The following is a 461,373-nucleotide window of genomic DNA, read 5'->3' as shown; positions in this document are numbered from 1 at the left end:
CCTCCCAGTCGCAGCAGCTGATACCTGTGCTGGGCTGTCCTCGGTGTCAGAGCCCGGCATCCACGTTACGCACGACGATCCCAAACTGTCCTGCCTCTATTAGCGGTCTCTCCGGCACCTACCGGACCCCGGTGACAACACCCCCCGGATCATTGACGACTGGGGGCGGCAATCATGCCGGGGCCGGCAGGCCAGCACACCCTCATCCTGCAACAGGAACGGGCTACGAAAAAGGTAACGGGGCGACCGGATAACGACGTCCGGCTTCCAAGGTATCCGGGGCGGCACGGCTGGCAGCCAAACCTCGGGCGATCCTTCGCATTATTTGTGGAACCTTGGAAAACCTCCGCATGGGACTGCTCCCGCGCCCGGATCCGTCCCCCGCCCGTCAGCTGCCACCCTCGCGGGCCGCGCGGCGCGCACGCCGCGGCAAGACCATGTTCGTCACAATGCTGTCCCGGCCGGAGCGATCTTCCTACACTGGGCGCAGGTCATGAGTGCCAGCGCCAAGCCCCGGCTCGCTGGCCGGCAACCCTCCATCCGCGGTGGGGTGCCCCGGGTGAGGACCAGGCTGTCCGGCAATTGCCGGAAGCAAGCGCGGCCCGTGGTGCTCCCAGCATGCCGGGCCCATGTCATAGGAGACTGAGATGTCCAACGGATGGTCCTTCGAAACCCGCCAGATCCATGCCGGCCAGGAGCCTGACAGCGCCACCGGAGCCCGGGCCCTGCCCATCTACCAGACCACGTCCTTCGTGTTCCCGAGCGCCGAGAGCGCAGCCAACCGTTTTGCCCTGGCTGAACTGGCGCCGATCTACACCCGCATCGGCAACCCCACCCAGGACGCGGTGGAGCAGCGGATCGCCAGCCTCGAAGGTGGCCTGGCGGCTTTGCTGCTGAGCTCGGGGCAGGCTGCGGAGACCTTCGCCGTCCTGAATATCGCCGAGGCCGGGGACCACATCGTGGCCAGCCCCAGCCTGTACGGCGGAACGTACAACCTGTTCGCCCACACCTTGAAGAAGTTCGGCATCGCGGTCACCTTCGTGGAAGATCCGGACAACCTGGAACAGTGGCGCAACGCGGTGCGGCCCAACACCAAACTGTTCTTTGGCGAGGTGGTCTCCAACCCGCGCCAGGACGTCCTGGACATCGAAGGCATCTCCCAGGTTGCCCACGACGCCGGCGTTCCCCTGATCGTGGACAACACCCTGTCCACGCCCTACCTGATCCGGCCGCTGGAGTGGGGTGCGGACATCGTGATCCACTCCGCCACCAAATACCTGGGCGGCCATGGCTCGGCCATTGCCGGCGTCATCGTCGACTCCGGCAAGTTCGATTTCGGCAAGGACCCCGGCCGGTTCCCCGGTTTCAACACCCCGGATCCCACCTACAACGGGCTGGTCTACGCCCGGGATCTTGGCGAGGGCGGCGCACTGGGCGCCAACCTTTCCTACATCCTCAAAGCCCGTGTCCAGTTGTTGCGCGACCTCGGCTCGGCGGTTTCGCCCTTCAACGCCTTCCTGATTTCGCAGGGCCTGGAAACGCTGAGCCTGCGGGTGGAACGGCACGTTTCCAACGCCACGGAGGTGGCGCGCTGGCTGGAGGGAAGGGCCGACGTCGAATCGGTCGCCTACGCGGGGCTGCCGTCCAGCCCCTGGTACGAACGGGGCCGCAAGTACGGGCCCAAGGGGACCGGCGCCGTCGTCGCCTTCAACCTGGCAGGGGGTGCGGAGGCGGGCAAGCGCTTCGTCGACGCCCTGGAACTGCACTCCCACGTGGCCAACATCGGTGACGTCCGCTCGCTTGTCATCCACCCGGCGTCGACCACCCACAGCCAGCTCTCGCCCGAGCAGCAGGTGGTGGCCGGGGTCAATCCGGGGCTGGTCCGCTTGTCGGTGGGCCTGGAGCACATCGACGACATCCTGGCCGACCTGGAGGCCGGTTTCCGCGCGGCCAAGGGCGGCGCCGACGCCTGACCGCCGGCACGCTGGAGCGCTGCCGGCCGGCAGCGCCGGAAAGTCACAACCAGTCACACTCTTGGCCTGGACCGGGGGGTGTTTCGTACACTCGAACCAGGTCATGAGTGCCAGTGACAGCCCCGGCTTGCTGGCCGGCAACCCTCCTTCCGCGGTGGGGTGCCCCGGGTGAAGACCTGGCCTGCCGGTCAAATGACGGCAGGCAAGCGCGTAGAAGAGGTCTTGCCATGACGGTTACCGTCGCCCGTACCACCATTCCCGAACACGGAGTTGTCCGCTACGCCTCCATTGGAGGACTCGAGCTCGAAGGCGGCGGCTACCTGCCGGATGTGACCTTGGCGTACGAGACCTGGGGCACGCTGAACGCGGACGGCAGCAACGCCATCCTGATCGAGCATGCCCTGACGGGCAGCACCCACGTGACCCGGGGCGACACCGACGAAGAGGGCTGGTGGGAACAGCTGGCCGGTCCCGGGGCTCCCGTTGATACGGACCGGTTCTTCGTGGTGTCCATCAACATCGTGGGCGGTTGTTACGGATCCACGGGCCCGTCCTCGGCCGCTCCCAACGGAGCACCCTGGGGCTCCCGCTTCCCCTTGGTCACCCTGCGGGACAGCACGGTGGCCGAGGCCCGGCTGGCGGACCAGCTGGGCATCGGGAGCTGGTACGCCGTCCTTGGCGGCTCCATGGGCGGTGCCCGCGCCCTGGAATGGGCGGTGACCTACCCCGACCGGGTGCAGCGCTGCGCCGTCATCTCGGTCGGCGCTGCCAGCACGGCTGAACAGATCGCCTTCGCCCAGGCCCAGACACTGGCCATCCGCCAGGATCCGAACTTCAACGGCGGCGACTACTACGGCGGCCCGTGTCCGGAAGACGGACTGGCACTTGCACGGCGGATTGCCCACATCACCTACCGGTCCGCCGCGGAACTGGAAGGACGCTTCGGCCGGGAACCCCAGGCCCCCGAGTCGCCGCTGCACGGCGGACTGCTGGCAAACCGCGGACGGTACCAGGTGGAAAGCTACCTGGACCACCAGGGCAGGAAGCTCGTCCGCCGGTTCGACGCCAACAGCTACATCGCCCTCACCGAGGCATTGATGAGCCACGATATCTGCCGTGGCCGCGGGCCGCTGGCCGAGACCCTGGCATCCGCCACCGCCCGGTTCTTCGTTGCCGCCGTGGACTCCGACCGGCTCTACTTCCCGTCCCAGTCCCGCGAATTGGCCCAGGCCCTGCCCGGTGATGTTGACGTGCACATAATCACGGCACCGATAGGCCATGACGGCTTCCTGACCGAGATCGGACAGCTGGGGCACCAGCTCCGGACGACGTTCCTGGTCTAACCGCGCCCGCCGTATCCCGGCCGCGGGCCGCTGACCCACAGCGGCGCTTCCGGTGCACGCTGCCGTGGACGCCGCGGCGCCGCAGTGCATCAGGCCCGGAGCAGAAGTACGGCATGATCGTGTCATGAAAGCCGCCGTCCTGTATTCGACCGTTCCCACCGCCGGACAGGCATCGGGAAACCCCACCTACGCTGACGCGAAGCCATTGGTCGTTCAGGAGCTGGACCAAGCACAGCCGCGTGCCGGTGAGCTTGGGATCGACATCACCTATTCGAGCCTGTGCCATTCGGACCTGTCCGTGGTGGACGGCTCCAGGGTCCGGCCGCTTCCGATGGCATTGGGCCACGAAGCGGTGGGACGGGTGGTGTCCGTGGGCGACGGGGTGGCCGATGTGTCCGTGGGAGACCACGTGGTCCTCGTTTTCGTGCCCAGTTGCGGCCACTGCCGTGCCTGCCGGGCCGGGAGGCCCGCGCTTTGCCACCGCGCAGCGGAGGTCAACGGCTCCGGTGACCTGCTGCACGGGCCGGCCTTGCTGCGCACGCCGGCGGGGGAGCGCATCAACCACCATTTGGGCGTCTCGGCGTTCGCGGATTACGCCGTGGTGGCGCGGGAATCGGCAGTGGTGATTGACGACGACGTCCCGGACACCGTCGCGGCGATGTTTGGTTGCGCTGTGCTCACCGGAATGGGAGCCGTGCTCAACACGGCGTCCGTCCGTCCGGGTCAGTCCGTGGCAGTCTTCGGCCTCGGCGCAGTAGGCTTGTCGGCCGTCATGGCGGCCCGCCTCGCCGGGGCCGCCGCAGTGATTGCCATCGACCCCAATCCGGGCAAGCACCCCTTGGCCCTGGACGCCGGTGCCACGGCGGTGGGAACGCCTGCGGATGCGCCCCGCCTTGTTGCCGAGGCTGCCGGTGACGGGGTGGATGTTGCCGTCGAAGCAGTCGGCTCGGCCGGCGTGATCGCAACTTGCCTTGATCTGGTGACGCGGGGTGGCGCGGTGGTCTCGGTGGGATTGCCCCATCCGTCAGCTGAACTGGCCGTTCCCGCACTGCAGTTCGCAGGAGCCGGCAAACGGCTCCTCGGCTCCTACATGGGTGACGCGGTTCCCCGCCGAGACATCCCGGCGTACCTTGGCTACTGGCGGGAAGGCAGGCTTCCGGTGGAACTGCTGCACACCGATACCCGGCCGCTGGCCGAGATCAATGAAGGCCTGGATGCGCTGGCGTCCGGGCAAGTGGTCAGGCGGCTCTTCCTGGCTTGAGGCGTTGCTCCGGGCTTGAGGCGTGGCCGCCGCAGGCAGTCAGCCGTTCATGATGTCGCCGCGGCGTTTCATGTAGTCCTCCATGGACATTTCGCCGTTGCTGTACTGCTGGTCAAGTTCTGCGAGCTTCCGGGCCCGGAATCCCTGGGGCGCTCCCGGCGGGGGAACCGCCGGGCCGGCCGGCGTGTGGCCGGTACCCTGCTGCTGGCCGGGGAACTGCTGGCCCATACCCTGCTGCTGACCCGGGAACTGCTGGAACGGCGGTTCCTGCGGAGCGCCGTACCGGGGGTCCGGCAGGGGCGGCTGCCCGTACTGGTAGGGCTGTGGCTGTGATTCACCGGCCGGCCGGGGCTGGCGGAAGCCGCCGGAGTAGTAGTCCTGCTGGGTGTAGCCGTCGCGGGGCTGGTTGCTCTGCGGCCCCGCGGACCCGGGAAACTGGCCCGGATACTGGCCGGACCCGGGGAACCCTCCCGGCCCGTACTGCCCCGGAAACTGGCCGGGGTACTGGCCCGGCAAGCCTTGGTCCCGGCCCCGCCGTGCCATGGACCGCCGGTACATCCGCATGGCCGTGGGGACAACGAAGGACAGGATGATGATCCACAAAAACAAGCTGCTCACGGTGCCGCGCCTCTCAAAGGTTGTCCTTCCAGCGTAACCCCGGGTGGTCCTAGCGGCGGCTGGGTTCCGAGGTTCCCAGCGGACCCTCGCCGGATCCGAGCGGAACGCCCGGGCCGAAGACGGGACCCGGCGTCGGCCGTTTCGCCGTGATGCCGTCACCTGAGGACTGGTGCCGGAGCCGGCGCAGCACCCAGGGCACGAAGTATTCGCGCGCCCATACCAGGTCCCCGGTCCTTGCCTCGCGCCACGTCCGGGGCGGCAGCGCCTTGGGCTGGAGGGGTTCCAGCGAATGTTCAACGTTAAGCGAGTCCAGCACCATGGCCGCGATTGTGTGGTGCCCCAACGGGGAGAAGTGCAGCCTGTCCTGGTCCCACATCTGCGGGTCGCTCAGCTGCCGGAGGGACCACATGTCGGCGATGACGGCGTCGTGCCGGGCCGCGACAGTCCGCAGGTTCTCGTTGTAGATGGCCACCTTGCTCCGGATCCTGCCCAGGACGGAGGAGCCTGTGTCCGGACCGTTGAACAGGACCACGGTGGCGCCGCCCATGGACAGGATCTGGACTACGGAATCGAGCTTTTCGGCCAGTGCGTCGGGGTCGCCGCCCGGGCGGATGAGGTCGTTGCCGCCTGCTGACAAGGTGACCAGGTCCGGCTTCAGTTCCAAAGCCGGAGCCAGCTGCTGGTCCACGATCTGCTGCAGGAGCCGGCCCCTGACGGCGAGGTTGGCGTAGGCGAAGTCCGGCTTGGTGCGGCCCAGTTCTTCGGCCACCCGGTCGGCCCAGCCGCGGTGGCCTCCGGGGCTTGCGGGCTCAGGGTCGCCGATGCCCTCGGTAAAGGAATCGCCCATCGCCACGTACCGGCTCCAGGGGTGGGAACCGGGGTGCACGGACGGGGTCTGGATGGCACTTGCGTCAGTCACTGTCCTATCCTGCCTTCCGCTTCAATGGCTACGCCAACGTAGGTTGTTACTTTCGGGTAACTGTAAGAATGGAAACCATGACTGACGCCGAAGTATTTCCCGCTCCCGTTGTCCTGTGGTCCCACCCCGAAGACCAGCGTGCCGGCAAGCCGCTGCTGGTGCTGCTCCACGGTTACGGGGCCAACGAACAGGACCTGTTCAGCCTTGCCGGGATGCTTCCGGGGGACTTCGCGGTGGCGTCCGTCCGGGCGCCGATCGCCATGGGCCCGGGCTTCACCTGGTTCCCGCTGACGGCGTCCATCGACTACTCCCTGGACCGGGTCAAGGCGGCGTCGGCCTACGTCCTGGAATGGATCGACACCATCAAACAGGCCCATCCTTCCGTCTCGCTGCTGGGCTTCTCCATGGGCATGGCCATGGCCACCACCCTCCTCCGGCAGCGTCCCACGGACTTCGCAGCCGTCGTCGGACTCTCCGGCTTCGTGGTGGACGCCGCCGGTGACCCCACTTTCAAGGACGCCGAACTGGACGGAACCATCCCCATGTTCTGGGGCCGGGACCAGCAAGACCCGGTGATCACCCAGGACAAGATCGAGTTCACCATGGGTTGGGTGCGCAAGCACGTCAAGCTCACCAAGGTGCTCTACACAGGCATGTGGCACGGGATCAACCAGCAGGAGATCGGCCATGTGGGGGAATTCCTCACCCACGAGGTGCTCAACAAATAGGCGTACGACGACGGCGCCGCGGCCTTGGCGGTCAGCCCGCCTCCGGCGCGACCACCTTCACGGTGTGCCCGTTCACGGTGACGGTGTCGCCGTGGTGCAGTTGGCGGCCGCGGCGGTCGTCGATTTCGCCGTTGACTTTCACCAGCCCGTTCTTGATGAGCTCCGTTGCCTCCACGCCGTCCTCCACGAGGTTGGCAAGCTTCAACAGCTGGCCCAGCCGGATCATGCTGTCGCGGATGGGGACGTCGTCAATGGGGTTGCTCATACAGCAATAATGCCTGAACTAAGGTGGATCCAATGACCTCCCCTCCACGCCTGCCCGTCCTCGCAGGCCTGCCCTTGGCGGTGGGTGCCGGCCTGGCCATCCCCGTCCAAGGCCGCATCAACGGGGCGCTCGGCGCCCGCCTCAACGACGGAATCGCCGCAGCCGTGGTCAGTTTCAGCACCGGCCTGCTGGTGATGATCCTGATCTCGCTGGTCTTGCCGCGGGGCCGGGCCGGGCTGGCGGCCATCCTCCCGGCCGTCCGTACCAGGGTTTTTCCCCGCATCTACGTGCTGGCCGGCGCCATCGGCGCGCTGTTCGTCTTCGCCCAGTCCTTTACCGTGGGCCTCCTCGGGGTGGCCCTCTTCACCGTCGCCACCGTCACGGGACAGACAGTGAGCGGGCTGCTGGTGGACCGGCTGGGGATCGGCCCGGCCGGGAAGAAGTCCGTCACGGGAATCCGGATCATCGGTTGCGTCCTCACCATTGCCGCGGTCGCCTGGGCAGTGTCGCCGCGGTTCAGCGGGGGAGGCGCCGGCACCGACGCCGGCCCGGGTGCGTTGCTCGTTCCGCTGCTCCTTCCGGTGGCGGCAGGCTTCCTTATGAGCTTCCAGCAGGCCATGAACGGCACCGCCACCGTCCACTACGGCACCCCCATCGCCGCCACCCTGGTCAACTTCGTGGCCGGCACCATCGTGCTGTGGGCGGCGTTCGCCGTGAAGCTCGCGGTAGCCGGGGCGGGCAATCCGTTGCCCGCCGACTGGTGGTACTACCTGGGCGGTCCCATGGGCTGCGTGTTCATCGGCCTGGGCGCCCTGCTGGTCCGCAGCCTCGGCGTGCTGGTCACCGGGCTTGGCATGATCGCGGGCCAACTCCTGGGGTCCCTGGCACTGGACCTGGTGCTGCCCGCGCCTGGCACCATCGTCGCCCCCGCCACGGTCCTGGGCACCCTGCTCACCCTCTGCGCCATCATCCTGGCAACCTTGCCCTGGCCCCGGGGCGCGCTCCGGGGGCGCCGGCCGGTAGGCTAGTACACGCAGCTTTCGACGCATCTTTCCCCATCCGCCCACCCGGTGCCCGGTGTGCCCTGCACGCCGCAGCCGGGGTTTGCACACCGCGGACCGCACCCAGCGGCCCTGTAGAAATTGGAGTTACCCCATGGCAGCAAAATCCGTCCTCGACCAGGTCATTTCCCTCTCCAAGCGGAGGGGCTTCGTGTTCCAGGCCGGTGAGATCTACGGAGGTTCGCGTTCTGCCTGGGACTACGGCCCGTTGGGCGCTGAGCTGAAGGAAAACATCAAACGCCAGTGGTGGCAGTCCATGGTCCGCGGCCGCGAGGACGTGGTGGGACTTGACTCTTCCGTCATCCTGCCCCGCCAGGTGTGGGAGGCCTCCGGCCACGTCGAGGTCTTTTCCGACCCCCTGGTGGAATGCCTCTCCTGCCACAAGCGGTACCGCGCCGACCACCTCGAGGAAGAGTACGAGGAAAAGAAGGGCCGCCCGGCGGAAAACGGCCTCAAGGACATTGCCTGCGCCAACTGCGGCACCCGCGGCGAATGGACCGAGCCGCAGGAGTTCTCCGGCCTGCTCAAGACCTACCTGGGACCGGTCGCCAGCGAGGAAGGCCTGCACTACCTGCGCCCCGAAACCGCGCAAGGCATCTTCGTGAACTTCAACAATGTCCTCACCACGTCCCGGAAGAAGCCGCCGTTCGGCATCGGCCAGATCGGCAAGTCCTTCCGCAACGAGATCACGCCGGGCAACTTCATCTTCCGCACGCGCGAGTTCGAGCAGATGGAAATGGAGTTCTTCGTCGAGCCCGGCACGGATGAAGAGTGGCACAAGTACTGGATGAACGAGCGCATGGCCTGGTACACCGGCCTGGGCATCCGCGACGAGAACCTGCGCTTCTTCGAGCACCCCAAGGAGAAGCTGAGCCACTACTCCAAGGGCACCACGGACATCGAGTACCGCTTTGGTTTCCAGGGCTCTGAGTGGGGCGAACTGGAAGGCATCGCCAACCGGACCGATTTTGACCTCTCCACCCACGCGAAGGCCTCCGGCACGGACCTGAGCTACTTCAACCAGGCCACCAACGAGCGCTACACCCCCTACGTTATCGAGCCCGCGGCCGGCCTGACCCGTTCCTTCATGGCGTTCCTGGTGGACGCCTACACCGAGGACGAGGCCCCCAACGCCAAGGGCGGCGTGGACGTGCGCACGGTGCTGAAGCTTGACCCGCGCCTGGCCCCCGTCAAGGCCGCCGTGCTTCCGTTGAGCCGCAACGAGGACCTGTCACCGAAGGCCAAGGCACTCGGCGCCCAGCTGCGCAAGAACTGGAACATCGACTTTGACGACGCCGGTGCAATCGGCCGCCGGTACCGCCGCCAGGATGAGATCGGCACCCCGTTCTGCATCACCGTGGACTTCGATACCCTCGAGGACCAGGCCGTCACCATCCGCGAGCGGGACACCATGAGCCAGGAACGGGTTTCCCTGGACAAGGTGGAGGGTTACCTGGCCGCACGGCTGATCGGCGCCTGAGCGTGGCCATCGAATACCGCCCATGGCGCGACGGGGACGACCTTGCGCTGCTGGAAATCTGGGGTGACCCGGACACCGGCGAGGCCCGCCAGTTCCGCGGTGCCCTGGCACTGTCCTCCAACGGCCGGGACGGCACGCCGTGGCGCCGCTGCATCGTGGCCGAGGACGTCATTGACGGCGTCGGCATCCCGGTAGCCGCCGGCGTCGTCTACGAAGCGTCCCTGCACCCGGAACGCCTCTGGACCTACATCGAGGTGGCCCGGGACCACCGCCGCGCCGGCATCGGCGCCAGCCTGCTGACCATGCTGCGCCGCGAAGCCGAAAACGCGCCGTCGGGTTTCACCAGGCTGCGCGCCAAGGTGGAGCCCGGTACCGTCGGGGCCGCCTTCGCCGAAGCGTTCGGGCTGGAACCCATCCAGCGTTCGCGCCTGGTGGTCGTGGAGCCGGGCGCCCTCCGGCTGCCCGTCTTCCCGGCCAAGGACGGGGACGGTGCGGCCGGCGGCGAGAACGCAGGCTCTGACGTTGTCATGGACCTGGCCACCGGTTCGGTGGAGCTCACCGACGTGGTGGGACGCTACTACACCGCCATCCATGACTGGGATTCACCCGGGGTCCTCTCCGTGGGACAGGTGCAGAAGCTGTTCCTGGACGAGCTCACCGGAGCGCACGGCGCCATCGTGCTGCGGGCCGAACCGGAATCGGCTTTCGGGGCCGGCGTGGCGCCGAGCAAGAAGGGCCGCATCCGGGCCTTCGCCGTCAGCTACGCGGCCCCCGCCGATCCCGACGCCGCCCCGGGGACCGAGTCCGCAGGACAGGACACGCCGACGGACGTTTTCGTGGGACATGAGCCGGCACTGTCCCCCGCGGACGCCGCCGAGGCCGTGCGCGACATGCTCGCCCTCATCGCGTACCAGCACCCGGTGATGCTGGAACTGGACGACTCCATGACCGCGCTGCGCGCCGCCGTCGAACCCCTCCTGGAGTCCGGCAAGGCCCGCCTCGCCGCGGCGGAAACCCTGGTGGTCTCCGACTGACCGGGGCCGGCCGGCCCACCCGGCAGCCAAGGCAGCGCCAGGTTTTGCCGTGACCTTCACGGCAAGACCTGGCGCTTACTTCGTTTGGCGGGAACCACGACGCCGGCCCGCGGCAGCGTCTGCAGCGTCCAGGCGCTGCCGCTCGGCGTCCGAAGGAGCGCCGCCGCCCAGGTGCGCCGGCATCCACCACGCCCCGGGCTCCGGCTGCAGCGGAAAGGCTGCAGTGCACCGGTCGATCCCGGCCTGGAGCGTGCCGCGCAGCCCCTCCGTGGCTTCCTCCACGTCAACGTCTCGCGTAAAGACGATCGGCGCTCCCACTTCAAGCCGCACCGGCGCCCGCCAGCTGCGCCGGAGGGAAAATCCGTGGCCGCGGGTCATCACCCGGTGGGCACCCCAGACCGAAACCGGAATGACCGGGACCCCGGCTTCCGCAGCCATCCGCACGGCACCGGTCCTGCATTCGCGGACGGTGAAGCTGCGGCTCACCCCGGCCTCCGGGAAGACCGCGAGGTACTCGCCGGCCCGCAGCTTGGCCACCGCGGCATCGTAGGCGTCTGAACGGTCCGCATAGCCCACCACCACGTGGCCGCTGGCGCTGATGGCGGGGCCGGCCAACCAGTGGTCCGCGGCGCCTTGATGGACGAGGAACCGCAGCTGGGCACGGGTATGCCGCCACAGGAGCAGCTCGACCACCGCGAAGTCCACGTAGCCGAAGTGCGTGATGGCGAAGACCGCTCCTTTTCCGGGGGACGCCCGGCGGGAAGGGCCGGTGGCCGGTTCCTTCGCGGGCAGGTTTTCCACGCCGGTCGCCTGAATGTCCAGCCGGAGGGCCCAGCGCAGGAACTGCCCGGTACGGACGATGACCCGGTAGAAGGTGTCGTTGGGCGGTGGACGCCAAGGCATCGGGACCGCCCCTAGAGGGTGACGTGCACGGACGATTCCGGCAGCAGCTGCGTAAAAGACCGCGGCGGCCGGACAGGGGCGCCCGTGCTCTCCGCGAAGGACTTAATGACAAACCCGGAGGCCAGCGTCTGCCACACCCGGATCTTGCGGAGCATGAAGTGCCCCACACCCTGCAGGGACACATACTGCATGCTTGCCGCTTCCGCGGTGGCGCGGCGGGCGAACGCCAGCGACTGCCTGGGGCTGGTCATGTGGTCCGTGGTTCCGTGCACGATCAGCACCTTCCGTCCGGCCACCCGGGCGGACGGGGTCTCCGGGCTCAGCCACGGCGCAAGGGCAACCACGGCTTCAACCTGCGGGTGGTCGGCGGCGCAGACGGCCGTCAGGCCGCCCATCGAATGGCCCAGCAGGAAGATCGGTACGCCGGGGTGCTGTTCCTCGATCTGCCGGAGCGCCCACCGTGCGTCCTGCAGCGGGGTCATGTCCGGGCCGTTCCAGCCGCGGACGCTGTTGCGCAGGGACCAGACCGCCAGCCCGTGTTTCCTGCCCATGCGGTGCAGGTCGCGGGCGAAAGGGACCATCCTGGCCGGGCTCAGGTGCCGTGCCTCCACGGGTGCGCGGCTGTGCGCCCTCCCGCCGTGCAGGACCAGGACCACTCCCTTGGTGGCACCGGATGCCTCAAGGACGCTCAGAACGGGACGGTGCTGGGGGGCCGCAGGAGCGTGCCCGCCCTGCTCCCGGCCACTTTTTCCCGTCCCGCGGGTATCGGTTCCATGTGTCCCACCGTTGTCCATGCCTGGTTCCTCCCCATCCGATGGTCCATTTATAAACCCTATGGCGCCGCACGTAGAGTACAAGCCATGAGGTTGTACTGCTGATGGGCGCCGGTCACTCCCACACTTCCGAGAGCCATTCGGAGCCGACACCCCAAGCGATGGCTGCCCGCAGCAAGGCGAACCGCATCCTGGCCGCGGTCCTCATCCCGCTGGCGCTGCTGACGCTGGCCGGGATGGCCGCGCTGTGGCCCTCCGGCAGCAAGGAAGGAATCACGCTCGCCAACCCGTATTCCACGGCTCCCGGCGTGACGTTCGATACAGGAACCATCCAAAGCGTGGTGGCTGAGAGCTGCATGCAGGGAACCGGCCAGCAACCCGGCCAGCAGGGGACCGGCCAGCAGGGGACGGGCCAGCAATCCGGCCAGGATACCGCCGGGCAGCCTCCCCGCCAGGGCTCGGACTGTACGTTCGCGTTCACCGAGCCGGACAAGGGCGGGAGCCCGGTCAAGGTGGTCATCAACCCGGATGTGGCTTCTTCGCACGGGGTCAAGCCCGGGGACCAGATCCGGTACCTGAACCTCTCGAAGGTCCAAGGAGCCACCGGGTCACAGGGATCGCCGGCCTACGTCTTCGTGGACTTCGTCCGCACCCTGCCCATTGTCCTGCTCGCCGTGCTCTATGCCGCGGTGGTTATCGCCGTCGCCCGGTGGCGCGGGCTCCGCGCGCTGGTCGGACTCGTGGGCGCCTACTTCGTCCTGGCCAACTTCCTGCTCCCGGGCCTGGTGGAGGGCAAACCGCCGCTGCTCCTGACCCTGGTGGGCTCCACCGTGATCATGATCGGGGTGCTCTACTTTGCCCACGGATTCTCGGCTCGGACGTCCACGGCGTTGTTGGGCACCATCTTCGGGCTCGGCATCACGTCGCTGTTGGCCGCCTGGGCCACGGACGCCGCCAACCTCGCCGGCGTCGGCAGCCATGACGCCGCCACCCTGGTGAACACCTCGGCGAACATCTCCATCTCCGGCGTGATCCTGTGCGGGCTCATCATTTCGGGACTCGGCGTCCTGAACGACGTCACCATCACCCAGTCCTCGGCCGTGTGGGAGCTCTACGAACTGGCACCGGGCAGCAGCGCCCGGAAACTGTTCACCTCCGCCATGCGGATCGGCCGCGACCACATCGCCTCCACCGTGTACACCATCGCCTTCGCGTATGCGGGGGCTGCGCTGCCCATCCTGATCATCGTCATGCTCTACGACCGGCCCCTGATGGACACCCTCACCAGTTCGGAACTGTCCGAGGAGGTCATCCGCACGCTGGTGGGCTCCATCGGCCTGGTCCTGGCCATCCCGGTCACCACCCTGATCGCCGTGCTCGTGGTCAAGGCCACCGGCATCAGGGCAGCTGAGGGCCGTGCCGGGGGCGGGGCGCACGACGACGGCCACGTCCACGCCGGCGACGTGTCGGACACCGGGGCGCTCGCCGCAGCCGCGCTGGGGGAGCGCAGCCGGCGGGCCGGCGTCGAACCAGCTGGGGAAACCGCCACCCGCCGGGGCCGGAGGGCGGACCGCGGCTGACCGGACGCGCCCCAACCTGCCTGCGGCGCGGGGCGGAAAGCCCCGCCGGAGAGGCCTCGTGCCACGGCGGGAACCTCCGATTTGCCCGGCTTTGCAACAATGGACAGGTGACTGTTGCAGCAACCCCTCCCGCCCCCAAGCTGGAACTCCCGCCCCTGAAGCTGGGACCCATCACCGTGGACACCCCGGTGATCCTGGCCCCCATGGCCGGCATCACCAACTCCGCCTTCCGCAGGCTCTGCCGTGAATACGGCGGCGGCATGTACGTGGCGGAGATGGTCACCTCCCGCGCCCTGGTGGAACGGACCCCGGAATCACTCCGCATCATTTCGCATGACGACGACGAGAAAGTCCGTTCCGTCCAGCTGTACGGCGTGGACCCGGGCACCGTCGGTGCCGCCGTGCGGATGCTCGTGGAGGAAGACCGGGCGGACCACATAGACCTCAACTTCGGCTGCCCGGTCCCCAAGGTGACCCGGCGCGGCGGCGGCTCCGCCCTGCCTTGGAAGATCGACCTCTTCACCTCGATCGTCCAGACCGCCGTCAAGGAAGCCTCCAAGGGCAACATCCCGCTGACCATCAAGATGCGCAAGGGCATTGACGATGACCACCTGACGTACCTCGATGCCGGCCGCATCGCCCGCGACTCAGGGGTTGCCGCCGTCGCTCTGCACGGACGCACGGCCGCCCAGTTCTACTCCGGCAAGGCGGACTGGTCCGCCATCGCCCGCCTCCGCGAGGCCCTGCCGGACATCCCGGTGCTGGGCAACGGCGATATCTGGTCAGCAGAGGACGCCGTCAGGATGGTCCGCGAAACCGGCGTGGACGGCGTGGTGGTGGGCCGCGGCTGCCAGGGGCGCCCATGGCTGTTCGGCGACCTTCAGGCGGCATTCGAAGGCAGCGACGTCCGGCACCGGCCCAACCTGCGCCAGGTGGCCGAGGGTGTCTACCGGCACGCCGAACTGATGGTGGAGACCTTCGGTGACGAGGGCAAGGCGCTGCGTGAAATCCGGAAGCATATCGCCTGGTACTTCAAGGGCTACGTGGTGGGCGGCGAACTGCGCACCCGGCTGGCCCTGGTCACCAGCCTGGAGGTGTTGCGGGACACCCTCGCGGAGCTGGACTTGGACTCGCCCTACCCCGGGGTGGACGCAGAGGGCCCGCGCGGACGTGCCGGCTCCCCGAAACGCCCTGCCCTGCCCAAGGACTGGCTCGACTCCCGCGCCTTGAACGATGACCAGTCCCGGGACATCGCTGCTGCCGAGCTGGACGTTTCCGGTGGCTGAAGCTTCCCTGAGCACCCCGGTCGCCGGCACTCCGGCACCCGGCACGCCTACCGCGGCCCTCGCGTTGCCCGGCTACGGGCTGCACGATTCAGCCCGCTGGGTGGAGGAACCGCCCAAGAACACGTACCGCTCCGATTTCGAGCGGGACCGCGCCCGGGTCCTGCACTCCTCGGCCCTGCGCCGGCTGGGCGCCAAAACCCAGGTGGTTGCCCCGGACACGGACGACTTCGTCCGCACCCGGCTCACGCACAGCCTGGAAGTGGCGCAGGTGGGCCGTGAACTGGGCCGGGCCCTGGGCTGCGACCCCGATGTGGTGGACACGGCCTGCCTGAGCCACGACCTCGGCCATCCGCCGTTCGGCCACAACGGCGAATCGGCGCTGAACGAGGTGGCGCACGCGATCGGCGGGTTCGAGGGCAACGCCCAGACGCTCCGCCTGCTCACCCGGCTCGAACCCAAGGTGCTCACGGCTGACGGTCATCCGGCCGGGCTGAACCTCACCCGCGCAAGCCTCGACGCCGCGTCGAAATACCCGTGGTCTGCCCTGGAGGCCCCGGTGATCCACGGCCAGCGGACCAGCAAGTTCGGCGCCTACGAGGACGATCTCCCCATCTTCAACTGGATCCGCGAGGGTGCCCCGGAGCGCCGGTCCTGCCTGGAAGCCCAGGTGATGGACCTTGCGGACGATATTTCCTACTCGGTGCACGACGTGGAGGACGCGATCGTTGCCGGCCACTTCCAGTTGCGCTGGCTGGACAACCCGGACCACCGTGCCCGCGTTGTGGGGTACGCGAAGCAGTGGTACCTGCCGCACAACGATCCCGCGGCGATCGACGCCGCCCTGGCCCGGCTCGAGGCCACGGACGTGTGGGTGCGCGAGGCGGACGGCAGCCGCAAGTCGATGGCCGCCCTGAAGAACATGACCAGCCAGCTGATCGGCAGGTTCTGCCAGAGCGCCCTGGAAACCACCCGCGCCGTCTACGGACCCGAAAACCTCACCCGGTACAGCGCCGAACTCATGGTTCCGGATGAGACGGTGATGGAGATCGCGGTCATGAAGGGCCTCGCCACCACGTTCGTGATGACCACCGAACACCGGCAGCCCATCTACGAGCGCCAGCGCGAAGTGCTCCACGCCCTGGTCACTGCCCTGAACGCCACGGGGGACAGGCACCTGGAACCGATGTTTGCCGCCGACTGGCGGGACGCTGCCGACGACGGAGCACGGCTTCGGGTGGTCATCGACCAGGTGGCGTCGCTGACGGACGGTTCGGCGCTGGCCATGTACGAGCGCCTGGTGGGGAGCCTGCCTTCGCTCTGGTAGCCCCGCGAGGCCACGGCGGATCCTGCCAACACCCGACCGATCAACAGCTTGCTCAAAGAGTTTCCACAGGAACGAGGGGCAAGATAGGGAAAAGGCAGGCCGTTAAAGCACGGGAGCAGGTCATGAGTACTCGCAGCAGGGGCAAGCGCCTCGCCACCGGGATTACCGTGGCGGTGGGCGTGGGCAGCGTCGCAGTTGCCGGCGTCAGCGCGGCCGCCGTGTACGCCGCCACACCCTCCGTCATCGCCAGGACCACTCCCGCCACGGACAACAGCACCCAAGGCACCACGCCCAAATCGGACGGTTCCACCGGTTCCGGCAATGACAGTTACGGAAGCCGGCAGAACGGCACGCGCCGCTCCAAGAGCTACGGCAGCACCACACCGGTCCAACCCGGCAACGGCGGCACGGTCCACGGCAGGTCCTCGGGATCCTGAGATGAACGGTCCTGACACGAACGGTGCCCGCACGGGCGGTTCCGGCCCGGCCGGCAGTGCGGTGGCGGAACGCCGTATGGCGGCGCAATCAACCTGGACAGTCTGGGAGCTTGAGGCCTCCGTCACCGTTACCGACGCCGGCGCCCTGGCTGGCGCGGAACGGATCGTCCGCGACGTGGTGGCCGCCGTCGACGCCGCCTGCAGCCGTTTCCGCAGTGACTCGGAACTTCTGGTCCTCCAACCGCGGATGGCGCAGGGAGTCACCGTCAGCCCGATGTTCCGGCTGCTCCTGCAACGGGCCCTGGACGCGGCGGCGATGACCGGCGGCGACGTCGACCCCACCCTCGGGGCGGACCTGGCCGCACTGGGCCACGGCCCGGACCAACATAGTACGACCGGGCTCCGCAGCGTGCCGGTGCCGGCACTGGCGAACGGAGCGGCGCGAACTCCTGCGCCGGCGTCGGCCGCATCCCCTGACATGCCCGCGACGCGCGCGCCCGGATGGACCAGGCTCGGCCTCGACTCCACCACCCTGACCCTGCCCGCCGAACTCCGGCTTGACCTCGGTGCCACGGCCAAGGCGGTCGCAGCGGACCTCGCTGCCGCCGAAGTGCACCAGCGGCTTGGCTGCGGGGTCCTCGTAGGGCTCGGCGGAGACCTGGCCAGCGCAGGGCAGGGACCCCACGTGGATGGCCAACCCGGCCAGTGGCAAATCCTGGTCCAGGACCTGCCTGACGACCCCGCCCAGCACATTTCCCTTGCGCCCGGATATGCCCTCGCCACGTCCAGCACGCAAAAGCGCCGCTGGACGCACCGGGGAACCGACGTCCACCACATCCTGGACCCTCGCTTCGGGCTCCCGGCCGAGCCCGTCTGGCGGTCCGTGACGGTGGCCGCACCCACGTGCTTGGAAGCCAACGCCTGCAGCACGGCTGCCATTGTCCGCGGCCACGCCGCCGTGGACTGGTTCCGAGCCGAAGGTACCGTGGCCCGGCTCGTGGACCGCCGCGGCCGGATTGTCACCACCGGCGGCTGGCCCGGCGACAGCCAAGGCCCCCGCGGCGCAGGATCCAAACCTGCAGAACCACCCCGCCAGGCTGCCGGCCTCGGCGCAGCGGGGGGTGGCCGCCATGGATGAGGCCATGTGGGCTTTCGGCCGGGTGAGCGGCTTCATCTCCCTTGCCTTGTTCACAGCGTCCGTGCTGCTGGGAATCCTCAACAGGTCCGGCCGTCCCCTGATGGTGCTGCCACGGTTTTCCATCAGCCTCCTGCACCGGAACATCGCCCTGCTCGCCACCGTCTTCCTGGGGCTCCACGTGGGCTCCCTGCTGCTGGACTCCTTCGCCAAGCTGAACCCGGTGGACATCGTGGTGCCCTTCCTGGGTTCCTTCCAACCGTTCTGGCAGGGTTTGGGGACGGTGGCCCTTGACCTGGTCCTGGCCGTGGTTGTCACCGGGTTGCTGCGGCACCGGATCGGACAACGGACCTTCAAGGCGGTCCACTGGCTGACCTACGGCGTCTGGCCGGTGGCCATGGCGCACGCCCTCGGAAACGGTTCCGACGTCTCAAGCGGCTGGTTCCTGCTGCTTGCCGCGGCGTCCGCCGTCGCCGTGGCCGCGGCGTTGCTGTGGCGGCTGTCCCCGACATTTCTTGAAACCTCCGCTGCCAGGCAAGGAAACCTCCCGTGAGCCACGCCAGAGATTCCTCCCAGACGGCGCCCCCGGACGCGGCACGGCAGGAACCGCGCCTCCTCGCGGCCGGCCCGGATGCCGGCTGGGACCAGCACCTGGACACCTTCGGCTCCCTGGACGCGGCCGCCGCAGCACCGGGGTTGCTTGACGCACTCGCGGCGTCAGGGCTGACCGGCCGGGGCGGGGCGGCATTCGAAACCTGGCGCAAGGCGACCGCGACGGCGGAGTCCGGCCGGAAGGGCCTGTTTGCGGCCCGGCCGGTGGTGATCGCCAACGGCGCCGAGGGCGAACCACTCAGCTTCAAAGACCGGACCCTCCTTAGCCACGCACCGCACTTGGTCATCGACGGCCTGCTCACCCTGGCGGCTGCCCTGGGCAGCGCCAGCACGTACGTGTACGCGCCGGCGGCAGGCCTTCCCCGTATCCGGGAGGCCCTCGCCGGGCGTCCCGGCACCAAACGGGTCAGGGTGGTGGAGGCACCGGAAACGTTCATCTCGGGCGAGTCCAGCGCGGTGGTCAACATGATTGCCACCGGAAATGCGGTGCCCGTTGACCAACGCCGGCGCCTGAGCGAATCAGGACTGAACGGCCGCCCCACGCTGGTGGTCAACGTCGAAACCCTGGCACAGGTTGCCCTGATCGCCCGCTACGGGGCGCAGTGGTTCCGCGAAGCGGGGACTGCGACGGATCCGGGAACCCGGCTCGTGTCCGTCTCCGGGCCCGCCCCGGTCCGCGACGTGGTGCTGGAAGTGCCGGGTGGGGTGGAACTGTCCGCCGTCCTCAAGGAAGCGGGGATGGACCCGGCGCCGTTGTCCGCCGTCCTGGTGGGCGGCTACCACGGCCGCTGGGTGCGGCCCGCTGCCCATGTGCTCTCGCCGGTGGGGCCGGTGGCCGGGACGGTGCGGCCCGGAGCAGGCGTGATCCATGCGCTTGGTCCGCACGCCTGCGGTATCGGGGCGACCGCCAGGATCCTCACCTACCTCGCCAATGAATCGGCCAGGCAATGCGGACCCTGCATGTTCGGCCTGCCGGCCATGGCGGCCGTCCTCAACCGGATCGCAGGCGGGGAACGCAACCCCCGACTCGCCTCCGAACTGGACCGCCTGGGACGGCTGGTGTCCGGCCGCGGCGCCTGCCGGCATCCTGAGGGGACCACCGGACTGGTCAGCAGCGCCCTCGAGGTGTTCGCCGCGGACGTCCGTGCGCACCTCGCCGGATACTGTGCTGCCCTGGGGGGAGTGGCGGCATGACGGCCATCCTGCACATCGACTGGACCAGCTGCGACGGCCGCGGCCTGTGCACGGAACTGCTTCCCGGCGTACTGGACCGTGATGACTGGGGATACCCCGTGGCGCGTGGGAAGTCGGGCCGCGAACGGACGGACATTCCGCTGCGGGACGCGGACCGGGAAGCCGCCCAGGAGGCTGTGTTCCTCTGTCCCAAACTGGCCCTGAGCCTCCAGGAACGCATGGCGCCGGTACGTGAAAGCCGTAAGCCGGGACGGTGACACTAAGATTGCTGTGTGGCTGGGCTGATTAAACGTGAAGATATCGACGAAGTACGCCAGCGCACGGACATCAAGGAAGTGGTTGACGGCTACGTCACGCTCAAAGGCGCCGGACTGGGAACCTGGAAGGGCCTGTGCCCCTTCCACGACGAGCGCTCGCCGTCCTTCACCGTCCGCCCCCAGGTAGGCCGCTACCACTGCTTTGGCTGTGGCGAGGACGGTGACGTCATCGCCTTCGTCCAAAAGCAGGACCACAGTTCCTTCCACGAGGCGGTGGAAAAACTCGCCGCCCGGATCGGCTACGAGCTGCGCTACGAGGATGGCGGAAGCGGGCCCAACCGGGAGGAAGTGGGCCGGCGGCAGCGCCTGCTGGATGCCCACAAAATTGCCGACGAGTTCTTCCGCGCCCAATTGCTCACGCCTGGTGCCGCCGAGGCCCGGAGCTTCCTGCACGGACGCGGCTTCGACCGGGCAGCGGCCGAGCACTTCGGCTGCGGGTACGCCCCCCAAGGCTGGGATGCGTTGCTGAAGCACCTCCGGGGCCGCGGCTTCACCGACGCCGAGCTGAAGCTCACCGGCATGTTCTCGGAGGGCAACCGCGGCATCTACGACCGCTTCCGCGGCCGCCTCATCTGGCCCATCAAGGACATCGCCGGCGACACCATCGGCTTCGGCGCCCGCAAGCTCTACGAGGACGACCAAGGCCCCAAGTACCTCAACACCCCCGAAACCACGCTCTACAAGAAGTCCCAGGTCCTCTACGGAATCGACCTCGCCAAGCGCAGCATCGCCAAGGACCGCCAGCTGGTGGTGGTGGAGGGCTACACGGACGTGATGGCCTGCCACCTGGCAGGAATTACGACGGCGGTGGCCACCTGTGGAACGGCGTTCGGCACCGAGCACATCAAGATAGCCCGCCGGCTCTTGTCCGACGACGGCACCGGGGGAGAAGTGGTGTTCACGTTCGACGGGGACGCCGCGGGGCAGAAAGCGGCCCTGCGGGCCTTCGAGGAAGACCAGCGCTTCACGGCCCAGACCTACGTGGCGGTGGAACCCACGGGCGCAGACCCCTGCGACCTCCGCCTGAGCAGGGGCGACGAAGCAGTGCACGCCCTCATCCAGTCCCGCCGGCCGCTGTTTGAATTCGCCATCCGCACCACGTTGAAGCAGTTCAACCTGGACACCGTGGAGGGCCGGGTACAGGGCCTGAAAGCCTCAGTGCCCGTGGTGGCCGCCATCCGTGACGCCTCCACCCGGACGGGCTACTGCCAGGCGCTGACCGGCTGGCTCGGGATGCCGGACCCCAACGAAGTCCTCCGCCTCGTCACGGCCGCCGTGAAACGGGGGGACACCGGACGTCCGGCCGCCTCCGGTCACCCGCAGGGCGGCAACCCCGCCCAGCCGGGTGCCGCCCAACCCGGCGGCCCCGGCGTGGCTGCCGGGCCGTCGTCGGGCGCGGTCCCTTCCTTCCACCGGCCGGACCCGCGTGACCCGGTGGCGTCGATGGAACGCCAGGCCCTGGAGGTGGCACTCCAGCAGCCGTCCCTGCTGGCCGGCGCCGTCTGGGACCGCTTCGCTGACGCCCGGTTCGCCACGCCCGCCTTCCAGGCCGTCCACGACGCCATGCGCGCCACCGGTCCGGGGCAGGCGGCCGGTGATCCGGTGCGCTGGGTGGAACACGTGATGCACGAAGTTCCCGAACCCCTCCGGCCGCTGGTCTCGGAGCTGGCGGTGGTGCCGCTGCCCGCGCACACGGAGGAAGCGGTGCTGAAGTATTGCCGCGACATCCTGTCCCGCCTGTTCGAGCTGCAGATCACCCGGGTCAAGGCGGACAAGATGGGGCAGCTGCAGCGGCTCGATCCGGCGGCGGATCCGGAAACTTACCAGCGGCTCAACCGTGAACTGATGATGCTGGAAATGGAACGCCGGGCCCTGCGCGCCGAGGCGTAGCCGGCCACGCACGCCGGGTGGGCGGGCCGGACAGCGTCCCGATTTCGTTTCCGCCGCAGGTGTTTGCTAGGCTAATACCCGCTTCATTCCTCCTTAGCTCAATTGGCAGAGCATTCGACTGTTAATCGAAGGGTTGCTGGTTCAAGTCCAGCAGGAGGAGCGCACAGTCCCCGTTCCGGCCTCCGGAACGGGGACTTTTCTTTGCCCGCGGGCTGTTGGGGCCCGGAAAACCGCCGATTTCCCTTGGGCCGGAATCCTTTGCTAATGTCATACCTGCTTCATTCCTCCTTAGCTCAATTGGCAGAGCATTCGACTGTTAATCGAAGGGTTGCTGGTTCAAGTCCAGCAGGAGGAGCGCAACGGAAAATCCCTGTTCCGCCAGCTGGCGGAACAGGGATTTTTTGTCTCCGCAGGCCAAACCTTGGGATCCGCCCGGAAAATCAGACGAAGTCCATTTCCACCTGCAGGAATCTTTCGGCCTCCGCGATGGCTGCGTTGAAGGCCTCGTTTTCCGTGGGCGACCTGCGGGGTTCGCGCGGGTTCCATTCGTGCGGGGCCGAGTGGATGCGGACAAAGCCGGCATCCGGCGGGGCGTAGAAAATACCGAACCGCTGGACCGGCCACTCCGGCGAGGTTTCCGGAGCCACCAGCAGGGCTGCATTGAAGGCGGGATTGAACCACTGGGCGATGGGCCGGCGGCGGTCCTCGGTGAACAGCCCCGCTGCGTACAGCGCCGCTGACTGCTGCCCGGCCTGGGCACACAGGCGCTCCCACCACAGTGGCAGGATCCGGGCGTCGCACCGTTGCCATGTGGCCGGAAGTGGCGGTTGGTTCTGCCAGTTGGGCACGGGAATATTTTATCGCGGGAAGGCCCGGGAAGGCAGGTGGCGCGTCCGTGGCCGGGCCCGGCAGTCAGCGGCGTTTCCGGGACCCGGGGTTGATCCGGTAGAGCAGTGCTGCGCCGGCAAGTGTGCCCAGGATGATGCCCCAGGCCGGGTTGCCCACGGCCCGGCCGGCAAAATAGCCGACGACGGCGCCGAGCACGGCTCCCAGGAAGAGTCCCCGTCCGTTGCGGTGCGGTTTCCTGCTCATCTGCGGCCTTCCTGGCGGACGTCCAGTGGATCGACGCTTAGTGGATTGAGGGTACCGTGCGCGGGCGGACAACCAGCCACAAGGCCCCGATGGCAAGCAGGATGCACGAGGCCTGCACCGAACCCATGGGTGCCGCGCTGGTAATGCCCAGCCAGCCCACCACGGGGGAAATCAGCCCGGCCATGAGGAACGTAGCCGCACCAAGGAGCGATGCCGCCGTCCCCGCCTGGGCTGCGTGGCCGGCCAGTGCCAGCACCTGGACGCAGGGGAACATGAAGCCGGTCCCCAGAATGTAGAACCACAGCGGAACCATCACTCCCCACAGACCCAGGCCCATGCGGTCGAACACGACGATCAGCACGGCCATCAGGAACATCCAGGCCGTGGCGCACGCGAGGATCCACTGCGGCGGGACAATCCGGATCAGGCGCGCACTGGTTTGGACGCCGGCAACGATGCCCAGGGAGTTGATGCCAAAAAGCAACCCGTACTGCTGGGCAGAGAAGCCGAACACGTCCTGGAACAGGAAGGGCGAGGCCGACAGGTAGGTGAACAGACCGCCAAAGTTGAATCCGGCCACCATCAGCAGCCCCACGAAGATCCGGTCGCTGAAGAGCGCCTTGTACCGCTGCCGGGCAGTCATGCCGCTCTTGCCACGCTTCTCCGGCGGAAGCGTCTCGCGCACCAGCAGCAGGGCGGCCACGATGACAAGGGTTCCGTAGGAGGCAAGGAACACGAATATTCCGGGCCAGGGCATGACCAGCAGCAGCTGTGAGCCGATCACCGGTGCCAGGATGGGGGCCAGTCCGTTGACCAACGCCATCCGCGAAAACATCCGCACCATGGCATACCCGGAAAACAGGTCGCGCACCATGGCCATGGCCACCACACCGCCGCCGGCAGCGCCGACACCCATCAGGACACGGAAGATCCCCAAGGTGGCGATGTCCGCGGACAGGGCCGCACCCATGGACGCTGCGATGTGCAGGGCGGTAGCAAGGATCAAGGGTGTCCGGCGGCCAAACTTGTCGCTGAACGGCCCCACCACCAGCTGCCCGAACGCAAAACCCACGGTGGTGCCGGCCAGCGTCAACTGAACCTGCGCCTCCGTCACGCCGAGGCTTGCCTCCAGCGCCGGAAAAGCGGGCAGGTAAAGATCGATCGTGAACGGCCCCAAGGCCGTCAGGGCGCCCAGGAGGAGGATGTACAGAAGCTTCCGGCGGCGGGTCAGCAGGTCGCCTGGATTGGGGGCATTGGTCACGATCACCAATCCTAGGCCCGGCGGGGGACGTTTTTTCAGCGTTGTAGGCCGCGCCGCCCGGCAAGCCCCGGAGTTCGCCCTGAACCTGAATGATAGTTTGGGTGGCGTGGACTGTGCGGCTGCACATTTCCGCAGGACAACGCAGGCAGTATCGACCCAGACGACCAGTAAGGCGGAACCGATGAGCGGACGTCACAGCGGGCGCACCAGTCCCGGATTGCGCATCACCGCGCTGCCGGGAACGGCACGACTCCTTTTCCGGTTGGCCCCACGCCAGCTCAACGACGAGATCGCCTTCGCCAAGATCGAGCTCAAGCGCAAGGGCATCCAGGTTGGGGTGGCCGCAGCGTTCTTCGCCATCGCCCTGGTCTTCGTGGCGTTCCTGGTAGTTGGCCTGATCGTGGCCGCCATCATGGGGCTGGCCACCATCATGCCTGCCTGGCTGGCAGCGCTCCTGGTGTCCGCCGCCTTCCTGGTCATCGCCCTGGTCGGCGGCCTTGTGGGCCTTGCCAGGTTCAAGAAAGCCATGCCGCTGGTGCCGGAAGAAACCATCCGCGGCATTAAGTACGATCTCGGCGTCGCCCGCGAAGGGTCCGCCTTCAATCCGGCGGTCCTGGATCCGGACAGCCCGGAGGCAAAGGCCGCGAAGGCTGCCAAGGCCGAAGCCGCCGCCAAAGCCAAGGCCGAAAAGGAAGCCAAGGCCGCCCAGCACGACCAAGAGTTCCCGCACGCTTCCGAGCCCGAGCTGGTTCGCCGGCTCAGCCAGCGCCGCCACCACCTCGCCGAGGTCCGGGACGAACTCGGCACGGAGCTGGACGTCAAGACGCAGGCCCGCTACCTGCTGGCCGCCGCCCAGGTCAAAGCCCGTGAGGCCCAGCTGCTCGCCGCCCGCGGCGCAGACGCGGCAACGCAGCGGTTTGCCGCCGTCGCCGACTCCGCGGACCTGGGCCGCCGCTGGAAGCCGCTGGCCGCCCTCGCAGCGGCCGGTACGGTGCTGGTGGTCCTGCTCCGGCGGCTCCTGCGCGCCAACCAGGCCTGAACAGGCCCGTAACGCACAACCGAAAGACCGCGCCGCGGCGCAACAGCAAGGAGAGGGGGACCGGTGAGGTTCATTGGCGCAGGCGCCCGCCCCGGCCGGCCCCAGGTGGACCACGACCGCGTGTTCACCATCCCCAACCTGCTCACCGTGGTGCGGTTCATGGGCGTTCCGCTCTTCATTTGGCTTGTCCTGGCCCAGCGGGAGTACGGTGCCGGCGTGGCCGTCCTGGCTGTCATGGCCGGAACGGACTGGATCGACGGCTACATTGCCCGCCGTTTCGACCAGGCCTCCAAACTCGGCCGTGTCCTCGACCCCATTGCTGACCGGCTGGCCCTGCTTGCCGTGGCCGTCACCCTGGTGATCGCCGGCGTCGTGCACTGGCTCTACCTCGCCGCGCTGGTGATCCCCGACGCCATTCTGCTGGTCCTCACGCTCTCCCTCTTCCACGGCCATCCTGACCTCCCCGTCAGCGTTGTGGGCAAGGTCCGGACCGGCCTGCTCCTGCTGGGGACGCCGCTGCTGCTCCTGTCCCGCCTGGACACCGGCGCCGCGGGCCAACTCCTCGCCGCCGCCTGGGTGGTCCTGGTCCTGGGCCTGGTGGGCCACTGGATTGCCGCCTACAACTACTTCTGGGCCATGCTGCGCAAGGGCCGCGAAATGGAACAACACAACGGCGGTAACACCTGATGGTGTGGTTCGCCGTCGCGCTGGCGGTCCTGGGTGCCTTCTGCCTGGCGCTCGGTGCCCAGCGGCAGGGGAGTGCGGTCAAAGCCGATACCGGCGGGCTCGCGTTGAGCTCCAACGGTTTCCTCCGGCTGCTGCGCAACCCGCGCTGGATGTTCGGACTCCTACTGTTGTGCCTGGGCATGGGCATGAATGCCGTGGCCCTCGTATCAGCCCCGCTGACCGTGGTGCAGCCGATTGGTGCCATTGCCCTGGTGATCACGACGGTGGTCAACGCCCGGGACCAGGACCTCACCATCAACCGCGCCACGGCGGTCTCCATCGCCGCATGCGTCACGGGATCGGCGCTCTTCGTCCTTCTCGCCGTGAACGTGACGCAGGAAAGCCACCACGTCAGCCTTGCAGACGAGCTGACCATCGTGCTGCTCCTCGCCCTCGCGGTGGGCCTGTTCGGCACGCTGGCGGTGACGTTCAAGCACCGCATGAACGCGTTCGTCTACATCCTTGGCGCCGGTATCCTGTTCGGCTTCGTGGCGGTCCTGACCCGGATCATCGGCAAACACCTCCTGGACCCCAACGGGCTGTTCCTGCTGAACGTGCAGTGGTACTCGGTGGTGGCCATCATCGCTGCCGGCGGCCTGGGCTCCTGGTTTGTCCAGAGCGCTTACTCCACCGGCCCTCCGGACCTGGTGATCGCCGGACTCACGGTCATCGACCCCATGGTGGGCATCGCCATCGGCATCATCATCCTGGGTGAACTGCGCCCCGACGTCCACGCCGTCATGGCCATCGCGATGGGAACGGCGGCGTGCCTTGCTATCGTTGGGGTTATCGCCCTTTCCCGGCACCACCCGGAGGTCACCAAGCGCAAGAAAGACGCGCGCAAGGCCGCCGGCAAACCGAACCAATAGCCCATCACCGCACATATCAAGCAACCCCACGAGGCCGTGCGCCACCTGCGCCGGCGGCCAACCGTGCTGTCAGTTCCACGCTGCCCGCACCGTGACCATCAGGAGTACTCCACATGACCACGCCAGCCGACCAGCGCCCCCTGACAATCCTGATCGCGGCGGACACCTACCCGCCGGACGTCAACGGCGCCGCCCAGTTCGGATACCGGCTGGCCAAGGGCATGACTGCCCGGGGCCACAACGTCCACGTCCTGGCGTCCCGCGACAGCAAGGGAAAGAGCTTCACCGAATTCCGTGCGGAAGCAACCGTGCACCGGCTCCGCTCGCACCGTGCGTTCACCCACGAGACCTTCCGCATCTGCTTTCCGTGGGAAATCAAGAAGGAAATCAGCCTGCTCTTCGACCGGGTCAAGCCGGACGTGGTGCACATCCAAAGCCACTACATGATCGGCGAGCACGTCCTCTATGAGGCCGTGAAACGCGGCATCCGGGTGGTGGCCACCAACCACTTTATGCCGGAAAACCTCAACCCCTTCCTGCCGTTCCCGCAGTGGTTCAAGGACATCATCGGCCGGGTTTCCTGGAAGGACATGGGCAAGGTCATGGGCCAGGCCGACGTCGTCACCACGCCCACGCCGCTGGCCGCCAGGGCCATGCATGAGCACGCCTTCCTGCGCAAAGTCCTGCCGCTGTCCAACGGCATCGACTCCGCCGCCTATGAGCTGAAGCCCGGCGAGCAGATTGAGCCGCATGCGCACCCCACGGTGCTCTTCGCCGGCCGCCTGGCCGAGGAAAAGCACGTCGACGTGCTCATCGAAGCTGTCGGCAAGACTCCGCCGGAACTGAATGTGCACTTGGAGATCGTGGGCGGCGGCGAAGTACGGCCCGCGCTCGAGGACCTGGTCCTGCGGCTGGGACTTGGCGGCCGGGTGAAGTTCCTGGGGCTTGCGAGTGACGAGGAACTGCGCAGGGCCTACATCGCGGCCGACCTCTTCTGCATGCCCGGAACTGCTGAATTGCAGTCGCTGGTGACCCTCGAGGCGATGTCCGCCTCCACCCCCGTGGTCCTTGCCGACGCCATGGCCCTGCCGCACCTGGTGCGCGACGGCGAAAACGGCTACCTCTTTACGCCCAACGACAGTGACGATCTCGCCAAGAAGATCACCCAGGTCCTGGAACTGCCCGAGGAGGAACGGCGCGCCATGGGCAGGGCCAGCCGGGAGATGGTGGAGCCCCACAGTATCCAGCGGACCCTGCAGACCTTCGAGGACCTGTACCGCGGTGCCACCTACGAGGACAAAGTGGTCTGAACCCTTTCCCGGGTTTGCTAGAGTGTTTCTGCCCTGCCGGAGCGCGGCCTTCCAGGCGCGCCCGCCGGGGTGGTTGGGGGCTATAGCTCAGCTGGTTAGAGCGCGGGACTCATAATCCTAAGGTCCTCGGTTCAAGTCCGAGTAGCCCTACCGCCACAAGTAGACCGCGGCCGACAATCCTTGTCGGCCGCGGTCTACTTGGTTAAAGCCCGGGAGTTCTTGGTTAACGGGCCACCCTCGGGTAAGTTACTGATCAGTAACATCCCGGCCGCCACCGCGGCCCGGTCAGCGCTGATCACCAAAGAAGGTACCCATGCCCACCTCTGCAGCCGATCCCCGTGAGCTTCCCTACGCCGACGGCGACTTCTTCGCTTTCGAGCAACTTCTCTCGGACAAGGAGCGCGACCGGCTGGCCGAAGTCAGGGACTTCCTGGCGCGAGAGGTCCGGCCGATTGCCGTGGATTGCTGGAACCGCGGCGAGTTTCCGATGGACCTGGTGCCCAAGCTCGCCGCCGTGGACTTGGTCAGCCCCGTCCGGCGGCAGGGCTACTCCAACCTTTTCGCAGGAATGCTGCACGCCGAGGCCACCCGGGCCGACGCCTCCATCGCCACCTTCCTGGGAGTGCACGACGGGCTGTTCACCGGATCCATCGAACTGCTGGCGTCCCCGGAACAGCAGGCCGAGTGGCTGCCGGACATTTATGCACTGAAGAAGATCGGCGCCTTCGGTCTGACCGAACCGCTGGGCGGCAGCGACGTTGCCGGCGGAACCCGGACCACAGCGCGCAAAGACGGTGACCGGTGGATACTGAACGGGGCCAAGCGGTGGATCGGCAACGCCACCTTTTCGGACTGGGTGGTGGTGTACGCCCGCGACGAGGCGGACAACCAGGTCAAGGGCTTCATGGTGGACACCTCGCTGCCCGGCTTCAGCGCCACTAAGATCGAAAACAAGATTTCCCTGCGCACCGTCCAGAACGCCGACATCGTCCTGGAGAACGTGGCGGTCCCCGGAGACTTCAAGCTCGCGAACGCCAACAGTTTCCGCGACGTCAACAAAGTCCTGAAGGTCACCCGCCTGGCCGTTGCCTGGCAGGCCGTGGGACTCCAGTTGGCAGCGTTCGACGTTGCCCGGAGCTACGCAGTGGAACGTCTGCAGTTCGGCCGGCCCCTGGCTTCCTTCCAGCTCGTCCAGGACCAGTTGGTGCGGATCCTCGGCAACGCGGTCAGCTCCATGGGCATGATGGTCCGGTTGTCGCAATTGGAGGACGACGGTGTGGCAAAGGACGAGCAGTCCGCCCTGGCCAAGGCCTTCGCCACTGCGCGTATGCGGGAGAGCGTGGCGCTGGGCCGGGGCATCCTCGGCGGCAACGGCATCGTGACCGACTTCGAGATGGCCAAGATCTTCGCCGACGCAGAGGCCATTTATTCCTACGAGGGGACCGCCGAGATCAACACCCTGGTCACGGGCCGGGCCATCACGGGCATCTCGGCCATCGTCTGATCCGCCGCCCGGCTGCGTTCCGGTCAGGGTGCACCGGCCAGTGGGAGCAGGATGGACGGGCGAAGGTCCAGGACGAACTGGAGCGGATTGACATACTGCTCCCCGTCCCTGACGCCCCAGTGCAGGCACGCCGCCAAGGGGCAGTGGCCGGGGACCACTGTGCCGACCACCTCGCCTGCCGCCACCGGCGTCCCAACGGCCAGCGGGCTGTCCACGGGTTCGAAACTGCTCCGCAGGCCATCGCCGTGGTCGATGGTGATCACGGGCCGGTCCACCACGACTCCGACGAAACTCACCGTCCCCGCCGCAGGGGACACCACGTCGGCGCCGGGCGAGGCGCCGCCAAGGTCGACGCCGCGGTGACCGCTGAGCCAGGGGAGCGGCGGGGGAGAGAAATAGCTCAGCACCGGCGGCTTCGGGGCAAGGGGCCAGCGCCAGGCTGCCGTGGCACCAGGTCCGGCAGCCGCCGTCGTGCCCCCGGCCCGCTGGAGTGGTGCCGCGCCGGACCCGGCGAAGCTGCCGGCCTCAACCGGGCCGCCTGCCGTCGCGGAGGCGCCGGCTTCAGCCGGACCGACTGCCGAAACAGGACCGACTGCCGACGGCGGCCCTGCCGATGCCATGGATGCCGGCAGCATCAGCACTGCTGCCAGGAGGATTGATCGTTTCATGGCACCAGCGTGCCCGGGGCGTTCCGCAGGCCGGGAGGGGGCAGTCCGGCTATGTGGATAAGCCGGCCAGGGCCCTGCCGGGACGGTCCGGCGCGCAGGGGTCCCTGTAGTACACTTGATGGAGCAGTTTGCTGCGCCCTCAACGCATCCCGTCCCAGTGGTTCACCCTCGTGGTGCCTTCCCCTGTCCGGATTGCGTCGGCACATCTCATTCAGGAGTGTGGGGGAACAGCGGCTGACTACGCGCATCCGGGCCTCCGGGACCCAACGCCACGGCGTTGGCCTTGGAGGACCGGTCTTCCTGCGGTCAGGGCTTTGGTCCTGATGGGACGGCCGGAGGATGCCAGGAGCAAGGCCCGTCCGGGCCACGCTGATCAACCGTCAACTATTGGCAGGGTAAGAAGCCTTCGGGGTTTCTCATGAATGACCTGCCGGAAAATAAGGAGCGTCGGAATGCCCGTCGTAACCATGCGCCAGCTGCTTGACAGCGGCGTCCACTTTGGACACCAGACCCGCCGTTGGAACCCGAAGATGAAGCGCTTCATCTTCACCGAGCGCAACGGCATCTACATCATCGACCTGCAGCAGTCGCTGTCCTACATCGACCGCGCCTACGAGTTCGTCAAGGCCACTGTTGCCCACGGCGGCACCGTGCTGTTCGTCGGTACCAAGAAGCAGGCCCAGGAAGCAATCGCAGAGCAGGCAACCCGCGTGGGCCAGCCCTACGTGAACCAGCGGTGGCTCGGCGGTATGCTGACCAACTTCCAGACGGTCGCCAAGCGTATCCAGCGCATGAAGGAACTCGAAGAGATCGACTTCGACGACGTCGCCGGTTCCGCTTACACCAAGAAGGAGCTCCTGCTCCTCAAGCGTGAACTGACCAAGCTCGAGTCCAACCTCGGCGGTATCCGCAACCTGACCAAGGCTCCGTCCGTGCTCTGGGTTGTCGACACCAAGAAGGAACACCTCGCCGTTGACGAGGCCAAGAAGCTGAACATCCCGGTTGTTGCCATCCTGGACACCAACTGCGATCCCGACGAAGTCGACTTCCCGATCCCGGGCAACGACGACGCCATCCGCTCCGTGAACCTCCTGACCCGCGTTGTCGCCGACGCCGTCGCCGAGGGCCTCATCGCCCGCAACAACCGCGGCACCGGCACCACCGAAGCTCCGGAAGAGCCCCTGGCCGAGTGGGAGCGCGAGCTCCTCGAAGGCAACAAGGCAGAAGCTGCTGCTGCTCCGGCCGAGAACGCTGAAGCTCCGGCCGCCGAGGCTCCCGCCGCTGAAGCTCCCGCCGAAGACGCCAAGTAACACACGTCAATCCGGATTCTCCGCGCTGTCCGCAGCCGGAGCTGCTGACAGGATGGCAGCCCACGCCCGTGGGCTGCCGTCCTGTCGGTCCGTACACCACCAAACATTTCTAGACAGAGGGGTTCACATGGCGAACTACACTGCCGCTGACATCAAGGCCCTGCGCGAGCGCACCGGCGCCGGCATGATGGACGTCAAGAAGGCTCTTGACGAAGCCAACGGTGACGCCGAGAAGGCCATCGAGATCATCCGCATCAAGGGCCTGAAGGGCGCTACCAAGCGTGAAGGCCGCTCCACCGCCGAAGGCCTGGTGGCCGCAAAGGTCAGCAACGGCGTCGGCGTCATGATCGAGGTCAACTGCGAGACCGACTTCGTTGCCAAGGCTGACAAGTTCATCCAGCTGGCCGACAAGGTCCTGGCCGTCGCCGTCGAGTCCGGCGCTGCCGACCTCGAAACCCTGCTCGCCACCGATGTCGACGGCAAGCCGCTGTCCGAGGTCGTCGTCGAAGAGGGTGCCATCCTGGGTGAGAAGGTTGTGGTTCGCCGCATCTCCCGCATCGAGGGTGCAACGGTCGACGCTTACCTGCACAAGACCTCCAAGGACCTCCCGGCCCAGGTCGGCGTGCTGTTCGCCGTTGACGGTGAAGGCGAAGCCGCAGCCACCGCTGCCCACGACGTCGCCGTCCACATCGCCGCGATGGCTCCGAACTACCTCACCCGTGAGGACGTTCCCGCCGATCTCGTCGAGTCCGAGCGCCGCATCGCCGAGGAAACCGCCAAGGCGGAAGGCAAGCCTGAGGCAGCCCTCACCAAGATCGTTGAAGGCCGCGTGACGGGCTTCTACAAGGGCGAGGTCCTGGTTGACCAGGCATTCGCCAAGGACGCCAAGAAGTCCGTGGCACAGATCCTCGAAGAGGCCGGTGTCAAGGGAACTGCGTTTACGCGTTTCCGCGTCGGCTCCTAGTCGAAACTGCAAGGGGTGGCCACTTCGGTGGCCGCCCCTTTTGCATGCGCCCAATCCGCTGGAAACGCAGCGGCAAGCGCGGCCGGTTCCGAGCACGGGACCCGGCAGGATACCCTTTTTTCAGAATCACCAACGGGAAGGCATCATGGAAGCCGTCAACACTGACATGCATTCAGAGAAGAGCAAGCGGCGGGTCCTCCTGAAGCTCTCCGGCGAGGTCTTCGGCGGCGGGAAACTGGGTGTCGACCCCGAGACCGTCCGAGACGTCGCCAAGCAGATCGCAGCGGCCGTCCCCCAGGTTGAGGTGGCCATCGTGGTAGGCGGCGGCAACTTCTTCCGCGGCGCAGAGTTGTCCCAGAGCGGCATGGACCGCTCCCGCGCCGACTACATGGGCATGCTGGGAACCGTCATGAACTGCCTCGCCCTCCAGGACTTCCTGGAGCAGGCCGGAGTGGAAACCCGCGTCCAGAGCGCCATCACCATGGGCCAGGTGGCCGAGGCCTACATTCCGCGCCGCGCCATCCGCCACATGGAAAAGGGCCGCGTGGTCATTTTCGGCGCCGGCGCCGGCCTGCCCTACTTCTCCACCGACACGGTGGCCGCCCAGCGGGCCCTGGAAGTCCACGCCGACGTCGTCCTGATGGCCAAGAGCGGAGTGGACGCCGTCTACACGGCCGACCCCAAGAAAGACCCCAGCGCCGAACGCCTCGAAACCCTCAGCTACGACGATGCACTGCGCCGCGACATCCGGGTCATGGACCAGACAGCCATGACCATGTGCAAGGACAACGACCTCTCGATGGTCGTCTTCGGCATGGAGGGTGAAGGCAACGTCACCCGCGCCATCCTCGGCGAGAAGCTGGGCACGCTGGTCACCGCCTAGCTCCGGCTAGGATGATTTCAGGACAGTTCCGTCCCCGCCTGCGACGGCGGGGACGGAGACAGCAACAAAGAACCACGTGAGTGCAACCGGCGCGATCGGACTGCACCAGAACCGTCAGGAGAGACCGTGATCGAAGAAACCTTGCTCGAAGCCGAAGAAAAGATGGACAAGGCGGTAGAGGTAGCCAAGGAAGACTTCGCTTCCGTCCGCACCGGCCGCGCCAACCCCGGCCTGTACAACAAGGTCCTGGTGGAGTACTACGGATCGCCCACGCCGCTGCAGCAGCTCGCCTCGTTCGCCATCCCGGACGCCCGCACCATCCTGATCACCCCGTTCGACAAGACCGCCCTCCGGGACATCGAACGCGCCCTGAGCGACTCCGAGGTTGGCGCCAATCCGTCCAACGACGGCAACGTCATCCGGATCACCATTCCTGAGCTGACCAAGGAACGCCGCAAGGAATACGTGAAGATCGTCAAGACCAAGGGCGAGGACGCGAAGATCTCCATCCGCAACATCCGCCGCAAGGCGAAGGAAACGCTGGACCGCCTGGTCAAGGACGGCGAAGCCGGCGAGGACGAAGGCAGCCGGGCCGAGAAGGAACTGGACAGCCTCACCAAGGCCCACGTGGACGGCATCGACGAACTGCTCAAGCGCAAGGAAGCAGAGCTGCTCGAAGTCTGATGGGCCAGGCAGATCAGGCCCCCGCTTCACGGGCCCGCACACGGGGGAAGCAGCCCAGGAGCAACCCGACACCGAAGGCCGGGCGGAACCTGCCCGCCGCCGTCGTGGTTGGCCTGGCCATGCTGCTGGGCGTGCTGGGCGGCCTGCTGTTCCTCCCGCTGGCGTTCGTAGCGATCGTCACCGCTTTCGCAGTCTTCGGCGTCTGGGAAATCTACCGTGCGCTGGAGGCCAACGGAACCAGGATGCCCATCGTGCCGGTCATGACCGGTACGGTGGCCCTGCCGTTCGCCGCCTACTTCGGCGGCATTGAGAGCCAGCTCTTCGCCCTCCTGCTCAGCGCCGTGGCCGTCCTGCTGTGGCGGTCGATCGAAAGCGCCGCAGGATCGGCCAACAGCATCTTCGCCGGCGTCTTCACGCTGGGCTGGGTTCCGTTCTTCATCAGCTTCGCGGCACTGCCGCTGCACGCGGCCGGAACCATCCCGCTGGGGCTGTGGCCAGGCGGCCTGGCGCCCATCGGTGCCTGGGAGATTGCGGTAATGCTCCTGCTGGTGGTCTCGAACGACACCTTTGGCTACCTGGTGGGAGCGTCCATCGGGAAGCACCCCATGGCGCCCAAGATCAGCCCCAAGAAGTCCTGGGAGGGCTTCGCCGGATCGGCAGTCGGCGCCATGCTGATCGGCGTCCTGGCCGCCATCTTCATACTGGACAAGCCGTGGTGGGTGGGCGTGGTCCTCGCGGTGGGAACCGTGGCCGCCTCCACCGCCGGAGACCTGGCCGAGTCCATGGTCAAGCGTGAACTTGGCGTCAAGGACATGAGCAGCATCCTGCCCGGGCACGGCGGCGTGATGGACCGGCTGGACTCCATCGTCTTCGCCTCGCCCGTGGCCTTCATCCTGTACGGACTCGTGGCCGGCGCCTGAGGGATGCCCCGGGCGCGGGGCAGTGAAGAAGAAAGCGGCCCCAGGCGGGGCGCCCGTGACACACACCGGGGCCGGGGGGTTGCACCTTCCCCGGCACCTTAAACTGGTGCGGAAGCACTACGGCTGAAGAGCATTGAAGGAATCAAAGTGGCATTGGACATTCATCGGCAGATCCCTGCGTCCTTTGAGCGCGTGCAGCGCAGTGAGTACGGCTACAACGCCAAGCAGGTGGACCAGTTCCTGCAGCGGGCCCGGGTCTCCTTGGAAACGCCCGAGGCGGCGAGCGAGCCCGTCAACAGCTCCGACGTCAGGGCCGTGTCCTTCGACCCCGTCAAGGGAGGCTACTCCGCCTCTGTGGTGGACGCCGCGCTGGACCGGCTTGAAGACGCGTTCGCCCGCCGGGAGCGGGATGAGCTGATTGCCGCCCGTGGCGAGGAGGCCTGGCTGCGCGAAATCGGAAGCCTCTCGGGTATCCTCCGCGGACGGCTGCACCGGCCGGACGGCGAGCGCTTCCGCCGGCCCACCAAGAAGAAGGCCCGCAGCTACAACACGGCCGACGTCGACCGGTTGTGCCGCGAACTCGTCGCCTACCTGGAGCAGGACAAGCCGCTGAGCGTGGACAGCGTCCGGCGTGCGGTATTCCGCCCGGCCGTGGGCCGCGACGGCTACGAAGAGTCCCAGGTGGACGCCTTCCTGGACCGGGTGGTCGAACTCATGGCGGCCATCGACTAGCGAAGGCCTCCGGGAGGCCGCTAACCCCCGGCCGGAGGGGTGGGGGAGAGCGGGCTGAACCGCCGCCACACCTCCCGGTAGCTGCGGTAGCCGCGCACGGCGGACACTGCCAGGAACCCGGCACCGCACACGGCTCCCGCCACCGTCGCGGCCGCGGTGCCCCCACCCGCCAGCGAGACCAGCAGCCCGGCAAAGATGGCAATCAAGGCAGCGTTCGCCGTCGTCATGAAAATCATGCTGCTTCCGGCCACGTGGCTGAACGTGCCTCGGTGGCCGAAGAAATAGTACGTCTGGACGGAGCCTGCCTCGTCGTCGTGGTAGGACGCCATCAGGTAGGGGGCCACGCCCGGGTCGAGGTCAACATACGCGGCCCGCAGGCGGTTCATGGCCGTGACGTACATCAGGTCCTCGTGGGCCACGTTCATGACCCGGAGCTGGGTCAGCAGGCCAATAGCGGTGTCGATGAACAGCACCACGACGGCCAAGAGCACGAAGGGTTCCGAGAATCCCGTCGCCTGGCCCACCAGGGCAACACTGACAACGCTCGCGGAAGTGAACGTCAGGAACATGCTGATCCGCGTCAGGACCTCGCTTTGGGCGGTGCTCCGGGATGCCAGCAGGCCCCAGTGTTCCGTGGCGAGCAGCTGCGCCCTTACGGAGGCAGGGACTGCGCCTTGCCGGCGGGACGGCCCGCCGTCCTCGATGGACATGGCGTTATTGTCCACCCGATCACCGTTCAGTTGCCAGCGGCCTTTCCGGGGTGTGCAGGCGCGTCATGGTCCGCGGCATGGTTGCGGGAATACGGTGGGCCGTGGCACGGGAGACCAGGACCATGACGGCAAAGGCCGTGGGCACGCTCCAGGCGGCAGGCTGGGCAAGCCAGGCCGGCGTCTGCCCGGAACCGGCCAGCGCCAGTGATCCGGCGATCATCGCCCCGCCGCAAAGCACGCCGCCCGTCACCATGCCGGCGACCGCGCCTGCGTCCGTCAGGCCGCGCCACCAGATGCCCAGCAGGAGGACCGGGCACACCGTCGAGGCAGTAAACGCGAACACCAGTCCCACGCTTCCGGCCAGGGCCAGGGAGTCGGTCATGAAGGCGAAGGACAGCGGCACGACGGCGGATATGACGGCGGCGAGCCGGAACCCGCGGACGCTTCCGCCCAGGACGTCCTGGCTGATGACGCCGGCCAGGGAGACCACCAGGCCCGAGGTGGTGGAGAGGAACGCGGCGAAGGCCCCGGCCACCACCAGGGCGGAGAGCAGGCTGCCCGCCGTGCCGCCCAGGAATTCACCGGGGAGCCGCAGGACCATGGCGTCCGGCTGGCCGGAACGTGCCAGGTCCGGGGCGAACATCCGCGCCACCAGGCCGTACGCGGTGGGAAACAGGTAGAACACGGACAGCAGCCCCAGGACGATCAGCGTGGTGCGCCTAGCGGTGTGCCCGTCCGGGTTGGTGTAGAAACGCACCAGGACGTGCGGGAGCCCCAGCGTCCCGAAGAGCAATGCCACCAGGAGGGAAACATTCTGGTAGGGGCCCGCCGGGGCCGCTCCGGTGGGGTTGACGGCGGCCGGTGCCAGCGGTTGCGTGCCGTGGCCGGCCAGCACGAACACGATGAACAGGATGGGCACGGCCAGCGCCGTCAGCTTGAGCCAGTACTGGAATGCCTGCACGAACGTGATGGACCGCATCCCGCCCGCTGCCACGGTCAGGCACACCACCACCACGGCGGCCACCGAGCCGACCCAGGACGGCAGGCCCGTGGTGATGCGGATGGTCAGGGCCGCGCCATGGAGTTGCGGCACGATATACAGCCAGCCGACCATCACCACCACCAGGCTGGTCACCTTCCGGACGGTCCGTGACGCCAGCCTGGATTCCGTGAAGTCCGGGATGGTGTACGCCCCGGACCGGCGCAGCGGCGCGGCGACGAAAAGCAGCAGCATCAGGTAGCCCGCCGTGTACCCCACGGGGAACCACAGGGCGTCGGTCCCGGACAGCAGGATCAGCCCGGCCACGCCAAGGAAGCTGGCGGCGGACAGGTATTCGCCGCCGATCGCGGACGCGTTCCACCATGGCCGCACCGTCCGCGATGCAACGTAGAAGTCTCCCGTGGTGCGCGAGATGCGGAGCCCGTAGAACCCGATGATTGCCGTGGCGAGGGACACCACCGCGACCGCTGTGATGGCGACCCCGGCGTTCACTGCGGCACCGCCGGGCCGCCGCGTGCCGCCGGGTTCATTGTTCGCCGGCCAGGTCGCGGTAGCGCGCCTCATTGCGGGCCGCGCTCCTGACATACAGCCACGCGCTCAAGCCGATGACCGGGTAGATGCCGAGGCCCAGCAGGAGCCAGTCGAACGGGATGCCGGCGATCCTGGTGTCGGCAAGGCCGGGAACCGCGACCAGCACCAGCGGGAACGCGGCCAGGATGAGCAGGAAGCCGCCGGCGACAACCAGCGCCAGCCGCAGCTGAGAGCGGATCAGGGAACGCACGAATACCTGGCCAACCTCGGAGTCCTGGGCGGCTTCGCGTGATTCCAGCGGGCGTGGTCCGCCGCGCCCGGGGCCGCCGGGGGAGGCGTGCGGGGCGGTAACCCGGACCCTGGTCATGCGTGCGGCCTGATCCGGGTGGCTTCCAGCTTCTCCCGCACGGTGGGCAGGTGGCGCCGGCTGATGGGCAGCCCGGCCCCGGCCACGGTCACGCGGGGCCCGTCGGTTGCCAGCTTCATGGAGGACACATGCTTCAGCGCCACCAGGTAGGAGCGGTGCGTCCGGATGAATCCGGCATCCGCCCACTGCTGTTCCAGGTCGGCCAGGGGCACCCGGATCAGGTAGCTGGCGTCGGCGGTGTGAAGGCGGGCATAGTCGCCCTGCGCCTGGACATACGTGACGTCGTCCCGCCGGATCATCCTGGTGGTACCGCCCTGGTCCACCGTGATCATCTCCGGCGCGCTGCCGCCGTCGCGCAGTTCACTGATCCGCCCCACGGAGCGGGCCAGGCGTTCGGTGCGGACGGGCTTGAGCAGGTAGTCGACGGCGGCCAGTTCGAACGCTGCCAGGGCGTGGTCCTCGTCGGCGGTGACGAATACAACTGCCGGGGGATTGCTGCTCCGGGCAATGAAGCCGGCGATGTCCAGGCCGGACACGGCGGGCATGTGAATGTCCAGGAACACGGCGTCGATGCCGCCGCCGGCCAAAGCTGCAAGGGCTTCCGCGCCGGACGTTGCCCGCAGCACCTTGCCGATGCGCTCATCCCTGCCCAGCAGGAAAGCCAGTTCCTCAACGGCGGGCAGCTCATCATCAACGACGAGGACGTTAATCATGCTCCTAGGGTACTTCCAGCGGCGGGAGCCGCCTCACGCGTCATGGCCGGGCTGGGACTTGGGTACCCGCATGGTGATCAGGGTTCCCTCGCCCGGCGCTGTTTCCACCACCAGCCCGTGGTCGTTGCCGTACACCTGCCGGAGCCGGGCGTCGACGTTCCGCAGCCCCACGTGGTCCCCGTCGGTGTGGCCGGCCAGCACGGACCGGAGCTGTTCCGGATCCATCCCCACGCCGTCGTCCTCGATGGTGACTTCGGCGAAGGCACCGGCGTCCTCGGCGGTGATGCTGATGTGGCCGGGCCCCGCTTTGGCCTCAAGCCCGTGCCGGACGGCATTCTCCACCAGCGGCTGCAGGCTCAGGAAGGGGATGACCGTGCTGAGGACCTCGGGGGCCACGCGCAGGCTGACCTGGACGCGTTCGCCAAACCGGGCCCGTTCCAGCAGCAGGTAGCGGTCAATGCACCGGAGTTCCTCGGCGAGGGTGGTGAAGTCGCCGTGCCGCCGGAAGGAGTACCGGGTGAAGTCGGCAAACTCCACCACCAGCTCCCTGGCCCGCTCGGGATCCGTGTTGATGAACGAGGCGATGGCGTTCAGCGAGTTGTAGATGAAGTGCGGGCTGATCTGCGCTCGCAGCGCCCGCACTTCCGCCTCCATCAGCAGAGTGCGTGACGCGTCCAGCTCTGCGAGTTCCACCTGGACCGCCACCCAGTCGGCCACTTCCCCCGTGGCACGGACGAGGCCGGCGCCGGCGGTGGGGGCGAACGCCGCCACCGCGCCTACGACGCGGATGCCTGCCCGCATCGGGGCGATGACCGCGGCCAGGGGCCCGCCGGTTCCCTCCGCGCCTGCCGGAAGCACGGCGGCCCGGCCTGATTCCATGGCGCCGGCGGCGAGCTGCATCAGCCGCGGCCGGATCTCCTCGGCGCCCCCATCCCAGGCCAGGACGCCGGACGTGTCGGTAATGGCCAACGCGTCGCAGCCGAGCAGGGAGCGAAGCTGGCGGGCGGCCTTCGCGGCCCCTGACGGGTTCAGCCCGCGGCGCAGGTGCTGGCCTGCCTGGGAGGCGGCGTGCAGCGTGTGGTAGGTGGCGCGCTCGGCGTCGGTGCCCAGCTCCCTGAAGGAACGGAGCACCTTCAGGCCCACACCGACGACGACGGCAATGGCCATGGCGATCACCGCCACTGCCGCGGCGGTCAGGAGGGGGGAGTCCGGCATGGTGCCCAGCGTAGCGGCGGGTGCCGTTTGCCGCAGCATCGCAGCCGTTGAGCGACCCCGCGCCGCGTAGTTCTGGAATACCGCGCCGGACAGGCCGCAGAGTGATTGCAGTCACATCTGCGGTTTCCCTGGCAGTGTTCCCGGGCAGTTTCCTGCCGCGGGCCCTGCCGCCCGGTGTGTACCCGCATGACTCAATGAGGAGGAACGATGGGTAACGAGGCCCATACTCCGGACGCAGCGGCGTCCGTGGACTTCGAGCAAGTCCAGTCGACCGGGCAGTTCCAGGAACTGCGCAGGCGTCACCGCAGCTTTGTCTTCCCCATGGCAGTGGCCTTCCTGCTGTGGTACTTCGCCTACGTCCTGTTGGCCGATTACGCGGTGGACTTCATGTCCACCAAGGTTTGGGGCAACATCAACGTCGGCCTGATCCTGGGGCTGCTCCAGTTCGTCTCGACCTTCGCCATCACCGGCTGGTACGTGCACTACTCCAACCGGAAACTGGACCCGATCGCCACCGAAATCAGGAACGAGATCGAGGGGCACGAATTCGACAAGGACGGACATCGAGTGGGCGGAGCCAGCAAATGATCGCAATCCCAGCGGCGGTGGACGTTGCCGCCCTCAAGGACACCACCCTCTTGAACATGGGCATCTTCGGCCTGTTCGTGGCCGTGACCATGGTGATCGTGTTCCGTGCCAGCCGGAACAACAAGACCGCCGCCGACTACTACGCCGCGGGCCGGTCCTTCACCGGCTCGCAGAACGGCACCGCCATCGCCGGGGACTACCTGTCGGCGGCATCCTTCCTGGGCATCACCGGCGCCATCGCCATCAACGGCTATGACGGCTTCATGTACTCCATCGGCTTCCTCGTGGCGTGGCTCGTGGCGCTGCTCCTGGTGGCCGAACTGCTGCGCAACACCGGTAAATTCACCATGGCGGACGTCCTGTCCTTCCGGCTGAAGCAGCGCCCGGTCCGGATTGCGGCGGCCATCTCCACCCTTGCCGTCTGCTTCTTCTACCTGCTGGCCCAGATGGCCGGTGCGGGAAGCCTGATCTCCCTCCTGCTGGGCATCAGTGACTGGGGCGGACAGGCGCTGGTGATCATCGTCGTCGGCGCCCTCATGATCATGTACGTCCTGATCGGCGGCATGAAGGGCACCACGTGGGTGCAGATCATCAAGGCCATGCTGCTGATCGCCGGCGCCGCCGTCATGACGCTGTGGGTCCTGGCCATCTACGGCTTCAACCTCTCCGCCCTCCTGGGCGGCGCCGTGGAGACCGCCAACAACCCGGCCGTCCTGAACCCCGGCCTGCAGTACGGCAAGACGGAAACCTCCAAGCTGGACTTCATGTCCCTGGGCCTGGCCCTGGTCTTGGGCACGGCAGCCCTGCCCCACGTGCTGATGCGCTTCTACACCGTGCCCACGGCCAAGGAGGCCCGGAAATCCGTGGTGTGGTCCATCTGGCTGATCGGCCTGTTCTACCTCTTCACCCTGGTGCTGGGCTACGGCGCAGCCGCCCTGGTGGGCGCTGACACCATCAAGAGCGCCCCCGGCGGCGTCAACGCGGCCGCCCCGCTGCTGGCCTTCCACCTGGGCGGCCCGCTGCTGCTCGGCTTCATCTCCGCAGTTGCGTTCGCCACCATCCTGGCCGTGGTGGCCGGGCTGACCATCACCGCCGCGGCTTCCTTCGCGCACGACATCTACGCCAACGTCATCGCCAAGGGCAACGCCGACGCCGCCACGGAAGTCCGGGTGGCCCGGCGCACCGTGGTGGTGATCGGCATCCTGGCCATCCTGGGCGGCATCTTCGCCAACGGCCAGAACGTGGCCTTCCTGGTGGCGCTGGCCTTCGCCGTGGCCGCGTCCGCCAACCTGCCCACCATCATCTACTCGCTGTTCTGGCGGAAATTCACCACCCAGGGCGCGGTGTGGAGCATGTACGGCGGCCTGGCGTCGGCGATCCTGCTCATCGTTTTCTCCCCGGTGGTTTCCGGTGCCAAGACCTCGATGATTCCGGGCGCCAACTTCGCCCTCTTCCCGCTCAGCAACCCGGGCATCGTGTCCATCCCGCTGGCATTCCTGCTGGGCTGGCTGGGCACCACGCTGGACAAGCGGCGCGAGGACCCGGCCAAGCAGGCCGAAATGGAAGTGCGCTCGCTGACGGGCATCGGGGCTGAAAAGGCGGTGGACCACTAACTGACGCCGGGCAGCCCGGAACACGGAAGAGCCTCCATGCCGCTGGTGCGGTGTGGAGGCTCTTTTGTTGTGCAGCGGTGCAGCCGTGGGCGGCTTTCGCCGTGGCGTTTCATCGTTGATGGTGGCCGGCCGGTGCCAGGTTTCCGTGTTCTCCGTGCGGGACGGCGTACTGGCCCGCCGTCGACGCAGCGAGTCCCGGCGTCGCTATTCCCGCCACCAGCACGGCGCCGGCGAAGGCTGCGGCGAGCAGCCGTCCAGGCCGGACCGATCCCGCCGCACCATTGCCTGCCCGCGGCCCGCCTTCCCGGCGTGCTTCCGCCCGCCTGAGCCAGCCCAGGGACGCAATGATCATCAGCGTGAGCAGCAGGGCGGAGAGCTGCGTGAGGTTTAGGGCGGACGTCCGCGGAACGGCGAAGGCGATCGCCGCAACATGGACCGCGGCGGCGCCTGCCAAGGAATACCGCACCCGCCGGCTGCCCGCCGGAGGCTCCTTGGCCAGGAACACGATGGCTCCCGCCAGCAGGGCGGTGCCCCACAGCGCGGCTGCCGCACCGGCGGCAAGCCCAAGAGGTTGCGCGGGCCCGGCTGCCGCGGCGAAGAAGCTGGACGCGATGGCCAGGTTGACCGATCCCGCGCCGAAGCCGGCGAACCCGGCAACAAGCCGGACGGCCGGGACGGCTGGGGACGCCGCCCAGGCAGGGGCGGCAGCAGCAGCCCCCGGAGCCGCCCGGCCGGAAGCGGCCATGCCGGATGCCGCCATGGCTATGCCCGAGCAGCGGCCGGGGACTTGTCCAGGGACAGGCCCACGCCCAGGAGCAGGACGGCGCTGGCGAGGTGCAGGACGTTGTCGGCACCGTTCAGGGCGATGATGTTCAGCGGCGAGTCCAGCAGGAACAAGCCCACGATGCCCACCAGGAGGTAAACGGCGCCCACGGTGGCGTTGAGGGTGCGTGCGGTATCCGTCCCGCGGAGTCCGGCGAACAGCAGGGCCGCGCCAATGGCCAGGTGGATGACGTTGTGGAGCGGGTTGACCTCGAAGATGATCAGGTTCGCGCCTTCGGTGGCGACGAATCCGACGCCGGACGTGACGGCAAAGCCGAGGAGGCCCACCAGCAGGTAGACGGCTCCGAAGACGGTGGCGACGAGACGGTTGGGTGAGTTGCGCATGGGTTGAATCCTTCCTGGGGCGGGGAAAGTTCCCCGAACGCCGGGCCCGGACGGACCCTCGGAAGCAGTTCGCACCACTGAAGGAGAAGGATGGGTGAAAAGATCAGTACCCTTTGTGCTGTGCGGCCGACTGGGGCCGGGCCGGCCTGCCCGCAATCACGCGGCGGAGCGGTCAGGCGGCGGGCCGGAGCTTGATGTTGGTCATCTTGAGGTCGTTGGTGCCCTCGAAGCGGTAGGCGAGATCGACCTTCTTGCCATTACAGCTGATCTGGCCCGCCACGTCGGCTGATTTCAGGCCGTTTTCGGTGGCCACCTTGAGGTCGGTGTAGGCGGGCTTGCACGAGTCATCCAGCTCCAGGCTTTTCACCCCGGAGATGAACGCCTCCTTGGAAAGCTGCTGCTGGAGCGCGGGGTCAAGGTAGTTGTCGTATGCGGTGGTCACCTCGCCCGCGATCACCTTCTTGGTGAAGTCGTCGGCGAGGCCCCTGGCCTGGTTGGTGGCACTGTTCACCACGTTCACCAGGATCACGACGCCGAGGATCACCAACAGCAGCACCCCGCCGATGCCGCCGAGCACGATCCACAATTTCCGCCGGCTGCGCACCCGCGGACGTTCCCCGGGCAGGCCGAACGGGGCCGGCTGCGCAGGCATCGGGGGCAGTTGCTGCGGCGACGGGTCCGCGTTTCCGTGCCGGTACGAATCCTGGGGACTGCTCAAGGGGGAGCCTTTCGGGGACGGGTGCGGTGGCACCGGCGGATTGCCCGGGCCCATCCCGGCCCGGCGCGTAACTGGAACCAGCCTATAACCCCGGCCTCCGGCGTCGTGCCTCCCGCGGTGCAGCTACCCTCCCTCCGAGCCCCGTTCCAGGAGGGGCTGTACCCGGAAGGGGATCAGCTCACCCATGGCCAGCGCCGTGTCCGCCCGCTCCACGCCGTCGCAGGCCAGGATCTTGCCGTTGATCCGGAACAGGTCCTCGGCGTCCTTGGCCACCACGCGCAGCAGCAGGTCTGCCGACCCGGTGAGCCCGTATCCCTCCAGGATCTCGGGGATCGCCGCGATCTCCTCCGCCAGCCGCCCGAGTTTCTGCTGCTGGACGTGCACGGAGATGAAGGCCATCAGCGGGTACCCCAGCGCCACAGGATTGATGCGCCGTTCGAAGGACAGGAAGACGTGCTTCTTTTCCAGCTGTGCCATCCGCGCCTGGACGGTGTTCCGGGACAGGCCGAGCTTCTGCGCCAGTGCCACCACGGTCCGGCGCGGGTCCTGCGACAGCGCCGACAGCAGGCGGGTGTCAGTGCCATCCAAAGCTTGCATAATGCGCAACGCTAGCACGGTGGCAGCACGGCGGACAGGGCATTTTGCTCAGAAACAGCCGTGGTGGTTGTACCCCCTGAGCATTGTGAGTAGGGTCACAGTATCTGGGGCAATGGCGCCCGGAAGGCCGGTGGCGGCTGGAGCCAAAAGCCCGAAAACCACAGGTCAACGACGTACGAAGGTTGCGGCAATCGTGTCTACAGACGAAACGGGCCATGGCGGTGCAATCACCCCCGACAACGCAGGGGAATCCACCGCGTCCGGGCAGGAACTCCTCCAGTTGATCACCCCGGCAGGCGAGCGGATCAGCCATCCGGAGTTCGATTTTTGGGTCAAGGACATCACCGACGAGCAGTTATGTTCGCTCTTCGAGGACATGACGGTCATCCGGCGGATCGATGTTGAAGCCACCGCCCTGCAAAGGCAGGGAGAGCTGGCGCTCTGGCCGCCGCTGCTGGGGCAGGAGGCGGCCCAGATCGGTTCGGGACGGGCCATGCGGGTGGACGACTTTGTCTTCTCCAGCTACCGCGAGAACGGCGTGGCCTACTGCCGGGGCGTGGACCTGACGGACCTGCTCCGGGTCTGGCGCGGCAACGCCTCCGGCGGCTGGGACCCCTACAGCATCAACATGGCCACCCCGCAGATCATCATTGGCGCCCAAACCCTCCATGCCACCGGATACGCCATGGGTATCCAGAATGACGGCGCCGATGCCGTGGCGGTTACCTACTTCGGCGACGGCGCCACCAGCGAAGGCGACGTCAACGAGGCCATGGTGTTCGCCGCCAGCTTCCAGGCCCCCGTGGTGTTCTTCTGTACCAACAACCACTGGGCCATCTCCGAGCCCGTCCGGCTCCAGTCGCACATCCACCTCGCGGAGCGGGCCACAGGCTTCGGCATCCCCAGCCTGCGGGTGGACGGCAATGACGTCCTGGCTGTCATGGCCGGCACCCGGCTTGCGCTGGACCGGGCGCGGCGCGGCGGCGGCCCCACGTTCATCGAAGCCGTCACGTACCGGATGGGACCGCACACCACCGCCGATGATCCCACCCGCTACCGGGACGCCAACGAACTGGAGGACTGGGCTGCGAAGGACCCCATCTCCCGGCTGGCATCGCTCCTGGACCGGAAGGGCCTCCTGACCCCGGAGCTGCAGGAGCAGGTCCGGAACAAGGCCGATTCCGTTGCTGCGGAAATGCGCCGCGGTTGCACCACCATGCCGGACCCCCAGCCCATGGACGTGTTCAAGCACGTCTACAGCACCCCCAACTCCTGGCTTGAACGCCAGCAGGACCACTACGCCCGCTACCTTGCTTCATTCGGCGACCCCGCAGGAGCAGTTTCAGAGGAAGGTGCACGCTGATGACCCAGTTGACCTTTGCCCGCGCCATCAACGCCGGCCTGCGGAAGTCGCTGGAAGACGACTCCAAGGTGGTCCTCCTCGGCGAGGACATCGGCGCCCTCGGCGGCGTCTTCCGGGTAACTGACGGCCTGCAAAAAGACTTCGGCACGCACCGGGTGGTGGACACGCCGCTGGCTGAATCCGCCATCGTGGGGACCGCCGTCGGGCTGGCCTACCGCGGCTACCGCCCGGTGCTGGAGATCCAGTTCGACGGATTCATCTATCCGGCGTTCGACCAGATCGTCAGCCAGGTGGCGAAGCTGCATTACCGCACCCGCGGCGCCGTGAAGATGCCCATCACCATCAGGGTCCCTTTCGGCGGCGGGATCGGCTCGCCCGAGCACCACTCAGAGTCCCCGGAAGCGTACTTCACGCACACCTCCGGGCTGCGCGTGGTGGCGGTTTCCAACCCCCAGGACGCCTACACCATGATCCAGCAGGCCATTTCCTGCGACGATCCCGTCCTGTATTTCGAACCCAAGCGCCGCTACCACGACAAAGGCGAGGTGGATGAGTCGGCCGCCCTTTCTGCCGCCCTGCCCATGGACAAGGCCCGTGTGCTGACCGAAGGTACCGATGCCACCCTGGTGGCCTACGGACCCTTGGTCAAGACCGCTCTGGATGCCGCCACGGCTGCAGCCGACGAGGGTATCTCCCTCGAAGTCATCGACCTGCGCTCGCTGGCCCCGGTGGACTACGACGCCGTGGTGGCCTCCGTGCGGAAGACCGGGCACCTGGTGGTCACGCACGAAGCCGGACAATCCGGCGGCCTCGGCGCGGAGGTGGCCGCCAGCATCACTGAACGGTGTTTCTACTACCTCGAGGCTGCTCCGGTCCGGGTCACCGGGTTCGACATTCCGTACCCGTACTCCAAGTTGGAAATGCACCACCTGCCGGGCCTGGACCGCATCCTCGACGGTGTGGACCGTGCCCTGGGCCGCCCGAATTCCCTGAGCGGGCTGGAAGGATGAGCGCCACCATGATCAAGGAATTCCGTCTCCCGGACCTGGGTGAGGGGCTCACCGAGTCAGAAATCCTCAGCTGGAAAGTGGATGTTGGGGACACCGTCAGCCTGAACCAGGTCATTGCCGAGGTGGAGACAGCCAAAGCCGTGGTGGAGCTTCCCTCTCCGTTTGCCGGGGTGATCAAGAGCTCCACGAGCAGCCCGGTTCCGTCGTTGAGGTGGGCAAGCCCATCGTCTCGTTCGAGGTGCCGGACGACGCCGGAACGGCACCTTCGGACCCGGCCGGCAAGTTGGCGGCGGGGCCGGGGGAGCGCGGTGCGGAAACGCAGAAACGTGAACCGAACCTGGTGGGCTACGGCGCCGTCGTCGAAGGTTCCGGCCGGCCGGCCCGCCGGCCCCGGAACTTCGCCGCCCCGGTGGTTGGGGCGGTCGAAACCACGCCGGTCAAAATCGAGCCGCTCAAAACTGAGCCGGTCAAAACCGCGCCGGTCCAAACCAGGCCTGCGGTGGTTGAGCCTGCCGACACCAAGCCTGTTGACACCGCGGCCCCCGAGCGGCCCCGGTCCACCCCACCCGTGCGCAAGCTGGCCAGGGACCTGGGGGTGGACCTGGCACGGGTTCGCGGCACCGGGCCTGGCGGGTTGATCACCCGGGAAGACGTCCAGGGTTTTGCCGGACACGGCGAAGAACCTGTTGTGCCCACGTCGGAGCCTGTGGCCCACTCCGGCAGCCCGTTGGGGGAGCGGGAAACCCGGACTCCCATCAAGGGTGTCCGCAAATACACCGCGGCCGCCATGGTGCAGAGCGCCTTCACCGCACCGCACGCCACCGAATTCCTCACCGTGGATGTCACGCCCAGCCTTGAACTGCTGGCCAGGCTCAAGAACAGCAGGGACTTCGCCGGCCTCAAGCTCACCCCGCTGACGCTCGCGGCCAAGGCAGTCCTCGTGGCCCTCCGCCGGAATCCGGCGCTGAACTCGCACTGGGATGAGGAACACCAGGAAATCGTCACTTACAACTACGTCAACCTCGGCATTGCCGCGGCCACGCCCCGGGGACTTACCGTTCCCAACATCAAAGATGCGGACACCATGCAGCTTCCGCAGCTCGCCCAGGCGTTGACGGCGCTCGCGGAAACGGCCCGTGCCGGCAAGTCCACTCCTGCCGAGCTGTCCGGCGGCACCATTTCCATCACCAACATCGGCGTTTTCGGCATCGATGCCGGTACTCCCATCCTCAACCCGGGCGAGGCCGCCATCCTGGGGCTGGGCGCCGTCCGGACCATGCCCTGGGAGTACCGGGGCGAGGTGGCCCTGCGCCAGGTGATCACCTTGAGCCTCTCGTTCGACCACCGGCTGGTGGACGGCGAACAAGGCTCCCGGTTCCTTGCCGATGTCGGCGCCATCCTGGCCGAGCCGGGAATGGTACTCACCATGGTCTAGCGGGAGGGCCGGGCGTCCCCTGCACTGTCCACCAGCAGCGCTGCCAGTGCCATCCGCTCAAGCAGGGGGCGGGCCACCCCGGCCGCGATCCGCCGTCCATGGCTGCGGACGGAGTGCGGCGTGGAGTTGATGAGGCCGAACGTCGCGTGCGCCCGCATGCGGAGTTCGGCAGCGTCCGTGCCGGGGTGGACTCCGGCAAGGACATCCACCCATAGCTCCACGTAGCTGCGCTGCAGGGAGCGCACCGCGGACTGGTCCTGTTCGGAGAGGTTGCTGAGGTCCCGGTCCTGGACGCGGATCACGTCGGGCTTGCCGAGCGCAAAGTCCACCTGGAACTCCACCAGCCGGCGCAGGGCGGCTTCCGGGCCGGCGCTGTCTTCCACCACCTGGCGTCCGCCGTCCAGGAGTTCCTGGCTCACGGTCACCAAGAGGTCGGCGAGGACTGCCTGCTTGCCCGGGAAATGGCGGTACACTGCGGGGCCGCTCACCCCTGCTGCCGCACCAAGGTCTTCGAGCGAAACCCGGTTGAACCCGTTGAGAGCGAACAATGAAGCCGCCGCCGTGAGCAGGGCCTGCCGACGGTTCTCCTTCGCCTTGCCGCGCTGCGTGGTGGGAGCCGGATGCGGCGTGGTTCCTGGCTGCGCGGCATTGCTGGGTTGTGTTCCCGTGCTTGGCACTTTTCCTCCTCGGGCCGACGCAGATTCTACCAAGACCGCCATGTGTTGGACATCACAGTTAATCGAGACTAACCTGAATTTCAGTTATTAGTCACTAACCGAGTTGGCCTGGGGCCGGCCCGGTCCAGACAGGAACGGATCGTCAATGGAGACCCTTGCCAGCCGGCTCGACCCCGCAAGCGAGTCCTTCCGCGCCAACCGGGAAGCGCAACTGGCCCTCGCCGGCGACCTCCGGAAGAGGCTGGCGGACGCGGCCCTCGGCGGACCGGAGAAATCGCGGGAGAGGCACGTGGCACGGGGGAAGCTGCTGCCGCGGGACCGGATTGACCAGTTGCTGGATGACGGCAGCCCGTTCCTGGAGATCGCGCCGCTGGCTGCCAACGGGATGTACGGCGACGACGCCCCGGGCGCCGGGGTCATCGCCGGGATCGGACTGGTGCACGGGCGGCAGGTGCTGGTGATCTCCAACGATGCCACCGTCAAAGGCGGTACCTACTACCCGATGACGGTGAAGAAGCACCTGCGTGCCCAGGAGATAGCTCTCGAAAACGGGCTGCCCTGCATCTACCTCGTGGATTCGGGCGGGGCGTTCCTTCCCAAACAGGATGAGGTCTTTCCGGACAAGGACCACTTCGGCCGCATCTTCTACAACCAGGCCAGGCTCTCCGCCGCGAAGATACCGCAGATCGCCGCCGTCATGGGGTCATGCACCGCCGGCGGTGCCTACGTCCCCGCCATGAGCGACGAGACAGTCATCGTCCGGAACCAAGGCACGATCTTCCTGGGCGGGCCGCCCCTGGTGAAGGCCGCCATCGGCGAGATCGTGACTGCGGAGGAACTCGGCGGTGGAGACGTGCACGCACGCATCTCCGGGGTGACAGACCACCTGGCGGAAAATGACGAGCACGCCCTGCAGATCATCCGGGACATTGTTGCCACCCTCCCGCCGCCCGCCGCGGCGGCCTGGCAGGTGGAACCCGCCGTCGAACCTGCCGTGGACCCGGACGGAATCTACGGTGCCGTGCCCACGGACGTCAACGCCCCCTACGACGTCCACGAAGTCATCGCCCGGCTGGTGGACGGCAGCAGGTTCCACGAGTTCAAGAGGGAATACGGCACCACCCTTGTCACGGGATTCGCCCGGATCTGCGGACACCCCGTGGGTATCGTGGCCAACAACGGGGTGCTCTTCAGTGAATCGTCGCTCAAAGGCGCCCATTTCATCGAACTCTGCGACCAGCGCGGCATCCCGCTGCTGTTCCTCCAGAACATCTCCGGCTTCATGGTGGGGAAGGACGCCGAGCAGGGCGGCATCGCCAAGAACGGCGCCAAGATGGTGACGGCCGTGGCCACTGCCCGCGTTCCCAAACTGACGGTGGTGATCGGCGGCTCCTTTGGCGCCGGCAACTATTCGATGTGCGGCCGGGCCTATTCGCCGCGGTTCCTCTGGATGTGGCCCGCCGCCCGGATCTCCGTCATGGGCGGCAACCAGGCCGCCAGCGTCCTGGCCACCGTGAAGCGCGACCAGTACGAGGCGGCCGGCGAAGAATGGCCGGAAAGCGACGAAGAGGCGTTCAAAGCACCCATCCGCCGCCAATACGAGGACCAGGGCAGCCCCTACTACTCCACAGCCAGGCTCTGGGACGATGCCGTGATCGACCCCGCAGACACCCGCACCGTCCTGGGACTGGCGCTCGACGTCGTCTCCCGCACCCCCTTGCCGGAGACCTCCTTCGGCCTCTTCCGGATGTGAGCCCGCAATGACCATGCAAACCCGAACAGATCCAGCCCCTGGCGGCACGTCCACCCCACGCCTGTTCGGCACGGTCCTGGTGGCAAACCGCGGTGAAATCGCCTGCCGGGTCATCCGGACCCTGCGCCGCCTGGGCATCCGGTCGGTGGCCGTCTACAGCGATGCCGACGCCGGCGCCCGCCACGTCCGCGAAGCTGACGCGGCCGTGCGCATCGGCCCGGCAGCCGCCGTCGAAAGCTACCTGAGCGCGGACGCGATCATTGAGGCGTGCCGGCAATCGGGCGCCGAGGCCGTCCATCCGGGGTACGGCTTCCTGAGTGAGAACGTGGACTTCGCCCGGGCCTTGGAGAAGGCCGGCATCACCTTCATCGGACCCGGAGTGGAGGCCCTGAACGTCATGGGGGACAAGATCCGGGCCAAGAACCACGTGGCCGGATACGCCGTGCCGGTGGTTCCCGGCATCGCCAAGCCCGGCATGACCGACAGTGAACTGGTGGAGGCAGCCGGCGGGGTCGGCTTTCCGCTCCTGATCAAGCCCTCCGCCGGCGGCGGCGGCAAGGGGATGCACGCCGTTGAAAAACCGGAGGACCTGCCCGCCGCCCTGGCAACGGCCCGGCGCGTGGCCGCCGCCGCGTTCGGCGACGACACACTGTTCCTGGAACGCCTCGTGACCACCCCACGGCACATCGAAGTGCAGGTGCTGGCGGACAGCCACGGCAACGTCATCCACCTGGGCGAGCGGGAATGCTCGCTGCAGCGGCGTCACCAGAAAGTCATCGAGGAAGCGCCGTCGCCGCTGCTGGAGGACCTTCCGGACGGGGCGGCCATCCGCGCACGGATCGGCGAGGCGGCCTGCAATGCAGCCCGCAGCGTGAACTACCGGGGCGCCGGAACCGTGGAATTCCTGGTGTCAGATGACGCGCCGGACGAGTTCTTCTTCATGGAGATGAACACCCGCCTGCAGGTTGAGCACCCGGTCACCGAAATGGTCACCGGCATCGACCTGGTGGAATGGCAGGTGCGGATCGCAGCAGGTGCGGAACTGACGCTCCGGCAGGCCGACGTCGGGCTTTCCGGCCACGCTGTGGAGGCGAGAGTCTACGCAGAGGTGCCGGAGAAGAACTTCCTCCCCTCCACCGGGACCGTGCTGGTGCTGGATGAACTGCCTGGGCCGAAGCAGCGGCCCAGCGCTCCTGCCCCGGTCGAAGCGGAACCTGCCGGCGCTCGGGTCAGAGTGGATTCCTCACTCGTGGAAGGGTTGGAGCTCTCGGCCCACTACGACCCCATGATTTCCAAGGTGATCGCCTGGGGTGAGGACCGCACCGCCGCCCTGAATGCCCTGGACGGTGCCCTGGCCGGCTACACGGCCTTGGGTATCGACACCAACGTGGAATACCTGAGGCTCCTGCTCAGCGACCCCGACGTCCAGGCCGGCCGCCTGGACACGGGCCTGATCCAACGGAAGCTGCCCGGCATGGAATTCCGGACCGCCGGGGATGCGGAACTCGTGGCCGCCGCCCTGTACGCGCTCTCCCTGGAGGACCAAAACTACCCTGCTCCGGGGAGCGGCCCGTGGCGGGCACGCAACGGCTGGCGGGTGGGAACGCCGGCGCCGCGCCGGATCAGCCTGGGAACGGCCGACGACGGCGTGGCCACGGTGGCGGTCACCGGTACCCCCAACGGGGGAGGCACCGCCGTGGTCGCGGTCAACGACGGCCCCCCGATGCCGGCGTCCCTCCAGTGGTCCAGCCGGCAAAGCATCGAACTTGACCTTGACGGCCAACGCCACGCCTACCGGCTGGCGCCCGACTATCCAGGGCCCGCCGCTCCGGCATGGGACAACCCCGTGCCCGCCGGGCCCTCCCGGATTTTCCTGGGGAGTGATGGCTGGTCCTGCCGGCTTGAGGTCCTGACCCGGGAGGCACGGCTGGACCGAATGCTGGCCGCCATTCAACGCGAAGAAGGCTCAGCGGATCCCGAGGTGCGCTCGCCAATGCCGGGAACCGTGGTGGCCGTCCCGGTCACCGACGGCGACGCGGTCCAGGCCGGGGAGGTCCTGGTGTCCGTGGAGGCCATGAAGATGGAGCACCACCTCGTTGCCCCGCTGGCCGGCACCGTGCACCTTAGCGCCCGCACCGGCGACCTCGTGAAGGCCGACCAGGTCCTGGCCACCGTGCACCCCCACCCTGCAGACGCGGAACCAGCGCCCGCAGATACAGATACAGACACAGCCACCAGCCAAGGCGAAGGAGCCTGACCATGACCGGATTCGAACTCAGCGAGGAATACCAGGACCTCAGCGACACCGTCCGCGACTTCGCGGACAACGTGGTGGCCCCGGTGTCCGCCAAACACGATGCGGAACACAGCTTCCCGTATGACGTGGTGAAACAGATGGCCGAAATGGGCCTGTTCGGGCTGCCCTTCCCGGAGGAATTCGGCGGCATGGGCGGCGACTACTTCGCGCTCGCCCTGGCCTTGGAACAGCTCGGCCGCGTGGACCAGTCGGTGGCCATCACGCTGGAGGCCGGCGTTTCCCTGGGGGCCATGCCGGTGTACCGCTTCGGTACCGACGCCCAGAAGCAGGAATGGCTTCCGCTCCTGGCATCAGGCCAGGCGCTCGCAGGCTTCGGGCTCACCGAACCCGAGGCAGGTTCGGATGCGGGCGGCACCAAGACCACCGCGCGCCGCGACGACGGCAGCTGGGTGATCAACGGCAACAAGGAGTTCATCACCAACTCGGGAACGGACATCACCCGGCTGGTCACCGTCACCGCCGTCACCGGCCGGAAGGAAGCCGCCGACGGCAGCCTGCGGAAGGAGATCTCGACCATCCTCGTGCCCACGGATACACCGGGCTTCAAAGCGGAGAAGCCGTACAACAAGGTGGGCTGGAATGCATCCGACACCCACCCGTTGACCCTCAAGGATGTCCGCGTACCGGAGGAAAACCTCCTTGGGGAAGAAGGGCGCGGGTATGCGAATTTCCTGTCCATCCTGGACGAAGGCAGGATCGCCATTGCTGCCCTGGCCACCGGCGCCGCCCAGGGCTGCGTGGACCTGTCGGTCAAATACGCCAGGGAACGCAGGGCGTTCGGCCAGGAAATCGGCAAGTACCAGGCCATCTCCTTCAAGATCGCACGGATGGAAGCGCGGGCCCACACGGCCCGCCTGGCCTACTACGATGCGGCCGCCAGGATGCTGGCCGGCAAGCCGTTCAAGACCCAGGCGGCCATCGCTAAGATGGTCGCAGGCGAGGCGGCCATGGACAACGCGCGGGATGCCACCCAGGTATTCGGCGGCTATGGCTTCATCAACGAGTTCACCGTGGCGCGCCACTACCGCGACTCCAAGATCCTTGAAGTGGGGGAGGGCACCACGGAAGTCCAGCTGATGCTGATCGCCCGTGAACTGGGACTGTAAGCACCTGCGCCAGCAGTACGGATCGCAGCCGGCCTGAAAGGATCATTGATGATTGACAAGGTTGTAGCCAGCGCCGACGCCGCCGTGGCAGACATCCCGGACGGGGCGTCCCTGGCGGTTGGCGGGTTCGGGCTGTGTGGAATTCCGGTGGCCCTGATCGACGCCCTGCACCGCGCCGGCACCTCCGGCCTGGAAACGGTCAGCAACAACTGCGGCGTGGATGACTGGGGCTTGGGCATCCTGCTCCGCGACGGCCGCATCCGCCGCACCATCAGCTCCTATGTGGGGGAAAACAAGGAGTTCGCCCGCCAGTACCTTGCCGGTGAACTCGAGGTGGTGTTGACGCCGCAGGGCACCCTGGCCGAGAAGCTGCGCGCCGGCGGCGCCGGCATTCCCGCGTTCTACACCAAGGCGGGGGTTGGGACCCAGGTGTCCGACGGCGGCCTGCCGCAGAAGTACGACGCCGACGGCGGCATCGCGATCGCCTCCGCGGCCAAGGAAGTGCGTTCCTTTGCGGGAGTGGACTATGTCCTCGAAGAATCCCTCACTCCCGACTACGGGCTGGTGCACGCCTGGAAGGGTGACCGGCACGGCAACCTGGTCTTCCACGCCACGGCCATGAACTTCAATCCGCTCTGCGCCATGGCCGGACGCATCACCATCGCCGAGGTGGAGGAACTCGTCGAACCCGGCGAACTGGACCCCGAACACATCCACACCCCCGGGATCTTCGTCCAGCGGGTGGTCCTGGCGGCCGGCGGGGAAAAGCGCATCGAAAAGCGGACGGTGGCCTTGGCGGCCCCGGCCGCGGCGGGCGGGAGCCCCGCCGGCAGCGACCAGCAGGCAGGAGCATGACCATGGATCCCAACAGCCCCGAGGCGCCACGCCCGGAAGCGGTCCGCCCGGAATACCGGCGTGGCGGCGGGCACCAGCCCGGGCCCGGCGGAGCCGTCGCCGCAGCAGGCAGCAAAGGCTGGACGCGGAACGAACTGGCCGCCAGGGTTGCCCGGGAACTCCGCAACGGCCAGTACGTCAACTTGGGCATCGGCATGCCCACCCTGATTCCCAACTACATTCCGGCCGGGGTGGAAGTGGTGCTGCACTCGGAGAACGGGATCCTGGGCGTTGGCCCCTACCCGGCGGAGGATGCGGTGGATCCGGACCTGATCAATGCCGGCAAGGAGACCGTGACGGTAAACCGGGGTGCGGCGTTCTTCGACTCGGCAACGTCGTTTGGCATGATCCGCGGCGGCCACGTGGACCTCGCCGTCTTGGGCGCTATGGAAGTGGCCGCCAACGGAGACCTCGCCAACTGGATGGTCCCGGGAAAGATGGTCAAGGGAATGGGCGGCGCCATGGACCTGGTGTTTGGCGCCAAGCGCGTGATCGTGATGATGGAGCACGTGGACCGGAACGGCAATCCCAAGATCGTCCGGGAGTGCTCGCTCCCGCTGACCGGCAAAGGCTGCGTGGACCGGATCATCACCGACCTCGCCGTGATCGACGTCGTCCGGGACGGCGGCCCATCCCGGCTGGTGCTGCGCGAGCTGGCCCCCAACGTTTCCGTCGAAGACGTGGTGGCCGCCACCGGTGCGGAATTGTACGAAGAAGACCAGGAACTCACCGTATGACCGGCACCAACCCCACTGATGGAGTTCCGGCCGGCCCAACGGCCGGAGGGGGCGGCAGGCGCGTCATCGAGCAGCGCGGGCTCTACTTCGACGAGCTGGAGGAGGGCGTGCTGTATGCCCACCGGCCCGGACGCACCGTGACGGAAACGGACAACGTCCTCTTCACCACCCTCACCATGAACACGCAGGCGCTGCACCTGGACGCGGCCTGGAGCGCGGGGCAGCCCTTTGGCCAGCGGCTGATGAACTCGATGTTCACGCTCGCCACCATGGTGGGGCAGTCCGTCACCCAGTTGACCCAGGGGACCATCATCGCCCAGCTCGGGCTGACCGATGTCTCCTTCCCGCACCCGCTCTACCACGGGGACACGCTCTACACCGAGACCGTGATCACCGGCAAGCGGCTTTCGGCCTCCCGGCCGGGCCAGGGCATCGTCACCATGGAGCACACCGGGCGCAACCAGGACGGAGCCGTGGTGGCACGGGCCACGAGAAGCTGCCTGATGTGGACCCGGGGCGCCCACCAGGACCAGCCCGGCGCACAGGGGAGAATGCCCGTATGACTTTTGTGATGGGCCCTGCCCTGCTCTTTTGCCCCGCCGACCGCCCCGAGCGCTACCTGAAAGCCGCAGCGCGGGCGGACGCCGTGATCCTGGACCTCGAGGACGCCGTGGCGCCACCGGACAAGCAGCGGGCGCGCGGCGCAATCCTGGCCCAGGCGGGCGCTGCCGGAGACGACCCCGAACTCGACCCCAGCCGGACCATCGTCCGGGTCAACCCGGTCGGCACGGATGACTTCGCGAAGGACCTGCACTGCCTGGCGCATACGCCGTACCGCACCGTCATGCTCGCCAAGGCGGAATCGGCTGAACAGCTCACGGCGCTGGAAGGCTACCAGGTCATTGCGCTGTGCGAAACGGCCCTGGGCGTGCTGAACGCCCCCGCCATTGCGGCCGCCCCCAACGTGGTGGCCCTGATGTGGGGAGCAGAGGACCTCGTGGCCACGTTGGGGGGCACCTCCAGCAGGAAGGACGACGGCGGCTACCGGGCGGTGGCCCTGCACGCCCGCTCCTCGGTGCTGCTGGCCGCCAGGGCCTTGGGCAAGGAAGCCATCGACGCCGTGTACACCAACATCCCCGACCTCGACGGGCTGGCGGACGAAACCGCCGACGCCGTAGCCTCCGGGTTCGGCTCCAAAGCGTGCATCCATCCCGGCCAGGCCGCCGTGGTCCGCAAAGCCTACGCTCCCTCCGAGGAGGAGGTGGCCGCGGCGCGTGAACTGCTGGACGCTGCCGCCGCGGCCGGGAACGGGGTCTTCCAACACCACGGAAAGATGATCGACGGGCCAATCCTGAAGCACGCCCAAGGCATCCTGCGCCGTGCAGGCAGGGACGCCTAGCTGCCCTTCCGTCCCGTCGGCCGGCGCAGGGACGTGGGCGGAATGGGCTCGTACAGCAGCGTCCGCACCCAGCGGTTCCCGGTCTCCCGGAACTCCTTCCGGGTGGCGAAGCGGTAATGGAAACTGCGCACGCGCACCAGGCGCGGCGCGGCGCCGTCGAACGGGTCATACCGGAGCAGCCGCAACACCCGCCGGTCCGCCACGAGCAGCTTGCCCAGGAAGGCGTAGAACCATTCCTCGTGCACGCTCCGCAGCGGCAGGAACCACATCAGCCAGTCCAGCCGCAGATGGTACGGAGCCCACTGCCGGGGCATGCGCCGGACATCGCCCGGCTTGCCCTTGAAGCCGTACTCGCGCCAGTCCGAGCTGTCATCGGGATCATCGTCCAGCGTGCCCTCCACCACGATCTCGATCCGCTGCTTGGTCACCGTGCCGAAAGCGCCATAGGCATTGACGAGCTGCCACCGGTTGAAGCTGGCATTCATCAGCTGCCGGCGGGAGAAGAGGTTCCGCAATGGCCAGTAGCTCAGGACCAGCAGCAGGAGGGACGCCGCCAGCGTTATGGCCAGCCACCAAGGGGGAGTGGCCGGTGCTGCGCCGGCGTGCCAGTCCGCCGGGACAGCCGGGATCACGGCGTGGGCCACGGGATCGCTGACCGCGGCAAACGCCAGGATGATCGCCATCCAGTTCAGCCACGCAAAGTTGCCGCTCGCCACCAGCCACAGCTGGGTGGCCACGACGACGGCCGCCGCCACGCCCGCCACCGGCTGCGGCGCGAACAGCAGGAACGGCACCACCAGCTGGGCGATGTGGTTGCCCACCACTTCGATCCGATGCAAGGGCTTGGGCAGCAGGTGCGCCTGACGGCTGAGGGGCCCCGGCATGGGCTGGGTCTCATGGTGGTAGTACAACGCCGTCAGGTCCCGCCACTCCCGGCCGCCGCGGATCTTGATCATGCCTGCCCCGAACTCCAGCCGGAACACCAGCCACACCACCAGGATCAGGATGATCCGCGGCGGTTCCGTCTGGTCAGATCCCAGGAAGGCCACGGTGAAACCGGCCTCCAGCAGCAGCATCTCCCAGCCAAACCCGTAGAAGGTCTGCCCCACGTTCACGATGGACATGTACAAGAGCCACAAGGCAAGGAACGCCAGCAACGGAACCCAGGGCGGTCCGGCCTGGGGAAGCCCGGCGACAAGGAGCGCCGAGACCGCCAGGCCCACGGCGCAGACACCGCGCAGCAGCCGGTCCGAGTACCGCCAACGGAACAGCGTGGGCCGGGACAACCGGGAAAACGCGGCCAGGAAGTCCGGCACCGGAAGGAGGCCGCGCTCTCCGAGCAAAGCCGGGAACTGGTTCAGCGTGGACAGGAACGCAACGAAATACAACGCTGCGACGCCCCGTTGCAGCACCTGCCGGGCAAATTCATACTCCGGCGCATCGAACCAGGTGAGCCAGTCCACAATTCCACGTTACGCCCGGCCGCCCGGCGGTCAAGGCGCAGCAGGCCCGGCCGCGTGCGGGATACTTAACGGATGCAGCCACGCAGAATCGTCCTCCTCGGATCCACCGGTTCCATCGGCACCCAGGCGATCGACGTCGTCGACGGCGCCCCGCACCTGTTCGAGGTGGTGGCACTGAGCGCCGGTGGCGGCAACCTTGAACTGCTGGCCCGCCAGGCGGTCCACACCGGCGCCGCCGTGGTGGGCATCGCCGCCGGTGACCCCGGCCGGCTGGAGTCCCTTATCCGGGAAGCAGCCGCCGCCGCGGGCCGTCCCGGGTACCGCCCGGAGATCGTGGCCGGACCTGAAGCCTCGGCCCGGATCGCAGCGGTGGAAGCGGACGTGGTGCTCAACGGCATCACCGGTTCCATTGGCCTGGCGCCCACCCTTGCGGCACTCCGCTCCGGGGCCACCCTGGCCCTGGCCAACAAGGAATCGCTGATCGTTGGCGGCAGCCTGGTCAAGGCCGCGGCCAAGGAAGGCCAGATTGTTCCCGTTGACTCGGAACACTCGGCGATCGCCCAGTGCCTGCGCTCAGGGACGGCAGCCGAGGTGGACCGGCTCATCCTGACCGCCTCCGGGGGGCCTTTCCGGGGCAAGAGCCGGGAGCAGCTGCATTCCGTCACGCCCCGCGAGGCGCTGGCGCACCCCACCTGGGACATGGGGGTCATGGTCACCACCAATTCGGCCACCCTGGTCAACAAGGGACTGGAAGTGATCGAAGCCCACCTGCTGTTCGATATCCCGCTCGACCGGATCGACGTGGTGGTGCACCCGCAGTCCGTCGTCCATTCGATGGTCCAGTTCGTTGACGGCTCCACCATTGCCCAGGCCTCCCCGCCGGACATGCGGCTTCCGATTGCCCTTGGCCTGGGCTGGCCGGCCCGGGTACCCATGGCCGCGCCCGCCTGCGACTGGACCCAGGCCGCCACCTGGACCTTTGAACCCCTGGACGCTGCGGCCTTCCCGGCCGTTGACCTTGCCAAGGACGCCGCCAAGCAGGGCAGCACCTTCCCTGCCGTTTTCAATGCGGCCAATGAAGAGGCCGTTACGGCGTTCCACGCGGGCCGGATCCGGTTCACCGACATCGTCGATACCGTGGACGGGGTGCTCAGCGAACATTCAGGGTCCTCCGGGCTGACAGTGGAGTCGGTGCTGGATGCTGAAAGCTGGGCACGCGCCCGCGCCCACGAACGTTTAGCAGTCAGCAGTCTCTAGGAAGCAGCAGCACCTCCATGACCCCTGTCCTACTTTTCATCCTCGGCGTCGTCTTCGTGGCCGTCGGTATTGCCGTGTCCATCGCCCTCCATGAGGTGGGGCACCTGGTGCCGGCCAAACTCTTCAAGGTGCGCGTCACCAAGTACATGATCGGCTTCGGGCCCACCCTCTGGTCGCGCCGCAAGGGTGAAACCGAGTACGGCGTAAAAGCCGTTCCGCTGGGCGGCTACGTCTCGATGATCGGCATGTACCCACCCAACAAGGAGGACGGCTCGGTCCGGCCCTCCAGTACCGGGATGTTCCAGACGCTGGCTACGGAAGCCCGGTCAGTAGCCCACGAAGAGGTAGGACCAGGCGACCACGACCGCGTCTTCTACCGGCTGCCGGTCTGGAAAAAAGTGATCGTGATGCTGGGCGGGCCGGCCATGAACCTGATCCTCGGGGTACTGCTGACGGCCGTCCTCCTGATGGGATTTGGCATTGCCACCGCCACCACCACCATCTCCGACGTCTCCAAATGCCAGGTGGCCGCAGGGCAAACCGTCGATCCCGACTCCGCCGACTGCCAGCTGACCCCCGCGGCAGCGGCGGGGCTCAAACCCAATGACACCATCACCGCGTTCGACGGCAAGGCCGTCACCAGCTGGGACCAGCTGACGGAGTGGATCCGCGCCTCTGCCGGAAAGGAAGTGGCCATCACCGTTCAGCGGGACGGCGCTGCCGTGTCAACCACGGTGACACCGGTCCTGTCTTCCCGGCCCGTGATGGGCGCCGACGGGCGGCAGGCAACCGATGCTGCCGGCAACCTCCAGTACCAGGACGTCGGTTTCCTTGGCATCGGCGCGCAAACGGCGCTGGTGTCCCAGCCGGCGTCGTCCATCCTGCCCATGGCCGGAGAGAACATCCGCCAGGTGGCCGGCGTGGTGTTCAACCTGCCCGCCCGTGTGGTGGGCGTAGCCAAGGCCGCTTTCAGCGAGGAACCCAGGGACCCCAACGGCCCCATCAGCGTGGTGGGCGTGGGCCGGGTGGCCGGCGAGGTTGCCGCCATGGAAGCTGTCCCGCTGCAGTCCCGGCTCGCCACCCTCGTGGGCCTGCTGGCCGGCCTGAACTTCGCACTGGCGGTATTCAACCTCATCCCGTTGCTGCCGCTTGACGGCGGCCATGTGGCCGGAGCCCTGTACGAGGGCGCGCGCCGTGCCGTAGCCAGGCTGCGCGGCCGGCCGGACCCGGGAGCGTTCGACATCGCGAAACTGCTGCCAGTGACCTACGTCGTGGCGGCCTTGTTGATGGGCATGAGCGCCCTGTTGATCTACGCGGACATCGTCAAGCCCGTCAATCTGTTCTGATATCAGCCGATTTAGGCTGACTTTGCTAAATCAGTCAGATTTGATTGATTATTATCAATCACCCGCCTATGGTTGACCTATGTTCGTGATGACCATCGACCAGCGTGGCAGCACCGGTGACTTGGACCGGGTTCCGGGTTTCATTGAACAGATCGCGCGCCTCGAACCTGCGGGGGGCGGCAGGCCGGTTTTCGAGCGGTCGGTCGGCGACGAAGTCCAAGGGGTGGTGCGGGACGCTGATGCCGTCGTGGACATCGCCTTGCACGCCCTGCGCGAAGGGCACTGGTACGTCGGCATCGGTGTCGGAACCGTGACGCTGCCGGCTGGTGCCAGCCCGCGGGAAGGCACCGGAACCGCGTTCGTGGCTGCCCGCAAGGCCGTTGAGCGTGCCAAGGCTGCCGCTTCCCAGGTGCCGGTGTCAGTGGTGGCAGGCATCATGGCGGGGGAGCCAGGCGGGAGCGCCCCGACCGGGGAAGGGGAACGGACATGCGCCAAGGCCGAAGCTGTGCTCAGGCTGCTGGGCCGCCTGGTCCAGGAGCGCACGGAAGCCCAGTGGCGGGTGGTTGACGCGCTGCGGCACCTGGACGCCGGCACGCCCGGAGCCGGCCGGACCGGTCCGGTCCGGCATGGCAGCCAAAAGCAGGTGGCCCGGGAACTCGGAATATCGGAGCAGTCCGTGAGCCGTACCGTGCTTCGCTCCGGTTGGCAGGAAGAATGGGCAGCACGGCCGGCCGCATCGCTGCTGCTTGATCTTGCCCGGGCACAGGTGGTCCCGGCCGTGGAGGAAACCGAAGCCGGCGATGGAGGAGTCAAGTGACCGCAGTGTGGGTGGCCGTGGCCTTGGCGGTGGCAGGCTTCGTGGGATGGCCGGTGACGGCCGTGGTGTTCAAGCTTGCCAGGACCATCGACGACAAAGCCGATGCCGCCACGACCGCAACGGATGCCGGCTCCGCCGCCCAGGACCCGTCTGCCGACGTCACGGTGGACGGCGAGCTGACGGCGCAACCCGGGCCGCCGGCGTCGAACGGAACGGACGCCGCAGCGTCGGCTCCCGGCCAGCGCATCCTGCGCGGCGGCGCCATCATCGGCGTGCTGGAGCGGCTCGGTGTCTGCCTTGCCATCCTGGCCGGCCAGCCGGTCGCGATCGCCTACATCGTCGCCATCAAGGGCCTCGGCAGGTTCGCTGAACTCAAGGAGACCCCCGTGGCCGCGGAGCGCTTCATCATCGGAACCCTTACCTCCATGCTCTGGGCGGCAGGAACCGCAGCCGCCGCCAAAGTCCTTTTCCTGCAGTAAACGTCTACTTCGCCCCTGAACCTGGACAGCCTGGATGGGTGCGAAGGCAGGCATGGCGATAGGGTAGCCGTATGACAGTTTTTGCCGTTGAGTACGTTTACGCCGCCAACTCCACCGAAACCCGCAACGAGGTCCGGCCCGCGCACCGCGAATGGACAGGCGGCCTGGCGCAGGACGGCGTCATCGTGGCCAGCGGACCCTACGGCGACGGAGCCGGTGCCCTCCTGATCTTCACGGCAACAGACGAAGCTGCCCTGAACTCGATCCTCAAGCAGGACCCGTTTGCCGCGGCCGGCGTCATCGCCGGAACCCGCATCACAGAATGGTCACCGGTCACCGGCATGCTTGCCGGGCTCGCCGCGTAACCGCATCCCTACCCTTTCAACCCAAGGAGTCCACGTGACCTCGGTCAGCCTGGGAATGCCGTCAGCACCGCCGCCTGTCCTGGCGCCCCGCCGCAAGACGCGCCAGATCAAAGTCGGCTCGGTAGGCGTGGGATCTGATTTCCCCATCAGCGTGCAGTCCATGACCACCACGCCCACCACGGACATCAACGCCACCCTCCAGCAGATTGCTGAGCTGACGGCGTCCGGCTGCGACATCGTGCGTGTTGCGTGCCCGTCCGCAGACGATGCCGAGGCGCTGCCCATCATCGCCCGCAAGTCCCAGATCCCGGTGATCGCGGACATCCACTTCCAGCCCAAGTACGTCTTCGCCGCCATCGAGGCCGGCTGCGCGGCAGTGCGCGTGAACCCCGGGAACATCCGGAAGTTCGACGACCAGGTCAAGGAGATCGCGGCCGCCGCGAAGGACCACGGCACCTCGATCCGGATCGGTGTCAACGCCGGCTCCCTGGAACCGGGCATCCTCAAGAAATACGGCAAGGCCACCCCCGAAGCGCTCGTCGAGTCCGCTGTCTGGGAAGCGTCCCTCTTCGAGGAGCACGGCTTCCACGACTTCAAGATTTCCGTCAAGCACAACGACCCCGTGATCATGGTGGCCGCCTACGAAATGCTCGCCGAAAAAGGCGACTGGCCGCTGCACCTCGGCGTTACCGAAGCCGGCCCTGCCTTCCAGGGCACCATCAAATCCGCCACCGCGTTCGGAGCCCTGCTGTCCCGGGGGATCGGTGACACCATCCGGGTGTCCCTGTCCGCCCCGCCGGTGGAGGAAATCAAGGTGGGCAACCAGATCCTCCAGTCCCTCAACCTTCGTCCCCGCAAGCTGGAGATTGTCTCCTGCCCCTCCTGCGGACGCGCCCAGGTGGACGTCTACACTTTGGCCGAGCAGGTCACCGCCGGGCTGGAAGGGATGGAGATCCCGCTGCGCGTCGCCGTCATGGGCTGCGTGGTGAACGGTCCGGGCGAGGCCCGCGAAGCCGACCTCGGCGTTGCATCCGGAAACGGCAAGGGCCAGATCTTTGTGAAGGGCGAGGTCATCAAGACTGTCCCCGAAAGCCAGATTGTTGAGACACTGATCGAAGAGGCCATGCGTATCGCGGAAGAGATGGGGGAGGCCGATGGCGAAGATGCTGTCAAGGGTAGCCCCGTGGTTAGCGTCTCGTAGGGACGATCCCGACCCTGCGGGCATTTCCGTCCGAACGCTTGACGGCCAAGACACCGCGGCGCTGACCAGTTTGGCGCAGCTGGATCCCGTCACCAATGTGTTCATCCTGGCGCATTTGCGCGCCACGGGCACCGCGGCTCCCACCGCCGGAGGCGCCGGTGTTCTCGGCGTGTTCGACAACGGCGTCCTTGCCGGTGCCTGCTGGGCCGGGGCAAACCTCGTGCCGGTCCAGCTGGACCCCGCGCTTGCGCCGCTCGTGGCCGGGGCCGCGAACACCTCCGGACGCAGGTATGCGTCCGCCTTTGGGCCTGCGGAGGCAGTGCTGGCCCTTCATGCGGAACTCGCCCAACTGGGCCACCGTGCCCACGAAGTGCGGGCGGACCAGCCGCTCATGGTCATCGCGGAGAAGCCCCGGGTCCAGCCCCACCCGGGTTTGGCCCAGGGCAACCTGGCCGACTTTGACCGCATCCTTCCCGCCTGCGCCGCCATGTTTGAGGAAGAAGTGGGATACTCGCCATACTTGGGCGGCCGGGAGTTCTACAGCCGCCGGGTGGAAGGACTCATCAGGCAGGGCCACTCCCTGGTCCACTTGAACGAGGCACATGAGGTGGTTTTCAAGGCCGAACTGGGGGCCGTCACCGCGGACGTCACCCAGGTCCAGGGTGTATGGATGAATCCCCGCTACCGCGGCCAGGGCCTGAGCTCCGGCTACATGTCCGCCGTGGTGGAAAAAGCGCAGAAGATCGCGCCCGTGACCAGCCTGTACGTCAACGGCTTCAACACCAAGGCCCGGTCCACCTACGAACGTGTCGGCTTCCGGCAGGTGGGTACGTTCGCTACAGTTCTTTTCTAGCGGCGTCCGCCGGAGGAGAACTGAAAATTGGGGGAAAAATGAAGAAGACCGTGCTGGGAACATTCGGGGCTTCTGCCCTCCTGGCCATGGCGGTATCCGGGTGCGGGGGACCGGCAGCCCCGCAGGCCGCAGATTCCTCGACCGCAACGCCGGCGGCGTCACAGACCAAAGCCGCCCCAACCCCCACGGCAACGCCCACGCCTACTGCCAAGGCCTATACGTCCGAGCAGCTTGCTGCCATCGTGGGGCAGGTCAGGGACTCGGCGGACCGCAGGCTGACCGTCCTGCCCGCCGTTGATATCACCAAGACGCTGGACCAAACCAAGACCATGCTCGCGTCGATCGACGTCAAGCCCGCGGAGTGCAAGGAACTCGCAGCTGCCAGCGCCGTGCCGAACGTGGATGGCGCCACCATGGCCATCGGCATGAGTACCGACGCCGGCACCGGCGCGGCGACCGCGCTATCGCTGATCGCCGGCCTGGACCAGAGCCTGCTGGGCAAGGTGGCCAGCTCCGCGGACCAGCTGGCCAAGTGCTCCTCCATGACCATGACGGCCTCGGGCATGGAGGTCTCGGTCACCGTGAAGGCCCTGCAGGGCGTAGGCTCTGTTCCCGGCGTCTTCGCATATCGTACGGACGCCACCTTGCCGGACGGCCGCACGCAGTCCACGGTCACGGCGCAGGCTGTGCAGCAGGGCGTGGTGCTCACCTCCGTCGCTTCCGGGGGCGCGAGCGAGGCCGACGCCGTCCAGCGGGCCGGTGCGCTCCTGGACTCGGCTGCCGCCCTGGTCAAATAGGCCCAGTGAGGTAGCGCTGCACCGTGGGTGCCACCAGCCGCACCACATCCTCCGCGGATGCTGACGCGAGCGGTTCCAGCCGCACCACGTAGCGGACCATCATCAAACCCACGATCTGGGTTGCCACGAGGCTTCCGCGCAGCGCCACCTCCTGCGGCGGCCCGGGAACCGAAGCCGTGATCCTGGTGATCACCCGGCGTGCCACCGCCTCCCGAAGCAGCGACGTCCTGGCCGTGGACCCGATGGTTCCGCGCAGGAAGGCCAGGAGGCCGGCCTGGGCGGGGCTTTCCCAGAGCCGGAGGACCGTGCGGACCATCAACTCGGCCCGCTGGTCTGGGTCCGATTCCGCCATGCCCGCAAGGACCTGCTCCGGCTCGGCAGGCAGTTCCACGCTGAGGGCAAAGAGTTCGTCCTTGCCGTTGAAGAAATGGTGGATCATGGCCGGGTCCACGCCCGCGGCACGCGCCACCTGGCGCAGGCTGGTCCCGTCAAAGCCGTGCTCGGCGAAAAGCCTCCGGGCGGCGTCGAGGATGTGGTCGCGGGACGCGGTCGTACCCCCGCGGCGTCCGCGGCGCGCGGCGGAACCCGCCGGGCGGCCAGCGGAATTCGCCGGGCGGCCAGCTGGATTCCCTGCCGGATCCGCTGGTCCGGGAAGGTCACGCTGTTCGCCTGCGAAGCGTCAACGCGGCAAGCACCAGCACGCCGAGCGAGATCCCGGCCATGGCCGCTGCGTCCTGCCACAACCGGCTGGTGGCCTCAGCATGGGCGGCGACCTCTTGGAGGGCGTCCACGGAGTACGTCAGGGGGAGCACGTTGGAGATGGCTTCCAGTACGTCATTCATCCGGTCCCGGGCAACGAACAGGCCACACAGCAGGATTTGCGGCACCACCACCACCGGCATGAACTGGACGGCCTGGAATTCGGTCCTGGCAAAGGCCGAACAGAACAGGCCGAGCGCGACGCCCAGGACGGCGTTGATCACCGCGATCAGCACCACGTAGCCCGGGGCGCCGGCGATGTCCAGGCCAAAAATCCAGTAGGCCACCGCTGTGGCCACGAGTGACTGGAGCGCGGCCATCAGGGAGAAAGCCACGCCGTACCCGAACAACAGGTCCGCCTTGTGCACCGGCGTGGTGAGCAGCCGCTCCAAGGTCCCGGACGTGCGTTCCCGCAGCATGGTGATGGACGTGACCAGGAACATCACCACGAACGGAAAGATGGCCAGCATCATCAGGCCAACCCGGTCGAACGTCCGGGGAACACCCGGCGGCAGCACCTCATTCTCATAGAGGAAGTAGACCGCCGTGAGCAGCAGCGCCGGCACCACCAGGATCAGGGCGATGCTGCGGTGGTCGTGGCGGAGCTGGCTGAGCACCCGGCGGGTGGTGGCGAACATCATCAGGATGTCCATCAGTGCACCGTCCCCTCCGGGCGGGAGGATGCCACGGCTTCCGGTTCATCGCCTGTCCCGTCGTGGTCCGCGTTCCGGATGATGGCCAGGAAGGCCTGTTCCAGGTTGCTGCTGTGCCCGCGCCTGCTGAGCTCGTCCGGAGTGAGCTGCGCGAGGAGCCGGCCCTCCCGCAACAGCAGCAGCGTGTCGCAGCGGCTGGCCTCCTCCATGACGTGGCTGGAGACCAGGAGGGTGGTCCCGGCCCGCGCCATGGCCCGAAACCGTTCCCACAGGTCGGCCCGGAGGACGGGGTCCAGGCCGACGGTGGGCTCGTCCAGCACCAAAAGGCGGGGGTGGGCCACCAGTGCGCAGGCCAGGGAGACGCGGTTGACCTGGCCGCCGGAGAGGTCGGCGGTCTTGCGGCGTGCCAGGGCTTCGAGGCCGACGGCGGCAATCGCCTCGGCCACGTCGGCTTTCCCCTTCCGGTGCATGGCGCCGAAATAGCGGACGTTCGCTTCGACGGTCAGGTCCGGGTAGACGCTGGGGGACTGGGTGACGTAGCCAACCTGCCGCCGCAGGGTGGCGCTGCCGGCCGGCAGGCCCAGCACCTCGACCGTGCCGCCGGCTATGCGCTGCGCGCCCACGATGGTGCGCATCAGCGTGGTCTTGCCGCTTCCGGAGGGTCCCAGCAGGCCGGTGATGCGTCCGGCGGGAATGCTGAAGTCCACACCGGCCAGCACGGGGCGCCGTCCCAGTTTCACGGTCAGTGCCGACGCTATGACGGCCGCGGTGTCCTGCCTGCGGGCTGCCGCCAGGGGTGCTTCAGGGTGGGACATGCCGCCTCCGTCGCTGCCGCAGGGCCTCCCCCGACGGACCCGCCGCGGGAATTCATCACCTGGTGAATTAAATGTAGGACGGGGCGGACAAGGGGGCAAGGGAATCCTGCGGCGCAAAAACACTTGTCAAACGTGTTCACCATCACATAGGTTCAATCTAGCTGCGCTGGAAGTGGGGTGGGCGGTCTCACCAGTCCTCACCAGTACTTAGGCGATAACGGCGTTGGGCCACGCCCGGATGCGATGACCAGCCTCACTGGGGGGCCAGGGGCTTTGTATTTTCCGGGCGTGGCCCTACTGTTTCCCGGCATGGCGGGCTTCCCGGCCCCGTGGGCTGCCCGGCCAGTCAGTGCCGCAGGGTGTGTGCCGGTAGATTAGTACCCAGACGAATTGTCCGGCCCTGCTGACCCAGCACTTCCCCAGAAACGGATACCACCCGTGGTCCTACGACTGTCCCAGCTTTTCCTGCGCACGCTGCGCGAAGACCCCGTCGATGCCGAGGTTGCCAGCCACAAACTGTTGGTCCGCGCCGGCTACATCCGCCGTGCGGCTCCCGGAATCTACACGTGGCTTCCGCTGGGACTGAGCGTCCTGCGCAAGGTCGAGGAGATCATCCGCCAGGAAATGGCCGCCATCGGCGCCCAGGAAGTGCACTTCCCGGCACTCCTCCCGCGCGAGCCGTACGAGGCCACCAACCGGTGGACCGAATACGGTGAGGGCCTGTTCCGGCTCCAGGACCGCAAAGGCGCCGACTACCTGCTGGCTCCCACGCATGAGGAAATGTTCACGCTCCTGGTCAAGGACCTGTATTCCTCCTACAAGGACCTTCCGCTGAGCCTGTACCAGATCCAGAACAAGTACCGTGATGAAGCACGCCCGCGTGCGGGCCTCTTGCGCGGCCGTGAGTTCATCATGAAGGACTCCTACTCCTTCGATGTCGACGACGCCGGCCTGGATGCCAGTTACGCAGCCCACCGGGGCGCCTACCTGAAGATCTTCGAGCGCCTGGGCCTCGAGGTAGTTCCGGTGGCAGCCACCGCCGGTGCCATGGGCGGGTCCAGGAGCGAGGAATTCCTGTTCCCCACGGAAATCGGCGAGGACACGTTCGTCCGCTCCGCCGGCGGCTATGCAGCCAACGTCGAGGCCGTCACCACCGTGGTTCCTGACGAGATCGACTTCAGCAAGGCCCCGGCCGCGGAAGTCCTGGACACCCCGGATACGCCCACCATCGACACCCTCGTAGCGGCTGCGAACCAGATTGCCCCACGGGCAGAAGCCGACGGCGGCGCGTGGGCTGCCGCTGACACGCTCAAGAACGTGGTCCTCGCCGTGACGCTGCCCACGGGTGAGCGGCAGCTGGTGGTCATCGGTGTTCCCGGCGACCGCGCCGTGGACCTCAAGCGCGTCGAAGCCAACATCGGCGCGTTCCTGCCGATCGCGGGCGAGATCGGCCTCGAGCAGGCCGGCGAAGAAGACCTCAAGAAGCAGCCCCTGATCGTCAAGGGCTACCTGGGCCCCGGCCTGTCGCTTGACCAGCCGCTGCTGGGCGCGGAGAGCGCCACCAAGCTGCTGTACCTGGTGGACCCGCGCGTGGTCAACGGAACGGCATGGATCACCGGTGCAAACGAGGCAGGCAAGCACGTCTTCGGCCTGGTGGCGGGCCGCGACTTCAGCTGGGACGGCGTGATTGAGTGCACCGAAGTCCGCGCAGGGGACCCCTCACCTGACGGTTCGGGCCCCCTGGAGACCGCCCGCGGCATCGAGATGGGCCACATCTTCCAGCTCGGCCGCAAGTATGCCGAAGCCCTTGACCTCAAGGTCCTGGACCAGAACGGCAAGCAGGTGGTGGTCACCATGGGCTCCTATGGCGTCGGCGTCACCCGTGCCGTTGCCGCACTGGCCGAAGCCAACCACGATGACCGCGGCCTGGTCTGGCCCCGCACCGTGGCTCCGGCCGATGTCCATGTCGTGGCCGTGGGGCGTGGGGAGGAAATCTTCCAGGCAGCGGAAAAGCTGTCCGCAGAACTCGAAGAGGCCGGTCTCTCCGTCATCTACGACGACCGCCCCAAGGTCTCGCCCGGCGTGAAGTTTGGCGACGCCGAGCTCGTGGGCGTGCCCACCATCCTGGCCGTAGGCCGCGGACTGGTGGACGGCGTGGTGGAGATCAAGGACCGCCGCAGCGGCGACGCCGAGAACGTTGCCGTGGATAAGGCCGTCGACTACGTGGTCAACGCCGTCCGCAACCGGTGATCTCCGGCTTCGAGTCGATCCAGCTCACCACCATCATCCTGATCGTGGTGGCTGGGTTCGCAGCCGGCTGGGTTGACGCGGTAGTGGGCGGGGGAGGCCTCATCCAGCTTCCCGCGCTGCTGCTGGTTCCCGGCATCGCGCCCGTGCAGGCGCTGGCCACCAACAAGATGGGCTCCATCTTCGGAACCGCCACCAGTGCCGCGACGTACTACCGGCGGGTGGGGCCGGACCTTCGGACCGCCGTCCCCATGGCAGCCATAGCCCTGGCGGGCAGTTTCGGCGGCGCCAGCCTGGCCGCTTCCCTGCCCGCCGGGGTGTTCAAACCGATCATCGTGGTGGCGCTGGTCGCCGTCGCGCTCTTCACCGCTCTGAAGCCCAATGTGGGCGAGCTGACGGCGCTGCGGCACGACGGCCACAAGCACTACGTCGTCGCCTGCCTCATCGGTGCCGTGATCGGCTTCTATGACGGACTCATCGGCCCCGGGACGGGGTCTTTCCTGGTGATCGCACTGGTGTCTGCCATGGGCTACGCGTTCCTGGAGGCCAGCGCCAAAGCCAAGATCGTGAACATGGCCACCAACGCCGGCGCGCTGCTGTTCTTCCTGCCGCACGGGTCCATCCTGTGGGGCATCGGCCTGCTGCTTGGGGCGGCCAACATGGCCGGCGGCTACCTTGGCGCCCGTACCGCGGTGAACCAGGGCAGCAAGTTCGTCCGGGTGGTCTTCCTGGTGGTTGTGGCCGCGCTGATCGTCAAGCTCGGCTACGACGTCTGGCAGGACAACTTCGCCTGACCGGTGCGCAAAACTGCTCCTCGTGGCGGAACCCGCCCGGGCGTAGCATGCAGGTATGGCACCCGGGGATGACGAGTATGCACCGGCACTTGCGGCCGCGGCGAGGCATACCCAGGCCTGGCTGGCCAGCCTTCCCAGCCGGCCGGTGGGGCCCAGCCTGCACGCCTCCGAGCTTGCCGGAGCGTTTGGCGGCCCGCTCCCGGACGCCGGCATGCCGGCCGCAGGGGTCATCGACCTGCTTGCCGCCGCGGCCGAACCAGGACTCATGGCCATGCCTGCCGGCCGGTTCTTCGGCTGGGTGATCGGCGGCACCCTTCCCGCTGCCCTTGCCTCGGACTGGCTGGTCAGCGCCTGGGACCAAAATGCCGGCCTGCGCTATGCCACACCGGCCACGGCTGCCATCGAGGAAGCCGCCGGTAGCTGGCTGCTGGACCTGTTGGGGTTGCCGGGCGCCGCGGACGTCGGGTTCGTCACCGGCGCCACCATGGCGAATTTCACTGGCATGGCTGCCGCCCGGTGGCGGCTGCTGACCGACGCAGGCTGGGACCTTGACCGCGACGGCCTGTCCGGCGCGCCACGGATCCGCTGCTTCGTGGGCAAGGAGCGGCACGACACCGTGGACCTTGGCCTGCGATACCTGGGGCTGGGACAGCCGATGGCGGTGGACGTCGACGGGCAGGGGCGCCTGGTCCCTGCCGCGCTGGATGCCGCCCTCGCGTCCGGCACGGGACCCGCCCTGGTATGCCTTCAGGCCGGAAACCTGCACTCCGGCGCCTTTGACCCCTTTACGGACGCCATCGCCGTCGCGCGCAAGCACGGGGCGTGGGTACACATCGACGGTGCGTTCGGTTTGTGGGCGGCGGCCGCACCGGAACTGCGGCACCTCACCGCAGGCTTCGAGGAAGCAGACTCGTGGGGCACCGATGCCCACAAGACCCTGAACGTGCCCTACGACTGCGGCATTGCGATCGTCCGGGACGCCGCGGCGCTCCGGTCCGCCATGGGCCTGCACGCCAGTTACCTCGTGCACGATGCCGAAGGCCCGGGGGACCCGTTCGAGAAGGTCCCGGAGCTGTCGCGGCGCGCCCGCGGAGTGCCGGTCTGGGCAGCCCTGAAAAGCCTGGGCCGCGAGGGGGTCGCAGCCCAGGTGGCCGGTCTCGCGGCTGCCGCCGCCGCGATCGCCGACGGCCTCGCAGCGCTGGACGGCGTGGAGGTCCTCAATGACGTCGGCTACACCCAGGTATGCATCGCGTTCGGCGACGACGAGACAACCCGTGCGGTGACGGCCCGCATCATCGAGGACGGGAAAGTATGGATGTCCGGTTCGCGCTGGCAGGACCGCGACATCCTCCGGGTCTCCGTGAGCAACTGGCATACCGGCGGTGAGGACGTCGCCACCGCCGTGGAGGCCGTCCGCTCAGCCCTGGCCGCCGTGCGGACTTCGTGACCATTCCCGGGGCGGGACGTACCGGCCGGCTGCCGGCTCCTATCCGCCCTGGCCCGGCTCCGGCAGGGAATGGGGATGCGGCAAGCCCTCCAGGGTGCCCCCGGCCAGCGTGCTGGCAACCCACAGCGACCGGGCCAGGTCGCCGTGGTGCCCGTGCGCGGCGTACCACAGCGCGTTGTCCACCTCCCTGGCGATGCCCCATTGCCGGGCCGCGTCCGGGTCGAGGCCGGCGGCCGTGCTGAAGTCGTGGCACCGCCGGAGCAGGCCGCGGCCGGCGTCCTTTGCCGGCAAGTCCGCGAGGCGGTTCCACAACAGGGGCGCGACGGCGAATTCCGGCTCGCCGATCATTGGCTGCGGGTCGATGGCCGAGTAACCGTCCCGCCGGTGTGGTCCATCCGGTGCCGCAGTGCCGGGACGGGCGAGGACATTCAGGAAATGCAGATCCGTGTGGACCAGTAGGTCCCGGGCAGACCCCCGGCCCACCGCGCCCCGGGTCTGGCACACCTCCAGGGCTGCTTCCAGCAGCCAGCGGGGAAAAGGCTGTCCAAGCTGCTCCCAGTCCGCGGGAAAGTCGTCGCTCCACTGCTCCGCCCGCGCTGCGATGTGGCCGAACTCCAGCCACTGCGGGCGTTCGTCCGGGACCAGCCCCAACTGCCGGACCAGGGCGCCCCAGATCGGGACGGCGTCGTCCACCGGCAGGACAGCCAGCGGCCGGCCGGCGTCAAGGCGTTCCAGGAGCATGGCGCATGATCCGGTGTCCGAGGCCAGCAGGGCCACTGCCCCCTGCCCGTTCCAAAGCGCCAGCGCATGGCGTTCCACCGTGGCCTCGTCGTGGGGAAAGGCGATCTTGAGGGCCGCGGGGGAGCCGTCGTCCCGCCGGACCGGGACCACCATGCCGCCATGCCCGCTCCATGGGAGGCCGCCGGGTGCCAGGTCGACCTCAAGGCCCCACTGCACCAGGCGATCCTCCACCAACCCGGGCAAGGCGCCGATCCAGGCCCGGCCGGCGCTGGTGCGCGTGTACCGGGACTCCAGGTCCGGAGGGATGGAGACTGCCTGCGTCCTGGTCACCGGGTCAGACAACGCCCGAGGCGCCGAGCAGGTTGCCGATGAGGAACGTCGCCGCCAATGCCAGCGCCCCGCCCACCACCACCCGGACGGCTGCCTTGGTTCTTGAACCGCCGCCAATCCAGGCCCCCAGGGCTCCCGTCAACGCCAGGGCCACCAAAACCGACACGAAGGTCAACGGGATCCGGCTTCCGGCGGCGGAAGGAGGATCGCCAGCATGGGCAGGATGGCGCCGATCGTAAAGGCAAGCGCCGAGGCGAACGCCGCGTGCCAGGGACTGACGATATCTGTTTCGTCAATGTTCAGTTCCGCGGACAAGTGTGCAGCCAGCACATCATGGGCCGTGAGTTCCCGGGCCACCTTGGCAGCAGTTTCAGGTGTCAGGCCCTTGGCCTGGTAGATGGCGGTCAACTCGGCCAGTTCCTCGTCCGGTTCTTCCGCCAGTTCCCGGCGTTCCTTCTCGATGAGGGCCCGCTGGCTGTCGCTTTGGCTGCTCACGGAAACGTACTCACCCAAGGCCATTGACACCGCACCGCCCACTACGCCGGCGACGCCCGCCGTGAGGATGGGGCCGGATGCGGCGGTGGCACCTGCCACGCCCACCACGATCGCCGCCACGGAGACGATGCCGTCGTTGGCCCCCAGGACACCGGCGCGCAGCCAGTTCAGCCGGTGCGCTATATCGTCGCCGTGGGGTTCGGTCCCACGGTGGCGGGTCAGCCCCGGGGTGTCCGGGGTGGTGCCCCGGGCGTCAGCCGGTTCGTCCGTGTTCATGCCTTCAGCAAACCACCCCGGACGCTCCGGTGCCACCCCTCCGGCACGGTCCCCTCCAAGCGGGCGCATTGGCAGTCAACGGGGCGCAGTTCGCGGTCAGGATGGTGTGGGGGAGTTCGTGGTGGATTCGCCGACACGAAGCGCGGGCAGTTGACCCACGTCCAGGATGAGGCCTGGAACCGGACCCGGGTCTGCGCCCCACCGCGCGGCCCGGACCGCCGTCGACTCCAACGCCCCCAGTGCCCAGGCGCGGTCCTGGCCCTGGGTCAATGCCACAGCATCGCCGTAGGCCGCCAGGGTTGATGCTTCGATCCGGCCCAGCCCCGCCGCAGGTGCGGCCAGGAAGCCGCCATCGAGGATATAGCCCGGCTGCTGCGGCACGGGCACTCCGCAGGCGAGCCGGAGGCGTGCGTCCGCGGACGCGGCAAGGTTTTTGTGCCGGCCCAGGAATTCCGACGCCGGGCCCGCCTCCGCCGGCGCGAGGCGGGGGAGCGCCGCCTGGTAGGCATAGATGGCCTGCTGCTCGGCGACGGTTACGGCTGCCAAAGCCTGGCGCGCGCCGGCAGGAGCGCCGGGACCGGTGGACTCCGGCGCGGCCGCCGTGGCCGGTGGTGCCACGCACGGTGACGCGCTGGAGGCAGCCCCGGATACGTCCCCGTCCGGCCCAGCTGCCATGCCCTGCGGCGCCGGCAGCCCGGCCGCTGCAGCGAGCCTGCCGGCGGCCAGCAGCTGGGCGGTGCCGGTCCCGGCCAGGAGGCGGGCCGACCCGCCGTCGGCCTCTCCTGCGTCCCTGATGCGGACGCGGCCGCTCGCGGCGAGTGCCTGGACCATCTCTGCCGCCCCCTTGGCAGGGATGGCAGGGGCCGGTGACGGGGACGCCGACCCCTGCGCGCCGGCTTCGGGGGAAGGGGACTGGAGCGCCCTGGCCTGGATGGTCAGCAACGTCACAACAGCGTCAACCGTAGCGGAATCCACGGCACCGCTGGCCGCCAGGCCCTGTCCCGCAGCCCGCAGTTCCAGGGCGTCCGTGAGCGCCGCCGCCATGGCCCGCTCCGAAAAGGAAGGAACCGCCGGCGCGGGCTTTTCCGCGGGAACCAGGGCGAAACCGAGGCTCAGGACAACCAGCGCCGCCAAGGCGAGGGCGGCAACACGGAACGGACGCAGGCGCGGGTGGCTGTCGGGGCGGCGGTCATTCACAACAGACCATGGTGTCACGCTGCGGGGGACCCCGGTGCACCACTGGACCGGTAAAATAGCTACGCTAGTAAACACACATCATCTATAGGGAGGGCGGCCGGCATCGTGAGCAATGCAGAAGCCACGGCTTCACCAGACCACACCGGTACGGGAAGCGGATCCGCACCGGCCCACAACCCCGAAGCCGCCCGGCTCCGGGCTCTTTTGGAGCCCGCCGTCCAGGCCAACCGGCTCTACCTTGAGGACGTGGCCATCAACATCGCCGGCTCGCACCGGGTGGTCAACGTCGTGGTGGACCTGCCCCAGGAGGAAACGGGCGGTGTCAGCCTGGACGTCATTGCCGACATCTCGAAGGTGCTCTCCGACGTCCTGGACAGCGACCCCAGTGCCGACACGCGCCCGTACGACCTCGAGGTGTCCTCACCCGGCGTCGGGCGCCCCCTGACCGAACCACGCCACTGGCACCGTGCCCGTGGCCGGATGGTCAAGGTCAACGTGGTCCAGGGTGAGAACGTCACCGGGCGCATCCAGTCGGTGGGCGACGACGGCGTGACCCTGGTCCCGGAGGTCGCCGTCAAGAAGGGCATGAAGCCCCGGCAGGGCGAACCCGTAAAGCTTCCTTTCGACAGGATCCGCAACGGAAAAGTCGAGATCGAATTCAGCCACCTCTCCGAAGATGGTCTGGAACCTGAACACAATGGACCTTCCGAGGAGGCCTGATGGATATTGACATGAGCGCACTGAGGCTTTTGGAGCGTGAGCGTGAAATCCCGCTGGACCTCCTGATCCCCACCATCGAGCAGGCGCTCCTGGTGGCCTACCACAAGTCGCCCGGCGCCTTCGAAAAAGCGCGCGCCGAGCTGGACCGCAAGAGCGGCCACGTGACCATCTGGGCTGTCGAAATCGACGACGACGGGGCTCCGATCGGCGAATTCGAGCACACCCCCGAGGGGTTCGGCCGGATCGCTGCCAGCACCGCACGCCAGATCATCCTGCAGCGGCTCCGCGACGTCGAGGATGACAACGTCCTGGGCGAATTCAAGGGCCGCGAGGGCGAACTGGTGTCCGGCACCATCCAGCAGGGCAACAACCCGCACATGATCCAGGTCAACCTCGGATCGCTGGAGGCGCTGCTGCCGCCGCCGGAGCAGGTCCCCGGGGAAAAATACATTCACGGCAACCGCCTGCGCGCCCTGGTGATCGACGTCCACCGCGGCACCAAGGGTCCGTCGGTCACGCTGTCCCGCTCGCACCCGGGCCTGGTCCGGAAGCTCTTCGAACTCGAAGTGCCCGAAATCGCCGACCACTCGGTGGAAATCGTTGCGCTGGCCCGCGAGGCCGGACACCGCACCAAGATTGCCGTGAAGGCGAACACTCCCGGGATCAACGCCAAGGGTGCGTGCATCGGGGAAATGGGGTCGCGGGTCCGGGCCGTCATGACTGAACTCAACGACGAAAAGATCGACATCGTCGATTTCAGCGAGAACCCGGCGACCTTCATCGCCAGCGCCCTCTCGCCGTCGCGCGTGAATTCCGTCACCATCACCGACGAAGCCACCCGGTCCGCCCGGGTGGTGGTCCCCGACTACCAGCTGTCCCTGGCCATCGGCAAGGAAGGCCAGAACGCCCGCCTGGCGGCAAAGCTGACGGGCTGGCGGATCGACATCGTCTCCGACGCCGCGGCCCCCCGCGACAAATAACGTCCAGGGCAGGGTGGCCGCCGGACTCCGGCAGCCACCCGGTTTCGGGCAGAATGGCCCAAAGGGGCTAGAATAGATAAGACCGCGCCTAACGGCCGGCAGTCGTGTGCCCTGTGCATGCCAGTTTTCCGGGACTCCGGAGGCGGGCATTCCAGGGCCAGCAGAATGAACGTCAGGACGATGACCGTGGCAGAAGTGCTTTCCACCGGGAGTCAGCCCGAACGTACCTGCATCGGATGCCGGAAGAAAGGCCTGCGGTCGCAGTTGCTCCGGCTCGTCGCCGAAGGCAGCGGGTCAACCGCTGTCCTGGTGGATGAACGACGCCGGATGGCTGGCCGGGGTGCTTGGCTGCACCCCAACGAATCGTGCCTGGCTCTGGCGATCAAGCGGCGAGCATTCGGACGTGCCCTTCCCGGCGCGACCGGGACCGCCGCAGTTGAACGCCGGATCACGTCAGGCCCGGCCGTTGACGTCGCCACGGCGGCTGCAACACCAACCGTCCAACCTGAAAGCGGGTCAGAAATCTGATGGAAACCCGATGAGTTCCCAGCGATGAGTGCGTAACGATGACAACTTTGTTGCGCTCTGCAATGGGCCCTTCCGCAGTATCAGCGGCTGGGGTCCGCAGTAAGAAGTAGACGGTTCGTGCCTGGCTCGGTGCGGACCGAGACAGGAGAAATGTGGCCAAGGTCCGCGTACATGAGCTCGCCAAAGAGCTCGGTATAACTTCCAAAGATGCAGTGACAAAACTGCAGGAACTGGGCGAATTCGTTCGCTCCGCCTCATCCACCATTGAGGCCCCCGTTGTGCGGAAACTGCGCAACGCATTCCCGGACGCCGCTGCCAAGTCGGCAGCCCCTGCCGCGACGCCCGCAGCCGCCCCCAAGGCGCCCGCACCCGCAGCAGGATCACGTCCTTCAGCACCCGCGCCCGGCCCGGCTGCGCCCAAGGCCCCGGCCCCCGCGGCAGAAGCACCGGCCGCGCCTGCCCAGGCTGCCCCGGCAGCTCCCGCAGCTGAAACCCCGGCGCCTGCCGCCCCCGCGGCTCCGTCCACGGGCGCCAAGCCCGGCGCCCGCCCTGCCCCGAAGGCAGAGACCCCGGCTCCCTCCACCCGTCCAGGTGGTTCCACGCCGGGTGCTTCCGGGCCCCGGCCCGGCGGTCCCCGCCCGGGCAACAACCCCTTCGCCACCTCACAGGGCATGCCCCGTGGCCGCGGCGGAGACGGTGAACGCGCTCCGCGTCCGGGCAACAACCCGTTCGCCACCTCCCAGGGCATGCCCCGTCCGGGCGGCGGCCGCGATGGCGACCGTCCCGGCGGACCCCGTCCCGCCGCCGGTGCCGGCGGACCCCGTCCCGGTGGGCCGCGCCCCGCAGCCGGTGCCGGTGGGCCCCGTCCCGCAGCCGGCGCCGGCGGACCCCGTCCCGGCGCCCCGCGTCCCGGCGGTCCCCGCCCCACTCCCGGCATGATGCCCAACCGCACCGAGCGTCCCGCACCCGCAGGTGCCGGCCGTCCCGGCGGCGGCCGCGGGCCCGGACGCCCAGGCGGCGCTCCCGGTACCGGTGGCCCCGGTGGCGGCGGCGGTGCTCCCGCCGGTGGTGGGTTCGGCAAGGGCGGCCGCGGCCGCGGTGGCACCCAGGGTGCCTTCGGCAAGGGCGGCGCAGGCCGTGGCAAGCAGCGCAAGTCCAAGCGCGCCAAGCGCCAGGAACTTGAGCAGATGAGTGCCCCGTCGCTGGGTGGCGTGAGCGTACCCCGCGGCGACGGCAACACTGTGATCCGGCTCCGCCGCGGCTCGTCCATCACGGACTTCGCCGACAAGATCGAGGCGAACCCCGCTGCACTGGTGACCGTGCTGTTCCACCTTGGTGAAATGGCTACCGCCACCCAGTCCCTGGACGAAGACACCTTCGCCCTCCTCGGCGAGGAACTGGGCTACAAGCTCCAGGTCGTCTCCCCGGAAGACGAAGAACGCGAGCTGCTCTCCAGCTTCGACATCGACTTTGACGCCGAGCTCGAAGCCGAAGGCGATGAGGAACTTGAGGCACGTCCTCCGGTAGTCACCGTCATGGGCCACGTCGACCACGGTAAGACCCGACTGCTCGATGCCATCCGCAAGTCCGACGTCATGGCGGGCGAACACGGCGGCATCACCCAGCACATCGGTGCCTACCAGGTCACGCACAACCACGAAGGCGACGACCGGAAGATCACCTTCATCGATACCCCGGGCCACGAGGCGTTCACCGCCATGCGTGCCCGAGGTGCCAAGGTCACCGACATCGCCATCCTGGTGGTCGCAGCGGACGACGGCGTCATGCCCCAGACCGTTGAGGCGCTCAACCACGCCCAGGCGGCCAACGTGCCGATTGTCGTGGCAGTGAACAAGATCGACAAGGAAGGCGCCAACCCGGAAAAGGTCCGCGGCCAGCTGACCGAGTACGGACTGGTTCCCGAGGAATACGGTGGCGACACCATGTTCGTGGAAGTTTCTGCCCGCCAGAACCTCCACATCGACGAGCTGCTCGAGGCCGTCCTGCTCACCGCGGACGCTGCCCTGGACATGCGCGCCAACCCGAACAAGGACGCCCGCGGTATCGCGATCGAAGCCAACCTGGACAAGGGCCGCGGTGCGGTTGCCACCGTCCTGGTGCAGTCCGGCACCCTGCGCGTCGGCGACACCATCGTGGCAGGCACGGCCCACGGCCGCGTCCGTGCGATGTTCGACGACGACGGCAGCGCCCTGACCGAGGCAGGTCCGTCCCGCCCCGTGCAGGTGCTGGGTCTGTCCAACGTCCCGCGCGCCGGTGACACCTTCTTCGTGACCGCTGACGAGCGCACCGCCCGCCAGATCGCCGAGAAGCGTGAAGCCGCCGACCGCAACGCCGCCCTGGCCAAGCGCCGCAAGCGGATCAGCCTGGAAGACTTCGACCAGGCCGTCGCCGAAGGCAAGATCGACACCCTCAACCTCATCCTTAAGGGTGACGTGTCCGGTGCCGTGGAAGCCCTCGAAGACGCGCTGCTCAAGATCGACGTCGGCGAAGGCGTGCAGCTGCGCGTCATCCACCGCGGTGTGGGTGCCATCACCCAGAACGACGTCAACCTGGCAACGGTCGACTCCGCCGTCATCATCGGCTTCAACGTCAAGCCCGCCGAGCGGGTTGCCGAACTGGCAGACCGCGAAGGCGTGGACATGCGCTTCTACTCCGTCATCTACGCAGCAATCGATGACATCGAAGCAGCCCTCAAGGGCATGCTCAAGCCGGAGTACGAAGAAGTCCAGCTGGGCACCGCCGAGGTCCGCGAAGTATTCCGCTCCTCCAAGTTCGGAAACATCGCCGGCTCGATCGTCCGCTCGGGCATCATCCGCCGCAACGCCAAGGCACGCGTCACCCGCGACGGCAAGATCATTGGTGACAACCTCACGGTCGAGTCGCTCAAGCGGTTCAAGGACGACGCCACCGAGGTCCGCACGGACTTCGAATGTGGTATCGGTCTTGGCTCGTACAACGACATCACCGAGGGCGACATCATCGAGACCTTCGAGATGCGCGAGAAGCCGCGCGTCTAGGCTGTCTGTTTCGGGGCCGTCGGGATCTCCCGGCGGCCCCCGCTTTCCGCCGTAAAGGGGGCCCCGCCCCTACGACGGGTGGCCGACGATCTGCGATCGTCAGCCACCCGTCTCCGGCAGGCCCGATGCCACTCCCGGGCCCCCTTCACGGCTCCAAAGCGCCGCCGGAAGATCCCGACGGCGTCGTCCCTGGCTTACCATGGCGCGCACCACCCGGGGCGACGTAATCGCCCAAGTAGCGGCGTCGCCCTCGTACGTCCCTTATTTTTTTCTTCTTATAGGAGTTATTCATGGCTGATCCGGCACGTGCTGCCAAGTTGGCGCAGCGGATTAAGGTTGTTGTTGCTGAAGCTCTGGGCCGGAAGGCCAAGGATCCCCGGCTTGAGGGCATCACTGTTACCGACGCCCGGGTGACCAATGATCTGCAGCATGCCACTGTCTACTACACGGTGTTCGGCGACGAGACTGTCCAGGTCGACGCCGCCAAGGGGCTTGAAAAGGCCAAGGGCGTGCTGCGGCAGGAAGTCGGCCGGAACATCACCGTCCGGTTGACCCCCACCTTGGAGTTCGTGGCAGACCAGATCCCGGTCAACGCTTCGAACCTTGAGGAACTGCTTCGGGAAGCCCGCAAGCGTGACGCCGAAGTGGCCGCGCTGGCTGCCAATGCGCAGCATGCCGGCGACGCCGACCCGTACAAGGCTGATGTGTCCGACGACGTCGACATCGACGAAGACGCCTTCGACGAAGAGGATACCGACCTCAGCAGCGACGGCGACGTCGACGAGGACAGCAACAAGTAGGACGTGAGCAGGGCCCGGGAGCTGATCCCGGGCCCTGCGGCTTTAACCCATCAGTGCTGCATCCCTAGTGCAGGTCAGCCTTGATGACCTTCCCGGACGGCGGCTGAGAGGGATCCCCGAGCGCGTCAGCCGTGGCGTAGAGCGTGTTGCCGCTGATGTCGACGTCCGCGGGCATGTTCACAGCCAGGAACTGGGAACGGCTGCCCTCACACGTGAATTTCAGGATTTCGCCGCCGAACAGCGACGCCACATACACATCACCGTTGCCGGCGACCGCCAGGCCCGTGGGGCTGAGGATGTGGTCCGCCCAGAGGTCGGTGTCACCGTTCCACGGGTTGATCTTGAAGATCGCACCGCGGGCGCCAAGCTCCGGTCCTTCCGGTCCGCCCGGCAGGGACGTCACATACAGCATCCCGTCCGGGCCGATCGCCACATCGGTAGGCACGGGCTCAAAGGCGTACTTGTGCCCCACCACGCAGTCCGGAACCGTCATGGTGTTCCCCTTCATGTCCACCGGGATCTTCAAACCCGCCGGAATGGTGGCCGGCCGTGGCGGCAGGACAGCGACCGTATCGATGTCACCGTTCTCCAGGTTCACCTTGAGCACGGCGTTCATGCCGGCGTCGGCCACATAGGCGGTGTCATCCTTGACCGCCAAGGCATAAGGGTGGGAGTCCACCGTGCCTTTGTACTTGGCCGGCGGGAACGCGGGCCAACCGGCCAGGCACTGATCGCTGACGTCACGGCCAAACCCGTAGTGCTGGTCTCCGTCCGGGTTGTGCCGGCGTTCGTAGTCGGCAAAGTTGGCGATCGTGTCCACCTCGCCCTTGGCGTCGATCGACTTGAGGTATCCGTGCAGCGCGGCGGGGTCTCCCTGGCCGGCGCCTGAACTTTCAAGGTAATACGTGGTGCTGCCGTGGGTATCGGAGCCGGCAACCTCCCAGCCCGGGGGCGTCTCCGTCGCCAGGTCCTTCGTGGAGTTGTCCTTGCCGATGCGGGTGAGTTTCCCGGCAAAGTCCTGGGACACCAGGACCGATTTTCCGGCCGCTGCCGCGACGTGCAGGGGAGAGACGAGTCCATCTGCAAGGACGTCGTAGTCGTGTGTGCGGGTGGATGCGGAGGCGGGGCCAGCGGACGCCATGGCGGCGGCGGTGGCCGCGATACAGGCTAAGAGTGCGAGTCTTTTCTTCATTGGGTTCTCCGGGTGCGGGGCCCTTGACGGGCTGGATAGGAAGCCTCCGAAGAGGCAAAATGTTCCCCCGCGCGCAAGCGTAGGCTCCTACCAGCGGGTAGTCGTTGGGGGAATCCCCCCTGCGTTGCCCCCTTTCTATCCCCCAACAGCGCCCACGTGGCTAGGATCGTGCTATGACCTCGGACGAGCACGGCATCCCCTCCACGTACCTCGAGCAGGCAGTGGAGCTGGCAACGCGGAACGTTGGCCTGGGCGGGGGACCGTTCGCTGCCGTGGTGGTGACCCCCGACGGGAAAGCCCACGCCGGTGTCAACCGCGTCACACGGGACAACGATCCCACCGCCCATGCGGAGGTCGTGGCCATCAGGGCAGCAGCGGCGGCAACGGCAAACTTCGACCTCACCGGATCGGTGCTCTACGCAAGCTGCGAGCCGTGCCCCATGTGCCTGGCCTCAGCCTTATGGGCCAGGATCGGCCATGTGTACTTTGCCGCAGACCGGCACGGGGCGGCGGCCGCGGGCTTCGATGACGCCCTCTTCTACGACTACTTCAACGGCACCCGGCCGGACCTGATGCCGGTCACCCGGGGTGACATCCCGACGTCGGACCTCCCCTTCCAGGCGTGGGGCGCCTTCGCCGGCAGGACGGACTATTAGCCATGGAAACTGCACTTATCGCCTGCCCGGCCTGCGGAAAGACCAACCGGGTGCCGGTCCGGGCAGCCGGGCATCCACGCTGCGGCAACTGCAAGGCGGACCTCCCGTGGATTGTCTCTGCAGGCGACGCGGACTTTGCCGCCGTCGCCGAGCAATCGGCGGTGCCGGTCCTGGTGGACTTCTGGGCCGCATGGTGCGGGCCGTGCCGGATGGTCAGCCCGGTCCTGGACAAGCTGGCGGGGGAGCGGCCGGGAAAGATCAAGCTGGTGAAGGTGGACGTGGACACGTCTCCCGGCTTGTCGCGGCGTTTCGATGTCCAAGCCATTCCGACGCTGATGGTGATCGTGGACGGCAAGGTAGTGGCCCGCCAAGCCGGCGCCGCACCGGCGGAGGTGCTGCGTTCCTGGCTGGACCGGGCACTCGCCGGCGCCCAAACCTGACGCCGGCCGCCGGGTCTTGCGGGCGCCGCTACCGGGACGCGGCGGGCAGCCGCGACACGCCCTCGACGAGTTCCTGCTTCCGGCCGCACAACGCGATCCGCACCCAGCCCTCGCCAATGGAGCCGAATGCGGTTCCCGGCGCCAGCGCCACACCGGCGTCCGCCAGGAAGCGCCGCACCCACGCCCGCACGTCGCCACCGGTCGCGTGGGACAGATCGGCCCACAGGTAGAACGCACCCTGCGCCGGGAGGAAACGGATCCCCTTGGCAGCCAGGACCGCCGAGGCCGCGTCCCGGTTTTCCCGGTAATGCTGATGGGCGTGCCGGACGTAGTCCTGCGGCCCGGTCAGGGCGGCGAGCGCCGCGTACTGCGGGGCGGACGCTACACAGGACACGATCGACTCCATGACGTTGTCCATTTTCTGCTTGAGGCCCGGCGGGCAGATGAGCGCGCCAATCCTCAGTCCGGTGAGGCCGTACGTCTTCGACAGCGTCAGGGAGGTGAACACGCGGGCCCCTTCCGGGGTGCCGGCGTCGAACCGTGCCGGGCTCACGTGGGGCACGTCGTAGGTGAACGCCTCGTAGCACTCGTCGGAGATGACCCAGAGGTCGTGTCGGCGGGCCAGGTCCATCAGGTCGCGGACCAGGTCCTCGCCCAGCACGGCCCCCAGCGGGTTCGACGGGGAGTTGAGCACCAGCACCCGGGTGCGGCCGGTGATGAGGGCTTCGACGTCGGCCACCCGGGGTTGGAAGTTGTGGTCCGGGTGCAGCGGGTACTGCACGGGCACGGCATTGAGCAGCCGGCTGGTCATGGCAAAGGTGGGATAGCCCGGGTTGGGGATCAGGATCTCGTCGCCCGGGGAGAGCAGCAGGCTCATGGCGAAGTGCAGGCCCTGCTGCGCGCCGGACACCACGTAGACCTGGTCGGCCCCGACATCGACGCCCTGGTCCTGGCGGAACCTGGCCGCGAACGCCTCGCGCAGGGCCGGGATGCCCGCGTTCGGCGTGTAGTTGGTTTCATCGCGGTCCAGGCAGGCGATGCCGGCGTCCAGGACATGGCGGGGGAGCGGGAAGCCGGGCTCGCCGATGCTCAGCACCAGCGCGTCCGGGGTGCGCCAGGCGGCCTCGGTGATCTCGCGGATCTGGTTGACGGGCACGTCGCGGACGTGGGCGGCAAGCTCGGGCATGCCAGCCATCCTAGCCGTCCACGTCCGCCCTCCGCATGGCGTGCGGGCGCCCCAACCTGCGCCGATATACTGGGAGGCGTGCTTTCTGGACTGGTGATAGTGGACAAGCCGCAGGGATGGACCAGCCATGACGTGGTTGGCCGGATGCGGCGCCTCGCAGGTACCCGGAAAGTGGGGCACGCGGGAACCCTGGACCCCATGGCCACCGGCGTCCTGGTTCTCGGTATCAATAAGGCCACCCGGCTGCTGACCTATATCGTGGGCACCGCCAAGACCTACACGGCCACCATCCGGCTGGGCCAGTCCACCGTGACGGACGACGCCGAAGGGGAGGTCACCGCCACGGCCGGCACGTCCGGGGTGGGCGAGCAGGCAATTTACGACGGCGTCGCAGCCCTCACCGGCAGGATCGAGCAGGTGCCCAGCAGCGTCAGCGCCATCAAGGTCAACGGCGAACGCGCCTATGCACGGGTGCGCTCCGGCGAGGACGTCAAGCTGGCCGCCCGCCCCGTCACCATCCACCGGTTCGAGGTCCATGCCGTCAGGCGGGATCCGGACGCGGACGTTATCGACCTCGATGTCACGGTTGAATGCTCCTCCGGCACCTACATCCGTGCCCTCGCCCGGGACCTCGGCAACGCCCTCGGCACCGGCGGGCACCTTACCGCCCTCCGGAGGACCCAAGTGGGCCCCTACTCGCTGGACCAGGCGCGGACCCTCGAAGAGCTCGCCGAAGAACTCACCATCCTGGAAATGTCGCAGGCCGCCCGGGCCCTGATGCCCAACCGTGAGCTGACCGCGGAGGAAACCACGGAAATCTCCTTCGGCCGGCGGATCGCTGCCGGGGCCGCCCCCGGCACCGCGGGCACCGCCACGGCGGAACACCCGGCCGCAGCCTTCGCCCCGGACGGCACCTTGGTGGCCCTCCTCGCCGACGCGGGCAGCTACGCCAAACCGGTGCTGGTCTTTGCCCCCGGCACCGGCCCGGCGGCGACCACCGCGGCGGAGGCATAGGCGTGGATGCATATTTTTGGATCATCCTGGTGGTCGGCCTGGTGTCCACGGTGCTCTGCCTCGGTGCCGGAATCCTGAAGAAAGCGCCCAACGACGTCACCATCCTCTCCGTTGCCGCGGTTGAACTGGCCCTGGTGGTCTACCTGGTGGGTTCCATCGTGCGGGTCATTGCCGGCGAACACATCGCAGGCGAAGCCTGGGAATTCTGGGGCTACATGGCCACCGCCATGCTCCTGCCCCCGGCAGCGGCGTACTGGTCCATCCTGGAACGGACCCGGTGGAGCAACTTTGTCCTGGCCGCCGTCGGCGTCACCGCACTGGTGATGGCGGCGCGGATGAACCAGATCTGGTACTGAAGTGGAAGAGGCAGAACAAATGAGAGACCAGCAGGGCCGCCCGGCCGCCGACGCACCCGCCCGCAACACCCGCAATACCGGACCCGGCAGGTTGCTGATCGCGGTCTACGGGGTTTTCGCGATCTCCGCCACGGCCCGCGCCGGGTACCAGATCCTCACCAAATTCTCCGAGGCTCCGCTGGCCTACCTGCTCTCGGCCTTCGCCGCCCTGGTGTACGTGGTGGCCACCGTCTCCCTGGCCAAGGCAGGCAGCACCTGGTTCAAGGTGTCCGTGGCGGCCGTCCTGGTGGAACTGGCGGGTGTCCTGGTGGTGGGGACCCTGAGCGTCCTGGACTCCGTGCAGTTCCCGCATGAGACGGTCTGGTCGCTGTTCGGCCGGGGCTACGGCTTCATCCCGCTGCTGCTGCCCATCCTCGGGCTGGCGTGGCTGTACCGCCGCCGCCCGTCCCGGGCCAAAGAGACGCAGTGAATCCGGGTAACCTTGAAGAGTTCCGCGGCCGGCCTGGCCCCGGAGCACAGATTTTGCAGGCAGCTTAAGGCGAGGGTGATGGTCTACATCTGGAACGATCCGTCCGATGTCCCGGCGGACTTCGGCCCATCCGTTGTCACGTTCGGCAACTTCGATGGCGTTCACCGCGGCCACCAGCAGGTGCTGTCCCAGCTGATCCGCTCGGCCCGTCTCGCGCACGCCAAGGCCGTGGCCGTCACCTTCGATCCCCACCCCGCGCTGATCCATCGCCCCGAGGCTGCACCGGAACTGATCATGGGCCTGGAGGACAAACTGGATGCCCTGGGCGAGCTCGGCCTGGACGCCGTCCTCGTGGTCAAGTACTCCCTGGACCTCGCCAGCCTGACGGCCGAGGAATTCGTGGAGCAGTACCTGGTGGACTGCCTGCACGCGAGCCACGTTGTCATCGGCCACGATGCCCGCTTCGGCCGCGGCAACTCCGGTGACCTGGACACCATGAAGGCGCTGGGCAAAAAGTTCGGCTTCGATGTCCAGGTGATCAGCGAATTCGGCTCAGAGGGCTACCCGCTGCACGGCGACGAAGCCACCGACCGGCGCTGCTCGTCCACCTGGGTGCGCGAGGCGCTGCAGGAGGGCGACGTCGCCACCGCTGCCGCGGTGCTGGGCAGGGCCCACCGGATGCGCGGCGAAGTGGTCCACGGTGCCGCCCGCGGCAGGGCGCTCGGTTTCCCCACCGCAAACCTCGCCTCCAATGCCTCGGGACTGATCCCGGCCGACGGCATCTACGCAGGCTGGCTGGTGGACCAGGCCGGAACGCGCTGGCCGGCGGCGATTTCGGTGGGCTCCAATCCCACGTTCGACGGCGTCAGCCGGCAAGTCGAGGCACACGTCATCGACCGGCCCAAGGAAGCCGTGGAGGACTTCGATCTGTACGGCCAGACAGTGATCGTGGAATTCGTCGAACGGTTGCGGGGCATGGTGGCCTATCGTGGCCCTGAGGCCCTGGTGGAACAGATGCGGCTGGATGTGGCGCAGGCCCATCAACTCCTCGCCGCCCGCTGACAGCACTGCCGGGGCCCTATCAACGAAAGGCAGTGCGTGTCCGTCGAAAAGAACACCCGCAAGCTCGATGAAGGGATTGTCCGCGACTTCAGCTCGCGGATGAGCTACGCCTCCTACCTGCAGTTGCCCACGCTGCTTAGTGCCCAAAAGCCGGTCAGCGAGCCGGAACACCACGACGAGATGCTGTTCATCATCCAGCACCAGACCACCGAGTTGTGGCTGAAGCTGGTCCTGCACGAGCTGCGCAGCGCCGCCGCCTGGCTGCGGGCCGACGACCTCGGCTCGGCGCTGAAGGGCATTGCCCGGGTCAAGCACATCCAGAAGACCCTCACCGAACAATGGTCCGTACTGGCCACCCTGACCCCCACCGAGTATTCGCAGTTCCGCGGCTTCCTGGGGAATTCCTCGGGCTTCCAGTCCGCCCAATACCGGGCGGTCGAATTCGTGCTGGGAAACAAAAACCGCAAGATGCTGCCGGTCTTCGAATCCGATCCCGAGGCCCACGCCATGCTGGCGGAACTGCTTGCGGCCCCCAGCATCTACGACGAGTTCCTCGCCTATCTGTCCCGGCACGGATTCGACGTGCCCGCTTCCGTCCTGGACCGGGACGTGACGCGCGCCCATGAGTTCACCCCGGACCTGGTCCCACTCTTCAAGCACATCTACGAAAACGCGGCAGAGAACTGGGCCGCTTACGAGGCGTGCGAGGAACTGGTGGACCTGGAGGACAACTTCCAGCTCTGGCGGTTCAGGCACCTGCGCACCGTTCAGCGGACCATCGGCATGAAGACAGGCACGGGTGGTTCCAGCGGGGTCACCTTCCTGCAGAAGGCGCTGGAGCTGACATTTTTTCCGGAACTATTTGCCGTCAGGACGGAGATCGGACAATGAGCATCCACCAAGACGGCCCCACCGGCGTGACCACTGAGGCGCTCCACCGCCGGGCGGCGGAGCTGGACCGCCAAGACCCGCTGGCAACGTACCGGGACCATTTCATCGGAACGGACACCCCGGTGTCCTACCTTGACGGCAACTCCCTGGGCCGGCCCCTGAAACGGACCGCCGACGACGTCGCCGCCTTCGTCCGGAACGAATGGGGCGGCCGGCTCATCCGCGGCTGGGACGAACAGTGGCTCGCCATGCCGCAGGCCATCGGAGACCAGCTGGGCCGCGCCGTCCTGGGCGCGGCCCCGGGACAAACGATCATTGCCGATTCCACCACCGTGGTGCTCTACAAGCTGCTCCGCGCCGCGCTGGCCGCCGTGCCGGACCCGGACCGCAACGAGCTTGTGCTCGATACCGGGAACTTTCCCACGGACCGCTACCTGGTGGAGGGCATTGCCCTGGAAGAGGGGCTGACCCTCCGGTGGATCGATCCCGATCCGGCAGCCGGGGTGACCCTTGACCAGGTGCGCCAGGCCACCGGGCCGCGGACCGCCGTCGTGCTCCTCAGCCAGATCGCCTACCGTTCAGGGCACCTGGCTGACCTGCCCGGAATCACCGCGGCAGTGCACGACGCCGGCGCCTTGGTGGTGTGGGATCTTTGCCACTCCGCGGGGTTGGTAGAGATCGGCCTGGACGGCGCGGACGTGGACTTCGCCGCCGGCTGCACCTACAAGTACCTCAACGGCGGCCCGGGCTCACCCGCCTTCGCGTACGTCAACGCCCGCCACCTTCCGGCGCTCAACCAGCCCATCTGGGGTTGGATGGGCCGCAAGGACGCTTTTGAGATGGCCGCCGGCTATGAACCGGCGGCAGGTATCCGCGGCTTCCTCAGCGGCACCCCCGCCATCTTCGGCATGATCGCCATGCAAGGCACCCTGGACCTCATCGAGGAAGCCTCGATGGCTGCCATCCGGACGAAGTCAGTGGCACTGACCGCCTTCGCCATCGATGTCTTCGACGCCTGGCTCGCCCCGCTGGGTGCCGAACTGGCTTCGCCCAGGGACGCGGGGAGCGGGGCGGCCACATCACCGTGGACCACCCGGACTTCAGCAAAGCCACCGTGGAAGCGCTCTGGGACGGCGACGTCATCCCGGACTTCCGCTCACCGCACGGGATCCGGGTGGGGTTGTCGCCGCTGAGCACCAGCTTCGCCGAGGTCCTCGACGGCATGGCCGCCATCCGGGACCGGCTGCAGGGCTGACGCCCGGCGCCGGAGCGGGCCGCGTGTCCGCCCGGACTGTTTCGACAAGGTTAGGCCCGGCCCGGTAAACTGGACGATGGATCCGGCTGCAGTCCGTGGCGGCTGGGTCCTGTCGTTGCGGCTTTCCCGGGTTTCCGGGACAGGACGTGCATGGCAGACCCGGCAGTGAACTTCTGACCTGGGCCCTCACGGCACATTCCCAAGGAGTTATTGTGGCACTTGACGCCGCTGTAAAGCAGTCCATCATCAAGGAATACGCAACCGCCGAAGGCGACACCGGTTCACCCGAGGTCCAGGTTGCCGTCCTGACCCAGCGGATCAAGGATCTGACTGAGCACATGAAGGAGCACAAGCACGACTACCACACCCAGCGCGGTCTGCTGGCCATGGTTGGTCGTCGCAAGCGTATGCTGAGCTACCTCAAGAAGACTGACATCGCCCGCTACCGTACGCTCATCGAGCGTCTCGGCCTGCGCCGCTAGTCTGGCTTTGGGGCGGCCCTTTCCCTCCGGAACGGGCCGCCTTCTTCAAATGAAAAACTAAACAGGAGGATCAACCGCATCACGCATTCGCGGTCCTCGGTAGTGATCCCCGGGAACGGCTTCGTTGACTGAAGCCGGCGGCCCGTGGGTCTCGATCGATGACCGGGTGCAAGGGCCAGTAGACAGATGCTGGGCTGGGTTGATGCGGCTGGACTTCCGTGAAACAGAAACGGAGGTGACTCTCTTGGAGGGTCCCGAAATCCAGTTCTCAGAGGCTGTCATTGACAATGGCCGCTTCGGCAAGCGTGTAATCCGCTTTGAAACCGGCCGCCTCGCCAAGCAGGCCGCCGGCGCAGCCATGGTGTACATCGACGACGACACCGCGCTGCTGTCCGCCACCACCGCCGGCAAGCACCCGCGTGAAGGCTTCGACTTCTTCCCGCTGACGGTCGACGTCGAAGAGCGCATGTACGCTGCCGGCCGCATCCCGGGCTCGTTCTTCCGCCGCGAAGGCCGCCCCTCCACCGAAGCCATCCTGGCCTGCCGGCTGATGGACCGCCCGCTGCGCCCCGCTTTCATCAAGGGCCTGCGCAACGAGGTCCAGATCGTGGTGACCGTCCTGGCCATCAACCCCGACGAGCTGTACGACGTCGTGGCCATCAACGCCTCCTCGATGTCCACCCAGCTGTCCGGCCTGCCGTTCTCCGGCCCGATCGGCGGCGTCCGCGTTGCCCTCGTCGCCGACGAGCACGGTTCGCAGTGGGTTGCATTCCCCAAGCACTCCCAGCTGGAGAACTCGGTCTTCAACATGGTGGTTGCCGGCCGCGTTGCCGGTGACGACGTCGCCATCATGATGGTTGAAGCCGAAGCCACCGACAACTCCTGGAACCTCATCAAGGAACAGGGCGCCACCGCCCCCACCGAAGAGGTTGTGGCCGAAGGCCTCGAGGCCGCCAAGCCGTTCATCAAGGCACTCTGCGACGCCCAGGCCGATCTCGCCGCGCGCGCCGCAAAGCCCACGGTCGAATTCCCGGTCTTCCTGGACTACGAGGATGACGCTTACGCCGCCGTCGAATCCGCTGCCGCCGACAAGCTGGCAGCTGTCTTCCAGATCGCCGACAAGCAGGAACGCGACAACGCTTCCGACGCGCTCAAGGACGAAGTCCTGGCGGGCCTGGCCGGCCAGTTCGAAGGCCGCGAAAAGGAGCTTTCCGCTGCTTTCCGCTCGGTCACCAAGCACGTTGTGCGCCAGCGCATCCTCAAGGACCAGATCCGCATCGACGGCCGTGGCCTGACGGACATCCGCCAGCTCACCGCAGAGGTCGAGGTCCTGCCCCGCGTTCACGGTTCGGCCATCTTCGAGCGCGGCGAGACCCAGATCATGGGTGTCACCACGCTGAACATGCTCAAGATGGAACAGCAGATCGACTCGCTGTCTCCCGTCACCCGCAAGCGCTACATGCACAACTACAACTTCCCGCCGTACTCCACCGGTGAAACCGGCCGCGTGGGCTCGCCCAAGCGTCGCGAAATCGGCCACGGCGCCCTGGCCGAGCGCGCCCTGGTGCCCGTCCTGCCGTCGCGCGAGGAGTTCCCCTACGCCATCCGCCAGGTATCCGAGGCCCTCGGTTCCAACGGCTCGACGTCGATGGGTTCCGTCTGCGCATCCACCCTGTCCCTGCTGAACGCCGGTGTGCCCCTGAAGGCCGCCGTCGCCGGTATCGCCATGGGCCTGGTGTCCGACCAGGTTGACGGCCAGACCCGCTACGCGGCACTGACCGACATCCTCGGCGCCGAAGACGCCTTTGGCGACATGGACTTCAAGGTTGCCGGTACGGCCGAGTTCGTCACCGCCATCCAGCTGGACACCAAGCTCGACGGTATCCCCGCCTCGGTGCTGGCTGCAGCGCTGAAGCAGGCCCGCGAAGCCCGCCTGCACATCCTCGAGGTCATCAACTCGGCCATCGACACCCCGGACGAGCTCTCCGAGTTCGCACCGCGCGTCATCGCCGTCAAGATCCCCGTGGACAAGATCGGCGAGGTCATCGGCCCCAAGGGCAAGATGATCAACCAGATCCAGGAAGACACCGGCGCCGACATCTCCATCGAGGACGACGGCACGGTCTACATTGGCGCCACCAACGGTCCGTCTGCAGACGCAGCACGCTCCGCCATCAACGCCATCGCCAACCCGCAGGTCCCGGAAATCGGCGAACGCTACCTGGGTACGGTCGTCAAGACCACCACCTTCGGTGCCTTCGTGTCGCTGACCCCGGGCAAGGACGGCCTCCTGCACATCTCCGAACTCCGCAAGCTGGCCAACGGCAAGCGCGTGGACAACGTCGAGGACGTCGTCTCCGTGGGCCAGAAGGTCCAGGTTGAGATCACCAAGATCGATGACCGCGGCAAGCTCTCGCTCGCCCCGGTGGTCGCCGAGGAAGAGGCTCCGGCCGACACCGAGCGCGTCCACGCCACGGAGCCGGCTGAAGGCGCTGACGTCTAACAGCCCTCGCTTGGCACCAGCATGAATCGGCGGGACCGGTGGATGATCCACCGGTCCCGCCGCTGTTACGATGGCAGCCAGATCCGGCTGCCCGTCCTGAAAGGCTTCAATGACTGTTGTACCCCTGCCGCTTGAGCAGAACCACGCCGGCGACACCCTGGTCCATGGCTCCGACGGCGGGTCCGAAGTCCGCCGTTCCGTGCTGCCCGGGGGAGTGCGGGTACTGACGGAAGCGATGCCGGGCCAACGGTCGGCCACGATCGGCTTTTGGGTGGGCGTCGGATCCCGTGACGAGGCGCCCGGCCAGCACGGTTCCACGCACTTCCTTGAGCACCTCCTGTTCAAAGGCACCCGCCGGCGCACCGCCCTGGAGATCGCCTCGGCGTTTGACGAGGTGGGCGGAGAATCGAATGCCGCCACCGCGAAGGAAAGCACGTGCTACTTCGCCCGTGTCCTGGATTCGGACCTGCCCATGGCCATCGATGTCATTGCGGACATGATCACCGGCGCCGTCCTGGACCCGGATGAGATGGAGCAGGAACGTGACGTCATCCTTGAGGAAATCGCCATGGACAGCGACGACCCCACCGACGTTGCGCACGAACACTTTGTGGCCGCCGTCCTGGGCAGCCACCCCCTGGGACGGCCGATCGGCGGGACCCCCGCAGCGATCAAAGCCGTGGCCCGCGACTCCGTGTGGGACCACTACCGCAAGTACTACAAGCCGCAGGAACTGGTCATCACCGCCGCGGGCGGCCTGGACCACGACGTTGTCTGCGGACTCGTGGTGGACGCCCTCGAATCCGCAGGATGGTCGCTTGAGCCGGATGCGGCCCCGGTCAGCCGGCGCCCCACCGAACGCGCCCAGATCACCGGAACGGCGGGACTGCACGTGGTCAAGCGCGCAGTGGAACAGGCCAACATCATCATGGGGTGCCCCACCATCGTTGCCACGGATGAGCGCCGCTACGTCATGAGCGTCCTGAACGCCGTCCTGGGCGGCGGCATGTCCTCCCGGCTTTTCCAGGAAATCCGCGAGAAGCGCGGATTGGTGTACTCCACCTACTCCTTCGCCTCGTCCTACGCCGACGCCGGCTACTTCGGGATGTACGCCGGCTGCACTCCGTCAAAGGTCCGCCAGGTGCTGGACCTGCTGGGCGTGGAGTTGGACAAGCTCGCGGAGCACGGTATTTCAGGCGATGAATTGCGCAAGGCCGTGGGACAACTCGGCGGCGGGATCGTCCTGGCACTCGAAGACACCGGGTCCCGGATGTCCCGGTTGGGCCGGGCCGAACTGGTCTCCGGCGAATACCAGGACATCGACGAAACCCTGCGCCAGATCAAAGCCGTCACTGCGGAGCAGGTCCAGGAACTCGCCGCTGAACTCGCCGCCGCGCCGCGCACGGTCACCGTGGTGGGCCCGTTCGACGAAGACGAGACGTTCGGGTTGTAGCAACCTGGCGCCGCGGAGACGCTGGCGGCCCGGCCCTCCAGAGTCCATCCTAAGTGGGGAGCGATCTTCGTTTGGGAAGGCGGAACGGTGAACGGGGCGGGAGTGCGGCACGGACCTCATGCGTTATCGGGCCTGCTGGGTCACTGGCAGGGCTATACGCGCGTGGCTGCTGGCCCTTGGGGGCCGGAACACCGAGTGAACGCCGAGGTGACCTACACTGGGGTCGCCGGGGGTCTTGGTGTGGTGCAGAGCTACCGGCACGTTGAACCCGACGGCAGCCATTTCGAAGGCCACGGCATCTTCACGATCGATCCGGTCCACAACGATGTGCTGTGGTACTACGTGGACAGCGCCGGCGTTCCGCTCGGCAGCGCCACCCGCTGCACTTGGCGCGACGGTGTCCTCCGCGTTGAACGCCGCACTGCGGGAAGCTGGACGCGCCACTCCATCGAGGTGGCGGACGATGTCCTGACGCACGTCACCGAACTACGTTCTGCCGGGCAGGACGACGCCGGCGACACCCCGGAGGCTGGAACCGACGGCAATGAATCGCCGTACAGGCCATTCATGCGCTCGGAGTTCCACCGCGCGTGAGGAATGGGCTAGGATGCCGCTTCGATGATGCGCGTTTTCGGCGCACCGGCGAGGGCAGGGGCGTTGGCGGGCGAACGCCATACCTGTGTTCGAAGGTTCGTGAGCAGCTGCTCTGCCTGGGCCAGGTCCGCGAAGTCGAGTTCCACAACGATGTATTGCGGTTCGCCCACGGGCCGGCCTATCCGGTGCGCGAGAACCCCTGACGCGGACCGGCCCACCGGATCACGGTCGAATGCCGCCTTCCACGTGCTGAAATCGGTGATGCTGTGTTCGATCTGCAGGGTGAACATCCCAGTCTCCTTACTCGTCCCGCCAGGTTGGAGGACGCTCCACGCTGCTAAAGCTAGACTGTCCGGGCTGCGGCGGGTATCCCAGAATTCTGGGTGGCACCGCCTCCGGGTTGCCCGGGATGGCCGGAGCATACTTGGAACATGACCAAGGGCTGGGCTGGAAACCGGAGCCAGGAGCGCATCCGACTCCTGGCAGGCTCGGACCTGAATCACCAAGCTCTCCGGACAGCGATTCTGGCAGAAGTGGCCACCATGGTGCCTTTCGATGCATTCGTTTGGCCGTTGTGTGATCCCGTCACGACGGTGGGGATGGCGCCGAGGGCCAGGATTCCCTGCCCCCAGGAATTGCCCACACTTATCCGCCTCAAGTACCTCTCCGGGGCCGGCCGCTGGACCGAGCTGATGCATTCGCCGGAGCCGGCGGAGACCCTCCTGAAGGCAACGCAAGGAGAGCCCTTCCGCAGCCCGGTGTGGAGTGGCGTGTTGCAACGCTATGGGGTCCGGGATGTCCTGTCCGCCGTCTTTGCGGACAAGTATGGGTGTTGGGCCTGGCTCGATTTGTGGCGAACCGGCGATTCGGTCCCCTTCACGGACGAAGAAACTGCGTACCTGGGCGAGCTCTCAGCGGCAGTGACCGCGGGCCTGCGGAGGTCCGTAGCCAGGCAATTTTGGATTCGACCGCACCCGGAACCTGGCCCGGACCACGCATCCGGGACAGGAGCCGGGCAGCCCGGATTGCCGGAGCAGGCTGTCCTCACCCTGGACGACGATCTGGCGATAGCTGGCCGAACGGCGTCCGTGGACGACTGGCTCCAGCTGCTTCAGCCTGGTCCGGTCCCTCACGATCATGTGCCGGCTGAGGTGTTGAACGTTGCGGCCCAGCTGGCGGCAAGGGAAGCGCTGGTGGACACCCACCCCGCGGAATGCAGGGTCTACGTCGGGGCGGGCCGCTGGGCCTCCCTGCGGGCCAACCGCATGGAGTCGGGGGTGTCCGGACCTACTCCACCGGTGGCCGTGACGATTCAGGCCAGCACGCCTGCCGCGAGGCTTGACGTGTTTGCCCGGGCGTTTGGCCTGACACCCCGGCAGGGGGAACTGCTCTGGCTCACTGCAGCAGGGGCCGATACGGCAGCCATGGCGGACGCCCAGGGAGTGACGCCGTACACGATCCAGGACCAATTCAAGCAACTCTTCCAGACATGCGGAGTCCGCAGCCGGGTGTCCCTGCTGGCCATGGCCCTGGGCACGGGAGCCAGGGTCTAGCGGTGGGCTGTTGGCTTCCGGAGCCATCGCCTGAGACACATTCGTTTACCGGAAGTCCTTACGACAAGACAACGTCCCATCGGCTCGCCGGGTCTTGCGGCAGGAGGAACGGCATAGTGTAGAAGTCGTCCCACACAGGATCTGTTGGAGGGAGTTGATCCGGCTCAAGCAAGTTCCCGCCAGGCGGCTCCTCGGCTGGCACGTCCAGCCACTTCGGCATGTCAGCCAATAGGCACCCTTGCGGCAGCCCAAACGGCAGATCGCTCCTCAATTCAGGCGATGGTGGTTCCAGTAGCCCCGCCTCGTCCGCTTTCCGGGGTGTGTCCAACCCTGCCGGTAAGTTCAAGGCTGCGGGTGGGTCTGGCGCTGCCGGCGGGTTCAAGACTGCCGCTGGGTTCAAAACTGCCAGTGTGGATTGCCCGGACACGGTGCTGTTCCTCCGCAGGACCAATTGTGGCCGGTGGGTTGGTTGGGGGTCGTGTTGTTCGGGTGGGTAGTGTCTGCCGGTGGGTGAGGTCCAGCCGGGTGGTTCATTCTTAGTGGCCGGGTCGGGGGTCCAGGTGGTGTGGTGTTTGAGGCGGTGGTGTTTGGGGCAGAGCTGGGCCAGGTTGCCTACGTCTGTTTTGCCGCTGTGGTGCCAGGGGGTGAGGTGGTCGGTGTCGTTGTCGGGGGTGTGGTTGGTGCAGCCGGGGAAGGTGCATTTGCCGTCCCGCAGCCGGATCCATTTCTTGATGGTCTCGGGGAGCCGGTAGCGGGTGCGTCCGATTTCCAGGGGCGCGCCGTCGCGGGGGTCGACCAGGACCCGGTAGAACGATTCCGCCCCGCCGGCGACGAGCCTCCGTGCCATGGATGCCGGGATCGGCCCGAATCCGTCCAGCACCGCGGGCTCATCGGTGAGGCCGAGCAGTGAGAATACCGGGACCGTGACCAGGACGTCCGCCCGGGGTGTGGGGATCTTGCCAAGCCCGCCGGCGGTTCCCGCATCGGTGAAGCTGCCCGGGCCGGTGGCGCGGCAGGTGTCAGGCTGGGGCGGAGGTTCGGTGCCACCGGTGGGGCTGGTTCCGGCCTCGAGGGACAGGCTGGTGCGGCCGTTGGGGGTGGCGGTGGGCTGCAGCCCGGCGCCGAGGAGCAGGGACGCGGCGACGTCAGCGCGGAGCTGGGTCAGGGTCCGCTCATCCGTGGGGTTTTGGAGGCCGCGGGCGATGGCGGTGCTGCGGTTCCAGATCGCGCACGCGGTATCCCCGGGAAGGTAGAGCGAGAGCCAGGCCATCCCGTCCCGGTCCGGAGCGTAGTCCATCCGCCGGTCCGCCACCCCCTTGGCGTGGCGCTTCTCCAAGGACTCGGGGTGGTGGCGTTCCCGCCAGGCCCGGACCTTCGCCCGGAACCGGGACGGGACAAGCTCACCGGGCGCGGCGCCCCGGGCCGGGTGGGGCGCGTCAGGGTCGAAGAAATGCGCCACCAACGCGGCCGCCCCTGCAGGGGTGAGGCCTTCGGTTTCGTCGGCCACGATCCGGGCGTGCTGCCAGGACATGTCACCCGCAGCCAAGGCTTCAACCACCGGTGGCAGTGAACAAACCCGGCGGGACTGCTCCACCAACGCCCCGGCCGCCCCCGAACCGATGGTGAGGATCCCGGCGATCTCCTCCACCGCGGACATCTCCGCGAACGTGCGCTCCTCCACCGGGGCGTCCGGCGGAAGCAGAGCATGCTGGATGTCAACGCACTCGGCCACATCGCGCGCCTTCACCGCCGCCAGCTGAGCTTCCAACCTGGCCACAAGCTCCAGCCGTTCCAGACACAGCCCATACTGCCGCTGCAACACATCCACGGAAACGCCGGCATGAAGGTCAGAAGTCAAGGAAGCGTCCTCCAGAACCAGCCCGCTGAGCGCAGCAACAGAGGCGGAAACACCCTCTATCACCACTGCCAGATCCGCACCGATTCCCATGAAAACATCATCCAACGGGGGTCTGACATTCAAAGCGGACGCAGCTTTGGCAAGACTGGCCAGCCGCTGCCCAGACGCCCGGACATGCTTGGATTACCTACCCGCCGGCGAACGGGGGAAGCACGTCAACCACGTCGTCGGCCCCAAGAACCGTTGACTGGTCCCGGACGGCCACCTCGTTGAGCAGGAAGCTGCTCCGGGACAGGAGCCGAGCGAGCGGAGGAGTGCCTGCCGGCGGCTCGGCGCGGGGCACCCCCAGCACAGCCTCCAAGAGATGGGCGACCGTGGCACCGTCGGGCAAGTCGAACTTTTCTTCCTCACGCCCGGCGGCGGCGCGTGCGGCAGCGAAGTAACGTACAAGCATTCCGGTCAGCCCCCGATGGCGCTCATGCTGCGGTCCGGCTGGACGAAGTCCGGAGCGTCCAATCCCACGTGGTCCATGCCGTGGGCCTTTGGCTTGAGCCACATGGCATCCTGCCACCGCTGCGCCAGCTCGTCATCAGTTGCGCCCGAGCGCAGCAGGCCCAGCAGGTCGAATTCCTCGCGGGAGAACAGGCAGCTCATGATCTTGCCCTCGGCGGTAATCCGGGTGCGCCGGCAGTCCGCGCAGAACGGCTCGGTGACGGAGGCGATGATCCCCACTGTTCCCAGCACCGGACCGTCAGCCTCCAACGAACCTGCCGCCCGTCGTCGGACGTCAAAGCGCTCGGCGGGGGCACCGTCACGGGCCCGGGCATCGGGGCTGAGCACATAGTCCTTGGAAAGCAGGTCGCGGATCTCGGCGGCGGTGATCATGTTGCGGCGGGTCCAGCCATGGTCGGCGTCCAGTGGCATTTGTTCGATGAACCGCAGTTCATATCCCCGCTCCAGGGCCCAGGCGAGCAGTTGCGGCGACTCGGCGTCGTTGATGCCGCGCATGAGGACAGCGTTCAGTTTCACCGGACCCAGGCCGGCCGCCCAGGCAGCGTCCACACCCGCCAGGACCTGGTCCAGGAACGGCCGCCTGGTCAGTTTGGCGAACGTTTCCTCGTGCAGCGAATCCAGTGAGACATTGATCCGGGTCAGCCCCGCCGCTTTGAGCGGGGCCGCCTTCCTGGCCAGGCCAACACCGTTGGTGGTCATCGAGATGGGCAGGTCCGGATGGTTGTTCCGCAGCGCGGAGATGATCTCCACGAGGTCGTGCCGGACCAGCGGCTCACCGCCCGTCAGCCGCAGTTCCCGCACCCCCAGCTGCTCCACGCCGACGCGGACAATCCGGACGATCTCCTCAGCAGACATGACGGCCTGCTTCGCGAGCCACTCCAAGCCCTCCGCCGGCATGCAGTAGGTGCACCGGAGGTTGCACTTGTCCGTCAGCGACAGCCGCATATCCGTGGCGCGGCGGCCGTAGCGGTCCACCAGCCCGTCCGGTGCATCCGCGGGACGGCGTGCGGGAACGCCGGGCAGCTCCGATGCTGCTTCCTCCCGCGGCTGCGGCATGCCTAGCTGGACAGTCATGGATTCAGGCTACGCCACCTTGAGCCGCCCATCACACCCGTAACAGCACGGGTGCCGGTCACAGTTGCGGGCCAGTGCCGTCGGGCGGTGGCAAACCTATGCTGGAGGTGTGAACAATTCCCGGGTTTCGGAGGCGGCGGACGACGACGGCGGGCGCCTTGGGGAGCAGCCGGACCGTCCCGCCCCGCACAAGGCTGCCCTACGCGCCACGGGCAGGTGGGCCGCCGCCGCGGGTCTGGCCGCCGTTGCCGGCGGCGTGGCGTTGGGGGAGTTGCTCGCAGGATTTGCCAGTCCTTCCCTGTCGCCGCTGACGGCCGTTGGCGGTGCGGTCATCGACGCCGTCCCGCCGGGCGTCAAGGACTGGGCGGTCTCCGTCTTCGGAACGGCGGACAAGGCTGCCCTCCTGGCGGGCATGGCGCTGGTCATCGGCGTCCTGGCCTCGCTGGCGGGGGTGCTGGAGTTCCGCCGCGGCTACCGGGGTGCGGCCGTGGTGGGCATCTTCGGGGCCGTCGGAGCCGTGGCTGTCCTCACCCGCGCCCAAATGACGCCGATCGCCGTGGCGCTCCCGCTCGTGACCGCGGTGGTGGCCGTGGTGCTGCTGCGATTCCTGATCGGAAAGCTTCGCGAATGGAATGCGGGCACCCCTGAACCGGGCGGACCGGGAAGTTCCCGGCGGAGCTTCCTCCAGGCCCTGGCCGGCACGGCGGCCGTGTCCGCGGCGGCAGGCGTCCTGGCCGGTGCGTGGCGTGGGGCAACCAATGCCGTCAGCGACGTCAGGGCTCGGATCACCCTGCCAGTTCCGGCGTCACCGGCGCCGCCGGTTCCGGCCGGCGCCGACCTCGACGTTGCCGGAGTGACGCCGTTGGTGACGCCCAACCGGGAGTTCTACCGGATCGACACCGCGCTGTCCGTTCCGGCAGTCAACCCGGACAATTGGGCCCTTAGGGTCACAGGAATGGTGGACCGGGAGATCCAGCTGTCCTACGCGGAACTCCTGGCAAAGCCGCTCACGGAGCGCCACATCACCATCGCCTGCGTGTCCAACGGCGTGGGCGGCGACCTGATCGGGAACGCCCGCTGGCTGGGCTGGCCGGTCCGCGAATTGCTGGCCCAGGCGGGCCCCCACCCCGGAGCGGACATGGTGCTGTCCAGGAGCACGGACGGCTGGACGGCAGGGACGCCCCTGGAGGTCCTCACCGACACCAGGGACGCCCTGCTCGCCGTCGGAATGAACGGGGAACCCCTGCCTCTCGAGCACGGCTTTCCCGTCCGGATGATCGTCCCGGGACTCTACGGCTACGTATCCGCCACCAAATGGGTCACCGAACTCAAAGTCACCACGTTCGCGCAAGACGCCGGGTATTGGACCCCCCGGGGCTGGTCCGAGCGCGGCCCGGTCAAGACGTCCTCCCGGATCGACGTGCCCCGCAGCGGGCGTCCGGTCAGCGCAGGGTCCGTGGTCTTCGCGGGCGTGGCCTGGGCCCAACACACCGGGATCGGGAGGGTTGAGCTGAGGATCAACCGTGGGCCGTGGCGGGAGGCCGAACTCGCTGCGGGCCTGTCAGCGGACACCTGGTACCAGTGGAAACTGGCAGTGGACCTCACCCCGGGGCAGTACGAGGTCCAGGTCCGCGCCACGGACCTCACGGGCAAACCCCAGGAGGAAACGGAGCGGCCGCCCGAACCTGACGGTGCCACAGGATTCCACACGGTTAGAGTGGACGTGAAATCCTGAAGTCCGCGACCGAAGGCGTACCCATGACCAGCCCCACCCCGCACGGCCACCCGCCGGAAAGCCGTGCCCGGCACCCGCATGAACATGCCCGCTCGGTTGCCGACCACGCCGCCGCCGTCGCAGCACTCCTGCAGCCGCTCCGGGCGGCGGGACGCACCGAAACGCTCCCACTCAGCAGGGCCCTGGGCCGTGGGCTGGCGGCCGATGTGGCAGCGCCCGTCAGCCTGCCGCCATTCGCCAATTCGCAGATGGACGGTTACGCCGTCCACTCCGGCGACATCCCCGACGGCGGCGCAGACCTTGAGACCATGCCCCCGGTAGCCGCCGGATCAAGGCCGTCCGCGCTCGAACCCGGGACGGCGGCGCCCATCATGACAGGTGCCGTGATCCCGGCCGGTGCGGACGCCGTCGTACCCATTGAACGGGCCGTGCCGGACCACTTCCTGGAACCCGGCCGGGGCGGCACCGTCAGGCTGCCCGCCACCGGACCCGGCACGTACGTACGGTCCGCCGGGAGCGACATCGCGGCGGGGAGCTGGCCCTGGCCGCCGGGACCTGCCTGGGGCCGGCCCAGCTGGGGCTGCTCGCCGCGTTGGGCCTGGCCGAGGTGCCGGTCTACCGGGCTCCCACCGTCCTGCTGGTCACCACCGGGGACGAAGTGGTGGAACCCGGCCGGCCCCTCCCGCCCGGGAAGATCTACGATTCCAACGGAACCCTCCTCGAAGCCGCCATGACGCAGGCCGGCCTCACCGTCCGGCAGGCCGGTATCTCCACCGACAATCCCGATGAACTGCGCGGCCTGCTGCGTTCCGAGGGCCAAGGCGCCGATCTCATCGTCACCACCGGCGGGGTCAGCAAGGGCGCTTACGAAGTGGTGCGGCAGGCGATGGTGGATCAGCCCGTCGATTTCCTGCACGTGGCCATGCAGCCCGGCGGCCCCCAAGGCCTGGGAACGTTCGACGGCCTCCCTTTCCTCGGGTTCCCCGGTAACCCCGTCAGCTGCCTGGTGTCCTTCGAAATGTTCCTCCGCCCCGCGCTGTCCGGGCTCCTGGGCGCACCGGCGGCCAGGCTGCCGCTGCGGGCACGCCTGGCCCACCCGCTCACGTCCCCCGGCCACAAGCACCAGGTCCGGCGGGGCAGCCTGCAGCCCGGCGGCACCGTCAGGCTTGAGGGTGGTGAGAGTTCCCACCTGATGCATGCGCTCGCGGGCTCGAACGTCTTGGTCCACGTCCCCGCCGGCGTCACGGAACTCGGCGCCGGCGATGAGGTGGAAGTATGGATGCTGTGAACGCAGAACAGACCCCCGCCCTGACGCACCTGCGCCGGGACGGCAGTGCCCAGATGGTGGACGTGTCAGCCAAAGCCGAGACCACCCGGGAAGCCACGGCCACCGCTACCGTCCGGACCACCACGGAGGTCATGGAACTCCTGGGGGCCGGCGGCCTGCCCAAGGGCGACGCGCTGGCCGTGGCCCGGGTGGCCGGCATCATGGCCGCGAAGAAGACGCCTGACCTCATTCCGCTCTGCCACCCGTTGCCCCTGGCCAAAGTCACCGTCGATTTTGACCTCGGCCCCGATACCGTCACCATCAGGTCCACCGTGAAGACCCGCGGCGTCACCGGCGTGGAAATGGAGGCCCTGACTGCTGCGTCCGTTGCGGCCCTGAGCGTTTACGACATGATCAAGGCCGTGGACAAGCACGCCGTGCTGACGGATATCAAGGTGCTGGCCAAGAGCGGCGGCAAGAGCGGAGACTGGGCACTGTGACCGACACCAACCCCCTCGGCGCCCCCGAGCCGCACCGGCACGGCGACGTCCAGGGACGGAAAGCCGGCGTGGTGATCGCCTCCACCCGCGCCGCAGCCGGAATCTACGACGACGAGACCGGCCCGGTGATCAGCGATTGGCTGGCCGAGCACGGCTTCGATGTCTTTCCGCCGATGGTGGTCCCGGACGGTGAGCCCGTGGGCGCCGCCATCAGGGCGCTCCTGACCCAGCGTCCCGCCGTCGTGATTACCAGCGGCGGGACCGGCCTGAGCCCGGACGACCGGACTCCGGACGTGACGCTGCCCCTGCTGGACCGGGAGATTCCGGGCATCATGGAGGCCATCAGGCGGGCCGGCGCCGCCAAGACCCCGCTGGCCGCCCTGAGCAGGGGCCATGCTGGCGCAGCCGGAGCTACTTTTATAGTGAACCTGCCCGGTTCACCCAAGGGCGTCATGGACGGGCTCACCGTCCTGGACCCGGTGATCGGGCATCTCTGCGACCAGCTGGAAGGCGGACATGGGCACTGACGCGGCATTCGAGGTGGTCCGGGCAGTCCTCAGCGCGGACCCCATCTCCGTCGACCAGGCGATCGCCGCGGTGGAAAGCGACACCGCGGGCGCCGTGGTCAGCTTCAGCGGCGTAGTTCGCAACCACGACGCCGGCAAGGCAGTCGAGCGGCTCAGCTACAGTGCGCACCCCACGGCACACCAGGTGATGGCCGACGTCGTGGCCCGCCTGGTGGCCGAGCAGGACGCTGCGCCGGGCGCAGGCGGCGACGCCGTCCGGCAACCCGTCCGGATTTGGGCAGCGCACCGGATCGGGATGCTGGAAATCGGCGATCCCGCCCTGGTGTGCGCGGTCTCCGCGGCGCACCGCGGCCAGGCCTTCGCCGTCTGCTCGGAACTGGTGGACCGGATCAAGGAGCAGGTTCCCATTTGGAAGGAACAGTTCTTTTCCGACGGCACCGTCGAATGGGTCGGCGCGGACGGCTGATGCCTGCTGCGTCCGGGAACCGGCTGGCCCGGGCCGGCGTGGTTGTCCGCTCCGGTGCGAGGTAACGCACAGTGACCGGTTCCTGCGGCAACCGGTCCCGCCGGTAGGCTGGATGGCATGACCGAACAACACTCCGCCCCCAAGCTGGTAGCCGTCCTGGGCGCCAACGGACGCATGGGCGCCGAGGCCGTAAAAGCCATTGACGCCGCGCCCGACATGAAGCTCGTCGCAGCCCTGGGGCGGGGTGACTCGCTGGATCAGCTGACGTCCTCCGGTGCGCAGTACGTGGTGGACCTCACCGTTCCCGAGAGCACCGAAGCGAACGTCCGGTTCGCCGTCGAACGCGGCATGCACGCCGTGGTGGGCACCACGGGCTGGGACGCGGACAAGCTCTCTGCGCTGGAATCCGTCCTGGCCGGGCACCCGGAAACCGGAGTGCTCATCGCACCGAACTTCGCCCTCGGGTCCGTCCTTGCCTCGGCTTTCGCGGCCAAGGCCGCCCAATACTTCGAGTCCGTGGAAATCATCGAGCTGCACCACCCGGACAAGGTGGACGCCCCGTCCGGCACCGCCGTCCGGACTGCCCAGCTCATCGCCGCCGGGCGCAGTGCAGCGCAGGTGCCGCCCAGCCCTGATGCCACCACCAGCGAACGTGCCGGTGCCCGCGGCTGCGACGTGGATGGCGTCCGGGTCCACAGCGTCCGGCTCCGCGGGCTTGTGGCGCACCAGGAAGTCCTGCTGGGAGGCCCCGGCGAGCAGCTGACCATCCGCCACGACTCCTTCGACCGTGCATCCTTCATGCCCGGTGTTCTCCTGGGCGTGCGGCAGGTAGCCTCGCACCCCGGCCTGACCGTGGGACTGGACGGTTACCTGGACCTGGGGCTCTGAAAGTGAACGGGCTTGTAGCCGGCTTCCGGAAGAACCGCACCAAGATCTGGGTGGGAGCAGTGACGCTGCTGCTGGTCTTTTACCTGGTGGTGTCCTTCCAGCGCTCACTCCTGCTCCTGGCGGACAGCAACCTCACGGCGAAAGCCATTGGCGCGGCTTACCTGGTGCTGCCCGTCGTCGGTGCCTGGGCGCTGATCCGGGAGCTGATGTTCGGTGCCCGCACCGAGCAGATGGCCAAGGTCCTGGAAGCCGAAGGCGGGTTGCCGGTGGATGAGTTGCCGCGCACGCCCGGCGGCCGGATTGTCCGGGCGGCGGCAGATGCCGAGTTCGAAAAGTACCGTATCGAAGCCGAATCGGCTCCGGACGACTGGCGTTCGTGGTTCCGGTTGAGCTGCGCTTACGACGCCGCCGGGGACCGGAAGCGGGCCAGGGCCTCCATGCGCGACGCCGTCCGGCTGTTCACCGCGGCGTCCTAGCAGCGGCCGTTCCCGTGGCCGGTCCAACGGCCGGCGCCTGCCGGTGATTTCCTGCGATGGGCATTTCTGCCCATCGCAGCCGCATTCCGCCCGGGGTATGTTCGTCTGGCAATAATTTCCGGCTTGGGGGCGGAGATGGGGTGGGCGGGTTCTCCGCCGCGGACGTCCTTCGAAACCCCGTTTGCCTGCACCGAACCCGCACGAAGGACGATCCATGAGCCAGCCGCCTTACCCCCAGTCCCGGTACCCCCAGCCGACCGGCAGCGGACCGTCCGTGCCCCCGGTTCCGCCGGCACCCTCCCCGTTTGGCGGGCCCTACGCAACGAGCCCCCGGTGGGAATACCCGCCGGAGGCGAACCCGCTGGTTCCCTACGGTGACGGGCCGCGCAAGTCCTTCGTGGCCACCTGGCTCCTGTCCCTGCTCCTGGGCACCTTCGGGGCGGACCGGTTCTACCTCGGCAAGACCGGTTCCGCCGTGGCCAAGCTGCTGACGGCGGGCGGCCTGGGCATCTGGGCCATCGTGGACCTGGTCATGACCTTGACCGGGAACACCAGGGACATCCACGGCCGCCCGCTGGAGGGGTATCCGGAGACCAGGAAAAAGGCCTGGATCATCACCGCGGTCGTCTGGCTTGCGGGCGCCATTACGGGAACGGTGCTGGCCATTGCCTCCATCGCCGTAGTGTCCGCTGCCGTTGAGGGTTTCAACGTCCCGGCCCAGGCGCCCCTCCCGTCCTCCCAAGCCGCTACGGCGCCGTCACCGGGCACGTCCACGGAAGCGAACGCCTCGGTGGTGACCATGTCCGAGGGCAACACGGTGAGGGTTAGCGTGCTCGATTCCTTCTACACCGCCGAGATTCCCGGCATGTCCTACCTGGAACCGAAGAACGGCGGATTCCTGGCTGTGCAGGTGTCCTGGGAGACGGTAACGGGTAGCAGTTTTGCCACTCCGGCAAACTTCAGCGTCTTTGACGCGGACGGCAAGGAGGGTGCGCTGATCTACCTGGGCCAGGAAGTCGGCGGCCTGCAGACCGAGCAGGTGGGCGCCGGAGACGCGCGCCAGGGCGTTATCGCTTTTGACGTCAAGAAGGGACCCGTCACGGTGGTGGTCACCAATGACGACGGCGACCAGGCGTCCAGTTTTACCTTGACCCCGCCGTAGCAGGCCATGGCAGCAAACCGCGGCCGAGTTGGCCCGCGGCGTGGCCCAGCCATTCCAGCGGGCCGCGCCAAGACAACCTCGCAAACAGCACGCCAACGGTGATGGCAACGGCGGCGTGTGCGAAGTACATGCCGTCCTCGGTCCAGCCGGCCGGCAGGGGCTTCAGGTAGAAGTTCGACAACACCCAGACGTGGACCGTGTACAGGGTCAGGGTCATGGCCCCTGCGCCGCGCAGGGGCAGCAGCAGGTCCAGGTCAATCCACTCGGCGAGCCGCCCCAGCAGGAGGCATGCGCCGATGACGGCTGCCGCCACCGCCGAAGTATGAAGCAGGTCAAGGGGGGTCCCGGAGTGCGGTGCAGCAGAGGCCAGCCACCACCAGGAGCCGTCCTGCGGCAGCCCCGCCAGGTTTACCTGCAAGACGCTGTCCAACGGGTAGCCGGGGGCATTGACCACCTTCTCCAGGGCGGCCAGGCCACCCCAATCCTCGATCGCGGCCACCCCGATGGCCTTGGCGGTAACGGCCACCACCGATCCGCCCACCAGCAGGAGGGCAGGGACCAGGGCCTTGCCAAGGACCAGGCGGCCGATGGCCAGGCCCACCAGCAGGTACGCAAGCCACTGCACCGCGGGGTAGTAGCCGGTCAGGAAGAGGTCGCCCAGCAGCTGGCCGGGGGTGCCGAGGTCCTCCCACCGCGGGTTGTGGCCCAGCTTCAGTGGCGGCTCCGCGGCAAGGAGCCAGGGGCGCAGCAAGTAGGCCAGCACCGGCGACCCAAGGATCCAGCCCGCGGCCCAGGCGCACAGGGCCTTGGCGCCCAGGCCCAGGAAGGGCAGTACGCACAGGAACAACACGGCGTAATGGACCAGGATAACGGCCACGTTCACTTCCAGGCCGCCCAGGGTAAGTCCGACGGCGGCAATCACCACGGCACGCAGCGCGACACCGCGGCGGGCCTTCGCGAGATCGGGACCGGCCAGCGGCTGGTGCTTTCCGGTGGACAGGGCAAGTCCCACCCCGGCCAGCACGGCGAAGAGGGCCGCGGCCCGTCCGGAGAAGGTGAGGCCGATCCAGGTCGGGGTGAGGTTGGCGTTCGACTCGAACGTTGGCAGCAGGTGCGTGGCCATCATGCCCAGAAGGGCGAGGCCCCGCGCTGCATCGATGCCGCGAAGACGGCCCGGCTGGTTCCGCCCGGGGGCCTTTCGCGACCGGGTGGCCGGGGTGCGGGACGTCATGACCCGATCGTCTCACATGCCCGTGCGGCGCGGCTTGCCGGCGATGTAAAGGGTGCCCGGCGGCGCCCTGCCGTGCCGGAGGGGCCGCCGCAAACCCTTGTATTCGAATATATGTTCGAATACCATGGCGGAATGGACACGCCATCATCCGGAACCCCCGCCCGGCGGGAAAGCCTGCAGCCGGCACCTACCCACTCAGTCAACCTGCCGCTGAGGGCAATGAGCCCGGGCGTGGTGGACTACCTGTTCCGGCAGTTGGTGTCCGGGCGGCCGTCAGAGGACGTCCAGTGGGAGCGGGAGGGCATCACCCTCGCCGCCCAGCCGGAGGGGGCCGAGCTCGCCCGGCGGCTGTCCGAGACGGATATCGACGCGCTGACGCCCACCGAGCTGTTCCATTACGTGCGGGCGGCGCAGCGGCTCGCTGCCTGGGCGGAGGACCTGCGGCAGGCCGCCGTCGGCCGCTATTGCCACGCCGGAACCGACGCGCCGGGGCCCGGCAACCGGGCTGTTTGACGCTCGTCACGCCCGTGGCATTGTCCTAACCAGCCGGGGACAGGGTAACGTTTTTTCCATGGCTGATTCTTCCGCGCACATCCCTGCCCTCGGTACCCTCCTGACCGCCATGGTCACGCCGTTTACCAAGGACGGCGCAGTGGATTACGACCAGGCGGCTGCGCTGGCCAGCAAGCTCGTCGACGACGGCTGCGACGGGCTGGTGGTCACCGGCACCACCGGTGAGACCTCCACCCTGACGGACGAAGAAAACCTCGGCATGTTCCGCGCGGTGAAGGACGCCGTCGGTGGCCGCGCCGCGATCATTGCCGGTACCGGCACCAACGACACCGCGCACTCGGTCCACCTGTCCAAGCAGGCCGCTGCCCTTGGCGTCGACGGACTGCTCCTGGTCACCCCTTACTACAACAAACCGAGCCAGGCCGGTGTCCGCGCCCACTTTGAAACCATCGCCTCCGCGGTGGACGTTCCGGTCATGCTCTACGACATTCCGGGCCGGTCCTCCATCGCGATCGAACCCGACACCATGATCCGGCTGGCCCAGCACCCCAACATTGTGGCCGTCAAGGACGCCAAGGCGGACCTCGTTGCGGCCACCCGCGTCATGGCGGAAACCGACCTCCTCTTCTACTCCGGCGACGACGGACTGACCCTTCCGTGGATGGCGCTGGGCGCCGTGGGGCTGGTGGGCGTCACCACCCACGTGGCCACCCGCCGCTTCCGCGAACTCATCGACGCCGTCAACGCCAACGACCTCGGCACCGCCCGGAAGATCAACGTCGAACTCCAGCCGGTGGTCCGGGCAACCATGACCCGCGTCCAGGGGGCCGTGGCGGCCAAGCAGATTCTTAAATGGCAGGGAGTCCTGCCCAACTCGATTGTCCGTTTGCCCCTCGTGGAGCCGGACGAAACCGAGATCGAAACCATCCGCGGGGATTTGGCGGAAGCGGGGCTGGTCTTCTCCTGAGGCTAAGACCGGCACCCTTCCGCCTGGAAAGTAGTGCATTATGACCCAAACTGCCCTTACCGGCCTTGTCACCCCTCCGCGCCTGCCCCAGGGCACGCTGCGGATCGTTCCGCTGGGCGGGCTGGGGGAGATCGGCCGGAACATGGCCGTCTTCGAAATCGACGGCAAGCTGCTGATCGTGGACTGCGGTGTCCTCTTCCCTGAGGAAACCCAGCCCGGCGTCGACCTGATCCTGCCTGACTTCTCGTACATCGAAGACCGGCTGGATGACGTTGTGGCTGTCATCCTCACGCACGGCCACGAGGACCATATCGGCGCCGTGCCGTACCTGCTGCGCCTGCGCAACGACATCCCGCTGGTGGGATCGCAACTGACCCTCGCCCTCATCGAGGCCAAGCTGCAGGAACACCGCATCCGGCCCTACACACTCACCGTGGAGGAGGGCCAGGTGGAGAAGTTCGGCCCCTTCGAATGCGAATTCGTGGCCGTCAACCACTCCATCCCGGACGCCCTGGCCGTCTTCATCCGCACCGCGGGCGGAACGGTCCTGCACACCGGCGACTTCAAGATGGACCAGCTGCCGCTGGACGGCCGGATCACCGACCTCCGGCACTTCGCCAAGCTGGGCGAGGAGGGCGTGGACCTTTTCATGTCCGACTCCACCAACGCTGACGTGCCTGGATTCACCACGGCTGAGAAGGAAATCGGCCCCACCCTGGAGCGCCTCTTCGGCCAGGCCACCAAGCGCATCATCGTGGCGTCCTTCTCGTCCCACGTCCACCGCGTGCAGCAAGTCCTCGACGCCGCCGCCAAGCACAACCGCAAGGTGGCCTTCGTGGGCCGCTCCATGGTCCGCAACATGGCCATCGCGGAAAAGCTTGGCTACCTGGATGTTCCCGCCGGATTGATCGTGGACATCAAGAACATCGACAATCTGCCGGACAACCGCGTGGTGCTGATGTCCACCGGCTCCCAGGGTGAACCGATGGCCGCCCTGTCCAGGATGGCCAACGGCGACCACCGCGTGGTGGTGGGCGACGGCGACACCGTGATCCTGGCCTCCAGCCTCATCCCGGGCAACGAGAACGCCGTCTTCCGGATCATCAACGGCCTCCTGAAGCTCGGCGCCGATGTCATCCACAAGGGAAACGCCAAGGTCCACGTCTCCGGCCACGCCGCCGCGGGCGAGCTGCTGTACTGCTACAACATCCTTGAGCCCTTGAACGCCATGCCCGTCCACGGCGAAACCCGGCACCTCATCGCCAACGGCAAGATCGCCATCGAGTCCGGCGTGCCCGAGGCGAGCGTCATCCTTGCCGACAACGGCACAGTCATCGACCTCCGCGACCACCAGGCAGACATCGTCGGCCAGGTGGAAGTGGGCTTTGTCTACGTTGACGGGTCCAGCGTGGGTGAAATCACCGACGCCGACCTCAAGGACCGCCGCATCCTGGGTGACGAAGGATTCATTTCGATCATCACGGTCATCCACCGCGCCACCGGCAAGGTGGTGTCCGGTCCGGAAATCCACGCCCGCGGCGTCGCCGAGGACGATTCCGTCTTCGACGACATCATCCCCAAGATCAACGCGGCGCTGGAGGAAGCAGTCCAGAACCACGCCGACCACACCAGCCACCAGCTCCAGCAGGTGGTGCGCCGCGTTGTCGGCACCTGGGTCAACCGCAAGCTGCGCCGCAAGCCCATGATCATCCCGGTGGTCCTCGAGGCCTGAGCCCCCCGCGCGGCCCGGCTGCGCGACTGACCTGCGCGGACAGCCTCGCTGCACCACCGAAAGGCCCGGTTCCCTGTGGACCGGGCCTTTTCGCGCCTCCGGCAATGCGCATCCTCAAGCGCATCGGCAAGCCCCGGCGGGCGGCCCGGCAGCCCCGATATCCCCGGAATCACAGCATGCTTCCGGTACCGTGGCTACTATGGCCACACGTACTACTTCCGCGCCCAAAGGTACCGGCAGGGGCAGCTCCGGCAGCAAAGCCGGAAGCTCCACAGGCCGCGGAACCGGCTCCACTGCCGGCAAGACAGGGCGCGGCGGCTCAACCAGCACTGCACGCACCCGCCAGCTTCCCGCCGTCGAACACCACCAGCCTTGGCTCCTGCGCGTCGTGGGCGGGGCATGGCTCGGAATCGGGCACCTGGTGGGCGGGGGAGTACGCCGGATCGGCTACGACGTCAGCGACCTCTCCGCGGACGAACGCCGCGACGGTGCCGCGCTGTTCAACCTGGCCCTGGGTGTGTTCATTGCCACGTTCGCCTGGTGGGGCCTGACGGGCTGGTTCCCGGACGCCGTCTACGCCGTGGTCAACGGAACCTTCGGCTGGCTCTCCCTGCTGCTCCCGCTCATGCTCTTTGTCTGCGCGTTCCGCCTATTCAGGCGCCCCTCGGACGGCCGGGGCAACAATCGGGTGGGCATCGGCTTCCTCATCATGACTTTCGCGGGGTGCGGCCTGGCCCACATCCTCGGCGGCCAGCCCACGGTTGCCGATGGCTTCGACGGCCTCCGCAAAGCCGGCGGCATGCTCGGCTTCCTGGCAGCCAGTCCCTTGGCCGCCATCCATCCCGCCGTGCCGGTGGCACTCTACGGGCTGCTGGCCTTCGTTTCCCTGCTGATCATCACGGCCACCCCGTTCACGGCCATCCCGCGCCGCCTTCGCGGAGCCTACGAGCACCTCATGGGCATCGACCTGATGGACCAGGACCCCGGCCACGTGCACGACCGCAGCTACCTCGAACGCCCCGCAGCCGCTGAGCCCAAAAAGAAGAAGCGCAGGTTGTTCGGCAAGGACCAGGAGCCCGATGCCGGCCTGGAAGGCTACGTGGGCGACGAAGCTTTCGAACACGCGGTCATCGACGACGACGAGCCGGAGCCCGCGCGGCCCGCACCGGGCGTCCGGCGCCCCACCCAGGCGGAGATCGCCGTCGAAAAAATCAAGGCCGCGCAGGGCCTGGGCGCCGGTTCGGCGCCTGCCGCGGAGAACGCCACCGAGGCCATCCCGCTGGTTATTCCCGGCGCCGCGGCTCCCGGGAAGCCGGCCGCCGCACCCACGGTGCCCTCGAATCCGGTAGCGCCCGCTCCGCCACCGGTACCCATCCCGCAGCGGACCGAGCAGCTCTCCCTCGCCGGGGACGTCACCTACACGCTGCCGGCTTCGGACTTCCTGACCCCGGGATCCATCCCCAAGGAGCGCACGGAGGCCAACGACGCCGTCGTCGCCGCCCTGACCGACACCCTGACCCAGTTCAACGTGGACGCCACCGTGACCGGCTTCAGCCGCGGCCCCACCGTCACCCGGTACGAGATCGAACTCTCGCCGGGCACCAAGGTGGAACGAGTCACCGCGCTGTCCAAGAACATCTCTTACGCGGTCGCCAGCTCGGACGTCCGGATCCTCAGCCCCATCCCGGGCAAGTCCGCGATCGGCATCGAGATCCCCAACACGGACCGCGAGACGGTCTCCCTGGGCGACGTGCTCCGCAGCCAGAACGCCCGCCGCACGGACCACCCGATGGTGATGGGCGTCGGCAAGGACGTCGAGGGCGGCTACGTGGTGGCCAACCTCGCCAAGATGCCGCACCTCCTGGTCGCCGGTGCCACCGGTGCCGGTAAGTCCTCGTTCGTGAACTCGATGATCACCTCCATCCTGATGCGCGCCACCCCGGACGAGGTGCGCATGGTCATGGTGGACCCCAAACGCGTGGAACTGACCGCCTACGAGGGCGTCCCGCACCTGATCACGCCGATCATCACCAACCCCAAGAAGGCCGCCGAGGCACTGCAGTGGGTGGTCCGCGAAATGGACGCCCGCTACGACGACCTCGCCAACTACGGCTTCAAGCACATCGACGACTTCAACAAGGCCGTCCGTGCCGGCAAGGTCCACCCGCCGGTGGACTCCAAGCGCGTCATCCGGCCGTACCCGTACCTGCTGGTGATCGTGGACGAACTCGCCGACCTGATGATGGTCGCCCCGCGCGACGTCGAAGACTCCATCGTCCGCATCACCCAGCTCGCCCGTGCCGCCGGCATCCACCTGGTGCTGGCCACCCAGCGGCCCTCCGTGGACGTGGTGACCGGCCTCATCAAGGCCAACGTGCCGTCCCGCATGGCCTTCGCCACGTCCTCCGTCACCGACTCCCGCGTGGTCCTGGACCAGCCAGGCGCCGAAAAACTCATCGGCCAAGGCGACGCGCTCTTCCTGCCGATGGGTGCTTCCAAGGCGATGCGCGTCCAGGGCGCCTGGGTCACCGAATCCGAGATCCACAAGGTGGTGGAGCACGTCAAGGGACAGCTCCAGGCCGTCTACCGGGACGACGTCGCCCCCGAGGCGGAAAAGAAACAGATCGACGACGACATCGGCGATGACCTCGAGGTGCTGCTGCAGGCCACGGAACTCGTGGTCACCACGCAGTTCGGCTCCACCTCCATGCTGCAGCGCAAGCTCCGGGTGGGGTTCGCCAAGGCCGGCCGGCTCATGGACCTGCTCGAGTCCAGGGGAGTGGTGGGACCTTCCGAGGGCTCCAAGGCCCGCGACGTGCTGGTCAAGCCGGACGACCTCGCCGCGGTCCTGGCCGCGATGAAGGGCCAGGACGCACCGGCCGCCCCGGATTCGCAGACAGCCGCGCTCAGTGACAATGCCAACGCCAACATCGCACAGGGCGGCTACGCAGAGGACCTGGTGGCCGCCGACCTGGACAAAAGGAAGCAGAACGTCGAGTACTACGACGGCTCCGATTCCGCTCCCGGCGGATACGGCGATGACGACGACGGCTCCGAGGACGCCTGGTCGCTGACCGGACGGTAGGGCCGCGCCGGCGTTGCGGCAGCCCCGGGAAGGTAGCCTAGGTACGTGACTAGCACCGATGCCACCGCCGCCGGCCCGCGCCGTGCCGGGGTCTGGAACCTTCCCAACGTCCTGACCATGATCCGCATCGCGCTGGTCCCGTTCTTCGTGTGGTTCCTTGTGGCGGATGCCCCCGGCCTGCGCAGTGAGGACGGGCCGTGGCGCTGGGCCGCGGTGGCGGCGTTCGCCGTCGCCATCTACACGGACAAGCTCGACGGCGATATCGCCAGGAGCCGGAACCTCGTCACGGACTTCGGCAAGATTGCCGACCCCATCGCGGACAAACTGCTCATCGGATCGGCACTGGTCATGCTTTCCCTGCTGGGTGAACTGCCGTGGTGGGCAACGCTCGTGATCCTGGTCCGGGAATGGGGAATCACGGCCCTTCGCTTCTTCGTCATCCGCTACGGAGTCATTCCCGCTTCCCGCGGCGGAAAGCTCAAGACCGTCGTGCAGACCGCAGCGATCTTCCTGTATTTGCTCCCTTTGGGCGCCTTTGCGCCGTGGCTGGTGTGGGTTGCTTTCGCCGTCATGATGGCGGCGCTGGCCATCACCGTGTGGACCGGCGTCGAATATGTCATCGAAGCCCTGCGCCTGCGCGCGAAGGGGCGGCAGGCAGGAACGGCGAAAGGACAGGAACCTTGAGCAACCTCCACCATCTCGCCGGACAGGTCGTGCGGCAGGCACTTGACGTGGGACTGACCGTCGCCACCGCAGAGTCCCTGACCGCCGGCATGGTCTCCGCCGTCCTCGCCGATACCCCCGGCGCCTCTGGCATGCTTCAGGGCGGCGTCGTGGCGTACCAAAACTCCGTCAAGGAAGGCGTACTCCACGTCCCCGCCGGGCTCCTGGCCCGCGTCGGCTCCGTCGACCCGGACGTCGCCCGCGCCATGGCGGCAGGAGCCCGAGACGTCCTGGGCGCCCACCTCGGGGTTTCCACCACCGGCGTGGCCGGTCCGGAGGCGCACGACGGCAAACCTGTCGGGCGGGTCTACGTGGGGATCGCCACTGCCGCCGGCAGCACGGCATTTGAATATTCCTTTACGGGCAGCCGGCCTGACATCCGCGCCGAAGCGTGTGCGGCGGCCCTTGAAAGGCTCCTTGAGGCGATCTCAGCCTGACGCTTGCCCGCCCAAGTTACCGCACGTAAAGTTGCCGGGAACAAAAGCCGGTACCGATTAGTTATTACATTGTGTCGCTTCCGGAGAGCGGAGGCGCCTAGGATGAAACGACCAGACGGTCCGCCTTTTGGCGGACCTGACCAATGAGGGAGCAAGGCGATACAGATGGTAAAGCAGCCCGTATCCGTAAACGGCGTTGTCCGCTGGAAGGATGTGGGCCTCGCCGAACAGGCTAAGAGCGAACAGAAGGAGCGCAAGATGGTGGTACTTCGTCACGAAATCGGTGATGTGCTGCGCGATGTCCGCCAGCGTCAGGGGCGCACGCTCCGTGAAGTTTCGCACAGCGCCCGCGTTTCCCTGGGATACCTCAGTGAGGTGGAGCGTGGCCAGAAGGAAGCCTCGTCAGAGCTCCTGTCCTCGATTTGCTCCGCCCTGGACGTGCCGTTGTCCAGCATGCTTCGGGAGGTCAGCGACCGGGTGGCAGTAGCCGAGGGCGTTGCAGTTCCGGACACCGTACCGCAGGAATTCTCCCAGCGTTACGGCCGTGACCTGGAACGCGACCTCAACGCAGAACTGAACGACGAACTCTCCACAGGCCTTCTCTCCGGCGCCCGTTAGGGGCAGCCCCCACCCGTTGGGTGGGCCGTGGAACAAGGAAGCCCCCGGCATGGCCGGGGGCTTTTCTTGCGTGAAGGCGGCTAGCTCTCCCGTGCCGGAGACGCGCCCGGTGCTTCCTTCGGGAATCCGTCGGGCTCGTAGGTGGAGTTCAGCTTGGCCATGTAGCGGGCCAGTTCCTGGAGGTCCTCCACCGGCCATTCCCGCAGCCGTTCCTGGAAGACCTGGCGCCGGGCGTCCTGGACCTGGTGCATTTTTTCCTCCCCCTTGGGGGTCAACCGGATGGACTGCGCCCGGCGGTCCAACGGATCAGCCTCCTTGGAAACCAGCCCCAGGCCTTCAAGGAACGCGATTTGCCGGCTGACGGAGGGCTTGCCCACCCCGATGTTCATCGCCAGTTCGGTCAGCCGGATAGGCCCCTCCCGGCGGATCACAGTCAACAGCCCGTACGCCGCAGGCTCCATGTCCGGGTGCACTTCCCGGGACAGCTGGTTCGAAATGGCCCGGGCCCGCCGCCAAAAAAGACTGATCTGGTGCTCGACGTTCTGCAGGGCCGTATCGGCGGCAGCATCGACTGCTACATCAGCCGGCGTGCCATCGGGGGAGTTGCTCATGGCAACAATTCTAGGGTCCACGCTCATGAGAGGATTTACCGATGCGAATCAGCGACTACTGGCGGCTCATGGATGACGAGTTCGGCGCGGGCTACTCCCGCGTGCTGAGCAGTACCCTGGTCCTGGCCGGGGTCGGCGGGCGCACCGCGGACCAGGCACTGGCCGCCGGGGTGGAACCGCGCAAGGTCTGGCTTGCCGTCTGCGACCTCCAGGACGTGCCGGCGGACCGCCGGCTCGGCCGGGACATAGCCCCTCGCCGCGACTGACGCCCGCGGGGCACGACCCATCCGCCGGTCGGCCCGGGGCCTCCTGCCGACCGGTCCGGGAACCCTTGCCGGACACGCCGCGCGACCTTCCTCTTCGAATACCTGTTCGGATAACGCTATGCTTTTTCTATTGGGTTTATCCACATAGCCGATGTCCTGAGGCCGGAATGTCAGTGGGTCCCCTTAGCGTCAGAGATGACCAACAAGACGGCCGCACAGGCCACCATCGAGAAAGCATTAGAGGTGTCAACCATGGCGGCAGCCCCGGATCGTGCAAAAGCGCTGGAAGCAGCACTTGCCCAGATTGACAAGCAGTTCGGCAAGGGCTCGGTGATGCGCCTGGGCGACGAAGTCCGTGCCCCCATCGAAGTCATCCCCACCGGGTCCATCGCCCTGGACGTCGCCCTCGGCATTGGCGGGCTGCCACGCGGCCGCGTGGTGGAGATCTATGGGCCGGAATCGTCAGGTAAGACCACCGTGGCACTGCACGCCGTGGCCAACGCCCAGCGGCTGGGTGGCATCGCTGCCTTCATCGACGCCGAGCACGCCCTGGATCCGGACTATGCCGCGAAGCTCGGCGTGGATACCGACGCCCTGCTGGTCTCACAGCCGGACACCGGTGAGCAGGCCCTGGAAATCATGGACATGCTGGTGGGCTCCGGTTCCCTGGACATCGTCGTCATCGACTCCGTCGCCGCCCTGGTTCCGCGCGCTGAAATCGAAGGCGACATGGGCGACAGCCACGTCGGCCTCCAAGCACGGCTCATGAGCCAGGCATTGCGTAAAATTACCGGCCGCCTGAGCCAGACCAAGACCACCGCCATCTTCATCAACCAGCTCCGTGAAAAGATCGGTGTGTTCTTCGGTTCCCCCGAAACCACCACCGGTGGCAAGGCGCTGAAGTTCTACGCGTCGGTCCGCATCGACGTCCGGCGCATCCAGACCCTGAAGGAAGGCGCTGATTCGGTCGGCAACCGGACCAAGGCCAAGATCGTGAAGAACAAGATGGCCCCGCCCTTCAAGGTGGCCGAGTTCGACATCATCTACGGCCAGGGCATCTCCCGCGAAGGCGGCATCATCGACATGGGTGTCGAGCACGGCATCATCAAGAAGTCCGGCTCCTGGTTCACGTACGATGGCGACCAGTTGGGCCAGGGCATGGAGAACTCGCGCCGGTTCCTTCGCGACAACCCCGAGCTTGCCGCTGAACTGGAGCGCCTCATCAAGGAGAAACTCGGTGTGGGCGTGAAGCCGGCGGAGGACGAGTCCAAGGACACGCCCAAGCTGAAAGCCGTCGACGGGTTCTAGCCCTTGACGTGGTCTCCCGAGGCGCATTCGCCTGACGCCAGGTCACCCAAATCCGGTACCCGGCGGCGCCGCTCCGCCAACCCCGTCCGTGGGGCCACGGAGCGGTCCGCCGTGCCCGGAGACCCTCTGTCAGAGGACGCTGAACCGGATCCTGCCGGGGTGGCCAAGGCCATCGTTTACCGGCAGCTGACGGCCTCGCCGAAGAGCAGGCTGCAGCTTGCCCGGAAACTGGCCGAACGGAACATTCCGGAACACGTGGCAGAGGAAGTCCTGGACAAATTCCAGGAAGTCCGCCTGATCGATGACGCCGAATTTGCCGACATGTGGGTCAGGAGTCGATCCCAGTCCCTCAAGCTCGCCAGGGGTGCCCTCCGGCGCGAGCTGTCGGAGAAGGGCATCGACGCCGAAACCGCCGCCGCGGCCCTGGAACAAGTGACGGACGCCGATGAGGAAGCTGCCGCCAGGACCCTGGTTGAACGCAAGCTGCGTCCCGGAACAAACTTGTCGGACCCGGCCGAACGGGATAAAGCAGTGCGCCGTCTGGCGTCCATGCTGGCGCGAAAGGGCTACCAGCCCGCGCAGGCGTTCAGGATCGTCAATGACGTACTCGGTTCAGTCCGGGATCCCGACGGTGACCCGCTCCCGAGCCGGTACCCTTAACGGGTGAGTTTGACCATTCCTTCCCCCATTCCGGCACCACCCCTTCCGTCGAACCCGGAACGGGTCCGCAGCCCGGAGCCCGGCAGCGTACCTACCAGGTGCGGACGTTCGGGTGCCAGATGAACGTCCACGACTCCGAGCGGATGGCGGGACTACTTGAAGACGCCGGATACGTTCCCGCGGAAGGCGAGCAAGCCGACGTCGTGGTGTTCAACACCTGTGCCGTGCGCGAGAACGCTGACAACAAGCTCTACGGAAACCTCGGTATCCTGGCGCCCGTCAAGGCGGCAAACCCCGGGATGCAGATCGCGGTGGGCGGATGCCTGGCCCAGAAGGACCGGGAAATCATTCTCAAGAAGGCGCCCTGGGTTGACGCCGTTTTCGGAACCCACAATGTTGGTGCGCTCCCGGCCCTGCTCGAGCGGGCCCGGCACAACGACGAAGCGCAGCTGGAAATCCTTGAGTCCTTGGACGTGTTCCCGTCCACGCTGCCCACCAAGCGCGACTCCGTGTACTCCGGCTGGGTGTCCATCTCGGTTGGCTGCAACAACACCTGCACGTTCTGCATCGTGCCTGCCTTGCGGGGCAAGGAAAAGGACCGGCGCCCGGGCGAGATCCTCGCTGAAATCCAGGCCCTCGTGGACGACGGCGCCATCGAAGTCACGCTGCTTGGCCAGAACGTCAACTCCTACGGGGTGGAGTTCGGCGACCGCCAGGCCTTCTCCAAGCTCCTCCGTGCCTGCGGCGACATCGAAGGGCTGGAACGGGTCCGTTTCACCAGCCCCCACCCCGCGGCATTTACCGATGACGTCATCGAGGCCATGGCGGAAACACCCAATGTCATGCCCCAGCTCCACATGCCGCTGCAGTCCGGCTCGGACAGCATCCTGAAGGCCATGAAGCGGTCCTACCGGTCCACAAAGTTCCTCGGCATCCTGGACAAGGTCCGGGACAGGATCCCTGACGCCGCCATCTCCACCGACATCATCGTCGGCTTCCCCGGCGAGACAGAAGAGGACTTCCAGGCCACGCTCGACGTCGTCGAGAAGTCGCGGTTTGCCACCGCCTTCACCTTCCAGTATTCCAAGCGGCCAGGGACCCCTGCCGCGGACCTGCCGGACCAACTGCCCAAGGCCGTGGTCCAGGAAAGGTTCGAACGGCTCACCGCGCTGCAGGACAGGATCGCCGCGGAGGAAAACCGGAAGCAGCTCGGCCGCCGGCTGGAGGTCATGGTCACCGCGCAGTCGGGCCGCAAGTCCGAGGAGACGCACCGGCTCTCCGGCCGGTCCAGGGACCAGAGGCTGGTACATTTCTCCGTCCCTGAAGGCGCGCCGGCCCCCAGGCCGGGCGACCTCGTGACCGTCACCATCACTGATGCCGCTGCCTTCCACCTGGTGGCCGACCCCACGCCCGATGACTACAGCCTGCGCAGGTCGCGCGCCGGTGACGCCTGGGACCGGTCGCAGGCGGATTCCTGCGGAGCGCCGGTGCCGGGGAGCGGAGCTGGACAAAAGGGTGTCTCGCTGGGCATGCCTTCGCTGCCGCTGCGCACCCGCTGACCGGTGGTCGCCCCGCCCGTTATCGCCGTCGTCGGTCCCACTGGCTCCGGCAAATCGGATCTTGCCGTCAACCTTGCCCTGGAACTGGACGGCGAGGTCATCAATGCCGACGCCATGCAGTTTTACCGGGGCATGGACATCGGCACCGCAAAGATCTCCGTGGCCGAGCGCAAGGGCGTGCCACACCACCTCCTGGACATCATGGACGTCACGCAGGAGGCGAGCGTCTCCACGTTCCAGGAGCAGGCCCGCAACGTGATAGCGGCTGTCCATGCCCGCGGCAAGAGGGCCATCCTCGCCGGCGGCTCGGGGCTCTACGTACGGGCCGCCCTGGACGTACTGGAGTTCCCCGGCACGGACGCATCGTTGCGCGCCCGGCTTGAGGCCGAACACGCGGAACGCGGGACGGCAGAACTGCTGGTAAGGCTCCGCGCCGTGGATCCCGTGTCGGCGGAGCGGCTCTCTGATGCCCGGCGGATCATCCGCGCCCTGGAAGTCCACGAACTCACTGGACGGCCTTTCAGCTCCTTCATGCCGCGCCGGGAGTACCACCAGCCGGCTGTCCAGGTGGGACTGGACGTAGACCGTGATGTCCTGCGGGAGCGCCTGGCAGCCAGGGTCCACCGGATGGTGGACGCCGGGCTGCTGGCAGAAGTGGGGACGCTTGACGCCCAAGGCCTGCGGACCGGGAAGACAGCCTCCCGGGCCCTCGGCTATGCACAGTTCCTGCGGGTCCTCGACGGCGCCTCAACCGTGGCGGACGCTGCGGAGGAAACCATTGTGGCTACCCGCCAATTTGCCCGCCGCCAGCTCACATGGTTCCGCGCCGACCCCCGCATCACGTGGCTGGACTGGCAGGATCCGGAACTTGCCGGCAAGGCTGCGCTGCTCTGCAGGTAACCGCGGTTTCAGCGGCAGCGGCATCCGCCGCTACGCTTGGGACCATGAATGATACCCCCGCCGAAACGTCCGGATCCGCCCTTCGTGCCATGGGCGGCCTCCGCTTTTCCAAGGGGCACGGCACGGGCAATGACTTCGTCCTGGTGGCCGATCCCGAGGGCACCCGCAGCTTCGACGTGCACCAGGCAGCGGCCTTGTGCGACCGGCACCAGGGAATCGGCGCCGACGGGCTGATCAGGGCCGTGCCCTCCCGCTTCCTGCCGGAGGGCAGGGAACTGCTGCTGGACACCCCCGGCGCGGAATGGTTCATGGATTACCGGAACGCGGACGGTTCGCTGTCGGAAATGTGCGGAAACGGGGTCCGGGTGTTCGTCCACTTCCTGCGCACCGAGGGGCTGATCGACCTGCCCGACGGCGGTTCACTTGCCATCGGGACGCGCGGCGGAGTCAAGACGGTGGTCCGTACCGGGAACGACTACGCGGTTGACATGGGCCCTTGGGAGTTCATCTTCCCCGGCGAAGCCAGTGCCAAAGCCATGGATTCCCTCGTCGCTGCCGACGGGCTGGAGGTTCCCCGGCCGGCCTTGTCCGTGAGCATGGGCAACCCGCACACCGTGGTGGCCCTTGCCGAGCTAACCGAGCTGGCCGGGACCCGGCTTTTCACCGCGCCGAAAGTCGACCCTGTCCCGGCAAACGGGACCAACGTGGAGTTCGTCGTTCCGGCTGAGCCCCTCGTGCACGACGGCGTCGGCTCGGTGACCATGCGCGTGCATGAGCGCGGTGTGGGGGAGACGCAATCCTGCGGCACGGGGGCCTGCGCGGCCGCCGTCGCCATCCGGCACTGGGCGGGTGCCGAGGCTCCCGACGTCTGGCGCGTCCATGTTCCCGGAGGGGTTGTAGGCGTCAAGTTCTTCGCCGGACCCGGCGGGCACGAGCACGTGGAACTCAGCGGTCCGGCGGTTATTGTGGCGAGCGGGACGCTTTCCTGACCTTCAGAATCCGGAAGGACTTGGCGGTGGATTCGCGCGTCACGGTGAAGGAGCTGTCCAGTTCGGCGGCCAGCCAGCGCTGCAGCGAGTCCGAGCCCAGGTTCTTCTGGACCACCAGCCACGCCGTGCCGCCGTCAGCCAGGCGGGGGAGCCACAGCTTCAGCAGGGCATGCAGTTCTTCCTTGCCGATCCTGATGGGCGGATTGGACCAAATGGTGTCGAAACGCACATCGGGGTCCACGGCCTCAGGCGTGCTGGCAACCACGTTGGACAGGCCCAGCGCGTCGGCGTTCTCGTTGGTCAGGGTGATGCACCGTTCATTGACGTCCACCGCGTAGACCCTTGACTGGGGCGCCAGCAGTGCCATGGTGAGGGCCACCGGTCCCCAGCCGCAACCAATGTCCAACAGGTTGCCGTGGGGATGCGGGGCAGGCACCTCCGCCAGGAGTACTGCGGTGCCCTTGTCGATGCCGTCCGGGCTGAAAATGCCCGAGGAGGTCTGGAGCCTGCGCGTTTCGCCGGCCAGTTCCACGGTGAGGGGCTTGCGGGTAAAGGGCCCGGCGGGGGACGTGCTGAAATAGTGAGCGGACTCCATAACTGGCCAGAGTAGTTCCCCCTGCAGCGTAATGGGAAACTGTGCCTGCACCCCTCTGTTAGGCTGGTGGGCATGTTCTTGATCTTCGAGTAGGCGCTACGGGCCCCGCCCGTGTGCGCCGCTGCCCTGCAGAGGCAGCCCGTCCCACAGCGACGCAGGTTTGCATGCCTTCCGCTTGTGCACCGGACCGGACCAGTCCGTCCAGGCCCGGCCGCCGGACAATACTCGAACGTCAGCCTTGCGCCGCGCTTCCCGCCATTCTCCGGCCTCGCCCGTCCAGCCGCCCCATACTACGCGGCACCCCGGCCCCGGCACCGCAGCCGGCGGCCCCACCATCAGGAGGACTGCATGACCGCAGGCCGTCAGCCCAGCGCGAATACTTCCCACCTTCCAACCAATCGGCACTATTCTGGAAATGCCGAATCTTCAAAGGAGACCATGACCAGCCAGCCAAATACCGGGTCCGATCCAGCCGCCCAGGACATGAGTCCCGAGGAAATCCAGGCTGTCATCGACCGGATCCTCGCCAAGGACGTACCGGCCCGGAATGTCAGCACGCCCGCCGGCGGCAGCGGCACCGGGAAAGCGGTGCTCGGCAAGGCCCAGGCCATCTCCCGCCTCGACGAAGAACATTCAACGTACGACGGCGACCAGCAGGACCTCGAGGAACGCCGCGCCTTGCGCCGCAGGGCAGGGTTGTCCACCGAACTGGAAGACGTCACCGAGGTCGAATACCGCCAGCTCCGCCTGGAACGGGTGGTCCTGGCAGGGCTCTGGGCCGACGGAACTCTGGCCGACGCCGAAAACTCGCTCCGGGAGCTTGCCGCCCTCGCAGAGACGGCCGGCTCCGAGGTCCTCGACGGGCTGGTACAGCGGAGGGCCAAGCCGGATCCCGGAACGTTCCTGGGCTCGGGCAAGGCGCTCGAATTGAAGGACATCGTCATGTCCACCGGTGCGGACACCGTGGTGGTGGATGCCGAGCTCGCACCCTCGCAGCGTCGTGGCCTCGAAGACATCGTCAAGGTCAAGGTCATCGACCGTACGGCCCTGATCCTGGACATCTTCGCCCAGCACGCCAAGAGCCGCGAGGGCAAGGCCCAAGTGGAGCTGGCACAGCTGGAATACCTGCTTCCCCGACTCCGCGGCTGGGGCGAATCGATGTCCCGCCAGGCAGGTGGCCAAGTGGGTGGCGCCGCCGCCGGCATGGGCTCGCGCGGCCCCGGTGAAACCAAGATCGAACTGGACCGGCGCCGGATCCGTACGCGCATGGCCAAGCTTCGGCGCGAGATCGCCGCGATGAAGCCGGCGCGGGAAACCAAGCGGGCCAACCGTCGTCGTAACGAGGTACCGTCGGTGGCCATCGCCGGGTACACCAACGCGGGAAAATCCTCCCTGCTCAACCGGCTCACCGACGCCGGCGTCCTGGTGGAGAACGCCTTGTTCGCCACCCTGGATCCCACCGTCCGCAAGGCCGAAACCGCTGACGGCCTGGGGTACACCCTGGCCGACACCGTAGGGTTCGTCCGCTCGCTTCCCACCCAGCTGGTGGAGGCCTTCCGCTCCACCCTCGAAGAGGTGGCCGATTCGGACCTGATCCTGCACGTGGTGGATGCCTCGCACCCCGATCCCGAGGGCCAGATTGCCGCGGTCCGGAAGGTCTTCAGCGAAGTTGACGCCCGCAAGGTGCCCGAGATCATCGTGTTGAACAAGGCCGATGCCGCCGATCCCTTCGTGATTGAGCGCCTGAAGCAGCGCGAACCACGCCATGTGGTGGTCTCTGCCCGGACGGGTGAGGGTATTGCCGAGCTGTTGAAGGCCATCAGTGACGCCATCCCGAGGCCCAGCGTGAAGCTCGAACTGCTCATTCCGTACGACCGGGGCGACCTGCTCAGCAAGCTGCACGAATCCGACGCCGAAATCATCAACCTCGACCACGTTGAGGAAGGTACCAGGGCCGTGGTGATGGTCCGCGAGGGCCTCGCATCCGAGCTGGAACCATACGCCCTCAATGACTGACCTCGCGGCCGGCGAAGCTGTGCAGGCGGCCGGCGAGCAGTTCGTCATTGAACTGCTCGACCGCGCCGTCGCCGGCATGGGTGGACAGAGCCGCAACGGACAACACGAAATGGCCCGCCAGGTGGCCCGGGCCATCAGTTCGGGCAACCATCTCCTGGTCCAAGCAGGCACCGGGACCGGCAAGTCGCTGGCCTACCTGATACCGCTCATTGCCCACGCACTGGAAAGCAATAAGCCCGCCCTGGTGTCGACGGCCACGCTGGCCCTGCAAACCCAGATCGTGGGCAGGGACCTGCCCCGCCTGCTGAAGAACATCACCCCCGCCTTGGAGCGCCCCGTCAAAGTGGCCCTGGTCAAGGGGCGATCCAACTATGTCTGCCGACACAAGCTCGAGGGCGGGTTTCCTTCCGAAGAGCCTTCGGAGGGCCAGCTGTTCTCCTTGGGCGAGGACACCAGCGTGCCGCACTTCGCCGCCTCAGTGGGCGGCCCCGCCTCCCAGCTGGGCAAGGAAGTGGTGCGGCTGCGGGAGTGGGCCGAGAAGACCGCCACCGGCGACCGTGACGAGCTCCTACCTGGCGTGACCGACCGGGCCTGGCGGCAGGTATCCGTGACCTCCATGGAATGCCTGGGCGCGCAAAAATGTCCCATGGCCGCTGAATGCTTCAGTGAACTGGCGCGTCAGGACGCGGCCGAGGCAGACGTCGTGGTGACCAACCATGCCATGCTTGCCGTCAGTGCCTTTGAGGGGCTCGCGGTGCTGCCCGAATATGACGTCGTGGTGGTGGATGAGGCGCATGAACTGCAGGACCGTGTCACCGGGGCCGTATCCGGGCAGTTGTCCGTGGCCATGGTGCACGCCGCCGCAGCAGGTGCCCGCAAGCACACGGCCATCACCGTTGACGCCCTGAACGCGGCGGCGGCCAACCTTGAGCTGGCTCTCGCCGGGGCGCCGAACGGCCTGCTGCCCAATGGCCTGAACGACGAACAGCTGGACTGCGTGGACCAGCTGCGTGAGGCCTGCCGCGCGGCGCTGTCCGATTCCAAGGGGGACAGCAACACCACGGCCGACGGCGGACGGCAACTCGCCCGGTCCCGCCTCATGCTGATCCTGGAATTGTGCGAACGGCTGCTGGCTGCCCGGGAGAACCGCGAGGTGGTCTGGTTCTCGCGCGCGAGCACCTTCGACCCCGGCCAGGGCTACTCCCAGCCTGACGAGCATGCACCGGTCCTGGTCAACATCGCGCCGCTGTCCGTTGCCGGGCGGCTGAGGGAAGGACTCTTCGCCGGTCACACTGTTGTGCTGACCTCTGCCACCCTGGCCATCGGGTCCGCCTTCGAACCGGCAGCGGGCGGACTGGGACTGATAGGCGACGGACTTCCCAGCTGGACCGGCGTGGACGTCGGCTCACCCTTCGACTACCCCAAACAGGGCATCCTCTACGTGGCGGGACACCTGCCCAAACCCGGCCGGGGTGTTTCGCCGGAAGCACTGGAGGAGCTCGAGGCGCTCATCAAAGCATCCGGTGGCGGTGCCCTCTGCCTCTTTTCCTCGCGTCGCGCTGCGGAAGAGGCCGCCGACGCCCTGCGGCCCAAGGTCGATATGACCGTGCTCTGCCAGGGCGAGTCAACCATGACCGCCCTGGTCAAGCAGTTCGCCGACGAACCGGACACCTGCCTCTTCGGGACCATGTCCCTGTGGCAGGGGGTGGACGTTCCGGGCGGGTCCTGCCGGCTCGTGGTGATCGACCGGATTCCCTTCCCCAGACCGGACGACCCCCTCATGACAGCCCGGTCGCGGGCCGTGGCCCAAGCCGGTGGCAACGGTTTCATGTCGGTGTCGGCCACCCACGCGGCCATCCGGCTGGCGCAGGGCGCCGGGCGGCTGATCCGGTCAACCGGCGACAAGGGCGTCGTGGCGGTACTGGATTCGCGGCTGGCAACCGAACGTTATGCGGGCTTCCTGCGGGCCGCGCTGCCGCCTTTCTGGTCCACGACGGACCGCAGCAAGGCGCTGGCCGCGCTCACCAGGCTCGGCGCGGAGGCCTCCGGATAGAGGCCTGCCGCGGCCGGAGGTGACAGGCGGTGTCAGAGCGACCGCAGCACCGAGACCACTTTGCCCATGATGGTCGCGTGGTCGCCCAGGATGGGTTCGTACTGCGTGTTTTGCGGGAGCAGCCAGGTGTGGCCGTCCCGCTGGCGGAAAGTCTTGACGGTTGCTTCGTCATCGAGCAGGGCAGCGACGATGTCACCGTTGACGGCGTCCGCCTGGCGGCGCACCACAACCCAGTCTCCGTCGCAGATAGCGGCGTCCACCATGGAGTCTCCGGCCACCTTGAGCATGAACAGCTCACCCTGGCCGACAAGTTGGCGGGGGAGCGGCATGACATCTTCAACGAGCTGCTCGGCGAGGATGGGACCGCCGGCGGCAATCCGGCCAACCAGCGGAACCATGGCGGTGTCCAGCGCGGTGGGCAGCTCCGTTACGGTGGCGCCCGGCGTCTGCGGTGCTGACGCGGCAAGCGGCTTCCCGGCGCCGCCGTCGAGCGTGAGGGGCATGAGCACCTCCATGGCCCGCGGCCGCTTCGGGTCGCGCCGGAGGTAGCCCAGCTTTTCCAGCTGGGACAGCTGATGGGTCACGCTGGACAAGCTCGCCAGGCCCACCGTGTCGCCGATCTCGCGCATCGAGGGCGGGTAGCCGTTGTCATTGACGGACCGCTGGATGGTCTCGAGGATCTTTTTTTGCCGTGGGGTAAGCCCCTTCGGAGTCCTCTTTGGTTGCGGGGCCGTCCTGCCCCCGGCGGCTGCTGCTGCCATGTTCGCCAATGCCTTTCGCTTGCCGCCGGATCTTCCGCCCCACGCCGTTGGCCGGCGCTGCGTGAAGGGTCGCCGCTGTCATTGTCAGACCCTGCTGTTCAACTTCAGTGGTGGTTGTTCTTGGTTTCCAAGCTAGGCCAGCCACATTGCTTTTTCAAACATTTGTTCTAGCGAGTCTCGACATTGTTCGTTGATAGGTGCTAAAACTTAGTAAGCAAAGTTCGAATATGTGTTCTAATCACTGCGTGACCTGTTCGAAGACCTGGCCGGAAGAGATTGGTATTCCGGCAGGGCAGGCAGGACGGCAGCGGCGGACACCCGGGCAGCACGGCAGGTCCAGGAGGGCTCAGTTCATGTCAGCTTTAACTCTTTCCCGCATTTCCCGTCCGGAATTCTTGGCCGGGGAGCGCCACATGTCAGGCAACCGGCGGATCAGTGCCGGAACTGCGCCATCCCCGGCGCCGCTTCGGTTGACCCGGCGGGGCCGGATCGTCCTGGTGGGAGTGCCGCTGATTCTCGTCGCGGTCCTGCTGCTCTCACTGGCGGGACTCTTCCACTCCCCGGCCAAGGCCTCCGACTCCGCCGCGGACCTCGCCGTGACACCTACGGTGACAGTCACCGTCCAGCCCGGCCAGTCCCTCTGGTCCATCGCCGGTGCCGTAGCTCCGAACCGGGATGCGCGCGACGTCGTGGCGGACATCGTCCAGCTCAACAACCTGTCCGCCGGCGCCGTCCTGCCCGGGCAGCAACTCTTCGTCCCCAGCCACTGACCTGCCCTTGAGCGGTCGCCCCGGAGCGGCGGCCGTGGGCGCCGCGGCCTGGAACCTGCCGGTGCCCGTCCCACCCGGAGTCTGCCGTCAGCTCCTTGCCCCGGCAGTTTCCGGGGCAGGCGGAAAGTGTCATATTTTCTGGTAATTGCCACGGCAACTAAACTGTTCAGGTGAACGACCAGCTAGAACGCCTGAACCGGCTACCCCTCCGCAGCAACCTTCGCGGGCTGACTCCCTACGGGGCGCCCCAACTGGACGTCCCCATTCTCCTGAACGTCAACGAGAACACCCATGGCGTCCCGGCGGACGTGCGGGCAGCCATCAGCGCCGCCGTGACGGAGGCCGCCGCCGGCCTGAACCGCTACCCGGACCGGGAGTTCACCGAGCTCCGCAAGGCCCTGGCCGAATACCTTGGCCACGGGCTCGACGAAACCAACCTGTGGGCCGCCAACGGCTCCAATGAGGTCCTGCAGCAAATCCTCCAGGCTTTCGGCGGCCCGAACCGCACTGCCCTGGGCTTTCCGCCTACGTACTCCATGTACCCGCTGCTGGCGAGCGGCACCGACACGGAATACATCACCGGTGTCCGGGCCGAGGGCTATGACCTCAGCGCAGAGTCCGCTGCCCGCCAGGTCAGGGAGCTGCAGCCGAACATCGTGTTCCTCTGCTCGCCGAACAATCCCACCGGCACCGGCCTGGGACTGGACGTCGTCGAGGCTGTCTACGAGGCCGGTGTTCCAAGCCAGACCATCGTCATCGTGGACGAGGCGTACCACGAGTTCGCCCACGACGGCACCCCGAGCGCACTGACCCTGCTGCCCGGCAGGGAGCGGCTGATCGTCTCCCGCACCATGAGCAAGGCTTTCGCCCTTGCCGGGGCCCGCCTTGGCTACATGGCCGCGGCACCGGAGGTCACCGATGCCCTGCGCCTGGTGCGCCTGCCCTACCACCTGTCCGCCATCACGCAGGCAACCGCCCTGGCGGCCCTCCAGCACCGGGAAGCGCTGATGGCCGACGTGCAGGACATCAAGCAGCAGCGCGACCGGATTGTGGCTGAGCTGACGAGGATGGGCCTGAAGCCTGCGGCGTCCGACTCCAACTACGTGTTCTTCGGTGGCCTGGAGAACCCGCACCAGGTCTGGCAGGAACTGCTGGACGCGGGCGTGCTGATCCGCGACGTGGGAATTCCGGGCCACCTGCGGGTCACGGCAGGTACTGAGCCGGAAACCACAGCCTTCCTCACATCCCTGGAACGCATCCTTGCCGGCCACGCCGCGCTTCCCGCCTAGACTTGATACTGCGGCGCTGGGCGCCCTGAACCACTCCTTCTCCCACTAAGGATCCTTCACCATGAGTTCAACCGGTTCGAACACTGCTGCGGCCCGGACCGCCCGAATGGAGCGCGCCACCAGCGAGTCCTCCGTCCTCGTGGAGATCAACCTCGACGGAACGGGTGTGTCCAACATCGACACCTCGGTTCCGTTCTACGACCACATGCTGACCGCGCTGTGCAAACACTCGCTGATCGACATGACCGTCAAAGCCACCGGAGACACCCACATCGACGTGCACCACACCGTGGAAGACGTCGCCATTACGTTCGGCGAGGTCCTGCGGACCGCCTTGGGAAACAAAGCCGGGATCCGCAGGTTCGGCGAGGCCACCGTGCCCTTGGATGAGGCCCTGGCCAACGCGGTGGTGGACGTGTCCGGCCGTCCCTACCTGGTCCACGGCGGCGAGCCCGCTGGCCAGGAGTACCACCTGATCGGGGGCCACTTCACCGGCTCCCTGACCCGCCACGTCTTTGAGGCCATCACGCTGCACGCCGGCATTTGCCTGCACATGAACGTCCTGGCCGGCCGGGACCCGCACCACATCGTGGAGGCGCAGTTCAAAGCCTTCGCCCGCGCCCTGCGCGCCGCCGTCGAACCGGACCCCCGCGTCGAGGGCATTCCGTCCACCAAGGGTGCGCTGTGAGCGGGCAGGTGCTCAAGGACGGCGCGATCATCGATCCCACCGCCTCGCAGAAGCTCCCGTCGCCCGAGGGCAAGCCGACGGTGACGGTGCTCGACTACGGATCCGGGAACGTCCGCTCCGCTGTGCGCGCCCTGGAACGCGCCGGTGCGGAAGTGATCCTCAGCGCCAAACCGGAAGATGTGCTTAACGCCGACGGCTTGGTGGTGCCCGGCGTCGGCGCATTCGAAACCGTGATGCGCGAACTCAAGGCCGTGGACGGCATCCGGCTCATCGGCAGGCGCGTCGCAGGAGGACGCCCGGTGCTGGGCATCTGCGTGGGTTTGCAGGTTCTCTTCGAGGCCGGCGTGGAACACGGCACCGAAGCCGAGGGCATCGGTGAATGGCCTGGCAAGGTGGAGGCGCTGCGCGCCGAGGTTGTCCCGCACATGGGCTGGAACACCGTCAAGGTGCCCGAAGGGTCCAAGCTGTTCGCCGGCGTCGAAAACGAACGATTCTACTTCGTGCACTCCTATGGCGTGCAGGAATGGAACTTTGAGGTGATCCAGCCGCGGATGGCGCCACCACTGGTCACCTGGTCCGAGCACGGCGGCCCCTTCATCGCCGCCGTGGAGAACGGGCCGCTCTGCGCAACGCAGTTCCACCCCGAAAAGTCAGGCGACGCCGGCGCCCGACTCCTGCGCAACTGGGTGGAAGGCCTCCGCAAGCCCGCCACCGACGACGCCGGCCAAGGCACCTCCCCGGCCGAAGCCGGCAGCGGCGCCTAGATGTGGTCCGTACTCCTGATGGGCCTCGCCGGCATCCTGATTGGCGGCGGCATCTCGTTCCGTCAACAGCACAAGCCGCTTTGGACCCAAGTGTCGTTCTATGTCCTGGCCGCCATGTCGCTGCTGGCCGCCTACCTGCTCACGCTGACCGCCAGCTGACCCCGCGGGGCGCCGGCGACCATGCCGGCGTCGTCGCCCCAGCCCCTGTCCCGAAGAACCAACACTGAGGATGAGTATGACCACCGCACATGACCTGCCGGTCCTTGAACTGCTGCCTGCCGTCGATGTCGTCAACGGGCAGGCCGTCCGGCTGGTCCAGGGGGAAGCCGGCAGCGAAACCAGCTACGGCACGCCCTTGGACGCGGCACTGAACTGGCAGCAGCAGGGCGCCGAATGGGTGCACCTGGTGGACCTGGATGCGGCGTTCGGGCGCGGCTCCAACGCGGACCTGCTCCGCGACGTGGTGGGCCGCCTGGACATCAAGGTGGAGCTTTCGGGCGGCCTCCGCGACGACGAGACCCTCGAAGCTGCCCTGGACCTGGGCGTCGCCCGGGTCAACCTGGGCACCGCAGCCCTGGAGAATCCGGAGTGGACCGCGCGGGCCATCGAACGCTTCGGCGACAAAATCGCCGTCGGACTGGACGTCCGGGGCACCACCCTGGCGGGCCGGGGCTGGACCAAGGAAGGCGGGGATCTCTGGGACGTGCTGGGCCGCCTCGAGGAGGCCGGATGCTCCCGCTATGTGGTGACCGACGTGACCAAGGACGGCACCCTGCAGGGACCCAACGTTGAACTCCTCCGCCAGATGGTGGAAAAGACCGGCAAGCCCGTGGTCGCCTCCGGCGGCATCTCCAGCCTTGATGACCTCAAGGTCCTCCGCTCGCTGGTGCCGCTGGGAGTGGAAGGCGCCATCGTGGGAAAGGCCCTTTACAGCGGGGCCTTCACGCTGCCCGAAGCCCTCGACGTCGCCGGCCGGCGCTAGGCGCCCGGAAGGTCCAGCCAATGCCCAACGCCGAGGAACCGGGACATCCCCCAGCCCGCCAACTTCCAGGACATATCGCCGCAGCCCTTGCCGGGGCCGGCGGGCCGGCGGACTCTGCGGGCAGGCCATGGGCCGGGCGCAGCCTCGCCGGTGAAGACGGCAAGATCCACAACTTCGAGGACGACGACGGCACGGCCGACGCCGGCTACCTCGCCGCTGTTGCGGCGCTCCGGCAGGGGAGCGGCAGCGAAGCCGGGGTGGTGGCGGCGCTGGCAACAGCCCGGGTGTTTATCCCCATCGTGGCGCAGCTTGCTGAGGAAGCGGAAACGGATCACGGCCTGCACGCCGACAAGCAGGCAGACATGGCCCTGGTCACGCTGAAGGCCGCCGACGGCCGGACCGTGCTCCCGGCATTCACCTCTGCGGCCGCGCTCTCCGCCTGGCACCCCGAGGCCCGGCCGGTTGCCGTGTACGCGGCCCGCGCCGCGCTCTCTGCCGTCGCTGAGGGCGCCGAACTCCTGGTCCTGGACCCGGGGGCCGACTTTACCTTCGTGGTCCGCCGCCCGGCCGTCTGGGCCTTGGCCAAGCAGCACCGCTGGGTCCCGTCCTACGAGGACGCTGAGCTTGCGGGCGAACTTGGCCGTGCCGCTTCCGGTTTTCCCGCGGTCCGCGGCATCGAACTCCTGCCTGGCAGGGGAGTGTCCGCCACTGCTGCCGACGGCGCCGTGGTTCCCGGCGGCGGCGCCGGACCCGAACTCCAGGTGGTGCTCTACCTCGAGGACGGGCTGGACGCCGCCGGTGTCCAGCAACTGGTGGCCGGCCTGCAGGCGGAGTGGTCCCGGAATGTATTGTTTGGGGAGCGCGTCGATTCCCTGGACATCAAGCTCAGGCGCGCTCCCGACTAGCTGCCGGCCGGATGGGTGACCCCCGCCCGCGCCGGGGCAGACCCTGAAGGATCGCTTCGTGAATTTCGCTCTCTACCGGGAGTTGCTCGCCGTCCGGCCCATCCGGCGGCTGCTGCTGGTGGGCATGGTTGCCCGGATCCCGCACTCGGCCGCCGGAGTCCTGCTCACCCTGCATATCGTCCTGACCCTGGGCCAGGGCTACGCGGCGGCCGGCGCCGCCGCTGCGGTGATGACCATTGGCATTGCCCTTGGCGCCCCGTGGCGTGGCCGGCGCGTTGACACCGTGGGCCTGCGGACAGCGCTGATCCCGTCGGTAATCTCGGAAACCATCATCTGGTCGGTGGTGCCCCATGTTTCCTACCAGTGGCTCCTGCCACTCGTCTTCGTCGGGGGCTTGCTCACTTTGCCCATCTTCAGCGTCGTCCGGCAGTCCTTGGGCGTCCTGGCCCAAGGCGACCAGCGCCGTACGGCCTTTGCCCTGGACGCCATCACCACCGAAATGGTGTTCATGATCGGCCCGGCGGCCGGCGCCGTGGTGGCCACCAGCGGGTTTACCACCGCAGGCTTGACCGTCGTGGGCATAGCGACGTCGCTGGCCGGACTGTTCCTCATGTGGTTCAACCCGCCCACCCGCAGTGCGGACCCGGGAGTGGGACGCGAAGTTGACGAGCAGCACGCGGCGGAGGCCGCCGTTGTCTCCACCGCCCCGGCCCATGTCCAGGAAGCCGCTGCGGAACTGGCGCCCGCGGGTGCGGCTGCCCCGCAGGAGGGTGCGAGGGGAAGGCCGGGGCGCGGCTTCTCCTGGTTCACAGCCACGGTTGCCGCTCTTTTCGCGGTTGCCGCCGGCGCCGGCATGGTCCTGAGCGGCACCGACGTTGGCATTGTTGCTGCCTTGGAAATCGGCGGACACCAGAGTGAAATCGGCATTGTCTTCGTCTTCTGGTGCGCCGCCTCAGTGGTGGGCGGCATCGTCTACGGTGCCATGCACAGGCCCGTCCCGCCCGTCATCCTGCTGTTGGGCATGGCGGCCCTGACACTGCCCATGGCACTCGCCCACGACACCTGGACGCTCGCTTTCGTCTCCGTCCTGCCCGGTTTGCTGTGCGCCCCGGTCCTCTCGGCGGCCTCCGAGAAGGTGGCGGACCTTGTCCCGGAGGGGCGGCGCGGAGAGGCGATGGGCTGGTACGGCGCGGCCCTGACCGCCGGGGTTGCGCTCGGTTCGCCGCTCGCCGGCATCTTCATCGACCGGATGGGCCCATCCGGCGGCTTCGTCTCGGTCGGGGGCGCCGGTGTGCTGCTGTGCCTGGTGGGGCTGGCCCTGCAGCTGCGCCGGCGCAGGGCCGCGGCCTGAGGCCGCCTCCAACGGTTGCTCCCCACCCGCGTGGACGGGCCGCGGGTCATGTTCCCGGCAAAACGACGACGGCGGGACGACCTCGGATGGTCGTCCCGCCGTCGGGCGCTGCGTGGGGGAGTCCGGCGCTAGTTCACGGCCCCGGTGTACTTTTCGCCCGGTCCCTTGCCCGGAGCATCGGGAATCAGGGACTCCTCACGGAAGGCGAGCTGGAGGGAGCGGAGGCCATCGCGCAACGGTCCGGCGTGCTGGGAGCCGATTTCCGGGGCGGCCGCGGTGACCAGGCCGGCAAGGGCGGTGATCAGTTTCCGGGCCTCGTCCAGGTCCTTGAGTTCGGCTGCGTTGTCTTCAGCGGCGAGGCCCAGCTTTACGGCGGCGGCACTCATGAGGTGCACGGCCGCCGTGGTGATGACCTCGATGGCGGGGACCTCCGAGATGTCGCGGATCTGCTGTGAAACGTCCGCGCCTGCGTCAGCGGGCTCGAAAACGTATGAATTACTGTCTGAGGTGCTCATACTGGTAAGCTTGACACAGACCGACTGGATGTCGTTATTTCAGAGATCGTTCCAAACGATGGGGTTCCCAGCAGCGCTTCGCGGCGTTGACGGGAATTTTTTCTGTAGAATGGCATCCAGTTTGCAAGCGGAGTTCTCTCCCACCCGCGTCAGCCGCTGTTTCCCAGGTTCCTTGCGAACCGCCGGGAAACGAAAGGTTGCCGGGTATCTGGTTGGGCATGGAACCGGTAACCACCGGACCTGTGCGCGTGCTTCCCGTTTTTCGGGCGGCTTCGCCAACCTATTTGAGGCCTTCGATTGCTCCGGCAATTGGGGGCCTTCTCTATTTGCCGGACACAACAACAAACACAGGAGCTTTAACATTAGCGAGCCAAGAATCAATGAGCGTATCCGCGTCCCCGAGGTGCGGCTGGTCGGACCTGCAGGTGAACAGGTAGGAATCGTCCGTATTGAGGATGCCCTGCGCCTGGCTGCCGAGTCCGACCTTGATCTCGTTGAAGTTGCACCTCAGGCGAAGCCTCCGGTGTGCAAGCTGATGGACTTCGGCAAGTACAAGTACGAAGCCGCGGTCAAGGCACGTGAGGCCCGGAAGAACCAGACGAACACCGTTCTGAAGGAAATCCGCTTCCGCCTCAAGATCGACACCCACGACTACGAGACCAAGCGGGGCCACGCCCTCCGCTTCCTCGGCGCCGGGGACAAGGTCAAGGCCATGATCCAGTTCCGCGGCCGTGAGCAGCAGCGACCGGAAATGGGCATCCGCCTGCTCCAGCGCTTCGCGGACGACGTCGCCGAAGTTGGCGTGGTGGAGTCCAGCCCCCGCATCGATGGCCGGAACATGGTCATGGTTGTCGGTCCGCTGAAGAACAAAGCCGAGGCCAAGGCTGAAGCCCGTCGCGCCACCCAGCGCGCCGAGGCGAAGGCACAGAACGAAGCCAAGGCCTCAGGCCGTGTTGACACGTCCGGCACCGATCAGGCGCCCATGACCCAGTCACTGGCCGACCTCCTGCCGGAGGGGTTCACAGTTTCCACCGAACCGGACACGGCTCCGGAGGAAACTGCCGCCGTCGAGGCGCCTGTTGCACCGGCTCCCGAGCAGGAAGCCGCCAAGGAGGAAGCTCCCAAGGCAGCCCCGGCTCCCCGGCAGGAAGCACCAAAGGCTGCCGCGCCAAAGGCTGCTGCGCCCAAGCAGGAGGCTCCGAAGCAGGAGGCTCCGAAGGCTGCCGCTGCAGCACCGAAGCCCGCGACTGCCGCCAAGCCGGCCGCCACGGCGCCGAAGCCCGCTGCCGTGCCTGCCCCGCCGAAGCCGGTGGCCAGGCCTGCTGCACCGAAGCCTGCTGCCCGCCCTGCCCCCAAGGCAGTGCCCAAGCCGGCCGGTAAGAAGACCAACTAGTTCACAGCTGCCGGAGGTTCCGCCCTCCGGCAGTCAGCAACCAGCATGCTGCCCGCAGGGGCGGCTGCGCGATAGAACTGCCGGCCCCAGGGCCCGCAGAAACGTAAGGAGATCGGTTCCCATGCCGAAGATGAAGACCCACAGTGGTGCTAAGAAGCGCTTCAAGCTGACCGGCAGCGGCAAGCTGCGCCGCCAGCAGGCCAACCGCCGCCACTACCTGGAGCACAAGTCCAGCCGCCTGACCCGCCGCCTCGCCGGCGACAAGATCGTCTTCAAGGGCGATGCCAAGGTCATCCGGAAGATGCTCGGCATCTAGTTTCCAAGTTTATTGATGGGCCGCCCCCTGGCGGTTCGTCTTCTGCCAAACAGCCTTCTCAGGCCGCCGGATTTCCGGCAACAGATGCTTGGGATCAGATTTTCGAAGGAGTACGCACGTGGCACGTGTGAAGAGGGCGGTAAACGCCCACAAGAAGCGCCGGGTTGTCCTTGAGCGGGCAAAGGGTTACCGCGGACAGCGTTCGCGCCTGTACCGCAAGGCCAAAGAGCAGCTGCTGCACTCGTTTGTGTACAGCTACGGTGACCGCAAGAAGAAGAAGGGCGACTTCCGCCGCCTGTGGATCCAGCGCATCAACGCTGCGTCCCGCGCCAACGGCCTCACCTACAACCGACTGATCCAGGGCCTGAAGGCCGCTGAGGTCGAGGTTGACCGCCGCATGCTTGCCGAGCTCGCCGTCTCGGACGCCAACGCATTCGCCGCACTGGTCCAGGTGGCCAAGGACTCCCTGCCGGCTGACACCTCCGCCAAGAAGGTCGCCGCAGCCTAGAGGCCGCACAAGGCTCCCCTCGGAGGGGCCGGTTCAGGAACTGGTGGCAGCAGCTACTACAGTTTCCTGTATGAACGACACCGGGCGCCCGCAAGATTTTCCACTGTCCAACCCCCGAGCCGATCGGGTCAGGGACGTGGCAAAGCTTGCAGGGCGCCCGGCCCGTTAAAGCGTGGCCAGTTCCTTGCGGAGGGGCCGCAGGCAGTGCGCGAGGCACTGAAGCTCCACCAGCAGCGCCTTGCGGCCGGAGCCCCGGGCATCGTCACGGACGTCTACGCGAGCGAAAGCTGCCTGGACCGGTTTCCCGAGTTCGAGGAGCTTGCCGAGGGGACCACGGCACGGCTGGCCACCGATGAAGTCCTCGCGGCCATGGCCGACACGGTCAATCCCCAGGGAATCGTGGCCGTCTGCCGCTTCGTGGACGTCTCCCTGGCGGACGTGCTCGACGCCGGACCGCGCCTGGTTGCCGTGCTCTGCCAGGTCCGGGATCCCGGTAACGCCGGAACGGTACTGCGGGCCGCCGATTCCGCCGGCGCCGACGCCGTGGTGTTCACCGCGTCCAGCGTCGATATCTACAATCCCAAAGCAGTCCGCTCCACCGCCGGTTCCCTGTTCCACCTGCCCGTTGTCCTGGCTGCCGACCCGGCAGAGCTCGCGGCTGCGTGCAAGGCCCGCGGCATCGGCATCCTCGCCGCCGACGGCTACGGACAGCTGGACCTGGACGTTCTCCAGGACGAGAGCGCCCGCCGCAGGCTCACCGGACAAGGCCCGGAATCCGCATACGACCTGGCCGGGCCAACTGCCTGGTTCTTCGGCAACGAGGCTCAGGGGTTGTCAGAGGATGAACTGGCCCTGGCCGACCACCGGGTGGCCGTCCCGGTCTACGGGGCGGCGGAGAGCCTGAACCTCGGCACCGCAGCCACCGTCTGCCTCTACGCCAGCGCCAGGTCCCAACGCCGGGACGGGGCAGTTGCGGAACAGGTTCCCGCCGGCTAGGGAGCAGGGGCGGGGCCGCCGCCGACGAAGGAATGGCCGGGGAAGAAGCGGCCGGGCACAAAGAAAGGCCCCGGAGATCCGGGGCCCGGTGGTTATGTGGTTACGGATTGGTCAGGGCGCGCGGGTGGCTTTTCCGCGTCCGGTGACGAATCCGTAGATGCCGGCGACAATGAGGCCACCGACGATAGCGAGAATCCACGTGCCGAGGTCGAAGAATCCCATGTCGCCCTTGGCGAAGAGGAGGCTGCCGATCCAGCCGCCAACGATGGCACCAACAACGCCGAGGATGAGGCTGGTGACCCAGCCGCCGCCGACCCGTCCGGGCATAACGGCCTTAACGATGGCCCCGACAATCAGGCCCAAAATAATCCAAGCAAGAAAACCCATGTCTCCTCCTTATTGTGACCGGGAATAATAGTCCCGATGAGCCTCAAGCTAACATAAGGACCCCGCAAAGTCAGTAGCCGGGCCTGCGCCGTTGCGGCATCGTTAGGGGCGTCCCGGTACGGTATTGACGGGGTGGGGCCACGGCGGGATCCTGCACTATCAATCAGCGAAGAACCGGCGAAGAGGTGGGCCCCGTGGCTGCACATGGTGGTACCAAGGCGATAGTGGCGGCTCTTGCGGCGAACCTGGCCATCGCCGTCATGAAGTTCCTGGCGTACCTCCTGACGCAGTCCTCGTCGATGCTCGCGGAGGCCATCCACAGCGTGGCCGATTCCGGCAACCAGCTGCTGCTGCTCCTTGGCGGCAAGAAGTCGCAGCGGGCCGCCAGCCCGGAGCACCCCTTTGGCTACGGCCGGGAGCGCTACATCTACTCCTTCATCGTCTCCATCGTCCTGTTCAGCGTCGGTGGCCTCTTTGCCCTCTACGAGGCCTGGCAGAAATTCCAGCACCCGCACGGCATCGAAGGCGGCTTCTGGTGGGTTCCGCTGGCCGTCCTGGTGGGTGCCGTCATCGCCGAGTCTTATTCCTTTCGGACTGCCATCAAGGAGTCGAACCACACCCGCGGCGGCCAGTCCTGGGTCACGTTCGTGCGGAGCGCCAAACAGCCCGAACTGCCGGTGATCCTGCTCGAGGACTTCGGCGCCCTCCTGGGCCTGCTGTTCGCCCTGGCCGGAGTCGGCCTGACCCTGCTGACCGGCAACGGGGCCTGGGATGCTGCCGGCACAGGCATGATCGGCCTGCTGCTGGTATCCATCGCCGTCGTGCTCGCCCTGGAAACGAAGTCGCTGCTGCTGGGTGAATCGGCCACGAAGGCGGACGTGGAGCGGATCCGGGCTGCCATCGAATCGGACGGCGGCCGCATCATCCACCTCAGGACCATGCACCTGGGCCCGGAAGAACTGCTGGTGGCGGCCAAGATTGCCGTCAGCCGCGCCGCCACCGGCGAAGAGATCGCCTTGGCCATCGATGAGTGCGAGGCGAGGATCCGGGCAGCAGTGCCCATAGCCCGCGTGATCTACCTTGAGCCGGACCTGCACCGTCCGGCCTCTGCGGGCGGGCACGAACCGGCCGCAACGCCTCCCGGACCCTGAAAGCAGCGGGCGGGATCAGGCTGCGAGCGGGCGCTTGCGTTCCAGCACGCCACTGAGGAGCGCGACGCCGAACCCGAGGACGGCGAGTACGGCGCCCACCAGCGCCGGGGCCACGAAGCCCCAGCCGAGGGCGATGACGAGGCCGCCGAGGAAGGCTCCCAAGGCATTGGCGACGTTGAGCGCGGCGTGGTTGAGCGAGGACGCCAGGGACGGCGCATCCGGTGAAGCATCCAGGAGCCGGGTTTGCAGGGCGGGGATCAGCATGGAACCGGCGGCCCCCACCACGAACACCATGACCAGGGCGCTCCATGCCCAGTGTGCGGCCACGGCGTAAAGGACCAGGGCAACTGCTATGGCGGGCAGGACGCGGTAGAGGGTGCCCATCACCGACTTGTCGGCCAGCCTGCCGCCAATGAGGTTCCCGGCCACCATGCCCAGCCCGTAGAGGGCCACCACCACCGGGATCAGGGTGGAGGGGATCCCGGCCACGTTGGTCATGGTGTGCGCGATGTAGGTGTAGGTGGCGAAGAAGCCGCCGAACCCGACGATTCCCACCAGGAGCGCCAGCCATACCTGGAGCCGTTTCAGCGCACCGAGTTCGCGCCGGATGCTCGCGTCCGGGTGGGTCTTCTGGAACGGCACGAAGATCCAGACGAGGACCAGTGCCAGCAGCCCGATGCACCCCACCAGGATGAACAGCAGCCGCCAGCCGAAGGCCTGGCCCAGCCACGTGGCAAAGGGTACTCCGACGACGTTGGAGATGCTGAGGCCGGCCATCACCATGGAGATGGCCCAGCCGCGCCGCGTCGGCGGGACCAGGGAGGCGGCTATCACGGCGGCTACGCCAAAGAACGCCCCGTGCGGCAGGCCCGCGGCGAACCTTGAGACGAGCATGGACCCGTAGTCAGGCGCTATGAACGAACTGAGGTTGGCAACAGTGAAGAAAAACAGGAGCCCCAGCGCCAGGTATTTGCGGGGTAGCTTGGCCCCGACGACGGCAAGCAGCGGGGCGCCGACCACCACGCCCAGGGCGTAGGCGGAGATCAGGTAGCCGGCCTGGGGCGTGGTGATCGCCAGGCCTTGCTCCACCTCCTTCAGCAGCCCCATCATGGTGAACTCGGTAACACCGATGCCGACTCCGCCCATGGCCAGCGCAAAGATGGCCATCCCAAGGTTCGGGGTTCTGGCGGGGGCTGCCGTGGACTGGGAAAGAACGCTGCTCATGTGCCTGCTTCTCAAAGATGGGTGGAAAAGGCCGGATGCCACGGCAGTGGGGCAGGAACGTCCGGACAGAGTCGCAAACCCCCGATGGGCAGGACGTATTCCCTGAAGCCGGAATGCTGTTCCGGGACATTCCATTGTGGACCATAGAATGGCCCGGTGACTGGACTGATTCAGGTTGTGGGCGGAGCCATCGTGGACCAGCTGGCGGAACCGGCGGCCCTGCTGGTCGCCAGGCGGAGTGCCCCGGAGCATCTGGCCGGGCTGTGGGAGTTCCCGGGCGGCAAGGTTGAGCCCGGCGAGGAGCCCGAGGCCGCGCTGGCGCGGGAGCTGTCCGAGGAACTCGGAATCGGTGTCCGGCTGGGACCCGAACTGCCGGCGGATTCTCCCGGTGGCTGGCCGCTGAACGAGCGGGCCAGCATGCGGGTCTGGTTCGCGGAGGTCAGCGACGGCGAGCCGCGGCCCCTTGAAGACCATGACCAACTGCAGTGGGTGGACCTCCGGGACCGGGACGCGGTCCTGCGCCTGCCATGGATTCCTGCGGATTTTCCGATCGTCCGGGCTTTGCTGGACTCGGTGGCGTCCCCGCTGGACGGGGCGCACTGACACAGGACCGCCTCAGGGCCTGCTAGAAGAGCGCATCCTGCTGCGAGGGCCGGGCGGGAATCTTCGCGGCGCTCTCTATGGCGGGGGCGGGAATACTGCCGGCAGGGTACTGCGCTTCCTCGGCACGGGGATCGTCCAGGTCCCGGTGGCTGAATCCGGAGGAATGCGAGAAACCGTGGCGTGCCTTGAAGTAACGGACCTTGGCGGCCAGCCAGGTGCGGTATTCCTTGGAGGCGTAGGACCCGGTCCCGTACAGCCGCCGGTAGCGCCCCGCCAGTTCCGGGTGGTGGGCTGCGATCCACTTCATGAACCACTCCCTGGTCCCGGGCTTCAGGTACAGGGCACCGGCAGTGACTCCCGTGGCGCCCGCGGCCGCCAGGGACCCGAAGAGAGCATCCAGGGCTTCGTCACTGTCGGAAAGCCACGGCAGGATGGGCATGGCCATCACGCCACACGGGAGCCCGGCTTCGCGCAGCCTTGACACCAGCCTCAGCCGTGCCCTGGGCCCGGGTGTGCCGGGCTCAATGGCTTCCGAAAGGGCCTCATCGGTCATGGCCAGCGAGATTCCCAGCCCTACCGGCACCTGCGTGGCGGCACTCTTCAACAAGGGGATGTCCCGTGCCAGCAGCGTGCCCTTGGTGAGGATGGACAGGGGAGTGCCGGAGTCCGCCAGGGCGGAGATGATGCCCGGCATGAGGCGGTACCGCCCCTCCGCCCGCTGGTAGGGGTCGGTGTTGGTGCCCAGAGCCACCTGCTGGCGCGTCCAGGACGCCTTGTTCACTTCCTTGCGCAGGACTTCCGCTGCGTTGACCTTGACCACCACCTGGTTGTCGAAGTCCATGCCGGCGTCGAAATCCAGGTACGTGTGGGACTTCCTGGCAAAGCAGTACACGCAGGCGTGACTGCACCCCCGGTAGGGGTTCACCGTCCACTCGAAAGGCATCTTCGACCCCGCCGGGACCTTGTTGAGCACCGATTTTGCGGTGACCTCGTGGAACGTGATGCCGGCGAACTCGGGAGTGGTGACGGACCGGACCAGGCCGGCCAGCGGCAGCAAAGCCGGAGCAGCCCCACTGGCAGTTTCGGGGGCCGGAACCAGTGCCTGTGCTTCCCATCTCATGGCCTCTATTCGAAAACATGTTCGAATCGAAGTCAAGGGCGGCGCGCTCCTTCATGGCTTCCCCCGGCCAACGCCGGCTAGTGCAGCAGCTCCCATATGACCGTCACGCCGGCCTCCACCCGGTTCCGGCCGGCCTCAATGGGCAGCCCCTCAACGGCGGAGGCCCGTTGCAGGCCGGCAACCGGTACCGGGCCGGGAGCCGCCCTAAGGTCCGTCACGGACAAGACCCGGCCCAGTGTGGCCGAGGCGAGCGACGCGAACTGGGCGGCTGCGCGGAGCGCGTCCTGCCAGGCAGCCTCCCTGGCCTGTGCACGGACAGCGGAGTCATCGGAGAGGACCAGCTGCAGGCTCTCCAGCCGGACGTCGTCACCGCCCGACTCAACGGCGGCGGAGATGGCCGCCGGTGCGTTGTCCACGTCCCGCAGCCTGACAGCAAGGGTGCCGCCCGCAACGTAGCCCACGAGTTTCTGCCCTTCGCCGTCCCGCCACGCGAGGTCTGCCCGCACCGACAGGCCGCCCGTCCGCAGGTCGGCAGAGGCAACACCTTGCCGGCGGAGGGCCGCGGCCACGGCGGCAAGGCCCTGGCCCGCTGCCGCACACGCGCCTGCCACCGACGGTGCGCGGCACTCCACCGCCACGGAAACCGTCACCAGGTCAGGGACCGCCTCCGCCCACCCGCTCCCGGTGACGGTAACCGTGCCGGCATCCATGAGGGCCCGCTCCGGGGCGTTCACAGGACCGCGCTCCCCGCCGGAAGAGGGTAGCCGCCGGCGGCCAGGCCGGCCCTGCGTTCGAAAATATTCGCTGTTCCCGGATTTCCGCTCCGCAAGACGGACCAGCCGGCCGCGGCCAGGTACAAGGGAATGAACGGCAGGCCGAGGCACCAAGCGTACTGGCTGCAGTGCCGCTCCTCATGGCCCAGCAACGCAGGCCGGGACAACAGGTCGGCGGCCGGACCGCGGTACAGCACCACGTTGCCCACCGTGAAGGCACGGGCGGCAGGAAGCCGCCAACGGTACCCGGCGGCCAGGACCATGCCCCGCGGGCCTCGGCTCATCCGCGTACCCGCGGCGAGGGCGACGGCGAGGCCCGCGACAGTGCTCCCGTTAAGGAGGTTCGCTGCCCGCCTGAGCCGCTGGGCCGTCGTCGGGACATCCCGGGTACCCGCGCGCTGCCGCAAAGTCATGAGGCCATGGTAGCCGGAGGGTTCAACTAGACTGGAGGGCAGTGGCCGCCGGTCCTGCCGGCGAGCCCTGACCTGGTCATTGAATGAACTGACGTTCAGCGCATTCATCCATGACCTGCCAGCGACGGACGCGCCGAGCGGGAAACCGCGTACGGCTGCCCCGCCCGCCGGCAGCCACGACTCGTAGCTAAGAACAGTAGATGACTGAAACTTTGCCGGGCGCCGCCATTCCGAACCCCACGGATGAGGCCGCCATCAACGCCGCTGTAGACCAGGCCATCACCGCCATCGACGGTGCGGCCACCCTTGACGAGCTGAAGGCGGTGCGGCTTGCCCACAGCGGCGAGAAATCCCCGCTGAGCCTTGCCAACCGTGAGATCGGCCGGTTGCCCAAGGACCAGAAGGCGCTCGCCGGAAAACTGATGGGCGCCTCCCGCGGCCGGGTCAACAAGGCGCTCGCCGACCGCACGGCCGTCCTGGAAGCCGAGAACGACGCCCGCATCCTGGTTGAGGAAACCGTGGACGTCACCGCCGCGCCGCGCCGTCGCCGTGCCGGTGCCCGCCACCCGCTCTCCACCCTCCAGGACCGCGTGGCGGACATCTTCGTGGGCATGGGCTGGGAAATCGCCGAAGGCCCCGAGGTCGAATCGGAGTGGTTCAACTTCGATGCCCTGAACTTCAAGCCGGACCACCCGGCCCGCGAAATGCAGGACACCTTCTTCGTTGAGCCGCCCGAAGCCCACCTGCTGATGCGCACGCACACGTCGCCGGTACAGGTCCGCTCCATGCTGGAGCGCGAAGTACCCATCTACGTGCTGTGCCCCGGCAAGGTGTTCCGCACCGACGAACTCGATGCCACCCACACCCCGGTGTTCCACCAGTTCGAGGGACTCGCCATAGACAAGGGCCTGTCCATGGCCGACCTGCTGGGCACCCTGGAGCACTTCACCCGGCAGATGTTCGGCGACGAAGCAAAGGTCCGGTTGCGGCCCAACTACTTCCCGTTCACCGAGCCCTCAGCTGAGCTCGACATCTTCCACCCCGGCGCCAAGGGCGGCCCGCGCTGGATCGAGTGGGGCGGCTGCGGCATGGTCAACCCCAACGTCCTGCGGGCCGCGGGCATCGACCCGGACGTCTATTCGGGTTTTGCCTTCGGCATGGGCATCGAGCGTGCCCTGATGTTCCGCAACGAGGTAGGAGACATGCGGGAAATGATCGAAGGCGATGTACGGTTCAGCGAGCAATTCGGGATGGAGATCTAAGCGTGCGTATCCCACTTTCCTGGCTGCGTGAATTCGCGGCCGTACCGGCCGATGCAACGGCCGAAGACGTCATGGCCGAACTGGTCAAGGTCGGTTTCGAAGAGGAAGCGGTCCACCGCCCCACCGACGCCCTGCGCGGGCCCGTGGTGGTGGGCCAGGTCCTGAGCCTGGTCAAGGAACCGCAGACCAACGGCAAGACCATCAACTGGTGCCAGGTCCGCGTCGTGCCCGAAGGGCAGGAGCAGACCCTGACAGGAGACGGCATCGACCCCTCCGGCGTGCAGGGCATCATCTGCGGCGCCCACAACTTCGTGGAAGGCGACAAAGTGGTGGTCACCCTGCCCGGCGCCGTGCTGCCCGGCGACTTCCACATCTCCGCCCGCAAGACCTACGGCCACCTCTCCGCCGGCATGATCGCCTCCGTCCGCGAACTGGGCATCGGCGATGACCACGACGGCATCCTGGTGCTCTCCCGCATCGGGCTGGACCCGGAAATCGGCACCGACGCCATGGAGCTCCTGGGCCTCTACGACCAGGCTGCGGAAATCAACGTCACCCCGGACCGCGGCTACGCCTTCTCCATCCGCGGCGTGGCCCGCGAGTACGCGCACGCCACCGGCACCGCCTTCACGGACCCCGCCACGAAGGTCAGCGCTCCGGCAGGCCTGTCCGGCGGCTACGGCGTCAAGCTCAACGACGACGCCCCCATTTACGGCACGCCCGGCTGCGACCGCTTCGTGGCCCGCACGGTGCGCGGCGTGGATGCCACCCGGCCCACCCCGCAGTGGATGGTATCCCGGCTGCGGCTGGCCGGCATCCGCTCCATCTCGCTGCCGGTGGACATTTCCAACTACGTCATGCTTGAGCTGGGCCAGCCCACGCACTGCTACGACCTGGACAAGCTGTCCGGCGACATCGTGGTGCGGCGCGCGTCCGCAGGGGAGAAGATCACCACCCTGGACGGCAAGGAGCGCACCCTTGATGGGGAGGACCTCCTGATCACCGACGACTCCGGCGCCATCGGCATCGCGGGCGTCATGGGCGGCGCGGCCACCGAGGTGAGTGATTCGACGTCGAACATCCTGGTTGAGGCGGCACACTTCGACGACGTGTCCATCGGACGTTCCCGGCGCCGGCACAAGCTGCCGTCCGAGGCGTCCAAGCGCTTCGAACGCGGCGTTGACTGGCAGGTTGCGGGCATCGCCGCGCAGCGCGTGGTGGACCTCCTGGTGGAACTGGCCGGGGGATCCGCTGATGAGGCGGGGACCGACGTCGGCACCGCCCCCGAAACCGTCACCATCGAGCTGCCGGCCGGCTTCGCCGCGGCCCGCATCGGGATCGACTTCACCGAAGCGCAGATTGTCACCTCGCTGGAGGACCTGGGTGCCGTCGTCGTAAAGCACGACGCCGGCTGGACCGTGACGCCGCCCAGCTGGCGCAGCGACCTGGAAACCAAGGAAGACCTCACAGAGGAAATCGCCCGGCTGGTGGGCTACGACAAGATCCCTGCCACGTTGCCCGTGGCCCCTCCCGGCCGCGGCCTCACCCGGGTCCAGCAGCAGCGCCGGCGCCTGATCCAGGCCCTGGCGGACGCCGGACTCACCGAGGTCCTGTCCTACCCGTTCGTGTCCAAGGCGGCCAACGACACCTTCGGCACGGCCGACGAAGCCACCCCCCGGAGCGCCGTCAAGCTCGCCAACCCGATCAGCGAGGAGCAGGGCTACCTGCGGACCTCGATCCTTCCGGGCCTGATCGAGGTGGCCAAGCGGAACCATTCCCGCGGCTTCCGCGACCTCGCCCTGTTCGAGTCCGGCCTGGTCTTCCTTCCCGGCGACGCCATGGGTACCGCCGCCATCCCGCCACTGGGCGCCAAGCCCGCCGACGAGGTGCTCGACGCACTTTACGACGGCGTCCCGGACCAGCCCTTCCACGTCGCCGCGGTCCTTACCGGCCATGACTCCCCGGCTGCGGCCGCCCACACCCCGCGGGTCTGGGACTGGGCGGATGCACTGGACGTTGCCCGCCTTGCCGGGGACGTCCTCGGCGTCGACCTGGTGGTCAGCCAGGGCAGCCACCAGGCATTCCACCCGGGCCGCACCGCCAGGCTCGCACTGCGGAGCGGGGAAGTAGTGGGTTACGCCGGTGAGCTGCACCCCAAACTGCTGGCTGCCTCGGACATGCCGGCCCGTTCGGTGGCGCTGGAACTCAATGCCGATGCCCTCTTCGAAGCCGCACCGGACGTGATCGTGGCCCGCCACATCTCGACCTTCCCCGTTGCAACCCAGGACGTGGCGCTCGTGGTCCCGGCCGACGTCCCGGCCGACGAGGTCCTCGCCGCCCTCCGTGAAGGTGCCGGCGAGCTGCTGGAGGACGTCGCCCTGTTCGACGTCTACTCCGGCAAGGGCATTGAGGACGGCAAAAAGTCGCTGGCCTTCGGGCTCCGGTTCCGGGCCGCCGACCGCACCTTGACCGCGGACGAAGCCTCGGCCGCGCGCGAAAGCGCCGTGGCCCTGGCAGCGGAACGCTTCGGAGCCGTGCAGCGCTAGGTCCTGTTCGCAGTCTCCGGAAGGGCGGGTCATGACGCAATGTGAAATGCGTGCAGTCCCGCCCTTCCTGGTGCCCGGCGAAGCCGCCGCGGTGCGCAGCGACGCCGAACGCCTCCTGGACGGCGTGGAGCTGGCGCGGGCCAAGGCCATGGCGCCCGCCGCCGGGACGGCGTTCCTGGCCGGTCGTTTGGCCCAGCGGGACTTCGCCGCCAGCCTGCTGTCAGTGTCCGCCGCCGACCTCGCCACGGCCTACGGCTGCCCGCACTGCGGCACGGGCCCGGACCTGGGCCACGGCAGGCCGGGGTACACCTATCGGGGTTCCCCCGTGCCCCTGGCCCTCAGCCTGTCCCGGGCCGGCGGCTGGACCCTGCTCGCGGCCGTGCCGGATGCCGCACCGGGAACCCGCCTCGGGACAGACATCGAGGATCCTGCCCGCACCGGTTTCGACGGGTTCGACGGACTGGCACTGGCACCTGCCGAACGGCTTGCGCTCCGGGGCGTCACGGCGGACCTCCTCCCTGCAGCCAGGGCAAGGTTGTGGGCCCGCAAAGAGGCCTGGCTAAAGATGACCGGCGAGGGACTCAGCAGGATGCCGTCCTCCCTTGACGTATTGGAACGTCCCGGACTGATCGACCTTGGCCCCGCGGAAACCGGGCTTCCCGCCCACCTGGCCGCCGCCGTCGCGCTTTCCGTGCCCGCTCAGGACGCCGCCAATGGCGGCAGCGGCTCCTCGTAGAGCCACGGGTGCAGCAGGGCTTCGGCATCCACGGCTGTTGCCCGGCTGACGGCCATGATGAAGTCCTGCGTGGTGACCGAGCCGTGCCGGTGGCTGGCGGTCCAGTCCTGCAGGACGGCAAAGAAGGCGAGGTCGCCTACGGCCATCCTGACGGCATGGACAGCCAGCGCGCCCCGCTTATAGACGCGGTCATCGAACATCCGCCCGGGTCCGGGGTCGCCCACCAGGATGTCCTGCTCCTCGGCGGCCAGCCGGCGCCAGGCAGCCCCGGCCCGGTCCGCCACGGCCATGACGCCGGCTTCTTCGGACCAGATCCATTCGGCGTAGCAGGCAAAGCCCTCGTGCAGCCAGATGTCCTGCCAGCTGGCCGCCGTCAGGGCATTGCCAAACCATTGATGGGAGAGTTCGTGGGCGATCAGGCGCTGGGACTCCCAGTCCAGGCCCAGATGGTTGGGGCCAAGGATGGACATGGCCTGCGCCTCAAGCGGGATTTCCAGTTCGTCCTCGGTGACCACCACGACGTACCCGGGAAACGGGTAGGGGCCAAAGCAGCTGCTGAACGTGCGCATCATGGCCGGCTGGAGCGCCAGGCCGGCCCGTGCCCGGTCCGCCAGGGCGTGTGAGACGGCCACGGTCTGCGGAACAGGGGTGCCGTGCCGTCCGCTGTCCAGTTCCAGCAGCGCGTACCTGCCAATCTGCACGGTGGCCAGGTAGGCGGGCATGGGATCGGCCTGTTCGTAGACCCAGGTTTCCCGGCTGGAACGGGCGGTGTGCGATTGCAGGACGCCGTTGCATACGACGCGGTAGTTCGCATCGGTGGTCACGGTGAACCGGTAGCTGGCTTTGTCCCCGAGGTGGTCGTTGCACGGGAACCAGGAGGGCGCCCCGTTGGGCTGCCCGGCCACCAGGACGCCGTCCGTGAGCTCCTCCCAGCCCACCTCACCCCAGAGGCCCCGCCGTGGCCGCGGGTTCCCTTCGTAGCGCACCTCCAGCGTGAACGGCTGCCGGGCCTCGAAAGTGTTCTGCGCCGAAACCACGAGTTGTCCTGCCCGCTGGCTGAACCGAAGGGGCTTGCGGCCGTCCAGCAGCACTTTGGTGGCGCGCAGCCCGGCAAGGTCCAGCACAATGGCCGACGCCGGGACGCACGTGACGCCGTGCAGCACCGCCCTGCCGCTGAGCCGGTTGCTGGCCACCCGGTAGTCCAGGTCCAGTTCGTAGCGCTCCACCCGGAAGGCGTTGGTCCCGGCGCCGGGCAGGTAAGGATCCGGGGCGGCGCCGCCGGCCTCGTGGACACTGCCGCGGGCGGCTGATGCTGAAGAACTCATGGGGACCTTCGGTTGGCAGACGGCGATCCGGGGCCGCTCCAGGGACTGACGGGGTTGCCCATCCAGTACGTCGCGGCGGGAACTGCTTCGCCGCGCATCACCAGGGACGCCGGCCCCACTGTTCCGCCGGCGCCGACGCTGGCCTGGGGAAGGATGACCCCGTGCGGGCCCATGGTGGCCCCGTCCTTGAGCGTAACAGCGTCGATGCTCATCACCCGGTCGTGGAACAGGTGCGTCTGCACCACGCAGCCCCGATTCACCGTGGAGTTCCGGCCGAGCGTCACCAGGTCGGCTTCGGGCAGCCAGTAGCTTTCACACCATGTGCCGCTGCCGATCTTCGCGCCGAGCGCACGCAGCCACCAGACCAGGGCCGGCGTGCCGGAAGCAGCCCGCGCGAACCACGGCGCGGACACCATCTCGATAAAGCTGTCAACTACTTCGTTGCGCCAGATGAACGAGCTTCCAGAGCGGGTGCTCACCGGGGCGGATCCGGCCCACCAGGATCCACTTGGCGACGACGGACGCGGCTGCGGCGACAAAGCCCGCCAGGAGCATGACCACGCCCGTGAGCACAGCTGCGGCGGCATAGCCCAGCGTGGCAGCGATCCAGTCGAAGGCCAGCATGGTTCCGGCAGCGATGGCCACTGTGAGCATGACCGGCAAAAACCGGCCCAGCCCACAGGGTACGTGCCACCTTCAGCCGCGCCGGGGGCTGGAAGGTGCGGGAACCGTCTGAGGCGATAGCGGTCCGCCGCAGCCGGACCGGCGGGCTTCCCAGCCAGGAGGTGCCCGCCTTGGCCTTCGCCGGCGTCGCGGACAGGACGGCCACCAGCGAGTTCTTGGGCACGTTGCGGCCGGCGGCGGTCATGCCGGAATTGCCGAGGAACGACCGCTTGCCGATCTTCGCCGGTGCCACCCGCAGCCAGCCGCCGTCGAGCTCGTAGGAGGCCACCATGGTGTCATCGGCCAGGAAGGCACCTTCACCCACGGTGGTCATTTTTGGTATCAGCAGCACGGTGGAGGCCTCGACGTTCTTCCCGACCTTGGCGCCCAGCAGGCGAAGCCACACCGGCGTGAACAGGCTGGCATAGATCGGGAACAGCAGGTCCCTGGCCAGGTCCAGCACCCGCTCGGTGGCCCAAATCTGCCATCCCACCCGGCTGCGGATCCGGTAGTAGCCTTCCGCGATCCCGATGGACAGCAGGCGCGTGGCAGCCAGCACCAGGACGGCGTTCGTTGCGAACCACACCAGCGACGCCGGGGCAAGGGCCGGCACCAGCCGGGGGAGGGCCTCCGTCAGTGACGTACTGCCCTGGATGAAGGCGAACGCGACCCACAGCGCGGCAGCGGCGGACACGTAAGGGATGACGGAAAGGCAAGCCGACGCCAGCGCGAAGCCGGCGAACCAGGCCCGTGCGGCGAACCTGCCCTGGGCTGCGGCATCCGGCACGCTGTGCTTGGCCTTGCCCTGCCGGCGCGCCGGAGACCCGGCCGCCAGCTGGCCTGCCTTCACCTTTCCCAGCACCGCGGAACCGGCTTCCACCTGCGCCCCGGCCCCGATCGAGGCGCCGGGCATCAGCGTGCTGCGTGCGCCCACGCTGGCGCCGCGGCCAATACGGATGGCCCCAATGTGGACGTCGTCGCCGTCGATCCACCAGCCCGAGAGGTCCACTTCCGGTTCCACGTTGGCTCCGCTGCCCAGCGTCAGCATCCCGGTAACAGGCGGCAGCGAATGCAGCTGGACGTCCCGGCCGATCTTTGCGCCCAGCGCCCGCGCGTAATACGGGACCCATGGCGCACTGGCGAGGCTGATGGCACCGGCGAGGTCCTGGATCTGTTCGGCGAGCCACAACCGCAGGTGGACGCGCCCGGAGCGTGGATAGATGCCTGGTTCCACTCCGCGCAGCAGGAACCGGGCCGCCCCGACAGCCAACAGCATCCGCCCCGCCGGGCTGACGAACACCAGCCAGGACACCGCCACCCACCACCACGAGACCGTGGGAGCGGCAGCGAACCCGGCAAGCCCGGCCAACAGGTTGTTCAGGGCCATGAGGTAGGTCAGCCACCGCATGCCCACCAGGATGTGCAACGGCACACCCATCAGGGTCTGGAAAACCTGGGACTTCCGGGCTGTGGGCCGTACGGACCGCTCCGGTGCCGGGGCCGCCGTCGGGCCGCCGGGACGGGACTGGCGCGCCACTTCCACCAGCGCACCGATCCGCGGCGTCGCGTAGATATCGGCCACGGTGATGGTGGGGTAGCGGACCCGCAGGGCCGAGACCAGCTGGGCGGCTGAGAGTGAGCCGCCGCCGTAGGCGAAGAAATCGGCATCCAGCGAGCTGACCGGGCTGCCCAGCACGTTGCTCCACTGCTCCACGATCCAGGCGGCGTCATCCGGGATGTTCAGGGGGGCGGCGTTTGCCTCCGCGGCGCCAGCCCCGGCCAGCGGCCACGGGAGTTCGTGCCGGTTCACCTTGCCGCTGGTCTTGGTCGGCAGGGAGTCCACCACGGTGAGCATGGGAACCAGGGCTGCAGGCAGGCTTGCCGTCAGCTGCTCCCGGGCAACCGAAAGGTCAAGGACCACCCCGGCCGCCGGCGCCAGGTAGCCCACCAGGACGTGGTTTCCGGCGGCCGTGGTTTGGACTGCCGCGGCGCCGCCGGCCACCCCGGGAAGTGACTGGAGCGCGGCGTCGATCTCGCCCAGCTCAATCCTGCGGCCGCCGAGCTTAACCTGTTCGTCAGCCCGGCCTTGGAAGACCAGGCCGGCCTGTTCGAAGCGCACCAGGTCACCCGACCGGTAGGCCCGGTCCCACCCCAGGGTGGGCATGGGCGCGTACTTCTCCGCGTCCTTGGCAGGATCGAGGTAGCGGGCCAGGCCAACCCCGCCGATGATGAGTTCGCCTACTTCGCCTTCGGCTACCGGTACCGCGTTCCCGTCCACGACGGCCATGTCCCAGCCGTCCAGCGGCAACCCGATCCGCACGGGGCCAGGTGCACCCAGGGGCGCCGCGCAGGCCACCACGGTTGCTTCCGTTGGACCGTACGTGTTCCAGACTTCGCGGCCTTCAACGGCCAGGCGGCCGGCGAGTTCGGGCGGGCAGGCCTCGCCGCCGAAAATGAGGAGCCGGACGTTCTCAAGCGATTCCGGGGGCCAGAGCGCAGCGAGGGTGGGCACGGTGGAAACGGCGGTGATGCCGTGGTTGATCAGCCAGGGGCCAAGGTCCATGCCGGTCCGGACCAGGGCGCGCGGTGCGGGCACAAGGCAGGAGCCGTGCCGCCAGGCGAGCCACATCTCCTCACACGAAGCGTCGAAGGCGACCGACAGCCCGGCCAGGACCCGGTCCTGCGGGCCCAGGGGTTCGTCCTGGAGGAAGATCCTCGCCTCCGCATCCACAAAGGCGGCGGCGGACCGGTGCCGGACCGCCACGCCCTTGGGTGTTCCGGTGGAGCCGGAGGTAAAGATGATCCAGGCGTCGTCGCCAGGTTCCGGGGGCCGTGCGCCCTTGAACGGGCCTTTGCGCCCCTGCCCGGCCGGCCCCGGCCCGATCGAGCCGCCCGGCCCGAGAACGGCTGCCACGTTGGCCTCGCCGAACACCAGCCGCGCGCGTTCCTCGGGATCGTCGGCGTCCACGGGGACATACGCGGCTCCCACCAGGAGTACGGCGAGGATTGAAACGTAGAGTTCGCTGGTGCCGGACGGGATCCGGATGCCAATCCTGTCTCCGGCGCCGAACCCGGCCTGGTGCAGCCGGCGGCCGGTGGCACGGACAGCATCCAGCAGCTGTGCGTAGCTCAGTGAGGTGCGGCCGTCGTCCAAGGCCGAAGCGTCCGGAAAACGGGCCGCGGTGTCCTGCAGGACGTCGATCAGCGTCCGGGCCGGGGCGCAGCCGCGGCTCCCGGCAGCTGGGGCCCGTACAGGGCGACGTTCCTGTCGGGCCCGCCTGCCGGTGGCGCGGCTGCAGAGGCCGCAGGATCCTGTCGGACGGTGCTGGCCGGCGCTGCACCGGGATGGTCATCCCCGAAGGGGACCTGCTGCTGGGTCACCCGTGCATTTTCCCGGGAGAAGATGAACAAAAGGTGTCCGGCGCGCCCGGACGCGCCGTTTGAGGCGGTCCGGGGGTTTGCCCGGTGTTCACGTTGCCCGCGGTTACGGAACCAGGAGCACTTTGCCGGTGGTCTTCCTGCCCTCAAGGTCGCGGTGCGCCAGGGCTGCCTGGGATAACGGGTAGCGGGCCCCTACCCGCACCTTCAGGCTTCCATCGGCCGCCGCAGCGAACACCTCGTCGGAACGCCAACGCCGCTCCGCGGCATCCTGGAGGTAGTGGCCCATCGTGGGGCGGGTCAGGAATAAGGAGCCGCCGGCATTCAGGCGCTGCGGGTCGACCGGCGGGACGGGGCCCGATGCGGCACCGAACAACACCAGCATCCCCCTGATGCGCAAGGCTGAAAGGGAACCGTCGAAGGTGTCCTTGCCCACGCCGTCGTACACCACGTCCACGCCGGTACTGCCCGTGATCTCCCGGACCCGCTCCGCGAATCCTTCGTAGCGCAGCACGTGGTCCGCTCCGGCGCCGCGCGCCAAGTCTTCCTTTTCGTCGGTGGACACCGTGGTGAACACCTCAGCGCCCCGTGCCTTAAGCATCTGGATCAGCAGCAGTCCCACGCCTCCGGCGCCGGCATGGAGCAGGACCCTGTGGCCACTTTCGACCTTGAACGTGGAGTTCATCAGGTAGTGGGCAGTCATGCCCTGCAGGGGCAGCGCCGCGGCGGTAAAGACGTCCAGGCCGCTTGGTACCGGCAGCGCGGCGTCTTCGTCCACCAGCGCGAAGTCCGCGTAGCAGTTGATGCCCTCAGCCGTGGCAATCCGGTCGCCTACGGCAAATCCGGTCACCCCGTCTCCCACCGCCTCCACCGTGCCGGCGGCCTCGGTGCCGGGGGTGAAGGGGTACTGCACCTTGTAGGTGCCGCTGCGCTTGTAGGTATCGATGAAGTTCACGCCGGCCGCGCCCACCTTGAACAGCAGCTGCCCCGGGCCGGGCGTGGGGGGCTCAACCCCGGTATATTCAAGGACTTCCGGTCCGCCTGCCTGCCGTGCGAGGATTGCGTGCGTCATGGCGCTCCTTTCCCGGGTTCCGGTACCTCCGGCCCGGCTGCCGAAGTCCATCCTAGGGACACCTTGTGCCGGACGGACACGTATGCGGAACAACCGTCCCCCGGATTGCCCATGCATAAATATCGGCCCCAATGCATAATTATTGTTGTATAGTCGAGTCATGACTATTTCTGTTGCGGTTTCGGGAGCCAGCGGATACGCCGGTGGAGAGGTCCTCCGCCTCCTGGCCGGGCACCCCGGTGTGACCATCGGCGCGATTACGGCGCACAGCAACGCGGGCTCGCGGTTGGGCGAACTGCAGCCGCACCTGCACGGACTGGCAAGCCGGATCCTGGAGGACACCACGGTGGAGAACCTCTCCGGCCACGACGTCGTCTTCCTTGCCCTCCCGCATGGCGCCTCCGCAGAAATCGCCGCCCAGCTGCCGGAAGGAACGGTCGTCATCGATGCCGGAGCCGACCACCGGCTCGAGGACCCCGCGGCCTGGGAAAAGTTCTACGGTTCCGCCCACGCCGGCACCTGGCCCTACGGACTTCCGGAGTTGCCCGGCCAGCGCGAGGCCCTCAAGGGTGCCAGGCGCATCGCCGTCCCCGGCTGCTATCCCACCTCGGCCCTGCTGGCGCTCACTCCCGGGTTCGCAGCCCACCTGCTGGAACCCGACGACGTCGTCATCGTTTCCGCCTCCGGTACCTCCGGCGCGGGCAAGGCAGCCAAGGTCAACCTCATCGGCTCCGAAGTCATGGGATCCATGAGCCCCTACGGAGTGGGCGGCGGACACCGGCACACACCGGAAATCGAGCAGGGCCTGTCCAACGCGGCGGGGGAGCAGGTCACGGTGTCCTTCACCCCCACGCTGGCTCCGATGAGCCGCGGCATCCTCACCACCGCCACGGCCAAGGTCAAGGCCGGCACCACCGCGGCGCAGCTGCGCCAGGCATGGACGGACGCGTACGACGACGAGCCGTTCGTCCATGTCCTGCCGGAAGGCCAGTGGCCTGCCACCAAGTCCGTCCAGGGCTCCAACCACGCCGCCATGCAGCTCGCCTTCGACCCCCACACCGGGCGCGTGATCGTGACCTGCGTGATCGACAACCTCACCAAGGGCACGGCCGGCGGCGCCGTCCAGTCCATGAACATCGCACTCGGCCTGCCGGAAACCGACGGCCTCAACCTGCAGGGAGTAGCCCCGTGACCATCACCGCACCCCAGGGATTCCGGGCAGCCGGCGTCACCGCCGGACTCAAGGCTTCCGGCAACCCGGACCTCGCCCTCGTGGTCAACGACGGCCCGGCCAAGGCCGCGGCCGCCGTGTTCACCAGCAACCGCGTGGCAGCGGCCCCGGTCCACTGGTCCCGCCAGGTGGTCTCCGACGGCCGCGTCGACGCCGTGATCCTCAATTCCGGCGGAGCCAACGCCTGCACGGGCCCCACAGGCTTCCAGAACACCCACAGCACCGCGGAGAAAGTGGCGGAGGTCCTGGGGATCTCGGCCACCGACGTCTTTGTCTGCTCCACCGGCCTGATCGGTGAACAACTGCCCATGGACAAGATCCTGCCGGGCGTCGGAGCGGCGGCGGCAGCATTGAGCTCCGACGGCGGTCCGGCGGCAGGCACCGCGATCATGACCACCGACAGCGTGCCCAAGTCGGCGCTGTTCATCGGAACCGACGCCGACGGCCAGGAATTCAGCATCGGCGGCATTGCCAAGGGTGCCGGCATGCTGGCCCCCGGCCTGGCCACCATGCTGGTGGTGCTCACCACCGACGCCGCCGTAGATTCGGACATGCTTGACGTCGTGCTCCGCGACGCCACCCGGGTCACCTTCGACCGCGCCGACTCGGATGGCTGCATGTCCACCAACGACACCGTGGTCCTGCTCGCCTCCGGTGCGTCCGGGGCCGTTCCTTCCGCGGCGGACTTCGGTGCCGGCCTCACCCAGGTCTGTGCCGAACTGGCCCGCAAGCTGATCGCCGACGCCGAGGGCGCCAGCCACGACATCGCCATCCGCACCTTCAATGCCGCCAGTGAGGCGGACGCCGAAACGGTCAGCCGTTCCGTGGCCCGCTCCAACCTGTTCAAGGCCGCCATCTTTGGCAAGGACCCGAACTGGGGCCGCGTGCTTTCCGCCGTGGGCACCACGGACGCTGCGTTCGAACCGGACAAGCTCAACGTGGCCATGAACGGGATCCAGATCTGCCGCAACGGCAGCATCGGCGACGACCGGAACCTGGTGGACCTGGAACCGCGCGAGGTCCTGGTGGAGATCGACCTGCAGGCAGGCGACGCCGAAGCCACCATCTGGACCAACGACCTCACCCACGACTACGTCCACGAGAACAGCGCCTACTCCAGCTAGGCAGCTCCTGCTCCCGGCAGGAACCGCTGCGGAAAGTGACAGCATGAACACCCAGACGCGTGAAACCACCAGCATGTCCGCTGCCCAGGACAAGGCCGCCACCCTGATCGAGGCGCTGCCCTGGATCCAGCGGTTCGCAGGGACCACCATGGTGATCAAGTACGGCGGCAACGCCATGGTCAACGACGAACTCCGCCGGGCCTTCGCCGAGGACATCGTCTTCCTGCACCACGTGGGTATCCACCCGGTGGTGGTGCACGGCGGCGGCCCCCAGATCAACTCCATGCTGGGGCGGCTGGGCATCGAATCCGAGTTCAAAGGCGGCCTGCGCGTCACCACCCCGGAAGCCATGGACGTGGTCCGCATGGTCCTCACCGGCCAGGTGGGGCGCGAACTGGTGGGCCTGATCAACTCCCACGGGCCCTACGCCGTCGGCATGTCCGGCGAAGACGGCGGGCTGCTGCGCGCCGTCCGCACCGGCACCGTGGTGGACGGCGAAGACATCGACCTCGGGCTCGTGGGCGAGGTGGTCGGCGTCGACCCCGCGGGCATCGTGGACATCCTGGCCGCCGGCCGCATCCCGGTGATCTCCACCGTCGCCCCGGAGATTGTCGACGGCGGGGAGAACGTGGCAGGTGCCGGGCGTTTCCAGCCCACCGGCCAGGTCCTGAACGTCAACGCGGACACCGCGGCTGCCGCCGTCGCCTCGGCACTGGGCGCCTCCAAGCTGGTCATCCTGACCGACGTCGAAGGCCTGTATGCCAACTGGCCGGACAAGTCCTCCCTGATTTCATCGCTGACGGCCTCCGAGCTGCGGAAGATGCTGCCCCGGCTCGAATCGGGCATGATCCCCAAGATGGCCGCGTGCCTGAAGGCCATCGACGAGGGCGTGGAGCGCGCGCACATCGTGGACGGGCGCCTGCCCCACTCCATGCTTCTTGAAACATTTACGACGGCGGGCATCGGCACCCAGGTGGTCCCGGACGAGGAGAACAACGCATGAGTAAGCACACCGCAGAGGTTGAGCTTGTCGAAACCCCGGTGGCCGAACTGGTGCAAACCAGGGGCCACGCGGGCTCCGAGTGGCTCTCCCGCTACTCCACCTCGCTGATGAACGTCTTCGGCACGCCCCAGCGCGTCCTGGTCCGCGGCGCCGGCTGCCTGGTGTGGGACGCCGACGGCAAGGAATACCTGGACCTGCTCGGCGGTATCGCCGTCAACGCCCTCGGCCACGCCCACCCCTTCGTGACCTCAGTCATCGCCAGCCAGCTGGCAACCCTGGGCCATGTCTCGAACTTCTTCACCAGCCCCACGCAGGTGGCCTTGGCGGAGAAACTTTTGGAGCTCACCCACGCCCCTGCCGGGTCCAAGGTGTTCTTCAGCAACTCCGGCACGGAAGCGAACGAGGCAGCGTTCAAGCTTGCCCGCCGCAACACCGGCGCCGGCGACACCAAGCGGAGCAAAATCATCGCCCTCGAAGGCGCTTTCCACGGCCGGACCATGGGTGCCCTGGCGCTGACCGCCAAGGAAGCCTACCGGGCACCGTTCGAACCGCTGCCCGGTGGCGTGGTGCACATTCCGTTCGGCGACATCGCTGCGCTGCAGGCAGCAGTGGATGACACCGTTGCCGCCGTCTTCCTGGAGCCCATCCAGGGCGAGGCCGGCGTCCGGCCGCTGCCCCCGGGCTACCTGCAGGCTGCCCGTGAGGCCACCACCAAGGCGGGAGCACTCCTGATCCTCGACGAGGTCCAGACCGGCATCGGGCGGACCGGCAAGTGGCTGGCCAGCGAAGACGCCGGGATCGTCCCCGACGCCGTCACCCTGGCCAAGGGCCTCGGCGGCGGATTCCCCATCGGCGCCCTGATCACCATGGGTGAGAAGACGTCGTCGTTGCTGTCCGCCGGCCAGCACGGCACCACGTTCGGCGGCAACCCGGTGGCCACGGCGGCCGCCCTGGCCACCCTCCACGCGCTCGAAAGCCAGGACGTCCTGGCCAACGCCACCGCGGTGGGTGCGCACCTGCGCTCCGCACTGGCCGCGGTCCCCGGCGTCACCGAGGTCCGGGGTGAAGGGCTGCTGGTCGGCTTCGACCTCGACGCCGACGTCGCCCCCGCCGTCGTGCAGGCCGCCCTCGACGCAGGCTTCATCGTCAACAGCCCCGGCCCGCGCACCATCCGCCTCGCACCCCCGCTGATCCTCACCACAGCCCAGGCGGACACCTTCCTCGCCGCTTTCCCGGCAATCCTCCAGACAGCTAAGGACGCCCAGTGACCACCGCAACCCGGCACTTCCTCAAGGACACCGACCTCAGCCCCGCCGAGCAGGCAGAGGTCCTGGAACTCGCAGCCCGGATGAAGGCCGCTCCGTACAGCGTCCAGCCGTTCGCCGCTGAGCGCAGCGGACGCAAGACCGTGGCCGTCATCTTCGACAAGACCTCCACCCGGACTCGCGTCTCGTTCGCCACGGGCATCGCCGACATGGGTGGCAATGCCCTGATCATCAATCCCGGCGAGGCGCAGATCGGGCACAAGGAATCCGTGGAGGACACCGCCAAGGTCCTCGAACGGATGGTGTCCACCATCGTGTGGCGCACCGGCGCGCACTCCGGGCTGGTGGCCATGGCTGCCAACTCCAAAGTCCCGGTCATCAATGCCCTGTGCGATGACTACCACCCTTGCCAGCTCCTGGCCGACCTCCTCGCCGTCAAGGAGCACAAGGGCGAACTGAAGGGGCTCACCATGAGCTACCTCGGCGACGCCGCCAACAACATGGCCAACTCCTACCTGCTGGCCGGCGTCACGGCCGGGATGCACGTCCGCATTGCCGGGCCGGAAGGCTACCTGCCGGCCGCGGACATCGTGGCGGCCGCGAAGGAACGGGCGGCCGAAACCGGCGGTTCCGTGCTGGTCACCACCGATGCGAAGGAAGCCCTGCAGGGAGCGGACGTGGTGGCCACCGACACGTGGGTTTCCATGGGGCAGGAAGCCGAGAAGGAAGCACGGCTCCAGCTGTTCCGGGACTACTCCGTCGATTCGGACGCCCTGGCACTCGCCGCGGAAGACGCCGTCGTGCTCCACTGCCTGCCTGCCTATCGCGGTTACGAAATCTCAGCGGACATCATCGACGGACCCCAGTCCATCGTCTGGGACGAGGCGGAAAACCGCCTGCACGCCCAGAAGGCCCTGATGGCCTGGCTGATGCACCGGTCCGGCCTGGCCGTCGTTGACGGCCTTTCCCCCGTTGAAGGTGCCGGGGAGAGCACGTTCCAGTGACCGCCCAGCCGTCCTCCCCGGGCAGCAGCCCGGCCACCAAGACCGCCCGGCAGGCACGCATCACCGCCATCCTTACCGGGCAGTCCGTTCGTTCGCAGGCTGAGCTTGCGGCGCTGCTGGCGGACGACGGCGTGCAGGTCACCCAGGCAACCCTGTCCCGGGACCTGGTGGAACTGGGTGCGGTCCGCGTCCGTGGCAAGGAAGGCGTCCTGGTGTACGCCGTCCCCGGCGAAGGCGGTGAACGGGCCGCGAAGAGCGGCGTCACGCAGGAAATCCTGGACGCGCGGCTGGCCCGGCTGTGCAGCGAACTGCTGGTCACGGCGGAAGCCTCCGCCAACATCGCCGTCCTGCGGACCCCGCCCGGTGCCGCGAACTTCCTGGCCCTGGCCATCGACCACTCGGTGATGCCATCCATCCTGGGCACCATCGCAGGGGACGACACCGTCCTGCTGGTGTCACGCGATCCGCTGGGCGGCCCGGACCTCGCAGCCCGCTTCCTGCAACTGGCCGAGGAAGCCGGGCAATAAGCTTGACGTCAGAACATCAACCAACCCCAACAAGGAGCATTTAAAGTGACTGAACGCATTGTGCTGGCCTACTCCGGCGGCCTGGACACGTCAGTAGCCATCGGCTGGATCGGTGAAGCCACCGGTGCCGAGGTCATCGCCGTGGCCGTCGACGTCGGACAGGGCGGGGAATCGCTGGAAACCATCCGCCAGCGTGCCCTCGGTTGCGGCGCCGTCGAGGCCTACGTCGCCGACGCCTCGGACGAGTTCGCCAACGAATACTGCGTGCCGACGCTGAAGGCCAACGCCCTCTACCAGGGCCACTACCCGCTGGTGTCCGCCATTTCCCGCCCGGTCATCGTCAAGCACCTTGTGAAGGCCGCCCGCGAATTCGGTGCCACCACCGTGGCCCACGGCTGCACCGGCAAGGGCAACGACCAGGTCCGCTTCGAAGTGGGCATCCAGACCCTCGGCCCGGACCTGAAGTGCATCGCCCCGGTCCGCGACCTCGCCCTGACCCGCGACAAGGCCATCGCCTTCGCCGAGGAAAAGGGACTGCCCATCGAGACCACCAAGAAGAACCCGTACTCGATCGACCAGAACGTCTGGGGCCGCGCCGTGGAAACCGGCTACCTCGAGGATATCTGGAACGCCCCCACCAAGGACATCTACGACTACACCGCCACCCCGGAGTTCCCGCCGGCCCCGGATGAAGTCACCATCTCCTTCGAAGCAGGCGTGCCCGTCGCTATCGACGGCGTCAAGGTCACCCCGCTGCAGGCCATCAAGGAACTGAACCGCCGCGCCGGTGCCCAGGGCGTGGGCCGCATCGACGTCGTCGAGGACCGCCTGGTGGGCATCAAGTCCCGCGAAATCTACGAGGCCCCGGGTGCCATGGCGCTGATCACCGCGCACAAGCACCTGGAGGACATCACCATCGAGCGCGAGCAGGCCCGCTTCAAGGCCACCGTTGGCCAGCGCTGGGCCGAACTTGTCTACGACGGCCAGTGGTTCTCCCCGCTCAAGCGCTCCCTGGACGCCTTCATCGAGGACACCCAGAAGTACGTCTCCGGCGACATCCGCATGACCCTCCACGGTGGCCAGGCCATCGTCAACGGCCGCCGCTCCGACACCTCGCTGTACGACTTCTCGCTGGCCACCTACGACACCGGTGACACGTTCGACCAGTCCCAGGCCAAGGGCTTCATCGAGCTGTGGGGCATGTCCGCCAAGGTTGCCTCCGGCCGCGACATCCGCGTCGCAGGAAAGTAGCCCGGATGGCTGAGCAGAATTCCAAGCAGGGCCCACGAGCGCAGGGGTCCCCGGCCGAGCGCAGCGAGGTTGGGGTGCGCTCGGGGACGAACACCGGCGCGCTGTGGGGCGGCCGGTTCGCCGGCGGCCCCGCGGACGCCCTCGCGGCGCTGAGCAAGTCCACGCACTTCGACTGGCGCCTGGCGCGCTATGACATTGCCGGCTCGAAGGCGCACGCCCGTGTGCTGCACAAGGCAGGCCTGCTGGATGACGCCGAGCTGGAAGGCATGCTGGACGCCCTGGACAGGCTGGATGCAGATGTCGCCTCCGGCGCGTACGTGGCCGCCGAGTCCGACGAGGACGTGCACGGTTCGCTGGAACGCGGCCTGATTGAGCGGGCCGGCACACAGCTGGGCGGCAAGCTCCGCGCCGGCCGGTCGCGTAACGACCAGGTGGCCACTTTGGGCCGGATGTTCCTGCGCGACCATGCAAGGATCATCGCCCGGGGCGTCCTGGCCACGGTGGATGCCCTGGTGGAGCAAGCCAAGGCGCACCACGGTGTTGCCATGCCGGGCCGCACCCACCTGCAGCACGCCCAGCCGGTCCTGCTCAGCCACCACCTGCTGGCCCACGCCTGGGCACTGCTGCGCGACGTGCAGCGGCTCCAGGACTGGGACAAGCGGGCCGGGGTCTCTCCCTACGGCTCCGGTGCGCTGGCCGGCTCCTCGCTGGGGCTGGACCCCGAAGCGGTGGCGGCGGACCTCGGGTTCTACTCCGCCACGCACAACTCCATCGACGGCACCGCGTCCCGCGATGTCTTCGCCGAGTTCGCCTGGGTTTGCTCGATGATCGGCGTGGACCTGTCCCGGATCTCCGAGGAAGTCATCTTCTGGGCCACCAAGGAGTTCTCCTTCGTTACGCTGCATGATTCGTACTCCACGGGGTCCTCGATCATGCCGCAGAAGAAGAACCCGGACGTGGCAGAGCTTGCCCGCGGCAAGGCAGGACGCCTGATCGGCAACCTGACCGGGCTGCTGGCTACGCTCAAGGGCCTGCCGCTCGCGTACAACCGCGACCTGCAGGAGGACAAGGAACCGGTATTCGACGCCGCCGACACCCTGGAGCTGCTGCTCCCGGCCGTCTCCGGCATGATCGCCACCCTCACGTTCAACACTGAACGGATGGAATCCTTGGCGCCCCAGGGCTTTGCGCTGGCCACGGACATCGCCGAATGGCTGGTCCGCCAGGGCGTGCCGTTCCGGGAGGCGCACGAGCTCTCCGGTGCCGCGGTCAAGCAGGCCGAGTCCCGCGGCGTTGAGCTGTGGGACCTGACGGATGAGGAGTACGCCGCCATATCGGAGCACCTCACCCCGGAGGTCCGCACGGTGCTCTCCACTGAGGGATCGCTGAACAGCCGCAACTCCCAGGGCGGTACGGCACCGGCCGCCGTCGAACGCCAGCTTGTCGCCCTGGAAGGCGAACTCGCGGACGTCCGGGCGTACGCCGGCTGAAACGCCCGCTCACTTCCTGCCGGTTTTGAGGCAACGCCCGCTCACTTTCTTTACGGAAGTGAGCGGGCGTTGGGGTTTAAGGGCAGGAAGTGAGCGGGCGTTGGGGGTGTGGGGGGTGCCTCTATGGTTTTCGTCAAGCGGCTGAGGGTTGCCGGGGTTCGTAGAAGGTGCTGTCCCTGAGCATGGCGTAGAGGGTGTCGCAGCGGCGGCGGGCGAGGGCGATGAGAGCCTGATTGTGGCGTTTGCCTTCTGCTCGTTTCCGGTCGTAGTAGGCCCTCGACAGCGGATCCTTCAAGGCCGCGAAGGCGGAGAGGAACAGGGCTCTTTTGAGAATCTTGTTTCCCTTCCGGGATGGGTGGTCACCGCGGATGGAAGACCCTGATCGCCAGGTCACCGGGGCCAGGCCTGCGTAGGAAGCCAGGTGCCCTGCGGAGGCGAAGTCCTTCCCGACGATCTCGGTGAGGATCCGTGCTGCGGTCCTGACGCCGACCGCCGGGAGCGACGTCAGGACCGGGTGAAGAGGGTGGGCCTCCACGAGGGCTTCAACCTGGGCGAAAACGGTGTCCCGCGATTCGCGGATATCGGCGAGCATCCGCGCCAGTTGGGGCAGCACGATGGTCGCAGCGTTCGTTCCGACCACTGTCACCGTTTGCTGGTCCAGGGCCTCGATGATCTCGCCGGCAAGACGTTCACCCATCCTGGGTGCGAGCTTCTTGAGCCGGTTCCCGATCCTGCGCCGGCCGGCATGGCGGAGGGCTTCGGGGGTCGGCCAGGTCCGCAGCAGATCCAACACGGCAGGGTGGTCCAGGCGCGGGCCGAGGACACGCTCCAGTGCCGGATGGATCTGGGTCAGGAGGCCTCGGATCCGGTTCGATGTCGCGGTGGCCTGTTTGGCCAGGTCGTCGTCGAAGCCGCAGAGCATGGTCAGTTCGGCGAGTTGTTCGTCGGCGATCTGGATGGATCGCAGTGTGTGGGGCATGGTCCGGGCCGCTGCGGCGATGATGAACGCGTCCCTTGCGTCGGTTTTCGCTTCGCCGGGGTGCAGGTCCGCGATCCGGCGCATCGCCAGCCCGGGAAGGTATCCGACGGTGACACCGGCGGCCTGGGCGACCGCGACCGGCAACGCACCGATCGTCGCGGGCTGGTCAACCACGAGCAGGATCCTGCCGTGGTTGTCCAGCGACGCCAGTATTTCGCGCAGCCTGAGCTCGTCGTTGGGTAAAGCCTTGTCGAAGAGCTTCTTCCCGGCCCGGTCCACGGCAACGGCGTGGTGCTCGCCCTTGCCGACGTCCAAGCCGATGAAGACATCAATGCTTTCGTGGTTTCCGATCACCTGTACCTCCCAGTCGCAGCAGCTGATACCTGTGCTGGGCTGTCCTCGGTGTCAGAGCCCGGCATCCACGTTACGCACGACGATCCCAAACTGTCCTGCCTCTATTAGCGGTCTCTCCGGCACCTACCGGACCCCGGTGACAACACCCCCCGGATCATTGACGACTGGGGGCGGCAATCATGCCGGGGCCGGCAGGCCAGCACACCCTCATCCTGCAACAGGAACGGGCTACGAAAAAGGTAACGGGGTGGTTGGGCTTGCCGCAACCCGCTTGTGGCTAGGCTGGGTCCATGAGCGAAACGTTCCGGAAGTTCCTTCGCACGCTGCCTGATTTCCCGGCCGACCTGCCCGCATTCGATCCAGGCAGTGCCCCACAGGATCCGGCGTTGCTCTTCAAACAATGGCTGGACGAGGCCTTGGATGCGGGGGAGCAGCAGCCGCACGCGTTCAGCCTCGCCACGGTGGATGCCGCGTCCGGCGGTGGCCCGCAGCCGTCTTCCCGGATGCTGATCCTGAAGAACATTGACGACGACGGCTGGCACTTCGCCACGTCCCGCACCTCCCGCAAGGGCAGGGAACTCACGGCGGAGCCCAGGGCCGCGATGAACTTTTACTGGCCACGCCTCGGCCGGCAGGTCCGGCTCGCCGGGACGGTGACCGGGCTCTCCGCCGAAGCCTCCAGCCTCGACTGGCACGAACGGCCCCGCGCAGACGGCACCGACAACCCGAATTGGCAGCTCTACGCACTCCAGCCTCGCGAGATTGAGTTCTGGCAGGCAGCCGCCGACGGGCGGCACGTCCGGCACCGCGTTGGCCCGGACGGAACGCCGCTGGAATAGCCGCCGGCGCGCCGGGCGCTCCGCTAGGCTGGCCGCATGACCTCACCTTCCCCTGCGGCGCTCCAGGCCGAACTGCACAAGGCGGCCGACGCGCTTGCCGCCGCCCGGGACCGCCTTCCCGACGGCGGCGAAAAGGCGCCGTCAAAGCTTCCCGGCTGGAGCCGCGGCCACCTGCTGGCCCACATCGCCGGCATCTGCGACGCCCTCGCACGGCAGGTGGAGCACGGCCGCCGCGGCGAAAAGGTGGCGCTCTACGACGGCGGCGTGGAGGGACGCAACCGTGCCATCGATCTGGCGGCGGGGCACAGCCTCGGCCAGCATCGCGCCGACGTCACTGCCGCCCTCAACCGGGCGCTGGCCGCCTTTGATGCTCTGACCGGTCCTGAGTGGCAGACGCCCATCACCTTCCGCGACGGAGTCATCTACGACGCCGGGCTGGCGCTGTGGCGCGAACTAGTCATCCACACCTCGGACCTGGACGCCGGCACGGGCCCCGAAACCTGGAACGGGGCTTTCTGCTCGCACCTCTTCGACTTCCTGGCCGCCCGGGTTCCCACGGGAACCCGGCTGGTCCTGCAGCCCGTGGCCCTGCCGCCGCTGGGCCTCGGCGCCAGCGGCAGCACCGTCGTCGTCAGCGGCATGGTCACTGACATCGCCGCATGGCTCGCAGGCAGGCAGCCATCGCTGGACAGCCTGCGGGCCACCGCCGCCGGCGACGGCACGGACCTCCCGGAGCTGCTGCCCTGGCCATCGGCGATGCCGGACCCCAAGTAGCCCTACGCGGCCTCGCGGGCCAGCAGGCTCTCCTTGATACGCAGGCCCCAGCGGAACCCGCCCAAAGAGCCGTCAGTCCGGATCACCCGGTGGCATGGGACAAAAAGCGCCGCCGCGTTGAAGGCGCACGCACTGGCCGCCGCCCGCACCGCCTTGGGGTTCCCTGCCAGGGCCGCGTACTCGCTGTACGTCACCGGGAAACCCGGTTTGACCTCCCGCAGCACATCCCAGGCGTGCGCGCGGAACGGCCCGGACCGCTGCAGGACCGGGACTGCCATGGCGGGCGCCGGGTCGCCGTCGTAGAAGGCCTCGACGGCGGACGAGATACCCGCCAGGCCGGCCACCTCCTCCACGTCCCCGGGGCGCAGCGCGGGGTGGACCTGCCCGATCAACTCCGGCAGGCCGGCCGTCCATCCCGAGGCCAGGACCATGCCGTCCCTGGCGAGGATGGTAAACGGACCGTCCGGGGTGGACAGTTGCAGCAGTTGGTCTTTCATGGCATCCCTTTCGCGGGGGTGGAGGATGGAATGGCGGGCCGTGCCGCGGCGCGCCACAAGTGCATGGTGGCGTAGGAACGCCAAGGGCTGGTTTCCCTGAAGTCCGGTGTGAGGGTGTGGCCTCCGGTGTCGAGGGCGCGGATGCCGTTCCGGACGGCGGCGTCGTTGGCGAGGAAGATGTCCGGGGCGCCCAGGACGCGCATTGCCACGTATCCCACCGTCCATGGTCCCACCCCCGGCAGGGGAAGCAGGGCCGCGGTGAGGCCTGGCACATCGTCGCCGTACCCGAACTCGAGCCGCCCGCCGGCCATCGCATCCGCCGCGTTGAGCAGCGATTCGATCCTTCGCCGGGGACCGCGCAGCAAATGCCCCGCTGCGGCGACCTGGGCCGGCGTCGGAAACAGGCGTTCCAGGCCGCCGCCGGGGGCACTGGCGGGGCTGCCGGCGGCGGCGAGTTGCGTGAGTGCGGTCCGGGCGGCCGCCACCGTGATCTGCTGCCCCACCATGGCGCGCACCAACAGTTCCTGCGGGTCCAGCGCCCCGGGCAGCCTCATCCCGGGGGCAGCGTAAACGGAGTCCGCCAGCCGGGGGTCCGCAGCAAGGGTGCCGTCAATCGCTTCCGGGTCCGCGTCCAGGTCGAACAGCCGCCTCACGCGGCTCAGCAGCGCCGGAAGGTCCCGCAGGTCCACCGCGCCGACGGTGAGGGTCAGCGGCCGCCCCCGCGCGGCGTCGTCGTACTCCACCCGGAACCGGGCGTCGCCGTGCGGGAGGCGAAGGGTCCGGGCATAGGAGGTGGGCGTGCCCTCCTCGATTCCCGGAATGGCACGCACGGCCAGGAACGAGAAAATACCGGTATCAAAGGGCGCCCGGTAGGGCAGGCTCAGCGTCAAGACGGTGGCGCCCCCGGCGGCTGCCGGATGCCGGGTGGTCCGCCGCAGTGCCGTGGGGGTCAGGTCGAAGACTTCGGCAATGGTGTCGTTGAACTGCCGGATGCTGCTGAAACCGGCAGCGAAGGCCACATCCGCAAACTTCATGGACGTGGACACCAATAGGGTGCGCGCCGTCTGTGCCCTCGCCGCCCGGGCCAACGACAAAGGTCCGGCACCCAGTTCCTGGCCGAGGATGCGGTTGAGTTGCCGGGCGGAGTAGCCCAGCCGGGCAGCAAGACCAGCCACGCCGTCCCGGTTGATGACGCCGTCGTTGATCAGGCGCATCGCCCGGCCGGCAACGTCCTGGCGCACATTCCAGGCGGGTGTCCCCGGGACAGCCTCCGGCAGGCAGCGCTTGCAGGCCCGGTACCCTGCCTCGTGCGCGGCCGCGGACGTCTCGTAGAACGTCACATTCGAGGCCTTTGGCGTCCGGGCCGGGCACGAGGGCCGGCAGTAGATCCCGGTGGTGCGGACGGCTGTGAAGAACTGGCCGTCGAACCGGGGGTCGCGGGCATCGATTGCCCGGTAGCGCTGCCAGAAGTCCATTCCTCCATCCTGCCAGCCCCGCACCACTGCTACTAGCGGAAATCGGACATGGCCGTGGTTGGCGCCGGATGCCCGTTGCTTCCCGTGGGAACCGCTACTTTCTGGGTACAGTCGAGCAATGGATGAGAGCCCTTCAACCACCGGCCCGCTCCGGGATTTCCTGTCCGGGGACGCCCGTGAACTCGCGCCGCTGCTGCTTGGCGCCGTGCTGACCCGCGAGTCCCGGGACGGCACCGTGTCCGTGCGGCTGACCGAGGTGGAGGCCTACCTTGGGCCGGAGGACTCCCTGCATCCAGATCCCGGCTCGCACACCTACCGTGGCCCGACGCCCCGCAACGCGCCGATGTTCGGTCCCGCCGGGCACCTCTACGTCTACTTCACCTACGGCATGCATCACTGCACCAACATCGTGTGCGGACCCGACGGGGTGGCTTCCGCCCTGCTGCTGCGGGCCGGGGAAATCGTCGGCGGGCTGGACCTGGCGCAACGCCGGCGTCCGAGGTCGAAAACCCCCGCCGACCTTGCCAGCGGCCCGGCCCGCCTGGCCAAGGCGCTGGGCATGACGACGGCGGACAGCGGCCGGGATGCGCTGGCACCGCCGTTCGGGCTGGAGCTTCCCTCCGGTCCGGCCGGTCCCGTCAGCTCCGGTCCGCGCGTGGGCGTGGCCGGGGCCGGGGGATCGGACCGCTACGCCTGGCGGTTTTGGCTCACCGGCGACCCCACGGTTTCCAAATACAAGGCAGCCAAACCGCGGACCCGGAGGCCGGCAGTCGGTGGGCCGCCCGGGACCGGCACGTTTCGCCTGCGTTAATCGAAATGGTTGTAGAATGGACGGTCTGTCTTTCGCGATAGGGGAACGTTGATGCTCGACGCCGAATTGGCCCACGAACGGGACTATGTTGCCGGCCTGTATGCCCGGCTGGAGGAGCTCCGTGAGGAAAAGCGCCGCCAACTGGCGCAGGTCCGCCGTGCCGGAGCCGTGGGCACCATGCAAAACGTCTCCGAACGTGATGCTTTCGCCGCACTGTATGAGGACCGCCTGGCCCAGCTGGACGCCGTGGATGACCGGCTGGTTTTCGGCCGGCTGGACCTGGATTCCGGCGAGGCCCAGTACATCGGGCGCATCGGACTGACCACCGAGGACCTGCAGCGGTTGATGGTGGACTGGCGGGCACCCGAAGCCGGCCATTTCTACCAGGCCACCGCCTTCGACCGGCAGGGTGTGCGGCGCCGCCGGCACCTGATCCTGCAGGGCCGCGACGTTAAAGCCATCGAGGACGACGTCCTGGACGCAGGCATGCTGACGGACGCCGAATCGCTCCAGGGCGAAGGGGCACTGCTCGCTGCCCTGAACTCCAAGCGGACCGGCCGCATGTCGGATATCGTCAGCACCATCCAGTCCGAGCAGGACCGCATCATCCGGTCCTCGATCTCCGGTGCCGTGGTGGTCCAGGGCGGCCCAGGCACGGGCAAGACCGCCGTGGCGCTGCACCGCGCCGCGTACCTGCTCTACACCCATCGTGACCGGCTCAAAAGCGCCGGCGTCCTGCTGGTGGGGCCGTCGTCGTCGTTCATGAAATACATCGAACGGGTGCTGCCCTCACTCGGCGAGACCGGGGTTGTCATGGCCAGCGTTGGCCGCCTGATGCCCGGCATCCACGCCGTACCGGAAACCAACGCTGACGTGGCGGCCATCAAGGGGCGCCTGGACATGGCTGCCATCGTGGCCAACGCCGTGTCCAACCGGATGCGCGTCCCCGCCCGGAACCGGATCCTCGAGGTGGACGGCCGCAAGCTGACCTTGACGCCCCGGCAGGTCCGCCGTGCCCGGGAACGTGCACGCGCCACCGGGAAGCCATACAACGAGGCACGCGTGACGTTCGTCAAGATCCTGCTGCGCGAGCTGACCGAGCAGATGACCGAACTCGTTGAGGCCGGGAGCATCGGGAACAACGCGGACCGGTCGTACCTCGCCGAGGATGTGCGAACTGCCCGTGACGTGCGGATCGCGCTGAACCTGTGCTGGATGCCCATGACACCGGAGAAGCTGATCTCGGACCTCTTCAGCAAGCCGGAAATCCTGGAATTCTGCACCCCCAACATGACGCCGGAGGAGCGTGCGTTGCTGCTGCGGCCGGCCGACGCTCCGTGGACCGAGCCGGACGTGCCGCTGCTGGATGAGGCCGCCGAGCTGCTGGGCGAGCTGGACCCGGCCGCCGGGCGGGGGCTGGCCCAGCAGGAGCACGACCGGGCCCGGGACCTTGCCAACGCAAAACAGACCCTGGTCAACATGCAGGCCGCCGGCGTGGACCCGCTGATGTCCGCTGAGGAGCTTGCTGAACAGAACCAGGAACAGGGCGCCCGGCAGACCGCCGCCGAGCGTGCCACGAGTGACCGGACCTGGGCATTCGGGCACATCGTGGTGGACGAGGCGCAGGAACTCTCGCCCATGCAGTGGCGGCTGCTGGTCCGGCGCTGCCCGCTGAAGTCCTTCACCATCGTGGGGGACATCGCCCAGACCAGTTCCGTGGCCGGTGCCAACTCCTGGCAGGGCGCACTCGCCCCGATGTTCGGTGACCGGTGGCAGCTCGAAGAGCTGACGGTCAATTACCGTACGCCGTCCCAGATCGCCGAGGCCGCGGTCAGGATGGCCAACGCCGCCGGCCTTGTGGTGTCCGCACCCAAGGCCGTGCGTGAAGGACGCTGGTCACCCATCATCGATGAGGTTGCTGCCGGCGGCGTGGTGGACCGGCTCCTCGAGGTCCTCCCGGAGGAGTTGGGAGCGCTCGACGGCGGCCTGCTCGCCGTCATCGCCGACGGTGACCTCCTGCCCCAGGCAACTTCAGCCCTGCGTGCGGCCTATGGCCGGCGGATCGGTACGGGCGCGGGAAGCTACGAACAGGACATCGTAGTGATCAGCCCGCGTGAGGCGAAGGGACTGGAGTTCGACGGTGTGGTGGTGCTGGAACCTTCCGTCATGCTCAACCACGAGCACGGCAAGGTGGGGATCTCTACGTCGCCATGACCCGAGCCACGCAGCGGCTTCGGTTGATTGCCGCAGAACCGGTACCGGCCGGAATAGCCGGCTGACCGGGGTCTCGGCGTTACTGCTAACTTAGGAAGCGTGCCAGAACTGAACAATCTCGAACCGCAGCGCAACGACCCCACTTTCGCCAACATTTGGCAGGAACTGAAGTGGCGTGGGCTGGTCCATGTCTCCACCGACGAAGCTGAGCTGGAGAAGCTCCTCGCCAATGGGCCGGTCACTTACTATTGCGGCTTCGACCCCACCGCACCGAGCCTGCACCTGGGCAACCTGGTCCAGCTGCTGGTCATGCGGCGGCTCCAGCTGGCCGGGCATAAACCGCTGGGGCTGGTTGGCGGCTCCACCGGCATGATCGGCGATCCCCGTCCGACGGCGGAGCGCACCTTGAACACCAAGGACACTGTTGCGGAGTGGGTCGGCTACCTTCAGGCCCAAGTCAGCCGCTTCCTCAGCTTCGATGGGGACAATGCTGCACGGATCGTGAACAACCTGGACTGGACGGCGCCGCTGAGCGCCATCGACTTCCTGCGTGAAGTGGGCAAGCACTTCCGGGTGGGCACCATGCTGCGCAAGGACGCTGTGGCCTCCCGGCTGAACTCCGATGAAGGCATCAGCTACACCGAATTCAGCTACCAGATCCTGCAGGGCATGGACTACCTCCAGCTCTACCGCGACTACGGCTGCGTACTGCAGACCGGCGGCTCCGACCAGTGGGGCAACCTCACCAGCGGTACGGAGCTGATCCGCAAGGTGGAGGGCAAGAGCGTACACGCCCTCGGTACCCCCTTGATCACCAACTCCGATGGAACCAAGTTCGGCAAGAGCGAGGGCAACGCCATTTGGCTCGACGCCGGCATGTGCAGCCCGTATGCGTTCTACCAGTTCTGGCTCAACACGTCCGATGCCGACGTCCTGGACCGGCTCAAGGTCTTCACCTTCCTGACCCGGGCCGAGATCGAAGAGATCGCAGTTTCGGTGGCGGAGCGTCCCTTTGCCAGGGAAGGCCAGCGGAAGTTGGCTTTCGAGGTCACCTCACTGGTGCATGGCGTCGACGCCACCGAGAAGGTCATTGCCGCCTCGGCGGCGCTCTTTGGCAACGGCGACCTGGCCGCTCTGGACAAGGCAACCCTGCAGGCGGCAACCTCCGAACTTCCCACCACCACGGTGCAGGTTGACGGGATGGGAATTGTCGACCTCCTGGTGGCGTCCGGACTTTCCGAAAGCAAATCGGCTGCCCGGAGAACCGTGGGGGAGGGCGGCGCCTACGTCAACAACGAGAAAGTCTCGGATCCTGAGGCCGTGATTTCCGAGTCTGAACTCCTGCATGGCCAGTATTTGCTCCTGCGCAGGGGCAAGAAGAACCTGGCCACGGTTGAGGTGCTGGTTCCCTAGCACCTTCGGATGCTTGATGCACGCCTCTCGGCGGCCGATTTGCAAGGCCGCCGGGGGGCGTGTATTGTTTTTTGAGTCGCCGCCGCTGAGTGGTGACAAACCCCCAACTGATGAGAAGCAATTCTTGCCGCGCACCGCGTGGAACTGGAGAAATTGCTTCTTATTCTGCTGGGCGGATTCATTTCAACGAGTGAATTCCGGGAAAATAACCGGATTTGCGAAAGTGAATATGAATGAAATATGATGGAAACATCGCAGCGAAGAAATACGGAATACGAATTCAATTAGTGAATTTCATCCGGGAATATTCGAATGTGTCTGTTGTTTGAGAACTCAATAGTGTGCCAAGTTTGTTGATACCAATTGTTTTTTGATTGGTTGTTTTGGCTGTGCTGCCACCCCGTGGTGGCATGGTTTTTACAGCTGGTTTCAAATTTTGTGCAGCCGGGTGTGGTGTTATTTCCACCTGCTTGGTTGTGTCTGTTTTTCTTCAACGGAGAGTTTGATCCTGGCTCAGGATGAACGCTGGCGGCGTGCTTAACACATGCAAGTCGAACGATGATCCCTAGCTTGCTGGGGGGATTAGTGGCGAACGGGTGAGTAACACGTGAGTAACCTGCCCTTGACTCTGGGATAAGCCTGGGAAACTGGGTCTAATACCGGATATGACCTTCCATCGCATGGTGGTTGGTGGAAAGCTTTTGTGGTTTTGGATGGACTCGCGGCCTATCAGCTTGTTGGTGGGGTAATGGCCTACCAAGGCGACGACGGGTAGCCGGCCTGAGAGGGTGACCGGCCACACTGGGACTGAGACACGGCCCAGACTCCTACGGGAGGCAGCAGTGGGGAATATTGCACAATGGGCGGAAGCCTGATGCAGCGACGCCGCGTGAGGGATGACGGCCTTCGGGTTGTAAACCTCTTTCAGTAGGGAAGAAGCGAAAGTGACGGTACCTGCAGAAGAAGCGCCGGCTAACTACGTGCCAGCAGCCGCGGTAATACGTAGGGCGCAAGCGTTATCCGGAATTATTGGGCGTAAAGAGCTCGTAGGCGGTTTGTCGCGTCTGCCGTGAAAGTCCGGGGCTCAACTCCGGATCTGCGGTGGGTACGGGCAGACTAGAGTGATGTAGGGGAGACTGGAATTCCTGGTGTAGCGGTGAAATGCGCAGATATCAGGAGGAACACCGATGGCGAAGGCAGGTCTCTGGGCATTAACTGACGCTGAGGAGCGAAAGCATGGGGAGCGAACAGGATTAGATACCCTGGTAGTCCATGCCGTAAACGTTGGGCACTAGGTGTGGGGGACATTCCACGTTTTCCGCGCCGTAGCTAACGCATTAAGTGCCCCGCCTGGGGAGTACGGCCGCAAGGCTAAAACTCAAAGGAATTGACGGGGGCCCGCACAAGCGGCGGAGCATGCGGATTAATTCGATGCAACGCGAAGAACCTTACCAAGGCTTGACATGAACCGGATCGCCGCAGAAATGTGGTTTCCCCTTTGGGGCTGGTTTACAGGTGGTGCATGGTTGTCGTCAGCTCGTGTCGTGAGATGTTGGGTTAAGTCCCGCAACGAGCGCAACCCTCGTTCTATGTTGCCAGCACGTGATGGTGGGGACTCATAGGAGACTGCCGGGGTCAACTCGGAGGAAGGTGGGGACGACGTCAAATCATCATGCCCCTTATGTCTTGGGCTTCACGCATGCTACAATGGCCGGTACAAAGGGTTGCGATACTGTGAGGTGGAGCTAATCCCAAAAAGCCGGTCTCAGTTCGGATTGGGGTCTGCAACTCGACCCCATGAAGTCGGAGTCGCTAGTAATCGCAGATCAGCAACGCTGCGGTGAATACGTTCCCGGGCCTTGTACACACCGCCCGTCAAGTCACGAAAGTTGGTAACACCCGAAGCCGGTGGCCTAACCCCTTGTGGGAGGGAGCTGTCGAAGGTGGGACTGGCGATTGGGACTAAGTCGTAACAAGGTAGCCGTACCGGAAGGTGCGGCTGGATCACCTCCTTTCTAAGGAGCACCTACAGCAGTTGCTGTCCCGTGTATGCGGGGTGGTGGTGTTGTCAGGAGTAAAGGCCCGTTTCACGGACGAGTGTTTCGTGGCGGGTGCTCAAGGGTGGAATATCAGCAAATAGCGGTCGTGGTGTTTTTTGCTTGTCTTAGTACGAGCCAGTGATGGTTCTGGAACGGTGGGTGGGTGATGGCGCGGTTTAGTGTTTGGCACACTGTTGGGTCCTGAGGCAACAGGGCCATGGTCTGTTGGTTGTCCCTTTCGGGGGAGGGCTGGCGGGGTTGTGGGTTTGTGTGTTTCTGGTTTCCTGGCTGCATCGATCATGCATGGGTGCGTCTGCTGTTGTGGGCGTGGTGTGTGGGGTGTGTGGTTTGGGGTTGTTGTTTGAGAACTACATAGTGGACGCGAGCATCTTGTATAAGAAGCAATTTCCAAGAATATGAACCTGGATCTGGCTGCGCTGTTGATGCCCTTCGTGGGTGTTGGGGTGTGGTTGGTTTCTGTGGTTCTCTCGAGAAATTTTTTTGATCTTTGTGGTCAAGTTTTTAAGAGCACACGGTGGATGCCTTGGCATTAGGAGCCGAAGAAGGACGTAGGAATCTGCGATAAGCCTGGGGGAGTCGATAACCGGACTGTGATCCCAGGGTGTCCGAATGGGGAAACCCCGCTGAGCGCGCGAGTGACTTGGTGACCCGTACCTGAACACATAGGGTGCGTGGGGGAACGCGGGGAAGTGAAACATCTCAGTACCCGCAGGAAGAGAAAACAATAGTGATTCCGTTAGTAGTGGCGAGCGAACGCGGATCAGGCTAAACCGTTCCATGTGTGATAGCCGGCGGGCGTTGCATGGTCGGGGTTGTGGGACTTTCCATACCAGTTCTGCCGGGCTGGTGGGGTGTGATGTGCGCGCATAGGTGAACGGTTTTGAAAGGCCGGCCAGAGAGGGTGTTAGTCCCGTAACCGTAATGTGTTTGTGCCGCCTGTGAGAGTATCCCAAGTAGTACGGGGCCCGAGAAATCCCGTGCGAATCTGTCAGGACCACCTGATAAGCCTAAATACTCCCTAATGACCGATAGCGGACCAGTACCGTGAGGGAAAGGTGAAAAGTACCCGGGAGGGGAGTGAAACAGTACCTGAAACCGTGTGCTTACAATCCGTCGGAGCAGCCTTGTAGTTGTGACGGCGTGCCTTTTGAAGAATGAGCCTGCGAGTTAGTGTTACGTCGCGAGGTTAACCCGTGTGGGGCAGCCGTAGCGAAAGCGAGTCTGAATAGGGCGTTGCAGTGGCGTGATCTAGACCCGAAGCGAAGTGATCTACCCATGGCCAGGTTGAAGCGACGGTAAGACGTCGTGGAGGACCGAACCCACTTCAGTTGAAAATGGAGGGGATGAGCTGTGGGTAGGGGTGAAAGGCCAATCAAACTTCGTGATAGCTGGTTCTCCCCGAAATGCATTTAGGTGCAGCGTTGCGTGTTTCTTGCTGGAGGTAGAGCTACTGGATGGCTAATGGGCCCTACAAGGTTACTGACGTCAGCCAAACTCCGAATGCCGGTAAGTGAGAGCGCAGCAGTGAGACTGTGGGGGATAAGCTTCATAGTCGAGAGGGAAACAGCCCAGACCACCAACTAAGGCCCCTAAGCGTGTGCTAAGTGGGAAAGGATGTGGAGTTGCCCAGACAACCAGGAGGTTGGCTTAGAAGCAGCCACCCTTAAAGAGTGCGTAATAGCTCACTGGTCAAGTGATTCCGCGCCGACAATGTAGCGGGGCTCAAGTACACCGCCGAAGTTGTGGCATTCAAGCATTGGCTAAGCCTTCGTGGTTCAGGTGTTTGGATGGGTAGGGGAGCGTCGTGTGGGCGGTGAAGTCGCGGTGTAAACCAGCGGTGGAGCCTACACGAGTGAGAATGCAGGCATGAGTAGCGAAAGACGGGTGAGAAACCCGTCCGCCGAATGATCAAGGGTTCCAGGGTCAAGCTAATCTGCCCTGGGTAAGTCGGGACCTAAGGCGAGGCCGACAGGCGTAGTCGATGGACAACGGGTTGATATTCCCGTACCGGCGAAAAACCGTCCATGTTGAACAGGGGATACTAACCGCCCGAGACCTGCCTGACACCCCTTGTGGGTGAAGGGTTTTGGTGGAGCGCGGGACCTGATCCTGGGAGGCAAGCGTATTAACAGGTGTGACGCAGGAAGGTAGCCGAGCCGGGCGATGGTTGTCCCGGTCTAAGGATGTAGGGCGAGTGGTAGGCAAATCCGCCACTCATGGTGCCTGAGATCTGATGGGACCCCCGTTTGGGGGGATTTGGTGATCCTATGCTGCCGAGAAAAGCATCGACGCGAGGTTTTAGCCGCCCGTACCCCAAACCGACACAGGTGATCAGGTAGAGAATACTAAGGCGATCGAGAGAATTATGGTTAAGGAACTCGGCAAAATGCCCCCGTAACTTCGGGAGAAGGGGGGCCCCAACCTTGATACACCTTCGCGGTGTGGAGGGGATCGGGGCCGCAGAGACCAGGGGGAAGCGACTGTTTACTAAAAACACAGGTCCGTGCGAAGTCGCAAGACGATGTATACGGACTGACTCCTGCCCGGTGCTGGAAGGTTAAGAGGACCGGTTAGCCTCACGGCGAAGCTGAGAATTTAAGCCCCAGTAAACGGCGGTGGTAACTATAACCATCCTAAGGTAGCGAAATTCCTTGTCGGGTAAGTTCCGACCTGCACGAATGGAGTAACGACTTCCCCGCTGTCTCAACCATAAACTCGGCGAAATTGCAGTACGAGTAAAGATGCTCGTTACGCGCAGCAGGACGGAAAGACCCCGAGACCTTTACTATAGTTTGGTATTGGTGTTCGGAGTGGCTTGTGTAGGATAGGTGGGAGACGTTGAAGCCCGGACGCCAGTTCGGGTGGAGTCATCGTTGAAATACCACTCTGGTCACTTTGGACATCTAACTTCGGCCCGTAATCCGGGTCAGGGACAGTGCCTGATGGGTAGTTTAACTGGGGCGGTTGCCTCCTAAAAAGTAACGGAGGCGCCCAAAGGTTCCCTCAGCCTGGTTGGCAATCAGGTGTCGAGTGTAAGTGCACAAGGGAGCTTGACTGTGAGAGAGACATCTCGAGCAGGGACGAAAGTCGGGACTAGTGATCCGGCGGTACATTGTGGAATGGCCGTCGCTCAACGGATAAAAGGTACCTCGGGGATAACAGGCTGATCTTGCCCAAGAGTCCATATCGACGGCATGGTTTGGCACCTCGATGTCGGCTCGTCGCATCCTGGGGCTGGAGTAGGTCCCAAGGGTTGGGCTGTTCGCCCATTAAAGCGGTACGCGAGCTGGGTTTAGAACGTCGTGAGACAGTTCGGTCCCTATCCGCTGCGCGCGCAGGAAATTTGAGAAGGGCTGTCCTTAGTACGAGAGGACCGGGACGGACGAACCTCTGGTGTGTCAGTTGTACTGCCAAGTGCACCGCTGATTAGCTACGTTCGGATGGGATAACCGCTGAAAGCATCTAAGCGGGAAGCTCGCTTCAAGATGAGATTTCCATACACATTTATGTGTGAGAGGCCCCCAGCCAGACCACTGGGTTGATAGGCCGGATGTGGAAGCGAGGACTAACGACTCGTGAAGCTGACCGGTACTAATAGGCCAACAACTTACACCACACAGATACATACAAATTCTGCTTGCGTCCACTATGTGGTTCCCAACCAACAACCCCCAACACCCGGGGTTTGATACGGCACGGAACCAACAACTGAATACAGCAACACCACAACCACCCCAACAAAAAGGGATGGTAGATGTTGTAACCACAAACTTCCCACCAACCCCCACAGGGTTGGGACGGGTAACAAGGTTACGGCGGTCATAGCGTGGGGGAAACGCCCGGTCCCATTCCGAACCCGGAAGCTAAGACCCACAGCGCCGATGGTACTGCACCCGGGAGGGTGTGGGAGAGTAGGACACCGCCGGACACACACCACTGGTCGAGGCCCCAACCAACATGGTTGGGGCCTCCCACACTTAACACCACCACAACCCCCGCTCACATCTTGCCGGTCCTCAGGCAACCCCCGCTCACACCCGACACGCCAACCACCAACCCCCGCTCACATCTTGCGCGTCCTCAGGCAACCCCCGCTCACACCCGACACGCCACCCACCAACCCCCGCTCACCCCTCGCGGGTAGCCCCGCAACAACTGAGCGGGCGTTGGGGGAGAAGCCGCAGGATGTGAGCGGGCGTGGGGGCCGGCCCAGGCGAATGGGTAGAGCGGGATTGTCCCCGGACCCAGTTGTGAAGATTGCCACGATTCGGCCGCCAGGGGTCCCGCTGTCCCGCGGGAATTTGCGTCTCCACTAGAATTGAAGAAGATACACGGACTTCGAAGCGCTTGATTTCGGGTTGCGTAGGAAACGAAACGAGCGGCTGCAGTTGCGCCAGTGGTCGGCTCATAACAGGAGGAATCCAAATGGCCGAGCACAACGGTGGCAACCGCGGCAATGATCGGGGGGCCTTCCGGGGCAACAACAATTCCGGCGGGGACCCTCGCGGGTTCCGCTCCAGGTCGGATCGTGACCCCCGTGGCGGATCAGCAGGCGGTGGTGACCGTGATCGTAAGCCGTTTGGTGATCGTCCGCGCCGTGACGGTGAGGGTGACCGCCGTGGATTCAGTGGCGGCGGTGACCGTGACCGGAAACCGTTCGGTGAGCGCCCGCGTCGGGATGGTGAGGGTGACCGCCGTGGATTCAGTGGCGGCGGTGACCGTGATCGGAAACCCTTTGGTGACCGTGATCGGAAACCCGTTGGCGACCGTGATCGGAAACCCTTTGGTGACCGTGACCGGAAACCGTTTGGTGATCGTCCGCGTCGGGATGGTGAGGGTGACCGCCGCGGGTTTAGCGGCGGTGGCGACCGTGATCGGAAACCCTTTGGTGATCGTGATCGTAAGCCGTTTGGTGATCGTCCGCGTCGGGATGGTGAGGGTGACCGCCGCGGGTTTAGCGGCGGTGGTGACCGTGACCGGAAACCCTTTGGTGACCGTGACCGTAAGCCGTTTGGTGACCGTTCCCGTCGCGATGGCGAGGGTGACCGCCGCGGATTCAGTGGCGGCGAGAACCGCAAGCCGTTCGGGGACCGCCAGGACCGCGCGCCCCGCAGTTTCGATCGTGGAGATTCCCGTGCAGACTCCGGGCGGGGCGGCTCAGGTCCCCGCGGCTACGGCCGTGACCGCCAGGAGGAGCGGCCCGTCCGTGTGCCGAACGCAGCCGATCTCCGCAGCGCCAACCGGCCGGACCGCGAACGTTCGCCCGAAATCGATGAGGACGTCACGGGCAAGGAACTGGACCGCGCCACCCACCACCAGATCAAGACCCTCGAGCCCAAGAGCGCTGAGTGGGTGGCCCGCCACCTGGTGATGGCCGGCCGGTTGATCGATGACGAACCTGAGCTGGCGTTCCAGCATGCCCTCGCCGCGAGCCGGCGTGGTGGACGGCTTGCGGCCGTCCGTGAAGCGGTGGGCCTGACCGCCTACGCAGCCGGGCATTACGGCGAGGCGCTCCGCGAATTCCGCACGTTCCGCCGGATCAGCGGCTCCAACGTACACCTCCCTGTCATGGCCGACTGCGAACGCGGCCTGGGACGTCCGGACAGGGCGCTGGACGTTGCCCGCTCCGAGGAAGCCCAGGACCTTGACGCACCCGGCAAAGTGGAACTGGCTATCGTCGCCGCCGGCGCCCGCACCGACCTCGGCCAGCTGGATGCCGCTGTAGCCGAGCTCGAGATCCAGCAGCTGGACATCAACCGCGCATTTTCCTACAGCCCGCGGCTGTTCCGCGCCTACGCTGACGCCCTCGCCGCTGTTGGCCGCCAAGCAGAGTCGGAGAAGTGGAGCCGGCAGGCCGTCGTTGCCGAAAACGCCCTCGGCCAGGGCGTCGATGAAGAACCCGAAATCATCGACCTTGGCTGGGACGAAGAGGAAGAAGCCCGGGAAGAAGCCGAACGCCGTAAGCTGCTGGACCGTGCGTCCGCGTCCCCGGACGCAGGGGGCTCCGAAACCGAGGGCTCCGCAACCGCTTCAACGGAGAGCGCCCAGGCCGGGCGCGCCACCGAGGCCAAGACGGTCCAGGACAGCAATCTCGACGACCAAGACGCCGACTACTTCGTCTCCGACTACTTCGTCTCCGACGACGCCGAATCCGACCCGGACTCGGTGGAAGAGGACGAGCTTGTTACCGACGCCTCGGAAGAAGGCCACGAAGACGGGGCAGACGACACCCCGCACACCGGCGAACGCCGGGAGGACTGACACCGGATGAGTGACGTTTCCCTGGTTTCCCGCTTTGACGCGCTCCTCGCAGACCTGGACGGCGTGGTCTACGCCGGCCCGCACGCCATTCCGGGCGCTGTCGACGCGCTGAAGCAGCTCTCCGGGCTGGGTATCGGGCTGGGCTACGTAACGAACAACGCCTCGCGCTCACCGGCGGAGGTGGCCGAGCACCTTCGCGAGCTCGGTGCCCCGGCGGAGGACAACCAGGTGGTCAGCTCGTCCCAAGCGGCGGCGGACCTGCTGGCATTGCTTCTCCCAGCCGGCTCACGGGTCCTGATCACCGGCAGTTCCGCACTGGCCCGGGAAATAGAGCTGGCAGGCTTGGTACCCGTTGGCAGCCAGGACGAGGAACCGGTGGCCGTGGTGCAAGGCTTCAGCCCGTCCATCGGTTGGAAGGACCTGGCGGAAGCCGCCTATGTGGTGTCCGCCGGTGCCCTGTGGGTTGCAACAAACACCGACATGTCCATTCCGCAGGCCCGCGGCATCGCACCCGGGAACGGGACGCTGGTGGCCGCCGTCGCGGCGGCGACCGGACAGAAACCCAAAGTCGCCGGCAAACCCGAGGCACCGCTGTTCCACTCCGCCGCCAAGCGCCTCGGGGCCGAGCGGCCCTTGGTCGTGGGCGATCGGCTGGACACGGACATCCTGGGCGGCAACAACGCAGGGTTTGCCACGGTCACCGTCCTGACCGGCGTCGACACCCGGGAAAGCATCCTCGCGGCGCGGTCCGCGGAACGGCCCGACTACATCATCGAAAACCTCGCCGGGCTGCACCGTCCGTACCCGGATGTGACGCACGACGACGGCACTTACGTCTGCGGCCAGGCGACGGCACGCGTGGCCAACGGTGCGGTGGGCATCATTGGCAGCAAGGAAGACATTGATTCCTGGCGGGCAGCATGTGCCGCCTGGTGGGCTGCGACCCCGGACTCATCCGCCCCGCAGGCGCCCAAGCTGGTGTGGATGGATCACTAGGATGGTTCCATGACTGAGCTGACCGAACCGGACAACGTGCCAGCCCAGCCTGCTCCTGAGTGGCCGCAGGCCGACGGACAGGACATCCCCGATCCACGCGTGGCGCAGGCCGTCGACCGGCTCCAGGAGATACCCCGGCTGCCAACTGCCGGTCACGAAGACCTGTACAACCGTCTTCACGACGAAATGCTGGCCGCGCTCAACACCGACCCCACGGATGGCGCACCTGCCGCCAATGCTCCCGCAGGAGGCACCGCCTGATGCCCGTCCGCCTCGACCAGGCACTGGTGGCCCGCGGCCTGGCACGGTCGCGCACGCACGCGGCGTCGCTCATCGCGGAGGGCAAGGTCAGTTCCGGCGGCCAGGTCCTTGCCAAAGCATCCCTCCAGATCGATGACGGGCGGGACATCGCCGTCGAGCAAGACGACCAGGACGTTTACGCCAGCCGAGCCGGTCACAAGCTGGCCGGCGCCCTCGACGCCTTTCCGGCGATCACCGTCCAGGGCAAAAGGTGCCTTGACGCCGGCGCCTCCACCGGCGGCTTCACGGACGTCCTGCTCCGCCGCGGGGCCGCGCACGTGGTGGCGGTCGACGTCGGGCACGGCCAGTTGGTGCCGCACCTCCGCAACGACTCGCGAGTGGCCGTCCACGAGGGAATGAATGCCCGGTACATGGCGCCGGAGGACATCGGCGGGACCTGCGCCCTGACGGTGGCCGACCTCTCCTTCATTTCGCTCACCCTGGTGGTGCGGCCGCTGGCGGCCTGCACCGACCCCGGCGGCGACCTGGTGCTCATGGTGAAGCCGCAATTCGAAATCGGCAAGGACCGCTTGGGCAGGACGGGCGTGGTCACGTCGGAGCGCGAACGCAGGCTGGCCGTGGAGAAAGTCGCCATGGCGGCTCTCGACGCCGGGCTGGACCTGTGCGGGCTGGCGGTCAGCCCGCTTCCGGGACAGGATGGCAACGTCGAATACTTCCTGTGGATAAAACGCAGGAACACCCAAGACTTGCCTAAGATCGAAGAGCGAGAGGCAGCAGCCGCTGCGTTGCTCGGACAAATCTGGCCGAACCACTAGAGAGCGGAACCTGATGAGCAGGCGTGTATTGGTCCTTGCCCACACCGGCCGCGAGGAATCACTGAAGGCTGCCTGGGAAGCCTGCGCCCTGCTGCACGCGTCGGGCATCGTCCCAGTGATGCAGGAGTCCGAGCTGGGGGACATGGAGCGGTTTTTTGGCCACTTGGCCCAGCCGGTGGAGGTGCTCCACGACCATGTCCAGCTGTCCGACGTCGAACTCGTTATGGTCCTTGGCGGCGACGGAACCATCCTGCGCGCAGCCGAACTGGTACGCGAGGAGGACGTGCCCCTGCTGGGCGTCAACCTTGGGCACGTGGGCTTCCTGGCCGAAAGCGAGCGGGCGGACCTGGCCCAGACCGTCGAATGGATCGCCAGCCGTGAATACACGGTCGAAGAGCGGATGACCATTGACGTCCAGGTATGGGTCAGGGGACAGAAGATTTGGCACACCTGGGCTTTGAACGAAGCCGCCATCGAGAAGGCCAACCGCGAACGGATGCTCGAAGTGGTCACCGAAGTGGATGAGCGCCCGCTCACGTCCTTCGGCTCCGACGGCATCGTACTGGCCACCCCCACCGGTTCCACGGCCTACGCGTTCTCTGCCGGAGGACCTGTGGTCTGGCCGGAGGTGGAAGCCCTGGTGATCGTGCCCATCAGTGCGCACGCGCTGTTTGCCAAGCCACTGGTTGTCTCGCCCCGGTCCAGGCTGGCCGTCGAGGTGCTCGGCCGGACCGACGCGCAGGGTGTGCTGTGGTGTGACGGCCGGCGCTCCGTGGACCTGCCGCCCGGTGCCCGCGTCGAGGTCACCAAGTCCGCCAACCCGGTGCGGCTGGCCCGCACCCACCAGACCCCCTTCTCCGCCCGCCTGGTCCGCAAGTTCGAATTGCCCATCCACGGCTGGCGCGGCCCCGTGCCCAAAGCCGACGCAGTGCACACCGGCCCCATCCCGCTGGTACGCACGCCACGGCCCATGCCGCCGCTGCAGGTCCCGGAGCCGGACGGCGCCGGCGGCGACCCCGATCCGTCGACTGCAAAGTGAATCCATGATTGAAGAACTGAGAATCCGCGATCTGGGCGTCATCACCGACGCAACGCTGCCGCTCGGCCCGGGCCTGAGCGTGGTGACCGGTGAAACCGGTGCCGGCAAGACCATGGTGGTCACCGCCGTCGGCCTCCTGCTGGGTGCCCGGTCGGATGCCGGGGCCGTCCGCAGCGGCGCGAAGAGCGCAACGGCCGAGGCCGTCCTGAAGCTTGAAGCCGGGCACCCGGCCATCGCCCGGGCCCTTGATGCCGGCGCGGAAGCAGAAGAGTTCGACGGCGGCGCCGAGCTGATCCTGGCCCGTCGCCTGGGCGCGGACGGACGCAGCCGGGCGTTCCTGGGCGGCCGGGCCGCTCCGGTGGGTGTACTGGCCGAGATCGGCGAGTCGCTGGTGGTGGTGCACGGCCAGTCGGACCAGATCCGGCTCAAGAGCGCCACGGCCCAGCGGGAGGCGCTGGACAAGTTCGCCGGCGATGCCCTGTCCGGGCCCTTGGCCGCCTACCAGGAGCTCTACGGCCGGTGGAAAGCCAGCCAGGCAGAGCTTGACAGCCTGCGCAGCGCCGCCCGCGACCGGCTCCGGGAAGCGGAGTCGCTGGAGGCGGCCCTCGCAGAGATCGACGGCGTGGACCCGCAGCCTGGCGAGGACGAGCAGCTGAAGGCCGAAGCCGTAAAGCTTGCCAACGTCGAGGAACTTCGGATCGCCGCCAGCACCGCCCACCAGGCCCTCATCGCCGAGGACTTTGGCGAAGCCGCCGATGCGACCACGCTTGTGGATGCTGCCAAGCGCACCCTGGAGCATGTGGCAGAGCACGATGCCGAGCTCGGTTCCGCCGCCGCACGCCTGGCCGAAGTCGGTTTCCTGCTCAACGACATCGCCACGGAACTTGCCAGCTACCAGGCAGGACTGGACTCGGAGGGGCCGGAACGGCTTGCCGAAATCGAGGACCGCAGGGCCGCCTTGGCCAAGCTGGTCCGCAAGTACGCGCCCACCATTGACGAGGTGCTGGTGTGGGCTGAAACCGCGCGGGTCCGTTACGACGAACTGCAGGACGACTCCTCCCGGATCGAGGCGCTGGATGCCGAGGTGGTCCGGGCCGAAGCGGAGCTCCAGAAGCAGTCGGCCTCCATCAGCAAGATCCGGTCCAAGGCCGCCAAGGACCTCTCGGCCCGTGTCAGCGCCGAATTGACGGCGCTGGCCATGGCAGACGCCACCCTGGTGATCAACCTGGAATCAGCCGGACAACTGGGCCCGCACGGCGCGGACGACATCAGTTTCCTGCTCCAGCCCCATTCCGGCGCCCCGGCCCGGCCGCTGGGCAAGGGTGCATCCGGCGGTGAATTGTCCCGCGTCATGCTGGCCATCGAGGTGGTGCTTGCCGCCGTGGATCCGGTCCCCACGTTCGTCTTCGACGAGGTGGACGCCGGAGTCGGCGGACGGGCCGCCGTCGAGATCGGCCGGCGGCTGGCGATGCTGGCCCGCCACGTGCAGGTGCTGGTGGTCACCCACCTTCCCCAGGTGGCCGCCTTCGCGGACCAGCACATCACTGTGACCAAAACCTCGGTCAGGGGAGCGGACGGCAAAACCGCCACAGGCTTCACATCCAGTGATGTCCGCCTCCTCGACGGTCCCGAACGTGTCCGTGAACTGGCCCGCATGCTGGCAGGCCAGGAGGACTCCGAATCCGCGCAGGCACACGCCCGCGAACTGCTGGACGACGCCAAGCTCCTGCCCCAGCGGGCCTGACGGGACAACGACGGGATGGCTGAATTGATGATAGGCTCGAATTCCGTGGTGCAGCGATCAAATTCCCGTGTAAATTCCCGGTTCCCGGGCTCCTCCAAGACGACGAAGCACATTTTCGTCACCGGCGGTGTGGCGTCCTCGCTCGGTAAGGGACTGACGGCTTCAAGCCTTGGTCACCTGCTCCGGGCCCGCGGCCTGTCCGTGACGATGCAGAAGCTCGATCCCTACCTGAACGTGGATCCGGGCACAATGAACCCCTTCCAGCACGGTGAGGTCTTCGTGACCGACGACGGCGCCGAGACCGACCTCGACATCGGGCACTACGAGCGCTTCCTCGACGAGAACCTTGAAGGTTCCGCGAACGTGACCACAGGCCAGGTGTACTCCACGGTGATCGCGAAGGAACGCCGCGGCGAATACCTCGGCGACACCGTCCAGGTCATTCCGCACATCACGGATGAGATCAAGCGCCGCATGCGCCTGCCCGCCGAGGGAAAGAACGCCCCCGACGTCATCATCACCGAAATCGGCGGCACCGTTGGCGACATCGAGTCCCAGCCGTTCCTCGAATCCGCCCGCCAGGTCCGCCAGGACATCGGCCGCGGAAATGTATTCTTCCTGCACGTCTCGCTGGTGCCCTACATCGGGCCGTCCCAGGAACTGAAGACCAAGCCCACTCAGCACTCCGTGGCCGCGCTGCGCTCCATCGGCATCCAGCCTGAGGCGATCGTGATCCGTTCGGACCGCGAAGTTCCCGAAGCCATGCGGGAAAAAATCGGCCGGATGTGCGACGTCGACATCGACGCCGTGGTCAACGCCGCCGACGCCCCGAGCATCTACGACATCCCCAAGACCCTGCACTCCCAGGGACTGGACTCCTACATCGTCCGCGCCCTCGACCTGCCGTTCAAGGACGTCGACTGGACCAGCTGGGACAAACTGCTCGACGCCGTCCACAACCCCAAGCACCACGTCGAGATCGCCCTGGTGGGTAAGTACATCGACCTGCCCGACGCCTACCTTTCGGTGACCGAAGCACTGCGCGCCGGCGGCTTCGCCAACGAAGCCAAGGTGAAGATCCGCTGGGTCCCGTCGGACGAGTGCGAGACGCGCGAAGGCGCCATTAAGGCGCTCGACGGCGTCGACGCCATCTGCGTGCCGGGCGGCTTCGGCATCCGCGGACTTGAAGGGAAGCTCGGCGCCCTGAAGTTCGCCCGCGAAACCAAGCTTCCCGTCCTGGGCTTGTGCCTGGGCCTGCAGTGCATGGTCATCGAGTACGCCCGCAACGTGGTGGGCCTGGAGGGTGCCTCTTCCAGCGAGTTCGAACCGGACTCCAAGTACCCCGTCATCGCCACGATGGAGGAACAGCTCGAGTTCGTCGAAGGCGGCGGTGACCTCGGCGGAACCATGCGCCTGGGCCTCTACGAAGCCAAACTTGACGAAGGCTCCGTCATTGCCGGGACGTACGGCGCCACCACCGTCAGCGAACGCCACCGGCACCGGTACGAGGTCAACAACAAGTACCGCCAGCAGATTGCCGACAAGGGCCTGGTCTTCTCAGGTACCTCGCCGGACGGCAAGCTGGTGGAGTTCGTCGAACTGCCCGCCGACGTGCACCCGTACTACGTGGCCACGCAGGCACACCCCGAGCTGAGCTCGCGGCCTACCCGCCCGCACCCGCTGTTCGCAGGCCTGGTCAAGGCGGCCCTCGACCACCAGAGCGCCGGATCCCGGGCGGTTGCCGACACGGCTGCGCCCGTGGCCGGGAAGGCCGCGGCATCCGGTACGGTTACCGCTAAGTAGTCAATAGAGCAGAAGAAGGACGGCGCGATGCCTGGTACACCTGAAACCACCCCTGCAACGCAGGTTTCGGATGCACCAAGCCCGCGCCGTCTTTTGTCTACCGAGAAGGTGTACCAGGGCCGGATCTGGGACGTCGTCAGCGACACTTTCCAGCTTTCCGAGTCCGGGGATGCGCTGACCCGCGACTACATCGACCACCCAGGGGCAGTGGCTGTCCTGCCTATGGATGCCGAGGGCCGCATCCTGCTCCTGAAGCAGTACCGGCACCCGGTAGGGATGGATTTGTGGGAGGTGCCGGCCGGCCTGCTCGACGTCGAAGGCGAAGACTTCGTGGTGGGCGCCGCCCGCGAACTTGCCGAGGAAGCCGACCTCGCCGCCGGAACCTGGCACGTCCTTGCCGACGTCTTCAATTCGCCCGGCTCATCCAGCGAAGCAATCCGCATCTACCTGGCCCGCGACCTCACCGAAATCCCGGAGCACGAACGCCACGAGCGGACCGACGAGGAAGCGGAGATCGAGTTCCACTGGGTCAGCCTGGACGATGCCGTGGCTTCCGTCCTGGCCGGACGCCTGCACAACCCGTCCGCCGTCGTCGGGATCCTTGCCGCCGCAGCCGCCCGTGCCGGCAACTTCCAGGAACTCCGCCCCGCCGACGCCCCCTGGCCCGCACACCCCAGCCAGCGCTGATGGGTCCCGGTCCTTCGGCTGAACCGGTGCCTTCCGTCGGAACGGCACCGTACACCGCTGCGGCCGCTGCGGACGCGGAACCGGCCGCGGTACCGGCCGCAGGACGTTCCGGGGCCATCGACCGGGCCATTACCGACTACCTGCAACACGTGGGCGTGGAGCGGGGACTGGCCGCCAACACGCTGGCAGCCTACCGCCGCGACCTCGGCCGGTACGCCCGGTACCTCGCAGCTGCCGGCTGCAGCCGCCCGGAGGACATCACCCGGCACCACGTCACCGGTTACGTCCGCGCCCTTTCCGACGGTTCCGACGGCGGCTCCGCCCTGGGAGTGCGGTCAGCGGCCAGGACAGTGGTGGCGGTAAGGGGACTGCATAAGTTCTGGGCCCTCGAAGGGTACACGCCGGCTGATCCCGCCAGTGAGGTCCATCCGCCGATGGCCGGCAAACGGCTGCCCAAAGCCATCAGTGTGGACGAGGTGACCCGCATACTCGAGGCCGCGGGCACTGACACTGCCACCGGGTTGAGGGACCGGGCCCTGCTCGAGTTCCTCTATTCCACCGGAGCGCGGATCAGCGAGGCCGTGGGCCTGGACGTCGATGACATCACCCTCGCAGAACCCGGGGCGGGTCCCGCCATCGTCCGGCTGTTCGGCAAGGGCTCGAAGGAACGGCTGGTCCCGCTAGGGTCTTACGGAGCACGCGCCCTCGATGCCTACCTGGTCCGCGGCCGCCCGCTGCTCGCCGCCAAGGGCAAAGGCACACCGGCCCTGTTCCTCAATGCCCGCGGCGGACGGATCAGCAGGCAGAGCGCCTGGACCATCCTCAAGGCTGCCGCGGAGAAAGCCAACATCACCAGGGACGTCTCACCCCACACGCTGCGCCACTCGTTCGCCACCCACCTGCTCGAAGGCGGCGCCGATGTCCGGGTGGTGCAGGAACTGCTGGGCCACGCCTCCGTAACCACCACCCAGGTCTACACTCTGGTCACGGCCGATACGCTGCGGGAGATCTATGCCGCCGCCCATCCGCGGGCTCTGGGCTAGCCAGTCCCGGAGCCTGCCGGAGACAGGAAGAGATCGTCTATTCGGCCAGGTTCAGGGTTACTTCCGCTGCGCCGAGGGACAGGGCCAGGAAGGAAGTGCCCAGTCCGGCCACGACTGTATCCCGCAGATGTGATGCAGCCCGGTATCCGCGGAGGTGCCGGTTAAGCTGGAGCCATGACCGCAGCCGCCGTGACTCTTTGCTTCCTGCTCCGTGACGGGGCCGACGGGACTGAGGTCCTTCTGGGGCTGAAGCAGACAGGTTTCGGCAAGGGCAAGATCGTGGGCATCGGCGGCCATGTCGAACCGGGGGAGACCGACCAGCAGGCCGCGGTGCGGGAAGTCCTGGAAGAAACCGGAGTGGTGCTGCAGGCGGAAGACTTGGCCGACGCCGGATCGGTCCACTTCGTCTTTCCGGCTCGGCCGGAATGGAACATGCAGACCAGGCTCTTCACCGCCCGCCTGTGGCACGGCGAGCCGGCCCCCAGCGACGAAATCCTGCCCGAATGGTTCCCGGTGGATACCCTGCCGGTCGAGCGGATGTGGCAGGACGCGGACCACTGGCTCCCCGTGGTGCTCGAAGGCGGGACCGTGAGGGTCGTGGTCACCATGGACGCCGACAACGAATCCGTCGCCTCGTCCGAAAGCCTATTGGGCTGACCTGCCGGGCAACCTTCGCCTGGACAGCCACGGTGTTTCCGGACAGCCATGGCGTTTAACGCCCGACGGCGGCCCGGGCACTTCGGTGCCCGGGCCGCCGTCGTCCACCACGCGCTAGGGGAGGTGCCGTTCCTCCACGCCGTTGTACTCGCTCAACGGCCTGATCAGCGAGTTTGAGTCCAACTGCTCCATGATGTGCGCGGTCCAGCCGGTGATCCGGCTTGCCACGAACAGGGGAGTGAAGGTGGGGGTGTCGAAGCCCATGAGGTGGTAGGTGGGCCCGGCGGGGTAGTCGAGGTTCGGCTTGATGGCCTTGGCCTCGTCCATCGCGGTTTCCAGGCCGTTGTACAGCCCCAGCAGCTCCGGGCGGCCGTAGTGGGCGATCATCTTGTCCAGGGCGGCCTTCATGGTGGGAACCCGGGAGTCGCCGTGCTTGTAGACGCGGTGGCCGAAGCCCATGACCTTCTTCTTCTGCGCCAGGGCATCTTCCATCCATGCTTTGGCCCGGGCGGCGGCTTCTTCGAGGGATTCCTCCTGCCGGATGCCGATCTCATCGAAGGTGTGCATGACGGCTTCGTTGGCGCCGCCGTGCAGCGGACCCTTGAGGGCCCCGATGGCTCCGGTCACTGCGGAGTGCAGGTCCGAGAGCGTCGAGGTGATCACACGGGCGGTGAAGGTGGAGGCGTTGAAGGAGTGCTCAGCGTAGAGGATCATCGAGACGTTGAAGGCCTCCACCACTTCCGGGACCTGTTCTTCGCCGAAGGCCATCCAGAGGAAGTTTGCCGAGTAGCCCAGGTCATCGCGCGGTTCAACCACGTCCTGGCCGTGCCGGCGGCGCTGGTCGTAGGCCACCACCGCGGGCATGGCGGCGAACAGGTCGATGGCCTTGGCCATGTTGGCGTCCCGGGACGAATCTTCGGCCAGGGGGTGCCGTGCGCCCATCACCGAGGCTGCGGTGCGGCACACGTCCATCGGATGGGCCGTGGTGGGCAACGCGTCGATGACTGTCTTGACCACCGGATCCAGGGCCCGGCCGGCCCGTTCCCGCGCGGAAAACTCGGCGAGCTGCTCTTTGGCAGGGAGCTCCCCGTTCCACAGCAGGTAGGCGACTTCCTCGAAGCTGCACTTGGCAGCCAGTTCCTGGACAGGGTAGCCGCGGTAGAGCAGCGAGTTGGTGTCCGGGTTGACCTTCGACACCGCGGTGTAATCCACCACGACGCCGGCGAGGCCTTTTTTGATCTCATTTTCAGCCATGCTGAAACTCCTTTGTTCCTAACGCCTGTTGACCGGCCGGGGCCGGCAGTCCGGTGGGGTGTCAGATTCCGGGGATCTGGAAATTGAAGACCCCGGTGTCAAAGCGGTTGTAGGCCTCGTAGTCGACGAGGTCATAGAGACGCGCGCGGGTCAGCATGCTCGAAACCTGGGCCTCCTGGGTGCCGTCGGATTTGATCGATTCCAGAGTACGCTCAGCAGCGCCCATGGCACTACGGAGCAGTGTTACCGGGTAGATCACCATGTTGACGCCGACGCCGGCCAGTTGGTCCACCGTGAAGAGGTCGCTTTTGCCGAATTCGGTCATGTTGGCCAGGATCGGGACGTCCACGGCATCGCGGATGGCCTGGAATTCGCTGAGGTCCTTCATGGCTTCCGGGAAGATTGCGTCCGCTCCGGCGTCTACGAGGGCCTTGGCGCGCTGCTGTGCTGCCTCGAGTCCGTCGGTGGCCCTGATATCGGTGCGCGCCATGATGAGGAAGTTCGGGTCGCGCCGGGCGTCGGCTGCGGCGCGGATCCGCTTGGTGGCGGTCTCGAGGTCCACCACGTTCTTGCCGTCGAGGTGGCCGCAGCGCTTGGGGTTGAACTGATCCTCGATGTGGAGGCCGGCCAGGCCCGCGTTTTCGAGTTCCTGTACGGTGCGTGCCACGTTCATGGGTTCGCCGAAGCCGGTGTCGGCGTCGACGATGGAGGGCAGGTCCGTCATCCGGGCGATCTGCCCGGCCCGGGTGGCCACCTCGGTGAGGGTGGTCAGGCCGATGTCCGGCAGGCCGAGGTCGTTGGCGAGGACTGCGCCGGAGATGTACACCCCGGCGAAGCCCTTTTCCTCGATCAGCCGTGCGGAGAGCGGGTTGAAGGCTCCGGGGAACTGCTGGATGGTCCCGGAGGCCAGCAGTTCCCGGCACCGGATCCGCTTCTGCTCCGGGGTGGTCTTCGAATACAGCATCAGAAAAGTCCCTTCGGCGCTGCCGCCAGGTCGATGACGCCGGGGGCGGCCTTGATGTTCAGCTGGTCCAGCTCGCCTGCGGCGAGTTCGGGGAGGCGTTCGACGGCGGCGAGGAACCTTTCGATCTCGGCCTCCTCCACGAGCCCGGCGGCCAGGGTGCGGAACTTGTTGACGTACTGTTCCCGGGCGAACGGGCGTGCCCCGAGCGGGTGGGCGTCGGCGACGGCGATCTGGTCGGTGACGACGGTGCCGTCCTTGAGCGTGATTTCCACGGAGCCGCCGAACGCCTTCTCGGCGATGTCCAGGGAGTGGTAGCGGCGGGTCCATTCCGGATCCTCCACCGTGGTGACCTTGTGCCACAGTTCCACGGTGTCCGGGCGGCCGGCGCGTTCCGGGGCGTAGGAGTCGACGTGGTGCCAGGCGCCGTCTTGAAGGGCCACGGTGAAAATGTACGGGATGGAGTGGTCCAGCGTTTCCCTGGACGCGGTGGGGCTGTACTTCTGGGGGTCGTTCGCGCCGGAGCCGATCACGTAATGCGTGTGGTGGCTGGTCTTGATCAGCACGGACTCGACGTTGGCCGGGTCGGTGACCTCGGGGTGTTCGCCGTGGAGCTTGCGGGCCAGGTCGATCCAGGCCTGGGCCTGGTACTCGGCGGAGTGCTCCTTGGTGTAGGTGTCCAGGATGGCGCGCTTGGCTTCGCCGTCCTCGGGCAGCGGGACGGTGTAGTTGGCATCCGGGCCATCCAGCATCCACGCGATCACGCCGTCTTCGCCTTCGTAGATCGGCACGGGGGAGGTCTGGCCGCGCATGGCACGGTCCGCGGACTCCACGGCCATTTTGCCGGCAAAGGCAGGGGCGTGGGCCTTCCAGGTGGAGATCTCGCCCTTGCGTGACTGCCGGGTGGCGGTGGTGGTGTGCAGCGCCTGGCCCACGGACTGGAAGATGGTCTCCACATCGAGGCCCAGCAGCGTGCCGATGCCGGCCGCGGCGGAGGGGCCGAGGTGGGCCACATGGTCGATCTTGTGCTTGTGCAGGCAGATGGCCTTGACCAGGTTGACCTGGATCTCGTAGCCGGTGGCGATGCCGCGCACCAGGTCCTGGCCGCTGGAGCCGACGTGCTGGGCAACGGCGAGGATCGGGGGGATGTTGTCGCCCGGGTGGGAGTAGTCCGCGGCCAGGAACGTGTCGTGGTAGTCCAGTTCCCGGACGGCCACCCCGTTGGCCCAGGCCGCCCATTCCGGAGCGACGCGCTCCTCGATACCGAAGACCTTCGAGCCCTTGCCGCCGGTGGTGGGGCCGTGGGTGAGAGCCTGGGCGCGGGCAGCGACGATGGGGGCCCGGTTCAGGGACGCGATGGCCACGGAGGCGTTGTCGATGATCCGGTTGATCACCATGTCGGTGACGTCATCCGTCACCGCCACAGGATCCGCGGCCACCTTGGCGATCTTGTAGGCAAGCTGGTCCTCGCGGGCCAGGTTCTCTTCGCTCTTGTAGACGCGGACGTGGTGTTCCTTAACCATGGTGCTCCTTGTGGTGGGATGCGTGGGTTGCTTTGACGTGGGTGAGGCTGCGGTGCAGGTGCACAATCGTGGCTGCTTCGGCGAGCCTGGGGTTGCCCGCCGCGATTGCCTCGGCGATCGCCGCGTGCTCGGCCGCCGCGGCCGTCAGGCGCGCGGCGTCATCGGCGGCCAACCGGCGGATGCGGACCAGGTGCACGCGAAGGCTTCGCATGGCCTGGGCCAGGTAGGAGTTGGAGATGGCGGCATCAATGGCGGTATCCAGGCGTCCCACCAGCTCGTAGTACTCGTGGCGCGTGGGATCGTTGCCGTTGATCATCTCCGGGGCGCGGACCAGCTCGCCGCGCAACTGTTCGAAGGTGGCGGCATCGCCACGGCTGGCGGCCAGCGCAGCGGCCTTGCCTTCAAGGGTTTCGCGCAGTTCGAACAGTTCGTCGATGTCCTCAAGGGAGATATCGGTGACCACGACGCCGCGGCCGCCCGGCGTCGTCAGGCCTTCCGCGGTGAGCCGGCCGAGGGCCTCGCGCAGGGGAGTGCGGGAGACGCCGAGCCGTTCGGACTGCTCCACCTCGGCAAGGACCGTCCCGGGGGCAAGACGCCATTCGACAATGTCGTCCCGGAGGGCGGCGTAGGCCTTCTCGCTGGCGCGCACGGAGGTCTCCTTCCTCGGTAGATGATCCTCAGTGTATACACAGACTGCTGTGGAACCATGTAAATTCACCAATGGCCAGCTTTGGGCCGCGCTTGTGTATACACAAGGCTTGTGCTGAGCCTCCGGAGGAACTAGCATGACCTGCATCACAATGTCGTGGACGGGATGACTTCATGGGCACCAGCAGCTATCGGGAATGTTATGGGCGCAGCGTGCAGCAGCCGGAGGACTTCTGGCTCGACGCCGCCCGGGCCGTCGACTGGAGCGTCCAGCCCACATGCGCCCTGGATTCGAGCCGCGCCCCGCTCTACGGCTGGTTCCCCGACGGGGAGCTGAATACCTGCGTCAACGCGCTGGACCGGCATGTGGCCGCGGGCCGCGGAGACCAGACGGCACTGATCTACGACTCCGCCATGCTGGGCATCCAGCAGCGCTTCAGCTATGTAGAACTCACCGATCTTGTGGCCCGTTTCGCCGGAGTGCTCCGGCGTAACGGCGTGGGCAAGGGCGACCGGGTGGTGATCTACCTGCCCATGATTCCTGAGGCCGCCATCGCCATGCTGGCCACTGCCCGCCTGGGCGCAATCCATTCGGTGGTCTTCGGCGGCTTCGCCCCCAAGGAACTTGCCGCCCGGATCCGCGACGCCGCCCCCGCCGCCGTCGTCACCGCCTCGGGCGGGCTCGAGCCCTCCCGCCGGATCGAATACCTGCCGGCCGTCGCCGAGGCGCTGGAGCTCGCCGGAACGCCGGCGACCCCGGTGCTGGTCAAGGGCCGGGACGGCTTCAAGGACTCCGCGGCGGACCACGCCGGCTGGCTGGACTGGGACAGCGAAATGGCATCCGCGGATCCCGCCGCACCGGTGGACGTCATGGCCACGGATCCGCTCTACATCCTCTACACCTCCGGAACCACCGGCACCCCCAAAGGCGTGGTGCGGGACAACGGGGGCCACGCCGTCGCCCTGCGATGGACCTTGGAAAACATCTACGACGTCGGCCCGGGCGACGTCATGTGGACCGCCTCGGACGTGGGCTGGGTGGTGGGCCACTCCTACATCATCTACGGTCCGCTGCTGGCCGGCGCCACCACCGTGATCTACGAGGGCAAACCGGTGGGAACCCCGGACGCCGGCGCGTTCTGGCGGGTGATCCTGGACCACAAGGTCAACGTGCTCTTCACCGCCCCGACCGCGCTGCGTGCCATCCGGAAGGCGGACCCGGAGGCAGTGTTGCTGAAGAACTTCGACATCTCCAGCCTGCGGACCCTCTTCGCCGCGGGGGAACGGCTGGACACGGACACCTTCCACTGGGCCTCCCGCATCCTCGGCGTGCCGGTGGTGGACCACTGGTGGCAGACGGAAACCGGCTGGGCCATCTGCGCCAATCCGCGCGGACTGGATACGCTGCCGATCAAGGCGGGTTCGCCCAGTGTTCCGATGCCCGGCTTCAGGCTGCGGATCCTCGACGCCGCCGGCGAGGAGGTGGAGGCCGGCACCGAAGGCAACATCGTCCTCGATCTGCCGCTTCCCCCGGCACCCTTGCCACCCTGTGGCGGAACGACGAACGGTACATCTCCTCCTACCTGCAGGCCTTCGAGGGGAGCTACGCCACCGGAGACTCCGGCTATCGGGACGGGGACGGCTACCTCTTCGTGATGGGCCGCACCGACGACATCATCAACGTTGCCGGGCACCGGCTCTCCACCGGTGCCATGGAGCAGGTGATCGGCCAGCACCCGGCCGTTGCCGAATGCGCGGTGATCGGCGTCGCGGACTCCCTGAAGGGCCAGCGCCCCAGCGGCTATGTGGTGCTCAAATCCGGGGTGGACATACCCCCGGAACTCCTCGAGAAAGACCTGATCGCCCTGGTGCGGCGGGACATTGGCGCGGTGGCGGATTTCAAGCACGTCACGGTGGTGGAGGCCCTGCCCAAGACCCGATCCGGAAAGATCCTCCGCAAGACCATGCGGCAGATAGCCGACGGAGAGGAGTACACCGTGCCGTCAACCATCGAAGACCCCCGGGTCATTGACCAACTGGCCGGAGTACTGCGGCCGGGGCGCGCAGGAGGAGACTGAGCCGCAGGGATGTCCGCCCTGCACCTCAGCGGGCGGTCCACCGGTATTCGTTCTCCGGCCTGCCGGGGGTGCCGTAACGGGCCGTGCGGGAAACCGTGCCGGCATCGGCAAGGTATTCCAGGTACCTCCGTGCCGTTACGCGGGACATGCCCAGGGCATCCATGACCTCGGTGGCAGATACTGCGTCGGGCTGTTGGCGGAGGAACTCCTGGACCGAACCGAGGGTGGAGGTGGAGAGCCCCTTGGGCAACGGCAGTTCCGAGGGAGCCCGCAAGCTGGCGAAGGCCTGGTCCACGTCACTCTGCGAGGCGCCCCCTCTGCCGGCCCCGGCACCGGACCCGGCCAACTGCTGCCTGAACTGGCGGTAGCTTTCGAGCTTGTCGGAGAACGTGGCGAACGTGAACGGCTTGATCAGGTACTGGACCACGCCGATGGCGACGGCACTGCGGACGATGGCCAGTTCGCGGACGGCGGTAATGGCGATGATGTCGGCGAGGATTCCGGCCGAACGCATGCGCCGGGCAATGTCCAGGCCGTGCAGGTCCGGCAGGTTCATGTCCAGCAGGACCAGTTCCACGGGCTCTCCGGCTGCCACGAACTCGTTCAGCAGCCGCAGGGCCGACTGGCCGTCGGGGGCGGTCCCGGCAAGCTCGAATCCGGGCAGCCGCCCCACGTAGGCGGCGTGGGCTGCGGAGGCGATCGCTTCATCCTCAACGACGAGGACCCGGATGTTGCTCACTGGGTGTGCTCCTTCTCCGGGGGCACCGCCGCGGGCAGGAATACTTCGAACTTGGCGCCGTTCCGTCCATTGATGGCCAGCGTACCGCCCAAACGCCCCACAGCCTGGCGGACCAGCGCCAGTCCGACCCCGCGGCCTCCGGGGCCGGCCGGCTTCGTGCTGAAGCCATGCCGGAAGATCAGTTCGGCATCGGCCGGGTCGATGGGGGTACCGGAATCATTGACCGCGATGTCCAGTCCTTCCTCGTCAGCTTCCAGGGTCAGCTGGACCCGCCGCGGAGCGGGAGCATCGGCTGCCGCGTCAATGGCGTTGTCCAGCAGGTTGCCCATGATCGTCACCAGGTCCTGGACGGCCACACCAGGCGTCGAGCCTGAACCCAGGGTGGACACGTCCAGCTGCACCCCGCGTTCGTGGGCCTCGGCCACTTTTCCCATGACCAAGGCGCCCACCACCGGTTCGTCGATGGAGCTCACCATGTCATCGGTCAGCTGCTGGCTCAACGCCAGGTCCTTCGTGGCAAAGTCCAAGGCCTCCCCGGTCCGGCCCAGCTCAAGGAGCGAGACCATCGTGTGCAGCCGGTTGGCGTGTTCGTGGGTCTGCGCCCGCAACGCATCGGACAGGGTCCGCATGGTCTGCAGCTCGTTGCCCAGTGCTTCGATCTCCGTCCTGTCCCGGAGTGTCGCAACTGTTCCGTACACCGGTACCCTGCCGCGCGCACCGGGGGACTCCGGGCCCCGGGCGGGGCCTTGGTTGACCACCAGCACGCGGGAACCTGTCAGGACCATCTCGTCCTTGGTGGTGCGCCCGGACTCGAAGAGGCTGCGAAGCTCACTGTCCAGCGGGAGATCGGCCAACGACGGCGGCTTGGTGGGATCGTTGTTTCCGGTCTCGGTGAGGCCCAGCAGCTCGGCGGCCTGGTCGTTGTACATCACCACCCGCTTCCTGGCATCGATCAGGATCAGCCCTTCGCGGACCGAGTGGAGTACGGACTCGTAGTAGGCGAACAGCTGGGCCAATTGTTCGGGGCCCCAGCCGCGGGTCACGCGGCGGAGGTACCTGCCCAGCAGCCAGGAGGCCAGGGACCCGCCCACCAGCAGGGCAATGCCCAGGGCCAGCAGCACGGGGAGCCGGGCAGCGAACGCAACGTCGACGTTGCGGACCGTAACACCCACAGCCACCAGCGCCTTGATTGTTCCCGCTGAATCCTTGACCGGAACGATGGTCCGGACGGAAGGGCCCAGGGTACCCGCCGTGACTTCCGTAAAGGTGCGCCCCTGCAGGGCGGCATCGATGGAACCGATGTAGGGCCGGCCCAGTTCCTCATCCCGGGGATGCGTCCAGCGGGTCCGGTCGGGAGCCATGATGGTGATGAAGTCCACCCGTGCCGCGGCGGTGACATCTTTGGCGTACGGCTGCAGGAGGACGGAGGGATCCGGCGTGGCTGCTGCCTGGAGCACCAAAGGATTGGCGGCGATGGAGGCAGCCACGCCCTCCATCCGGCGGCCGGCTTCGTCATAGGTCCGGTCCCGTGCGTCGAGGTAGGCGGCAGTTCCCACGATGGCGATGAAGCACACGACGATCAGCAGGTTCGCCACGAAGAGCCGGCGGGCGATACTCCAACGGTGGATCATGCGTACCTCCATCTGACCCTGCGGGTGCCGCGACCAATATGAACGCAACGGTGAGCTGAATCACGGGGTGCCCAATGATGGATATCACATTGCAAGGACGTATCGAGCCCAGAGCCTGTGCCGCAGCGTCTATCAGAATATCCACAAGGAGACACATCATGGCTTCTCAACGAGGAGAGTCGCTCGGAACCGCGACGCCGCGGCGCAAGGGACTGGACAAGTCCCACTACCTGTACATCGCCGTCATCGCGGCAGTTATCCTGGGCGCACTGGTGGGCCTGCTGTTCCCGGAGGTCGCCAAGAACCTCAAGCCGCTGGGCGACGGTTTCATCAAGCTCATCAAGATGATGATCGCGCCGGTCATCTTCTGCACCATCGTCCTGGGCATCGGATCCATCGCCAAGGCGGCCACCGTGGGCAAGGTGGGCGGCCTGGCGCTTGGCTACTTCGTCATCATGTCCACCTTCGCCTTGGCCATCGGCCTGGTGGTGGGCAACCTGATCCACCCCGGTGAGGGCCTGAAGCTCAGCCCCTATGACCCCAACAAGAAGGCAGCCACGGACAGCACCGTCGACTTCCTGCTGGGCATCATCCCCAGCGACATCCCCGTGCTGCCCACCCTGTTGGCGGCAATCCTGGTGGGCTTCGCACTGCAAAAGATGGGCCCCCAGGGTGCTCCGATCCTCAAGGCCATCGGCCACGGCCAGGCCCTGGTGTTCCGCGTCCTCATCATGATCATGTGGCTCGCCCCGGTTGGCGCCTTCGGTGCCATCGCCGCCGTCGTCGGCGCTACCGGCGTCCAGGCCATCGTGAGCATGTTCACCCTGATGGTGGCGTTCTACATCACCTGTGCGCTGTTCATTGTCGTGATCCTCGGCGGGCTCCTCCAGGTGGTCGCCGGCGTCAACATCTTCAAGCTCATGAAGTACCTGGCCCGCGAATACCTCCTCATCTTCTCCACGTCCTCCTCCGAGGCTGCGCTCCCGCGACTGATCGCGAAGATGGAACACCTGGGCGTCTCGAAGCCCGTCGTCGGCGTCACCGTTCCCACCGGATACTCCTTCAACCTGGACGGAACGGCCATCTACCTGACCATGGCGTCCCTCTTCGTTGCCAACGCCATGGGGACCCCGCTGGACCTCGGCGCCCAGATCTCCCTGCTGATCTTCATGATCATTGCGTCCAAGGGCGCCGCCGGTGTGACCGGCGCCGGCCTGGCCACCCTCGCCGCAGGCCTGCAGGCACACCGTCCCGAGCTGCTCGGCGGCGTGGGAATGATCGTCGGCATCGACCGCTTCATGTCCGAAGCCCGTGCACTGACCAACTTCACCGGCAACGCCGTCGCCACCGTCCTGATCGGCACCTGGGTCAAGGAGATCGACGGCGGCCAGGTCACCCGCGTCCTCTCCGGCGAGGCCCCGTTCGATGAGCAGACCATGATCGCCGGGCACGGCGAAATGGCACCCAAGGAAGAAGGCGCCCTCGAGGTCGCCAAGGCCTGACCGGCACCTGCGGCAACGCCCGAAACCGCCCCTGCAGCCCCCGCTGCAGGGGCGGTTTTGTTCTGTCCAGCCTTCAACCTTCGACCTCAACTAGAGGGTCAAGGCTCAACATTCGCGGAAAGTCAAGTTCCGTCGAATGCCGTGTCGGGCGCTGTAACCTAAGGATCAGAACGAACGGCGCTGGCGAGCCAGCGGCAGGAAATCACCGTCATCGAAAGTGTGGACAGATACGTGAGCAGCGAACAGGGTTCAGCAACTCTGGAGGGCACGGAATTCGACCTGGAAAACGCGGTGATGGGCCCCACCGGGCGCCCATACCGGGAGTTCCCGGAACCCGCGCCGCTGTCCTCCCACGGCCCGGCCCGCGTCATTGCCATGGTCAACCAGAAGGGCGGCGTCGGGAAGACGACCTCCACCATCAACCTCGCCGCAGCGCTCGCGGAATACGGCCGCCGCGTCCTGCTGGTGGACTTCGACCCCCAAGGCGCGCTCTCGGCAGGCCTGGGCGTCAATCCGCACGAGCTTGACCTGACCGTCTACAACGTCCTGATGGACCGCAAGGTGGACATCCGCGACGCCATCCACCAGACCGGCGTCGAGAATGTCGACCTGCTGCCGGCCAACATCGACCTCTCCGCCGCGGAAGTCCAACTGGTCAACGAAGTGGCACGCGAGCAGGTCCTGGACCGTGCGCTCAAGAAAGTCGAAGACGATTACGACGTCGTCCTCATCGACTGCCAGCCGTCCCTCGGCCTCCTGACTGTCAACGCCCTCACGGCAGCGCACGGTGTCATCATTCCGCTGATCTGCGAGTTCTTTGCGCTCCGCGCGGTGGCTCTGCTGGTAGAAACCATCGACAAAGTCCAGGACCGGCTGAACCCGCGCCTGCAGGTGGACGGCGTGCTGGCCACCATGTACGACGCCCGCACCCTGCACAGCCGGGAGGTCATCACCCGCCTGGTGGAGGCCTTCGGCGACAAGGTCTTCGAGACCGTCATCAAGCGCTCCATCAAGTTCGCCGATGCCACCGTCGCCGCCGAACCCATCACCAGCTATGCGGGGAACCACGTGGGGGCTGACGCCTACCGCCGGCTGGCCAAGGAACTGATCGCCCGCGGCGGCGCACCGTAACCAACGCCGTGGCCGAATCAAAGCCCGGCTTCGAGGTGCGGCTGGCCAACTTCACCGGCCCTTTCGACCTCCTCCTGGGCCTCATTGCCAAGCACCAGCTGGATATCACCGAGGTGGCCATCGCCACGGTGACGGATGAGTTCATCAAATACATCCGGAAACTCCAGGAACTCGGCGAAGAATGGGCGCTGGATGAGGCAAGCGAATTCCTGGTGATCGCCGCGACGCTGCTCGACCTGAAGGCGGCACGGCTCCTCCCCGCCGGCGAAGTCGAGGACGACGAAGACATCGCCCTCCTCGAAGCGAGGGACCTGCTCTTCGCCCGGCTGCTCCAGTACAAGGCGTTCAAGCACGTGGCCGGAATCCTGGGCGAGACCCTGCACCGGGAGGGCCGGCGCTTCCCGCGGCAGGTGGCCCTGGAGGAGCAGTTCGCGGCGATGCTTCCCGAACTCGTCTGGAAGCACACGCCTGAACAATTCGCCGCCCTGGCCGGGGCCGCACTGCGGCCCAAAGCCCCGGCGGAACCGCCGCAGGTGGCTCTTGGCCACCTCCACGGGGGCAACGTCAGCGTCAAGGAGCAGGCCGAGATGCTGGGCCTGCGCCTGCAACGGCAGTCCCCGCTGACCTTCCGCTCCCTGATCGCCGACGCCGAGTCATCCCTGGTGGTGGTCGCCCGGTTCCTGGCGCTGTTGGAGCTGTTCCGGGACAAGGCCGTCTCGTTCGACCAGCTGTCCCCGCTGGCAGAGCTGGCAATCCACTGGACGGCCGATGGCCGGGACTGGTCGGCGGAGCATCTCAGCGAAGAATACGAGGAGCAACTGTGAACCTGGAACCGCAACAACCGGAGCCGGGGGAGGACTTTGGCGATGACCACGACGCCGAAGGGCTTCCCGGGGGCGCCAAGGCCGCCCTTGAGGCCGTCCTGATGGTCCTGGACGAGCCGGCCACGGAGGATGAGCTCGCCGCGGGGATCGGCCTCACGCCCGCCACGGTGCGCTCCCTGCTGGAAGAACTTCAACGCGAGTATGACGGCTATACTGTTAACGCCCCGGATATGGAGAATGCCAGCCACGCTGGTTTTGGCTCCAGGCCCCGGGGTTTTGAATTGCGGAACATCGCCGGTGGCTGGCGGATCTACTCCCGCGCCGAATTTGCCGACATCGTGGGCAAGTACGTGCTCGACGGGCAGACCACCAGGCTCACCCAGGCGGCATTGGAAACACTGGCTGTCATCGCGTACCGCCAACCCGTTTCACGGGCCAGGGTGTCTGCAATTCGCGGAGTCAATGTTGATTCTGTCGTACGGACACTCGCCCAGCGCGGGCTGATCGAGGATGCGGGAACCGATCCCGAGTCCGGCGCAATCCTTTACCGGACCACCTCCTATTTCCTTGAACGGATGGGAATCGGTTCAGTGGGGGAGTTGCCCCACCTGTCGCCGCACCTACCGGGGCTCGACGGGATCGCAGAGTTCTACGACGCCGACATGATGTAGGCAGGGCACGCCCTGTCCGCGTCAATTCACTTACCAGGGCAGACGAAGTCTGCACGGCTGGCTAGGGTTGTCCTTGGACATCTCTGCGGGCCAAAACATCGAAGGACGGGTCATGACACAGGCGGGACGCCAGGGTTCACCACGTAACGGATCAGGACGCGGCGGGAGCGACCGCAACGCGTCACAGCGCGGGAATTCACCCCAGCGCGGCAACCAGGGCGGAGGCTCACGGGGCGGCGCGGCAAAGCGTGCGTCCGCGTTCGGCGGCGACCGCCCGCAGCGGGCACCTAAGCCGCGCGAGGAGCGCTTCATCGACCCCGACCTTGCCGGGGACCAGCAAGGACGCGCAGCAGGAGGCTCCAAGCCGGCCGCGCCGTCGTCGCGCAAGCCCGCAGCCCGCAAGCCGGGGTCCAAAAAGGCCCCCGGAACTCCCGGCGCACCCAAGCCCAAATCGCGGACGGGCGCGCCCGGCGCCGCCGCCTCCCGCGCCTTCGGCAGCGAACGCTTCGGCCAGAACCTCGGCCCGGTCCGCAAACCGGCCCGCAGGAAGGGCCCCCGCGGCAACGTTCCCCAGTCCGAACTCCACGATGCCGACGGCGTCCGCCTCCAGAAGGTGATGGCGTCGGCTGGAGTGGCGTCCCGGCGTGTCTGCGAAGAGATGATCGCGGAGGGCCGGGTGGAAGTGGACGGCCAGGTGGTCACCGAGCTCGGTGTCCGCGTCGATCCCAAGACCGCCGTCATCCACGTCGACGGCCTGCGGATCCAGCTCGACGAAAACCTGGTCTACATGGTGTTCAACAAGCCCAAGGGCGTGGTGTCCACCATGGAGGACCCGGAGGGCCGACCCTGCATCAGCGACTTCCTGAAGAACAACAAGAACACCGGCGAACGCCTCTTCCACGTGGGCCGGCTGGACGTCGCCACCGAGGGGCTGCTGCTGCTGACCAACGACGGCGAGCTCGCCAACCGGCTGACCCACCCCTCCTACGAGGTACCCAAGACCTACCTGGTCCAGGTGCGCGGGCCGTTCCCGCAGGGTGTTGGTGCCCAGCTGAAGGCCGGCGTCGAGCTTGAGGACGGCTTTGCCAGCGTCGATTCCTTCCGGCTGGTGGACTCCACGCCCGGCCACGTGCTGATCGAGGTTGTACTCCACTCCGGCAAGAACCGGATCGTCCGCCGCCTCTTCGACGCCGTCGGGTTCCCGGTGCAGCGGCTTGTCCGCGTCAAGGTGGGCCCCATTGGGCTCGGAGACCAGCGACAGGGCAGCATCCGCAACCTGGGCAAGCAGGAAGTCGGCCACCTGCTGGCATCCGTAGGGCTCTGATCCATGTCCGCGTTCAAAAGCCACGGCCGCGGCCACCTGGACGGGCCTGTGGTGGTCATTGGCGCCGGACTGCTGGGTGCCAGCATCGGGCTGGGCCTGCGGGGGCGCGGCGTAGCGGTGTTCCTGTCCGACCCCTCACCCACCAACCAGGCAGTGGCGGTGGATATCGGGGCGGGCCGCCCGCTGTCCGAGCTCGGCAGCGGAAAAGCCCAACTCGTGGTGGTTGCCGCCCCGCCGGACGTTACGGCCGACGTCGTCTGCCAGGCACTCTCCGACTACCCTGACGGCGTGGTCGTGGACATTGCCAGCGTCAAGGCGGACATCCTTGCCCGGCTTCGGAGCCTGGATGCCGACCTTTCACGGTATGTGGGCACGCACCCCATGGCCGGCAGGGAAAAGTCCGGTCCGGTAGCCGCCCGCGGCGAGCTGTTCACTTCCATGCCGTGGGTGCTCTGCCCGTCGGAGGAAACCTCGGACCACGCCTTGCAGGTGGCCCGCTCGCTTGCCTCGGACCTCGGCGCCGTCGTCTCGCAGTTCACGGCGGAGGAACACGATGAAGCCGTCGCCCTGGTGTCGCACCTGCCCCAGGTCATGTCTTCGCTGCTGGCCAGCCGGCTGCAGGGCACGCCGCTGCATGCCCTGTCCTTGGCGGGCAACGGCCTGCGCGACGTCACCAGGATCGCCGCCAGCGATCCCACCCTGTGGGTTCAGATCCTGGGTGGCAACGCGGCCAAGGTCGTGGAGATCCTTTACGGCGTCCGCGAGGACCTGAACCGGCTCATCGGAACCTTGGAGCAGCCCACTGCACCGGGCGCCCGCCTGGACCTGGCCCAGCTCATCAGTGAGGGCAACGCCGGGCAGGCGCGGATTCCCGGCAAGCACGGCGGCCCGCCGCAGGCATATTCCTGGCTGACGGTGCTGGTGGATGACAAACCGGGCCAGATCGCGCAGCTGCTCACCGAGATCGGTGAAATCGGCGTGAATGTCGAAGATCTTCGGCTGGATCATTCATCCGGACAAAACGTCGGCATGGTGGAATTGTCAGTGTTGCCGAACAAGCACGACCACCTGATCGAAGCCCTCAACGACCGCGGATGGCGGGTACTCCAGTAATGACACAGGAACTTCTCGAAACCATGCGCGCGCTGCGTATCGGCCGGCCCCTGGTGGTCGCCATCGACGGGCCGTCCGGCTCCGGTAAATCCAGCGTGAGCAAGGAGGTCGCCCGCCGGCTCCGGCTTGCCTACCTGGACACCGGTGCCATGTACCGTGCCCTGACCTGGTACTGCGTGAGCGAGGGCATCGACCTGGCGGACACCCCTGCCGTGGAGCAGGCGTCCCGCGACTTTGTGCTGGAATTGAGCACCAGCCCGCAGGAGGAATACGTGCGGGTCGGCGGCGTGGACGTCACTGACGCCATCCGTGAGCCCGCAATCTCCTCGGCCGTCAGCGCCGTCGCCACCACGCTCGGCGCCCGGACCGAACTGATCCGCCGGCAGCGGGACCTGATTGAAAAGCACCACCGCCGCATGGTGGTGGAAGGCCGGGACATCACCACCGTCGTCGCGCCCGGCGCCGAAGTGCGCATGCTCCTCACGGCCAGCGAGGAAGCCCGCCTGCGCCGGCGCGGCATCCAACTGGGCGGCACCCAGAACGCCGAACAACTTGCCGCCCAGGTCACGCACCGGGACGCCAAGGACTCAACAGTGGTCAACTTCACGCAGGCAGCGGACGGCGTGGTCACCCTGGACTCCTCGGACTTGGACTTCGAGCAGACCGTGGACGCCGCGCTCGTGATCGTCACCAAGGTGCTCAACCGTGACTGACGCCGGAGCCGGCCTGCCGTCCGGTTTGACCACGGTATGGAGCAGGCCCGTGGGCTGGGTGCTGGACCATGTGGTCTACCGGACCTCCGTGACCGGCAGGAGCAACGTCCCCACCGGCGGTCCCGTCATCTTTGCGGCCAACCACATCAGCTTCCTGGACGGGCCGGTGATGTTCGGCGCGGCCCCCCGGCCCATGCACATCCTGGTGAAGCAGGAGATGTTCAAAGGCTTCCTGGGCCGGGTCCTCACCGCCTCCGGACAACTTCCCGTGGACCGGCGCGGGGACCGGGGCGCGCTGCAGCGCTGCAAGGCCGTGCTCGACGCCGGACGCTGCGTTGGGATTCTCCCCGAAGGAACGCGGGGGAGCGGGGCAGCAGCAGACATCAACGGCGGCGTGGCGTGGCTGGCCCTGAACACCGGCGCGCCGGTGGTTCCGGTGGCCATCCTCGGTACCCGCCAGGGAGCCGAACACCTCGATTCCGTTCCGCGGCCCGGGCGGCGCTTCCACGTCAGCTTCGGGACAGCCCTTACCCTGGCCCGCCGGGCCGGCGAAAGCGGGCGTGCTTCAATGGACAGGGCGGCGCAGGAAATCCGTGCGGCCCTGGCCGGGCATGTCCAGGACACCATCACCACCAGCGGGCAGCCCTTGCCTTTCGCTGGTCACCAAGACCTGACAGCAGTAGCCGGGGACGCCGGCAGATGACCACTAAGGACAGTGCAATGAGCGACACCACCCAGACTTCCGGGCATTCCGGTGCCGGCGACGACGAATACGTACCCACCGGCAACGACCAGGTCGCCGAACGCCTGGCGGCAATAGACGACGACGAAGCGGAGCTGCGTGCCGCCTCCCTCCGGGCCGGCCTTGAGGACTACGACCTCGACGAGGACGACGCCGCCCTGCTCAGCGGAGACTACGGCGACGAAGACCTTGAGGGTCCCCTAAAGCTTGATCCGGTCCTGGCCATTATCGGCCGCCCGAACGTGGGCAAGTCCACGCTGGTGAACCGGATCCTGGGCCGGCGCGAGGCCGTGGTGGAGGACACCCCCGGCGTCACCCGGGACCGCGTCATGTACTCGGCGAACTGGAACGGCCGCAACTTCACTTTGGTGGACACCGGCGGATGGGAACATGACGCCCGCGGCATCCACGCCCGCGTGGCCGAGCAGGCCGAGATGGCCGTGGAACTTGCCGACGCCGTCCTCTTCGTGGTGGACTCCGCCGTCGGCGCCACCGCCACGGACGAAGGCGTCATGAAGATGCTCCGCCGCAGCAAGAAGCCGGTCATCATGGTGGCCAACAAGGTGGACGACTTCGCCCAGGAAGCGGACAGCGCCGCACTGTGGGGCCTCGGCTTCGGCGAACCGTACCCGGTATCAGCCCTCCACGGCCGCGGCGTGGCCGACCTCCTGGACCACGTCATGGACGTCCTCCCCGAGTTCTCCACCGTCGAGGGCGTGGAACGGTCCGGCGGTCCCCGCCGGATCGCCCTGATCGGCCGTCCCAACGTGGGCAAGTCCTCGCTGCTGAACAAGCTCGCCGGATCCGAACGCGTGGTGGTGGACAACACCGCCGGCACCACCCGTGACCCCGTGGACGAATTCATCGAACTCGGCGGCCGCACGTGGCGCTTCGTGGACACCGCCGGTATCCGCCGCCGCCAGCACATGGCCCAGGGCGCGGACTACTATGCCTCCCTGCGGACGCAGGCCGCGCTCGAAAAGGCGGAGGTCGCCGTCGTCCTCCTCGCGGTGGACGAGGTCCTCAGTGAACAGGACGTCCGTATCCTGCAGCTGGCCATCGAGTCCGGACGCGCCCTGGTGCTGGCCTTCAACAAGTGGGACCTGCTCGACGACGAACGCCGCCGCTACCTGGAACGGGAAATCGAGCAGGACCTTGCCCACGTCGAGTGGGCTCCGCGGGTCAACATCTCCGCCAAGACCGGCTGGCACAAAGACCGCCTGGTTCCGGCCCTGGACCTGGCCCTGGAGAACTGGGACCGGCGCATCCCCACCGGGCGCCTCAATGCCTTCCTTGGCGAACTCGTGGCCGCGCACCCGCACCCGGTCCGCGGCGGCAAGCAGCCACGCATCCTTTTCGGCACCCAGGCCTCCAGCCGGCCGCCGAAGTTCGTCTTGTTCACCACCGGCTTCCTGGACCCCGGTTACCGCCGGTTCATCACCCGCCGGCTGCGCGAAACCTTCGGCTTCGAAGGCACCCCCATCGAGGTCAGCATGCGCGTGCGTGAGAAGCGCGGCCGGAAGCGTTAATTGCGACACACCTTGGGGCTGATCACCGGAAAGTGTCACAGGCACCCCTCCGGATCGTGTAAGCTCTTCTAGGTGGTTCGGCCGGACTGCTGATGGAAATCCCCGGAGCAATCCTTGGATGCGGATCAGCGGAGAACGGCGGAACCAGCGGGCTGTAGCGCAGCTTGGTAGCGCACTTGACTGGGGGTCAAGGGGTCGCAGGTTCAAATCCTGTCAGCCCGACCAAAAAGCGGAAAGCGCCGGAGATCATCTCCGGCGCTTTCCGCTTTTTTGGCGTTCCCGGCCGATCTCGCCCGGCCGGGTGCCTGGTTCCGGGACTGCCTATTTCAAGAACCTCGACGTCCTCCGGTCCGCCAGGATCTTGCCCTTCGTCTGGCAGGTGGGGCAGTACTGCAGCGCCGTGTCCGCGAAGGACACTTCACGGACGGTGTCGCCGCAAACGGGGCAGGGCTGGCCGGCGCGGGCGTGCACCCGCATGTGGCTTCGCTTGACGTCCTTGAGGTCTTTGGGCGGCTTGCCGCGGGCTTCCACCAGCGCCTGGCCCAGCACGCTGTGGATGGCGTCATAAAGCACCTGGACCGTCTCCCGGTCCAGGGACCTGGCGATGGCGAACGGGGAGATCCGCGCGGCGTGCAGGATTTCGTCGCTGTAGGCATTGCCGATGCCTGCAATGACGCTTTGGCTGCGCAGGAGCCCTTTGATCTGCTGCGAACTGCCATGCAGGATCTCCGCCAGCATGCCGGCGTCGAACGCCTCCGTGAACGGATCGGGACCCAGCGCCGCAATGCCCGGCACATCCTGCGGATCGCGCACCGCGTAGACCGCCAGGCTCTTCTTGGTGCCCGCTTCGGTCAGGTCCAGGCCCCGCGGGCCGTCCGGGCCGTTGAAGGTGCACCGGACGGCGATCAGCCCCTTGCCCATCCGCAGCTGGCTGTCCGCGGGGGAGTCGGTGAAGCGAACCCACCCCGCGCGCGCCAGGTGGAACACCAGCGACACGCCCGCGGTGTCGATGATGATGAATTTTCCAAAGCGCCGGACCCCGGAAACCAGCTGTCCCTCAAGGGCGCTGAAGGGCGGGTCGGCGGTTTTGAGGACGGCGAAGGACACGATCTGCAACCTTGAGATCGTGCACCCGCGCAGCTGCTCGTCCAGGAACGTGGCCAGGCCGGCCACTTCGGGCAGTTCCGGCATGGCTTACCTGCCCCGCCGCAGGGATGCTGCACCAGTGCTTGCACTCATGGGTCCCATCTTGTCAGAAACCCCGGTGCCCGCCCCGGCAGTTATGCCTATACTTTCAGCGGCGGCCCGATTTCCGGGCCCCTCGTGACCTTGGCGCGCACCCCGATGAAAGGCCCCCCATGAGCAACATTCCCGAAGACCTGTCCTACACCGCCGAACATGAGTGGGTTACGGCCCCCAATGCCGACGGCGTGGTCCGCGTGGGAATCACCGACTTCGCCCAGGACGCCCTTGGCGACGTCGTCTACGCCCAGATGCCCGAAGTCGGCACGAAGATTACGGCAAACGAAGTGGTGGGCGAGGTCGAGTCCACCAAGAGCGTGAGCGACATCTACGCCCCCGTTTCCGGTGAAGTCGTGGCGCGCAACGACTCCCTGGACAGCGATTCTGCCCTGATCAACACCGATCCCTACGGTGATGGCTGGCTTATCGAGGTCAAACTGGCCGAACCTGACGCCGTCGAGTCGCTGCTCAGTGCATCGGAGTACGAACAACAGGTAGGCTAAAGCTAACCGGTTAATCCGGTCCGGCTCCGCTTTGCAGGCAGGACGTCTTCGCACGTCAGTGGCCGGATCGGGAGCCGGTGCCGGACCTGCCGGGCAGGGTCGGTGAGCAATCGTCGGTTGCGGGCCAAGGCCCTGCACATCTAAGAGGAGGAATCCATGGCTGGCCACAGACACAACCCTGCCGATGGGGATTACGGCACGGGTGCGGCTAAGGCGTCGGAGACCACCTCGATCCATCTCACGCCGGTCACCGATGAACCCACCATCGCCCCGAAGCTTTCCTCGGACGAGCGCAATTCCGTGGAGGCCCTGCCGGCCGGTTCCGCGCTGCTGGTGGCGCACAGCGGCCCGAACGCCGGTGCGCGGTTCCTCCTGGATTCGGACGTGACCACCGCCGGCCGCCATCCGGATGCGGATATCTTCCTGGACGATGTCACGGTTTCGCGCCGGCACGTCGAATTCCGCCGCACCGCGCGCAGCTTCGAAGTCGTGGACAAGAACAGCCTCAATGGCACCTACGTCAACCATGACCGGGTGGACAGCGTGGAGCTCAAGTCCGGCAGTGAAGTCCAGATCGGCAAGTTCCGCCTCACCTTCTACCTGAGCCCTGCCACGGCTGCAGGCCGCAGCTGACCCGGGGACCACTGCCTGTGGCAATGGCACAACCGGAACGCCGGGGCCCCCAGGTCCTGAATATCGGCGAGGTCCTCGCCCAGCTCAGTGCTGACTTCCCGGGCATGACGGCGTCGAAGATCCGTTTCCTTGAGGAAAAGGGCCTGATTAATCCGCGCCGCACACCTGCCGGCTACCGGCAGTATTCGGACGGCGACGTCGAACGCCTGCGGTTCGTGCTCGCCCTGCAGCGCGACCAGTACCTGCCCCTGAAGGTCATCAAGGACTACCTTGACGCGATCGACAGGGAGAGCGGCCGGAAAACCTGCCGCCCGGCGTCGTGGTGTCCCCGCGTATCGTTTCGGACGAACTTGCCGCCGAGTTGCAGAACCGGGGACGGAAACTGAGCGAGGAGCAGCTTCGGACCGAATCCGGAGCCAGCGTCCCCTTGCTGCAGTCCCTGCTGAGCTTCGGCCTCATCAGCCACAGCAACGGACAGTTCGATGAGCATGCCCTCCAGGTCGCCCGCGCATGCGTGCAGCTTGAAAGCCATGGGCTCGAGCCGCGCCACCTTCGCCCCTTCCAGGCCGCGGCCGAGAGGGAATTTGGCCTCGTGGAACGTGCCGTCGCGCCGCTGGCCTCGCGCAAGGACTCGGCATCGCAGGCACGAGCGGCCGAGGCCGCCCGCGAGATCAGCGATCTTTGCCTCACCCTGCACCGGGCCCTGGTGCAAGACCACATCTCACGCATGGACATCTGATGATTGAAGTAGAGATCGTAGGCGTTCGCATCGAATTGCCGTCCAACCAGCCGCTGGTCCTGCTCAAGGAGATGCACGGCGAACGCCACGTGCCCATCTGGATCGGCACCCCTGAGGCCAGTGCCATTGCGCTGGCACAGCAGGGTGTTGTCCCGCCCCGGCCCATGACGCACGACCTCCTGGTGGACGTGGTGGAGTCGCTGGGCCACTCCGTGGTCAGCGTCAACATCGTGGCTGTGGAGGACAACATTTTTTACGGCCAGTTGCAGTTCGAGAACGGCACGACGGTCAGCTCCCGCGCCTCCGACGCCCTGGCCATCGCGCTGCGGGCCAAGTGCCGGATCTGGTGTGCCGATTCGGTCATGGACGAGGCCGGAGTGCGCATCACGGAGCACGATGAGGGGGAGGACACCGAGCCGGGCCCCACGGTGGACGAAGAGCGCGAAATGCGCCGGTTCCGCGAGTTCCTCGACGACGTGGAGCCCGAGGATTTCGACGGCTAAGGTCACGTTAAGGTTAAAGTTGAGGCTGAAAGTTTCGACACGCCTCTTCCAACCCCACAACGTCTTTGACCTCGGGACCTGCCAGGCCTAACGTCGAAGTATCAAGTTCCCTTGCTTACGGCAGCCGCGCAAGTCACACTGGAAAGTGCGCCCCGCGACAATTACACGCATGGTCTTCATGCCGAAGCTGCCTTAGAGAGTTCCTGGGAGCGTACGACAAGGAGGATCCAGGTGAGTCCCAAAGGCGAAGCAGGCGGGCTGAAACAGCCCACGGCTGGTGTTGCTGTGCCCGTGAGCGGTGCCCAGGGCCTCCTGTTCACCGAGGACCTTCCGGTACTGGATGAGGACGCGGGCTACCGCGGACCCACTGCCTGCAAGGCGGCGGGCATCACTTACCGGCAGCTCGACTACTGGGCGAGGACCGGTCTGGTTGAACCAGCCGTCCGCGGTGCCGCAGGCTCCGGCTCACAGCGGCTGTACGGCTTCCGCGACATCCTTGTCCTCAAGGTGGTAAAGCGCCTCCTGGACACCGGGGTTTCCCTGCAGCAGATCCGCACCGCCGTCGAACACCTGCGGGAACGCGGAGTTGAGGACCTGGCCCAGATCACGCTCATGAGCGACGGCGCCAGCGTCTATGAATGCACCTCAGCTGACGAGGTCATCGACCTGGTCCAGGGCGGACAGGGCGTCTTCGGCATCGCCGTCGGCCGCGTCTGGCGGGAAGTGGAGGGCAGCCTCGCGTCGCTGCCCAGCGAACATGCCGCGGAGCAGTCCTTTCCCGACGACGAACTGAGCAAGCGCCGTGCGGCGCGGAAGATCAGCTGACACAGTTTCCAAGAAGTAAGGGCCACCCTCCGGACGGAGGGTGGCCCTTACTCTTTGGAACGGGTCCTAGCGGGTACGGCTGCGCAGGCCGGCGCCTGTGGCCATGAGGTTGGCCAGGAGGTCGTCAAACAATGCTGCCGCGGACTTGGCCGAGTCGCCGGGCCAGTGATGCACGGGGTGGGCGGCACCCTGGATCTGCTGCCAGTTGGCCTGTTCCGGGATCCTCGGGCTCAACAGGAGTTCGCCGAACATGGATTCCATCTCCGCCAGCCGGTAGGTGTGCTCGGAGGAGCCCGTGCGGACCCGGTTGGCCACGATTCCGGCAGGGGACAGGTTGGGGGCGAACTCCTGGCGGAACAGCTGGATGGCACGCATGGTCCGTTCGGTGCCTGCCACCGAGAAGAGGCCGGGCTCGGCAACCAGCGCCACCTTGTCACTGGCGGCCCACGCCATGCGGGTCAGCCCGTTGAGGGACGGCGGGCAGTCGATGAGGACCAGCTGGTAGTCCGCGGCGCCGGCGAGTACGGCCGACAGCCTGCGGAGGTCGCGGCGGCCAAGGTCCGGCCGGTCGTAGATGCCCGTGTAGGCGGAGCCGACGGCGACGTCCAGGACGGCGGGGCCGGGACCATTGGCGGGGACGCGGTCAGCCCAGTTGCTTTGCACTACGTTCTCGGCCAGGTTTGCCCGGCGGGGGCTCTTCAGCATCCTGCCGATGTCCAGGTGGTCTCCGGGCTGGACTCCCAGGGCCGTGGTGGCGTCGGCATGCGGATCGAGGTCCACCACCAGCGTGCGAATTCCGGCGGCAAGCGCCGCAGACGCCAATCCTGTGGTGACGGAAGTCTTGCCGACTCCACCCTTAAGGCTGCTGATGCTGACTACTTGCACTTGAGAGACCAAAACCTAACGCCGGATGCCGTGTTGGGGGTAATGTTTGCCTCGGCAGAGCCGAAGCCGGACGGTCCTGCCGCCCTACTCATCATATGTTGATGCGTCGGCGAATCCTGTTTTATCGGGCGTCGGCATGGCATCGACTGTGCTGCCGGGGCGGTTTCCGCCAGCCAGGCTGAAAGCGTTCGGGACGTGACGGGGAAATCTGTGATGGTGGCCACAAAGATTTGTGTTTGTCCTTGTAGGTCCTAGACACTGTGACCACTCATCGATCCACCCCGCAATGATGCAGGAGAAGTATGTTTTCCAAAGTTCTGGTGGCCAACCGCGGTGAAATCGCGATCAGGGCCTTCCGCGCCGGCTATGAGCTGGGCGCCAAGACCGTTGCCGTTTTTCCGCAGGAGGACCGAAACTCGATCCACCGCCAGAAAGCGGACGAGGCCTACCTGATCGGCGAGGAAGGACACCCGGTCCGGGCCTACCTGGACGTGGCCGAGGTGGTCCGGGTTGCCAAGGAGTCCGGCGCGGACGCCATCTACCCGGGGTACGGCTTCCTCTCCGAGAACCCTGAGCTAGCCCGCGCGGCGAAGGCCGCGGGCATCACCTTCGTGGGTCCGCCTGCGGAAGTGCTGGAGCTTGCCGGCAACAAGGTCGCGGCCCTCAAGGCTGCCCGCGAGGCCGGCGTCCCGGTGCTGAAGTCCAGCGAGCCCTCCAAGGACCTGGACGAGCTGCTGGCGGCCGCCGATGAGATCGGATTCCCCATCTTCGCCAAGGCTGTAGCCGGCGGCGGCGGCCGCGGCATGCGCCGGGTGGACACCCGGGAAGCCCTGCCTGAGGCCCTGAAGTCCGCCATGCGCGAGGCAGACGCGGCGTTCGGTGACCCCACCATGTTCCTGGAGCAGGCCGTCCTGCGCCCCCGCCACATCGAAGTGCAGATCCTCGCCGACGCAGAGGGCAACGTCATGCACCTCTTCGAGCGCGACTGCTCCATCCAGCGGCGGCACCAGAAGGTCATCGAGATCGCCCCCGCCCCCAACCTCGATGAGGGAATCCGGCAGGCCCTCTACCGGGACGCCGTGAAGTTCGCCAAGGCCCTGAACTACGTCAACGCCGGCACGGTCGAATTCCTGGTGGACACCGAGGGTGAGCGCGCCGGCCAGCACGTCTTCATCGAAATGAACCCCCGCATCCAGGTGGAGCACACCGTCACCGAGGAAGTCACGGACGTGGACCTGGTGCAGGCCCAGATGCGGATCGCCTCCGGCGAGACCCTGGCCGACCTTGGACTGTCCCAGGACACCGTCAAGCTCCGCGGCGCCGCCTTGCAAAGCCGCATCACCACCGAGGATCCCGCCAACGGTTTCCGGCCCGACGTCGGAAAGATCACCGGGTACCGCTCGGCCGGCGGCGCCGGCGTGCGGCTCGACGGCGGTACGGTGTACTCCGGCGCCGAGATCAGCCCCCACTTCGACTCCATGCTGGTCAAGCTCACCTGCCGCGGCCGGGACTACCCGTCAGCGGTGGCCCGTGCCCGCCGTGCCCTGGCCGAGTTCCGCATCCGCGGTGTCTCCACGAACATCCCCTTCCTCCAGGCCGTCCTGGACGACCCCGATTTCATCGCGGGCGATGTCGCCACCAACTTCATCGACCAGCGCCCTGAGCTGCTCAAGGCCCGTGTCTCGGCCGACCGTGGCACCAAGCTCCTGACGTGGCTGGCCGAGGTCACCGTCAACAAGCCCAACGGCGAGCTGACCGTGCACTCCAACCCGGCCGACAAGCTGCCCGACGTCAAGGGCAAGGAGGCGGCTGCGGGTTCACGCCAGAGGCTCCTCGAGCTGGGCCCGGAGGGCTTCGCCAAGGCACTGCGCGAGCAGACGGCCGTAGCGGTCACGGACACCACGTTCCGCGACGCACACCAGTCCCTGCTGGCCACCCGCGTCCGCACCCGCGACCTCGTTGCCGCCGGGCCTGCCGTCACGGCGTTGCTCCCGCAGCTGCTGTCCGTTGAGGCGTGGGGCGGAGCAACCTACGATGTTGCCCTGCGCTTCCTCGGCGAGGACCCCTGGGACCGGCTCGCCGCGCTCCGCAAGGCGATGCCGAACGTGTGCATCCAGATGCTCCTGCGCGGCCGCAACACGGTTGGTTACACGCCGTACCCTGAAGAGGTGACCGAGGCCTTCGTCAACGAGGCCGCCGCCACCGGCATCGACATCTTCCGTATCTTTGACGCCTTGAACGACGTCAACCAGATGGCCCCGGCCATCCGCGCGGTCCGCGCCACCGGCACCGCCGTCGCCGAAGTGGCGCTCTGCTACACCGGCGACATGCTGGACCCGGAAGAGAAGCTCTACACCCTGGACTACTACCTGGCACTGGCGCAGAAGATCGTGGACGCCGGCGCCCACATCCTGGCGATCAAGGACATGGCGGGCCTGCTCCGCCCTGCGGCGGCGGCAAAGCTCGTGGCCGCCCTGCGGGACCGGTTCGACCTGCCCGTCCACCTGCACACGCACGATACTGCGGGCGGCCAGCTGGCCACCCTGCTCGCCGCCGTCGACGCCGGTGTGGACGCCGTGGACGTCGCAGCGGCATCGCTGGCCGGCACCACCAGCCAGCCCTCGGCGTCGGCCCTGGTCGCGGCCCTGGCGCACACGCCGCGCGACACCGGCATCAGCCTGGACGCCGTCAGCTCGCTGGAACCGTACTGGGAAGCGGTCCGCCGCGTCTACGCGCCGTTCGAGTCCGGCCTGCCGGGCCCCACCGGCCGCGTATACAAGCACGAAATCCCGGGCGGCCAGTTGTCCAACCTCCGCCAGCAGGCCATGGCATTGGGCCTGGGCGAGCGGTTCGAAGCGATCGAGGACATGTACACCGCCGCGGACCGGATCCTGGGCCACCTGGTGAAGGTGACGCCGTCCTCGAAGGTGGTGGGTGACCTCGCGCTCCACCTGGTGGGCCTCAACGCCGATCCCGCGGATTTCGAAGCGAACCCGCAGAATTACGACATCCCCGACTCCGTCATCGGTTTCCTGTCCGGCGAGCTCGGTGATCCTCCGGGAGGCTGGCCCGAGCCCTTCCGTACCAAGGCCTTGCAGGGCAGGAGCGTGAAGGTCCGCGATGCCGAGCTCAGTGCCGAGGACAGCGCGGCCCTGAAGTCCGATTCGAAGACCCGCCAGCACACGCTGAACCGGTTGCTTTTCGACGGACCCACCAAGGACTACCTCAAGAGCGTGGACACGTACGGCAACATCTCCGTGCTTGACACCCGCGACTACCTCTACGGCCTCCAGCGCGGCACTGAGCACGAAATCCAGCTGGAACGCGGCGTCCGCCTCATCGCCTCCCTGGAAGCCGTCTCGGAACCGGACGAGAAGGGCATGCGCACCGTCATGTGCACCCTCAACGGCCAGTCCCGGCCGGTCGTGGTGCGGGACCGTTCCGTGGTCAGCAACGTCAAGGCGGCCGAGAAAGCCGACCCCGGCCAGCCCGGCCAGGTGGCCGCACCCTTCGCCGGCGCCGTCACTGTCACCGTCAAGCCCGGCGACATGGTCAAGGCCGGCGACACCGTGGCAACGATCGAAGCGATGAAGATGGAAGCCTCCATCACAACGCCGGTAGCGGGCAAGGTGGCCAGGCTCGCCATCTCCGCCGTCGAGCAGGTCCAAGGCGGGGATCTGCTGCTGGTGATCGAGGAGTAGACGGGCCACAGCCAGGCAAACGAAGGGGGCCTCCCGGCAACGGGAGGCCCCCTTGATGTGCTGACGCCTTGCTACGAACGCGGCGCGGAGTACATTTCCTCGATGACCGTTTCGAAGTCCTTCATCACCTGGGCCCGCTTCACCTTCATGGAGGGGGTCAGGTGCCCGGAGGCCTCGGTGAAGTCCGCCGGAACGATCCGGAAGGACTTGATGGCCTCGGCCTGGGACACCGACGTGTTTGCGGCGGTGATCAGGTCCTGGACGGCCGCCTTCACCACCGGATTGCCCGCGGCCTGCTCGAGCGTGGTGTCCGATGGAAGGCCGTGGCGCTGGAGCCAGCCCGGCAGTGCTTCCTGGTCCAGGGTGACCAAGGCGCCGATGAAGGGCCTGTTGTCGCCCACCACCAGGACCTGGGAGACCAGGGCGTCAGCGCGGATCTGGTCCTCCAGGAGGGCCGGGATCACATTCTTGCCGCCGGCCGTAACGATGATCTCCTTCTTACGCCCGGTGATCCATACGAAGCCTTCCTCGTCCAGCCGGCCGATGTCACCGGTGTGGAACCAGCCGTCCGTGAATGCCTCGGCGGTGAGGTCTTCCCGACGGTAGTAGCCCCGCATGACGCAGACGCCCTTGGCCAGGATCTCGCCGTCATCGGCGATCTTGACCGCGTTGCCCGGCAGCGGCTTGCCCACCGATCCGATCTTGATCCGAGAAGGCGTGTTGACCGTGATGGGAGCGGTGGTCTCGGTAAGTCCGTATCCCTCCAGCACCTGCAGCCCGATTCCTTGGAAGAAGTGACCCAGCCGCTCACCCAGGGGGCCGCCGCCGGACACGGCGTGCGCGACGTGTCCGCCCATCGCCGCCCGCAACTTGCCGTACACCAGTTTGTCGAACAGGGCGTGGCGCAGCTTCAGGCCCAGCCCCACCCGTCCGTCCTGGTGTGCCTTGGAAAATGCGATGGCGGTTTCGGCTGCCCGGTGGAAGATGGCACCCTTGCCGCCGTCCTCCGCTTTGGTCAGGGCGGAGTTGTAGACCTTCTCGAAGACCCTCGGGACCGCCAGGATGAAGGTGGGTTCGTAGCTCTGCAGGTCGCCCAGGAGGTTCTTGATGTCGGGGGTGTGGGCCACGGTGGCGCCTGCGGCCATCGCAAGCACGGAAATGAAGCGGGCGAACACGTGGGCCATCGGCAGGAACATGATGGTCTTGGCGTTCTCGTGGACGATGTCGCCGATGATGGCCAGGGCGTTGTCCGAGAGCTCCACGAAGTTCCCGTGCGTCAGCTCGCAGCCCTTCGGCCGTCCCGTGGTTCCGGAGGTGTAGATGATGGTGGCGACGTCGCCAAGGTTCGCTGCGCTGCGCCGCCCTTCGAGTTCTTCATCGCTGACGTCCCGGCCGGCATCGCGGAGCGCGTCGAGTCCCTGGCCCTCAAGCTGCCAGACGTGCTGCACGTCGGTGAGCCCCTCGGCCGTAACGGCCTGGCGGATGACGTTCTCGTGGTGCGCGGATTCGCCGAAAGCGGCCACAGCGCCCGAATCGCCGAGGTTCCAGGCGACCTGGGACGGGGAGGACGTTTCGTAGATGGGGACCGACACCGCACCGGCGAACCAGATGGAGAAGTCGACGAGTGCCCACTCGTAGCGGGTACGGGACATGATGCCCACGCGGTCGCCTGCAGCGACGCCGCTGGCGATCAGGCCCTTGGCCAAGGCCCTGACATCGGCCAGGAACTCTGTGGCGGCAACGTTCTCCCACGCGCCCGCGGCATCCAGGCGCGAAAACAGTGCCGGATTGCTGGCCTTGCCTGCCTGCCGCAACACCAGGTCGGTGATGTTGGATTCGGGTGGGACAACAACCAGGGGCGGAACACTGAATTCGCGCACTATAGCTCCTTTGATATCTGAAGTCCCGCGCAGGGGGTGTGCCTAAAGACTAATACCCCGGGCGGGACCGTGCACTACACAAACCTACTGGCGAGTAACTTAGCCGTCAATGAGCGCCGCGTCCGGCGGTGTATGTCAAGACAATTCCGGTGCCCGCCTAGAATGGTGGACTATGTACGGAGCGTTGCCCGGCGATCAGGCCGGCCCCCTTGGAAGACCGGCTCCCTGGCGGCGCCGTCCCGCTATCCAGCGCCCCGGACGGTTGCACAGCGGTGGAGTCCGCGGGCACCTCCGCCTTGGCCGCAAGGGATTGGCCATCGGGATCGATATCGGGGGGACCAAGGTCGCCGCGGGCGTTGTGGACGCCGAAGGCAGGATTCTCAGCGAAGCGCGCCGGTCCACGCCGGGCACCGACCCGCGGGCGGTGGAGCAGGTCATCGTGGAACTCGTCGAGGAACTGGGCCGGGGCCACCGCATCTGGTCGGTGGGAATCGGCGCCGCAGGATGGATGGACCTGGCCGGCGGAACCGTCCTCTTCAGCCCGCACCTGGCCTGGCGCAACGAGCCTCTCCGCGAGAACCTGCAGCGGCTCCTTCGCCGCCCCGTGCTGCTGACCAACGACGCCGATGCTGCGGCCTGGGCCGAATGGCGCTTCGGTGCCGGCCAAGGGGAGGACCGCCTGGTGTGCATCACCCTTGGTACTGGAATCGGCGGCGCCATGGTGATGGACGGCAGGGTGGAACGCGGCCGCTTCGGAGTTGCTGGCGAGTTTGGCCACCAGATCATCATGCCCGGCGGCCACCGGTGCGAATGCGGCAACCGCGGATGCTGGGAACAGTACGCGTCGGGCAATGCCCTGGGCCGGGAGGCGCGTCTCCTCGCCCGGGCAAATTCGCCCGTAGCCCAGGACCTGCTTGCGGCCGTGGGCGGACGTCCGGAAGCCATCACGGGTGCAATCGTCACGGAACTGGCCTTGGCAGGCGACCGTGCCTCGCGCGAGCTGATCGAGGAAGTGGGCGAATGGCTTGGCCTGGGACTGGCCAACCTGGCCGCAGCCCTCGATCCAGGCATGTTCGTCATCGGCGGAGGCTTGTGCTCTGCGGGTGACCTGCTGGTGCAGCCGGCCCGCAAGGCGTTCTCCCGGAACCTCACGGGCCGTGGCTTCCGGCCGGAAGCAGCCATCGAACTGGCGGCCCTGGGTCCCAACGCCGGCCTGATCGGTGCGGCGGACCTCTCCCGCGTCAGCAGCCGCGTCCGCAGCTGACCTGGCGGCCAGCCCCGCTAGACCCTCGCGCCGTCGTCGTCGCCGTTCTTTTCCTGGGGCAGCTTCATGATCAGGTACACGGTCGCGAGCACGAAGACGGCAACAATGCCAACGATCGCCAGCAGGGGTGCCGACCGCCAGAACATTGCCGACAACAGCAGCGCCACCGGTCCGCCCACGGCTCCCAGCCACGCCAGCATGGTCAGCGGATCGGTGCCGGCCAGGCTGGGCGGTTCCTCCGGCACGAACTCACCGCCGTCGTCGTCCACCTCATAGTCCCGGGGTCCCTCGGACGGGCCGGCTGGCTCTGTTCCCGTCCCGCCGGCGGCTGCCGCCTCGCGCTCCGCCGCCGACAGCTCGGCAGGCGGCATACCGGCCAGCCCCAGGGGATCGAAGTCCTGGAACGACGGCGGCTGGCCGGTTTCCGGCGTGCCGGTCGCCTTCCCCGACGGTGGCAGCTGGCCGCCCGCCGGGGTATCTGGGCGCGTTGCCACGGTGTCCGATTCGAGCCGTGCCACCAGGTCCAGCCAGACGGCGTCGTCCTGGCTGGCTCCCGGGTCCGGCTGGCCCGCATCATGCCTGTTCATGGCGGCCCTCCTGCCCTGCCGCGGCGGGACTGGCCGGGGGCGCAGCGTTCAGGACCCGCCGAATGAAGTCCACCGAGCCCTCGAAGATGAGCTCGGCGTCGTTGTCCAGGGTGGCGACGTGGTAACTGTTTTCCAGCCGGACCACGTCCAGGGGCGCGTTCGCCAGCCCACGCCGGAGGACGGCCATGCTGGCATCGGACACCACATGGTCCACGGTTGACCGGTACACCTGGACCGGGGCGGTGATCCGGGGAGGAGCCGGACGGTGTCCTTGAACATCTTGTTGAGTTCGTGGGCGGCGGCCACCGGGGTGCGTGCGTAAGCGCCCTCATCCACGCCGGCTTTAAGGATGTCGTTGCCGATGGACGGGGTGCTCTTCAGGACCAGCTTCAGGATGCCCGCCAGCGGCGCGCGGGGGTCGTCGACCACCAGGCCGGGGTTCACCAGGACCACTCCCGCCACCGGCCTGGTTGCGGCAATCCGCAGGGCCAGGGCTCCGCCCATGCTCAGGCCGGCAGCGAAAACCCGGTCGCACTGGGCGTCCAGTTCGAGGAACGCCTCATCGAGGGCGCCGTGCCATTGCTGCCAGCGGGTCCGCGAGAGGTCCTGCCACGTCGTGCCGTGGCCCGGAAGCAGCGGCATCCGGACGGCGAAACCGGCCGCGGCGAATGCCGTGGCCCAGGCCCGCAAACCATGCGGGCTTCCCGTGAAGCCGTGGGACAGGACGATTCCGGTGCGGGGACCCTCGCCGCTGAAGGCGCTGGAGAAGGGGCTGTGGTCGGGGCCGGAGGTCATGGCGTCTCCAAGGTACTGGTGCGGCGGGCGTGGGCGGCGACGAATGCTTCCGATTTCTCGAAGATCGCGGGCGCGTCCACGTCCAGAGTAGCCACATGTCCGCTGCTGGCAAGCTCCACCGCCTCGGCGAGGTTTCCCCGCAGCCCCTTCTCCAGGAGGGCCAGGGATGTTGGCGGGACCACGGCGTCCGTCCGCGACTTGAAGACCTGGACCGGGGCGTCCACTTTCGGCAGCCCGCGGATTGCGGCGCCAAAGAGCTTCTTGAGCTCATGCACGGCCGCCAGCGGAGTCCGCGAATAGTCGCCGTCGTCCGTTGCTGCCGCCGTAGGCTGGTCCTCCTGGATGGGGATCGTGGTCCGCTGGAAGTACTTGAGGACACCGATCACCCGCACCCGGCGGTCGTAGAAGCTCAGGCCCGGGTTGACGATGGTCACGCCCGCAACGTGGTGGCGGGAGGCCGCGAGCAGGGCGATGGCACCGCCCATGGACAGGCCGGCCGTAAACGTCATATCCGTCCGCGCGGAAAGGTCAAGGAAGGCTTCCTCGTAACTGCGGTACCAGTCCTGCCACCCCGTCCGGGCGAGCTGGCGCCAGTCGGTTCCGTGCCCCGGCAGCAGGGGAACGGACACGGCGTATCCCTGGTCCGCCAGGTGCATTGCCCACGGCAGCACGCTCAACGGGCTGCCGGTGAACCCGTGGGAGATGGCGATGCCAATCCGCGCATTGGGGCCGTGGCCTGGATAGCTGAAAGCGGCCGTTCGGGGCGGGGTGCTGCTTTCAGTCATGACTCCATCGTGTCACTGTTCCTGCCAAATCTCACTAGAGTAGGGTTGCATTGAATCGCTGGCCAGGCCCGACGCCGGGGCTGGGAGCCGCCTTCCGGAGAGGTTCGCCACGTGTTCTATTGGGTCATGAAAAGGATCTTCCTCGGTCCGGTGATCAAGCTGCTTTTCCGGCCGTGGGTCAAGGGCCTGGACAACATCCCGGCGCAGGGGGCTGCAATTATCGCCTCCAACCACCTGTCATTCTCGGATTCCATCTTCATGCCGCTCATGGTCCGCCGCCCGGTGGTGTTCCTGGCCAAATCGGAGTATTTCACGGGAACCGGGATCAAGGGCAGGTTGACGGCGGCGTTCTTCCGCCTGACCAACCAGCTGCCCATGGACCGGTCCGGTGGCGCGGCCTCGGCGGCGTCCCTGAACGCCGGGATGGACGTGCTCACCTCAGGGGGGCTGCTGGGCATCTACCCCGAGGGCACGCGCAGCCCGGACGCCCGGTTGTACCGCGGGAAAGTGGGCGTGGCCCGGCTGGCGCTGCAGGCGGGCGTTCCCGTCATTCCCGTGGCCATGATCGGCACCGACAAAGTCCAGCCCATCGGCAAGCGGCTGCCCAACATCCGCAGGATCGGCATGATCTTCGGCGAGCCGCTGGACTTCAGCCAATATCGCGAGCAGGCGGAAGACCGCACCGTGCAGCGGCTTGTCACGGACGAGATCATGACCAACCTGATGCGGCTGTCCGGCCAGGAGTACGTGGACGAGTACGCCGCCGTGGTTAAGCTCCGGCTTGCCGGCAAGCCCGTGGAACCCCGGGCGGCAGCCCAGCCACTGGCGGCGCCGGTTGCGGCCGAAGGCGAATTCGTCCACGGCAGCGGCACAAAGGCACCGGCGGAAGGCACTCCGGCCGCGGAGGGCGACGCCGGGACATCCGCCGCCATCTAGTGGCACGGGGGTTTCCAGTGCCGTTGTGACGCCGGGGCCGGGCTGAGTGACGACGCTGTGCCCGCCGGTCCCGCCCGGACGCTAGTCTTAGATGGTGACTGAGCTATCCGCAAAACCTGCCTTTTCGCTGTCAAGTACCGCCCAGAGCGGGGCGGCCAACTATCCCGGACTCGACAACTGGCGGGACCTTCCCATTTCGCAGCAGCCCAGCTGGCAGGACCGCGGCGTCTTCGAAGCCTCGGTGAAGGAACTTTCCGTCCTTCCCCCGCTGGTGTTCGCCGGTGAAGTGGACGTGCTGCGCGAGCGGCTCGCCGCTGCGGCCCAGGGCAAGGCCTTCCTGCTGCAGGGCGGCGACTGCGCCGAAACGTTCGAGGCCGCCACGGCGGACAAGATCAGTGCCCGCGTCAAGACCATTCTGCAGATGGCAGTGGTACTCACGTACGGGGCGGCCATGCCGGTCATCAAGATGGGCCGGATGGCGGGCCAGTTCGCCAAGCCCCGTTCCTCAAACGACGAAACCCGCGACGGCGTCACGCTGCCCGCCTACCGCGGCGACATTGTCAACGGCTACGATTTCACGCCCGAGTCCCGCGGCCATGACGCCGCCAGGATGCTCCGCGCCTACCACACCTCGGCGTCCACCCTGAACCTCATCCGGGCCTTCACCCAGGGTGGATTCGCGGACCTCCGCTCGGTGCACCAGTGGAACAAGGGGTTCACCGAAAACCCGGCCCACGCGCGCTACGAGTCACTGGCCCGGGACATCGACCGCGCCATTAAGTTCATGGATTCCTGCGGCGCCGACTTCGAAGCCCTCAAGCGGGTGGAGTTCTTCGCCAGCCACGAGGCACTGCTTCTGGACTACGAGCGCGCCCTGACGCGCATCGACTCCCGCACCGGTTTCCCTTACGACACCTCGGCCCATTTCCTGTGGATCGGGGAGCGTACCCGGGAGCTGGACCACGCACATGTGGACTTCCTTTCGCGGGTGCGCAACCCCATCGGGGTCAAGCTCGGCCCGTCCACCACTGGTGACGACGCCCTGCGCCTGATCGACAAGCTGGACCCTGACCGCGAGCCTGGCCGCCTGACCTTCATTACCCGCATGGGTGCCGGCAACATCCGCGAGAAGCTGCCTGCCGTCGTCGAGAAGGTCACAGCGTCCGGTGCCCAGGTGCTGTGGGTCACCGACCCCATGCACGGCAACACCGTTACGTCGCCCAACGGCTACAAGACGCGCAATTTCGACGACGTCATCGACGAAGTGCGCGGCTTCTTTGAAGTGCACCACGGGTTGGGTACGGTACCCGGTGGCCTCCACGTGGAGATGACCGGCGACGATGTGGCCGAGTGCCTCGGCGGCGCGGACCCGATCGACCAGGATGCCTTCCTGGACCGCTACGAATCAGTGTGCGATCCCCGCCTGAACCATATGCAATCGCTGGAAATGGCGTTCCTCGTCGCTGGGGCCCTCGCCAAGAACTAGTTGGTTGGGGGCCGGCACTGCCGGCCCCACCCTCCTACACCACGGTGATGGTGATGACGGAACCTTCCGGGGCCTTCCGGTTCACCGGTTCCTGGTCCCGGACGGTGCCGAAGAAGCCGCCGAGGATGTTGTTGACACGGACTTGGAAGCCCAGCGCTTCCAGGGCCTTCCGCGCTTCTGCAGCCTGCTTGCCGATGAAGCTGGGGACATCCACCATCTTTGGCCCCTTGGAAAGGGTTAGGGTGACCGTCCCGCCGCGGGTCAGTGTCCCGGTGGCCGGGGACTGGCCGACCACGGCGCCCTCGGGAACGGATTTGTCGAATACCGCATCGGGTGATGTGTCGGCAGTCAGTCCCGCGGCCTTGATCGCGGCGACGGCATCGTCCTTGGCTTTGCCAACGACACTGGGAACGGGGATCGGCTGCGGTCCCTTGGACACCACCATCTCCACGGGCGTGCCGTGCCGGGCGGGAGTGCCGGCTGCTGGATTTTGTGAGAGCACCGTGCCGGCCGCGGCCTGGTCGTCGTATTGTTCTGTGACCGCTCCCAGCGCCATTTGGGCTGCATTGAGGGAGTTCTTCGCGTCCGTCAGGGTTCCGCCTGTGAGTTTGGGCAGGGGGAAAAGTTGCGGTCCCTTCGAGACCAGCAGGGAGACCGGCTGGAATTTCCGGATCTCCGTTCCGGCGGACGGATCGCTGCCCACCACCAGCCCGGTGGGCACCTGGTCATCGAAGACATCGCTGGTGGTGGAATGGAAACCCACCCCGTTGAGCAGCTGCTGGGCCTGCGCCACCGTCTTATTGGCGACGGCCGGCACCGCGGCCGCAGCGCCTGGCCCCATGCCGAAAAACCATCCGGCGCCCGTGGCCAGGAGGGCAGCCACAATGAGGACGACGATCCACAGGATGCCACGCCGGCGGGGGTTGCCGTCCCGGAGCGTCCGCGCCGGAGTGGCGGCTGCCCGCGCGCGGACCTTTTCGTCCTCCCTGTCCGACCGGCGCTGCGCGCGCTTGCTGAGCCGTGGCGGCGGGGGAGTCCAGGCGTCGTCGGCGTCGTCGGGAAGTGCGAGGCCCGGCCGCCGGGAGTGGAACATCAGGGCTTCCGTAGCAGCCCCTCCGGCCGTGCTGTCCTGCTGCAGCGGTTGCCGTCCGGGGGGATAGCCGGGGGCAGCCGGCCGGGCGGGGGGCATAAGGGTTGTTGGATTGCTGGCGCGGGCCAGGACCTCGGTCTGGTGCTGGGCCGCTGCGGCTGCAGCGGCGGGCGGCTGCAGGTCGAGCTCGGCATCCGTGAGGTTGGTCCGGATGTGGCGCAGTTCCTGGAGGAGCGCGTTGCCGTCGACCGGCCGGTTTTCGGGATCATTGGCGGTGCACCACTGCACCAGCTCATCGACTTCCGCTGCGAGGCCGGGAACCAAGGCCGACGGCGGCCCGACCGTTCCGTTGACATGCTGGTAGGCGACCTGGATGGGGACGTCACCGTCGAACGGCTGCCGCCCCGTCAGCAATTCGTACAACATGATGCCCACGGAATAGACATCGCTGCGCTCGTCCGCCGGTTGGCCCAGGACCAGTTCGGGGGAGATATAGGCGACGGTGCCGATCAGCGCACCGGTGCTGGTGGAACTGGTGACCGCGCGGGCCAGGCCGAAATCGCCAATCTTTATCCTGCCGTCATCGGCGATCAGGACATTCTCCGGCTTGACGTCCCGGTGGATGAAGCCCGCTGCGTGCGCGGCTCCCAGCCCCTCCACCACGGGGTCGATCAGGGCCAGTGCCAGCCGCGGCGAGAGTGCGCCCCGTTCCTTGAGGACGTCCCGAAGCGTGTGGCCCTTGATGTACTCCATGACGAGGTAGGCGGTGGTGCCGTCGTTGCCCTGGTCCAGTACACCCACCACGTGCGGGTGCGAGAGGCGCGCGGCGGCCTTCGCTTCGCGGCCGAGCCTGCCAAGGAAGCTTTCGTCGGCAGCGAGGTGCGGGTGGAGCACCTTGAGCGCCACTTCGCGGTCCAGCCTCTCGTCGACGGCCAGGTAGACGGTGGACATTCCGCCGCGGGCGAGCCTGGAGGCCACTGCGTAGCGGTTGTCCACCAGTGTCCCTGCAAGGGGGTCTGTCACGTGTTCCTGCACCTTACGATCCTAATCCCGCGGCGAAAAGCATCCGAAACGGCAGCGGGTCCGAACCGGTAACGGTTCGGACCCGCGGTGTTTCATCCGGAGCCGGTGATGCCCGGGGGCTCAGCGGTAGTTTCTCTGGTTTGCCTTGATGGCTGCCACATAGGCCTTGGTGTCGTCGTACATCCCGTACTTGCTGACCGAGTACTGGCCTTGGTAGTACCCGGCGATGGCCGTGTCCTGGTCTTTGCTGGTTGCCAGCAACTGGCGGAGGATGGCGATGCCTGCCGTCGCGTTGTCGTAGGGGTCGAGCAGGTTCAGCTTGCGCCCGACCAAGTCGGATGCCCACTGCCCCGAGCTGGGAATGACCTGCATGGTGCCGATCGCATTCGCCGGTGACACGGCCCGCTGGTTGAAGCCTGACTCCTGGTACGCAAAGGCGAGGGCAAGGGAAGTATCCACGCCCATCCGGCGTGCGGTATCCGCCACGATGTTCTTCATTTCATCCCTCGAAGGGACAGGGGACGCGTTGAGGAGGGCTTTATTCTCGTTGGCCGAACTCACGACCGCAGCCGGGTAGCTGAAGCCGAGGAACGTGCTGGGAACCAGGGGAGCGGCGGCAGGCTGAGGGGCTGCGGGGGCGGGCTGCGGGCTTGCCTGTCCGGCGCCGCCGGGGATGACCAGTTTGCTGCCGGGGTAGATGACGGTGGTCATGCCCAACTGGTTCGCGGAGAGCAGGTCCGACAACTTGACCCCGTGCCGGGACGCAATGGCTGAAAGGGTGTCACCGGCCTTGATCGTGTAGGAACCCGAGGCCGGGGCGGACGTGACAGCCAAGGCGGGTGCGGGAGCAGCCGGGGCGGGAGCCGCCGGTGCCGGCGCAGCGGCCGCGGGAGCGGCGTCTCCGGCGCTGACCTTGATCTTCTGGCCGGGGTAGATGATGGAGCGCATCGACAGGTTGTTCCAGGCAAAGACGTCGGAGAGGCCAACATTGTGCCGCGCGGCAATGGCACCCAGGGTGTCTCCAGGCTTCACCGTGTAGGTGGCGCCGCCCGGGGCGGCCGGCGCTGCCGGGGCCTGCGCTGCGGGAGCCGGCGAAGGGGCTGCCGGTGCTGCCGAGCCGGACAGTTTGATCTTCTGGCCGGGGTAGATGATGGTGTTCGGCTGGAGGTTGTTGAGCTTGAGGATTTCCCCTGTGTCCAGTCCGAAGCGGCCGGCGATCGCGCTCACGGTGTCCCCCCGGACGATGGTGTAATCCGCGGGGGCCGCCGGCTGTGCGGGCTGCAGGGTTGCCGGAATGGTTGTGGAGACGGAAGAGGCGGGGATGACCGCGCCTGAAACCTGGGCAGCTGCCTGGGCCTTCATTGCCGCTGCAAGGCTGCTGGGAATGGTGCGTACGGGCTGCGCTGCCGCTGCGGGTTGGGCAAGGGCCAAGGATGACAGGACAACCGCTGGCAGTGCCGCGGTGGTGGCGGCAATCATCGGCAGGCTCGGCTTGGGGGGCTGCTTGGGCGAGCGGGACATCGACATGGAAAGAATCCTCTTCTCAACTGCGGGCGCGGACGCGGGCGGGGATGCCGCTGTCAATCTTGATACTACTGTGACTTTAAGTTATTCGTGTTACAACTGTGATCAAAGTGAATCTCTCACGAATTTGCGATTAGCACAAGAAGCCGGAGAATGCCCGGAATGCCCACTTTCATGGAGTGTCCCGGGGCGGACGGGCAAATGAATTGCTCGGACTAGGCGACAAGGTGCGCGGCGTGGCAACCTTGGTCCGTGAGTAATGTAGAAAACCTGGTGGGCGAGTGGTTGCCGCTGCCCGACGTCGCACGTTTGTTGGATGTTTCCGTCACGAAGGTCCATGGCCTGATTGACGATCATGCCTTGGCCGCGGTGCGGGTTGGGGAGCGGAAGATCCGTTCAGTTCCCGCAGAATTCATCCAGGATGGCCAGGTAGTGGACAGCCTGAAAGGCACCATTGTGGTGCTCTCCGATGCGGGTTATTCGGATGAAGACCTCATTGTGTGGCTGTTTACCGCCGACGAATCATTGCGCGGCCGCCCGATTGATGCATTGCGGGAAGGCCGCAAAACGGAAATCAGGCGCAGGGCCCAAACTCTCGCCTGGTAATTCCCGCTTTAGGAGGCTCGGCTGACCGTTGCTTCAGCCAGCCTCCGCAGGGCGGTTTTGGGCAGGTCCTCCAACTCGAGCTCGTCGAGGGCATCAAATGCCGCGGCGCCGAATTCCCCGATCAGGACTTCAGTAGCCTGCAGTGCACCGGAATCCTCGATGATCCGCCTGATTTCGAGGATGTCCGCCTCGGAAAGGCCTGGGCTGCCGAGGCTGGCGTCGATAAAGGCCGACTCAGCGGGGGATGCCTGGTCCAGGGCCAGCGCCACCAGGACCGTGCGCTTGCCTTCCCTCAAATCGTCCCCTGCGGGCTTGCCAGTGGTCAGCGGATCGCCGAATACCCCCAGGACGTCGTCGCGGAGCTGGAATGCTTCGCCGAGCGGCAGGGCGAAAGCCGAGTAGCCGCGGAGAAGCTCGTTGGACGCTCCAGCCAAGGCCCCGCCCAGCGCCAGCGGATGTTCGGTGGAGTACTTGGCGCTCTTGAACCGGATGATGGACTGGGCCCTGCCAACCGCTCCGGCACGGTCCCGGACCGGCCCCGCCACTTCCTCCAGGATGTCCAAGTACTGTCCGGCCATTACCTCGGCGCGCATGAGGTTGAAGATCAGCCGTGCCCTGCTGCCGGAGGCAGCACGCTCGCCGATGTCAGTGAACGCTTCCTCGCTGAAGGACAGGCAAAGGTCGCCGGCAAGGATGGCTGCTGCCTGGCCGAAGCGTTCGCTGTCCAGGGCCCAGCCCTGCGCGGTATGCAGCTGGCTGAAACGCCGATGCACACTGGGACCGCCACGCCGGGTGTCTGAACGGTCGATGATGTCATCGTGGATCAGGGCAGCGGCCTGGAACAGTTCAAGGGCGGCACCTGCCGTCACAACCTGCCTGGCTCCGGCCTCCCCGCCGGCGCCGCGCCAGCCCCAGTAGCACATGAGCGCCCGGAGGCGCTTGCCGCCGGTGACCAGGTTCGAGATGGAGCCCATGATGGGCTCGATGTCCGGCGAGATTCCGGACATGATGGACTGTCGCTGGGTCAGGAAGCCGGTCAGTTCGCCGGCAACTCCCGCCACGAAGTCTGCCTGTTCATTCCTCAGCTGCTCCGCGGCCGTCACTTGGCCGACTCAGCTGCGACGTTCGCGCCGATCGTGAACGTGGAGACGCCGGAAGCTTCCACCACCGAGAGGTTCACGGTCTCATTGTCGCCGCGGACGAAGTCCTTGGAGGCAACCCCGCCCACCGTATCGCCCGGAACCGCCTTGAAGCCCTGGCCTTCGAGGGCCTTGGTGTAGAAGTCGATGACGGCGGCGGTGGGAGCCGATACCGTGCCCACCAGCGCGGCCGTAGCCGGGGTGGATGCCTTGTCAAAGCTGCTGGACACCACCGTGGCCCCGGTCATCAGGGGCAGAAGCTGCTGGGGGAACCCTTCGACGACGGCGCCGACCGTTGCCGACGTGTTGGGGGATGCCGATGGGCTGGGCGAGGCCGTGAGGGTGGACTGCGTGGCGGCAATGGAAGCGGTCTGGGAGGACTCTGCCTGGCCTGACGGGGCTTGGCTGCACGCGGCAAGGGCGAGCACCCCGACGGCGGCAAGCGCGGCCAGGCCAGCTGGCTTGAAGTTTCCGATAGCCGTCACAGGGACTTTCCTCCTGGTGTTGTGGGCGGAATCAGCCTCCAGTTTAGCCAGCCTCCGGAGGGGGTGGCGCAAACCGATAGGATTGCAGCCGTGGTGCCCGCAGGTATGAACCAGCCAGCCGCCGCGCCCCTTCAGGGCCGCCGGCGTTCCTGCATCATGCATGTGGACATGGATGCCTTCTTTGTCTCTGTCGAACTCCGTACCCGCCCTGAACTCCGCGGCAAGCCCGTGATTGTCGGGTTTCCGGGGGAGCGGTCGGTGGTCTTGTCGGGTTCCTATGAAGCCCGGGCTTTTGGCGTTAAGTCTGCGATGCCCATGGTCGTGGCGATGCGGATGTGCCCGCAGGCCGTGGTGATTGAACCCCGGCACAAGCTCTACTACGAGGTCTCCGGGCAACTGATGGCGATCTTCGAATCCATCACCGGGCTCGTGGAACCGTTGAGTGTTGACGAAGCCTTCCTTGACGTCACCGGTGCACTGCGCCGGCTGGGGCCGCCCAGGGGGATCGGGGAGCTGATCCGGCGCAGGGTGGCTGCGGAACTGGGGATCACCGCCTCGGTGGGAATTGCGGAAACGAAGTTCGTGGCCAAGATCGCCTCCACCCGGTGCAAGCCCGACGGGCTCCTGATGATTGGGCCTGACGAAACCGTTCCGTACCTCCACAGCCTCCCGGTGGGCGCGCTGTGGGGCGTCGGTGCCAAGACGGGTGAGGCACTGGCGAACATGGGCATCAGGACGGTGGCCGACGTCGCAGCAACCCCGGTCTCCTCGTTAAGAAGGTACTCGGCGCCACCGGGGAACACGTGCACCAGCTCGCCTGGGGCATTGACCCCCGTCCCGTGACCCCGGTGCGGCTGGAAAAGAGCATCGGGGCGGAAGAGACGTTCGCCGTGGATACGGCCGACGATGCGCTCCTGAGGCGCGAACTGCTCCGGCTGTCCCACCGGACGGCGACCCGGCTGCGCAGCTCGGGCATGGTGGCGCGGACCGTAGCCCTGAAGCTCCGGTTTGCAGACTTCTCCACCATCACCCGCAGCAGGACGGTCCACACGCCCGTCGACAGCGCCCAGCTGATCTACGCCGTAGCACTCCAGTTGTTGGAGTCCCTCGGAACCAGGGCTATGACAGTGCGGCTTGTGGGGGTCAGGGCTGAACAGCTCGAGGAAGCGGCACGGACCTCGCTGCAGCTGAGCATTGACCGCAGGGATGAGAACTGGCGGGCCGCCGAGCAGGCGCTGGACGAGGTAACGCGCAGGTTCGGCAGCAAGTCCGTCCTGCCCGCACGCCTGATGGAGCCGGACATCCCGTCGGGGGATGAAACGGATGGACCGGCCTGACCGCCGAAGTCATTGCCGTCTTTCAGATCAGGCCGCAACAATCTATCCTTAGATATACATAGTTTTCGAGTGAATGGACTTACTGCCGGACCCTCTTGGACATGCTCCCGCCCCCGCGACTGCATGTAAGGTTCCCGTCTTGGCCGCCGCCGGCCTGACGGGAACTTTCCAGCTACAGCAGACGTTCTAGGGGTCAGAAGTAGTGGCTGGGATCAGCCCGGACGTTGGCCTACAAAAGGAGGTCGTGATGCCGCTGTCGGAGCACGAACAGAAGCTGCTTGAGCAGCTTGAGAAGCAGCTTCACGAGGACGATCCGAAGTTCGCGAACTCGATGGGTTCGGACCCCGGGCGTTCATGGTCCACGAGGCACGTGGTCATCGGGGTCCTGTGCGCGCTTGCCGGCGTCTTCCTGTTACTGGTTGGCGTCACCCTCCAGAACATTTTCGTCGGTGTCCTGGGCTTTGTGGTCATGGGCGGCGGAGTATATTTTGCCACCATGCGCAGTTCCCGGGGCCGCCCTGGTTCCAAGGGCAGAACCGGCAAGGCCGGCAAGCCCCGGAGTTCGTTCATGAGCAGCCTCGAGGAACGCTGGGACGAGCGCCGCAGGGGAGAGTCCTGAGCTGCCTCCCGGCTTAGCCGCCCCGCCCCTCCATTTCGCTCCCCTGACGTCAGGGGAAACGCACGTAAAGGCCCGCTTCGGCGGGCCTTTCCTTGTTAACCGGCGATGAGCCGCTTTAGGGTCACGACTGGGCCGAATTCGGGTAAAAGTCCTCCACTTTCCACCACCAGGGCATTTTCCGCGTCTTTTCGGGGGTCGCATCCCATAAACGGCGTGCTCGAATGGCCGTTTTGCGTTGACTGTGGTGGAAAGTGGAGTAATGTGGAGGGCATAAGAGGGTGGTTGCAACACAGGGGATGTGCAGTTCCTGACGGCGGACAGGCGGTGGGCCAGTGTTTCTGGGCACTCACTCGCCACGTCTGGATGAAAAGGGACGGATCATTCTCCCCGCAAAGTTCCGGGAGGAGCTTGCCAGCGGGCTGGTGCTCACAAGGGGCCAGGAACGTTGCATCTACGTCTTCAGTGAGAAGGAATTTGCACGGGTCCACGAGCAGATGCGGGAGGCGCCAATCTCCTCCAAGCAAGCTCGTGACTACATCCGCGTATTTCTCTCTGGAGCCTCGGACGAGGTACCTGACAAGCAGGGGCGCGTGACCATTCCACCGGCGCTCCGGGAGTATGCAGGACTCGGAAGGGAACTTGCCGTGATCGGCGCCGGTACCCGCGCCGAGATCTGGGACGCCCAGGCTTGGAATGAATACCTTGCGGAGAAGGAAACCGCCTTCTCCGAAACTGACGATCCCATTCCTGGCATTCTCTGAATCCGGAACGGGCAGCAGGTGGCTTCTTGGATGAGATCTCCAGCCGGCCCATCGGCTGCCAACCTGGCTCAACTTCCCCTGAGCCAGGCGGGCAGGACGGTAGGCGCGGATGGGGATCTGGTCCCAGAAGCAGCAGGTGACAACGACGGCGGGAAAGGACCAGGCATGACAGATGAACCGAAGCCCACGTCCGAACGCCATGTGCCGGTCCTGCGGGACCGGTGCATCAATTTGTTGGCACCGGGATTTGAAGCGGCGAGGCGGCGGGGCCAGACTCCAATAGCCGTTGACGCGACCCTGGGCATGGGCGGGCACTCAGAGGCAATGCTCCAGCGGTTTCCCGACCTCCACCTCATCGGGATCGACCGCGACGAAGAAGCGCTTGCCCTCGCTGGGGAGCGGCTGGCGCCTTTCGCGGCACGGACCGATCTCGTCCACGCCGTCTATGACGAAATCCCGGACGTGCTGGCGGACCTCGGCGTAGCCGAAGTGCACGGGATCCTCATGGACCTGGGCGTCTCCTCCCTGCAGCTGGATGAGCGTGAGCGCGGCTTCGCCTACTCCTTCGACGCACCCCTGGACATGCGGATGGACACCAGCCGGGGCCAAACGGCGGCGGATGTGGTCAACACGTACAGCGAAGCGGACCTGGTCAGGATCATCCGCAAATGGGGCGAGGAAAAGTTTGCGGGACGCATCGCCAACCGGATTGTCGCGGCCCGCGCCGTCAAGGAGTTCACCACCACCGGCGAGCTCGTGGAACAAATCCGCTCGGTTGTCCCTGCCTCGGCCGCCAAGTCGGGCGGACATCCCGCCAAGCGGACGTTCCAGGCGTTGCGGATCGAGGTCAACGAGGAACTTGACGTCCTGGAACGGGCCGTACCTGCCGCCGTCGACTCCCTGGCAATGGGCGGGCGCATCGTGGTCATGTCCTACCACTCGCTGGAAGACAAGATCGTCAAAGGCGTGTTTCAGGCGCGGTCCAAGTCATCGGCTCCCCTCGGCTTCCCGGTGGAGCTGGAGGAGCACAAGCCCGAGCTGAAAACCCTCACCAAGGGCACCGAGGTGCCCACCGCCGTCGAAATCGCCGAAAACCCGCGCGCTGCCTCCGCCAGGCTTCGTGCCGCAGAACGAATCAGAGCCAGGAGAGCTGCATGAGCACCGCCGCCGTCAAGAACTTTCCCGTCGTTTCCGGCAGCTCGGCGCCCGCCAGCAGGCCGGCGGGCCGCCCTGACGAAGGTCGAAAGGGACGCACCCCGCTCTCTGTGGTCCGCACGGCACCGCGCAAGCGCCGGGCCCCCTTCGTCGTGATGTGCTTCGCCATGCTGGCCGTCGCGCTGGTGGCAGTGCTTGTCCTCAACATCTCGGTCTCCACGGCCCAGTACCAGCTCGTTGAGCTGCGGGCCAAGCAGAGCTCCTTGACCAAGGCAAACCAGGACCTCACCCAGCAGGTGCAGAACTTCGAGGCACCCCAGAACCTGGCCGCCAAGGCAACGGAACTGGGAATGGTGGCCTCCACGGTCAAAGGCCAGATCGACTTGTCCACATTGTCCGTGACCGGAAAGGCGACGCCTGCGGTCAAGGGCGCACCGGCAGGGGCAGTCATCCCGTCGCCGGCTGTGGCGGGCCAGCTCATCGTGCCCCCGGCAGCCAAGGACGCAACCGCCGGCAAGGCGACGCCGCCGGACGCCGGCAGGACGTCCTCGGCCCCGGCAGCGGAGGCGGCCCAGGCGGCAGCACAGGCACAAGCCGCCGCGCAGGCCGCAGCAGCGGCCGCGGCCGCAGCTCCGGCGCCTGAACTGCACGGCGGCTCCATCCCGGCTCCGCAGCAGAAGGTCCCCGGACAGTAAGTCGCCAGGCAGGACAATCAGCAGGTCGAACAGCAAGGAATATCACGGTGGCGCAAACGACCGGCAAGGCAGGAAAAGGCAAGGCACCCAACGCCACGAAGCGCTTGCGCCTGGGGTTGGGCATCATGCTCACCCTCCTGCTGGTAGTGGGCGGGAAGTTGTTCCTGGTCCAGGGTCTCGACGTCGGCGGCATGGCGGAAGCAGCCCTGAACAGCCGGATGACCTCGGCGATCCTGCCGGCCGAACGCGGCAGCATCCTGGACTCCCGCGGCACCGTGCTCGCCAACAGCGTTATCCGCTACAACATCGTGGTGGACCAGCGCGTCAACACCAAGACCGACTCCTACAAGCGCTATGAACCGCAGGCCGACGGCCACGACAAACTGGTGGACGTCAGCCGCGACCAGGCAATCTCGGAACTCGCTGCGGCCCTCGGAATGGACACCGCCGCCGTCCGGGATGCCGTGACCGGCCAGCAGCCCTATTACATCGTGGCCAAGGACGTGAAACCCGACGTCGAGGACCGCATCTCCAAGCTCCAGGTCCCGGGCATTGTTGCCGAGGGCGTGAGTAAACGCGTCTACCCCAACGGCGCGGTTGCCGGCGGCGTAGTGGGATTCCTGCAGGACGGCACCACCGGCCAGGCCGGCATCGAGCAGACACAGGATGACAAGCTGAAGGGCACGGACGGCAAGCGGCTGTTCGAGATCGGCGCAGATGGACTGCGCATCCCCGTGGGCCTGGACCAGCTGACCCCGCCCCAGAACGGCAAGGACGTCAAGCTGACCCTCAACTCCGACCTCCAGTACTTCGCCCAGCAGGCCATCCAGAGCCAAACGGACAAGCTCAGCGCCGAATGGGGCGTCATCATCGTAATGGATGCCAAGACCGGCAACCTCCTCGCCTTGGCGGACACCAACGCCCCCGATCCCAACAACCCGGGGCTGGTGGCCGCGAAGGACCGCGGCACACGCTCAGTGACCGCGGCCTACGAGCCCGGATCGGTGGAAAAGATGATGACCGCGGCGGCGGTCATCGATGAAGGGCTGGCAAGCCCGCTGGACAAGTTCACCATTCCGCCTACGTACACCGTGGACGGCCAGACCTTCAGTGACGCCTTTACCCACGGGACCGAGGAACGGACCCTGGCGGGCATCATTGGGTATTCCATGAACACCGGAACCGTCATGGCCGGCCAGCGGCTCAGCAAGGAACAGCGCTACGACTGGCTGAAGAAATTCGGCATCGGCGAAGCGCCTGACATCGGACTGCCCGCGACGGCAGCGGGCATCCTTTCGCCGGCTGACCAGTGGGACGGACGCCAGCAGTACACCGTCCTGTTTGGACAGGGCGTTTCCCAGTCCACGCTCCAGACCGTCCGCGCCTACCAGAGCATCGCCAACAACGGTGTCATGCTGCAACCGCGGCTGATCGATTCGTACATTTCTCCCGACGGCACGGAAGAGAAAGTCCCGGCCCAACCCTCACGCCAGGTGGTCTCGGGCGGCACCGCGCAGCAGGTCAAGGACATCCTTGAAAGCGCCGTCACGGAAGGCGAGATCAAGGATGCCGGCATCGACGGCTACCGGGTGGGCGCCAAGACCGGCACGTCGGAATCGCCCTGTGACGACGGCAAATCAGGCTACTGCGGCTACACGGCCTCCATCGTTGGAATGGCGCCGATGGATGATCCGCGGTTTATTGTGGAGGTGGTGCTCCAGCGGCCGAAGGGCAGCATCTACGGCATCACCAACGGGCCGGTCTTCCGGTCCGTCATGAGCCAGACGCTGCGGACCTACAACGTCCAGCCTTCAACCGGGGAGCCAGCCAGGTTGCCCCAGTACGCGAAGTAGCCGCTGCGCCACGCTGGAAACACCAGCAGCATCCAGCGCATAACAGTGCCCGGCGCGAGCCATGGCGGGCACGCACTAGCACCATCGGAGATCCCCTTGTCAGAGTTCACCACACCCGGCGGCTACGCTGCCCGGGATGAAAGCCCGGCCCGCTTCCGGCCGGCTGCCGTAGCGGCCGTCCCGCTGGCCGCCGTCGGCAATGCCCTGGGAGTAGCAGTTCCCGCTCCGGCCGCCGAGGTCCAGGTCACCGGCATCTCCATCAACTCCCGCACCGTGGAGCCCGGCGACCTGTATGTGGCGCTCCCCGGAGCAAGCCGGCACGGCGCGGACTTCGCCACGGATGCCATCGAAGCCGGTGCGGCCGCAGTGCTGACAGACGACGCCGGCGCCCGGCTCCTTGCCCTCGCCGCGGACACTCCCGTCCCGGTGCTGGTCGTGGACAGCCCGCGGAACGAGGTGGGGCCCCTCTCCGCCCTGATCTACCGGAGCCAGTCCGCGGTTGGCCGTCCACTCCAGCTCTTCGGGGTTACCGGAACCAACGGGAAAACCACCACCACCTACTTCATCACCTCGCTCCTGCGGGCCCTGGGGCGGCACACGGGCCTGATCGGCACCATCGAAATCCAGGCCGGGGAGAGCCCATTCCCAGCCTCCTCACCACTCCTGAATCGCCCGAGGTCCACGGATTGCTGGCGCTCATGCACGAACGCGGGCTGGACGCCGCAGCCATGGAAGTGTCCTCCCACGCCATCTCCTACCAGCGGGTGGACGGACTGCTCTTCGACGTGGCCGGATTCACCAACCTCACCCAGGACCACTTGGACCTGCACCGCACCATGGACAGCTACTTCGCCACGAAGGCGGAGCTGTTCACCCCCGCACGCGCCCGGAAGGCCGTGGTGACGGTCGACGACGAGTGGGGCCGCCGGCTGGCCGGCAACGCCCAGGTGCCGGTCACCACGCTCAGCACCGGCGGCAATACGCCCGCCGACTGGCGCGTGACATCGACTTCGCCGCGCGGGCTCGGAAGCGACTTCACCCTTACGGGGCCGGCAGGTGCCGTCCTGGACCTCCACACCGGGCTGCCGGGCAGCTTCAACGTTGCCAATGCGGCCCTTGCCGCACTGATGGTCCTTGCCTCCGGCGTGGACGCCGCAGACCTCCAAGCCGCACTTGACAGGGCCGACCCCTTTACCGTCGAAGTCCCGGGCCGCATGCAGCTGGTCTCGGACCGGCCCGCCGCCGTCGTCGACTTTGCCCACAACACCGACGCACTGGCGCGGGCACTGGAAGCGGTCCGCTCACCTGAGCCCGGCTCACGGCTGATCGTGGTGTTCGGCGCCACGGGGCAGCGGGACCAAGGCAAGCGTCCGGCCATGGGCGCCATCGCCGCGAGGCTCGCTGACACTGTGATCGTTACCGATGACGACCCGCACGACGAAGATGCCGCGGCCATCCGCGCGGACGTGCTGGCCGGGGCCCGGGCGGCCGTGCAGAATGAATCGCTCGAATCAGAGCTGCTGGAAGTCTTCCCGCGGGCGGAGGCCATCCGCCGCGCCGCAGAACTCGCACGCCCGCAGGACACCGTTCTCGTCGCAGGCCGCGGCCACGAGGTCTGGCAGGAGGTAAAAGGCGTCAACCTCGCCCTGGACGACCGGGTGGAACTGCGCAGCGCCTTGACAGCCAGGGGATTCAACGTTCTCCATGACGACCGGATAGAGTCCTAGACCGAGATGATTGCATTTACTGCGGCGGAAATCGCCGAAATCACCAACGGGCGCCTGGACGCCGATCCCGGAATTACGCCCCTTTCGGTGGTGACGGATTCACGCGAAGCCACGCAGGGTTCGCTCTACGTCGCGAAGCCGGGCGAACAGGCCGACGGCCACGACTTCGTGGACGCCGCCTTTGCCGCCGGCGCCACTCTGGCCCTCGTTGAACGCCCGGTCGCTGCGCCGGACGGCAGTGGCTACCCGACGGTCCTGGTTGCCGACGCCGTCCTCGCCATGGGCGCCCTCGCCGCCGAAGCTGTCCGGCGGATCCGCGCCGCACGCTCGGCAGCAGGTGACCAGCTGACGGTGGTTGGCATCACCGGTTCAGCGGGTAAGACCACCACCAAGGACCTCCTGGCTGGAATACTCTCCACCCAGGGGCCAACCGTGGCGCCACAGGGTTCCTACAACGGAGAGGTTGGCGTCCCGCTGACGGTTTTCCGGGCCGGGACCGACACCCGCTACCTGGTCATTGAAATGGGTGCCACGGGGATTGGCCACATCCGCTACCTGGCGGAGATGGTCAAGCCCGACATCGGAGTTGTGCTCGCCGTCGGAACCGCCCACGCAGGCGAATTCGGGGGAGTGGAGAACATCGCCCTGGCCAAGGGCGAGATGGTGGAAGGACTCACCAGCGCGGGCACCGCGATCATCAACCTCGACGACGAACGCGTGGCTGCGATGCGCAGCCGGACCTCCGCGACGGTCCTCGGGTTTTCCGCGGAAGGCCGTCCGGAGGCCGTAGTACAGGCGCTGAATGCCGACACGAACGCTGAGGGCTGCCCGGAATTCGACCTCCAGTTGCCGGACGGCGAAGCGCCACGGCACGTCCGCAGCCGGCTTATCGGCGCCCACCACGTGGGTAACCTGGTGGCGGCAGCCTCAGCTGCGTGGGCCGCAGGGGTGCCGGGCGACCGCATCGCTGATTCACTGAGCCAGCAGGCCGCCGCGAGCCGCTGGCGGATGGAACGTACTGAACGCCCGGACGGCATCACCATCATCAACGACGCCTACAACGCCAACCCGGAATCAATGCGTGCCGCCTTGCGCACCCTGGCCGACCTTGGCCGGGGCCGCCGGACCTGGGCGGTGCTGGGGGCCATGCTGGAACTCGGCGAAGACTCCATCCGCGAGCACACCGCTGTGGGCACCCAGGTGGTGCGGCTCAACATCTCCAGGCTGCTGGTGGTTGGCCGCGAAGCCCGTGCACTCTACGTTTCCGCCGTCCAGGAAGGATCCTGGGGCGACGAATGCCTCTTCGCCGAGACCACCGAAGAGGCCTACCAGATCCTTGACGCAGAACTGCAGCCAGGGGACCTGGTGCTGTTCAAGTCGTCCAACAGCGTTGGGCTCCGCCATTTGGGCGATCGGATAGCATTACCCCCATCCCCGACACCTGCCGACGAAAGGAGCACTCTGCTGTGATTGCTCTCCTGATCGGTGCGGGCCTTGCCCTGCTGTGCGCCCTCGTCGGCACCCCCTTGTTCATCCGGCTGCTGGTCCGCCGCGGCTATGGCCAGTTCATCCGGGACGACGGCCCCACCTCGCACCACACCAAACGCGGCACGCCCACCATGGGCGGCACCGTCGTGGTTGCCGCTGTGCTGCTCAGCTACGGGCTCACCCACCTCATCATGCTGATGATGAACCCGGACTCGCCCGGTCCGTCCGCTTCTGCCCTGATCCTGCTGTTCCTGATGGTGGGCATGGGCCTGGTCGGATTCCTGGACGACTTCATCAAGATCTCCCGGCAGCGGAGCCTTGGGTTGAACGCCAAGGCCAAGCTGATCCTCCAGGCGGCCGTAGGCATCATCTTCGCCATCTTGGCGCTGAACTTTCCCAACGACGCAGGGCTCACTCCGGCGTCTACCAAGATCTCCCTGGTCAGGGACCTCCCATGGTTGGATCTCGCCTTCGGCGGGACCGTCCTTGGGGCGATCCTGTTCGTCATTTGGTCCAACCTGATCGTCACGGCGGCCACCAACGGGGTCAACCTCACCGACGGCCTGGACGGCCTGGCCGCCGGCGCCTCCATTATGGTGTTCGGTGCATATACGCTCATGGGCATATGGCAGAGCAACCAGGCGTGTGGCTCTCCACGCGAAGCCGGTAGTGGCTGCTACCTGGTCCGGGATCCGCTTGACCTCGCCCTCCTTGCCGCCATCCTGAGTGCAGCCCTGGTGGGATTCCTCTGGTGGAACACCTCGCCGGCCAAGATCTTCATGGGCGACACCGGCTCGCTGGCCATCGGTGGAGCGGTGGCCGGATTCGCCATCCTGTCCAGGACGGAACTGCTCCTGGGCATCGTTGGCGGCCTCTTCGTGCTGATCACCCTGTCCGTCATCATCCAGGTGGGCTACTTCAAAGCCACGGGCGGAAAGCGCGTCTTCAAGATGGCACCGCTCCAGCACCACTTCGAGCTGAAGGGGTGGGCCGAGGTCACCGTTGTGGTCCGGTTCTGGATCCTGGGCGGCCTCTTCGTCGCCGTGGGCCTGGGCATCTTCTACGCTGAATGGGTTGTATTGCTGTGACCGTTTCCCCCGCTTGGCCAACCTCGTCTCCTGGGACTCCGACTGGGCCGGCCTGCGTGTTGCAGTCACCGGCATCGGCGTCTCCGGGTTCGCCGCGGCAGACACCCTGATCGAACTCGGCGCACGCGTGGTGGTGGTGGACGCCGCCACCAGCGACACGGCACGGGCCCACGCCGACACCCTGAAGATCGTGGGTGCGGCCGACGTCCTGCTCGGCGCGGAAGCCGTCAACCATGTTCCGCTGATCGACGGCGAACTCCCCGAACTCATTGTCACCTCACCAGGCTGGCGCCCGGACCAGGCCCTTCTCGCGGCGGCGGCCCGTGCCCACATCCCCGTTTGGGGGGACGTCGAACTCGCCTGGCGGGTCCGGATCAGGGAAGGCCGCAAGACTGCCGACTGGCTGGCCATCACGGGAACAAACGGAAAGACCACCACGGTCGGCCTGACGGAATCGATGCTCCGGGCCGCCGGGCTCAAGGCCATCGCCGTCGGCAATGTCGGGACGCCCATCCTCGATGCCCTCCGCGATCCGGTTGACTACGACGTTTTCGCCGTCGAGCTCTCCAGCTTCCAGCTGCACTGGGCCGAATCGCTCTCGCCGGTGGCAAGCGTGTGCCTCAACGTAGCCGAGGACCACGTGGACTGGCACGGCTCCTATGACTCGTACCTGGCGGACAAGGCCAAGGTTTACGAGCACACCCAGAAGGCCTGCATCTACAACGCCGAGCAGATTGAAACCGAGCGCATGGTGGAAAACGCGGACGTCGTTGAGGGCTGCCGTGCAGTGGGCTTCACCACGGTCACGCCCGCCATCAGCATGCTCGGCGTGGTGGAAGGGCTGCTCGTGGACCGGGCGTTCATTGAAGAACGCCGCGACAGTGCAGCGGAACTCGCCTCCATGGCTGACCTCGGTCCGCTGGCACCGCGCCACATGGTGGCCAACGCCCTCGCCGCCGCCGGGCTGGTGCGCGCCTACGGGGTTGAAGCCAAGGCCGTCCGCCAAGGCATCCTTGACTATGTCCCCGGCGACCACCGCATCCAGCCGGTGGCTCGCATGAACGGCGTCCTCTGGGTCAACGACTCGAAAGCCACCAACCCGCACGCCGCGTCGGCATCCCTCTCCGCCTTCACCAAGGTGGTCTGGATAGCCGGTGGACTCTCGAAGGGCGTCAGCTACGACGACCTTGTCAGGCAGCACGCCGACCGGCTCAAAGCGGTGGTCCTGATCGGAACCGACACGGGCCCACTGCGTGAGGCCCTGCGGCGACACGCGCCGGATGTCCCGGTCATCGAGCCGGGGGCGGGCGACACTGAAGACGTGGAGACTGCTTCGGCGCCCGGTGCCACACCGGCCGGTTGCCCGGCCAACGGAGAACTGGTGATGACCCGGGCCGTTGCGTCAGCAGCCCGGTTCGCTGAATCAGGCGACACCGTGCTGATGGCTCCGGCAGCGGCCTCCATGGATCAGTTCTCTTCCTACGCTCACCGTGGTGGTACATTCATCGACGCTGTCCGCGAGCTGGTGGAAGGGCAGGCCCAGACCGGCGAGGAGTAACGATGGTCAGCACGCCCACCCGGCCACCGGGCAGCAAGCCGCGCACCGGTTCCGCAGCCAAGGAGGCGCGGCGGCCCGCTTCAGCCCGGATGAGGCTGCAGGCACTGCACAGGAAATTCTGGTCCGCCCTGGAGGGCACCGGAACCTCCAGGAACGGTTCCACCTACTACCTAATCCTCGGCGCCACCCTTGCGCTGACCGCCATCGGCATCATGATGGTCCTCTCCGCTTCCAGCGTCGAGTCGATCGCAGCCGGCAAATCCCCCTATGGGGACGCCATGAAGCAGGGCGTTTTCGCGGCGATCGGGATCTTCACCATGTTCGTACTCTCGCGCGTCAATGTCGTGTGGCTCAAGCGGCTGGCCTGGCCCGCCGTCGGCGCCGCCGTGCTGCTGTTGGGGCTGGTCCAGGTCGTGGGCTCGGAAATCAACGGCAACCGTAACTGGATCGACGTCGGCGGCATCACCTTCCAGCCCTCGGAAGCGGCCAAGCTGGCGCTTGCCCTCTGGATGGCCACGGTCCTGGCCAGGAAGGGCAGGCTGCTCAGCCGCTGGCAGCACGTGCTGGTTCCGGCGGTGCCCATGGCCACGGTCGTCATCGTCCTGATCCTGGTGGGCAACGACCTCGGCACGGCCATGATCATCATGATGATCGTGGCCGCGGCCCTCTTCTTTGCAGGCGTACCGCTCTATCTGTTCGGGATCGCGGGCATCATCGCCGCCGCCGGCACTGCCTTCATGGCCATCACCAGTTCCAACCGCATGTGCCGGATCACCTCCTGGTGGACCGGGCAGTCCTGCGCCGACGGCATCGACGCCAACTACCAGGCAACCAACGGCCTCTACGGCCTCGCCTCCGGAGGCTGGCTCGGGGTGGGGCTGGGCCAGAGCCGGCAAAGCACGGCCTGGATCCCCGAAGCCCACAACGACTTCATCTTCGCCATCATCGGCGAGGAACTCGGACTGGTGGGGACCGTCGTCGTACTGGTCCTGTTCGCCATCCTGGGCGCCGCGATCTACCGCGTGGTGGTGGCACAGGAAGACATGTTCCACCGCGTCCTGGCCGGCACCATCATGGTCTGGCTGCTGGGGCAGGCCACCGTCAACATGTCCGTGGTCACCGGGCTGATGCCCGTCATCGGCGTGCCGCTGCCGTTCATCTCCTACGGCGGCTCGGCCCTGCTGATGTCACTGTGCGCCATCGGCGTGGTTCTATCCCTCGCCCGGGAACAAATGGCCCCTGCCATCCGGCCCAAACGGATGCTCAAGCTCAAGGCCCGGAAAGACCGCGACAAGAGCCAACCCAAGAATTCCAGAAAGCGTGCCTAACCTCAGATGACACCTGCCACACCCTCTATCGTCCTGGCCGGCGGCGGAACAGCCGGCCACATCAGCCCGCTGCTCGCCATCGCCGCGGCACTCCGGAGCGAAGCGCCGAGGGCGGACATCCTCGCCGTAGGAACGCCATCCGGGATGGAAACCCGCCTGGTGCCCGCTGCCGGCGTCCAGCTGGCTACGATCGACCGCGTGCCCTTCCCGCGGAAACCGTCAGCGGACCTGTTCCGCCTGCCCGGCAGGCTGGCCGGCGCTGTCCGCCAGGCCGGCGCCATCCTGGACCGGGCCCACGCCGATGTTCTGGTGGGAGTGGGAGGATACGTCTGCACCCCCATGTACCTGGCCGCACGAAAGCGCCGCATTCCCGTGGTGATCCACGAGGCCAACGCGCGCCCGGGGCTGGCCAACCGGGTCGGGGCATTCCTCAACGGCAGGGTGGCCGTGGCATTCGAAGGCACCCCGCTGCGGAACGCCGTCCACGTGGGAATGCCCATGCGGAAGGAAATCTCCGGGCTGGACCGCAAAGCTGCCAGGACTGCGGCCAGGGAAGCCCTGGGGCTCGATCCCCAGCAGCCAACGTTGATCGTGACGGGCGGTTCCTCCGGGGCGCAAAGCATCAACCGGACCATCGCCGCGGCGGTGGGCCGGCTTGCCGACGCCGGCATCCAGACGCTGCACGTCACCGGCCGCGGCAAGACCGTGCTGGACGGGGCCGGCCAACCCCTCACCGCAGGGGGGTACCGTCAGGTGGAGTACATTGACGGCATGGAGCTCGCCTACGCCGCGGCGGACCTCCTGCTGGCACGCTCGGGCGCCGCCACCGTCTGCGAGGTCGCCGCCGTGGGCGTTCCCGCCGTCCTGGTGCCGCTGCCCATCGGCAACGGGGAACAGGCCCTCAACGCCGCCGGCCTGGTGGCCGCAGGCGGCGCCGTGCTGGTGGCCGACCGTGATTTCACGCCCGACTGGGTGGAACGCGAACTGATCCCCCTGATCTCCGACAGGGCCCGGCTCGCGGCCATGGAAGCCAAGTCCTACCGGCTCGGTATCCGAAACGCCGACCAGCGGATGGCTGGTCTTGTCCTGGAAGCGGTATCCGCATGAACAGCCACACCAACGCAGGCACGGACATCCTCGGCAAGGTGCACTTCATCGGCATCGGGGGAGTGGGCATGTCCGCCGTGGCACGGATTATGGTGGCACGCGGCGTCCCGGTCAGCGGATCCGATGCCAAGGACCTGCCCGTCATGGCGGACCTCGCGGCGGCCGGTGCCCGCATCGCGGTCGGATACGACGCGGAGAACCTGGGGGACGCGGAGACGGTGGTGGCCGGGTCGGCCATCAGGGACGATAATCCGGAACTGGCTGCCGCGAGGCAAGCAGGGCTGCCAGTCCTGCACCGCTCCGAGGCCCTCGCCGCCACCATGGGGGATGACGCCGTGGTGACAGTGGCGGGAACGCATGGAAAATCCACCACGACCTCCATGATCACCGTATTGCTGCGGGCCGCCGGGCTGGACCCCTCCTTCGCCGTGGGGGCCAACATTCCGGCGCTTGGCGTTAACGCCGCCCACGGGACATCAGGCATCTTCGTTGCGGAAGCCGACGAATCCGATGGCTCCTTCCTCAACTACCGGCCACGGATCGCCATCGTCACCAACGTCGAGCCCGACCACCTCGACTATTACGGCACAGCCGAAGCCGTCTACGAGTCCTTCGACCGGTTCACCGCCCTGCTGCCCGCTGACGGGCTCCTCGTTGCCTGTGCTGACGACGCCGGGGCGCTGGCCCTCGCCGAAAGGACCAAGGCCCGCGGCGCCACGCGGGTGGTCCTGTACGGCACGAACGAAGCCGCGGACGTTCGGTTGCTCGACGACGGCCCGGGCCGCGTCGCCGTGGCAAACCCCGCCGGGCAGTTTCCGCTGGCCCTTCAGGTTCCCGGCCGGCACAACGCGCTCAACGCTGCGGCGGCGTTTGCCGTGGCCCTGGAGCTGGGGGTGGAGCCGGCGGCCGCCGCTGCCGGCCTTGCCAGCTTCTCGGGAGCGTCCCGCCGCTTCGAACTGAAGGGCACAGCCAGGGGAGTGCGGGTCTTCGACGACTATGCCCACCATCCCACGGAAGTCCGCGCGGCCCTTGCCGCGGCCCGCTCCGTCGCCGGAGACCACAAGGTGCACGTCCTGTTCCAGCCGCACCTGTTCTCCCGGACCCGGGAGTTCGCCGCCGAATTCGCCGATGCCCTGAACCGGGCTGACACCGCCCTGGTCCTGGACATCTACCCTGCCAGGGAGGACCCCATTCCGGGCGTCACCAGCCAGCTCATCGCCGACCACCTCACCGGGGGAGGTCGGCTGGTGGCCGCCGATGACGCCGTCGCCACCCTGGCTGCAGCCGCGGGCGATGGCGACGTCGTCCTGACCGTCGGGGCCGGCGATGTCACGGCCTACGGCCCCCGGATCGTGGAGGCGCTCCATGCCTAGCTCGCGCCGCCCCACCTACGCGCCTCCGAAGCGGAACAATCGTGCCGACACCGCGGCGGGCACCGCTTCCCGGAAGGACCCGGCGAACGGGGCGCCCCCTGCCACCGGTGGCGACGTCATCACCGCCTCCCGCGGGATCCAGGACCACGCCCCGGAAAAAGCGGCCACAGTGCAGGAACCCGCCGGTGCCACGGTCCTGGCGTTCCCGGAGCCCAAAGCCAAGCGGCGCCGGAAGAGATTCCTCATTGCCCTCGGAACGGTGTTGGTGCTGGTGGCGGGCATCCTGGCCGGTGCCATCTATTCACCCGTCCTCGCCCTGCAATCGATCTCGGTCAGCGGCACCCGGCTCCTGACGCCCGCCCAGGTCCAGGCCGCCTTGGAGCCGCTCCGCGGCAAGCCGCTGCCACAGATCAGTGACGACGACGTACGCGGCCTCCTCGGGCCCCTGGTCCAGGTCAAGTCCGTCTCGGTCGAGGCACGGCCACCTTCCACGCTTGCCATTGCCGTGCATGAGCGGGTTCCGGTAGCCCTGGTCAAGCAGGGGGAGCAGTACCAGCTGGTAGACGTCGACGGCGTCCAGCTGGGTACCACGGCCGACCCGGCATCGGCCTCGCTGCCGGTGATTGACGGCGGCGCCGGAGCGATCGGCCAGGATCTGTTCCGTGCCACGGCGGCAGTCTTGGGTGCATTGCCCGCGGACGTGCTGGCCAGGCTTTCCAACGCCTCAGCCCAGTCCGTGGACGCCGTGGAGCTGAAGCTTGTGGACGGCCAGACGATCGTGTGGGGCAACGCGTCGGAGAAGGAACTCAAGGCCAAGGTGCTGGCCGCGCTCCTGAAGGTTCCGGCGGATCCGAAGAACCCCGTCAGGGTCTACGATGTCAGTGTGCCCAGGCACCCAGTGACGCGCTGAGCGCTTTCTTTCCCCGTATTAATCCGACACGCGGACCCGGTCATTGAATGTCGGAACCAGAGGAAATACCGTCACAGACATGAGTTACTTGACATAACTATAACCTTCAAGTCGAAGGTTAAGGTTGCAGGCTTCAAGCTCACCATCAGTTTTCGCAATACAGACACGAACAAGGGACACGTAACGTGGCAGCTCCGCAGAATTACTTGGCCGTCATCAAAGTCGTCGGCATCGGCGGCGGTGGCGTGAACGCAGTCAACCGCATGATCGAGGTCGGCCTCAGGGGTGTTGAGTTCATCGCCATCAACACCGACGCCCAGGCCCTGCTGATGAGCGACGCCGACGTCAAGCTCGACGTCGGGCGCGAGCTGACCCGCGGCCTGGGTGCCGGCGCCAACCCGGAGGTAGGCAAGCAGGCTGCCGAGGACCACGCGGACGAGATCGAAGAAGTCCTCCGCGGCGCCGACATGGTCTTCGTGACCGCCGGCGAAGGCGGCGGAACGGGCACCGGCGGCGCTCCCGTCGTCGCGCGGATCGCACGCTCCCTGGGGGCCCTGACCATTGGCGTGGTCACCCGCCCGTTCACCTTCGAGGGCCGGCGCCGCGCCGGCTCCGCCGAGGCCGGCATCGACGCCTTGCGTGATGAAGTGGACACTCTGATCGTGATCCCCAACGACCGGCTGCTCTCCATCAGCGACCGCAACGTCTCGGTGCTGGACGCCTTCCGCTCCGCCGACCAGGTCCTGTTGTCCGGTGTCCAGGGCATCACCGACCTCATCACCACCCCCGGCCTGATCAACCTCGACTTCGCGGACGTCAAGTCCGTGATGCAGGGTGCCGGCTCCGCGCTCATGGGCATCGGATCTGCCCGCGGCGAGGACCGCGCTGTCAAGGCTGCCGAGCTGGCCATTGCCTCCCCGTTGCTGGAAGCCTCCATCGACGGCGCCCACGGCGTGCTGCTCTCCATCCAGGGCGGCTCCGACCTGGGCCTGTTCGAGATCAACGAAGCCGCACGGCTGGTCCAGGAAGTGGCCCACCCCGAGGCCAACATCATCTTCGGTGCCGTCATCGACGACGCCCTGGGCGACGAAGCACGCGTCACCGTCATCGCCGCCGGCTTCGACGACGTCAAGGCCACCTCACCGTCCATGGACCAGTCGCAGCCGCAGACCGCCCCCCAGCGGCCCGCTGCCCCCGCTGCGGCCCCTGCCTCGGCCCACTCCCAGGGCGGAAACCACCAGGGCAACGGAAGCCACCAGCAGAACGTCCAGCCCATCCACGCCGGCGTCGGTGCGGCGGGCCTGAGCAACTGGGGCCAGCAGCGTCCGTCTGCCGTCCCGGCCGACTCCGGCTTCGACGTCGACCTCCCTTCCGTCGTGGAGCCGGACCTGACCGGAAACCACCCGGATGACCTGGATGTCCCCGACTTCCTGAAGTAGGCACCGGCTTGTTCCATTGGCGCGCCGACATCCTGCCCGGGGTGTCGGCCGCATTCACCGATGCGGGCGCGGGAAACCTGGCCCTGCACGTGGGAGACGACCCCGCCCGGGTCATGGAGCGCCGGAGCCGCCTGGAGGAATCCATCGGTGCCGCTCCGCGGTCACTGCGCTTCATGAACCAGGTCCACGGCACCTCCGTCGCTTTAATGGACGCGAACTCTCCCGTTCCCGAAGCCGATGCCATGGTGTCCCAGGGCATTCCCCTGGCCGTCATGGTGGCGGACTGCATCCCGGTCCTGCTCGCGGGGGAGTCGTCCAACGGGCCTGTCCTCGCCGCCGTCCACGCCGGCCGTCCCGGCACCGCCAACGGGGTGCTCCCCGCGGCCGTGGAGGCCATGGAATCCCTGGGGGCGTCCCGTATCCGTGCCTGGCTGGGGCCCTCCATCTGCGGTGCCTGCTACGAAGTACCTGCCGCCCTGCGCGAGGAGGTAGCCGGCAAGGTGCCCGCGACGTGGAGTACCACGTCCTGGGGGACCCCCGGGCTGGACCTCCCGGCCGGAGCCCGGAGCCAGCTCGGGGCCGCCGGCGTGGAAGTGGCCTACTCCGGTCCCTGCACCCTCGAGACCGACAGGCTGTTCTCCTACCGCCGCGACCGGAACACCGGACGTTTCGCCGGGCTGGTGTGGTGCCATGACTGAGTATCCGCAGGGCGCCGGGGCCCCGGCGTCCGATCCCCGCGCAGCGGAACTCGCCATCAGGCTGGCCGCGGTACGCCACCGGATCGCAGCGGCCGCTGAGGCGAGCGGCCGCTGCGGCCGGCCGCCGTCGCTCATCGTGGTCACCAAGTTCCACCCGGCCGCGGACATCCGTCGGCTCGCGGCTCTCGGGGTCACCGATGTGGGCGAGAACAGGGACCAGGAGGCGGCCGCAAAAGCCGCCGAACTGGCCGGCCTGGCCCTCAACTGGCATTTCGTGGGCCAGCTGCAGAGCAAGAAGGCCAAGTCGGTGGTCCGGTATGCCGCCGCCGTCCATTCAGTGGACCGCCTCCAGCTCGTGGACGCCCTCGCCAAGGCAGTGCGGAACGAGATGGATTCCGGCGGGCGGGACCCTTTGGAGTGCTTCATCCAGGTCAGCCTGGAGGACGACGGCGGCACGCACCGCGGCGGGGCGGCCCCGGCGGATGTGCCACTCCTGGCGGAGCGGATCGCCGCGTCAGCCGGCCTCCACCTTGCCGGCGTCATGGCCGTTGCGCCGCTGGGGGCGCCGCCGGAGCCGGCCTTCGAGAAGCTTGCCGCGGTCTCGGCCCGGCTGGTGGCCGACCATCCGGGGGCTGCTGCCATCTCGGCCGGCATGAGCCAGGACCTGGAGGCCGCCATCAAGTTCGGGGCGACACACCTGCGGATCGGTTCCGATATTCTCGGTTCGCGTCCCGCGGTGGGGTAGCGTCGGTCCTGTTGGAAGTGATGGGCGGGGGACTCCAGTGCTGTCAAGTCATTGGGCGGCCCGCTTACGGGACACGATTAGGAGTCGACCATGGCCGGCGCTCTGCGCAAGACAATGATCTATCTTGGGCTCGCCGACGGCGATGAGCATTACGAGTCCGAGCAACAGACCACACGTAAGGATGAGGACGAACCCATGGAAGTCGACCGCGAGGAACGCCGTGCTCCGGCACCGGTCCGCGAAGTCAGCCGTGAGGCGTCCTACACCCCTGAAGAGGAATACCGCGCCCCAGTGACCCCGATTAAGCGTGCGGCCTCGAGCCGTGAAGAGAACACCGGACTTCGGCAGATCACCACCATCCATCCCCGCTCCTACAACGATGCCAAGCTCATCGGTGAGAGCTTCCGGGACGGTATCCCGGTGATCATGAACGTCACGGACATGGGCGAGGCAGACGCAAAGCGCCTGGTGGACTTCTCGGCCGGACTCGTCTTCGGCCTCCGCGGCAGCATCGAACGGGTTACCAACAAGGTGTTCCTGCTCTCACCGTCCTACGTCGAAGTGATCGGTGACGACAAGAAAGTCAGCGACACACAGGCCAGTTTCTTCAACCAGAGCTGACGGCCAAGGCCGACCACAGATGCCAGGCAGGGACACCTGTCTGGCATCTGTGCTGAAATAGACAAGACAACTGCAGCACACCGCGGCATCCGAACGGGATGGTCCGCACGAAATATGGAGATATGAAATAAGTCATGGGAATTGTTTTCGGACTTCTCTATCTCGTGTTGCTGCTGTTCTTCGTGGCCCTCATCATCCGCCTGGTCTACGACTGGGTGCAGATGTTCGCAAGGGAATGGCGGCCACGCGGCGCGGCCCTCGTGGTGGCGCACGCTGTGTATTCCATCACTGATCCGCCGCTCAAGGGGCTGCGGCGGATGATCCCGCCCCTTCGGCTCGGCGGCATCTCCCTGGACCTGGGCTTCCTGATCCTGTTCATCGGCGTCAGCATTGCGATGAGCATCACAAGGAACCTGGCCTGATCCACCAACAAAGACTTGGCAATGCAGGATGATCCTCCCGGGAACAGCTACTGTAAAGCGAAGAACCTCCCGTTTGACACCGCGGTGTTGAATTAGAGTAAGCAGACCAAATTTAGGTACCGTAGTTTTGACGGCCGGAAGGCCTACTGACTAACCAGACCAGTGAGGTGACCAGATGGCTTTGACGCCAGAAGACGTTGTCAACAAGCGCTTTCAGCCCACCAAGTTCCGCGAGGGCTATGACCAGGACGAGGTTGACGACTTCCTGGACGAAATCGTCGTCGAACTCCGCCGCCTGAACCAGGAAAACGACGAGCTCCGCAAGAAGCTCGCCGACGCCGGCTCCAGCGTCCCGGCAAGCACCACCGCCGCACCTGTGGTGGAGAAGGTCCCCGCCCCGGTCAAGTCCGACAAGGATGAGGCCCGCGAGAAGGCTGAAGCCGACGCGAAGGCCGCAGAAGCCAGCAAGAAGAAGGACGTCGAGCCGGCCGCTCCGGTTGCAGCCGCCCCCGCAGCGCCCGCTGCCTCCACTCCTTCCGCCGAGTCCGCTGCCGGCCTGCTGGCCATGGCGCAGCAGATGCACGACCGCCACGTCGCCGAAGGCCAGGCGCAGAAGGACAAGATCATCGCCGAGGCGCAGATCGAAGCGAGCAGCCTCGTCAACGATGCACAGGAAAAGTCCCGCAAGATCCTGGGCGCGCTGGAGCAGCAGCGCTCGGTCCTCGAGCGCAAGGTGGAGCAGCTTCGCGGCTTTGAACGCGACTACCGTTCACGCCTGAAGGCCTACATCGAAGGCCAGCTCCGCGATCTGGACGCACGTGGTTCCGTTGCGACGCCGGAAGTCAGCGAAGCGAACTAACCCTGGCAACACGTATTCTGAAAGCCGGTGGCTGAGGATTCCTCGGCCACCGGCTTTTGGCATTGACACCTAAGTTTTTCGAAGTGAAAGCACCATGACTGACGAACTTGCAGCCGACGCCGCACGGCCGGCCCCCTCCTCTCCGCGCCCCCGACGGGCTGTGCTGCTGTCCCTCTTTGGCGGGTTCGCGGTCTTTGCCTACGTCCTGGACCAGCTCACCAAACTCTGGGTGACATCCACCATGGTGGAAGGCGAAAGGATCCCGGTCCTGCCGCCCCTGCTGCACTGGTACTTCATCCGGAACTCGGGTGCCGCGTTTTCGATTGGGGAGAACGTCACCTGGGTGTTCTCGATCATCATGGCCGGCGTCGCCGTGGCCATTCTCTTCCAGGTCCGGAAGCTGGGCTCGGCCTGGTGGTCGCTGGCTCTCGGGCTGCTGCTGGGCGGCGCCCTGGGCAACCTGACCGACCGGCTCTTCCGCGAACCATCCTTCGGCATGGGCCATGTGGTGGACTTCATTCAGCTTCCCAACTTTGCGATCTTCAATATCGCGGACTCAGCCGTAGTATCTGCCGTCGCCATCATCTGCATCCTGACCATTCGCGGAATCGCCCTGGACGGAACGCGCCTCGGCACTGCGCACAAGGACAAGCCCGGCCATGAGTGAGCGAATCGTCGTGGCCGAGGAATTCGGCGGGACCCGGGCCGACGCCGGACTGGCCGGCCTCCTCGGCGTGTCCCGGTCCGTGGCTGCATCCCTGCTGGCCGAGGGCCATGTGCTCACCCGGGGGAAGGCGCTGGGGAAATCGGCAAAACTTGTGGCGGGGGATGTCCTTGACGTCACCGTCCCGGAGCGGCGGGACCCGCTGGAAGTCGTGGAGGAAGTTGTGGAAGGCCTGAAGATCCTGCTGGATGACGAGGACTTTGTCGTCGTCGACAAACCTGTGGGTGTCGCGGCGCACCCCTCGCCCGGCTGGGTTGGCCCCACCGTGGTGGGCGGACTGGCCGGCGCAGGCTACCGCATCTCCACCTCCGGCGCACCGGAGCGGGCGGGGATCGTGCACCGGCTCGACGTCGGCACCTCCGGGGTCATGGTGGTGGCAAAGTCCGAGCGGGCCTACACAGCCCTCAAACGGGCCTTCAAGGAGCGCACCGTGGACAAGGTGTACCACGCGGTGGTCCAGGGCCTTCCGGACCCGCTGACGGGCACCATCGACGCCCCCATCGGACGGCATCCCGGCCACGACTGGCGCTTTGCCGTCATCGAGGACGGCCGCCCCTCGGTAACCCATTACGAAGTCCTGGAGGCCTTCGGGAAGGCCAGCCTGGTGGAAGTGCACCTGGAGACGGGCCGGACGCACCAGATCCGGGTCCACTTCTCAGCCCTCCGCCATCCCTGCGCCGGTGACCTGACCTATGGCGCCGACCCGCGCCTTGCGGCCACCCTGGGGCTCACCCGGCAGTGGCTCCACGCCCGCCAGCTGGGATTCGACCACCCGGTGACAGGGGAACGCGTCACCGTCACCAGCGACTACCCGCAGGACCTGGCCTACGCCCTGGAAGTGCTGGAATCGGGACAGGCCTGACACGGGCGGCCTGGCCGGGCCGCCAACCGCCAGCGCTTAGAATGGTGCGGTGAGTTCCAGCAAAGATTCGTTTGTCCACCTGCACACCCACACCGAATATTCCATGCTGGATGGAGCTGCCCGCCTGGGCGAGCTGTTCGATGAAACCGAGCGCCTGGGCATGCCCGCCCTTGCCACCACCGACCACGGCTACTTGTTCGGGGCGTTCGATTTCTGGCGCAAGGCCACGGACAAGGGCATCAAACCGATCATCGGCGTCGAAGCCTACGTAACGCCCGGCACGGCCCGCACGGACAAGGAACGCGTCCGCTGGGGCGACGAATCCCAGCGCAAGGACGACGTCTCCGGTGGTGGTTCGTACACCCACATGACGCTCTTGAGCTACAACAACGTGGGTATGCGGAACCTCTTCCGGGCCTCCTCCATCGCCTCCCTCGACTCCGTGTTCGGCAAGTGGCCGCGGCTGGACCGCGAGCTGCTCAACACCTACTCCGAAGGGCTGATCGCCACCACCGGATGCCCCTCCGGCGAAGTGCAGACCCGGCTCCGGCTCGGCCAGTACCGGGAAGCGCTGGAAGCCGCCGCCGAATTCCGGGACATCTTCGGCGCGGAAAACTACTTCTGCGAGCTGATGGACCACGGACTGGACATTGAGCGGCGGGTCACCGGCGACCTCCTGCGGCTCGCGAAGGACCTCAACCTGCCGCTGGTGGCCACCAACGACCTCCACTACACCCACGAGCACGATGCCAAGGCCCACGAGGCCCTGCTGGCCATCCAGTCGGGCTCCACGCTGCTCGAACCCACGTACGACAACGGCGGTTCGCGGTTCGCCTTCTCCGGCAGCGGCTACTACCTCAAATCCCCGCAGGAGATGCGTGAGCTTTTCCGCGATCACCCGGAAGCCTGCGACAACACCCTGCTGATCGCTGAGCGCTGCGAGGTGTCCTTCAACACGGACGCCAACTTCATGCCCCGGTTCCCCTGCCCGCCCGGCGAGGACGAAACCTCCTGGCTGGTAAAGGAAGTGGACAAGGGCCTGCAGTACCGCTACCCGGGAGGCATCCCGGACGAGGTCCGCAAGCAGGCGGACTACGAGCTCGGCGTCATCACGTCCATGGGGTTCCCGGGCTACTTCCTGGTGGTTGCCGACTTCATCAACTGGGCCAAGAACAACGGCATCCGCGTTGGCCCCGGCCGTGGCTCGGGTGCAGGTTCCATGGTGGCGTACGCCATGCGCATCACCGACCTCGACCCCCTGCGCCACGGCCTGATCTTCGAGCGCTTCCTGAACCCGGACCGCGTGTCCATGCCCGACTTCGACGTCGACTTCGATGACCGGCGCCGTTCCGAAGTCATCGACTACGTGACCCGCAAGTACGGTGACGAACGCGTCGCCATGATCGTCACCTACGGCACCATCAAGACCAAGCAGGCCCTCAAGGACTCCTCCCGCGTCCTGGGCTACCCGTTCAGCATGGGTGAACAGCTGACCAAGGCCCTGCCTCCGGCCGTGATGGCCAAGGACATTCCGCTCGCGGACATCCAGAACCCCGACGCCAAGCGCTACAGCGAGGCCGGCGATTTCCGGCAGCTGATCGCCACCGACCCGGAAGCCGCCAAGGTCTTCGAAACGGCCCTGGGCATCGAAGGACTGAAGCGCCAGTGGGGCGTGCACGCGGCCGGCGTCATCATGTCCTCGGACCCCATCATCGATGTCATCCCCATCATGCGCCGCTTCCAGGACGGCCAGGTGATCACCCAGTTCGACTACCCGACGTCCGAGGGCCTTGGCCTGATCAAGATGGACTTCCTGGGCCTGCGGAACCTGACGATCATTTCCGATGCCCTCGAGAACATCAAAATGAACCGTGGCATCGAACTCGACCTGGAAAACCTGGAGCTCGACGACGCCCCGTCCTACGAACTCCTGGCCCGCGGCGACACCCTGGGCGTGTTCCAGCTCGACGGCGGCCCCATGCGCTCCCTGCTCAAGCTCATGAAGCCTGACAACTTCGAAGACATCTCCGCCGTCCTGGCGTTGTACAGGCCGGGCCCCATGGGCGCCAATGCCCACACCGACTACGCGCTGCGCAAGAACGGGATCCAGGAAGTCATTCCCATCCACCCTGAGCTGGAGGAACCGCTCAAGGAGATCCTCGGCGGCACGTACGGCCTGATCGTGTACCAGGAGCAGGTGATGGCCGTGGCGCAGAAGCTGGCCGGCTACTCGCTGGGCCAGGCAGATATCCTCCGGCGGGCCATGGGCAAGAAAAAGAAGTCGGAACTGGACAAGCAGTTCGCCGGCTTCTCCCAGGGCATGCAGGACAACGGCTACTCCATGGAGGCCGTCAAGACCCTGTGGGACATCCTGCTGCCCTTCTCCGACTACGCCTTCAACAAGGCACACTCCGCCGCGTACGGGGTGATCTCCTACTGGACGGCCTACCTGAAGGCGCACTACGCGCCCGAGTACATGGCTGCACTGCTGACCTCCGTGGGTGACGACAAGGACAAGTCGGCAATCTACCTGAACGAATGCCGCCGCATGGGCATCACGGTGCTTCCGCCGGATGTCAACGAGTCCGCCCTGAACTTCACCCCGGTGGGCAACGACATCCGCTTCGGCATGGGCGCCATCCGCAACGTGGGTGCGAACGCCGTCGAGGCCATGGTCACCGCACGCGAGAGTGAAGGTGCCTTCACGTCCTTCAAGGACTACCTGATGAAGGTACCGGCGGTGGTCTGCAACAAGCGGACCATCGAATCCCTGATCAAGTCCGGTGCCTTCGACTCCCTGGGCCACCACCGGCGCGCGCTGGCCATGATCCACGAAGAGGCCATCGATTCCGTCATCACCTTGAAGCGGAACGAGGCGATCGGCCAGTTCGACCTCTTCGCCGGCTTTGAGGAAGCCGAATCGGAAGCGTCGCTCAGTATCGAAATCCCGGACCTGCCCGAGTGGGAGAAGAAGGACAAGCTGTCCTTCGAACGGGACATGCTGGGCCTGTACGTCTCGGACCACCCGCTGCAGGGCCTCGAGGGGCTGTTGAGCCAGCACGCGGAGATGAGCATCACGAGCATCATCGGCGAGGACGGGCCGCAGGACGGCGCCATCATCACCATCGCCGGCATGATCACCTCGTTGAGCCGCCGCATCGCCAAAGCCAGCGGCAATGCCTACGCCCGGGCCGAGATCGAGGACCTGGGCGGTTCCATCGAAGTGATGTTCTTCGGCCAGGTCTACGGGCCCATCGCCTCCGTGCTCGCCGAGGACCTGATCGTGGTGGTCAAGGGCCGCCTGCAAAAGCGCGACGACGGCGCAATCACCCTGAACTGCATGGAGCTGTCCGTTCCGGACCTGAGCGAAGGCCTGCACGGGCCGCTGGTCATCACCATGCCCACCTACAAGGCAACCGAGGCCGTGGTGACGGAGTTGGGGGACGTGCTGCGCACGCACCGGGGCAACTCGGAGGTGCGGCTGCACCTCCAGGGCGACACCCGCACGGAAATCATGGGCCTGCCCGTCCACCTGCGGGTGAACCCCAGCCCGTCCCTGTTCGGCGACCTGAAAGTGCTGCTGGGCCCGGCCTGCCTGGACGCCTGACACAGGGGAGCACGACGCCGGAAGCCGGCTTCCGGCGTCGTCCGCGCCTTTGGCTTCGGGTCGCTTCAGCGCGGGCCCGGGGCGGTGGGGTCCGCTAGATTTCGTAGTCCAGCGGGACAGGCTGCCCGTAGGCGCCTCCGTGGTACAGCAGCGGCGCACTGTCGCCGCCCACCTGGCCGTCCACCACCTGGACCACCACCACGGCGTTGTTTTCGAACGACAGCCGCATCTGCACCTCGCCGATGAGCCAGCCGGCCACATCCTTCAGGATGGGCACCCCGTGCGGACCGATTTCCCAGTGGTTCCCCTCGAACCGGTTGCCGGGCCGGGCGAACCGGGCTGCCAGTTCCTGGTTTTCCAGGCCCAGCATGTGGACGCCCAGGAACTGGGTGTTGGCAACGGCAGGCCAGGACCTGGAACTGCGGGCCATGTTGAACGTGAAGCGCGGCGGTTTGGCGGACAGGGAGGCCACCGATGTCGCGGTGAACCCGTAGGGCTCGTCCTGGTAGTTCACGGTAATGATGGCGACGCCCGCGGCATGCCGCCGGAACATCTCCCTGAACGTCTGCTCAAAGGGCTCGCTGTTGTCGGTCACCGGAACTCCTGCACTAAGTGGCATATCTCTTTCCCCAAGCGTATTGGCCCCCGGGCCAGGCGGGAAAACACAGAGCCTTGGAACCGCTGGCGGGCTCCGCAGGAACCTTTGTTAAGGTGTCTGTCATGACGAACTTTGGCCGCCCCGCGCGGCGGCTGCCTTGGTCCCTGCTGCTGGTCCCGGCCGCGGCAGGAGTCCCGGCCGGACTCCTCTGGTGGCTGCTTGCCCCGGGCGGCCTGAACCTGATCACCCGGAACGCCTCCCTGGCATCGGGAACGGCACCGCTGGTGTGGCTGCCACGCGACCTGACGCTCGCCGGAATCATGGTCCTGGCCGGCTGCCTGCTGGCCGTGTTCCTGGCCGACGGCAAGCGTCCGGACCCCCAGGCGGCGCTGCTGGCAGGCCTGGTCGGTGCGGTGGCCGGCAGCCTGGCGGCTTGGGGAACCGGCCTCCTTGCAGCCCGGCTCTGGGGCCCGGCGGTGGACGCCTCGGCCAATGCCAGCATCGCCTTTTCACTCCGGGCGTTGCCGGTGCTGCTGCTGTGGCCGGCTGCCACGGCGGTCTCGGTTTTTGTTTTGGAGTTGGTGGGGATGGCAGGCCGGAAGCCCGCCGGCAGCGGCGGCGGACCGGCGGGCAGGAACAGCGCCGTAAAATAGTCCGGTGACCACTTCCCCGCAGCCTCCTGCCCCCGCGACAACCGCCGTCGACTTCCGCACCATCGACCTTCGCGGCCGCACCCTGACCCTCGCGGCCCTCCGCGCCGCCGTTCCGCGCGCCAAGGGCCAGACCGTGGCGGACGCCGAGGAAAAGGTCCTGGACATTATCGCCACCGTCCGGCAGCGCGGTTTCGCGGCGTTGTCGGACCTTGCGTCAAGGTTCGACGGCGTGGAGCAGCGCCATCCGCTGGTTCCCCGGGAGGCGATCGCGGCAGCCCTGGACGGTCTTGACCCGGAGGTGCGGGCAGCACTGGAGGAATCCATCAGCCGGGCACGGAAATTCGCCGACCGCCAACGGCCCCGCAACGTTGATGTCGAACTGGGCGACGGCGCCGTCGTCAGCCAGAACTGGGTACCCGTAGCGCGCGTGGGACTGTACGTTCCGGGCGGCCTGGCAGTGTACCCGTCATCGGTGATCATGAACGTGGTGCCGGCACTGGCGGCAGGTGTGGAATCCATTGCCCTTGCTTCGCCGCCCCAGAAGGAATTCGGTGGCCTGCCGCACCCCACCATCCTCGCTGCAGCGGCGCTGTTGGGTATCACCGAGGTCTACGGCATCGGCGGCGCACAGGCCATCGCCGCGTTTGCCTATGGGGTGGACGCCGGCGACGCCGGCCCCGCACTGGAACCGGTGGACGTGGTGACCGGGCCAGGCAACATCTTCGTCGCCACCGCAAAGCGCCTGGTCAAGGGAGTGGTGGGCATCGATTCGGAGGCCGGAACCACGGAGATCGCCATCCTTGCCGACGACTCCGCCCAGCCCGCGCTGGTGGCCGCCGACCTGCTCAGCCAGGCCGAGCACGACCCCAAGGCAGCATCGGTGCTGGTCACCGATTCGGAGCCGTTGGCCATGGCGGTACGGGACGAGCTTGAGCGGCAGGCCGCCGCAACCAAGCACTCCGCCCGCGTCCGGGAGGCCTTGTCCGGGCCCCAGTCCGGCGTCGTCCTGGTTGACAACCTGGCCCAGGGAATTGCCGCGTGCGATGCTTACGCTGCCGAGCACCTGGAGATCATGACGCGGGACGCCGCCGCCGTGGCAGCGCGGATCCGGAATGCCGGTGCGATCTTTGTGGGCGACTACAGCCCCGTCAGCCTGGGGGACTACTGCGCAGGCTCGAACCACGTGCTGCCTACCAGCGGGACCGCTGCGTTCTCGTCCGGGCTGAACGTCACCACGTTCCTGCGCGCCATCCAGGTGGTCAATTACAGCCGGGAGGCCCTGGCGGAGGTCAGCGGCCACATTGTGAGCCTGTCCCGTGCCGAGGACCTGCCGGCCCACGGGGACGCCGTCAGCGCGCGGTTTCCTGCACGGGACTAGCCACTACATGTAGGCCGGCGGGCACAACATGTAGTAATTACAGGCTTGTTATTACCCGGGCCTCAGCCGTAAACTGGGACCCTAACAACAGTGTCCAGCGGCACTGCCGGTTTCGTTGCCGTTCAACGCCGGAAGGGAAGGGGAAACGCCATGTACTGTCCGTTCTGCCGCAACCCCGATTCCCGCGTCGTTGACAGCCGGATGGCTGATGACGGCTCGGCTATCCGACGCCGTCGCCAGTGCCCCGAATGCGGGCGCCGGTTCACCACCGTCGAAACCACCAGCCTGTCCGTCATCAAGCGCTCCGGCGTGGGCGAGCCGTTCAGCCGCAGCAAGGTGATCAATGGCGTGCGCAAAGCATGCCAGGGCCGCCCGGTCAGCGAAGACGACCTCGCCATGCTGGCCCAGGAGGTGGAAGAACAGATCCGTTCCTCCGGCGCCGCCGAAATTGACGCGCACGAGGTCGGACTGGTCATCCTCGGACCACTCCAGAAGCTGGACGAGGTAGCGTACCTGCGGTTTGCCAGCGTGTACCAGGCATTCGAGTCCTTGGAGGACTTCGAATCGGCTATTGCACTGCTCCGCCACGAAGCCGTGGAAGGCGCCAAGGGCGCCTCCGGCCCGAAGGCTCCGAGAAGAGCCCACTCTAAGCTCCGGTGGCGGCAGCGGAGGGGAAGCCGCGGCCGCCACCGGCACCACCTTTACTTGGTGAGCTTGTGCTGCAATGCGATTTCCAGGGCCGCGCCAACGATCCCGGCCTCATTCCGCAGGACGGCCGGAACAATCGGCGTCCTCAACTTGAGGTTGGGAAGGTACTCGTCCGCGCGCTTGGAGATTCCGCCGCCGACGATGAACAGCTCCGGGGAGAACAGGAACTCGACATGCGAGAAGTACCGCTGCAGCAGCACGCTGTACTCGTCCCATGAAAGCCCGTCCCGTTCGCGGGCCACGGCGGAGGCCTTCGATTCGGCATCGAAGCCGTCGATCTCCAAGTGCCCCAGTTCCGCGTTCGGCACCAGCTTCCCGTCGAAAATGAAGGCGGAGCCGATGCCCGTGCCCAGGGTGATGACCAGGACGGTGCCGGCGACCCCTTCGCCGGCACCGTACCGGGCTTCCGCCAGGCCGGCGGCATCGGCGTCGTTGATGACCTCCACGGGGCGGCCCAGCCGCTCGGTGAGGAGGGCATCAATGTCCGCATCCAGCCAGCTCTTGTCCACGTTGGCGGCGGAGTGGACCACGCCGTGCTGGATGATGCCGGGGAAGGTCACGCCCACGGGGGAGCCGGCCTCCGGCGCCTCGGGGCGCGCGGAGAGCTCGGCGACCACCAGGGCCACTGCTTCGGCAACGGCCTCGGGGGTGGCGGGCTGCGGGGTGGGCACGCGGAATCGCTCACCCAGGAGCTTGCCCTTCTTCAGGTCGACAATGCCGCCCTTGATGCCCGTACCGCCGATGTCGATACCGATCAGTGGTGCGTTCTTGTGCGACTTCTCGTCCTTCTTGGCCAATGGGATTCCGTTCTAGGCTGGGGCGGGCAGGGAAGGGGCGGCCTGGGGCAGCCCCACGACAGGTTGGGGCCTGCACGGGCAGCGGATGCCGTGTGCGGGCAGGGGACAGACTACGGCAGGGTGAGGATTTCCGCACCGGTCTCGGTAACCAGCAGGGTGTGCTCGAACTGGGCGGTGCGCTTGTGGTCGCGGGTCACCACGGTCCAGTCGTCGCTCCACATGTCCCACTCCACGGTGCCGAGGGTGAGCATCGGTTCGATCGTGAACACCATCCCCGCTTCGATCACGGTGTTGTAGGCGGGGGCGGCATCGTAGTGCGGGATGATCAGTCCGGTGTGGAAAGCCTCGCCGACACCGTGGCCGGTGAAGTCCCGCACCACACCGTAGCCAAAACGCTTGGCGTAGGACTGGATGGCGCGGCCGATCACGTTGATTTCCCGCCCCGGTGCCACCGCCTTGATGGCCCTGTTGAGCGACTCCTTGGTGCGCTCGACCAGGAGCCGTGATTCCTCGTCCACGTCACCCACCAGGAACGTGTAGTTCGTGTCGCCGTGGACCCCGTTGATGAAGGCCGTGATGTCGATGTTCAGGATGTCGCCGTCCTGGACCACGGTGCTGTCCGGGATGCCGTGGCAGATGACCTCGTTCAGCGACGAGCACAGGGACTTCGGGAATCCGCGGTAGCCCAGCGTGGAGGGGTACGCCTGGTGGTCCAGCAGGAATTCGTGGCCCACCCTGTCCAGCTCATCGGTGGTGACGCCGGGCTGGATGTGCTTGCCGACCTCCACGATGGCCTGGGCCGCGATCCGCCCGGCGACGCGGATCTTTTCGATCGTTTCGGCGGACTTGACCTCCGAACCCGTGAATTTGGCGGGGGCAGGCTTGCCGACGTACTCCGGACGGGGGATGGACGCCGGGACGGAACGCTGCGGGCCCACGGTACCCGGGGTGAGGGTGCCGGTGGGTGCAGTAGAGGCAAGGGAAGGCATAGATTGATCATATAAGGCACCGCAGAACGCCTAACAACCGACAAGCGGCGGAGGGCACACGTAAGTGGTTGTGTTACGTGGATCACCCCGCGGCTTTCCTGTCGCCGGAACGAGGAGCAACGATGACTGAGTACTGGTTCAACGTCAACACCCACGAAGTGGAAGAAGACCGGCTCTCCGACTGGAGCCAGCTCATTGGGCCCTACAAGACCCGGGAAGAAGCCGAACACGCCATCGAGAAGGTCAAGGCGCGCAACGAGGCCTGGGAAAAGGGCGACGACGACTGACCGGTTGGGTGGCCAGGCCGGCCGGGTGCCGGCCCGCCTGTTCCGTCGGCGCCTTTAGAAAGAGTGTTCCGGGCCGGGGAACTGGCCGGAGCGGACGTCGTCGCCGTAGGCGGTGGCGGCGTCGAGCAACGTGGTGCGCAGGTCCGCATACTGTTTGACGAACTTGGCCATCCGGCCGCCCCGCAGGCCGGCCATGTCCTGCCAGACAAGTACCTGGCCCGTGGTCGCGTTCCCGGCGCCAATGCCGATGGTGGGAACGTCCACGGCAGCGTCCACCGCGGCCGCGGTGTCGGCCGGGACCATTTCCATGAGCACGCAGAAGGCGCCTGCGTCGGCCAGGGCGCGGGCATCATCGATCAGCCGCCGGGCGTCCTCGCCCCGGCCCTGCACCCGGTATCCGCCCAGTGCGTGTTCGCTCTGCGGCGTGAAGCCGATGTGGGCCATCACCGGGATGCCCGCCTGAACCATTGCGCGCACCGTTGGGGCGTAATAAGCGCTGCCCTCGATCTTCACCGCATGCGCCAGGCCTTCCTTCAGGAAGCGGACGCCGGTGGCGACGGCCTGTTCCGCGCTGACCTCGTAGCTGCCGAAAGGCAGGTCCGCGACCACCATGGCGCGCTTGGCGGTCCTGGCCACGGCCCGGCACAGCGGCAGCAGTTCGTCCACGGTGACCGGAAGGCTGGTTTCGTTGCCGTAGACGTTGTTCGAGGCCGAATCACCGACCAACAGCACCTCAATGCCGGCGGCGTCAAAGATCTCCGCCGTGTATTGCTCGTAGGCGGTGAGCATGGCAAACCTGGTGCCGTCCCGCTTGGCCTGCTGCAGGTGGTGGATCCGGACCTTGGCTGGTTTCCGGCCGGCGGCCGGAGCCTCGTGCTGGCCGGGTCCGCTGCCGTACGGGGCGGGTACTTCGGCGGACGCGCTGGAGTCGGAGCTGTTGCTGGTGGCCATGGGATGAGCGTAGTGCGGGACCTGCCGTGCTTTCTACCGCAGCCCGTTCCGGGCAAAGGTGATTAGCGTCATAGCGGCCGTCCCGGGACGCCGTCGATATCTCGCACGAAAGCCGCCAGGGCGCTTCCCGGACCGCTCCGGAGGTTAATGCTGTGTTACGCACGGCTCAGGCTCAAGCATCGGCGCCGAATGATTAGTACAGTGTTGATGAACTGCTGCCGGCTTTCCCCTTTGCGCGGGCCCCGGAGCATGAACGTTGACCGGAGAAGAGGCCATCATGGACCGCCAGCAAGAATTTGTCCTGCGCACGATCGAAGAGCGCGACGTACGTTTCGTGCGCCTGTGGTTCACCGACGTCGTGGGATCGCTGAAGTCCGTAGCCCTGGCGCCGGCCGAGGTCGAGGGCGCCTTTGAAGAAGGCCTTGGCTTCGACGGCTCCGCCATCGAAGGGCTGGCCCGGGTCTTCGAATCCGACATGCTGGCCCAGCCCGATCCGTCCACGTTCCAGATCCTGCCTTGGCGTGGCGAGACGGAACAGACCTCACGCATGTTCTGCGACATCCTCACCCCCGACGGCGAACCCTCCGCAGCGGACCCCCGCAACGTCCTGAAGCGCACGCTGGCCAAGGCCGCGGACATGGGCTTTACCTGCTACACCCACCCGGAAATCGAGTTCTACCTCCTGAAGTCCCAGGAACCGGGCCCGAACGGTGCACCGGTGCCGGTTGACGAGGGCGGCTACTTCGACCACGTCCCGGGTGGCGTGGCGCAGGATTTCCGCCGCACCGCGGTAACCATGCTGGAATCGGTGGGCATTTCCGTGGAGTTCAGCCACCACGAGGCCGGACCCGGACAGAACGAGATTGACCTCCGCTACGCCGACGCGCTCCAAACGGCGGACAACATCATGACCTTCCGCACCGTGATCAAGGAAGTGGCGCTGCAGCAGGGCACGTACGCCACCTTCATGCCCAAGCCGTTCACCGACCACCCGGGCTCCGGCATGCACACGCACTTCTCCTTGTTCGAAGGCGACACCAACGCGTTCTTCGAAGCCGGCGCCGAGTTCCAGCTGTCCAAGACGGCCCGGCAGTTTATTGCCGGCATCCTCAAGCACGCCCCGGAGTTCACCGCCGTCACCAACCAGTTCGTCAACTCCTACAAGCGCCTTTGGGGCGGGGGCGAGGCACCGAGCTACCTGAGCTGGGGTCACAACAACCGGTCCGCGCTGGTCCGCGTGCCGCTGTACAAGCCGGGCAAGGGCCAGTCCGCACGGATCGAATACCGTGGAATCGACTCAGCGGCCAACCCTTACCTGGCCTACGCCGTCCTGCTCGGTGCGGGCCTGAAAGGCATCGAGGAAGGCTACGACCTGCCTGCGGCCGCAGAAGACGACGTCTGGTCGCTGAGCTCGGCAGAACGGCGCGCCATGGGCCACGATCCGCTCCCGGCGAGCCTGCACGATGCCATCCGTTCCATGGAAGATTCCGAGCTGATGCCGCAGATCCTCGGCGAACAGGTCTACGAGCACTTCCTGCGCAACAAGCGAGCGGAATGGCAGGACTACCGCCTGCAGGTGACGCCCTACGAGCTGCAGCGCAACCTCGGCATCCTCTAGGTGCCCGGCGTGAGCCTGGCACGCCGCCTCATCGCGGCCGGATTCAGCGACCTGGAGAAGGGCGAACGGTTCCTGGCCGCGCGCGAACTCGAGGGGCTGGACCAGGACAGGCTCTTCGCCGGACTGCAGCTTGCGGCCAGCCCGGATACTGCACTGCAGTCCTTGGTCCGGCTGATCGAAAAGCACCCGCAGCTCCGGGACCTGGCAGCCGCCGAACCGGAGGCCAGCGAACCGCTGTACCGCGTCCTGGGGGCCTCCGAGGCGCTGGGGGAGTTCCTCATCCGGCACCCCGAACACCTGGACGCATTCTGGGTCCGCGCCAGTCCCGAACCGCTGCCCGCCGATCCTGACAGGCTGCGGGCCACACTCCTGCAGTCAGTGGGCGCAGACCCGCGCGCCGCCCGTCCCGTCGCCGCCGTGACCGGCGTCGACGCCTATGCCGCCCTGCGCACGGCGTACCGGCGCGGTCTGGTGGACCTGGCCGTCAAGGACCTCTGCGCCGCCGATCCGCTGGACTTTCTGCCGTCGGTGGGCCGTGAACTGGCGGACCTCGCCGCCGCCGCCATCGAAGCCGCCCTCGCGGTGTCCCGCGCCGAGGCGGCCGGCCAGTTCGGTGCCGCCGACGTCGCGGACGTGGGCCTGGCCGTCATCGGGATGGGCAAATGCGGAGCCCGCGAGCTTAACTACATCTCCGACGTCGACGTCATCTACGTGGTGGACGCCGGAAGCCTGGACGACGCGCACGCCAACACCATCGGCACCGCACTGGCCAGCGGCATTTCGCGGGCCATCTCGTCCGTGGCCCGGGAGCCCGGGCTGTGGGAGGTGGACGCGAACCTCCGTCCGGAAGGGAAATCCGGTCCGCTGGTGCGCACCCTTGCCTCGCACGAAACGTACTACGCCCGGTGGGCTGAAAGCTGGGAATTCCAGGCGCTGCTGAAAGCACGGGCCATGGCCGGCGACGCCGCGTTGGGCCGGCGGTACGAGGAAGCCGTGGCACCGCTGATCTGGAATTCGGCGGGGCGCGAAGGCTTCGTTGAATCCGTCCAGGCCATGCGGCGCAGGGTGACCGAACACATCCCGCCCGCGGAGGAACAGCGGCAGATCAAGCTGGGCCGTGGCGGCCTGCGTGACGTCGAATTCACCGTCCAGCTGCTTCAGCTGGTGCACGGCAAGGCTGATGAGTCATTACGACGACGGGACACCACCTCGGCGATCGCCGCATTGTCCGCCGGAGGGTACATCGGCCGGTCTGACGCTGCCGCGTTCGACAACGCCTACCGGTACCTGCGCCTGCTGGAACACCGGATCCAGCTGTTCCAGCTGCGCCGTACCCACCTCATGCCCGTGGCGGAACCGGCCCTGCGCTCCCTGGCCAAGGCAGTCCTGGGACCGTTCTCCAACGAGCGCCCCGGACCCGATGCACTGTTGTCCGCGTGGCAGCGGACCAAACGTTCGGTCCGGGAACTGCACGAACGCATTTTCTACCGGCCGCTGCTGAACACCGCAGCCAAGCTCAGCACCGAAGACGCAAAACTGACGCCGGAAGCCGCCCAGGGGCGCCTTGCCGCCCTCGGCTACCGGGACCCGCAAGGGGCGATGCGCCACATCGAGGCGCTGACGGCCGGAGTCAGCCGCCGCGCGGCGCTCCAGCGGCAGCTGCTGCCCATCCTGCTGGACTGGCTCGCTGAGGGGGTCGACCCCGACGCCGGCCTCCTCGCGTTCCGGCGCGTCAGCGAGGCGCTGGGTACCACGCACTGGTACCTGGGCATGCTCCGGGACTCCAACGCCGCCGCCGAGCGGCTGTGCCACATGCTGTCCAATTCCCGGCTGATCGCCGACCTGCTGGAGGTCTCGCCGGAGTCCGTGGCATGGCTCGGGCAAGACAAGGACCTGGTGCCGGTGGGCTTTGAAGCCCAGTGGCATGAAATCACCGCCAAAATGTCCCGGCACGCGGACCCGGAGAGCGCCATGCGCCTGATCCGCCTGATCCGGCGCCGGGAGATCTTGCGCATTGCCATCGCCGACTCGGCGGGCCTCCTTGACCAGGACCGGGTGGGCAGGGCACTGGCGGACACGGACCGTGCCGCCGTCCTGGGCGCACTCAGGGTGGCCGAGGGGATCGTTTCCGCCGGCGGCCCGCTGAAGACCACCGTCCTGGTGGTCGCCATGGGCCGCCAGGGCGGCAGGGAGATCGGTTACGGCTCCGATGCCGACGTCATGTACGTGCACCGGGCACTCCCGGGCTTCACGGAGGCCGAGGCACAGGAGCAGGCCACCCGCCTCGTGGCAAAGGTCTCCAGCCTGCTCACCCAGCCGCTGAAACCGGCCATCATGGCCGAACGCGTGCTCCAGATGGATGCCGACCTTCGGCCCGAGGGCAAGAACGGTGCCATGGTGCGCTCCCTGGACTCCTTCGCCGAGTACTACCGCAGGTGGTCCCTTGTTTGGGAGGCGCAAGCACTGCTGCGGGCACGTCCGATGGCCGGCGACGATGCCCTCGCCGCTGATTTCCTGGACCTGATCGATCCCATCCGGTATCCGGCATCGGTATCCGACCAGGACGTGCGGGAGATCCGGAGGATCAAGGCCAGGGTGGAATCGGAGCGGCTGCCGCGCGGCGCCGACCCCGCACGGCACCTGAAGCTGGGGCGCGGCGGCCTGAGCGACGTCGAGTGGCTGGTGCAGCTGCTGCAGCTCCAGCACGCCGGGAAGCATCCGGAGCTGCGAACCACCTCTACCCTGGAAGCCCTGTCCGCAGCGGCCGGCCTGGGGCTGCTGGATGACGCCGACGCGGTGCTCCTGGCCGACGCCTGGAGGCTGGCAAGCCGGATCCGGTCCGCCAACGTTATCTGGAGCGGCAAGGCGTCGGACCTCCTGCCATCCTCCCGGCGGGACCTGGAAGCCGTAGCGCGCTGGTGCGGCTACGAGCCGGGCCGCGCCGCAGCGCTCGAGGAGGACTACCTGAGGGTGAGCCGGCGGGCCCGGGCGGTCTTTGAACGCGTCTTCTATGGGCAGTGAGGATCCGGGCTGGGTCTGGCTCATCCCGCTGCGCGACCTCGACCCGGACGCCCGCGCCATCCAGCTCGGTGCTGTTGCCGGCCTGGGGCTGCAGCCAGGCCAAGAGCGCTTCGTCGGCGACCCCCTGCGCATGGCACTGGCAGGGCTGGAAGAAGACAGCCGGCGCCCGTACGTGGTGGAGGCCTCCGGGTCCGCCGTCGGGGTGCTGACGCTCCAGCTGGGCGCCGCCAGGCTGGCCGGTTGGCCCGACGACGATTCAGCCTGGCTGCTCCGCGGTTTCCTTATTGACCGCAGGTATCAGGGCAAGGGGCTGGGGACGCTCGCTGCCGTGGCCGCCGTGGATGCGGCCCGGCGGCTGACCGCCCGGCACCAAGGCGGTGAGGCCGGCGTCGTGCTGTCCGTCAATGAGGCAAACCTGGCGGGCCTGTCCGCCTACCGGCGTGCCGGTTTCGTCGATGCCGGGCAGTACCTGGGTGGATCCGCGGGGCCGCAACGGACCATGTTCCACAGTTTCGGCTGCGTGGCGCGGCCGTAACGCGCCGGACCGGCATTGCGCTCAGCAAGCGTTTGCCCGATCATGTGGATTGGCGGTGTTCTTCAACCTTGTTGGGGGAAGGCTGTACTGAGTCTTCGTCTCGGGGGGCATTCGTCAGGGGGTCCGGCTCCCGGTCTCAGCACGTCTGGAGCCGGGCCCCCACCTTCTGCCCACCGTTCCCGCGGGCTTCCGACCCCGGGGACGGAAAAGGCGGCCACCGGATAATTCCGGTAGCCGCCTTTTCGTTAGGTCAGCAGGCCTGGCAGGCAGGCTGCCGGCTAGACGCCGTAGTAGAGCTCGAACTCGTAGGGGTTCGGGCGCAGCGACAGCGGGCGGATCTCGTTCTCGTACTTGTACTCGATCCAGGTGTCGATCAGGTCCTGGGTGAACACGCCGCCGGCCTGCAGGAACTCGTTGTCCTCACGCAGGGCCTCCAGGGCTTCCTCCAGCGTGCCCGGAGCCTTCGGGATGTCCTTGGCTTCCTCGGCCGGGAGCTCGTAGAGGTCCTTGTCGATGGGAGCCGGCGGCTCAATGCGGTTGCGGATGCCGTCGATGCCGGCCATCAGCTGGGCTGCGAAGGCCAGGTACGGGTTGGAAGAGGGGTCCGGAGCGCGGAATTCAATGCGCTTGGCCTTGGGGTTGGAGCCCGTGATCGGGATACGGATACCGGCGGAGCGGTTGCCCTGCGAGTAGACCATGTTGACCGGTGCTTCGAAGCCCTTGACCAGGCGGCGGTAGGAGTTCACCGTGGGGTTGGTGAAGGCCAGGACGGCGGAGGCGTGCTTGAGCAGGCCGCCGATGTACCAGCGGGCGGTGTCGGACAGGCCGGCGTAGCCCTTCTCGTCGTAGAACAGCGGCTCGCCGCCGTTCCACAGCGACTGGTGGCAGTGCATGCCCGAGCCGTTGTCGCCGAAGACCGGCTTGGGCATGAAGGTGACGGACTTGCCCCAGGCGTCTGCGGTGTTCTTGATGACGTACTTGAACTTCTGCAGGTCATCGGCCGCGTGGGTCAGGGTGGTGAACTTGTAGTTGATCTCGGCCTGTCCGGCGGAGCCGACTTCGTGGTGGCTGCGCTCGACCTCGAGGCCGGCTTCGTCCAGGGCAACGCACATGGCATCGCGCAGGTCTGCCTGCTTGTCGGTGGGGGAGACCGGGAAGTAACCGCCCTTGACCGGGGTCTTGTAGCCCAGGTTGCCGCCCTCTTCCTCGCGGCCGGTGTTCCAGTGGGCTTCCTCGGAGTCGATCTTGTAGAAGCTGCCCTGCGGGGAGGACTGGTACTGGACGTTGTCGAACACGAAGAACTCGGCTTCGGGAGCGAAGAACGCGGTGTCGGCGATGCCGGTGGAGGCCAGGTAGGCCTCTGCCTTCTCGGCCACGCCGCGGGGGTCACGGTGGTACGGGTCGCCGGTGCGCGGGTTCACGATCGAGAAGTTCAGCGCGAGGGTCTTCTCCATGCGGAAGGTGTCCAGGAACGCGGTGGTCACGTCCGGGATCAGCTGCATGTCAGATTCGGCGATGCCCTGGAAGCCGCGGATCGAGGAACCGTCGAAGAGCTGGCCGTTGACGAAGAAATCGGCGTCAACACTCTTGGCGGGGACGTTGAAGTGCTGCTGGACGCCCGGAAGATCGGTGAAGCGGATATCGACGAACTTTACATCTTCGTCCTTGATGAACTTGAGGACTTCGTCCGCAGTCTTGAACATCTATGCTCCTAACGCATATGTAAATATCTGGCATGCAAGCCATGTGGTCCAGCGCAATCCAAAGGCAGGGAGAACGCAAGGTTTTCCCTGCTGGTACACCTGCCGTGGGGATTTGCTTGAAACTTCTCACAGCCTATGGATCAGGCATTTCCCGTCCGTGTCCGCATTGTTTCGGGCAGGTTACAGAATGCCCTGCTATGGAAACGCTATCGCCCGTCCACAGTGTGGTCCAACCCCATCCACACTGTGGGCGCCCCTGCCGGCCGCAGGGCCGGTAGGCTTGGACGGTGGTAGATCGCAAAGACATTGGCTCCTGGCTCAGCGGACCGGACACCTCCGGCGTCTCCAAATATCCGGGGGAGCGGCTGGGCCTGCCGGAGTCCGGTCCCGGCTCCATCGCGCGGGCAGGGCGGAGGATCATCGCGATCATGATCGACTGGGGCATTGCGCTGCTGATCAGCAACTTCGCCTTCGTTGGCGACTCCTGGGCGACGCTGGGGGTCTTTGCCATCGAGCAGATCCTGCTGGTGGGAACCCTCGGTTACAGCATCGGCCACCGGGTCATGGGCATTGCCGTGGTGAAGCCAGGCGGCGGGGCCCCGGGACCGCTCGCGGCCCTGGTGAGGACGGTGCTGCTCTGCCTGGTCATCCCCGCCGTCATATTCGACCCCGACCAGCGCGGCCTTCATGACAAGGCCATGAATACGCTGCTGATCCGCCGGTAGCCGCTGCGCTTGTCAGGTGCGGCTGGACGTGAGGGTGCCCGGCGTATTCTCCGGCATGGGCGCACCAAGGTAGCCGCGGCGTCCGGCCCAGCGCTCGAACAGGATGGTCGCGAACGGGAAGATCGCAGAGAAACCTGCCAGCGCCGCCACCCTGAAAGGCCACCGCTGCACGCGCCATAGCGCCAGCGCTGCCAAGCCGTAGCCGATGAACAGCGCGCCATGGACCGGGCCGGCCACCTGGACGCCAAGTTCGGTGGTTCCGGCGATCCATTTGAAGTACATCCCGGCCAGCAGTGCTGCCCAGCTGCAGGCTTCGGCGATTGCGAGGATCCGGAAAGCCCGGATCACGGTGGTCCTCAGCGGCATGGTGGTGTTCCTGTCGTTGGTAGGTTGCGCGGTCCGTCATTGGTTGGCCGCCGTTTCGGCGGCACGAAAAACGCCCCGGCAGCCGGCTGTGCCGGTACCGGGGCGTTCGGCCAGTTAGCGTCCGCGGTTGGGACGGGCCTTGTACGGGTCGATGCCCTTGGGGATCGGCAGCCGGGTGCCCATGGATGCGATGCGCTTGGACACGGTGCTGACCTCCAGCTTGGTCAGTTCGTTCTTCATCTTGCCCATCTTCTTGGCCACCTGGCTGAGCGGGACCTGGCCTTCGCCGTGCCCGGTCTGGATCGTGTGGACCGGAACGTTGGGCAGGATCCGTGCGAGGCGCTTGCGCTCGGCATCCAACAGGGGCTTCACGCGGTGGGTGGGGCCTTCACTGACAAGGACGACGCCGGGACGGCCTACCGCACGGAACACGGCATCCTGCGTGCGGGGGTTGACAGCCACAGGCTGTTCCTCGGTGATCCAGCCACGCCGCAGCGTGCCCAACGCGGCACCGGAGGCACCGGGCTGGTTTTCGATTTGTGCGAACGCTGCGCGTTCGGCGCGGCGGGAGAGAATGAAGGTGGCCGCCAGCAGGCCCAGCGGAATACCGATAATCAGGCCGGTGATCCAGTTATCCAGCCAGAAGCCCACCAGGAAGCTCACGGCCACAACGCCCAGGAACACCAGGAGCATCAGCCACGGAACCATGGGGTCGTGGCGGCGGGTCATGGTGAAGACCTCGCCGATCTGCTTGAGCCTGCTGGGCTTCTTGGCCTTCGCTTCCTTCGGCTTGCGCGTGAACAGGCCGCGCTTCACCGCGCTTGGGCCCGCCGGGGTGGAGTTGCTGGAGTCAGGGGATTTAGCCATAGTGCCTCAATTCTACGTGACATAAACGCCAGGGCCGGACGCCGGAATCTTCCGGAGTCCTGCTCTGTGGCCAGTCAGTGCGGGGGCACGTCAGGAATGTGCTCCCAGGAGGGTGCTGGCTTCTTGGCGGGTGGTGCCGGAGTCCTGGATGCTGTCGGCGATGTGGGCGAGTTCGGCGGGGATGTCGCGGCCTTTTTTGCGCATGGCGGTGGCCCAGAGGCGGCCGGCGCGGTAGGAGGAGCGGACCAGGGGGCCGGACATGACGCCGAGGAAGCCGATTTCCTGGGCTTCGTGCTGGAGGTCGACGAATTCCTGGGGTTTGACCCAGCGGTCCACGGGGAGGTGGCGTTCGGAGGGGCGGAGGTATTGGGTGATGGTGATCAGGTCGCAGCCGGCTTCGTGGAGGTCGCGGAGGGCTTCGGAGATTTCCTCGCGGGTTTCGCCCATGCCCAGGATGAGGTTGGATTTGGTGACCATGCCCAGGTTGCGGCCCTGGGTGATGACGTCCAGGGAGCGGTCGTAGCGGAACGCGGGCCGGATGCGTTTGAAGATCCGGGGCACGGTTTCGACGTTGTGGGCGAAGACTTCGGGGGCGGAGTCGCAGATCGCTTTGATGTGGTCGGGGTTGCCGGAGAAGTCGGGGATGAGCAGTTCAACGCCGGTGCCGGGGTTCAGTTCGTGGATCTTGCGGACGGTTTCGGCGTAGAGCCAGACGCCTTCGTCTTCGAGGTCGTCGCGGGCGACGCCGGTGACGGTGGCGTAGCGCAGTTGCATGGACTGGACGGAGCGGGCCACTTTGGTGGGTTCGAACATGTCCACGGGGGAGGGTTTGCCGGTGTCGATCTGGCAGAAGTCGCAGCGGCGGGTGCATTCGGACCCGCCGATCAGGAAGGTCGCTTCCTTGTCTTCCCAGCATTCGAAGATGTTCGGGCAGCCGGCTTCTTCACAGACGGTGTGGAGGCCTTCTTTTTTGACCAGGTTCTTCAGCCCGACGAACTCCGGGCCCATCTGGACCTTGGCCTTGATCCATTCCGGCTTCCGCTCCACCGGAACGGCAGCATTGCGCTGCTCGATCCGCAGCATCTTCCGGCCTTCAGGTGCCAATGTCACAGTAGAGCTCCTTCAGGGCTCGAAACCAATGCTTCTTCGTGCTTGTGGAATTCCTCCACGAACCGGTCCACAATATGGGCCGGACGGATGTCCTGTCCTGTTTCCAAGGACATGGTGGTCACGCCTGCATCGGTGATGCCGCAGGCAATGATCTGGCCGTAGGGGGCGAGGTCGTTGCTGCAGTTGATGGCGATGCCGTGCATGGTGACGCCATTCAAGACCCGGATGCCGATGGCGGCGATCTTGCGGTCGGGACCGTTGGCGTCCGCCTTGATCCACACGCCCGCGCGACCCTTGATGCGTTCCGCCTTAATGCCGTAGTCCGCCATGACCGTGATCATGATGTCTTCGAGGCGTTCCACGTAGTCGCGGATGCCGGCACGGTTCTTCAGCTTCAAGATGGGGTAGGCCACCAGTTGCCCGGGGCCGTGCCAGGTGAGTTTGCCGCCGCGGTCCACCGCGACGACCGGGGTGCCGTCAAACGGCCGTTCGTGATCCTCGGTGAGCTTGCCGGCCGTATAAACGGCTGCGTGCTCCAGGAGCAGGACTGTGCTGGGGGCAACTCCGGCGACAACCTTGTCATGGAGCTCGCGCTGGGCTTCCCAGCCTTCCATGTAGTCAACGAAGTCGGGGGCAAGACCCAGCTGTGAAAACTCAAGAGTCATGGAATCCAGCTTAGACCCCGAAGCCGTCCCGGCCCGGTTTAGTGTCCAAGCTCACCGGCGGCACCCAATGTGACTGCAGCGGCCAATGCCTGTGGATAACTTCTGCAGCCCGCGCCGGATTCCGATAGACATGGAGCATGGATGGTGCACAGGCTCCCGAGGTCCCGGGTTACGACGTCGGCCGGCTGCTTGGCCGTGGCGGCAGCGCGGATGTCTGGCTGGCCACGGAACAGCACACGGGCAGGGACTTTGCGCTGAAGTGCTTCCGTGCCCCGGACGGCAGCGCCCGGGACGAGGCCATGCCGGAGGAGGAAGTGCGGAGGGAAATCCGCATCCTCAGTGTCTTGGACCACCCGCACCTCATCAGGGCCCGCGATGCCGTGCGCGTCGCCGGGCCCGCGCCGGGGACGGCCCTGACCATGGACTTCGCCGCTGGCGGTTCGCTGGCGCAGTTGGTGGCATCCCGGGGCAGGCTCAGCGTGGGAGAAAGCGTCACCGTCCTGACTCCCGTTGCGCAGGCCCTGGGATACCTGCACGCCCAAGGCTTCACGCACTCGGACGTGGCGCCTGGGAACATCCTGTTCACCGGGCAGGGGAAACCGATGCTGTCCGACGTCGGTGTGGCCCGGATGCTCGGCGATCCTGGCCGGGCAGTGACGGCTGGAACCGGCGGCTTCGTTGACCCGTCGCCTGTTGATGCCGCAGGCGCGGGGCTTCAGCCAGGGCGCGATGTGTTCTCGCTGGCTGCGATTGGCTGGTTTTGCCTGACCGGTGAAGCGCCCGGCCGCACGCTCGACCGGCCGCCGCTGTCCTTGCTGGTTCCCGGTGTCCCGAAGGAGCTTGCCGCAGCCCTCGAACAAGGGTTGAACGAGGACCGCCGGCTGCGGCCTACTGCCATGGCGCTGGGTACTGCCGTCTTCCGCAGTGCGGAGGCACTGCCTCTCGACCTCTCGGGTGCCGTCCATCCCGCGGTCCTTCCGGAGCTGCTCACCCGCCGCAGTATCCCCGCCGAAGCGAAGGGTTCCGCGCTGGGCACGAGACTCCGGAGACTGCGGCGGCGGCTCTCGACCTTGCGATGGCCGGGCCCGGCAGCGCGGGCCCGGATCCGCCCCTTTCCTTCGCCCCAGGCCGAAGCAACGTCACATGGGAAGCATGCGGCCGGCCCTGCAGGGGTCCGGGCACTGCATATTCCGCGGCTGCCGGCCCGGCTCGCCTTGCCGGCAGTGGGCGTGGCGGCGGCTGGGATGTGGTGGCTGGCCGCTTCCGCCGGTGCAGGACCGTGGCTCGGCGACTCCGCTCCGGGCATGCCGTCCGCTGCCGGCGTTCCGCAAGGACCGGCCGCGCCAGGCCATGACGCCGGGCGTAGCCCCGTCGATGTGCTGGCCGAGGCCCGGCAGCAAGCTGCGGCTACCGATCCTGCGGTGGCTGTTCGGGGGCTGGCCGCGCTGCGGGATCATGCCTTCAATACCGGAAGCGTGGATCTGCTGTCCGCCGTCAACGCGCCCGGTTCGCCCGCCGCGGCCGCGGACCAGGACATTGCCGGGCCATTGGGTGCTTCCCGCCAGCGCCTCGACGGTTTCGCCACGATGGTCTCGGAGGTCACGCCCGAATCCGGGTCGACGCAGGACCATGCCGTCGTGCGCTTGACCTCCGCCTCCTCGGGTTACCAGGCCGTGGGCCCGGAGAACGAGGTGCTGGCGACAGGGCCGGCCAGCCCGGCGCAGCGGCTCAGGCTGGTCCTGGTGTCCGTGGACGGCCGGTGGAAGATCAGCAACATCCTTCCGGGCGGCTGATGACGCGCCCGCGGGCAGGGCTGCCGCACCAGTGCCCCTGGTCAGCCGGCGTTGTCCTTCCCGACCACCCAGCGGGCTGCGGCGTCAAGGTTCCCGTGCTGCCACTGGAAGCCGGCAGCCGACAAAACTGCAGGCTCCATCCGCTGGCTGAACAACAGAAGCTCTTCAGCGAGCCCGGGCATCACGGTCCGCAGCACGGGCGCCGGAACCCGCAGCACGGCAGGCCGGTGCAGGGCGCGCGCCAGCGCCGCAACGATCGCATTGACGTCCGCCTGCCCGGGGGCCGCGACATTTACCGGCCCCGCCACCTGGGATTCGAGGAGGAACAGGAAGGCGGCCGAGACATCCGGAAGCGTCACCCACGGCCAGAACTGGCGGCCGTTTCCGAACGGGCCGCCCACGCCCAGCCGCAACAGGGGGAGCAGCTTGCCCAGTGCTCCGCCGGAACGGCTGAACACCACCCCGGTGCGGGGCGTCACGACGCGAACACCCTCGGGCGCCAGGTTGGCTTCGCGTTCCCACTCGATGCAGATCTGTGCCAACGTGCCTGAACCGGCAGGTGCGTCCTCGCGCAGGACCGTGTTGCCGGCGTCGCCGTAATAGCCTGACGCTGATTGGCTGATGAAGGTGGCAGGCGGGGTTTCAAGCTGCGCCATGGCCTGCACCAGGGTCCTGGTGGGCGCCAGCCGCGAACTGAACAGTTCCTCGACCCTGCGCCGCGTCCAGGGCTTGTCGCCGATGCCGGCGCCGGCCAGGTTGACGACGGCGTCGGCGCCGGCAAGGGCGCCGGGGTCCAGGACGCCGGCCGCCGGATCCCACCTGATCTCTGATGCGCCCGCAGGTTGTCGGCGGACCAGTGTCACCACCGAGTGGCCGGCGTCGCGGAAGGCTGCGGACATGGAGGTGCCGATGAGCCCGGAGGCGCCGGCCATGACGATGTGCATGGTCCATCTCACCACGCCAGCGCGGCTCCGGCACCTCCCGCGGGGGCAGGTGGTGGTTGACTATGATCGAACGATGACTTCCTCGAGCTACTTCCGTTTCCCGCATCTGCACGGCGACCTGGTCACTTTCGTGGCCGAGGACGACGTCTGGATCGCGCCCCTGGACGGCGGCCGGGCCTGGCGCGTCTCGTCCCTCCAATTACCCGCCCGCAACCCGCGGTTCACCCCGGACGGCAAGCGGCTGGTGTGGACGGTGGTGCAGGGCACGGCGCCGGAGGTTGTCTCGGCACAGGTCGACGGCGGCGGATACCGGCAGCTCACCTACTTCGGGCACAGCAGCACCAGGGTCAAGGGGTTCACCGCCGGCGGTTCCGTGGTGGTCACCAGCGCATTCCGGCAGGCCGAAAGCCGGCACACGTACGCTTACAGTGTCCCGTTGGACGGCGGGTGGGCGCAGGAACTGCCGTACGGCCCGGTTGAATCGGTTGCGTTCGGCCCCGAGGTGGGCGACGAACGTCCGGTGGTGCTGGGGACCGTGCTGTCCCGCGAACCGGCATGGTGGAAGCGGTACCGCGGCGGTACCGCCGGAAAGCTGTGGATCGACAACGACGGCAACGGCGAATTCGAACGGCTGCTGCCCGACCTGGACGGCAATCTCGCCGACCCCCTGTGGGTGGGTGGCCGGATCGCCTTCCTCTCCGACCATGAGGGCTACGGCAACCTCTACTCGGTGCTGCCCAACGGACAGGACCTGCGCCGGCACACCGACCACCAGGACTTCTACGTCCGGCACGCCGCCACCGACGGCAAACGGGTCATCTTCGAATCCGCCGGTGAACTTTGGGTCTTGAGTGACCTCGAATCGGAGGCGGTCAAGCTGGAGATCTCCCTGGGCTCTGCCTCGCAGACCAGGCGTCCGGCCCTCCTCGACCCGGCAAAACACCTCGGCGCCGTGGCACCCGATACCACCGGAGCCGCCAGCGCCGTCGAATCGCACGGAACCATCCACTGGGTGCGCCACAAGGACGGGCCCTCCCGCATCATCGAGGCAACCCCGGGTGTCCGCGGGCGCCTGCCCCGGCCCCTGGGCGACGGCCGCATCGCCTACATCGCCGACCACGACGGCGTCGAGGCGCTGCACATCAAGGACATCGCCGCACCTGTCCCGCACAGTGCCCAGCAGGCGACGGCACCGGGCCAGGAACCTACGGCGGACCACTCCGCCGACGCCGGACAAACGGGCACGGAGGGCCCCGAAACGCCCAACCTGCCGCAACCGGTCCCGGCCTCCGGCGCCGCAGTCCTTGCGGGCGGAAACCAACATGTTCCCGCCGACGACGACCAGCAGGCAGACGTCGCCCCGCAGGACTCGACGGCCGCCACGGAAAACAGGGAGGACACGGCGCCCACCGGCATCACCGTCCCCACGCCGTCGCGGGCCAGTTCGCTCGAAGCCAGCCCGGACGGCCGGTGGATAGCACTGGGCACCTCGTTCGGCGACGTCCACGTGGCCGACACCCGAACCGGTAACCTCACGCGCGTTGCCAGCATCGGCGAAGGCAGCATCTCCGAGCTGGCCTGGTCCGCCGACTCGCGCTGGCTGGCGTGGTCGGAACCGGTCACGTCCTTCGGCTCACGCAGCCGCCTGCGCCTGGCCACCGTGGACCGCCTCGATGCCGATCCCGTGGAGGTCACTGACGGCCGTTTCCGCGACGCCTCGCCGTCGTTCACCCCTGACGGCAAGTTCCTGGCGTTCCTGTCCAACCGCAGCTTCGATCCGGTCTACGACGGGCACTCGTTCGACCTTTCCTTCCCCAGCCCCATCAAGCCCTACCTGGTGGCACTCGCGGCTGACACGCCGTCGCCCTTTGGCCCGTCGGTGGATCCCGCCGGCGAGGAGACCGCACCCGAAACCGTAAAGAACGGCGCGGACGCAAGTGAAGGGCAGCAGGACAGCACGGCAGCTGTCCACGTCGACCCGGAAGGCCTGGCGCACCGCGTCATCGGGGTTCCCGTACCCCAGGGCAACTACAGCTCACTGAAGGCCGTGGACGGCGGACTCCTGTGGCTCGACTCCGTCCTGGCCGGCGTGACCGGCGACGGCAAGGCCAGCCAGGAGGACAAGGACGCCCGCCCCAGCCTGGTCCGCTACGACGTCGCCCGCCGCAAGCAAGCCACGCTGGTGGACGCCGTTGACAGCTACCGCCTGTCCGGGGACCGCAGCAAGGTGGTCCTGGTCTCGGACAAGCAGGTCACTGCCGTTCCATCCGATGCCAAGGCGGATGAGGAATCCGGCAAAGCCGTCAAAGTGGACCTGGGCAGGATCAGGGTCCTGCTGGACCCGCTTAGCGTCTGGGGACAGGCGTTCGATGAAGCCTGGCGCCTGCAGCGCGACTTCTTCTGGACCGAAGACATGGCCGGCCAGGACTGGGAATCCATCCGCGCCCGGTACCGTCCGCTGGTGGACCGCCTCGGCTCGCACGATGACCTGGTTGACCTGCTGTGGGAGCTGCACGGCGAACTCGGCACATCCCACGCCTACGTGCGCCCGGCCGCAGTGACCGAGCGGGGCAGCCGCGGGCAGGGCCGCCTCGGCGCCGACCTCACCCACACACCGCAGGGCTGGGAGATCACCCGCATCCTGGCCGGTGAGTCCTCCGATCCGCTCGCCACGTCGCCGCTGACCCGGCCGGGTGTCAGCGCCAAGGCAGGGGACATCCTCCTTGCCATCGATGGTGTCCCCTTGTCACAGGCCGTCACCCCGGCCATGCAGCTGGTGGGTGCGGCCGGCCGCGCAGTGGAGCTGACCCTGCTCAACGGCCCGGGACACGGCGGCGCTGCAGGCATCCAGCGGCGGGTCGCCGTCGTGCCTGTCAAGGACGAGGAACGGCTGCGGTACCAGGAATGGGTCGCCGGCAACCGGCGCACCGTGCGCGAGGCCTCGGACGGAACATTCGGCTACCTCCACATTCCGGACATGATGGCCAACGGCTGGGCCCAGCTGCACCGGGACCTGGACACCGAAACCGCGCTGGACGGACTCATTGTCGATGTGCGCCGGAACCGGGGCGGACACACATCCCAGCTGGTCGCTGAGCTGATCGGCCGCAAGGTCACCGGCTGGAGCATGCCGCGCGGGGAGAAGCCCCGGACGTATCCGCACCACGCTCCGCGCGGGCCGGTGATCATCCTCGCCGACGAATTCGCGGGCTCGGACGGTGACATCATCACCCAGGTCTCCAAACTGCGGGGGATCGGGCCGGTGATCGGGACGCGGACCTGGGGTGGCGTGGTGGGCATCGACAACCGCTTCTCCCTGGCCGACGGCACGGGAGTCACCCAGCCCCGGTACGCCACCTGGTTCGGCGGCGGTGTTGGCTGGAGCGTTGAAAACTACGGCGTGGACCCGGACATCGAAGTGACTTACCCGCCGCACGCCTACGCCGCCGGCCGCGATCCCCAGCTTGAGTACGGCATCGGCGCGCTCAAGGAGATGATCCAGGAACTGCCCACCGACCGTCCGCCGGCCCGCTCCGGATACCGCCGCCTGAAGCCTGCGCCGCTGCCCGCCCGCCGGCAGGCCGGCCAGGCGGGGACGTCTGCCTAGGTTTTTCCGGGTAAACCAAAAGGCCCTGCTCCGCCGGACATCCGGCGGGACAGGGCCTTTTTGGTGCTCTATGCCTGCAAGGCTTAGGCCTGAAGCGTGGCATCCAGGGTGATCTCGATCCCGGCGAGGGCCTGGGAGACCGGGCAGCCCTTCTTCGCGGCCTCGGCGATCCGCTGGAAGTCCTCCTCCGAAATGCCGGGGATGCGGGCATTCAAGGTCAGGTGGCTGCCCGTGATGCCGGTCCCCGGCTGGAAGCCGACCTCGGACTTGGTGTTGACTTCCTCAGGCGTGAAGCCGGCCTGGCTCAGTTCGTGGCTGAACGCCATGGAGAAGCATGCCGAGTGGGCGGCGGCGATCAGCTCTTCCGGGCTGGTCTTTCCGCCGGCGGCCTCGGTGCGCGCCTTCCAGGTGACATCGAAGGTGCCCAGGCCGGAGCTGTCCAGGGTGGTGTTGCCCGAACCCTCCGTCAGGCTTCCGGTCCATACAGTGTGCGCGTTGCGTGTTGTCGCCATGTCTCTCCTCAACGTCGGTTCGAATCCGGGCCGGGCACCCGCGGCCGGGCCCGCCGTTTCCCATCCTAGGGACCGCGTCCTTCCGGTGCACGGGTTGTCCGCTCTCAGAGGATTATGACCGGACGGATGCGTAGGGCCGGCTGGTGCGGGGCTACTGCCAGATGGTGGCGATGGCCACGTTGGCCAGTGCCAGGCCGCCCACGCCGTGGGCCAGGCCGGTAGAGACGGGCTGCCCATTCTTGACCTTGCGTGTTCCGATGACGGCCAGGACTGCCACGACGATGGCAATGACGAATTTGATGCCCAGCTTGGCGTAGTTGGGATCCTTGTCCGGGAGGAACGGCAGGATGCCCATCATGGCAATGCCGGTAAGGAGCTGCAGGAACGCGCCGTCGCGCTGGCGGGGGTGGACGGTGGGGGTCCGCATCGTGGCAATCCAGTAGCCCACGATCATGGCGGCTCCCACGACGTGCAGGAAGACCAGGATGTTGAAGAGAATAGTCATGGCACCAGCTTAGCCAGTCAGTTCTACGGCCCGTAGCAAAGCCACGCCACGGCAGCTCCGGGAACGGGTGCGTTGGTTAAAACCGCGACGGCGCCGCCGGCACGGATGGTTTCCCACCCGCGCCGGCACCGCCGTCGTTGGATTTGCCGTGGAGGCTAGAGCCCCAGGTCGGCTTCGAAAGCGCCCTCTTCCAGGCGTGCCTTCAAGGTCTGGAGGAAGCGGCCGGCGTCGGCACCGTCCACCAAGCGGTGGTCGTACGTCAGGGACAGGTACATCATGGACCGGATGGCGATCGAGTCGTCACCATTCTCGTCAGCAACCACGACGGGCCGCTTGACGATGGCGCCGGTGCCCAGGATGCCCACCTGCGGCTGGTTGATAATCGGGGTGTCGAACAGGGCACCAACGGAACCGATGTTGGTGATGCTGAACGTGCCGCCGGACAGTTCGTCCGGGCCGATCTTGCCGTCGCGGGTCCGGGACGCGACGTCGGCAATCTTGCCGGCGAGGCCGGCAAGGTTCAGGTTGCCGGCGTCGGCGATGACCGGAACCAGCAGGCCCTTGTCGGTGTCGACGGCGATCGCCAGGTGCTCGGCGTTGTGGTACGTGATTTCCTGCTTGTCTTCGTCGTACGCAGCGTTGAGCTTCGGGTGTTGCTTGAGGGCCTCGGCCACAGCCTTGGCGATGAAGGGCAGGAACGTCAGCTTGGTGCCGTTCTGGGCCTGGAAGGAGTTCTTGGCCTTGAGGCGGAGTTTGGCAACCTTGGTCATGTCCACCTCGTGGACCTGCGTCAGCTGCGTGGAGACCTCAAGGGATTCGCGCATGCGGCGGGCGATGACCTGGCGGATACGCGGAGCCTTCTGGGTGGTGCCGCGCAGGGAGGAAGCAGCAGCACCGGAAGCGGCCGGAGCGGACGCGCCAGATGCTGCAGCCGGAGCTGCTGCGGGAGCGGCTTTTGCCTCTGCCGCGGCGAGGACGTCTTGCTTGCGGATGCGACCGCCGACGCCGGTGCCGGACAGCGAGGAGACGTCAACGCCGTGCTGGTTGGCGAGCTTGCGGACCAGGGGAGTGACGTAGCCGGACTCGGAACCGCCGGCCGGGGCTGCCTCCTGGGCTGCGGGTGCAGCGGGTGCTGCAGCCGGGGCGGGAGCCGCAGCCGGTGCAGGAGCTTCCTGCTTGGGGGCTTCCTGCTTCGGCGCCTCCTGCTTCGGCGCCTCCTGCTTGGGGGCCTCGGGAGCGGGTGCGGCAGCCGGAGCGGGTGCGGCAGCCGGAGCCGGGGCCGCAGCAGCGGGAGCGCCGGAGCCAATAACGGCGAGCACGGAGCCGACCTCGGCGGTTTCGTCCTCGTTGACCCGGATTTCCTGCAGGGTGCCTGCCACCGGAGACGGAATTTCGGTATCCACCTTGTCAGTGGACACCTCGAGCAGCGGCTCGTCCACCTCAACGGAGTCGCCTACGGCCTTCAGCCAGCGGGTGACGGTGCCTTCGGTGACGCTTTCGCCGAGCGCGGGCAGGGTGACGTCGTGGCTTTCGCCGCCGGCCGCCACTGCCTGCTGGGCAGGAGCTTCCTGGGCCGGTGCTTCCTGTGCGGGAGCTGCCTCAGCCGGTGCGGCTGCTTCCTGGGCCGGTGCTTCCTGCGCAGGGGCTTCTTCGGCGGGTGCGGAACCGCCGCCGGAGCCGTCGCCGATGCGCACCAAGGGTGCGCCTACCTCGGCGGTCTCATCTTCAGCGACCAGGATTTCTTCAATCACGCCAGCTACGGGAGAGGGGATTTCAGTGTCTACTTTGTCGGTGGAGACTTCGAGCAGCGGCTCGTCCACCTCTACCCGGTCACCTACCTGCTTGAGCCAGCGGGTGACGGTTCCTTCGGTGACACTCTCACCGAGGGCGGGCAAGTTAACGGATTCAGACATGTCGTCCCCGTTCTCCTTATTGATCTTTAGTGCGAATGATTGCTGCCATGGTGGAAGCCTAGTGCACCCGGCCTGCGCGGCCGGGTGCACCAGGCCTGGTAATACTGTGGAAAATCAGCCGTGCAGCGGCTTGCCGGCCAGCGCCAGGTGGGCTTCGCCGAGGGCCTCGTTCTGGGTGGGGTGGGCGTGCACCAGCTGGGCGACGTCCTCCGGGTAGGCTTCCCAGTTCACGATCAGCTGGGCCTCGCCCACCTGCTCGCCCATGCGGGCTCCGATCATGTGGACGCCAACCACGGGGCCGTCCTTCTGGCGGACCAGCTTGACCAGTCCGGAGGTGCCCAGGATGGAGCTTCTGCCGTTGCCGGCCAGGTTGTATTCCTGGGTCTGGACCTGGTCGTCGCCGAACTTTTCCTTGGCAGCCTTCTCGGTGTAGCCAACCGTGGCGATTTCGGGTTCGGAGTAGGTGACCTTGGGGATGTTGATGTCCTCGACGACCACCGGCTTCAGGCCGGCGATTTCCTCGGCAACGAAGATGCCCTGCTGGTAACCACGGTGCGCCAGCTGCACGCCGGGAACGATGTCGCCCACCGCATAGATGTTTCCGACGCCGGTGTGCAGGCGCTCGTTGGTGATGACGAAGCCGCGGTCAATGGTGATCCCCGCGTCCTCGTAGCCCAGGTTGGCGGTGACGGGGCCGCGGCCAACGGCAACCAGCAGCAGGTCGGCTTCGAAGGTCTTGCCGTCCACGAGGGTGACCTTGACGCCGTCGTCATTCTGCTCGACGCCCTGGAAGAACACGCCGGTGGAGAACTTGATGCCGCGCTTCTTGAAGGCACGCTCAAAGTTCTTCACGATCGTGGCGTCCTCGTTGGGAACGAGGGAGGGGAGGCCTTCGACGATGGTGACGTCCACTCCGAACGACTTCCAGACCGAGGCGAACTCGACGCCGATGACGCCGCCGCCGAGGATGATGGCGCTCTTGGGGATGTAATCCATGGTGAGGGCCTGGTCCGACGTGATGACCTTGCCGCCGATTTCCAGGCCGGGCAGGGTACGGGAGTAGGAGCCGGTTGCCAGGACGATGTTCTTGCCCTTGTAGGCGGTGCCGTTCACGACAACGGTGTCGGTGCCCTGCAGCTTGCCTTCACCCTCGATGACGGTGATGCCCTTGGACTTGATGAGTCCCTGCAGGCCCTTGTACTTGCCGGCGATGATGCCGTCCTTGTAGGCGTTGACAGCGTTGATGTCGATGCTGTCGAGGGTGACGTTCACGCCGTACTTGGCGGAGTCACGGGCGTGGTCGGCCAGCTCTGCAGAGTGCAGCAGGGCCTTGGTGGGGATGCAGCCGTTGTGGAGGCAGGTGCCGCCCAGCTTGCCCTTCTCCACGAGGCCGACGGTAAGGCCCAGCTGTACCGCCCGCAGCGCCGCGGCGTACCCGCCGCTGCCGCCACCGAGTACCAGGATGTCGAATTCTTGCGCAGTTGCCTGATCGGCCACTAAAACGCTCCCTCGCGTGAACGATGACGCGATCAGCGCGCATCATCTGGTCTTGGAACTTGCACTGCCGTGATTATGTCAGCAGGGCAACTCTCTTGCATTTGTGACTACCGTGGTTCACCTTAGCGAACCACCTATCCATGCTCCACCTTGGCGGCGCGTTTGTGGAGCGCTTGTGGCCAGTGTCACGCGGCTTTGTGGCGGAGGGATCACCCCCGCCGCAAAGCCGCGCGGCACGGCCCGTCAACCCTTGATCAGGCCGCGGCGAGGATGTCCTCGACGTACGCGACCAGGGTCCGGACGGTGCAGCCGGTGCCCTGCTTGTGCGTGTAGCCGTACGGGCTGCCGTTGTTGAATGACGGCCCGGCAATGTCGATGTGCGCCCAGGGGATCTGCGTGCCCGCCTTGTCCTTACCCACGAACTCGCGCAGGAAAACGGCAGCGGTCATCATGCCGCCGTGCCGCTCTCCGATGTTGGCAAGGTCCGCCACCTGGGAGTCCAGGCTGGGGCGCAGTTCTTCCGGCAGGGGCATCGGCCAGACCAGCTCGCCGGCGCGGTCCGCGGCAACCTTGAGCGCGCCGGTGACGCTGTCCGAGCCCATGATGCCCGCGGTGCGGTTCCCCAGTGCGATGAGCTGCGCGCCGGTGAGGGTGGCGACGTCAATGATGGCGTCCGGGTATTCGCCGCTCGCTGCGACGATGCCGTCCGCCATGACCAGCCGGCCTTCGGCATCCGTATTAGCACTTCCACGGTCTTGCCGCCGTACATGGTCAGGACATCGGCGGGGCGGGAGGCGGCGCCGCCGGGCATGTTTTCGGCGATGCACAGCCAGGCCGTGGCCTTGACGGGCAGGCCCAGCCCGGCGATGGCCAGGACAGTGTTAAGGACGACGGCGGCGCCCGCCATGTCACTCTTCATGTCGCCCATGTTCAGGGCCGGCTTGAGGGAAATTCCGCCGGTGTCGAACGTGATGCCTTTTCCGACGAGGGCGATCTTCGATGTGGCCTTGGCGGGGGAATATTCGACCTTCACCAGGCGCGGCTGCCGCGAGGAGCCCTTGCCAACGCCCATGATGCCGCCGAAGCCTTCCTTCTCCAGGCGCTTCTCGTCCCAAACGGTCACCTTCACCGGAAGGCCCTTGGCGAGATCCTTGGCGGCCTCCGCGAAGGATTCCGGGTACAGGTGGCTGGGCGGGGTATTGACAAGGGACCGGGTCGCATTCACGGCCTTGGCCACCAGGCCTGCGCGCTTCAGCGCGGAGTCCACGCCGGCGGTGCGGGCCAGTTCGGTGAAGATCACGGCGTTCCGGACCGGTTCCTTCAGCCCGTCCGTCGAGGACCGGAACTCGGTGAAGGAGTAGGCTCCCAGTGCCGCGCCCTCGGCGACGGCAGCGACGTCCTGCACGGTCGCCGTCGGAAACGCCAGGGTGACTGTTGCCAGGCCCGCAAGCTGGCGGACCGCCGAGCCTGCGGCGCGGCGAAGCGACTCGCCTGCCAGCGGTTCGGTGGCGGCGACCTTGCCAACCCCGGCCAGGGCCAGGATTCCGGCTCCGGTCTCGGGCAGGCCCGGCAGGCGTACCAGCTGGTCTGCGGCACCGGTAATGCCGAGCGCCTTGAGGGATTCCGTGAGGGCTTCCGCAGACTTTGCCGTCAACGGGTTGTCCAGGAGGACGGGCCCGTCGGTTCCCTGCCCCACCCCGATGACCACTGCCTCGCTGGCGCTCTTCTTCAAGTCGCGCGAGACGGTACTAAGGTTGATTTCAGTATTCTTGACCACAGGGATGAGTCCTCAATTCTCGAAATGTTCGGGCAGGAATGCATGTTGGGCGCTCTGCCATGGTGGCCCGGCTCCGGCCGTCGTGGACCGCTCCGGGTGCGTGCCAGCCCGCCTGGCAGGCCAATTCCGATCGTAGCCCTTCCGCGCCACGGCGGGAGAATTTCCTGAGATGTGCGCCACACGGGGTGCCGGAATGCCCGGCCCGTCCGCCGCGTTATGCAAGATGTCCACCCGAACCCCTGAAAGGAACACGCCGTGCTTGAACGGATTTCCGGCTCCCTGCTGGACCCCGACGCGCTCTACGCCAGCAACATCGAGCTGTTCCACAGCCCCGATCTGCGGGGGCTGAACCTGGTCATGGGTTTCACCGGTTTCGCCGACGCCGGCCACGTGGTGAAGCAGATCAACGCCGAACTGCTGGACACCCTTGATGCCCAGCCGGTGGCGGTCTTCGACGCCGACCAGCTGATCGACTACCGGTCCCGCCGCCCGCACCTGAGCTTCGTGGAAGACCACATCCAGGACTACCAGGAACCGCGGCTGGCCCTTTACCGCCTCGTCGACGGCCTCGGAAAACCGTTCCTCCTCCTGGCTGGATTCGAACCCGACCTGCAGTGGGAGCGGTTCGCCCGCGCCGTGGTCAACATTGTGGAGAAACTCGATGTCAACCTGGTCACGTGGATCCACTCGATCCCCATGCCGGTCCCGCACACCCGTCCCGTGGGCGTCACCGTGCACGGAAACCGGCCTGAGCTCATTGAAGGCATTTCGGTGTGGAAGCCAACCGTGGAAGTTCCAGCCGCCGTCGGCCACATCCTGGAATTGCGCCTCGTCGAAGCCGGACGCAACGTCGCCGGCTACGTCATCCACGTGCCGCACTACCTCGCGGAGGCCGAGTACCCCACGGCCGCCGTTGCCGGCCTTGAATACCTGGGTGCTGCGACGTCACTCATGCTGCCCACCGACCGGCTGCGTGAGTCGGGTCGTGACGTCAGCCGCCAGATCGCCGAACAGATCGAGGCGTCCGAGGAAGTCCAGCAGGTGGTTGCCCGCCTCGAGACGCGCTACGACGAGAAGGCCGACGGCATGGTGCGGCGCTCGCTCCTGGCCAACGAAAATGACGAGCTTCCCGACGCCGACGACCTCGGCGCCGCCGTGGAGGCGTACCTGGCCAGGGAGAATCCGAAGCCGTAGCGGCGCGTCACGGCTTCCGGGGAGCCTGCCCGGGCCGGGCATAATGAACGGGTGACTGCTCCCCGCGCCTGGCTGATTTGGACCGTTGGAATTTTTGGGTACCTGGTGGCCGTGGCGCAACGCACCTCCTTCGGGGTGGTGGGCCTTGAGGCCACCGAGCGCTTCCATGCCACGGCCTCTGCCATATCCTTTTTCACGGTCCTGCAACTGCTGGTCTACGCCGGGCTGCAGATCCCGGTCGGATTGCTGGTGGACAGGTTCGGCTCCCGGGCAATGATCGCCGGCGGCGCGGTGCTGATGGGGTTGGGCCAGTTGCAGCTGGCCTTTGCCGAGAGCATCCCGGGCGGTGTCCTTGGGCGTGTGCTGGTGGGCGCCGGCGATGCCATGACCTTCATCTCGGTGATCCGGCTCATCCCGCTGTGGTTTGCCCCGGTACGCGTCCCCCTGGTCACCCAGCTGACCGGCATGTCCGGCCAGTTGGGGCAGTTGTTCAGTGTCCTTCCGTTCGCGCTCGTCCTGCACCTTTCGGGCTGGACTCCCGCCTTCCTGATGCTGGCCGGGATGTCAGCCCTCGCCGTCGTGCTGGTCCTCCTGCTGCTGCAGGACGTTCCGCCGGGCACCGAACGCCCGGATGCCCGGCAGGGGCTGAAAGCCACCGGCGTCTCGCTGGCACGCGCCTGGCGCCAGCCCGGAACCAGGCTGGGAATGTGGAGCCACTTCACCATCCAGTTCAGCGGCACCGTGTTCGCCATGACCTGGGGCTACCCGTTCCTGATCTCCGGCCAGGGCCTGGACGCCGGTACTGTTGCCGCCCTGATGGCGCTGTATGTTGCCGCTGCCATGGCCGTGGGTCCCTTCATTGGCCGTTTCGTGTCCCGCCACCCGCTTCGCCGCTCCACCATGGTCCTGCTTATTGCCGGGTTTACGGCTGCCGCCTGGGCTGCGGTGCTGTTGTTGCCCGGCCGCTCTCCGCTGTGGCTGCTGGCCATGCTGGTGGTTGTCCTCGCCATCGGCGGCCCGGGGTCGATGATCGGTTTTGACTTCGCACGGACTTTCAACCCCGCGCACCGGATCGGGACGGCCACCGGCATCGTCAACGTTGGCGGGTTCATTGCCGCCCTGGTGTCCATTTTCCTGATCGGCCTGGTGTTGGACCTGCTGTATGCCACCGGATTCTCGCAGGGCGTCCTGTATGGCCTGGGCCCGTTCCGGCTGGCCCTGAGCGTCCAGTTCCTGCTGCTCGCGATTGGTTCGGCAGCGATTGTTGCCTCCCGGCGTAAGGTGCGCCGGCAGATGGCGGCGCAGGGAATCGTCGTGCCGCCTCTGCGCAGTGCCTTGGCGCGGCAGCGCCGGGAGAGCCTGGCGCGCCGCCGGCAGCCTGCGCCCACCGACGACTAAGGGTGCGGGTGCGGGCCACTGGTCCTCCACCGATCAGGTTTCCCACATAGCTGAACTGCCCGGTGCGCGCTGCGCGGCCGGGGGCGAATGCTGGAGCCATGACAGCTCCGGAACGAATGACAGTGCACGGCCCCGAAGACATCCTCGGCTTCATCCCCCATTCGCTGGGATACTGGCCGGCGTCGAGCCTCGTGGCCATGACCCTGCGCGGCACCACGCTGGGAGCCACGCTGCGGCTTGACCTTCCAGGCCTGGAAACACAGGTGGACCCGTCGCGGTTCGCCCGCGCCGTCCGTCGCTACCTGCAGTCGGACGTCGAGGCCGACGGTTCACTGCTGGCGGTTTTCACCACCGACGCCGGGGCGGCGCCGCCTACCGCCTACGACCAACTGGTCCGCGAGGTGCAGGCTGTCCTGGAACAGGCGGGCATGCCTGTTCGTGACGCCTGGTTCGTGGGCGACGAGTATTGGCGGGACGCACTGTGCCGGGACACCTCGTGCTGCCCACTGCCCGGCCGCCCGGTCCAGCAGATCAGGGACAGCATGCTCAATGCCGAGATGGTGTACAGGGGCAGCAGCATTGGGACAGCGCCGGGATCCGGCACTGCGCCCGTGCCGGCGCTTCCGGGCCCCTATGTGGCCTCCGTCCTGGCCCGGGAGGACGGCTGGATGGAAGAACTTGCCGGGCGGACAAGGAGCAGGGCCCAGTTCAGCTCCGTGCTCGACTTCTGGGAGAGGCTCCTGGGCCAGCCGGCCGGGGCGCCGTGGCGGCCGGACGCCGAGCGCGATGCGTACCTTCGCGCCACGCTCGTCGTGCCGACCTGGCGCGACGCCGTCCTGGTGATGGCAGCAGCGGGCAGGAACGCCGCGGAGGAAGGGGCTGAGCTTTTCGGGGTCCTGCATGATGCGGGTGATTCGGAGGTCGCCGGCGATTCCGCCGTGTCCGCGCCGCCGGCCCCGCCGGCCCCATGCCGGGACACATCGCCGCGGTTGCGGAAACCGGGGGTCGGGGCTGCAACAGCGCCTGCGCGGTTGGACCGGAACCGCCGGCCACACTTGCCCAACGCTGCCGGATCTCCAGTTGCCGGCTACGGCGAGATCCTGATGGGAGTGGCGCCTGAGGTACCCTGCTGGGCGGCCCTGGACATGCTCGACCGGGTCCTTGAACACCTGGCAGCGCCGGGCGGACCTGCCGGGGCCGCGGCCCTGGCCGGCAGGGGATGGATCGCCTGGTGCCGCGGCCGCGGATCATACGCGGCCGCCTACCTGGGCGAGGCGCTCCGGCTTGAGCCCGGGTACCGGCTGGCGGAATTGTTGCTGGACATTGTCGCCCGCGGTGCGCTCTGCGGCTGGGCGGCGCGGAAGGACGCCGCCTGGCAGAAATTCGGGCCGGATCCCCTGGGGCCGGACGGCGGAGGTGTGGTCTGACGCCCGCCCCGGTGGCCCCGGGCCACTCCCTTCAAGGGGCGCCGGAAGCGCTGGGGCGGTAACGGATGGCGGCGCGGGAGGCCGGATTCGGCCAAATCATGAGACAATGGATGCCGAGACCCGGTTGGGTCCGTGTATCGAGTGCTCGTAACCGCGCCCGCAAGGGAACATTACAGCCGCTCCGGGAGTTGTCTTAAGTGACTCTGCCGGCCGTGGTGGCGCTTGGTTTCCACCACGGACTTGACAGGGTCATAGTGGTGTTGCCCGTATGGTGATTCCACAGACCACCGCTAGAAAGGTTTTCTGTGACCCCGTCTTCCACGAAGAAGGATTCCGCCGCCCAGGACGTCTTGTCCCCTGAGGAGAAGCAGGCCGCGACCAACGCCAAGCGGGCAGCTACGCGGGCAGCCAACAAGGCTTCGTCCGGTGAGGCTGCAGCGGACGGCAAGCGCGAGCCGAAGAAGCGCGGGCCCAAGCCGGGCGCCAAGGCTGCAGCAGAGGCTGCCGGCAAGTCCGCCGCCGGTGACGTTGACCCGGACGACGTCGAGGAGGTCGAGGAGGACATCGACGACATCGTCCTCGAAGGCCCCGACGCGGTCGAGGATGCCGACGCCGATCCCGTCAAGGGTGCCGCCGGCAGCGGCAAGGGCTTTGTCTACTCCGACGCCGACGACGACGACGCCCCGGTCCAGCAGGTCATGTCCGCCGGCGCCACCGCCGACCCCGTCAAGGACTACCTGAAGCAGATCGGCAAGGTGGCACTGCTCAACGCCGAGCAGGAAGTCGACCTGGCGCTCCGGATCGAAGCCGGACTGTTCGCCGAAGAAAAGATCGCGGCCGACGGGGACACCATGGACCCCAAGTACAAGCGCGAACTCGAATTCATCATCCACGACGGCAAGCGCGCGAAGAACCACCTCCTGGAGGCCAACCTCCGCCTCGTGGTTTCCCTGGCCAAGCGCTACACGGGCCGCGGCATGCTCTTCCTGGACCTCATCCAGGAAGGCAACCTGGGCCTGATTCGTGCGGTGGAGAAGTTCGACTACACCAAGGGCTTCAAGTTCTCCACGTACGCCACCTGGTGGATCCGGCAGGCGATCACCCGCGCCATGGCTGACCAGGCCCGTACCATCCGTATCCCGGTGCACATGGTTGAGGTCATCAACAAGCTGGCCCGCGTGCAGCGCCAGATGCTGCAGGACCTCGGCCGCGAACCCACGCCCGAGGAACTGGCACTGGAACTGGACATGACGCCGGAAAAGGTTGTCGAGGTCCAGAAATACGGCCGCGAACCGATCTCGCTGCACACCCCCCTGGGCGAGGATGGCGATTCCGAGTTCGGCGACCTGATCGAGGACTCCGAGGCGGTGGTCCCGGCCGACGCCGTGAGCTTTACCCTGCTGCAGGAACAGCTGCACTCGGTGCTGGATACCCTCTCCGAGCGCGAAGCAGGCGTGGTTGCCATGCGGTTCGGCCTCACCGACGGACAGCCGAAGACTTTAGACGAAATCGGCAAGGTCTACGGCGTCACCCGCGAGCGGATCCGGCAGATCGAATCGAAGACGATGTCCAAGCTCCGCCACCCGTCGCGGTCGCAGGTGCTGCGCGACTACCTGGACTAGATCTCCTGCGCAACACGCCGGGCCGCCCCGAACCCACCCTGCGGTGGGCCCGGGGCGGCCCGGCTTAACCCCCCGCGAGGTTCCCCTAAAGGACGGTTAAACGCCGGTGGGACCCATCCATTCGGACAGGTCCCACCGGGTTCGTTGTTACCGATGCCTCATCTAGTCGATCTCGACGGCAGCCTTCTCGTGAAGCTTTCCCGTCTCGTCGTGCCAGTCGGAGCTCAACGGCTTAAGCGTTGCCTCCACTGCACGGGCGTGGTGGCCGCAGAACAGCAGCTCACCGCCGGAGGACTCGAGTACAACCCGGACATATGCCTGAGCTCCGCAACGGTCGCACCGGTCCAGTGCGTTGAGCGTGCGGTCTGCCACTGCTGTTGTCATGTCGGCCTCCTTAGTAGATCAGTACATCTATATAACCAGCATTCGTATCCAATCCATCGCAAGGATGGGGCAAGTTCGCTGTGCGCGTATCCGCAAGGTTGGGTCAAGAATGTCCCACCGACATTCGGGACCCAACCCGTGGCGTGCTGCACAGCGGCCCGCGGGTGTGGCAGCAGGCTCCTGTCGCTGCCGCCGACTACCCTAGAGGGAGCGGTTCCCAGTACCGCCCCCACGTCCCTGAAGGAGTTCATCACCAGTGGCACCAAGCTCTGAGTACACCGCCCGGCACCTTTCCGTCTTGGAAGGGCTCGAAGCTGTCCGCAAGCGCCCGGGCATGTACATCGGCTCAACCGACTCGCGCGGCCTCATGCACTGCCTCTGGGAGATCATCGACAACTCGGTGGACGAGGCCCTGGCCGGCTTCGGCCACGACATCCGCATCATCCTGCACGCGGACAACTCTGTCGAAATCCACGACGACGGCCGCGGCATTCCCATCGACAAGGAGCCCAAGACGGGCCTCACCGGCGTCGAGGTGGTTTTCACCAAGCTGCACGCAGGCGGTAAGTTCGGCGGTGGCTCCTACACCGCGTCCGGCGGCCTCCACGGCGTGGGCGCGTCGGTGGTCAACGCCCTCTCCTCACGCCTGGACGTTGAGGTGGACCGCGGCGGCAAGACCTACCGGATGTCGTTCCGCCGCGGCGAACCCGGCCGGTTCAAGGACACCGGGTCCAAGCCGGATCCGGCAGCGCCGTTCACGCCGTTCGTCAACGACTCTGTCCTGGACTTCACGGGCAAGGCCAAGCGCGGAGTCACAGGGACCCGGATCCGCTACTGGGCGGACCGGCAGATCTTCACCCCGGACGCGAAGTTCTCCTACGAGGACCTCGCAGCCCGTGCCCGGCAGACCTCATTCCTGGTGCCCGGGCTCAAGCTCACCGTGCGCGACGAACGCAAGCTCCCGGGAACCCCCGGTGAGGCAGGCCCGCACGAAGAGGTCTTCCACCACGACGGCGGCATCTCGGAATTCGTCGAGTTCCTGGCTGCTGATCCCGCCGTCACCGATGTGTGGCGGCTGCACGGTTCCGGCAAGTTCAAGGAGACCGTTCCTGTCCTTGACGAACGGGGCCACAGCCAGCTGGCGGAGGTCGAGCGTGACTGCGAAGTGGACGTGGCCCTGCGCTGGGGCATCGGTTACGACAGTACGGTCCGCAGCTTCGTGAACATCATTGCCACACCGAAGGGCGGCACCCACCAGTCCGGCTTCGAGCAAGCCCTGGTCAAAACGTTCCGCAAAGCCGTGGAAACCAATGCCCGCAAGCTCAAGGCCGGCAACGACAAGATCGACAAGGACGACATCTTCGCCGGCCTGACCGCAGTCCTGACCGTCCGGCTCGCCGAGCCGCAGTTCGAGGGGCAGACCAAGGAGATCCTGGGTACCAGCGCCGTCCGCGCCATCGTGGCGCGGGTGGTGGAGCGGGAGATCACCGCCAAGCTCACCTCCAGCAACCGGAACGACAAGGCACAGTCGGCCCTGCTGCTGGAAAAGATCGTCAACGAGATGAAGTCCCGGATCTCGGCCCGCGTGCACAAGGAGACGCAGCGGCGCAAGAACGCCCTGGAAACGTCCTCGATGCCTACCAAGCTCGCTGACTGCCGCACGGACGACGTCGAACGCTCTGAACTCTTCATCGTGGAAGGCGACTCCGCCCTCGGCACCGCCAAACTGGCCCGCTCGTCCGATTTCCAGGCCCTGTTGCCCATCCGCGGCAAGATCCTGAACGTGCAGAAGGCATCGGTGGGGGACATGCTCTCCAACGCCGAATGCGCAGCCCTCATCCAGGTGGTGGGCGCCGGTTCCGGCCGCAGCTTCGACATCAGCGCCGCCCGGTACGGCAAAGTCATCCTCATGACGGACGCCGACGTGGACGGTGCCCACATCCGGACCCTGCTGCTGACCCTCTTCTTCCGCTACATGCGGCCCATGATCCTCGAAGGCAGGGTCTTTGCCGCGGTTCCACCGCTGCACCGGGTGGAGGTCATCAACGCCGGCCAGAAGGCCAACGAGATGATCTACACCTACTCCGAAGCCGAGCTCCACGTGCTGCTGGCGCGCCTGGCCAAGGAGGGGAAACGGTACAAGGAACCGATCCAGCGGTACAAGGGCTTGGGGGAGATGGATGCCGAGCAACTGGCCGAGACCACCATGGACCCACGCCACCGGACCCTTCGGAAGGTGGGCATCGAGAACGCCCAGCAGGCGGAGGAGATCTTCGACCTCCTGATGGGTTCGGATGTGTCCCCGCGCAAGGACTTCATCATCGCCGGGGCGTCCAGCCTGGACCGGGAGCGCATCGACGCCTGAGCGTGACGGCCGGGCTCCGGCAGGTCAACCGCGGCGACGGTGGCAGGTCAGCCGAGCAGCCCTGGTACCACGAGCAAAGCGGTAGGGAGCGCGAGCAGCAGGATGCAGCCGGCCAGGACGGCGCTGCGGGCCGCGGCCGGCAGCTGGGGTTGCGGTGTCAGCAGGCGGCTGACCCTGGACGCTGCGGTCCGGACCGCGTCCGAGCCCGGTCCCACGGAGGCCGCCTCCAGCCCGGACAGCGCCAGGCTGGGTGAGGACGGCCGGATGTCACCGGCAACGGGATTCGCCGCGGAGCCGCTGGCGACGATGGCGATGGCCTTGATCAGGGTCGCCTTGCTTTCGGTCCGCAGGGCGACGTCGTCGGCCAGCATCTCAATGAGTGAGTTGACCGACTCCTGGGCAAGGCGGGTGGTGGGCAGCCAGGGCAGCGCCTGCCGCCAGGCAGCAAACGCCCAGAGCAGGAGGTGGTGCCGTTGGCTCAGGTGGGCGTTCTCATGGATGAGGACAGCGCGGAGTTCGGCAGGCTCGAGAGCGGCCATCAGGCCGTCCGACAAGACGGTTACAGAGCGGGCTCCGCCCGGCAGGCAGTAGGCCACCGGGGAGTCATGGCTGATGACCAGCGTTCCGGTGTCCTGCCCGGACGGTGAGGCCAGCAGGGCCAGGAGCTCACGGTGCCGCCGCCGCTGCCGCTGGATCTTGTAGTAGGTGAGCAGCAGGGTGAAGACCAGGTGTGCGGTCAGCAGGGCCGCGGCGGACAGGGCGAAGATGTGCCAGAACCCCAGTGCCGTGGTGGGAGCGCTGAAAAGCACCATGCCGGCGAGGGCCCGTAGGCCGGCCACGAGGTTGTCGCCAATCGGCTCCAGGCCATAGACCAGCATGGCGCCGATCATGGACAGGCCACCGGCGAGGGCGATCGCCTGCCAAAGAAGCATCGCGGTGAACGGCGACCTGGCCGGCCATTGTGCCCTCGAGAGGAGGATCGGCACGGGCCACGCAAGGACTATCGCAAGGACCGCCAGCAGGTACGAGGCCCAGAACATGGTCTGCTAAAGGTGGCCAAGCAGTTTGCGCAGCGTAGCGGCTTCACCTTCGGAAACCGATCCAATGAAGCGGGCAAGGACAGCCTCGCGGTCGGGTGCTGACCCGAGGACCTCATGCATGAGTTCGGCCGTGTGGTCGGCGCGGCTGGAAACTGCCTGGTAGCGGTGCGGGCGGGTGCCGCGTTCGCGTTCCACCAGCCCTTTTTCTCCAGCCGGGAGAGTACGGTAAGTACGGTCGTGACAGCCAGTTCCTTGCCTTCGTGGCCCGCCCCGCCCTGTGCCGCCGACGAGCGCGCCAGCTGGTCCCTCAGGGTGTTGGCCGTAGCCGCTTCCTGGCCCGCCCAGAGCAGGTCCATGACCGCCCGTTCCAGTTCACCAAGACTAGCCATTTCACTTTTCCTTTATTTCCCCGCACCGTGCGCTTCTTGCGGCGCCGATGACGTCACGCGGTTGTTCAACTACAGAACTAAATTTACCCCGAAACCCCGCTTCTTTCTACATATGGTAGAACATCTGGCGCGGCGGGCCGTGACGCGCCATCCTAGGGGAGGGGTGGATGGTTTTTTGCAGCCACCGACAGTGTTCTACACTGTGTAGAAGTTAGAGTTCTACGAAGCGTAGAAAACTGCACTGCTAACAGTAGGGACTGCCATGGACGCCTTGGAAATCGCACGCTGGCAATTCGGCATCACCACCGTCTACCACTTCATGATGGTGCCGCTGACGATCGGCCTGGGCCTGGTGGTAGCGGTGATCCAGACCGCCTGGTACCGCACCGGCAAGCCGGAATACCTGCGGATGACCAAGTTCTGGGGGAAGTTATTCCTCATCAACTTCATCATGGGCGTCGCCACCGGCATCGTGCAGGAGTTCCAGTTCGGCATGGCCTGGAGTGAATACAGCCGGTTCGTGGGCGATGTCTTCGGCGCCCCGCTGGCACTCGAGGCCCTCCTCGCCTTCTTCGTGGAGTCCACCTTCCTGGGCCTCTGGATCTTCGGCTGGAAACAGCTCAAGCCCGCCATCCACCTCGCTTGCCTCTGGGTTGCCGTCATCGGCTCAGCCCTTTCTGCCTACTTCATCATCGTGGCCAACAGCTGGATGCAGCACCCCGTGGGCGTGGAAATGGTGAACGGCCGGCCCGTGATGACCGACGCCTGGGCCGTGTTTACCAACAACACTGCCCTGGTGGCCGTCCCGCACACCCTGTTCGGTGCCCTCGCCGTAGCCGGCGGTTTCCTCCTGGGCATCGCCTGGTACCACCTGTGGCGGAGGCGGCACGACGGCGTTGACACCGTGGGTGTCGACGGCCGGGCCATCCCCGGTGAGGACGCCCGCATCCCTGGCCGGGACCGCACCGACTACAATGTCTGGATCCGGTCCCTGCGCATCGGCGCCGTGGTGGCCATGATCTCGTTCGCAGGCACGGCGGTCACCGGTGACCTCCAGGGCAAGCTCATGTTCCAGCAGCAGCCCATGAAGATGGCCGCCGCCGAAGCCGCCTGCCATGACGGCACCGGCTTCTCCGTCCTGAGCGTCGGCAACGTGGGATCGAAGAACTGCGACGACGTCGTGGCCGTGATCGAGGTCCCCGGCATCCTCTCCTTCCTGGCCAAGGGTGACTTCACCACCGAGGTGAAGGGCGTCAACAGCCTGCTGCCCGAGTACAAGGAGAAATACGGAACCAACCTGCCGGACAACCCGATCTACGGCGACCGCGCCGGCCAGGAGATCCAGTACGTACCTGTCATGGAAGTCACGTACTGGGGCTTCCGGATGATGATCGGCTTTGGCGGCCTCGCGGCCCTGGCCGCGCTGGTGGCGCTCTGGATCACCCGCAAGGGGACGGTACCGGAATCCCGCTGGCTGATGCGCCTTGCAGTGTTCGGCATCCTGGCACCCTTCGGCGCCAACGCGGCCGGCTGGATCTTCACCGAGATGGGCCGCCAGCCGTTCGTCGTGGCCCCCAACCCGGACCCCAGCGGCATCGACCAGGTGTTCATGTTCACCGCCGCCGCCGTTTCCCCGGGGGTCTCCGCGGGCGAGCTGATCGCTTCCCTGGTGGCACTGACCGCCGTCTACGCCGTCCTGCTGGTGGTGGAAGTGAAACTGCTGGTGAAGTACATCCGCGGCGGCGTGGTCTCCGCGATGCCCGAACTTGCCCACGCACCGGCCGATGAGAATGAGGACCGGACCTCGGGCGACGGAGGCACCGGAGAAGCCAGGGCCGCCGACGACGTCCTGGCCTTCGCCTACTAGCCGCACCGGACCCAACAGGTTCCAACGAGCAGAGGAAACGAACAATGGAACTGCTTCCCACCATCTGGTTCATCGCCATCGCGGTGCTGTGGACCGGCTACCTCTTCCTGGAGGGCTTCGACCTTGGCGTCGGGATGCTGATGAAGATCTTCGCCCGCAACGACACCGAGCGCCGGGTGCTCCTGAACACCGTCGGACCCGTATGGGACGGCAACGAGGTGTGGCTCCTGACCGCCGGCGGCGCAACGTTCGCGGCCTTCCCGCTCTGGTACGCCTCCCTGTTCTCCGCGCTCTACCTGCCGCTCCTGGTGGTCCTGCTGGCCCTGATCTTCCGTGCCGTGGCCTTCGAATACCGCGGCAAGGTGAATACCGACAGCTGGCGGAACCGCTGGGACTGGGCCATTGCCCTGGGTTCCTTCTTCGCGGCCTTCGGGGTTGGAGCCGCCCTTGCCCTGACCACCACCGGCCTGCCGCTGAACGCCAACGGCGACCGGGAAGGTGGCCCCATGGCATGGTTCAGCGGCTACGCCCTGCTGGGCGGTGCGGCCGTGGTGGGATTCTCCCTGCTGCACGCCCTGGCCTTCCTGGCCCTGAAGACCGACGGCGACGTACGGCACCGTGCGCGGCGGTGGTTCGTGCGGCTCCTGCCGGTCCTGCTCCTGCCGATCGCCGCATGGGCCCTTGCCATCCAGTTCATGGACGGCAAGCCCTGGACCTGGGCCGCCGTCGTCCTCGCCGTAGGTGCTGCCGTAACCGCCTGGTTGCTGGCCCGGAAGGGCTCCGAGGGGCGGGCGTTCCTCGCATTGGGCGCCTTCCTGGTGCTGGGGACCACTGCCATCTTCGGGGCGGTGTTTCCGGTGGTGCTGCCTTCCACGCTGGACAGTGCCTTTGACCTGACCATCTCCAACGCCTCTTCCTCGGATTACACCCTGGGCCTGATGAGCATCGTCGCAGCCTTTGGCCTTCCCCTGGTGATCGCGTACCAGGCCTGGACCTACTGGGTGTTCCGCCGCCGCGTCAGCGCCGCCCACATCCCGGAAGCCCACAGCTTCCTGCCGGCCGTGGCCGCCAAGGCGTTCACCATCAAGGGCTGACGTGCGGCCAACGTTCCCCGCGGGCCCGTCCACCCGGTCAGCGATCTACTGGCTGGGGGTCCTGGCAGCGCTCAAGGCACTCTCGCTGGTCCTCATCGGCCAGGCGGTGGCGTCCGTCCTGGCCGGTCTGGTCGCCGGGAACCCCGCGTGGGGAAACCAGATCACCGCCGGACTTGCCGGCGTGGTGCTGAGGTCCCTGACCGTCTGGGGACAGGCCGTCGCGGCCCGCCGCGCCGCCCTGGGGGTCAAGGAAGAGCTGCGCGCCGGGCTGCTGGAACATGCCCTCCGCACCGGCGTCCGCGGAGCCGGACCCGGCGACGGCGGCCTGGCGGTGCTGGCCACCCGCGGACTGGACGCACTGGACAACTACTACACCCAGTTCCTGCCCGCCCTGGTTAACTGCGCGGCCATCCCGCTGCTCCTGGGGGCGCGCATCCTCTTCGCGGACTGGGTGAGCGCCGTGGTCATCGTCCTCACGGTCCCGCTGATCCCGGTCTTCATGGTGCTCATAGGCCGCTACACCGAGGACAGCGTGCGCCAGGCCCAAGCCTCGCTGGCGCGGTTGTCAGCGCACATGCTCGAACTCGCCAAGGGCCTGCCGGTCCTGGTTGGCCTGGGCCGTGCCACCGCGCAGCGCAAAGCCCTGGAAGAGATTTCCGAGGAATACCGCTCCCGCACGATGGGTACACTCCGCACCGCATTCCTCTCCGCCCTGGCCCTGGAACTCATCGCCACCATCTCGGTGGCGGTGGTGGCGGTCTTCATCGGCGTCCGCCTGGTCCACGGGGACATGCCGCTGGAGGCAGGCCTGCTGGCGCTGCTCCTGGCACCGGACTGCTACCTCCCGCTGCGGGAGTTGGGCACCGCCCATCACGCCAGTGACGATGGCCGCGTGGCCCTGGCGGAAGCGGCAGCCGTGACCGGCGCTCCGGAGGCGGCACCGCTGCCCGCCGCCAAAGCCGGCCGGCCGGGCGCCCCCCTCGAAGTGACCGGCCTGACGGTGCGCTATGCCGGGCGGTCCGGAACCGCCGTCGGCCCCCTCACCTTCACCGCACCGCTGGACAGGATCACCGCCCTTGACGGCCCCAGCGGTGCGGGCAAGAGCACCATCCTAGGCGTCCTGGCCGGGACGGTCGGTGCGGGCAACGGCACCAGTATTTCGGGCTCGATCAGGGGACTGGACCGCGCTGCCATTGCCTGGGTTCCGCAACACCCCGTCATGGTGGCCGCAACCGTCCTGGACGAGGTGCTGCTGTACCTGACACGGGACCCGGGCCACGGCCCGGACAAGTTCGCCGCCGAAGAGGCCGCCCGGAGCTGCCTGGAGCGGGCCGGCGCCGGCCACCTGGCAGCCAGGCACCAGGCGGAGCTGAGCCCGGGGAACTGCGCCGGGTGGCCCTGGCCCGGGGACTGGCCAGGATTGAGGCCGGGGCGTCCATCATGCTGCTCGATGAACCCACCGCGCACCTGGACGACGTGTCCGCCGCCGTCGTCGAAGACGCCATCCGCCGACTCCGCGGCCAGGTCACCGTGATCCTGGTGGCCCACAACCACCGCACCCGGCTCCTTGCGGACCAGCTGGTTCCGGTGGCAGGTTCCGGGCAAGCCGTGGAACCGCAGGAGCTCCCGCAAGCCCCGGTCCTCGCCGCTTACGCCGGCACGGGCAATCCGACGTCCGACGACCCCGCACCCCTTGATGCCGCGTCGAGCGCACCCGGCACTGACGCCAGCGTCCCCAACCGTACTGCCCGGTCCACCTCCGGCGCGGCCGGACTCCTCGTGGCGCTCCTGGCGCCGGTGCGCGGAAAATTCGCGGCCTCAGCCGTGGTGGGCACCCTGGCGGCCATCTTCGCCGTCGCCCTGTCCGGTCTCTCAGGGTGGCTCATCATCCGGGCCAGCGAACAGCCGCCCATCCTCTACCTGCTGACCGCCATCGTGGGCGTCCGGTTCTTTGGCATCGGCCGCGCTGTGCTCCGCTACTGGGAACGGTTACTGCTCCACGATGCGGTCTTCGCCGCCCTCACCCGCCTGCGCGGCAGGCTTTGGGAATCCCTGAGCCGCAGGGCCCTGTCGCTGCGCCGGCTCCTGCAGGGCGGCAACGTGCTGGGAACGGTGATTGACGACGTCGACACCGTCCGCGACCTCCTGCCCCGCGTGGTCCTCCCGCCCGTCACAGCGGTCGCAGTGTCCGCGCTGGCCTTGGCGGCCACGGGAATCCTGGTACCAGCCGCGCTTCCTGCGGCCATGGGTGCTGCTGCCATTGGCCTGTTGCTCGCGCCGGCGGCCGCCCTGTGGGCGGACCGGCGGTCGGCCACTGCCGAGCAGTCACTTCGTTCCGGCGTGCTGCGGCGGACGGCGGCCGCGCTTGACGCCCGGGTCGACCTGCACGCGAACGGCCTGGCAGCGCACGTGCTCGAGTCACTCCGGGCCGAGGACCGGGATGCGACGGACGCCTCGCGGCGCTCCGCCTGGGCGGACGGGCTGGGACACGCCGTTGCCACCATCGGATGCGGAGCCGCGGCCCTGGCCGCTGCCTGGCTGGCCGGCCCCGACGTACTGGCTGCCCGGGTTGCCCCGGCCACGGCAGCCGTGGTGGTGCTGCTTCTGCTCGCCCTCGTGGAACCCTACGCAGCCATGACGACGGCGGTGCGCCAGTTCCCCGCCCTGCGTGAGGTCCTGCAGCGGGTGGGGGAGTCCGGGGCCCTGGACGGCGGTCCGTCCGGCAGCGGCTCGGGCGTGGCCGCTCCGGACGGGGATACCTCCGGGCTGCACGCCCTCCCGGCCTGCGACGGCGGCGCCCCTGGCATAGCGCTGACGGAGCTTGCCGCAGCGTGGCCGGATGGACCCCCGGTCGTCACGGGGCTCGATGCCGTGGCTGAGCCGGGCCGCTGGCTGGTAGTCACCGGGCCTTCCGGATCGGGGAAATCAACCCTGCTCTCGATCCTGCTCGGCTTCCTGGCGCCGGCGGCGGGCCGGGCCCAGGTGTCCGGCCGAGCGGCCTGGTGCCCGCAGGAGGCCCATCTCTTCGATTCCACCGTCCGGGGCAACCTGCTGCTGGGACGTGCCGCCGGGACTGGTGGGCCGCCGGTTGCCGACGATGACCTGGACGCGGTGCTGGCCGCCGTCGGACTTCACGGGCTGGTGGACAGGCTGCCTGCCGGCCTGGATACCAGGATCGGCCCCGGCGGCGCCTTCCTCAGCGGCGGCGAACGGCAGCGCCTGGCCGTGGCGCGGACTCTGCTGACCGGCGCGGACGTAATCCTGCTCGATGAACCCACCGCCCACCTGGACGCGGAAGCTGCCGCAGCCATGCTGGCGGACCTTCGCAGGGGGCTGCGGGACCGTACCGTGGTCCTGGTAACCCACAACGGGGCAGACATTGCCGCGGAGGACGCCCGGCTGGAACTTCCGGCCGTGTCGGGCGTGCCCGGAGACCGCGTGGCGGCGTCGCGCTGAGAATGCTGCCCGTACCAGAGCAGGGCTCAGCTGCCCTCGCGGCTAGCCGTCGACGTCGTGGAGGTGGTGGACGACGTCGTGCAGGAAGTATTGAGCGAGGGTCAGGACAGTGAATTCTGATCCGTTGCTGCGCAGGCCCTTCCGCGCCCAGTCTTCTTCGCGGACACCGGCGAAGGAATCCGCGGCCTGGTGTCCTTCGGCGGCCAGCTCGGCGCTCACCTCGGACGGTTCGGCATTGGCGTAGTCCTTCTCTTCCGCGGTCAGGTCCTGGTCCCAGTTGTCGAAGCGGGCGCCGTCCTCGGCCAGCATCAGGTTGAGCCGGTGGTCGAAAAGACTGAAGACGTCCCGCACATGGCAGGCATATTCCAGCGGGGACCACGTGTGGTCATCGGGGCGCTCGGCGGCATCCGGCCGGCGCAGGACGGCCCGCCACCGGGGCAGCATGCTTTCGATGATGCCGGGAACGGTCGCCGGTGTCGCGGTGGACGCGTCAAAGGAACATTCCGGGCAGGTGCGGGACAAGACCCAGGTCCAGTCCTTTTCATCAGGAACGATAGGCATGAGAGCAGTCTAGGGGGTCCGGGCCGAAAGACTCTGGGACGCCAGTAGGCGCCTGCCTAGCCTTGCAGCATGAGTGCGGATGGCCGCTCGGATGCGGGTGCCCCTATGGACGCGGACAGCATGGTGCGGCTGTCCGGCCTGACCAAGCGGTTCGGCCGGAACACAGCGCTCGACGACGTGACCCTCACCATCGTGCCGGGCGAGGTCTTCGGGTACCTGGGACCCAACGGGGCGGGCAAGACCACCACCATCCGGCTCCTGATGGGCATGCTGCGGCCCACGTCCGGCACGGCGACGGTGCTGGGGTTGGATGCCTGGCGGCAGGCCCGGGACGTCCACCGCCTGGTGGGCTATGTTCCGGGAGAGCCGGCGCTCTATGAACGCCTCACCGGCCACCAGCATGTGGCCTACTGCGCCCACCTGCGGCACCGGGACGATGCCCCGCGTGCCGCCGAAGTGGCGGACCGGCTCGACCTCGACCTGACCCGCCAGGCCCGCACCCTCTCGCGGGGAAACCGGCAGAAGCTTGCCGTTGTCCTGGCGGTGATGTCCAGGCCGCGCCTGCTGGTCCTGGACGAGCCCACCAGCGGGATCGATCCGCTGGTGCAGCAGGTGTTCCACTCCATCCTGCGCGAGCACACTGCCGGCGGCGGGTCCGCCCTCTTCTCCTCGCACGTCCTGGGCGAGGTGGAACGCGTCGCGGACCGGATCGGCGTGGTCCGGGCGGGAAAGCTTGTAGCGGTGGAACGGCTGCAGGACCTCGCTGCGCGGTCCCTGCACCGGGTGCGGGCCCGGTTCACCGGAGCGGTGTCCGCGGAAGACTTTGCCGGCGTGCCGGGCGTACGGGACCTGGCGGTGGAGGGCCGCTCGCTCAGCTGCAACGCCCCGCAGTCCGCCCTGGATGCGCTCCTGAAGCTGGTGAGCGCCCGGGACGTCGAGGACTTTGAGTGTTCCGAGGCTCCGCTGGAGGAAACATTCCTGACCTACTACGGCTCGGACCAGGGCGGCGCCAATGCCCTGGACGCGGCGGGGACAGGGGCACGCCATGCTGGCTAATGTCCTGGTGAAAACGCTCCGCGACCAAAGCAGGACGCTGCTGGCCTGGGCCGTCTCCCTGGCCCTGATCGTTGCCATGTACGCGGCCGTGTGGCCAACGGTCCAGTCCCAGCCATCCATCAGCAGCATCATCGACCAAATGCCGGAGGCGTTCCGGTCACTCTTCGCCACCTCCACCGCGGACATGTCCACCCCCACGGGCTACATCCAAGTGGAGCTGATGTCCTTCATGGGACCCATCGCCGTCTTGATCTACGCCGTCAGCGCCGGCGCGGGCGCCATCGGCGGTGAAGAGGACCGGCACACCATGGACCTGCTGCTCTCCAACCCGGTGGGCCGCGGGAGGGTGGTAGTGGACAAGTTCGCGGCCATGGCCCTGGGCACCTTCCTGCTGGCCGCGGTCATGGGCGTCTCGCTGGTGCTGGAGGGCAGCCTGGTGGATATGGTCCTGCCGGCCGATAAAGTGGCCGCCGCCATGCTGCACCTGGCTTTGCTGGGTGTTGTCTTCGGCAGCCTGGCCCTGGCGCTGTCGGCGGGCACCGGACGGACCGGGCTCAGCCGCGGCATACCCGCCGTCCTGGCGGTGGTCGCCTACATCGTCAACGCGCTCGCCCCGCTGGTGGATGCCTTCGACCGGATCCACCAGGTGTCACCGTTCTTCCAGTACATCGGCCACGATCCGCTGCGGCAGGGCACCGCCTGGGACAGCGTCCTTGTGTCGGCAGCCACGATCGCTATGCTCGTGGCGCTCGCCGTCGCCGGTTTCCGCCGCCGCGACGTGGCCGGGTAACCCCCGGTTAAACCCCGGGTGGGTCCCCGGCACCGTCTGCTAGTTTTCGGCCGCCGTTTCCGGCTCCCACGCCATGGCAGGTCCCACGACCTCCACAGCCTGGGACAGGGGGACACCCGAGCCGTCGCGCCGGCCATGCTCCTGCGGCAGGGACCGCGCCACGCCGGCGGCGGAGGACGCCTTGGCCGGCCCGTGTCCTGCCCAGCCCAGCAGGAGCGTGTCCTCGCCCTTCAGGAACCGGTGTGCCCGGACGCCCGCGGTGGCGCGTCCCTTGGCAGGGTATTCATCGAAGGCGGTGACCTTGGCGGTCCCGGGCGCAGTGCCGGGAAGGGCGCCGTTGGTCCCCGCGATCGTGACCACGACGGCGGCGGCATCGTTCGGCTGGACCACGCCGAAGAAGATCACCTGGTCACCGGCGGCCAGTTTGATGCCGGCCATGCCACCTGCGGTGCGTCCTTGGGGTCGGACGACGGCGGCGGGGAACTTCAGCAGCTGTGCCTGCCTGGTCAGGAAGACCAGCTCGGTGTCATCCGTACCGGCGGGAGCCACTCCCACCACGAAATCCTTGTCCTTGAGGGTGATGACCTCCCAGTCTTCGCGGTTCAGGGGGTAGTCCGGCTGCACACGCTTCACCACGCCCTGGGCGGTGCCGATGGCCAGGACCTCATCCAACCGAACGAAGGCCACCAGGGATTCACCCTTGACCAGGGTGAGGAATTCCTTGGCCGGCACGCCGCCGGCCAGGTTGGGCAGCCCGGATACCGGCGGCAGGACGGGCATGTCCATGACCTGCAGCCGGAGCATGCGGCCCAGCGAGGTGACGGCCGCGATCTCGCCGCGGGCCGACGTCTTGACCACTGATGCGTACACGTCGTGCTTGTTCCGGGGCCCTGCTTCGGCGAGGGGTTCCTGGTTGCTGGTCCGCGCCACTTGCCCGGATGCGGTGAGGATCGCCCAGCAGGGGTCGTCGGCGATTTCCAGCGCCAGCGGGGCTGCCTTGCCCTTCCCCGGGGCCGCTGCGAGCTCGGCGGCGACGGTGGGGGAGACGGCCTCGGACTCCAGCAGCACGGTCCGGCGCGGGGTGCCGTGTTCCTCGGCGATCGCGCCGAGTTCGTCGGAGACCACCGTGCGGAGCAGTTCTTCGGAGTCCAGGATGGCCTGCAGTTCCGCGATCTCGCGGCGGAGTTCGTCCTGCTCTTTTTCCAGCTCGATCCGGGAGTACTTGGTCAGCTGGCGCAGGCGCAGTTCCAGGATGTAGTTGGCCTGGACCTCGGTGAGGTCGTAGATGGACATCAGCCGTTCGCGGGCGGCGGCGGCCTCGTCCGAGGACCTGATGATCTGGATGACCTCGTCAATGTCCACAATGGCGATGAGCAGGCCCTCCACCAGGTGCAGGCGGTCCTTCTTCTTGCCCAGGCGGAAGACGGTGCGGCGGCGCACCACGTTGATGCGGTGGTTGACGTAGACCGAGAGGAGGTCCACCAGGCCCAGGGTTTGCGGCTGGCCGTCCACCAGTGTGACGTTGTTGATGCCGAAGGAGTCCTCCATCGGCGTGTAGCGGTACAGCTGCTGCAGGACCGCGTTGGGGTTGAAGCCGTTCTTGAGTTCGATGACCAGCCGCAGTCCGTGCTTGCGGTCCGTGAGGTCCACGATGTCGCTGATACCGGTCAGCTTCTTGGCGTTGACCGCGTCCTTGATCTTCTCGATGACCTTTTCCGGGCCCACCATGTACGGCAGTTCGGTGACCACCAGGCCGGTGCGGCGTGCGGTGAGCTGTTCGATTTCCACCTTGGCCCGGGTCTTGAAGGAGCCGCGGCCGGTGGCGTATGCGTCCCGGATGCCGTCCAGGCCCACGATCCGGCCGCCGCTGGGCAGGTCAGGGCCCGGCACGAACCGCATCAGGTCCTCCAGCGTGGCGTCCGGGTGGGCGATCAAGTGCCGGGCGGCCGCGATCACTTCCACCAGGTTGTGTGGGGCCATGTTCGTTGCCATGCCGACGGCGATGCCGGTGGCGCCGTTCACCAACAGGTTGGGGAAGGCTGCAGGCAGGACGTCCGGCTGCGTCAGCTGGTTGTCGTAGTTCGGGACGAAGTCCACCACGTCTTCGTCGAGGTGGTTGGTGAGCGTGAGGGCCGCCGCCGCCATCCGTGCCTCGGTGTACCGCGGCGCGGCCGGGCCGTCGTCGAGCGAGCCGAAGTTGCCGTGCCCGTCAATCAGCGGCAGCCGCAGGGAGAAGTCTTGGGCCATGCGCACCATGGCGTCATAGATGGCCGCGTCCCCGTGCGGGTGCAGCTTTCCCATTACCTCGCCCACCACGCGGGCACTCTTGACGTGGCCGCGGTCCGGGCGCAGGCCCATGTCGCTCATCATGTACAGGATGCGGCGCTGTACCGGCTTGAGCCCGTCGCGGGCGTCCGGGAGTGCCCTTGAGTAGATCACCGAGTACGCGTACTCCAGGAAGGAGCCCTGCATTTCGGACGTGACATCGATATCGACGATGTTCTCCGTGTAGGTGTCTTCCACGATGGGTTTTGAACTTTGGCGGCGGGCCATGGGGTTTGGTGGATCCTTCTGGGGGTGCTTGCAGCTTTTCGGGCATGCTGCGGGAGTTCTTGGCTAGGCTAAGCCTATGGTGGATCAGCCCGGGGACGGCGAATATCCGGAACATTGGGAGGCCGATGTCGTCCTGCGTGACGGCGGAACGGCGCACCTGCGGCCCATCCACCCGTCGGATGCCGACGCTGTCCAGGCCTTCCATACCGGGCAGTCGCAGAATTCAATCTACATGCGCTTCTTCGCGTTCAAGGCCAGGCTGTCCGCCAAGGAACTCAAGCGCTTCACCGAAGTGGACTACAAGGACCGGGTGGCGTTCGTCATCACGATCCACGGCGAGATTATCGGCATCGGCCGCTACGACCGGCTCACCGACCCCACCGAAGCAGAGGTGGCCTTCAACATAGCCGACGCCCACCAGGGCAGGGGCATCGGCTCCATCCTGCTGGAGCACCTGGCCGCCGCCGCGCACGAAAACGGCATCCGCAAGTTCACCGCCGAGGTGCTGCCGGAGAACCGCAAGATGCTGATGGTGTTCTCCGACGCCGGCTACGACGTCAAGCGGCATTTCGACGACGGCGTCGTCAGCCTGGAGTTCAACGTGGAGCCCACCGAGAAATCGCGCGCCGTCATGGAATCCCGCGAGCACCGCGCGGAGGCGAGGAGCGTCCGTGACCTGCTGGCGCCGTCGTCCGTTGCCGTAATCGGAGCCAGCCGCAAATGGGGCACCGTGGGGTATCAGCTGCTGGAACACATCATCGAGGGCGGCTTCCACGGGTCCGTATACGCCATCAACCCCGAGGCGTTGGAACTGGCCGGGATGATCCCCTACGGCAAGCTGTCCGAGGTCCCCGAACGCGTCCAGCTGGCCATTATCGCCGTGCCCTATGAGGAAGTGGCCGGCGTCATGGAAGACTGCGCAGCTGCCGGGGTCAAGGGCGTGGTGATCGCCACGGCAGGCTTCGCGGACGACGGCGAACGCGGCCTCCTGCGCCAGCGCGCCTTGGTGCGCCAGGCCAGGGCCAACGGGATGCGCGTGATCGGCCCGGCGTCGCTGGGCATCGCCAACACGCACCCGGACGTGTCGCTGAATGCGTCGATGGCGCCCACCATGCCGTTGCGTGGCGGGCTGGGCCTGTTCAGCCAGTCAGCGGCGATCGGCGTCTCGCTGTACGCCGCGTCGAGCCGGCGCCGGCTGGGGCTCTCCAGCCTGCTCTCGGCCGGCAACCGGGCAGACGTTTCGGGCAACGACATGATGCAATACTGGGAGGACGACGCCGATACCACCGCCGTGGGCCTGTACCTGGAGTCCATTGGCAACCCGCGCAAGTTCTCCAGGATCGCCAGGCGCCTGGCCCGCACCAAACCGGTGATCGTCGCCAAGTCGGACACCATGGGATTGCGCCTGCCGCCCGGACACGCCGTCCGGACCACGCAGGCACCGGCCGGCGCCCTGGACGCCATGCTGCGCCAGTCGGGCGTGATCCGCGTGGAAACCGTGGAAGAGCTCGTGGACGTTGCCCAGGTGGTGTCCGCCCAGGCGCTTCCGGCCGGGCCCGACGTCGCCGTCTTCAGCAATTCCCAGGCCCTCGGCAACGTGGTGGCGGACAGTGCGGTGGCGCACGGGCTGGGCGTCGCCCAGGTGGTCTCCGGCCTCGACCTGGATACGGGCCAGTCGGTGGCTCTGCCCGCGCTTCGGAAGGCACTCCTTGAGGCGCTGGCCTCGGATACCGTGCACGCCGCCGTCGCGGCCCTGCTGCCTGCCCGGGGCTTGACCGTCGACGCCGTGGCCGGAGTCCTCGCGGAGTGTGCGGCCGCGGCGGGGAAACCCGTGGTGGCTGCGTTTAGCGGCATCCTGGACCCGGCCATCAACGTGGAAGGCCTGGTTGGCGCCGACGGGTGCACGGTTCCCTGCTTCTCCAACCCCGGGGCCGCCGTCGCTGCGCTTGCCGCCGTGGTGCGGTATGCGGAATGGGCAGCCCGCGACCAAGGGCACTTTGTGGAACCGGCAGGGTGCGATCCCCGCAAGGCCGAGGCCGAACTCGACGGGCTGCTCCGGGACGTCACCGGTGAACAGCTCATGCAATTGGAACCGGCGGCAGCGGCTTCCCTCCTGGGCCACTACGGCATCAGCGTCCTGCCGTCGGCTGCCTTCAACACGCCGGACGAGGCCGTGCAGGCAGCGGAAGCCCTCGGCTGGCCCGTGGTGCTGAAGACCACGGACCCGGCCCTCCGGCACCGGCTGGACCTGGGCGGGGTACGCCTTGGCATCGAGGACGCCGAATCGCTGCGCCAGAACGTGGTGCAGATGCGGCGGGCGCTCGCCGCCTACGGAGACCCGGCCCTTGAGGTCCAGTCCATGGCATCGGTGGGGCAGGCCTGCACCTTCCGGGCCATCGAAGACCCCTTGCTTGGCCCGGTGATCTCGTTCGGCCTAGCCGGTGACGCCGTCAACCTGCTCGACGACTGGGCCCACCGGGTTCCGCCGCTGTCCGCCGCCGACGTCCACGACTTCATCCGTGCGCCCAGGGCATCCCGGAAACTGTTCGGATACCAGGGGCTCCCTGCTGTTGACGTGCCGGCCCTTGAGGACTTGGCCGCCAGGCTGGCCTGGATGAAGGACAACCATCCGGAGATCGCGCTCGTGGAATTCAACCCCGTCCTGTGCGGCACGTCCGGGGCCACGATCCTCGCCGCTGACGTGCGGATTGGCAACGCGGCGCAGCGGACGGACAGTGCCCGCAGGGCGATGCTGGGCTGAGGCGGTTAGCAAGTGACCGGCCGATCTGTGAAAATGGGGGCATGAGCTTCCAGCCTCCCGCGTCGGCGCCCGAAACGCCCGGCAATGAAAACCAGGCACTCCGCCAGCACAGCTCACACCACCACGGACTCCAGGGCCAGAGCCTCGAAGACGCGCTGCAGAAGGCCGGCTTCTACCCGCGCCTGGTCTCCGACGTCGTTGACGACGCGCTGGACGGCCGGGACTGCGTGGCGCATCTGGTGCACCTGGAAACCCATTTTGACCGGGCGGAGGTGCGGCGCCACATCACTGTGCTGGTGCTCACCGCGGACATGCTGGTCATCACCCACGTGGACGATCAGCAACTGGACGAGGCAGGGGAGCAGATCGTCGCGCAGATCTCCACCGAATCCGTTCCCGTGGCCCAGATCCGCTCCGTGGTCCTGAGCTACATGTACGCCCAGCCGCAAAACTACAAGCCCTCGGATCCCGTCCGCGAATTGACCCTGTCCATTGCGTGGTCCGGCGGCCAGCGCCTGGACATGGGTCCCGCCAGCTGCGGCGACCCGCAGTGCGAAGCGGACCACGGTTACACCGGCACCATTGCGCAGGAGGACATCGTGCTCCGCATCAGCGCCGAGGCCGACGGGCTGCAGGCCGTGCAGGACGCCAAGCTTTTTGCCCGGGCCCTCCGCGCCGTCAACACCGGTTCGGCAGCGCCCGTGCCCCACGTGCAGTCCATGGCTCCCCGTCCGCGGTCCGGGGTGTTCGGAAACCGGCTCAGCCGCGGGCACCAGCAGCGTTAGAGATGCCCGAAGCCAGCCACCAAGCCGAACAAACTCCCGCTTCCGGATACACGCCCGACCTTCCGCCCGCCCCTGCCTACGGGCACCGTTCCGTCGCGGAAGTCCTCACCAGTGCCGCGGCGAGCCTGGGGGTGGAAGGTTTCGACAACACCTTGGGCCTGCCCGCCGCCAGCCGCGTCTGTGTGGTCCTCGCCGATGGCCTGGGCAGGAACCTCCTGAAGCAGAAGGCCGCCCACACCCCGTTCCTGCGTTCTGTAGTGCAGGCGGGCCAAGGCGACGTCCCTGTTTGGCTGGACTCGGCATTTCCTTCCACCACGGCCGCAGCGTTGGCCAGCTTCGGGACCGGGTTGTCCGCCGGCCAGCACGGCATGGTGGGCTACGACGTCCTGGACCCTGGGCAGGACAAGGTGGTCAACCTCCTGGGGAACTGGGACCCCGGCGTCGACCCGGCCACGTGGCAGCCGTTCCCCACCGTCTTTGAACGGGTGGCCGGGCAGGCGGACGTCAGCACCGTCAGCCTCGCCCAGTTCAATGGTTCGCCCATGACCAGGGCCGCTCTGCGCGGCGGCAGGTTCATCTCCGGAACCACCGCCCACGCCCGCACCGGGGCTGCCGCCGACGCCATGGCGGGCGCCGGTCCATCCCTGATGTACTTCTACGTCAACGAGCTGGATAAAGCCGGCCACCGCTACGGCTGCCGGTCGGAACAGTGGGAACACCAGCTGGAGGAGCTCGACGCCACCGTGAAGCGGCTCAATTCCTCGCTGCCCGCCGGGACCACGATCCTGCTCACCGCAGACCACGGAATGCTCGACATTTCCGAATCCCAGCGGATCGACTTCTCTGCCGACTCTGCGCTGGTTGACGGCGTCCGCCATACGGCCGGCGAACCCCGGATGGTCCACCTGTACCTCGAAGACACGCACCGGGACGGCACTGCCGGCCGGGAACGGCTGGTGGCTGCCTGGAAAGCAAGGTTCGGCGACCGGGTATGGGCCTTCACCCGGGAAGAAGCAATCGCAGGCGGACTCTTTGGTGACGTCCGGCCTGCCGTGGAAGGCAGGATCGGTGACGTCATGATCGCGGCGCGGGACGCCGTCGCCCTCTACGACGGCCGGCGCATGCGGCCCAGCGCCATGGAAGTGGTGGGCCAGCACGGCTCCCTGACCAAAGCCGAGCGTGAGGTCCCGCTGCTCTGTTTTGCAGCCGACGGAAGGAGCCGACGGCGTGGCTGAACTCATCTTCTTCTCCGGCACCATGGACTGCGGAAAATCCACGCTCGCCCTGCAGATGGACTACAACCACCGGGCGCGCGGCCGCGGCGGCGTCCGGTTCAGCCGCAACGACCGTGCCGGCGAATCCCGCATCTCCAGCCGGCTGGGCCTGGAGACGGACGCCGTGGAGGTGCTGGACACCACGGACTTCTGGGAGGAAGTCATGGTCCGCCGCACCCAGGGCAGGCGGGTGGACTACCTGATCTGCGACGAAGCCCAGTTTTACACCCCGGAGCAGGTGGAGCAACTGGCCAAGGTGGTGGACGAGATCGACGTCGACGTTTTCGCCTTCGGCATCACCGCCGACTTCCGCACCCGTTTGTTCCCCGGGTCCCAACGCCTCATCGAGCTGGCGGACCGGGTGCAGGTGCTCCAGGTGGAGGCGCTGTGCTGGTGTGGCCGCCGGGCTACGCACAACGCCAGGACGGTCGACGGTGTCATGGTCACCGAGGGTGCGCAGGTGGTGGTCGGCGACGTGGACATGGTGGCCGACGCCGCCACCACGCAGGCTGCCGAACACGTCCCCGTGGTGGGATACGAGACGCTGTGCCGCCGGCATTTCATGCGCAGGGTGACGGCGCACGGCGCCAAACTGATGGCTCAGCAGGACGAATTGCTGCCGTTCGAAGTGGACGCCTGCCTCTGGCGCGGGTCAGGCGGACCAGGGGAGCCCCGCGGGACGTAAGTGTCCGCGCGGACAGCGAAGCCTGACACCGTGGGGCTAGGAGCTGTCAATCAGTCCCGTTGCCGTGCTGGTGCACCAGGCCGGCAGGGCCCTCGATTCCCGCGGGTGGCAGGGCGGCCGCCGGGGCACGCCTGCGACTGCGCAGCCTGAGTTCGCTGACCAGCGCCCCCACCACGATGCAGCCGGCGCCTACGAGCGCTGCCGGTGGCAGCCGCTCACCCGCTGCCCGCCCGATCACCGCAGCCCACACGGGCTCGGCTGCGTAGATGATGGTGGCCTTGGTCGGGGATACCGATTTCTGCGCCCAGTTCATCGTGAGCTGGATGACGCAGCTTGCGGCCCCGAGGGCAACAGCCGCTCCCACGCCAACCCATGAGAAGGCCGGCACCGTCTCCCCGGCCAGCGGCATGGCCAGGAAGCCCAGCGCCCCCGCAATCAGCAACTGCAGGACGGTTACCCGGCCGAGGTCTACCTTGCCTGCAAACCAGCCGATAAGGATGATCTCCGCGGCGATCGGCAGGGTGCTCACCAGCGTCGCGATTTCCCCGGGGCCGAAGGCCAACCCGGTGCTGCCGGGGCCGGCGAGCAGCACGAGGCCGGCGAAAGCCAAACCGGCACCGACCCAGGTGAGGAACCGCGGCGGCGTCCTGAACACGATCCACTGCAGGACCGGAACCAGCGGCACGTAGAGGGCGGTGATGAACGCTGACGTGCTGCTGCCGATCGTTTGAAGTCCGACAGTCTGGAGTCCGTAGCCGAGGAAGATCATGACGCCGATGGCTGAGCCGGCCACGATGTCCCGCGGCCTGATGCCGCGCAGGACGCGTGCAAAGATGACCGCACTGATGATGCCGGCTGTCAGGAACCGCATGCCCACAAAGAACCAGGGTCCGTTGTACTGCACGGCGATGTGGACGGCGAGGAACGTGCCACCCCAAACCGCAGTGATTAGGACGAGGGCGATTTCTTGCCGAGAAAACAGAGCCCGGGAACCAATGTGCAACATAATGCTCGACTTTATGGTGCAGAATAGTGCACATGCAACCTGAGGAAACACCCGGGGTCCTGAAGCACGTCAGTGAGAACGTGCGCCGGTTTCGGACGGCGGCCGGGCTAAGCCAGGTCGCCTTGGCTGATCGCGCCGGCGTCAGCCGCCGTACGGTGGTCAAACTCGAAGCGGGCGAGGCCAACATCAGCCTGACCGGCCTGGACCACCTTGCCGATGCTCTGGGCGTCACATTCGTCGATCTCGTGGCCGCCCCTGCAGCACCACGTGCTGACATCCGCGAAGTTGCGTGGCGCGGAGAGCGGGAAGGCAGCCTGGCGGTGTTGCTGGCTTCCGTGCCCGCCACCAGGGAAGCGCAATTGTGGGCCTGGACCCTGGAACCAGGCGAGCGATACGACGCGGAGCCTGATCCGGTGGGGTGGTCCGAGATGCTCCTGGTCTCTGAGGGAGCAATCCGCATAGATCTGGAAAGCGGTGCCACCGAGCTCCGTCCTGGCGAGCACCTTGCCTTTCCCAGTTCGCAGGTCTACGCCTGCGCGAACATCGGTCACACCCGGGCACGCTTTGTGCGCGTTGTCGTTAGCTAATTCTCCTGCCCTGTTCCCGCCGGGTTTTGCCGCACTCCCGGGCTGCCGGTGCCTGTCCGGCCCGATCTGACCAGCACTGAATGTCGTACCCCCTTGCCATGATGGGTTTATGGGGAAAGTGGCGGTGGTGGAGGCGTTGGCGGATATTCGTGCTGCCCTTGCCGTGCTGGTTGCCGAGGTGGACGGGTGTGGCGCGGAGCCGTTCTGTGCTGCTGATCCGTTGGCTGGGTTGGTGGATGGTTGCCTTGATGTTCTGGCCGGGGCCAGGGAGGTGGAGGCGAGGGTCGCGGGTTTGAAGGCGCGGGCTGCGGTGGCGTTTGCGGATGCTGCCGGTGTTGTGGCGGGGCGGGGGGTGCCGGTGGTGGCGCAGGAGATGGCGGTCGCTGCGGAGGTGGGGTGTGTGTTGGCGCTGGGTCCGCGGGCGGCGTCGTCGTTCCTGGCCACGGCGCACGCTGTTGTTGCCTCGTTGCCGTTGACGCTGGCGGGGTTGCAGGCGGGGACCCTGTCGTGGGGCCACGCTGTGGTGATGGCGGACGAGGCCGCGGCCTTGGATGCGGCAGGTGCTGTGGAGTTAGAGGCGCACTTCCTGGACCCGGACGCCCCGGACACGGCGCGGGGGTGTCCGGTGGGGGAGTTGCCGGCGCACCGGTTCCGGGCGAAGGCCCGGTCGTGGCGGGAGCGTCATCATGCGGAGTCGATCGAGACGCGGCATACCAGGTCCGTGGCGGACCGGCGAGTGGACTACCGGCCGGACCGGGACGGGATGGCGTGGCTGTCCGCGTACCTGCCCGCAGACCAGGCAGCGGCGGCCTGGAACCGGCTCAACGCCATCTCGCGTGGCCTGCAGGGACCCGAGGAGACCCGCACCCTCGCCCAGCTCCGGGCCGATGTGTTTGCCACGTCCCTTCTGACCGCGGGGCTGAGCACGGGACAGGCGGTCGGGAGGGTAGACGTGGGGCCAGACGAAGGTTGCACCAGCCCCGAAAACTTCGCGAGGCCCGCCGACGTCCCGCCTGATGCGGTCCGGGCGCAGGTGTTGGTGACCGTGCCGGTGTTTTCGTTGTTGGGGTTGACGGATGAGGCGGCGGTGCTGGATGGGTATGGGCCGATCCCGGCCTCGATGGCGCGGCGGTTGGTCGCTGCGGGGGCGGGTTCGTTTTACCGGGTGCTCGTGGATCCGCGGGACGGGGCGCCGTTGGAGATTGGCCGGAAGAGTTACCGGGTGGGCAAGGCGATGCGGAACTGGCTCAGGCTCCGGGACGGTAAGTGCCCGTTCCCCGGCTGCAGCAACTCATCCCTGGACACGGAGGCCGATCACATCCTCGCCTGGGCTAATGGTGGGACTACCGGGATCAGCAACTTGGGACAGCCCTGCCCGAAACATCACCGGCTCCGGCATACCACCGGTTGGAAGCCCACCCCGGCGAGTAAGACCGATCCACCGGGATGGACCTCACCGGCCGGCCGCCACTACCACAGCGAACACCAGGACTGGGAACCCACAAAGTGGCCACCACCGGACCACCGTCTGAAAGAGCGGGGGAGCCACGCCGGCGAACCGCCTGCCAGCCACCCCGACTTCGCCTACTTAGGGCTGTCGCCAGGAGAAGAAAGCCTGGCACGGATCCTGCACGCTCCCGCCTGACACAAACGCGCCCGACACAAACCCGGCTAACACAAACGCGCCTGACTCAAACGGGCCGGACTCAAACGCGTCTGACACAAATCCGCCTGACTCAAACGGGCCGGACTCAAACGCGCGTGACACCAGCCCGTGTGAAAGGCAAAGCTCGCGGCTGACCAGTGCGCCGCCGTCGAACGGGACTTTCGGGTACTCACGGAACGACCCCCGCCGCGCCGTTGGCATAGCTGCCAGCCCGACACCCTTCCTGCCCTGCACCCTGACGCCTGGCGACCTGCAGGCGCCTGCTAGCTCCTGCGCTGGTAGCGGATGTGGGTTGCCAACGGCGAGTGAAGCACCTCGACGGGTTCGAAGTCGAAAGACTCGATGCCGTCGAAGATACGTTCGCCCGAACCAAGAAGCACCGGGGCGATGTCGAGCGTCAATTCGTCCACGACACCGGCAGCCAGTGCTTGCCGGACGGTCGAAGCTCCACCTGCGATGTCGACGCCCTTGTCTCCGGCGGCTTGGGACGCGGCAGCATAGGCGGCGTCGAATCCGTCGGTGACGAAGTGGAACGTGGTCCCGCCCTCCATCTGGATCGGGTCATGTTCATAGTGGGTCAGGACGAACACTGGTGCGTGATAGGGCGGTTCAGGACCCCACCAGCCGTTCCATTCCCCGCTCCACTCACCACGGACGGGACCGAACATGTTCCGGCCCATCACATAGGCGCCGCGGGGCCGCATGAGCCAATTGGCGGCAACCTGATTGGTTTCAGTGGCCCGGGGGTCGCCGATATGCCAGCCGTGCAGTTCAAGTCCCCGCTTACCCAGCGGGTTTTCGAGGCTCTGGTCCGGTCCGGCGACGAAGCCGTCCAGCGAAATGGACATATGGCAGGTTGTGTCCGGCACCGAGAACCTCCTGGTAAATTCGCTTTACACGCGGCCGCGTGGTGGGGATCGTAGCACGTGCCCAAGTCCATCATGGGCCCCTGGAGGGAATCCCTAGTCGCTTCGGGTTCCGAAAACAATCTCATCCCAGGAAGGCACGCTGGATCGCTTAGGCTTCGCCGGCCGTTCCGGCGCCTCGGTCTCCGGAAGTTGGCCGGTGGTGGGGGAAGTGTCGTCCTGCTTCGTCAAACTGCGGCGTGGGTTCCCGCCAAGCAACTCATCCAGCCCGGCGCCACCTGTTCCTTGGCTGCCGCCCGAAGGTTTCTGTGGGGACGCGGCAATGGTGATTTCCCTTGTGTTCGTGCTGACGCCGTCGTGAAGCCGCAAAGCATCGTCCTGGATGTCGCGGTGCGGCGGGATAAGGCTGAGCCTGGACAGCATGGACGGCCTGGCATCCCTGCGGCGGATGAACGAATCACCCTGGGCCGCCGGTCCGTCCCGCTGGTCGTCCTGCGGCTCCGGTTCGTTTGACTCGGGTTCAGGAACCACCTCGGACGGGCGGGGATGGGCCGCCGGTACCCCATGGGTCAGCAGCAGTGCCAGGGCGTCATCAGAATCTTCGTCGACGCCTATCCGCTGGCCACGCCGCGACCGGAGCATATCAAGGAGGCCGTCGGACTCCTTGCCGGCCTCCTGGGCGGGGGCGCCCTGGCTGCCGGAAGCCGCCTTGGACGAATCCGCGTCGGTTTCAAAGTCGAAGGGCCGGTCCGATACAGCAGTGAGGCGGCGGGCCGGAACAGGTCCGTCCAGCGGCTCAAGCTCGCTCAATTGCTGTGCCCACCGGTTGGTGTTCTGCAGCGACTTGCGTGCCGGACTGAATGTCCACAGGGCCGGGGGCTCCTCGCCAATACCGGAAGTCCCGCCCTGTTTGGCCTCGAAGCTCGCGGATACCGTCCAGGTGCCGTCCTGGCGCCGCCACGAATCCCATTCCACCGTGGCCGGATCAATGCCGTGCGCGGACAGCCGGTGGGACACCATGTCGTCCAGGGTAGCCGGGTTGTCGCCGAAGGCGGACCGGTAGATGTCGTGGCCGGGGGAGGGCGCCGCCACTTCGACTTTCCGCGCCTGCTGCGCAACGTACTCGCGCTCGGCAAGGACCGGCCCTTCGTAACGCTCCACCTTTGCCAGCGGCATGCCGGACAACTCCGCAACGTCTGCAGCGGTGGCACCGGCGCGGATCCGGGCCTGGATATCCCTCGGGGACATCGGAACGGCAGACCGCTCCGCCCGCGGTTTGGCCGCGGACCGGCTGGCCGTCCTGAGGGCCTCATCGATTGGCAGCTGGAACATCTCGCCGCCGGCCCCGCTCAACAGGAGATGCGTCCCGTCGTCGTGCACGCCTACAAGCCGTAGATCCTGCATACAAATCCTCCACCCTGGCATTACTATCAATCGAAACTCTGCCACCCGGTGGCGCCGAATTGGCTCAAGGGGCAGGGCGCGCCGTGATTTTCCGCCTGATTCCGGCCCGAATGGGCGGGCCCGCCCTGCGCCGAGGAGGAGTAACCGCAGGCGGGAAGGCTGCGACGGATATTTGTACGCTCAGCCCCGGGTGAGGGCAGCGGCCAGCTTGTCAGGATGCCGGGTGGAGGCGAGCCAGTACGGGGTGCGGTCGGCCGGGTCGGTGATCTCGATCTTCACGACGGGGTCGATCCAGCCCCTGATGCAGAGGTAGGCGAGCCCGTTGAGCCTCGTGCCCCGCTCCGCTGTGGCCTCCCCGGAGGTGAACGGCTCAACGCTGCCGACGAATTTGCGTTCGATGCTGGCCCGTCCGACCGTCAGTGCGTCCCGGGTAACGGTGATGGTTGGAGTGGACAGGACCAGGAGCACGCTGATGATGGCCAGGAGCACCACCGCCGCGGTATACCCGGCCGCCATGCTGATGGGGGCGAAGACCAGGATGCCGGCCGCGGAGACGCCCACGGCAATGACCCAGATCCAGGCGTTGGGCCAGAGCTTCTCCTGGTATGTGACAGGTGTCCCGGCCGAGGGTGTGCTGGGAACGGACGCTGGCGTGCTTGATTCGGGCATATGCCAAGCTTTCCACCTTTGGTCCGCTATTTCATCTTGGGTGCTGCGGCTCCGGATCCGGCCATCTGGGACTGTTGCGGGGGCGCGGGTTAGAGTGAGTGACTGTGACTGAACATCCCACCGCAGTAGACCTCGACCCGGACGCGGCATCCCCAGCCTCGCCCACCATGCAGGTCCAGTTGAAGATGCTGGATCCGGACCTGGAAGCTCCCTCCTACGCGCACCCGGGCGACGCCGGAGCGGACCTTCGCGCGCGCGAAGACGTGGTCCTGATGCCGGGGGAGCGCAAACTGGTCCCCACGGGTGTGGCCATTGCCCTGCCCTACGGGTTCGTTGCGCTGATCCACCCGCGCTCCGGACTGGCCACCAAGCACGGGCTGACAATCGTGAACGCACCTGGCACCGTGGATGCGGGCTACCGCGGAGAGATATCGGTTACCCTGCTGAACACCGACTCCTCGCAGCCGATTGAGCTGCGCCGCGGCGATAGAATTGCACAGATGGTTATCCAGCGGGTGGAACACGCGCACTTCATTCCTGTCAGCGAATTGAGCGGCTCCGTGCGCGGCACGGGAGGCTTCGGCTCCACCGGCGGGTTCAACGTTCCCGGAGCCTGACACCTCCACCCACAACCGCTGCCACGCCAGCGCGCACGACGGCAGGACATGGTCCCGGCCGGCAGATTTTGAGAACTGGCACATTTTAGGAACGAAGGAGTCACCCATGGTCTTTGGGCTCGGCAGGAAAGCCAAGAAGGACGAGCCGGCGCAGCCGGACGAAGAGCTGACGGCAGCGGAACCCGGAGAAGGCTCAGCCGCCGCTTCCACGCGCAGCCAGGACGGCCCCTTCGATGAGTCCGAAGTAGGCAGCCGGGACGGCTTCGTGGACCTCGGTGCCCTCCTGATCACGCCCAGCGAGGGACTCCAGCTCCGCCTCGAGGTTGAGGAGGCAACGCAGCGGGTGGTGGCAGTCACGCTTGACCTGAACGGATCCAGCCTCCAACTGCAGGCCTTCGCCGCCCCCAAGACAGAAACGCTGTGGGACGAGATCCGCGAACAGATCGGCCAGTCGGTCGGTGCCCAGGGCGGCCAGGTCGAAGAGGTGGAAGGCGCGTTTGGCACGGAACTGGTTGCCAAACTCCCTGCCGGGCTTCCGGACGGCAGCCAGGGCTACCGGGTGGCCCGATTCATCGGCGTCGATGGTCCGCGCTGGTTCCTGCGCGGCGTCCTGGGCGGACCCGCAGCCTTGGAGCGCCCCGCCGCAGAACCGCTGGAGACCCTTTTCCGCAAGGTGGTGGTGGTCCGCGGCGACAGCCCCATGCCGCCGCGGGACCTCCTGCAGCTGCGGCTGCCCAAGGACGCCTCCGCTACTCCTCCGCCCGCCGGTCCCACTTTGGAGGAACCAGAACGTGGTCCCGAAATTACCCAAATCGGCTGAGGCCGCACAGGGCGGACCCGCCCACGCGTCCGGTGGGTTGACCCCTTTGGACCAACTCCCGGACAAAGGACGCGTGCTGTGCCAGGGGCACATCGAATCCGTGACCTTCGTACCCGCTGACCGGACGGCAGAGTTCAGCGCCATTGTCTCCGAGACCGGAACCGGGCGGCCGGGCGCCGGCCCCGGCCGAAACAAGCCCGCACGGCTTCGCATCGTGTGGCTGGGCCGACGACGGGTGCCGGGCATCGAAGCGGGCGCCGAGATCCGGGTCGAGGGAATGCTTGCCCGTGGCAAGGACATGCCCACCATCTTCAATCCCCGTTACGAGATCATGTCCCGCCAGGAGCACGAATGACCGAGCAGCAGCCCGAACAGTCCTCCGAAAGCGCCGGCCCGGGCCGGCGTCAGGGTACGGGCCCGTCACCGGCAGCCGCGCCATCGCCGGCAGCTGCCCAGTCGCCTGTGGCCGGCCTGGCCGCCGAGTACGCGGCCAAGGCGGGGCTCCACCGCACCCACGACGGCCGGGTGGACGTCCTGCGAAGCGCCGGGGGAGTCCAGGGCATCGCGGAAAGCATTGTTCCCGGGTTGGTTTTCCTCGTGGCGTTCACCGTGACACGGGAGCTCACACTCTCCCTGGTCGCTGCCTTGGCATCGGCAGCTGCGTTCACCATCGCCAGGCTGGCACAACGGCGCCCCCTGACCCAGGCCCTGGCGGGCGTGGTGGGCGTCGGCATTTCGGCATGGCTGGCCAACACCACCGGGAAGGCGGAGGATTTCTACCTGCCCGGCTTCTTCACCAACGCCGCCTACATCCTGGCGATGGTGGTTTCAATCATCGTTAAGTGGCCTGTGGCCGGGCTTCTCTTCGGTTTCATCCGCAACGAGGGAGTGGAATGGCGCAAAGACCCGGACCGGGTCAAGGCCTACAGGCTGGGAACCTGGATCATCGTTGCGGTTTTGGCGCTCCGGCTCGTCGTTCAGGTGCCCCTCTACCTGATGGGCGCTGACGGCCTGGCCGCCCTCGCCACCACTCGCCTGATCATGGGCGCGCCCCTGTACATCCTTGGAGTGTGGGTGGCATGGCTCGTCACCCGCCCGGCTCCGGCCGAAACCGAGGACCAGGCAAGCGCCGGCCACGGCGCCTGATGCCTCAAGCCGAGTAACGGCTCAAGGCGCCGGGCGCACCTAGCCGTCGAAGCCGTCGTCGTCCGGCACCGGACCGTACTCGCTTGCGGCCTGCTGGACGCCGACGGCGTGCTGCGGCGGGGTGCCGGCGTCGATGCTGCCGGGAGCCGAGGACAGAAGCTCACGCAACCTGTCCTCGGCGGCGATCGTGGTGACGAAGAACAGTTCGTCACCGCCGTCAATCACATCGTCCCGGCTCGGGGTGATGGGGGCCTGGTCGCGGAGGATTGCCACCAGGGTGGCGTCCTCCGGCCAGTGAATGTCCCCAACGGTCATGCCGATGACGTGCGAGTCGTGCGGCACGGTGAACTCCACCAGCGATGCAACGCCGGTCTGGAGCGTCAGGAGCCGGACGAGGTCGCCGATCTCCACCGCTTCCTCCACGAGGGCGGTCATCAGCTGCGGGGTGTTGACCGCGACGTCCACGCCCCAGGAGTCGTTGAACATCCAGTCGTTCTTAGGGTTGTTGACCCGGCCCACGGTGCGGCCCACGCCGAACTCCGTCTTCGCCAGCAGCGACACCACCAGGTTGACCTTGTCATCACCCGTAGCGGAAACCACAACGTCGGCATCCTCCACCTTGGCGCCCTGGAGCGTCGAGAGCTCACATGCATCACCCACCAGCCAGTGGGCACCGCGCAGGCCGCTGCGCCCGATCACCTCCGGCTTGAGGTCGATCAGGAGGATCTCATGCTTGTGAGCCAGCAATTCCCGGGCAATGGATGATCCGACGCTGCCGGCGCCGACGATGACTACTTTCACTGGTACTCCTTGGCGGGGGCTTTGGCGAGGATCTGGGCGATCAGGGCGCTGCGGTCCACCTGCAGCATGGCGTGCACGGTATCGCCGTCCTGGTAAGCGGTGCCCGCGTCCGGCAGCAGGCCTTCGCCGAAACGGGTGAGATAGGCCACACGGACACCGGCTGCCTTCTCGATGCTGCTGATCCGATGCCCGATCCAGCCACCGTCCAGGTCCAGTTCCGCCAGGACCAGCCGTCCGGATGGTTCGCGGAAATCGCCGGCGAGGTGCTGCTCGGGCAGGATGCGCCGCAGTACCTGGTCCGCGCTCCAGCGGACGGCTGCCACGGTGGGAATGCCCAGGCGCTGGTAGATTTCGGCACGTCCGGGGTCGTAGATCCTGGCGACCACGTGCGGGACATGGAAGGTCTCGCGGGCCACGCGGGTGGCCAGGATGTTCGAATTGTCGCCGCTGGACACCGCCGCGAAGGCGTAGGCTTCACCGACGCCGGCCTGCTTAAGGGTGTCCCGGTCGAACCCAACACCCGTGACCTTCCGGCCTGTGAACCCCTGGCGGAGCCGGCGGAACGCTCGGTCGTCCTGGTCGATGATGGCCACGGAATGGCCGGCATCCTCCAGCGTGTGCGCCAGCGTTGCCCCCACCCGGCCACATCCCATGATCACGAAATGCGCCACCGTATCTCCTCTGTATGTACGTCACGATCGTGCAGCTAGAACTCTACCGGCACGTCCGCGGTTCGGCCCGGCCCGGCTCCGTCATGACATCGTCCGCGATTCAGACTAGCTTTGTGGGGTGTTGACAATACTGAACGCCGTCAAACGCGTGCTGGTGGGCAGGCCCTTCCGGAATGACCGCCTTGCCCATACCCTGCTGCCGAAAAAGATCGCACTGCCGATCTTCGCGTCGGACGCGTTGTCGTCTGTAGCCTATGCCCCGGATGAGATCCTGCTGACCCTCGCCTTGGCCGGCGTCAGTGCGGTGGCGATTTCACCGCTGGTGGGCCTGGCCGTGATGGTGGTCCTGCTGACCGTCGTGGCCTCTTACCGGCAGAACGTCCACGCGTACCCCTCCGGCGGCGGCGACTACGAAATCGCCAACGTGAACATGGGAAAGTACGCCGGCCTGACCGTGGCCTCGGCGCTCCTGGTGGACTACGTCCTGACGGTTGCCGTGTCCATGTCCTCGGCCGCGGCCTACCTCACCACGGCTGTCCCGTCCCTGCACGGCCAGCAGGCGGTCATTGCCACCATCGGCGTCGTCATCCTTGCGCTGGTGAACCTGCGCGGCATCAAGGAAGCGGGCAGCGTCTTCGCGGTCCCCACCTACATCTTCATGGCCTCCATCCTGGGCATGACGGCGGTGGGCATCTTCCAGGCGGCCACCGGGCAGCTGGGCCAGGCACCGTCTGCAGCCTTCACCATCGTCCCGGCCGAGGGCTTCGACCAGGGCCTGGTGGGGCTGGCCGGTGCATTCCTGCTCCTGCGGGCTTTCTCCTCCGGCGCCGCGGCACTGACCGGTGTTGAAGCGATCAGCAACGGCGTTCCCAACTTCCGGCACCCCAAGAGCAAGAACGCGGCAACCACCCTCCTGCTGCTGGGCATCATCGGTGCCGCAATGCTCGCAGGCATCATCTACCTGGCGAACGCCACGAAGGTCCACATCGTGCTGGACCCGGCCAAGGAGTTCCTGCTCGACGGCAAACCGCTGCCCGAGGGATACATCCAGAACCCCGCCATCAGCCAGATCGCGCAGACCATCTTCGGCCCCGGTTCCATCCCGTTCTACATCGTGGTGGCAGCCACCGGCGTCATCCTGGTGTTCGCCTCCAACACCGCCTTCAACGGCTTCCCCGTGCTGGGCTCCATCCTGGCGCAGGACGGCTACTTGCCCCGGCAGCTGCGCACCCGCGGCGACAGGCTCGCCTTCAGCAACGGCGTGCTGGCCCTTGCCGCCGGCGCCCTGGTGCTGATCATCTCCTTCGACGCCGACGTCACCAAGCTGATCCAGCTCTACATCGTGGGCGTCTTCATCTCCTTCACCCTCAGCCAGCTCGGCATGATCAGGCACTGGGGCCGGGAACTCAAACTCGCCAAGGACAAGGCCGTCCGGCGCCGGATGCTGAAATCCCGGACCATCAACACCATCGGGTTCGGCATGACCGGCCTGGTGCTGGTCATTGTCCTCATCACCAAGTTCCAGCAAGGCGCCTGGATCGCGCTGCTGGCCATGTTCATCCTCTTCCTGATCATGTGGAGCATCCGGGCGCACTACGACAATGTGGCCAAGGAACTTGCCGTGGACGAGGACTCCTCGCCGCGCGCCCTGCCCACCCGGGTCCATGCCGTGCTGCTGGTCTCGCACGTCCGCAAGCCCGTCCTGCGTGCCCTGGCCTACGCCCGCGCGTCCAGGCCCTCGCGGCTGGACGCCATCACGGTGGACATCGATCCGGAAGAAACCGCCCACACCATCACCGACTGGGAGAAGCTCGAAATCCCGGTCCCGCTGACGGTCCTCGCCAGCCCGTACCGCGAGACGGTCACGCCCATCATGGACTACGTCAAGCAAATGCGCCTTGACTCCCCGCGGGACCTCATCGTGGTCTACATTCCGGAATACGTCGTGGGCAAATGGTGGGAACAGCTGGTGCACAACCAGACCGCGCTGCGGATCAAGACCCGGCTGCACTTCGAACCCGGCGTCATGGTGGCCAGCGTTCCCTGGCAGCTCAAATCATCCGAAGAAGCCAAGAACCTGCAGGACGTCCAGTGACCGTCAGAACCCCGCCCACGGCAGTACCGGCATCCGAGGGGGCCGGCCATGCCGGCGAAGAGGCCGTGCTCGACGTCGGGCCCGTAGCCCACGGCGGGCACTGCGTGGCCCGCCACGAAGGCCGGGTGGTCTTTGTCCGGCACGCCATCCCCGGCGAGAAGGTCCGTGCCCGGCTGACCGATGCCGGCGACGACGCCAAGTTCTGGCGGGCGGACGCCGTGGAGATCCTCGAAGCGTCCCCCGACCGGGTGGAGCACTTCTGGCACCTCGCCGATTCAGCCCGGGCCTGGGGCCACGGCCATCCGCCGGTGGGCGGCGCCGAATTCGGGCACATCACCCTTGCCCGGCAGCGGCAGCTCAAGGCCGACGTCCTTGCCGAGCAGCTCACCCGGCTCGCCGGCGTCGACCCTGCACCGTCCGTGTGGACCGGCAGCGTGGAAGCCGTGGGGGAGGCGCACGACGACGGCTCCGGCCTCGGGTGGCGGACGCGGGCGAGCTTTTCGGTCACCCCCGGCGGCAAGCTGGGGATGCACGCGCACCGTTCCGGGCACATCGTTCCGGTGCGGGATATGCCGCTGGCCACGGAAGCGGTCAACGCACTTCGCCTCTGGGAGCTGGACCTGCAGGGCATCGAGCGCGTTGAGGTGGCGGCTCCGGCGAACGGCTCCCGCCCACTGGTGCTCCTGGCTCCGGCGCCGGGAACCAAGGACAAGAGGCTGCGGGCCATTGCCGCCGGACTGCCGCCGGAGGTGTCCGTGGCGGCGTTCGATCCGGTCAGCGGCGACGCTGCGCAGGTCCGGGGCCGGACGTGGGTGCAGGAAACGGCGGCCGGCCACGACTACCGCGTGTCTGGCGCGGGCTTCTGGCAGATCCACCGCGACGCGCCCGGGACACTTGTGGGCGCCGTCACGGAATTCCTGCGAGGCGGCGGCTTCCTGCACCCCGGGGCTGTGGTTGCGGATCTGTACGCCGGCGCCGGACTGTTCACTGCGGTGCTGGCCGATGCCGTGGGGGAGACCGGGTCCGTCCTCTCGGTTGAAGGTGCGCCCGGATCCAGCCGCGATGCCCGCAAGAACCTCCATTCCGCACCGCAGGTGGAGGTGGTCCAGGGCCGCGTGGAGCGTGTGCTCCGCCAGAAGCCTCGGAATTTCGACGCCCTCGTCCTCGACCCGCCCCGTGCGGGAGCCGGGAAAGCCGTCGTCGGGCAACTCATTGCCTCGCAGCCCCGTGCCATTGCCTATGTGTCCTGTGATCCGGCGTCGTTTGCCCGTGACCTCGGTTACTTTCGACGCTCGGGCTGGGAACTCGCCGGGCTCCGTGCCTTCGACTTGTACCCCCACACCCACCACCTGGAGACCGTGGCGCTGCTGGCTCCTGGTCCGTGATGCCACCGGCGTTTTGGACTACGATGGCCGTAGTAGTCCCACGTCGCGCCCGAATTCTCGGCCGGCCGTGTGCAATTTTCGGGCCCTCGAACTACTTAGGGCATCCTAACTAGCAGGCGGTCAACCGCGCGACAAAGATGAAACTGTTGCGAGAGGAGTCCTGCGATGAGCACTGTGGACAGCTTCGGTTCAAAAGGCAAACTTAATGTAGCCGGAACCGATTACGAAATTTTCCGGTTGAACTCCGTTGAAGGTGCAGAAAACCTTCCGTTCAGCCTCAAGGTATTGCTTGAAAACCTGTTGAGGACCGAGGACGGCGCGAACATCACGGCCGACCACGTCCGCGCACTGGCCGGTTGGGATCCGAACGCCGAGCCCGACACTGAAATCCAGTTCACGCCGGCGCGCGTGATCATGCAGGACTTCACTGGCGTGCCCTGCGTTGTGGACCTCGCCACCATGCGTGAAGCCGTCAAGGAACTCGGCGGCGACCCCAAGCGGGTCAACCCCCTAGCACCGGCGGAAATGGTCATCGACCACTCCGTGCAGATCGACGCCTTCGGCAACTCCGGCGCACTGGAGCGCAACATGGAGATCGAGTACCAGCGCAACGGCGAGCGGTACCAGTTCCTCCGGTGGGGCCAGACCGCGTTCGACGACTTCAAGGTCGTCCCGCCGGGAACCGGCATCGTGCACCAGGTCAACATCGAATACCTGGCCCGCACCGTCATGACCCGCGAGGTTGACGGTGTTCTGCGCGCCTACCCCGACACCTGCGTCGGCACCGACTCGCACACCACTATGGTCAACGGCCTGGGCGTGCTCGGCTGGGGCGTCGGCGGCATCGAGGCCGAGGCGGCCATGCTCGGCCAGCCCGTCTCCATGCTGATCCCGCGCGTCGTCGGCTTCAAGCTGACCGGGTCCATCCCGGCCGGTGCCACCGCCACCGACGTCGTCCTCACCATCACCGAGCAGCTGCGCCAGCACGGCGTGGTGGGCAAGTTCGTCGAGTTCTACGGCGAGGGCGTCGCGGCCGTGCCGCTGGCCAACCGCGCCACCATCGGCAACATGAGCCCCGAATTCGGTTCCACCGCCGCCATGTTCCCGATCGACGACGTCACCCTCGACTACCTGCGCCTCACCGGCCGGTCCGACGAGAACGTCGCCCTGGTCGAGGCCTACGCGAAGGAACAGGGCCTCTGGCACGACCCCTCTCGCGAAATCAAGTTCTCCGAGTACCTCGAGCTGGACCTGTCGACCGTCGTTCCGTCGATCTCCGGCCCGAAGCGCCCGCAGGACCGCATCATCCTCACCGAATCCAAGGCGCAGTTCCGCGAGGACCTCCGCAACTACGTCAAGGTGGACCTCGCCGACGGCAGCCTGGACGAAGCGATCGACGAGAGCTTCCCGGCATCCGACTCGCCGTCCTTCACCGCCTCTGCGACCCACCTCACCGAGCAGGCCCCGCACGGCCACGGCCCCAAGTCCAACGGACGTCCGTCCAAGAAGGTGGCTGTCACCACCGCCGACGGCCGCGAGTTCGAACTGGACCACGGAGCTGTGTCGATCGCCTCGATCACCTCCTGCACCAACACGTCCAACCCGTCCGTGATGCTGGCCGCCGCACTGCTGGCCCGCAACGCCGTGGAAAAGGGCCTGGCCGCGAAGCCTTGGGTCAAGACCTCCGTCGCTCCCGGCTCCAAGGTGGTCACCGACTACTACAACAAGTCGGGCCTGACCCCGTACCTGGAGAAGCTCGGCTTCTACATCGTGGGCTACGGCTGCGCCACCTGCATCGGCAACTCCGGGCCGCTTGACGCCGAGATCTCCGAGGCCATCCAGGCCAACGACCTCTCCGTCACCGCAGTCCTCTCGGGCAACCGCAACTTCGAAGGCCGGATCAACCCGGACGTCAAGATGAACTACCTGGCCTCCCCGCCGCTGGTCATCGCGTACGCCCTGGCCGGAACCATGGACTTCGACTTCGAAAACGATGCCCTGGGCCAGGACGAGGCCGGCAACGACGTCTTCCTGAAGGACATCTGGCCGAACCCGGTCGAGGTCCAGCAGGTCATCGACTCCTCGATCGACAAGGGCATGTTCGCCCGCGGCTACGAGGGCGTCTTCGAAGGCGACGACCGCTGGAAGGCCCTGGACACCCCCGCCGGCGACACCTTCGCCTGGGACGAGAAGTCCACCTACGTCCGGAAGCCCCCGTACTTCGAGGGCATGCAGGCCCAGCCGGAACCGGTCAAGGACATCACCGGTGCGCGCGTGCTGCTGAAGCTTGGCGACTCCGTCACCACCGACCACATATCCCCGGCCGGTTCCTTCAAGTCCGACACCCCGGCCGGCCAGTACCTCCTGGCCAACGGCGTGGAGCGCAAGGACTTCAACTCCTACGGTTCCCGCCGTGGCAACCACGAGGTCATGATCCGCGGCACCTTCGCCAACATCCGGATCAAGAACCAGCTGCTCGACGGCGTCGAGGGTGGCTTCACCCGCGACTTCACCCAGGCAGACGGCCCCCAGGCCTACGTCTACGACGCCGCGCAGAACTACCAGGCAGCCGGCACCCCGCTGGTTGTCCTGGCAGGCAAGGAGTACGGCTCCGGTTCGTCCCGCGACTGGGCCGCCAAGGGCACGGCGCTGCTGGGCGTCAAGGCCGTCATCGCCGAAAGCTACGAGCGCATCCACCGCTCCAACCTGATCGGCATGGGCGTCCTTCCGCTGCAGTACCCGGCCGGCCAGAACGCCGCCAGCCTGGGCCTGACCGGCACGGAAACCTTCGCGGTTGAGGGCGTCACCGCCCTGAACGAAGGCACCACGCCGAAGACCCTGAAGGTCACCGCGACGGCCGAAGACGGCACCACCACGAGCTTCGATGCGGTCCTGCGCATCGATACCCCGGGTGAAGCCGACTACTACCGCAATGGCGGCATCCTGCAGTACGTGCTGCGGCAGATCTCCGCGAACTAGCGGAACAGCTGCGCAGCCAGCATCCTCCCCGAAGCCCCGGCCGGTCACCGACCAGCCGGGGCTTCGGCTTTGCAACCAAGCCAAGGCGTTAGAGTTAAACGGCACGTCTACCACCCGAAGGAGGGGTCATTGGGAATCTTGGACACCATCCGGAATCCGCAGGACCTGAACGAGTTGACCGAGGAACAGCTGGAGCAGCTGGCTTCGGAGATCAGGGAGTTCCTGATCACGAACGTCTCACAGACGGGCGGACACCTCGGACCCAACCTTGGCGTCGTGGAACTGACGCTCGCCGTCCACCGCACCTTCGATTCCCCCCGCGACAGCATCGTCTTTGACACGGGCCACCAGTCCTACGTCCATAAGCTCCTGACCGGACGCCAGGACTTCAGTACCCTCCGGCAGGAAGGCGGCCTTTCCGGCTACCCCTCACGCGCGGAGTCCGAACACGACATCGTGGAAAGCTCGCACGCGTCTTCCTCCCTGTCCTGGGCGGACGGCATCTCCCGGGCCCGCCAGCTCACCGGCGAAGGCGACCGGCATGTGGTGGCCATCGTGGGCGACGGCGCCCTGACCGGTGGCATGGCCTGGGAAGCCATCAACAACATCGCGGCAGACAAGAAGCGCCGCGTTGTCATCGTGGTCAACGACAACGGCCGTTCCTACGCCCCCACCGTGGGCGGGTTTGCCGACTACCTCGCGTCCCTGCGCCCCACCATCGACTCCTTCCGCGCCGCACCCGCCTATGAAGGCGCGCTGGACTGGTGGAAGAAGAAGCTCCAGAACGGCGGCCCCGCAGGACAGTTCACCTACAAGAGCCTGCACGCCATGAAAAAAGGCATCAAGGACTGGTGGGCGCCGCAGGGCATGTTCGAGGACCTCGGCATGAAGTACATCGGACCCGTGGACGGCCACAACCTCCAGGCCATGGAGCATGCGCTCTCCACCGCCAGGAACTACGGCGGCCCGGTGATTGTCCACGCCATGACCGAAAAGGGCCATGGCTACGCGCCGGCCCGTGCCCATGAAGCGGACCAGTTCCATGCGGTGGGCATCATCGATCCCGAAACCGGCGAACCAACCGGTACCGGCGGGGCGCAGTCCTGGACGTCCGTCTTCGCGGACGAGATCGCCGCCATCGCCGACGAACGCGAGGACATCGTCGGCATCACCGGCGCCATGCTGATCCCGGTGGGCCTGCACAAGTTCGCGGCAAAGCACCCGAAGCGCGTCGTCGACGTCGGCATCGCCGAGCAGCACGCCCTCACCGCTGCCGCCGGCATGGCGTTCGGCGGGCTCCACCCCGTCGTCGCCGTCTACGCCACCTTCCTGAACCGGGCCTTCGACCAGTTGCTGATGGACGTTGCCCTCCACAAGGCCGGCGTCACCATCGTGCTGGACCGCGCCGGCGTGACCGGTCCGGACGGCGCCAGCCACCACGGCATGTGGGACATGGCCATGGTCCAGATCGTTCCGGGCCTCCACCTCGCCGCACCACGCGACGCCACCCGCCTCCGGGAAGAACTGCGGGAAGCGGTGGCCATCAGCGACGCACCCAGCGTGGTCCGCTTCTCCAAGGGATCCGTGGGCCCCGAAGTGGACGCCCTGGAACGGCTCAGCGACGGCGTGGACATCCTGGCCCGCCGACCCTCCGGATCCACCGAGAACGACGTCCTGATCGTCAGCGTGGGCGCCATGTCCGAGCTCGCCCTCGATGTCGCCAACCGCCTCGGCGCACAGGGCATCAGCAGCACAGTGGTGGATCCGCGCTGGGTGCTCCCGGTCCGCCGGTCCATTATCGCGCTGGCCTCGCACCACCGCTTGGTGATCTGCATCGAGGACGGCGTCCGGGCCGGCGGCGTCGGCTCCCGCATCCGGCAGGAAATGCGCGCAGCAGGGGTGGACACCGCCCTGAACGAGGTTGGCCTGCCCGTCGAGTTCCTCGACCACGGCACGCGTGCCCAGGTCATGGAGCGCGTGGGGCTCACCGCCCAGCAAATAACGCACGACGTCGTCGCGCAGGTTTTGGGCACCAAGGTCCCGTTCGCGCGTCCCCTGCCCGGGCAGCAGCACCCCACCACTGGCAGCCTCCCGATCCTGTGAGGGACGAAGACGCGCTGAAATACCCGGGTGCCGTGGGGGAGTCGGGTCCGGTTCTGCACACCACCACCACCCGCGTGCCCGGCAACCTGCAGCCCGGGCAGCTGGTGGTCTCCCGCAACCGGAAATGGAACGGCAAGGCACACTGGGTGGTCCCCGGGCGGTACCTTGGCGAAGACCGGCACGGCTGGTGGATCTTCCAGGGCACCAACGAGTTCTGTTCGCGCCCCGGCGCCGCGTTCTACACGCGCTCGGACGCCGTGCTCCTGGTGCCGCGCCAGGGCGACTGGGTGGCCACGTTCTACGATTCCGCCCACCCCGCCGGCGTGCGGCTCTACATCGACCTCGCCGTGGGCCACGAATGGACGGACATCCGGCCCGCCGTCACGGAGTTCCATGTGATCGACATGGACCTTGACGTGATCCGCACCGAAACACGCGGCGTCTTCATCGACGACCAGGACGAATTCGCCGAGCACAGCGTGTCCATGCGCTACCCCCAACGGCTGATCGAGGACATCCAAGCGGCCGCGGATGAGCTTTTCCATGCCGTGAAGGCGCAGCAGGCGCCTTTCGACGGTACCGACGTTGAATGGTTTACAAAGGGACGCATATGAGCGGCATAGTCAGGGTCTACAAGCGCGACGACGAGGGCACCCTCCACTTCCGGGAAGCCTGGTTCGATGAGGAGTACTCCCAGTTCGTCATGAATTTCGGCGTCGTGGGGCACCAGAGCAAGACGGAGGAGACCGATGTCTCCGACGCCGAGGGTGCCGAGAGCCTGCTGGACGCCTTCGCAGCCCAATGCCAGGAGGACGGCTACGCCGAAATCCCCAATGAGGAGCAGTCCTGGGTGGTGGCCCAGTTCGCCCTCAAGACCAAGGAGGGCACGGAGCGGGACCGCTACCTGGAGCAGAAAGCCAAGGATGCCCTCATCAGCCATCTTGCCTGGCGGGGACTCGGAACGGTGGAACGGTCCGAGTTCACGGATTACAAACTCAACATCTTCTGCCTCTGCCCGGAGGTGAACAAGGCCGTGAATGCCATCAAGGTGTGCGCCCGCGGCGAGGACCTTGACTTCACAAAGCTCAGCATTGGTGCCGCCCCCTACATCGAACCCGAGCAGTTCAAGCTCAAGCACTCAGCCAAACCCGCCAACAGCTTCAGCCTCTAGGAGTCGTCCGTGACCAGTTACCGCCGCGTTGGAAAATCAGGCCTCACCGTCTCCACGGTAGGCCTCGGATGCAACAACCTGGGCCGCGCCAACACCGCCACCGAGTCGCAGGAAGGCACGGACACCGTCGTCTCCGCAGCACTGGAGGCCGGGATCACGCTGTTCGACGTCGCGGACAACTACGGCCGGGAACCGGGACTGAGCGAGACCATGCTGGGGAAGGCGCTGGGAAACCGGCGGGACCAGGCCGTGGTGGCCACCAAGTTCGGGATGGACACCCAGGGCGCGAACGGCCCCGACTTCGGTGACCGGGGCTCCCGCCGCTACATCATCCAGTCCGTCGAAGCATCACTGCGGCGGCTCGGCACCGACTGGATCGACCTCTACCAGTTCCATACTCCGGACCCGCTGACGCCCATCGACGAGACCCTCGCTGCGCTGGACGACCTCGTCCGCAGCGGGAAGGTACGGTACATCGGCCACTCCAACCGGGCCGGCTGGCAGATCGCCCAGGCCGAGTACGTGGCCCGCGAACTCGGCGGCGCGCGCTTCGTTTCCACCCAGAACCATTACAACCTCCTGGACCGCCGTGCAGAGCAGGAAGTCACCCCCGCCGCCGAAGCCCTTGGCCTCGGCGTCCTGCCCTACTTCCCGCTGGCCAACGGCCTGCTTACGGGCAAGTACGCGCCCGGCCACGCGCCCGACGGTTCCCGCCTCAGCCACACACGCACCAACATGGTGGCGGACGCCGACTGGGACCAGCTGGGCCGGTTCAGCCTCTTCGCCAAGGAACGCGGGCTGACCGAGGTGGAGGTGGCCTTCTCCTGGCTGGCTGCACAGCCGTCCGTGGCCAGCGTGATCGCGGGCGCAACAAAACCGGAGCAGGTCCGCCAGAACGCGTCGGCCGCCGACTGGCAGCCCTCGGCCGAAGACCTCGCAGAGCTGGATGCGATCTTCCCCACCGTTCCCAAGGTTGCCCTTTTCTAGGACACCGGAAACCCCAGAGCACCATACAGCGACTGTGACCTCATATCTGCTCGACGTCGATACCGGCATCGACGACGCCCTGGCCTTGGCCTACCTCGCCGCGCTGCCGGAGACGGAATTCGTATCCGTCACCGCAACGCCTGGAAACGTGGACGCCGACCAGGTGGCCCGGAATACCCTGGCACTGCTGGAGCTGTGCGGCAGGCCGGGCGTCGAGGTGGCCATCGGGGCGCGTGGGCCGCTGTCCATCCCGCTCACCACCACACCCGAAACCCATGGGCCGCAGGGGATCGGCTACGCGGTGCTGCCCGAGCCCGCGGGACAGGTCTCGGCGCGGAACGCCGTCGACCTGTGGATCGAACACGCCCGCGCCAGGCCGGGTGAGCTCACCGCCCTGATCACGGCGCCGCTGACCAACTTCGCCTTGGCGCTCCGCCGGGAGCCCGGCCTGCCGGACCTCCTGGCCGGTGTGGTGATCATGGGCGGGAGCTTCTACCACCAGGGGAACACCACCCCGACGGCCGAGTGGAACACGCACGTTGACCCGCACGCTGCCAAGGAGGTGTTCGCGGCGTACCGCGGAAAGCCGCTGGCGAAGCTGCCCATCGTCTGTTCGCTGGACACCACCGAGCGGATGGAGCTGCGCCCGGAACACGTCCGGAAGCTCTCCGAGGCTGCCGGTGCAGCCGTGCCGGAACTGGTCCTGCCGGACCAGCCTGAGGGCCTGCGCAGCACGTCCGGCAACACCCTCATCCGCCATCTGTCCGACGCACTGCGGTTCTACTTCGAGTTCCACCGGCTGTACGACCAGGGCTATGTGGCACACGTCCATGATTTCTTCGCCGCCGGAGTTGCCGCGGGCACGCTCGAGTACGACGTCCGCCCGGCCACTGTGGACGTCGAAACCAGCTCGCCCCTGCTGATGGGAACCACGGTGGCCGATTTCCGCGGGCTCTGGGGCGCTCCGCCGAACGCCAGGATTGTTTCCGGCAACAACCCGGAGCAGGCCTTCCGCGAACTGGTGTCCGCCGTCGGCGGCCTGGCCCGGCGGGTGGGAAGGCCGCCAGCCTAATGGCCGTCCAGGGCGCGCCGGATTGCCGGACCACTGCCGGCTTCCGGCCCCGAAATGCCCGGTAGAATGGGCCACGGACCGGCCCGGCGCAGTTGCCGCCGGCTGCTGCCGAGGTGACATAGGCAGCCCCACCCCAGCCCGGTTCTGCCGGGCCACTGCCCGCACCCGAAGGAACATTTCCCATGTCATCGCCCTCCCTGACGCTTCCGTCCCAGGAACGCCCGGCGGCCCGCCGTCGCCGGCTGCTGGAGATCCTCGGCGCCCTGGCCATCGCCGCAACCTACGTCTACCTGGTCCTGAACCAGCCCGCCGACATCACCGGAGGCCCGGGCAGTGCCTCGGCCCTGATCGCACTCTCCGGCTTCCTGGCCGGGGCGGCCCTGCTCATCGTGGCCGTCCTGCCCACGCTTCCCGCATCCACCTTGGTGCTGATCCCGGTGGCGCTGGTCCTGAACATCGTGCTGGGCCAGTTCGTCGGCAGCACCCTGGTGCCGTTCTACCTCGACGCGATCGGTACCGTGCTGATCGCCGTCCTGGCCGGTCCCGCCGCGGGCGCTGCCACCGGCGCCCTCAGCAGCATCGTCTGGTCCTTCTTCAACCCCACCGTGCTGCCGTTCGCGGCAGGCGCCGCCCTCATCGGCTGCCTGGCCGGGCTCGCCGCCCGCTACGGCCTCTTCCGCCGTTTCTACCTCGCCCCGGTGGCCGGCTTCGTCACCGGCATCATCGCCGGTGTGGTGTCTGCCCCGGTGGCCGCGTTTGTCTTCGGCGGAACCTCGGGCGTGGCCACCGGCGCGATCGTCAGCGCCTTCCGTGCCATGGGTGACACCCTCCTGGCGGCCATCACCAAGCAGGCACTGATCTCCGACCCCATGGACAAGGCGATCGTGTTCACCATCGTGGCCATCCTCGTCTACGCCTTGCCGCGCCGGGCCCGGCAGCAGTTCCCGTTCCTGCGCCGCCACCGTGTCCTGGCAGGCAAGGCCACGGCCGTGACCAGCGAGGCGCCGGCACAGGGCACTATCCGGGACAACTGACCGCACCGCTGTGACCGCATCCCCTGAACGCAGTGCCGCCGGGCCGGCCAGGCCGGTGCGCCTGAATCCGCTGACCTTGCTGGCTGCTGCCGGGAGTACGGCGGTTATCACGACGGCGGCCGGCAGCTGGCCGCTGTCGCTCACCGTGATTGCCGCCTCCCTGGGTCTCTCGGCGGCAGGCGGCACCGCCCGCCGCGTGCTGGCCGCCGCCGCGGCAATACTGGTTCCCCTGGGCCTGTCGCTGTTGATGCTGCACGGGCTGTTCTTCCCCGAGGGAACCACCGTCCTGGCCGCATGGGGACCTGCCCGGGTCACGGCCGAGGGCCTCGGGTTCGCCTGCCAGCGGATCCTGCAGCTGGGCGCCGTGATCCTGGCCTTGCTGGTCTTCTCGTTCAATGTCAGCCTCCCGGACCTCGTGGCGGCCTTGTCCGCCCGCGGCGTGCAGGGCCGGTTTGCGTTCGTCCTGGCCTCCACCCTGACCCTGCTGCCGGCCATCAGCGCCCGGGCGCGGCGGATCCGCCAGGCCCAGGAGTCGCGGGGGTTGGTAGTGACGCGGAGCCTCGTGTCCAGGCTTGCCGCGTTCCGGCTCCAGGCGGTCCCCCTGGTCCTGTCCCTGGTGGAGGATGCCGGCACCCGGTCCGCGGCCCTGGAAGCCCGGGGACTCAGCAACACCGGACCCCGCACCAGCTACCGGGACGTGCCCGACTCGCGGCTGCAGCGCACGGCACGGGCCGTCCTGGTGCTGGCGGCCGCGGCAGCGCTGGTGCTGCGGCTGGTACAGGCAGGTGCCAGTGCCTGAGCCCCTGAGGGACGCCGAAAGCGCCATCCACGGCAACCACCCGGTCCTGGCAGCCGGCATCCGGTCCTTTACGTTCCACGACGACGAAACAGCGGCCCTGCATGACGTCACGGTTTCCTTCGCGGCAGGCTCCTTCACGGCGATCCTGGGCGCCTCCGGCAGCGGCAAGTCCACCTTGGGCCGCCTGCTGGCTGCGTGGCTGCCGCCGGGCGGCGACGGAGCGCTGGCCGGCTTCCTGGAGCTGTCCGGTTCCCGGCTCGAGTTCGACGGCGGCCCCGACGAGCCCCGGATCGATCCGGCCCAGTGGGGCCGGCACGTGGGGTTCGTTCCACAGGACGCTGCCACGGTCCTGTCCACCGTTCGGTCCACCGTGGCCGAGGAACTCGCGTTCGGCCTGGAGAACTCCGGGATGGAACGTACAGCCATGCAGGCCGCGGTGGGGCGCACCGCAGCGTTGTTGGGCCTGCACGATCAATTGGACCAGGATCCCGCCGGGCTTTCGGGCGGCCAGCTCCGCCGGCTGGCAATCGGCTGTGCCATCATTACCGGGCCGCCGGTGCTGGTCATGGACGAGCCGTTCGCCTCCCTTGACGCGGCCGGCGCCGACGGGCTCGCCGCCGTGGTGCGGGACCTCCTGGACCGGGGGACCGCCGTCGTCATCCTTAGCCAAGCCATCGATCCGTTGCTCCTGGAGGCCGGGACGTGGGTGGTGCTGTCCGGCGGGACCGTCACCGCCAGCGGTCCGCCCGCCGCCATGGAGGCCGGCTCCGGGGCGGTGCCTCCCGCCATCCGCCGCCCCGCCGCCGTGACGACCCCGGTGTCCGGGCCCCGTCCCGTGACGCCGCAGACGGGGGCCCCCGCGTTGGAGTTGCGGGGTGTCGACTTCGCCTACCCGGCCGTGCCGGGGGGCGGCAGGTGGCGGCGGAAAGCCGCGCTAGCGGGGCTGCCGGGTGGCGTTGCACCCGTGCTGCGGGGGATCGAAGCTCGCCGTCCATCCTGGGGAGATCGTCGCCGTGACCGGCCCCAACGGGGCGGGAAAATCCACCCTCCTGCGACATTTCAACGGACTGCTCCGTCCCACTGCGGGGTCCGTGCACGTGCGGGGCGCCGACATCTCCGGCACACCCGTGGGGCGGACGGCGGCTTCGGTGGGCCTGCTGTTCCAGCAGCCCCGCGACCAACTGTTCGAACGGTCCGCCCTGCGGGAGGTCGGTTTTGGCCTTGACCACCTGGTCGGTGCGGCCCAGGCTGCCCACCGTGCTGCGGCGGCGCTGGAGTCAGTCGGGCTGGCAGGCGCTGCCAACGAACACCCCGCCGAACTGCCGGCGTCTGCCCGGCGCCTCCTGGCGCTGGCCACCGTCCTGGCGCGCAAGCCGGCCGTCCTGGCATTGGACGAACCCACCGTGGCGCTGGACGGCGACGGGCTGGCCCTGCTGGACGCAGCCGTCCGCCGGGCAGCCGCGGAAGGCGCCGCCGTCGTGCTGGTCACCCATGACCTGGGCTACGCGCGTTCGGCGGCCCACCGCTTCCTGGCGCTCGACAGCGGCCGCCTGGTTCCTGCCTGACCATCCCCGCCCGCAGCGCCTGGTGGGGCGGGAAGGGTCAGGTTGGACCCGGAGTGCCTAGGCGGGGCGGGACGCCACGCCGGGGGCCAAGAAGCGCCGTCCGTTCACCCGCTCCGACGCTCCCACCCGGTCCAAGTAGGGCGTGATGCCGCCGAGGAACAGGGGCCAGCCGGCGCCCAGGATCATGCACAGGTCCACGTCCTCAGGTCCTGCCACGACGCCCTCGTCCAACATCAGGCCAATCTCCTCGGCCAGTGCATCCTGGACGCGCCGCAGCACCTGCTCCCCGGTGGAGGGGCTGGAGCCGAAGGACAGCAGTTCAAGGGTGGAGGCGGGGATAGCCCGGGTACCGTCAGGGGCGGTTTCCCAGAGCGCCTTCACGTTGTTGTCGATGAGCGCCGCCAGGTTGGATGAGACCGGGAAGCGGTCGCCAAATGCTGCGTGCAGTGACTCCTGGACGTGCTGCGCCACGGGGAGGCCCACCATGGCCAGGAGCGTGAAGGGGGTCATGGGGAGTCCCATGGGCCGCAACGCGGTGTCGGCCACCTCGGCCGGGGTTCCCTCATCGAATACCGCGGTGACCTCTCCCATCAACCGCAGGAGGATGCGGTTGACCACGAATGCGGCTGCATCCTTGACCAGGACGGCGCTCTTCTTCAAGGCCTTCGCCAGTTCAAAAGCAGTGGCCAGCACGGCGTCGTCAGTCCGCGGGGCGCGGACAACCTCCAGCAGCGGCATCACGGCCACGGGGTTGAAGAAGTGGAACCCCACCAGGCGTTCCGGGTGCTCCAGGTCCTCGGCCATCGCCGTAACGGACAGCGAGGACGTGTTGGTGGCCAGGATGCATTCCGGCGAGACAATCGCCTCAACCTCCTTGAACACCTGCTTCTTGACGCTGAGTTCTTCGAAGACCGCCTCGATCACGAAGTCCGCATCCGCAAAGGCGTCCTTGGATACCGAGCCGGTCACCAGCGCCTTGGTGCGGTTGGCGGCGTCCTGGCTGAGGCGTTTCTTGCCCAGCAGCTTGTCCACTTCGGCATGGACGTAAGCCACGCCCTTGTCAACGCGGGCCTGGTCGATATCCGTCAGCACAACGGGCACCTTAAGCTGGCGCGCGAAGAGCAGCGCCAGCTGGCCGGCCATGAGTCCGGCGCCCACCACGCCCACCTTGGTGACGGGGCGGGCCAGTTTGCGGTCGGGCGCCCCGGCGGGCCGCTTGGCGCGCTTCTGCACCAGGTCCAGGAACGCGTACACGGTGCAGCGGAACTCATCGGTCTGCATCAACTCGGCCAGCGTCTCGCACTCAACGGCGGCGGATTCCGCCGCCGTCATGGTGCGGTTGGCCTCGAGGAGGTCAAGGACCTTGCCCGGCGCCGGCGACGCGCCCGACGTCTTGGCCTCCACGAACTTGCGGCCGGCCGCAACTGCGGCCTGCCAGCGGGCTTCCACCCCGGTGGCGGAAGGGTCGACGGCGTTGGCGCGTTCCGGAACGACGTCGCCGGAGATGACTTCCGCGGCCCATGCCAGCGACTGTTCCAGGAAATCCGCGGGTTCGAAGAGGGCGTCGGCGATGCCCAGCGCGAACGCCTGCGGGCCGGACAGGGTCCGGTTGTTGCTGAGCGGGTTTTCGATCATGACCTTGACGGCGTTCTCCGGGCCCACCAGGCGGGGGAGGATGTAGACGCCGCCCCACCCGGGAACGAGCCCAAGGAATGCCTCCGGCAGGGCCAGGGCCCCGGCACCGGTGGACACGGTGCGGTACGTGGACTGCAGGGCGATTTCCAGGCCACCGCCCAGCGCTGCCCCGTTGATGAAGGCAAAGCTGGGGACGCCAAGGTTTGCCAGGGTGGCGTAGACGTCGTGGCCCAACTGTGCCATCCACAGGCCGTGCTCACGCTTTTCCAGCGATTTCACCGCGGAGAGGTCCGCACCGGCCACCAGGTAGTGTGGTTTTCCGGTGACGCCGACGCCCACGATCTCGCCGCGAACAGCACGTTCGCGCAGGCCCTCCAGGGCCGTACCGAGTTCCACCAGCGTGTTGGGGCCCAGGGTGGTGGGTTTGGTGTGGTCGAGATCGTTATCGAGGGTGATGAGGGCGAATGTGCCAGGTCCCGGCTTGCCGTCCGTGCCCGGAAGGACGATGTCCTGCACGTAGGAGTGGGTGACAGTTTCGTTGGGGAAAAGATCCGCCAACTTGCGGTAATCTGCGGCGCTCATGCGGTGGCTCCTTCGGAAACGGTGGTGGCGGCGGTCTGCCCCAGGGGGCTCCGCTGTAGTCGGGGTGGTGCGGGTTCTCCCAAATCACTGTGCCACCCATTCCCAGTCCCACGCACATGGTGGTGATGCCGTAGCGCACCGAGGGGTCCTCCTCGAACTGCCGGGCCAGCTGGATCATCAGCCGGACTCCTGATGATGCCAGCGGATGGCCCACGGCGATCGCCCCGCCGTAGCGGTTGACCCGGGGGTCGTCGTCGGCAATGCCGTAGTGGTCCAGGAAGCTTAGGACCTGCACGGCGAAAGCTTCATTGATCTCGAACAGGCCGATGTCGTCGATGGTCAGGCCGGCGTTCTTGAGGGCCTTCTCGGTGGCCGGTACCGGTCCGATGCCCATGACCTCGGGTTCCACGCCGGCGTACGCGTAGCTGACCAGCCGCATCTTCACGGGCAGCCCCAGTTCGGCGGCGGCCTCGGAGGACGCCAGGACAGCGGCGGTGGCGCCGTCGTTCAGCCCGGCGGCGTTTCCGGCGGTGACCCTGCCGTGCGCGCGGAAGGGCGTGCGAAGGGATTCGAGGTCCGCCATCGTGGTGCCGGGGCGGGGTGGTTCATCCTTGCTGTGGACGGTCCAGCCCTGGCCCGGCTTCCGGGCGGCCACCGGAACCAGGTCCGGCTGGATCCTGCCTTCCTGGTAGGCGGCGGCAAGCTTGTCCTGAGAGGCCACCGCGTAGGCATCGGTACGCTGCTTGGTGATCGCCGGGAACCGGTCGTGCAGGTTTTCGGCGGTGTTGCCCATGTTCAGGGCCGCCGGGTCCACCAGGCGCTCGGACATGAACCGCGGGTTGGGGTCTGCGCCGGAGCCCATGGGATGGTGGCCCATGTGCTCCACTCCGCCGGCGATCACCACGTCGTAGGCGCCAAAACCGATGCTGCCTGCCGTGGTGGTCACGGCGGTCATGGCGCCGGCGCACATCCGGTCGATGGCAAAGCCCGGGACCGTGCGCGGAAGTCCCGCCAGCAGCGCGGCGGTCCGGCCGAGGGTGAGCCCCTGGTCCCCGGTCTGGGTGGTGGCGGCGACAGCTACTTCATCGATCCGCTCCGCCGGAAGGGACGGATTGCGGCGCAGCAGGCCGCGGATGCATTTGACGATCAGGTCATCGGCCCGGGTCCCGGCGTAGATTCCTTTCTCGCCGGCCCTGCCGAAGGGTGTGCGGATGCCGTCCACAAAGACGACGTCGCGGACAGTGCGCGGGGATGCGCCGCTTCCGTGCTGGCTCACGTGTAACTCCTCATCGAGACGTAGCGCCGGATGCATGCCGGAGGACGGCAGCAGCATGGCGTCGGTTCCACCGATGTTACTCGTGAGTAACTTAGGCCGCAAGGGCCGGAGGCCTTGGTTACTGGTCGTCCGCGGCGGCAGCGGATTTGGGCTCCCTGGGCGGCAGCGGCTGCGGGTTCAGGAAAGCCGCCGCGATCAGCGGTGCCGCCAGTTCCACTTGCCACCGGCGGGCACCGAGCGTCCGCAGTTCGGCGGAAATGGTTTCCTCCGTGACCTCGGCAGGCGGGCGCCAGGCCACGCGCCGCAGGAAGTCCGGCGTCAGCAGGTTCTCCAGGGGCAACTTCAGTTCCTCGGCCTTCTCCTGGAGCAGCGGCCGCGCGGTGGCCAGCCGGGCGGCGGCCTCCGGATCCCGGTCTGCCCAGACCCGCGGCGGTGGTGGGGCGTTGGTGGCCAGGTGCAGGGGAGGCAGGTCCTCGAGGTCCCGCGCGGCGGCAATGCACCGGAGCCAGCGCGGTGCCTCGCGCTGCGCCGCCCGGCCGTGGAAGCCCTTGGTTCCCAGCAACTGGGGCACCGTGGCGGGCATGGCCTTGGCCGCTGCCACCAGGGCGGAGTCCGGAATGAGACGGCCAGGCGCGACGTCGCGCTTTTGTGCGAGGGAGTCGCGTTCAAGCCAGAGCTCCCGGACCGCGGCAAGCTGCCGGCGGTCCCGGATCTGGTGCAGGCCTGAGGTCTTCCGCCAAGGATCCACCCGCGGGGGAGCGATCCCGGCAGCAAGAATGGCGGCGAACTCCTGCTCCGCGTACTCCAGCTTCCCGTCAGCCTGCAGCAGTTCAATGAGTTCCTCGCGCAGCTCCGTGAGGACCTCGACGTCGAGGGCGGCATAACGCAGCCAGGGTTCGGGAAGCGGGCGGGTGGACCAGTCGGCCGCGGAGTGCTCCTTGGCCAGCCCGAACCCCAGCAGCTGCTCGATGACGGCGGCAAGGCCCACCCGGGGCAGCCCGGCCAGGCGTGCGGCGAGCTCGGTGTCGAAGAGCTTGTCCGGCCACATGCCAAGTTCCGAAAGGCAGGGCAGGTCCTGGCTGGCGGCATGCAGGATCCACTCCACACCGCGCAGGGCGTCATTGATGATGCCCAGGTTCCCGAAGGGTTCGGGATCAATCAGCCAGGTCCCGGCGCCTTCGCGACGGATCTGGACCAGGAACGCCCGCTGGCCGTAGCGGAATCCGGAAGCGCGCTCGGCGTCCACCCCCGCCGGTCCGGTGCCGGCGGCGATGGCGGCGGCGCAGCGTTCCAGCCCGGACTGCGTTTCGATGACCAGGGGAACGCCGTCGCGGGGCGAGTCAAGGTCGATGATTTCGGGGATGGGGCTGTCGAAGCCCTCCACGGTGATATGGGGTGCGGCAGCAGCAGCCGGGACGCCGGCTGTGGTGTTTTCCGGAATGTTTGGGGTCATGGTTTCCCCAGTTTACCGGGCAGGTCCGTCAAAGCCCGGTCAGTTTCGGCGCCGGTGCGGGAGGGCGGTGACGCCGTCGGGGAGCGGCGGCAGCCCGGCGAAGGTGCACACCATGTCCGACCACGCCTCCAGGTGGGCCTGGACGTCGGAGGAATCCGGTGTCCAGGAGGCCCGGAGTTCGATGTCGATGGAGCCCGGGCGGCCGGCCAGGGTGCCGAAACTTTCGGAGAGGACACGCGTGGCGGTGCCGCCGGCCGCCCGGTAGGCCGCGTTGTGGTTTTCGAGCGCCTCCACCAGCCAGGTCCAGGCCACGGTCCCCAGCATCTGGTCGTTGCCCATGTCCGGTTCGAGTTCAGCGCGGATATAGGTGACGATGCGGAACTCGCCGTCCCAGACGGCCGAGCCGTCGGGGTCGTGGAGCAGGATGAAACGCCCCGTGGCGAGTTCCGTTTCGTCCTCGTCCCCCGAGGCCGGGGCCGGGGCCGAGGCGAAGGCCATGGCTGCCGGGCCGTGCACCGGAGTTGCGGGGGCGCCGGCGCCGGGCGCCATGACTTCGGCGCCCAGAGCCACGGCGAAGGGTGCCAGGCGGGCGGGTGCCGGGATCTCGGCGAGGCGCAGTTCACTGCGGCACTGTGCCTTCCTGAGGGTTCCCAAGGCATGGACGAAAGCCGGGGGAACCTGGTCAAGTGCGTTCACCTTGGCAGATTACGGGGCAAGACGCGGCACCGCGGGAAGGCTCGCCGTCGCGGGCCGGTCACCCGGTCACCCGGTCCGGCCGTCCCGGTAGTCCCGGAGTTCGTGCCGGATCGCGGCGGCAAAGGCATCAACGTCCTCCTCCGTGGTGTCGAAGGAGCACATCCACCGGACTTCGCCGGCTGCCTCGTCCCAGTCGTAGAAACGGAAGGAGCCGCGGAGCCGGTCGGCCACGCCGGGGGAAGGACGGCAAATACGCCGTTCGACTCCGTCTCCTGGGTGGGCCGGACGCCGTCGATGGTGTCGACGGCGGCGCGGAGCCGGGTGGCCATGGCGTTGGCGTGCGAGGCCGAACGCAGCCACAGGTCGCCTTCGAGCAAGGCGATGAACTGGGCGGACAGGAATCGCATCTTCGAGGCAAGCTGCATGTCCATTTTGCGCAGGTACACCAGGCCGTGGGCCGCCTCCGGGTTCAGGGCCACCACCACCTCCCCGTAGAGCAGCCCGTTCTTGGTGCCGCCGAAGGAGAGGATGTCGACGCCCGCATCGCTGGTGAAGGCCCGCAGCGGGACGCCCAGGTGGGCGGCCGCATTGGCCAGCCGCGCCCCGTCCATGTGCAGTTTCATGCCCTTCGCGTGGGCATGGTCGGCAATGGCCCGCACTTCCTCCGGGGTGTAGCAGGTGCCCAGTTCCGTGGTCTGGGTGATCGAGACTGCCAGTGGCTGGGCGCGGTGCTCGTCACCCCAGCCCCAGGCCTCCCGGTCGATGAGTTCCGGCGTCAGCTTGCCGTCGGGGGTGGGGACGTGGAGCAGCTTCAGGCCCCCGACGCGTTCGGGTGCGCCGTTCTCGTCCATGTTGATGTGGGCCGTGGAGGCGCATACCACGGCGCCCCAGCGGGGGAGCAGCGACTGCAGCGACACCACATTGGCGCCGGTGCCGTTGAAGACCGGGAAGCATTCGATGCCCGGGCCAAAGTGGTCAACCATCAGTTCGTGCAGCCGCGCGGTGTAGTCGTCTTCGCCGTAGGAGACCTGGTGCCCCTCGTTGGCGGCGGCCAGGGCTGCCAGGATCTCGGGGTGGACCCCTGAGTAGTTGTCGGAGGCGAACCCGCGCACGCCGGGGTCGTGCAGCCGCTGCGGGGCACGTGTTTCTGCTGTTGTCGTCATTGGATTGCTCACGCTTTCAGTGTAGGGACAGTCGCGGCGCTCAGTCCGCCAGCCGGAGCCGGGCACCGTTCAGTTCGGCGGCGGGCGTGCCAAGCAGCCGGACGACGGCGGCCGCGAGGTCGGCCACGTCCGTCGCCCCGGGGAAGGACCGCTCCGGATGCTTGCGGCGCAGTCCGTCGTCCACCAGGGCTTTCACGGCCAGAACGACAGCGGCCGCCTGTCCGCCGCCGTCCGTCGAAGCCTTTCGGAAGCCGTCCGCCATGGCCATGGTCCAGGCTTCAGCGGCGGCCTTGGCGGCCACGTAGCTGGCCAGTGCCGCGGTTGGCTTCTCGAGTGAGGTGGAGGACACCATCGCGAAGCGGCCGTGGGCGGAGCCGGCCATGTCCTCGAAGAAGACGCGGGAGACGTTGCGCAGGGTGGTGATGGCGCCGCGTTCCAGGAACTCCCAGTCGTCGTCGGACTGGTCGGCGATGCCCGTGGCGCCCCGCCAGCCGCCCACCAGGTGGATCACCGCGTCGACCGTCCCCAGGGAGCGGCCGATGTCGTCACGCAGCCGGCGGACCTCGGCCAGCGCGGCGAGGTCGCACGTGAAGGGTGTGACGCCGTCGCCCGCCTCCTCTGCGGCCGCCTTGATGCGGGCTGCATCCGAACCCACCGTGGCCACCCGGTGCCCCGCGGCGGCCAGGGCCCGGGCAGCGGCAATTCCGGACGCACCGCTGCCGCCGGCCACCAGTACGGTCAATGCCGTGCCGTCCGGCAACTGGCTCACAGTGCTGACCGGCCGGTGATTCCGGCGGTCGATTCGATGAACGGGCGCATCTTCTTCTCCAATGCTTCGTAGAACATGGACAGCGGGAATTCGTCGTCCAGCACCTGGTCCGTCAGTCCGCGCGGGGTTCCAAGCAACGGCAGGGCGTCAGGTCCCTTGGCCCAGACAGAGGCCGGGTTGGGGGTGACGGTAGCCGACACCAGCTGGTAAGCGGCCAGCCAGTGTGCTGTCTTGGGCCGGTCGATCGAGCGCCAGTAGAGTTCGTCGATGCTCTCGCCCAGGGCGATCACGGCGTCTGCCACCTCGTCCCAGTCGATGGTCAGGCGGGTGTCCGTCCAGTGCAGCACATGCTGCTGGTGGAGCCAGGCGAAGAGGAGCTGGCCGCCCAGGCCGTCATAGTTCCGGACCCGGCTGCCGGTGATGGCGAAGCGGAAGATGCGGTCGAAGATGATGGCGTACTGCACCAGCTTCGCGTGGCGCCGGGCTTGCGGGTCGGCGTCGTCGTCCTTCTCGATCCGGACCGATTCGCGGAAGGCGGTGAGGTCGCAGCGGAGTTCTTCGAGGGAGTACAGGAAGTAGGGCATCCGCTGCTTGATCATGAACGGGTCGAAGGGCAGGTCGCCGCGCATGTGCGTCCGGTCGTGGATGAGGTCCCACATGACGAAGGTGGCTTCGGTGAGGTCCTGGTCGGCCAGCAGTTCGGCGGCGCCTGGCGGCAGTTCCAGCGAGGTGATGTCCGCAGCGGCCTTGAGGACGCGGCGGAACCTCGCTGCTTCGCGGTCTGCGAAGATGGCGCCCCAGGTGAAGGTGGGAGTTTGGCTGACGGCCACGGTCTCGGGAAAGAGCACGGCGGAGTTGGTGTCGTAGCCCGGGGTGAAGTCCAGGAAACGGATGGGGACGAACAGCTTGTTCGAGTAATCCCCGGCCTCCAGGCCGACAATGAATTCGGGCCAGATGACCTCGATGAGCACGGCTTCCACCAGCCGGTGGCTGCTCCCGTTCTGGGTATACATGGGGAAGACCACCAGGTGCTGGAGGCCGTCCTGGCGCTGCTGCTGGGGCTCGAATGCCAGCAGTGAGGCCAGGAAGTCAGGCACTGCGAATCCGCCGGCTGCCCACGCGGAGAAGTCCTGGCGAAGGGCGTCCAGGTAGGCCGCGTCGTGGGGGAACGCGGGAGCGAGCGCCTGGATGGCGTCGATGATGGCGGACACGTGCCGGGAGGCCTCGGGGTGGTTTCCGGCCTCGGGAACCGAGCCGTCCTGGGCCTGGAAGGCCTGCAGGGCGGTTGCGGCGCCCTTGAGCCGGAGCCAGTCTTCGTTCCGGGCGGAAATTCCCGCCACGGCGGTGGTCAGGGCCTCTGTCATCGTCGGCTGCCTTTCTGGTTGCTTGCTACTCTGGCGAGCGTAACAAGCAACCAGAATGACTTATGCCCGGCAGCACTAAGCGTAAGAAACTGTTGGTCTTCGGGTGCTTCCTCGACCCTCGAGGCCTGCATGGAACTGGTTGATTGGCACCAGCGTGAGGGGACCGCGCCCTACGTCCCGGACGGGGCGCCGTCCGGGCTTTCCTTCTCCACGAGCCGCAGGGACACGGAATTGATGCAGTACCGCTGGTCCGTGGGAGTGCCGTAGCCTTCCCCCTCGAATACGTGGCCAAGGTGGGAGTCGCACGCGGCGCAGCGGACCTCCACGCGGTCCATGCCCAAAGTCCGGTCGTGGATGTACCGCACGGTGCCCTCGGCCAGGGGGGCCCAGAACGAAGGCCAGCCGCAATGGGAATCGAACTTCTCATTGCTGGTGAACAGTTCAGTCCCGCAGGCGCGGCACTGGTAGACCCCGGCCGTATGCGTGTCCCAGTATTCGCCGGTGTAGGGGCGTTCCGTGCCGGCCTGGCGGAGGACCCGGTACTCCTCCGGTGTCAGTTCTTCCCGCCATTGGGCCTCGCTTTTCTGCACGGGCGATTCCGTCGCAGCGCTTGCCGTGCTGTCAGCTTGCCCGCCGGCGTCCACCATGCCCGTTGCCTTATGACCGAAAATGCTGTTTCCAAAGATGCTCATGGCATTACCAACGCTCAGGAGTCGCCGATAAATCCCGAACCCGCGTACAGGTGGAGGACGGGAACGCCGAGCTGGTCCTGAGCCTTGTTGGCCCAGTCGGTATGGAACGTATCCGCCACGGCGTGCGGCCGCGTGATCACCACCGCCTGCGAGGCTCCGGTTTCCTTAACCTTGGCGACGAGGCTGTCCACCGCCTTGCCGGCCACCACCTGGCCGGTGACCCCTGAGCCCAGCCCCGCCAGTGCTGCGAGGGAGGCTGCGAGTGTCTCATCCGCATGGGCCCGCTCGGCGGCGTCATCCGGAGTGCCGCCCGCAAGCTCCCGGAACGCCTTCGCCACGTCCAGCATGGAAAGGTTTTCCAGGAAATCCACCAGCAGGTGACGCTCGGTGTTGGCCGGCACCAGGACCACCAGGCTGCTGTCGGACCCGTCCACGAGCTGTTCGATGTTCAGGCGGTCGTCCGCGCCCAGGGGTTCTTCTGTCAGGATGATGATTGGATCACTCATGGCCATAGCCTAGTCGGGCCCGCGCACGGCCGCACCGCGCCCCGCGGACACCGGCGGATTGCCGCAGGGCATGCCGCGGCCGGCAGGGAATGCGGGTATCTGACTCAACGCCGGTAAGAATAGAGCCATGGCACCTTTCCGGCGAGCGCGCCCTGCAATGACTGCACCCACCCGGGACTCCGGCGGGATGTCGCCGGGAGCGAAATGGGCAGTGGGCGGGGCTATTGCCGGCGGATCACTGGCCGGGCTCCTGGGAGCCGGTTCCTCCGCCCTGGCCGTTTACTTCGCGCGCAGGGTGATCACTCCGGCGCGGCAGCGCACTGCGGACAAGGAAGTCCTGGCCGTCATCCGTGACGGCCATAAACAACAGGTGATCCTGGCAGCCAACGACGACACCACCGTTGACGGTGTGTACGGCTTCTTCTTCGACGGCGGCAAAGGCCACGCCCGGATCGGCCGGATCGTGTCCTACTCGCCCGCGGAGCGGACTGTCCTGCGCGAGGTGGAAGCCGTCTACAGCGGGGACCTCTCATCGGCCCGCTGGGGATGGTGGAGCGGCGCCACCTATCCCGACCCGGCCGCGGCCGGAATTCCGTTCGAGGATGTGCCCATCCCCGTGGAGCGCGGCGAGGCGCCCGCCTGGCTGGTGCGGGCCAAAGGGGCCGCGCGGACGTGGGCCGTCATGGTCCACGGCCGTGGCGCAACCCGGCAGGAAGCCCTGCGCGCGGTGGGCCCGGCCCTGGAACTGGGCCTGACCAGCCTGCTCGTGTCCTACCGGAACGACGGCCTTGCGCCCTCGGCCGATGACGGGCGCTACGGCCTGGGTTCAACGGAATGGCAGGACATCGAAGCCGCCATCGAGTACGCCTTGGCCAACGGCGCAGAGGAAGTGGTCCTGTTCGGCTGGTCCATGGGAGGGGCCATCTGCCTGCAGACTGCCGACTTGTCCCGCCACCGGCACCTGATCCGGGCCATGGTGCTCGATGCGCCCGTCATCGACTGGGTGACGGTGCTGGCCCACCACGCCCAGCTGAACCGGATCCCCTCGCTGGTGGGGCGGTACGGGCAACTGATGCTGGGGCATCCGCTGGGACGCCGGCTCACCGGCCTCTCGGCTCCCGTTGACCTGAAAATCATGGACTGGGTGTCCCGGGCCGTCGAGCTTGCGGACCCCCACGCTGGTCATCCACAGCGTGGATGACGAGTACGTGCCCTATGGACCTTCGGCCATGCTGGCCGAGCGCAATCCCGAAATGGTGACGTTTGAGACGTTCAACCACGCGCGGCACACCAAGGAATGGAACGTTGATCCGGAGCGCTGGGAGCGCCTGGTCAAAGCGTGGCTCCGGCAACAGCTCGCCCCCCGGCTCAATCCGGGATCGGTTGGCCGGGCTGCCCCGGCCGGAGCCTGAGATGGGCGCGCCGGACGGCGTCTCCGCCTTGACCGCCCGGGGCCGGGAGCTGGCAGGCGGACTCCAAGGGCTGGTGTCCGCGGCACCGGGCCGCCCGCGGCACGCCACGAATGCACCGTTCGACGGCTCGCCGGTAGGGGACGTCCCGGTATGCAGCACCGCCGACGTCGAAACGGCGGTCGGCACTGCCCGCGAGGCACAGCGCGGCTGGGCGGCCAGGCCGGTAGCCGAACGCCGGGCAGTCATCAGGCGGTTCCGGGAGCTCCTGCTGGACCGGGAGCAGGACGTCCTGGACCTGGTCCAGGCCGAAAGCGGAAAATCGCGGTTGAGCGCCTTCGAAGAGTTTGCGGACGTCGTGATGACGGCGCACTATTACGCACGCACTGCGGAAAGGTACCTCCGGCCGCGCCGCCGGAAGGGCGCACTGCCGGTCCTGACCCGCACCACCGAATACCTGTTGCCCAAGGGCGTGGTGGGCATCATCAGCCCGTGGAACTATCCGTTGACGCTCGCGGTCTCGGACGCCATTCCTGCATTGTTGGCCGGAAACAGCGTTGTCCTGAAACCGGATTCGCAGACCCCGTTCACGGCCCTCCTGATGCTCAGGCTGCTCCGGGATGCCGGACTCCCAACAGCCCTGTTCCAGGTGGTGACGGGGCCCGGTACGGAGATCGGCTCCGCGCTGATCGGGCAGGTGGATTTCCTGATGTTTACCGGATCGTCGGAGACCGGCAAGACTGTCGCGCGGCAGTGCAGCGCCCGGCTCATTGGCTTCTCCGCCGAACTTGGCGGCAAAAATCCCATGCTCGTGCTGGCAGATGCAGACGTTGGCCGGGCCGCCGCGGGTGCGGTGCACGCCTGCTTCTCAAACTCCGGCCAGCTGTGCGTCAGCATTGAACGGATCTATGTGAACGCGGCAGTCCACGACCTCTTCGTGGCCGCCTTTACCGCCAGGGTGAAGGGCATCCGCCTGGGGGCGGGCCCCGACTGGGACATCGGCATGGGCTCGCTTATCAGCCAGGCACAGGTCGATCGGGTGGACCGCCACGTCCAGGACGCGCTCGCCAAGGGCGCTGAACTTATCGCCGGCGGCCGCCCGCGGCCTGACCTGGGGCCGCTTTTCTACGAACCCACCGTCCTGGCAGGTGTGACCGATGACATGCTCATGGCCCGCGAAGAAACGTTCGGTCCGGTAGTTGCCATCTACCGGGCGGCCGACGACGACGAAGCAGTCGCCCTGGCCAACGACTCCGACTTCGGCCTGAACGCCAGTGTCTGGTCCGCCAGCCACGGCGAAGAGGTTGGCCGCCGGCTGATGACGGGCACAGTCAACGTCAACGAAGGCTATGCCGCCACCTGGGCCTCGCACGACGCACCGATCGGCGGCATGAAGGATTCCGGGGCAGGGCGCCGCCACGGCCGGGAAGGCATGCTGAAGTACACCGAGCAGCAGACCATTGCGGTGCAGCGGCTGCTGCGGGTGGCTCCGGCCGCGGGGATGTCGAACAAGGCATACGCCCGCATCATGAAACGGGCCATCACCCTGATGGGCCGACTCCCCAGAGGCCGCTAGGACATTGTCCGTGGCGCCGAAATCCCAGGAGGACTGACATAGCCAAAGGAACCCGGCTTTCCGGTGCAACGCTGCTGGTCACGGGAGGCGGGCGCGGGCTCGGCCGGCGCCTGGCGCTCGGTGCCGCCGGACGCGGGAGCCGAGTGGTGATCTGGGACATTGACGCCGAACGAGGTGCAGCAGTCAGGGACGAAATCCGCGCCGCCGGCGGCTCCGCCGAAGCACAGGCCGTGGATGTCACCGACAACCAGGCCGTCAAGGCTGCCGCAGAGCTGGCAGGGCCCGTGGACATTGTGGTCAACAACGTCGGCGTGGTCAGCGGCAGGAGGCTCCTGGAGGCCGCGGACCAGGACATCGAACGGACCATGCAGGTCAACGTCCTGTCCCTGTACTGGGTCACGCGCGCGTTCCTTGGCGGCATGGTAAGCCGGCGCCGTGGAACCGTGGTGACCGTCGCCAGCGCCGCGGCCCTGGTGGGAGTTGCCCGGCAGACGGACTACTCTGCCAGCAAGTTCGCCGCGTTCGGCTTCGACGAGTCCCTCCGCGCTGAGCTCCGGGCCGCGCACACGCCGGTGAACACCCTGGTGGTCTGCCCCTATTACATTGACACCGGGATGTTCGACGGCGTCCGCACCCGGTGGCCGCTGATCCTGCCCATCCTCAAGGAAGAGCAGGTTGCAAGCCGCGTCCTGGACGCCATCGAGGCCGGCCGCCGCAAGCTGTTCCTGCCGCCGGCGGTCAACCTGCTGCCCGTGCTGCGGATCCTTCCGGTCGGTGCCTTCGACCGAATCATGGACGTGTTGGGGGTCAACCGGACCATGGACCACTTCACCGGCCGTTCCGGGCAGCGCCCGCCCGGCTAAGGCGCGGGATGTCCGGAAGTGACGGAGCTGATGGGAGCTGCCACGGCGTTCGTGAGCCGGATCAGGTCCGCGGGCGCCAGTTCGATGTCCAGTCCGCGCCTGCCGCCGGAGACCAGCAGGGTCGCCAGTGCCAGAGCGCTCGAATCCAGGACAACGGGGGAGGACAGACGCTGGCCGAGGGGCGAAATGCCGCCCAGGACATAGCCGGTGCGCCGCTGGGCGGCAGCGGGATCAGCCATGGATGCTTTCTTTGCCCCGAGCGCCGAGGCCATTGCCTTGAGGTCGAGGGTTCCGCTGACCGGCACGATGCCCACGGCAAGCCTCCCCTCCACGTCCACCATCAGGGTCTTGAAAACCTTGGACGGATCGATTCCCAGGGCGGCGGCTGCCTCTGCGCCGTAGCTGCCTGCGCCTGGGTCATGGTTGTACGGGTGCAGCACAAAGGGAACCCCGGCCGCGGTCAGTGCCGCGGTGGCCGGGGTTCCCTGGAAAGCATTCTTTCGCGCCATCGGGCGCGGTCAGCCGTGGACGCGTGAGGCGGCGGCCACCTTGCGCTTGATCCGGCCCAGCATGGCCGTCATGCCCCGCATGCGGAGCGGGGTGATGGCCCGGGTGAGGCCCAGCAGTTCCGGCATGTCATCGGGGACGGACAGGATTTCCCCGGCGGACAAGCCATCCAGGCCCTCGTGCAGCACACCGGCAAACCCCCGCGTGGTGGGAGCCTCTGCCGGGGCCTTGAAGTAGAGGTGCACCACGCCGGCCGGGCCGTCGTCGTTCTTCTCGGTCTCGATGGTGAGGAACAGCGGCGACTGGCACTCCACCACCTGCTCAAGGAGTTCAGGGTGGTCCTTGAGGCGGTCGGGCAGTTCAGGCAACCCCTCCGAGAACTCGAGCAGCAGCTGGAGCCGCTCGGGTTCGGACAGGGCCTGGAAATCGTCCACGATCGCTGCGAGGGCGGTGGGCAAAGCTTGAGTAGTCATCGTTCCAAGTCTACGCGGGCACGCCGGCCGTCAGGCCCCGACGCCGACCGGAACGGAACCGCGCTCGGCGCCCTTGACGATCGGCACGCGGACGGCGTTGCCCCATTCCGTCCAGGAACCGTCGTAGTTGCGCACGGTCTCGAAGCCCAGGAGGTACTTCAGGGCGAACCAGGTGTGGCTGGAACGCTCGCCGATCCGGCAGTACGCCACCACGTCGTCGCCCTCCGTCAGCCCGGCCTCGCCGAGGTAGATGGCTTCGAGTTCTTCGCGGCTGCGGAAGGTCCCGTCCTCGGCGGCCGCACGGGCCCACGGGATGGATGCGGCAGTGGGGATGTGGCCGCCGCGCAGGGCGCCCTCCTCCGGGTAGGCCGGCATGTGCGTGCGCTGGCCGGTGTATTCCTCGGGGGAGCGGACATCGATCAGCGGCTTGCCCAGGTGGGCCAGGACATCGTCCTTGAACGCGCGGATCGGTGCATCCTCGCGCTCCACCACCGGGTAGCTGCCAGGCGCGGGGAGGGCTTGTCCCTGGTCAGTTCGCGGCCCTCGGCAACCCACTTGTCCCGGCCGCCGTCGAGCAGCCGGACGTCCTGGTGGCCGAACAGCGTGAACACCCACAGGGCGTACGCGGCCCACCAGTTGGACTTGTCGCCGTAGATCACCACGGTGCTGTCCCGGGAAATACCCTTCGACGCCGCGAGTTCGGCGAAAGCTGCGCCATTGACGTAGTCGCGGGCGACGTCGTCGTTCAGGTCCGTGTGCCAGTCGATCTTGACGGCACCGGGGATATGACCGGTTTCGTACAGCAGCACGTCCTCGTCGGATTCGACCACGATGAGCTCGCCGTTGGCTACCGCGCCGCCTTCGATGGCGGCGGCCAGCCACTCCGTGGAAACGAGCCGCTCGGGGTGGGCATAGGCTGCGAACTTCTCATTCTGTTCAACCGGGTAGGGCATGGCGTTGGCCTTTCACTAAGGGCACGGAAAACCGTGGGACCGGCATTGGAACCTGTTCCCACCCTAGCCAGCGCCCCCGGCGTTGTCCGTATTCCGTTAACAGGACGAAATGTTGGCTTGGTCACGCGGCCGTGGCGGACATAACGCCCACCCCGGGTGCGGTCCCGGTTGCCGGTATCCTTTCTGGGGACCAACCACGAGCAGAACGGACCACCTTGGTACAGATCGAACAGCTTGCCGCCCGCACGCCGGCAGTTTCGGTGGACGAGCTCCTCAAGGGCTTCTACCCATCGCCGCGGTTCGGGGAGGTTTCCTTTTCGAGCTACCGCCCCGACCCAAAGCAGCCAAGCCAGGCCGCAGCAGTGCGCGCCCTTGAGGAATTCGCCGGCGGCGTGGGAGCAGGCAATGGGGGAGGGCTGTTCAAGAAGCTCTTCGGCAAGAAGGACGAATCCAGGGCAGGCATCTACCTCGACGGTGGATTCGGCGTGGGCAAGACCCACCTGCTCGCATCGCTCTGGCACGCCGCGCCCGGTCCCAAGGCCTTTGGCACGTTCGTGGAGTACACCAACCTGGTGGGCGCCCTGTCCTTCCGCAAGACCGTGGAAGCACTAAGCAGCTACAAGCTGGTCTGCATCGACGAATTCGAACTCGACGATCCGGGCGACACCGTCCTGATGTCCCGGCTCATGCGGGAACTGGCCGACGCCGGAGTCAAGCTCGCGGCCACATCCAACACCCTCCCCGGCTCCCTGGGCGACGGCCGTTTCGCGGCGGTGGACTTCCAGCGCGAGATCCAGGTGCTTGCGGACCAGTTCGAAGTCATCCGCATCGACGGCGAGGACTTCCGGCACCGCGGCCTTCCCGCTGCCCCGGCCCCGCTGAAGAACAGCGAACTGAACACGCACATGAAAGCGGAGTTCGACGGCAAGACAGTGGCGCAGGATGAGTTCGCCACCCTGATCCACCACCTGGCAGGCGTGCACCCCAGCCGCTACCGGCAACTGATCGACGGCATCGACGGCGTAGTGTGGCGGAACGTGGAAACCATCAGCGAGCAGGCCGTGGCGCTGCGGTTCGTCGTCCTGGCGGACCGGCTCTACGACAAGGACGTTCCCATCCTGGCCAGCGGTGTCCCGTTCGACAAGCTGTTCACGGAGGAAATGATGACCGGCGGATACATGAAGAAGTACTTCCGTGCCGTTTCCCGCCTCACCGCGCTGGCCCGTGAAGGCCAGAACCACGAACCCTCCTAACTTCCGGTCCCCTCCGGGGCGGTCCGCCGCCGTGGAACCAGCACCGCCCGCACCGCAAGGCCGGCAAGAAGCGCCCAGAATGCGGATCCGATTCCGGCGAAGGCCAGGCCGGACGCCGCCATCAGGAAGGTGACCGCGGGAGCAATCCTGTCTTCCGGGTCCGCCAACGCTGCCGACACCGCCGAGGCAAGGGTCCCCAGCAGGGCGAGCCCGGCCACGGCTTCCAGCATCCCCGCCGGCGCCGCACCCACCACGGCCACCAGGGCAGCGGAAAACGCTGCCAACAGCAGGTACGCGGGGCCGGAAACGAAACCGGCGATCCAGCGCCTGCTCCGGTCCGCGCCCGCTTCCTCGCCTGCGGCAAGGGCGGCGCTGAGCGCTGCAAGGTTGATGGCGTGGCCGCCGAACGGTGCCCCCAGGACGGTCCCCGCACCCGTCACCAGCATGGCCGGCCGCCACGGGGTTTCGTATCCGAACGACCGAAGGACTGCCACCCCGGGGACGTTCTGCGATGCCATGGTCACCACGAACAACGGGATCGCGATGCCCACCAAAGCCTGCAGGGTGAAGGCGGGTGTGGTCCACACCAGGGTGGGCATGAGGGTCGCCGCGCCGAGGGCAGTCCCGCCGGCCGCGACGTGGATCCCGATCACCAGCACGGCGACCAGCAGGGCGGCCGGCACGGCCCACCGGGGAGCGAACTTCATCATCACCAGCCAGCACAGGACCACGGGGGCAACAAACAATGGAACCGTGCCCAACGCTTTGAAGGGCGCCAGGCACAACTGAAGCAGGACACCTGCCAGCATCGCCTGCGCAAGCGTGGGCGGAATGGCTGCCATCAGCCGGCCGAGCGAGGGCACCAGTCCGATCAGTGCCAGCAGTACCCCCGCTACGAGGAAGGCCCCGACGGCGGCCGGCCAGCCGCCGTCGGGCGTTCCCGAAGCTGCCAGCAAAGCGGCGCCCGGCGTTGACCATGCCAGCGTCACTGGAACCCGGGAGCGCCAGGCAAGCAGCAGCACACCAAGCCCGACGGCGAGCGTGACCGCCAGCAGACCGGAGGCAGCCTGGGCAGGATCGGCACCCACCGCCCTCAGGCCGGCGAGGACTACAGCAAATGACGAAGTGAAGCCCACCAGCGCCGTGACGATTCCGGCGGCCACCGGCCGGGAATCCAGCCGGGACCGCCCACCGGGGGCTGTTTTGGGAGATGCTGCGGACTTTGGCATACCGGCAGGTTACCGGCGTGGCGCGGCCAACCAGGAATTCGGTGCTCCACGGGTTGCCCGCAGCGGGGGCCCGCCTTTAAACGACAAAGGTGCAGGTGCCGCCTCCCGGCGGGACCTGCACCTCCTTGACGTGCCGGGGCAAGGGCCCCTGGCCAAATCCTCTACGGCGTCCTGTCAGCCGGCGGAACCGGGGTTTCAGGAGCAACCGGGGGAACCGGCCCGGCGGCAGGTGCCTGGCCGGGAGTTCCGTTCTTGTCAACGAGCTTGGAAGCGCCATCCTGGATTTTGTCGACGTGGCCCGCGTACTTGCCGCCGGTCTTGGTGTCGACGAAATCGCCGGCCTTGGTGATGCCGTCCTTGATGGCCTGCTCGTTGCCTTGGATCAGACCCTGAGCCTTGCCCTTTAGATCGTCAAGTAAACCCACGAGCACCTCCCTTCGATCGCGGAGCCAGGTCGCTCCTCGCGCAATCGATCCTAGCCGCGGCGGGAAGGCATGCCAAGGAAATCGCGTTCGCCCGCAGCGTAGGCCGGGATAACAAAAAAGCAGCTCCGGAGAGCTGCTGTGTCAGTGTGGGCGATACTGGGTTCGAACCAGTGACCTCTTCCGTGTCAGGGAAGCGCGCTACCGCTGCGCCAATCGCCCGGAACCGGAAGACCGGTATGGGATAAAAGAGAGCGGACGACGAGATTCGAACTCGCGACATCCACCTTGGCAAGGTGGTGCTCTACCAGCTGAGCTACGTCCGCATTTTGCAGCTTGTCCCGGATATTCCGGTGGTACTGCCGGCAAGTTTCCTTGCCGAGTGGGCGATACTGGGATCGAACCAGTGACCTCTTCCGTGTCAGGGAAGCGCGCTACCGCTGCGCCAATCGCCCATTGCCTCCGGAAACCCGGAAACCATGGTTTTCACCGAGGTGGGTACGGGATTCGAACCCGTGTATACGGCTTTGCAGGCCGCTGCCTCGCCTCTCGGCCAACCCACCGTGTTAGCGTCAATTCCGAAGAATATTTGCTGTGACAGTGTCCTGCGAGCGGACGACGAGATTCGAACTCGCGACATCCACCTTGGCAAGGTGGTGCTCTACCAGCTGAGCTACGTCCGCATTTTGGAGGCTTGATTCCCTGCCGTTTCCGGCATTTCCTCGCGTTCCAACGAGTAAAAACAATATAGGAGGTTCCGGGATTCTCCAAATTGCCCCCGGCCTGCAATGGTCATGCGGCTCCACTTCGGCGTCATGACGCGGATTTTGAGACTTACAAGCGTGTAATTCGAGTGGGGTCGGGAGGTGGCGGGAACGGCCGCGGGGGCTCACCCTTGTGCCTCCACCATGGTGCGTTTGCCGCGCGTTGCTTCAGCGGGGCCCGCCGTCCACTACACCCGGGCCTCTCTTTAGGGTGAGGGGACGCAGCGCCCGGCCCGGCACCCCGTGCATGGCCGCCGCCTCCGGGAGCCGATTTTTGAAATGGCCGGAAGGTCGGCTAGCATTCAAATGCATCGGGGCGATTGGCGCAGTGGTAGCGCGCTTCGTTCACACCGAAGAGGTCACTGGTTCGAACCCAGTATCGCCCACCGCAGAGGTCCGTTTCCGCTCATACGCAGCGGAGACGGACCTTTTTTGTGTTCGGATCCAGCGTCCGGAGATTTTGTCGGCCCCCTGTGAAAGAGTCTTTTGTATGACTGATCCGCTTCTTGCCCACGCCACTGAATACGGCCGGATGTACGCACGGTCCACGTCTGAACAGTTTTCCGTGCCGTCCATCACCACCGTCATCAGCCAGCAGCCGCACGGCCTGGACGGCTGGTTCGGATACATGGGTGCCAGCAGCCTGGCCAACGACCCCCTGCTCGCGGACTGCCTGGGGAGCCCGGCGAAAATCAAGCAGGCCGTCAACCGGGCGGCGAAGGCTGCCGAAACCTACCGGGACGACGCCGCCAGGCGGGGGGACCGGGTCCACAACTACTGCGAGCAGGTGGCACTCCGCGCGCTGGGCCGCCCGCACACCATGAAGGAAGCCCGCGAGGCGCTGGCCGCGAACGGGGAAGAAGCCTTCGCAGTCCGCTTTGACGAGTGGTGGAAGCTCTTCCGGGTGGAGCCCATCGCCCCTGAGATCACCGTCTGGAACAACACGGTGGGCTACGCAGGCACCCTTGACCTTGTGGCCCGGATCAACGGACGCGTCTGCCTGATCGATTACAAGACCAAGGGCACCACCCGCGACGGACTGGTCAAACCGCTCGATGACAAGGTGGTGATGCAGCTGGTCGCCGGAATGAAGGCGGAGGAAAGCCTGGTGGACGCGGAGGCCGGAACCTGGGAGCCCTGGAAATACGGTGACAACCCGGTCCTGCTGGCTGTCGCCATCGGTGAAACCGAGGTACGACCGGTCCGCGCCAATCCCGAGGTCCTCAAGCATCACTGGTGGAAGTTCTGCGCCTTGCGCCGGGTGTGGGAACTGTCCGCGGACACGCTCAGCGCCGGCACGGCGCTGCTGCCCATCGCACCCCCGCCGCTGGCACAGGCCGCCCGCACCGCCTAGGACGGAGCCGCACCGCGGGGGACTGCACCTAAACTGGACAGGTTCCCTTTGCCGCCAACCGTGAGGAATAACTGCGCATGGCTATCCTGAATATCCGCATCATCGGCGATCCCGTGCTCCGCACCGTGGCCGATCCCGTGACGGAATTCGGACCCGAGCTTGCCAAACTCGTCGCCGACATGACCGAGACCATGGAGGATGTGGAAGGCGCCGGCCTGGCCGCGCCGCAGGTCGGCGTCAGCAAGCGTGTCTTCACCTACCGCATCGACGGCGTGGAGGGCCACATCATCAACCCGGTGTTGGAGAACAGCGAGGACTACCAGCCGGACCATGTAGAGGGTTGCCTGTCCATCCCTGGCCTCGGCTTCCCGGTACGCCGCTTCCGCACCACCCGCGTCACCGGCGTCGACATGCACGGCAATCCCGTGACAGTCGACGGCGAGGGGCTGCTGGCGCGGTGCTTCCAGCATGAAAACGACCACCTGGACGGCATCCTCTACACCGACCGTCTTGAGGGCGACGACCGGAAGGCAGCGCTGCGTTCCATCCGCAATGCCAATTACGACGCCGTCGCCGAACGCACCACGGCCAAGCGCGCCAAGAGCGTCGGGTCCAGCTTCGGAGGCACAAGTCTTGGTGCCCCCGGCAGCTTTGGCAACGCCGAATGAGGGTCCTCTTTGCCGGTACTCCGGCAGTCGCCGTTCCCTCGCTCGACGCCCTGGTCAACGCCGGCTTTGAGGTCGTCGCAGTCCTGACCCGCCCGGATGCGCCGCTGGGACGCAAGCGCGTGCTGACGCCCTCCCCGGTTGCCCGGCGGGCAGCTGAGCTGGGCATCGAGATCATCCACGCGGCCAAGGTGGACGCCGGCACCACCGCACGCATCTCGGCTGCCGCTCCGGACGTGGCAGCCATCGTTGCCTACGGCGGCCTGGTCCCGCCGGCCGCGTTGGCCGTGCCCCGCCACGGTTGGGTCAACCTGCACTTCTCCCTGCTGCCGGCGTGGCGTGGCGCGGCGCCGGTGCAGCGGGCCGTGATGGCCGGAGACGACCTCACCGGTGCCGTCACCTTCCGGCTTGAAGAGGGGCTCGATACCGGTCCCGTCTTCGGGACGCTGACCGAGCCGGTGGGCGGCAACGACACCGCAGGCCACCTGCTCGAGCGGCTTTCGCACAGCGGAGCAGTCCTGCTCGCCCAGACACTGTCCGCCATCGACGCCGGAAAAGCGGTGCCGCAGCCACAAAAGGGCGAAGTCACCCTCGCACCGAAGCTGACCTTGGACGACGGCCGCCTCACCTGGGCCCACCCGGCCCTTGCCATCAGCAGGCAGGCGCGCGGCGTCACCCCCGAGCCAGGAGCCTGGACCATGCTGGACGGGCAGCGGATCAAGCTTGAGCCCGTCCGGCTCCGGCCGGATGTTGCCGGCCTTGCGCCGGGGTCGGTCTCCGTCCAAGGAAAAAGCGTCATGGTGGGCACGGGGTCGCACGCGGTGGAACTCACCCGGATCCAGCCCGCCGGCAAGAAAATGATGGCTGCCGCCGACTGGGCGCGCGGGATGGCTTCAATGGAAGGCGTGGTGTTCGAATGAGCGGTTCCGGAGAAAACCCGGGCGGCCAGGGCAGGTCCGGAGGGCGGGGGAACGCCGGGCGGAACGGCCAAGGCGGCAGCGGCGGTTCCGGCGGCCGCGGTCGAGGCAACGGCGGTCCCGGCGATGCCAGCCGGCGGAACGCCAAGGGACGTGAACGCAACCGCGGGGCGCAACGGAGCTTCACCGAGCAGGCGCCGTCGCAGCGGACTCGGCGCGCCGACCCGGCCCGGCTGGTGGCCTTCGAGGTTTTGCGCGCCGTCGCACAAGAAGATGCCTACGCCAACCTGGTGCTGCCCGCACGGATCCGGCACCACCACCTGGACAAACGGGACGCCGGCTTCGCCACCGAGTTGAGCTACGGTGCCCTGCGCAGCCAGGGCACCTACGACGCCATCCTGGCCCGGTGCGTGGACAGGCCGCTCGACCAGCTTGATCCGGCCGTCCTCGACGCCCTCCGGATCGGCGTCCACCAGCTGCTGGCCATGAGGGTCCCGGCCCATGCGGCATTGGACCAAACAGTCGGACTGGCCCGCGCCGTGATCGGTGCAGGCCCCTCGGCACTGATCAATGCAGTCCTGCGCAAGGTCACGGCCCGCACCCTCGATGAATGGCTGGACCTTCTCGTGGCGGGCGAAACCGACGAAACGAAGATCGCGTCGCTGCGGTACGCCCACCCGGAGTGGATTGTCCGGGCCATGCGGCAATCGCTGGTGGCGCACGGCCGCCCCGCCACCGAGATCAACGCGCTGCTCGAAGCTGACAATGCGGCTCCCGTGGTCAACCTGGTGGCGCTGCCCGGGCTCGGGAGCCTGGAGGAAGCCCTGGAAACCGGTGCCACGCCCGGTGAACTGGTGGAGGGATCCGCGCTGTCCAGCGGCGGGGACCTGGGCCGCCTGGCCACTGTCCGAGCCGGGACCACCCGCGTGCAGGACGTCGGTTCCCAATTGGTGGCCAGGGCGCTTGCCGCCGTCGACCTCGGCCCGGCGGCGGCGGCTTCCCCGGAGGCGTGGCTTGATCTTTGTGCGGGGCCAGGCGGGAAAGCGGCATTGCTGGGGGCCCTGGCCCACCAGCGTGGTGCCACTCTCCTGGCGAACGAACCGGCACCGCACCGGGCAAAGCTCGTGGGCCAGGCCTTGGCCGCCGTCCCGCACGACAGCTGGCAGGTCCGGACCGGAGACGGCCGCGATGTCGGAACAGAGCAGCCCGGCGGTTTCGACCGCGTCCTCGTGGACGTCCCGTGCACGGGCCTGGGGGCGCTGCGCCGCCGTCCGGAGTCCCGGTGGCGGCGCTCACCCAAGGACATCGCGGACCTCGGCCCGCTGCAGCGTGAGCTGCTGGCATCCGCGCTGGCAGCGGTCCGTCCAGGGGGAGTCGTGGCCTACGTGACATGCTCGCCCCATCCGGCCGAAACCACGGCCGTCGTGGCTGACGCCCTCCGAAAACGCGACGACCTTGAGCTCCTTGACGCCGGCGCCGCCCTGGACGGGGTCAGCCTCACCGGCAACCTCAACGCCGGACATGAGTTGACCGCCCAGCTTTGGCCCCATGTCCACCACACCGACGCCATGTTCCTGGCCCTCATCAAAAAGAATTACTGACCGGGACTGTTCCGGCCACGGCAGGAACAGTCCCGCAACGCCCCCACACCTTCAGCGAAAGGCACTTCCGTGGCGCAATGCTGCATCAACCCGAGCATCCTCTCCGCCGACTTCGTCAACCTTGAGGCCGAACTCCAGCGGATCAGCAACGCCGACGCCGTGCATGTGGACGTGATGGACAACCACTTCGTCCCCAACCTCACCCTTGGGTTGCCGGTCGTGCAGCGGATCCAGGCAGTCAGCCCCGTTCCGCTGGATGCGCACCTGATGATTGCCGATGCCGACCGCTGGGCGCCCGGGTTCGCCGACGCCGGGCTCGCGTCCGTCACCTTCCACGCCGAGGCCTCTATCGCCCCCATCAAGCTCGCACGGGAACTGCGCAGCAGGGGCGCCAAGGCCGGGATGGCCCTGCGGCCGGCCACGGCGGTTGAACCGTACCTGGACATGCTGCCGGAACTGGACATGTTGCTGATCATGACCGTGGAGCCGGGCTTCGGCGGCCAGGCTTTCCTGGATATCACGCTGCCCAAAATCCGCAGGGCCCGGGAAGCGGTGGACGGTTCGGGACTGGGAGTGGCCATCCAGGTGGACGGCGGCATTTCCGAGGACACCATCGCCCGCGCCGCCGAAGCCGGTGCCAACGTCTTTGTGGCCGGCTCCGCGGTCTACGGTGCGGAGGATCCTGCCGCCGCCATCGAGCTGCTCCGTGCAAAGGGCAGCCGGACGTTACGTGCGGCGACGGAATAACCGGCAGCCCCTGCCGGTTGTGGCACAATAACAACACACATACGTGCTCCGGGGTCGGTGTAAGTCCGAACCGGCGGTGACAGTCCGCGACCCGCGAGCCGGTGCCCTTCCACAAGGACCCGGCAGACGGTTGAACCGGTGGAATTCCGGTACCGACAGTTAAAGTCTGGATGAGAGAAGCACGTACAGCTGTATCTGCGGGCCTTTGGGCTCCGCAGCGTTCTGCTGTCGTATATCCCCGGAGCCATCGCGGTTCGAGAGGGAAGGAACGACACGAATGAACCCCCAGCGATGGCTCTTAGACGCCACAAGTCCTGCTGCTTCCACGGCAGGCACCAACTCCCCGACGGCCGCCGCATGAGCGGTGCAGTTGAACTGAAACCGGCCGCCGGAGTAGTCACTGCCTTCAGCACGGATGAAATCCGGGCCATGGAAGACGCCTTCGAGGCAGCCCTGCGGGGTCCGCGCGGCGCCAACCCCTTGGTGGGTGCCGTCGTCATCGGCCCCGACGGCCGCCACCTGGTCACCGGTCACCACCGCGGTGCCGGCACCGCCCACGCCGAAGCCGACGCAATAGCCCAAGCTGCCGCCGTCGGCCTGGACCTCTCCGGCTGCACCATGGTGGTCACGCTCGAACCGTGCAACCATGTGGGCCGAACCGGGCCGTGCACGGAAGCGATCATCGCCGCGGGGATCACCGACGTGGTCTACGCCATCGACGACCCGCACGATCCTGCCGCCGGGGGAGCAGCCACCCTCCGCGCCGCCGGTGTGAGTGTCCGCAGCGGCCTCGGCGCCGAGGAAGCGCTGGATTTGAACCGGCAGTGGTTTGAGGCGGTCGCGGCCAAACGGCCCTTCGTCACGCTGCACATCGCACAAACCCTGGACGCCAGGATCGCCGCCGACGACGGCACCAGCCAGTGGATCTCCAGCCCGGAGTCGCTGGCGGACAACCACGGGATCCGCGGACGCATTGATGCCATCCTGGTTGGCACGCAGACCGTGCTGGTGGACAACCCGCGCCTGACCGCCCGCGACCCCTCGGGCGGGCTGGCCGCCAAACAGCCCGTACGGGCCGTCATGGGGCTCCGGGACATTCCCGACGACGCCGCAATCCGCGGCGATGACGGCCTGGCCACCCACCTGCCCACCCGCGACCCCGCCGAAGCCCTGTCCATGCTGTACGACGCGGGCTCCCGCCACATCATGGTGGAGGGAGGATCACGGATCCTCAGCTCATTCCTTTCGGCCGGGCTCGTGGATGAGCTGATCATGTACCTCGCCCCCACTTTGCTGGGATCCGGCACCCCGGCCCTGGACGGCCTGGGCATCACCACCCTTGCCGACGCCCAGCAATGGGAATGGGATGAGTCCGACGGCGGCGCCGTGCGGACGCTCGGCCGGGACTTGAGACTTCACCTAAGACCGCAACGCAGAGTTGCACTGGACCACCAACCAACCCGCGGTACCGCGGAGCAAGCCCAGGGAGGCCGCTGATGTTCACCGGAATTATTGCCGAGCAGGGGCAGGTGCTGTCCGTGGAGCGCGACGGCGACACCAGCGCCACCGTCCGGCTCCGCGCACCCCGGTCCACGGAGGGTCTGGCCCTTGGCGGCTCGATCGCCGTCAACGGGGTCTGCCTCACGGCCACCGCCATTGACGGCAAGGAGTTCAACGTCGACGTCATGGGCGAGACCCTGGTCCGGAGCACCATCGGCGAGCTCACGGCCGGCGACTCCGTCAACCTTGAACGCTGCGTCCCCGCCGGCGGCCGCCTGGACGGGCATGTGGTGCAAGGCCACGTGGACGGCGTAGGTGTCCTGCTGGAACGGGAAGCCCAAGGCAACTGGGAGCGGCTGCGCTTCGGCGTTCCCGCCAACCTGGCCCGCTACATTGCAGAAAAAGGCTCCATCGCCATCGACGGCGTCTCCCTCACTGTCACTGCCGTCAGCCCCGCGGCCGAGCAGGAACCCTGGTTTGAGGTAGGCCTCATTCCCACCACGCTGGCTGAGACCGGCCTGGGCACCAAGCACACCGGCAGCCGGGTGAACCTGGAAGTCGACGTGCTGGCCAAGTACACCGAACGGCTGCTGGCCTTCCGCGAACCGGCCTCCGCAAACGATGCCGGCGAGGCTGCCACCGCTGGGGGTGCACGGTGAACGCCGCGGTACACCTGGACACGCCCGTCGCCGGAAACCCGGCCACCGGCCAGCCGGTTGCCCAGGCGCCGGGCAACGGCCTGGACCCGATCGAGGACGCCGTGCGAGCCATGGCCGCCGGCCGGCCGGTGCTGGTGGTCGACAATGAGGACCGCGAGAACGAAGGCGACATCATCTTCGCGGCCCAGCACGCCACACCGGCGCTGATGGGCTGGACCATCCGCTACAGCTCGGGCGTAATCTGCGTGCCGCTGACTGGTGCCCGGGCCGACGCCCTGGACTGCCCCCGATGACGGCCGTCAACCAGGACGCGAAGGGCACCGCCTACACGGTCTCCTGCGACGCGGCCACCGGCGTGAGCACGGGAATTTCCGCGACGGACCGTGCCCTGACAGCCCGCATCCTGGCGGACCCGCACGCGGTTCCGGCCTCCTTGACCCGGCCGGGGCATATTTTTCCGCTTCGGGCGGTTGAGGGTGGTGTGCGGGAACGCCAGGGCCACACCGAGGCCGCTGTGGACCTGTGCCGCCTTGCCGGCCTGGAGCCGGTCGGGGTGATCGCGGAAGTAGTGTACGACGACGGTGAAATGATGCGCCTGGACGGCCTCAGGACTTTTGCGGCGGACCATGGGTGCCCGCTGATCTCGATCGAGGGCCTGGTGGCGTATCTTGAAGCCGGGGCCGGGGGAACCCAGCGCGAGGAGGTCCGGGTCACGCCGGGCGAAGAGAAGGAGAAGCCATGACGGCAGCGGCAGCCAGAGACGACAGCCACCAGGACGGCCACAGGGACCACCACTCGGTACCCGGTTCCGGGACCTACCCCGTCAGCGGAGGTCCCATTGTGCAACTGCCCACCGCCTTCGGCGATTTCGTGGCCCAGGCCTGGACCGACGTCCTCACCGGTGTGGAGCACCTGGCCGTGAGCTCACCCAACGCCCCCACGGACGGCAAAGCACCCCTGGTGCGGCTGCACTCCGAGTGCCTCACCGGTGACGTCTTTGGTTCCTACCGGTGCGACTGCGGCGAGCAGCTCGCCTTCGCGCTGGAACTGATCCGTGACAACGGCGGCACCCTGCTCTACCTGCGCGGGCAGGAAGGCCGGGGCATCGGCCTCGCCAACAAGATCAAGGCCTACGCGCTGCAGGAAGCGGGCTTCGACACCGTGGAAGCCAACGAGCAGTTGGGCCTGCCGGTTGACGCGCGGTGCTACAAGGCCGCAGCCCAGATCCTCGCCGAAATGGGCCTGCACGAGGTCCGGCTGCTGAGCAACAACCCGGACAAGCAGAACAGGCTGGCCCAGGCCGGCGTCAAGGTGGTGGAAATGGTCCCCACCGAGGTCCCCTCCCGCGAACAGAACATCCGGTACCTGCGCACCAAGAAGGACCGGATGGAGCACCGGCTCCTGCTGGACACCAGCGTCGCACCGGTGCCTGTACCGGCCCCCGAATCCCCTTACGACCACGAACAAGACTGAACGGAACACCACACACCCATGAGCGGACACGGCGCCCCCGACATCGACCTCAGCACCCTCAACCCGGCCGAGACTTCGCAGCTGAAGCTCGCCATCGTGGCGGCCAGCTGGCACACGCAGATCATGGACGGCCTCCTGGACGGCGCGCTGCGGGCCGCGAAGGACGCAGGCATCAGCGAACCCACCGTCCTGCGTGTTCCCGGCAGCTTCGAGCTGCCGGTGGCGGCCGCACGCCTGGCCCCGCATTTCGACGCCGTAGTGGCCCTCGGCGTCGTGATCCGCGGTGGAACGCCGCACTTTGACTACGTCTGCCAGGCCGCGACGTCGGGCCTCACCGATGTCAGTGTTTCCACCGGTGTGCCAGTGGGCTTCGGCGTGCTCACCTGCGACAACGAACAGCAGGGCCTGGACCGCGCCGGACTTCCCGGCTCCAAGGAAGACAAGGGGCATGAGGCAGTGACCGCTGCCCTGGCCACGGCCGTGGTCCTGAAGCAGTACGCCTAACACCGATGTCCAGGTGGCGGGCGCGGTGTGTATTCGCTCACATCGCGCCCGTCATGCAACGGCCCGGGAAGCGCCCGTGCGGCCGCAGCAAGTAGGCTGGAGGGCGTGAAGAATTTCGAGACGCTGTTCGCTGAGCTCAGCGAGAAGGCAGCCACCCGTCCGGAAGGCTCCCGCACCGTCGCAGAATTGGAGTCCGGTGTTCACGGCATCGGCAAGAAAGTCGTTGAGGAAGCAGCCGAAGTATGGATGGCTGCCGAATATGAATCCGATGAAGCCGCGGCAGAGGAAATTTCCCAGCTTTTGTACCACCTGCAGGTTCTGATGCTCGCCAAAGGCCTGACCCTGGAAGACGTCTACAAGCATCTGTAGCCACTGGTCCGGCGCCTGCCGCCGGCCCCGCTGTGGCCTTCATTTGCCTGAAAATCCAGACCTTCCAGCCCAGAAAGAATTCCCCATGCTGCGAGTAGCCGTCCCCAATAAGGGCTCCCTGTCAGAAGCCGCCTCCGCCATGCTGTCCGAAGCCGGATACCGCCAACGCCGCGACACCCGCGAACTGGTCATGGTGGACCCGGACAACGACATCGAGTTCTTCTTCCTCCGCCCCCGTGACATCGCGGTCTACGTCGGCCGGGGAACGCTCGACGTCGGCATCACCGGCCGCGACCTCCTGCTGGACGCCGAGGTGGAAGCCGAGGAGTTGCTCCCGCTTGGATTCGCCGCCTCCACCTTCCGCTTTGCCGGTCCGGTGGGCGACTTCAGCTCTGCCGCAGAGCTCGAAGGCAAGCGACTGGCCACCAGCTACGACGGACTCCTGCGCAACTACCTCGCCGAACGGGGCATCAACGCCAAGGTGGTCAGGCTCGACGGCGCCGTTGAGTCCTCCGTCCGGCTTGGCGTCGCGGATGCCATCGCCGACGTCGTGGAGACCGGGAACACCCTCAAGGCCGCCGGCATGGAAATTTTCGGCGAGCCCATCCTGAAGTCCGAGGCCGTCCTGATCCGGCGCACCGGCAATGGCGGCGCGGCGAACGGCACCGCCAAGGAAATCGAGGTGCTCATCCGGCGCCTCCAAGGTGTCCTGGTGGCCCGCCAGTACGTGCTGATGGACTATGACATCCGCAAGGAACTCGTGGAGAAGGCCGCGGGCCTGACCCCCGGCCTGGAATCGCCCACGGTCTCGCCGCTCCGGGACTCGGAGTGGGTCGCCGTCCGGTCCATGGTTCCCAAGAAGGAAACCAACCGGATCATGGACGAACTGTACGACCTCGGCGCCCGCGCCATCCTGGTCAGCAGCATCCACGCCTGCCGCATCTGATCACCGGCGACCCTCAGCAGCACTGAATATCCAGGAGTTCCCATGGCAGTAGCAGTACGCGTCATTCCCTGCCTCGACGTCGACGCCGGACGCGTCGTCAAGGGCGTCAACTTCGAGGGCCTCCGCGACGCCGGGGACCCCGTGGAACTGGCCCACCGGTACGACACGGCCGGCGCCGACGAACTGACCTTCCTCGATGTCACGGCCTCCTCCGGAAACCGCGAGACCACCTTCGACGTGGTCCGCCGCACCGCCGAGGAAGTGTTCATCCCGCTCACCGTCGGCGGCGGCGTCCGGGGCGTCGCCGAGGTGGACAAACTCCTCCGGTACGGCGCCGACAAGGCCTCCATCAACACCGCTGCCGTGGCGCGGCCGGACGTCATCGACGAAATCACCCGCCATTTCGGATCCCAGGTGCTCGTTCTGTCCGTCGACGCCCGCCGCACCCGCCCGGGGTCCCGGCCCACGCCGTCGGGATTCGAAGTGACCACCCACGGCGGCCGCACCGGTACCGGGATTGACGCCATTGCGTGGGCGAAGGAAGCCGCCGACCGCGGCGTGGGGGAGATCCTCCTCAACTCCATCGACGCCGACGGCACCAAGGACGGCTTCGACCTCGAACTCATCAGGCTGGTCCGGGCCGCCGTCAGGGTGCCGATCATCGCCTCCGGCGGCGCGGGGGAGCCCGCGCACTTCCCGCCGGCGGTTGCTGCCGGCGCGGATGCCGTGCTGGCGGCGTCAATTTTCCACTGGGGCCCGGATGACATGATGTCCCAGGTCAAGGACGCCATCCGCGCGGCAGGCTTCGAAGTCCGCTAACCGCCTGACTCGCATTTGTTGTCGTTATGAACGCCCATAACGGCAACAAATGCGACCCAGTTGGGTCAGAGGCCTACTTCGGCTGACTGCAGGAGGGCGACGGCGTCCGGCTGGCCTTCGAAAGTAACCAGGGCGTGGCGCGTGCGGCCGTGCGCGTGCATCAGCAGTTCGCCCGGCTCACCCACGATGGCCACGGAGACCGGAGCCCGCTTGGCGACGTGGCGGGGACCGGACGGACGGACCAGCACGATGCCGAGGTCCACGCCGCGGTACAGGATGGCGGCACGCTTGACCAGTTCGTCCCAGAGCGCATCCGAGTACGCCTCGTCCAAGGCCCGTGGCGCCCACCGGTCCACCGCCCGGCGGACATCCTCGGTGTGCACGAAATACTCGATCAGGTTGGCGCTTTCGTCCAGGGCTTTGATACTCATCGGCGAAAGGGCCGGCGGCCCGGCACGGAAGGTGTTGACGAGCCGGGCGTAGTCCTCGGTGGTGGTCAGCTTGGCCGCAAGCTTGGCAGTGGCCTGGTCGGAGGCCTTGGCCAGTCGCTTGATGATCAAACCGAGCCCGACGGCGGCCTTGCGCTCCCGCAGGTAGAGGTGCGCGGCAAGGTCCCTGGTGCGCCAGCCCTTGCACAGCGTGGGCGCATCAGGGCCGGCCGCAAGCAGGGTCTCGGCCAGGACTTCTCGGGACGGTTCGACGAAATGCATCACTTGTGAAACTAGCACGAGAGCCGCGAAGTTGGGCAGCATCGCACCGCCCGGTGGCGTGCCGTTGTTCACATCGGGAGGGCGGCCGCCAAAGGCACTAGACTTGACCCGATGTCTGAGCAGCCAACCCCCGCCCCAACCGCCGGATCCAACGGATCCCAGGTACCGTCGTCGTCCGCTGAATCCGCCCCGGCAACACCCGGCTCCGGACCGCTTCCCGAGGACGTGGCAGCCGCGCTCAAGCGCGACGCCGCCGGCCTGGTGGCAGCTGTGGTCCAGCAGTTCGACACGAACGAAGTCCTGATGCTCGGTTGGATGGATGACGAGGCACTGCACCGGACCATGACCACCGGACGCGTCACGTTCTACTCGCGGTCACGCCAGGAGTACTGGCGCAAGGGCGACACTTCCGGGCACGTCCAATGGGTCAAGTCGGTTGCCCTGGACTGCGACGGCGACGCACTGCTGGTGCGCGTCGACCAGGTCGGTGCCGCCTGCCACACGGGCACCCGCACCTGCTTTGACGGCAGGGACCTCACCGTCGTCACAGGCCACGCAAGCTAGGCCGGACCGGCTGCCGGGCCACGGCGTCCCAGCCGGCCGCGGCCAACCCAGCAAGCACACTCAAGGAGTCCGGCACGGCCGGCCCTTTAGAAGAACAGGCGGACAAGCATAGCCATGCAGGACCTTGGAACCATCAGCCCAAGCCTTGAGGAATTCCGGGAACTCGCCGGCCACAGCCGGGTCATCCCCGTCAGGCTCAAGGTGCTGGCCGACGCCGAAACACCCATCGGCCTGTACCGCAAGCTGGCGCAGGGCCAGCCCGGAACGTTCCTGATGGAATCCGCGGCCGTTGGCGGCGCCTGGTCCCGCTACTCCTTCATCGGTGCCCGGTCCCGCGCCACCTTGACCACCAAGGACGGACAGGCCCATTGGCTGGGCGAGCCGCCCGCTGGCGTCCCGGTCAGCGGCAGCCCCGTCGACGCCGTCCGAGACACCATCGACGCGCTGCGCACCGACCGCTTCGAGGGGCTCCCGCCGTTCACCTCGGGCCTGGTGGGGTTCCTGGGCTGGGAAACTGTCCGGCACTGGGAGCGGCTGGTCAGCCCGCCCGAGGACGACTTGCAACTGCCGGAGATGGCCCTGAACCTGGTCACCGACATGGCCGTGCACGACAACGTTGACGGCACGGTCCTGCTCATTGCCAACGCCATCAACTTCGACAACAGTTCCGAGCGCGTGGACGAGGCCTGGCATGACGCTGTAGCGCGGGTAAAGGAACTCCTGGCCAAGATCAGTGCCCCCGTGCCGCAGCCGGTCTCCGTGCTGGAACCGGCGGCACTGGATTTTGCGTCCAGCGTCCAGGAACGCTGGGATGAGGCCGAGTACCTGGCCGCCTTGGACCGCGGCAAGGAAGCCATCGTGGACGGCGAGGTCTTCCAAGTGGTGATTTCGCGACGGTTCGAGATGGAGTGCCAGGCGTCCGCCTTGGACGTCTACCGGGTCCTGCGCAACACCAATCCCAGCCCCTACATGTACATTTTCAGCCTGGCCGACGCCGAGGGCCGCGAGTACTCCATCGTCGGGTCCTCGCCCGAAGCCCTGGTCACTGTCACCGGCGAGGAAGTCATCACCCACCCGATCGCCGGATCCCGTCCCCGCGGGAAGACGGTGGAAGCGGACAAGGCCCTGGCCGAAGAACTGCTCGCCGACCAAAAGGAACGTGCCGAACACCTGATGCTGGTGGACCTCTCCCGCAACGACCTCTCCAAGGTCTGCGTGGCCGGCACTGTGGACGTCACCCAGTTCATGGAGGTGGAGCGTTTCAGCCACATCATGCACCTGGTGTCCACCGTGGTGGGCAGGCTGGCACCGCAGGCCAAGGCCTACGACGTCCTGAAGGCGACGTTCCCGGCCGGCACCCTGTCCGGCGCGCCCAAGCCCCGGGCGCTGCGCCTGCTGGACGAACTCGAACCGCACCGCCGCGGCATCTACGGCGGGGTGGTGGGCTACCTCGATTTCGCCGGCGACATGGACATGGCCATCGCCATCAGGTCCGCGCTGATCCGCGAAGGCCGGGCATACGTCCAGGCCGGCGGCGGCATCGTGGCCGACTCCGTGAACCCCACGGAGGCCCTCGAAACCGTCAACAAGGCCGCCGCCCCGCTGCGCGCGGTCCACACTGCCGGGTCCCTGCACAACATCTCCGCAGAATCCCTTCCCGGCCGGACGGAGTCCTGATGGCTGACTCCGGAGTGGCTGCCGGCAGCGCGGGAACAGCGGACAATGCGGGCAACGCCGGCAAACCGGGCAAAGCCTCGAAAGGCCGGACCACGCCGGTGTGGGCGCGCAAGTCCACGCTGGTCCTGCTGATCACCCTCCTGGCCCTGGCTGCGTTCGGCACCACCACCCAGACGTGGATGACCGCCACCTTGGACCCCAACCAGGCGGGCGCCGCGCAAAGCGTCCTGCCCGTGCAGGGGAGCAAGGCAGCCACCACCGTCACAGCCCTGGCCCTGGTGGCACTGGCGGGCGGCCTTGCCGCCTCCATCGCCGGCAGGATCGCCCGGTGGGTCATCACCGCCATCATCGTCCTTGCCTCGGCCGGCATCGTGACTGCCGCCGCCACCGTCCTCGCGGACCCGCTGGCAGCGGCGCAGGGAACGATTGCCACCGCTACCGGCGTCTCCGGCAGCCAGGCGCACGTTGAACTCACCGCTTTCCCGGCAGTGGCCGTCGTCGCCGGCTGCCTGCTGGCCCTGGGCGCCCTGCTGATCATTCCCGCATCCCGGCACTGGAAGGCGCGCACCAAATATGACGCGCCCGTCACAGCCGGGCAGGCGGCCCCGGCCGGACCCGTGGACGAGATCGACAGCTGGGACCGGCTGTCGCGCGGCGACGACCCCACCTGAGTGGCGCCGCCGGCGGCGCCGGCGGCGGGGACGCCTGACGGTACGCGGGCGGCAACCAAAAAATGGCAGAATGTAAGCAGTATCCATCCTGAGGAGATTTCCATGAGCAAAGCACCTGCGTCCGCTTCCACTTCCGGCACCCGCACGGTGGCCCCCGGCGTCATTGACCACAGCCAGGAACTTGGCCACGGCAACAGCCCGGCCGCCTGGACCTGCGTCATCGTCATGCTCGTCGGCGCACTCATCGCAGCCATCGCGTTCGTCATCGCCAGCACCCCGATCTTCATCGGCGGAGCCGTGGTCATGGTGATCGGCCTGATCCTCGGTTATGTCATGCGCAAGGCAGGCTACGGCGTCGAAGGCAGCAAGCTGAAGAACTCCGGCCACTGATGGCAACTGTTCTCGACGACATCAACGCCGGTGTCCGGGAGGACATGGAGGCCAGGAAGCGTCTCGTTTCGCTGGCTGAGCTGAAGGACCGGGCCCAGGCAGCCGCGCCGGCGCGCGACGCCTGGGCGGCCCTCGGCGGCACCTCCGCAACCCGGGAACAGCTGAAAGTCATCGCGGAAATCAAGCGCCGCAGCCCCTCCAAGGGCGACCTCGCCAGCATCGGGGATCCGGCGTCGCTGGCCAGGCAGTACGCCGACGGCGGTGCGTCCGTCATCAGTGTCCTCACCGAACAGCGCCGCTTCAACGGCTCCCTCGCCGACCTGGACGCCGTGCGCGCCGCCGTCGAGGTCCCGCTGCTCCGCAAGGACTTCACGCTTGACGAATACCAGGTCTGGGAGGCGCGTGCCCACGGCGCCGACCTCATCCTGCTGATCGTTGCCGCGCTCTCCGACGCCCAGCTCACCGAGTTCAGCGCCCTCAGCGCCGAACTGGGCATGAACGTGCTCGTGGAGACCCACACCGAAGAGGAAATCGAGCGCGCCGTAGCGGCGAACGCCCGGATCATCGGTGTCAACGTGCGCAATTTGAAGACGCTCGACGTCGACCGTTCAGTCTTTGCCTCCTTGGCGGGCCTGATCCCCGGCGAAGCAGTGGTGGTCGCCGAATCGGGCGTCCGCGACGCCGACGACGTCACGCATTACGCCGCAAACGGCGCCAACGCCATACTGGTGGGCGAGGCCCTGGTGAGCCATGCGACTCCCCGGGAACGGATCGCCGAATTCACTGCCGCGGGTGCCGCCGCGATCGCCGCGCGCCGCTGACGGCACCCCGGCGCACCCCGCATTGCGGTGCCGGCCCGTGCCGGCCCCGCAGTGCCTGCAACCACCGCTCCGGCCCAGGCCGGAACAGCACACTTTTGACCGATCAACTTGGAACAGGACGGGACTGATGGCCGACGCACCCTCAGGGAACGCTGAGAACAACACCGCGGAAGCATTCCTGCAGGGCGGATCCCTCCGCCACGCGCCAGGGCCGTACTTCGGCGGCTACGGTGGCAGGTGGATGCCCGAGTCCCTGATCGCCGCCCTGGACGAACTTGAGGAAACCTTCAACAAGGCCAAGGATGACCCCGAATTCCGGGCCCAGATTGCCGACCTGAACAAGAACTACTCCGGCCGGCCGTCGCTGCTGACCGAAGCGAAGCGGTTCTCCCAGCATGCCGGGGGAGTGCGGGTATTCCTCAAGCGCGAGGACCTCAACCACACGGGTTCGCACAAGATCAACAACGTCCTGGGCCAGGCGCTGCTTGCCAAGCGGATGGGCAAGACCCGGATCATCGCCGAAACCGGCGCCGGCCAGCACGGCGTGGCCAGCGCCACCGCGGCTGCCCTGCTTGGGCTGGAGTGCGTGGTGTACATGGGCGCCGAGGACTGCCGCCGGCAGGCGCTGAACGTTGCCCGGATGGAGCTCCTGGGTGCCAAGGTCATCCCGGTCACCAGCGGATCACAGACCCTCAAGGACGCCATCAACGACGCCCTCCGGGACTGGGTGGCCAATGTCGCCAACACCCACTACCTGCTCGGGACAGCGGCCGGCGCCCACCCGTTCCCTGCCATGGTCCGCTACTTCCACGAGGTCATCGGGGAGGAAGCCCGCGCCCAGATCCTGGAGCAGGAGGGCCGGCTCCCCGACGCCGTGTGCGCCTGCATCGGCGGCGGCTCCAACGCCATCGGCATCTTCCACGGCTTCCTGGATGACCCGTCGGTGAAGATCTACGGCTTCGAGGCCGGCGGCGACGGCGTGGAGACCGGCCGGCACGCGGCCACCATTTCGCTGGGCAAGCCCGGCGTCCTGCACGGTGCCCGCTCCTACCTGATGCAGGACGACGACGGGCAGACCATCGAGTCGCACTCCATCTCCGCCGGCCTGGACTACCCCGGGGTCGGCCCGGAACACTCCTACCTCTCGGACATCGGACGGGTCAGCTACGAACCCATCACCGATACCGAAGCCATGGAGGCCTTCCGCCTTTTGTGCCGCACCGAAGGCATCATTCCTGCCATCGAGTCCGCGCACGCGCTGGCCGGTGCCATCAAGGTGGGCCAGCGGCTCGCCGCCGAAGACCCTGCCAACGCGGCGGAGAAGATCATCATCGTGAACCTCTCCGGCCGGGGCGACAAGGACGTGGCCACCGCCGCCGAGTGGTTTGACCTGCTTGACAAGGATTCCGCCGAATCGGAAATCGGCAAAGAGGGGGAGCAGCTGTGAACAGCGCAGAGATGACCAGCAAGTCGGCAGCCGCCATTGACCGGGCCCGCGCCCAGGGCCGCTCGGCACTGATCGGGTACCTCCCCGCCGGTTACCCCAGCGTCGAGGACACCATCGCCGCCGGCATCGCCCTGGCGGAGAACGGTGCGGACCTGATCGAGGTCGGCATCCCCTATTCCGACCCCGTCATGGACGGCCAGGTCATCCAGGCTGCCACCACCGAGGCGCTGGCCAACGGCTTCCACGTCAAGCAGGTCTTCGACGTGGTCGCCGGTATCACCAGCAAGACCGACGCCGCTGTCCTGGTCATGACCTACTGGAACCCCGTGGTCCGCATGGGCGTCGACGAATTCTCCCGCCGCCTTGCCGAGGCCGGGGGAGCCGGGCTCATTACGCCGGACCTGATCCCCGACGAGGCTGACGAGTGGATGGCTGCGTCGGACAAGTACGGCCTTGACCGGGTGTTCCTGGTTGCCCCGTCGTCCACCGCAGAGCGCATGCAGCGCACCGTGGATGCAAGCCGCGGGTTCGTCTACGCCGTTTCCATCATGGGCGTCACCGGTGCCCGCACGTCCGTCAGCACTGCCGCCAAGGACGTGGTTGCCGCCGCGCACGACGCCGGAGCGGAGCGCGTCTGCGTAGGCCTCGGAGTATCCACCGCGGACCAGGTCCGCGAGATCGCCGCCTACGCCGAAGGCGTCATTGTGGGCACCGCCCTGGTTGCGGCCCTCCGCGACGGGGGAGTGGACGCCGTCGCGGCCCTCACCAAGGACCTCAGTACCGGCCTGGCGCCGGAAGCGGGCCACACCACGGACGGGGCATAACCCATGCAGGCACTGATCCAGGCAGCCGCCCTGGCACCCGCACTGGTGCCGGGCAGCATCCCCAGCCCCAGCTGGTCCGGGTTCGACATCCCCCTGCCGTGGGGCAGCCTGCGGATCCACGCCTACGCGCTGTGCATCCTGGCCGGCATCGTGGTTGGCCTGTGGCTGACCTCCGTCCGCTGGGCCAAGCGCGGGGCCCCCGAAGGCAGCGTCTGGGACATCGTCATCTGGGCCATTCCCTTCGGCATCATTGGCGGGCGCCTCTACCACGTGGTGTCGTCCCCCGATGCCTACTTCGGCCCCGGCTTCGATGGCACCGGCGACCTCTCGCTGATTCCGCAGATCCAGCGCGGCGGCCTCGGAATCTGGGGCGCCGTCGTCCTGGGAGCCGTCGGTGCCTGGATCGGTTGCCGCCGCAGCGGCGTAAAGCTCAGCGCCTTCGTCGACGCCGCCGCACCCGGCCTGCTCCTGGCCCAGGCCCTGGGACGCTGGGGCAACTACTTCAACCAGGAACTGTTCGGCGGCCCCACCACGCTGCCGTGGGGGCTGCAGATCGACGCCAACAACCCGAACTTCCCGGCCGGCCTGCCGGCGGATACCCTGTTCCACCCGACCTTCCTCTACGAATCGCTCTGGAATGTGGCAGGGGTACTCATCCTGCTCGCCCTGGACCGGCGCTTCCACTTCCGCCGGAGCAGGCTCTTCTGGCTCTACGCCATGTACTACACCCTGGGCCGTGTCTGGATCGAACTGCTGCGCATCGACGACGCCGAACAGATCAACATCCTCGGCATCACCACCAGGCTCAACGTGTGGACCAGCATCTTCGTGTTCCTGGCCGCCCTGCTTGCTTTCCTCCTGCTGGGACTCAAGGGCCGGCCGGAGCCGGACACCGTTTACCTGCCCGGCCGTGAACCGGCCGAAGCAGCCGCCGCCGAAGCAGCCCTGCCCGGGGCAGCCGCCGAGGACGCGCAGGAAGTCCGTGATCCGGACACTGTTGTCTCAGATAGTGATTCGCGTGGTAATCTCCCTGATAACCAAAGCGGTTCCCGGCATGCTTCCGATTCCACGGAAGAACCCGCGGCGGCTCCGGCAGGCTCCAAGCCTGGCACGGATGCCACGGCTTCCGGAACATCCGGCAGCACAGCCACAGGACCCGCATCGGAGGCCGGCGCCGGTAAATAGGAAGCCGGCCAGGCAGGGCAGCAGAGCCACCGCTCGAAGGGCCCGAAACCACAATGTCGTGGCATGGGGCCACTCCTGGCAGCAAAGAGATGCTGACGGATGAAGCCCCGGGCAGGTGCCTGCGTAACCGTTAGTTCAGCAGGCTGCGCTGACCTACAATTTCCAGTAATCAACACTTTGTTGTGCCCTTGCAACGGCGCCGACGAGTGGGGCCAACGGTGTCCCTTCCATACGCACGATCAGGAGGAAGGACGTCTCCCATGACCCAAACTCTTAACACTCCCAGCTGGTCCGAACCGGACCAGCCTGAGACTGCACTGTCGCCGTTCAAGCGCTTCGCCGCCATGCCGGAAGCTGCCGGGCTCTACAACCCGGAGCAGGAAAAGGACGCGTGCGGCCTCGCCATCATCGCGACCCTGCGCGGCGAGCCCGGATATGACATCGTCGATGCCGCCCTGACGGCCCTGCGCAACCTTGAACACCGCGGTGCCGTGGGTGCCGACGAGGGCACGGGCGACGGCGCGGGCCTGCTCATGCAGATCCCCGACGAGTTCTTCCGGGCGGTGACCGAGTTCGAGTTGCCTGCCCCCGGCCAGTACGTGGCGGGCACGGCATTCCTGCCTGCCGAGCAGCGTGAGGCCAACGCAGCCAAGGCCGGCATCGAGGGCCTCGCCGCCGACGAAGGCCTGAAGGTCCTCGGCTGGCGTGAGGTACCTGTTGTCGCCGACCTCGTGGGCGCCATGGCCCGCGCCTGCATGCCCTACTTCTCCCAGCCCTTCCTGGCCTCGGCCAATGGTGAGGAACTGGACCGCAACGAACTGGACTCCCGCGCCTGGCGGATCCGCAAGCGCGCCCAGAACAAGTTCGGCGTCTACTTCCCCTCGCTGTCCTCCCGGACCATCGTCTACAAGGGCATGCTGACCACCGCGCAGCTGGAGCCGTTCTACCCGGACCTCTCGGACAAGCGGTTCAAGACCAAGCTGGCAATCGTCCACTCACGCTTCTCCACCAACACCTTTCCGTCCTGGCCCCTGGCGCAGCCGTTCCGGACCATCGCCCACAACGGTGAGATCAACACCGTCAAGGGCAACCGGAACTGGATGCGTGCCCGCCAGTCACAGTTGGCCAACCCTCTGCTGGGCGACTCTCCCGAAGAGCTGTACCCCATCTGCACCCCGGGTGCATCGGACTCGGCGTCCTTCGACGAGGTCGCCGAGCTGCTCTGGCTCTCCGGCCGCCCCATCACGCACTCGATCATGATGATGATCCCCGAGGCGTGGGAAAACCACGCCACCATGGATCCGGCACGGCGCGCGTTCTACGAGTACCACTCACTGCTGATGGAACCGTGGGACGGCCCTGCCGCCGTCTCCTTCACCGACGGTAACCTGGTGGGTGCCACCCTTGACCGCAACGGCCTGCGCCCCGGCCGGTTCTGGATCACCGAAGACGGCCTGATCGTCTTCGCCTCCGAGGTGGGCGTGATCGACGTCGAGCCCTCCAAGGTGGTCAAGAAGGGCCGCGTCTCCCCGGGCAAGATGTTCCTGGTGGACACCGAGGCCGGCCGCATCATCGACGACGAAGAGGTCAAGGCCGAAGTCGCCGCGGCCAACCCGTGGGCCGAGTGGGTCAAGGACAACCTGATCGACCTCAACGACCTGCCAGAGCGCGAGCACGTGGTGCACACGGCCGCGTCCGTGAACATCCGCCAGCGCACCTTCGGGTACACCACCGAGGAACTGAAGATCCTGCTCGGCCCGATGGCCCGCACCGGCGCCGAACCCCTCGGCGCCATGGGCTCCGACACCCCCGTTGCGGTCCTGTCCAAGCGCCCCCGCCTGCTCTTCGACTACTTCGTGCAGTCCTTCGCGCAGGTGACCAACCCGCCGCTGGACGCCATCCGCGAGGAACTGGTCACCTCCCTGACGTGCGCCATCGGCCCCAACGGCAACCTGCTGGACACCAAGCAGGTGCGCCAGCCGCAGGTCCAGCTGCCGTTCCCGGTGATCAACAACGACCAGCTCGCCAAGATCGCCAACATCGAGGACGCCGACGGCAACCGCGTGGCCATGAAGGTCCGCGGCCTGTACCGCCCGGAGGGTGGCGAGAACGCACTGCGCGCCCGGCTGACCGAGATCTGCGAGCAGGTTTCCGGCGCCATCAACCGCGGAGTCCAGTACATCGTGCTCTCCGACCGTGACTCGAACGCCCAGTGGGCCCCGATCCCGTCCCTGCTGCTGGTCAGCGCCGTGCACCACCACCTGCTGCGCAGCGCCAACCGCACCAAGACCGCCCTGGTGGTGGAGGCCGGCGACGTCCGCGAGACGCACCACGTGGCCGTCCTGATCGGCTACGGCGCGTCCGCCGTCAACCCCTACCTGGCCATGGAATCCGTGGAACAGCTCATTGCCGCAGGCGATGTCACCGGGGTTACCCCGCAGGACGGCGTTTACAACCTGATCAAGGGCCTCGGCAAGGGCGTCCTGAAGATCATGTCCAAGATGGGCATCTCCACTGTTGCGTCCTACACCGGCGCCCAGACGTTCGAGGCACTGGGCCTGGGCCAGGAACTGGTGGACGAATTCTTCGCCGGCACGCACTCCCAGCTCGGCGGCGTTGGCCTGGACGTTATCGCTGCCGAAGTTTCCGCACGCCACCAGATGGCATACCCGGAAGGCGGCATCGAACAGCCGCACCGGCCCCTGCTGGGCGGTGGCGAGTACCAGTGGCGCCGCGACGGCGAACCGCACCTGTTCAACCCGGAGACCGTCTTCCGGCTGCAGCACGCCACGCGTGAGCGCCGGTACGACATCTTCAAGGCCTACACCAAGGGCGTTGACGACCAGTCCACCAACCTGATGACCCTGCGCGGGCTGCTCAAGTTCAAGAACGAGCGCCCCTCCGTTCCGCTCGAAGAAGTGGAACCGGTCTCCAGCATCGTCAAGCGGTTCTCCACCGGAGCCATGAGCTACGGCTCCATCTCCCAGGAAGCCCACGAGACGCTGGCTATCGCCATGAACCAGCTGGGCGGCAAGTCCAACACCGGTGAAGGCGGCGAGGACGTGGACCGCCTGCTGGACCCCAAGCGCCGCTCCGCGGTCAAGCAGATCGCCTCCGGCCGTTTCGGCGTCACCAGCCTCTACCTGACCAACGCCGACGACATCCAGATCAAGATGGCCCAGGGCGCCAAGCCCGGCGAAGGCGGCCAGTTGATGGCGCAGAAGGTCTACCCGTGGGTGGCCCGGACCCGCCACTCGACTCCCGGCGTCGGACTCATTTCCCCGCCCCCGCACCACGACATCTACTCGATCGAGGACCTGGCGCAGCTGATCTACGATGCCAAGCGCGCCAACCCGTCCGCACGGGTGCACGTGAAGCTCGTGTCCGAAGTGGGGATCGGCACCGTGGCCTCCGGCGTGACCAAGGCCAAGGCCGACGTCGTCCTGGTTTCCGGGCACGACGGCGGAACCGGCGCCTCGCCGCTGAACTCGCTCAAGCACGCCGGTGTCCCCTGGGAACTTGGCCTGGCCGAGACCCAGCAGACGCTGATGCTCAACGGCCTGCGCGACCGCGTGGTGGTCCAGGTCGACGGCCAGCTCAAGACCGGCCGTGACGTCGTCATTGCCGCCCTGCTGGGCGGCGAGGAATTCGGCTTCGCCACCGCCCCGCTCGTGGTGGAAGGCTGCATCATGATGCGCGTCTGCCACCTGGACACCTGCCCGGTGGGCGTTGCCACCCAGAACCCTGAGCTTCGTGCCCGCTTCAGCGGCAAGCCGGAGTTCGTGGTCAACTTCTTCGAGTTCCTGGCTGAGGAAGTCCGTGAAATCCTTGCCGAGCTTGGCTTCCGGAGCCTCGAAGAGGCCATCGGCCACGCCGAGGTCCTGGATGCCCGCGACGCGGTCAACCACTGGAAGGCCGACGGCCTGGACCTGGACCCGATCCTGCACGGGCTGGAGTTCGACGACGACGCGCCGCTGCGGAACATGACCGGCCAGAACCACGAGCTGGACAAGCACTTCGACCAGCGGTTGATCACCATGGCCACCGAGGCGCTGACGGACCGCAGCCCCGTGAAGATCAACGTGGACGTCATCAATACCGACCGTTCCGTGGGCACCATGCTGGGCCACGTCGTCACCAAGACCTACGGCACCGATGTGCTGGCCACGGACACGATCGACATCACGCTGAACGGCACTGCCGGCCAGTCGCTCGGCGCCTTCCTGCCGGCGGGCATCACCCTGCGGCTGTTCGGCGACTCGAACGACTACGTGGGCAAGGGGCTGTCCGGTGGCCGGATCATCGTCCGGCCGGACCGTACCAACGTCTTCAAGGCGGAGACCAACGTCATCGCCGGCAACGTCATCGGCTACGGCGCCACCAGCGGCGAGATGTTCCTGCGCGGCCAGGTGGGCGAACGCTTCCTGGTCCGCAACTCCGGTGCCACGGCCGTCGTCGAAGGCATCGGGGACCACGGCTGCGAGTACATGACCGGCGGCCAGACGCTGATCCTGGGACGCACCGGGCGCAACTTCGGCGCCGGCATGTCCGGCGGCACAGCCTACGTGCTGGACCTGCGGACCACCCGCGTCAACAAGCAGGCCCTCGAGTCCGGCGAGCTGCAGCTGCGCGAGCTCGACGCCGAGGACCGCGACATTGTCCATGGACTGCTGGTGAAGCACATCGAAGAAACCGAATCCCAGCTGGCGGCGCGGCTCCTCGAAAACTTTGACGACACCGCTGCCCGCATTACCAAGGTGCTGCCGCGCGACTACGCGGCCGTGCTGCAAACCCGTCTTGACGCCATCGAAGAGGGCCTTGACCCCGACGGCGAAGAAGTATGGTCTCGAATCCTGGAGGTGACCGGTGGCTGATCCACGCGGATTTCTGAAAGTACGCCAGCGTGAAACCCAGCCGCGCCGTCCCGTTCCCGTGCGCATCATGGACTGGAAAGAAGTCTACGAAGCGCAGGAGAAAGGCGTCCTGAAGGCGCAGGCCGGCCGCTGCATGGACTGCGGCGTTCCGTTCTGCCACCAGGGCTGCCCCCTGGGGAACCTCATTCCCGAGTGGAACGACCTCATGTGGCGGGACAAGGGCGAGGAAGCGATTGAGCGGCTGCACGCCACCAACAACTTCCCCGAGTTCACCGGCCGGCTGTGCCCCGCCCCCTGCGAAGCCTCCTGCGTGCTGGGGATCAACCAGCCCGCCGTCACCATCAAGCAGGTCGAAGTTTCCATCATCGACGAGGCGTTCGAGAACGGCTGGGTCAACCCGCTGCCGCCGACGCGCCTGACCGGCAAGACCGTCGCTGTGGTGGGTTCCGGGCCGGCGGGCCTGGCCGTCGCCCAGCAGCTGACCCGCGTGGGCCACACCGTGGCTGTCTACGAACGGGACGACAAGATCGGCGGCCTGCTGCGCTACGGCATCCCCGACTTCAAGATGGAAAAAGAGCAGGTGGACCGCCGCGTCGAGCAGATGAAGGCCGAAGGCACCCGCTTCCGGACCGGAGTGGCCGTGGGGACCGACGTGACGTGGGAGCAGCTGCGCAGGCGCTACGACGCCGTCGTGGTGTGCACCGGCGCCACCGTCCCGCGGGACCTGCCCATCCCGGGCCGGGACCTGGAAGGCGTGCACTTCGCCATGGACTACCTGGTACCCGCGAACCGCGTGGTGGCCGGGGAAGCCATCGAAAACCAGATCCACGCCAACGGCAAGCACGTGGTGATCCTCGGCGGCGGTGACACCGGGGCCGACTGCCTCGGCACCGCCCACCGGCACGGCGCAGCGTCCGTCACTACGCTGGCGATCGGCAAGCAGCCGCCGGCCGAACGTGCCAGCCACCAGCCGTGGCCCACGTTCCCCAACCTCTTCGAAGTGGCCAGCGCCCACGAGGAAGGCGGCGAACGCACGTACCTCGCGTCCACCGTGGAATTCGTTGGCGAGAACGGCAAGCTCACCGGCGTCAAGGTGGCCGAAACCGAATTCGTCGACGGCAAGCGACTCCCCAAGGCGGGCACCGAACGGGTCATCCCCGCAGACCTGGTGTTCCTGTCCCTGGGGTTCACCGGAGCCGAACCGGCCGGCATCACCGAACAGGTGCACGCGGACTTCGACGGCCGCGGCAACGTGGCCCGCGACGGCTACTACATGACCAACACCGACGGTGTCTTCGTTGCCGGTGACGCCGGCCGCGGGCAGTCCCTGATCGTGTGGGCCATCGCCGAGGGCCGCGCCGCCGCAGCAGCCGTGGACAAGTACCTGATGGGAAGCACCATCCTTCCCGCTCCCGTCGCGCCGACGGACCGCGCCATCGCCGTCCTCTAGGGGTGCATCGAGGGTTCACCTCGCCGACAACTTAACCAATGCAAGAGACCAATAGGGTAGGTATATGAGACGCGCAAAAATTGTGGCTACGTTTGGCCCGGCAATTGCCAGCTACGAGAACACCCTGGCTGTGCTGGAGGCCGGCGTTGACGTCGCCCGCATGAACATGAGCCACGGCGATTACACCGTGCACGACAACACCTACGAAAACGTCCGCAAGGCGGCAGCGGACCTGGGCAAGGCCGTGGCCATCATGGCCGACCTGCAGGGCCCCAAGATCCGCCTGGGCCGTTTCGTGGACGGCCCGCACGCACTCGCGGTAGGTGACATCTTCACCATCACCACCGAGGACGTCCCCGGCACCCAGGAGATCTGCTCCACCACCCTGAAGAGCCTCACCGAGGACGTCAAGGTGGGGGACGCTCTGCTGATCGACGACGGCAAGGTGGCCCTGCGCGCCATTGAGGTCGACGAGGTCAAGGTGGTTGCAGAGGTGACCGTCGGCGGCATGGTGTCCAACAACAAGGGAATCAACCTGCCCGGCGTGGCAGTCAACGTTCCCGCATTGAGCGAAAAGGATGAGGACGACCTCCGCTGGGCGATGCGCCGCGGCGTGGACCTGGTGGCCCTGTCCTTCGTCCGGGATGCGTCCGACATCACCCGCGTGCACGAGATCATGGATGAGGAAGGCCGCCGCGTGCCGGTCATCGCCAAGATCGAGAAGCCGCAGGCTGTCGAGCAGCTGCCGGAGATCATCGACGCGTTCGACGCGATCATGGTGGCCCGTGGCGACCTCGGCGTGGAGCTTCCCCTGGAGGAAGTGCCGATCGTGCAGAAGCGCGCCATCGAGCTCGCCCGGCGCTGGGCGAAGCCGGTCATCGTGGCCACCCAGGTGCTCGAGTCCATGATCGACAACCCGCGCCCGACCCGTGCCGAGGCCTCCGACTGCGCCAACGCCGTCCTCGACGGTGCCGACGCCGTCATGCTGTCCGGTGAGACCAGCGTGGGCAAGTACCCGATCGAAACGGTCAAGACCATGGCCCGGATCATCGAATCCACCGAGGTCCACGGCCTGGAGCGCGTCCCCCCGCTGGGGACCAAGCCCAAGACCCGTGGCGGCGCCATCACCCGTGCCGCCGTCGAAATCGCCGACCAGCTGGACGCCAAGTACATCTGTGCGTTCACCCAGTCCGGCGATTCCGCCCGGCGCCTGTCCCGCCTGCGGCCCATTAAGCCGGTCTTCGCGTTCACCCCGGTGGAGCAGGTCTGGAACCAGATGGCGCTCACCTGGGGCATCCAGCCGGTACTGGTGCAGATGGTGGACCACACGGACGCCATGACCGCGCAGGTGGACCGCAGCCTCGAGGAAATGGGCCTGGTGCAGGACGGTGACCTGGTGGTCATTGCTGCCGGGTCCCCTCCCGGAAAGGCCGGTTCCACCAACTCGCTGAAGGTGCACAAGGTAGGCGACCTGGCCGACTCCACCCGCGCCGGTGAAGTCAGCAGCAACAAGGAAAAGCTCGGCCCCTGGCCGGAAAAGAAGAAGAAGGCCTAGGCCTAGTCTTCGGACAAAGCAAAGGACCCCTGCCGGTTGGCAGGGGTCCTTTGCTTTGGTGCTGTGCGTTAGGGGACTTTACGCGTGGGGGCCGGGCCGTCGTCGTAATTCTCTGGGCCTTGCCGGAGCGCTAGTTGACCTGGTTGATGATGGTTTCGGCGACCTCACGCATGCTGAGGCGGCGGTCCATGGAGGTCTTCTGGATCCAGCGGAAGGCCTCCGGCTCCGTCAGGCCCATTTTCGTGGTCAGCAGGCTCTTGGCGCGTTCCACGAGCTTTCGAGTGGCGAACTGTTCCTGGAGGTCGGAAACCTCGCTCTCGAGGGCCTTGATTTCCTCGTGGCGGGAGAGGGCGATCTCCAGGGCCGGGATGAGGTCTGCGGGCGTGAACGGCTTCACCACATAGGCCATGGCGCCGGCGTCCCGGGCACGCTCCACCAGTTCCTTCTGGCTGAAGGCGGTCAGCAGCACCACAGGGGCGATGCGTGCCTTGACGATCTTCTCGGCCGCAGAAATGCCGTCCATGACGGGCATCTTGACGTCCATGAGGACCAGGTCCGGCTTCAGTTCCTCGGCGAGCTGGACGGCCTTCTCGCCGTTGTCCGCCTCGCCCACAACGTCATAGCCTTCGCCGCGCAGGATCTCGATGATGTCGAGGCGGATGAGTGTTTCATCCTCTGCCACAATGACGCGGCGCGCCGGCTGGGACGTGGGCTTGGACTCCGTCTGTTCAGTCACGGGATCTCCTTGAAAAGGTACGGCGGGACATCACTATCTTAGGTGCCACCGCGGCTGTACTTGGCTTGCAGGGTTTGTTTGCGGCGACGACGGCGCGATTCTGGAATTCAGCCTATCTGCATGTAGAGTAATTCCGCGTACGTGAAGCGATCGCGTTGCTCACAGTCAGCTGTGGGCGTAGCGTTTCGCTCCATGTATTCCGCGCCCGAGTGGCGGAATTGGCAGACGCGCCGCACTCAAAATGCGGTATCGAAAGGTGTGTGGGTTCGAGTCCCACCTCGGGCACGACGTATTCCCTCGTCAGAGGCGATTTTGCTTTGACGTGTTGACAAAGCTTGCGGTCGCGTCGTCTGACGGGTTGGGTCGCGGGCTGTCGCCTGGCCGCCGCGATGGCCTATTCAGGTGTGTGGGTGGCGGGCTCGGGACGCTGGCTGGTGGTCCTTCCGCCTGCTGAAGTGGGTTATATGGTTCCTCGTTCGGGTGCTGTCTGGTTGGGCGTGGTTGTCCAACACTCATTCATGGCTCAGGGGAGCGGGGACGACATGACTTCGGCGATCTCGCTATAGGGCGTCCCTGGGAGTCGGTCTTAGGGCGTGCGTGCGAGAGTCGTGCCCCGAGGTTTGTCCTGCCAAATTGGGTGTTGACAGTGTCCACACCTATGTCTGCTTTGTAAGTGTGGCCTTATGGTGCCGGCCGACGAATATCTAGGAAGCGCGGGGCACCTAACGTCCGTGCGTCAGCTCTGCCCCGGCATCTTCGTCAGAAAGAACTATCGACACCGGCTAAACATAGAACGCCGCACTTATCGGCAAATTCCACAGGGTATGCGTCAGGTGGTTTCTGCCCTGACGGTGTTTGTGATGCTGCCGACCCCTTCGATTGTCACGGTGACGGAGTCGCCGTCTTTGAGGAACAGTTGGGGGTCACGGCGGTATCCGACTCCGGCTGGTGTGCCGGTGAGGATGACGTCCCCTGGTTCCAGGGTGGTGAATTCGGAGATGGTGGCGATGAGTGTGGGGATGCTGAAGATCAGGTGGGAGAGATCCGATTTTTGGACGACTTCCCCGTTCAGGGTGGTGCTGATGCCGACCTTGCTGATGTCGGATTCTGCGGGTGTGACGATGTGCGGGCCGAGCGGGGTGGTGTTGTCCCAGATCTTGCCCTGCAGCCATTGGTGGGACTTGTTTTGGAAGTCGCGCATGGTGATGTCGTTGGAGACGCAGTAGCCAAGGATGTGGTCCATTGCGTTCTGTTCGACGATGCGGCGGCCTGTCTTGCCGATGATGACGGCGAGTTCGCCCTCGAAGTCGACCTGAGTGGACTCCGGGGGAAGGATGATGTCGTCGGCAGGTCCTATGAGGGTGGTTGTGTACTTGGGGAAGAGGACGGGAAAGGTGGCCGTGCTGGTGTCGTCGGCATGGTCTTTGTAGTTCAGGCCCACGCAGAGGATCTTGCCGGCGTTTGGTGACGCCGCGCGCAGGGTGACTTCGGATAGAGGAACCCGTAATTCCCTCAGGCGGGCGGCACTGGCAAGGAGATCGGCGGATGTTTCCGGTCCGATGTCTGTGAGCCCGGCCAGCGGGATGAGGTATTCGCCGTGAACTTCGCCAAGGTAGTTGTGACCCCTGTATCGGTAGTTTGCGTAGGCCATTCGTTCTCTCTTCAGATCTTGGTTGCTGATACGGCAGTGGGCGGACGTGCGAAGGGCGTTGTTGTGCGCCTTGGCCGCCCACGCGGGCGGCGGCGCGGGCGTTAATGTGCGGGCTGGACCCCGAAGGCTACGGCGAGCTTCATGATCTTCTCGGCGCGGCCCAGTCGGGGCAGGTCGGAGCCGTCACGGATCACGCGGCCGTTGGCCTCGAAGTCGTTCATGAAGTCGGTGGCCCACGCGACGTCGGACGGGGTGGGGCTGATGACCTCGTTGATCACCGGGGTCTGGTCAATGGCCAGGCACAGCTTGCCGGTCATGCCCATCATCACGGTGATGCCGGTCTGCTCGCGCAGGATGGGGTGGTTGGTGCCGACGGTGGGGCCGTCAATGGGGCCCGGCAAGTTGCCCACCCGGCTGGCGACGACCAGCTTGGCGCGCGGGTAGGCCATCGCTTCCGGGGTGGCGGCCATGCCGGTATCGCGGCGGAAGTCACCGGACCCGAACGCCAGCCGGAACGCACCCTGCGCCTTGGCAATGTTGTTGGCTTCCTCTATGCCGACCGCGGATTCCACCAACGGGATCACGGGGGTCTTGCCGTCCATGCGGTGGAAGCTCTCGGTCACCTGGTCAGCCGATTCGGTCTTGGCGAGCATGACACCGAGCAGGCCCGGGGTGCCGCGCAGGCCCGCGAGGTCATCGGCCCAGAACGGGCTGGTGGCGTCATTGATCCGGACCCAGGCCTGGCCGCCGGCGGTCAGCCAGTCGATCACGTTGCCGCGGGCCTGGTCCTTCTGCGACGGGTCCACCGCATCCTCAATATCCAGGATGATCGAATCGGCCCGGGACACTGCCGACTGGTCGAACAGCTCAGGCTTCATGGCATTGACCAACAGCCAGGAACGGGCGATCTCTGCGGGAATATTGCGTTCCGGGATGAAGCCCGGGAGCACACTGCTGAGCACTGGGGTGGAGTAGGAGGTGTCTTCGGTGCTTCGGGGCATGTAGGTGCGCTGCGTCATGGGTCTCCGTACTGGGTCAGTTATGTGATGGTGCTGTTGATGTCATCCGGTAGCAGATCCCGTCTTCGGCTTCTTCCGGGTGGGGCCCACACCTCGATCCCGTGCGCAGCTTCGTACATGGTGCGCGGTTGGGCCGCGTCGCCTGCGATCCAGAGCGCTGTGGAGTCTGCCATAGCGTCATCCACGGTTCCGGTGCGGATGAGTTGGCCGTGCTGGCGGATCTGGACGGTCGCTCCGATGAGCCGTCGCCAGTGGAGGTGCTGGCGGAGCATGATCCGCTCTTCGAAGGCGGGTGTGCGCCCGTTGCTGGGGCCGGTCGAGGGGGTCATGATGCGGTCAGGGCTGCGGCCACTGCTTTACCCAGTTCCTTGGTGGTGGCTTTTCCGCCCATGTCGGGTGTGAGGGCTTCGGGTCCGCGGGCAAGGACGGTTTCCATGGCGGTGGTGATGGCGGCCGCGGCTTCGGGTTCTCCCAGGTGGTCCAGCATCATTGCGGCGCACCAGATTTGGCCGATGGGGTTGGCGATGCCCTTGCCGGCGATGTCCGGCGCGGAGCCGTGGACGGGTTCGAAGAGGCTGGGGAATTTGCGTTCGGGGTTGATGTTTCCGCTGGGGGCGATGCCGATGGTCCCTGTGCAGGCCGGTCCGAGGTCGGAGAGGATGTCGCCGAAGAGGTTGCTGGCGACCACGACGTCGAACCAGTCAGGGTGCATGACGAAGTTAGCGGCCAGGATGTCGATGTGGTACTTGTCCACCTTCAGATCGGAGAAGCCTTTGGCCATTTCCTGCACACGTTCGTCCCAGTAGGGCATGGTGATGGCGATGCCGTTGCTTTTGGTGGCGGAGGTGAGGTGCTTCTTTGGCCGGCTTTGGGCGAGGTCGAAGGCGTATTTGAGGATGCGGTCCACGCCGGTGCGGGTCATGACGGTTTCCTGGACTACGGTTTCGCGGTCGGTGCCTTCGAAGATCTTTCCGCCGATGCTGGAGTATTCGCCTTCGGTGTTTTCCCGAACGACGTAAAAGTCGACGTCGCCCGGGGCGCGGCCGGCCAGGGGGCTGGGCACGCCGCGCAGGAGTTTGACCGGGCGGAGGCTGACGTACTGGTCGAAGTGGCGACGGAATTGCAGGAGGCTGCCCCACAAGGAGATGTGGTCGGGGACGACGTCGGGCCAGCCGACGGCGCCGAAGAAGATGGAATCGAACTGGTTTAGTTCCTCAAACCACCCGTCGGGGAGCATCTTGCCGTGCCGGGTGTAGTAGTCGGCGGAGGCATAGTCGAAGTGTTCGTATTGGAGGTTGAGGTCGAAGGCTGAGGCTGCGGCGTTCAGGACGCGCAGCCCTTCCGGTACGACCTCGGTGCCGATTCCGTCGCCTGGAATGACTGCGATGCGGTGGGATGTCGACATTCAAGGATCCTTCTTACTATTTGCTCGATGGGGGTTAGTGGTTGACCTGGTGTGCCGGTTGGCGGTGTTCGAGGACGTCGATGACGGCGTGTGCGGCTGCGAGTCCGGCCCGGGCACGGGCTTCAACGGTTTGTCCGGCGAGGTGGGAGGTGATGAGCACGTTGTCCAGGCCCCGGAGGGAACTGTCGTCGGGGAGGGGCTCGCTTTCGAGAACGTCCAAGGCAGCTGCGGCGATGGTGCCGTCGGACAGTGCTTTGGCCAGTGCGTCTTCATCTACGAGTGAGCCCCGCGCGGTGTTGATGAGCACGGCCGTGGGTTTCATTGCTTGCAGCCGGGATGCACTGATGAGCTGTCCGGTGGCGCGGCCTCCGCGGGTGTGCAGGGAGAGGTAGTCGGATTCCTGAATGACCGTGTCGAGGTCGGTAAACCGGGCCGCAGAGTTCCGGGGGTCTGGGTGGGCGGTGCTGACGAGGATATTCATGCCGAGGGCAGCGCCCAGCGTCGCGGTGGCGCGTCCGCTGGGGCCGTAGCCGATGATGCCGAGGGTGGAGCCGCGCAGTTCGTGGCCGGCTTCACGCGGCCAGCCGCCCTCGCGAACGGCGGTGGTGACCTCCAGGAGGCGGCGTGCGGTCATGATAATCAGCCCGATGGTCAGTTCGGCGACGGAGTGGTGGTTTGTTCCGGGGGCGTTGCAGACCTTGATTCCGCCGGCGGAAGCGGCCTGGATGTCGATGGAGTCGAAGCCGACGCCACTGCGGGCGATGACTTTGAGGGAGGACGCATCAGCGAGCATGTCGGCGGTAACGGGTTCACTGGCGAGGATGGCTCCGGAGATGCCGTCGAACAGTGAGCGACGTTCCTCAAGGGACCGTGAGCCTCTGGACGGTGCGTAGACGGGTTCCAAGCCACGGTCGCGCAGGAGGTGATCGACGGCATCTCCGGCGTGCAGGTAGTCGGTAGTGATGAGTATGCGCCGGGCCATGGTGTGGTGTTCCTCGTCGGTATAGCGGTGGGCTGGTGCTGGGTGAAGTGCACACGGGTCAGGGCCGCCCCGGGAGAGAGGCGGCCCTGACAGGGTTTAGTGGGCGTCGACCGTCTCGGTCTCGACGTGGTCGGCCGTCCTTGCCGGGAGTTCGTTCTTCTTTCGACCCGATGCGTGTATCACGTTGCGGGCCTGTGCCAGGTCGAAGTCTTTCTCCCATTTGCCGACGACGACTGTTGCCAGCACGTTGCCGATGACGTTGATGAAGACGCGGCCTTCGTTCAGGAGGCGGTCAACGCCGACGATGAGGGCGAGGGCGGCGGTGGGGATCGCACTGACGGCTCCCAGGGAGCCGGCGAGCACAATGAAGGCACCGCCGGCGACGCCGGCTGTTCCCTTGCTGGAGATCATCATGATGCCGACCATGGCCAGCTGCTGTTCCCAGGAGAGGTGGATCCCGACGGCTTGGGCCAGGAAGACGGACGCCATGGTCAGGTAGATCGCGGATCCGTCGAGATTGAAAGAGAACGCGGACGGGATGACGATGCCGACGGTCGGCTTGCCGACGCCCATGTTTTCGAGCTTCTTCATCACCTGCGGGAGCACGGCCTCGCTGGAGCATGTTGCCAGGGCGATCAGGAGCTCGTCTTTGAAGTAGCGCATGACGGTGAAGATGTTCAGGCCGCAGGTCCGGGCGATGATGCCCAAGACGACGAGGACGTACACGATGCACGTGGCGGTGAAGAGCAGGATCAGGAAGCCGAGCTGCTGAAGGCTGGTGGCCCCGTACTTGGCCACCGTAGCGGCGAGGGCGCCGAAGGTTCCGATGGGTGCCAGGCGCATGAGCCAGCCAACGATCCGAAACACGACGGTGGACAGGGCGCGGATGCCGCCGGTGAGCAGGACACCGGATTCGCCCGAGAGGTTCAGTGCTGCGCCGAAGACAATGGAGACCAGGAGGGCGGCCGGGATGGCGCTGCTGGTGAGGGCGCCGAAGAATGACGTGGGGATCAGGCTGTTGACGAACTCGATGCCGTCAAAGCTCTTGCCGGCGCCGGGGATCTTGTCGGCGTTCAGTTTGGAGACGTCGATGTTCATGCCCTCGCCGGGGTGGAAGATGTTGGCGACAAGCAGGCCGATGAGCATCGAGATAAGGGAGAGGACGATGAAGTAACCGAGGGCCTTGATGCCGATTCGTCCTGCTTTCCGGAGGCTGTCCATGGACGCAACGCCGAGGGTGACGACGCAGAAGACGACCGGGATGATGATCATCTTGACCAGGGCGATGAACCAGTCGCTGAGCGGGGTCAGCTGCGAGCCGACCTGCGGGATGAACATGCCTACGAGGATGCCGAGGACTCCTCCGAGGAGTACCTGGAACCAGAGTTCACGGATCAGACGCCCGAACCGGGACGACTGCTTGGGCGGGTGCGGGGAATGCTGGTGGTCCTGCACAGTGTGGGAAGACATCTTGGGTGCTCCTTTGCACGTCAGACAGAGAAGTTAGGGGTGGTTGCCTGGTCCCGGGCAGTTCTGCTGCCCGGGACCAGGCAGGTGTGGGTGGTTTACTCGTGCAGGCCGCGCAGGACCTTGTAGAACTCGGCCTTGCCTTCCAGGCCAATGCCGGGCAGGTCGCCGGGGGCTACGCGGCTGTTGACGACGACTGCGTCGTCGGTGAATCCACCGGTGGGCTGGAATTCGCCGGGGTAGGACTCGTTGCCGCCGAGCTTGAGGGCTGCGGCGATGTGCAGTGAGAACTGGTGTCCGCCGTGCGGGATGCAGCGGCGGGAGGACCAACCGTGCTGGGCCAGCATGTCCTGGATCCGGCGGTATTCGGTGAGGCCGTAGCTCAACGCCGGGTCGACCTGGATGAAGTCACGGTCCGGGCGCATGCCGCCGTAGCGGACCAGGTTCCGTGCGTCCTGGAGGGAGAACAGGTTCTCACCGGTCGCGATGGGGTTCCTGTAGTGCTCGGAGAGGGTGGCGTTCAGGGCGTAGTCCAGCGGGTCGCCGACTTCTTCGTACCAAAACAGTCCGTACTTATCGATGGCTTTTCCGTATTCCAGGGCGGTATCCAGGTCGAACTTACCGTTGACGTCCACCATCAGGCGGGACGCGTCGCCGTCCAGGACTTCGATGACGGCTTCGATGCGGCGAAGGTCCTCGGCCAGGTCGGCGCCGCCGATCTTCATCTTGACGATGTTGTAGCCCTGGGCCAGGAAGCCGCGCATTTCGTTCTGCAAGTCTTCAAGGGTCTTGCCGGGGGCGTAGTAGCCGCCGGCGGCGTAGACGAAGACGTCCTTGTCCGGATTGCCGTCACCGTAGTGGTCCGAGATCCACCGGTACAAGGGGACACCGGCGATCTTTGCGGCTAGGTCGTGCAGCGCCATGTCGGCCACGCCGACGGCGACCGACCGTTCGCCGTGGCCACCGGGCTTTTCGTTGGACATCATGATGTCCCACGCCTTCTCAGGTGACAGTTCGCCCTTCTCATCCATGAGGTCCTTGGCAGGAGCATCCAGCAGGCGCGGCAAGATGCGGTCCTGCAGGATGCCCGTAGCGTTGTAGCGGCCGTTGGAGTTAAAGCCGTAGCCGACCAGCGGCTTGCCGTCAACGAACACATCGGAGACGAGCGCGATGATTGTGCAGTCCATCTTGGTGAAGTCAATGAACGCGTTCCGGATGGAGGAACTGATGGGGATGGTGCCTACGTGGGCGGAAACGATTTTCATCTTTGAATCTCTCTTGGTCGGATCTTATTTCTTATAAGATGGATGCTCGCGCCATGGCACTGCCGCGTATCCGGCAGGTGGGGTATGCAAATATCTTATAAGACGTTGATTCGAGGCTAGCGGGCCGTGACCCGGAGCACAAGCCCGGCGACGAGATTTCTTATAAGATGTTGATTGGAGGGCTACACTTAGCGGGACGGGGGCAACGCTCCCACAGATTTGGAGCGGCAGATGAGTACCAACGTCTTTTCGAGCAAAGGCAGCCTGGCGTACAGCGAATTGCGTCAGATGATCCTCTCCGGCGCCTTAGCCCCCGGCTCGCGCATCTCTCAATACGAGTTGGCCGAAAACATGCAGATGAGCATCACCCCCCTGCGTGAAGCCATCCGCCGGCTCTCGAGTGAGGGCCTGATCACGATGGACACCCACCGCGACTCCAAGGTGGCTGACATGAGCGCCGCCGAAGCCCGCGAACTGCTGGAAGTACGCCTCTCCCTGGAGCCGTCCGCAACGGAACTGGCCGCCTACCGCCGGACCGACGCTGACATTGCCATCATCCGGTCGGCCGCCGAAAAACTACTCCCCGTCACGCGCGTGTGGGGCGAAGACGCCATCATCGCTCATCGCGACTTCCACCGCGCCGTCTACACGGCTTCTCACAACGCAACCCTGATCAAGCTCCTGGATGACCTCTGGGACAAGTCCGACCGCTACCGGCGCATCGGCCTGGAGCTGCCTTCCGGTGACGAGCCCCGCACCATCGACCTGAACCAGCACCACCAAATCCTTGAACTCGTCACCGCGGGAGACGGTCCCGGCGCGGCAGAACTCGCTCGCACCCACATCGCAAACAGCCTCACAGCATCGGTGACAGGTGCGTTGGAGGAGCGGGAGAACGAATCCCCGTCCGACCTTGAGAGAACCGCCTAAAACCGCGCCGGCTTTTTGGGTCCAGCTCCCCATTCGCAGCGTCATCTGCGCGACATTTAGTGTCGTGAAAATGCCGCCATATAGCGCCGCGAGTCACAATGTTGGACGCGCGAGGGCAACGGCGATTCTTGTAACTATGTCTCATAACTTCGTAGCCCAAATCTGGTACTCATCCTTAGTTATGAGACAGGTGAGCGGGCGTCGGTTTGAGGGTGTTGGAACGAGGTCGGAAGGAAACACACTTTTGGTTTCGGCAGCGTAGCGCCTGGAAAACAACAGAGCCTTCCAAGACACCTCGATCCTGCTCGGGTGGGTCTGGTCTAATTAGCGGCGCGCGCCCGGGCAAGGGCGGGTACCGTTTTGGTACCATGAAGGCATGGCTATGAATCTCCGTGTCCCTGAAGACCTCGATCGACGGCTGGAGAAGTTGGCTGCCGAGGAGCACACGTCCAAGTCCGCGCTTTTGTTGCAGGGCGCAGAGTTGGTTCTGCAGCGCCACGCGCGCCGGCGTGAAATCAGCGCAGGGCTTGATTTTGTGATGAGTCATGACGCTGAGTTGCTGAAGCGCCTTGAGGACGCGTGACGGCGTACCTGGGCATTGAGGATGCAGTTCAGGTAGTTGATCGGTATGGCTTCCATATCCGTGATGTGGGGTTGTTGGCCTCGGCATTGGCCAGGCCGGCTACGACTGTCATGGGCGTGGAGGCGTATCCGGAACTTGCGGTGAAGGCGGCAGCCTTGTTGGAGTCGGTCGCCCGGTTCCATCCACTCATTGATGGGAACAGACGGACGGCGTGGACGCTCATGGTGCTGCTGCTGTGGATCAATGGTTACCGGCATGGCTTCACCACGGATGAGGGCTTCGACCTCGTGGTCGGAGTCGCCGCGGGCACTGTCGACCTGGTGGACTCTGCCGCCGAGATTTCCAGGCATCTGGTGCCCCGGTAGTCCTCCGGCGCCCCCGAAGGGAGTGTGGACATTGTCCACACTTTTCGTCTCGTACTGAGCCAAACAGCCTTCGGTTTGGCCAGGATTCCGCATGTTTTCGCGGGTTCCCAGGGTTTTCAAGGGACGTCAGACAGTTCGAGTCCCACCTCGGGCACGACGTATTCCCTCGTCAGGGGCGATTTTGCTTTGACGTGTGTACAAAGCCTGCGGTCGCGTCGTCTGACGGGTTAGGTCGCGGGGCTTTGGCCTGGCTGCCGCGGAGCCTATTCAGGTGCGTGGGTGGCGGGTTCAAGTCCCTGGCTGGTGGGCCTTCCGCCTACTGTGGCTGGGTTACGGTTCCTCGTTCCGGTTGTGTCGGGTTGGTCGGGGGTGGCCAACACCAGTTCATGGTCCTGGCTTGCGGGCACAACATGACTTCGTCGAGTTGGGGGCGCATGTTCTTGGAGGGCTCCACGAAGACGCCCGGGAGTCGTATGAGCTCGGTTTGTCCTGCCAAAGGGGGTGTGGACACTGTCCACATTTATGTCTTTTTATTTGATGGTCGTGAGTACTTGATTCTGATATCTGCTGGGCCACAAACCTTTCGGTAACGCTGCAGGAAAGATTCTTGGACCACAGCCTGACTGCAATTGGGGTGGTCTGCGGTGATGAATGGCAGTGCTCCAGGCCACCTAAAGGTCGTCTTGGGATGTCACGAGGCGGGTGTAAGAAGCAGTCAGGCCAGCTTGCGTCTGCTGCTCGCTAGTGCCGTATCCCTAGGGATACGGCACACAGCAGCGTGTAGCGTTCAGTTCATGCCAATCCATTAAAGTGAAAGAGGGGCACAGCTTCGTGAGTATTTGAACGATGCCCGTGAAGCAATCTTGTGGAAATGTGAGGGCTTGAGTGATGCCCAGGCGCGTACTCCCCTGACTCCGACAGGCACCCATGTCATGGGCCTACTGCTCCACCTGGCCGTCACCGAAGCCCAATACTTCATCTCATGTGTTGGACGGGAAATTGAGAACCGCGTTATCAGGGGCGTTATCGAAGCCGACGACGCTCAGGCAGACTTCCACCCGCCGCCGAACATTACGCTGGTCGATGCAGTTGAGATTTATCGGGAAACAACCGTCGCGGCCGACGCAATACTCGACGAATTGAAGCTGGATTCACCTGCCGTGGTGCCGTGGTGGGTAAAGCATCGGCATTGCGGACGCGACGCAAGTCATTTGGCGGCTGGCCCATAACGACAAAAAGCAATCACAGAACGCCGCCACCTATCGGGAAACTTCACATCCTTTTTCTTCGTCGTCCCAATTTTCCGGGGCAGGACGCTGCGCCCAGTCAGGCGAGCGATCGAGCCCGGAATTCGCGATTCAAGCTGTTCTTGAAACCCTTCGTTTTCAAGAATCAATTACGCGGATTCTTAACTTCGAAATATTTGGCTTGGCCGCCTTTTGACTCCAGATGCGAGCGTAGACGATGCTTCATCAATGGGATGGATGGATGGGGCACTCAACGGAATGGTGTCGCGGCTATTGATGGCCGGCTACGCGGACTTTGAGGCACTGTGCTTGGCGCAAGCTGCGTACCTCAAAGAACACAAGCGGGTATCCGGCGTTCCGCCGACCGTTCTACAACGAAGCCAGGTAACGGCAGCGGTGAATAACGCACTTCAAATACTCGGGCGCTATGCAATGGGGGTAGAAGCTCACCGTCAGCGAATCCTTTTATGGGAAAGGGTTTTTGGTGCTGGATCTTGGCACGAGCCCATCGCCAATGACCTGATCGATAGCTCCATCGCTGACCAACCGAAGCAGCCGGTCGGTGCGTTAGACGAACCAACGGAAGTCTTCATTCAAGATGAAGTGAGCATTGAGAGTGAGGAGCACAACGACAACGATTCTGACTACGACGAAAGTCTAGAAATCATGCGTGGTGCGCTCCGCTACTTCGACGGAAGCGACCCAAATTTTTCAGGAGACCAACACATTGCTGCTGCTACTCTCTTCGACGGGCGAGGCGAGGACCAGCAGATTTGGCATGGGTTTCTCCTAACAAGCAAAGGCAAGATCGGCTTCTTTGAAGACGCGGACGCGCTGGCAGAGAACGTAGAAGATGGCAGTCCAGTTGTCCGTGATCTTGGAGACCTTCGGACTTGCTCCATCTACATGCCGAATCAAGCCGTAACGAGGAAGGATTTTAGTCAACTCCGTTTCCTTGGAGAATCCAAGGACTTCCAGTTCATTATGGGCTTCGGCCCGGAACATGATCTGATGCGGATCACCCTCCACTACGCAGCCTTTCCCGCACATCTTCGGCCGGAAATAGGAGAAGCGGCGCAGGGTTTCCTCTACGTTCTGCAGAAGGCACTAGCACTGCGCGCGGCGATCGACGGGTCTTTCACCTCAGGCGGGCGCTACTCAAGATATTTTGCCGGCGCGGTCCGATACTTCGGCGCTCCAACAGATTTTGATGAGGATCAGATCATGGTTCCGGCCACCCTCAATGAAATCCAAGGCGACGAAGGAAGAATTGGCCAGGATTCCTTATCAGCTTCGCCGGCTTTGCCCTACTCGCGGGGCTTATGGCCATCCCGTTCACCGGCGGAGCGATCCTCTTCTTCACGGTTCTCCTGGCGGTCCCGCTCCTCGTCGTCATGGGCATGGGCCTCTCCCGGGAGATGAAAGCCGAGCCCGCGCCGACGTATCCGGGCATCTGACAACGCGGAAGGCCCCGGTCCGCGTAAAAAAAGACCGGGCCTTTCTGTTGCCCCAGAAGGCTTCAGTGAGCTTCTCTGCCTCGAGCCGCTTGATGTGCCGCTCCTCGAGCTCAATGTCTTCCATGAGGTCCTCCCGGTGGCCCATGAATCCACCGTGTCGGTAGAGATGCTGCATGTACGACAGACGGCCTCGCGCCGCCTCAAAGCCCAGTTCGAAGGGTCCTCCCCGCTTGTCACAGCGTGCGTTCGGCTCTCCGTACTCTCGCTGCTCCTGCTCGGTCCGGATAGGCCCGACTGTGCCCTCGACCTCCACGACGCCCACAGCAACAGGTGGCTTCTGTCGAGGTCGGCCCTCGATCCGGGGGCGGATCATCGCCTCCGTGAAGTCGATCTCGTCCCGAAGCGGTCGACGCCACCGCATTACTGAACACAGCCCTCGGGGACAGCTTCACCGCCGACGTGCTGCGGACCATGCGGTCCGAGGAATCCATCCTGGTCCGCGCCGAGTCCGACGGACGCCTGCTCGGGGCAGCCACCGCGCACGTCCTGGATGATGCTGCCAAGGCCAGGCTCGCTGCCAGGTTCCGCACCACGGACTACCCGGAGACAGGCTTTGCGGACCTGCGGGTCGGTGAGCTGAAAGCCTCCGCCGTTGCACCTCATGCCCGCCGGCGTGGCATCGGCACCGCCCTGGTCGAAGCACGGATGGACTTTCTCCGGGACGCGGGCTGCAGCATCGTCAGCGTCGCGTCCTGGATCAACCCGGATCCGAAGAGCTCATCACTGGGGCTCCTGGCCCGGTACGGGTTCGAACCGATCGTGCGGATCCGCGGCTACTGGTCCAAGGGCTCCTTCACCGAGTACCCGTGCCCGGACTGCGGCCTGGTCTGCCTCTGCTCGGCGATGATCATGATCAAGGATCTGCGACAGGAGCAGGGCTGAGGCCAGGGGACGTAACTGGCCCGGCTGGTGATGAACACCTCGGACTCCGGCACCCACCCGCTCCACGCATCACCGGCGGGAACCAATCCGAGCCGGCGCAGCAGCTCTGCGAAGGTGTCGGTCGCGCTTTCGGCGGAGACGGCCCACGCACGGTCATGCCGCTGGGCGAGGATGTCCACGAAATAGCCCTCAATGGTGCCCTGGACGATGGTGGCGTGGACGTCGGTGACCTCGGTTCGGGGAACGTGGAGCTTCCCATCTCATGGACTCGCCATAGAAGGCGTCGGGTGCCCGGTGAACCCAGTCAGGCCCTGGCGCCTCTTCAGCGCTCATCACCAGGGTCATGATCTCCGCTTCGTGGTTGACCAGCTCGTACGATCGCCCGGACCAGGTGCCGTAGACGCCCGTCAGCTCCAGGCCAGTCAAATCCCACATCCGTTGTCCTCAAACCAGGATGGGGTGCATCGGATTCCCGATTGGCTCCAGGAAGAACGGGACCATCACCCCACGTACGTGGTCCTGCTATCTGAATCCTAGGGCCTACCAGACGCGACGTGCATACAAGCCCCTGCGCATCTCACAGGTTGGCCACTATTCGCCCGTTTTCCTTAGGTCCTGTAAGGGCCATCATTGATGGTGCCGGATTCGCGGATCGGAGAAGACCATGCTGCAAATCCTGATGTGCAAACTGAATATTCGGCACGACTGGCATGTCGAGCACGCCCACGACGGCCGTCTATACAGGCGCTGCCGGCGGTGCGGCAAAGACGACGATGAACGCACCGTCGGTGGAGGCAATTTCAGCCATTGGGCAGGAGGATAGAGCCGGCCACGGTTCGGGCGCGGGCCACGTGTCCGGCACCACTGGCCCGGACAGCCCAGGCATGCTTATAGTGCTCTCTTGCCCATTTTCAGGAGGAGACCGCCATGGCCGCTGAGGACTACTTCGTGCACCGGCACCGGGACACCGTCATCCCGGATGACCACCTCAAGGTGTGGAAGCCCATCCACACCTCGGATGCCTGCATCCAGATCGATCAGGCCAACGGCGTCAGCGCCTCGGTGGAGTACCGGGCCGAGCATGCGCCAGCCTTGGCCCGGGCGATCCTTGAAGCGGTCGGCCTGGACCCGCAGACCGTCTTCCGCGGCGAGCTTCCGGAGCTGCCAACTCCGTACGCTTCCCGCCCCTAGAGTCGCCGCCCGTTGGCGAGCCAGATGCCCTCCCTGCCGCCACCCGGGGGATGATCCTCGTTCAGCTGATTCTTTCATTGAACGGGAGTGCAGAGCCGATCAAGGGTCTCATTGAGCGTCGACTCAATTTGGCCATTGAGGAGATCACGCTTGTCCGCAGTGGACGGATCCTCAAATCCGGAGGGCATTGGTGGCACTGTAACTGTCATGGCTGCCTGGTATCGCCCGTCTGCGCTGCTCACGGCTACCGTCTGGTAGTCATCGAACGAGCCCAGGCCCTCGTGTCTCGACTCTTTCGAGCATCCGTCCGCGTGCTCCCAGACGCCCAGCCCGTACGGGCCAAAGCCGGGGCTGGTTTTCATCTCCTTCAGCGAGGTCGGAGAGACCGCCCGCCCCTGGAAGATGCCAGCCATGAGGAGGTTCAGGTCTTCCATGGTCGATACCGCGCCACCAGCCGGGTTGCCGACAGTGAAGGTGTTGTCTGTGGTGTCGATGCGTTCTCCGCGGAGGGTCACGTAACCGTGCAGTAGCCCGTTCTCGTGAGGGTCGAGATGGTCAAGACTGGTGTGCTTCAGGCCGAGGGGGTCAAAGACCTCCTCCTGCATGACCTGGACGAAGGGCTTGTGCCGCAGTGTCTGGACGAGGAGGCCAAGGGCAAGGTAATTGGTGTTCGAATACTTGAAGGTCCCGACACTGGCCGGGGTCCAGGGGAGGGTGCCTGCCAGCTCCAGGCCTCGCTCCATGGTGAGTGTCTGTGACAGCACGGGGCGGAAGTCGACATCCTTGGGCAGGGCATCGTTGACCTCGGGGATCCCCGATGTGTGGCTGAGCAGTTGCCTCACGGTGACGGGGCCCGGGGGTTTGAGCGCGGATGTGAACCCAGGAATGATGTCGTTGACGGGATCGTCGAGTCCGATGAGGTGGTCGTCCACGAGTTTCAGCACGGTCACGGCTGTCATCGTTTTGGTGACGCTGGCGACCTCGGCCCGATCCGTGGGCTGAGCCGGGGTCCTGGACTCGAGGTCACGCACGCCGTAGGCCTTGGACCACTCGCCCTCGGGCCAGCGGACTTGTACGACGGTGGCTACGGCGCCCTCATTCATGAACAACTGGATCTGATTTTCCAGGGAAGCGAAGGGACTGGGGGAGCTTGACGAGGGCTTTGGCTCATCCGGGGAATAAGTGCAGCCGGACAGAACGAGGAGCAAGCCGAGGGCCGCCGGCATCCAATCATGATTCTTCGTGCGCATTTTCCGCATCCAGTCGGGACGAGGTTAGAGGTCAGGGCCGTCTGCGGCACCAGGCCCGGCCAGACCCCGATGGCACCGTCGCCCAGCCCCTCAATTTTATGACTGGCACTCGTGGTGGGGAAGTCGTTGCCTCCAACCTGCCAGCTCAGATTGTCCTTTGCTGATCCTTGCTCCTAAGAAGCGCCAGCATTTTTTGGTTTCACTCTGACTGCGCGAGGGCCATCATTGGATTGCCGGAGTGGCTGCTGCAGCGATTGGAGAAGGCCGTGCTACCGAAGCCCCTGCCGGGTCCAGTCGACCACGAGTTGTTGGCCGCGCCTTCGCTGGCCGGATAGCGCTCGGCCGGAGGCGTAGATTGTCCTCAAATTGGGCCGGTGCTTGCTGGACAAACACCGGGACGAGGTATCACTGGGTGAATTGACGACGGAGATGGCTGGCGGCAGGGAGTTGGACGAGCTTTCCCACGAACTGCGGACGCCGGCAGAATAGATCCATGCGGGTGACTGGCGGTGGTGCCGCCACGAAGAACACGACGTGCGGGCCACCGGCCTGACGGCTGAACCTTCCGCCAGCCGCGGATGTACTCAGAACATCAACCTTGAGGCCAGTGTTCGCGGATGGCTTGAGCTAAGCCGTGATGCCGTCCTGCTGCAGCCGTGCCGACAGTTCGTCGGCGGTAGGCGGCACTGCGCCTTTTCGGCTGACCGTGATTGCGGCTGCGGCGGCAGCCGTTCGGCCGAGTGTTGCCTGGGCCTGGGGCGCCAGCCCGTGTGTTCCGCGCGCGAGTAGCCCGTATATCAGGGCGGCCATGTATGAGTCTCCTGCTCCGACGGTGTCGACGACCTGCGTGGGGAACGCCGGTACGTGCACACTGCCGTGAGGAGTCATCAGGAGTGATCCGTCTGCACCCAGTGTGGTGACGAGCAGCCCGGGTCCGAGGCGAAGGATTTTCTCGCCAACCTCCTCCACCGTCAATTTTGGGTAGAGCCAGGCGGCGTCCTCGTTGCTGAGTTTGATGACGTTTGCAAATGCCGTCAGATCCTCGAACGTCGACCGTGCCTCCCATACGGAGCCCAGCAGAGCCGGCCTGATGTTTGGGTCGTAAGTGATAAGACACCGACGATGAGCCTGTGCAACGAGTTCCCTCACCACCAGGGCTCCGGGCGCCAGGAACGAAGCGAGGGATCCCGTGTGCAGGATTTGCGGCAGGATGGGCGCAGCGATCCGTAAGGGGGCCCAGCTGATATCGAACTGGTAGGACGCGGACCCATCGGCGGACAAAGTGGCGGTTGCGGTGGCCGTTGGGCTGTCGCGGTGTGCACCTGGCAGGAGTTCGACGCCGGCGCTGTTCAGGTGGGCGGCGATCGCGCGCCCCCGGGGATCTCGGCCAATCGACGTGTGGAAGCTGGTTTGGATCCCCAGGCGACCCAGCCCGTAGGCCACGTTTGCCGGTGAACCGCCGGGGTGTTCGGAGACTCCTTCCGGAGAGTTGACGACGTCTATCAGGGCCTCGCCGACCACAAGGACGTCAGGGCCGTGCGGTTGTTTGGAGCATGTGTTCATGTTTCAGGCGAGCGGCGTCAGCTGCAGGGAAGCGGCGGCTGTTCCGCCGGTCGAGTAGAGCGCCAGCGAGGTCGCGGAGGGGTCAGGGAAGATCAGTTCGGTCAGCGTCACGAGCCCGTCCTGCGCAAAGATCTCAACGGAGCAGTGGTCGATGAAGATCTGCAGGGAGTAGGTCCCATCGGGGCCCGGCTGGATTGGTGCGGTGCTGACGGAGGGGAAGGCGTCGTGGAATCCAGTGTCGCCGGAGTTGGTGCGGTCCACAAGGAGTTCGCCGGATACCGGACGGATGCCAATCCTGGTAGCGGCACCATCCTCGCCGCCCCTGACCGCAACGCCGTATTCTTCCGCTGTTCCCGGAGTGAAGGTGACCTGTATCTGCTGGACGGCCGTGCCGCCGTAGACCGCAACCGTCCCGTCCAGTTGCAGCTGCTGAGCGGAAGCGGGAACCGAATTGGTGGTGTATTCGGCGGCGGGTTGCTGGACCAGCCGCGGCTGTCCGTTGACGGAGGTGAGGGTGACGTCGCGGACGAGGCTCATGGGGCTGCGCCAGGGCGAGGTGGGGATGTGGTTGGCGTACTGCCAGTTGTTCATCCAGCCGATCATCAGCCGGCGGCCGTCCGGGACGTTGCTGAAGGAGACTGCTGCGTAGTAGTCCCGACCCCAGTCCAGCCACTGGTAGTCGGCTACGCGGCCCTCGTCCTGCATGCCCTCGGTGACCGTGGTTTCGGAGCGGAACGTGACGCCGTCGAACTGTCCTACGAAGTATTGCCCGGCGGACCCGCCGTTGGGGCCGCCGGGGTTCATGTTCACGGTCAGGACCCATCGGGTGTTCCCGGCGTCGCCGTCCAGGGGAAGTTCGAAGAGATCCGGGCATTCCCAGATGCCTCCCGTGCCGTTCGCGGGCCCGAAGGTGCTCAGGTACTCCCAGGTCTTCAGGTTGTCGGAACGGTAGAGGAGGACAGCGTAGTCGTGGGCTTCGACGGCGGCCATCACCCAGTAGCTGCCTGCGGGGCCTTCATAGCGGAAGACCTTGGGGTCGCGGAACGCGGGGGAGTCACGCGTGAGTACGGGGTTGCCGGCGTATTTGGTCCATGAGTAGCCGCCGTCTGTACTCCAGGCGAGGGACTGTGCCTGGATGCCGGGGTGGGCTGAGGCCGGCTTGTAGGCGCTGGTGTAAATGGCTACCAGCGGGGCGGCGCCGTCGTTGCCGAGCACGGAGGTGTTCCCGTGGTCCACCACGATGCTGCCGGAGAAGATCTCCTCAGTGTCATCGCATGGGATGGCCACCGGTTGCTCTTCCCAGTTCACCAGGTCTGTGGATGTTGCGTGTCCCCAGGACATGTTGCTGTGGACGTTCCCGAACGGGTTGTTCTGGTAGTAGAGGTGGTAGGTGCCTTCGTGGAAGACCAGGCCGTTGGGGTCGTTGAGCCAGGTGTCCCTGGCCGTGTAGTGCATGGCCGGGCGGAAGGTCTCAAGGGTGGACGTGACAGTGTTCATGGGTCTCTTTCGTGATGCCGCCGGCCGGGGCGGCGCAGGCTGGGTGCCGGGCGCGGAGTCCGCGCCCGGCACCGGGAGGGAAAGCCGGGGGCTTAGGAGTTGCTCTTGTACCGGTCGTAGGCCTGCTGGTAGACCTCGACCATCTTGTCCACTCCGATGTTCTTCAGCTGTGAGACGTAGCCGTCCCATTCGTTCTCAATGCCGCCGGAGACGATCCATTTGGCCGTTGACTGCTTGACGATGGTGGCGGCGTCGGACTCGATAGTGCTGATCTGCTGGATTTCCTCATTGGACAGCGGGACCGCCGGGTAGCCGTCGTTGGCGGCGAAGGGCTTGTAGTTCTCCTGGACCGTCTTCTGACGCTCGGCGGCGCGGGGTTCGGGCGCTACGACGTTTTTGAAGTTTTCAGCGGTGTTGGCTTTGGGACCGCCCGGGGCGACCTTTTGCCGACGTTCGCCTTCGCTGGTGCCCGCCGGTGCGGGGATCTGGGTGAGCAGCCCGGTGGCGGGGTCCTTTTGCAGGGTTTCGCCGATGGGTCCCCAGTTGGCCTGGGCAGACTGGATGGGGTCGTAGAGGTGGTCCGCCCAGCGGATGGTGGCGGCGGGGTACTTGTCCGCCCGCGTCACGGCGAAGGCGCCGCGCGCGATCTCCTGGTTATTGGACTGGCTGGCCCGGCGCTTGCCGTCCACTCCTTCCAGGACCGGCAGCAGCTTGTAGTCGGAGGCGCGGTCGGCGCCTACCATTTCCTTGATCTCCCACCAGGCGAATGACCCGAGGTTTTCCGTTCCGGCTTTGCCCTTGGCCAGGTAGGCCTTGTCGTCCTGGGAGAAGGATTCCGGATCGATCAGTCCTTCCTGGTACCACTGGTGCAGGGTCTGGAGCGCTTGCTTGTATCCGTCCTGGGTGGCGGTGTAAATGACCTTGCCGTCCTGGACGATCCTGTGGTCCATGTTGTCCGGAACACCGCCGAGTGCGGCGATCAGGTCCACGATGTCCCCACACCATGAGCCAGGCATGAAGCTCAGCGGGATCGTCTTGCCGGTCCCGGATGCTTCGCGGTTCTTGAAGGCAAGCAGGGCGTCGTGGAGTTCGTTGACGGTTTTGGGCATCGGGATGCCCAGCTTGTCCAGCCAGGCGGTGTTGATGGCCATTTCGTTGGGGAACTGGACCAAGCCGAGCTCCTCAATGGAGGGGAGGGAGTAGATGTGCCCGTCGGAGGAGGTGATGGCTGCCTTGATGTCGGGCCGGTCCGTGAGCAGCTTTGAGAGGTTGGGAGCGTTCTTCTCGATCAGTCCTTCCAGCGGGATGAGGGTTCCGCTGGCTGAGTACGTGGCGATTTCAGCGTCGGTCAGGCCGCTGTTGAAGAAGGCGTCGGGCAGGTCGCCGCTGGCAAGGATGAGGTTCTTCTTTTCCTTGAACACGGTTTCGGGAAGGTTCTGCCACTCGATGTGGACGTTGGTGTCCCTTTCCCATTGCTGCACCAGGGACATGGTGTTGTAGTCAGGGGCCAGTGCGGTTTTAGTTCCGGAGAACTTGAGGGTCAGGGTGTCCTTGACGATCGGAAGTCCTGACTGTTGGAAGCCGAAGTCCGCGGACGAATCCTTGATCTCCGTGGTGCCCTTGGAGTTTCCTGAGCAGGCGGTGAACAGCATCGTTCCTGCCATCAGGGCGCCGGCGACGGCGAGTTTGCGGCTGGTTGCCATGGGTTTTCCTTTGCTTGGGTGGAGGGGAGCAGCACGACGGCGGTGCGGGGCAACGGCGTCGGGCATTGGTTTTGAGGGGTGTCAGCTCTTGACGGCGCCGATCATGGTGCCCTTGGTGAAGTGCTTTTGCATGAACGGCAGGGCGATCATCAGCGGGAGGCTGGAGACCACGATCATGGCGTATTTGGTCAGTTCGGCGATCCGCTGGGCGGCGGCGTAGGACTGGATGTCCCCGCCGGTGGTGCCGGTGGAGGAGACGTCCGATTGGATCAGGATGTTGCGCAGGACCAGTTGCAGCGGGTACTTGGTGTCATCGTTGAGGAAGATCAGGGCGTCGAAAAACGAGTTCCAGTGGGCCACCACATGGACCATGATCATCAGCATGATGAGCGGCTTGGACAGCGGCAGGACCATCCTGAAGAAGAAGGTGAAGTCGTTGGCGCCGTCCATCTGGGCGGCTTCGCGGAGTTCGCCGGGAATGGTGTGTTCGAAAAACGAGCGGGCGATGATGAGGTTCCATACGCCCACCGCACCCGGCAGGACAACGGCCCACACTGTGTCGAGCATGCCCAGGTCGCGGACCACCAGGTACTTCGTGATGAGGCCGCCGTCGAAGAACATGGTGACCACAAAGAGCAGCATCAGGATCTTCCGGCCCGGCATGTCTTTCCGGGACAGGGCGTAGGCGCCGCACAGGATGGTGCTCACGCTGATGGCAGTCCCCAGCACGGTGTACACAAGGGTGTTGCCGAGGCCGTTCCAGATCCGGCTGTCGGCGAGTATGCGCTGGTAGCCTTCCAGCGTCACCCCGGAGGGGACCAGCCACACTTTGCCTTCATAGACGGCATTCGGGTCGCTGACGGAGGCGATGACGATGAAGTACAGCGGGTAGACCACCGCGATGATGGACAGGGTCAGGATGGTGATGGCCGTGATGTTGAAGGCTTTGTCGGCCCACTTTTCGCGGAAAGGGACGGGCCGCCCGGGGCCTGGATCGTGCGTTCCAGGCCTGATTCGCTGGGCAGCGGCCGGAGTGGCCACGGGTTCGGTATGGAGGGTCATAGCGGCATCACCAGAGGGTTGCTTGGTTGGCCCGGCGTGCTACCCAGTTGAAGGTCAGCAGCAACACGAGGTTGAGGACGGAATTGAACAGGCCAATGGCGGCCGAATAGCTGAACTGTGCCTGCTGCAGGCCCGCATGGTAGACGTACGTCTGGATGATTTCCGACGCCGGCAGGTTCAGGTTGGTCTGCATCAGCAGGGCCTTTTCGAAACCGACGTTGAGCAGGTTCCCGACGGCCAGGATGAACAGGACAGTGACCACGGGCATGATGCCCGGAAGGTCGATGTGGCGGATGCGCTGAAGTTTGGAGGCGCCGTCCACCTTGGCTGCGTCGTGCAGCGCAGGGTCGATGCCGGAGAGAGCAGCCAGGTAAACGATCATGGAGAAACCGGCGTTTTGCCAGACATCCGAGATCACATAGATCGGCCGGAACCACTCGGCCGAACCCATGAAGAAGATCGGCTCGCCGCCGGCCAGTTGGAGGGCGTTGTTGACCAGGCCCGACCGCGGCGACAGCAGCACGAACATCATTCCCACCACCACCACCGTGGAGATGAAAGCCGGCGAGTACAGCACCGTCTGCGTGAACTTCTTGAACCGTTCGCTCTGCAGCTGGTTGACCAGCAGGGCCAGGACAATCGGGATGGGGAAGGCCACTACAAGCCCGAGCACCGCAATCCAAAGCGTGTTCCCCACAACCTGGCCGAACTGGTATGAGTTCACGAACCTGATGAAGTGCTGGAGCCCCACCCACGGACTTCCCGTGAAGCCGTCAACCGGGTTGTAGTTGCGGAAGGCGATCTGCACTCCGTACATCGGCCAGTACTTGAAGACCGCGATATATATGAGGGCCGGGGTTAGTAATACGTATAACTGCCAGGACCTGGCGACTTTCTTCAGCCGCAGTGGCAGGGGAGTGCGGCGCGTTGGTCCAGCGGGTGGAGCCGGCGGCGCTGCCGGTGTGGATCGAGCCAGGATGCGGCTCATGGCTTCTCCTTGGGATGAGTCACTGAGTTTCTTTCGATCAGGGGGCAGGTGATGAATTCCACCTGGCCGTCGGGTTCGGCGCCTTGCAGGATGAGGTCCACGGCGCGGCGTCCCATCTCCACGAACGGCAGCTCAAGGGTGGTGAGGCCGGGCCGCAGGTGCGGGGCCAGGGTTTCCTGGTTGTCGAAGCCGATGATGGATAGGTCACGCGGAATCGAAAGGTGCAGTTCCTGGGCGGCCTGATAGGCGCCCCAGGCGGTACGGTCGTTGGCACAGAAGATGGCGGTGGGCGGCTCCGCAGCCGTAAGCAGCTCGATGGCGTGGGTGAAGCCATCCTCTTCGTTGCCCCTGCCGAAGCGCACCAGCTCCGGCTGAACGCCATGCCCCGCTTCGCTCATGGCCTGTGTGTAGCCCCGAAAGCGTCCGACGGCGGCGGGGAGTTCGCTTTCCAGGGTTTCGATGTTGATCATAGCCACCCGGGTATGGCCGGCGTCCAGGAGATGCCGGGTAGCCGTAAGGCCGCCCAATTCCTCGTCGGGAGCCACGCTGTGCAGGCGGAGCTTTCGGTCCTGGGAGTTCAGCACCACGGAAGGGACGTCCATCAGCGCCTCGGGAACGTCCAAGCGGCGGTGGTACATGCCCGCATACACCACGCCAGCCACCTTGTAGCTGAGCATGGAGTCCAGCGACGCTGCCTCGAGGGCCTTGTTTCCGCCGGTGTTCATAGTGAGCAGGAGCAGGCCGTCTTCCCATGCCCGTTCCTGCGCGCCCTCGATGATCTTCCCGGCAAAGGGAGCGGTGGCCACGGCATCCCCGAGGAATCCTATGATTCCAGAGACACCGTCACGCAAGGTTTTGGCATGGGCGTTGGTGCGGTACCCGAGCTTCTGGACGGCATCCTGCACCCGTTTCCGGGTGTCGTCCGAAAAACGCGATCCGGTGGCCGAATTCAGGACCAGGGAGACGGTTGCCTGCGAGACACCCGCTTCCGCCGCGACGTCGTGCATGGTGGGTCCTGAATGGGGGCGGGGTCGTGCCATGGGCACCTCCTTGGGCCGTTGGTTATTCGTATCAGTTATTCGTATAACTAGATTGCTGTAAACTGTAACCTGCGCCATATTGAGCCGTCAAGGGATGGGACTGCGGAATTCGGCAACTCATTCTTCTTGATGCTGGAGCTCGCCGTTGCTGGTGCCCTGCAGCACTTAGTGATCAACCGGTGCTGTCCGCGCGAGGTTCGCGAGTGATTGCTGTTGGTGCTTCCGGCCGGCGGCTTCGAAGCCCACGACCGAAACAGCCGGCGCGGCGGTGACGATCAGCAATGTCACTCCAATCGGCACACCTGCCGCGGATACCGTGGCGGCCAGAGCAAGGATGGCCGTGGTGGCGACGGACAGCCATGCGTGCAGTCCGTCGAATTCCTGCAGTATGTAGGTGTTGCCGGCCATCACGGCCAGGCAAAAGAGGCGACCGGGATGATCACGGTGAGTGTGGAGGCGAAGGCTCCAATCCCCGCGGCTCCCTCGATGGCGTAGGCGGCCACATGGAGGCCTGCGCCAATCGCAACGATGCTTGCATACAGGGCAAAATGCAGGTAGATGAAGGGTTGAAACTTACGGCGGAAACGCGAGAGGACCCAGCCATAGGGGGGTCACAAAGTACATCCACCACAGGCCGAAAGTCAGGCCGACTCCGGCGGTCACCACCGTGACGGCGTCGAAGCTCCATCCGGCGATTCCGACCAAGGCATTGACCGAGGCGATAGTTCCAAAGACACCTTCGCCAAGAGCAATGATTGCCAGCAGGCCAAAACGCTCTGCGATGTGGTGCGCATTCCACCCCACTTCGCCGCTGCGCTGTTCGACGAGGCGGGTTCCGGTAATTTCCAGCAGGAAAAGGATTATGGCCGCCAGGACAAACAAGGGGAGCGTCGGCCTGGTGATGGCAATCCCCAGCCATCCGGTCATTGAGGTGCCCACGAGGAGCGTGTGCTGGAGGGCTGAGCGCCGCTGCCCGCGGTCCTGGCGAGCTAGTCGGGTCCACTGCAGGAGCGTCGCGGCCCGCATGACGAGGTACCCGGCGATGATGACCCGGGGATCGATGGAATCGCCGCTTTCCAGAGTCCGAAAGAAGTCGGGCAGGCCCAATGCCAGGATCATCACACCGATCATCTGGATCATCGTGGCGAGGCGGTAGGCCCAGTCATCCACACCGAAAGCCGAGCCGAACCAGATGAAGCTTACCCAGACCGACGCGATGCCCGTAATGGCGTAGATGAACCCGCCCACGCCCAACGCTGCATGACCGGAGACTATGGCGTGGGTCAATTGGTCCGCCGCCTGTCCGAACGCTACGACGAATGCCAGGTCAAACAACAGCTCCAGGGGCCGTCGCGGTCCGGCGACTGGCTGGGTCACGGCGGCGCATGCTTACGAGGCTGCGCCGCCCTGGCCCCGTGTCTCCGGATTTCCACGGTGCTGCATCCCTCCCGTCATCCTGCCTGTCTATGTGTTTGGCGAGCCAAGGGAGGCAACGCAGACCCAGCCTGCACCCAGAAGCCTAACTGGATCGCATACGGCAAGGTCCATCGACAGCAGTTGTTGCCCCGGCAGGCCTCCGCCCACGAGTTTGGGTGCGGACTCGACACGAAACGCACACAAGAGCCGCGGCCACGACGGCACTGCGAATCCCGCCGGTGGCCCCAGTATCAGCTTGGCCGCCAGCAAACTGTCCCCTTCGGGGCCTAAGAAGCCATTCGCCCTGAACGCTAAAGCATTCATCCTTATCACTGGACGATCACCAAGCGGGAAGTGGTCTCCAGCTAAGGCCCGCCTCGGCGCGAGAATCCATCGGCGTTAGCGGGAAAATGCCGACTTTTAGCCCGCAGATTGCTTAAAGTCCCGTAATGGTGATTCCGTCAGTCTCAGCAGGGCGTCACAGGCCAAAAGTAAGAGTGTGGACATTGTCCACACTCTCGGCTCTGGATCGGGTATTACTGTCTTCGGATCGCTCCGAATTCTGCATGTTTTCGCGGGTTCCCAGTGTTTGCAAGGGCTGGAAGACGGTTCGAGTCGCACCTCGGGCACAGTGTTTCCGCAGTTCAGAGGCCTTTCGACTTCTTGCTGTTGACAAAGCTTGACTTTGATAAAGTCGCATGAGTCTTATATTGGCATATCCGGCTGAACGTGGAACATCGCCGCGAACGGGGTCATCAACGCCCCGGCTGTCCTGAGTGAAGCGGAGGCGCTGAGAGATCTATCCAGCTCCCTCGGGCCCCAGTTGCCCTGGCAAGGACCTGCAGCCAGTGGGAGACGGTGTCAGCCCTAAGACTGGACCCCCGACGCGATCTGGCTCCGTATTTGACCGCCGTCTGGACAGCGGCAACGACCTGCCCACAGCACTCCATGCTCCGGCGCTCATCCGGAAGAGACTTGGGAGGTAACGCTGGTGGAGCGGTCATTCCCGGACCTCAGTGTTGCGCGCGTATCCGGTTCGTGCCCACCCCGGTCCGTGCGGGCCTGTCGGGCCGAGCAGGACCTTGGTTCCACAGTTTCGTCAGTTTGGAAAAGCTCCGCCCATGCCTGTGTTTTTCGGCCGTGGTTGTGCCGCGGGGCTGTTGGTCATTTTGGCGTAGGTGGCGGTGTTCATGGTGCCTGTGCAGGCGGGATATTCGCTGCAGCCGTAGAAGGTGCCGTATTTGCCGGAGCGTTGGGTCATGAATCCGTTGCCGCATGTGGGGCAGATGACCGTTTGTATTGGTTGTCCGGTTTGGTTTTGCAGTGTGAGGCCGTGATCCTTTATCAGTTCTTTGATGAAGGGGGATTCGTGGCCCTCGACGGTGAGGAGCAACACTGATCGTCTGGCCCGTGTGAGGGCGACGTAGAAGAGGCGCCGTTCCTCGGCCAGGGGATAAGTGTCGCCGTCGGGCATCGCGAGTTCGAGTACGGGGTCATCGATGATGGTGCTGGGGAACCCATATCTGCCTTTGGTCATTCCAAGGATCACGATGTAGTCAGCTTCGAGGCCTTTTGCGCCGTGGACGGTGTTGATCTGTATGTTCAGGTGATCCCAACTGTTTCCGTAGCCGGCGGGGATGCTGTTGAGCAGGTGACGGTATCGGGCGAGGATACGGACGCGAACTTTGCCTTTGGCCCCGGCCGGCACGGCACCGGCGCGCACCTCGCGGTTCAGTTGTTCCAAATAGGTGTTCACGGCGCCGGCGAATCTATCCGCGCTGTTGGCGAACCGGTTGGTGTTGCTGACGGCGATGATTCTGACCGGAGTTCCGATTTCCGGGGTCAGGGATTTGACCTTTTTAGGGAGTTGTTGGGGATTTTTTTTGAATGAAGGCGCTGGAGATGTCACTGATGCTTTGCGGGGACCGGAAGGTTCTCTCCAGGCGCAGGGTCTGACCGGGGCCGAACCAGCGGTGAAAGTCCGTCATCACGGACAGGTCCGCGCCGGCGAACCTGTTGATGCTTTGCCAGTCATCGCCGACCGCGAACAGGTACCTGTCGGACTGATTGACCAGGGCCCGCACCAGCCGTGCCCGGGCGTGGCTGGCGTCTTGCATTTCATCGACCATGACCAGTGCGTATCCGCTGTCCCACCGGCCGGCTTCGATATGGTCGGCGGCGTGGTTGAGCATGTCCTCGAAATCGATGTAGTTCTCCGCCGTGAGTTCCTGCTGCCATTTTTTTCGGATTGACGCGAACAGGGTCAGGAAGATCGAATGCCGGAACCGGTTCCGGAGTCCGGGCCGGGATTTCAGACTGTCCCGGAGGGCTGCGTCGTCGAGCCGGTTGCTCTTCGCGTGGATCAGGAAGGTCCGGAACGTCCGTACGAGTTCCGCGTTCTCGATTACCTGGCGCCCGGGGATGTGACGGTCGGGGTTGGGGTCGAGGGTGAGGCCGCGGTTGGTGAGTTCCCTTTCCAGGTAGCTGAACGCAGTTCCGTCCCATGTTCCTGCCGTGGTGGTCTCCAGCAGGGTGGTCCCGTACTGCTGGTGGGTTGCGCGTTTCCAAGTGACCCCGTCGAGGTACCCTTCGAATCCGGTGCGGGGCGCCTGGCCGTGTGCATCCAAGGCGAAGTGCTCGTGGTAGGTGTCAATGTCGGGGTAGTAGAAGTCTGGGCAGTATTGCCGGTGTTCAGCGTCGGTGGTGTCGTGCTCGTACCGTGCTTCATAGCGGTACTGGACCCCGTTGTAGAACAGCCAGTCAGCAATCATCCGTTCGCCGTGGCTTTTGACGGTTTCGCCCTGCAGGGTCCGAAGCGCCGGGGCGTTCGTTGCGGTCTCCCAGAGGTTTGGATCGTCCTGTTCCTGCCCGAATTCGGGCAGGTCACTGCCGAGAACGATGCGGAAAAGGTCCCACAATGTTCGGAACCCGGGCTCGGTATCCCTGAGGCCGTCAACCAGGCGCATCAAGTGATCGTGGTCCTGTCCATTCTCCAGCCACGGGGCCAGGGCAGGTTTACGGCCGGTGGCCTTCCCGATGACTTCCAGTCCGAATGCGTGGAAGGTGCGGGTGGCGACCTTCTCCCCGTCGAGCTCCAGGGGCTGCAGTCGGTCCTTGATCCGTTGTTTGAGTTCTTCGGCGGCGTCTTTGTTGAAGGCCAGCAGCAGGATTTTCTCCGCCGGTACGAGGTTTCGGTGCAGGGCGTAGGCGGTTTTGGCGACCATGGTGGAGGTCTTCCCGGAACCGGCGGAGGCGATGACCTGCACGCGGTTGTCGAAACAAATGACGGCGCGGGCCTGCTCCCGGGTCAAGGGTGAACGCTCAACCCGGTCAAACAAGTCAGCACAGGATTCCAGCTCGGAACTCAGGTGATCTGCGTTTAACCCTGCAATGTATTGTTCGAGGTTACTGCTCCATAACCGGATTGCTTTCTGGGCAGTGTTGTCGAGAGCGGCAATGTGGCCGGCCAAGTGGGGTTGGCGCAGAAGCTCCCCGAGCCTATCTCCGGGTTTCGTTTCTTCCCACCGCAGGCGAAAGTCCCGGCTAAGCCATCGCCGTCCCGCCGCGGAGGCAAGGGCTGCATCGAAGAACCCTGCCGCCCAGGCCTTCACCTCAGCGACACCCAGCAGCAGTTCGATGGCGTCTCCGAGTTCACGGGCCGATCGGGAGGGAATGCCGCGCAGCACGACGCTTCGCCCCTCGCAAGGCACTACGAGCCTGGACCACAACACGCCTGGCAGCACTATCGGCGATGTCTGTGCCTCCGTGGCGACAGCAAACGACGCTCCGTCGTGGCGGACAGTCAGACAGTCATCACCAAGGGTGAGCTGCCAACTGCCAGAACCGGTCACGAGCTTCCCGAACCCCGACGGTCCCCACGTCGTCAACATCCGCCCCGCCCTCCCGGTAGTGTCGTTGCTGGTCCAGCTGAGAAGAGATGAACCGGGTTAAGAAGCTTGCTGCTGCTGGGCCAACAACTATTAAAAGCGTCCGCCACCAAGTATGGCAGCGCTATGGCACCTACCTGTCCGGGCAGTAAGTGGGATGTCGGTGGCGGACGCCGTCGACAAGGACGTCACGAGGATTTGAACCGCGAAGCTACCGACCCACGGACACCGGCGACGTCGACGTCGCCGCCGGTGTCTTCTGTAAGCAGTTTCGCCAGCCTTTTCGGCCAGAGAATGTGAATGCCACGCGTCGTGAAAGCACCCCCGATCAGGGGCCAGTCAGCATCAACGAAACACAGCACCCCTGTGACCGGCACATCCCCGACGAACTCGCGTATATGTCCGACCTGTTTGAGTACTCCATCGATCAGATTCGTGCAGTCCCGCCGGCCTACGAGGAGCATCTCGACGCGTGGTCGGAGGATTCCGCCCTCGATCTTCAGCTCGGGTCGCCCCTTGTACCGCTTGGCGTCGATCACCCAAATTCCACCACGAGTGATCGCGATGTGGTCGATGTTCGCCTTCGAGCCAGGGATACGGCGATCGTGGAGAACTGCGATGTCATCGGTGACCAGGGCATCCAGCCGGGCGCCCAGGCGTTCCTCACCGACCGCGCCTCGATCCCACGCTCTGGTGCTTTGCCGCTCGTCAGCGAGGGCCACTGCGATGCCACCGAAACGGCCCCACTTCTCACGGAGCCTTGCCTCATCCTTGGCCTTGCGGCGCTCATATTCACGTCGTGCGGACGACCCAGCTACTCCGGACACAGCGGATGACTGACCACGAGGTGGTTCGAGACCGCGCGGCATGGCGTCTGTAGCCTCGGTGGCACATTCCAAGCATCGGACGGTCTTGGTCTCCCTCTCATAGATCGCTTCTGTTCCAGCCGGAACAGGAGCGTGGCACGACCTGCATACCCCCGCGTACCGAAGCTTCATCTGCTTCATGAGGCTGCGCGGTGGATCATTGCGCTGGACCGAGCCAGCATGGTGACGACGGCCGTCGGACCGCAAATACGCTTTGCCACGCCGACGGACTGCTAACGGACCGCCCAGTCGTGGCCGCAGCTTTGGCAAATAGCTCTCTTCTGTGTCTTGAACTTTGTCTTTTCAGTGCCCTTTGATTTTTTCCAAACCAGGTTTGACATTCCAAGAGTTGAAAGTGCCGTCAAGCCTCGGGCCGCATTATTCGCATTTCCGCCAAGGCCGGTTCCGTGCTTTCGAGTGCCTCCCCCGACTGCAGCATTTCGACAGTGACATTGTCGCTGGTGCACTTGACACACTTCATTTGTGGGGCTCCCTCGGGATTAGGTTGATTTTCGCCGGAACAAGTCCCATTGGCGATGGATAAAGATGCTTTGCGACAAAAGTTACTTTAGTAGAGCCCGCGAGCGATCCGATGAAGAACCGATGAGTATTTCCGCAGATTTATCCAAGGTTTTGGTCAAGACCCATGTCGGTAAATGTCTGGCGGGTCTACGTCGGGGCATCACTGGTGGGGGTCGATCATTCGGCAAGCAGTATCTGGCTGGTCGCCACCCAGCCGAGCCCGGTGCGGAACACCAGACCGGTTACCGCCGAGGGGTGCATGGCCCGAGGCTAGGACCGCGCCGTCTTCACAGCCGGAATTCGCACCAGAGAGGGTAATGGTCGGAGATCCGCCGCGGAATCGCCCAACAATCAGAACCGCGGGTGGATTTCTTGCGCGGATTCAGGTGGCCTGGAGAAGGGTGGCACCACACTAGCTGCTCGCCGCAAGCATTCAGCGGGTTCTCGTGAGCCGGACCTTCCAGAGTTCGCGCGATTCCACCGGAATCTGGCTCCAAGCAGTGTCCGTCGCCAGCGGCACAGGAAAGATGTTCAATGGGGTGGCAATGATACTTCCGTGGCACTAAGAAAGTGCGCCCTTCCCCTTAAACCGCCACTCCTTGAAGACATCCTTGACCTTTCGCCAAATCAGCTTTGGCCTGGCCCTCGGCCTTCAGGCACTCATCGCCCGTGACGCTGCCGGCAGCCTCCTGCCCTTGCCGCCGGCTTTCTCGCAGCGTTGTCAATCTTGTCGCCCGGTCCCGTGGTGCCTTCGGCCCGACATTATCAAGGTCGACCGCACGTTTATTGATGAGGTAGTGCAGGGTCCGGACCCGGATGAGCCGGCCGTGGTGAGCCTGGCACGGGAGGTGGGTGCACTCCTGGTGGCCGAAGGCATTGAAACCGAGACTGAGCTGACCGCGGTAATCGCCGCGGGCGTGACTGCGGGCCAGGGGTTCCTCATGGGGAGGCCGTCGGTGCATCCGCTGGATTGGTCGCCCTGGGTGATCCAACCGACCGCGGTTTCGACGGTTGAGCCATAGCCCCTGCGCACCATGGCGCCATGAGTCGTCGGGCGACAGCGAGATTGGTGCGGGGCGCCGTGGACCCTGGGTAGGCGTAATGGCGGTATTGCCAGGCCAGCGGACCCGGGGCAACATATACTTCAGCAACTAAGGCAGCGGGCATGCAGGCATGACCGATGACGGGCCGGGGGGCGAAGATGCCGGAGGAGCGCCAGGATCACCTGCTGACGCAGTCGCTGCTGCTCGATGAAATCGGCCAGTCTGTCATCGGGATGGACGGCAGCTGGCGAGTTACGTACTGGAACCTTGCCTCCGAGCGCTTATACGGCTTTGCAGCCTCCGAGGTCCTGGGACTGACGCCTCTCGAGCTGGGAATCATCGGTAATTTCAGGACCCTCGCGCCCGGGCCCACGGGAGAGGAGATCGCCGAGCGGATCGCCAGGGGCAAAGACTGGTCGGGCGAGTTTTGGGTGCGGGACCGGGCCGGCAGGGAATTCCCGGTCCATGGGACGATCAGCCCGATCAGGGGCCGGCACACGGTACCGGTAGATATTGTGGCCATTTCAAAAGACATCACCGACCGGAAACACCAGGAAGCGATCCTGCGCCGGCTCTCGGCGATGGTGGAGTCCTCCGGCGATGCGATCATCAGCGCTGACATGGACGGGAAAATCAGCAGTTGGAACGCTGGCGCCGTCAGGATGCTTGGCTGGAGTGCAGGGGAAGCCGTTGGCCAAAACCCCGCCCTCTTCACAATCCGGGCACCCGAGGACGTGGCAGGGCGGATCGCCGAACGGATCCGAAGCGGCGCCTTCGTCCCCGGCTTGGAAGCGCGGTGGCGACGCAAGGACGGGTCCTTCATTGATGTTGAACTGACAGTGTCACCGGTGTACGGGCAGGATGGGACACTGGCCGGAGCGTCCGGAATCGCCAGGGACATTACCGAGATCAAGCGGCTGCGCACCGAGGCTGATGCGGAACGGCGTAGGTTATTGGCGGCACAAGAGATGGCACACGTGGGAAGCCTGGAATACTCGGCCGATCTGGGGACCATATGGCACTCCCAGGAGCTTGGCCGGATTGTGGGCCTGGGGCCGGGGGAGCCGTTGTCGTGGGAACGGATGATGGAGCAGACCCACCCGGAGGACCGTGACCTGATGCACCGGGTATGGCAAGCGTTGCGGGCAGGGGCAGGTTTCGCGGATGTTGAATACCGGCTCCTGCGGCCTGATGGCAGGCAGCGGTGGCTGCACTCGAGGATCCGCAGCGTCAATGGTCCCGACGGGACACCACTCCAATTCCTTGACACGGTGCTGGACATTACCGAGCGGAAAAACGCGGAGCAGATCCTGGAATGGCAGGCCCGGCATGACGCCCTGACAGGATTACCCAACAGGTACTGGATCACCGAAGTGCTGCAGGGCTTCCTTGACCGGGGTTGCCACCCAGCCGTCATGTTTGTCGACATTGACCGGTTCAAGCTGGTCAACGACGGTATTGGCCACAGCGGTGGAGACAGTATCCTGATGCTCGTCGGTGAGCGCCTTAAGAAGGCGGTGCGCGCCGGCGACACGGTGGCCCGCTTCGGGGGCGATGAATTCATCATCGTTTGCGAGAACATGGGCATGCGCGCCGCTCAGGTGCTAGCAGGCCGGATCCGGGAATGCATCCGGGCCCCGTTCGAGGTCGACGAGCGGCGGATCTTCCTGAACGTCAGCGTGGGCATCGCTCTTGCCGGGCCCGATGACACGGCCCAGTCCATGTTGGGCGGAGCGGATACCGCCATGTACCGGGCGAAATCTGCCGGTGGAGACGCCTCGGCGATCTATCACTCTCGTATGACTCGACGGGCCAGCGGACGCTTGAACCTGGAATCCGACCTGCGATTGGCCTTGGATCGGGGGAACTGCGGCTGGACTACCAACCAATCATCGACCTGGATTCGGGCGCGCCTCTGGGTTTCGAGGCACTTCTGCGGTGGGATCACCCGGACCACGGTCTCATATCCCCGGAAGCGTTCATCCCTATCGCCGAGGAGACTGGCCTCATCATTCCGATCGGCACCTGGGCCCTGCACGAAGCACTGCGCCAAGGGCAGGTCTGGCGAAATCAGACAAGCGGCGCAGCGAACCTCACGATGGCCGTTAATATCTCCGGGCGCCAGCTGGTGGCCAAGAACTTCCCGGAGATCGTCGAAGCCGCGATCCGGGAGACCGGCATCGACCCTGGAGCAGTTCACCTGGAAATCACCGAAACGGTGCTCATGGATGAACCGGACCTGCCCAGGGAAACCCTGCAACGCCTCGCACGCCTGGGAGTTTGTCTCTCCATCGATGACTTCGGCACAGGCTACTCGTCCCTTAGCTACCTGAAGTGGTTGACCGCGAAAACGTTGAAGATCGACCGCACGTTCATCGAGGAACTTGGAGAAGACCCCCGGGCCGGAACAGTCATCGAACTGGTCCTTGGCATGGCGAAAAGCCTCAGACTTGACGTCATCGCCGAAGGCGTCGAAACGCCCACCCAACTCGATGAACTGAGGCGCCTGGGCGTAAACCGGGCCCAGGGTTTCTTGTGGAGCAGACCCATCCTCACCCAACAGGTCCCTGCCTGGCTGGACGCCCGGTTCCGGGAACCGCTCCGAGAGCTGCAGTGAGGACATTAAGGTCCAGACCCTCGTCCAGAAGACTTTACGACGCCCCGTGATGTCTTGGTGCGTCATAGATCGGCCGGCGGCTCCACCGATGAAGCGGGATACCGCGACGCAGCCGCAGAATTCGAGTGGGCACGAGATCTGTACGCTCCGCGGGACGGACCCGGCTGGCTGAGGCATCGCACAGGGCCGCAGTTCGCGCCCGACAGCTGAATGGCGACAGTGAAGCACTGACGATTACCGGGGCCATCAATTAAGGCTGCTCATAGCCTCGGGGCGCGCCTTCCGGTTCTGGGTGTTGCGGTTGTTGGGTGATGAGTTCTTCGATTGCGGTCGCTCCGGCGGCTGCCCCGCCTGCGGCGCGGTAGCCTGCGGCTACGCGGAGGGCACCGTCGGACATGCCTGCGGCGCGGCGGACGGCGTCGCGCAGTCGTTCGGGGGTGAGCTTTGCCTTGGGCAGGCGCACCCCGGCGTGCGCGTGTTTCACCCGGGCGGCGACCTCGAGCTGGTCCCGTCCGAATGGTACGACGACGCAGGGGATCCCGGCGCTGAGCGCCTTTTGGGTGGCGCCCATCCCGCCGTGGGTCACGGCCACGGCTGAGCGTGCGAGGACCGGCCCGTGTGGGACGAACCGCTCGACTCGCACGTTGGCTGGGAGGGGCCCGAGGTCTGCGAAACGGGCGGGCATTGTGATGACAACCCGGTAGGGCTCGCCGGCCAGCCCTTTGACGGCGGCCCGGGCCAGGGCTTCATCGGCTTGGTACTCGGAGGATGTCGTGACGAGAACGAACGGGTCACCCGGCTCCTGGAGCCATGCCGGTAGCTGGGCCGGGGGTTCCCAGGGGAGCGCGCCGATGAGGCGGATGTCGGGCGCCCAGTCAGGGTGCGGGTACTCGAAGGGTTCTGAGGTCGCCACCAGGGTCAGGGGTGCGGACCGGAAGGACCCGTCGGCGCTCGTGACCGCTGGGACGCCGTTGGCGGTGAGGATCGCGTTGATGCCCGGGAGGAACCGCTTTTCGAGCTGGCCCATGAAGAGGGGCCGCAGCAGGCTGTCGCGTAGCCGTCCGAGGGGTCCGGCGAGGGGCCGGAGTCCGGGGCCGAAGGGAGGCGCGCCCCGTGAGGTGACCGGCGGGGTGTATGGGCAGAATGCGGCCCATGGGCCTCCCCATGCTTGGGCGGTCGCACGGGCTCCCCACGAGTTGAAGTCGACGATCACGGCGTCAGGGGACGTTGTGGCGATCGCTGTGGCGAGGTCCCCGGCGTCGATCGCCGCTCGTCGGACGAACACATCGACAGAGGCAGAGAGTGCCTCGAGTGTGTTCTTGGCGCCGAAGTCCCGGTGCTCGATGGCGCTGATCCGTTCATCGATGGGCTTCGCTGCGAGGCCGAGACCACGCAGGAGGCCGACCTGGTCGGGGAGGGTGCGCACTTCGAGCTGGTGGCCTCGCCGGGTGAGCTCGAGGAATAGCGGGGTCATGGGGAAGAGGTGGCCGATGGCGGGGGAGGTGTAGGCGAGGATGCGGGACATCATGTCCTCCGGGTGAGGGGTTCGAGGAGCTCGAGGATTGCTTGGATGTACGCCTCGCAGCCCAGTCCGGCGTCGTGCCGGAGGAGCTTCCAGACGTAGACGTCGCACACCGCGACGAACTGGGCCAGGCGGCGGTCGCGCTCGTCGTCGTTGAGCCCGTCAAGGAATGGCCCGAACACCTGTGCGCACCAGGACCGGTGGTACGCGCGGCCGGCGGCCGTGACGTTCGCCATGAACGGCGAGGACGCCTCCTCTGCGAGCAGCCGCAGGGCGAGGCGCCCGTCGCGTTCGTAGTGGGCGGCGAGGTTGGCGACGGCGCCCGCAAGGTCGCCGGGCACGGCTGCATCCCGTTCAGTGGCGACTCGGGCCGCTTGGCGCTCGGCTGTTGCGGAGAAGAGCTTGTCCTTGTCACCGAAGCGCCGAAGTACTGTCTGGACAGTAACGCCGGCGCGGGCCGCGACAGCCTCGAGCGTGATGCCCGCAATGGGGGTGCCCGCCACGAACTCACCTGCCGCCGCGTCAAGGATTCGCTCTGCGGTGGCCGCCGCTGACTGCGCCCGTTTCGTCATCACATAGCTCCGGCCGGAAGCCTCCGATTTCATGTCAATCATACTAAACCCAATATGGCGGGAGGAACAGACTGCTGCCTGGCATATCCGTCATCCACTCGCACTGTGTGCCCCATGGCCAGCGGGTCGTCGGCCAGCAGGCGGCGTGACGAAGCCGTGTCCGCGGAGGTCCTGCTTCGACCGCGCCCGCCTCCGGTGGCCGCCGCTGAGAGCACTGGGACTGCTTCCACTCCACCGGCTTCCGATTTTCTGGCGGTCCGGGGTTTGTGTCAGCTGATCCTGTATGTCAGGATCCGTGTTCCGCCGGGGTCGTCTCCGTCGTCGGGAGCCGCGTGAATCTGTAGTCCGTGTTCATCGGCGGTAACGGTGACCGGGTTGCGTGTAATGACGTGCCCGGCGGCGCTGAACATGCTGATGGGGAAGTCCCTCAGGATTTTCTGCCGTTGGGGCTCAACGAGGGCCAGTCCTCCGAGTTCGAAAGCTGGGCCGTCACCTTGGGGAAGCACGGAGATTCCGCTGCACAGCAACAGTCCCGGGCTCAGAAGCTGGGCGTCCTGATAGTCAACGAAGTGGCCCGGGTTCTCCCAGTTGGCCGCTACGCGGCCTTCCGTGTTCCAGGTGTAGATACGCCGGGAACCCCAGCTTCCGCCATACACGAGGTCCAGTTCTGGGTCGCGGAGGATCCAGCCGATGTGGTCGTCTACGCGGAAGCGTTCGCGGACCTCGAGGCTGTAGGGATCGATCGTGTAGACGATGCTCGGCCCTCCGGCCCGGTATTCGGCGACGGACAGCCACACGTGTTCGCCGTCGAAGTCGATGCCTCCGGGGTGATACATGCTGTCCTCGCCCACGTGGACGTCGCGGATCAAGCCACCTTTTGAGTCGAGGACGAAGACGTGTCCGCTCCCTCGGCCGGGGCTGCGTAGGGTTGGGTCCGCTGCAGGCAAGGGCGCATCGAGGATCTCCACAGATGACAGGAATGTCAGTCCTGTGGCGAAGGCCATGCCTTGGGGGTGGTGCGTCGGGAAGTCGAGGCGGACCTCCCCGATCAGTTCCAGGCGGCTTCTCCGGTCAAGGGTGAGCAGGGGGTCGAGCAGCGGCGTGGTAGGGGAGTTCTTAGTTGCCGGCGGCGCCATGTGCCTCCGTCCATAGTTCATAAAGCTCGGAGGAGTATTCCGGTCGTGCCGCCAGGACGCCGCCCCGCTCGGGGAACGTGTCCGTTTCGCCGGTGGAATTCAGGACGACGCCTCCGGCCTCTTCAACAATCAGAGTGGCTGCCAGGTGGTCGACCGGGCTAAAACTCCCTATGATCGCGCCGGCGCCCCGCCCTGCTGCGACGCCCACCACGGTCATGGTGGCTGATCCCATGATCCGCATGATGCTGTGCCGCTCGCCGAGGAGGGCGAGCAGTTCCAGCATTCCGGGCGACGGCAGGTGTCCAGCGAGTTCGGTTGCCACGACGGTTCCGGCCAGGGGCGCCGCCGTCGAAAGGCCGGAAGGGCCGAGCGATAGTGGCTGTCCGTCCAGGCGGGCGCCCCAACCGGCTACGGCTTCAAAGATCTCGCCGCGCCACGGGTCGGCGACAACGGCGACCGCGGGCTTGCGGTCCACAGCCAAGGCAAGCGAGAACGCCGTCCAGGGAAAGTGGTTCACATAGTTGGTGGTCCCGTCGACGGGGTCAAGGTACCAACACGGGGCCCCGGGCACGGCGACGCCACCCATTTCCTCGCCAACCACCGTGTGGCCGGGGAGCCTGGTGGCAATCACTTAACGGACATGTCGCTCCACGGCGACATCCACTTCCGTGACCAGATCACCGGGGTTGGCCTTGGTTGAGACCTGGCCGCGGTCAGCTTCACGCATATACCCCACGGCCCATCCGGCAAGTTCCAGGGCGACTTTTCGCGCCTCGAGGATCTCCTCCCCGGCCAGCGCCCTGGGCGCCTGCGCCGAAGCCCATGTTTTGGGATCGTCGGCGATCACATTTTGCAACAGCTCCAGCTGGTTGCTGGTGATCGAATCCACGCCAAGTCCCAACGCCCACCGCATGGACTCCGCGTCATCGACCGTCCAGCAGGAAACCTTCGCCCCGGCCAAGTGAATCTTGTCCACCATCTCCTTGTTGAGAAGCACGTATTCGGAGTTGACGAACTCGGGATTGAGTTCCGCCAGCAGGTCTTCGGGCGGGGCAACCCTTCTGTTCCACGGCAGCCAGATCCGGGCATCCTGGTCCACGGCGCGGATGATCCGCATCCCCTCGAGGTTGCCGCACCAGGCCACTTCCACGCCGCTTTCGCGCACGACGGCGGCGGCCTCCGCAGGGCATGGCTCGTCCATGTCGATGAGCAGTACAGAGGGGCTGCCGCGGAAAAGTTCCAAGGCTTCGGACAGCAGCGGGATCCGCTCCTCCCCGGTGCCCAGTCGGCCGACCCGGTCATAGTCGGCGTCGGAAACGTCACAGTCCAAGCCCCATATCCGCTGCAGGGACGCGTCGTGGAGCAGAACGACCTTGCCGTCTTTCGTGAGTCGTACGTCCACTTCCACCAGGTCAGCGCCGGCATCGATGGCTGAAGTGATCGCGGGCAGAGTGTTCTCCAGGTACTTGCTGGAGTCGCCCCGGTGGGCTGTTGCGCGGGTCCTTTCGGTGGCGACACGGCTCAACATGCTGTCCCTCCGTCGGTGACCAGGCGTCCGTCCCGGAAGGTCATGGCCTTGCGTACGGCAGCGTACTTTTGCTGTCCAGGCCGCACCGGTTCACCGCTGACAAAACTGCGGAGCTGGGCGTCCGCCCGTCGCACATAGACCTCTTGGAAATGTCCGCGCGGGACAACCCTCTCAACGGTCGACGGGAGCGCGCCGGCGAAGGGCGCGTCTGCAAGGATGACGTCCTCGGGACGGATCCCTAGAACGTCGGGACCCGCGGTGATGAGCCCGTCGACGAACGAGCCCTCCAGCCGGTTCATGCTGCCGATGAAGGTGGCTACAAACTCGGTTTCCGGGCGGGCATAGAGGGCCTCCGGGGTACTGTATTGCTCTATCCGGCCCGCATTCATCACGGCGATGCGGTCGGACATGGACATCGCTTCTTCCTGGTCATGGGTGACGATGACCGTGGTGATGCCCAGTTCCTGCTGGATCTTGCGGATGTCTTCACGGACTTTGACACGAAGTTTCGCGTCCAGGTTGCTCAAGGGTTCGTCGAGGAGCAAAAGCTTCGGCTCCTGGACGAGTGCCCGAGCCAAAGCCACGCGTTGCTGCTCGCCGCCGGAGATGCGGGCGGGCTTGGAATCCTTGTGATGCAAAAGGCTGACCAACTCCAGGACGGCTTCCACCCTGTCCTTGATCTCAGTCTTCGACATCTTGCGAAGCTTCAGTGGGAAGCCGACGTTCTTGGCCACGGTCATGTGTGGCCACAGCGCGTAGTTCTGGAACACCATGGCGCTGGGGCGGTTCTCCGCGCCAAGGTGCGAGACCTCCTGGCCTTCCACTTCGATGGAGCCGGAGTCCGGCTCCAGGAACCCGGCGATCATGCGCAGCGTCGTCGTCTTTCCGCAGCCGGAGGGCCCCAGCAGGGACACCAGTTCGCCCTCCTTGACCGACAGATCGAGGTCGTCGATGATGGTGCGGCCGCCGAGGGTCTTGTGGAGGCCGCGGATAGCGAGCCCACCGCCAGGCGCTGGAGTTCCCGGCTTTGTTGTATTGGCGGGTGGTTCAGTCAATGGTTCATGAATTGTCATGGGTTCTCTGTCTGACGTTGAGCGCAAGGCGCTACTTGATCTGGAAGCCTTCGGCGAGCTGGCCGCCGAGGATGTGCTTGTGCGCCGCGAGCATGAGGGCAACGGAGGGGATAGCCAGCAGGATCGAGAAGACGGCAGCCACCTGGGTGGGGTAGTTCAGCACCAGGCTGTACATCTGGGTGGGCATGGTCATGAAGGCCGGCGCGCCCACCAAGTACGTTCCTTGTGCTTCGTCGAAGGACGCCAGGAATGACATCACTGCCGCAACGATAATCCCGGGCAGCGCCATCGGGAGCGTCACTGAGGCGAACACGCGCAATTTGGAGGCTCCGGCGTCGCGGGCTGCTTCCTCCAGGTTTCGCGGCACGGCAGCGAAGGCTGCGGCGGGGATCCACGTCATGAAGACCACCGTGCCCAAAACGTGCACAACGAGTATTCCCAAAATGGTGTTCATCAGGTTCAACGCGTAGAAAAGGGCCGCCAGGGTAACGAACAAGCCCATCTTCGGGAAGGCGTTCGTCGCGAACAGGCTGATCAGGAAGAAGCGGCGTCCGGGAAAATCAAAGCGGGCAAAGGCGTAGGCCGCGGGAAGGCAGATGATCGAAGACACGAGGACCGTCAGCGGGGCGAAGAACAAGGAATTCTGCACCGCGATGCCGAGCGCGCCATCATTGACGACAACCTGCCACCAGCGCAATGTCCAGTCATCGGGAAGGAGATTTGGGAAGGTCCAGTTACCGGCGAAGGCGCGGACACCGAGCCAGAGCAAGGGTCCCAAGATGAAAACCACCATGAGCACCACGAACAGGCCCACCAGCGCACTGCGGACAATCGCGTCGAGCGTTAGGGGTCGGCGGGTGCGAGAACCAACCCGGGATCCGGTAGGGAGAGCCATCAGACCTTCCCCTGTTCCTTGGCGGAACGGAAGTTTGCCCACACGTAGAGCGCCGCGATTCCGGAGGCGATAAGGAAAACCGTGAAGGCCATGACGGCTGACTGCTGCGGTTCATTAAAGGACGAGAAGTAGTTGGACATGTCGACCCCAAGCATGTTCGGCGAATTTGGCCCGGTGAAGTAAGGGACCGTGAACGACCCAACGATGCCAATGGCCGTAAACGTCGTTGCGATGATGATCGGCACGACAGCCATGGGAATGATCACTGAGACGACCGTTCGCAGGGTGCCGGCTCCGGCGTCGCGGGCTGCTTCGACCATGGCGCCAGGCACCTGTTGCAGCCCTGAGGAGATCATGAGCACCGCGAAAGGGAGTGACGTCCAGACCGAGCCGACGATGACGGCGACCATGGTGAAGGCCCACACAGGGAAGTCAAGGCCCATGAGCGCGAAGACGCTCCGCAGGAAGCCCGTCCCGGAATAGAAGGTCAGGATGGCCCATGACGCAATCACCACCGGGATGAAGAGCGGCACAATCGCCAGTCCGGAGAGCAGCCGGGCGATTCGGCCGCCCTTGAGCTTGAGGTAGAGGCCAATCCCGAGCGCCAGGAAGAGGACCGTTGCCGTGCTGACCAGCGTCACGATGACGGTGACCATGAGGTCTCCGAGGAAACGCTTGTTGGTGAACATCTCCTGGTAGGCGGCCAGCGTTCCCCACCAGGCGTCTGCCTCGTGGACATTTTGGCCGATGGTGGCGATAGTGTGGTTCAAGCCGCCGGTCAGGCCGATGCTGAAGCCGAAGGCTAGCACGATCGGGAAACCGACAAAGAGCGCGATCAGCAGGATTGGCGGGAGGGCCATGAAGAAGCCTGCGGCGCGCTGGCCGAGACGCTTCGGGCGCCCTGCGCGGGCCGGCGGAACCGTCGGTTCCAGTTCCGCCGGCCTGTGGAGCGTGGTTGTCACTGGCCTGGAACCTTCTGGTCCCAGAGGTTGTTCAGGTCTTTGCCCATCTGGTCAAAGTAGCCCTTACGCAGGTTGTTGGTGTCTGCGTCCTTGAACTTTTCCTTCACATCGGCGGGCAGTTTGTCCAGGCTAATGGCCGGGAAACCGGACATTTCCTTGATGATCATGGTCTGTGCGTCCGGGGTCAGGACGAAGTTGGCCAGCTTCAGCGCCGCTTCCTGGCGGGGGGAAGACTTGGGAATGCCGAGATAGGCGGCACCGCCCGTGAAGGATGGGTCGCTGATCTGGGTGGCCTTCACCGAGGAGGGAATTTGGCCGTTGGTCAAGCCGGTAATGAACTGGTCAGACCAGACCGGGGTCATGGAGATCTGTCCACTGGCAAGCAGGTCCAGGGTCTGCTTGTTGCCGTTGGGGTAGACGCCGCTCTGGAAAACGGACGAGTTCAGGTCTTTCAACGTCGAGAAGCCCTGGTCCCAGTAAGTCTCCAGGTCCTTCTCATAACCAACGGTCATCTTGGCGCGGGCATCGGCTGGTACGAACTTGTCCAGAACCGTGGCAACGAATGCTCCGCCGGACCCACCGGATTTGGGCGAGTTGTAGGTGAATTTGCCCGGGTTTGCCTTGATCCAGGCGAGCAGATCGTCAAGGGTCTTCGGCGGGGTGGAGACTGTCTTGGTGTCATAAGCAAGAAGCACTGCGGATCCGCGGTACGGGATGCCACCCGTGCCGCCGGCCTTGATGACGTCCTGCGGAACATCGTTCAGGGCCGTGATCGTCTGGGAACTCACGGGGGTCAGAAGGTTGGCTCCGGAGGCCTTGGGAACGAAGCCGCCGTCCACCAGGTCAAAATCGGCTTCTTTGTTCTGCTCCGTGGCGCTGGTCAGTTTGGCCAGGGTTTGGGAATCGTGCTCACCATGCAGATCAAGGGTGACTTTCACATCGTAGCCGGGGTTGGCCTTTTCGAAAGCGGGAACAAGGCTCTTCTCCCACAGATTCTGTACGTTCGTGTCACCACTGATGAACACAGTGATCGTCTTGTCAGGGGAAGCGCTGGCGCCATCGTTTCGGGCCGGAGCGGTACTGCTCTGCGCGCAGCCGGTCACAGCGGTAGCTGCGACAACGGCGACGGCCGCTGCTGCTAGGAAGCGGTTGGTCATGGGTAATCCTTCATCTTGTCTCGAAAATCGCCCAAAGGCACAGACAACCCTGCAGCGGCAACGTGGCCGGACATGGCACGGCACATGACGGTGCGGTAAACCAAAAGCGTCAGTAACTAAAGATGTCAGGACATTCGAACAATAACCAATGCTTCGAGGATGCTGAGGGCAAGGGAAATTTCCGTCACAGTCCGCTCTGTCGAGGCAGCCCGGCCACCCGTGACGCAGCGGGCTTGAGCGGCCTGGACGCTCTGGTTGGTGCCGTCGGTCAGGTGGGCATGGCGGGGGTTCCATGGTCAAGGAAACACCGTCGACGACATGACTAAACGGGGGCATGTCCCTGCACTCCAACAGGGACGGAGTTGACCGTCCATAGCATCCGGACGCCTCCAGCTCGGATTGTTTGCCACCCTGGCGGAGTACGAGTGGGAGCTCATCAATGAGCGGGTGCGCTTTGGGGTGATTGGTGCCCAGGCCAGGGCAGTGCAGCTAGGGAAGCGCCCGGTTGATCCGGGCAACGTGAAGATGAATGGGTCGCTGCCAGTAATCTGCTCGTCAGCCGGAAGGCTGCACAGCAGGCCGCGGACGCCGTCGACCGGTCACGGGCCACAATGTACCGTTACCTCAAGGAGCACGGCATCGAGGAACTGCTGGCGTGTGCGACAACCAGACCCGGGTGCCGGCACCGGACCACGACACCGGTCCAGTTCGGCCCTCCGGCCGCCGCCACATCGCCCTTGGCGCGCACCAGGTCTCCTGCGTCGATTACCAGGTCGCACCGCTGGCCGAGCAGCTCCTCTGGTGTCCATCCGAGGAGGTTCTCACTCGGCGAGCTGGAAAACGTAAAACGGCCCTGATCGTCCACGGCCCACACCCATTCCTGACTTGTCGTCAGGACGGTGTCCATCAACTGGGCGGTGGCCCTTGCGTTGCGCCGCTCGGCCCGGTGCCCGGAACGGAAACGAACGGTCAGGACAAACGCCATTGCGATAGGGGCCAGAACGATCAGGCCAGCCAGCAGCCGGTCCCTTGGCTCATTCAGGACGCCCTCCGGATCAAGGATCACAATGGCGGCCGCCGCCACGGCGAACACCACCTGAACAACGAGGACAACTCCCAAAACGTCGCGTACCCTTGGCGACCCCGACTTATCGGACATCTCCGCACCCCCCGGCTTGGTGGCCAGAGCCTGCTACGATGCCCGCGCCCTTCGAAAGGTTCAGCGCCCGCCTGCGTGTCTCAAGGCGAAACCATTGCTCCGGTACGGGCCGATTTCGGCTGCCGCGCTGATCGCGGTGGGCTGGTTGCGTGCGCTCGGGCTTGATTGCCCAGTGACGGCGTCATCGGATCCCCGTGGCCTTCCAGCGATCGCAGGCAACCGTAACCATCGACGGGAACTTGCCGGCGCTGCCGCGGCCCCCGCCGTCGGAGGTGTTCCGGGCCCCTGTTGCTGTGCAGGGGGCTACCCGATGTCGTTGACGGCGAATGTCGGTGGACGCCAGGTGAAAGCGTCCTGGGCGTACGTCGACGGGATGCCTGGCTTGGATGCGCACTTGGTTTCGTGGCTGCTCGGCGTCCTGGATACCACCGCGGCCCCTGGTGGATGCCGATACCGCCCGGCGATGGCAGTAGCTACGTCACCGCCCCGGGTCCCGGCCCTCACATTTTCGGCAGCGCCGGTGGAAACGTCCGCCAAGAAACCATCTTCGAGACACCTGCGGGTAACCCTGCGCCGGGACCATAGGTGTTGGGGGTGCCCTTCGGATGTTGAAAGGACGAACCATGATCGATGAGCCCGGTGTTATCGACTCGTGCCAGGACCTGGTGCCAGGGGACGCGGTTGAGGCGTTCTACAACAGCAGCCTCGTGCACCGCGGCCCGGTCACCGACACGGCCCCGGAACTGGGATTGTTCTGGATTTTGGACACCCTCACCGGAGGCCGGCGGCTCCTGGAGATGTCCAAACTCGAAATCGTCCGCCTGCCGGCGCGGTACCAGGATGCCTCAACACAATGGCCCGGCCCACATCGCAGGACATGATGAGTCGCGGTCTATGTTGGGCCCTGTCCCTTTGCTCTGGACGCGTGGAAAGCGTCGGTGAAGAGCCGGGCGCATTCGGAGAGATACTGCTCAAGCGGGACGAAGATCGTTCGTGAGGGTCCGCCCCTGCTGTTACTGGCGATGAAGAGTCCGGACGACTCCTCATCCAGCAGGAACCGTGGTGGAGGAAAAGGCTCCGTGGGGGATTCCTCGCTCCAGCTGCCCTGGACATCCTGCACCTTTCCCAGCCAGGCGTAAGGGACGAGTGCGTTGGACAGTGGTGTCCCCTCGTCCTGACCGGCAGAGGCAAGCTCGCTTTTCCGGTTGATACTGAAATAGACCGCGCCCCGCGGATGATAGGCGACCCTGTCCCCATGCCGGATGAACCGCGCGTCAGCGACCGGAAACTCGGCGTCCTGGAACGCGGAAAGCACCCCTGCCCGCTGATAAGCGTCCAAGGTCTATTCCCCGAGGCGGCGAAGGAACGGTGCCAGCTCTTCCAGCCGGCGCTGCACCTCAGCAATGTCACGCTCGTGCATGCGGCCGATGTTACGCCGCCCACCCGCACCACGGCGACCGCCAATCCCGTCGGCGCAGAGGCTCCCTGGGCCTGCGACCGGAGTCCGCCGTTCCGGCAAGGCAGTAGCAGCGCCAGGTTGGGTGGGTGCCGAAATGGGCAACTCTTTCCTGCGCCGCTGGGCCAAATAGTTCATACCAAAGAGTCATGACCCCCGTCCATAGCGGATGGCCCTACGGAGCCCTTCAGCCGGACGGGGGACCTTTGTCGTTCTTCGGATGGGTTACGGGTACACGAAGAAAGTAACCTGCCGGGGATTACAGCACGTTTAGTTTGCGTAATAGCCGGCGCCGGGTAACCTCTTCCTTAGGCCTGCCTAAGTAAGGCTTACCTGAGCGAAAGAACCTCCATGACTGCCAATTACCTGATCGGCCTGCGCGAAGGACTCGAAGCCACGTTGGTGGTGGTCCTCCTCATGGCCTACCTGGCCAAGACGGGCCGCCGCTATTTGATCCCCAGGCTGTGGACGGGCGTTGCGGCGGCCGTGGTCGTCTCCGGCGGCTTCGGCGCCCTCCTGACTTTCGGCCCCAAGGGCCTCACGTTTGAGGCCCAGGAGGCGATCGGCGGCGGCCTGTCGATCCTCGCCGTCGGACTGGTCACCTGGATGGTCTTCTGGATGTCCCGCACCGCGCGGACACTCGGCACCGACCTGAAGATGCGTGTGGACCGTTCCGCAGGCGGAGCCGGTTGGGGCCTGGCCGTGGTGGCCGCCATCGCCGTGGGACGGGAAGGCCTGGAAACTGCCCTCTTCCTGTGGGCGGCGGCCAAGGCCACCGGTGAGACCACCCAGCCGCTGCTGGGCGCCCTGCTTGGCCTGGCAACCGCGGCCGGCCTGGGCTACCTGCTGCACCGCGGCGTCCTGAAGGTCAATCTCTCCCGTTTTTTCACCTGGACCGGCGCCGCCTTGATCGTTATCGCCGGCGGCGTGCTGTCCTACGGCATCCATGATCTCCAGGAGGCCCGGCTCCTTCCGGGCCTGCACTCCCTGGCGTTCGATATCAGCGCCGCGGTACCGCCGTCGTCCTGGTACGGCACCCTGCTCAAGGGCACCCTGAACTTCTCCCCGGCCACCACCTGGCTGGAAGCTGCGGCCTGGCTTGTGTACGTACTGCCCGTGCTGTTCCTCTACCTGCGCACGCACTTCACCTCAGTGCCGCCAGGCGGGGCCTCTGCCCGAAACAACCCCGCCGCCAAAGCCGCGGCCGCTGCCTGACCCCCAAAAACCTCCGCCCCCCGCACCCAAGGACAACCCAATGCCCGGCTTCACCCTGCCCAAAACACCCCGGTACGTCTTCCGAAACAAGCCCGCCGCCCTTGCTGCCGCCGCCATGGCCGTCCCGCTGCTTCTCACCGGCTGCACGGACAACACCAAGGCATCGGACACCTCCGGCGGTGCCATCGAGGTTGTCAGCTCAAACACCGAGTGCAAGGTCTCAGCCAGCAGCGTGCCCAGCGGAAACCTCAGCTTCTCCGTGAAGAACGATGGCACTGAGGTTACCGAGTTCTACCTGCTGGCAGCGGACGGGCTGCGCATCCTGGGCGAGGTGGAGAACATCGGCCCCGGCCTGACCCGCAACCTGGTGGTCACCGCCACGGCAGGCACCTACACAACGGCCTGCAAGCCGGGCATGGAAGGCGACGGGATCCGGGGCGCCCTGAAAGTCACCCAGTCCGGAGCCGGGCCCACGGCCGACGCGGACTTCCAGCACCTCCTGGACACCGCCACCGGGCAGTACGCCTCCTACGTCAAGGACCAGAGCGAGCAGCTGCTCACCGGCACCCGGCAGTTCGCCGCCGCCTTCGCGGCCGGCAACGCGGCGGAGGCGCGCTCCCTGTACGCCGCAACGCGCCAGCACTGGGAACGGATCGAGCCCGTGGCCGAGTCCTTTGGGGACCTGGACCCGCACCTGGATGCCCGGGAAGCCGATCTCGAACCGGGACAGGAGTGGACCGGCTGGCATCGTGCCGAGAAGGACCTGTTCCCGCCGGCGGACTACACGGCGCTGACGGCAGCGGAACGGTCCGCCATCGCAGAACGGATGGTCGCCGACACCAAAGACCTGGTGGAGCGCACCCGCACCCTGGAGATTCCCTCCGACATGCTGGGCAACGGCGCCAAGGAACTGCTGGACGAGGTTGCCACCGGAAAGGTGACCGGGGAAGAGGAGATCTGGTCGCATACGGATCTTTGGGACTTCCAGGCAAACGTCGACGGCGCCCGCATCGCCTTTGAAAGCCTGAAGCCCGCACTGCTTCAGAAGGACGCTTCCCTGGCCGGCTCGTTGGATGAGAAGTTCGCCGCGCTACAGGCGGAGCTGGCCACGCATGCCGAGGGCACCGGCTTCGCTTCCTATGACAAGCTGGCGCCGGAGCAGGTGCAGCGGCTGGCTTCCCTGGTGGACGCACTCGGCGAGCCGCTGTCCCGGTTGACAGCGGCGGTAGTCCTATGACCGGCTGCCCCTTTGACGGCCGGCCGCCGGAGCGCTCCGCGCCGGATGAACCTGCCGGCTCTCCTGGGTCGCCGCAGGATGCGGGGGACAGGGAAGATCCGACGGCGGGACCACGCCTGAGCAGGCGCGGCCTGTTTGGCATCGCCGGACTGGGCGGCGCGGCGGCGGGGATTGCCGCAGGTTTCCTGGGGCACGATGCCGTGGCCGCCACTGCCGCGCCGCCGGCCGCCGACAACCCGCTGGTCCCTTTCCACGGCGACCACCAGGCCGGCATCACCACCCCCGCCCAGGACCGCCTGCACATGGCCGCGTTCGACGTCACCACGACGAAGCGTGAGGAACTGGTCCAGCTGCTCAAGGACTGGACACGGGCCGCGGAAGCACTGACCGAGGGCCGCCCGGCGGGCGCAACCGGCGCCGTGGACGGACCCTATGGCGCCCCTCCGGAGGACACCGGCGAGGCGCTGGACCTCAACGCGGGAAAGCTGACCCTGACCTTCGGCTTCGGCGCCAGCCTGTTCGAAAAGGACGGCGCGGCCCGGTTCGGACTGGAAGGGCGCCGGCCCGAGGCCCTGGCCGACCTGCCGCACTTCCCCGGCGATGACCTGGACCCCGCCCGCAGTGGTGGCGACCTGGTGGTGCAGGCCTGCGCGGACGACCCCCAGGTGGCAGTGCACGCTATCCGGAACCTCGCCCGCATCGGCTTCGGCAAGGTGCGGGTGAGGTGGTCCCAGCTGGGCTTCGGCCGGACCTCGTCCACGTCCCGCGCACAGCAAACCCCGCGGAACCTCTTCGGCTTCAAGGACGGCACCAACAACCTGAAGGTCGAGGACCAACAATTGCTGGACCAGCATGTGTGGGCAGCAGCCGCCCGGCCCCAGGATGCGTGGATGGCAGGCGGGAGCTACCTGGTTGCCCGCCGGATCCGGATGCACATTGAGATCTGGGACCGCACGTCCTTGGGCGAACAGGAAAGCCTGATTGGCCGGACCAAGGAAACTGGCGCACCCCTGTCTGGTGGCGAGGAGTTCACCGCGCCCGATTTCGCCCGGCAGGGCAAGCGTGGCAAACCCTTGATTCCCCTCAATTCGCACATGCGGATGGCACATCCCAGCCAGAACAGCGGAGTGCGGATGCTGCGTCGGGGATATAACTACACCGACGGTTCCGACGGCGTGGGGCACTTGGACGCCGGGCTGTTCTTCATCGCGTTCGTCACTGATCCACGGACGCACTACGTTCCAATGCAAATGGCGATGGCCAAGGGCGACACCCTGGCGGTGGAATACCTGAAGCACACAGGCTCCGGGCTGTTCGCGGTGCCGGGCGGGGTGAAGCCCGGGAGCTTCATCGGTGAAGGCCTCTTCGTTTAGCAGGCCCGCTCTCGACCACAGGCCGCCAGCCGCTGGCGTGCACACCTTGCTTGCCGCCGCCCAGCGGAACGAGTGGGCAATTCGTCAGGTGAGGGCATTGACCAGGCCACGTCGGGGCCGGGCGGATGGACGCCGCTGCCTCGATCGACTGCGTCGTTCCCGAGGGAATTACGTCAACCAATTGGGTCTTTTTGTTCATATGCCTGCGGGCTTACCCTATCCAGAAACCTGCCGCGCCGGCACTGAGGAATGAAAGGGTGAACGATGACGACTCATGTTGCAGACTGCAGCGTAACCAGCTGCTCCTTCAACGACCACACCAATTGCAATGCCGCTGCGATTACAGTCAGCGGTGCCGAGAACCATGCCCACTGTGCCACCTTCATTGACACCGGAATGCATGGTGGCCTGCCCAAGGTGCTGGCTGACGTGGGCGCTTGCCAGCGCAATGAGTGCGTCCACAATGACCACCTCATGTGCCAGGCTGCGGAGGTCCATGTTGGTCCCGGCGCTGACAATGCTGACTGTCTCACTTACAGTCATCGATGAGTCGGAGGTTTTCGGCTGCGAGGGCCACGGCGCTGGCTGTGAGCCTGAATGCGTGGGCACGGCACCACCCAGTCAGAAGGGGGCCTGCGCTCGGCTTCGCTGAGCGGACGGGGCTGAGGAACAGTTTCGGGTTCAGAAACCCCAGCACATAGGCCGTAGTAGGGGCGCCCGCAGCGGACCTGGCGGCGGCCCGGAGCAGAGAGGCCCTGGTTGCGGGTCGGTTCGAGCGCACCGATAACCATTGGAGCGTAGAGCTGGGCGAGTGGGACGTACTCCTGGCCGGGCTGCCTGCGCGCCCGCAGGGGCAGCGTGGAGCCACCCCGCCGGCACCGGGTCGCTACAATCAGGGTGTCACGTTGCGTTGTGGCGCTCCGTCGCAGCCCCGCATGGAAAAGATCCTGGGCCTGCCGACGCGTATTGAACTACTCGGGCAGTTTTCCTTGGGACCTAGATATGGGTCCCGGCTCAACGTAGAGCCGGGACCCATTAGGGACGTCCTAGTCCTGTTCAGGCTTCGCTAGTGACGGCTGTCGGTCGCCGACCGGCGGTCGGAGGTCCGATCAGCCGTCCTCGTGGTTGGTCGATCTGGCTGGGATGCCCGGGACGTCGTCGGGTCCGTAGATCTTCTGATCCCCGGGGTAGGGGGTTGCCCAGTTGTGGGCCTGGTACCAGGTCCAGCGGTTGAACAGGTTGGGGTCCGCGTAGTCTTCCTTCGCGCCGTTGCCTGTCAGGTGCTGCTTCTCGGACCATTCGTCCCACTTTTCGGCGGTGTCCGTCATCGGGGCCGGGACGGTGGCGGCTTTGGCTGCGGCGTCGTTTACCGCGGCGGCCGCGGGTCCGGTCTGGCCCAGGGTGTCGGGCCCGCAGGCGGGTGCGGTCTTGACGCTTTCCGTGAGCGGAACCTGGTTCGGGACCGCAGAGTACGGCGTCAGGTCTGCCTTGTTGGTGAAAGCATCGAACATCGGGGTGGCGGCGGCGACCTTCTGGTTCAGCGGCTGGGCGCCGAGGATCTGCTCGATGGTCCGGACCATATTGATCTGTGAGTAGAAGGTGCTGACGGTCTTGCCGTGGGTCGCGTAGGGGCTGATGACCTGGACCGGGGCGCGGTGGCCGTCGACGTGGTCGGTGCCGTTTTGGCTGTCGTCCTCGGCGATGAAGATGGCGGAGTCCTTCCAGTACTGCGAGTGCGAGATCTCGTCCACGATCTTGCCCACGGCCAGGTCGTTGTCGGCGACCTGGGCTTCGGGGTCGGCTGTCCCGCCGGTGTGGTCGCTGGAGAGCCAGGTCATCTGGAAGTTCTTGGGGCCGTTCTTCTCGAAGTCCTGCTTCCAAGTTGCATAGCGGTAGATGTCCGGCACCGAAGTGTCGAAGGGTGCCGCGTTCGGGTCCGTGATCTCGTTCAAGGACGGGATCGCCGAGCTGGCGTGCATCTGCAGTGCGGGGGTGAAGAGCTGGGCGGGGTCGCCGCCGGCCATGGTGCTGGATGCCGCACAGTAGTACTGCTGCCAGGTCGCGCCTGCGGGCTTGCCTTCCTCGGAGTCGAACTCGCCGTAGTTCCTGGCGGTTTTGCCTGCGTCCTTGATGGCGGTCCAGAGGAAGCCGGAGCGCTGGTGGCCCAGGACGTCGTCTTCGGTGTCGTAGGAGCGTTTGTACTCACCGGCGCTGGTCTCGGTGTAGGCCGGGTCGTCGCCCTGCATCATCCAGTTGTGGCCCTCGGCCGAGTTGGTGCCGATGTCGTAGGTGTTGTCGTAGAGTCCGAACTGGCCGGCGAGGGCGTGTTGGTTGGGGGTGACCTTCGCCCCGAACTGTGCCAGGGAGGCATCGCCGTTGCCCTGCTTCATGTCGCCGTACACCTGGTCGTAGGTGCGGTTTTCCTTGACGATCAGGAAGACATGTTTGATCGTGGACGGCTCGCCGATCCGCTTCGGCACGGCGACTGCCGGGATCTTGGCGGCCTCGGCGGCCGTCGCTTCCTTGACCGAGCTTGCCGTCCCAACCGTTTTGCTCAAAGACCGTTTCGGTGTTCTTCTGGATTTCTTCATCGCTGGGCAGGGTGAATTTGGTGAGGGATGCCGTGGTGGAGTGTGTGCCGTGTCCGGTGGCAGCCGTGGTGTTCGGGCCTTCGTTGATGGTAACCTCGGGGCCGCGCGCGTCGATGCCACGGATGTTGGTGACCACGATCTGGCCGTTGACCACGGTGACGTTGCCCGGGTAGTAGTCCGTGGGCAGGAGGCCGATGTAGCTGGCCGGGTCCTTCGGATCTTCCTTGTTGACCTTGTAGACCGCGATGGCGTTGGCCCGGCCGAGCGAGATGAGCATGTGGTCGCCCTGCATGGTGATCGCAGTGGGCTCGTAGCCGACCTGGGAGGAAGCCCAAGGCTGGGTGGCGATGGTCTGGAGGATCTTGTTGCCGTTCGTGTCCACGACGGAGACGGTGTCACTGTTGGTGTTCGCCACGTACAGCGTGGCGCCATCCAGGAACATCGCCGTCGGATGCAGCTGCACGTCGATCGAGGCAACCGGCGCGGCCGCGTTGGCCGTGTCGATGACGCTGAGCGTACCGGTCGTGGAGGTGCCGAGGTTGGTGTCTGCCGGGACGTCTGTGCCGTAGGAGTTCATGGTCGGCTCCCCAGGGAGGGCCGGGCGGCCTCCTTCGTTGGAGACGTAGAGCCGGGTGCCAACGAATTTCAGCTGGCGAGGGGCGATACCCGTACCGAAGGTCTGCTTGATCGTGCCGGCGACGGGGTCGATCGCGACGACGGTGTTTTGGCCGTTCACGGCGGCGTAGAGCGTCCCGCCGTCGGGAGAGAACGCCATGCCGGCGGTCAGGGCCTGCTTGTCACCGGCGTTGGGGATGTTAATCTTCGTCCCGGCGCCGAGCGAGCCGTCCGGGTTGAAAGGGTAGCGGACAATCCCGGTCGCGACTGGTTCGTAGAGGAATTTGCCGTCGGGGGAAAAGACCGGCCCGTCCTGCCCCACGGAACCGTCCGTGATGTGCTGGTAGGCCATGTTCGCGTACCCGGCGGTGGCCGCCGCGGCGGCAAAGGCCGTGGCAGCTTGGGTGCCGGCGGCGGCCACGGGCTTATAGGTCGTGAGGTCGAAGACCTGCAGGTCGACGGACCGGTCAGCGCTGGTCCCGACGAGGTAGCGGCCATCCGGGCTGACGGTCGAGCCCATGATCTTTCCGAAGGGCGTCATCAGGCGGTCACCGATGGGCTTGATCTCCTGGTTCGAGGAGATCTGCTCGCCCTTATCATCCTCGGAGCCGACCTGCTGCTGGCCGAAGGGGATGGTCGAGGCAACTGCGATACCGGCCCCGCCCAGAACGGCGAGGGTGCAGCTGGCCGCAACGATGGCGAGCGGCTTACGGCCACGTACGAAGGCCGACAGCTTTCGCAGGCTGGAGGCGCTCGGTTCTTGCTCAGTGGTGGATGTACTGGCGGACTCTGTGGGTCTTTTCACGCAAGCGAACCTACGGGCCGCGGATTAAATCCAGGTGACGGTAACTGTTATTCCAGGCAACCATCAGGCGCCTTAGATAATGGATCGACTCGGCAGTCTCGAGCCTTCGTGACATACGAGTACTCGTCGCTGCGGCAGGGTGCGTCGTGGAGCAGCAGCGTCAAGGTGCGGGTGCGGTTGCCACCCTGTTCCTGCCCGCCGCCTTTGCGGCGTAGAGGGCCGCGTCGGCCTCACGCAGAACGTAGTCCGGTTCGGCGTGATAGTCGGCGAATGCTGCAATGCCTGCGCTGAGTGTCAGGTGGCCGGTGGGGTCTCCGGAATGGGTGATGTTCAGTGTCTGGACCGCTTGCAGGGCCCTTTGCAGCATTTCCTTGGCTCCTTGTGGCGTTTGTCTTGGCAGGACGAGCAGGAATTCCTCGCCGCCGTACCGGTACACGCCGTCGCTGGCGCGCGCGACCGTGGCGAGGGCGGCACCAACGGCCTGCAGGGCGAGGTCGCCTGCCTGGTGCCCGTAGATGTCGTTGTAGCGTTTGAAGTTGTCCACGTCGCACATGGCGAGGCAATATTCCTCGCCGTACCGGAGGCTGCGTGCGTGCAGTTGTTGGAGGTCTTCGGTGAAGCTTAAGGCGGTTGCTCAGGCCGGTCAGGGGATCGGTGCGGGCTTGGTGGGAGAGCATTGTCCGATAGTGTGCCAGGTCGGCGTGGAGTGTGGTCACGCGCTGTGCCACGAGCAGCCGGGTATGCAGGACGAAGGGGTCCAGCGGCTTGGTGACGTAGTCGTCGGCGCCGGCCTCGAGGCCGGCGAGGACGTCGTCCCGGGATCCTTGCGAGGTCAGGAGCATGATGTAGGTGTACAGGTCGGTGGTCCGTGCCCGGATGGCGCGGCACAGCGCCAGTCCGTCCAGGCCGGGCATCATCCAGTCCGTGACCACCACGTCCGGCTGGTGTTCCAAAAACAGGGCCCACGCCTCATCGCCGTCACTTGCGGTGAGGCAGCTATGGCCGGAGCGTTCGACGGCGGCCTTGGCCACCAGCAGCGAGCCCGGGTCGTCATCTGCCACAAGGACCATCATGGGGTGACGTCCAGGGCACGATCGAGTTCGATATCCACCTGCTCAAGCTCCGTTTCCAACCTGCGGACCAGCTCCGCAGCGTCGTCGTACTGCCCGGCCGATCCCAGAGTTTCCAGGTCGCCGCACAGGGCCGCAGCTGCCGTGGCTCCGATGTTGGCCGCGGCACCCCGGAGGGCGTGTGCGGCCCTGGTAACTGCGGGACCGTCGTGGTCGTTGATTGCTCTGTCCAGCGCGGCAAGCCGGTGCGGGACATCTTTCCGGAACGCTTCTGCCGCGGCGGGCAGCAGCCCCAGCCCGTCCACCGGTCCGAGGTCTCGAAGGATGGCCAGACGGCCCTGGTCGAGCCCCGCCCGAGGGGACGCTTGGTCACTGGCTGTCCGGCGGCCGGTGACGGCCAGGGGTTCCCCGGGCACGAACCGTGTTGGCTGATCGGGGACCCACCGGGCCAGGACTGTTTCGAGGTCCGTGGCGTCAACGGGTTTGGAGAGGTAGTCGTCCATGCCGGCGGCGAGGCAGCGTTCCCGGTCCCCGTCGAGGGCCCCGGCGGTCATGGCGATGATGGGCAGCCGGCTGCTCGCGTTCTCGCGGCTCCGGATGATCCTGGTGGCCTCGAACCCGTCCATGACCGGCATATGGCAGTCCATCAGGACGGCGTCGTACCGCGTACTTTCGGTGCGGGCCACGGCTTCAACGCCGTTGGCGGCGACGTCCGCGGCGTAGCCCAACATCGTCACTGTTGCGCGGGCTACGAGCTGGTTGACTTCGTTGTCCTCGACGATCAGGAGTCGGCCGCGGATGTGCCCTGGGCTCGCGGGCCTGGTGGCTGGCTGCTCACGCAAGGCCGCACTTGTCAGGGCCGTGAGCCTCTCGGCCGGGGTGCGTTGTTCGCTGGTGGACATCAGGCGGATTAGGCGGTTGTAGAACTCGGAACTGCGGACAGGTTTCATCAGCCATTCCCGGACGCCGGCTTCGGCAATTGTTGCGCCGCTGATCTGCATGGTGGAGGTGAGCATGATCAGTTCCATGGTTGCCAGGGCGGGGTCGGCCTTGATGGAGCGGGCCAGGTCCAGGCCGTTGGTTTCGGGCATGCAGAGATCCAGTACCGCAAGATCGAAGGGTTCTCCCCGTTCTGCCGCTTCGCGGGCCCTGGCCAGGGCGGTCCGGGCGTCGGGCGCGGCGTCAGGTTGCAGCCGCCAGCCGCGTAATTGCGATTCCAGTACCAGTCGGTTGGTGGCGTTGTCGTCGACCACCAGTACCCGCAGCCCGGTGAGAATTTCGGCGGTCGGCAGGGGATCGGTCGACGGCGGTGCCACCGGCAGGGGAATACGGAACCAGAAGGTGCTCCCTTGACCGGGGTGCTTCTCATCCCGATCTCACCGTTCATCGCGTCCGTGAGGCGGCTGCAGATTGCCAGACCCAGTCCGGTGCCGCCGTAGCGGCGGGTTGTTGAGGCGTCGGCTTGGGAGAATGATTCGAATAACCGGGCATGGTGTGCGGGTTCGATGCCGATTCCCGTGTCCCGGACTTCGAAGTAGACCATGGCGGCGGACCCGGGCCGGGTATCGCGTGTTTCGGCCTTTATTCGAATGGCCACCTCGCCGGCAGCGGTGAACTTCACAGCATTGGAGGCCAGGTTCAGCAGGACCTGGCGGATCCGACCTGAATCCCCGATCAGTCTGCCGGGCAGGTCAGGCTCGCAATAGGCGATGAGCTCCAACCCTTTGGTTTGTGCCGGCTCTGCCAGCAGCCCCGCGACTTCCTCGACCAGAACCCGGGGATCGAATGGACGCAAGTCCAGATCCACTTTGCCGGCCTCCAGCTTGGAAAAGTCCAGGATGTCATTGATCAAGGCCAACAGGGCGTCACCTGCGCCTTTGACCCCTTGCGCATACTGCTTCTGTGTGTCATCCAGCGGGGTTTCGAGCAAGAGTGCGGTCAATCCCACCACACCGTTCATCGGCGTGCGGATTTCATGGCTCATGGTGGCAAGGAATTCGGATTTGAGCCTGCTGGCTTCCAACGCGGCCGCCCTGGCGGCCTTCAGTTCGTCCTCGGCGGCCCGGCGGAGCGTGACGTCCCGGGCGATGACGGCGATACCGCGAAGGTTCCCGTCTTTATGGATCGGTGAGACGGTCAGGGACACCGGGATGACCGTCCCATCCTTCCTCACATGTTCGGTCTCGAAGTTCACCGCGGCGCCGCTCTCCCTCAGCCGTTCGAATATGTCCTCGGTCCGGTCCACGCTGCCGGGCGCCACGAGGATACGCCCGTCGCGGCCGAGGGCCTCCTCGGCAACGTACCCGTACTGCAGCTGAGCCCCTGGATTCCAACTGGTAATGACGCCCTCCGGGGTAGTGCTGAAGATGGCGTCCGTGGAGGAATTCACGATCGCGCCCAGGCCCTCCAGCTCCGCGGTCCGGACGGCCACTTCCTTTTCGAGGCCGGTGGTCAGGGTGAGGTTCTGAACAACGATCAGCACCTGACGGACCAGGATGAGGACGACCGTTATCCTGGCCACCACCAGCAGGAAGGTATTCATTTCCTGGACGTGCGGGCCGGCCACGACAACCAGCGCGGCCAGGATCGGCGCATAGGGGAGCAATTCCAGGGCCAGGGCGAACGCCTTGCGCTCAGGCTGCGGGTTTTCCGCGTACGGCAGCAATGGTGCAAGCGCGATCAGGAGGAAGGCGCCAATCCACCCCAGGGCAAGGGGCGATCCCGTGACGCCCGTGACGCCGTCGAACGTGAGCCTGACGTAGGTGCTGTCCGTGATTGTCAGGGCGAGCAACCCGCCGCCGAAGCACAACCAGGGAAGCCGTTCGCCCGGTTGCCGGCGCATGGCCAAGACCAAGACCAAGGACGTGATGACCACATCCACGACGGGGTACCCGACGCTGACCAGCACGGTCAGGACGTCGCCTTCAGAGCTCAGGGCCGGCCCGAGCGCCGTGTACCAGCTGATCGCCAAGACCGAGCCGGCAATCACCGAGGCATCGAGTGCCGACCTGACCCAACCCACCTGGGCGGTGTCAGCCGGCCGCTTGAAGCTGAACAACGCTGCGGCGGCAGGGATCGAATACGCAAGGAAGAGTACGTCGGCAACCGAGGGAAACGGATATGTGTTGTTGTTGGTGAGCCCGAAGTAAGTCCAGAGCGCCTGCCCCGCAGCCCAGGTAAACGCTGCCACAGCCAGGAGGGACCACGCCCGTGCATTCTCACCACGCCGGCCTGCCCTGCTGCAACTGATGCCAGCCAACACAGCGGCCGCGAGGATGAGGAAATCGCCGGTCACCCTGGCGGCCGCGGTTCCGTTATTCCAAACGAAATACAATGCCAGCGCAGCCAGCAGTACGACAGCACATCCCGCGAGCCAAGCGAGCCTGGTTCTGCTTCGGCCTACCGGTCGAGGAAGTTCGAGGCGACCGTTCTGAGACACGTTGAGCCCTCCCAATTGGGCGCCTCGCACCCGCAAGAACTCGAGACCCGGGCCGCCCGAACACCCGGACGGAGACGCACACCCAAAATATATCCCTCCGACCTCAACTCCGAGGGCACCATGCCCGTGGCGCGAAGGTAGGGCGGTCTTCTCTTCGGGCAGCGGGTGGCCGCCGCGACGGCCCTGCCAGCCTATGCCTGGGCCGTCCACCACCCTGGGTTATTGGCCGAGCAGGGAGACGGCGTGGGCGATGACCAACGCCAGCAGCACGAAGCCGCCGAAGGCTTCCAACCCCATCAGTCCTTTGGCCCGGGCTGAAAGCGGCATTGTATCCGTGGGGCTGAATGCCATGGAGTTGGACAGCGAAAAGTACAGATAGTCAATGAACGCAGCCGTCCAGCCGGTAGTGACCGAAGATCTGGCCGCAACTTCCTTGACAGCGTCGTGGTCTTCGTCTTGCGGGAAGCGGAAGTCTGCTCTGGGCAGGTGGGGGGCGCGGGGTGTGCCGGCGGGAGACGGGTCCGCCGCGGTCCAGTTCCCAATAGACCAAGGCGAAAGCGATCACGTTCGTTACCCATACCTGAAGTGCGGCGAGCAAAAGGGTGGGTCCGTTGCTGTTGGTTGTCGTCAGGGCAATGACCAGCTGAACCAAGGCAGCCTCGTTGGCCACGACCAGGAGGAGTGCCTGGCCAATGGAAAGAATTCTGGACCAGCGGGTTTCGCGGGTCAGCCGGCGAGGATTCAGGACCACCAGCGGAATCAGCAGACCAAATCCGACCACCACGACGACATAGCGGACGCCCGGCAAGAAAGTCGTCGGCAGCGTCCCGTATAAGCCCAGCGCAGCGAGGAGGCCAATCACGGCCGGCCAGCGATGCTCGGCTCGGCCCTGCATTTCGACTGAGATCATGATCAGGAGTCTAGGCTCGGTTGCCCCGCCAGGGCCGGTCAGGGCATTGAATGTGCGCCGCGTCGGCTTAGCATCAGCACCGCGTCGGGCCATGAACCACCTGTGCTTCAGCCCTCTGCATACGAGTTCCCCGACACAGCGCGGAGGGGCATATCGCGCAGAAAGTCCACGGGTGTGAACCCCCACGAACCTCACGAGGTTGGAGTCGCTCGCTGCGGACTCCACGCTGTCAGCTCGTCCAATTTTTGGCTGACAGCCAGATTCCAGTGGCAGAAGTCGTCACAGGCCCGGCCAGACGCCTTGTACCGTCCACCCTCCACCCTTGGTATAGGCGGCGACAACCGGTCCCAGCCCAACAAGGGAGTGCGGGTAAGTAGTCTGCCGCAACACCGCATGGCTGCACTCCAGACCCCGCAAAGCCTCCACAGCCTTGGCCATGGCGTCCCTGGAGTTCGTGCCCGCAACCGTGAACCAGCCAGCTCCGTGGTCGGTTCCGTACTCAAGAAGGAACGGCATAGACGAAAGCGTTCCGCACCAAAACAGGTTCAGACAGGGCCGATGGTCCCTCTGGGTCGACCGCACGGATACGCTTCCACCAGAGTGGCGAACTGGGGCAGCAGTCCGGCACCTGAAGTAAGCCATCCTGACCCTGGACTTAGTCAACGTTCTCCTGAGAAGCTGGCCGACGTGGCCTGCCTCGGCAGGACGCCGCGAAACCGCCAGTATTGGTGGAATTGCGTGGTCGGTGACGTGCATTCGGTTGTTGGAAGGATAACTATGGCCCACGCAGAAAATCAGATCACCATCGACCGCTCACCTGAGGCGGTGTATGCGTTCCTCGCGGATGGATTGAACAACCCGAAATGGCGCTCGGGTGTTCAGGCCATCAGCCTGCGAAGCGGCGCTGGCGGCAGCGTCGGGGCCATCTACCAGCAGACGCTTACCGGTCCCGGAGGCCGTCCGGTGGCTGGAGACTACGAAATTACGGAAGCCCGGCCTGGGGAATACCTGGCGTTCCATGTCGTAGCCGGCCCGGCGCGTCCCGTCGGGGAATACAGACTGACCCAGGACGCCAGGGGGACCCTCGTGAGATTCACTCTCGATGTGCAGCCCAAGGGCCTCATGAAACTGGCCGGACCCTTGATACAACGCACCATGGGCGCCGAGGTCAGCCAGCTCGCATCGCTCAAAGCCTGCCTTGAATCATCTTGACCGATGCGAAACGGCTGTGCGCCCATGGCTGCCCTGCGCACGCTGACCGTGTTTGTGGCGTCGATGCCTTCCGGACGCGGATCCTTGCCTTTTCTGCGTGCCTAACTTGTCTGACTTCACCCGCGACGGTGGTGGGGAGATAAGGGACCAACGACCCATTGACTGGTGCCTTGGCAGGTCTAGCATGAACCGCGTCAGGACATTTTCAAGGAGGAGATGTGTGATGTCACGCGCTGAAGTTGAGGAGCTTGACGACCGCGGGATGGCGGCCTGGGACCAGCATGACACGGCCGGCTTCGCCGGCCTGCTGGCCGATAATTTTACCTTTTCGGATGTGATGGCCGCGGAGCCCTTCCACACGCGGGATCAGGTCCAGTCCTACATGGACGCGTGGTTCTCGGCCTTCCCGGATATGCACGTGAAGACCACGAGCAGGGTGGTCAGCGATGACGACGTGGCGGCGGAAGTGGAGTTCACCGGAACGAATACCGGTCCGTTGCGGATGGGAGACCAGGAAATTCCCGCGACGGGCAAGTCCGTGGTCGGGACAGGAACCTATTTTGCTTCCATCAGGGACGGCAAGATCGTCTCCTTCCGGGCTCATCCTGACGTCGCGTCGATGATGGGGCAACTGGGCCTGATGCCCGGAATGTAGCGTCAGCCGAAGGTGGCTTGTGGCTGCCAGGGAATAGAATTGCGTACGGCTGGGCCCCGCACCGCGTGGACTCTCCGGCCATAGTTTCCGGGCGTAGAACCTTGGGCTGACAGGGAGTGTCGTAATGCCGCCCAGGGAGGTCGCAGTGGATGAACAACTCCGCTGGATGGATGCAACGGAGCAAGCCGATTTAGTCCGCTCCGGCCAGGTCAGCGCCGGTGAACTGCTTGCGGAAGCGAGGGAACGCATCCGGGTAATGAACCCTGCCCTGAACGCCGTGATCCTCGAGCTGGACCCGGCGCACGACGGTTTGCCCGCCCTGGCCGGAAACACACCTCCTGACAACGGAGATCACTATCCGTTTCCAGGGGTGCCGTTCCTGGTCAAGGATCTCGCCCTGGAAATCGCGGGGACACCGTTTTCGGAAGGTTCGCGTTGGCTTGCGGGGAACGTCTCACGCACGGACCAGGAGCTCGCGCGGCGGTTCCAACGGGCCGGGCTGGCCATCGTCGGGAAGACCAACACCTGTGAGTTCGGACTAAGTCCGCACTGCGAACCAATCCTCCATGGCCCAACGCGCAACCCATGGGACATCGCTCTTTCCACCAGCGGATCAAGCGGCGGGTCGGCGGCCGCCGTTGCGGCCGGCCTCGTCCCGATGGCCCACGGAAACGACCTGGGCGGTTCACTGCGCTATCCAGCAGCGTGGTGCGGACTCTTCGGCCTCAAACCAACCCGCGGCCGGGTTCCGCTCGGACCGGAATATGGCGACATCGCGGGCGGCCTCGCGGCCGAGTTTGCGCTGACCCGCACAGTCCGCGACGCGGCTGCATTGTTGGACGCCGTAGCCGGACCGGCTCCCGGTGACCCATACTGCGCTCCGCCGCAGCAGCGCCCCTACACGGCCGAGATAATGACCGCGCCGGGACGCCTGAGAATCGCGGCCACGGCTTCACCCAACAGGGGCCAGTCAGTCCATCCTGACTACCAGCGGACCTTTGACGCGACGGTGAACTTATTGGTCAGCCTGGGCCACCACGTCGAAGAAGCGCATCCTGAACCGCTGGATCGTGCCGGACACCGAGCTCTCCGCGCCGTATACGCTGCCGCGGCCAGCTGGATCGAAGGGTACTGGACGAACCGGCAAGGGCGCGGGCCCGAACCGGGCGAAATCGAACCCTACACCGAGGTCCTGTTCGAACGCGGCCGCAAGGTCAGTGCCGCGGACTACCTCCAGGGCGTGGAGGAACTGCAGCGCTTTAGCCGGCGGATCGCCGGATTCTTCGATAATTTCGACCTCTGGCTGACGCCGACGGTCGGCTGGCCGCCGTTGCCGCTGGGCGCACTGACGGCGACGGTCGAGGACCCGCTCCGCGGCGAGCGGGAAGCTGGCCGGTTCCTGATGTTTGATGGCGAGTACGCCAACATTACCGGTAACCCGGCCGTGTCGATACCGTCGGGCACCGATTCCGCTGGGCTCCCCGTCGGAATGTCTTTCCTGGCCGCCTTCGGTGCCGAGGCAACCCTTTTCCGGCTTGCCGCGCAGCTGGAACGGGCCAATCCCTGGGCCGCGCGGCGACCAACAACCACGATGCTGTAAATCCGATCCACAGCTATCGAACAAAACAGCGACCCAGCGAGAAACAAGCGAGGCAGAAAAATGTATCTAGGAATGTACATATTCAGGGGGAACCCGGCTGAGCTACTTGCCGGGCACGACCGCATGCTCGCCCTCCTTCCGGAAGGCCAACTGGACCTACACCTCTGCGTGGAAACGAAAGACGGCATCGCTGTCCTCGACACCTGCCCAAACAAGGAAGTCTTTGACCGCTTCAGCAGCGGTCGATCATTCCATGAACTCGTGGCCGCCGCCGGGCTGCCACCGGCGGAAATCCAGCACCTGGGTATCGTTAAGAGCTTCGTCCTGCCATCAGGTCAGAAGGAGGCAGCCAGCGGCACCGACCAACCATAAAAGCACATAAACACACTTTTCCGAGTGGATTGCGCTGTTGCAGGTGCTCATGTGGCCTACGCGCGAACCTAGCTGAATTCCGGCTCTTTGCCAAACATCCAAAGGATGACGTCCATAAGCCGCAACTCCGATATCGCCTGTTCGATTCCGGAGGGCTTATGGATCTCGGCGAGGCGTTCGGGCAGGCCGGTTCCGTCGGTCAAGAGCGCGTGCCAGTCTACCCACTGGGTGTCTGAGCTGCGTTGTCCCGTGACTCTTCCGATGGTGATGTCCCAGACGGGGATGAGGTCGGATCGTTTGCGTGCCATGATTCTGCTGGCCGCGGCGGCTCCGATATCCAACCCGGCTTCCGCATCGCGACGAAGTTCGTCCCGCAAAATCATCGCCGGTCCACTTCCCGTCAGTAGATCGATGGCCTGTTCGCGGGTGAGGCTGCTTAGCGGGACGTGGGTGGGGATCCGTCGCAAGATATCTGTCACGCGAGCTGCTCTGGTGGGTTCTTGCAACGCAATCCATGCTTTCAGAGGGATGGGCGCGCCGAGCATGTTAACAGCGATGGCATCACTGTCCGTGAGGACATCGCGTGTTTCCATGTCGCCCCTGCCGGCCCACCCGTCGAAGTAGCTTCCCGTGCCCGTGCGTCCGTGCTTGTCGGTCCCCGCATAGTAGCGGTGCACCAGTTTCGCTGCCGCGTCGAGGTTCCGTTCGGTGAGGATGGCGGGTACTTCCATTGTCCCTCCCTGTGGCTAATCTGTTTCTTGCCCCAATTGTGCTTGCACCTGGACCAAACACCAGGCCAAGGTGACGAATTGACTGCTTTGTGTCGAGTTTTCCGTGTTAGGAAAAACACGACAATTCTGCAGCTTGGATCAAGGTTCGTACTCCCTCCGCGTCTGCTCGGTGCGATGGGCCAGCTTATTCGCTGGCGGAATGCGGAACACGACTACGGGCCTGGCGAGTCGAGGAGGGTTGCCCCGCCGCCGGTTTCACAAACGTGCAAATCTCTCGGTACTGAGCCGTCGCAGGCGGAGTTCGTTGGTTTCCAGGAGGCTGGACGTCATTCCCAGCTGTGCTTGTATTGGTGGGCCTACAAAGCCCGGCCGCCGGCATGGGAAACAATGGGATTGTAAAGCTGGGTTGTTTGTTTCGGGCAGCTCACGGTCGTGTGGGGGCGAGCAAAGCGCGGAGCGCCTCCAGTGCGACGGTCAGTTCTAGGCCGGGATCCAGGGTGACTTCCCCTTTGGCGACCCACGGCGCCGACCGGACGTAGTCCTCGAGCTCGAAGGAAAGTCGGAGAAGTCCGTCGTGCTAAGCGCACAGCCGGAAATCGCCTTCCACGGAGTCAAACTTCTTTTCACCGTCCCAGCCATGCCTGTTGAGTGCCAGCTCCTCGAAAAACGACAGCAGCCCCGCCCACTTGCTCTGATCATAAACGCTTTTGTTGGCTCGCAGGCCTTTTAATTCCACTGTCACTCTCAGGTATTCTGTCGTCCCGTCGAATTTGCGAGGAGCCCTATCGATGAGAAATAACAGCGTTCCCTGACGCCCCATTCTCGCCTCATTCATGAACACTATTCTCCATCAATCATTGCAACTGAGAACCCTCATCAAAAGCCCACTTGAAGGCGGATCAACGCAGCCCGGGAGGGGGGGCGAAGCGCTGGGCTATGGTGTCCGACGGTGCGAAGTTGAGGCTTCCGGCCCTCCCCGGCCCGTTATGGGGCGGCAGGACGCGCGGAGGCGGTGGCGCCCCGGGTAACCTGCTCCTGCAAGACCACATCAGACCGCGGGCGGCAATGCGCACCAGGGACCCGGATGCGGTTGGTGAACTGTATTTTATTTGGTGACCCTATGGTCACCTGCAAGGTACGATTCCCCGATGCGGGGTGGACAAGGTACTGGTGTCATCGTTCGTGGTGGCAAGGGCGCAGTCGCGTTGCGTCCGGACGGAATTATTCATTTGATGTGGAACCCGAGGGTTCGCATCGAAGTTCAAGACGCACGGGCGGCTATGACGGCGGTCAATACTGTCGCCTGCGGCGCGGAGTACCCCATGCTCGTCGACATGGCGACCACGGAGCACGTTGCCCGAGAAGCGCGCGCCGTGTTCTCCATTCCATGTGCCGCAAACAGGATTGCACTCCTTGGCGCGAGCCCCGTGGACCGTGTGATTGCCAATTTCTTCCTCAACGTCCACATTCCGCCTTGCCCGACCCGGTTCTTCACCTCACGGGATGACGCTCTGACGTGGCTGGCCAGAGATACAGACGGGCCCTCCTAGGGGCCCGGCTGGCAACCGTTGAAAGTAATTCACCTCAGGCCTGTCGTTGGAAGGAGGCCGGACTCCGGGAGGTACATGTCTGAGATCTAATGGACGTCGTCGCGGGCCGCGGTCGCAAGGGTGGCTCTCGGGGGAGCATTCCTACCTGCTGATGGCTGGTTCTTGGTTGTTGCAAGTCGCAGGTGTGCGGCATGTTGTTGGACGGGACTTTATTGGAAGGGGTTGATGGTCAGGCCGGTGGTCAGGGCTGCCAGCCCGAGTTCGAACTGTTCCTGGCCGGCGACCTCTGGAAGTTCGTCGAGGAGGCCGGCGAGAAGGGGAAGGTCGGTTGGAGGCAGGCTGGCAACTTCCCGCCGCCAGCTCGCGGCGTAGGTCGCTGGCGGCTGCCGGTGGGTGCGTGGTACTTCCCATGCCACGAATCCTGTGGCGTAGGTCAGGACCGCGTAGACGGCGTGGACGCTCCGCGAGGGCTGCATTCCGGCGTTGGCCAAGGGCCCGAGGAGGGCTTCGAGTCCGTGCAGGATGCCGGGTCCGATGACCGGGCGGGAGAGGAAGATTAGCGGGAGGCTCGGGTGCTCGAGCAGGTTCAGGCGAAGTGCCCGTCCCCAGGCAAGTAGGATTTCCGCGGCGTCAGCGGGTAGAGGGTGAGGGAGCCGGAGGTCGCGGAGGCCGCGTTGGGCGATGGCTGCGAGCAGCTCATCCTTGCTGACGACGTAGCCGTAGATGGTCATCACCCCGCATTTGAGGCGCTGGGCCAGCATCGGCATGGTGAGGGCCTCGGGGCCTTCTTCGTCGGCTAGCGCCAACGCTGCTTCGACTACCTGCTCCCGGGTCAAAGAACCGCGCGGTCTCCGTTTCCGGGGGGTCTTGACAGATTCCTGCATGGATGTAGCGTACATCTTACGGTAAGACATACGCTCCATGGAGGTGTAAGGATGTCCCCGGATCAGTTTGGGAGCCTCGCGGTCAACGTTGGAATCTACGTGGCTTTGATCGCTTTCGTCCTGTACCGCCAGATGCGTGCCCAACCTCTCAGGGTTCGAAGGCTGGTGCTGTTCCCGGCGGGCCTTGGCCTCATTGGGCTCCAGCAACTGGCGCGCCAACCTCTCGCCATGGACGTGGGAGGCGCAGCCGTTTTTGTGGCCGGTATTGTGATCGGCTTGGCTGCCGGTCTCTGGCGGGGGACAACGTTCCGGGTCTGGGCCGATGCCGGCTACGTGATGGTCAAGGGGACAGCGATGACGCTTGTAGCGTGGGCTGTTCTGATGGGGATGCGGTTGCCGTTCGCACTCTTCGACCCGAGCTCACACCATCCCCAGGGCTTGGTAGTCGGCGAACTGCTCTTGGCCCTGGCCATATCATTTGCCGGGCAGAACGCGGTGGTTTGGGCGCGCGCCAAACGGATCCACGTTGACCGGCCGCCGTCTTTCATCCCATCGGGGAGCAGTAGGCCATGAACTCAAAGCACCAGAGCCCGGCAAACCTGGCATTTAACCGGCAACGGGCGAAAACGAAAACCTCTCTAACAGCTCCAGACCCTCTTGGCACGCAGGGAGCGCCGCTCACCCCGATGCCGGCGGCTCGCTTCGGAGCCGCCTGCATCGTGGCCGGATTCCTGCCCGTGGCAGCCGGGTACGTTCCCGGTGATGCCGCTCGCCTCGCCTGCGGCCTGGTCGTCCCGGCGGTGTTGCTTGCCGTCGCCCTACTGGCGCGGCGCAGTGCCGCCATGCACGCTTACTGGGAAATCCCCCTGGCTTTGTTCGGTATGTCCCTTTTCATCGTGGCCGATCGCTACGTGCCCGGATTCCTTTCAGGCCGGATCCTGCGCAGCCCTCCGGCCGCCGGGAACCCCTTGGCTTCGACGGTTTCGGGCACGGTGATCATCGAGCTCGATGAGCTGCTGCTCACCGTCCTCGCCGTGCTGGTGGTGGTCTGGATCTCAAGGAGTTCGCTGGCCTTAATTTATCTGCGCAGAGGTCGATTCGGGAGGGCGTACGTGATCGGAATCGTCGCGCTCCTTGCGTTCTACGCACTGACTTTCGGCGCCTTGTCGCACTCACGCTTCATGCCCCCTCAAGGCGCCCTCGACGTCGCCCGTTACCTCAGCCTGACGCCCCCGCTTCTGACAACGGCGGCCGCCAATGGATTCCTGGAGGAGCTGATGTTCCGGGGGCTGCTGCTGTCCAAGCTCAACATCGCCTTCGGCCCCTACGGGGCGACCGGTATCCAGGCTGCGATCTTTGCCTCCTGGCACGTCGGCGTGACTTACACGGCCTCCGCACTCATCTTTATTGGGCTGTTCGCATTCCCGCTCGGTCTCATCGGCGGCTACCTCACTCGCAGCTCCGGCAGCATCATCCCCGCACCGCTCTTCCACGCGGGCGCGGAAATACCGATCTACCTGGGATTCCTGTCATACGTCTCCTAGGCTCCCGGAGGCTCTTCATTTGGGGCGTAAGACGCCACGGTGTAATTGCCAAGGATCGCTGACCGTTAGACGGAGCGTCCGTCGCTAAACCCCGCTTCGGGCTGGTCTCCCGTCTTTGTCTGGAAGACAAGATTGGGCAATTCAAGGACTTCGAGGGCGAGCCATCCATCGTCCGCAGATGTGGGCATCCGGTCACGCCCATGTTGTGGTGTGCTCGTTGCGGTTCTGACCAGGGTCGTCGGCAGTCGTCGTTCAGGACGCCACGGCCTGAAGGGATACGGGTGTATACCGCTCTGTTCCAAGCCCAGCGTTTAACCTTTGGCGGTCAGTGTGTGAACCACGTTGCCCGTTCGCCATAGGGTGTTGTCATGACTGAGCGATATTTTTTCTCTGCCGACTCGGACAGGGTTGATCGTGCCCGCGTGCACCTGTGGCTTAGCGAGCAGTCCTACTGGGCGCGAGGTCGGTTTCGTGAAATGCAAGATGCCGCTATTGATGCCTCCCGGAACTATGGAGTGTACGACATCGAGGGTGGAGAGCAAGTAGCGTACGGTCGCGTCGTGACTGATGGAGTTACTTTTGGTTGGCTATGCGACGTGTTCGTTGCGACCGAAGCCCGCGGTCAGGGCATCGGCAAGATGCTCGCCGCAGGTGTAATGGCGGATCTGGAACCCTTGGGCCTGAGGCGGATTTTGCTTTCAACGGCGGATGCTCACGGGCTTTATGCCCAGCATGGCTTCACGGAACTTGCCGAGCCATCAAGAATGATGGCTCGTGTCCGTTCACCTATCACTTACGGGCGGCCCGGCCGCTCTTAGTTCGATCGCGATGTGGCTTGAAACCTCTCGGCCGCGAATCCCCCAAGGGCCGTGAACCGGCCCCTGTTGAAGTCGGGTTGGGTTAGCGGATCTGGTGGTCTGGGTTTTGGTGATCGTAGAGCTCGCGGGATGCGCCGATGGCGTCTTTGTGCTCCGCAGACCAATCCGCGAGTTGTTTGACAAGCATGGTGAGGCTGTTTCCGCGTTCAGTGAGTTCGTAGGTGACCTGGGCCGGCACGGTGGGGTAGACCGTGCGGGAAACCAGCCCGTCGCGTTCAAGACGCCTCACCGTGAGGGTCAGCATGCGCTGCGAAATTCCATCGATAGCCCGCTGGAGCTCTCGAAAACGTCTTACGCCGGAGGCCAGCTCCACGATGACCAGCACCGACCACTTGTCATTGCGATGATCAGCACAGTGAACAGCTGCCGGACGCTTGTCCTGACAGATGCAGGCAGCTCGGGCAACCCCTGGAACCGGGCCGTCGACCTGACGGTCACCGGCGCCGGCCGGGAAAGGACCGGGGATTGTTCACCCATCCACGGCCTCTTCATCGTCGTGACCGGGCACTGACAGTCGAGGCCTGACAGGCTGGAGCCCGTCCTGGCTAACGCTTTCCTACTCAGCACGCAACGTTGTCGAATTACCCAAGGACATCCTCCTGGACACCGTCACCTTCGGCGGGATTGAGACCTTTGACCTGCTCGCGGGCCAGAGTCGGCAAACGAACGTCACGCCGCGCCTAAGTATCGCTGTTGAGCTGACGGAGGGCGGCTTGGATGTCTTTCTGCATGGGCAGGCCGCCGACACCGCTGCCGCGGCTATAGAGCCGGCAGGTCAGGGCAGGAGGCGCATTGGAGGGAAACAGGTCACGGCCATCGGCGATGAAGGATGGCGAGCCGTGGAAACCCAGCGCCTGGGCCTGTTCCTCACGAAAAAGTTCGACTACCCGGACTTCTCCATCAATCCCTTCATCCGCCAGCGAGGCACGAAGCAGCGCAAGGGCCGGCGCACTATGTGGGCAATCCGCGATGATCCGTAGTTCAAACTCCATCACGTAATTTTCCTCCTTTTCTTCCCAGGAGCGAACCCGGCCGATCGGCGGCGGCGCGGTGGCTGATGCCGATCCTGCCGGTTTTGGCCTAATGGTCGGTTCCGTCCCATCCCGAGTACGGGTCCTCCTCTTCTTGGGTGTTGATCACACCAGAACGACCGGCTTCGGCCGCCCTGGTCATCGAGTTGGCAAGTAACTCTGCCTGCCCGCGCGGCGATGTGTGGCGCCGTAAAGGATCACAGCCGCGACGGCCCGGCCGACCTCAGCGAGGCCAAGGCAGAGCATCGTCGTACCCGATGTGCTGGCCTGACCGCCGAAAAATTCCTGATCGCCGTGTAACGCCGACATCAACCCCTCGCGGTGCCCTCGGAATCCTCGTGCGCCCCGCAACTGAGGGGCCATCGAATTTCATTCTTAGCAAACGGTGGTTTAGACGGGAGTTAGTTGGCGAGCGGACGCCGTGGGCTCCCGGCCTACTTTCGGTTTGCGGAGCATGCGCCGGCGATATGCATGGACCGTGATGTTGCATAGGCTCCGGTAGGCGATGCCTGCGGCGAGGGAGGCCGCTACGGCAAGGGTTGAACTGATGGGGTTCACGAGGGGGTAGATGAGCCAGTGGACGAGATAGATGTGCATGGAGGCGCTGGCCAGGAGGGCGGCTGGTTTGCTGAGGATGCGGGGCACGGGCAGGGTAGGCAGCCAGGTCAGGAGCAGGATCCCGGCGATCATGGTGAGTTCCCGGTTTTGATCGTCGAAGAACCCTGGGATGGTGAGGACCGCGAGCGTTGAGACGAGGATGCGTTGCGGGAGGTGGTGCGACCGCGCGAGTGCCCAGCCCAGTGTGAAAAGCCAAAGGGCGGGGAGGGTATGGGGGATGTCCGGGTTGATGACCTCGTAGCGGGTGAGAAGTCCCGTGCCGAAGAGTGCCAGCGGGTAAAGAAACGGGAACCGGCGTTCGGCCCGGTTGAGCCAGGGGATTGTGAGCAGAGCCGACATCGCTACGAGGATGTAGACGATGACCTCGATGAACCAGAAATGCCATTGTGTGGTGACCTGCTCGGGTCCGATCAGGGCGTTGAGCAGCAATACGTTGGCTACGGTGTACCGGTCCGTGAGGAGGTATGCAACGCCGATGAAGAGCATGCTTGGCACCGCGATGCGGGCCACTGCGGTGAGTTGGCGGCGTAGCCTGGGGAGTCCGTGACCGTTGAGCTGGAATCGGGCGAAGTTGAACCCTGACGCGGCGATCAGGACGTGCGCCATGCCTTGCCATTCGAAGAGGCCGATATGGGTGCTGATGATCAGGATGATGCCTATGGCCCGGAGAACGATGCTGGTATCCATGGCTGAGGTAACGGGTCTACGCTTCTGCCGGGAGGGGCGGGCGCCCTGTCCCGGGTTATTGGGTACAGGATTTTTGGCTTCCAGGTCGGAGACGGTCCTAAGGTGCCAGCCGGGGGAAGGTTGCCGAGGAGCCGTTCCAACCGGACCGACACCGCTACAAATGACAGGGAGTCGCCGCCGAGTGATACGAAGCTGTCCCCGCCCTTGATTTCTGTGAGCTCAAGCCCCTCTTGGAAGATGCGGCGGATGGTCTCGGTTTCTGCGCCGGGCGGGGCGCCCGGCGCGCGCTGTCCTTCGGGTTGTGCGGTGGTGGGATCGGTGTCGATGCCGTTGCGCCCGGCAAGGGCGGTGATGGCGCTGTAGTCGACTTTCCCGTTGCCCAGGCGCGGCAGTTCGTGGACTGGGCGGAGGTCGACGGCGGCTCGAGGCAGTCCGATGCCTTGGGCCAGAACTTTGGTCAGGAGCTGCATGTCGTGGGTGCCCTCGGCAAGAACGGTCAGGACATCATCGGTGCCTGCGGCTGCCGCTGTGACGCCGAGGCCGGTCAGGAGGCTTTCCACCTGGCCAAGGTCTACCCGGAGGCCGACGATTTTGAGGAACCTGCTGCGCCTCCCGACCACTTCGTAGAGTCCCTTGTCGTTTCTGCGCGCCAGATCACCGGTCCGCAGCTCGGTAACGGTACGGCCCTGGGCCAGATCGTGGGGTGCCTGCGCGTACCCAAGCATGACGTTCGGTCCGCTGTAGATCAGTTCCCCGTCTGCCAAGCCATCGACGGGGTCGATGCGGAAGGTGCCGCCGGGAACAGGTATGCCAATCGCTCCGGGGTTGTCGGCGGCGAGGTGCGGAGGAAGGTATCCCATCCGTGCCGTCGCTTCGGTCTGGCCATACATGATGAAGAGATCCCAGCACTTCTGCTTGCCGATCTCGGCGTAGGCACGGACTTTTTCGGGCGCAAGCCGGCCGCCGGCTTGGGTAATGTAGCGGAGGCTGGGCAGCTCCATTTCCGCGAAACCTACACGTTCGAGCAGTTCGAACGTATAGGGAACCGCGGCGAACGAAGTGGCCTGCGCATTCCGGAACAGGTCCCAGAAGCATGGGTCCACCACCGACAGGCCGGTCAGTACCAGGGTGCCGCCGCGGAGCAGATGGCTGTTGATGACCGAAAGTCCGTAACAGTACGACATCGGAAGCGTGGTGGCGGCGCGGTCGTCCGAGGTGAGGCCTAAATATGTGGCGATGGACTCGGCGTTGGCTTGCAGGTTGCCGTGGGAGAGCCTGACCAGCTTTGGTGAACCTGTGGAACCAGATGTGCTTAGCAGCAGGGCAAGGTCTGGATGAAGTTCGTGTCTGCTTTTCGGCCGTCGTTCGTCGAGGCTGAACCGGCCGTTGGCCGAGCGCAGCACAACGTCAGGATCATAGGCTTCGATCATGGAATCCAGCGCCGCTGGCTTGTCTTCGGGAAGAAGGATCAACGGATTTCCGGACGCAAGAGCGGC

392 protein-coding genes, 11 tRNA genes, 3 rRNA genes, 29 pseudogenes and 3 riboswitches (2 of these 438 only partly in view) are annotated in these 461,373 nt (G+C 66.5%); of the genes and pseudogenes, 278 read left to right on the top strand and 157 right to left on the bottom strand.

The window, feature by feature from the left end; all coding sequences use genetic code 11:
* Window positions 1-60: pseudogene (locus ACX5I6_RS18210) on the bottom strand (IS110 family RNA-guided transposase); it reaches 1,205 nt to the left of the window's first position.
* Window positions 61-489: 429 nt separating this feature from the next.
* Window positions 490-604: riboswitch (SAM riboswitch) on the top strand.
* A gap of 43 nt (window positions 605-647) precedes the next feature.
* Here ACX5I6_RS18210 and ACX5I6_RS18205 point away from each other — a divergent pair.
* The 3 genes from ACX5I6_RS18205 (at window position 648) to ACX5I6_RS18195 (ending at window position 4,577) form a co-directional block, all read left to right on the top strand.
* Window positions 648-1,973, top strand: coding sequence for a bifunctional o-acetylhomoserine/o-acetylserine sulfhydrylase (locus tag ACX5I6_RS18205; protein WP_461841382.1), 1,326 nt, complete (start codon window positions 648-650; stop codon window positions 1,971-1,973).
* A 99-nt stretch (window positions 1,974-2,072) separates the two neighbouring features.
* Window positions 2,073-2,188: riboswitch (SAM riboswitch) on the top strand.
* A gap of 12 nt (window positions 2,189-2,200) precedes the next feature.
* Entirely contained in the window at window positions 2,201-3,316 is a 1,116-nt protein-coding gene (gene metX / locus ACX5I6_RS18200; RefSeq protein ID WP_461841381.1) for a homoserine O-acetyltransferase MetX, read from the top strand.
* Between the two features lie 124 nt (window positions 3,317-3,440).
* Complete coding sequence (locus ACX5I6_RS18195) at window positions 3,441-4,577, top strand: zinc-dependent alcohol dehydrogenase family protein (RefSeq protein ID WP_461841380.1); 1,137 nt, start codon at window positions 3,441-3,443, stop codon at window positions 4,575-4,577.
* Between the two features lie 39 nt (window positions 4,578-4,616).
* Here the strand turns inward: ACX5I6_RS18195 and ACX5I6_RS18190 are convergent, their stop codons facing one another.
* Together ACX5I6_RS18190 and ACX5I6_RS18185 are read right to left on the bottom strand one after the other, a co-directional pair.
* On the bottom strand, window positions 4,617-5,195 hold the full coding sequence (locus ACX5I6_RS18190) for a hypothetical protein (protein WP_461841379.1): 579 nt from the start codon (window positions 5,193-5,195) through the stop codon (window positions 4,617-4,619).
* A 49-nt stretch (window positions 5,196-5,244) separates the two neighbouring features.
* Window positions 5,245-6,114 carry an SGNH/GDSL hydrolase family protein gene (locus tag ACX5I6_RS18185; protein ID WP_461841378.1) on the bottom strand — a complete coding sequence of 290 codons (870 nt, stop codon included), beginning with the start codon at window positions 6,112-6,114 and terminating at the stop codon, window positions 5,245-5,247.
* 77 nt (window positions 6,115-6,191) lie between these two features.
* Here ACX5I6_RS18185 and ACX5I6_RS18180 point away from each other — a divergent pair, with 77 nt between their 5' ends.
* On the top strand, window positions 6,192-6,842 hold the full coding sequence (locus tag ACX5I6_RS18180; protein ID WP_461841377.1) for an alpha/beta hydrolase: 651 nt from the start codon (window positions 6,192-6,194) through the stop codon (window positions 6,840-6,842).
* A gap of 31 nt (window positions 6,843-6,873) precedes the next feature.
* Here ACX5I6_RS18180 and ACX5I6_RS18175 read toward each other — a convergent pair whose 3' ends face one another.
* Window positions 6,874-7,107, bottom strand: a complete 234-nt coding sequence (locus ACX5I6_RS18175; protein WP_018763404.1) for an RNA-binding S4 domain-containing protein — start codon at window positions 7,105-7,107, stop codon at window positions 6,874-6,876.
* A gap of 32 nt (window positions 7,108-7,139) precedes the next feature.
* Here ACX5I6_RS18175 and ACX5I6_RS18170 point away from each other — a divergent pair, with 32 nt between their 5' ends.
* The 3 genes from ACX5I6_RS18170 to ACX5I6_RS18160 all read left to right on the top strand — a co-directional run bounded on the left by ACX5I6_RS18170 (window position 7,140) and on the right by ACX5I6_RS18160 (window position 10,682).
* Complete coding sequence (locus tag ACX5I6_RS18170; protein ID WP_461841376.1) at window positions 7,140-8,135, top strand: DMT family transporter; 996 nt, start codon at window positions 7,140-7,142, stop codon at window positions 8,133-8,135.
* Between the two features lie 127 nt (window positions 8,136-8,262).
* Window positions 8,263-9,648, top strand: a complete 1,386-nt coding sequence (locus ACX5I6_RS18165; protein WP_461841375.1) for a glycine--tRNA ligase — start codon at window positions 8,263-8,265, stop codon at window positions 9,646-9,648.
* 2 nt (window positions 9,649-9,650) lie between these two features.
* Window positions 9,651-10,682: a GNAT family N-acetyltransferase gene (locus ACX5I6_RS18160; protein ID WP_461841374.1), complete on the top strand. Its 1,032-nt coding sequence runs from the start codon at window positions 9,651-9,653 to the stop codon at window positions 10,680-10,682.
* Between the two features lie 75 nt (window positions 10,683-10,757).
* Here the strand turns inward: ACX5I6_RS18160 and ACX5I6_RS18155 are convergent, their stop codons facing one another.
* Together ACX5I6_RS18155 and ACX5I6_RS18150 are read right to left on the bottom strand one after the other, a co-directional pair.
* A complete protein-coding gene (locus ACX5I6_RS18155) occupies window positions 10,758-11,585 on the bottom strand; it encodes a lysophospholipid acyltransferase family protein (protein WP_461841373.1) in 828 nt (275 codons plus the stop codon).
* Window positions 11,586-11,596: 11 nt separating this feature from the next.
* Window positions 11,597-12,379: an alpha/beta hydrolase gene (locus ACX5I6_RS18150; protein ID WP_461841372.1), complete on the bottom strand. Its 783-nt coding sequence runs from the start codon at window positions 12,377-12,379 to the stop codon at window positions 11,597-11,599.
* Window positions 12,380-12,519: 140 nt separating this feature from the next.
* On the opposite strand from ACX5I6_RS18150, the gene ACX5I6_RS18145 reads away from it, so the two are divergent.
* The 11 genes from ACX5I6_RS18145 (at window position 12,520) to ACX5I6_RS18095 (ending at window position 22,488) form a co-directional block, all read left to right on the top strand.
* Window positions 12,520-13,938, top strand: coding sequence for a YibE/F family protein (locus ACX5I6_RS18145; RefSeq protein ID WP_461841371.1), 1,419 nt, complete (start codon window positions 12,520-12,522; stop codon window positions 13,936-13,938).
* Between the two features lie 107 nt (window positions 13,939-14,045).
* Window positions 14,046-15,224 carry a tRNA dihydrouridine synthase DusB gene (dusB, locus tag ACX5I6_RS18140; RefSeq protein ID WP_285248173.1) on the top strand — a complete coding sequence of 393 codons (1,179 nt, stop codon included), beginning with the start codon at window positions 14,046-14,048 and terminating at the stop codon, window positions 15,222-15,224.
* Window positions 15,217-16,548: a deoxyguanosinetriphosphate triphosphohydrolase gene (locus tag ACX5I6_RS18135; RefSeq protein ID WP_461841370.1), complete on the top strand. Its 1,332-nt coding sequence runs from the start codon at window positions 15,217-15,219 to the stop codon at window positions 16,546-16,548. The genes dusB and ACX5I6_RS18135 overlap by 8 nt, the downstream gene beginning before the upstream one ends.
* Before the next feature lie 122 nt (window positions 16,549-16,670).
* The gene (locus ACX5I6_RS18130; RefSeq protein ID WP_461841369.1) at window positions 16,671-16,985 is read left to right on the top strand and encodes a hypothetical protein; all 315 of its coding nucleotides are present in this window, start codon (window positions 16,671-16,673) and stop codon (window positions 16,983-16,985) included.
* Window position 16,986: 1 nt separating this feature from the next.
* A complete protein-coding gene (locus ACX5I6_RS18125) occupies window positions 16,987-18,123 on the top strand; it encodes an FAD:protein FMN transferase (protein ID WP_461841368.1) in 1,137 nt (378 codons plus the stop codon).
* Window positions 18,116-18,673 carry a ferric reductase-like transmembrane domain-containing protein gene (locus ACX5I6_RS18120; RefSeq protein WP_461841367.1) on the top strand — a complete coding sequence of 186 codons (558 nt, stop codon included), beginning with the start codon at window positions 18,116-18,118 and terminating at the stop codon, window positions 18,671-18,673. Before ACX5I6_RS18125 ends, ACX5I6_RS18120 begins: the two co-directional genes overlap by 8 nt.
* Window positions 18,670-19,926 carry an NADH-ubiquinone oxidoreductase-F iron-sulfur binding region domain-containing protein gene (locus ACX5I6_RS18115; protein ID WP_461841366.1) on the top strand — a complete coding sequence of 419 codons (1,257 nt, stop codon included), beginning with the start codon at window positions 18,670-18,672 and terminating at the stop codon, window positions 19,924-19,926. Before ACX5I6_RS18120 ends, ACX5I6_RS18115 begins: the two co-directional genes overlap by 4 nt.
* Window positions 19,923-20,183, top strand: a complete 261-nt coding sequence (locus ACX5I6_RS18110) for a ferredoxin (protein ID WP_461841365.1) — start codon at window positions 19,923-19,925, stop codon at window positions 20,181-20,183. Before ACX5I6_RS18115 ends, ACX5I6_RS18110 begins: the two co-directional genes overlap by 4 nt.
* A gap of 15 nt (window positions 20,184-20,198) precedes the next feature.
* Entirely contained in the window at window positions 20,199-22,133 is a 1,935-nt protein-coding gene (gene dnaG, locus ACX5I6_RS18105; protein WP_285248167.1) for a DNA primase, read from the top strand.
* A gap of 87 nt (window positions 22,134-22,220) precedes the next feature.
* Window positions 22,221-22,293: transfer RNA gene (locus ACX5I6_RS18100), tRNA-Asn, on the top strand.
* A 122-nt stretch (window positions 22,294-22,415) separates the two neighbouring features.
* Window positions 22,416-22,488: transfer RNA gene (locus ACX5I6_RS18095), tRNA-Asn, on the top strand.
* Between the two features lie 85 nt (window positions 22,489-22,573).
* Here ACX5I6_RS18095 and ACX5I6_RS18090 read toward each other — a convergent pair.
* From ACX5I6_RS18090 to ACX5I6_RS18080, 3 genes are all read right to left on the bottom strand, one after another.
* A complete protein-coding gene (locus ACX5I6_RS18090) occupies window positions 22,574-22,981 on the bottom strand; it encodes a hypothetical protein (protein ID WP_285248156.1) in 408 nt (135 codons plus the stop codon).
* Window positions 22,982-23,045: 64 nt separating this feature from the next.
* Window positions 23,046-23,225 carry a glycine zipper 2TM domain-containing protein gene (locus ACX5I6_RS18085; protein WP_018763420.1) on the bottom strand — a complete coding sequence of 60 codons (180 nt, stop codon included), beginning with the start codon at window positions 23,223-23,225 and terminating at the stop codon, window positions 23,046-23,048.
* A 37-nt stretch (window positions 23,226-23,262) separates the two neighbouring features.
* Window positions 23,263-24,492, bottom strand: coding sequence for a multidrug effflux MFS transporter (locus ACX5I6_RS18080; protein ID WP_461841364.1), 1,230 nt, complete (start codon window positions 24,490-24,492; stop codon window positions 23,263-23,265).
* A 175-nt stretch (window positions 24,493-24,667) separates the two neighbouring features.
* Between ACX5I6_RS18080 and ACX5I6_RS18075 the strand changes: the two genes are divergently transcribed.
* From ACX5I6_RS18075 to ACX5I6_RS18050, 6 genes are all read left to right on the top strand, one after another.
* A complete protein-coding gene (locus tag ACX5I6_RS18075; protein WP_285248154.1) occupies window positions 24,668-25,525 on the top strand; it encodes a phage holin family protein in 858 nt (285 codons plus the stop codon).
* Between the two features lie 63 nt (window positions 25,526-25,588).
* Window positions 25,589-26,212: a CDP-alcohol phosphatidyltransferase family protein gene (locus ACX5I6_RS18070; RefSeq protein WP_461841363.1), complete on the top strand. Its 624-nt coding sequence runs from the start codon at window positions 25,589-25,591 to the stop codon at window positions 26,210-26,212.
* Window positions 26,212-27,120, top strand: coding sequence for a DMT family transporter (locus tag ACX5I6_RS18065; protein ID WP_461841362.1), 909 nt, complete (start codon window positions 26,212-26,214; stop codon window positions 27,118-27,120). The genes ACX5I6_RS18070 and ACX5I6_RS18065 overlap by 1 nt, the downstream gene beginning before the upstream one ends.
* Before the next feature lie 113 nt (window positions 27,121-27,233).
* Window positions 27,234-28,430, top strand: a complete 1,197-nt coding sequence (locus ACX5I6_RS18060) for a glycosyltransferase (protein ID WP_461841361.1) — start codon at window positions 27,234-27,236, stop codon at window positions 28,428-28,430.
* Between the two features lie 76 nt (window positions 28,431-28,506).
* Window positions 28,507-28,580: transfer RNA gene (locus tag ACX5I6_RS18055), tRNA-Ile, on the top strand.
* Between the two features lie 163 nt (window positions 28,581-28,743).
* Window positions 28,744-29,934: an acyl-CoA dehydrogenase family protein gene (locus ACX5I6_RS18050; protein WP_461841360.1), complete on the top strand. Its 1,191-nt coding sequence runs from the start codon at window positions 28,744-28,746 to the stop codon at window positions 29,932-29,934.
* Between the two features lie 23 nt (window positions 29,935-29,957).
* Here the strand turns inward: ACX5I6_RS18050 and ACX5I6_RS18045 are convergent, their stop codons facing one another.
* Entirely contained in the window at window positions 29,958-30,602 is a 645-nt protein-coding gene (locus ACX5I6_RS18045; RefSeq protein WP_461841359.1) for a M23 family metallopeptidase, read from the bottom strand.
* A gap of 452 nt (window positions 30,603-31,054) precedes the next feature.
* Between ACX5I6_RS18045 and rpsB the strand changes: the two genes are divergently transcribed.
* The 6 genes from rpsB (at window position 31,055) to ACX5I6_RS18015 (ending at window position 36,095) form a co-directional block, all read left to right on the top strand.
* On the top strand, window positions 31,055-31,912 hold the full coding sequence (rpsB, locus tag ACX5I6_RS18040) for a 30S ribosomal protein S2 (protein ID WP_461841358.1): 858 nt from the start codon (window positions 31,055-31,057) through the stop codon (window positions 31,910-31,912).
* A gap of 127 nt (window positions 31,913-32,039) precedes the next feature.
* Window positions 32,040-32,876 carry a translation elongation factor Ts gene (gene tsf, locus ACX5I6_RS18035; RefSeq protein WP_018763429.1) on the top strand — a complete coding sequence of 279 codons (837 nt, stop codon included), beginning with the start codon at window positions 32,040-32,042 and terminating at the stop codon, window positions 32,874-32,876.
* Window positions 32,877-33,021: 145 nt separating this feature from the next.
* A complete protein-coding gene (gene pyrH, locus ACX5I6_RS18030; protein WP_018763430.1) occupies window positions 33,022-33,759 on the top strand; it encodes a UMP kinase in 738 nt (245 codons plus the stop codon).
* A 126-nt stretch (window positions 33,760-33,885) separates the two neighbouring features.
* The gene (frr, locus tag ACX5I6_RS18025; RefSeq protein ID WP_018763431.1) at window positions 33,886-34,443 is read left to right on the top strand and encodes a ribosome recycling factor; all 558 of its coding nucleotides are present in this window, start codon (window positions 33,886-33,888) and stop codon (window positions 34,441-34,443) included.
* Complete coding sequence (locus ACX5I6_RS18020; protein ID WP_285248147.1) at window positions 34,443-35,363, top strand: phosphatidate cytidylyltransferase; 921 nt, start codon at window positions 34,443-34,445, stop codon at window positions 35,361-35,363. The genes frr and ACX5I6_RS18020 overlap by 1 nt, the downstream gene beginning before the upstream one ends.
* Before the next feature lie 147 nt (window positions 35,364-35,510).
* Entirely contained in the window at window positions 35,511-36,095 is a 585-nt protein-coding gene (locus ACX5I6_RS18015; protein ID WP_285248146.1) for a DivIVA domain-containing protein, read from the top strand.
* 20 nt (window positions 36,096-36,115) lie between these two features.
* Here ACX5I6_RS18015 and ACX5I6_RS18010 read toward each other — a convergent pair whose 3' ends face one another.
* The 5 genes from ACX5I6_RS18010 to ACX5I6_RS17990 are packed head-to-tail and all read right to left on the bottom strand — an operon-like array spanning window position 36,116 to window position 40,631.
* A complete protein-coding gene (locus ACX5I6_RS18010) occupies window positions 36,116-36,805 on the bottom strand; it encodes a hypothetical protein (protein WP_461841752.1) in 690 nt (229 codons plus the stop codon).
* Window positions 36,806-36,824: 19 nt separating this feature from the next.
* A complete protein-coding gene (locus tag ACX5I6_RS18005) occupies window positions 36,825-38,297 on the bottom strand; it encodes a sodium/solute symporter (RefSeq protein WP_461841751.1) in 1,473 nt (490 codons plus the stop codon).
* Between the two features lie 34 nt (window positions 38,298-38,331).
* On the bottom strand, window positions 38,332-38,703 hold the full coding sequence (locus ACX5I6_RS18000; RefSeq protein WP_461841357.1) for a DUF485 domain-containing protein: 372 nt from the start codon (window positions 38,701-38,703) through the stop codon (window positions 38,332-38,334).
* The gene (locus tag ACX5I6_RS17995; RefSeq protein ID WP_461841356.1) at window positions 38,700-39,416 is read right to left on the bottom strand and encodes a LytR/AlgR family response regulator transcription factor; all 717 of its coding nucleotides are present in this window, start codon (window positions 39,414-39,416) and stop codon (window positions 38,700-38,702) included. Before ACX5I6_RS17995 ends, ACX5I6_RS18000 begins: the two co-directional genes overlap by 4 nt.
* Before the next feature lie 33 nt (window positions 39,417-39,449).
* Complete coding sequence (locus tag ACX5I6_RS17990; protein WP_461841355.1) at window positions 39,450-40,631, bottom strand: sensor histidine kinase; 1,182 nt, start codon at window positions 40,629-40,631, stop codon at window positions 39,450-39,452.
* A gap of 207 nt (window positions 40,632-40,838) precedes the next feature.
* Here ACX5I6_RS17990 and ACX5I6_RS17985 point away from each other — a divergent pair, with 207 nt between their 5' ends.
* Together ACX5I6_RS17985 and ACX5I6_RS17980 are read left to right on the top strand one after the other, a co-directional pair.
* Window positions 40,839-41,219, top strand: coding sequence for a DUF485 domain-containing protein (locus tag ACX5I6_RS17985; protein ID WP_285248140.1), 381 nt, complete (start codon window positions 40,839-40,841; stop codon window positions 41,217-41,219).
* Window positions 41,216-42,832, top strand: coding sequence for a solute symporter family protein (locus ACX5I6_RS17980; protein ID WP_461841354.1), 1,617 nt, complete (start codon window positions 41,216-41,218; stop codon window positions 42,830-42,832). Before ACX5I6_RS17985 ends, ACX5I6_RS17980 begins: the two co-directional genes overlap by 4 nt.
* A 109-nt stretch (window positions 42,833-42,941) precedes the next feature.
* On the opposite strand, the gene ACX5I6_RS17975 is transcribed toward ACX5I6_RS17980, so the two are convergent.
* The 4 genes from ACX5I6_RS17975 to ACX5I6_RS17960 all read right to left on the bottom strand — a co-directional run bounded on the left by ACX5I6_RS17975 (window position 42,942) and on the right by ACX5I6_RS17960 (window position 45,314).
* Entirely contained in the window at window positions 42,942-43,592 is a 651-nt protein-coding gene (locus ACX5I6_RS17975) for a hypothetical protein (RefSeq protein ID WP_461841353.1), read from the bottom strand.
* Between the two features lie 2 nt (window positions 43,593-43,594).
* Window positions 43,595-43,999 carry a DUF4383 domain-containing protein gene (locus ACX5I6_RS17970; protein ID WP_018763442.1) on the bottom strand — a complete coding sequence of 135 codons (405 nt, stop codon included), beginning with the start codon at window positions 43,997-43,999 and terminating at the stop codon, window positions 43,595-43,597.
* Window positions 44,000-44,171: 172 nt separating this feature from the next.
* Window positions 44,172-44,717, bottom strand: coding sequence for a hypothetical protein (locus tag ACX5I6_RS17965; protein ID WP_461841352.1), 546 nt, complete (start codon window positions 44,715-44,717; stop codon window positions 44,172-44,174).
* Window positions 44,718-44,840: 123 nt separating this feature from the next.
* Window positions 44,841-45,314, bottom strand: a complete 474-nt coding sequence (locus ACX5I6_RS17960; RefSeq protein ID WP_026265061.1) for an Lrp/AsnC family transcriptional regulator — start codon at window positions 45,312-45,314, stop codon at window positions 44,841-44,843.
* 193 nt (window positions 45,315-45,507) lie between these two features.
* Between ACX5I6_RS17960 and pdhA the strand changes: the two genes are divergently transcribed.
* The 4 genes and pseudogenes from pdhA to ACX5I6_RS17940 all read left to right on the top strand — a co-directional run bounded on the left by pdhA (window position 45,508) and on the right by ACX5I6_RS17940 (window position 49,122).
* Window positions 45,508-46,677, top strand: coding sequence for a pyruvate dehydrogenase (acetyl-transferring) E1 component subunit alpha (pdhA, locus tag ACX5I6_RS17955; protein ID WP_461841351.1), 1,170 nt, complete (start codon window positions 45,508-45,510; stop codon window positions 46,675-46,677).
* Window positions 46,677-47,687 carry an alpha-ketoacid dehydrogenase subunit beta gene (locus ACX5I6_RS17950; protein WP_461841350.1) on the top strand — a complete coding sequence of 337 codons (1,011 nt, stop codon included), beginning with the start codon at window positions 46,677-46,679 and terminating at the stop codon, window positions 47,685-47,687. Before pdhA ends, ACX5I6_RS17950 begins: the two co-directional genes overlap by 1 nt.
* Window positions 47,684-47,809, top strand: a pseudogene (locus ACX5I6_RS17945) (biotin/lipoyl-containing protein); the annotation flags it as partial. The gene ACX5I6_RS17950 and the pseudogene ACX5I6_RS17945, both read left to right, overlap by 4 nt.
* An 89-nt stretch (window positions 47,810-47,898) precedes the next feature.
* A complete protein-coding gene (locus ACX5I6_RS17940; RefSeq protein ID WP_461841349.1) occupies window positions 47,899-49,122 on the top strand; it encodes a dihydrolipoamide acetyltransferase family protein in 1,224 nt (407 codons plus the stop codon).
* On the opposite strand, the gene ACX5I6_RS17935 is transcribed toward ACX5I6_RS17940, so the two are convergent.
* Entirely contained in the window at window positions 49,119-49,799 is a 681-nt protein-coding gene (locus tag ACX5I6_RS17935) for an SACE_7040 family transcriptional regulator (protein ID WP_461841348.1), read from the bottom strand. The two genes, ACX5I6_RS17940 and ACX5I6_RS17935, sit on opposite strands and share 4 nt — an antisense overlap.
* A gap of 145 nt (window positions 49,800-49,944) precedes the next feature.
* Between ACX5I6_RS17935 and ACX5I6_RS17930 the strand changes: the two genes are divergently transcribed.
* The 7 genes from ACX5I6_RS17930 to ACX5I6_RS17900 are packed head-to-tail and all read left to right on the top strand — an operon-like array spanning window position 49,945 to window position 58,005.
* The gene (locus ACX5I6_RS17930) at window positions 49,945-51,552 is read left to right on the top strand and encodes a carboxyl transferase domain-containing protein (protein WP_461841347.1); all 1,608 of its coding nucleotides are present in this window, start codon (window positions 49,945-49,947) and stop codon (window positions 51,550-51,552) included.
* Between the two features lie 7 nt (window positions 51,553-51,559).
* Window positions 51,560-53,809, top strand: coding sequence for an acetyl/propionyl/methylcrotonyl-CoA carboxylase subunit alpha (locus ACX5I6_RS17925; protein WP_461841346.1), 2,250 nt, complete (start codon window positions 51,560-51,562; stop codon window positions 53,807-53,809).
* A gap of 2 nt (window positions 53,810-53,811) precedes the next feature.
* A complete protein-coding gene (locus ACX5I6_RS17920; RefSeq protein WP_285248130.1) occupies window positions 53,812-54,975 on the top strand; it encodes an acyl-CoA dehydrogenase family protein in 1,164 nt (387 codons plus the stop codon).
* A 48-nt stretch (window positions 54,976-55,023) separates the two neighbouring features.
* Window positions 55,024-55,830 (top strand): CoA transferase subunit A, encoded by an 807-nt coding sequence (locus tag ACX5I6_RS17915; protein WP_285248129.1) that lies wholly within the window; start codon window positions 55,024-55,026, stop codon window positions 55,828-55,830.
* Window positions 55,827-56,606 carry a CoA transferase subunit B gene (locus ACX5I6_RS17910; protein WP_461841345.1) on the top strand — a complete coding sequence of 260 codons (780 nt, stop codon included), beginning with the start codon at window positions 55,827-55,829 and terminating at the stop codon, window positions 56,604-56,606. The genes ACX5I6_RS17915 and ACX5I6_RS17910 overlap by 4 nt, the downstream gene beginning before the upstream one ends.
* Entirely contained in the window at window positions 56,603-57,169 is a 567-nt protein-coding gene (locus tag ACX5I6_RS17905) for a MaoC family dehydratase (RefSeq protein WP_243835542.1), read from the top strand. The genes ACX5I6_RS17910 and ACX5I6_RS17905 overlap by 4 nt, the downstream gene beginning before the upstream one ends.
* Window positions 57,166-58,005 (top strand): HpcH/HpaI aldolase/citrate lyase family protein, encoded by an 840-nt coding sequence (locus ACX5I6_RS17900; protein ID WP_461841344.1) that lies wholly within the window; start codon window positions 57,166-57,168, stop codon window positions 58,003-58,005. Before ACX5I6_RS17905 ends, ACX5I6_RS17900 begins: the two co-directional genes overlap by 4 nt.
* Here ACX5I6_RS17900 and ACX5I6_RS17895 read toward each other — a convergent pair.
* A complete protein-coding gene (locus tag ACX5I6_RS17895; protein ID WP_461841343.1) occupies window positions 58,002-59,468 on the bottom strand; it encodes a lipase maturation factor family protein in 1,467 nt (488 codons plus the stop codon). The genes ACX5I6_RS17900 and ACX5I6_RS17895 overlap by 4 nt on opposite strands.
* A 72-nt stretch (window positions 59,469-59,540) precedes the next feature.
* On the opposite strand from ACX5I6_RS17895, the gene dxr reads away from it, so the two are divergent.
* From dxr to ACX5I6_RS17855, 8 genes are all read left to right on the top strand, one after another.
* Entirely contained in the window at window positions 59,541-60,725 is a 1,185-nt protein-coding gene (gene dxr / locus ACX5I6_RS17890; RefSeq protein WP_461841342.1) for a 1-deoxy-D-xylulose-5-phosphate reductoisomerase, read from the top strand.
* A 17-nt stretch (window positions 60,726-60,742) separates the two neighbouring features.
* Window positions 60,743-62,071 (top strand): M50 family metallopeptidase, encoded by a 1,329-nt coding sequence (locus tag ACX5I6_RS17885; RefSeq protein ID WP_461841341.1) that lies wholly within the window; start codon window positions 60,743-60,745, stop codon window positions 62,069-62,071.
* Between the two features lie 79 nt (window positions 62,072-62,150).
* The gene (locus ACX5I6_RS17880; protein ID WP_461841340.1) at window positions 62,151-62,888 is read left to right on the top strand and encodes a MarR family transcriptional regulator; all 738 of its coding nucleotides are present in this window, start codon (window positions 62,151-62,153) and stop codon (window positions 62,886-62,888) included.
* Window positions 62,885-63,367 (top strand): hypothetical protein, encoded by a 483-nt coding sequence (locus tag ACX5I6_RS17875; RefSeq protein ID WP_461841339.1) that lies wholly within the window; start codon window positions 62,885-62,887, stop codon window positions 63,365-63,367. The genes ACX5I6_RS17880 and ACX5I6_RS17875 overlap by 4 nt, the downstream gene beginning before the upstream one ends.
* A gap of 71 nt (window positions 63,368-63,438) precedes the next feature.
* Complete coding sequence (locus ACX5I6_RS17870; RefSeq protein WP_018763461.1) at window positions 63,439-63,732, top strand: YciI family protein; 294 nt, start codon at window positions 63,439-63,441, stop codon at window positions 63,730-63,732.
* Between the two features lie 34 nt (window positions 63,733-63,766).
* On the top strand, window positions 63,767-64,933 hold the full coding sequence (ispG, locus tag ACX5I6_RS17865) for a flavodoxin-dependent (E)-4-hydroxy-3-methylbut-2-enyl-diphosphate synthase (protein WP_018763462.1): 1,167 nt from the start codon (window positions 63,767-63,769) through the stop codon (window positions 64,931-64,933).
* On the top strand, window positions 64,896-65,786 hold the full coding sequence (locus ACX5I6_RS17860) for a GNAT family N-acetyltransferase (RefSeq protein ID WP_461841750.1): 891 nt from the start codon (window positions 64,896-64,898) through the stop codon (window positions 65,784-65,786). The genes ispG and ACX5I6_RS17860 overlap by 38 nt, the downstream gene beginning before the upstream one ends.
* Before the next feature lie 38 nt (window positions 65,787-65,824).
* Window positions 65,825-66,583 (top strand): hypothetical protein, encoded by a 759-nt coding sequence (locus ACX5I6_RS17855; RefSeq protein WP_461841338.1) that lies wholly within the window; start codon window positions 65,825-65,827, stop codon window positions 66,581-66,583.
* Here ACX5I6_RS17855 and ACX5I6_RS17850 read toward each other — a convergent pair.
* From ACX5I6_RS17850 to ACX5I6_RS17840, 3 genes are all read right to left on the bottom strand, one after another.
* A complete protein-coding gene (locus ACX5I6_RS17850; protein ID WP_461841749.1) occupies window positions 66,576-67,115 on the bottom strand; it encodes a TetR/AcrR family transcriptional regulator in 540 nt (179 codons plus the stop codon). The genes ACX5I6_RS17855 and ACX5I6_RS17850 overlap by 8 nt on opposite strands.
* A gap of 124 nt (window positions 67,116-67,239) precedes the next feature.
* Window positions 67,240-67,983 carry an ABC transporter permease gene (locus ACX5I6_RS17845; protein ID WP_461841748.1) on the bottom strand — a complete coding sequence of 248 codons (744 nt, stop codon included), beginning with the start codon at window positions 67,981-67,983 and terminating at the stop codon, window positions 67,240-67,242.
* An 11-nt stretch (window positions 67,984-67,994) separates the two neighbouring features.
* A complete protein-coding gene (locus ACX5I6_RS17840; protein WP_461841337.1) occupies window positions 67,995-68,810 on the bottom strand; it encodes an ABC transporter ATP-binding protein in 816 nt (271 codons plus the stop codon).
* Between the two features lie 438 nt (window positions 68,811-69,248).
* On the opposite strand from ACX5I6_RS17840, the gene ACX5I6_RS17835 reads away from it, so the two are divergent.
* Genes ACX5I6_RS17835 through ACX5I6_RS17825 form a run of 3 tightly spaced genes read left to right on the top strand, consistent with a single transcriptional unit; the run spans window position 69,249 to window position 73,298 of the window.
* Window positions 69,249-71,060 carry a proline--tRNA ligase gene (locus tag ACX5I6_RS17835; RefSeq protein WP_461841336.1) on the top strand — a complete coding sequence of 604 codons (1,812 nt, stop codon included), beginning with the start codon at window positions 69,249-69,251 and terminating at the stop codon, window positions 71,058-71,060.
* A complete protein-coding gene (locus ACX5I6_RS17830) occupies window positions 71,057-71,851 on the top strand; it encodes a sulfite exporter TauE/SafE family protein (protein WP_285248118.1) in 795 nt (264 codons plus the stop codon). Before ACX5I6_RS17835 ends, ACX5I6_RS17830 begins: the two co-directional genes overlap by 4 nt.
* Before the next feature lie 55 nt (window positions 71,852-71,906).
* Window positions 71,907-73,298 carry a pyridoxal phosphate-dependent decarboxylase family protein gene (locus ACX5I6_RS17825; RefSeq protein ID WP_461841335.1) on the top strand — a complete coding sequence of 464 codons (1,392 nt, stop codon included), beginning with the start codon at window positions 71,907-71,909 and terminating at the stop codon, window positions 73,296-73,298.
* A 39-nt stretch (window positions 73,299-73,337) separates the two neighbouring features.
* Here ACX5I6_RS17825 and ACX5I6_RS17820 read toward each other — a convergent pair whose 3' ends face one another.
* The 3 genes and pseudogenes from ACX5I6_RS17820 to ACX5I6_RS17810 form a co-directional block, all read right to left on the bottom strand.
* Window positions 73,338-74,369, bottom strand: coding sequence for an aminoglycoside phosphotransferase family protein (locus tag ACX5I6_RS17820; protein ID WP_461841334.1), 1,032 nt, complete (start codon window positions 74,367-74,369; stop codon window positions 73,338-73,340).
* Between the two features lie 4 nt (window positions 74,370-74,373).
* Window positions 74,374-75,140 (bottom strand): annotated as a pseudogene (locus ACX5I6_RS17815) (VIT1/CCC1 transporter family protein).
* Window positions 75,141-75,236: 96 nt separating this feature from the next.
* A complete protein-coding gene (locus ACX5I6_RS17810) occupies window positions 75,237-76,337 on the bottom strand; it encodes a DUF4439 domain-containing protein (RefSeq protein WP_461841333.1) in 1,101 nt (366 codons plus the stop codon).
* A 105-nt stretch (window positions 76,338-76,442) separates the two neighbouring features.
* On the opposite strand from ACX5I6_RS17810, the gene rimP reads away from it, so the two are divergent.
* The 5 genes from rimP (at window position 76,443) to rbfA (ending at window position 82,403) form a co-directional block, all read left to right on the top strand.
* The gene (rimP, locus tag ACX5I6_RS17805) at window positions 76,443-77,057 is read left to right on the top strand and encodes a ribosome maturation factor RimP (protein WP_387453709.1); all 615 of its coding nucleotides are present in this window, start codon (window positions 76,443-76,445) and stop codon (window positions 77,055-77,057) included.
* Complete coding sequence (gene nusA / locus ACX5I6_RS17800) at window positions 77,057-78,037, top strand: transcription termination factor NusA (protein ID WP_018763475.1); 981 nt, start codon at window positions 77,057-77,059, stop codon at window positions 78,035-78,037. The genes rimP and nusA overlap by 1 nt, the downstream gene beginning before the upstream one ends.
* 117 nt (window positions 78,038-78,154) lie before the next feature.
* Entirely contained in the window at window positions 78,155-78,565 is a 411-nt protein-coding gene (locus ACX5I6_RS17795) for a YlxR family protein (RefSeq protein WP_461841332.1), read from the top strand.
* Window positions 78,566-78,717: 152 nt separating this feature from the next.
* Entirely contained in the window at window positions 78,718-81,603 is a 2,886-nt protein-coding gene (gene infB, locus ACX5I6_RS17790; RefSeq protein ID WP_461841331.1) for a translation initiation factor IF-2, read from the top strand.
* A 290-nt stretch (window positions 81,604-81,893) separates the two neighbouring features.
* Window positions 81,894-82,403, top strand: coding sequence for a 30S ribosome-binding factor RbfA (rbfA, locus tag ACX5I6_RS17785; RefSeq protein WP_461841330.1), 510 nt, complete (start codon window positions 81,894-81,896; stop codon window positions 82,401-82,403).
* Between the two features lie 64 nt (window positions 82,404-82,467).
* On the opposite strand, the gene ACX5I6_RS17780 is transcribed toward rbfA, so the two are convergent.
* Window positions 82,468-83,595: a ScyD/ScyE family protein gene (locus ACX5I6_RS17780; RefSeq protein WP_461841329.1), complete on the bottom strand. Its 1,128-nt coding sequence runs from the start codon at window positions 83,593-83,595 to the stop codon at window positions 82,468-82,470.
* A gap of 173 nt (window positions 83,596-83,768) precedes the next feature.
* Between ACX5I6_RS17780 and ACX5I6_RS17775 the strand changes: the two genes are divergently transcribed.
* On the top strand, window positions 83,769-84,251 hold the full coding sequence (locus ACX5I6_RS17775) for a nucleoside deaminase (protein ID WP_461841328.1): 483 nt from the start codon (window positions 83,769-83,771) through the stop codon (window positions 84,249-84,251).
* Window positions 84,252-84,253: 2 nt separating this feature from the next.
* Entirely contained in the window at window positions 84,254-84,691 is a 438-nt protein-coding gene (gene trxA, locus ACX5I6_RS17770) for a thioredoxin (RefSeq protein WP_461841327.1), read from the top strand.
* A 28-nt stretch (window positions 84,692-84,719) separates the two neighbouring features.
* Here the strand turns inward: trxA and ACX5I6_RS17765 are convergent, their stop codons facing one another.
* Window positions 84,720-85,877 carry a pyridoxal phosphate-dependent aminotransferase gene (locus ACX5I6_RS17765; protein WP_285248105.1) on the bottom strand — a complete coding sequence of 386 codons (1,158 nt, stop codon included), beginning with the start codon at window positions 85,875-85,877 and terminating at the stop codon, window positions 84,720-84,722.
* 78 nt (window positions 85,878-85,955) lie between these two features.
* On the opposite strand from ACX5I6_RS17765, the gene truB reads away from it, so the two are divergent.
* From truB to ACX5I6_RS17715, 10 genes and pseudogenes are all read left to right on the top strand, one after another.
* Window positions 85,956-86,891: a tRNA pseudouridine(55) synthase TruB gene (gene truB, locus ACX5I6_RS17760; protein ID WP_461841326.1), complete on the top strand. Its 936-nt coding sequence runs from the start codon at window positions 85,956-85,958 to the stop codon at window positions 86,889-86,891.
* A gap of 2 nt (window positions 86,892-86,893) precedes the next feature.
* Window positions 86,894-87,247 carry a hypothetical protein gene (locus tag ACX5I6_RS17755; RefSeq protein WP_133832596.1) on the top strand — a complete coding sequence of 118 codons (354 nt, stop codon included), beginning with the start codon at window positions 86,894-86,896 and terminating at the stop codon, window positions 87,245-87,247.
* Window positions 87,248-87,266: 19 nt separating this feature from the next.
* A complete protein-coding gene (locus tag ACX5I6_RS17750) occupies window positions 87,267-87,716 on the top strand; it encodes a hypothetical protein (protein ID WP_461841325.1) in 450 nt (149 codons plus the stop codon).
* Between the two features lie 78 nt (window positions 87,717-87,794).
* Window positions 87,795-88,778, top strand: coding sequence for a bifunctional riboflavin kinase/FAD synthetase (locus ACX5I6_RS17745; RefSeq protein ID WP_461841324.1), 984 nt, complete (start codon window positions 87,795-87,797; stop codon window positions 88,776-88,778).
* A gap of 36 nt (window positions 88,779-88,814) precedes the next feature.
* Complete coding sequence (kynA, locus tag ACX5I6_RS17740) at window positions 88,815-89,669, top strand: tryptophan 2,3-dioxygenase (protein WP_018763487.1); 855 nt, start codon at window positions 88,815-88,817, stop codon at window positions 89,667-89,669.
* Window positions 89,666-90,924, top strand: a pseudogene (locus ACX5I6_RS17735) (kynureninase). The gene kynA and the pseudogene ACX5I6_RS17735 overlap by 4 nt, the downstream one beginning before the upstream one ends.
* A gap of 212 nt (window positions 90,925-91,136) precedes the next feature.
* Window positions 91,137-91,406, top strand: coding sequence for a 30S ribosomal protein S15 (gene rpsO / locus ACX5I6_RS17730; RefSeq protein ID WP_018763489.1), 270 nt, complete (start codon window positions 91,137-91,139; stop codon window positions 91,404-91,406).
* 244 nt (window positions 91,407-91,650) lie between these two features.
* Window positions 91,651-93,909: a polyribonucleotide nucleotidyltransferase gene (locus ACX5I6_RS17725; protein WP_026265073.1), complete on the top strand. Its 2,259-nt coding sequence runs from the start codon at window positions 91,651-91,653 to the stop codon at window positions 93,907-93,909.
* Between the two features lie 109 nt (window positions 93,910-94,018).
* Window positions 94,019-95,362 carry a M16 family metallopeptidase gene (locus ACX5I6_RS17720; RefSeq protein ID WP_018763491.1) on the top strand — a complete coding sequence of 448 codons (1,344 nt, stop codon included), beginning with the start codon at window positions 94,019-94,021 and terminating at the stop codon, window positions 95,360-95,362.
* Between the two features lie 207 nt (window positions 95,363-95,569).
* A complete protein-coding gene (locus ACX5I6_RS17715) occupies window positions 95,570-95,956 on the top strand; it encodes a DUF1579 domain-containing protein (RefSeq protein ID WP_461841323.1) in 387 nt (128 codons plus the stop codon).
* 8 nt (window positions 95,957-95,964) lie between these two features.
* Here ACX5I6_RS17715 and ACX5I6_RS17710 read toward each other — a convergent pair whose 3' ends face one another.
* Window positions 95,965-96,246 (bottom strand): hypothetical protein, encoded by a 282-nt coding sequence (locus ACX5I6_RS17710; RefSeq protein ID WP_018772255.1) that lies wholly within the window; start codon window positions 96,244-96,246, stop codon window positions 95,965-95,967.
* Between the two features lie 141 nt (window positions 96,247-96,387).
* Between ACX5I6_RS17710 and ACX5I6_RS17705 the strand changes: the two genes are divergently transcribed.
* A complete protein-coding gene (locus ACX5I6_RS17705) occupies window positions 96,388-97,509 on the top strand; it encodes a helix-turn-helix transcriptional regulator (protein WP_461841322.1) in 1,122 nt (373 codons plus the stop codon).
* 58 nt (window positions 97,510-97,567) lie between these two features.
* On the opposite strand, the gene ACX5I6_RS17700 is transcribed toward ACX5I6_RS17705, so the two are convergent.
* The 3 genes from ACX5I6_RS17700 to moaA form a co-directional block, all read right to left on the bottom strand.
* Window positions 97,568-99,457, bottom strand: coding sequence for a DUF222 domain-containing protein (locus tag ACX5I6_RS17700; protein WP_461841321.1), 1,890 nt, complete (start codon window positions 99,455-99,457; stop codon window positions 97,568-97,570).
* Between the two features lie 97 nt (window positions 99,458-99,554).
* The gene (locus ACX5I6_RS17695; protein ID WP_141181168.1) at window positions 99,555-99,821 is read right to left on the bottom strand and encodes a MoaD/ThiS family protein; all 267 of its coding nucleotides are present in this window, start codon (window positions 99,819-99,821) and stop codon (window positions 99,555-99,557) included.
* A 5-nt stretch (window positions 99,822-99,826) separates the two neighbouring features.
* Window positions 99,827-100,954: a GTP 3',8-cyclase MoaA gene (gene moaA / locus ACX5I6_RS17690; RefSeq protein ID WP_285248088.1), complete on the bottom strand. Its 1,128-nt coding sequence runs from the start codon at window positions 100,952-100,954 to the stop codon at window positions 99,827-99,829.
* A gap of 256 nt (window positions 100,955-101,210) precedes the next feature.
* Here moaA and ACX5I6_RS17685 point away from each other — a divergent pair, with 256 nt between their 5' ends.
* The 8 genes and pseudogenes from ACX5I6_RS17685 to ACX5I6_RS17650 all read left to right on the top strand — a co-directional run bounded on the left by ACX5I6_RS17685 (window position 101,211) and on the right by ACX5I6_RS17650 (window position 107,975).
* Window positions 101,211-102,689 carry a molybdopterin-dependent oxidoreductase gene (locus ACX5I6_RS17685; protein WP_461841747.1) on the top strand — a complete coding sequence of 493 codons (1,479 nt, stop codon included), beginning with the start codon at window positions 101,211-101,213 and terminating at the stop codon, window positions 102,687-102,689.
* A gap of 23 nt (window positions 102,690-102,712) precedes the next feature.
* Window positions 102,713-103,977 (top strand): annotated as a pseudogene (locus ACX5I6_RS17680) (molybdopterin molybdotransferase MoeA).
* On the top strand, window positions 103,965-104,456 hold the full coding sequence (moaC, locus tag ACX5I6_RS17675) for a cyclic pyranopterin monophosphate synthase MoaC (protein ID WP_461841320.1): 492 nt from the start codon (window positions 103,965-103,967) through the stop codon (window positions 104,454-104,456). Before ACX5I6_RS17680 ends, moaC begins: the two are co-directional and overlap by 13 nt.
* Window positions 104,453-104,983, top strand: coding sequence for a MogA/MoaB family molybdenum cofactor biosynthesis protein (locus tag ACX5I6_RS17670; protein WP_461841319.1), 531 nt, complete (start codon window positions 104,453-104,455; stop codon window positions 104,981-104,983). The genes moaC and ACX5I6_RS17670 overlap by 4 nt, the downstream gene beginning before the upstream one ends.
* Complete coding sequence (locus ACX5I6_RS17665) at window positions 104,973-105,449, top strand: molybdenum cofactor biosynthesis protein MoaE (RefSeq protein WP_018763643.1); 477 nt, start codon at window positions 104,973-104,975, stop codon at window positions 105,447-105,449. Before ACX5I6_RS17670 ends, ACX5I6_RS17665 begins: the two co-directional genes overlap by 11 nt.
* 117 nt (window positions 105,450-105,566) lie before the next feature.
* Window positions 105,567-106,337, top strand: coding sequence for a 4-hydroxy-tetrahydrodipicolinate reductase (gene dapB / locus ACX5I6_RS17660; protein WP_285248084.1), 771 nt, complete (start codon window positions 105,567-105,569; stop codon window positions 106,335-106,337).
* Between the two features lie 2 nt (window positions 106,338-106,339).
* A complete protein-coding gene (locus ACX5I6_RS17655; protein WP_461841318.1) occupies window positions 106,340-106,813 on the top strand; it encodes a hypothetical protein in 474 nt (157 codons plus the stop codon).
* A gap of 214 nt (window positions 106,814-107,027) precedes the next feature.
* Window positions 107,028-107,975: a TM2 domain-containing protein gene (locus ACX5I6_RS17650; protein ID WP_461841317.1), complete on the top strand. Its 948-nt coding sequence runs from the start codon at window positions 107,028-107,030 to the stop codon at window positions 107,973-107,975.
* Here ACX5I6_RS17650 and ACX5I6_RS17645 read toward each other — a convergent pair.
* Window positions 107,956-109,206, bottom strand: a complete 1,251-nt coding sequence (locus tag ACX5I6_RS17645) for a heparan-alpha-glucosaminide N-acetyltransferase domain-containing protein (protein WP_461841316.1) — start codon at window positions 109,204-109,206, stop codon at window positions 107,956-107,958. The two genes, ACX5I6_RS17650 and ACX5I6_RS17645, sit on opposite strands and share 20 nt — an antisense overlap.
* Before the next feature lie 132 nt (window positions 109,207-109,338).
* Here ACX5I6_RS17645 and ACX5I6_RS17640 point away from each other — a divergent pair, with 132 nt between their 5' ends.
* The 7 genes from ACX5I6_RS17640 to ACX5I6_RS17610 all read left to right on the top strand — a co-directional run bounded on the left by ACX5I6_RS17640 (window position 109,339) and on the right by ACX5I6_RS17610 (window position 117,281).
* Window positions 109,339-109,719, top strand: a complete 381-nt coding sequence (locus tag ACX5I6_RS17640) for a hypothetical protein (RefSeq protein ID WP_461841315.1) — start codon at window positions 109,339-109,341, stop codon at window positions 109,717-109,719.
* Window positions 109,720-109,777: 58 nt separating this feature from the next.
* Window positions 109,778-110,686, top strand: a complete 909-nt coding sequence (gene dapA / locus ACX5I6_RS17635) for a 4-hydroxy-tetrahydrodipicolinate synthase (protein WP_285248079.1) — start codon at window positions 109,778-109,780, stop codon at window positions 110,684-110,686.
* 40 nt (window positions 110,687-110,726) lie between these two features.
* Window positions 110,727-112,418, top strand: a complete 1,692-nt coding sequence (locus tag ACX5I6_RS17630; protein ID WP_043455217.1) for a ribonuclease J — start codon at window positions 110,727-110,729, stop codon at window positions 112,416-112,418.
* 199 nt (window positions 112,419-112,617) lie between these two features.
* A complete protein-coding gene (locus ACX5I6_RS17625) occupies window positions 112,618-115,503 on the top strand; it encodes an FtsK/SpoIIIE family DNA translocase (RefSeq protein ID WP_461841314.1) in 2,886 nt (961 codons plus the stop codon).
* Window positions 115,504-115,548: 45 nt separating this feature from the next.
* Window positions 115,549-116,187, top strand: a complete 639-nt coding sequence (pgsA, locus tag ACX5I6_RS17620) for a CDP-diacylglycerol--glycerol-3-phosphate 3-phosphatidyltransferase (protein ID WP_461841313.1) — start codon at window positions 115,549-115,551, stop codon at window positions 116,185-116,187.
* Window positions 116,184-116,663 (top strand): CinA family protein, encoded by a 480-nt coding sequence (locus ACX5I6_RS17615; RefSeq protein ID WP_461841312.1) that lies wholly within the window; start codon window positions 116,184-116,186, stop codon window positions 116,661-116,663. Before pgsA ends, ACX5I6_RS17615 begins: the two co-directional genes overlap by 4 nt.
* 165 nt (window positions 116,664-116,828) lie before the next feature.
* Window positions 116,829-117,281 (top strand): helix-turn-helix domain-containing protein, encoded by a 453-nt coding sequence (locus tag ACX5I6_RS17610; RefSeq protein ID WP_018763632.1) that lies wholly within the window; start codon window positions 116,829-116,831, stop codon window positions 117,279-117,281.
* 80 nt (window positions 117,282-117,361) lie between these two features.
* On the opposite strand, the gene ACX5I6_RS17605 is transcribed toward ACX5I6_RS17610, so the two are convergent.
* On the bottom strand, window positions 117,362-117,892 hold the full coding sequence (locus ACX5I6_RS17605) for a MarR family winged helix-turn-helix transcriptional regulator (RefSeq protein WP_285248075.1): 531 nt from the start codon (window positions 117,890-117,892) through the stop codon (window positions 117,362-117,364).
* 41 nt (window positions 117,893-117,933) lie between these two features.
* Here ACX5I6_RS17605 and ACX5I6_RS17600 point away from each other — a divergent pair, with 41 nt between their 5' ends.
* The 6 genes from ACX5I6_RS17600 (at window position 117,934) to dapF (ending at window position 123,574) form a co-directional block, all read left to right on the top strand.
* On the top strand, window positions 117,934-118,158 hold the full coding sequence (locus ACX5I6_RS17600; protein ID WP_018763630.1) for a DUF3046 domain-containing protein: 225 nt from the start codon (window positions 117,934-117,936) through the stop codon (window positions 118,156-118,158).
* Window positions 118,159-118,410: 252 nt separating this feature from the next.
* Window positions 118,411-119,466, top strand: a complete 1,056-nt coding sequence (gene recA, locus ACX5I6_RS17595; RefSeq protein ID WP_026265110.1) for a recombinase RecA — start codon at window positions 118,411-118,413, stop codon at window positions 119,464-119,466.
* 159 nt (window positions 119,467-119,625) lie between these two features.
* Window positions 119,626-120,126, top strand: coding sequence for a regulatory protein RecX (locus ACX5I6_RS17590; protein ID WP_461841746.1), 501 nt, complete (start codon window positions 119,626-119,628; stop codon window positions 120,124-120,126).
* Window positions 120,127-120,245: 119 nt separating this feature from the next.
* Entirely contained in the window at window positions 120,246-121,685 is a 1,440-nt protein-coding gene (gene miaB / locus ACX5I6_RS17585; RefSeq protein ID WP_461841311.1) for a tRNA (N6-isopentenyl adenosine(37)-C2)-methylthiotransferase MiaB, read from the top strand.
* Between the two features lie 3 nt (window positions 121,686-121,688).
* A complete protein-coding gene (miaA, locus tag ACX5I6_RS17580; protein WP_461841310.1) occupies window positions 121,689-122,585 on the top strand; it encodes a tRNA (adenosine(37)-N6)-dimethylallyltransferase MiaA in 897 nt (298 codons plus the stop codon).
* A 44-nt stretch (window positions 122,586-122,629) separates the two neighbouring features.
* On the top strand, window positions 122,630-123,574 hold the full coding sequence (dapF, locus tag ACX5I6_RS17575; protein ID WP_461841309.1) for a diaminopimelate epimerase: 945 nt from the start codon (window positions 122,630-122,632) through the stop codon (window positions 123,572-123,574).
* Here dapF and ACX5I6_RS17570 read toward each other — a convergent pair.
* On the bottom strand, window positions 123,546-124,169 hold the full coding sequence (locus ACX5I6_RS17570; RefSeq protein ID WP_461841308.1) for a class I SAM-dependent methyltransferase: 624 nt from the start codon (window positions 124,167-124,169) through the stop codon (window positions 123,546-123,548). The genes dapF and ACX5I6_RS17570 overlap by 29 nt on opposite strands.
* A 438-nt stretch (window positions 124,170-124,607) precedes the next feature.
* Between ACX5I6_RS17570 and hflX the strand changes: the two genes are divergently transcribed.
* Entirely contained in the window at window positions 124,608-126,185 is a 1,578-nt protein-coding gene (gene hflX / locus ACX5I6_RS17565) for a GTPase HflX (protein ID WP_461841307.1), read from the top strand.
* Entirely contained in the window at window positions 126,178-128,238 is a 2,061-nt protein-coding gene (locus ACX5I6_RS17560) for an ATP-dependent DNA helicase (protein ID WP_461841306.1), read from the top strand. Before hflX ends, ACX5I6_RS17560 begins: the two co-directional genes overlap by 8 nt.
* A gap of 32 nt (window positions 128,239-128,270) precedes the next feature.
* Here the strand turns inward: ACX5I6_RS17560 and lexA are convergent, their stop codons facing one another.
* Window positions 128,271-128,999, bottom strand: coding sequence for a transcriptional repressor LexA (gene lexA / locus ACX5I6_RS17555; RefSeq protein WP_461841305.1), 729 nt, complete (start codon window positions 128,997-128,999; stop codon window positions 128,271-128,273).
* Window positions 129,000-129,412: 413 nt separating this feature from the next.
* On the opposite strand from lexA, the gene ACX5I6_RS17550 reads away from it, so the two are divergent.
* The 8 genes from ACX5I6_RS17550 to ACX5I6_RS17515 all read left to right on the top strand — a co-directional run bounded on the left by ACX5I6_RS17550 (window position 129,413) and on the right by ACX5I6_RS17515 (window position 135,748).
* Complete coding sequence (locus tag ACX5I6_RS17550; RefSeq protein ID WP_461841304.1) at window positions 129,413-129,769, top strand: LysM peptidoglycan-binding domain-containing protein; 357 nt, start codon at window positions 129,413-129,415, stop codon at window positions 129,767-129,769.
* Window positions 129,770-129,939: 170 nt separating this feature from the next.
* Window positions 129,940-131,058 (top strand): histidinol-phosphate transaminase, encoded by a 1,119-nt coding sequence (locus ACX5I6_RS17545; RefSeq protein ID WP_461841303.1) that lies wholly within the window; start codon window positions 129,940-129,942, stop codon window positions 131,056-131,058.
* A 61-nt stretch (window positions 131,059-131,119) separates the two neighbouring features.
* Window positions 131,120-131,746 (top strand): imidazoleglycerol-phosphate dehydratase HisB, encoded by a 627-nt coding sequence (hisB, locus tag ACX5I6_RS17540; protein ID WP_018763618.1) that lies wholly within the window; start codon window positions 131,120-131,122, stop codon window positions 131,744-131,746.
* Entirely contained in the window at window positions 131,743-132,510 is a 768-nt protein-coding gene (hisH, locus tag ACX5I6_RS17535) for an imidazole glycerol phosphate synthase subunit HisH (protein WP_461841302.1), read from the top strand. The genes hisB and hisH overlap by 4 nt, the downstream gene beginning before the upstream one ends.
* A complete protein-coding gene (locus ACX5I6_RS17530) occupies window positions 132,511-132,669 on the top strand; it encodes a hypothetical protein (protein WP_461841301.1) in 159 nt (52 codons plus the stop codon).
* Between the two features lie 76 nt (window positions 132,670-132,745).
* Window positions 132,746-133,492: a bifunctional 1-(5-phosphoribosyl)-5-((5-phosphoribosylamino)methylideneamino)imidazole-4-carboxamide isomerase/phosphoribosylanthranilate isomerase PriA gene (gene priA / locus ACX5I6_RS17525; RefSeq protein ID WP_461841300.1), complete on the top strand. Its 747-nt coding sequence runs from the start codon at window positions 132,746-132,748 to the stop codon at window positions 133,490-133,492.
* 20 nt (window positions 133,493-133,512) lie between these two features.
* Complete coding sequence (locus tag ACX5I6_RS17520; RefSeq protein WP_461841299.1) at window positions 133,513-134,397, top strand: SseB family protein; 885 nt, start codon at window positions 133,513-133,515, stop codon at window positions 134,395-134,397.
* 58 nt (window positions 134,398-134,455) lie between these two features.
* On the top strand, window positions 134,456-135,748 hold the full coding sequence (locus ACX5I6_RS17515) for an MFS transporter (RefSeq protein WP_461841298.1): 1,293 nt from the start codon (window positions 134,456-134,458) through the stop codon (window positions 135,746-135,748).
* Between the two features lie 128 nt (window positions 135,749-135,876).
* Here the strand turns inward: ACX5I6_RS17515 and ACX5I6_RS17510 are convergent, their stop codons facing one another.
* Window positions 135,877-136,263, bottom strand: coding sequence for a DUF1844 domain-containing protein (locus tag ACX5I6_RS17510; protein WP_018763612.1), 387 nt, complete (start codon window positions 136,261-136,263; stop codon window positions 135,877-135,879).
* 403 nt (window positions 136,264-136,666) lie between these two features.
* Here ACX5I6_RS17510 and infC point away from each other — a divergent pair, with 403 nt between their 5' ends.
* The 4 genes and pseudogenes from infC to ACX5I6_RS17490 all read left to right on the top strand — a co-directional run bounded on the left by infC (window position 136,667) and on the right by ACX5I6_RS17490 (window position 139,476).
* Window positions 136,667-137,656, top strand: coding sequence for a translation initiation factor IF-3 (gene infC / locus ACX5I6_RS17505; protein WP_461841297.1), 990 nt, complete (start codon window positions 136,667-136,669; stop codon window positions 137,654-137,656).
* Between the two features lie 121 nt (window positions 137,657-137,777).
* Window positions 137,778-137,972: a 50S ribosomal protein L35 gene (gene rpmI / locus ACX5I6_RS17500; protein ID WP_009358635.1), complete on the top strand. Its 195-nt coding sequence runs from the start codon at window positions 137,778-137,780 to the stop codon at window positions 137,970-137,972.
* Between the two features lie 118 nt (window positions 137,973-138,090).
* Complete coding sequence (gene rplT / locus ACX5I6_RS17495) at window positions 138,091-138,480, top strand: 50S ribosomal protein L20 (protein WP_018763610.1); 390 nt, start codon at window positions 138,091-138,093, stop codon at window positions 138,478-138,480.
* Between the two features lie 70 nt (window positions 138,481-138,550).
* Window positions 138,551-139,476 (top strand): annotated as a pseudogene (locus tag ACX5I6_RS17490) (TrmH family RNA methyltransferase).
* 111 nt (window positions 139,477-139,587) lie between these two features.
* Here ACX5I6_RS17490 and ACX5I6_RS17485 read toward each other — a convergent pair.
* Window positions 139,588-139,863 carry a GlsB/YeaQ/YmgE family stress response membrane protein gene (locus ACX5I6_RS17485; RefSeq protein WP_018763608.1) on the bottom strand — a complete coding sequence of 92 codons (276 nt, stop codon included), beginning with the start codon at window positions 139,861-139,863 and terminating at the stop codon, window positions 139,588-139,590.
* A gap of 194 nt (window positions 139,864-140,057) precedes the next feature.
* Here ACX5I6_RS17485 and ACX5I6_RS17480 point away from each other — a divergent pair, with 194 nt between their 5' ends.
* Window positions 140,058-141,014, top strand: a complete 957-nt coding sequence (locus tag ACX5I6_RS17480) for a cation diffusion facilitator family transporter (RefSeq protein WP_461841296.1) — start codon at window positions 140,058-140,060, stop codon at window positions 141,012-141,014.
* A 15-nt stretch (window positions 141,015-141,029) separates the two neighbouring features.
* On the opposite strand, the gene ACX5I6_RS17475 is transcribed toward ACX5I6_RS17480, so the two are convergent.
* On the bottom strand, window positions 141,030-142,238 hold the full coding sequence (locus ACX5I6_RS17475) for an MFS transporter (RefSeq protein WP_461841295.1): 1,209 nt from the start codon (window positions 142,236-142,238) through the stop codon (window positions 141,030-141,032).
* A 156-nt stretch (window positions 142,239-142,394) separates the two neighbouring features.
* On the opposite strand from ACX5I6_RS17475, the gene ACX5I6_RS17470 reads away from it, so the two are divergent.
* Window positions 142,395-142,841: a (deoxy)nucleoside triphosphate pyrophosphohydrolase gene (locus ACX5I6_RS17470; RefSeq protein WP_461841294.1), complete on the top strand. Its 447-nt coding sequence runs from the start codon at window positions 142,395-142,397 to the stop codon at window positions 142,839-142,841.
* A gap of 22 nt (window positions 142,842-142,863) precedes the next feature.
* Here ACX5I6_RS17470 and ACX5I6_RS17465 read toward each other — a convergent pair whose 3' ends face one another.
* The 3 genes from ACX5I6_RS17465 to ACX5I6_RS17455 form a co-directional block, all read right to left on the bottom strand.
* Window positions 142,864-143,961 carry an Rv2578c family radical SAM protein gene (locus ACX5I6_RS17465; protein WP_461841293.1) on the bottom strand — a complete coding sequence of 366 codons (1,098 nt, stop codon included), beginning with the start codon at window positions 143,959-143,961 and terminating at the stop codon, window positions 142,864-142,866.
* A 77-nt stretch (window positions 143,962-144,038) separates the two neighbouring features.
* Window positions 144,039-144,695, bottom strand: a complete 657-nt coding sequence (locus ACX5I6_RS17460) for an SIMPL domain-containing protein (RefSeq protein WP_461841292.1) — start codon at window positions 144,693-144,695, stop codon at window positions 144,039-144,041.
* Window positions 144,692-145,147, bottom strand: a complete 456-nt coding sequence (locus ACX5I6_RS17455; protein WP_461841291.1) for a hypothetical protein — start codon at window positions 145,145-145,147, stop codon at window positions 144,692-144,694. The genes ACX5I6_RS17460 and ACX5I6_RS17455 overlap by 4 nt, the downstream gene beginning before the upstream one ends.
* 200 nt (window positions 145,148-145,347) lie before the next feature.
* On the opposite strand from ACX5I6_RS17455, the gene pheS reads away from it, so the two are divergent.
* The 3 genes from pheS to ACX5I6_RS17440 are packed head-to-tail and all read left to right on the top strand — an operon-like array spanning window position 145,348 to window position 149,691.
* The gene (pheS, locus tag ACX5I6_RS17450; protein ID WP_285248055.1) at window positions 145,348-146,409 is read left to right on the top strand and encodes a phenylalanine--tRNA ligase subunit alpha; all 1,062 of its coding nucleotides are present in this window, start codon (window positions 145,348-145,350) and stop codon (window positions 146,407-146,409) included.
* A 2-nt stretch (window positions 146,410-146,411) separates the two neighbouring features.
* On the top strand, window positions 146,412-148,955 hold the full coding sequence (gene pheT / locus ACX5I6_RS17445) for a phenylalanine--tRNA ligase subunit beta (RefSeq protein WP_461841290.1): 2,544 nt from the start codon (window positions 146,412-146,414) through the stop codon (window positions 148,953-148,955).
* 31 nt (window positions 148,956-148,986) lie between these two features.
* Window positions 148,987-149,691 carry a 4'-phosphopantetheinyl transferase family protein gene (locus ACX5I6_RS17440; RefSeq protein WP_461841289.1) on the top strand — a complete coding sequence of 235 codons (705 nt, stop codon included), beginning with the start codon at window positions 148,987-148,989 and terminating at the stop codon, window positions 149,689-149,691.
* On the opposite strand, the gene ACX5I6_RS17435 is transcribed toward ACX5I6_RS17440, so the two are convergent.
* The 3 genes and pseudogenes from ACX5I6_RS17435 to ACX5I6_RS17425 form a co-directional block, all read right to left on the bottom strand.
* Window positions 149,655-151,016, bottom strand: coding sequence for a M1 family metallopeptidase (locus tag ACX5I6_RS17435; RefSeq protein ID WP_461841288.1), 1,362 nt, complete (start codon window positions 151,014-151,016; stop codon window positions 149,655-149,657). The two genes, ACX5I6_RS17440 and ACX5I6_RS17435, sit on opposite strands and share 37 nt — an antisense overlap.
* Window positions 151,013-154,934 (bottom strand): annotated as a pseudogene (locus tag ACX5I6_RS17430) (Pls/PosA family non-ribosomal peptide synthetase). Before ACX5I6_RS17430 ends, ACX5I6_RS17435 begins: the two are co-directional and overlap by 4 nt.
* Before the next feature lie 229 nt (window positions 154,935-155,163).
* On the bottom strand, window positions 155,164-156,129 hold the full coding sequence (locus ACX5I6_RS17425; protein WP_461841287.1) for a quinone oxidoreductase family protein: 966 nt from the start codon (window positions 156,127-156,129) through the stop codon (window positions 155,164-155,166).
* Window positions 156,130-156,289: 160 nt separating this feature from the next.
* Between ACX5I6_RS17425 and argC the strand changes: the two genes are divergently transcribed.
* The 8 genes from argC to argH are packed head-to-tail and all read left to right on the top strand — an operon-like array spanning window position 156,290 to window position 165,024.
* Window positions 156,290-157,321 carry an N-acetyl-gamma-glutamyl-phosphate reductase gene (gene argC, locus ACX5I6_RS17420; RefSeq protein ID WP_461841286.1) on the top strand — a complete coding sequence of 344 codons (1,032 nt, stop codon included), beginning with the start codon at window positions 156,290-156,292 and terminating at the stop codon, window positions 157,319-157,321.
* Entirely contained in the window at window positions 157,318-158,484 is a 1,167-nt protein-coding gene (argJ, locus tag ACX5I6_RS17415) for a bifunctional glutamate N-acetyltransferase/amino-acid acetyltransferase ArgJ (RefSeq protein WP_461841285.1), read from the top strand. The genes argC and argJ overlap by 4 nt, the downstream gene beginning before the upstream one ends.
* A gap of 43 nt (window positions 158,485-158,527) precedes the next feature.
* Window positions 158,528-159,487, top strand: a complete 960-nt coding sequence (gene argB / locus ACX5I6_RS17410) for an acetylglutamate kinase (RefSeq protein WP_018763594.1) — start codon at window positions 158,528-158,530, stop codon at window positions 159,485-159,487.
* Complete coding sequence (locus tag ACX5I6_RS17405) at window positions 159,484-160,755, top strand: acetylornithine transaminase (RefSeq protein ID WP_461841284.1); 1,272 nt, start codon at window positions 159,484-159,486, stop codon at window positions 160,753-160,755. Before argB ends, ACX5I6_RS17405 begins: the two co-directional genes overlap by 4 nt.
* Window positions 160,752-161,756: an ornithine carbamoyltransferase gene (argF, locus tag ACX5I6_RS17400; RefSeq protein ID WP_461841283.1), complete on the top strand. Its 1,005-nt coding sequence runs from the start codon at window positions 160,752-160,754 to the stop codon at window positions 161,754-161,756. The genes ACX5I6_RS17405 and argF overlap by 4 nt, the downstream gene beginning before the upstream one ends.
* Window positions 161,753-162,283 carry an arginine repressor gene (locus ACX5I6_RS17395; protein WP_018763591.1) on the top strand — a complete coding sequence of 177 codons (531 nt, stop codon included), beginning with the start codon at window positions 161,753-161,755 and terminating at the stop codon, window positions 162,281-162,283. The genes argF and ACX5I6_RS17395 overlap by 4 nt, the downstream gene beginning before the upstream one ends.
* A 45-nt stretch (window positions 162,284-162,328) precedes the next feature.
* Complete coding sequence (locus ACX5I6_RS17390) at window positions 162,329-163,534, top strand: argininosuccinate synthase (RefSeq protein WP_018763590.1); 1,206 nt, start codon at window positions 162,329-162,331, stop codon at window positions 163,532-163,534.
* 5 nt (window positions 163,535-163,539) lie between these two features.
* Window positions 163,540-165,024: an argininosuccinate lyase gene (argH, locus tag ACX5I6_RS17385; RefSeq protein WP_285248045.1), complete on the top strand. Its 1,485-nt coding sequence runs from the start codon at window positions 163,540-163,542 to the stop codon at window positions 165,022-165,024.
* A gap of 133 nt (window positions 165,025-165,157) precedes the next feature.
* On the opposite strand, the pseudogene ACX5I6_RS17380 reads toward argH, so the two are convergent.
* Window positions 165,158-166,422, bottom strand: a pseudogene (locus ACX5I6_RS17380) (IS110 family RNA-guided transposase).
* Between the two features lie 225 nt (window positions 166,423-166,647).
* Here ACX5I6_RS17380 and ACX5I6_RS17375 point away from each other — a divergent pair.
* Both ACX5I6_RS17375 and ACX5I6_RS17370 read left to right on the top strand, forming a co-directional pair.
* Window positions 166,648-167,196: a pyridoxine/pyridoxamine 5'-phosphate oxidase gene (locus ACX5I6_RS17375; RefSeq protein WP_461841282.1), complete on the top strand. Its 549-nt coding sequence runs from the start codon at window positions 166,648-166,650 to the stop codon at window positions 167,194-167,196.
* A 36-nt stretch (window positions 167,197-167,232) separates the two neighbouring features.
* Window positions 167,233-167,970, top strand: a complete 738-nt coding sequence (locus ACX5I6_RS17370; protein WP_461841281.1) for a maleylpyruvate isomerase family mycothiol-dependent enzyme — start codon at window positions 167,233-167,235, stop codon at window positions 167,968-167,970.
* A gap of 2 nt (window positions 167,971-167,972) precedes the next feature.
* Here the strand turns inward: ACX5I6_RS17370 and ACX5I6_RS17365 are convergent, their stop codons facing one another.
* Together ACX5I6_RS17365 and ACX5I6_RS17360 are read right to left on the bottom strand one after the other, a co-directional pair.
* A complete protein-coding gene (locus ACX5I6_RS17365) occupies window positions 167,973-168,467 on the bottom strand; it encodes a methylated-DNA--[protein]-cysteine S-methyltransferase (RefSeq protein ID WP_461841280.1) in 495 nt (164 codons plus the stop codon).
* A complete protein-coding gene (locus ACX5I6_RS17360) occupies window positions 168,464-169,942 on the bottom strand; it encodes an AlkA N-terminal domain-containing protein (protein WP_461841279.1) in 1,479 nt (492 codons plus the stop codon). The genes ACX5I6_RS17365 and ACX5I6_RS17360 overlap by 4 nt, the downstream gene beginning before the upstream one ends.
* Window positions 169,943-170,060: 118 nt before the next feature.
* Between ACX5I6_RS17360 and ACX5I6_RS17355 the strand changes: the two genes are divergently transcribed.
* The 16 genes and pseudogenes from ACX5I6_RS17355 to ACX5I6_RS17280 all read left to right on the top strand — a co-directional run bounded on the left by ACX5I6_RS17355 (window position 170,061) and on the right by ACX5I6_RS17280 (window position 191,746).
* A complete protein-coding gene (locus ACX5I6_RS17355) occupies window positions 170,061-170,753 on the top strand; it encodes a DNA-3-methyladenine glycosylase (RefSeq protein WP_461841278.1) in 693 nt (230 codons plus the stop codon).
* Between the two features lie 51 nt (window positions 170,754-170,804).
* A pseudogene (locus tag ACX5I6_RS17350) lies at window positions 170,805-173,032 on the top strand (HelD family protein).
* 34 nt (window positions 173,033-173,066) lie between these two features.
* On the top strand, window positions 173,067-174,380 hold the full coding sequence (gene tyrS / locus ACX5I6_RS17345) for a tyrosine--tRNA ligase (protein ID WP_461841277.1): 1,314 nt from the start codon (window positions 173,067-173,069) through the stop codon (window positions 174,378-174,380).
* A 490-nt stretch (window positions 174,381-174,870) separates the two neighbouring features.
* Window positions 174,871-176,395: ribosomal RNA gene (locus tag ACX5I6_RS17340) — 16S ribosomal RNA — on the top strand.
* Window positions 176,396-176,931: 536 nt separating this feature from the next.
* Window positions 176,932-180,056 (top strand): 23S ribosomal RNA (locus tag ACX5I6_RS17335).
* 195 nt (window positions 180,057-180,251) lie between these two features.
* Window positions 180,252-180,368 (top strand): 5S ribosomal RNA (rrf, locus tag ACX5I6_RS17330).
* Together the 16S, 23S and 5S rRNA genes form the textbook arrangement of a ribosomal RNA operon.
* Before the next feature lie 1,280 nt (window positions 180,369-181,648).
* Complete coding sequence (locus tag ACX5I6_RS17325) at window positions 181,649-182,701, top strand: hypothetical protein (RefSeq protein ID WP_461841276.1); 1,053 nt, start codon at window positions 181,649-181,651, stop codon at window positions 182,699-182,701.
* Between the two features lie 6 nt (window positions 182,702-182,707).
* Window positions 182,708-183,697, top strand: coding sequence for an HAD-IIA family hydrolase (locus ACX5I6_RS17320; RefSeq protein WP_461841275.1), 990 nt, complete (start codon window positions 182,708-182,710; stop codon window positions 183,695-183,697).
* Between the two features lie 9 nt (window positions 183,698-183,706).
* Complete coding sequence (locus ACX5I6_RS17315) at window positions 183,707-183,958, top strand: hypothetical protein (protein ID WP_461841274.1); 252 nt, start codon at window positions 183,707-183,709, stop codon at window positions 183,956-183,958.
* Window positions 183,958-184,773, top strand: coding sequence for a TlyA family RNA methyltransferase (locus ACX5I6_RS17310; RefSeq protein ID WP_461841273.1), 816 nt, complete (start codon window positions 183,958-183,960; stop codon window positions 184,771-184,773). Before ACX5I6_RS17315 ends, ACX5I6_RS17310 begins: the two co-directional genes overlap by 1 nt.
* A 13-nt stretch (window positions 184,774-184,786) precedes the next feature.
* Entirely contained in the window at window positions 184,787-185,812 is a 1,026-nt protein-coding gene (locus ACX5I6_RS17305) for an NAD kinase (protein WP_461841272.1), read from the top strand.
* A gap of 4 nt (window positions 185,813-185,816) precedes the next feature.
* A complete protein-coding gene (gene recN, locus ACX5I6_RS17300) occupies window positions 185,817-187,556 on the top strand; it encodes a DNA repair protein RecN (protein ID WP_461841271.1) in 1,740 nt (579 codons plus the stop codon).
* 27 nt (window positions 187,557-187,583) lie between these two features.
* On the top strand, window positions 187,584-189,359 hold the full coding sequence (locus ACX5I6_RS17295) for a CTP synthase (RefSeq protein WP_461841745.1): 1,776 nt from the start codon (window positions 187,584-187,586) through the stop codon (window positions 189,357-189,359).
* A 27-nt stretch (window positions 189,360-189,386) separates the two neighbouring features.
* Window positions 189,387-190,046, top strand: coding sequence for an NUDIX domain-containing protein (locus tag ACX5I6_RS17290; protein WP_285249017.1), 660 nt, complete (start codon window positions 189,387-189,389; stop codon window positions 190,044-190,046).
* Window positions 190,046-191,089 carry a site-specific tyrosine recombinase XerD gene (gene xerD / locus ACX5I6_RS17285; protein WP_461841270.1) on the top strand — a complete coding sequence of 348 codons (1,044 nt, stop codon included), beginning with the start codon at window positions 190,046-190,048 and terminating at the stop codon, window positions 191,087-191,089. Before ACX5I6_RS17290 ends, xerD begins: the two co-directional genes overlap by 1 nt.
* 174 nt (window positions 191,090-191,263) lie before the next feature.
* Window positions 191,264-191,746, top strand: a complete 483-nt coding sequence (locus ACX5I6_RS17280) for an 8-oxo-dGTP diphosphatase (protein WP_461841269.1) — start codon at window positions 191,264-191,266, stop codon at window positions 191,744-191,746.
* Between the two features lie 114 nt (window positions 191,747-191,860).
* On the opposite strand, the gene ACX5I6_RS17275 is transcribed toward ACX5I6_RS17280, so the two are convergent.
* From ACX5I6_RS17275 to ACX5I6_RS17260, 4 genes are all read right to left on the bottom strand, one after another.
* Complete coding sequence (locus ACX5I6_RS17275) at window positions 191,861-193,000, bottom strand: bifunctional 2-methylcitrate synthase/citrate synthase (RefSeq protein WP_018763507.1); 1,140 nt, start codon at window positions 192,998-193,000, stop codon at window positions 191,861-191,863.
* Between the two features lie 61 nt (window positions 193,001-193,061).
* Window positions 193,062-193,964: a methylisocitrate lyase gene (gene prpB / locus ACX5I6_RS17270; protein WP_461841268.1), complete on the bottom strand. Its 903-nt coding sequence runs from the start codon at window positions 193,962-193,964 to the stop codon at window positions 193,062-193,064.
* Entirely contained in the window at window positions 193,964-195,484 is a 1,521-nt protein-coding gene (locus tag ACX5I6_RS17265; RefSeq protein ID WP_461841267.1) for an MmgE/PrpD family protein, read from the bottom strand. Before ACX5I6_RS17265 ends, prpB begins: the two co-directional genes overlap by 1 nt.
* Entirely contained in the window at window positions 195,477-196,133 is a 657-nt protein-coding gene (locus ACX5I6_RS17260) for a GntR family transcriptional regulator (RefSeq protein WP_461841266.1), read from the bottom strand. The genes ACX5I6_RS17265 and ACX5I6_RS17260 overlap by 8 nt, the downstream gene beginning before the upstream one ends.
* A gap of 173 nt (window positions 196,134-196,306) precedes the next feature.
* Here ACX5I6_RS17260 and ACX5I6_RS17255 point away from each other — a divergent pair.
* Window positions 196,307-198,210: pseudogene (locus ACX5I6_RS17255) on the top strand (AMP-binding protein).
* Window positions 198,211-198,235: 25 nt separating this feature from the next.
* Here ACX5I6_RS17255 and ACX5I6_RS17250 read toward each other — a convergent pair.
* Entirely contained in the window at window positions 198,236-198,949 is a 714-nt protein-coding gene (locus ACX5I6_RS17250; protein ID WP_285249010.1) for a response regulator, read from the bottom strand.
* Entirely contained in the window at window positions 198,946-200,580 is a 1,635-nt protein-coding gene (locus ACX5I6_RS17245; protein WP_461841265.1) for a sensor histidine kinase, read from the bottom strand. Before ACX5I6_RS17245 ends, ACX5I6_RS17250 begins: the two co-directional genes overlap by 4 nt.
* A gap of 158 nt (window positions 200,581-200,738) precedes the next feature.
* Here ACX5I6_RS17245 and ACX5I6_RS17240 point away from each other — a divergent pair, with 158 nt between their 5' ends.
* The 10 genes and pseudogenes from ACX5I6_RS17240 (at window position 200,739) to ACX5I6_RS17195 (ending at window position 210,354) form a co-directional block, all read left to right on the top strand.
* A complete protein-coding gene (locus tag ACX5I6_RS17240) occupies window positions 200,739-202,082 on the top strand; it encodes a cation:dicarboxylate symporter family transporter (RefSeq protein ID WP_461841264.1) in 1,344 nt (447 codons plus the stop codon).
* A gap of 231 nt (window positions 202,083-202,313) precedes the next feature.
* Window positions 202,314-203,213 (top strand): ParA family protein, encoded by a 900-nt coding sequence (locus ACX5I6_RS17235; RefSeq protein ID WP_018763515.1) that lies wholly within the window; start codon window positions 202,314-202,316, stop codon window positions 203,211-203,213.
* A gap of 8 nt (window positions 203,214-203,221) precedes the next feature.
* Window positions 203,222-204,037, top strand: coding sequence for a segregation and condensation protein A (locus tag ACX5I6_RS17230; protein ID WP_461841263.1), 816 nt, complete (start codon window positions 203,222-203,224; stop codon window positions 204,035-204,037).
* Between the two features lie 2 nt (window positions 204,038-204,039).
* Window positions 204,040-204,708, top strand: a complete 669-nt coding sequence (gene scpB, locus ACX5I6_RS17225; RefSeq protein ID WP_461841744.1) for an SMC-Scp complex subunit ScpB — start codon at window positions 204,040-204,042, stop codon at window positions 204,706-204,708.
* A gap of 112 nt (window positions 204,709-204,820) precedes the next feature.
* Window positions 204,821-206,032, top strand: a complete 1,212-nt coding sequence (locus ACX5I6_RS17220) for a pseudouridine synthase (RefSeq protein ID WP_285249006.1) — start codon at window positions 204,821-204,823, stop codon at window positions 206,030-206,032.
* A gap of 3 nt (window positions 206,033-206,035) precedes the next feature.
* Window positions 206,036-207,145 (top strand): prephenate dehydrogenase, encoded by a 1,110-nt coding sequence (locus ACX5I6_RS17215; RefSeq protein WP_461841262.1) that lies wholly within the window; start codon window positions 206,036-206,038, stop codon window positions 207,143-207,145.
* Complete coding sequence (gene cmk, locus ACX5I6_RS17210) at window positions 207,145-207,858, top strand: (d)CMP kinase (RefSeq protein WP_018763520.1); 714 nt, start codon at window positions 207,145-207,147, stop codon at window positions 207,856-207,858. Before ACX5I6_RS17215 ends, cmk begins: the two co-directional genes overlap by 1 nt.
* Window positions 207,851-208,568, top strand: a pseudogene (locus ACX5I6_RS17205) (lysophospholipid acyltransferase family protein). Before cmk ends, ACX5I6_RS17205 begins: the two are co-directional and overlap by 8 nt.
* Window positions 208,569-208,578: 10 nt before the next feature.
* A complete protein-coding gene (gene der / locus ACX5I6_RS17200; RefSeq protein ID WP_461841261.1) occupies window positions 208,579-210,129 on the top strand; it encodes a ribosome biogenesis GTPase Der in 1,551 nt (516 codons plus the stop codon).
* Window positions 210,130-210,277: 148 nt separating this feature from the next.
* Window positions 210,278-210,354, top strand: a tRNA-Pro gene (locus ACX5I6_RS17195).
* 96 nt (window positions 210,355-210,450) lie between these two features.
* On the opposite strand, the gene ACX5I6_RS17190 is transcribed toward ACX5I6_RS17195, so the two are convergent.
* On the bottom strand, window positions 210,451-211,320 hold the full coding sequence (locus ACX5I6_RS17190; RefSeq protein WP_461841260.1) for an Fpg/Nei family DNA glycosylase: 870 nt from the start codon (window positions 211,318-211,320) through the stop codon (window positions 210,451-210,453).
* 167 nt (window positions 211,321-211,487) lie between these two features.
* Here ACX5I6_RS17190 and gcvH point away from each other — a divergent pair, with 167 nt between their 5' ends.
* From gcvH to ACX5I6_RS17165, 5 genes and pseudogenes are all read left to right on the top strand, one after another.
* Window positions 211,488-211,874 carry a glycine cleavage system protein GcvH gene (gene gcvH / locus ACX5I6_RS17185; protein ID WP_018763524.1) on the top strand — a complete coding sequence of 129 codons (387 nt, stop codon included), beginning with the start codon at window positions 211,488-211,490 and terminating at the stop codon, window positions 211,872-211,874.
* A gap of 156 nt (window positions 211,875-212,030) precedes the next feature.
* On the top strand, window positions 212,031-212,507 hold the full coding sequence (locus tag ACX5I6_RS17180; RefSeq protein WP_018763525.1) for an FHA domain-containing protein: 477 nt from the start codon (window positions 212,031-212,033) through the stop codon (window positions 212,505-212,507).
* 23 nt (window positions 212,508-212,530) lie between these two features.
* Window positions 212,531-213,246: pseudogene (gene ftsR, locus ACX5I6_RS17175) on the top strand (transcriptional regulator FtsR).
* On the top strand, window positions 213,246-213,749 hold the full coding sequence (locus tag ACX5I6_RS17170) for a bifunctional nuclease family protein (protein ID WP_018763527.1): 504 nt from the start codon (window positions 213,246-213,248) through the stop codon (window positions 213,747-213,749). Before ftsR ends, ACX5I6_RS17170 begins: the two are co-directional and overlap by 1 nt.
* A 231-nt stretch (window positions 213,750-213,980) precedes the next feature.
* Window positions 213,981-214,574: a MerR family transcriptional regulator gene (locus tag ACX5I6_RS17165; protein ID WP_018763528.1), complete on the top strand. Its 594-nt coding sequence runs from the start codon at window positions 213,981-213,983 to the stop codon at window positions 214,572-214,574.
* Between the two features lie 66 nt (window positions 214,575-214,640).
* Here the strand turns inward: ACX5I6_RS17165 and ACX5I6_RS17160 are convergent, their stop codons facing one another.
* Window positions 214,641-215,459, bottom strand: coding sequence for a ParA family protein (locus ACX5I6_RS17160; protein ID WP_461841259.1), 819 nt, complete (start codon window positions 215,457-215,459; stop codon window positions 214,641-214,643).
* 302 nt (window positions 215,460-215,761) lie between these two features.
* Here ACX5I6_RS17160 and ACX5I6_RS17155 point away from each other — a divergent pair, with 302 nt between their 5' ends.
* Complete coding sequence (locus ACX5I6_RS17155; RefSeq protein ID WP_461841258.1) at window positions 215,762-219,160, top strand: pyruvate carboxylase; 3,399 nt, start codon at window positions 215,762-215,764, stop codon at window positions 219,158-219,160.
* A gap of 71 nt (window positions 219,161-219,231) precedes the next feature.
* Here the strand turns inward: ACX5I6_RS17155 and ACX5I6_RS17150 are convergent, their stop codons facing one another.
* Window positions 219,232-221,040 carry an AMP-dependent synthetase/ligase gene (locus ACX5I6_RS17150; protein ID WP_461841257.1) on the bottom strand — a complete coding sequence of 603 codons (1,809 nt, stop codon included), beginning with the start codon at window positions 221,038-221,040 and terminating at the stop codon, window positions 219,232-219,234.
* Window positions 221,041-221,212: 172 nt separating this feature from the next.
* Between ACX5I6_RS17150 and ACX5I6_RS17145 the strand changes: the two genes are divergently transcribed.
* Window positions 221,213-222,304, top strand: coding sequence for an ROK family glucokinase (locus tag ACX5I6_RS17145; protein ID WP_461841256.1), 1,092 nt, complete (start codon window positions 221,213-221,215; stop codon window positions 222,302-222,304).
* A gap of 17 nt (window positions 222,305-222,321) precedes the next feature.
* Here the strand turns inward: ACX5I6_RS17145 and ACX5I6_RS17140 are convergent, their stop codons facing one another.
* The 3 genes from ACX5I6_RS17140 to ACX5I6_RS17130 are packed head-to-tail and all read right to left on the bottom strand — an operon-like array spanning window position 222,322 to window position 224,471.
* Window positions 222,322-222,891, bottom strand: coding sequence for a hypothetical protein (locus tag ACX5I6_RS17140; RefSeq protein ID WP_461841255.1), 570 nt, complete (start codon window positions 222,889-222,891; stop codon window positions 222,322-222,324).
* 48 nt (window positions 222,892-222,939) lie between these two features.
* On the bottom strand, window positions 222,940-223,686 hold the full coding sequence (locus ACX5I6_RS17135; protein WP_461841254.1) for an alpha/beta hydrolase: 747 nt from the start codon (window positions 223,684-223,686) through the stop codon (window positions 222,940-222,942).
* Window positions 223,683-224,471, bottom strand: a complete 789-nt coding sequence (locus ACX5I6_RS17130; RefSeq protein WP_461841253.1) for an alpha/beta hydrolase — start codon at window positions 224,469-224,471, stop codon at window positions 223,683-223,685. Before ACX5I6_RS17130 ends, ACX5I6_RS17135 begins: the two co-directional genes overlap by 4 nt.
* A 111-nt stretch (window positions 224,472-224,582) precedes the next feature.
* Here ACX5I6_RS17130 and ACX5I6_RS17125 point away from each other — a divergent pair, with 111 nt between their 5' ends.
* Window positions 224,583-225,407: a lysophospholipid acyltransferase family protein gene (locus ACX5I6_RS17125; protein ID WP_461841252.1), complete on the top strand. Its 825-nt coding sequence runs from the start codon at window positions 224,583-224,585 to the stop codon at window positions 225,405-225,407.
* Between the two features lie 91 nt (window positions 225,408-225,498).
* Window positions 225,499-226,893 carry a class II 3-deoxy-7-phosphoheptulonate synthase gene (locus ACX5I6_RS17120; protein WP_018763537.1) on the top strand — a complete coding sequence of 465 codons (1,395 nt, stop codon included), beginning with the start codon at window positions 225,499-225,501 and terminating at the stop codon, window positions 226,891-226,893.
* A gap of 34 nt (window positions 226,894-226,927) precedes the next feature.
* Here ACX5I6_RS17120 and pknB read toward each other — a convergent pair whose 3' ends face one another.
* Together pknB and ACX5I6_RS17110 are read right to left on the bottom strand one after the other, a co-directional pair.
* Complete coding sequence (gene pknB / locus ACX5I6_RS17115) at window positions 226,928-229,018, bottom strand: Stk1 family PASTA domain-containing Ser/Thr kinase (protein WP_461841251.1); 2,091 nt, start codon at window positions 229,016-229,018, stop codon at window positions 226,928-226,930.
* A gap of 108 nt (window positions 229,019-229,126) precedes the next feature.
* Entirely contained in the window at window positions 229,127-230,533 is a 1,407-nt protein-coding gene (locus tag ACX5I6_RS17110) for a LysM peptidoglycan-binding domain-containing protein (RefSeq protein WP_461841250.1), read from the bottom strand.
* A 270-nt stretch (window positions 230,534-230,803) separates the two neighbouring features.
* On the opposite strand from ACX5I6_RS17110, the gene ACX5I6_RS17105 reads away from it, so the two are divergent.
* Window positions 230,804-231,136: an Rv2175c family DNA-binding protein gene (locus tag ACX5I6_RS17105; protein ID WP_018763540.1), complete on the top strand. Its 333-nt coding sequence runs from the start codon at window positions 230,804-230,806 to the stop codon at window positions 231,134-231,136.
* A gap of 8 nt (window positions 231,137-231,144) precedes the next feature.
* On the opposite strand, the gene ACX5I6_RS17100 is transcribed toward ACX5I6_RS17105, so the two are convergent.
* Both ACX5I6_RS17100 and ACX5I6_RS17095 read right to left on the bottom strand, forming a co-directional pair.
* Window positions 231,145-232,239, bottom strand: a complete 1,095-nt coding sequence (locus ACX5I6_RS17100) for a polyprenyl synthetase family protein (protein WP_461841249.1) — start codon at window positions 232,237-232,239, stop codon at window positions 231,145-231,147.
* The gene (locus ACX5I6_RS17095) at window positions 232,236-232,760 is read right to left on the bottom strand and encodes a hypothetical protein (RefSeq protein WP_461841248.1); all 525 of its coding nucleotides are present in this window, start codon (window positions 232,758-232,760) and stop codon (window positions 232,236-232,238) included. The genes ACX5I6_RS17100 and ACX5I6_RS17095 overlap by 4 nt, the downstream gene beginning before the upstream one ends.
* Before the next feature lie 105 nt (window positions 232,761-232,865).
* Between ACX5I6_RS17095 and dinB the strand changes: the two are divergent.
* From dinB to dnaE, 23 genes and pseudogenes are all read left to right on the top strand, one after another.
* Window positions 232,866-234,097, top strand: a pseudogene (gene dinB / locus ACX5I6_RS17090) (DNA polymerase IV).
* A gap of 247 nt (window positions 234,098-234,344) precedes the next feature.
* On the top strand, window positions 234,345-234,716 hold the full coding sequence (locus ACX5I6_RS17085; protein WP_461841247.1) for a DUF3040 domain-containing protein: 372 nt from the start codon (window positions 234,345-234,347) through the stop codon (window positions 234,714-234,716).
* 332 nt (window positions 234,717-235,048) lie between these two features.
* Complete coding sequence (gene mraZ / locus ACX5I6_RS17080) at window positions 235,049-235,477, top strand: division/cell wall cluster transcriptional repressor MraZ (protein WP_018763545.1); 429 nt, start codon at window positions 235,049-235,051, stop codon at window positions 235,475-235,477.
* Window positions 235,478-235,642: 165 nt separating this feature from the next.
* Complete coding sequence (gene rsmH / locus ACX5I6_RS17075) at window positions 235,643-236,635, top strand: 16S rRNA (cytosine(1402)-N(4))-methyltransferase RsmH (protein ID WP_461841246.1); 993 nt, start codon at window positions 235,643-235,645, stop codon at window positions 236,633-236,635.
* Window positions 236,632-237,327, top strand: a complete 696-nt coding sequence (locus tag ACX5I6_RS17070; protein WP_285248987.1) for a cell division protein FtsL — start codon at window positions 236,632-236,634, stop codon at window positions 237,325-237,327. Before rsmH ends, ACX5I6_RS17070 begins: the two co-directional genes overlap by 4 nt.
* A 47-nt stretch (window positions 237,328-237,374) precedes the next feature.
* Window positions 237,375-239,180, top strand: a complete 1,806-nt coding sequence (locus ACX5I6_RS17065; protein WP_461841245.1) for a peptidoglycan D,D-transpeptidase FtsI family protein — start codon at window positions 237,375-237,377, stop codon at window positions 239,178-239,180.
* Between the two features lie 96 nt (window positions 239,181-239,276).
* Window positions 239,277-240,907 (top strand): annotated as a pseudogene (locus ACX5I6_RS17060) (UDP-N-acetylmuramoyl-L-alanyl-D-glutamate--2,6-diaminopimelate ligase).
* A gap of 6 nt (window positions 240,908-240,913) precedes the next feature.
* Window positions 240,914-242,377: a UDP-N-acetylmuramoyl-tripeptide--D-alanyl-D-alanine ligase gene (locus ACX5I6_RS17055; RefSeq protein WP_461841244.1), complete on the top strand. Its 1,464-nt coding sequence runs from the start codon at window positions 240,914-240,916 to the stop codon at window positions 242,375-242,377.
* Window positions 242,374-243,483: a phospho-N-acetylmuramoyl-pentapeptide-transferase gene (mraY, locus tag ACX5I6_RS17050; RefSeq protein WP_018763551.1), complete on the top strand. Its 1,110-nt coding sequence runs from the start codon at window positions 242,374-242,376 to the stop codon at window positions 243,481-243,483. Before ACX5I6_RS17055 ends, mraY begins: the two co-directional genes overlap by 4 nt.
* Before the next feature lie 13 nt (window positions 243,484-243,496).
* A complete protein-coding gene (gene murD / locus ACX5I6_RS17045) occupies window positions 243,497-245,041 on the top strand; it encodes a UDP-N-acetylmuramoyl-L-alanine--D-glutamate ligase (protein WP_461841243.1) in 1,545 nt (514 codons plus the stop codon).
* A gap of 2 nt (window positions 245,042-245,043) precedes the next feature.
* Window positions 245,044-246,369 (top strand): putative lipid II flippase FtsW, encoded by a 1,326-nt coding sequence (gene ftsW / locus ACX5I6_RS17040; RefSeq protein WP_461841242.1) that lies wholly within the window; start codon window positions 245,044-245,046, stop codon window positions 246,367-246,369.
* Window positions 246,370-246,375: 6 nt separating this feature from the next.
* Window positions 246,376-247,476: an undecaprenyldiphospho-muramoylpentapeptide beta-N-acetylglucosaminyltransferase gene (gene murG / locus ACX5I6_RS17035; RefSeq protein WP_461841241.1), complete on the top strand. Its 1,101-nt coding sequence runs from the start codon at window positions 246,376-246,378 to the stop codon at window positions 247,474-247,476.
* A complete protein-coding gene (gene murC / locus ACX5I6_RS17030; protein WP_461841240.1) occupies window positions 247,473-248,849 on the top strand; it encodes a UDP-N-acetylmuramate--L-alanine ligase in 1,377 nt (458 codons plus the stop codon). Before murG ends, murC begins: the two co-directional genes overlap by 4 nt.
* Complete coding sequence (locus tag ACX5I6_RS17025; protein ID WP_461841239.1) at window positions 248,842-249,759, top strand: cell division protein FtsQ/DivIB; 918 nt, start codon at window positions 248,842-248,844, stop codon at window positions 249,757-249,759. The genes murC and ACX5I6_RS17025 overlap by 8 nt, the downstream gene beginning before the upstream one ends.
* A gap of 185 nt (window positions 249,760-249,944) precedes the next feature.
* Window positions 249,945-251,198 (top strand): cell division protein FtsZ, encoded by a 1,254-nt coding sequence (ftsZ, locus tag ACX5I6_RS17020; protein WP_018763557.1) that lies wholly within the window; start codon window positions 249,945-249,947, stop codon window positions 251,196-251,198.
* Between the two features lie 8 nt (window positions 251,199-251,206).
* Window positions 251,207-251,896: a polyphenol oxidase family protein gene (locus ACX5I6_RS17015; protein WP_461841238.1), complete on the top strand. Its 690-nt coding sequence runs from the start codon at window positions 251,207-251,209 to the stop codon at window positions 251,894-251,896.
* Window positions 251,889-252,641 (top strand): YggS family pyridoxal phosphate-dependent enzyme, encoded by a 753-nt coding sequence (locus ACX5I6_RS17010; RefSeq protein ID WP_461841237.1) that lies wholly within the window; start codon window positions 251,889-251,891, stop codon window positions 252,639-252,641. The genes ACX5I6_RS17015 and ACX5I6_RS17010 overlap by 8 nt, the downstream gene beginning before the upstream one ends.
* 90 nt (window positions 252,642-252,731) lie before the next feature.
* A complete protein-coding gene (locus ACX5I6_RS17005) occupies window positions 252,732-253,262 on the top strand; it encodes a cell division protein SepF (protein ID WP_018763560.1) in 531 nt (176 codons plus the stop codon).
* Window positions 253,263-253,396: 134 nt separating this feature from the next.
* Window positions 253,397-253,684, top strand: coding sequence for a YggT family protein (locus ACX5I6_RS17000; protein ID WP_461841236.1), 288 nt, complete (start codon window positions 253,397-253,399; stop codon window positions 253,682-253,684).
* A 175-nt stretch (window positions 253,685-253,859) separates the two neighbouring features.
* Window positions 253,860-254,543 carry a DivIVA domain-containing protein gene (locus tag ACX5I6_RS16995; protein WP_461841235.1) on the top strand — a complete coding sequence of 228 codons (684 nt, stop codon included), beginning with the start codon at window positions 253,860-253,862 and terminating at the stop codon, window positions 254,541-254,543.
* Between the two features lie 94 nt (window positions 254,544-254,637).
* Window positions 254,638-255,210, top strand: a complete 573-nt coding sequence (lspA, locus tag ACX5I6_RS16990; RefSeq protein WP_461841234.1) for a signal peptidase II — start codon at window positions 254,638-254,640, stop codon at window positions 255,208-255,210.
* Window positions 255,203-256,129, top strand: coding sequence for an RluA family pseudouridine synthase (locus ACX5I6_RS16985; RefSeq protein ID WP_285248973.1), 927 nt, complete (start codon window positions 255,203-255,205; stop codon window positions 256,127-256,129). The genes lspA and ACX5I6_RS16985 overlap by 8 nt, the downstream gene beginning before the upstream one ends.
* 49 nt (window positions 256,130-256,178) lie before the next feature.
* On the top strand, window positions 256,179-259,736 hold the full coding sequence (gene dnaE, locus ACX5I6_RS16980; RefSeq protein ID WP_461841233.1) for a DNA polymerase III subunit alpha: 3,558 nt from the start codon (window positions 256,179-256,181) through the stop codon (window positions 259,734-259,736).
* Window positions 259,737-259,830: 94 nt separating this feature from the next.
* On the opposite strand, the gene ACX5I6_RS16975 is transcribed toward dnaE, so the two are convergent.
* Entirely contained in the window at window positions 259,831-260,331 is a 501-nt protein-coding gene (locus tag ACX5I6_RS16975) for a flavin reductase family protein (protein WP_461841232.1), read from the bottom strand.
* A gap of 125 nt (window positions 260,332-260,456) precedes the next feature.
* Between ACX5I6_RS16975 and ACX5I6_RS16970 the strand changes: the two genes are divergently transcribed.
* From ACX5I6_RS16970 to nrdR, 3 genes and pseudogenes are all read left to right on the top strand, one after another.
* On the top strand, window positions 260,457-260,987 hold the full coding sequence (locus ACX5I6_RS16970) for a hypothetical protein (protein ID WP_285248971.1): 531 nt from the start codon (window positions 260,457-260,459) through the stop codon (window positions 260,985-260,987).
* A 4-nt stretch (window positions 260,988-260,991) separates the two neighbouring features.
* Window positions 260,992-262,365 (top strand): histidinol dehydrogenase, encoded by a 1,374-nt coding sequence (gene hisD / locus ACX5I6_RS16965; protein WP_461841231.1) that lies wholly within the window; start codon window positions 260,992-260,994, stop codon window positions 262,363-262,365.
* A 150-nt stretch (window positions 262,366-262,515) separates the two neighbouring features.
* Window positions 262,516-263,004, top strand: a pseudogene (nrdR, locus tag ACX5I6_RS16960) (transcriptional regulator NrdR); the annotation flags it as partial.
* Window positions 263,005-263,066: 62 nt separating this feature from the next.
* On the opposite strand, the gene ppgK reads toward nrdR, so the two are convergent.
* Both ppgK and map read right to left on the bottom strand, forming a co-directional pair.
* Window positions 263,067-263,870, bottom strand: coding sequence for a polyphosphate--glucose phosphotransferase (gene ppgK / locus ACX5I6_RS16955; RefSeq protein ID WP_461841230.1), 804 nt, complete (start codon window positions 263,868-263,870; stop codon window positions 263,067-263,069).
* A gap of 110 nt (window positions 263,871-263,980) precedes the next feature.
* Window positions 263,981-264,859, bottom strand: a complete 879-nt coding sequence (gene map / locus ACX5I6_RS16950; protein WP_461841229.1) for a type I methionyl aminopeptidase — start codon at window positions 264,857-264,859, stop codon at window positions 263,981-263,983.
* A gap of 122 nt (window positions 264,860-264,981) precedes the next feature.
* Between map and ACX5I6_RS16945 the strand changes: the two genes are divergently transcribed.
* Window positions 264,982-265,146, top strand: a complete 165-nt coding sequence (locus ACX5I6_RS16945; protein ID WP_018763572.1) for an SPOR domain-containing protein — start codon at window positions 264,982-264,984, stop codon at window positions 265,144-265,146.
* A gap of 54 nt (window positions 265,147-265,200) precedes the next feature.
* Here the strand turns inward: ACX5I6_RS16945 and panB are convergent, their stop codons facing one another.
* Window positions 265,201-266,097, bottom strand: a complete 897-nt coding sequence (panB, locus tag ACX5I6_RS16940; protein ID WP_285248967.1) for a 3-methyl-2-oxobutanoate hydroxymethyltransferase — start codon at window positions 266,095-266,097, stop codon at window positions 265,201-265,203.
* Between the two features lie 277 nt (window positions 266,098-266,374).
* Here panB and glnA (ACX5I6_RS16935) point away from each other — a divergent pair, with 277 nt between their 5' ends.
* From glnA (ACX5I6_RS16935) to ACX5I6_RS16925, 3 genes are read left to right on the top strand one after another with little or no spacing between them, the layout of a single operon-like run.
* Window positions 266,375-267,715 carry a type I glutamate--ammonia ligase gene (gene glnA / locus ACX5I6_RS16935; protein ID WP_109864349.1) on the top strand — a complete coding sequence of 447 codons (1,341 nt, stop codon included), beginning with the start codon at window positions 266,375-266,377 and terminating at the stop codon, window positions 267,713-267,715.
* A gap of 9 nt (window positions 267,716-267,724) precedes the next feature.
* A complete protein-coding gene (locus ACX5I6_RS16930) occupies window positions 267,725-270,736 on the top strand; it encodes a bifunctional [glutamine synthetase] adenylyltransferase/[glutamine synthetase]-adenylyl-L-tyrosine phosphorylase (RefSeq protein WP_461841228.1) in 3,012 nt (1,003 codons plus the stop codon).
* A complete protein-coding gene (locus ACX5I6_RS16925; RefSeq protein WP_461841227.1) occupies window positions 270,726-271,271 on the top strand; it encodes a GNAT family N-acetyltransferase in 546 nt (181 codons plus the stop codon). Before ACX5I6_RS16930 ends, ACX5I6_RS16925 begins: the two co-directional genes overlap by 11 nt.
* 278 nt (window positions 271,272-271,549) lie before the next feature.
* Here the strand turns inward: ACX5I6_RS16925 and glnA (ACX5I6_RS16920) are convergent, their stop codons facing one another.
* Window positions 271,550-272,974: a type I glutamate--ammonia ligase gene (glnA, locus tag ACX5I6_RS16920; protein ID WP_018763577.1), complete on the bottom strand. Its 1,425-nt coding sequence runs from the start codon at window positions 272,972-272,974 to the stop codon at window positions 271,550-271,552.
* 287 nt (window positions 272,975-273,261) lie between these two features.
* On the opposite strand from glnA (ACX5I6_RS16920), the gene ACX5I6_RS16915 reads away from it, so the two are divergent.
* Complete coding sequence (locus ACX5I6_RS16915; RefSeq protein ID WP_461841226.1) at window positions 273,262-273,699, top strand: RDD family protein; 438 nt, start codon at window positions 273,262-273,264, stop codon at window positions 273,697-273,699.
* A gap of 12 nt (window positions 273,700-273,711) precedes the next feature.
* On the opposite strand, the gene ACX5I6_RS16910 is transcribed toward ACX5I6_RS16915, so the two are convergent.
* From ACX5I6_RS16910 to lipB, 4 genes are all read right to left on the bottom strand, one after another.
* Window positions 273,712-274,065: a DUF3817 domain-containing protein gene (locus ACX5I6_RS16910; protein WP_461841225.1), complete on the bottom strand. Its 354-nt coding sequence runs from the start codon at window positions 274,063-274,065 to the stop codon at window positions 273,712-273,714.
* A 114-nt stretch (window positions 274,066-274,179) separates the two neighbouring features.
* A complete protein-coding gene (locus ACX5I6_RS16905) occupies window positions 274,180-274,932 on the bottom strand; it encodes a DUF4191 domain-containing protein (protein WP_461841224.1) in 753 nt (250 codons plus the stop codon).
* Between the two features lie 90 nt (window positions 274,933-275,022).
* The gene (gene lipA / locus ACX5I6_RS16900; RefSeq protein ID WP_461841223.1) at window positions 275,023-276,042 is read right to left on the bottom strand and encodes a lipoyl synthase; all 1,020 of its coding nucleotides are present in this window, start codon (window positions 276,040-276,042) and stop codon (window positions 275,023-275,025) included.
* Window positions 276,039-276,707: a lipoyl(octanoyl) transferase LipB gene (gene lipB, locus ACX5I6_RS16895; RefSeq protein ID WP_018761073.1), complete on the bottom strand. Its 669-nt coding sequence runs from the start codon at window positions 276,705-276,707 to the stop codon at window positions 276,039-276,041. Before lipB ends, lipA begins: the two co-directional genes overlap by 4 nt.
* 137 nt (window positions 276,708-276,844) lie before the next feature.
* On the opposite strand from lipB, the gene ACX5I6_RS16890 reads away from it, so the two are divergent.
* Window positions 276,845-278,500 carry a serine/threonine-protein kinase gene (locus ACX5I6_RS16890; RefSeq protein ID WP_461841222.1) on the top strand — a complete coding sequence of 552 codons (1,656 nt, stop codon included), beginning with the start codon at window positions 276,845-276,847 and terminating at the stop codon, window positions 278,498-278,500.
* A gap of 41 nt (window positions 278,501-278,541) precedes the next feature.
* Here the strand turns inward: ACX5I6_RS16890 and ACX5I6_RS16885 are convergent, their stop codons facing one another.
* Window positions 278,542-279,444, bottom strand: coding sequence for a TIGR01777 family oxidoreductase (locus ACX5I6_RS16885; protein WP_109864056.1), 903 nt, complete (start codon window positions 279,442-279,444; stop codon window positions 278,542-278,544).
* Between the two features lie 73 nt (window positions 279,445-279,517).
* Between ACX5I6_RS16885 and ACX5I6_RS16880 the strand changes: the two genes are divergently transcribed.
* Window positions 279,518-283,051 (top strand): S41 family peptidase, encoded by a 3,534-nt coding sequence (locus tag ACX5I6_RS16880; RefSeq protein ID WP_461841221.1) that lies wholly within the window; start codon window positions 279,518-279,520, stop codon window positions 283,049-283,051.
* Between the two features lie 83 nt (window positions 283,052-283,134).
* Here the strand turns inward: ACX5I6_RS16880 and ACX5I6_RS16875 are convergent, their stop codons facing one another.
* The 5 genes and pseudogenes from ACX5I6_RS16875 to ACX5I6_RS16855 all read right to left on the bottom strand — a co-directional run bounded on the left by ACX5I6_RS16875 (window position 283,135) and on the right by ACX5I6_RS16855 (window position 289,255).
* A complete protein-coding gene (locus ACX5I6_RS16875; RefSeq protein WP_018761077.1) occupies window positions 283,135-283,563 on the bottom strand; it encodes an OsmC family protein in 429 nt (142 codons plus the stop codon).
* A gap of 151 nt (window positions 283,564-283,714) precedes the next feature.
* Window positions 283,715-284,068, bottom strand: coding sequence for a hypothetical protein (locus ACX5I6_RS16870; protein WP_461841220.1), 354 nt, complete (start codon window positions 284,066-284,068; stop codon window positions 283,715-283,717).
* Window positions 284,069-284,223: 155 nt separating this feature from the next.
* Complete coding sequence (gene sucB, locus ACX5I6_RS16865; RefSeq protein WP_461841219.1) at window positions 284,224-285,981, bottom strand: 2-oxoglutarate dehydrogenase, E2 component, dihydrolipoamide succinyltransferase; 1,758 nt, start codon at window positions 285,979-285,981, stop codon at window positions 284,224-284,226.
* A 114-nt stretch (window positions 285,982-286,095) separates the two neighbouring features.
* The gene (lpdA, locus tag ACX5I6_RS16860; protein WP_461841218.1) at window positions 286,096-287,478 is read right to left on the bottom strand and encodes a dihydrolipoyl dehydrogenase; all 1,383 of its coding nucleotides are present in this window, start codon (window positions 287,476-287,478) and stop codon (window positions 286,096-286,098) included.
* Between the two features lie 254 nt (window positions 287,479-287,732).
* Window positions 287,733-289,255, bottom strand: a pseudogene (locus ACX5I6_RS16855) (leucyl aminopeptidase).
* Window positions 289,256-289,510: 255 nt separating this feature from the next.
* Between ACX5I6_RS16855 and ACX5I6_RS16850 the strand changes: the two are divergent.
* The 4 genes from ACX5I6_RS16850 (at window position 289,511) to ACX5I6_RS16835 (ending at window position 294,896) form a co-directional block, all read left to right on the top strand.
* A complete protein-coding gene (locus ACX5I6_RS16850) occupies window positions 289,511-290,449 on the top strand; it encodes a proteasome assembly chaperone family protein (RefSeq protein WP_018761082.1) in 939 nt (312 codons plus the stop codon).
* Window positions 290,450-290,500: 51 nt separating this feature from the next.
* Window positions 290,501-291,847, top strand: coding sequence for an MFS transporter (locus ACX5I6_RS16845; protein ID WP_461841217.1), 1,347 nt, complete (start codon window positions 290,501-290,503; stop codon window positions 291,845-291,847).
* A 98-nt stretch (window positions 291,848-291,945) separates the two neighbouring features.
* Window positions 291,946-293,274, top strand: a complete 1,329-nt coding sequence (locus tag ACX5I6_RS16840) for a DUF4192 family protein (protein WP_461841216.1) — start codon at window positions 291,946-291,948, stop codon at window positions 293,272-293,274.
* A 305-nt stretch (window positions 293,275-293,579) separates the two neighbouring features.
* Window positions 293,580-294,896: an RNA polymerase sigma factor gene (locus tag ACX5I6_RS16835; protein ID WP_461841215.1), complete on the top strand. Its 1,317-nt coding sequence runs from the start codon at window positions 293,580-293,582 to the stop codon at window positions 294,894-294,896.
* Between the two features lie 162 nt (window positions 294,897-295,058).
* On the opposite strand, the gene ACX5I6_RS16830 is transcribed toward ACX5I6_RS16835, so the two are convergent.
* Entirely contained in the window at window positions 295,059-295,280 is a 222-nt protein-coding gene (locus ACX5I6_RS16830; protein ID WP_013600696.1) for a DUF7455 domain-containing protein, read from the bottom strand.
* Window positions 295,281-295,536: 256 nt separating this feature from the next.
* Between ACX5I6_RS16830 and ACX5I6_RS16825 the strand changes: the two genes are divergently transcribed.
* A complete protein-coding gene (locus ACX5I6_RS16825) occupies window positions 295,537-297,645 on the top strand; it encodes a DNA gyrase/topoisomerase IV subunit B (protein WP_461841214.1) in 2,109 nt (702 codons plus the stop codon).
* Window positions 297,646-297,692: 47 nt separating this feature from the next.
* Here ACX5I6_RS16825 and ACX5I6_RS16820 read toward each other — a convergent pair whose 3' ends face one another.
* Together ACX5I6_RS16820 and ACX5I6_RS16815 are read right to left on the bottom strand one after the other, a co-directional pair.
* The gene (locus tag ACX5I6_RS16820; RefSeq protein ID WP_461841213.1) at window positions 297,693-298,685 is read right to left on the bottom strand and encodes a M56 family metallopeptidase; all 993 of its coding nucleotides are present in this window, start codon (window positions 298,683-298,685) and stop codon (window positions 297,693-297,695) included.
* A gap of 6 nt (window positions 298,686-298,691) precedes the next feature.
* A pseudogene (locus tag ACX5I6_RS16815) lies at window positions 298,692-299,074 on the bottom strand (BlaI/MecI/CopY family transcriptional regulator).
* A 262-nt stretch (window positions 299,075-299,336) separates the two neighbouring features.
* Between ACX5I6_RS16815 and ACX5I6_RS16810 the strand changes: the two are divergent.
* From ACX5I6_RS16810 to cydD, 3 genes and pseudogenes are all read left to right on the top strand, one after another.
* Window positions 299,337-300,941, top strand: coding sequence for a cytochrome ubiquinol oxidase subunit I (locus tag ACX5I6_RS16810; protein ID WP_461841212.1), 1,605 nt, complete (start codon window positions 299,337-299,339; stop codon window positions 300,939-300,941).
* 44 nt (window positions 300,942-300,985) lie between these two features.
* Window positions 300,986-302,035 carry a cytochrome d ubiquinol oxidase subunit II gene (gene cydB, locus ACX5I6_RS16805; RefSeq protein ID WP_461841211.1) on the top strand — a complete coding sequence of 350 codons (1,050 nt, stop codon included), beginning with the start codon at window positions 300,986-300,988 and terminating at the stop codon, window positions 302,033-302,035.
* A gap of 1 nt (window position 302,036) precedes the next feature.
* A pseudogene (cydD, locus tag ACX5I6_RS16800) lies at window positions 302,037-305,491 on the top strand (thiol reductant ABC exporter subunit CydD).
* A 42-nt stretch (window positions 305,492-305,533) separates the two neighbouring features.
* On the opposite strand, the gene ACX5I6_RS16795 reads toward cydD, so the two are convergent.
* Window positions 305,534-306,052 (bottom strand): DinB family protein, encoded by a 519-nt coding sequence (locus tag ACX5I6_RS16795; protein ID WP_461841210.1) that lies wholly within the window; start codon window positions 306,050-306,052, stop codon window positions 305,534-305,536.
* Window positions 306,053-306,121: 69 nt separating this feature from the next.
* On the opposite strand from ACX5I6_RS16795, the gene ACX5I6_RS16790 reads away from it, so the two are divergent.
* Window positions 306,122-307,108 carry an ABC transporter ATP-binding protein gene (locus tag ACX5I6_RS16790; RefSeq protein ID WP_461841209.1) on the top strand — a complete coding sequence of 329 codons (987 nt, stop codon included), beginning with the start codon at window positions 306,122-306,124 and terminating at the stop codon, window positions 307,106-307,108.
* The gene (locus ACX5I6_RS16785; protein ID WP_461841208.1) at window positions 307,098-307,898 is read left to right on the top strand and encodes an ABC transporter permease subunit; all 801 of its coding nucleotides are present in this window, start codon (window positions 307,098-307,100) and stop codon (window positions 307,896-307,898) included. The genes ACX5I6_RS16790 and ACX5I6_RS16785 overlap by 11 nt, the downstream gene beginning before the upstream one ends.
* 39 nt (window positions 307,899-307,937) lie before the next feature.
* Here ACX5I6_RS16785 and ACX5I6_RS16780 read toward each other — a convergent pair whose 3' ends face one another.
* Window positions 307,938-310,451: a DNA gyrase/topoisomerase IV subunit A gene (locus ACX5I6_RS16780; protein ID WP_461841207.1), complete on the bottom strand. Its 2,514-nt coding sequence runs from the start codon at window positions 310,449-310,451 to the stop codon at window positions 307,938-307,940.
* A 76-nt stretch (window positions 310,452-310,527) separates the two neighbouring features.
* Between ACX5I6_RS16780 and ACX5I6_RS16775 the strand changes: the two genes are divergently transcribed.
* Genes ACX5I6_RS16775 through ACX5I6_RS16760 form a run of 4 tightly spaced genes read left to right on the top strand, consistent with a single transcriptional unit; the run spans window position 310,528 to window position 315,956 of the window.
* Window positions 310,528-313,212 carry a bifunctional acetate--CoA ligase family protein/GNAT family N-acetyltransferase gene (locus ACX5I6_RS16775; RefSeq protein ID WP_461841206.1) on the top strand — a complete coding sequence of 895 codons (2,685 nt, stop codon included), beginning with the start codon at window positions 310,528-310,530 and terminating at the stop codon, window positions 313,210-313,212.
* A 41-nt stretch (window positions 313,213-313,253) separates the two neighbouring features.
* Complete coding sequence (locus tag ACX5I6_RS16770; RefSeq protein WP_285248939.1) at window positions 313,254-313,997, top strand: DUF5998 family protein; 744 nt, start codon at window positions 313,254-313,256, stop codon at window positions 313,995-313,997.
* 2 nt (window positions 313,998-313,999) lie between these two features.
* Window positions 314,000-315,232: an alkaline phosphatase family protein gene (locus ACX5I6_RS16765; protein WP_285248938.1), complete on the top strand. Its 1,233-nt coding sequence runs from the start codon at window positions 314,000-314,002 to the stop codon at window positions 315,230-315,232.
* On the top strand, window positions 315,225-315,956 hold the full coding sequence (locus ACX5I6_RS16760) for a thymidine kinase (protein ID WP_387449174.1): 732 nt from the start codon (window positions 315,225-315,227) through the stop codon (window positions 315,954-315,956). Before ACX5I6_RS16765 ends, ACX5I6_RS16760 begins: the two co-directional genes overlap by 8 nt.
* Window positions 315,957-316,002: 46 nt before the next feature.
* Here ACX5I6_RS16760 and ACX5I6_RS16755 read toward each other — a convergent pair whose 3' ends face one another.
* Window positions 316,003-316,962, bottom strand: coding sequence for a DMT family transporter (locus tag ACX5I6_RS16755; protein WP_285248936.1), 960 nt, complete (start codon window positions 316,960-316,962; stop codon window positions 316,003-316,005).
* Between the two features lie 32 nt (window positions 316,963-316,994).
* On the opposite strand from ACX5I6_RS16755, the gene ACX5I6_RS16750 reads away from it, so the two are divergent.
* Together ACX5I6_RS16750 and ACX5I6_RS16745 are read left to right on the top strand one after the other, a co-directional pair.
* Window positions 316,995-317,549 (top strand): helix-turn-helix domain-containing protein, encoded by a 555-nt coding sequence (locus tag ACX5I6_RS16750; protein WP_461841205.1) that lies wholly within the window; start codon window positions 316,995-316,997, stop codon window positions 317,547-317,549.
* 109 nt (window positions 317,550-317,658) lie between these two features.
* Window positions 317,659-319,194, top strand: a complete 1,536-nt coding sequence (locus tag ACX5I6_RS16745; protein WP_461841204.1) for an HNH endonuclease signature motif containing protein — start codon at window positions 317,659-317,661, stop codon at window positions 319,192-319,194.
* A 284-nt stretch (window positions 319,195-319,478) separates the two neighbouring features.
* On the opposite strand, the gene ACX5I6_RS16740 is transcribed toward ACX5I6_RS16745, so the two are convergent.
* The 3 genes from ACX5I6_RS16740 to ACX5I6_RS16730 all read right to left on the bottom strand — a co-directional run bounded on the left by ACX5I6_RS16740 (window position 319,479) and on the right by ACX5I6_RS16730 (window position 322,154).
* On the bottom strand, window positions 319,479-320,084 hold the full coding sequence (locus ACX5I6_RS16740) for a dihydrofolate reductase family protein (RefSeq protein WP_461841203.1): 606 nt from the start codon (window positions 320,082-320,084) through the stop codon (window positions 319,479-319,481).
* A 93-nt stretch (window positions 320,085-320,177) separates the two neighbouring features.
* A complete protein-coding gene (sepH, locus tag ACX5I6_RS16735) occupies window positions 320,178-321,485 on the bottom strand; it encodes a septation protein SepH (RefSeq protein WP_461841202.1) in 1,308 nt (435 codons plus the stop codon).
* Window positions 321,486-321,665: 180 nt separating this feature from the next.
* Window positions 321,666-322,154 carry a DUF3093 domain-containing protein gene (locus tag ACX5I6_RS16730; RefSeq protein ID WP_285248931.1) on the bottom strand — a complete coding sequence of 163 codons (489 nt, stop codon included), beginning with the start codon at window positions 322,152-322,154 and terminating at the stop codon, window positions 321,666-321,668.
* Window positions 322,155-322,258: 104 nt separating this feature from the next.
* Between ACX5I6_RS16730 and dut the strand changes: the two genes are divergently transcribed.
* From dut to ACX5I6_RS16710, 4 genes are all read left to right on the top strand, one after another.
* On the top strand, window positions 322,259-322,771 hold the full coding sequence (gene dut / locus ACX5I6_RS16725) for a dUTP diphosphatase (protein WP_461841201.1): 513 nt from the start codon (window positions 322,259-322,261) through the stop codon (window positions 322,769-322,771).
* 106 nt (window positions 322,772-322,877) lie between these two features.
* Window positions 322,878-323,591 carry a DUF3710 domain-containing protein gene (locus ACX5I6_RS16720; protein WP_285248929.1) on the top strand — a complete coding sequence of 238 codons (714 nt, stop codon included), beginning with the start codon at window positions 322,878-322,880 and terminating at the stop codon, window positions 323,589-323,591.
* Between the two features lie 73 nt (window positions 323,592-323,664).
* The gene (locus ACX5I6_RS16715) at window positions 323,665-323,946 is read left to right on the top strand and encodes a single stranded DNA-binding domain-containing protein (RefSeq protein WP_461841200.1); all 282 of its coding nucleotides are present in this window, start codon (window positions 323,665-323,667) and stop codon (window positions 323,944-323,946) included.
* A complete protein-coding gene (locus tag ACX5I6_RS16710; protein WP_461841199.1) occupies window positions 323,943-324,737 on the top strand; it encodes a DUF3159 domain-containing protein in 795 nt (264 codons plus the stop codon). Before ACX5I6_RS16715 ends, ACX5I6_RS16710 begins: the two co-directional genes overlap by 4 nt.
* 39 nt (window positions 324,738-324,776) lie before the next feature.
* Here ACX5I6_RS16710 and ACX5I6_RS16705 read toward each other — a convergent pair whose 3' ends face one another.
* Both ACX5I6_RS16705 and ACX5I6_RS16700 read right to left on the bottom strand, forming a co-directional pair.
* The gene (locus ACX5I6_RS16705; protein ID WP_461841198.1) at window positions 324,777-325,538 is read right to left on the bottom strand and encodes a potassium channel family protein; all 762 of its coding nucleotides are present in this window, start codon (window positions 325,536-325,538) and stop codon (window positions 324,777-324,779) included.
* On the bottom strand, window positions 325,535-326,209 hold the full coding sequence (locus ACX5I6_RS16700) for a potassium channel family protein (protein ID WP_018761109.1): 675 nt from the start codon (window positions 326,207-326,209) through the stop codon (window positions 325,535-325,537). The genes ACX5I6_RS16705 and ACX5I6_RS16700 overlap by 4 nt, the downstream gene beginning before the upstream one ends.
* Window positions 326,210-326,327: 118 nt before the next feature.
* On the opposite strand from ACX5I6_RS16700, the gene ACX5I6_RS16695 reads away from it, so the two are divergent.
* From ACX5I6_RS16695 to ACX5I6_RS16640, 12 genes and pseudogenes are all read left to right on the top strand, one after another.
* A complete protein-coding gene (locus tag ACX5I6_RS16695) occupies window positions 326,328-328,304 on the top strand; it encodes an APC family permease (protein WP_285248925.1) in 1,977 nt (658 codons plus the stop codon).
* On the top strand, window positions 328,301-329,689 hold the full coding sequence (locus tag ACX5I6_RS16690; protein WP_461841197.1) for a class I SAM-dependent RNA methyltransferase: 1,389 nt from the start codon (window positions 328,301-328,303) through the stop codon (window positions 329,687-329,689). The genes ACX5I6_RS16695 and ACX5I6_RS16690 overlap by 4 nt, the downstream gene beginning before the upstream one ends.
* 165 nt (window positions 329,690-329,854) lie before the next feature.
* Window positions 329,855-332,668 carry an aconitate hydratase gene (locus ACX5I6_RS16685; protein ID WP_461841196.1) on the top strand — a complete coding sequence of 938 codons (2,814 nt, stop codon included), beginning with the start codon at window positions 329,855-329,857 and terminating at the stop codon, window positions 332,666-332,668.
* A gap of 129 nt (window positions 332,669-332,797) precedes the next feature.
* The gene (gene dxs / locus ACX5I6_RS16680; RefSeq protein ID WP_461841195.1) at window positions 332,798-334,771 is read left to right on the top strand and encodes a 1-deoxy-D-xylulose-5-phosphate synthase; all 1,974 of its coding nucleotides are present in this window, start codon (window positions 332,798-332,800) and stop codon (window positions 334,769-334,771) included.
* A complete protein-coding gene (locus ACX5I6_RS16675; RefSeq protein WP_461841194.1) occupies window positions 334,768-335,385 on the top strand; it encodes a DUF402 domain-containing protein in 618 nt (205 codons plus the stop codon). The genes dxs and ACX5I6_RS16675 overlap by 4 nt, the downstream gene beginning before the upstream one ends.
* Window positions 335,382-335,942: a hypothetical protein gene (locus ACX5I6_RS16670; protein ID WP_461841193.1), complete on the top strand. Its 561-nt coding sequence runs from the start codon at window positions 335,382-335,384 to the stop codon at window positions 335,940-335,942. Before ACX5I6_RS16675 ends, ACX5I6_RS16670 begins: the two co-directional genes overlap by 4 nt.
* Before the next feature lie 9 nt (window positions 335,943-335,951).
* Window positions 335,952-336,929 (top strand): aldo/keto reductase, encoded by a 978-nt coding sequence (locus ACX5I6_RS16665; RefSeq protein WP_285248919.1) that lies wholly within the window; start codon window positions 335,952-335,954, stop codon window positions 336,927-336,929.
* A gap of 34 nt (window positions 336,930-336,963) precedes the next feature.
* Complete coding sequence (locus tag ACX5I6_RS16660) at window positions 336,964-338,001, top strand: nucleoside hydrolase (RefSeq protein ID WP_285248918.1); 1,038 nt, start codon at window positions 336,964-336,966, stop codon at window positions 337,999-338,001.
* 182 nt (window positions 338,002-338,183) lie between these two features.
* Window positions 338,184-339,035 carry an ECF transporter S component gene (locus ACX5I6_RS16655; protein ID WP_461841192.1) on the top strand — a complete coding sequence of 284 codons (852 nt, stop codon included), beginning with the start codon at window positions 338,184-338,186 and terminating at the stop codon, window positions 339,033-339,035.
* A 10-nt stretch (window positions 339,036-339,045) separates the two neighbouring features.
* Window positions 339,046-339,834: an energy-coupling factor transporter transmembrane component T gene (locus ACX5I6_RS16650; protein WP_461841191.1), complete on the top strand. Its 789-nt coding sequence runs from the start codon at window positions 339,046-339,048 to the stop codon at window positions 339,832-339,834.
* A pseudogene (locus ACX5I6_RS16645) lies at window positions 339,821-340,357 on the top strand (ATP-binding cassette domain-containing protein); the annotation flags it as partial. The gene ACX5I6_RS16650 and the pseudogene ACX5I6_RS16645, both read left to right, overlap by 14 nt.
* Window positions 340,358-340,784: 427 nt before the next feature.
* Complete coding sequence (locus ACX5I6_RS16640; RefSeq protein ID WP_461841190.1) at window positions 340,785-341,399, top strand: energy-coupling factor ABC transporter ATP-binding protein; 615 nt, start codon at window positions 340,785-340,787, stop codon at window positions 341,397-341,399.
* Window positions 341,400-341,456: 57 nt separating this feature from the next.
* Here the strand turns inward: ACX5I6_RS16640 and ACX5I6_RS16635 are convergent, their stop codons facing one another.
* The 9 genes and pseudogenes from ACX5I6_RS16635 to ACX5I6_RS16595 form a co-directional block, all read right to left on the bottom strand.
* On the bottom strand, window positions 341,457-343,616 hold the full coding sequence (locus ACX5I6_RS16635; RefSeq protein ID WP_461841189.1) for a 3-hydroxyacyl-CoA dehydrogenase NAD-binding domain-containing protein: 2,160 nt from the start codon (window positions 343,614-343,616) through the stop codon (window positions 341,457-341,459).
* Window positions 343,613-344,892: pseudogene (locus ACX5I6_RS16630) on the bottom strand (thiolase family protein). Before ACX5I6_RS16630 ends, ACX5I6_RS16635 begins: the two are co-directional and overlap by 4 nt.
* Before the next feature lie 118 nt (window positions 344,893-345,010).
* Window positions 345,011-346,345 carry an HRDC domain-containing protein gene (locus tag ACX5I6_RS16625; RefSeq protein ID WP_461841188.1) on the bottom strand — a complete coding sequence of 445 codons (1,335 nt, stop codon included), beginning with the start codon at window positions 346,343-346,345 and terminating at the stop codon, window positions 345,011-345,013.
* 39 nt (window positions 346,346-346,384) lie between these two features.
* Window positions 346,385-347,041 carry a DUF3000 domain-containing protein gene (locus ACX5I6_RS16620; RefSeq protein ID WP_461841187.1) on the bottom strand — a complete coding sequence of 219 codons (657 nt, stop codon included), beginning with the start codon at window positions 347,039-347,041 and terminating at the stop codon, window positions 346,385-346,387.
* A gap of 66 nt (window positions 347,042-347,107) precedes the next feature.
* Window positions 347,108-348,204, bottom strand: a pseudogene (locus ACX5I6_RS16615) (threonine aldolase family protein).
* 40 nt (window positions 348,205-348,244) lie between these two features.
* Window positions 348,245-348,973: an SDR family NAD(P)-dependent oxidoreductase gene (locus tag ACX5I6_RS16610; RefSeq protein WP_461841186.1), complete on the bottom strand. Its 729-nt coding sequence runs from the start codon at window positions 348,971-348,973 to the stop codon at window positions 348,245-348,247.
* Window positions 348,970-350,337: a DUF6421 family protein gene (locus ACX5I6_RS16605; protein ID WP_461841185.1), complete on the bottom strand. Its 1,368-nt coding sequence runs from the start codon at window positions 350,335-350,337 to the stop codon at window positions 348,970-348,972. The genes ACX5I6_RS16610 and ACX5I6_RS16605 overlap by 4 nt, the downstream gene beginning before the upstream one ends.
* A gap of 170 nt (window positions 350,338-350,507) precedes the next feature.
* Window positions 350,508-350,984 (bottom strand): peptide-methionine (R)-S-oxide reductase MsrB, encoded by a 477-nt coding sequence (msrB, locus tag ACX5I6_RS16600; protein ID WP_461841743.1) that lies wholly within the window; start codon window positions 350,982-350,984, stop codon window positions 350,508-350,510.
* 59 nt (window positions 350,985-351,043) lie between these two features.
* On the bottom strand, window positions 351,044-351,535 hold the full coding sequence (locus tag ACX5I6_RS16595; protein ID WP_285248911.1) for a hypothetical protein: 492 nt from the start codon (window positions 351,533-351,535) through the stop codon (window positions 351,044-351,046).
* A 157-nt stretch (window positions 351,536-351,692) separates the two neighbouring features.
* Between ACX5I6_RS16595 and ACX5I6_RS16590 the strand changes: the two are divergent.
* The 3 genes and pseudogenes from ACX5I6_RS16590 (at window position 351,693) to ACX5I6_RS16580 (ending at window position 355,383) form a co-directional block, all read left to right on the top strand.
* Window positions 351,693-352,947 (top strand): annotated as a pseudogene (locus ACX5I6_RS16590) (alpha/beta hydrolase family protein).
* A gap of 1 nt (window position 352,948) precedes the next feature.
* Window positions 352,949-354,520 (top strand): succinic semialdehyde dehydrogenase, encoded by a 1,572-nt coding sequence (locus tag ACX5I6_RS16585; protein ID WP_461841184.1) that lies wholly within the window; start codon window positions 352,949-352,951, stop codon window positions 354,518-354,520.
* A gap of 38 nt (window positions 354,521-354,558) precedes the next feature.
* Window positions 354,559-355,383 carry an SDR family NAD(P)-dependent oxidoreductase gene (locus tag ACX5I6_RS16580; RefSeq protein ID WP_461841742.1) on the top strand — a complete coding sequence of 275 codons (825 nt, stop codon included), beginning with the start codon at window positions 354,559-354,561 and terminating at the stop codon, window positions 355,381-355,383.
* On the opposite strand, the gene ybaK is transcribed toward ACX5I6_RS16580, so the two are convergent.
* The 3 genes and pseudogenes from ybaK to ACX5I6_RS16565 all read right to left on the bottom strand — a co-directional run bounded on the left by ybaK (window position 355,380) and on the right by ACX5I6_RS16565 (window position 357,316).
* On the bottom strand, window positions 355,380-355,892 hold the full coding sequence (ybaK, locus tag ACX5I6_RS16575; RefSeq protein ID WP_461841183.1) for a Cys-tRNA(Pro) deacylase: 513 nt from the start codon (window positions 355,890-355,892) through the stop codon (window positions 355,380-355,382). The two genes, ACX5I6_RS16580 and ybaK, sit on opposite strands and share 4 nt — an antisense overlap.
* 9 nt (window positions 355,893-355,901) lie before the next feature.
* Complete coding sequence (locus tag ACX5I6_RS16570) at window positions 355,902-356,363, bottom strand: SufE family protein (RefSeq protein ID WP_387449270.1); 462 nt, start codon at window positions 356,361-356,363, stop codon at window positions 355,902-355,904.
* A 30-nt stretch (window positions 356,364-356,393) separates the two neighbouring features.
* A pseudogene (locus tag ACX5I6_RS16565) lies at window positions 356,394-357,316 on the bottom strand (sulfurtransferase).
* 215 nt (window positions 357,317-357,531) lie between these two features.
* On the opposite strand from ACX5I6_RS16565, the gene zapE reads away from it, so the two are divergent.
* On the top strand, window positions 357,532-358,569 hold the full coding sequence (gene zapE / locus ACX5I6_RS16560) for a cell division protein ZapE (protein WP_133832264.1): 1,038 nt from the start codon (window positions 357,532-357,534) through the stop codon (window positions 358,567-358,569).
* Here the strand turns inward: zapE and ACX5I6_RS16555 are convergent.
* The 7 genes from ACX5I6_RS16555 to ACX5I6_RS16525 all read right to left on the bottom strand — a co-directional run bounded on the left by ACX5I6_RS16555 (window position 358,566) and on the right by ACX5I6_RS16525 (window position 360,903).
* Window positions 358,566-359,798 carry a benzoate/H(+) symporter BenE family transporter gene (locus ACX5I6_RS16555; RefSeq protein WP_461841182.1) on the bottom strand — a complete coding sequence of 411 codons (1,233 nt, stop codon included), beginning with the start codon at window positions 359,796-359,798 and terminating at the stop codon, window positions 358,566-358,568. The genes zapE and ACX5I6_RS16555 overlap by 4 nt on opposite strands.
* A 161-nt stretch (window positions 359,799-359,959) precedes the next feature.
* On the bottom strand, window positions 359,960-360,223 hold the full coding sequence (locus tag ACX5I6_RS16550; RefSeq protein WP_285248903.1) for an antitoxin: 264 nt from the start codon (window positions 360,221-360,223) through the stop codon (window positions 359,960-359,962).
* Window positions 360,224-360,370: 147 nt separating this feature from the next.
* A tRNA-Val gene (locus ACX5I6_RS16545) sits at window positions 360,371-360,442 on the bottom strand.
* Window positions 360,443-360,473: 31 nt separating this feature from the next.
* Window positions 360,474-360,546, bottom strand: a tRNA-Gly gene (locus ACX5I6_RS16540).
* 57 nt (window positions 360,547-360,603) lie between these two features.
* Window positions 360,604-360,675: transfer RNA gene (locus ACX5I6_RS16535), tRNA-Val, on the bottom strand.
* 37 nt (window positions 360,676-360,712) lie between these two features.
* Window positions 360,713-360,783 (bottom strand) — tRNA-Cys (locus tag ACX5I6_RS16530).
* Between the two features lie 47 nt (window positions 360,784-360,830).
* Window positions 360,831-360,903, bottom strand: a tRNA-Gly gene (locus ACX5I6_RS16525).
* A gap of 395 nt (window positions 360,904-361,298) precedes the next feature.
* On the opposite strand from ACX5I6_RS16525, the gene ACX5I6_RS16520 reads away from it, so the two are divergent.
* From ACX5I6_RS16520 to hisF, 14 genes and pseudogenes are all read left to right on the top strand, one after another.
* A tRNA-Val gene (locus tag ACX5I6_RS16520) sits at window positions 361,299-361,370 on the top strand.
* Between the two features lie 104 nt (window positions 361,371-361,474).
* Entirely contained in the window at window positions 361,475-362,338 is an 864-nt protein-coding gene (locus tag ACX5I6_RS16515; RefSeq protein WP_461841181.1) for a cytochrome, read from the top strand.
* Window positions 362,339-362,415: 77 nt separating this feature from the next.
* Window positions 362,416-363,006, top strand: a complete 591-nt coding sequence (def, locus tag ACX5I6_RS16510) for a peptide deformylase (RefSeq protein ID WP_461841180.1) — start codon at window positions 362,416-362,418, stop codon at window positions 363,004-363,006.
* Complete coding sequence (gene fmt, locus ACX5I6_RS16505; RefSeq protein WP_461841179.1) at window positions 363,003-363,923, top strand: methionyl-tRNA formyltransferase; 921 nt, start codon at window positions 363,003-363,005, stop codon at window positions 363,921-363,923. The genes def and fmt overlap by 4 nt, the downstream gene beginning before the upstream one ends.
* A complete protein-coding gene (locus tag ACX5I6_RS16500; RefSeq protein ID WP_461841178.1) occupies window positions 363,920-365,521 on the top strand; it encodes an RsmB/NOP family class I SAM-dependent RNA methyltransferase in 1,602 nt (533 codons plus the stop codon). The genes fmt and ACX5I6_RS16500 overlap by 4 nt, the downstream gene beginning before the upstream one ends.
* Window positions 365,522-365,590: 69 nt before the next feature.
* Window positions 365,591-366,268 (top strand): ribulose-phosphate 3-epimerase, encoded by a 678-nt coding sequence (gene rpe, locus ACX5I6_RS16495; RefSeq protein ID WP_461841177.1) that lies wholly within the window; start codon window positions 365,591-365,593, stop codon window positions 366,266-366,268.
* 39 nt (window positions 366,269-366,307) lie between these two features.
* A riboswitch (FMN riboswitch) is annotated at window positions 366,308-366,455 on the top strand.
* A gap of 170 nt (window positions 366,456-366,625) precedes the next feature.
* On the top strand, window positions 366,626-367,765 hold the full coding sequence (gene ribD / locus ACX5I6_RS16490) for a bifunctional diaminohydroxyphosphoribosylaminopyrimidine deaminase/5-amino-6-(5-phosphoribosylamino)uracil reductase RibD (RefSeq protein WP_461841176.1): 1,140 nt from the start codon (window positions 366,626-366,628) through the stop codon (window positions 367,763-367,765).
* Window positions 367,765-368,427, top strand: coding sequence for a riboflavin synthase (locus ACX5I6_RS16485; RefSeq protein WP_461841175.1), 663 nt, complete (start codon window positions 367,765-367,767; stop codon window positions 368,425-368,427). The genes ribD and ACX5I6_RS16485 overlap by 1 nt, the downstream gene beginning before the upstream one ends.
* Window positions 368,424-369,169 (top strand): annotated as a pseudogene (gene ribB / locus ACX5I6_RS16480) (3,4-dihydroxy-2-butanone-4-phosphate synthase). The gene ACX5I6_RS16485 and the pseudogene ribB overlap by 4 nt, the downstream one beginning before the upstream one ends.
* A complete protein-coding gene (gene ribA, locus ACX5I6_RS16475; RefSeq protein WP_461841174.1) occupies window positions 369,166-369,900 on the top strand; it encodes a GTP cyclohydrolase II in 735 nt (244 codons plus the stop codon). The pseudogene ribB and the gene ribA overlap by 4 nt, the downstream one beginning before the upstream one ends.
* Window positions 369,901-369,918: 18 nt before the next feature.
* On the top strand, window positions 369,919-370,404 hold the full coding sequence (ribH, locus tag ACX5I6_RS16470; RefSeq protein ID WP_109864007.1) for a 6,7-dimethyl-8-ribityllumazine synthase: 486 nt from the start codon (window positions 369,919-369,921) through the stop codon (window positions 370,402-370,404).
* Window positions 370,405-370,509: 105 nt separating this feature from the next.
* On the top strand, window positions 370,510-370,773 hold the full coding sequence (locus ACX5I6_RS16465) for a phosphoribosyl-ATP diphosphatase (protein ID WP_009358176.1): 264 nt from the start codon (window positions 370,510-370,512) through the stop codon (window positions 370,771-370,773).
* Between the two features lie 85 nt (window positions 370,774-370,858).
* Window positions 370,859-371,719 (top strand): ATP phosphoribosyltransferase, encoded by an 861-nt coding sequence (hisG, locus tag ACX5I6_RS16460; protein ID WP_461841173.1) that lies wholly within the window; start codon window positions 370,859-370,861, stop codon window positions 371,717-371,719.
* Window positions 371,720-371,761: 42 nt separating this feature from the next.
* The gene (hisF, locus tag ACX5I6_RS16455) at window positions 371,762-372,538 is read left to right on the top strand and encodes an imidazole glycerol phosphate synthase subunit HisF (RefSeq protein WP_461841172.1); all 777 of its coding nucleotides are present in this window, start codon (window positions 371,762-371,764) and stop codon (window positions 372,536-372,538) included.
* A gap of 65 nt (window positions 372,539-372,603) precedes the next feature.
* Here the strand turns inward: hisF and ACX5I6_RS16450 are convergent, their stop codons facing one another.
* On the bottom strand, window positions 372,604-373,248 hold the full coding sequence (locus tag ACX5I6_RS16450; protein ID WP_026264411.1) for a TIGR03085 family metal-binding protein: 645 nt from the start codon (window positions 373,246-373,248) through the stop codon (window positions 372,604-372,606).
* A gap of 111 nt (window positions 373,249-373,359) precedes the next feature.
* Between ACX5I6_RS16450 and hisI the strand changes: the two genes are divergently transcribed.
* The 11 genes from hisI (at window position 373,360) to pyk (ending at window position 388,706) form a co-directional block, all read left to right on the top strand.
* Window positions 373,360-373,812, top strand: a complete 453-nt coding sequence (gene hisI, locus ACX5I6_RS16445) for a phosphoribosyl-AMP cyclohydrolase (RefSeq protein ID WP_461841171.1) — start codon at window positions 373,360-373,362, stop codon at window positions 373,810-373,812.
* Window positions 373,813-373,926: 114 nt separating this feature from the next.
* Window positions 373,927-375,489 carry an anthranilate synthase component I gene (locus ACX5I6_RS16440; RefSeq protein WP_285248896.1) on the top strand — a complete coding sequence of 521 codons (1,563 nt, stop codon included), beginning with the start codon at window positions 373,927-373,929 and terminating at the stop codon, window positions 375,487-375,489.
* Window positions 375,489-376,160, top strand: coding sequence for a Trp biosynthesis-associated membrane protein (locus ACX5I6_RS16435; protein WP_461841170.1), 672 nt, complete (start codon window positions 375,489-375,491; stop codon window positions 376,158-376,160). Before ACX5I6_RS16440 ends, ACX5I6_RS16435 begins: the two co-directional genes overlap by 1 nt.
* Before the next feature lie 102 nt (window positions 376,161-376,262).
* Window positions 376,263-376,550 (top strand): HGxxPAAW family protein, encoded by a 288-nt coding sequence (locus ACX5I6_RS16430; RefSeq protein WP_018761156.1) that lies wholly within the window; start codon window positions 376,263-376,265, stop codon window positions 376,548-376,550.
* Window positions 376,550-377,371: an indole-3-glycerol phosphate synthase TrpC gene (gene trpC, locus ACX5I6_RS16425; protein ID WP_461841169.1), complete on the top strand. Its 822-nt coding sequence runs from the start codon at window positions 376,550-376,552 to the stop codon at window positions 377,369-377,371. Before ACX5I6_RS16430 ends, trpC begins: the two co-directional genes overlap by 1 nt.
* Before the next feature lie 127 nt (window positions 377,372-377,498).
* Window positions 377,499-378,818, top strand: coding sequence for a tryptophan synthase subunit beta (gene trpB / locus ACX5I6_RS16420; protein ID WP_461841168.1), 1,320 nt, complete (start codon window positions 377,499-377,501; stop codon window positions 378,816-378,818).
* A gap of 11 nt (window positions 378,819-378,829) precedes the next feature.
* A complete protein-coding gene (trpA, locus tag ACX5I6_RS16415) occupies window positions 378,830-379,642 on the top strand; it encodes a tryptophan synthase subunit alpha (RefSeq protein ID WP_461841741.1) in 813 nt (270 codons plus the stop codon).
* Window positions 379,643-379,645: 3 nt separating this feature from the next.
* Window positions 379,646-380,827, top strand: a complete 1,182-nt coding sequence (gene lgt, locus ACX5I6_RS16410) for a prolipoprotein diacylglyceryl transferase (protein WP_461841167.1) — start codon at window positions 379,646-379,648, stop codon at window positions 380,825-380,827.
* Between the two features lie 260 nt (window positions 380,828-381,087).
* Window positions 381,088-385,701: a glutamate synthase large subunit gene (gene gltB / locus ACX5I6_RS16405; RefSeq protein ID WP_109863998.1), complete on the top strand. Its 4,614-nt coding sequence runs from the start codon at window positions 381,088-381,090 to the stop codon at window positions 385,699-385,701.
* A complete protein-coding gene (locus ACX5I6_RS16400) occupies window positions 385,694-387,151 on the top strand; it encodes a glutamate synthase subunit beta (protein ID WP_285318230.1) in 1,458 nt (485 codons plus the stop codon). The genes gltB and ACX5I6_RS16400 overlap by 8 nt, the downstream gene beginning before the upstream one ends.
* 64 nt (window positions 387,152-387,215) lie before the next feature.
* The gene (pyk, locus tag ACX5I6_RS16395) at window positions 387,216-388,706 is read left to right on the top strand and encodes a pyruvate kinase (RefSeq protein WP_461841166.1); all 1,491 of its coding nucleotides are present in this window, start codon (window positions 387,216-387,218) and stop codon (window positions 388,704-388,706) included.
* Between the two features lie 130 nt (window positions 388,707-388,836).
* On the opposite strand, the gene ACX5I6_RS16390 is transcribed toward pyk, so the two are convergent.
* Entirely contained in the window at window positions 388,837-389,442 is a 606-nt protein-coding gene (locus ACX5I6_RS16390; RefSeq protein ID WP_009358190.1) for an ANTAR domain-containing response regulator, read from the bottom strand.
* A 203-nt stretch (window positions 389,443-389,645) separates the two neighbouring features.
* Here ACX5I6_RS16390 and ACX5I6_RS16385 point away from each other — a divergent pair.
* Window positions 389,646-389,727 (top strand) — tRNA-Leu (locus tag ACX5I6_RS16385).
* A gap of 544 nt (window positions 389,728-390,271) precedes the next feature.
* Here ACX5I6_RS16385 and ACX5I6_RS16380 read toward each other — a convergent pair.
* The 7 genes from ACX5I6_RS16380 to ACX5I6_RS16350 form a co-directional block, all read right to left on the bottom strand.
* The gene (locus tag ACX5I6_RS16380; protein WP_461841165.1) at window positions 390,272-391,093 is read right to left on the bottom strand and encodes a fumarylacetoacetate hydrolase family protein; all 822 of its coding nucleotides are present in this window, start codon (window positions 391,091-391,093) and stop codon (window positions 390,272-390,274) included.
* Window positions 391,094-391,194: 101 nt separating this feature from the next.
* On the bottom strand, window positions 391,195-392,112 hold the full coding sequence (locus ACX5I6_RS16375) for an HpcH/HpaI aldolase/citrate lyase family protein (protein WP_246857428.1): 918 nt from the start codon (window positions 392,110-392,112) through the stop codon (window positions 391,195-391,197).
* A 20-nt stretch (window positions 392,113-392,132) separates the two neighbouring features.
* Entirely contained in the window at window positions 392,133-392,441 is a 309-nt protein-coding gene (locus ACX5I6_RS16370) for a hypothetical protein (protein ID WP_461841164.1), read from the bottom strand.
* The gene (locus ACX5I6_RS16365; protein ID WP_461841163.1) at window positions 392,438-393,517 is read right to left on the bottom strand and encodes a tartrate dehydrogenase; all 1,080 of its coding nucleotides are present in this window, start codon (window positions 393,515-393,517) and stop codon (window positions 392,438-392,440) included. The genes ACX5I6_RS16370 and ACX5I6_RS16365 overlap by 4 nt, the downstream gene beginning before the upstream one ends.
* A 34-nt stretch (window positions 393,518-393,551) precedes the next feature.
* Complete coding sequence (locus ACX5I6_RS16360; RefSeq protein WP_461841162.1) at window positions 393,552-394,499, bottom strand: phosphoglycerate dehydrogenase; 948 nt, start codon at window positions 394,497-394,499, stop codon at window positions 393,552-393,554.
* Window positions 394,500-394,595: 96 nt separating this feature from the next.
* Complete coding sequence (locus tag ACX5I6_RS16355; RefSeq protein ID WP_141181448.1) at window positions 394,596-395,969, bottom strand: cation:dicarboxylate symporter family transporter; 1,374 nt, start codon at window positions 395,967-395,969, stop codon at window positions 394,596-394,598.
* 95 nt (window positions 395,970-396,064) lie between these two features.
* Window positions 396,065-397,231 carry a mandelate racemase/muconate lactonizing enzyme family protein gene (locus ACX5I6_RS16350; protein ID WP_461841161.1) on the bottom strand — a complete coding sequence of 389 codons (1,167 nt, stop codon included), beginning with the start codon at window positions 397,229-397,231 and terminating at the stop codon, window positions 396,065-396,067.
* A gap of 231 nt (window positions 397,232-397,462) precedes the next feature.
* Between ACX5I6_RS16350 and ACX5I6_RS16345 the strand changes: the two genes are divergently transcribed.
* The 7 genes and pseudogenes from ACX5I6_RS16345 to ACX5I6_RS16315 all read left to right on the top strand — a co-directional run bounded on the left by ACX5I6_RS16345 (window position 397,463) and on the right by ACX5I6_RS16315 (window position 403,946).
* On the top strand, window positions 397,463-398,161 hold the full coding sequence (locus ACX5I6_RS16345; protein ID WP_141181450.1) for a GntR family transcriptional regulator: 699 nt from the start codon (window positions 397,463-397,465) through the stop codon (window positions 398,159-398,161).
* A 376-nt stretch (window positions 398,162-398,537) separates the two neighbouring features.
* Window positions 398,538-398,744, top strand: a complete 207-nt coding sequence (locus ACX5I6_RS16340) for a ribbon-helix-helix protein, CopG family (protein ID WP_246857429.1) — start codon at window positions 398,538-398,540, stop codon at window positions 398,742-398,744.
* Entirely contained in the window at window positions 398,741-399,109 is a 369-nt protein-coding gene (locus ACX5I6_RS16335) for a type II toxin-antitoxin system death-on-curing family toxin (RefSeq protein WP_461841160.1), read from the top strand. Before ACX5I6_RS16340 ends, ACX5I6_RS16335 begins: the two co-directional genes overlap by 4 nt.
* An 836-nt stretch (window positions 399,110-399,945) precedes the next feature.
* A pseudogene (locus ACX5I6_RS16330) lies at window positions 399,946-400,338 on the top strand (mycothiol transferase); the annotation flags it as partial.
* 255 nt (window positions 400,339-400,593) lie between these two features.
* On the top strand, window positions 400,594-401,778 hold the full coding sequence (locus tag ACX5I6_RS16325; RefSeq protein WP_461841159.1) for a hypothetical protein: 1,185 nt from the start codon (window positions 400,594-400,596) through the stop codon (window positions 401,776-401,778).
* 494 nt (window positions 401,779-402,272) lie between these two features.
* Window positions 402,273-402,755 carry a GNAT family N-acetyltransferase gene (locus tag ACX5I6_RS16320; RefSeq protein ID WP_461841158.1) on the top strand — a complete coding sequence of 161 codons (483 nt, stop codon included), beginning with the start codon at window positions 402,273-402,275 and terminating at the stop codon, window positions 402,753-402,755.
* A gap of 927 nt (window positions 402,756-403,682) precedes the next feature.
* Entirely contained in the window at window positions 403,683-403,946 is a 264-nt protein-coding gene (locus tag ACX5I6_RS16315; RefSeq protein ID WP_461841157.1) for a hypothetical protein, read from the top strand.
* Between the two features lie 74 nt (window positions 403,947-404,020).
* On the opposite strand, the gene ACX5I6_RS16310 is transcribed toward ACX5I6_RS16315, so the two are convergent.
* The 12 genes from ACX5I6_RS16310 to ACX5I6_RS16255 form a co-directional block, all read right to left on the bottom strand.
* A complete protein-coding gene (locus ACX5I6_RS16310) occupies window positions 404,021-405,049 on the bottom strand; it encodes a serine hydrolase domain-containing protein (RefSeq protein ID WP_461841156.1) in 1,029 nt (342 codons plus the stop codon).
* A gap of 774 nt (window positions 405,050-405,823) precedes the next feature.
* On the bottom strand, window positions 405,824-406,759 hold the full coding sequence (locus ACX5I6_RS16305) for a carbohydrate kinase family protein (RefSeq protein WP_461841155.1): 936 nt from the start codon (window positions 406,757-406,759) through the stop codon (window positions 405,824-405,826).
* Window positions 406,760-406,762: 3 nt separating this feature from the next.
* The gene (locus tag ACX5I6_RS16300) at window positions 406,763-408,256 is read right to left on the bottom strand and encodes a glycoside hydrolase family 32 protein (RefSeq protein ID WP_461841154.1); all 1,494 of its coding nucleotides are present in this window, start codon (window positions 408,254-408,256) and stop codon (window positions 406,763-406,765) included.
* Between the two features lie 92 nt (window positions 408,257-408,348).
* Window positions 408,349-409,959, bottom strand: coding sequence for an ABC transporter substrate-binding protein (locus tag ACX5I6_RS16295; RefSeq protein ID WP_461841153.1), 1,611 nt, complete (start codon window positions 409,957-409,959; stop codon window positions 408,349-408,351).
* An 81-nt stretch (window positions 409,960-410,040) separates the two neighbouring features.
* Window positions 410,041-411,021: a carbohydrate ABC transporter permease gene (locus ACX5I6_RS16290; RefSeq protein WP_461841152.1), complete on the bottom strand. Its 981-nt coding sequence runs from the start codon at window positions 411,019-411,021 to the stop codon at window positions 410,041-410,043.
* Window positions 411,022-411,028: 7 nt separating this feature from the next.
* The gene (locus ACX5I6_RS16285) at window positions 411,029-411,838 is read right to left on the bottom strand and encodes an ABC transporter permease (protein WP_461841151.1); all 810 of its coding nucleotides are present in this window, start codon (window positions 411,836-411,838) and stop codon (window positions 411,029-411,031) included.
* A 167-nt stretch (window positions 411,839-412,005) separates the two neighbouring features.
* Window positions 412,006-413,049, bottom strand: a complete 1,044-nt coding sequence (locus ACX5I6_RS16280; RefSeq protein ID WP_235509766.1) for a LacI family DNA-binding transcriptional regulator — start codon at window positions 413,047-413,049, stop codon at window positions 412,006-412,008.
* A gap of 165 nt (window positions 413,050-413,214) precedes the next feature.
* Window positions 413,215-413,457, bottom strand: coding sequence for a hypothetical protein (locus ACX5I6_RS16275; protein ID WP_461841150.1), 243 nt, complete (start codon window positions 413,455-413,457; stop codon window positions 413,215-413,217).
* A gap of 165 nt (window positions 413,458-413,622) precedes the next feature.
* Complete coding sequence (locus ACX5I6_RS16270; RefSeq protein WP_461841149.1) at window positions 413,623-414,426, bottom strand: low temperature requirement protein A; 804 nt, start codon at window positions 414,424-414,426, stop codon at window positions 413,623-413,625.
* A gap of 1,138 nt (window positions 414,427-415,564) precedes the next feature.
* Entirely contained in the window at window positions 415,565-416,221 is a 657-nt protein-coding gene (locus ACX5I6_RS16265; protein ID WP_461841148.1) for a 3'-5' exonuclease, read from the bottom strand.
* 103 nt (window positions 416,222-416,324) lie between these two features.
* Complete coding sequence (locus tag ACX5I6_RS16260) at window positions 416,325-417,776, bottom strand: UvrD-helicase domain-containing protein (protein WP_461841147.1); 1,452 nt, start codon at window positions 417,774-417,776, stop codon at window positions 416,325-416,327.
* Between the two features lie 764 nt (window positions 417,777-418,540).
* Window positions 418,541-419,179: a nuclease-related domain-containing protein gene (locus tag ACX5I6_RS16255; RefSeq protein ID WP_461841146.1), complete on the bottom strand. Its 639-nt coding sequence runs from the start codon at window positions 419,177-419,179 to the stop codon at window positions 418,541-418,543.
* Window positions 419,180-420,351: 1,172 nt separating this feature from the next.
* Between ACX5I6_RS16255 and ACX5I6_RS16250 the strand changes: the two genes are divergently transcribed.
* The 3 genes and pseudogenes from ACX5I6_RS16250 to ACX5I6_RS16240 all read left to right on the top strand — a co-directional run bounded on the left by ACX5I6_RS16250 (window position 420,352) and on the right by ACX5I6_RS16240 (window position 423,400).
* Window positions 420,352-420,762 carry an EAL domain-containing protein gene (locus ACX5I6_RS16250; protein ID WP_461841145.1) on the top strand — a complete coding sequence of 137 codons (411 nt, stop codon included), beginning with the start codon at window positions 420,352-420,354 and terminating at the stop codon, window positions 420,760-420,762.
* 158 nt (window positions 420,763-420,920) lie between these two features.
* Window positions 420,921-422,501, top strand: a pseudogene (locus ACX5I6_RS16245) (sensor domain-containing protein); the annotation flags it as partial.
* A 41-nt stretch (window positions 422,502-422,542) separates the two neighbouring features.
* Window positions 422,543-423,400, top strand: a complete 858-nt coding sequence (locus ACX5I6_RS16240; protein WP_461841740.1) for a putative bifunctional diguanylate cyclase/phosphodiesterase — start codon at window positions 422,543-422,545, stop codon at window positions 423,398-423,400.
* A gap of 250 nt (window positions 423,401-423,650) precedes the next feature.
* On the opposite strand, the gene ACX5I6_RS16235 is transcribed toward ACX5I6_RS16240, so the two are convergent.
* The 11 genes from ACX5I6_RS16235 to ACX5I6_RS16185 form a co-directional block, all read right to left on the bottom strand.
* Window positions 423,651-424,928, bottom strand: coding sequence for a glycosyltransferase (locus tag ACX5I6_RS16235; RefSeq protein ID WP_461841144.1), 1,278 nt, complete (start codon window positions 424,926-424,928; stop codon window positions 423,651-423,653).
* The gene (locus tag ACX5I6_RS16230; RefSeq protein WP_461841143.1) at window positions 424,925-425,527 is read right to left on the bottom strand and encodes a TetR/AcrR family transcriptional regulator; all 603 of its coding nucleotides are present in this window, start codon (window positions 425,525-425,527) and stop codon (window positions 424,925-424,927) included. The genes ACX5I6_RS16235 and ACX5I6_RS16230 overlap by 4 nt, the downstream gene beginning before the upstream one ends.
* Before the next feature lie 236 nt (window positions 425,528-425,763).
* The gene (locus tag ACX5I6_RS16225; protein ID WP_461841142.1) at window positions 425,764-426,630 is read right to left on the bottom strand and encodes a DUF6454 family protein; all 867 of its coding nucleotides are present in this window, start codon (window positions 426,628-426,630) and stop codon (window positions 425,764-425,766) included.
* Window positions 426,611-427,261, bottom strand: coding sequence for an inositol monophosphatase family protein (locus ACX5I6_RS16220; protein WP_461841141.1), 651 nt, complete (start codon window positions 427,259-427,261; stop codon window positions 426,611-426,613). Before ACX5I6_RS16220 ends, ACX5I6_RS16225 begins: the two co-directional genes overlap by 20 nt.
* Window positions 427,262-428,158 carry a glycerophosphodiester phosphodiesterase gene (locus ACX5I6_RS16215; protein ID WP_461841140.1) on the bottom strand — a complete coding sequence of 299 codons (897 nt, stop codon included), beginning with the start codon at window positions 428,156-428,158 and terminating at the stop codon, window positions 427,262-427,264.
* On the bottom strand, window positions 428,152-429,213 hold the full coding sequence (locus tag ACX5I6_RS16210) for an ABC transporter ATP-binding protein (protein ID WP_461841139.1): 1,062 nt from the start codon (window positions 429,211-429,213) through the stop codon (window positions 428,152-428,154). The genes ACX5I6_RS16215 and ACX5I6_RS16210 overlap by 7 nt, the downstream gene beginning before the upstream one ends.
* Window positions 429,214-429,262: 49 nt before the next feature.
* On the bottom strand, window positions 429,263-430,126 hold the full coding sequence (locus tag ACX5I6_RS16205; RefSeq protein WP_461841138.1) for an ABC transporter permease: 864 nt from the start codon (window positions 430,124-430,126) through the stop codon (window positions 429,263-429,265).
* Window positions 430,126-431,088 (bottom strand): ABC transporter permease, encoded by a 963-nt coding sequence (locus ACX5I6_RS16200; protein WP_461841137.1) that lies wholly within the window; start codon window positions 431,086-431,088, stop codon window positions 430,126-430,128. The genes ACX5I6_RS16205 and ACX5I6_RS16200 overlap by 1 nt, the downstream gene beginning before the upstream one ends.
* Window positions 431,085-432,245 carry an extracellular solute-binding protein gene (locus tag ACX5I6_RS16195; protein ID WP_461841136.1) on the bottom strand — a complete coding sequence of 387 codons (1,161 nt, stop codon included), beginning with the start codon at window positions 432,243-432,245 and terminating at the stop codon, window positions 431,085-431,087. The genes ACX5I6_RS16200 and ACX5I6_RS16195 overlap by 4 nt, the downstream gene beginning before the upstream one ends.
* Before the next feature lie 619 nt (window positions 432,246-432,864).
* Window positions 432,865-433,404 carry a PAS domain S-box protein gene (locus ACX5I6_RS16190; RefSeq protein ID WP_461841135.1) on the bottom strand — a complete coding sequence of 180 codons (540 nt, stop codon included), beginning with the start codon at window positions 433,402-433,404 and terminating at the stop codon, window positions 432,865-432,867.
* 303 nt (window positions 433,405-433,707) lie between these two features.
* Window positions 433,708-433,941 carry a hypothetical protein gene (locus ACX5I6_RS16185; protein ID WP_461841134.1) on the bottom strand — a complete coding sequence of 78 codons (234 nt, stop codon included), beginning with the start codon at window positions 433,939-433,941 and terminating at the stop codon, window positions 433,708-433,710.
* Window positions 433,942-434,027: 86 nt separating this feature from the next.
* Between ACX5I6_RS16185 and ACX5I6_RS16180 the strand changes: the two genes are divergently transcribed.
* Entirely contained in the window at window positions 434,028-434,285 is a 258-nt protein-coding gene (locus ACX5I6_RS16180) for a hypothetical protein (protein WP_461841133.1), read from the top strand.
* Window positions 434,286-434,296: 11 nt separating this feature from the next.
* Here the strand turns inward: ACX5I6_RS16180 and ACX5I6_RS16175 are convergent, their stop codons facing one another.
* The gene (locus tag ACX5I6_RS16175; RefSeq protein WP_461841132.1) at window positions 434,297-434,743 is read right to left on the bottom strand and encodes a hypothetical protein; all 447 of its coding nucleotides are present in this window, start codon (window positions 434,741-434,743) and stop codon (window positions 434,297-434,299) included.
* 468 nt (window positions 434,744-435,211) lie between these two features.
* Between ACX5I6_RS16175 and efeU the strand changes: the two genes are divergently transcribed.
* The 4 genes from efeU (at window position 435,212) to ACX5I6_RS16155 (ending at window position 439,234) form a co-directional block, all read left to right on the top strand.
* Window positions 435,212-436,075, top strand: a complete 864-nt coding sequence (efeU, locus tag ACX5I6_RS16170) for an iron uptake transporter permease EfeU (RefSeq protein ID WP_461841131.1) — start codon at window positions 435,212-435,214, stop codon at window positions 436,073-436,075.
* Between the two features lie 40 nt (window positions 436,076-436,115).
* Entirely contained in the window at window positions 436,116-437,312 is a 1,197-nt protein-coding gene (efeO, locus tag ACX5I6_RS16165) for an iron uptake system protein EfeO (RefSeq protein WP_461841130.1), read from the top strand.
* Entirely contained in the window at window positions 437,309-438,685 is a 1,377-nt protein-coding gene (gene efeB, locus ACX5I6_RS16160; protein WP_461841129.1) for an iron uptake transporter deferrochelatase/peroxidase subunit, read from the top strand. The genes efeO and efeB overlap by 4 nt, the downstream gene beginning before the upstream one ends.
* A gap of 264 nt (window positions 438,686-438,949) precedes the next feature.
* Entirely contained in the window at window positions 438,950-439,234 is a 285-nt protein-coding gene (locus tag ACX5I6_RS16155; protein WP_461841128.1) for a DUF1540 domain-containing protein, read from the top strand.
* A gap of 560 nt (window positions 439,235-439,794) precedes the next feature.
* Here the strand turns inward: ACX5I6_RS16155 and ACX5I6_RS16150 are convergent.
* From ACX5I6_RS16150 to ACX5I6_RS16120, 7 genes and pseudogenes are all read right to left on the bottom strand, one after another.
* On the bottom strand, window positions 439,795-441,075 hold the full coding sequence (locus ACX5I6_RS16150; protein WP_461841127.1) for an alkaline phosphatase family protein: 1,281 nt from the start codon (window positions 441,073-441,075) through the stop codon (window positions 439,795-439,797).
* Window positions 441,076-441,655: 580 nt separating this feature from the next.
* Window positions 441,656-441,718 (bottom strand): annotated as a pseudogene (locus tag ACX5I6_RS16145) (hypothetical protein); the annotation flags it as partial.
* Between the two features lie 1,138 nt (window positions 441,719-442,856).
* Window positions 442,857-443,294 carry a diguanylate cyclase domain-containing protein gene (locus ACX5I6_RS16140; protein WP_461841739.1) on the bottom strand — a complete coding sequence of 146 codons (438 nt, stop codon included), beginning with the start codon at window positions 443,292-443,294 and terminating at the stop codon, window positions 442,857-442,859.
* 193 nt (window positions 443,295-443,487) lie between these two features.
* A pseudogene (locus ACX5I6_RS16135) lies at window positions 443,488-443,766 on the bottom strand (response regulator); the annotation flags it as partial.
* Window positions 443,766-445,019, bottom strand: coding sequence for a response regulator (locus ACX5I6_RS16130; protein ID WP_461841126.1), 1,254 nt, complete (start codon window positions 445,017-445,019; stop codon window positions 443,766-443,768). The pseudogene ACX5I6_RS16135 and the gene ACX5I6_RS16130, both read right to left, overlap by 1 nt.
* Before the next feature lie 152 nt (window positions 445,020-445,171).
* Window positions 445,172-446,308 (bottom strand): annotated as a pseudogene (locus ACX5I6_RS16125) (PAS domain-containing protein); the annotation flags it as partial.
* 1,276 nt (window positions 446,309-447,584) lie between these two features.
* Window positions 447,585-448,115 carry a hypothetical protein gene (locus ACX5I6_RS16120; RefSeq protein WP_223994906.1) on the bottom strand — a complete coding sequence of 177 codons (531 nt, stop codon included), beginning with the start codon at window positions 448,113-448,115 and terminating at the stop codon, window positions 447,585-447,587.
* Between the two features lie 777 nt (window positions 448,116-448,892).
* On the opposite strand from ACX5I6_RS16120, the gene ACX5I6_RS16115 reads away from it, so the two are divergent.
* The 4 genes from ACX5I6_RS16115 to ACX5I6_RS16100 all read left to right on the top strand — a co-directional run bounded on the left by ACX5I6_RS16115 (window position 448,893) and on the right by ACX5I6_RS16100 (window position 451,954).
* Entirely contained in the window at window positions 448,893-449,327 is a 435-nt protein-coding gene (locus ACX5I6_RS16115) for an SRPBCC family protein (RefSeq protein ID WP_223994907.1), read from the top strand.
* Window positions 449,328-449,550: 223 nt separating this feature from the next.
* Complete coding sequence (locus ACX5I6_RS16110; RefSeq protein ID WP_223994909.1) at window positions 449,551-449,982, top strand: ester cyclase; 432 nt, start codon at window positions 449,551-449,553, stop codon at window positions 449,980-449,982.
* A gap of 145 nt (window positions 449,983-450,127) precedes the next feature.
* On the top strand, window positions 450,128-451,582 hold the full coding sequence (locus ACX5I6_RS16105) for an amidase (RefSeq protein WP_223994911.1): 1,455 nt from the start codon (window positions 450,128-450,130) through the stop codon (window positions 451,580-451,582).
* Between the two features lie 72 nt (window positions 451,583-451,654).
* Window positions 451,655-451,954: a hypothetical protein gene (locus ACX5I6_RS16100; RefSeq protein ID WP_461841125.1), complete on the top strand. Its 300-nt coding sequence runs from the start codon at window positions 451,655-451,657 to the stop codon at window positions 451,952-451,954.
* A 68-nt stretch (window positions 451,955-452,022) separates the two neighbouring features.
* Here ACX5I6_RS16100 and ACX5I6_RS16095 read toward each other — a convergent pair whose 3' ends face one another.
* Together ACX5I6_RS16095 and ACX5I6_RS16090 are read right to left on the bottom strand one after the other, a co-directional pair.
* On the bottom strand, window positions 452,023-452,685 hold the full coding sequence (locus ACX5I6_RS16095; protein ID WP_461841124.1) for a DUF6308 family protein: 663 nt from the start codon (window positions 452,683-452,685) through the stop codon (window positions 452,023-452,025).
* A gap of 577 nt (window positions 452,686-453,262) precedes the next feature.
* Entirely contained in the window at window positions 453,263-453,520 is a 258-nt protein-coding gene (locus tag ACX5I6_RS16090) for a DUF6228 family protein (protein WP_223994918.1), read from the bottom strand.
* Between the two features lie 313 nt (window positions 453,521-453,833).
* Between ACX5I6_RS16090 and ACX5I6_RS16085 the strand changes: the two genes are divergently transcribed.
* Window positions 453,834-454,235, top strand: coding sequence for a SpoIIAA family protein (locus ACX5I6_RS16085; RefSeq protein WP_461841123.1), 402 nt, complete (start codon window positions 453,834-453,836; stop codon window positions 454,233-454,235).
* 209 nt (window positions 454,236-454,444) lie between these two features.
* On the opposite strand, the gene ACX5I6_RS16080 is transcribed toward ACX5I6_RS16085, so the two are convergent.
* The gene (locus ACX5I6_RS16080; protein WP_223994920.1) at window positions 454,445-455,119 is read right to left on the bottom strand and encodes a TetR/AcrR family transcriptional regulator; all 675 of its coding nucleotides are present in this window, start codon (window positions 455,117-455,119) and stop codon (window positions 454,445-454,447) included.
* A gap of 51 nt (window positions 455,120-455,170) precedes the next feature.
* Here ACX5I6_RS16080 and ACX5I6_RS16075 point away from each other — a divergent pair, with 51 nt between their 5' ends.
* The 3 genes from ACX5I6_RS16075 to ACX5I6_RS16065 all read left to right on the top strand — a co-directional run bounded on the left by ACX5I6_RS16075 (window position 455,171) and on the right by ACX5I6_RS16065 (window position 457,481).
* Window positions 455,171-455,692 (top strand): hypothetical protein, encoded by a 522-nt coding sequence (locus ACX5I6_RS16075; RefSeq protein ID WP_461841122.1) that lies wholly within the window; start codon window positions 455,171-455,173, stop codon window positions 455,690-455,692.
* Window positions 455,689-456,663: a CPBP family intramembrane glutamic endopeptidase gene (locus ACX5I6_RS16070; protein ID WP_223994924.1), complete on the top strand. Its 975-nt coding sequence runs from the start codon at window positions 455,689-455,691 to the stop codon at window positions 456,661-456,663. The genes ACX5I6_RS16075 and ACX5I6_RS16070 overlap by 4 nt, the downstream gene beginning before the upstream one ends.
* Before the next feature lie 368 nt (window positions 456,664-457,031).
* Window positions 457,032-457,481, top strand: coding sequence for a GNAT family N-acetyltransferase (locus ACX5I6_RS16065; RefSeq protein WP_461841121.1), 450 nt, complete (start codon window positions 457,032-457,034; stop codon window positions 457,479-457,481).
* 82 nt (window positions 457,482-457,563) lie between these two features.
* Here ACX5I6_RS16065 and ACX5I6_RS16060 read toward each other — a convergent pair whose 3' ends face one another.
* Window positions 457,564-457,866, bottom strand: coding sequence for a winged helix-turn-helix transcriptional regulator (locus ACX5I6_RS16060; RefSeq protein WP_461841120.1), 303 nt, complete (start codon window positions 457,864-457,866; stop codon window positions 457,564-457,566).
* A 30-nt stretch (window positions 457,867-457,896) separates the two neighbouring features.
* Here ACX5I6_RS16060 and ACX5I6_RS16055 point away from each other — a divergent pair, with 30 nt between their 5' ends.
* Window positions 457,897-458,052, top strand: a complete 156-nt coding sequence (locus ACX5I6_RS16055) for a hypothetical protein (protein ID WP_461841119.1) — start codon at window positions 457,897-457,899, stop codon at window positions 458,050-458,052.
* 169 nt (window positions 458,053-458,221) lie between these two features.
* Here the strand turns inward: ACX5I6_RS16055 and ACX5I6_RS16050 are convergent, their stop codons facing one another.
* From ACX5I6_RS16050 to ACX5I6_RS16040, 3 genes are all read right to left on the bottom strand, one after another.
* The gene (locus tag ACX5I6_RS16050) at window positions 458,222-458,533 is read right to left on the bottom strand and encodes a hypothetical protein (RefSeq protein WP_223995168.1); all 312 of its coding nucleotides are present in this window, start codon (window positions 458,531-458,533) and stop codon (window positions 458,222-458,224) included.
* Window positions 458,534-458,962: 429 nt separating this feature from the next.
* The gene (locus tag ACX5I6_RS16045; protein ID WP_461841118.1) at window positions 458,963-459,877 is read right to left on the bottom strand and encodes an acyltransferase family protein; all 915 of its coding nucleotides are present in this window, start codon (window positions 459,875-459,877) and stop codon (window positions 458,963-458,965) included.
* Window positions 459,847-461,373, bottom strand: partial view of a non-ribosomal peptide synthetase gene (locus ACX5I6_RS16040; protein ID WP_461841117.1) — the 3' portion only. Its footprint extends 210 nt past the window's final position; 1,527 of the gene's 1,737 nt are visible here — the last part of the coding sequence; the start codon falls outside the window, past its right edge; its stop codon occupies window positions 459,847-459,849. The genes ACX5I6_RS16045 and ACX5I6_RS16040 overlap by 31 nt, the downstream gene beginning before the upstream one ends.

This window comes from Arthrobacter sp. MMS24-T111 (genome assembly GCF_054888995.1).
This window is presented reverse-complemented; position numbering and strand designations above follow the sequence as displayed.

Bases quoted from the DNA above. Each gene is read 5' to 3' on its own strand.
- ACX5I6_RS18205 (WP_461841382.1), top strand. From the start codon at position 648: ATGTCCAACGGATGGTCCTTCGAAACCCGCCAGATCCATGCCGGCCAG.
- metX (WP_461841381.1), top strand. From the start codon at position 2,201: ATGACGGTTACCGTCGCCCGTACCACCATTCCCGAACACGGAGTTGTC.
- ACX5I6_RS18195 (WP_461841380.1), top strand. From the start codon at position 3,441: ATGAAAGCCGCCGTCCTGTATTCGACCGTTCCCACCGCCGGACAGGCA.
- ACX5I6_RS18180 (WP_461841377.1), top strand. From the start codon at position 6,192: ATGACTGACGCCGAAGTATTTCCCGCTCCCGTTGTCCTGTGGTCCCAC.
- ACX5I6_RS18175 (WP_018763404.1), bottom strand. From the start codon at position 7,107: ATGAGCAACCCCATTGACGACGTCCCCATCCGCGACAGCATGATCCGG.
- ACX5I6_RS18170 (WP_461841376.1), top strand. From the start codon at position 7,140: ATGACCTCCCCTCCACGCCTGCCCGTCCTCGCAGGCCTGCCCTTGGCG.
- ACX5I6_RS18165 (WP_461841375.1), top strand. From the start codon at position 8,263: ATGGCAGCAAAATCCGTCCTCGACCAGGTCATTTCCCTCTCCAAGCGG.
- ACX5I6_RS18155 (WP_461841373.1), bottom strand. From the start codon at position 11,585: ATGCCTTGGCGTCCACCGCCCAACGACACCTTCTACCGGGTCATCGTC.
- ACX5I6_RS18150 (WP_461841372.1), bottom strand. From the start codon at position 12,379: ATGGACAACGGTGGGACACATGGAACCGATACCCGCGGGACGGGAAAA.
- ACX5I6_RS18145 (WP_461841371.1), top strand. From the start codon at position 12,520: ATGGCTGCCCGCAGCAAGGCGAACCGCATCCTGGCCGCGGTCCTCATC.
- ACX5I6_RS18130 (WP_461841369.1), top strand. From the start codon at position 16,671: ATGAGTACTCGCAGCAGGGGCAAGCGCCTCGCCACCGGGATTACCGTG.
- ACX5I6_RS18125 (WP_461841368.1), top strand. From the start codon at position 16,987: ATGAACGGTCCTGACACGAACGGTGCCCGCACGGGCGGTTCCGGCCCG.
- ACX5I6_RS18120 (WP_461841367.1), top strand. From the start codon at position 18,116: ATGGATGAGGCCATGTGGGCTTTCGGCCGGGTGAGCGGCTTCATCTCC.
- ACX5I6_RS18110 (WP_461841365.1), top strand. From the start codon at position 19,923: ATGACGGCCATCCTGCACATCGACTGGACCAGCTGCGACGGCCGCGGC.
- ACX5I6_RS18085 (WP_018763420.1), bottom strand. From the start codon at position 23,225: ATGAGCAGGAAACCGCACCGCAACGGACGGGGACTCTTCCTGGGAGCC.
- ACX5I6_RS18075 (WP_285248154.1), top strand. From the start codon at position 24,668: ATGAGCGGACGTCACAGCGGGCGCACCAGTCCCGGATTGCGCATCACC.
- ACX5I6_RS18065 (WP_461841362.1), top strand. From the start codon at position 26,212: ATGGTGTGGTTCGCCGTCGCGCTGGCGGTCCTGGGTGCCTTCTGCCTG.
- ACX5I6_RS18060 (WP_461841361.1), top strand. From the start codon at position 27,234: ATGACCACGCCAGCCGACCAGCGCCCCCTGACAATCCTGATCGCGGCG.
- ACX5I6_RS18050 (WP_461841360.1), top strand. From the start codon at position 28,744: ATGCCCACCTCTGCAGCCGATCCCCGTGAGCTTCCCTACGCCGACGGC.
- ACX5I6_RS18045 (WP_461841359.1), bottom strand. From the start codon at position 30,602: ATGAAACGATCAATCCTCCTGGCAGCAGTGCTGATGCTGCCGGCATCC.
- rpsB (WP_461841358.1), top strand. From the start codon at position 31,055: ATGCCCGTCGTAACCATGCGCCAGCTGCTTGACAGCGGCGTCCACTTT.
- tsf (WP_018763429.1), top strand. From the start codon at position 32,040: ATGGCGAACTACACTGCCGCTGACATCAAGGCCCTGCGCGAGCGCACC.
- pyrH (WP_018763430.1), top strand. From the start codon at position 33,022: ATGGAAGCCGTCAACACTGACATGCATTCAGAGAAGAGCAAGCGGCGG.
- ACX5I6_RS18020 (WP_285248147.1), top strand. From the start codon at position 34,443: ATGGGCCAGGCAGATCAGGCCCCCGCTTCACGGGCCCGCACACGGGGG.
- ACX5I6_RS18010 (WP_461841752.1), bottom strand. From the start codon at position 36,805: ATGTCCATCGAGGACGGCGGGCCGTCCCGCCGGCAAGGCGCAGTCCCT.
- ACX5I6_RS18000 (WP_461841357.1), bottom strand. From the start codon at position 38,703: ATGACCAGGGTCCGGGTTACCGCCCCGCACGCCTCCCCCGGCGGCCCC.
- ACX5I6_RS17995 (WP_461841356.1), bottom strand. From the start codon at position 39,416: ATGATTAACGTCCTCGTCGTTGATGATGAGCTGCCCGCCGTTGAGGAA.
- ACX5I6_RS17990 (WP_461841355.1), bottom strand. From the start codon at position 40,631: ATGCCGGACTCCCCCCTCCTGACCGCCGCGGCAGTGGCGGTGATCGCC.
- ACX5I6_RS17985 (WP_285248140.1), top strand. From the start codon at position 40,839: ATGGGTAACGAGGCCCATACTCCGGACGCAGCGGCGTCCGTGGACTTC.
- ACX5I6_RS17980 (WP_461841354.1), top strand. From the start codon at position 41,216: ATGATCGCAATCCCAGCGGCGGTGGACGTTGCCGCCCTCAAGGACACC.
- ACX5I6_RS17975 (WP_461841353.1), bottom strand. From the start codon at position 43,592: ATGGCGGCATCCGGCATGGCCGCTTCCGGCCGGGCGGCTCCGGGGGCT.
- ACX5I6_RS17970 (WP_018763442.1), bottom strand. From the start codon at position 43,999: ATGCGCAACTCACCCAACCGTCTCGTCGCCACCGTCTTCGGAGCCGTC.
- ACX5I6_RS17960 (WP_026265061.1), bottom strand. From the start codon at position 45,314: ATGCAAGCTTTGGATGGCACTGACACCCGCCTGCTGTCGGCGCTGTCG.
- ACX5I6_RS17950 (WP_461841350.1), top strand. From the start codon at position 46,677: ATGACCCAGTTGACCTTTGCCCGCGCCATCAACGCCGGCCTGCGGAAG.
- ACX5I6_RS17930 (WP_461841347.1), top strand. From the start codon at position 49,945: ATGGAGACCCTTGCCAGCCGGCTCGACCCCGCAAGCGAGTCCTTCCGC.
- ACX5I6_RS17925 (WP_461841346.1), top strand. From the start codon at position 51,560: ATGACCATGCAAACCCGAACAGATCCAGCCCCTGGCGGCACGTCCACC.
- ACX5I6_RS17920 (WP_285248130.1), top strand. From the start codon at position 53,812: ATGACCGGATTCGAACTCAGCGAGGAATACCAGGACCTCAGCGACACC.
- ACX5I6_RS17915 (WP_285248129.1), top strand. From the start codon at position 55,024: ATGATTGACAAGGTTGTAGCCAGCGCCGACGCCGCCGTGGCAGACATC.
- ACX5I6_RS17910 (WP_461841345.1), top strand. From the start codon at position 55,827: ATGACCATGGATCCCAACAGCCCCGAGGCGCCACGCCCGGAAGCGGTC.
- ACX5I6_RS17905 (WP_243835542.1), top strand. From the start codon at position 56,603: ATGACCGGCACCAACCCCACTGATGGAGTTCCGGCCGGCCCAACGGCC.
- ACX5I6_RS17900 (WP_461841344.1), top strand. From the start codon at position 57,166: ATGACTTTTGTGATGGGCCCTGCCCTGCTCTTTTGCCCCGCCGACCGC.
- dxr (WP_461841342.1), top strand. From the start codon at position 59,541: ATGCAGCCACGCAGAATCGTCCTCCTCGGATCCACCGGTTCCATCGGC.
- ACX5I6_RS17885 (WP_461841341.1), top strand. From the start codon at position 60,743: ATGACCCCTGTCCTACTTTTCATCCTCGGCGTCGTCTTCGTGGCCGTC.
- ACX5I6_RS17880 (WP_461841340.1), top strand. From the start codon at position 62,151: ATGTTCGTGATGACCATCGACCAGCGTGGCAGCACCGGTGACTTGGAC.
- ACX5I6_RS17870 (WP_018763461.1), top strand. From the start codon at position 63,439: ATGACAGTTTTTGCCGTTGAGTACGTTTACGCCGCCAACTCCACCGAA.
- ACX5I6_RS17860 (WP_461841750.1), top strand. From the start codon at position 64,896: ATGCTGTCAAGGGTAGCCCCGTGGTTAGCGTCTCGTAGGGACGATCCC.
- ACX5I6_RS17855 (WP_461841338.1), top strand. From the start codon at position 65,825: ATGAAGAAGACCGTGCTGGGAACATTCGGGGCTTCTGCCCTCCTGGCC.
- ACX5I6_RS17845 (WP_461841748.1), bottom strand. From the start codon at position 67,983: ATGATGTTCGCCACCACCCGCCGGGTGCTCAGCCAGCTCCGCCACGAC.
- ACX5I6_RS17840 (WP_461841337.1), bottom strand. From the start codon at position 68,810: ATGTCCCACCCTGAAGCACCCCTGGCGGCAGCCCGCAGGCAGGACACC.
- ACX5I6_RS17825 (WP_461841335.1), top strand. From the start codon at position 71,907: ATGGCACCCGGGGATGACGAGTATGCACCGGCACTTGCGGCCGCGGCG.
- nusA (WP_018763475.1), top strand. From the start codon at position 77,057: ATGGATATTGACATGAGCGCACTGAGGCTTTTGGAGCGTGAGCGTGAA.
- ACX5I6_RS17795 (WP_461841332.1), top strand. From the start codon at position 78,155: ATGCCAGTTTTCCGGGACTCCGGAGGCGGGCATTCCAGGGCCAGCAGA.
- rbfA (WP_461841330.1), top strand. From the start codon at position 81,894: ATGGCTGATCCGGCACGTGCTGCCAAGTTGGCGCAGCGGATTAAGGTT.
- ACX5I6_RS17780 (WP_461841329.1), bottom strand. From the start codon at position 83,595: ATGAAGAAAAGACTCGCACTCTTAGCCTGTATCGCGGCCACCGCCGCC.
- ACX5I6_RS17775 (WP_461841328.1), top strand. From the start codon at position 83,769: ATGACCTCGGACGAGCACGGCATCCCCTCCACGTACCTCGAGCAGGCA.
- trxA (WP_461841327.1), top strand. From the start codon at position 84,254: ATGGAAACTGCACTTATCGCCTGCCCGGCCTGCGGAAAGACCAACCGG.
- ACX5I6_RS17765 (WP_285248105.1), bottom strand. From the start codon at position 85,877: ATGCCCGAGCTTGCCGCCCACGTCCGCGACGTGCCCGTCAACCAGATC.
- ACX5I6_RS17750 (WP_461841325.1), top strand. From the start codon at position 87,267: ATGAGAGACCAGCAGGGCCGCCCGGCCGCCGACGCACCCGCCCGCAAC.
- ACX5I6_RS17745 (WP_461841324.1), top strand. From the start codon at position 87,795: ATGGTCTACATCTGGAACGATCCGTCCGATGTCCCGGCGGACTTCGGC.
- ACX5I6_RS17720 (WP_018763491.1), top strand. From the start codon at position 94,019: ATGACTGTTGTACCCCTGCCGCTTGAGCAGAACCACGCCGGCGACACC.
- ACX5I6_RS17710 (WP_018772255.1), bottom strand. From the start codon at position 96,246: ATGTTCACCCTGCAGATCGAACACAGCATCACCGATTTCAGCACGTGG.
- ACX5I6_RS17705 (WP_461841322.1), top strand. From the start codon at position 96,388: ATGACCAAGGGCTGGGCTGGAAACCGGAGCCAGGAGCGCATCCGACTC.
- ACX5I6_RS17700 (WP_461841321.1), bottom strand. From the start codon at position 99,457: ATGGGAATCGGTGCGGATCTGGCAGTGGTGATAGAGGGTGTTTCCGCC.
- ACX5I6_RS17695 (WP_141181168.1), bottom strand. From the start codon at position 99,821: ATGCTTGTACGTTACTTCGCTGCCGCACGCGCCGCCGCCGGGCGTGAG.
- moaA (WP_285248088.1), bottom strand. From the start codon at position 100,954: ATGACTGTCCAGCTAGGCATGCCGCAGCCGCGGGAGGAAGCAGCATCG.
- moaC (WP_461841320.1), top strand. From the start codon at position 103,965: ATGGATGCTGTGAACGCAGAACAGACCCCCGCCCTGACGCACCTGCGC.
- ACX5I6_RS17665 (WP_018763643.1), top strand. From the start codon at position 104,973: ATGGGCACTGACGCGGCATTCGAGGTGGTCCGGGCAGTCCTCAGCGCG.
- dapB (WP_285248084.1), top strand. From the start codon at position 105,567: ATGACCGAACAACACTCCGCCCCCAAGCTGGTAGCCGTCCTGGGCGCC.
- ACX5I6_RS17650 (WP_461841317.1), top strand. From the start codon at position 107,028: ATGAGCCAGCCGCCTTACCCCCAGTCCCGGTACCCCCAGCCGACCGGC.
- ACX5I6_RS17645 (WP_461841316.1), bottom strand. From the start codon at position 109,206: ATGACGTCCCGCACCCCGGCCACCCGGTCGCGAAAGGCCCCCGGGCGG.
- ACX5I6_RS17640 (WP_461841315.1), top strand. From the start codon at position 109,339: ATGGACACGCCATCATCCGGAACCCCCGCCCGGCGGGAAAGCCTGCAG.
- dapA (WP_285248079.1), top strand. From the start codon at position 109,778: ATGGCTGATTCTTCCGCGCACATCCCTGCCCTCGGTACCCTCCTGACC.
- ACX5I6_RS17630 (WP_043455217.1), top strand. From the start codon at position 110,727: ATGACCCAAACTGCCCTTACCGGCCTTGTCACCCCTCCGCGCCTGCCC.
- ACX5I6_RS17625 (WP_461841314.1), top strand. From the start codon at position 112,618: ATGGCCACACGTACTACTTCCGCGCCCAAAGGTACCGGCAGGGGCAGC.
- ACX5I6_RS17610 (WP_018763632.1), top strand. From the start codon at position 116,829: ATGGTAAAGCAGCCCGTATCCGTAAACGGCGTTGTCCGCTGGAAGGAT.
- ACX5I6_RS17605 (WP_285248075.1), bottom strand. From the start codon at position 117,892: ATGAGCAACTCCCCCGATGGCACGCCGGCTGATGTAGCAGTCGATGCT.
- ACX5I6_RS17600 (WP_018763630.1), top strand. From the start codon at position 117,934: ATGCGAATCAGCGACTACTGGCGGCTCATGGATGACGAGTTCGGCGCG.
- recA (WP_026265110.1), top strand. From the start codon at position 118,411: ATGGCGGCAGCCCCGGATCGTGCAAAAGCGCTGGAAGCAGCACTTGCC.
- miaB (WP_461841311.1), top strand. From the start codon at position 120,246: ATGAACGTCCACGACTCCGAGCGGATGGCGGGACTACTTGAAGACGCC.
- dapF (WP_461841309.1), top strand. From the start codon at position 122,630: ATGAATGATACCCCCGCCGAAACGTCCGGATCCGCCCTTCGTGCCATG.
- ACX5I6_RS17570 (WP_461841308.1), bottom strand. From the start codon at position 124,169: ATGGAGTCCGCTCACTATTTCAGCACGTCCCCCGCCGGGCCCTTTACC.
- hflX (WP_461841307.1), top strand. From the start codon at position 124,608: ATGACCAGCCAGCCAAATACCGGGTCCGATCCAGCCGCCCAGGACATG.
- ACX5I6_RS17560 (WP_461841306.1), top strand. From the start codon at position 126,178: ATGACTGACCTCGCGGCCGGCGAAGCTGTGCAGGCGGCCGGCGAGCAG.
- lexA (WP_461841305.1), bottom strand. From the start codon at position 128,999: ATGGCAGCAGCAGCCGCCGGGGGCAGGACGGCCCCGCAACCAAAGAGG.
- ACX5I6_RS17550 (WP_461841304.1), top strand. From the start codon at position 129,413: ATGTCAGGCAACCGGCGGATCAGTGCCGGAACTGCGCCATCCCCGGCG.
- hisB (WP_018763618.1), top strand. From the start codon at position 131,120: ATGAGTTCAACCGGTTCGAACACTGCTGCGGCCCGGACCGCCCGAATG.
- ACX5I6_RS17530 (WP_461841301.1), top strand. From the start codon at position 132,511: ATGTGGTCCGTACTCCTGATGGGCCTCGCCGGCATCCTGATTGGCGGC.
- priA (WP_461841300.1), top strand. From the start codon at position 132,746: ATGACCACCGCACATGACCTGCCGGTCCTTGAACTGCTGCCTGCCGTC.
- ACX5I6_RS17520 (WP_461841299.1), top strand. From the start codon at position 133,513: ATGCCCAACGCCGAGGAACCGGGACATCCCCCAGCCCGCCAACTTCCA.
- ACX5I6_RS17510 (WP_018763612.1), bottom strand. From the start codon at position 136,263: ATGAGCACCTCAGACAGTAATTCATACGTTTTCGAGCCCGCTGACGCA.
- rpmI (WP_009358635.1), top strand. From the start codon at position 137,778: ATGCCGAAGATGAAGACCCACAGTGGTGCTAAGAAGCGCTTCAAGCTG.
- ACX5I6_RS17485 (WP_018763608.1), bottom strand. From the start codon at position 139,863: ATGGGTTTTCTTGCTTGGATTATTTTGGGCCTGATTGTCGGGGCCATC.
- ACX5I6_RS17475 (WP_461841295.1), bottom strand. From the start codon at position 142,238: ATGAGCAGCGTTCTTTCCCAGTCCACGGCAGCCCCCGCCAGAACCCCG.
- ACX5I6_RS17465 (WP_461841293.1), bottom strand. From the start codon at position 143,961: ATGAGATGGGAAGCACAGGCACTGGTTCCGGCCCCCGAAACTGCCAGT.
- ACX5I6_RS17455 (WP_461841291.1), bottom strand. From the start codon at position 145,147: ATGACTTTGCGGCAGCGCGCGGGTACCCGGGATGTCCCGACGACGGCC.
- pheS (WP_285248055.1), top strand. From the start codon at position 145,348: ATGACTGAAACTTTGCCGGGCGCCGCCATTCCGAACCCCACGGATGAG.
- ACX5I6_RS17440 (WP_461841289.1), top strand. From the start codon at position 148,987: ATGACGCAATGTGAAATGCGTGCAGTCCCGCCCTTCCTGGTGCCCGGC.
- ACX5I6_RS17435 (WP_461841288.1), bottom strand. From the start codon at position 151,016: ATGAGTTCTTCAGCATCAGCCGCCCGCGGCAGTGTCCACGAGGCCGGC.
- ACX5I6_RS17425 (WP_461841287.1), bottom strand. From the start codon at position 156,129: ATGACGCACGCAATCCTCGCACGGCAGGCAGGCGGACCGGAAGTCCTT.
- argC (WP_461841286.1), top strand. From the start codon at position 156,290: ATGACTATTTCTGTTGCGGTTTCGGGAGCCAGCGGATACGCCGGTGGA.
- argB (WP_018763594.1), top strand. From the start codon at position 158,528: ATGAACACCCAGACGCGTGAAACCACCAGCATGTCCGCTGCCCAGGAC.
- ACX5I6_RS17405 (WP_461841284.1), top strand. From the start codon at position 159,484: ATGAGTAAGCACACCGCAGAGGTTGAGCTTGTCGAAACCCCGGTGGCC.
- argH (WP_285248045.1), top strand. From the start codon at position 163,540: ATGGCTGAGCAGAATTCCAAGCAGGGCCCACGAGCGCAGGGGTCCCCG.
- ACX5I6_RS17375 (WP_461841282.1), top strand. From the start codon at position 166,648: ATGAGCGAAACGTTCCGGAAGTTCCTTCGCACGCTGCCTGATTTCCCG.
- ACX5I6_RS17370 (WP_461841281.1), top strand. From the start codon at position 167,233: ATGACCTCACCTTCCCCTGCGGCGCTCCAGGCCGAACTGCACAAGGCG.
- ACX5I6_RS17365 (WP_461841280.1), bottom strand. From the start codon at position 168,467: ATGAAAGACCAACTGCTGCAACTGTCCACCCCGGACGGTCCGTTTACC.
- ACX5I6_RS17360 (WP_461841279.1), bottom strand. From the start codon at position 169,942: ATGGACTTCTGGCAGCGCTACCGGGCAATCGATGCCCGCGACCCCCGG.
- ACX5I6_RS17355 (WP_461841278.1), top strand. From the start codon at position 170,061: ATGGATGAGAGCCCTTCAACCACCGGCCCGCTCCGGGATTTCCTGTCC.
- ACX5I6_RS17320 (WP_461841275.1), top strand. From the start codon at position 182,708: ATGAGTGACGTTTCCCTGGTTTCCCGCTTTGACGCGCTCCTCGCAGAC.
- ACX5I6_RS17315 (WP_461841274.1), top strand. From the start codon at position 183,707: ATGACTGAGCTGACCGAACCGGACAACGTGCCAGCCCAGCCTGCTCCT.
- ACX5I6_RS17310 (WP_461841273.1), top strand. From the start codon at position 183,958: ATGCCCGTCCGCCTCGACCAGGCACTGGTGGCCCGCGGCCTGGCACGG.
- ACX5I6_RS17305 (WP_461841272.1), top strand. From the start codon at position 184,787: ATGAGCAGGCGTGTATTGGTCCTTGCCCACACCGGCCGCGAGGAATCA.
- recN (WP_461841271.1), top strand. From the start codon at position 185,817: ATGATTGAAGAACTGAGAATCCGCGATCTGGGCGTCATCACCGACGCA.
- ACX5I6_RS17295 (WP_461841745.1), top strand. From the start codon at position 187,584: ATGATAGGCTCGAATTCCGTGGTGCAGCGATCAAATTCCCGTGTAAAT.
- ACX5I6_RS17290 (WP_285249017.1), top strand. From the start codon at position 189,387: ATGCCTGGTACACCTGAAACCACCCCTGCAACGCAGGTTTCGGATGCA.
- xerD (WP_461841270.1), top strand. From the start codon at position 190,046: ATGGGTCCCGGTCCTTCGGCTGAACCGGTGCCTTCCGTCGGAACGGCA.
- ACX5I6_RS17280 (WP_461841269.1), top strand. From the start codon at position 191,264: ATGACCGCAGCCGCCGTGACTCTTTGCTTCCTGCTCCGTGACGGGGCC.
- ACX5I6_RS17275 (WP_018763507.1), bottom strand. From the start codon at position 193,000: ATGGCTGAAAATGAGATCAAAAAAGGCCTCGCCGGCGTCGTGGTGGAT.
- prpB (WP_461841268.1), bottom strand. From the start codon at position 193,964: ATGCTGTATTCGAAGACCACCCCGGAGCAGAAGCGGATCCGGTGCCGG.
- ACX5I6_RS17265 (WP_461841267.1), bottom strand. From the start codon at position 195,484: ATGGTTAAGGAACACCACGTCCGCGTCTACAAGAGCGAAGAGAACCTG.
- ACX5I6_RS17245 (WP_461841265.1), bottom strand. From the start codon at position 200,580: ATGATCCACCGTTGGAGTATCGCCCGCCGGCTCTTCGTGGCGAACCTG.
- ACX5I6_RS17240 (WP_461841264.1), top strand. From the start codon at position 200,739: ATGGCTTCTCAACGAGGAGAGTCGCTCGGAACCGCGACGCCGCGGCGC.
- ACX5I6_RS17220 (WP_285249006.1), top strand. From the start codon at position 204,821: ATGACACAGGCGGGACGCCAGGGTTCACCACGTAACGGATCAGGACGC.
- ACX5I6_RS17215 (WP_461841262.1), top strand. From the start codon at position 206,036: ATGTCCGCGTTCAAAAGCCACGGCCGCGGCCACCTGGACGGGCCTGTG.
- cmk (WP_018763520.1), top strand. From the start codon at position 207,145: ATGACACAGGAACTTCTCGAAACCATGCGCGCGCTGCGTATCGGCCGG.
- der (WP_461841261.1), top strand. From the start codon at position 208,579: ATGAGCGACACCACCCAGACTTCCGGGCATTCCGGTGCCGGCGACGAC.
- ACX5I6_RS17190 (WP_461841260.1), bottom strand. From the start codon at position 211,320: ATGCCGGAACTGCCCGAAGTGGCCGGCCTGGCCACGTTCCTGGACGAG.
- gcvH (WP_018763524.1), top strand. From the start codon at position 211,488: ATGAGCAACATTCCCGAAGACCTGTCCTACACCGCCGAACATGAGTGG.
- ACX5I6_RS17180 (WP_018763525.1), top strand. From the start codon at position 212,031: ATGGCTGGCCACAGACACAACCCTGCCGATGGGGATTACGGCACGGGT.
- ACX5I6_RS17170 (WP_018763527.1), top strand. From the start codon at position 213,246: ATGATTGAAGTAGAGATCGTAGGCGTTCGCATCGAATTGCCGTCCAAC.
- ACX5I6_RS17155 (WP_461841258.1), top strand. From the start codon at position 215,762: ATGTTTTCCAAAGTTCTGGTGGCCAACCGCGGTGAAATCGCGATCAGG.
- ACX5I6_RS17145 (WP_461841256.1), top strand. From the start codon at position 221,213: ATGTACGGAGCGTTGCCCGGCGATCAGGCCGGCCCCCTTGGAAGACCG.
- ACX5I6_RS17140 (WP_461841255.1), bottom strand. From the start codon at position 222,891: ATGAACAGGCATGATGCGGGCCAGCCGGACCCGGGAGCCAGCCAGGAC.
- ACX5I6_RS17135 (WP_461841254.1), bottom strand. From the start codon at position 223,686: ATGACCTCCGGCCCCGACCACAGCCCCTTCTCCAGCGCCTTCAGCGGC.
- ACX5I6_RS17130 (WP_461841253.1), bottom strand. From the start codon at position 224,471: ATGACTGAAAGCAGCACCCCGCCCCGAACGGCCGCTTTCAGCTATCCA.
- ACX5I6_RS17120 (WP_018763537.1), top strand. From the start codon at position 225,499: ATGGTGACTGAGCTATCCGCAAAACCTGCCTTTTCGCTGTCAAGTACC.
- ACX5I6_RS17110 (WP_461841250.1), bottom strand. From the start codon at position 230,533: ATGTCGATGTCCCGCTCGCCCAAGCAGCCCCCCAAGCCGAGCCTGCCG.
- ACX5I6_RS17085 (WP_461841247.1), top strand. From the start codon at position 234,345: ATGCCGCTGTCGGAGCACGAACAGAAGCTGCTTGAGCAGCTTGAGAAG.
- rsmH (WP_461841246.1), top strand. From the start codon at position 235,643: ATGACAGATGAACCGAAGCCCACGTCCGAACGCCATGTGCCGGTCCTG.
- ACX5I6_RS17070 (WP_285248987.1), top strand. From the start codon at position 236,632: ATGAGCACCGCCGCCGTCAAGAACTTTCCCGTCGTTTCCGGCAGCTCG.
- ACX5I6_RS17055 (WP_461841244.1), top strand. From the start codon at position 240,914: ATGATTGCATTTACTGCGGCGGAAATCGCCGAAATCACCAACGGGCGC.
- ftsW (WP_461841242.1), top strand. From the start codon at position 245,044: ATGGTCAGCACGCCCACCCGGCCACCGGGCAGCAAGCCGCGCACCGGT.
- murG (WP_461841241.1), top strand. From the start codon at position 246,376: ATGACACCTGCCACACCCTCTATCGTCCTGGCCGGCGGCGGAACAGCC.
- murC (WP_461841240.1), top strand. From the start codon at position 247,473: ATGAACAGCCACACCAACGCAGGCACGGACATCCTCGGCAAGGTGCAC.
- ACX5I6_RS17025 (WP_461841239.1), top strand. From the start codon at position 248,842: ATGCCTAGCTCGCGCCGCCCCACCTACGCGCCTCCGAAGCGGAACAAT.
- ACX5I6_RS17010 (WP_461841237.1), top strand. From the start codon at position 251,889: ATGACTGAGTATCCGCAGGGCGCCGGGGCCCCGGCGTCCGATCCCCGC.
- ACX5I6_RS17005 (WP_018763560.1), top strand. From the start codon at position 252,732: ATGGCCGGCGCTCTGCGCAAGACAATGATCTATCTTGGGCTCGCCGAC.
- ACX5I6_RS17000 (WP_461841236.1), top strand. From the start codon at position 253,397: ATGGGAATTGTTTTCGGACTTCTCTATCTCGTGTTGCTGCTGTTCTTC.
- ACX5I6_RS16995 (WP_461841235.1), top strand. From the start codon at position 253,860: ATGGCTTTGACGCCAGAAGACGTTGTCAACAAGCGCTTTCAGCCCACC.
- lspA (WP_461841234.1), top strand. From the start codon at position 254,638: ATGACTGACGAACTTGCAGCCGACGCCGCACGGCCGGCCCCCTCCTCT.
- ACX5I6_RS16985 (WP_285248973.1), top strand. From the start codon at position 255,203: ATGAGTGAGCGAATCGTCGTGGCCGAGGAATTCGGCGGGACCCGGGCC.
- ACX5I6_RS16970 (WP_285248971.1), top strand. From the start codon at position 260,457: ATGACGAACTTTGGCCGCCCCGCGCGGCGGCTGCCTTGGTCCCTGCTG.
- map (WP_461841229.1), bottom strand. From the start codon at position 264,859: ATGCCTTCCCTTGCCTCTACTGCACCCACCGGCACCCTCACCCCGGGT.
- ACX5I6_RS16945 (WP_018763572.1), top strand. From the start codon at position 264,982: ATGACTGAGTACTGGTTCAACGTCAACACCCACGAAGTGGAAGAAGAC.
- panB (WP_285248967.1), bottom strand. From the start codon at position 266,097: ATGGCCACCAGCAACAGCTCCGACTCCAGCGCGTCCGCCGAAGTACCC.
- glnA (WP_109864349.1), top strand. From the start codon at position 266,375: ATGGACCGCCAGCAAGAATTTGTCCTGCGCACGATCGAAGAGCGCGAC.
- ACX5I6_RS16925 (WP_461841227.1), top strand. From the start codon at position 270,726: ATGGGCAGTGAGGATCCGGGCTGGGTCTGGCTCATCCCGCTGCGCGAC.
- glnA (WP_018763577.1), bottom strand. From the start codon at position 272,974: ATGTTCAAGACTGCGGACGAAGTCCTCAAGTTCATCAAGGACGAAGAT.
- ACX5I6_RS16910 (WP_461841225.1), bottom strand. From the start codon at position 274,065: ATGCCGCTGAGGACCACCGTGATCCGGGCTTTCCGGATCCTCGCAATC.
- ACX5I6_RS16905 (WP_461841224.1), bottom strand. From the start codon at position 274,932: ATGGCTAAATCCCCTGACTCCAGCAACTCCACCCCGGCGGGCCCAAGC.
- lipB (WP_018761073.1), bottom strand. From the start codon at position 276,707: ATGACTCTTGAGTTTTCACAGCTGGGTCTTGCCCCCGACTTCGTTGAC.
- ACX5I6_RS16890 (WP_461841222.1), top strand. From the start codon at position 276,845: ATGGATGGTGCACAGGCTCCCGAGGTCCCGGGTTACGACGTCGGCCGG.
- ACX5I6_RS16885 (WP_109864056.1), bottom strand. From the start codon at position 279,444: ATGCACATCGTCATGGCCGGCGCCTCCGGGCTCATCGGCACCTCCATG.
- ACX5I6_RS16880 (WP_461841221.1), top strand. From the start codon at position 279,518: ATGACTTCCTCGAGCTACTTCCGTTTCCCGCATCTGCACGGCGACCTG.
- ACX5I6_RS16875 (WP_018761077.1), bottom strand. From the start codon at position 283,563: ATGGCGACAACACGCAACGCGCACACTGTATGGACCGGAAGCCTGACG.
- ACX5I6_RS16870 (WP_461841220.1), bottom strand. From the start codon at position 284,068: ATGACTATTCTCTTCAACATCCTGGTCTTCCTGCACGTCGTGGGAGCC.
- sucB (WP_461841219.1), bottom strand. From the start codon at position 285,981: ATGTCTGAATCCGTTAACTTGCCCGCCCTCGGTGAGAGTGTCACCGAA.
- ACX5I6_RS16840 (WP_461841216.1), top strand. From the start codon at position 291,946: ATGACAGCTCCGGAACGAATGACAGTGCACGGCCCCGAAGACATCCTC.
- ACX5I6_RS16830 (WP_013600696.1), bottom strand. From the start codon at position 295,280: ATGACAACAGCAGTGGCAGACCGCACGCTCAACGCACTGGACCGGTGC.
- ACX5I6_RS16820 (WP_461841213.1), bottom strand. From the start codon at position 298,685: ATGTTCTGGGCCTCGTACCTGCTGGCGGTCCTTGCGATAGTCCTTGCG.
- ACX5I6_RS16810 (WP_461841212.1), top strand. From the start codon at position 299,337: ATGGACGCCTTGGAAATCGCACGCTGGCAATTCGGCATCACCACCGTC.
- cydB (WP_461841211.1), top strand. From the start codon at position 300,986: ATGGAACTGCTTCCCACCATCTGGTTCATCGCCATCGCGGTGCTGTGG.
- ACX5I6_RS16795 (WP_461841210.1), bottom strand. From the start codon at position 306,052: ATGCCTATCGTTCCTGATGAAAAGGACTGGACCTGGGTCTTGTCCCGC.
- ACX5I6_RS16790 (WP_461841209.1), top strand. From the start codon at position 306,122: ATGAGTGCGGATGGCCGCTCGGATGCGGGTGCCCCTATGGACGCGGAC.
- ACX5I6_RS16785 (WP_461841208.1), top strand. From the start codon at position 307,098: ATGCTGGCTAATGTCCTGGTGAAAACGCTCCGCGACCAAAGCAGGACG.
- ACX5I6_RS16780 (WP_461841207.1), bottom strand. From the start codon at position 310,451: ATGGCCCGCCGCCAAAGTTCAAAACCCATCGTGGAAGACACCTACACG.
- ACX5I6_RS16775 (WP_461841206.1), top strand. From the start codon at position 310,528: ATGGTGGATCAGCCCGGGGACGGCGAATATCCGGAACATTGGGAGGCC.
- ACX5I6_RS16770 (WP_285248939.1), top strand. From the start codon at position 313,254: ATGAGCTTCCAGCCTCCCGCGTCGGCGCCCGAAACGCCCGGCAATGAA.
- ACX5I6_RS16765 (WP_285248938.1), top strand. From the start codon at position 314,000: ATGCCCGAAGCCAGCCACCAAGCCGAACAAACTCCCGCTTCCGGATAC.
- ACX5I6_RS16755 (WP_285248936.1), bottom strand. From the start codon at position 316,962: ATGTTGCACATTGGTTCCCGGGCTCTGTTTTCTCGGCAAGAAATCGCC.
- ACX5I6_RS16750 (WP_461841205.1), top strand. From the start codon at position 316,995: ATGCAACCTGAGGAAACACCCGGGGTCCTGAAGCACGTCAGTGAGAAC.
- ACX5I6_RS16745 (WP_461841204.1), top strand. From the start codon at position 317,659: ATGGGGAAAGTGGCGGTGGTGGAGGCGTTGGCGGATATTCGTGCTGCC.
- sepH (WP_461841202.1), bottom strand. From the start codon at position 321,485: ATGCAGGATCTACGGCTTGTAGGCGTGCACGACGACGGGACGCATCTC.
- ACX5I6_RS16730 (WP_285248931.1), bottom strand. From the start codon at position 322,154: ATGCCCGAATCAAGCACGCCAGCGTCCGTTCCCAGCACACCCTCGGCC.
- ACX5I6_RS16720 (WP_285248929.1), top strand. From the start codon at position 322,878: ATGGTCTTTGGGCTCGGCAGGAAAGCCAAGAAGGACGAGCCGGCGCAG.
- ACX5I6_RS16710 (WP_461841199.1), top strand. From the start codon at position 323,943: ATGACCGAGCAGCAGCCCGAACAGTCCTCCGAAAGCGCCGGCCCGGGC.
- ACX5I6_RS16685 (WP_461841196.1), top strand. From the start codon at position 329,855: ATGAGCACTGTGGACAGCTTCGGTTCAAAAGGCAAACTTAATGTAGCC.
- ACX5I6_RS16670 (WP_461841193.1), top strand. From the start codon at position 335,382: ATGAGCGGCATAGTCAGGGTCTACAAGCGCGACGACGAGGGCACCCTC.
- ACX5I6_RS16655 (WP_461841192.1), top strand. From the start codon at position 338,184: ATGTCATCGCCCTCCCTGACGCTTCCGTCCCAGGAACGCCCGGCGGCC.
- ACX5I6_RS16635 (WP_461841189.1), bottom strand. From the start codon at position 343,616: ATGAGCGCCGCAGATTACCGCAAGTTGGCGGATCTTTTCCCCAACGAA.
- ACX5I6_RS16625 (WP_461841188.1), bottom strand. From the start codon at position 346,345: ATGACCCCAAACATTCCGGAAAACACCACAGCCGGCGTCCCGGCTGCT.
- ACX5I6_RS16605 (WP_461841185.1), bottom strand. From the start codon at position 350,337: ATGACAGAGGCCCTGACCACCGCCGTGGCGGGAATTTCCGCCCGGAAC.
- msrB (WP_461841743.1), bottom strand. From the start codon at position 350,984: ATGGTGGACGCCGGCGGGCAAGCTGACAGCACGGCAAGCGCTGCGACG.
- ACX5I6_RS16595 (WP_285248911.1), bottom strand. From the start codon at position 351,535: ATGAGTGATCCAATCATCATCCTGACAGAAGAACCCCTGGGCGCGGAC.
- ACX5I6_RS16585 (WP_461841184.1), top strand. From the start codon at position 352,949: ATGGGCGCGCCGGACGGCGTCTCCGCCTTGACCGCCCGGGGCCGGGAG.
- ybaK (WP_461841183.1), bottom strand. From the start codon at position 355,892: ATGGCGCGAAAGAATGCTTTCCAGGGAACCCCGGCCACCGCGGCACTG.
- ACX5I6_RS16570 (WP_387449270.1), bottom strand. From the start codon at position 356,363: ATGACTACTCAAGCTTTGCCCACCGCCCTCGCAGCGATCGTGGACGAT.
- ACX5I6_RS16555 (WP_461841182.1), bottom strand. From the start codon at position 359,798: ATGCCAAAGTCCGCAGCATCTCCCAAAACAGCCCCCGGTGGGCGGTCC.
- ACX5I6_RS16515 (WP_461841181.1), top strand. From the start codon at position 361,475: ATGACTGATCCGCTTCTTGCCCACGCCACTGAATACGGCCGGATGTAC.
- def (WP_461841180.1), top strand. From the start codon at position 362,416: ATGGCTATCCTGAATATCCGCATCATCGGCGATCCCGTGCTCCGCACC.
- fmt (WP_461841179.1), top strand. From the start codon at position 363,003: ATGAGGGTCCTCTTTGCCGGTACTCCGGCAGTCGCCGTTCCCTCGCTC.
- ACX5I6_RS16500 (WP_461841178.1), top strand. From the start codon at position 363,920: ATGAGCGGTTCCGGAGAAAACCCGGGCGGCCAGGGCAGGTCCGGAGGG.
- ribD (WP_461841176.1), top strand. From the start codon at position 366,626: ATGAGCGGTGCAGTTGAACTGAAACCGGCCGCCGGAGTAGTCACTGCC.
- ACX5I6_RS16485 (WP_461841175.1), top strand. From the start codon at position 367,765: ATGTTCACCGGAATTATTGCCGAGCAGGGGCAGGTGCTGTCCGTGGAG.
- ribA (WP_461841174.1), top strand. From the start codon at position 369,166: ATGACGGCAGCGGCAGCCAGAGACGACAGCCACCAGGACGGCCACAGG.
- ribH (WP_109864007.1), top strand. From the start codon at position 369,919: ATGAGCGGACACGGCGCCCCCGACATCGACCTCAGCACCCTCAACCCG.
- hisG (WP_461841173.1), top strand. From the start codon at position 370,859: ATGCTGCGAGTAGCCGTCCCCAATAAGGGCTCCCTGTCAGAAGCCGCC.
- hisF (WP_461841172.1), top strand. From the start codon at position 371,762: ATGGCAGTAGCAGTACGCGTCATTCCCTGCCTCGACGTCGACGCCGGA.
- ACX5I6_RS16450 (WP_026264411.1), bottom strand. From the start codon at position 373,248: ATGCATTTCGTCGAACCGTCCCGAGAAGTCCTGGCCGAGACCCTGCTT.
- hisI (WP_461841171.1), top strand. From the start codon at position 373,360: ATGTCTGAGCAGCCAACCCCCGCCCCAACCGCCGGATCCAACGGATCC.
- ACX5I6_RS16440 (WP_285248896.1), top strand. From the start codon at position 373,927: ATGCAGGACCTTGGAACCATCAGCCCAAGCCTTGAGGAATTCCGGGAA.
- ACX5I6_RS16435 (WP_461841170.1), top strand. From the start codon at position 375,489: ATGGCTGACTCCGGAGTGGCTGCCGGCAGCGCGGGAACAGCGGACAAT.
- ACX5I6_RS16430 (WP_018761156.1), top strand. From the start codon at position 376,263: ATGAGCAAAGCACCTGCGTCCGCTTCCACTTCCGGCACCCGCACGGTG.
- trpC (WP_461841169.1), top strand. From the start codon at position 376,550: ATGGCAACTGTTCTCGACGACATCAACGCCGGTGTCCGGGAGGACATG.
- trpB (WP_461841168.1), top strand. From the start codon at position 377,499: ATGGCCGACGCACCCTCAGGGAACGCTGAGAACAACACCGCGGAAGCA.
- trpA (WP_461841741.1), top strand. From the start codon at position 378,830: ATGACCAGCAAGTCGGCAGCCGCCATTGACCGGGCCCGCGCCCAGGGC.
- lgt (WP_461841167.1), top strand. From the start codon at position 379,646: ATGCAGGCACTGATCCAGGCAGCCGCCCTGGCACCCGCACTGGTGCCG.
- gltB (WP_109863998.1), top strand. From the start codon at position 381,088: ATGACCCAAACTCTTAACACTCCCAGCTGGTCCGAACCGGACCAGCCT.
- pyk (WP_461841166.1), top strand. From the start codon at position 387,216: ATGAGACGCGCAAAAATTGTGGCTACGTTTGGCCCGGCAATTGCCAGC.
- ACX5I6_RS16380 (WP_461841165.1), bottom strand. From the start codon at position 391,093: ATGGCCTACGCAAACTACCGATACAGGGGTCACAACTACCTTGGCGAA.
- ACX5I6_RS16375 (WP_246857428.1), bottom strand. From the start codon at position 392,112: ATGACGCAGCGCACCTACATGCCCCGAAGCACCGAAGACACCTCCTAC.
- ACX5I6_RS16370 (WP_461841164.1), bottom strand. From the start codon at position 392,441: ATGACCCCCTCGACCGGCCCCAGCAACGGGCGCACACCCGCCTTCGAA.
- ACX5I6_RS16365 (WP_461841163.1), bottom strand. From the start codon at position 393,517: ATGTCGACATCCCACCGCATCGCAGTCATTCCAGGCGACGGAATCGGC.
- ACX5I6_RS16360 (WP_461841162.1), bottom strand. From the start codon at position 394,499: ATGGCCCGGCGCATACTCATCACTACCGACTACCTGCACGCCGGAGAT.
- ACX5I6_RS16355 (WP_141181448.1), bottom strand. From the start codon at position 395,969: ATGTCTTCCCACACTGTGCAGGACCACCAGCATTCCCCGCACCCGCCC.
- ACX5I6_RS16350 (WP_461841161.1), bottom strand. From the start codon at position 397,231: ATGAAAATCGTTTCCGCCCACGTAGGCACCATCCCCATCAGTTCCTCC.
- ACX5I6_RS16345 (WP_141181450.1), top strand. From the start codon at position 397,463: ATGAGTACCAACGTCTTTTCGAGCAAAGGCAGCCTGGCGTACAGCGAA.
- ACX5I6_RS16340 (WP_246857429.1), top strand. From the start codon at position 398,538: ATGGCTATGAATCTCCGTGTCCCTGAAGACCTCGATCGACGGCTGGAG.
- ACX5I6_RS16325 (WP_461841159.1), top strand. From the start codon at position 400,594: ATGGATGGGGCACTCAACGGAATGGTGTCGCGGCTATTGATGGCCGGC.
- ACX5I6_RS16315 (WP_461841157.1), top strand. From the start codon at position 403,683: ATGGCCGCTGAGGACTACTTCGTGCACCGGCACCGGGACACCGTCATC.
- ACX5I6_RS16310 (WP_461841156.1), bottom strand. From the start codon at position 405,049: ATGAATGAGGGCGCCGTAGCCACCGTCGTACAAGTCCGCTGGCCCGAG.
- ACX5I6_RS16305 (WP_461841155.1), bottom strand. From the start codon at position 406,759: ATGAACACATGCTCCAAACAACCGCACGGCCCTGACGTCCTTGTGGTC.
- ACX5I6_RS16300 (WP_461841154.1), bottom strand. From the start codon at position 408,256: ATGAACACTGTCACGTCCACCCTTGAGACCTTCCGCCCGGCCATGCAC.
- ACX5I6_RS16295 (WP_461841153.1), bottom strand. From the start codon at position 409,959: ATGGCAACCAGCCGCAAACTCGCCGTCGCCGGCGCCCTGATGGCAGGA.
- ACX5I6_RS16290 (WP_461841152.1), bottom strand. From the start codon at position 411,021: ATGACCCTCCATACCGAACCCGTGGCCACTCCGGCCGCTGCCCAGCGA.
- ACX5I6_RS16285 (WP_461841151.1), bottom strand. From the start codon at position 411,838: ATGTACGGAGTGCAGATCGCCTTCCGCAACTACAACCCGGTTGACGGC.
- ACX5I6_RS16280 (WP_235509766.1), bottom strand. From the start codon at position 413,049: ATGGCACGACCCCGCCCCCATTCAGGACCCACCATGCACGACGTCGCG.
- ACX5I6_RS16275 (WP_461841150.1), bottom strand. From the start codon at position 413,457: ATGGCCGGCAACACCTACATACTGCAGGAATTCGACGGACTGCACGCA.
- ACX5I6_RS16235 (WP_461841144.1), bottom strand. From the start codon at position 424,928: ATGATGTCCCGCATCCTCGCCTACACCTCCCCCGCCATCGGCCACCTC.
- ACX5I6_RS16230 (WP_461841143.1), bottom strand. From the start codon at position 425,527: ATGAAATCGGAGGCTTCCGGCCGGAGCTATGTGATGACGAAACGGGCG.
- ACX5I6_RS16225 (WP_461841142.1), bottom strand. From the start codon at position 426,630: ATGGCGCCGCCGGCAACTAAGAACTCCCCTACCACGCCGCTGCTCGAC.
- ACX5I6_RS16215 (WP_461841140.1), bottom strand. From the start codon at position 428,158: ATGTTGAGCCGTGTCGCCACCGAAAGGACCCGCGCAACAGCCCACCGG.
- ACX5I6_RS16205 (WP_461841138.1), bottom strand. From the start codon at position 430,126: ATGGCTCTCCCTACCGGATCCCGGGTTGGTTCTCGCACCCGCCGACCC.
- ACX5I6_RS16195 (WP_461841136.1), bottom strand. From the start codon at position 432,245: ATGACCAACCGCTTCCTAGCAGCAGCGGCCGTCGCCGTTGTCGCAGCT.
- ACX5I6_RS16190 (WP_461841135.1), bottom strand. From the start codon at position 433,404: ATGTCCGATAAGTCGGGGTCGCCAAGGGTACGCGACGTTTTGGGAGTT.
- ACX5I6_RS16180 (WP_461841133.1), top strand. From the start codon at position 434,028: ATGATCGATGAGCCCGGTGTTATCGACTCGTGCCAGGACCTGGTGCCA.
- efeU (WP_461841131.1), top strand. From the start codon at position 435,212: ATGACTGCCAATTACCTGATCGGCCTGCGCGAAGGACTCGAAGCCACG.
- efeO (WP_461841130.1), top strand. From the start codon at position 436,116: ATGCCCGGCTTCACCCTGCCCAAAACACCCCGGTACGTCTTCCGAAAC.
- efeB (WP_461841129.1), top strand. From the start codon at position 437,309: ATGACCGGCTGCCCCTTTGACGGCCGGCCGCCGGAGCGCTCCGCGCCG.
- ACX5I6_RS16155 (WP_461841128.1), top strand. From the start codon at position 438,950: ATGACGACTCATGTTGCAGACTGCAGCGTAACCAGCTGCTCCTTCAAC.
- ACX5I6_RS16150 (WP_461841127.1), bottom strand. From the start codon at position 441,075: ATGAAGCAGGGCAACGGCGATGCCTCCCTGGCACAGTTCGGGGCGAAG.
- ACX5I6_RS16120 (WP_223994906.1), bottom strand. From the start codon at position 448,115: ATGATCTCAGTCGAAATGCAGGGCCGAGCCGAGCATCGCTGGCCGGCC.
- ACX5I6_RS16115 (WP_223994907.1), top strand. From the start codon at position 448,893: ATGGCCCACGCAGAAAATCAGATCACCATCGACCGCTCACCTGAGGCG.
- ACX5I6_RS16110 (WP_223994909.1), top strand. From the start codon at position 449,551: ATGTCACGCGCTGAAGTTGAGGAGCTTGACGACCGCGGGATGGCGGCC.
- ACX5I6_RS16100 (WP_461841125.1), top strand. From the start codon at position 451,655: ATGTACATATTCAGGGGGAACCCGGCTGAGCTACTTGCCGGGCACGAC.
- ACX5I6_RS16095 (WP_461841124.1), bottom strand. From the start codon at position 452,685: ATGGAAGTACCCGCCATCCTCACCGAACGGAACCTCGACGCGGCAGCG.
- ACX5I6_RS16090 (WP_223994918.1), bottom strand. From the start codon at position 453,520: ATGAATGAGGCGAGAATGGGGCGTCAGGGAACGCTGTTATTTCTCATC.
- ACX5I6_RS16085 (WP_461841123.1), top strand. From the start codon at position 453,834: ATGCGGGGTGGACAAGGTACTGGTGTCATCGTTCGTGGTGGCAAGGGC.
- ACX5I6_RS16080 (WP_223994920.1), bottom strand. From the start codon at position 455,119: ATGCAGGAATCTGTCAAGACCCCCCGGAAACGGAGACCGCGCGGTTCT.
- ACX5I6_RS16075 (WP_461841122.1), top strand. From the start codon at position 455,171: ATGTCCCCGGATCAGTTTGGGAGCCTCGCGGTCAACGTTGGAATCTAC.
- ACX5I6_RS16070 (WP_223994924.1), top strand. From the start codon at position 455,689: ATGAACTCAAAGCACCAGAGCCCGGCAAACCTGGCATTTAACCGGCAA.
- ACX5I6_RS16065 (WP_461841121.1), top strand. From the start codon at position 457,032: ATGACTGAGCGATATTTTTTCTCTGCCGACTCGGACAGGGTTGATCGT.
- ACX5I6_RS16050 (WP_223995168.1), bottom strand. From the start codon at position 458,533: ATGGAGTTTGAACTACGGATCATCGCGGATTGCCCACATAGTGCGCCG.
- ACX5I6_RS16045 (WP_461841118.1), bottom strand. From the start codon at position 459,877: ATGGATACCAGCATCGTTCTCCGGGCCATAGGCATCATCCTGATCATC.